The following is a 381,092-nucleotide window of genomic DNA, read 5'->3' as shown; positions in this document are numbered from 1 at the left end:
TCTCGCTGCTGGCGATCACTGCGCCCATCGGGATGGCACCGTTGGTGACCTGCTTGGCAATGCACATCAGGTCCGGGGTCACGCCGAAAGCCTCGGCACCGGTCATCGCACCCATGCGGCCGAAGCCGGTGATGACTTCGTCGAAGATCAGCAGGATGTTGTGCTGGTCGCAGATTTCGCGAAGGCGTTTCAAATAACCCTTCGGCGGCGGCAGTACGCCTGCGGAGCCGGCCAACGGCTCGACGATCAACGCAGCGATGTTGGAGGCATCGTGCAACTCGATCAGCTTGAGCATTTCGTCGGCCAGGGCAATGCCGCCTTCTTCCGGCATGCCCTTGGTGAACGCATTGCCCGGCAGGACGGTGTGCGGGATGTGGTCGACATCCAGCAACTGGCCGAACAGTTTACGGTTGCCGTTGACGCCGCCCAGGCTGGTACCGGCAATGTTGACACCGTGATAGCCACGGGCACGGCCGATCAGCTTGGTCTTGGTGGCCTGGCCTTTCAGGCGCCAGTAGGCACGGACCATTTTCAGCGCGGTGTCGCAGCACTCGGAACCGGAGTTGGTATAGAAGACGTGGTTCAGATTGCCCGGGGTCAGCTCGGTGATTTTCTCGGCCAACTGGAACGACAGCGGGTGACCGAACTGGAACGCCGGCGAGTAATCCAGCACGCCCAACTGGCGGGCGACCGCTTCCTGGATTTCCTTGCGGGTGTGGCCGGCACCGCACGTCCAAAGGCCCGACAGGGCATCGAAAATCTTGCGGCCTTTGTCATCGACCAGGTAGTTGCCTTCGGCAGCGACGATCAGGCGTGGGTCGCGCTGGAAGTTACGGTTCGCGGTGTAGGGCATCCAGTGCGCATCCAGCTTCAGCTGGCTGGCCAGACCGGCAGGAGCGTTTTCAGGCAGGTTCATCGTCGAGACCTCGCAAGGCAGATTGAACAGCATTCGGAAGAAAGCGGTGTGTTGCCGATAAGTTGTCACGCCTATAAAGTCTGGAAAACTCTACTTTTCTAATCCTCAGTTCACCGGACGCTAAACTATGAGTCGACGCCCTGAACCGCTTTCCCAGGTCAGCGATTTCGACATCCGCCTGTTGAAAATCTTCCGTAGCGTGGTCGAGTGCGGCGGTTTCTCGGCGGCCGAGAACGTACTCGGCATTGGCCGATCAGCCATCAGCCAGCAAATGGGCGATCTCGAACAACGCCTCGGGTTGCGCCTGTGTCAGCGCGGGCGTGCCGGGTTCTCCCTGACCGAAGAGGGTCGCGAGGTGTATCAATCCGCCTTGCAACTGCTCAGCGCGCTCGAGAGCTTCCGCACCGAAGTCAACGGGCTGCACCAGCACCTGCGCGGCGAGCTGAACATCGGTCTTACCGACAACCTGGTGACCTTGCCGCACATGCGCATCACCCATGCCCTGGCCCAGCTCAAGGATCGCGGGCCGGATGTGCGTATTCGAATCCGCATGATTCCGCCAAGCCAGGTGGAGCAAGGCGTGCTCGACGGCAGCCTGCATGTGGGTGTGGTACCGCAGGCCAGTCCCCTGTCGGGCCTGGAATACCAGCCGCTTTATGAAGAGCGTTCGCTGCTTTACTGCGCCGTGGGCCACCCGCTGTTTTATGTCGATGACCGGCAACTGGACGACCAGCGCCTCAACAGCCAGGACGCCATCGCACCGACGTTTCGGCTACCGGCTGAAATCCAGGCCCTCTACCAGGCCCTGAACTGCACCGCGAGCGCCTCGGATCGCGAGGGAATGGCATTCCTCATTCTCACTGGCCGCTACATCGGTTATCTGCCAGATCACTACGCCACTTTCTGGGTGCAGCAAGGACGCCTGCGAGCATTGAAGCCCACCGAACGCTTCTACGATCTCAGCCTGGCGTGGGTAACACGCAAGGGGCGGCGCCCACACCTGGTGCTGGAGAGCTTCCTGGAGAGTCTGGCTGCGACACGCTGAGACGCATTTACGATATTCTGCCGCTTCGCGCTTGCCCGTCCGCCATGCCTGGGGTATCAGTGCAGGTGCCTCACTTTCCCCAGCTCTTGCCGGAATCGCCCATGACCTTTGAAGTGCCCGCCCATCGCCCCTTGGCCGCCAAGCCCGCCGGTCGCATTCGCCAGAAGAACGAGCAAGCCATCATCCAGGCTGCGGAAGACGAGTTCGCTCGCCACGGTTTCAAGGGCACCAGCATGAACACCATCGCCCTCAATGCCGGACTGCCCAAGGCCAACCTGCACTACTACTTCACCAACAAGCTGGGGCTGTACATCGCTGTCCTGAGTAACATCATCGAGTTGTGGGACAGCACCTTCAACGCCTTGAGCGTCGAGGACGACCCGGCCGAGACCCTGGCCCGCTATATCCGCGCGAAAATGGAGTTTTCCCGGCGCAACCCGCAAGCCTCGCGCATCTTCGCCATGGAAGTGATCAGTGGCGGCCAGTGTCTGACCGAATATTTCAGCCAGGACTACCGGGAGTGGTTCAAGGGCCGCGCCGCGGTCTTCCAGGGCTGGATCGACGCCGGCAAGATGGACCCCGTCGACCCCGTGCACCTGATTTTCCTGCTGTGGAGCAGCACTCAGCACTATGCCGACTTCGCCACGCAGATCTGCCAGGTCACCGGTCGCAGCCGCCTGACCAAACAGGACATGGAAGAAGCCGGCGACAATCTCATCCACATCATCCTCAAAGGCTGTGGCCTGACGCCGCCGAACTGAACACCCGCTTATGCCTTCTACCCTGCTGGACACCTGCGAATACCGCGAAGAGATTCGCAAGAGCCGCTTCATCACCCTGGCCGCGCCCATCAGCACACCGGCCGATGCCCAGGCGTTCATCGAGCAGCACAGCGACCTGGCCGCCACCCACAACTGCTGGGCCTGGAAAATCGGCGAGCAGTACCGCAGCAGTGACGACGGTGAGCCTGGCGGTACCGCCGGGCGGCCGATCCTCGCAGCCATCGAGGCCCAGGACTGCGATCAGGTGGCAGTGTTGGTCATCCGCTGGTACGGCGGTATCCAGTTGGGCACGGGCGGGCTGGCCCGGGCTTATGGCGGCGGCGCCAACAAATGCCTGCAACAGGCGCCGAAGCGTTTGCTGGTCAGCCGCACCGAGTTGAAATGCAGTTGCTCATTCAGTGAACTGGCCTTGCTCAAGCTGCGGATCAGCGAGGCAGACGGATTGATCCTGGCCGAGGAATTCACCGCCAATGGCGTTGATATTCGCCTCGCCCTCGGCGCCGCGCAGATCGACAGCGTCCAGCGCCAGCTGGCAGATCTCAGTCGTGGGCGCATCCTGCTCGAAACCTGCTGAGCAATTGCCCACATCCACTGTGGGCCTGGTTGTGGATAACCTCTGAGTACCCCCTTGCAGGCCTTGCCTATCAAGGCCTCCAGGGAAACGATCATATTTTGATCAAATTATGATGACAGCCTTTCATTCGTCGAAAAATCAGCCGCTTACCCCCGGTTATCACCATTGGAAGGCAGCCGATACGGGCTTACATCCACAGCGGCGCGTTGCACACAGATACTGTGGAGCAAGCTGTGGATAAACCGTGCACGCCTGCGCCAACCGCTTGACTGGTCGCTGCCGCTCCCAATTGGTCGTTTTTTAATCAGTCAGCTTTTCCCCACCGCGAACCGGCCACAACTGCAGCACCGCCCAGGCCAGCTCCACTACCAGAAAGCCCCACAGCAACTGGGTCGCTCCCTGGTTCAGCGCATAGGCTTGCCAAGTGGCGAACAGCAAGCGGCCCGCCGCGTCGTAGCGGCCGAACTGCAACTGCGGATCGCGAATGCGCAGCACCGACCAGACACAGACAATCGACCCCATCAGGTTGGCCATCAGGACATGCAGCGGCGCGAAGTCCGGCAACTCGCCGCCCAGCCCCCATTGCCTGCTCAGTTGCCCGAGCAACTGGTGCAACAGCATCAGGCTCCAAGGGGTGACAAACGCTGCCGTCACCAACAGGTCGTACCAGCCACTGGCTCTGACCACTCCACGATAACCCGCTCTACTCCACATATGCCGCTCCTTTCAGGAAAGTGAAGGCGGCAGGCTAAAGCCTGGAGTATGCTCCAGGGTCAACCCCTTCCCCAGGAATTGCCCGTGCGTATCGGAGAACTGGCCCAAACCTGTTCCGTCAGCCGCGACACCCTGCGTTTCTATGAAGAGCGCGGGCTGATCCGTGCCCGTCGCAGCGCCAACGGCTACCGCGATTACCCGGCAGAGACTGTGCAACTGGTGCTGTTGATCAAGACCGCGCAGAAACTCGGTTTCAGCCTTGGCGAGATCAGCGAGAACGTTGCCGAGTTGTGGCAGGCGGCTGACCCGGAAGCCCTGGTCACCCGCTTCATCGAAGACAAGCTGGTGCTGGTCGAGGCGCGCATCGACGCCCTCGGCGAACTGCGTGCGGCCTTGCGCCAGCAACTGGAACAACGCTGCCCACTGCGCCTCCCGGCGCCCCCCACATTGAAAGGAGTTCCCGCATGACCAGCAAAACCGCCCTCATCATCGGCGCCTCCCGCGGCCTGGGCCTCGGCCTGGTGGAACGTCTGACCGAGCAAGGCTGGAACGTTGTCGCCACCGTGCGCGATCCGGCCAAGGCCAATGCCTTGTCCGCGCTGCCCGGCGTGCAGGTGGAAACCCTGGAAATGAACAGCAGCACGCAACTGGACGCCCTGCAACGGCGCCTCGACGGCCAGGTGTTCGACCTGTTGTTCGTCAATGCCGGGGTCAAAGGTCCGGACAACCAGGATGCCGAAGCCGCGCAATTGGCGCAGGTCGGCGACCTGTTCATGACCAACAGCGTGGCACCGATCCGTGTTGCCCAGCGCTTTGCCGGGCAGTTGCGTCCGGACGGCGGCGTGATCGCGTTCATGAGTTCCATCCTCGGCAGCATCAGCATTCCGGACGCCCCGGAGCTGGCGCTGTACAAGGCCAGCAAGGCAGCACTGAACTCGATGATCAACAGCTTCGTGGTGCGTCTGGGCGACACCCGCCTGAGCGTGCTGGCGATGCACCCGGGCTGGGTCAAGACCGACATGGGCGGCGAAGGTGCCGACATCGATGTGCTCACCAGCACTCGCGGCATGGTCGAGCAGGTCAAGGCCCATGCGGGCAAAGGTGGCGTGCACTACATCAACTACAAGGGCGAAACGCTGGTCTGGTGATTTTCCGCGCGGTGGGTGTAGACTCGACGCCTCGCCCACCGCGGCGAACCTGGATCAGCAGACAGGGCAAAACTGAGCTGGCTAACCTGAACCCACTTTCAGAGGAGCCGGCACCATGCCTGCGACCCGTATCTGGTTGAAAAACCCTCTCGCCATCTTCACTGCCAACGAGCTCGACGCCCGTGGCGGCCTGGTCATCGAAGACGGCGTCATTCGCGAAGTCCTCGGCCTCGGCCAGCATCCATTCCATCCCTGCGACCAGACCTTCGATGCCCGCGAACACGTGGTTCTGCCGGGCCTGATCAACACCCACCACCACTTCTACCAGACCCTTACCCGCGCCTGGGCGCCGGTGGTCAACCAGCCGCTGTTCCCCTGGCTGAAAACCCTGTACCCGGTCTGGGCACGCCTGACGCCGGCCAAACTGGAGCTGGCCACCCAGGTGGCGCTGGCCGAGCTGTTGCTGTCGGGCTGCACCACTGCCGCCGACCACCACTACCTGTTCCCGGACGGCCTGGAGAATGCGATCGACGTACAAGTGGAGGGCGTGCGCAAACTGGGCATGCGCGCCATGCTGACCCGCGGCTCGATGAGCCTCGGCGAGGCCGATGGCGGCCTGCCACCGCAACAGACGGTACAACAGGGGGAAGTGATCCTCGCTGACAGTCAGCGACTTATCCACAGCTACCACGAACGCGGCGAAGGCGCGCAGATCCAGATTGCCCTGGCGCCCTGCTCGCCATTCTCGGTCACCCCGGAGATCATGCGGGCCAGCGCCGAGCTGGCCGAGGAACTGGACGTGCGCCTGCACACCCACCTGGCAGAAACCCTGGATGAAGAGGACTTCTGCCTGCAACGCTTCGGCCTGCGTACCGTCGACTACCTCGACAGCGTCGGCTGGCTCGGCCCGCGCACCTGGCTGGCTCACGGCATCCACTTCAATGCCGACGAGATCGCCCGTCTGGGCGCCGCCGGCACCGGGATCTGCCATTGCCCCAGCTCGAACATGCGTCTCGCCTCCGGCATCTGCCCGACCATCGACCTGACCAACGCCGGTGCTCCGGTAGGCCTGGGCGTGGATGGCTCGGCGTCCAACGATGCCTCCAACATGATTCTCGAAGCCCGTCAGGCACTGTACCTGCAGCGTTTGCGCTATGGCGCCGAACTGATCACTCCGGAGCGCGCCCTGGGTTGGGCTACCCGCGGCTCGGCAAAACTGCTTGGCCGCCACGACATCGGCGAACTGGCTATCGGCAAGCAGGCGGACCTGGCGCTCTTCAAGCTCGACGAACTGCGCTTCTCTGGCAGCCATGACCCCCTTTCCGCCCTGCTGCTCTGCGGTGCCGACCGCGCAGACCGGGTCATGGTCGGCGGCCAGTGGCGGGTCATCGACGGCCAGGTCGAGGGCCTGGACGTGCGACGCCTGATCGCCAACCACCGCCAGGCGGCGGCGGAACTGATCGCAGGGTGATTTGACCAGGCAGGCAACCCTGTTGCGGCAGGGTTGTCCGCCTGGGCGCAGCTATAGTTCAACCTGTCGGTCAGGTTTCACCGCACCCGTCCGACAACCTCTGTAGAATACGCCGATTGCACCTGATGAGAACTGACCATGTACGACTGGCTTAACGCGCTGCCCAAGGCGGAACTGCACCTTCATCTGGAAGGGTCGCTGGAGCCCGAATTGCTGTTCGCCCTTGCCGAACGCAACAAGATCGCCCTGCCCTGGAATGATGTCGAAACCCTGCGCGCGGCTTATGCCTTCAACAACCTGCAAGAATTTCTCGACCTGTATTATCAGGGCGCCGATGTCCTGCGTACCGAACAGGATTTCTACGACCTCACCTGGGCCTATCTGCAACGCTGCAAGGCCCAGAACGTCATTCATACCGAGCCCTTCTTCGACCCGCAGACCCACACTGATCGCGGCATTCCCTTCGAAGTGGTGCTCGACGGCATTACCCGCGCCCTCAAGGATGGTCGTGAACAACTGGGTATCGGCAGCGGCCTGATTCTCAGCTTCCTGCGCCACTTGAGCGAAGAAGAAGCCCACAAGACGCTCGATCAGGCGCTGCCATTCCGCGATGCCTTCGTTGCGGTCGGCCTGGATAGCTCGGAGATGGGCCATCCGCCGAGCAAGTTCCAGCGCGTGTTCGACCGCGCCCGCAGCGAAGGTTTCCTGACCGTCGCCCACGCTGGCGAAGAAGGCCCGCCCGAGTACATCTGGGAAGCCCTCGATCTGCTCAAGATCCAGCGTATCGACCACGGCGTTCGCGCCATCGAGGATGAGCGTCTGATGCAGCGCATCATCGACGAGCAGATCCCGCTGACGGTCTGCCCGCTGTCCAATACCAAGCTCTGCGTGTTCGATCACATGAGCCAGCACAACATCCTCGACATGCTCGAACGGGGTGTGAAAGTCACCGTGAACTCGGATGACCCGGCCTACTTCGGCGGCTACGTCACCGAAAACTTCCACGCCTTGCACACCCATCTCGGCATGACCGAGGACCAGGCGCGTCGCCTGGCGCAAAACAGTCTGGATGCCCGCCTGGTCAGGCCCTGACGCCTTCCGCTGAACGCCCGGCTCGCCGGGCGTTTTTCATGCTGCCCTGGCCCGCGCCCTCATGCCTGCGACACAACGGACTCAGGAGGACGGGCGATCTGCTCGATACCTCGCACACCACTCGGTGAGAGATGAACCGCCCGGGAGCCATCGCTCAGGCGCACCCAGCCCAACTGAACGAACAGCTTCAGCAGACTGCCGCCCAGGGCCCCTCCCAGATGCGGCCGGCGGTCATGGACTTCACTGCAACAGTTGCAGGTGCTGCACAGGCGACCATCGCGCAGGGCCAGCGCGTCGATGAAGATGCCGTGATGGGCGAACTGGTTACGCCCGTGCGGAGTGATTTCCAGTTGCTGCTCATGCTGCTGCAACCATTGCGCATCCAGTAGTCGCTGGAGCAATTCCGCCGCGACCTCCCCCCCAGGTGGTCCCAGCACAGCCGGGCACGGCGCATGGCCAGCGGCACCGAGACAGGGACATCCTCCTTACGGTTCTGTGGCCGACGGTTTTCGGCAATGGTGACGCTGGCAAGCGCCTCTACCGCAGTGCCGATCTCCGGCGCGGCGAGACGAAAGTAGCGCTTGCGCCCCCGGGCCTCGCGCTTGAGCAGGCCCCCAGCCGACAACCGGGCCAGATGCGCGCAGGCCGACGAAGGGGTGAGCCCGGTCATGAGGGCCAGTTCCTCCGAAGGCCGCGCGGTTCCGTCAATCAATGCCCACAGCATCGCACTGCGTTTGGGGTCGGCCATCAAACTGGCTATCTGGCTGATACTGGCTATCGGTTGCATCCGTCCACTCCCTGCGTAGTTGTTATTGGCGCACGCGAGTTTCCCATCTTCACGCGGACCGGAAAGGCCCGGCGACCGATCATGGGAAACCGGCCCGGTTACCTGGAAAACGTTCTTTGAAACAAGGCTTCCCGCCCCATTTCGACCCGGAAACATTATCCCGATGGTGGCAATTGCCCGGACCAGTATAAGCCTGCTTATTGCCGCGAAAACTCTGGCTTTTGCGACGCATACCCGATGATTTCGCAACCCTCGGCGAAAAGTAGGCAATACCGATCTCAAGGGATAAAGTTCTGCGAGGGGCCAAAGTGCCTGTTTACCAATGCATTGCACATGGCCGAAACGATATGTTTGCAAAACTCAGTCGATATAAGCCTACAACTGAAGTAATGAAGTCCTTCAAGCAAATACGCTGTGTATTTCAGACCTCACTGTTGTTCAGTTAATCCGGGCCCGTCTTTGATTGAACATTCAATTGATCAAGCAATAACTGACAACGCTCCTTGAGCAGTGCGCTCAACACTTGCACCGGTTTTCCCAATTGGGCGCGATGGGTACACAGGAGGTTCAACGGCGCCGGCTCCCCGCGGTACTGCCCCAGCAGTACGCGAAGGCGCCCGGCACTGACGTCGGCGGCCACGTCCAGCCAGGACTTGTAGGCAATCCCGGCCCCGGCCAGTGCCCAGCGACGGACCACGTCAGCGTCGTCGCAGAAGCGGTCGCCGCCCACCAGCACCCGTTCCTCCTGCCCCTGCAACTGAAAACGCCAATGGTCGTGCACGCCGCTGCCCAACTGGTAGAGCAGGCAGTTGTGCCTGCTCAGTTCCCCGACGCTGCGCGGTTCGCCGCACCGCGCCAGATAGTCCGGTGCGGCACACAGCACACGACGGTTTTCCAGGCACAGCGGCACCGCGACAAGGCTCGAATCATCAGGAGCGCCATAGCGCAGGGCGATATCCACAGGCTGGCGGAACAAATCGGCGTTGCGATCGCCCAGAAGCAGGCGGACGTTGAGCTGCGGGTGCGTTTGCTGCAACTCGTCGAGCCAGGGCAGCAGCACATTGCGACCAAAATCCGAGGGTGCGGACAACTGCAGCACCCCGCTGATTTCGTCACGGTCACGAAGCAGCAAGCGCCGCCCCTCATCCAGGCTGGCGAGCGCGGCCCTGGCGTGGGCGAGAAAGCCTTCGCCCTCGGCGGTCAGGCGCAAGCTGCGGGTCGAGCGGGCCAGCAGACGCACGCCGAGTTGCTGTTCAAGACGCTTGAGCGCCGCACTGGCCACCGCCGGAGACAGATCGAGCAGGCGCGCCGCAGCCGAAAGACTGCCCTGCTCGGCGGCACGTACAAAGAGTTGCAGATCGTCGAAGCGCAGCAAAGGCCGCCTCCATTTTCAAAATTATTTTGAAGGTTTCTGCGGTTTTAGCGGCTTTTAAACGGAAACGAAAGCGCCAATCATGGCCGCCATCCCCTACCGAGGAATTTCCTGATGAAAGCCATTGCCTATTACCAGTCGTTGCCGATCGAAGACGCCGCCGCCCTTCAGGACATCGAACTGCCTGCTCCAGAGCCTGGTCCGCGCGACCTGCTGGTGGAGGTCCGGGCGATTTCGGTGAACCCGGTGGACACCAAGGTCCGCCGCAATGTCCAGCCCGAAGCAGGCGAGGCCAAGGTGCTCGGCTGGGACGTGGCCGGTGTGGTCAAGGCTGTTGGCCGCGACGTCACGCTGTTCCAGCCCGGCGACAAGGTCTGGTACGCCGGCTCCATTGCCCGCGCCGGCGCCAACAGCGAACTGCATGCCGTCGATGAACGCATCGTCGGGCACATGCCAGAGAGCCTGGGCTTTGCCGAAGCCGCCGCCCTGCCGCTCACCGCCATCACCGCCTGGGAGCTGCTGTTCGAGCGCCTGCAGATTGCCGAGGGCAAGGAAGACCAGGGGCAGAGCCTGTTGATCGTCGGTGCCGCCGGGGGCGTGGGATCGATCCTCACTCAGTTGGCGAAACAACTGACCGGTTTGCGGGTTATCGGCAGCGCGTCGCGGCCTGAAACGCAGCAGTGGGTCCGCGAACTGGGTGCCGACGACATCGTCGACCATCGCCAGCCACTGGCTGAAGCGCTGCGCGCCCAAGGCATCGAGCAGGTCACCCATGTCGCCAGCCTGACCCAGACCGACGAGCACCTGGACCAGTTGGTCGAAGCCCTGGCGCCGCAGGGCAAGCTGGCGCTGATCGACGATCCGAAACAGCTCGATGTGGTCAAGCTCAAGCGCAAGAGCCTGTCGCTGCACTGGGAGTTCATGTACACCCGCTCGCTGTTCGAGACCCCGGACATGCTGGAGCAGCACAAGTTGCTCAACCGGGTCGCCGAGCTGATCGACGCCGGGACGCTGAAAACCACCGTCGGCGAGCATTTCGGCCAGATCAACGCCGCCAACCTGCGCCGCGCCCATGCGCTGCTGGAAAGCGGCGCAGCCAAGGGCAAGATCGTCCTGGAAGGTTTCTGATCCGTTCCGACGCACGGCATGACCGCCAGTCCGTCCTTTGCTCCAGGTCATGCCGCGCGCCGGAAAGCCGGGCCTACAATGCAGCAGCCTTTGCCAACCGGAGGTATGCCGCGATGAAGATTGTGCTCAATGCGTCAGGCAGAAAACCGGGCTGCCCATGGGAAGTCCGGCTCGATCAGCATGTGGTGAGTTTTCGCAGCGAGGCCGAAGCCCGGGCCTTCATCAATACCCTGCAAGCCCGGCTCCAGGCGCCGCATCCGCTGCTCAGGCGGGTCGTCTGAGCTGAATCCGGCGGGTCAGCATCGCCGCTGCCACCGCCGCAGTCCCGCACAGGGTGATGACCATTGCCATGGGCATCGCACTGCCATCGTGCAATACCCCTACCAGCGCCGCCGCGCCTGCGGCGACGCTGAATTGCAGGCATCCCATCAAGGCCGAGGCACTGCCCGCCCGGGCGCCCTGTCCGTTCATGGCACACGCCGACGCGTTGGGAATGATGCAGCCCAGGCTGGCAATGCAGACGAACAGCGGAATCAGGAGCGGCCATAGCGCCGCAGGGTGCAGCGCACTGATAGCCAGCAGCACCAGGCCCGCCGCCAGATACAGCCAGACCATCCGCGCCAGCAGGAACGCCGGACCACGCTTGGCCAGCAGCCTGGCGTTGACCTGCGCCACCAGAATGAAACCCGCCGCATTGGTGCCGAACAGCCAGCCGTAATGCTCGGCCGGCACACCGTAGAGTTTGATGAACACGAAGGGTGAACCGGCGATGTAGGCAAACATGCCAGCGATGGCGATGCCTCCGGTCAAGGCATGGCCGAGGAACACCGGGTCCTTGATCAACCGCCAGTACTGCCCGAGCGCTCCCGACAAAGGTGGCCTGGGCTGATTGGCCGGCAGGCTTTCCGGTAGCCACAGGGCCACGGCCACCAGGCACAGTGCGCTGAACAGGGTCAGGGCAATGAAGATCGACTGCCAGCCATACAGATTGACCATCAATCCGCCAAGCATCGGCGCGAGGATCGGTGCCAGCCCCATCACCAGCATCAGTTGCGAAAACACCTTTGCCGAGCCGACGGCATCGCAGGTGTCGCTGACGATCGCCCGCGACAACACCATGCCGGCGCAGCCGCCCAACGCCTGGACGAAACGCGCCACCACCAGCGCGTCCAGCGTCGGCGCGTAGGCGCAGGCCAGCGACGCCAGGGTGAACAGCACGACTCCGCCCAGCAGCGGGATGCGTCGGCCGAAACGGTCGGCGATCGGGCCGTAGGCCAGTTGGCCGATGGACAGGCCAAGGAAATACGCGGCCAGGGTGGACTGGATGTGTTTTTCGTCGGTGCCGAAGGCTATGGCCATGGCGGGGAAGCCAGGCAGATAGAAGTCGATCGCCAACGGCCCGAACGCACTGAGGGCGCCGAGTATGAGGATGATGCGCAGGTTCATCGGGAATCCGTAGCAGGCTAAGCAAGTTGCCTAGTCTAACCGGCCCGCCGGGTTCTCGCTGAAGGAGTTATAAGGAAATGCTTTCGGGCGCCATCACCGGCACGCCAGCGACGGCGCCCGACGACTTAGATCGCCCGGGCCTCGTAACCCTCGTCGCGAATCAGCTGGAGGATCTGCTCGGACGGCAGATCGCTCTTCACCGACACCTGCCTGTGCGCCAGGTCCACCTTCACTTCGGCCGCCTCGTCCTCGCGCTGCACCGCGTTGGTCACGGCCTTGACGCAGTGGCCGCAGGTCATTCCTTCAACGTTGAATACTTGCATCATTGCTACCTCATGGTTGGGTTCGATCGCAGTCTCAAGCTTGCCACCGGGGCAAGGTCAAGTTTGTCGTCACGCTGCCGGGCTGGAAATCCTTGCCGGGGTCGGCCAAGCTGCGAGCTTGTCGATTCATCAGCAGGAGATTCACCCATGGGCAAGGCAGCGATAGGCCTTCTCGGTGTACTGGGGTTGTTCGCCAGCATTTCCCTGGCCAATGCGGAAAATCAGGACTACAGCGTGCTGATCATTTCCCGCGAGCGCCTGGAAGTAGCCACCATTTGCGAGATTGGCATCTACCTCAACGACCAGCTCTCCGGCCGGGTTTTCCAGGAAGACTCCGTTTCCTTCAACCTGCCCGCCGGCCCGGTGGACATTCGTCTGCGCCTGCTGCGCGGTCAGGCGCCTGGCTGCGATAACGGCATCGAAAACCAGCGCAGCCAGCGCCTCACCCTGCAGAACGGCCAGATCAGTAAGTACCGCATCGTTTCGGGCCACACAGGCCTCTATCTGAAGAAGGCCGATTTGACCTATTGACCTTGTCCGCATGGCAAGGTTGATGCTGGAGGCCAGTCCACGGAGGAGAGCCCCATGCCCGAGTCAATCACCTTCGACCTGCCGATCGTCGGCATGACCTGCGCCAGTTGCGCCGGTCGGGTGGAGCGGGCGCTGCGCAAAGTCGCTGGCGCCGAGCAGGTCAATGTCAATCTCGCCACTGAGCAGGCACGCATCCAGGCCCCGGCCGACCGTCTGCCGGCATTGGTGGCAGCGGTCAGCCAGGCCGGTTACAGCGTACCGGTACACAGCCTGGAGCTGCAGATCGGCGGCATGACCTGCGCCTCCTGTGCCGGTCGCGTCGAGCGGGCGCTGAGCAAGGTCCCCGGCGTGCAGTCGGTCAGCGTCAACCTGGCCAGCGAGCGCGCCCATATCGAAGTGGTCGGCCAGCCCGACAGCACTTCGCTGATCGCCGCCGTCGAGCACGCCGGCTACAGCGCCAGCCCGCCGCAGAGCGGTACCGCCGCGATTGATGACAGCGAACGGCGCCTGCGCCACGAACGCTGGGCGGTTGGCCTGGCACTGCTACTGGCCTTGCCGCTGGTCCTGCCGATGCTGCTGCAGCCGTTGGGCGTCCACTGGATGCTCCCGGCCTGGGCACAGTTCGCCCTGGCGACGCCCGTGCAGTTCCTGCTTGGTGCACGCTTCTATGTGGCGGCCTGGAAAGCCGTGCGCGCCGGGGCCGGCAACATGGACCTGCTGGTCGCCCTCGGCACCAGCGCCGGTTACGGGCTGAGCCTGTACCAGTGGGCCACGGCTCATCCCGGCATGGAGCCACACCTGTACTTCGAAGCCTCGGCGGTGGTCATCGCCTTGGTACTGCTGGGCAAATACCTGGAAAGCCGGGCCAAGCGCCAGACGGCCAGCGCCATCCGCGCCCTGGAAGCGTTGCGCCCGGAGCGCGCCCTGCAGGTGGTGGACGGCGTAGAAAAGGACGTGCCGATCAGTGCACTGCGCCTCGATGATCTGGTGCTGGTCAAGCCGGGTGAACGCTTCCCGGTGGATGGCGAGGTGGTCGAAGGCCAGAGCCACGCCGATGAAGCCCTGATCAGCGGCGAGAGCCTGCCGGTACCCAAGCAGCCCGGCGACCGCGTCACCGGCGGCGCCATCAACGGTGAAGGCCGATTGCTGGTGCGCACCCTGGCGCTGGGCACGGAAACCGTACTGGCGCGGATCATCCGCCTGGTGGAAGACGCCCAGGCCGCCAAGGCGCCGATCCAGAAACTGGTGGACCGGGTCAGCCAGGTGTTCGTCCCAACGGTGCTGGTGCTGGCGCTGGTCACCCTGATCGGCTGGTGGCTGGCCGGCGCCTCGCTGGAAGTGGCGCTGATCAACGCAGTGGCCGTGCTGGTGATCGCCTGCCCCTGCGCCCTCGGTCTGGCAACACCCACCGCGATCATGGCCGGTACCGGCGTGGCCGCCCGCCACGGCATCCTGATCAAGGACGCCGAAGCCCTGGAACGCGCTCATGCGGTCAATCGTGTGGTGTTCGACAAGACCGGCACCCTCACCTCCGGGAGCCCGCGTATCGTCCACAGCCAGGCGGTAGCGGCAACGGCGGATGAACTGCTGCAACTGGCCGGTGCCCTGCAGCGCGGCAGCGAACACCCGCTGGCGAAAGCCGTGCTCGATGCCTGCGCCGAACAGCAACTGAGCGTACCGGACATCAGCGACAGCCAGTCCCTTACCGGCCGCGGCATCGCCGGTAACGTTGGCGAACGCTCCCTGGCCCTGGGCAACCGCCGCCTGCTGGATGAAAGCGGCCTGCAGCCCGGCGAACTGGCCGCCAGTGCGCAGGCCTGGGAAGCCGAGGGCCGGACACTGTCCTGGCTGATCGAGCGTGCCCCACATGCACGGGTGCTGGGCCTGTTCGCCTTTGGCGACAGCCTCAAGCCCGGTGCCGAACAGGCGGTCCGGCAACTGGCCGGGCAGAACATCAGCAGCCACCTGCTCACCGGCGACAACCGCGGCAGCGCTGCGGTGGTGGCCAGGGCCCTGGGTATCGAAGACGTGCACGCCGAAGTGCTGCCCGCAGACAAGGCCGCCGAGGTCACCTCGCTGAAGCGGTCGGGCGTGGTGGCAATGGTCGGCGACGGTATCAACGATGCCCCGGCCCTGGCCGCCGCCGACATCGGCATCGCCATGGGCGGGGGCACCGACGTGGCCATGCAGGCCGCCGGCATCACCCTGATGCGCGGCGATCCGCGCCTGGTACCGGCAGCACTGGAAATCAGCCGCAAGACCTACGCAAAGATCCGCCAGAACCTGTTCTGGGCCTTCATCTACAACCTGATAGGCATACCCCTGGCGGCGTTCGGCCTGCTCAATCCGGTACTGGCCGGCGCGGCCATGGCGTTGTCCAGCGTCAGCGTGGTGAGCAACGCGCTGCTGCTCAAGACCTGGAAACCCGAAATCCCGAACGAGGAGAAGCACCCATGAACATCGGCCAGGCAGCCAGGCGCACCGGCCTGAGCGCGAAGATGATCCGCTACTACGAGTCCATCGGCCTGCTCAAGCCGGCGACCCGTACCGACAGTGGCTACCGCCTGTACGGGCCCGACGACCTGCACAGCCTGGCCTTCATCAAGCGCTCGCGGGATCTGGGGTTCTCGTTGGAGGAAGTGGCAAAGCTGCTGACGCTCTGGCAGGACCGCCAACGCGCCAGCGCCGATGTGAAGGCGCTCGCCAGCGAGCATATCGCTGACCTGAACCGGCGCATCGACGAGCTGGTGAGCCTGCGCGACACCCTCAGCGAGTTGGTCGCCCACTGCCAGGGCGACGATCGCCCCGACTGCCCGATCCTCAAGGACCTGGCAGCCGGCTGCTGTCACTGATCACTGCATCCAGGGCGGAGGCGGTGGTTCATCGCTCTTCGCCGGACCGTGCTCGGCCTCGGCCCGTGCAGCCTTGCGCCGCTGGTCGTCGAGGCGGGCCGCCTCGATCTCGCGCATCACGCCTTTCACATCGGCGGTATGTTCGTCGTCTTTCCACTGCCCGGTCAGGGGACTGTCCGGCACCAGGTCGCCAGCCTGATACAACGCCCACATCTCACGGGCGTAGCGCGTCTGCTTGAGCTCAGGGGCGAAGCGACCGAAGTAGTGCGCCATGTTCGCCACATCCCGCTCCAGCATGCTGAAGGCGTGGTTGTTGGCAGCGGCGTCCACCGCCTGCGGCAGGTCGATGATCACCGGTCCTTCCGGCCCCAGCAGCACGTTGAATTCAGACAGGTCGCCGTGCACCAGCCCGGCGCAGAGCATCAGCACAATCTGACGAATGACGAACGCGTGGTACTCGCGGGCCTGCTCCGGCTCAAGGTGCACATCGTTGAGCCGCGGCGCGGCCTGGCCATCTTCGTCGGCGACCAGTTCCATCAACAGCACGCCATCGAGGAAATCGTAGGGCTTTGGCACACGCACGCCGGCGCTGGCAAGGCGGAACAACGCCGCCACTTCGGCGTTCTGCCAGGCGTCCTCGGCTTCCTTGCGCCCGTATTTGGAACCCTTGGCCATGGCCCGCGCCTGACGGCTGTTACGTACCTTGCGGCCTTCCTGATATTCGGAGGCCTGGCGGAAGCTACGCTTGTTGGCTTCCTTGTAGACCTTGGCGCAACGCAGTTGCCGACCGCAACGCACCACATAGACCGCTGCCTCCTTGCCGCTCATCAGCGGACGCAGCACTTCATCGACCAGACCGTCCTCGATCAGCGGTTCAATCCGTTTGGGAGTCTTCATCGGCTTTTGTTCATGCTCCTGTCTCTGCCACTGATGGACGCGCCACAACGGCGCCGCGCACACGATAACTCAAGCGCCCTGCCGACGACGGGTCCGGATCAACGGCAAAGCAGTTTCAATTTACGTCAGCTCAATGCCGGAACAGTTCCCCAGGCGTCGCACCGAACAGGGCCTTGAACGCCGCGATGAACGCCGAGGTCGAGTCGTAACCGCAGCCCAGCGCCGCCTCGGTCACACTCTGGCCCTGCTCGAGGGCCTCGAGAGACGACAGCAGGCGCATGCGCTGGCGCCAGGTACGGAAGCTCAGGCCGGTCTCGCGCTGGAACAGACGCATCAAGGTCTTTTCCGAACGCCCCAGGCGCTGCGCCCAATGCTCCAGGGTGTGAGGCCGCTCTGGATGTTCCAGCAGTTCGTTGCATAACGCCAGCAATCCCGGGTGCTGCGGTGATGGCAGGGAAAATCCCACCTCCGGCAAGCGTTGCAACTGATCGAGCAAGACCTGTACCAGATGGGCTTCGACGCTGTCGCCCTGAGGGTAATCCACAGGGTACTGGCAGAACTCCTTGATCAGCTCCCGTGCCAGCGGCGTGACTTCCAGCACCCGGCAATGCCCTGGCGCCCACGGCGAGTCCTCGCTGCGCACATAAAGGCTGCGCATTTCGGCGCGGGTCGAGGTAATCACCTCGTGCTCCACCCCCGCCGGAATCCACACGCCCCACTGGGGCGGCGCGAAGTAGCTGCCCTCGGCGGTATGAACCCCGAGCACGCCACTGATGGCGTAGGAAAACTGCACCCAGGCATGCTGGTGACGCGGCGTCCAGGAGCCTGCGCCGAGGCTCTCGGCGCGGGCATACAGGGGCCTTGGCAGTGTCGTCAGCTCGGGAATCCGACGAGGCGCAGCATTTTGTCCGTTACTCGGCATCGGTTGGCCTTATGTCGCAAGACGGAAAGATGTGAGCAGGTTAGCCTCGACCCGGATTATTACAAGATGATTCGAAGGTTCGCCTATGCAAGCACTCAAGCACCTCAAGCGCGTGGTTACCGACTGGTTCCTCTGCGGCATGTTCCTCGCCACCTTCCTCGCCTGGCTGTTTCCGCACTTCGGCGCGGCAGGCGGGGCGATGCACGCCGAGTTCGTGATCAACATCGGCGTGTTCCTGGTGTTCTTCCTGCACGGCATCAACCTGTCCAGCGAGCAGATTCGCCATGGCCTGAAAAACGTGCGCCTGCACCTGATGGTGCAACTGTTCACCTTCGTGGTCTTTCCGCTGCTGTGGCTGCTGGGCAAGACCGTATTCGGCAGCCAGATCCCGCCGTTGTTGATGCTCGGTTTCCTGTACCTGTGCGCCCTGCCCTCGACCATCTCGTCCTCGGTAGCCCTGACCGGCAGCGCCGGCGGCAACGTGCCGGCGGCCATCCTCAATGCCAGCCTTTCCAGCGTGCTGGGCATCTTCATCACCCCGTGGCTGGTGAGCCTGGTGGTGGGCGGCGGTGCCGACGGCATCGACCTCGGCGCCACCCTGCTCGACCTCTGCGGCCTGCTGCTGGCCCCACTGCTGCTGGGCCAGGCACTGCGCCCCTGGCTGGGGAAATTCTTCGCCAGGCACAAGCGCTACACCAACGTGATGGACAAGGTGGTGATCCTTCTGCTGGTCTACGCCGCGTTCTGCAATTCGATGATGTCCGGCATGTGGCAGCAGCAAGGGCTGTCGGTGATCGTCACCGCGCTGGCCGGCAGCGCCGTGCTGCTGGCGCTGGTACTGGTGCTGACCACCCGCAGCGCCCGGGCGCTGAAGTTCAGCCGCCCCGACGAGATCGCCGCCGTGTTCTGCGCCAGCAAGAAATCCCTCGCCGCCGGGGCGCCGATGGCCGCGCTGATTTTCGGGGCGCATCCGGGGCTGGGGCTGATCCTGCTGCCGATCATGATCTATCACCCGTTGCAGCTGATCGTCTGCTCGATCATGGCCGAGGCCTACTCCAGCAAGCCGGCCGCCGCAGCCGAGGCGCGGCTGGTCAACGCTCGATGATCGCCGTCACACCCTGACCGCCCGCGGCGCAGATCGAGATCAGCCCGCGGCCCTGGCCGGCGCGGTCCAGCAGCTTGGCCAGGTTGGCGAGAATACGGCCTCCGGTGGCAGCAAACGGATGGCCGGCCGCCAGCGAACTGCCCTTGACGTTCAGACGACTACGGTCGATCGACCCCAGTGGCTGTTCGAGGCCGAGGCGGTCGCGGCAGTAGTCGGGGTCTTCCCAGGCTTTCAGGGTGCACAGCACCTGCGCGGCGAAGGCTTCGTGAATTTCGTAGTAATCGAAATCCTGCAGGCTCAGGCCATGGCGTGCCAACAGCCGAGGCACCGCGTACACCGGTGCCATCAGCAACCCCTCGTGGCCATTGACGAAATCCACTGCGGCGGTTTCGCCATCCAGCAGGTACGCCAGCACCGGCAGGCCCTGGGCTTTGGCCCATTCCTCGCTGCCCAGCAGCACCACCGAGGCACCATCGGTCAGCGGGGTGGAGTTGCCGGCGGTGAGCGTGCCCTTGTCGCTGCGCTCGAACACCGGTTTGAGGGCCGCGAGCTTTTCCAGGGTCAGGTCGGGCCGAAGATTATGGTCGCGGGTCAGGCCCTGGAACGGCGTGAGCAAGTCGGCGTGCCAGCCCTCGGCAAAGGCGGCGGCCATGTTCTGGTGGCTGCGCAGGGCCAGTTCATCCTGTTCCCCCCGCGCAATACCCCAGTGCTGCGCCATCAACTCACAGTGCTCGCCCATGGACAGCCCGGTGCGCGGCTCGCCGTTGCGCGGCAGTTCGGGCTTGAGAAAGCTCGGGCGCAGCTTCAGCAGCGCCTTGAGTTTCTCCCCGGTGCTCTTGCCACGATTGGCCTCCAGCAGCACACGGCGCAGCCCCTCGTTGACGGCGATGGGCGCATCGGAGGTGGTATCGACACCCCCAGCGATGCCACATTCGATCTGCCCGAGGGCGATCTTGTTGGCCACCATCAAAGCCGCTTCCAGCCCGGTGCCGCAGGCTTGCTGAATATCGTAGGCCGGGGTCTGCGGCGACAGCCGCGAGCCAAGCACGCATTCGCGGGTCAGGTTGAAGTCACGGGCATGCTTGAGCACCGCCCCCGCCGCCACCTCGCCCATGCGCAGGCCATGCAGGTTGAAGCGCTCGATCAGCCCCTCCAGGGCGGCGGTCAGCATCATCTGGTTGCTGGCCCGGGCATAAGGGCCGTTGGAGCGGGCGAAAGGGATTCGATTGCCGCCAATGATCGCGACCCGACGCAGAACTCGCATATGAAGACTTCCTTACTTCGCGAAATAGACGCATACAGCGTAGGTGTTTTTTCCCGTGGCGAACGACCAATGGCCGATCATGGTCCACACTTTGGAGCTTATTTCAGGGAGACGTACTCATGACCGATCGCTATATCAACTTCGCCAACTCCGATTTCGGTCGCCGCGTGGTGGGTGCCGTCGGCCTGCCTGCGCCGGCCCGCCTGGAACGCTGGGAGGCCGGTCGGCTGCGCCCAGTAGAGGGCGCCCTGCTGCTGGGCGGCGGGCCGCTGGCGGCGAAGGTGGCGGCGTTCGCCAACCGGCTCACGGCTGACGTCTACCGTTTCGCCGATGAGGCGCTGGACCTGCCGGCGTGGGTGGCCGGGCTGGGCAGCAAGCTCAAGGCGGTGGTGTTCGACGCCAGCTCCATTACTGACATCGACCAGCTCAAGCAGTTGCGCGAATTTTTCCAGCCACTGCTGCGCAGCCTCGATCGCAGTGCCCATATCGTGATTCTCGGTCGCGCCCCGGAACAGCTCGACGATGTGCTGGCCCGCGTTGCCCAGCGCGCCCTCGAGGGTTTCAGTCGCTCGCTGGCCAAAGAGTTGCGCAACGGCGGTACCCTGCAACTGCTGTACGTCGCGAAAGAGGCCGAGGATCAACTGGAAGGTGCGCTGCGCTTCTTCCTGTCGCCGAAAAGCGCCTTCATCAGCGGCCAGGCCCTGCGCCTGGAAGCCTGCGACAGCCAGGTGCAGGACTGGACCCGCCCGCTGGCCGGGCGCAAGGCGCTGGTCACCGGCGCCGCCCGCGGTATCGGTGCCTCCATCGCCGAAACCCTGGCCCGCGACGGTGCCGACGTGGTGCTGCTGGACGTTCCCCAGGCCAGTGACGACCTCAGCGCCCTGGCCGAACGCTTGGGTGGCCGTGCCCTGCCGCTGGACATCTGCGCCAGCGATGCCCCGGCGCAATTGCTCGAAGGCCTGCCGGACGGCATCGACATCGTCGTGCACAACGCCGGCATCACCCGCGACAAGACCCTCGCCAACATGACCCCGGAGTACTGGGATTCGGTGCTGGCCGTGAACCTCAAGGCCCCTGCCGTGCTGACCCAGGCACTGATCGACGCCGGCACCCTGCGCGACGGTGGGCGTATCGTGGTGATGGCCTCGATCAGCGGCATCGCCGGCAACCGCGGACAATCCAACTACGCCGCGAGCAAGGCCGGGCTCATTGGTCTGGCCCAGGCCTGGGCGCCGCTGCTGGCGGCGCGTGGCATCAGCATCAATGCCATCGCTCCGGGCTTTATCGAAACCCGCATGACCGCTGCCATTCCCTTCACCCTGCGCGAAGCCGGGCGGCGCATGAGCTCGCTGGGCCAGGGCGGCCTGCCTCAGGACGTCGCCGAAGCGGTGGCCTGGCTGGCGCAACCCGGCAGCGGTGCAGTCAGCGGCCAGGTGCTGCGGGTGTGCGGCCAGGCCGTGATGGGGGCATGAACATGACGACCAGCTGGCACGACCTCGGCCATACCGCCGGCCTTTCCGGGCTTTACCTGAAAGCCGCGAGCAAGCGCAGGATCAGCGGCGACACCCTGCCGACCAGCGGGCTGCGCTGCTCGATCAGCGTCGATGAACGCAACCTCGCTGCTTACCGCAAGCTCTGCCTGTTCAGCGACGACGGCCGCCTGCCGCCGACCTATCCCCATGTCATGGCCTTTGCCCTGCAACTGCAGTTGCTCACGGCCAAGGGGTTTCCGTTTCCGCTGCTGGGGCTGGTGCACCTGAGCAACCGCATTCGTGTGCTGCGGCCGCTGGGCGGTATCTCGCGGCTGCGCTTCGCGGTGTCTGTGGATAACCTGCAGCCTCACGAAAAAGGCGCCACCTTCGACCTGCGCACCGATGCCGAGGACGGCCTCGGGCTGATCTGGTCGGAAAGCAGCCGGATGCTCTGTCGCGGCATGAAGCTGGAAGGCCAGCCGCCACAGGTGCAGCCGCCCGAGCCGCTGCCGATGAGCGAGCTGACCCGCTGGTACGCCGACAGCGACATCGGCCGGCATTACGCACGGGTCTGCGGCGACTACAACCCCATTCACCTCAGTGCGCCGACGGCAAAACTGTTCGGCTTCCCGTCGGCCATCGCCCACGGCATGTGGAGCAAGGCCATGGCCATGGCACACCTGCGCGGGCATCTGCCGCGCAGCGGCTACGAGGTTTCGGTGGACTTCCACAAGCCGGTGCGGCTGCCGAGCGAGGTGATCCTCGATTGCAGTGCCGAGGCGCCGCAGGGGCAGTTTCGTTTGAGCGGGCATGGCGGGCTGGTGCACATGCAGGGGCGCTGGGAGCCCTGCTGACGGCGTGGATTCCGGGAGCGCTTTGCGCTCCCCAAAACGCCTGCCACAGTCCAAGGTCTTGCCAGGCGCCAGCTTCCCCCTGAAGCTATACCGCCTCAGGAGACCCCACATGAATCTGCAAGAACTCACCCAACGGCTGCACCGTATCCGCGACAACAACGACTGGCGCGGTTTCCACAGCCCGAAGAACCTGGCCATGGCCGCCAGCGTGGAAATGGCCGAACTGGTGGAGATCTTCCAGTGGCTGACCGAGGAGCAGTCTCGAACGCTCACCCCAGAGCAACTGGAACACGCCGGGCAGGAAGTCGGTGACGTCGTGCTCTATCTGCTGCTGATGTGCAGCGAACTGGGCATCGACATGGAACAGGTGGTGCGGGCCAAGCTGGCCGACAGCGAGAGGCGCTTCGCCAAATGAACGACCGTCATTTCGACGCCCTGGCGACCCGCTTCGCCGAGAAGATCTACGGCGGCGCCAAAGGCGCGATCCGCCTCGCGGTATTGCAGGCCGACCTTGCCGAATGCCTGCCGGACCGCCCGCTGCGCATCCTCGATATCGGCGCGGGCCTGGGCCATATGGCGCTGTGGCTGGCCGAGCGCGGTCATCATCTGACCCTCGCCGAACCTGCCGCGCCCATGCTCGACGGCGCCCGCGAGCGCTTTGCCACTGCCGGCCAGCCGGCGACGTTCATCCAGGCGCCCTGGCAGGACCTGCTGGGCGAGCTGACCGAACCCTACGATCTGGTGTTGTGCCATGCGGTGCTGGAATGGCTGGCCGAGCCGGAGTCGATCCTGCCCGTCCTGCACCAATTGACCCGCCCCGATGGCCTGCTGTCGCTGGCGTTCTACAACCGCGACGCGCTGGTGTATCGCAACCTGCTCAAGGGCCATTTCCGCAAGATGCGGCGCAACACCCTGGCCGGCGAAAAGCAGAGCCTGACCCCGCAGAAACCCCTTGATCCCCGCGAACTCCGGGCGCAACTTGAAGGTCTATGGCAGATAGAAACCGAGAGCGGTGTGCGCGTGTTCCATGACTACATGCCCACCGAGTTCCAGGCCCGCGCCGAGCTGATCGACCTGCTGGAAATGGAACTGGCCCACCGTCGTCACCCGGCCTTCGCCGGCCTTGGTCGCTACCTGCACTGGATCTGCCGCCCCCGCTAGTGGGAGAGTCACATGCCGTACCGTGTCGCTACCGTCATCGCCTGCTTCGCCCTGGCCGCCTGCCAGGGCAGCAATCCCTATGTCGCCAGCTCGCGTCCGCTGCCACCGGCACCGGCGCAGGCGGCCAGCACCTTCGACAGCAGCGCTTATCCAGCGCCGCCACGCGACTACGGCAGATACCGAAACTGGAGCTGGCTCAACGGCCAATTGCCGCCAGGCAACGCCGCTACCGATTCGGCGCAGCTGGCCGAGATCGTCAGCAACGCCCTCGACCAGCGCGGCCTGCGCCCGGCCCGGGGTGGCCGCGGCGACCTGCTGGTGAGCGCCGGCATGCACATGGAGCGGCGCCTGCGCCAATACCGCGACGACGACTATTACCCCTACGGCGGTGGCTACGGCGGCATGGGCTATCGCCATGGCTACTACGGCAACAGCTACGGCGCCTATGCCACCGTACCGGTGGTGCGGACCTACGAAATCGAAGTGTTGGTAGTGCGTGTCGATCTGATCGACGCCGGCAGCGGCCAGCCGGTGTGGAGCGCCAGCGCCGAGAGCGGCAGCCAGGGTTCCCTGGCCGACCGCGACGAAGCGCTGCGCCAGGCCGTCGAAAAAGCCATGAGCGGCTATCCTCCCAGCTAGACACAGTCACTGGAGTATCACCATGTTCCGCCGACTCGCTTTACTGTCCCTCCTGGCGCTGCTCAGCGCCTGCCAGACCAACAACGTCAGCCAGGACTTCGACGCCAGCCGCGACTTCGCCGGCTATCGCAGCTGGACCTGGAAGGAACCGGCGCTGCAGTACCGCCCGGATGATCCACGGATCAAGAGCGACCTCACCGAACAGCGCATCCGCCAAGCGATCAGCGAACAACTCGACCAGCGCGGCCTGCGCCCCGCACAGGGCGGCAACCGTGGCGACCTGAACGTGCAGGCTTACCTGATCGTGGAAAACCGTCATCAGCAGATCACCACCCAGTACGGCGGTGCCTGGGGTGGCTACTACGGTGGTTACTGGGGCGGCCCGATGATGGCCGAGACCCGCACCGTGCAGTACAAGGTGGCGACCATCCAGGTCGACCTGTTCGACGGGCGCGATGGCAAGCTGGTCTGGCGCGGCAGTGCCGAGCAGACCATGAACCATTACCCGCCGACCCCGGAAGAACGCAACAGCGCGATCCAGAAGACCGTCACCGAGGTACTGTCCCACTACCCGCCCCGCTGAACCCCCGCAGGTGGCCGGTCGCCGGATAAAGGCGACTGGCCATGTCTTTGACTACACTCCTTGAACGCACACGAAAGGTGCACGGCCAGGTGCCGGCAAAGGAGTGCTCGTGTTCCCTCGATTCGCTACCCGCCAACGGGGTGCCATTGGCTTGATGACGGCGCTCACCCTGGCCATGGCCCTGGTGTTCGGCTTGTTGGCAGTCGACGGCGGGCGGCTCTACATGGAGCAACGCAAGCTGCAACGGGTGGTCGACATGGCTGCCCTGGAAGCCGCCGGACAGAGCGCCACCTGCAACGGCATCGGTCCACAGGCGGCGGCCCTGGCCAACACCAGCGCAGTGCGCAATGGCTTCACCCTCGCCAACGGCAATAGCCTGGTCACCACCTGTGGCAGCGTCAGCACCGGTGCCGCCAGCCTGCGCAGTTTCACGCCTGACGCCAGCATCGCCGAAGCGATCCGCGTCGTCGGCACCAGCAATGTCGCCACCAGCATAGCCTCGGGCATACGCAGCATGGTCAGCGGCGAACCCCTGGCCGCCACCACCGCCCTGCACGCCCAGGCCGTGGCGGCGGCGCCGCGCCCGCCGCTGGCGATGCTGCGCCTGCGCTCGACGCTGTTGACCATGGACTCGCGCAAATCGGCCCTGCTCAACGCGCTGATCGACCCCTTGGGCGGGCGGGTGAGCCTGGACGCGGTGGGTTGGCAGGGCATCGCCAATACCCAGATCAACCTGCTGGATTTCCTCGATCAACTGGCGATCGACCTCAACGTCGGTGCCGGTCATTACGACGAACTGCTGGCGAAGAATCTCAAGGCCACCGACCTGATCCGCGCCGCCGCCACGGTGGCCGGTCGCAGCGGCGCGGCGGCGGATGTGGTGACCAACCTGGGCAAGATCGTGGTCGGGGCCGACAACAGCACACTGATCCAGTTGGGCGACATTCTCGATGTCGCCAACGGCACCGGCCAGGCCGGGCTCGACACCATGCTCAACGTCATCGACCTGGTGCAGGCATCGGTAATGCTGGCGGCCAAGGACAGCGCGGCGGTGGCGCAGATCCCGCTGAACCTGCTGGGGGCGGTGACCGGCACCATCCGCCTCAAGGTGATCGAGCCCGAGCAGCTTTCGGCCATCGGCAATCCGGCGACCGATGAAATCAAGGTGCACACCGCCCAGGTGCGGGCGCTGATTTCCCTGGACCTGCCGATACTCAGCTCCATAACCGGCCTGACCAACGCCGTCCTCAACCTGGCGACCCCCTTGACCAATATCATCAACCCGCTGCTCAGCCTCAATCTGCAGGGCACCCTGCAATCCATCGGCTGCCTGGTCCTGGTGCCGTGCAAAGTCAGCGACATACAACTGATGCCCAACGTGCAACAGATCGATATCGGTGTGGAGGTCGCCTCCGCCACCAGCGAAGTCACCAACTACAGTTGCTCGCCCGACAAGCAACTGACAGCCAGCACCCAGACCGCTGCCGCCAAGGTCGCGGTCGGCAAGTTCGACTCCCCGAACGAGTTCTTCACCAACGGCACGACAGCCGTGCAACCCATCCCGCTGATCGACTTCGGCACCAACATCTGCACCAAGCTGACCATCATCACCGTGGGTTGCCAGGGCCGGGTGCCTCTGGTGGGAGGAGGCGTCGGGATCAAGGTCGATACCACCGTACTGGGCACGCCGCCCTCGGCGCCCCTCTCGCAGCTGTTCAGCGGCACCACCGCCCCGCCCAACCTCGATCAGCCGCCGGTTTACAAATCGGCGACCGGTAGCTCCACCGACGTGGTCAGCAGCCTCGGCAGTACGCTCAACGGCGTGCAGTTGCAGGTTTATCAACCCCAGGGCAGCCATCCGCTGGGGCAGATCGTCACATCGGCCGCCAGCCTGCTCAACAGTGTGAAAACCCTGCTGCTGCCGCCAATCATCACGCTGCTCGGACGCATCACCGACCCGCTGGTCAACTCACTGCTCAAGGCTCTCGGCATCGACCTGATGGTCACCGATGTCGGTGCCAACATGGACTGCAGCAGCACCCGCGCTCAGCTGGTGCTCTGAACCGGCAGTTCGATCACGAACCGCGCGCCGTCCCGGCCGTTGCTCGCGCTCAGCGTCCCGCCCATGCTTTCGACGATCCGGTAGCTCACCGACAGCCCCAGGCCAGTGCCGATGCCTGGCCCCTTGGTGGTGAAGAACGGCTCGAAGATGCGCTCCAGCAGGCGTGGATCGATACCGCCGCCGTTATCCTCCACCCACAGGCGTACCCAGTGCCCGTCGCATTCTCCACGCAGCGCGATCCAGGGCTGCGCCACCCGCTTCTCCAGCAGTACGTCGCGGGCATTGACCATCAGGTTGATCAGGACCTGCTCCAACTGATCCTCGTGCCCATTGACCGTGCAGGCCGCCGGCGGATCGCCGAGGCGGATCTCGATGCCCTTGCCGGCGAGGCCGTCGGCCAGCAGCGACAGGGCGCCCTCCACCGCCAGCCAGGGCTCGAACAGTGAGCGCTCGACCTCGGAACGACGGCCGAACACGCGCATGTGATCCACCACCTTCGATGCACGTACCACCTGGGCATCGATGCGACGGAGCTTTTCCTGCAGGTACTCGATATCCAGGTCACCGTTTTCCAGACGCTTGAGGGCGTTGACCACGGCCATCCGCATAACGTTGAGCGGCTGGTTGATCTCGTGGGCCAGCCCGGTGGACATTTCCCCCAGGGTGGCCATTTTCGCGCTCTGCAGCACCAACTGCTGGGCGCGCCGCACTTCAGTGTTGTCCCGCCCGACGGCCTGGACTTCGACCAGTTGGCCTTCGTCGTCGAACAGGCCGCGGTCGGACCAGACCCACCAGGCATGCTGACGCCCGGGCAACTGCAGGCAGACCTCGTCGCTACTCACCGGGGCCTGGGGGGTCAGCAAGGCAATGCGCTGGCGGAAGGATTCGCGCTGGCTGTCCGACATCCAGTCGCCGAGGTTCATGTCTGGCAATTGCTCGGGGGTGCAATCCAGGTAGTCGGCCAGCGGCCGGTTGCCGTAGAGCAGTCTGAGGTCCGGCTGATAGCGGCAGATCATCGCCGGCGAGTCCTCCACCAGCACGCGATAACGCTCTTCGCTCTGGCGCACGCGTTCGCTGGCCTGTGTCGCCTCGGTGACGTCCAGCCACAGCCCGACGGCCTCCACCGGCATGCCCAGGTCGTTGCGCAGCAGGCGAGCCTCATCCAGCACCCAGTGCCAGTTGCCGTCCATGTCGCGCAGGCGGTAGCGACTACGCACCTGCCCCTCGCGCAGCAGCGTGCGGGTGCGGGCCAGCCAAAGCGGCTGGTCTTCCGGGTGCACCCAGTTTCCCGGCTGCAGGCGCTCGCCTGGCATGGCGTGCCAGCCCAGCAGCGGCTTGAGGCTTGCGCTGAAAAAATCGGCGTGCAGGGCGCCCTCTTCGTAACGCTGCACATAGATCACCGCCGGCGAACTGGCGATCAGGTTGTCCAGCCGCGCACGGGCCCCGGTGGCCTGCTGCTCCTGTTGCTTGATGTCGGTGATGTCGAGCATGAAACCGTGCAGCCGGCGCGACTCGCCCAGCCCGCAGACCTCGCCGCACAGGCGATACCAGCGCGCCGGCTCGCCCTGCAGGCGCAGGCACAACTGCAGGTTGTCGCCGCGCCGCTGCAGGCCGCTGAACGCCAGCAGTGCTTCCTCGCGGTCGGACGGGTGCACCTGGCTCAACCAATCGGCCAGGGTCACCTGCGCCGGCACCCCGAAGCTCGCCGCCAGGCCTGGCGCCAGATGCAGGTAGGGATCATGGGGCGACCACTCCCACCAGCCGGCACCGAGCAGGCCCTGGACATTATCCAGGCGCTGCTGGCTGGCCAGCAGTCGGTCGCCAGTGAGGCGCGCCAACAATGGCTCGACCAGGGCATCCGCCAGCATCAGGGCATTGTCGTCCAGCGTGGTCTCGCCGCTGTCCTCGCACAGCAACCACGCCTGGATTTCGTGACGCTGGGTATGAGGCAGCAGCACGAACGGAATGTTCAGCGCCTGCAAGGCGGGCTGGCTGCTGCTGCGAATCAGGTGCCCGGCGGGCAGTTCGTTGAGCAGCGCACTCAGGCGCTGCTCGCTCCAGGGCACGGTGTCGCCGCTGTGCACATAGCTTTTCCAGCCGCCGCTGCCGCGCAGCAGCAACATCGCCCAGCCTGCCTGCCAGTGCCACGCCAGACGGCGCAACTGTTCGGTGGCGACCTCGGCGATGTGTGCCAGGCTGCCATCGCGCAGCGCCGCACCCATGTCGGCCGCCAGTGCCTGGCGCTGCTGTGCTGCGATGCCCTGGCGCTGCTGTTGCACCAGGTCACCGATGTCGAAGAGTTGCAGCAGCCAGCCATCGGCCTGCGCCAGTATCCAGCCGCGGGTGTGCAGGGTGTGCCCGGCAGCGGTACGCAGGTCCAGGTCCAGCGGATGGGCCTGCCAGTCCGCCGGCTCGCCTTCCAGGCTCAGCAGGCTCTGCGGCTGCACGTAGTCCTGCACCTGCGCCGGCAGGTGGGCCGGCAGCGCCAGCACCGTGCGCAGCGGACCGCCCAGGCGCAGCACGCGAGCCTGATTGTCCAGCCACAGTTGCAGGCCCACTGCCGGTGGCGCCGATGCTTCTGGCCAGTCCGGCGTGTCCGTGGCGCGGGTCCGCCAGCGATCGAAGAGCCCCGACCCGCCGCTCAAAGCTGCAGGCTCGCTTGGGCACTCAGACGCGTCGGCAATCGGGGCACTTCACCGATCAGCGGCAGCACCAGAACCGGCAAGACCGAGGTGATCTTGCTCTTGTCGTAGTGGATGTTCACCGTCAACAAGCGACCCGGCGTCAGCGTGACCGTGGCGTCGCTGGTGTACTGGAAGCTCAGCGATCCCGGCAACCAGGCCAGTTGCTGCTGCAACACCTGGCGAGCCAGATTGGTGACGTCGGTGGCATAGGTGGAACTCGACGGATCCAGCGCCACGCAGCGGCGCACCGCTTCGCTGCTGGCCTGGTTGAACGATTGCACCATGAGCATCGGCAGGCTGTAGCTGAGCAGCCCGTAGAACACCGCGAAAAACATCGTGAAGACCAAGGCGAATTCAATCGCCACCGCACCTTTTTCCCGTCTTGCGAGGCTTGCTTTCATGATCGCGTCTACCCTGACAGTGACACCTCTCAGACAAGCATAGAATCAATCAGACCAAGGGATGGCATTTCGCCAATGCAAAGTCTCGTATTGCTGTTGTGGCTTGGCCTTTGTGCCGAACAGGATGTCCGCGAGCGGCAGATCTCCAACACCCTCACCCTCGGCGTCGCCGCCGGCGCATTGGTCTGGCTGTTCGCCACCGGGCACACCTGGATCGGCTCTGAACCCGCCGATGCTGCCCTCGCGCTGGCACTGGTGATGTTGTTAACGCTTCCGGGTTATATCCTTGGTCGCCTCGGCGCTGGCGACGTGAAGCTGCTGGGCGCTCTGGCCCTGGCAACTGACCAGTGGTATCTGCTGGGAACCTTCATCGGCGCCGGGGTGGCCGTACTGGTATGGCTGCTGACCCGCCGCCGCTTGTGGGGCCTGCTTAATCAGAAAGTTAAGAACCGTCTTCGGCAACTGCAGGAGCAGGCGTCAATAAAGCAGCCCTTCGCGCCCTACCTGCTGGCGGGCTTCCTGCTCACGGCTTTATGGATCCATTAGTCGCCTGATGGCTCTGAGTCGGCTGTCACGCCTTGTAAATAGTCGAAAGGAGCGACTACTTTTGAATTAGTGCCCCACCGTGACCGGGACCGCCTTGGCAGCTTTCAGGGAGGGCACCTCAGCAAGGAGTCGCGAGCAATATGCCAGCCAGCCAAGTGAAAGTACTGGTCGTCGATGACCAGCCATTGATCGTCGAAGAACTGTGCGAATTTCTCGAAAGCAGCGGGTATCGCTGTGTTCCCAGCCATTCCAGCGTGAAAGCCATCGACTGTTTTGCCGCTGATCGCGACATCGGCCTGGTGGTCTGCGACCTCAACATGCCCGAGTACGATGGCATCGAGCTGGTTCACGCGCTCAAGGAAGTAGCCGGGCAACAGCAGCGCATCTTCGAAGCCATCATGCTGACCGGACGTGCCGAAAAGCAGGATGTGATCAAGGCGCTGCGCGAAGGCTTCGCCGACTACTACGCCAAGCCGGTAGACCTCGCGGAACTGCTCCAGGGCCTGCAACGCCAGGAAAGCGAACTGCTCAAGCGGCAGAAGGACCACAACCAACTGGGCCATCTGAACCAGAAACTCAAGTACCTGGCCGAGTCCATCGACGACCTCTACCAGGACCTCGACAAAGCGCGCGGCCAGGCAGCCACCACGCATGAAACCCGGGAAGAGGCCCCGCTGGAAAGCGAGTCCATCCCGACCATCTTCGCCCCGCTCTCCCCGCGCCAGCTCGACGTTGCGCGCCTGGTCGGCAAAGGCAAGACCAACTACCAGATCGCCTGCGAACTGGGTATCACCGAAAACACGGTGAAGCTCTACGTTTCGCAGGTCTTGCGCCTGACCCATATGCACAACCGCACCCAGCTTGCACTGGCGCTGTCACCAGGCTCGCCAGGGGCAAGGCAGCGGGTGACGGAACATTGAGGGCAAAAACCTGGCGAGAGTCAGTGCCTGTCAGTTAGTGACTCGGTAACAATTGGGGCCGCAGAGCGGCCCCAGTTGCACTAACAGACTGGCATTGGGTGAGAGTCGACTTTTTCAAAGGATGGCGAAAACCTCACTTGCTCCCCCCGCCCCCATCCGAACTCATCTTCTCCCATTTGAAATGCTCCGGAATCTCGTAGTTGTACACCTTGATCCAGCGCTCCATGGCCTTTTCGCGCTCTGTGGCCGTGGCCGCTTGCGGGATGCTGGAGTCATGGATGGCCTTGGGCTGTAACTGCAGCCAGGCTTCGGTGACTGCCTGGGCCTTGGACGAAGGGCCGTCGGGGATAGCGACAGCGGCGCAGGAAAAACCCGCCAGCGTGATCAACAACGGAATTCGGATGTTCATCAGGAACTCCTGGGCGGCTGCACGCCACCGGGTTTGAGTTGCTCGGCACGGGCCTGGGCCTCATTGAACTGGTCGGCGCTGAGGCCGAAGCGGCTGACCAGATCAGCCGCCTGTTGCCATTTGTCCTGATACAACAGCAGGGTCACCAGGTTGACGGCCGCCAAGCGGTCGCTGTCCTTCAACTCGATGGCCGTGAGGAACTCGAAACGGGCCTTCTCCAGTTCGCCCAGGCTGAGGTAGGTCACGCCGAGGTCGTTGCGGATCTTCTCGTCGGTGGGCGCCAGGCGAACCGCACGCAGCAGGTGCTGGCGGGCCTGGACGTTGTCACCACGCCCCGCCGCCAGTTGTCCCAGGCCATGTTCGGCCTCGGCGCTCATGCAGCCTCCCAGCAGGCTGCGGTACAGCGGTTCGGCTTCGCTGCTGCCCAGCAGGCGCAACACCTTGGCCTTGCGCATCCGCACCTGGACCAGGCTGTCGGGCATCTGTTCGAGATGCGCCAGGCTGGCGTGGGGCCGACCGTCGGCCAGCAGTTCATCGGCCATGTTCAAGGCCAGCTCCTGGGAGGAATCCAGCTTGCCGCAGCTTTTCGGCCCATCCGTCAGTGCCAGCCACGGGGCTGCGCCCTGACTGGCACAGCCCGTCAGCAGCAGTGCGCCGACCATCAACACAGCGAGTCTCATGCGGCTCCCCCTTTTCAATGAGTGAAGGCTCGAGCCAGCGCACTCAGCCCCGGCCCCGCCAGCACGATCAACAACGCGGGAAACAGAAACACCATCATGACGATGGACATCTTCCCGGACATTTTCGAAATGCGCTCCTGCAGACGCGTCAGACGGCGATCGTCGAGCAGTTGCTTGAGCGCCAACAGCGACTTCATGGCACCCCCGCCCTGGGTCAGCAACTGCTGGAGAATCACACAGGTGTCGGTGAATTCCTCCACCGACAGCAACGCCGCGGTTTTCTCCAGTTCCGGTGCCAACGCCAGACCAGAGTCGACACGCGCCAGCACCAGACGCAATTCGCGGCTCAGCACCGGCAGCAACTGCTGCCCTTCGTTGCTCAGGATGCGCAGGCTCTGCTCCACCGCCAACCCGGAGTCGAACAGGATGCGCAGCAAGGGAATGAAGCTGGAAACCTCGTTGGCGATCTGCTGCTGTCGACGGGCCGCCACATAGGCCAGCGTGCGCTTGGGCAACAGGTAGCCGATACCCAGCGCGAACATCGGCAGCACCCAAGGCGTCTTGCTGTCGGCATACATCAGTTGCTGGACCACCACCGCGAGCCCCAGGGCGCAAAGCGGCACACCAATCTGCAAGGCGGCGAACAGCGAACGTTGTCGCGTCCGCCGCCAACCGATGCGGTCGAGCAGGACGCGGGTTTCGCTGTCCAGATTCAAGGCACGCTGAGCCAGCGCACTGTTGCCCAGGCTCTCCAGCCAACCGTTGCGCAGCGGCTCGTCGCTCTTTTCGCCCTGCAGGCGCATGGCGACCAACTGTTCGCGGCGATGCTGGCGCCCCAGGTGCACGACCAGCAGCACGAAGGTGAAGAAGAACAGCACGGCACTGATCAGCAAGGCCATCTCAGATACTCCGCAACATTCGCCACAACGCCACGCAACCCAGCACCTGCAGGATGAACGCCGCCAGCAGCATCATCTGGCCGCTGTGGTTGTTCCACATCGACAACAGATAGCCGGGGTTGACCACCAGGAAGTAGGCCACCATGCAGATCGGCAGCAACGCCAGGACCAGGGCCGTCATCCGCGTTTCGCCGGTCATCGCGCGCAACTGGCGGGCGCCCTGATCGCGCTCGCGGATCAGCTTGATCAGGTTCTCCAACAGCTCGCTGGCATTGCCGCCGTAGCGGTGGTTGATGCGCAGGCCAAGGGCGAATACGCGAAACTCATCCTGATCGTACAGTTCGGCCAGATCCTGGAGCGCCTCATCCAGGCTTACGCCCATCTGCACATTGCGCTGGACCCGCTGCATCGCACTTTTCAGCGGGTCGGCGGACACTTCCACCGCCCCCAGGACCGCATCGCTGAGGGTGCGTCCTGCCTTGAGGCTGCGCACGGCATGGTCGAGCAGACCGGGCAATTGCTCGATCATCCGCCGCAAGCGCCGTCGGTAACACCAGCTCAGGTACAGGCGCCACAGCAGCGGCCCCATCACCAGCATCATGACGGCGCCCGGCCAGCCGGCGACACCGCCGGCCAGCGCCACCAGCAAGAGCCAGAGCGACGCCCAGAGCATCAGGCGGTCGGTGCGACGATCGAACCCTGCGCGCAACAGCATCAATTCGAATGCGCCCCGGGCGGGTGCCTGCGCTACCACGGGTTCGGGCAACTGGCCAAGGCGCTGCAGGGTGCGTTCCTGCGCCGACTTGCGCACTCCGCTATAGAACAGGCCGACAGAAGCGCCCAGCAACAGCACGCCGAACAACCCCAGCACCACGGCGATCATGGCGCAGGCTCCCCGTGTTCGCGCCGCAGCTTGTCCCCCGCCGGGTTGACCGCCTCGCGGGCGAAGCCCATGCCACCACGGCGGTCGAGGCGAAACAGGGTGTTGGTGACGTAGGTGTCATCGCGCATACCGACCACTTCCAGCACCTCGCTGACGCAACGGCGGCCATCGGGCAGGCGCGTCAACTGGATCACCACATCGAGGGCAGCGCAGATCATCTGCCGCAGGGTTTTCTCGGCAATCTGCCGCCCGGTGAGGCCGACCAGGGTTTCCAGACGCAGCAACGCGTCCTGCGCGGTGTTGGCATGCACCGTACTCATCGAGCCATCGTGGCCGGTGTTCATCGCGGTGAGCACATCGATGACCTCGACGCCGCGGATCTCGCCCAGCAGGATGCGGTCCGGGCGCATCCGCAGGGCGTTGCGGATCAATTCACTGGCCTTGATCTCGCCATGCCCTTCGGCGTTGGGCGGCCGGGTCTCCAGGCGTACCACATGGGGATGGTCCAGTTGCAGCTCGGCGACGTCCTCGATCGTGACCAGCCGCTCGTGAGGGCTGATCAACTGGCTGAGAATATTCAGCAGGGTGGTTTTGCCGGTACCGGTACCGCCGCTGACCAGAATATTGCAGCGCTTGCCCACGGCCAGTTCGAAGAAATCGAGGATCGCCGGATCGATGGCGCGGGTCGCCAGCAGGTCGGCGCTCTTGAGCATGTCCTTGCGGAATTTGCGGATCGACAGGCACGGCCCGTCCAGCGCCACCGGCGGGATGATCGCGTTGACCCGGCTGCCGTCGGGCATGCGCGCATCGACCATCGGCGATGACTCGTCCAGACGCCGCCCCAGCGGCGCGAGGATGCGCTGCATCACCCGCTCGACATGGTGTGCGTCGATGAAACGCAAGTCGGTCTGGTGCAGCACGCCGGCGCGCTCGACGAACACCCGGTAAGGACCGTTGACCAGAATCTCGGTGACGCTGGTGTCGCGCAGCAGCACCTCCAGCGGGCCGAAACCGGTGAGCTCGTCCACCAGTTCCTCGGCCAGACGCTCCATTTCATAACGCGACAGGGCGAGGTGCAGCCGGGCAATGTAGTCGCCGACCTGTTCAGTGACGAACTGCGCCAGGGCCGGGCGCGAGCCTTCCAGCAGGTTGCGCCCGGTGTCTTCGATCGCGTCGATGATATGCCGGTGCAAAGAGCGCTTCAGGGCCTGCGGATCACTGGCGAGGTTGTGCCGCGGGCCGCCGAACAGCTCGTCACTGCTCATGCTTGCTTCCCCATAGTCGGGTCAGCCAGTTGTCGGTCTTGGGCTTGAGGTTTTCCGAACGACGCGCCAGCCGGTCGCCGAGGGTTTTCAGGGCCTGGGTCAGGTTGTCCCGGGGCGCCAGTTCGAACAGGCTCAGGCCCTGGTTGCGCGAGTTGAGACGCACCTCGGTGCTGCTCGGCAGTTCCATCAGCACCGGCAAGGCAAAGCGTTTGCCCAGCGCTTCGGCGTCGGGAATGACGCTGCGCAGATAGCGGTCCACCAGCAGCTTGGCGTGCTCCAGGTTCATGCCCTTCTCGCGCCAGGTGTTCAGCACCTCCAGGTTGCGTCGGCATTCGATGACGTTCTGGTCGGTGTACCAGATCAGCTTGTCGCAGTGGCTGACGAAGGTGCGCAGGGCCTCGCTGTCGGCCTGTCCGGTGACGTTGACGATGATGTGCTGGAAATGCTGGCGCAGGGCACTGAGCAGCATGTACAGCTCGGCGGCGCTGGTGCGCTCCAGCGGCTCGTCGCCGGCGGCGTAGGCCAGCAGGCGCAGGCCGCCGGGTTCGCGGGCGAAGGCGCTGTCGATCAGGGTGCTGTCGAGCCGGCGCAGGTGGCGCAAGGCGTCGCCGAAATGGAACGACGCTTCCAGGCCGAGCAGCGCCAGGCTGTCGCCCCGGGGCAGGCCGAGGTCGAGCAGCAGCGTCTGCTGGCCGCTCTTCTGCACCACCTGCCCCAGATGCACCGCCAGCAACGCACCGTCGGAGCCGCATTGGGTGCCGTAGAGCACGGTCAGGCCACCCAGGTGCGGGTTGGTGGTGACCGGCGGCAGGCGTTTGCCCAACCGTCGGACCAGGCCCGCCACTTCACTGGAGCGCGATCCATAGGCGACGAAGTCCCGTGCGCCGGCACGCATGGCGTTAAGTACCAGTTGATTGTCCATGCCGTCGCCCAAGGCAACGATCGCCAGCATCGGCTTGGCCTCCAGCACCCCCTCGATCAACGCACACTGATTGACCACATGCTCGCGATCCAGGCCCACGAACACCAGGTTGGCAAAGGTCACGTCCACCAGCGCCAACAGTTCGTCGAGGCTGCCATTGCCGGCACCCACCACTTGGCCCAGCGGGGTCAGCGCGTTCTGCAGCCATTGCAGGTCACCCTCGTTGCGGGTGATTGCCAGGAAGGTCTGACTCAGGCTCTCGCTCATTGGGATAACCCGCTCTTGCGTTCGAAGTCGCCGTTCTCCAGGAAGAACAGCCGGCCCCAGCTGGGATCGTAGTTGCGCAAGCCCTCGCCCGGCAGCTCAGGGAGTTTTGCGTTGGCCGCCAGGGGCCTGACCAGGTGCGGGGTGACCACCATCAGCAGTTCAGTCTCCTCGCTCTGCACGTTGGACTGGCGGAAAAACGCACCGAGGATCGGCACATCGCCCAGGTAGGGGAACTTGTCCACGGTCGAGCGGTTGTTCTTGCTGATGAGCCCGCTGATCACAAAGCTCTCGCCGTCGGCCAGGGAAATGCTGGTATCGGTGCGGCGGACTTTCAACGCAGGCACATTGGTGCCGGCAATGGTCACGGCATTGTTGTAGTCCAGCTCACTGACTTCGGGGGCGACCTTGAGGCTGATCCGGTCACGGCTGATTACAGTGGGCGACAGCGCCAGGCGGATACCGAATTCCTTGTACTCGATCGATACGTTGTCGCTACCGCTGCTGGGCACCGGAATCGGAATCTCGCCACCGGCGAGGAAGCTGGCGGTCATGCCGCTGAGTACCACCAGGCTGGGACGCGCCAGGGTGTAGGCGAAGCCGGTATTCTCCAGTGCGTTGATCGCCGCGAGGAAGCGGCTGCTGCCGCCGCCCCAGGTAATGTTGAAGACGCTGTTGTCGAGCTCGATCGAGGGATTGGTGACAGGCACCGTGCCCGGCGTGAGCAGCGTGTTCGGCGACACGATCAGCGAGCTGTTGGAGCCCTTGAAGAACAATCGCGAGCCGGCCTCCTTGAGCTTGGCTGCGGCTGACCTCGACAAAGCGGATATCGGCCTGGATCTGGCTCGGCAGTTCAGCGTCCAGCGAGGGTGCGACAGCTGTGCCGGCAAGGTCCGCGGTGGCCCGACCACGCACGAACACCATGGTCTGACGCGGCTCGCCCGCGCAGGCAGTCCACAGGCTCAGGCTGGTAGCGCCAGCGCCCATGGCGGTCACCAGTACGGCATTGTTGCCCAGCGGGTGGACATCGGCGATTTTCGGATCACCCACCGCCGCCCGGGTAATACCCACCGGCAGCCGCAGTTCTTGCTGCAACCCCTGGTCGATCTCGATCACCGACGGCGCACGTGGCAATGCCGAACACCCCACGGTCGCCGCGCGGGTTTCGGAGATCGGCAGCAGCAGGCACAGCGCAGCCATCAGGGTGTACGAAGAAATCCGCGCAGAACGGCTGCTCATCGAAGGGCGTCCTTGCTCTATTCAGTGGGATGGCTCGGAAGACTGGGCACCACGAATGATCTCGATGCCGCGCCGCGGTGCCGGGGCGCTGGCCGGCGCAGCAGGGGGCGGCGCCATGGCCAGCTGGTTGAAGCGATACAACTGGCGATTGGCATCGGCCAGGGTCTTGTCCACAGCCTTGGGATCGGCCCAATACGCAGCCAGACGCTTTTCCTCGGCACTCCGTACCGCCAGCCGCACACTGCCGGCCTGAGCGGCGAGCGTCAGGCGACTGGCCAAGGCTTCAGGCACCGCCACCACCACGGTTCGCACGGGATTGCGGCGTTTTTCCTCACGGGCCTTGGGATCGACCTCCACCGGTTCGGCAGGCTTGCCGTCGTTGGCCAGCCCCATCTGCGCACCGACACTCAGCACCCGCAGCGCCGGCACCACCACCTGTGCGCTGGCCTGCGGGTTGTCTGTTTCATCCTTCAGATAGAGCAACGCATCGACGTAGTCACCGGGACGAATCTGCCCGGCAGCGGCGCTGACCTCATCCACGCCCAGGGTCAGGGCGCGCTCGCCCGGCTGGATCATCCGCGCCAGCGGGCCGCCGGCGTCGAAGCTGCTTTCTTCAAGCCAGGTGCCAGCAGCCAGATCGCGCCATGGCACGCGTCCGGCGACCTGCTCGAGGGTCTGGAAACTGCCGGCCGGCGCCACCAGCAGGCGCTCCACCGCAAGGTCATCGGTGGTCAGGGGAAGGTTGGCGGGGACATCCCGGCGCAGGACCACCACCGGTTTGCGCAATTGATCCTGGGCGTCGTTGACGACCTGGGTCACAGGTTGAGCTGCCGGTACGGGCGCGGGCGCCTCCCGAGGTGGCTGTTTACCCAGCACCAGCCCCCAGTAACCGGCAATCACCGCCCCCAGCAAAAACAGCCCCGCAAGTATCAACGTTACGCGACTGCTCATGAGCGGCCCCTCCTTGCCTTGCGCCCCACAGCCCATGACTTCTTGTTAACGGGCTCACAAATACACAGTTCGAAGTAACTATTTCGCTATTTGACGGTAGCGCAGGTAGGACAAAACGCCATTACGCCGTCAGATTTTTTTCAGCTGTTTTTCCGACACGCTCCTAAAACAACAGCTTATTGGCGACGGTTTTCCATTATCACTTTCCGACTAATGCTTTCTTACATTTGCCGAGGAGTTAACTCTTGACGATTCTCTGATGGCAAAGGGCTCACTTCCAAAGCCCGGTACTACCCGCGTCCAGCGCAAGGAGCTACACCATGCTGCTCTCCAAAATCACTGAATCGGTTCGGGAATTCATCAAACGCAACGATGGAGCGTCGGGTATCGAATACGCACTCGTCGCCGGCATGGTTGCCATCGCTCTAGTGGCGTTCGTACCCACCATCTCGGCGGGAGTGTCGGCGATTTTCACCACCATCCAGAACGCGCTGGACGGGGTATAGACGGTCGCCGGACACCGTACAGGGCTTGAATCGCAATCCCTTGTCACTGCGCACAGGAAGACGTCATGCCTGCTTCCCAGCCACGGCAACAATTGCTGTTAGTGGATGATGAAGAGGACGCACTGTCGGAACTGGCTGAATTGCTCGAGGGCGAAGGCTTTCGTTGCCATACCGCAACATCGGTGAAGCTCGCCCTTCAGCAATTGACCCGGCACCCGGATATCGCCCTGGTCATCACCGACCTGAACATGCCGGAAGAGTCCGGTATTTCCCTGATCAAACGCCTGCGCGAGCATACCGAGCGCCAGCACCTGCCGGTGATCGTCACCACCGGCCAGGCCGATCTCGACGCGGTCAGCGAAATGCTGCGCCTGCAGGTGCTGGACCTGTTTCGCAAACCGATCTATCACACGCGCCTGCTGGAAACCCTCGGCAATCTGTTTCCCCCGCAGGAGCGCTTGCGCGTCGTGCGCTGATGCACCTCTCGACCGACCTGAAAAAGACCGTGCAATCCTTGCACGGGCTTTTTTCCGCACACCCGCAGGACTACAACTGGTAGCTGAAGCTCACGGTAAACCGTGGCCGGCGGTTGAAGCTGTCCAGAGCGATGTCCGACATCGGCTTGGCCACCTCCAGCGCAATGTTGTAGTAGCGCGCATCACCGAAACGCAGCCCCACTGCCGTGGACGACATGCGTGAGTCTTGCACCTCCAGTTCGTTGAACCAGGTCCGGGCGGCGTCGAGCACCACATAGGGCTGCAGCAATTTCACCCAGTCGCCCTCGCGCCGGAAGCTGTAGTTGACCTCGTAGGCCACACCCCAGCCCTTGTCACCGGACGCCTGGTCCACCGGATAACCACGGCCGAAGTTCTGCCCGCCGAACACCGCCCGCTCGCTGTCGGGCAGGCTGTCGTCGGTCCAGTAGGCCGCTGCGGAGGCCACGCCCTGCCAGTTGTCGAAGAAGCGGTCGCTCTGTACCCCGGACAGGCGCAGGCGGAAGAAGTCCAGGTCGTAGCCGGCATTGGTGTCGGCGCCAAAATGGTCCAGCCCCTGATACACACCGGCGCTGACGATACGCAGCTGCCTTTCGGTCGCCTTGCGCCAGTCGCCCTCGAAGGCCAGGGCGCGGATATCGGTGCTGGTGCTGACCTTGAGCGGCAAGCCGATCACACGGTAATCGGTGGTGTCGTTGACGGCGTAGAAGCGTGCCGCGACATTCAGCCACTCGGTCGGAGAAGCGATCAGCGGATGGCTCAGGCCGATGGAGTAGCGGTCGTTTTCGCGGTGCTGCTTGAGGTCGATGCCGTTCTGCAGTTGCACGACCGCCGAGGGATCGCTGCGATAGCGCGAGGCCGACAGGTTGAGCTGGGTACCTTCGAGATCGAGGTTCTGCGAGTAGTCGACGCGGAAATAATGTTCCTTGTCGTCGCCCGGCGGGAACAGCGCACTCACGCTGAGCTGCTCGGCCACGGCGGTCTGGGCATTGCTATTGGCCGCGAACAGCGCCTGCACGTCGTCACGGCTGCCATCGGTGAGGTTCATGCTGGTGGTGAACGGCTTGCGTGACGCCTGCACCACCATCTTGCTGGCGCCATCGGTCGTGCCCGGCGGCGGCACCTGCGCCTGCAGGGTGATGCCCGGGACCCGGCTCATCAGCGAGGTGTAGCGCTCGAAGGTCTTGCGGGTCAGCGGGCGCTCGGCCTTGAGCTTGGTCACCAGCTTGTCGAGATAGGCCGAGACCCGGCCCACATCGCCCTGCAATTCGTAGTCGCGGATATAACCTTCGACCAGCACCACCCGCAGCCGGCCCTCGGCAAAGTTCTGCACCGGCAGGAATGCATAGGACAGCAGGTAGCCGTCCTGCTGGTAGCGCTGGGTCAGGCGTCGGGTTGCCTCGATCAGATCGCCGACGGTGACTTCGCGATCGATCAGGTCCTTGTAGTTGTCGCGCAGATCGCTCAAGGGGTAGACGGTGCCACCTTCGATGCGGATTTTGCGGATCAGCACCCGGGTATTCATCATCAGCGGCTGGGATTGAGCGGAGGGAGTCGGTACTTGCAGCGCCGGAGCCGCCGGACGGAAGGCATCGGCAGGCAGGTTGGGCGCAGGGAGGGTTCGTTCGGTTTCGTTGCTGTTCAGATAACTTGGGAGCGGCTCGGCCTGCAGCCCGCTTACCCAGGAAAGACCCACTAACGCGACGGCCATCGATCGCATAGGACACTCCATGATCCTGAAAAGTACGAGGGAACCAAGACGGTCCCCTCGTCAGACTCAAGCGTAGGTGTTGTCCGTAAAGTCGTCTAACCGATGATGGCTTTTTACCGCGACCCGCTCAGGGCACCCGTCACGCCGTTGAGCAGTCCTCCAACACCACCGGTAGTGCCGGTGCCGCCCGTGGTGGCGCTGGCACCGAGGGTGCCGGTCACGTTGCCCACCACGCCACCCACCGTTGCACCCACCGAACCGTTGACCGCCGCACCACCGGTCACGCCACCCAGTGCGCCGGTGACCGTGCTGACGACGTTGCCCACGGTGCCACCGACACCGCCGGTACCGCCCGTTGCGCCACCCAGTGCGCCCGTCACGGTGTTGACCACACCGCCGAGGCCGGCACCGACGCCACCGCCGCTAGTCTGGCCGTTCACCAGCCCGCCGGCGTTGGTCACCGTCGTACCGACTGCACCGACCGTGGCACCCAGGTTGCCCACCACCGGGTTGTTGGTCGCGCCGCCCAGTTGACCGCCAAGGCTGCTGACTGCACCGCCGACCTGGCCGAGCAGACCGCTTACCGGCGCGCCGAGACCGGTGGCTGCGCCCACCTGCTGGGTCACGCCAGCCACGGTGTTGACCACCGGCGTCACTGCCGAGCTTACCTGGGTAGTCAGGGCAGCAGCCGGTGCGGCCGCGCTGCTGCTGGCGACACCATTGCCACCCAGCACAGTGCCCAGGGACGCCACCGTACCGCCCAGGCCGCCGACGGTATTGCCGGCCGCATCCACGGTGCCATTGTTGCTGCCGGCATTCAGGCCGCTGCCGACGCCTGCAACCACACCGCCCACGGTTTCCAGCAAGCCGGTCGAGCCACCGGCAGTGCCATTGCCCACCAGGCCGCCTCCCGTACCGAGTCCGTTGCCCACGCTGCTGACCAGTCCGCCGGCCGCAGTGGTCACCGGGTTACCGTTGCCAGCCGCGGCGACGCCGCTGCCGACCTGGGTCAGCACATTGCCCACCTGCTGCAACGCTGAATCGAGCGGAGCGCCCAGTCCGGTCGCAGTGCCCAGGTTGCCGGTGGTGTTCTCGACCAGCGATACCACTTGTACAGCCGTGTCGCTCAGCCCTTGGGTGACGCCACCCAGTGGCCCGGTGGTGCTTTGCGTCGAAAGGGTGTTGCCCAGCATGGTCACGGTCTCGGCGACCTGCCCGACCACACCGCCCACCACCGGAAGCTGCTGGATGGCCTGGCTGTCAGCCACAGCTCCCAGGCCACCGCCCAGGTTCGAGACCGCCGTGCCGACACCCGCCACGGTGGTACCGACGGCATTCCCGCCGGTGCCCAGTTGACCCAGGCCATCACTGAGGCCGGTGCCGATGCTGGTCACGGCCTGACCTGCCGAGTTCACCAGGCCGCCCGCGTTGGTAGCGCCCAGCACAGGCAACGAATTGACGGTGCTACCAAGACTGCTGACACCGGTACCAAGACCGGAAACACCAGTACCCAGTTGGTCCACCACCTGACCAACGATCAACGGGGTAGTCGTGTTGCCACCACCGCCGGCGTTGCCGCCATCGCCGCCGCCCGTACCGCCACCACCGGTGCCGCCACCGCCAGTACCACCGCCGCCGGTTCCACCATCACCACCGCCTGTACCGCCACCGCCGGTGCCGCCATCGCCGCCGCCCGTACCGCCACCGCCGGTGCCACCATCTCCACCGCCCGTACCGCCACCGCCGGTGCCGCCATCGCCACCGCCCGTGCCGCCACCACCGGTTCCGCCATCACCGCCGCCCGTGCCGCCACCGCCGGTGCCGCCATCGCCGCCGCCAGTGCCGCCATCGCCACCACCGGTTCCACCGTCACCACCACCCGTACCGCCGTCACCGCCGCCTTGCGACGAACCGTCCACCGAACTGTGGTGGCCACCGCCACCGCTGCTGCATCCCACACCAGAAACCGTTATCGCCAGAATCAATGCCAGTGCCGAACTTGCCTTCATCCACGCTTGAGTTTTCATGATGGCGACTCCATAGCTTTCGCTGCCGCTGCTTTATATGTGCGGACGCCCCATGACGGAGTGTCCACTTCCGTAGTGGACATCACAGTCCGAGCGGCACGGAGTCACAATTCTGATCTTGGTATTAACCCGTTCTATACGTTTCGGCGGCCTGAAAAACTCCAGATGAATCAGTGCCTTGGAAAGCCGAAAGGGGCCAGGTGATAGCACTTCGACTTTCGCACTATCACCATTTGACGGGGTGCTGGCGCCAAATTGACGGCTGTGACGCACCTCAACGCGGGGTGCGCTCTATCGGCGAAAAGCACCTCGGACACGGGCGTTGTCTACAGTAAACTCCCCGCCCCCTCGTGGGCCCTCGTACCTGTTCTGGAGATTGTTCATGCCCGCCCCTGCCTGGTGGCTGCTCTGCCTTCCCTTTATCGCCGGCGCCTTCCTGCCCTTGCAGGCCGGTATCAATGGCCAGTTGGCCAAACAGGTGTCCAGCGTACTGGCCGCCGCCCTGATTTCCTTCGCCGTGGGCACCCTGGCCCTGCTGGCACTGGTGCTGAGCCAGCGCGAGATGCCCGGGCTGAGCGCGCTGAAAAGCCTGACCTGGTGGCACTGGAGCGGTGGCCTGCTGGGCGCCTTCTTCATCACCACCGCCGCCTTCGCCGGCCCGCGAATCGGCGCCATGCTGTTCATGGCGCTGGTGCTGGCCGGACAACTGGCGATGGCCATGGCCCTGGACCACTTCGGCTGGGCCGGCTTTCGCGAGGCGCCGGCCAGCCTGGGCAAGATCGCCGGCCTGGTGCTGATTCTCGGCGGGGTATGGATGATCCGCCGCTACTGAGTCACCTGGAAGGTCAGCCGGGCGGTCTGGCCGCTGGCGTCAAGGACGCTCAGTTCGTATTGCCCGGCTTCCTCCAGCCGCGCTTTCAGCACGTCCTGTCCACTGCTCTCGCCCAGCGGCGCGCCATTGAGAAACCACCAGCGCTGGCCGTCACCGCCCAGGGCCGACACGTCCACCTGAAGCACATCGCGGCTGGTGACCGGGCGCCGCAACTGATCGCCCTGACGCACGCCGACGATGGACAGCGGTGGTGCCGTGGCCAGCACGGGAGGCGGACAGGCGGTATCGATGGCCGGCAACCGCGCCCCGCGCCGTTCTGCCCGTGACAGCCAGGGCTCCAGGGGTGCCGGCCACAAGGCGATATCCCGTGCCCGCGCTCCCGGGCAGGCCGCATCGACCCGCAACCCTTGGTCATTGACCCACACTCGCTCCAGCAAGCCGACGTCCAGCGGCTGGTCCTTCGCCAGCAGCGTCGGCGGCGTGGTGCCGTCCAGCGTCCAGGCGAACCGCTGGCGCCGGCAGTTGGAGTCGCTGCGCGCCAGCGGCTGGCCCAACGGCCAGCAAATTGCCGCGACGCCCACAGTCGCCGGCACCGCTGGCACCGGCGCGGCGATGCCACGCTGGGCATCACGGTTGCTCAGCACATCGTGCACCTGCAACATCAACGGCGCCGCCGAAGCCAGGCCGAACTGACCCGGCACCGGCGTGCCGTCCGGGCGGCCGATCCACACGCCGATCAGGTAGCGCGGCCCCACTCCGATCGACCAGGCATCGCGAAAGCCATAGCTCGTCCCGGTCTTCCAGGCCAGGGTCGGGCGCTGCACCAGTTCGGCATGAGGGTCGCGATCGGGCCGCGCCTGACCGCTGAGAATCCGCCGCACGATCCACGCCGCCCCCGGCGACAACAGCCGCCGTTCCACCAGTGGCGCGTCGGGTTGCAGGCGTAGCCCGGCACTCATGCCGTCGCGGGCGAAGGCGCTGTAGCCAGCCACCAGATCCTCCAGGCGACTGCCACCGCCGCCGAGGATCAGCGACAGGTTCGGCTCCGCCAGCGCCGGCAGACTCAACGGCACGCCAGCAGCCCGCAGTTGCGCGGCGAAGCGCTTCGGTCCGTAGGCTTCCAGCAGTTGCACCGCCGGCAGGTTCAGCGACAGCGACAACGCCGAGCTGGCCGCCACCGGCCCGCTGAAGCCCATGGAGAAGTTGCCGGGACGGTAGTCGCCGTAGCGGCGCGGTACGTCCTGGAGCAGCGATTCGGAATGGATCAGCCCGTCGTCCATGGCCATGCCGTAGAGAAACGGCTTGAGGGTCGAGCCGGGCGAGCGCCAGGCGCTGATCATGTCGACATGACCGAAGCGGCGCTCATCGTTGAGGTCCACCGAGCCGAGGTAGGCGCGCACCGCCATGGTCTGCGATTCCACCACCAGGATCGCTGCCGAGGTGCGTTCCGGCAGCCGGGCGCGCCAGCCGGTCAGCAGATCTTCCAGGCGACGCTGCAGGCTGGCGTCGAGGGTGGTGCGGATCAGTGGTGGGCTGTCGGCGCGGTTCAGGCGGCGAGCCAGCAGTGGCGCCAGCGCCGGCTCCTGGCGCGGGGCGAGCAGGAGCGGTTCCTCCATGGCTTCGACAATCTGCTGGTGCGGCCACACCTGATACTCGTCGAGGCGCTGCAGCACCTTGTCGCGGGCGGCGGTGGCGCGCTGCGGATGGCGGTCAGGGCGAAGCCGGCTCGGCGCTTGCGGCAGCACCGCGAGCAAGGCGGCCTCGGCCGGCGTCAGGTGCTTCGGCGACTTGCCCAGATAGGCCCAACTCGCCGCCGCCACGCCCTGCAAGGTGCCACCGAACGGGGCGCGGTTGAGGTAGAGCTCGAGGATCTCGTCCTTGCTCAGGTGCCATTCCAGTTGCAGGGTTCGCCAGAGCTGACGCAGCTTGCCCGGCAGGGTCCGCGAGTGCGGATCGAGCAGCCGCGCCACCTGCATCGACAGCGTGCTGCCGCCCGACAGCACGCGCCCGCCACTGAGGTTCTGCCAGGCCGCCCGACCCAGCGCCAGCGGGTTGACCCCGGGGTGGCGATAGAACCAACGGTCCTCATAGGTGAGCAGGGCTTGCAGGTAGAGCGGCGAGACCTCATCGGCACCCACCGGATAACGCCAGACGCCTTCGGCATCGGCGAAGCGCCACAACGGCGTACCGTCCTCGGCCAGCACCACCCGCGCCAGATCGTCCCTGGGCAAGGGCAGCGGCCAGAGGTGGTCGGCCAGCCAGAGCAGCGCCACCAATCCCGCCCCGGCCAGCACCGCAATAACGGCAAGGCGGGACTTGCGTCCCTGCGGCAGAGCTACGCTGAACATCGAAACGCCCCGACTGGGGAACCGTAATGGCCCGGCAATGGCCAAAGGCAGGAATGCAGCGTGAACGCTGTGACGATCATCAGGACACAACCATGCAAGTAGAAGGTTTTTTCGAGTGGCTGGGACAGGCGATAGGTGCCGTCATCCGTTTCGTGGTGGACGCCCTCGCCGGGCTGTTCGCCCTGCTGGCCAATGCCGGGTCGAAGTTCATCGACGGTCTGGCGAGCACCCTGGGCATGGACACCTCGATCGTCAGCATCCTGATTCTGATCATCGGGTTGCTGCTGTTGTATTCGGCGGTCAGGGCGTTCATGCGGGCATCGGTGATTGCCGGGATTCTGTGGGCGCTGCTGGGGTTATGGGTGTTGAGCTGGGTGGTGCATTGAGGGTTCGAACGCATCGCCGGCAAGCCGGCTCCCACTGGAAACGGTGGGAGCCGGCTTGCCGGCGATGAGGCCTTAACGGCCCCGGATCACCATTTCCCCTGAACCGTCCCCCACTGCCTGCCAGTCCGGCCGGTACATCGACTCCACCTGCGGCGGCGGAATCCGATAGCTGCCCGGCGTCACTGCCCGGGCCAGGTACAGCAGGTGGGTGGTGCCATAGCCATCAAGGTTGAGCGCCGCCACGTAGCGGTCATCGCGAAACTCCTGATGCACCACATTGGCGTTCTCCATCGCTTCGCGCCATTGCTTCACAGCGCTGCTGGCGTTTTCCAGGCTGGCGGCGCTCTGGGCCAGATTCTGGTTTTCCAGCTCGAGGCCCGCAGGTAGCAGATCCACTACCAGGGCATCGGGAACCCGCGCTTTGGCCTGGATCGCCAGGTGCACCAGCACCAGCTCGCCACTCTCCAGCGACTTCAGGTCCAGTGCCTGGCCGTTCATGCCCAGGTACTCGCGGCGGATGCTCATGTTGTTACCGCTGGCCGCCGGCGCCTGGCGCGGATAACCCGACAGGGTCAGACGCTGGTACAGCGTCTGCTCGCCGTCGTTGCGCACGGTCAGCGGCGAGGCCAGCAATGGGCCCTCCAGATGCAGCCCGGACTGGGCCGGGCTCAACTCGCGAGCTTCGCCTGCGCTGTCCAGTTGCGCGGTCCATTTGCTTTCCGGCTGTTGAGCCAGGCCACGACCGGCGAGGAACAGCGCGTTGCGCTCCTGGGTCGACAACCAGGGGCTGGCGGCCAACAGGTCGGACAACGCGAACAGGCGGTCAGGAATGACCTTGCTCGCCAGTTTGTTCTCTTCCAGCAGCGCCAGAATCAGCGCCTGGTCCCGCAGCGGACTGCCGTAGTCGGCCATCCAGGCATTGTCACGATTGACCGCCAGGCCGGCCTGCAGCGCCTGCTCGGCACGGGGCTTGTCGCCCATGGCGTCGAGGGCGATCGCCAGTTGCACCAGCGGCAGGCCGGAGCGCGCGTCGGCACGCCGCTCGAACAGACTGCGCAGCGCGCCCAGCGGTGCCTGCTGGCTGCGGGACAACACCAGCGCCGCGTAAGCCTGCACGGCGAAGCGGCTGTGCTCGGCGTTCTCGCTGTAGTTGACCTCGATCAGGTTGCGTTCCTGCACATAGCGCAGCAGCCGCTCGCTGGCTTTCTTCAGGACCTCGGGCGGTACTGCGAAGCCCTGGTCGCGGGCGCGCAGGAGGAAATCGGTGACATAGGCGGTCAGCCAGTATTCCTCTTCGCCGTCCGAACTCCACAGACCGAAGCTGCCGTTGTAGCGCTGCATGCCCAGCAGGTGCTCGATGCCCATTTCGATCTTGCGCTGGCGATCGGCTGCCGGCTCGCCGGTGAGGCCGAGACGCTTGAGGGTTTCGGCGTCGGCGTAGAGCGACGGGTACAGACCACTGGTGGTCTGCTCCAGGCAGCCATAGGGGTAAGCCTTCAGCGCGCGGATCTGTTCGGCGAGGTTCAGTGGCGGCCGGCTCGACAGCGCCAGCGTGCCTTCCAGGCCAGCGGGCTCGAACAGCGCCAGATCCTGCTCGGGCAAGGTCCACGGCTCGCCTTTCAGCGCCACGCGGTAGTGCTTGAGTTGCGCCGGATACGCCGGGCGCACGCCGAGGGTCCAGTCGCGGGAGAAGCCGCTGTCGGTCTCGCCCGGCAACACCAGGCCATCGACCCGCACCGTCACCTTGCCCTGGCCGTAACCGCCCTTGGCCTGCACCGGCACCTGCAGGGTGACGCGCTGGCCGGGCTTGAGCTTGAGCGTCTGGTGGGACGCGCCGAGCAGGTCCAGCTGGCCTTCGGTCGCCAGTGCTACGGCCAGCGACTGCGGTTGCTCGGTGAGGTTGGAGAGGTCCAGCGCCAGGCTGGTGCGGTCGCCACCGGCGAGGAAACGCGGCGCCGACAGCTCGGCGATCAGCGGCGCGGCGACCACGGTCTTGCCTTCGGCGACACCGAAGTGGTCTTCGCTCCAGGCCTGGGCCATCAGGCGCAGTTCACCGTTGAAGTCGGGGATGTCCACCGTCACCTGGCCCTTGCCTTCGGCATCGAGGGTCACCGGTGCGCTCTGCAGGGCAACGATGGTCACGCTGGTGTCCGGGCGCTTGCCGCCCTTGGCCATGCCGGCGTCACCACCGAAGGCGAGGCTGGCGAGGCGGCCCTGGCCGGCTTCGATCAACTGCCCGTAGATATCCAGTTGGTCGGCGCCGTAGGCCTTACGGCCGAACATGCCGGTGAACGGGTCGGGGGTAACGTAGCTGGTGATGTTGAGGATGCCCACGTCCACCGCCGCCAGCAGCACCCGGGCCTGCTTCGGCACGCTGCCATCGGCATTGCGTGCCTGGATATTCACCGTCAGCGGGTGCTTGGGCCGCATTTTTTCCGGCGCGTCGAGGGTGACGGCCAGCTTGCGCTGGGCACGGTCCAGCGGCAGGTGCAGCAGGCCCACGGCGCGCTTCGGCGTGACGTTGGCCTTGCGCTCGCCCGGACGGATCACCAGCGCACTCAGGTACAGGTCATGCCGCGCCCATTTCGGGTCCAGCTTGACCTCGAATGCCTTGCCCTCGGCGGGCACGTCGATCTCCTGCCACCACAGCGGACCGTCGCCGCCTTCGACCATCAGGTAACCCTTGCCTGCCGCTGGCGGGGTGACGGTCACAGTGGCGGTGTCGCCATCGTTGTAGGCCGGTTTGTCCAGCGCCAGACGCACCTGGTCGGGACGCACGGCACCGCCGTCGGCGTTGTCCTGGGCACGGTAGCCGGCCCAGAAGCGCAGGCTGCTGGTAACGCCGGTGTCCGGGTCTTCCACCTCGACGCGGTACGGGCCCCACTCCACCGGGAAGCTGAGTTTGGTGGTACTGCCGGCAGGAACGCTGACGGTCTGCTCGCTTTCGGTGAGGAATTTCTCGTTGAAGTTGTAGCTCCAGCCGTCGCTCTGCGAGTAGTTCCAGTAGTAGTCGCGACGCTCGCGTACCAGGCGCACCCGCAGGTTGTCGGCGGCCAGCTTGTTGCCGTCGCGGTCGGCCATCAGCAGCTCGATTTCCACCGGCGCATCGCCGTCGGTTTCCTCGCCGTCGAACAGACCGCGCAGGCCCGGCAGGTGCTCGGCCGGCCAGATCGGTTGCTCCAGTCGCCGCGTGATCGGACGGCCACCAGACTCCTGCAGGCTGGCCTGCACCGTCAATTGCAGCGGCGAGCGGGCCTCGGCCCATTCGCTGGCGACACTGAGGGTGGCGTCGCCGTTGTCATCGAGGGTGGTTTCTTCCAGCTCCAGGTCATGGCTCAGTTCACCTTCGGTGACCGAGCCGAACTGGTAGCCAGGCAGGGCCGGCACCGCCTCGCGCAGCGGTCGCACATAGACCTGGCCGCTCAGGCGATTGCCGGCCGCCGGCGCACCGTACAGGTAGCGACCGTTGACGCTGATCTCGGCGGTGGCATCGGGGCTCAGTGGCGTGTCGCTGCCCTTGAGTTCCAGGGCCAGGCGCTCGGGGAGGAAGTCCTCGACCAGCACCTCGAACACTTGCTGCCTGCCGCCGCCCAGGTCGAACAGCAGTTGCCAGCGTCCGGTCGGCGCTTCACTGGCCAGTTGCAGTTGGTATTGATAGAAGCCGTTGGCGTCCGCCTCCCAGACGAACTTGCGGCTGACCTGCTCGTCGGGCCGGCGTACTTCGACATTGATCGGCTGGCTGTTCACCGGCTTGCCGTCCTGGTCACGCAGCAGGCCATTGAGCAGCACCGTTTCGCCCGGGCGGTACAGGTCACGCGGGCCGAAGACGAAGAACTGCAGGGGGTTGGACTGGGGACCGGTGACGGTGAATTCCGACAGGTCCAGCGCGGCGCTGTTCAGGCGCAGCAGCGTGGTGTGTTCGCCCTGACGCGCCAGCAGCACGTCGGCCTTGGGCGGCAGTGGCAGTTGCGCGTGGCCGCTGCCGTCGGTCTTGGCCTGGCCGAGCAGCTTGCCGTCGTGGTCGAGCAGGTCGAGATCGACGCCACTCAGCGCCTTGCCGCCTTCCAGCGCCTGGGTGAAGACATCCAGGCGATTGCTGTAGCGGTGCACCGACAGGCCGATATCGCTGAGGGTGAACAGCGTCGCCGGCTGGGAATAGTTGTAGGTGCCCGCCTCGCGCATCACCGCCAGGTAGACGCCGGCTTCCTGCAACGGCTTGATCCCGGCCATGGGCAGCAGCAGGGTTTCGCGGGTGTTGGGCGCGGGGTTCAGATCGAAGCGACCGCCGTAGACCAGATCGGCCATGGGCAGCAGGTCGCGGGCCTCATAGCTCTGCAGCGAACTGCTGCGGCCCCAGGAGGCGAGGAACGCCGGCAGGGATTCTGGCTTGATGCGGAAGAACTCCACATCGACCTTGGCCACGTTCAGGGCGATCACCGGCAGGCCCTCGGCGAGTCGGGTCGGCAGCAGCGAGCCGCGGCTGGCGAAGCCGATGCTCGGCTCCATGTCGCGGGTCTCCAGGCGGCTGACGTACTCGTTGGCCAGGCGCTTGCCGTTGACGCTGAGCAGGCCGGCGTCGATGGTCAGCACCAGCTTGCGCTGCGGTTCAAGGTGACGCAGGCGCAGTTCCATGCGGTTGCTGGACAGCTCCCAGGCGCCATCCACCTTGCCCTTGGTGGTGTCCACCAGGTGCAGGCGCTCGGCGAACGGCTGGTCGGCGTCCAGTGGTGCCGAGAAGGTCACCGACAGCGCGCTGGCGCCATCGACCTGCACTTCCGAGACATCCACCACATTGAGTTCGCGGCCGGCATAACGCTGGGCCAGCGCCGCCACATCGACCGTCGCCGTGGCGGCAGCGGGCGCGGTGGCCGCAGCCTTTTCGGCCGGCGCGGGTTTATCGGGGGATGACGAATCGCAGGCGCTGAGCAGCGCCAGCGCGCAGGCCAGCCACAATCCTTTGTTGAGCATGGGGAGAACTCTTTGGCAGCAAAGTCAGACGAGAAACTATATATCAAGGCTGCCGGATTCACCGGCCAACGCCCGCGGGATGAGACAGGGTTCACCCGGCAAAGTGCCACGAGCCGTTAGAATGTTCTCTTTGCGCCGCTGCGCTTCCGCTGTGGGAGCGAGCTTGCTCGCGAAGGACCGCAACGCGGTCCCCCGACGCCCAGGACTTTCAATGCTCCCCTTGTTCACCGACTGGCACCACCGCCCCACCCACCACAAGGTCTGGGCCCTGGCCGCACCGATGATCCTGTCCAACATCTCGGTGCCCTTGGTCGCCTTGGTCGACAGCACCGTCATCGGCCACCTGCCCCACGCCCACCAGCTCGGCTCAGTGGCGGTCGGCGCCAGCCTGTTCACCCTGCTGGTGTCGGTGCTCGGCTTCCTGCGCATGGGCTCTACCGGTTTCGCGGCCCAGGCCGCCGGCCGCGCCGACGGCGCCGCCCTGCGCCAGGTGCTGGTGCAGGGCCTGCTGCTGGCGCTGTTCTTCGCCCTGTTGCTGGGGGTGCTGGCGTTGCCCCTGAGCCGCTTCGCCGTCGACCTGATGCAACCCGGCGCCGAGCTGGAACAAGGCACCCTCGACTTCTTCCGCACTCGCCTGCTGGGCCTGCCGGCAGCACTGGCCAGCTTCGCCCTGGTCGGCTGGTTCCTCGGCACCCAGAACGCCCGGACGCCGCTGATCATCCTGCTGACCACCAACCTGCTGAACATCGTCCTCAACCTGTGGTTCGTACTCGGGCTGGACTGGGGCGTGGTGGGGTCGGCGCGGGCCTCGGTGATCTCCGAATGGGCCGCCGCCCTGCTCGGCCTGGCACTGACGCGGCCCTCCCTGCGCGCCTACCCCGGGCAGATCGTCTGGCCATTGCTGGCGCGCTGGCAGAGCTGGCGGCCGATGCTCAGCGTCAACCGCGACATTTTCATCCGCAGCCTGGCGCTGCAAGGCGTGTTCTTCCTCATTACCGTGCAGGGTGCGCGCATGGGCGAAGAAACCGTGGCAGCCAATGCCCTGCTGCTCAACGGCCTGCTGCTCACTGCCTACGCCCTCGACGGCCTGGCCCACGCCGTGGAAGCCTTGTGCGGCCACGCCATCGGTGCAGGCGACAGACCGGCCTTGCGGCGCTCACTGGTGGTCGCTGGCGGCTGGTCGCTCATCGCCAGCAGCGGCTTCGCCCTGTTGTTCCTGCTGGGTGGGCATTTGTTCATCCAGATGCAGACCGACATCCCCGGCGTACGCGAAACCGCCTTCGAGTACCTGCCTTATCTGGCGCTGCTGCCCTTGATCGCGGTGTGGAGCTACCTGCTCGACGGCCTGTTCATCGGCGCCACCCGCGCCCGGGAAATGCGCGATGCCATGCTGCTCAGCGTGGTCATCGCCCTGCCCTTCGCCTGGCTGGCCAGCGGGCTGGGCAATCATGGGTTGTGGCTGGCGTTTCTGCTGTTCATGGGGTTGCGCGGGGTGACGCTGGGGGTGATGGGCTGGCGGTTGCAGCGGCGAGGTGGGTGGTTTGTCTGACAACATCGAACCTGTGGGAGCTGGCTTGCCAGCGATGTGTGCGATGAGCTGCGCCCCAAAAGTTGGACATTAGGTGCGTAAAGCTACGCGGCCTGGTTTCTGTAAGCCACAGGACTCAGGCCGCCAAGCTTCATTTTGATACGTTCATGGTTGTAATAACGAATGTACTCATCAATCCCAGCACGGAGCTGGTCGATTGTCTTGACGTGTTCCCGGTAGAAATACTCCGCTTTCAACGTGCCAAAAAAGCTCTCCATCGCGGCGTTGTCCAGGCAATTGCCCTTGCGCGACATGCTTTGCTCCAGGCCCGTATCCTTCAAGCGCTGGCGGTAGTCAGGGTATCGGTAGTGCCAACCTTGGTCCGAGTGCAACATCGGTTTGCTGTCAGTCGGGAGTTTCTTCAGTGCACGCTCAAGCATTGTTCCCACCAGGGCATAGCGCGGTCGCGTGTCAGTCTGGTAGGCGACGATTTCCCCGTTGTACAAGTCCAGAATCGGCGAAAGGTAGAGCTTCTCGCCAGCGACCTTGAACTCCGTAACATCTGTCACCCACTTCTGGTTGGGCTGATCAGCCGTAAATTCCCGTTTCAAGATATTGGGTGATGCCTCGTCCATCAGGCCACGGTATGACCTGTATTTCTTGGGTCGCACCGTACATTTGAGGTCCAGTTCGTTCATCAGGCGGCGTACTTTCTTGGTGTTCACCAACTGACCTTCCTGACGCAGAGTCGCGGTGACACGGCGATAGCCATAGCGACCACGGTGATGGTGCTGGATGTCCTGGATCGAGGCTTTCAGCGAGGCACATTTATCCTCAGCTCCGATGGTCTTGAGCTGGTAGTAGTAGGTGGCACGTGCCAAGCCTGCAGCGTCTAGCAGGTCGGCCAGCAAATGACTCGAGTGCAGTTCGGCAATCAGCCGGGCTTTTTCGTGGTGGCTTTCTTCTGCCTGAGTTTGGCCTCGTCTAATTCCTCGAGCTTTTTTAGGTAGGCGTTCTCCGCTTCAAGCTTGCGTATCTTGCGCAGCAGTTGGGCGACCGAGAGCTCCTCGTCAGGTACTACCGAGGTTTCATCGGGCTTGGAGGGCTGCTTGGACATGGTACGAGGCGGTCTCTTCTTCGCTGAAAGCTGGGCTGTAAGCTCGCCACTGTAATACTGCTGCTGCCATCTGCCCAGTTGACTCGAATTACCCAGATTGAACAGCGCTGCGGCAGCACGATGAGACAGTTGTTCATTCAGCATGCGATGAAGCACGGTGAGTTTGAACTGGGCGCTGTGGCGCTGATGAGAGCGTTTGAGGCTGGCCACGCCGTGATGCTGGTAAGCCACGACCCAGCGCCGCAGAAGGGTGGGATCTATTTGAAACTGGCTGGCCACGTGGCGAAACCCCCGGCCTCGCTTGAGGAAGGCCTTGATGGCGGACAGCTTGAACTGCTTGGAATACTTGATCATTTAAAACACCCCGGTGCTGGATGGGTGTCCAACATCCGGGGCGCAGTTCACGATCTTGTGGGAGCGGATTCATCCGCGAAGGGCCGCAACGCGGCCCCAAAACCGGTATCCCGGCTGTATCAGTCAGACCGGGGATTCAGGCGTTACGACGGCTTCGCCGCCGTTCGCGGATGAATCCGCTCCCACCGGATCCTAGTAGCCTAATGCTCTGCGCTTGACTGCGAGATGTGTAGATACCCATGCAGCGATGAGGTCGGCACAGACGACAGTGTCGGTCTGGAATGACGCCATCGCCGGCAAGCCGGCTCCCACAGGTCTTTGAGGCCGGCCAGTTGCAAGCTTACGACGACAGGTACGAAGACCGCGTCAGCCCCAAGCGCAGCGCATCGAGGAACTGGGTCCGCTCACGCGCCGTGATCCGCGCGCTGGCAACCTTGTCGCGGTAGTGGGTCATCAACTCCTCCGGCGACAGGTGCACGTAGCGCAGCATGTCTTCGATGGTGTCGTGGGTCTCGATGCCGGCGTGGTACACGCTGCCGTTCGGATTCTGGTAGATGTTCACCGAGTCGGTGTCACCGAACAGGTTGTGCATGTCGCCCAGGATTTCCTGGTAGGCACCGACCAGGAAGATGCCCAGCAGGTAGTCTTCACCCTCGTTGACCGAATGCACCGGCATGCTGGTCTCGATGCTCTGCTCGTCGACGTACTGGTTGATCTTGCCGTCGGAGTCGCAGGTCAGGTCTTGCAGTACGGCACGGCGCAGCGGCTCTTCGTCCAGGCGGTGCAGCGGGATGATCGGCAGCACCTGGCCGATGGCCCAGGTGTCCGGCAGGCTCTGGAACACCGAGAAGTTGCAGATGTATTTGTCGGCGAGCTTGTCGTTCAGTTCGTCCAGCACCTGGCGGTGCGAGCGCTGGCGCGCCTTGAGCGAGTTGTGCAGGCGCCGGCACACGGCGAAGTAGCACTGCTCGGCCAGGGCTTTCTCGGACAGGGTGATCTTGCCGTCGGCGTACTGGGCGGCCACGTCGCTCATGTAGTGGGTGGCGCGCCAGTAGGTTTCGGTGACCATCTCAAGATCGGTCGGGCCGAGCAGATCGGCCAGCCACTGCACGGTTTCCGGCAGGCTTTCCTTGTTCTCGATGGTCGGCACTTCGTCGTTGTGTTTCTCGACGTCGGTCACCTGCACCACCAGCACGGCATGGTGCGCGGTCAGCGAGCGGCCGCTTTCGGAGAAGATGTGCGGGTGCGGCAGGCCCTGGGCGTCGCAGAACTCCTTGAGCATGCCGACCACGACACCGGCGTAGTCGTCCATGTCGTAGTTGATGGAGCTGGCGTTGCGCGAGTGGGTGCCGTCGTAGTCCACGCCCAGGCCGCCACCGACATCGATGTGGTCCACCGGCAGGCCCAGCGCACGCAGCTCGCCGTAGTAGCGGATGGCTTCCTTGAAGCCGTGCTGGTAGTCGGCCAGGTTGGCGATCTGCGAACCCATGTGGAAGTGCAGCAGGCGGATGCCCTGGTCGAGACCGGCATCACGGAAACGCTGGACCACCGAGATCAGTTGCGCCGCCGACAGGCCGAACTTGGATTTCTCGCCACCGGTGTCCGCCCATTTGCTCGACGCCAGCGACGACAGACGCACCCGCAGACCGACCTGCGGTTTGACCTTGAGCTCGGCGGCCTCTTCGATCACCAGCGCCACTTCCGACTCTTTCTCGATGACGATGAACACGTTGTGGCCGAGTTTCTGGCCCATCAGCGCCAGGCGGATGAACTCGCGGTCCTTGTAGCCGTTGCAGACGATGGTGCCGCCCTTCGGCGCCAGCGCCAGCACCGCCAGCAGTTCCGGCTTGGAGCCGGCTTCCAGGCCGATGGAGACGTTCTGCGTGGCGATGATGTTCTCGATCACCGCTTCCTGCTGGTTGACCTTGATCGGGTACAGCGCGGTGTACTGGCTCTGGTAGTCCAGGCGCGCGATGTTGGCATCGAACGCGCCGGTCAGTTGGCGCACGCGGTCCTGCAGGATGTCGGGGAAGCGCACCAGCAGCGGCAGCGACAGGCCGCTCTTGCGCAGCTCGTCGACCTGCTCGAACAGGTCGATCGGGGCGCTGCCCGGGCCGTTGGGGCGCACTTCGACACGCCCGGCATCGTTGATGGCGAAATAACCTGCGCCCCAATGGCGAATCCCATAAACACTACGGCTGTCGGCCACGGTCCATTGGCTGCCATCGTCTTTGCGTGTGCGTCGTACGGACATCGAAGTCCCCTATTCAATAAAGTCAGGTAACACCGGCCAAGCGGGATGGCGCAGTGTAGAAAATGAAAATGACGATTTCCCCTGTTCAGGCATAGACCCTTCACAAGGCAACGAGTTTAGACGCCGGACGAAAAGTCCCCGGGTGCCCCGCCCCCTCGCCCGCCTGCGAAAGCAGCGAACGAACGACAACGAGGCGTGCAGTCAGCCGCCGGATTTTTTCGCTTTGAAACCCTGCTTGATCAGCTCGGCCAGCAGCAACTCGACGTGGTCGCCCTGGATCTCGATGACGCCGTCTTTCAACGCGCCACCGGTTCCACAGCGACGCTTGAGCGTGCTGGCGAGGTCCTTGAGCTGCTCCAGGGGGAGCGGAACACCGGTGATGGTGGTCACGGTCTTGCCGCCGCGGCCTTTGCTTTCGCGGCGCACGCGGGCGATACCATCACCTTCGGGGATGACCGACTGCTTGCAGGTGCAGGCATCGACGGGTTGGTTGCAGTCCGGACAGTGCCGACCTGCATCGGTGGAGAACACCAGGCCGCCGAGGGCGGAAAAGGATGAGGCTTTCTTGGCCACTTTTGATCCTCGCAGTTGAGGACAAAAAACTGGTCGCCGACCCGGACGGGCCACGACCGCGAAGCCCCACTCTGGCAGGGGCAGCGCACCTGCCACGACGAGGCGGCAGGGTGAAAAAGGCCGCGCAGTGTAACGGCAAATGTGCCGCTTGCTAAGTACAGGACTGCGCCATTTTGGACAATTTTCGCGACGTCAGGATTGACGGCCCAGGGCTCTCGCCAACGCGGCCAGCGAGTCGGGGCAATACGGCAGTGTCTGCGACTCTTCCCAGACCACCTCCGGGTTGACGAAACGGGCCTCGCTGACCTCCTCCGGCTGCAGCCGCAATGGCCCGTCCCAGACCGCCGAGAACACCGCACACCAGAGCCGGTTACCCGGCAGATCGAAGAAGAAGCGGTCGTGGGCGCGCAACGCCACGCCGCTCACGCCAAGCTCTTCTTCAAGCTCGCGCGCCGCCGAAGCTTCATAGTCTTCACCCGCCGCGACCATTCCGCCGGCGGCCACATCCCAGTAACCGGGATACAGCGCCTTGCTCAGGGTGCGCTTGTGGATGCACAACTGGCCGACGCCATTGAACAGCAGGATGAAGGTGCAGCGCCCGATCAACCCGCGCTCGCGCAGTTCGGCACGAGGCAGGTCGCCCAGCAGTTGATCGTCTTCGTCGACCCAGGCGACCCGCTCCAGGTCCGAGGCGGCCCGGTGCGCCGCCTCCGCTTGGCTGATGCTCATCAGCCCTGGGACAACAGTTGACGCAGGTCGATGACCGCCGCGTTGGCCCGGGAGATGTAGTTGGCCATGACCAGCGAGTGGTTGGCCCACATGCCGAAGCCGCTGCCATTGAGTACCATCGGGCTCCACAGGGCTTCCTGCGAGGCTTCCAGCTCACGAATGATCTGGCGCACGCTGACGGTGGCGTTCTTCTTGGCCAGTACGTCGGCGAAGTCCACCTCGATGGCACGCAGCAGGTGCGACAGCGCCCAGGCCTGGCCACGGGCCTCGTAGAACACGTTGTCGATCTGCAGCCACGGGGTTTCCACCAGTTCTTCGTCCACCTGCGGCGCCTGGCCGGGCACTACGGTTTCAGTCTTCAGTGTGCTGTTGAGCTTGACCCGGCCAACGCTGGCCGACAGGCGCTGGGACAACGAGCCCAGGCGCGTGGCGACATCGCCCAGCCAGTTGTTCAGGTTGTCGGCGCGGGTATAGAAGATGGCGCCCTGGTCACCAGCGGCCAGACGCGCCTGATAACGATTGAGCGACTTGATGCCTTCCTCGAACTCGGATTCGCTCGACGGCAGGATCCAGCTCTTGTTGTCGAAGTTGAAGCGCGGCTCGGCCTTGGCCAGATCGGCGTCTTCGGTGGACTGCGACTGCGAGCGGGCGAAGTCCTTGCGCAGGGCGCGGGACAGGTCGCGCACCTGGACCAGCACGCCGTACTCCCAGCTCGGCATGTTGTCCATCCACAGGCCCGGCGGGAAGCGGTCGTTGGAAATGTAGCCACCGGGCTTGTTCAGCAGGGTGCCGGCGACGGTCTTGAGGGTTTCGATGGTGGTGTAGCCAACCACCATCTGCTGGCCATTCTTCTCGGCAGCGGCCTGGGCGCCCTGCTGCACCGGGAACAGCGCCGGCTCCTGGCTCCAGTACCAGCCCAGGGCGATGGTCACCAGCAGATACAGGCCGACCACCACCCCCAGCGAGCGGCTCAGCAGGCCACGAAAGTAGCTGTCTTTGCGGGTGGAGCGGCCGGCGCTGCGATCCTCGCGCGCTTGCGCGCTGCCTGTACGGTTTTTCCAGTCCAGCATGGCGTTGTCCTTATCGGTCAGGGCATTTCCAGGGTTCGACCGCAACCTGCGGGCAATGGTGCCACGGCATCCGGAATTGTCCACGGATGCCCCTGCGCCGGGGCGGCCTGAGTGCCAGCACTATAAAGCAAGGGCAGCCGATCGCATAAGCGACTGTCCGGTCTGGAAATGAATGTGTCTCCGGCGTCAAAAAATTGATGCAAGGCACTCGTTTGCAGAAAAAGTAGTGCTAGCATAGAGCCATCACTCGAACTGCCTCACCTTTCCTTAAGAAGTAGTCAGGACATGACCGAGCCAGAAGACCCCAGCCGCGAGCGACTCAAGCAACACTTTGCCCAGCGGGTCATTCACCAGGCCCGGCAGATCCTCGAGATCTGGCAACGGCTGCAACGCAGCGAATGGTCCACCGGCGATCTGGGCGAACTGTGCGAAGCCAACCTGCGCCTGCAGCGCTACGCCGAGCGCTTCGAGCAGCCCGAACACAGCCAGCTTGCCCAGGCCATCGGCCAGACCCTCGAAGCGGTCGAGGCCAACAGCGCACGCCTGAGCAGCACCCTGATCAACGAACTCAACCGCCTCATGCAGCGCCTGTCGCGCACCGGTCTGCGCCAAGGCGATCGTCTGGAACAGACGCCGCTGCCGCCACTGCGCAAACCGGTCTATGTGATGCTGCAGGATCATGAGCGCGCCGAGCGCCTGGCCAAGCAACTGGAATTCTTCGGCCTGGGCGTGGAAGCACTGGACAGCGCCGACGCGTTCCGCGCCTCGATGAACGAGCGGCTGCCGTCGGCCATTGTCATGGACGTGGATTTCGGCGGTCCCGGTCTCGGTCTAACGCTGGCCGAGCAGGCCCAGCAAGGGCTGGAACAGCGCGTACCGCTGCTGTTCTTCAGCCTCCACGAAACCGATACGCCGACCCGCCTGGCCGCCGTGCGCGCCGGTGGCCAGGAATTTCTCACCGGCACGCTCGAGGCGTCGAGCCTGCTGGAGAAGGTCGAACTGCTCACCAGTGTCGCCCAGTACGAGCCGTTTCGCGTGCTGATCATCGACGACTCCCGCGCCCAGGCGCTGCATACCGAGCGCCTGCTGAACAACGCCGGCATCGTCACCCGCACCCTCACCGACCCGATTCAGACCATGGCCGAGCTGGCCGACTTCCAGCCCGACCTGATCATCCTCGATATGTACATGCCGGCCTGTACCGGTACCGAGCTGGCCAAGGTGATCCGTCACAACGACCGCTATGTCAGCGTGCCGATCATTTACCTGTCCGCCGAGGACGACCTGGACAAACAACTCGACGCCATGAGCGAGGGCGGCGACGACTTCCTGACCAAGCCGATTCGTTCCCGCCACCTCATCACCACGGTGCGCAACCGCGCCGCCCGCGCGCGCAACCTCAAGGCCCGGATGGTCCGCGACAGCCTAACCGGCCTGTACAACCACACGCATATCCTGCAACTGCTCGAAGACTGCAGTTTCCGCGCCCGCCGCGAAGAGCGGCCGCTGAGCTTCGCGATGCTCGACATCGACCATTTCAAGAAGGTCAACGACAGCCATGGCCACCCCATGGGCGACCGGGTGATCAAGAGCCTGGCGCTGTTCCTCAAGCAACGCCTGCGTAAGACCGATTTCATCGGCCGCTACGGCGGCGAGGAATTCGCCATCGTCATGCCCAACACCGATATCGCTTCGGCGCACAAAGTGCTCGACGAGATCCGTCGGCGCTTCGCCGAGATCCACTACCCGGCGCAGCCGCAGGACCTGTTCTGCACCTTCAGCGCCGGCGTGGTGGCGCTGAGCGACGAACTGGACGCGCTGAGCATGGCCACCGCCGCCGACGAAGCGCTGTACCGGGCCAAGGCCGCGGGACGCAATCAGGTGATTCGCGTCGAGCCATGAAGTCAAATGGCCACTTTTTTTGACCGGATGGCCCGCTTCGTCATAACCCCGTCATAAAAACGCAATAAGTTCAGTGACTTGCCACCATCCAGCCGTTGGTAGTCACGCCCATGCGCCTCAAGCTGCTCACCAATCTCAATACCCTGTTACTGGTTCTGGTCTGCCTCGCCCTGGGCGCCACCCTGTGGTGGTCGCAGCGCGCACTGGAGCGGCCCTATCTGCTGATGGAGCGTTACCTGGGCCTGTCCCAGCAGTTCCAGAACGAAGTGGCGCGCAACATCCAGACCTACCTCGCCAGCGGCGACGCCCTGCAGCATGCCACCGCCCTGCAGGCCACCCAGCAACTGCAGGAAGAACTGGGCCAATTGCCGGAGGAGCTGGCCCAGAGCGTGCGCCCGAGCCTGGACAGCCTCGCCGCCTTCACCAGCAACGAGCTGCTGGCCGCCGGCAAGCTGGCCGGTGATCCCCAGGCGCTGCTGCTGCAGGCCGAACGCGAACTGGGCGCCAACCTGGAGCAATGGCTGCGCTACAGCCAGAACAGCAACAACAGCGAGGCGCCCCGCTACACCCCACCGCTGTTCGAGGCCGGCCTGCACCTGAGCCGGCTGTCCCTGGCCCGCGACAAACTGGTGAGCAGTGGCCGCAGCGAACTGGCCGAGGAAGTCGAACGGGAGCTGAACCTGATCATTGCCCAGGCGAAGATCCTCGATGCGCTGCCCCTGCTGGGCGTCAAGGAAGCCAGCGCCTCCGGCTCCGATGACTTCGCCGCGATGATGGGCCTGGAAAGCGAGAGCAAGAGCGAGGCCGAAGACACCGCCATCGGCCTGCGCCGCGAACTGAACAGCCTGACCAGCCGTTATCCCGCCGAACTGCAGCGCACCCGCGAGCAGATCCAGCGCCGCGCCGAACTGGCCGCCACCACCCAGTCGCGCATCGCTGCCGTGCAACAGGCCATCGCCGACCTGGAGCCCGGGGTGCGCAGCCAGCACAGCCAGATCCAGGGCGAGGTGCGTCTGATGCAAGGTCTGATGATCGCCCTGATCCTGCTGATCGCACTGGTGATCGACCGCCTGCAGCGGCGCCTGGCACGGGTGCTGACCAACCTCGATCCGGCCTTGTCGGAATGGGCCAGCGGCGACTTCAGCAAACCCATCGCCCTGCCACCGAGCAACCGCGAGATGCACGACATCCAGGACTCGCTGAACCGCCTGCGCGACTACCTCGTTGAACTGGTCGGGACCATTCGCCACAACGCCGAGCAGGTCGCCGGCAGCAGCCACGCCCTGGCCGGCATGAGCAGTGCGCTGCATGACGGCGCCGAGCGCCAGGCCGGCGATACCGCGCAGATCCGCGATGCCCTCGGCGAGCTGGAGGCCACTATTGTCCAGGTTGCCGGCGACGCCAGCCAGGCTGCCGACGCCAGCCGCCAGGCCGGGGAAGCGGTGGAGCAAGGACAGGCGGTGATCGGCCAAAGCCTGACAGGGTTGCGCAAGCTGGTGGACGAGGTGCAAGGCAACGCACAGATGATCGAGGAACTGGCCCAGGAGTCGGCCACCATCGGCGGTGTGCTCACCGTGATCCGTGCCATTGCCGAGCAGACCAACCTGCTGGCCCTCAATGCCGCGATCGAGGCCGCGCGGGCCGGCGAGATGGGCCGCGGCTTTGCCGTGGTGGCCGAGGAGGTCCGTTCCCTGGCCCAGCGCACCACGGGTGCCACCGGCGAAATCCAGACGCTTATCACTCGCCTGCAACAGGCGGCGCGGGAGTCGGTGGACGGCATGCGCGCCCAGCTCGAACACGCCGAAGCCACCGCCAACCAGGCCCAGGCGGCGGACGGTGCGCTGGACGAAATCGTCACCGCGATCCAGACCATCGCCGACACCGCGACCCGCATCGCCGACGTCACGGCACAGCAGAGCGGCGCGGTCAGCGAAATCCGCGACCACAGCGAGCGGATTCACGACCTGGGCGAAGACAACCTGCAGCGGATCGGCGAAGGGCGGGACCAGGGTGAACAGTTGTTGCGCCTTGGCGGTGAGCTGAATACGGCGGTGCGGGCGTTCCGTTTGTAAGTAGCTTTCAGGGCCAGTGGGGCTTCAGCCGCGATCGGCGGCGCAGCCGTCGTAGAACCTGAGTCCGCGATTTTTCTGGGATACCGGGAGTACAGGTTTTGTGGCCGCTGCGCGGCCAATCGCGGCTGAAGCCACTCCCACCTGGAGTTGTGCCTGACTGCACGATGTGTAGATACCCATGCAGCGATGAGGCCATCAGCAACACGGCAAATCCCCGAGTCGGCTATCATGCGGGAATTTCCGCCCCACCCCGCGAGCCCATCATGCGTCGTCTGCTTTGCCTCCTGCTGCTGGCCCTTGCCCTGCCCGCAACGGCTACCGGCCTGTTCGACAGCCGCCCCAGCGCCACGCTGGGCGCTCCTTCCCTGAACAACAGCGCCGATTTCCTGCCGGTGCGCGAAGCCTTCAAGCTCAACCTGATCCAGGGCGACGCCCAGTCGATCAAGCTGCGTTTCGTTGCCAGCGAAGGCTATTACCTGTATCGCCACCGCTTCCAGTTCCGCACCGAGCCCGCCGACATCAAATTGGGCAGCGTCCAATTGCCGCAGGGCGAGGCCAAGCACGACGAGTTCTTCGGTGACGTCGAGGTCTACCATGGCATCCTCGACATCGACCTGCCACGCACCGACGACAAACGCCCCTTCACCTTGCTGGTCACCTATCAGGGCTGTGCCGACAAGGGCCTGTGCTACCCGCCTGAAACCGAACGCCTGAGCATCGACGGCGAAGGCGCCGCCGCCCCGACCAGCGCGACGCCCGCTAGTGCCGACAACCACTGGAAAAGCCTTCTGCTGTTCTTCCTCGCAGGCGTGGGCCTGACCTTCACGCCCTGCGTGCTACCAATGCTGCCGATCCTTTCCGGCGTGGTCCTGCGCGGCCAGGTCGGTGGCCTGCGCGGGCTGGCACTGTCGCTGGCCTACGTGCTGCCGATGGCCGCCTGCTTCGCCCTGCTGGGCGCGCTGATGGGGTTGTTCGGTGCCGGCCTCAACCTGCAGGCGCGCCTGCAATCGGCCTGGGTACTGGTGCCGTTTTCCTTGTTCTTCGTGGTTTTCGCCCTGGCGATGTTCGGCCTGTTCGAGCTCAAGCTGCCCCAGGCGCTGAACGACCGCCTCGACCGTCTCGCCGGCAAGACCAAGGGCGGTTCGCTGCTGGGCGCGGCCGTGCTCGGCGTGCTGTCGAGCCTGCTGGTTTCGCCTTGTGTTTCGGCGCCACTGGCCGGCGCACTGCTGTACATCAGCGCCAGCGGCGATGCCCTCGGCGGCGCCCTGAAGCTGTTCGCACTCGGCCTCGGCATGGGCGCCCCGCTGCTGCTGGTCGCCACCGGCGGCGCAGCCTGGCTGCCGAAAAGCGGGCCTTGGCTGGTCACGGTGAAAAACGCCATCGGCGTGCTGTTGCTGGGACTGGCCATCGGGCTACTCAGCCGCGTACTGCCTGGCGAAATCACCTTGTTGCTGGTGGGCCTGCTGGCCGCTGGCGTGGCGCTGTTCCTTGGCGCTCTGGAGTTCGGCAGCAAGACGCCGGCCCAGCGTCTGGCGCAGTTGCTCGGTCTGTTCCTGCTGGTCTACGCACTGGCCTGCTGGTATGGCGCACTCAGCGGCCAGAGCGACCCGCTGCGGCCCCTGCCGGTGGCCCACAACGCCGCGATCGCCCCGGCGGCTACGCACACCTGGCAGACCCTCAGCAGCCCCGCCGAACTGGACCGGGTGCTGGCCGAGGCCAAAGCCGCCGGCCAGCCGCTGGTGCTGGACTGGTACGCCGACTGGTGCATCAGTTGCAAAGTCATCGAGCATGAGGTGCTCAATGCGCCGAACGTGCTGCCATTGCTCAAGGAATACCGGCTGGTGCGCTTCGATATCACCCAAAGCAGCGCCGAACAGCGGGCCCTGCTCGACCGCTATCAGTTGTTCGGACCTCCCGCACTGCTGTTCTTCGCCGCGAACGGCAGCGAAAAAACCGAAGCCCGCGTGGTGGGCGAGACGAACGCCGGCGATTTCGCCCACCATTTGCAGCGCATCCGCGCCGATCTGCGTCTATAACTGCTGGGGCCGCAAAAAAACTGCGGCCAATGACCGGAGTTAACAAATTAGTCATATATTTCGCGCGAATCTCGGTCATCGTGCTGGCTATTGCAGTTAACTGGACAGTGCTCGGCTCTTTGCGGCATAGTCGCCGCGCTTGTATTCATGTCCTACAAAAAATCAAAGGATGCGCAGATGGCAACCCTACTGGTGCTGCACGGCCCCAACCTCAACCTGCTCGGTACTCGCGAACCCGGTGTCTACGGCGCCGTGACCCTGGCGCAGATCAACCAGGACCTGGAGCAGCGTGCCCGCGCCGCCGGCCACCATCTGCAATACCTGCAAAGCAATGCCGAATACGAACTGATCGACCGTATTCACGCCGCACGCAACGAGGGCGTGGACTTCATTCTGATCAATCCGGCGGCTTTTACTCACACCAGCGTCGCATTACGTGACGCATTGCTGGCGGTGAGCATCCCATTCATCGAAGTGCACCTCTCCAACGTGCACAAGCGCGAGCCGTTCCGTCACCACTCCTACTTCTCCGATGTCGCCGTGGGAGTGATCTGCGGCCTGGGCGCCAGCGGTTACCGGCTGGCCCTGGAGTCGGCCCTGGAACAACTGGCCGCCGGCGCAAAATCCTGAATAACGCGAGCCTGGCCCACGCCAGGCTTACAAGAACGTTTGAATCACGTTCATACGCCCCTGACCGAAACTTGGGAGTTGATGATTAATGGATATTCGTAAAGTCAAGAAACTGATCGAACTGCTGGAAGAGTCTGGCATCGACGAACTGGAGATCAAGGAAGGCGAAGAGTCCGTGCGCATCAGCCGCCACAGCAAGGCTCCAGCCCAGCAGTACTACGCACCGGCCCCTGTTGCCGCTGCCGTTGCGCCTGCCGCCGCCCCTGCCGCTGCCGCCGCTCCGGTTGCCGAAGCCGCTGCCTCTGCCCCGGCCCTGAAAGGCACCGTGGTTCGCTCGCCGATGGTCGGCACCTTCTACCGCAAGCCTTCGCCAACCTCGCCAAACTTCGCTGAAGTCGGCCAGACCGTGAAGAAAGGCGACACCCTGTGCATCGTCGAAGCCATGAAGATGATGAACCACATCGAAGCCGATATCGGCGGTGTCATCGACGCCATCCTGGTAGAAGACGGCCAGCCGGTTGAGTTCGACCAGCCGCTGTTCACCATCGTTTGAACCGCGGAGAGCCTGCGATGTTGGAAAAAGTTCTGATCGCCAACCGCGGCGAAATTGCCCTGCGTATCCTGCGTGCCTGCAAGGAACTGGGAATCAAGACCGTCGCCGTACACTCCACGGCAGACCGCGAGTTGATGCACCTGGGCCTGGCTGACGAGTCCGTGTGCATCGGCCCGGCCTCGTCCAAGGAATCCTACCTGCACATCCCGGCGATCATCGCCGCTGCCGAAGTCACCGGCGCCACTGCCATTCACCCTGGCTATGGCTTCCTGGCGGAAAACGCCGACTTCGCCGAGCAGGTCGAGAAATCCGGCTTCGCCTTCATCGGCCCGAAAGCCGACACCATCCGCCTGATGGGCGACAAGGTGTCGGCCAAGGACGCCATGATCAAGTCCGGCGTTCCGACCGTACCGGGCTCCGACGGCCCGCTGCCGGAAGACGAAGAAACCGCGCTGGCGATTGCCCGCGAGGTTGGCTACCCGGTGATCATCAAGGCCGCCGGTGGCGGTGGTGGTCGCGGCATGCGCGTCGTGCACAAGGAAGAAGACCTGATTTCCTCGGCCAAGCTGACCCGTACCGAAGCCGGTGCAGCGTTCGGCAACCCGATGGTCTACCTGGAGAAGTTCCTGACCAACCCGCGCCATGTGGAAGTTCAGGTTCTGTCCGACGGCCAGGGCAACGCCATCCATCTGGGCGACCGCGACTGCTCCCTGCAGCGCCGCCACCAGAAGGTTCTCGAAGAGGCGCCGGCACCGGGCATCGACGAGAAGGCCCGCCAGGAAGTCTTCGCCCGCTGCGTTCAGGCGTGCGTCGAGATCGGCTACCGTGGCGCCGGCACCTTCGAGTTCCTCTACGAGAACGGTCGTTTCTACTTCATCGAGATGAACACTCGCGTGCAGGTAGAGCACCCGGTTTCGGAAATGGTCACCGGTATCGACATCGTCAAGGAGATGCTGAGCATCGCCGCTGGCAACAAGCTGTCGTTCACCCAGGAAGACGTGGTGATCCGCGGTCACTCCCTGGAGTGCCGGATCAACGCCGAAGACCCGAAGAAGTTCATTCCGAGCCCAGGCCTGGTCAAGCACTTCCACGCGCCAGGTGGCAACGGCGTTCGCGTCGATTCGCACCTGTACAGCGGCTACAGCGTTCCGCCGAACTACGACTCGCTGATCGGCAAGCTGATCACCTACGGCAAAGACCGTGACGAAGCCATGGCACGCATGCGCAATGCCCTGGACGAAATCGTGGTCGACGGGATCAAGACCAACATCCCGCTGCACCGTGAGCTGGTCCGTGACGAGTCCTTCTGCAAGGGCGGCGTCAACATTCACTACCTGGAACACAAGCTGGCCAACGAATAACCGGCCTGCCGTGATCCACGGTTGAATGAACAGAAGCCCCGGGCGCGAAAGCAACCGGGGCTTCTGCTTTTTCAGTCCAGAACGTGCAGCGCCAACGCCTGCTGATCGATCCGGACCGCACTGGCGACCTCACCCCGAGGCGTGCGCACGGTACCGTCAGGTCGCTGTACGAGCGGTTCCAGCCCGAAGCGCTCCATGAAACGCCGCCCTCGCTGCGCAATGGCACTGGTCGCCCCCGCACGCGCCTCCCGCAGGATCGGGTTCACGACATCCTGAACCGCAGAGCCGCCCGTGGTGAACACCGTGGTGACACCTTCGGCCAGGTCGAGGGAAACACCATAGGTATTGCCAAAGCAGGATGACCAGGACCAATGATCCCAGGCCGCGCTGATGCCCTTTTGTGCCAGCAAGGACTTCATCGGCCCCCCGATGTCGGCGCCACCCGAAAGCCAGTCACCGCCCACGAGCACAGCCTTCAGCTCGTTGCCCTGCTGATGACCGATGTGCGCCAATGCGCTGTCCAGCGCACTCTGCGCCAACTGGCGGATGTTGTGATCGACATGGATCACCGCGCCCATGCGGGTCGCCGGGTTGTACAGGCTCGCTACCACGCACGTCTGCGCGTTCAGCGAATACAGGTAGTTGTCACTGGCCCCGCTCCGGAACCGGCCGATCACCCCCTCGCCCTGCAAGGCACCCCGCACCGGTGCAGGGTTGCAGCGATCCGGAAACGCCGCCGCCACTCGCGACACCCGCCCCAGGTAGCGCACGTCGCCACCGCCACCACCACGCAAGCCGATCGTCGGGTTGAACACCCAACGTCCCCAGCCATCCTGATGAATCGGCAACTTGTACGCTGCGTTGGGCGACCGCGGATCAACCAGGCGCAAGGTATGGTTGTCAGCGTCGTGCACCACCTCGAACCATCGGCCATTCTGACGAACGCAGCGCAGTCGCGACCCTGGCTCCGTGGAGGCATACACCCCACGCCAGAGCCCGTCGGCCTCCAGAGCCTGCAGGTTTTCCGGAGTTCTCCGCAGGGCTTTGCGCTTGTCCAGCAACAGCGGCTCATCCGTCATACCGTGCCCGGAGGCCGGACGTTTCGGGTCGATCATCCGGACCCGCGGATCGAGTGGTTTCGGACACCCCCAGACCGCAGCCCGGAACGTCATCCACCCTAGCGGCAAGGCCATGCCCCACAGTCCCATCATTACGTCCCGCCAATGCTCGACAGCCCCGTCGGGATCGTCCTCCTGGGCCGCCTTGAGCACATTCGCCGCGCCCATCACCACATAGGCTACGTCCAGCGCCACGCCCAGCGGGGGAAAGGCCAGGCTCAATGGCATCGCCGCGTACACCAGCCCCTTGGTCACAAGGCTCATGATGACTTCGTGGCGACTGTTGCTGACGGCCTCGACATCGTCGATATGGCTCTGCAGGTAGTCGTTGTATTCGTCCCGCAGATCGGTGACCGGGGCACCAGCATCCGCCCCATCCCGCTCGACCTTGCGCTCGGCCAGCAGCAACAGGCGCCTGGCGACCACCTCCCGGTCCTGGAATCGAACCCGCCCCAGGTAGTAGTCGTGCATGGCGCCGGCGCGCGCACCGAGGAAGCTGCTGTACTTGCGGAATGTCAGGCTGTCGGGGGCCAATGGCGTGTAGAGCCAGTGCTCCACCCGGCTGTCGCTCTCCACACGCAGGACATACAGGCCCACCGCCGGACGCCCGTTAATCACCAGGCGCCTCATTTCGCCCTGCAACTGCCCCCGTGCCAGCCTGCCGATGAAAGCAGACAAGCTCTCCGACTGAGCAGGCTCGATGAATCCCTTGGCCTGAGCGACCTGCACGTCCCTGATCATCGTCGTTGCGATCCATTGTCCATAGAGCGCGCGGCGCGGTGCATAGTCCGACGCCGTCTCGTCCAGGAACGCCTTGCGCAGTGTGTCGGCATACCGCTCTCCCAGATAGGCCCGCCGCACGTAGTGCGTCAACTCGGCGGCACGCAGCTTCGAGACGTCCTGCCCCACGGAAGAGCGCACGCCCAGGCGCGGGTTATCCAGCCCCCAATTGTCGTCGTAGCCGTACAACGCCAGGTCCAGCAGTGACAGCGTTCGCTTGGGGTTGGCATCGTTCAGGCCCGGAATGAAGTCGAACAGAAGGGTTTCCGGCTCGACGCGCTCGGTCACCCCCTGCTCTCGCAGATACGCCGCGCTGTCCGCCTCCACCGTACGCCGGGCAAAGTCCCGATAGGTTTCCCGCGCCCCCATGCGCTGCTGAAGCTGCTCATCGAGCAGGCGCAAATCTTCGTTGATGCCGGCGATCAACTGCCGCCGGGCGAGCGGCAACTCGCAAAACCAGCGGGGCGCCTCGTGGAAATCGACCCATTGCAGATGATTGGCCTGGCGAATGGCGAGCGTCCGGGCAACGCACTGGCGATACCCCATGAGCGGCGCCCGACGATCCTGCAGCAGATCCCACGACTCCGCCCGCTCCACCGCCTCGATGAAGAACTGCCGGGTTCGCACCTGATCGACGCTGTTGATCAGCCCCAACAACCAGGCACGCCCCGCTTCGTTCTCTACCCAGCGGCCCAGCTCGACCGAGACCTGGCGCATCGACGGCAACTCGATCCACTCCTGACCGTCCGGCTTGTCCGGGGCGTAGATCACCAGCGGCAGAGACGAACCGGGATAATCCGCTGCGGTGAACAGCAGCGGGCCTGCCAGTTGCAGGTCGGAGAACAGCAGCAGCCCCGTCACGTCGCCCTGATCGCGACCGTCCTCGAGCGTGCGCATGACCCGCTCATGGCTCTCGGCACTGAGATGCCCGCGACAGCGAGCGATAAATGCACTTTGCCGCAGACGGACGTCGTACAGCTCGCTCAATAGCGTGTCGAGTTCCGGGTTGCGGTAGGCCGCACGGAGCCGGTTTCGGTAGCCGCTGCGCGGGTCCATATCGGCCAGCAGCCGATCGATGAACCCGGGCGTCAGCAGAGCGCCCGGCCCTGCCGACGTCTGCAGCACCTCCCGGCGTTTTTTCTCCGACGGCAGGTACGGCCCCTCCATCGCCAGCGAGACCAGCGAAGTGGTGCGGCTCGACGGCACGCCGTTTCGAAGGTGCTGGGTGCGGACCTGCAGCCCGGCGGCGTCAATCTCCAGGCCCCACTCTGCGAGCATGACTTGCTCCACGCACTGCTGCGTGTAGGTCTGCAGCGATGACACGTCAGCCAGCAACCGTCGCACCTGGTTCTGAAGCGTCAGGGCACGCACCTGGAATTGCTTCAGCCCGGCCTGATCGTCTTCACCCAGACCGCTGAACCAGTCGCCGAGCACGGAGTGGGCAAGGCGCGCCATCAACGTCCGCTCTTCGGTGGTCAGACCGCCACCGGACCTGAACGCTTCGCGCCAGTCCGCCTCGGCTTCCTCGATACAAAGGGCCAGGCTCAACGGGTCCTTCGGCGTCTCGCCCAACGACTGGAACAAGGCATCGACCACGGCACAGTGCGCTTCCAGGCACTGGCGGAACACCAGGCCAATGCCACGGCGCGCGTCCAGAGTCGCCGGCCTTGCCTCCCAGCGACGCCATAGCGCCTGCTTGTAGTCATCGAGGATGCCACTGGCCACTCCTTCGATCACCTGCTCCATGACCTGATAGCGCTCATCCGGGCCGACCGGCGTCTGCTCGGCCGACCACCTGAGCGGGCCATGCAGATCGGCATCGTAGTCGGGCAACCTGCCGTCGATCAGGCGCTGCAACAACGCCCTGAACAAAGCCTGCAGGAACGGACGGGCAATCTGTCCCTGCGGATGGTAGGTGCGCAAGTGCACCAGCAGACGCTCCTGGGCGCAGGCGGCGAACCCGCTGTGCTCACGCCAGAACGATTCGGTCCATTTTTCCCAGGCGGTCAATTGATCCAGGGGCGATTGGGCACGCGGCGTTGAAGCAGTGTCGTCACTCATGATCCGGCTCCTCGATGAACAAGGCGCCGAGTCTGAGCGCAGGCAGGACGGTGAAGGGCCTACATAGTTAACGCGCCGCGAAGCCCCCCTTATCCACTTTGTCGCGGACCTGGCGTAAACTGCCGGGTTTTTGCAGCGCTGCGCTCGAAGGTACTGTCATGCCATGGTTACAAGTTCGTCTGGCCATCACCCCGGAACAGGCCGAAACCTATGAAGACGCCCTGCTCGAAGTAGGTGCGGTTTCCGTGACCTTCATGGACGCCGAAGACCAGCCGATCTTCGAGCCCGACCTCAACACCACGCCGCTGTGGTCCAACACCCACCTGCTGGCGCTGTTCGAAGCCGACGCCGAGCCCGAGGCGGTGTTCGCCCACCTGCAGCTGCTCACCGGCGCCGCGCTTCCGGAGCATCACGCCGAAGTGATCGAGGACCAGGACTGGGAACGCAGCTGGATGGACAACTTCCAGCCCATGCGCTTCGGCCAGCGCCTGTGGATCGTGCCGAGCTGGCACGCCGCGCCGGAGCCGGAGGCGGTCAACCTGCTGCTGGACCCGGGCCTGGCCTTCGGCACCGGCACCCACCCGACCACCGCCCTGTGCCTGGAATGGCTCGACGGACAAGACCTCAAGGGCAGCGAAGTGCTGGATTTCGGCTGCGGCTCGGGCATTCTGGCCATCGCCGCGCTGCTGCTGGGCGCGCGCCGCGCCGTCGGCACCGACATCGACGTGCAGGCACTGGAAGCCTCCCGCGACAACGCCGGTCGCAACGGCATCGCCGACGCAAACTTCGCCCTGTACCTGCCCGAGCAGATGCCGGCGATGCAGGCCGACGTCCTGGTGGCCAACATCCTCGCCGGCCCGCTGGTCTCCCTGGCCCCGCAACTCAGCGGCCTGGTGCGTCCGGGTGGGCTGCTGGCGCTGTCGGGCATCCTCGCCGAACAGGGCGACGAAGTGGCCGCCGCCTACGCCGCCGATTTCGACCTGGACCCGATCGCCGTGCGCGATGGCTGGGTAAGGATCAGTGGCCGTCGCCGCCAGGGTTCGTAAGCCGTTAATGCACTAGGCTCTGTATGTCCATCCCACCCCGGATCACCGCATGACCGACACTTTCGTCACCCAGTGCCCGCATTGCCAGACCAGCTTTCGCGTCAGCCACAATCAACTGAGCGTGGCCCGCGGCATGGTGCGGTGCGGCAACTGCCTGCAAGTGTTCAACGCCGCCCGTCAGTTGCTGGAGCAGAACGCCGCGCAACAAGCGCTGCTTGCACCGGTGCCAGCCCCCGTACCCGATGCAGCGCCGCCAGTGGCTGCCCCCGAGCAGGCGGCACCGGAGGCGCCCGCCGTCGAAGTCGCGCAGACCGCCGGGGCACCGATCATCGCCGAGCCTGCGCTGGAACCGCCCGTCGCCCCGGCCAAGACCTGGGATAACGTCGACCTGGACCTCGACCAACTCGACCTCGACCGCGAACTGGCGCGCCTGGAACAGCGGGAAATCCAGCCCAGCATGATGTTTCACCCCGCGCCGCGTCGCGAAGACAACCTCAGCGCCAAGCGCGACGACCCACAGGGCGACGACCTGCTGGAAGCCGGCCTGTTCGGCACCCCGGCGTCGGAGCGCGAGCCTGCGGAGGTCGTGGAGCCGGGCGAACCGCTCCTGATCGAGCCGCCGCTGCAGCTGGACAGCCGCGAACCGGACGATGAGCCGATGCCGGGTGATCGTACCGAGCCATCGCTTTCGCTGGACCTGCAAGAGCCGGAAGAACACCTGCCGCCGCCGACCCGCGCCCTCGATGACGACCAGGACGACCCGAGCGATAACGCGCCGCGCCTGTCGGCCCGCGATGACGACGACAGTGACGACCTCGACGCCGGCGATCGACGCGACCCTGAACTCGGTGCGATTCCCGACGCTCCGCGCCCCGCCCGCAATGATTCGCTGGTGGACCTGGTCGACGACCCCCTGCAGTTGGACTGGCAGAAACCGCGCAGCAATGTCGGCCGGCGCCTGCTCTGGCTGTTCCTCATCCTGCTGGCTGCCGCCGGATTGGCCGGCCAGTACATCGCCTACCACTTCGACGAACTGGCCCGTCAGGACCAGTACCGCCCCTGGTTCCAGCAGGTCTGCCCGACACTGGGCTGCGAGGTACCGTCCAAGGTGGACATCGCCCGGATCAAGAGCAGCAACCTGGTGGTGCGCAGCCATCCGGACTTCAAGGGTGCGCTGGTGGTCGACGCGATCATCTACAACCGTGCGCCCTTCTCGCAGCCGTTCCCGCTGCTGGAGCTGCGTTTCGCCGACCTCAACGGGCAACTGATCGCCAGCCGGCGCTTCAAGCCCGCCGAGTACCTCAGCGGCGAACTGGCCGGCAAGGCCGAAATGCCCAGCCAGACCCCGATCCACATCGCTCTGGACATCCTCGATCCGGGCCCGAAAGCGGTGAACTACAGCCTCAGCTTCCGCTCGCCCGAGTGACAGCAGCGGCAAGCTGCAAGCTTCAAGCCACAAGAAAAAGCAGCTCCCGTGCGCCGTTGCTCTTTCTTGCAGCTTGAAGCTTGAGGCTTGTAGCTGGTCGCCCAGGCGCCCCAACTGTTCAGATTTTATCCAGATTCATCTTTATCCGGTCATCGAGAGCGGGTATCATGCCCACCCTTTTTCGAACTCCAATGATCCGGCCCCACAACAGGGAACTCCTATGTCGGCGGTACGCATCGGCCCCTACACACTGCAGAACAACCTGATCCTCGCCCCTATGGCCGGGGTCACGGACCAGCCTTTTCGTCAGCTCTGCCGACGAATGGGCGCGGGCCTCGTGGTGTCGGAAATGGTCAGCAGCGACATGAGCCTGTGGAACAGCCGAAAATCGCGCCTGCGCATGATCCACGAAGGTGATCCCGAGCCCCGCTCGGTGCAGATCGCCGGTGGCGACGCGCAGATGCTCGCGGCGGCGGCCCGGGCCAATGTCGAGCTGGGCGCCCAGATCATCGATATCAACATGGGCTGCCCGGCAAAAAAAGTCTGCAACAAGGCCGCCGGCTCTGCTTTATTGAAAGATGAGGCGCTGGTCAGCGAGATTCTCCACGCGGTGGTCGCCGCCGTGGACGTCCCGGTGACCCTCAAGATCCGGACCGGCTGGGACCGGGACAACAAGAACGGCCTGACCGTGGCGAAGATCGCCGAGGCGGCCGGGATCCAGGCGCTGGCCGTCCACGGCCGCACCCGCGCCGACCTGTATACCGGCGAAGCCGAGTACGACACCATCGCTGCCATCAAGCAGGCGGTGTCCATCCCGGTTTTCGCCAATGGCGACATCACCTCGCCGCAAAAGGCCCGCGCCGTGCTCGACAGCACCGGCGTCGATGGCCTGCTGATCGGCCGCGCCGCCCAGGGCCGGCCCTGGCTCTTTCGCGAGATCGAGCATTACCTGCGCACCGGCGAGACATTGCCGGCGCCGGGGCTGGAGGAAGTGGAACGGATTCTGCTGGAGCACCTGGCAGCGTTGCATGCCTTCTACGGCGATGTAATGGGCGTGCGTATCGCCCGCAAACACGTTGGCTGGTACCTGGCAACGTTACCGGGAGCCAGGGAATTTCGCGCCCGGTTCAATCGTTTGGAAGACACACACGCGCAGTGCGCCGACGTTCGCCTGTTCTTCAGCGAACGCCAACAGAGCCTTGAGACAGAGGACGGACAAGGGGTGGCCGCATGACGATGATGACCGAGACTTTAGTGAGTGGAACAACGCCCGTGAGCGACAACGTCAACCTGAAACAGCACCTCAATACTCCCAGCGAAGAGGGCCAGACCCTTCGCGGAAGCGTGGAAAAGGCGCTGCACAACTATTTCGCCCACCTCGAAGGCGCTGCTGTCACGGACGTGTACAACCTGGTGCTCTCGGAAGTCGAAGCGCCACTGCTCGAAAGCGTGATGAACTACGTCAAGGGCAACCAGACCAAGGCCAGCGAGCTGCTTGGGCTGAACCGCGGCACCTTGCGCAAGAAACTCAAGCAGTACGATTTGCTGTAAGCACGAATCCCAACCAGAAAAGGCGACTCCCCGTGAGATCGCCTTTTTTGCTGACTCCACCGCGTTATGGAATCTGAAATGACCGACCAGACTACCCGCCTGCCGATCCGCCGTGCCTTGATCAGCGTTTCCGACAAGACCGGGATCCTCGAATTCGCCCGTGAGCTGCAAGGCCTCGGCGTCGAGATCCTGTCTACCGGCGGCACCTTCAAGCTGCTCCAGGACAACGGCGTCGCCGCGGTCGAAGTCGCCGACTACACCGGCTTCGCGGAAATGATGGACGGCCGGGTCAAGACCCTGCATCCGAAAATCCATGGCGGCATCCTCGGCCGTCGCGGCACCGACGACGCCATCATGCAGGAGCACGGGATCAAGCCGATCGATCTGGTCGCCGTCAACCTGTACCCGTTCGAAGCCACCATCTCCAAGCCGGGCTGCGACCTGCCGACCGCCATCGAGAACATCGACATCGGCGGCCCGACCATGGTCCGTTCCGCGGCCAAGAACCACAAAGACGTCGCCATCGTGGTCAACGCCAGCGACTACGCCAGCGTGCTGGAAAGCCTCAAGGCCGGTGGCCTGACCTACGCCCAGCGCTTCGAGCTGATGCTCAAGGCATTCGAGCACACCGCTGCCTACGACGGCATGATCGCCAACTACATGGGCACCGTGAACCAGGCCGCAGAGACCCTGAGCACCGAAGGCCGCAGCGAATTCCCGCGCACCTTCAACAGCCAGTTCATCAAGGCCCAGGAAATGCGCTACGGCGAGAACCCGCACCAGAGCGCGGCGTTCTATGTCGAGGCCAAGCCGTCCGAAGCCGGCATCGCCACCTCCGTGCAACTGCAGGGCAAGGAGCTGTCGTACAACAACGTGGCCGACACCGACGCCGCGCTGGAGTGCGTGAAGAGCTTCGTCAAGCCGGCCTGCGTCATCGTCAAGCACGCCAACCCGTGCGGCGTTGCCGTCAGCCCTGAAGGCGGCATTCGCCAGGCCTACGAACTGGCCTACGCCACCGACACCGAGTCGGCCTTCGGTGGCATTATCGCCTTCAACCGCGAACTGGACGGCGAAACTGCCCGCGCCATCGTCGAGCGCCAGTTCGTCGAAGTCATCATCGCCCCGAGCGTCAGCGAAGAAGCCCGCGCCGTGGTTGCCGCCAAGGCCAACGTCCGCCTGCTGGCCTGCGGCGAGTGGTCGGCCGAACGTGCCGCTGCCTGGGACTACAAGCGCGTCACCGGCGGCCTGCTGGTACAGAGCCGCGACATCGGCATGATCACCGAAGGCGACCTGAAAGTGGTCACCCAGCGTGCACCGACCGAACAGGAAATCCACGACCTGATCTTCGCCTGGAAAGTGGCCAAGTTCGTCAAGTCCAACGCCATCGTCTACGCCAAGAACCGCCAGACCATCGGTGTCGGCGCCGGTCAGATGAGCCGCGTCAACTCCGCGCGCATCGCCGCGATCAAGGCCGAGCACGCCGGCCTGCAGGTTCAGGGCGCGGTCATGGCCTCGGACGCGTTCTTCCCGTTCCGTGATGGCATCGACAACGCTGCTAAAGTGGGCATCACCGCCGTGATCCAGCCAGGTGGCTCGATGCGCGACGCCGAAGTCATTGCTGCCGCCGATGAGGCGGGAATTGCGATGGTATTCACCGGCATGCGCCATTTCCGTCACTGATACGCCCCCTGTGGGAGCTGGCTTGCCAGCGATGAGGCCGGAGCAGGCACCTTGCCCTCCGGCCTCTCCCATAAAAGCCAACAGCATTAGCGTCATCGAGGTTTTGACATGAACGTTTTGATCATCGGCAGCGGCGGCCGTGAGCACGCCCTGGCCTGGAAAGTCGCCCAGGACCCGCGTGTCGAGAAAGTCTTCGTCGCCCCCGGCAACGCCGGTACCGCCACCGAAGCCAAATGCGAGAACGTTGCCATCGACGTCCTGGCCCTGGAGCAACTGGCCGACTTCGCCGAGAAGAACGTCGCCCTGACCATCGTCGGCCCCGAGGCACCGCTGGTCGCCGGTGTCGTCGACCTGTTCCGCAAGCGCGGCCTGGACTGCTTCGGTCCTACCGCTGGCGCCGCCCAACTGGAAGGCTCCAAGGCGTTCACCAAGGACTTCCTGGCTCGCCACAAGATCCCGACCGCCGATTACCAGAACTTCACCGAGATCGAGCCTGCCCTGGCCTATCTGCGTGAAAAAGGCGCACCGATCGTGATCAAGGCCGACGGCCTGGCCGCCGGCAAGGGCGTGATCGTTGCCATGACCCTGGCCGAAGCCGAAGACGCCGTACGCGACATGCTCGCCGGCAATGCCTTCGGTGACGCCGGTTCGCGGGTGGTGATCGAGGAGTTCCTCGGCGGCGAGGAAGCCAGCTTCATCGTCATGGTCGACGGGGCCAATGTGCTGCCAATGGCCACCAGCCAGGACCACAAGCGCGTCGGCGACGCCGACACCGGCCCGAACACCGGTGGCATGGGCGCCTACTCTCCGGCGCCAGTGGTCACCGCCGACGTGCACCAGCGCGTGATGGACCTGGTGATCTATCCGACCGTGCGCGGCATGGCCGAAGAAGGCAACGTCTACACTGGTTTCCTTTATGCCGGTCTGATGATCGACAAGGCAGGCAACCCCAAGGTCATCGAGTTCAACTGCCGGTTCGGCGACCCGGAGACCCAACCGGTGATGCTGCGTCTGGAATCGAGCCTGGTACTGCTGGTCGAGGCCGCGCTGGCCAAGGCCCTGGACAAGGTCGAAGCGGTATGGGATCCGCGTCCTAGCCTGGGCGTGGTGCTGGCGGCAGGCGGCTATCCTGGTGATTACGCCAAGGGCGCACCGATCAAGGGCCTGGGCGCCGCTGCCGCGTTGCAGGGCAAGGTGTTCCACGCCGGTACTGCGCTGAAGGACGGCCAGGTCGTCACCAGCGGCGGCCGCGTGCTCTGCGCCACGGCCCTGGGTGATACCGTCGAGGCCGCGCAGCAGCAGGCATACCGCCTGGCTGCCGAAGTCGACTGGGAAGGCGCCTTCTATCGCAAGGACATTGGCTACCGTGCCATTGCTCGCGAGCGCGGCGAGCACCAGGAGTAAGATCGCCGGAGCGGGAGCGCAGCGCCCTGGCGTCGCGGCTCCCGACTCGTCGCCAGCCCCGGGCCGGGCGCTTGCCTTGGGCTTGGCACGCCGCGCATAGTGGTACACCGGCATTCAGTCAGGAAGGGAAATCGTCGTGCGTTGGCTCAGGATTGCCATTGGAACCATCGTCAGCCTGCTGACCCTGCTCTGCCAGTCTCCGGCAATCGCCGAGCCGGGCAGCGGTTGGTCGGTATTGCTCGATAGCCAGGCCAATCTGCAACTCGGTGACATCCGTTCCGAGCGCTACCGCAACCAGTTCAGTCCCATCGAACTCAGCCAGCTCAACGCTGCCGCGCCCAACCAGGCGCTCTGGCTGCACTACCGGCTGCCGCCCGACCAGCACGAGCAGGTCATCCGCATCTTCGCTCCCGACCTGTCGCGCCTGGACCTGTACATCCTCGATGGCAACAACCTGCTGCAGCAGAATCATAATGGCCGTCGCAACGAAAGCGGCCTGCTGACCCTCAGTAGCAGCGACCACCTGCTGTCCCTCCCTGCCAGCTCCGTCGCGCTGGACGTCTATCTGCGACTGGTGTCCGAACACCAGTTGCGCCCCGGCATCAGCCTGCTCCCTGCCGTCGAGGCCGCCGCCGACCAGCGTCGTCCGCTGCTGTTCGGCCTGCTGTTCGGTTGCCTGGGCATGCTGGCGCTGCACAACCTGACGCGCTTTGCCTACTCACGCTCGGCCACCAGCCTGTGGCTGGCCGGCTATCACGTCCTGATGCTGCTCAGCGCGCTGATCCTGCTCAACCTCAGCGGCCCGTGGAACCTCTGGCACGCCGCGCAGACCCCCGCCGCGTACCTGACGGTGTTGCTCGCCACCCTGTGTGGACTGGCCTTCACCCAGCGCTTCTTTGCCCCACTGGGGCGCACGCGCGTCACCCATTTGCTGCAGGGACAGATGCTGCTCGTGGTGTTCTGCGGCCTGTTGCTGCTGTTCGTCGATACCCTGCCGCTGAACCTGATGACCTATGCCCTGGTGGCGCTGGGCTGCCTGAGCATGCTGGCAGTCGCCGCCTGGCATTGGCACAAGGGCTTCGCGCCGGCACGCCTGTTCAGCCTGGGCATGCTGATCTTCACCTTCGGTTGCCTGGTGGTGCTGCCCGCCCTGCTCGGCCTGACCCGTACGCCAACCCAGTGGCTGCTGTTCATCCTGCTGGCCCTTACGGCATTCAGCGGCCTGTTGCTCAACCTGTCGGTGAGCGAACGCCTGCGCCACATCAACGAGGCGCGCTTCAGTGCCAGCCGCGACCTGGCCGCGAGCAACGCCGAAATCAACGCCAAGGCCGAGTTCCTGGCGAAAATCAGCCACGAGATCCGCACACCGATGAATGGCGTGCTGGGCATGACCGAACTGCTGCTGGGCACGCCGCTGTCGGTCAAGCAGCGCGACTACGTGCAGACCATCCACAGCGCCGGCAACGAGCTGCTGACCCTGATCAACGAGATCCTCGACATCTCCAAGCTGGAGTCCGGTCAGATCGAACTCGACGACGTGCAGTTCGACCTCAACGCCCTGATCGAAGACTGCCTCGGGATCTTCCGGGCCAAGGCCGAGCAGCAGAACATCGAACTGATCAGCTTCACCCAGCCGCAGGTACCGCGGGTCATCAGCGGCGATCCGACGCGCCTGCGCCAGGCCATGCTCAGCCTGCTGGACAACGCCCTGAAGAAGACCGACAACGGCGAGATCCTCCTGGTGGTGGCCCTCGACCAACGCGGCGTCACCCCTCGCCTGCGCATCGCCGTGCAGGACAGCGGCGAAGCGATGCAACCGGTCGACCGCGATGCACTGCTGCAGGCCGAGCTGCACAGCAAGCATTTCCTCTCCAGCAACAGCCTCGGCGGCCACCTGGGCCTGGTGATCGCCAAGCAGTTGATCACCCTGATGCAGGGCGAATTCGGTATCAAGACCAGCCACAACCAGGGCAATACCCTCTGGCTGACCCTGCCGCTAGACCCGGAACGCCTGGAACAGCCGACCACCGATCTCGACGCCTCGCTGCGTGGCGCCCGGGTGCTGGTGGTGGACGACAACGACACCTGCCGCAAAGTGCTGGTACAGCAGTGCGGCGCCTGGGGCATGAACGTCAGCGCTGTTCCCTCCGGCAAGGAAGCGCTGGCCCTGCTGCGCACCAAGGCGCACTTGCAGGACTACTTCGATGCGGTGCTGCTGGACCAGAACATGCCCGGCATGACCGGTATGCAACTGGCAGCGAAGATCAAGGAAGACCCGAGCCTGAACCACGACATCCTGCTGGTGATGCTTACCGGCATCAGCAATGCGCCGAGCAAGATCATCGCGCGCAATGCCGGGGTCAAGCGCATCCTGGCCAAGCCAGTGGCCGGCTACACGCTCAAGACCACCCTTGCCGAGGAACTGTCCCAACGCAGCAAGGCGCCGCCGTCCGGTCTGGTCCCGCCCCCCCGGCCCGCGCCCATGGAGCTGCCGGCCGACTTCCGCATCCTGGTGGCCGAAGACAACAGCATTTCCACCAAGGTGATCCGCGGCATGCTCGGCAAGCTCAACCTGGAGCCAGACACCGCCAGCAACGGCGAGGAAGCGCTCAAGGCGATGAAGGCCAGGCACTACGACCTGGTGCTGATGGACTGCGAAATGCCAGTGCTCGACGGTTTCTCTGCCACCCAGCAACTGCGTGCCTGGGAGGCCAGCACCCAGAGCCCGCACACACCGGTGGTGGCGCTCACCGCGCATATCCTCGCCGAGCACAAGGAGCGCGCGCGCCTGGCCGGAATGGACGGACATATGTCCAAGCCGGTGGAGCTGTCACAACTGCGCGAGCTGATCGAACACTGGGTCAACCAGCGCGAACAGTCCCGCGCCTCCGCCGATGCGCCGCTGTCGCACTGATACACTTGCCCCCGCCTTCCCCTTTTTTCGCGAGCCCCGACCATGCTCCATGAGTTGTTCAGCGTTTATCTGAAAATGCTCGTGCTCTACAGCCCGTTCTTCGTGCTGTCCTGCTTCATCAGCCTGACCCGTGGCTACTCCAGCAAAGAGCGCAAGCATCTGGCGTGGAAGGTGGCAATGGGCGTGCTGATCGCCAGCGTGCTCTTGTACCTGTTCGGGCGAGTGATCTTCGGCGTCTTCGGCATCACCGCCGACGCCTTCCGCATCGGCGCCGGCAGCGTGCTGTTCATTTCGGCGCTGGGTATGGCCCAGGGCAAATCGGCGGTCCAGACCGACAACGTGCAGCAGGACGTGACCATCGTGCCGCTGACCATTCCCCTCACGGTCGGCCCCGGCACCATCGGTGCCCTGCTGGTAATGGGCGTCGGCCAGCCGCACTGGGACGACAAGCTGCTGGCCATTGTCAGCATCGCCCTGGCCAGCTTCACCGTCGGCCTGGTGCTCTATCTCTCCAACCGCATCGAACGCATTCTCGGCGACCAGGGCTTGCAGATCGTCAGCCGACTGATGGGCCTGTTCGTCTGCGCGCTGGCGGCACAGATCATTTTCACCGGGATCAAGGGATACCTGGTTTCCTAAAGCGCGATGATCCTCTTTTCAAATCCTGACTTCAGGCTTCTGAGCACGCGGGACTTGAAGTCGTTCTCGAAAACGCCGACATCGAAACGCACCAGCTCGGCCCGGACCTCGACGACCACGCGCTCCCGGGACAGGAAACCTGACCGCAGCTGTTCTTTGGCCAGCCCTTGCTGATAAAGCACCAGGTTCACATGGTAGGCACTGGCGCTCTGGCACGGAATCAGGCGGAACGTCTGACTCTCGAACGAGCGCTGCTCGAAATGGAACAGCGCTGCGCGGTTATCGTGCAAGGCGTTCACCGCCCACTGGGTGGAGTCGCGAAACCCCGGGCCGGCAACATCGATGGCCGCCAGCGCAGACTCGACCACGGTACGCCGGGCCGCACGATCATCACGCTCCAGCGGAAGCTGTATATCCCAGCCCAGGTATTTGAGCTGATTTCGGTAATGGGTGTATGGATCGATCGTGGAGCCTTCTCGTATTACATCAGTCGTCGCTTTCTCGGCGAAGAGCAGCGCCAGTTGTACGTTTTCCCGCATGGCGGGCGTCATGCCCGACATGAAGGACACCAGGCTGTTCCCTACTACGGAACCGCTCGCAGGATTCGTCATCATGTATTCCTTTGCCCGTTACCGGTCAATGAAGGGTGCGGCTGACAGGTAGCCCCGGATGAGGCCCGCCCGGCAGGCCAGACAGAAGAGGACCCGGCTCGAACATTGCCCCCTGAAAGCTGATATCGCCGCGCAACAAAGCGCCAGGGAAGGCCGTCAGCAGCCAGTCGGTGCCGACCGGCAGGTCGATGTCCAGGGCGACATGGCACAAGCTGAGCGTCGGGCCGGGCAGAATCAGGCCCAGCTCGACCATCAGGCGGGAGCCACTGTCCGAGCGCTGCAACCCACGGCGGGATAACTGCGCTAGTGCCGGTTGCGCCGGATCCAGGGCCGCCACGCAACGATCAAGCAGGTCGGCATGCTCGGGGTGCACAGCGCCAAGCCACAAGAGCAACGGCTGCAGAGGTGAGATCAGGCCACACCGCTTGCTGCTCTCCACGCTCTGGCAACTGTGTGCCACGTTCCACCCCTGATCGGCCAACGCCCTGCGACAGGCCCGAAACCAACGCTGCGGAGACTGAAAACGCGACCCCATGCTCCCGCGTGCGCATCGCTGCGCCTGGTCCAGCGTTGCCAGCACCTCACGCACGTGATGCGGCGGCACCTGAGGCGCAGCCACCAGCAGACTGCCGCCAACGACCCACATCGTGTATCCCTCGACATCCATGCCCGTTCTCCCGAGTCAGCCGTGAGAGCCGGGTGGCGTTAGCCACCCTGGCCAAGTCAGATCTCGTATGCGGCGATCTTCGCTTTGGCGTGATTCGCGAGCTTGGACTCGACCTCCTCGCGCCGGTCCTTGTAGAGCGAGCGATTGAATACCCAGGCGGCAATCGCTTTATAGGTCGTCGTTGTGGAGGCATCCCAATCGAAGAACAGCACATCCATGTCGCTGGTTCGGGACATGCTTTGCAGGGCGCCCATGGCCAGGATCACTTCCCCGCTGTCGAGCTGCCGGCAGACGCCGAGGCCCACGGTCGCGCTTTTGCGCTCCTGCACATTGCGCTTGAAGAAGGCGAGCGCCGTCTCATCCTTGGCCAGCCGCTGCAGCGCGTCGCTGGCCACAGTCCCCAGCACGGCCGCAGCCGTTGCGCCACCGGCCAGGCTCGCCGCGGCAGTACGTACCGCCGCGAGCGCGACATTGGACAGCTTCATCGACTGCTGGCTGGCCTCTTCCCGGTCATAGCTGTAATGGATACGTGTCCAGCCGCAGTCTTGCATCACCTCGAGAAAATACGTAAACCAGATCTCGTCGGGACGCGAAGCGTTGGCCCTCTTGTTCGCGACCAGATTGGCCAGCAGGTAGGAGTTTTTGACATCGACACGGTCTTGCACTGACATGCCAGCGCCAAAGGCCAGAAGAGAAGTGTCCACCACGGCGGCGGAATCGAGATTTACCAGTTGCTGATTTTGCTCGGTCATTGCGTCGTCCTTCTGATGTTCCCTTCACGACGAAGGGAACATCACGCTACCGGGCAATCAGCGCAAGGTCAGGAACGAAGCCTTTCCCCGCAACCTCATTCGGCCTGGGGATACCAGCGCGGCGTGTAGACCCACTCGCGGCCATCGGCGCGGGCGAAGGTACGCGTGGTGCTGGAGCCGATCAGCACCATGGTGCGCATATCGACCATCTCAGGCTGCAAGTCTCCCAGACGGACCGTCTTGAGCGTCTGCCCCGGCCGGGCGATATCGCGGCCGAGCACCACCGGCGTTTCAGGGCCACGATGACGACGGACGATATCCAGCGCCTGCCCCAGTTGCCACGGCCGCGAACGGGAGATCGGGTTGTAGAAGGCCAGGGCCAGATCCGCCTCGGCGGCGAGGTCCAGGCGCTTCTCGATGATCGACCAGGGCTTGAGGTTGTCCGACAGCGAGATCACGCAGAAGTCGTGCCCCAGCGGTGCCCCCGCCTGGGCCGCCGTCGCCAGCGAGGCGGAGATGCCCGGCAGCATTTCCAGCTCGACCCGATGCCAGGCCGGATCGCTGCTGGCCTCGAGCGCTTCGAGCACCGCCGCCGCCATGGCAAACACCCCCGGATCACCGGACGACACCACCACCACCGAGCGCCCTTGCGCCGCCAGCTCGAAGGCATGACGGGCGCGCAGCAGCTCTTCGCGGTTGTCGGTGCAGTGCAGCACCTGGTCGGCACGGAACGGGCCGGCCATGCGCACGTAGGTTTCATAACCGAGCACGTCGTTGGCTCGCGCCAGTTCCGCCTTCACCGCCGGCGCCATCAGCTCGCGCGAACCGGGGCCCAGACCGATCACCGCGACCCGTCCGCGGGCCTGGCCAATCCGTTGCGGATCAATCGGCTCGCCCGCCACGGCGATCGCCAGCCCTTCGCCCACGGCCTGAGGCGCCAGCAATTGCGGCAAGGCTCGCTCCGCCAGGGCACTGACAGATCCTTGGGCCTGGGCGAAGCGCAACGGCACGCCCAGTTCGGCAGCGGCCTCCTGCAGCGCCGGCTCGGCCATTTCATCCTCGGCGGCCAGCAGGCAGGCCAGCGACGCTTCGGCGATCCTCGCCTGATGCAAGGCCGCGCGGATCGCCACGGGCAACGCCGGCACCCTGGCCGAAACCGCCACCAGCACACAGCGCGGGTGAATCAGCAGTTCGTTGGCCGCAGCCTCGCGCTCGGCACAACCGACGTGGATGGTCAGTTGTGCGTGCTCATCCTGAGGCAGGCGCGCCTCGTCGAGCCACGGTGCGGCGCCCTCGATACGAACGGGCTCGCCCGCCAGCAGATCGGAGACGAAGCGCTTGCCCAGTTCCAGGTCCGCCAGCGCATAGCCGCTCGGCGGGTTGAGCAGGCAGGTGCCGAAACGCAGCTCGCCACTGGTGGTAATGGCCGCGGCGACACCCAGGCCAGCGGCGATTTCCCGGGCCATGACATTGACCCCACCGAGCCCGCCCAACAGCGGCACCACGGCGCTGCCGTCCTCGGCCACCGCCAGCACCGGCGGTTCCGCACCCTTCTCCAGCAACACGCTGGCGAGGCTGCGGATGACGATGCCGGCGGCGCACAGGGCGATGATCGGCGTGTCTTGCTGATAGAGCTGGCGCAGGGTCGCGCCGAACTCCCGATAGCTCACATCGACGTCCTCGACCCGACCGGCCAGACCGTGGACCAAGGCATCGGGATAACACTGCTGGAGCTTGCGGGCCGTGGCCAGGCTGCCCTTGCCAAGAATGACAATGGCCGGTGCGCGTCGGGTCATCAGCCTTGCCACCTTTCGCCGGGAACGATGATCAGGGAGAAGTACGGCGACGATTGCGGATCGACTTCATCCAGCGGCACGATCTTCTGGTTGGCCATGGTCGCCCGCTCGACGTACAGCGCGCGGCCGTCCAGGCCCAGTTCGGCCAGCACCTGGCGGACCTTGGGGAAGTTGCGCCCGAGCTTCATCACCACCGCCGCGTCGGCATCGGCCAGGCGGCGCTTGAGCTCGTCATGGGGCAGCACGCCGGAGAGCACCGACAGACTCTGGTTGCGGTACACCAGCGGCGCGCCGAGAACCGAGGCGCCACCCAGCATCGAGCAGACACCGGGGATCACTTCGGCGTCGTAGCGCTCGGCGAGACGATCGTGCAGGTACATATAGGAGCCGTAGAAGAACGGATCGCCTTCGCAGATCACCGCCACATCGCGACCGGCATCCAGATGCGCAGCCACCTCGACGGCGGCGTCATCGTAGAAATCACTGATCACCTGTTCGTAGGACAGCGGCGCGGGCAGCGCCTCGGTGGTCACCGGGTAGACCAGCGGCAGCAGGGTCTGCTCGCTTTGCAGGTGCTGTTCGATGATGCCGAAGGCATTGCCGCGCTTGCCCTTGGCAACGAAGTACGCCACCACCGGCGACTCGCGCAGCAGGCGCAGGGCCTTGAGGGTAATCAGCTCAGGATCGCCGGGGCCGACGCCCAGGCCGAGCAAACGTCCGCGCACCTGCATCACTCCACCTCCGTGGCGAGGGCATTGACCGCGGCGGCGGCCATGGCGCTGCCGCCAAGCCGGCCTTCGACGATGACGAAAGGCACGCCACGGCTGTCTGCCGCCAGCATCGCCTTGGACTCCGCCGCACCGACGAAGCCAACCGGGAAGCCGAGGATCAGCGCCGGTTTCGGCGCACCGGCGTCGATCATTTCCAGCAGGTAGAACAGGGCGGTCGGGGCATTGCCGATCACCACCACGCTGCCTTCCAGGTGCGGGCGCCACAGTTCCAGGGCTACGGCGGAACGGGTGTTGCCCAGTTCGCGGGCGAGGTCCGGCACGCTCTCGTCGCGTAGGGTGCAGATCACCGGGTTGTTGGCCGGCAGGCGGGCGCGGGTGATGCCTTCGGCGACCATGCGCGCGTCGCAGAGAATCGGTGCGCCAGCGGCCAGGGCGTCACGCCCGGCCTTGCCGGCGCCTTCGGAGAAGCGCAGGTGGTCGACCACCTCGACCATGCCGCAGGCATGGATCACCCGTACCGCGAGCTTTTCCAGGTCGGCCGGAATCCGCTCCAGGCGGGCCTCCTGGCGAATGATGGCGAAGGAGTTGCGATAGATCTCCTGGCCGTCGCGGATGTAATCAATCATCGGGTTGTGCTCCGTGGCGGGCGTTCAGCGTGGCGCCCGCTTCTTCCAGTGTCAGGTTGTGCCCGGCAAGGGCGCCCGGTCCGGGTTGGGCCGGGTCGTGAAAATACAGGTCGTAGTGACCGGGACCGACCGCCAGCAAGGTAGCCGGTGCAGTGTGGGCCATGGCGCAGTTGCGGCCACAACCGGTGAGGTGAATGCCGGCCACGGGGCCCGGCCGGCGCAGGCTGACTGCCAGTTGCACGGCATCGGCCTTGGTGTCGGCCAGGGCCTTGGCGCAACCCGCCGAGCCGGTGCAGGCGACCACGCCGGCCAGGGGCGCGGCGGCGTCGGTAATCAACCCCAGGTGTGTCAGTGCGGCCAGCACCCGTTCGGCGCGAGCGGCAGCAACGTTCGGCAGCAGCACGCTCTGCCACGGGGTCATGCGCAGGCTGCCATCGCCCAGTTCCCGGGACAGCGCGCCAACACCGCGCAACTGCGCCGCGCTCAAACGGCCCAGCGGCGCCATGGCGCCCACCGCGACGCGACCGGCCTGCACCTGGGGATAGACACCCAGGTGCAAGGCCCGGTCACTTGCGTGGCGGCGCCAGGCAAGCACCGCAGCATCCCGGCGCAAGGGCGCTGCCAGGCCGGCAAGGAATTCGTCCGTGCTGCGTTGCGCCAGCAACTGGCGCATGCGCGACTGGCCAGCGTCGGCCAGGTCGAGAAAACGCTCCAGCACCGCTCGCACCAGGCTCAGGCCCTCCGCCAGCGGCACGGCAGCGAGCGGGGCGTCGTGTCCCGGGCAACCGGCCAGGCCGAACGCCAACCACAGCTCGTCGTCCAGGCGCAGCGGCGACAGCCAGAGGTCGTGGGGATGCCAGAGCATGGCGAGGTCTTCGCCGCCGTCCAGTTGCACGGCAAACTTGGCGGAGAGTTCATGGAAGCGCGGCACGGTCTGCAACAGGTCGAGAATCTGCGCGCCCAGCGCACGGGTGTCGACGAGCATGGCCGGATCGACACCGGCAGCGGGGCTGAGCATCAGGTTGCGCACATCATCGCCAGCCGCCACCCGCGGGCCGAGACCGGCCGCCAGCAGATGGGCGACCAGGCCCTTGTGGTCGGCACCGACGCCACGAATCTGCAGATTGCTGCGGTTGGTGACCTCGATCACGCCCCCGGCGAAACGCTCGGCCGCCCCGGCCACCGCTTCGGCCTGGTCGGCATCCAGATACCCGGCATCGAGCTTGATCCGCGAGATCCCACCATCGAGCGCTTGGACGATGCGCCACAACCCCGGACAGGCCGAGGGGCGAATGGCAGGAACAGGCTGCGATGGATTCAAGGGCTCACCCGTCAATCGTGAAATGGGGCTGGGTGCCGGAAGGCGCGGTATTATGCCTGCTTTGCCCGGCGGCGGGCCAAGCCTGCCGGTCGGATTGCCCCGGAAAAGAGGAATGGCATGGCGCCCTGGTTGACTCTGGTAGGAATTGGCGAAGACGGCTACAGCGGCCTCGGCAAGCAGGCCCGGCACGCGCTGCTGGGCGCGGCGAAGGTGTTCGGCAGCCCGCGCCAGCTCGACCTGCTGCCCCACTGCCTGAAGGCCGAGCGCCTGACCTGGCCGAGCCCCTTCGCCCTGGCACCGGTGCTGGCCCTGCGTGGCGAGCCGGTGTGCGTCCTGGCCAGCGGCGATCCGATGTTCTACGGCGTCGGCGCCAGCCTTGCGCGGCAGTTGCCCGCCAGTGAGCTGAACGTGATCCCTTCACCCTCGTCCTGCTCGCTGGCCGCCGCCCGCCTGGGCTGGCCGTTGCAGGATGTGGTGATCGTCTCGCTGGTCGCCCGCCCTCTCGCCCAGCTCAATGCTCACCTGTACAGCGGCCAGCGCCTGCTGGTGCTGAGCAACGACGGCAGCAGCCCGGCCGCGATTGTCGCGCTGCTGCGCGAACGCGGTTTCGGCCCGAGCCGCGTGCATGTACTGGAACACCTCGGCGGCAGCCTCGAACGGCATATGCAAGGCAGCGCCAACGACTGGAATCCCAGCGTCGTCGCCGACCTCAACCTGGTCGCCATCGAATGCCGCGCCGACCTCGACACCCCGTCCTTGTCGCTGCTCGCCGGGCTGCCAGACAACGCCTTCCGTCATGACGGCCAGATCACCAAGCGCGATGTCCGCGCCATGACCCTCGCCCGCCTTGCCCCGCGCCCCGGCGAGCTGCTGTGGGACGTCGGCGCCGGCAGCGGCTCCATCGGCATCGAGTGGATGCGCGCCCACCCCTCGTGCCGCGCGCTGGCCGTCGAGGCCGACGAAGGCCGCCAGCAACTGATCGAACTGAACCGCGACGCCCTCGGGGTGCCCGGCCTGCAACTGATCCGCGGCAAGGCTCCGGAGGCGCTGCACGGGCTGGAGCGCCCGGATGCGATCTTCATCGGCGGCGGCGTCACCGTGCCCGGCGTACTGGAGCATTGCTGGGAACAACTGCGCCCCGGCGGCCGGCTGGTCGCCAACGCCGTGACCCTGCAAAGCGAAGTGCGGCTGATGGACTGGCGCGAGCGGCATGGCGGCGAACTGACCCGCATCCATGTCGCCCAGGCCCAGCCGCTGGGCAGCTTCGACACCTGGCGTCAGGCACTGCCGATTACCCTGCTCGATGCGCTCAAAGATGCGTGACGAGACCGCCGAACAGCCCGCGCCCCTGCGCAGCGGCCTGACCACCGGCAGTTGCGCCACCGCCACCAGCCTCGCCGCCGCGCGCCTGCTGCTCACCGGCCAGGCCCACGACGCCGTGGACATCACCCTGCCCAAAGGCAAGCAGGTGCAGATGCGCCTGGAATTCTGCCGGCGCCATGAACAGGGCGCCGAGGCCGGCACCCTCAAGGACGCCGGCGACGACCCCGACGTGACCCACGGTGCCCTGCTCTACAGCCGCGTGCGCCTGCTGCCCGAACCTGGTGTGCGCTTCGTCGCCGGTCAAGGCGTCGGCACCGTGACCCGCCCCGGCCTGGTGCTGGCGGTGGGCGAGCCGGCGATCAACCCGGTGCCGCGACGGATGATGACCGAACACCTGCTCGCCCTCGCCGGGGACTGCGGCTACGGCGGCGGTTTCGAGGTGACGGTCAACGTTCAGGACGGCGAGAACCTGGCGCTGAAAACCATGAATCCGCGCCTGGGCATCCTCGGCGGGCTGTCGATCCTCGGCACCAGCGGCATCGTCCGGCCGTTTTCCTGCTCGGCCTACATCGCCTCGATCCACCAGGGCATCGATGTCGCCAAGACCAACGGCTACGAACACATCGCCGCCTGCACCGGCAACGCCAGCGAAGACACCATGCGCCGGGTCTACGGCCTGCCGGAAATCGCCCTGATCGAGATGGGCGACTTCGTCGGCGCGGTGCTCAAGCACCTGCGCAAGGTGCCGGTGGCGCGCCTGAGCCTGTGCGGCGGCTTCGGCAAGATCAGCAAGCTCGCCGCCGGGCACATGGACCTGCACAGCCGTCACTCCAGCATCGACCTACCGCAACTGGCGGGCTGGGCGGCGGCGGTGGGTGCCGACGCGGCGCTGCAGGCCGCCATCGTCCAGGCCAACACCAGCCAGCAAGCCCTGGCCCTGGCCCATGCCGCTGGCGTGCCACTGGGCGATGCCGTGTGCGCCCACGCCCTGGCCTTCGCCCGCAGTGTGGTGCCAGCACAGGTTGAGGTCGAAGTGTTCGCCATCGACCGCCAGGGCGGGATCGTCGGCAAGGCGGGCGTGCAATGAGCCCGCGCATTCTGTTGCTCGGCGGCGTCACCGAGGCCCTGCGCATTGCCCGCCAGCTGGGTCCGGAGCACGTCTACAGCCTGGCCGGGATCGGGCGGATCCCGGACGACCTGACCTGCCAGGTGCGAGTCGGCGGTTATGGCGGCGCCGAAGGGCTGGCGGACTATCTGCGCGCCGAAGGCATCGGCCTGCTGATCGACGCCACCCATCCCTATGCCGCGCAGATCAGCACCAACGCGGCCCGCGCCGCGGTGCTTGCCGGCATTCCCTGCTGGGCCTTGCGCCGTCCGTCCTGGCAGGCCCAGGCCGGTGATGACTGGCGCGAGGTGACCGACTGGGCCGGGTTGATCGAAGCCCTGCGACCCTTCCGCCGGCCACTGTTCACCCTCGGCCGCGAGCCGCTGCAACATCTGGATGAAATACCGCCCGAGCAGTTCTGGACCCTGCGCGCCCTTGACGCCTGCCCCGGCAACGAGCGTTGCGAAGTGATCGGCGCGCGCGGTCCGTTCCTGCTGGACGATGAACGGGCGCTGTTCGAACGGCGCCAGATTGACGTTCTGATCAGCAAGAACAGCGGCAGCAGCGCCACCGAACCCAAGTTGCAGGTAGCCCGTGAACGCGGCGTGCCCGTGCTGATCCTCGGTCGCCCGACCTTGCCGGACGTCAATCGTCACTTCACCGACCCCGCCGCCCTGGTGGCCGCATTGGCCGACCGAAACGCCCTGTAATAAGCCAGCAGCCGCCTCGGGTATTGCCAAGTGCCCGGCAAGCGCTTCCAATACCTGACCCTTTTCCCTGCGCAAGGCTGCGACTTATGGAACTGCAATGGTGGATCTGGCTCGTCCTGGGCTTCGGCCTGATCCTGCTGGAACTGGTTCTGCCTACCTTCTTCATCATCTGGTTCGGCATCGGCGCCATCGCCGTCGGGATCATCGCCGGGCTGGTCCCGGGGCTGTCCCTGGCCAGCGAACTGGTGATCTGGGTGGTGCTGTCCTCACTCACCGTGGCCCTGTGGTTCAAGGTGTTCAAACCCCGCAAGGATGAAGGACGCTGGACTGCCGACGCGGTGATCGGCGAAGTCGGCCTGCTGGTCGCGCCGGTTTCCGAATTCCAGAAAGGCCGCGTGCGGTTCCAGAAGCCGGTCCTCGGCAACGAAGAATGGGTCTGCGTGGCCAATGGCGACATCGCCTCCGGGGAACGGGTGCGCATCCTCGCCATCGAGGGCAACGTCGTCCGGGTCGGCAAGGCCTGACCTCACTCAACGACATCATCAAAGGAAAGAGACCTGTCATGACCAGTCTGATCATTACCGCCACCATAGCCCTGTTCGTGCTCGTCACGGTATTCAAGGGCGTGCGCATCGTGCCCCAGGGCGAGGAGTGGATCGTCGAGCGCCTGGGCCGCTACCACACCACCCTCAAGCCCGGCCTGAACATCCTCATCCCGTACATGGACGTGGTGGCCTACCGCCTGCCGACCAAGGACATCATCCTCGACGTGCAGCAGCAGGAAATCATCACCAAGGACAACGCCGTGATCGTCGCCAACGCGCTGTGCTTCGCCAAGGTGGTCGATCCGCAGAAAGCCTCCTACGGCGTGGAAAACTACACCTACGCCGTCACCAGCCTGACCATGACCTCGCTGCGGGCCATCGTCGGCGCCATGGACCTGGACGAAGCGCTGTCCAGCCGCGAGCAGATCAAGGCGCGCCTGCGCGAGGCCATGTCCGAGCAGACCGAAGACTGGGGCATCACCGTGCGTTCGGTGGAAATCCAGGACATCAAGCCGTCGCCGAACATGCAGGCGGCGATGGAGCGCCAGGCGGCTGCCGAGCGCGAACGTAAAGCCGACGTGACCCGTGCCGAAGGTGCCAAGCAGGCAGCGATCCTCGAAGCCCAGGCGCGCCAGGAGTCGGCCAAGCTGGATGCTGCAGCGCAGGTCAACCTGGCCGAAGCCTCGGCCCAGGCCATCACCCTGGTGAAGAACGCCGTCGGCAACGACGTGACCCCGGCCATGTACCTGCTGGGCGAACGCTACATCGGCGCCATGGAAAACCTCTCGGCCAGTGAAAACGCCAAGCTGGTGGTACTGCCGGCGGACCTGCAGGAAGCGGTGCGCGGGATGCTGGGCCGGGCCAAGTCCTGATTCCTGTGGGGGCAACTGTCTTGCTCAAAATCTGAGGGGTTGCATATCCCTCGTGGGAGCGGCTTCAGCCGCGAACGGCGGCGCAGCCGTCGTAAAGCCTGAGTCCCTGATCCGCCTGACACACCCGGGACACAGGTTTTATGGCCGCTCCGCGCCCATTCGCGGCTGAAGCCGCTCCCACAAAGTGGGAGCCGGCGTTGCCGGCGATGAGGCCATCATGGTGGACACAGGCGTGCGACACTTCATCACACCCCCATTTTTTACATCCCCGACATCTTCTGGCTAAATAGCCACCATTCGAAATCCACCGGATCAGCCCATGTCCGCACACCGGCCCGCCCTCGCCTGGATCGCCTGCTTCGCAGTGCTGTTCAATCTGCTGGCGATGCCGTTGTCTGCCAATGCCGCCAGGGCGCCCGCCGAGCAATTGTTGTGGGGTGCGTTCTGCTCCACCGGCGGCACCAAAGTGATCGCCGTCTCCATCGGCCAGATCGACCCCAGCCAGCAGAACGATGACCACGCCGTCATGCAGCACTGCTGGTGCTGCTCCGGCAACGCCGCGTTGCTGGCCCTGCCTGGCCAGGCCCCGCGCCTGCTCCTGCCCGAATTCTCTTTCGACAGTGCCCTGACCAGCGCCCAACCCACTCTGCCCACACCTCGCGAGCTGTGGCCTTCGCTCAATCCACGGGCTTCTCCTTCCGTCTGATTCACCTACGCTCTCAACTGCGAACAATCTGAATCGAACGGAGATTTTTTCATGCTCAAGAATGTCCTGATGCTGGCCGCCCTGCTGCTGCCCGTCGGTGTCGCCAATGCCCACGAATACAGCAAGGGCGACTTGCATATCGCCCACCCCTGGTCGCTGGAGCTGCCACCGAATGCGCCCAACGTGGCGGCCTATTTCATCATCGACAACAACGGCAAGCAGGATGACCGCCTGCTCAGCGTCGAGACCCCGATCAGCGACCGCTCCGAACTCCACGAGCATGTGATGAATGGCGACGTGATGCGCATGCAACAAGTGCCTGACGTGGCCGTGCCGGCCGGCGGCAAGGTGACGTTCAGCCCCAGCGCCTACCATGTGATGATCATGGCCCCCAAGGACCGCAGCCTGCTCACCGACGGCAAGCGCTTCCCGCTGACCCTGCATTTCGAGAAAGCCGGTGATGTCACCGTGGAAGTAGCGGTGCAGAAGCAGCCGCCCGAAGGCAACGCCGAGCACCAGCACCAGCACTGATCGCTGAGCGCCGCTCGCCATGAGCCTCGCCCGCAACCGACCCGCCCGTTCGCCGCACCCTGACACCAGGAAACTGCGCGCAAGCTGGCTGAGTCTGTTCGCCATGCTGATGATCTTCATCGGACCGCTGGTTTCCCAGTCGATGCCGATGAATCACAACGCCTCCCTGTCGATGGACATGGCGCCGGGCATGGACATGGGCACCATGGAACATCACGGCGACGCGCACCACGGCGGCGGCGACCCATCGTTGCATGTGATGTGGGAGAAATGCGGCTATTGCAGCCTGTTCTTCCATTGCCCGGCGTTGCCGCAACACCTGAGCCTGCTCAACAGCGAGGCCATTCCTGCCAGCAACCGCCTGATCGTTCAGCCCCGCCAGGGCCACCCGCGCCTGGCCTTCTTCCCCGGCGCCCGCAGCCGCGCACCACCATCCCGCATCGTCGTCTGAACAACCCGAATCCGTACTCCGCCCGGCTGTGAGCCGCGCGCGGGTGCACCTTCATGACTGATCGATGTTGGAAAACCTATGTTCAGCTCCACCCCTGTCTATCGTTTGTCCCTGCGCGGGACTATCGCGCTGCTCTGCGGCAGCCTGCTGGCACCGGCCGCCCTGGCCGCCGAAACCGGCCACGAACACCACGACCACAGCACCGCGGAGCTCAGCCCCACGGTGATCACCGCAGTGGCACCCAGCTCTCCGCTGACCGTCGTCACCAATCCCAAGGACCCACGCCAGCCAGTGCCGGCCAGTGACGGCGCCGACTACCTCAAGACCATTCCCGGCTTCTCGGCAATCCGCTCCGGCGGCACCAACGGCGACCCGGTGCTGCGCGGCATGTTCGGCTCGCGCCTGAACATACTCACCAATGGCGGCCTGATGCTCGGTGCCTGCCCCAACCGCATGGACGCGCCAACCTCCTACATCTCGCCGGAAACCTACGACCGCCTGACCGTGATCAAGGGCCCGCAGAGCGTGCAGTGGGGTCCGGGCGCGTCCGCGGGGACCATCCTCTTCGACCGCGAGCCGGAGAAATTCGGCGAGCTGGGTACGCGGGTCAACGCCAGCCTGCTGGTCGGCTCCAATGGCCGCTTCGACAAGGTGCTGGATGCCGCCGCCGGTGGCAGCCAGGGCTACGTACGCTTCGTCGGCAACCAATCGCGCTCCGACGACTACGAAGACGGCCACGGCGACACCGTGCCGTCGAAGTGGGACAAGTGGAACGGCGATGTCGCCATTGGCTGGACCCCGGACAGCGACACCCTGCTGGAGCTGACCGCCGGCCGCGGCGATGGTGAAGCCCGCTACGCCGGGCGCGGCATGGACGGTTCGCAGTTCAAACGCGAAAGCCTCGGCCTGCGCTTCGAGAAGTCCAACATCGGCGAGGTGTTCGACAAGATCGAGGCGCAGGTCTACTACAACTACGCCGACCATGTGATGGACAACTACAGCCTGCGCACGCCGTCCGGCACCGGGATGATGGCCGGCCCCATGGCCAGCAACGTCGACCGTCGCACCCTGGGCGCGCGGATCAAGGGCACCTGGCGCTGGGAAGACGTGACCCTGGTCAGCGGCATCGACGCACAGACCAACGAGCACCGCCAGCGCTCCGGCATGGGCGTCAACACCTATGGCAACCAGCCCTGGACCAAGGACGCCGATTTCCATAACTACGGTGTGTTCGGCGAGCTGACCTGGGAACTGGACAGCCAGGACCGCCTGGTGAGCGGCGCCCGGCTGGACCGCGCCTCGGCCAAGGACTTCCGCAAGACCCGTGGCTCGGGAATGATGGTCATGCCCAACCCCACCGTCGGCAACACCCGCGCCGACACCCTGCCCAGCGGCTTCGTGCGCTACGAGCACGACCTGGTCGACATCCCGGCCACCACCTACGTCGGCCTCGGCCATGTGCAACGCTTCCCCGACTACTGGGAGCTGTTCTCGCCGACCTACGGGCCGGTGGGCTCGGTCAACGCCTTCGACGCGATCAAGCCGGAGAAGACCACGCAGCTGGACTTCGGCATCCAGTACAAGACCACAGACCTGGAAGCCTGGGCCTCGGGCTACGTCGGACAGGTCCGTGACTTCATTCTGTACGACTACACCGGCGGCACCAGCGTGTCCCGCGCCGACAACGTCGATGCGCGGATCATGGGCGGCGAACTGGGCGTGGCCTATCAGCTGACCAGCAACTGGAAAGCCGACGCGACCCTGGCCTACGCCTGGGGCAAGAACAGCAGCGACGACTCGGCCCTGCCGCAGATGCCGCCGCTGGAAAGCCGCCTGGGCCTGACCTACAGCGAGTCCGACTGGAGCGCCGGTGCGTTGTGGCGCCTGGTGTCGGCACAGAACCGCGTGGCGGAGAACCAGGGCAACATCGTCGGCAAGGACTTCGAGAAAACCGGCGGCTTCGGCGTGTTCTCCCTCAACGGTGCCTATCGTGTGACCAAGAACCTCAAGCTCAGCGCCGGCGTCGACAACCTGTTCGACAAGGCCTACGCCGAACACCTGAACCTGGCGGGCAACGCCGGCTTCGGGTACTCGGGCTTCGAGCCGGTCAGCGAGCCGGGGCGTACGTTCTGGACCAAGGTCGACCTGAGTTTCTGATCCACTCCGGGCGCGGCCAGCCGCCGCGCCCACTACCTGGGAGCGCTCCATGAGCAAACCTTCGTTGTCCTTCTACAACCTGGCCTGGCGCTGGCATTTCTATGCCGGGTTGTTCGTGGCGCCGGTCATGATCCTGCTGGCCGTCACCGGGATCATCTACCTGTTCAAGCCGCAGCTCGACCCGCTGATGTACCGCTCGCTGATGGTGGTCGAAGCCGGGCACCACAAGCATCCCGCCGATCACCTGATGCAGGTGGTCAAGGGCGCCTACCCCAACGGCGCCATCACCCAGTACCTGCCGGCGCCGGCCGCCGACCGCAGCGCGCAGTTCGTGGTCAAGGACGCCGGGCAGGAACTGAACGTGTTCGTCGATCCCTACACCGGCACCCTGCTCGGCGCCCAGGATGCCAAGAGCAACCTGCAGGCGGTCGCCCGCGCCCTGCACGGCGAGCTGATGATCGGCACCACCGGCGACCGCCTGGTGGAGCTGGCCGCAGGCTGGGGCATCGTGCTGGTGGTCTCGGGTATCTACCTCTGGTGGCCGCGGGGCGGGCGCACGGCCGGGGTGCTGTGGCCGCGCCTGAATGCACGCGGGCGCCTGCTCTGGCGGGACCTGCACGCGGTCAGCGGTTTCTGGGGCGCGCTGGTCCTGCTGCTGATGCTGCTCAGCGGCATGACCTGGACCGGTTTCTGGGGCAAGCAGTACGCCGATCTGTGGAACCGCTTCCCCGCCGCGATGTGGAACGAGGTGCCGACCTCCGACCAGGAAGCTCGCAGCCTCAACACCGCGGCCCGACAGACCGTACCCTGGGCGGTGGAAAACACACCGATGCCGCAATCGTCCGGTGCCCATGCCGAACACCAGGGGCACATGGCGATGGACAGCGGCCCTGCCGCGCCTGAGGTCAGCCTGCAGGCCGTGGAAGACCTCGCCAACCAGCGCGGCGTCGAACCGGGCTACAGCATCACCTTGCCCACCACCGCCAGCGGCGTGTTCACCATCGCCGTGTTCGCCGACGACCCGCGCAACGACGCCACCCTGCATATCGACCAGTACACCGGAAAGGTGCTGGTGGACGTGCGCTGGAAAGACTACAGCCTGGTGGCCCGAGCCACCGAGCTTGGGGTGATGATGCATGAAGGCAAGATGTTCGGCTGGGTCAACCAGATGATCATCCTGCTGATCTGCCTGATGGTCCTGCTGGGTTCGGTCAGCGGCCTGGTGATGTGGTGGAAACGCCGTCCCGAAGGCGGCCTCGGCGTCCCGCCGCTGCGGCACGACCTGCCGCGCTGGAAGACGGCAACCGTGGTCATGCTGGCGCTGGGCGTGGCTTTCCCGCTGGTGGGTGTGTCGATGCTGGTGGTGTGGGGGCTGGACAAGGTGTTCGGCAAGCGCCTGCTGGCAGCCAGGGCTTGAAGCGAGCTGCGAGCTGCGAGCTGCAAGCTGCAAGTTTCAAGCGGCAAGAGAACAGCGGACCGCGTCGCACCCTCTTACAGCTTGCAGCTTGCAGCTTGTGGCTTGTGGCTGCCCACAGGTCGTGCGCCTAAAGTCGAGTCATCTTGTCGCGTCTGCCACGCGGGCTCGCGTGTTAGCCTAGCCGCCGCTTCACGCACAAGAAGACTGCAATTTATGGAATGCACGCAATGACTCAAAGCACCACAAAGGACTCGCAGGAACACCACCTGCAACGAAACCTGACCAATCGACACATCCAGTTGATCGCCATCGGCGGAGCCATCGGCACCGGTCTGTTCATGGGCTCGGGCAAGACCATCAGTCTGGCCGGACCCTCGATTATCTTCGTCTACATGATCATCGGCTTCATGCTGTTCTTCGTCATGCGGGCGATGGGCGAGCTGCTGCTGTCGAACCTCAACTACAAATCCTTCATCGACTTCTCCGCCGACCTGCTCGGCCCCTGGGCCGGCTACTTCACCGGCTGGACCTACTGGTTCTGCTGGATCATCACCGGCATCGCCGACGTGATCGCCATCGCCGCCTACTCGCAGTTCTGGTTCCCCGACCTGCCGCAATGGATACCCGCACTGGCCTGCGTCGGCGTACTGCTGTCGCTGAACCTGATCACCGTGAAGATGTTCGGCGAGGTCGAATTCTGGTTCGCGATGATCAAGATCGTCGCCATCCTCGGCCTGATCGGCACCGGCCTGTACATGGTGTTCAGCGGCTTCCAGTCGCCCACCGGCACCACCGCCAGCTTCGCCCACCTGTGGAATGACGACGGCATGTTCCCCCATGGGCTGATGGGCTTCTTCGCCGGATTCCAGATCGCCGTGTTCGCCTTCGTCGGCATCGAGCTGGTGGGCACCACCGCTGCCGAAGCCAAGGACCCGGAACGCACCCTGCCACGTGCGATCAACTCGATTCCGCTGCGCATCATCATGTTCTACGTGTTCGCCCTGATCGCCATCATGGCGGTCACTCCATGGCGTGACGTGGTGCCGGGCAAGAGCCCGTTCGTCGAGCTGTTCATGCTCGCCGGTCTGCCGGCGGCGGCGGCGGTGATCAACTTCGTGGTGCTGACCTCGGCAGCTTCGTCGGCCAACAGCGGCGTGTTCTCTACCAGCCGCATGCTGTTCGGCCTGGCCCAGGAAGGCGACGCACCGAAGGCATTCGAGAAACTGTCCAACCGCGACGTGCCGGCCAACGGCCTGTACTTCTCCTGCACCTGCCTGCTGCTGGGCGCGGCGCTGATGTACGTGATCCCGGACCTTGTGGAGGCGTTCACGCTGGTCACCACCGTGTCGGCGATCCTGTTCATGTTCGTCTGGTCGCTGATCCTGCTGTCATACCTGAAATACCGCACCCACCGCGCCGCGCTGCACCAGGCGTCGAAATACAAGATGCCTGGCGGTCGCTTCATGTGCTGGGCGTGCCTGGCGTTCTTCGCCTTCATCCTGGTGCTGCTCAGCTTCGAGACCGACACCCGCCAGGCGCTGATCGTCACGCCGCTGTGGTTCGTGCTGCTGACCGTGACCTACCAGTTCGTACGCAACAAGCGGCATCCGCGGGCCGCTGTGCGAAGCAACTGATCGCGTTATCGAAGGGGCCATCCGGTCCCTTCTTCCTTTCCGGCGGGTGAGCCATTGCTGTGCATCGGGTTGATGCGCGGCACCAGTCTGGCTCCTGGCCCCAGGGACCACCTTGCGGTCCTTCGCGAGCAAGCTCGCTCTCACAGAACAACTACAACCCGCAGGCTAGGGCGTCTCCCAGTGGGAGCGAGCGCGCTCGCGAAGGCCTGCAACGCAGGCCCAGAACTCCGCCGAAACTTCTTGTACACAAGACGGCACACCACTTGCAAAAGCCCTTTCCGCGAGTCGCCAATACACCAAGAACTCAACGGAGAGAGCACCATGAAGCGTCGTAGTCTGATCAAGGCCTTTACCCTCAGTGCATCCATCGCCGCCATGGGCCTGAGCTGGACCATTCAGGCCGCCGAGACCATCAAGGTCGGCATCCTGCATTCGCTGTCGGGCACCATGGCCATCTCCGAAACCTCGCTCAAGGACATGGCCCTCATGACCATCGAGCAGATCAACGCCAAGGGCGGGGTCAATGGCAAGCTGCTGGAGCCGGTGGTGGTGGACCCGGCATCCAACTGGCCGCTGTTCGCCGAGAAGAGCCGGCAACTGCTGACCCAGGACAAGGTGGCCGTGGTGTTCGGCTGCTGGACCTCGGTGTCGCGCAAGTCGGTGCTGCCGGTGTTCGAAGAGCTCAACGGGCTGCTGTTCTACCCGGTGCAGTACGAGGGTGAAGAGATGTCGCCGAACGTGTTCTACACCGGCGCAGCGCCAAACCAGCAGGCGATTCCGGCGGTGGAGTACCTGATGAGCGAAGAAGGCGGCGCAGCCAAGCGCTACTTCCTGCTCGGCACCGACTACGTCTACCCGCGCACCACCAACAAGATCCTGCGTGCCTTCCTGCACTCCAAGGGCGTGGCCGACAAGGACATCGAAGAGGTCTACACCCCGTTCGGCCACAGCGACTACCAGACCATCGTCGCCAACATCAAGAAGTTCTCCGCCGGCGGCAAGACCGCAGTCATCTCCACGGTCAACGGCGACTCCAACGTGCCGTTCTACAAGGAACTGGCCAACCAGGGCCTGAAGGCCACCGACGTGCCGGTGGTGGCCTTCTCGGTGGGCGAGGAAGAACTGCGCGGTATCGACACCAAGCCGCTGGTGGGCCACCTAGCCGCCTGGAACTACTTCGAGTCGGTGGAAAACCCGGTCAACACCCAGTTCGTCTCCGACTGGAAGGCCTATGCCAAGGCCAAGAACCTGCCGGGCGCCGACAAGGCCGTGACCAACGACCCGATGGAAGCCACCTACGTCGGTATTCACATGTGGGCCCAGGCGGTCGAAAAAGCCGGCAGCACGGATGTCGACAAGGTCCGCGAAGCCCTGGCCGGCCAGAGCTTCAAGTCGCCGTCGGGCTTCACCCTGACCATGGACAAGACCAACCACCACCTGCACAAGCCGGTGATGATCGGCGAGATCCAGGACGATGGTCAGTTCAACGTGGTCTGGCAGACCGAAGAGCCGCTGCGCGCCCAACCGTGGAGCCCGTTCATTCCGGGTAACGACAAGCGGCCTGACTATGCCGTGAAGGGCAACTGATCCCAGGGCCCCGATCGCTGGCAAGCCAGCTCCCACAGGTCCGGTGCATGCAGGGCCTTGTGGGAGCTGGCCGGGCGGCGCTCCGCTTGCCAGCGATGAAGCCCTACCAAGCACAGCCTCTCTCACCATCAGAAAAGGGACCCCGCTCCATGCCCAAGGCCCTCTACCGCTTCCTGCTCGGCCTGATCCTGCTGCTGCCTTTCACGGCCCAGGCCAGCGAAGCCGAATACTTCGCCACCGCCAAGCCCAACGATCAGGCCCGCCTGCTCCAGGACTGGGCGGCGCAACCCGATCCTGCCCGGCTGGCGCTGCTGACCTCGCTGCAGCAAGGCCGCATCAGTCCTGACGACAGCCGCAAGCTACGCCTGAACAACCGCCTGCGCGGGCTGGTGGACAACGCCCTCGCCGCGCACCAGTTGCTCAGCGCCGACGCGGCGGTGCGCCTGCAAGCCGCGCAGCAACTGCAGAAGAGCGCGCAGCCGGCCCAGGTCGCCTTCCTCGATCGCCAGTTCGCCCAGGAAAAAGACAGCTCGGTCCACGCCGCCCTCGGTCTGGCCCTGGCCAACCTGCAACTGGCTGCCAGCGAGCCGGCGGTGCGCCTCGCCGCCGTACGCCTGCTGGGCGAGACCGGCGACCCCATGGCCCGCACCCGCCTCGAAGCGCTGCTCGACCCGGCGGTTGAAACCGATGCCGGCGTGCGCACCGCCGCCGAAACCAGCCTGGCCCAGGTCAAGCGCAAGCTGCTGGTGGGCGAGCTGCTCGGCCAGGCCTTCAGCGGTCTGTCGCTGGGCTCGATCCTGCTGCTCGCCGCCCTGGGCCTGGCCATCACCTTCGGCCTGCTTGGGGTGATCAACATGGCCCACGGCGAAATGCTCATGCTCGGCGCCTACACCACCTACGTGGTGCAGGTGATGGTGCAGCGCTACGCCCCCGGTGCCATCGAGTTCTATCCACTGCTGGCGCTGCCGCTGGCATTCTTCGTCAGCGCCGGGGTCGGCATGCTGCTGGAGCGCACCGTGATTCGCCATCTGTACGGCCGCCCGCTGGAAACCCTGCTGGCGACCTGGGGCATCAGCCTGATCCTGATCCAGGCCATCCGCCTGATCTTCGGCGCGCAGAACGTCGAAGTGGCCAACCCGGCCTGGCTCTCCGGCGGTATCCAGGTGTTGCCGAACCTGGTCCTGCCTTACAGCCGCATCGTCATCATCGGCTTCGCCCTGTTCGTGGTGCTGCTGACCTGGCTGCTGCTCAATCGCACCCGCCTGGGCCTGAACGTGCGCGCCGTCACCCAGAACCGCAACATGGCCGCCTGCTGCGGCGTGCCCACCGGTCGCGTCGACATGCTCGCCTTCGGCCTCGGCTCGGGTATCGCCGGCCTTGGCGGCGTGGCGTTGAGCCAGATCGGCAACGTCGGCCCCGACCTCGGCCAAAGCTACATCATCGACTCCTTCCTGGTGGTGGTGCTCGGCGGTGTCGGGCAACTGGCCGGCAGCCTCTGGGCCGCCTTCGGCCTGGGTATCGCCAACAAACTGCTGGAACCGCAGATCGGTGCGGTGCTCGGCAAGATCCTCATCCTTGCGCTGATCATTCTGTTCATCCAGAAACGCCCGCAAGGCCTGTTCGCCCTCAAGGGACGGGTAATCGACTGATGAACCAGCCTCTGCTTGTCACTGCCACGCAAAAAGCCGGGCCGCGGCTCTCCCTGGGGATCGGCGCCATCGTGCTGCTGGTCCTGATCGCTCTGCCGCTGCTGTCGCTGCTGCCGGACGGTCACGCCCTGCAGGTTTCGGCCTACACCCTGACACTGGTGGGCAAGATCCTCTGCTACGCCATCGTCGCCCTGGCCCTGGACCTGGTCTGGGGCTATGCCGGGTTGCTGTCCCTGGGCCACGGGCTGTTCTTCGCCCTCGGCGGCTACGCCATGGGCATGTACCTGATGCGCGAAGCCGCCGGCGATGGCCTGCCGGCGTTCATGAGCTTCCTGTCGTGGACCGAACTGCCCTGGTACTGGGCCGGCACCCAGCACTTCGCCTGGGCCATGTGCCTGGTGGTACTGGCGCCGGGGCTGCTGGCGCTGGTGTTCGGCTACTTCGCCTTCCGTTCGCGGATCAAGGGCGTGTACTTCTCGATCATGACCCAGGCCCTGACCTTCGCCGGCATGCTGCTGTTCTTCCGCAACGAGACCGGCTTCGGCGGCAACAACGGCTTCACCAACTTCCGCACCCTGCTCGGCTTCGACATCACCGCCCAGGGCACCCGCGCGGTGTTGTTCCTGCTCACCGTGACGCTGCTGGTGGCCAGCCTGTACCTGGGCTGGCGCCTGGCGCGGAGCAAGTTCGGGCGGGTGCTGACCGCCTTGCGCGATGCCGAGAACCGCCTGATGTTCTGCGGCTACGACCCGCGTGGCTTCAAGCTGTTCGTCTGGGTGTTGAGCGCGGTCCTCTGCGGCCTGGCCGGGGCGCTGTACGTGCCGCAGGTGGGCATCATCAACCCCAGCGAGATGTCGCCGACCAACTCCATCGAGGCCGCCGTGTGGGTCGCCCTCGGCGGGCGCGGCACGTTGATCGGGCCGCTGCTGGGCGCCGGCCTGGTCAATGGCATGAAGAGCTGGTTCACCGTGGCATTCCCGGAGTTCTGGCTGTTCTTCCTCGGCGCCCTGTTCATCCTTGTCACCCTGTACCTGCCCAAGGGCGTGGTCGGCCTGCTGAAGAAAAGGGGCGAACAATGAGATTCCCGTCGATCCACCCCGAGTTCATGCTCGAACCCATCCTCGACACCGGCAACGGCCGCGACCCCGTCGGCCTCGGCCAGGCAGTGACACCGGGGCTGAACGCCCGTCACGGCACGGTGCTGACCCTGGAAGACATCAACGTCAGCTTCGACGGCTTCAAGGCCCTGACCGCGCTGAACCTGTACATCGGCGTCGGTGAACTGCGCTGCATCATCGGCCCCAACGGCGCCGGCAAGACCACCATGATGGACGTCATCACCGGCAAGACCCGTCCCACCAGCGGCAAGGCCTGGTTCGGCGACACCCTCGACCTGACCCGCATGAGCGAAGTGGAGATCGCCCAGGCCGGCATCGGTCGCAAGTTCCAGAAGCCGACGGTGTTCGAAGCGCTGACGGTGTACGAGAACCTGGAACTGGCGCAGAAAACCGACAAATCGGTGTGGGCCTGCCTTGGCGCGAAACTGAGCGGCGAGCAGCGCGACCGCATCGACGAAGTGCTGGCCACCATCCGCCTCGACAGCTCGCGCCAGCGACCGGCCGGTTTGCTGTCCCACGGGCAGAAGCAGTTCCTGGAGATCGGCATGTTGCTGATGCAGGACCCGCAACTGCTGCTGCTCGACGAGCCGGTGGCGGGCATGACCGACGCCGAGACCGAGTTCACCGCCGAACTGTTCAAAAGCCTGGCCGGCAAGCATTCGCTGATGGTGGTGGAGCACGACATGGGCTTCGTCGGCAGCATCGCCGACCACGTCACCGTACTGCACCAGGGCAGTGTGCTGGCCGAGGGTTCGCTGGAGCAGGTACAGGCGGATGACCGGGTGATCGAGGTTTATCTCGGGCGTTGATTGAAAGGAAAAAGACATGCTGAAAATCGATTCCCTGCACCAGTACTACGGCGGCAGCCATATCCTGCGCGGCCTGTCCTTCGAGGCGAAGGTCGGTGAAGTCACCTGCCTGCTCGGGCGCAACGGTGTGGGCAAGACCACCCTGCTGCGCTGCCTGATGGGCCTGATCCCGTCCAAGGAAGGCAGCGTGAGCTGGGAAGGCCAGGCCATCACCCAGCTCAAGCCGCACCAGCGCGTCCACGCCGGTATCGCCTACGTGCCCCAGGGCCGCGAGATATTTCCGCGCCTGACGGTCGAGGAAAACCTGCTGATGGGCCTCTCTCGTTTTGGTGCCAAGGAAGCCAAGGCCGTCCCCGAATTCATCTACGAGCTGTTCCCGGTGCTGCTGCAGATGAAGCACCGCCGCGGCGGTGACCTCTCCGGAGGCCAGCAGCAACAACTGGCCATCGGCCGCGCCCTGGCCAGCCGCCCGCGGTTGCTGATCCTCGACGAACCCACCGAAGGCATCCAGCCCTCGGTGATCAAGGAGATCGGCGCGGTCATCAGCAAGCTGGCCGCCCGTGGCGACATGGCGATCCTGCTGGTGGAGCAGTTCTACGACTTCGCCGCCGAACTGGCGGACCAGTACCTGGTGATGTCCCGCGGCGAGATCGTCCAGCAGGGCCGTGGGGAAAACATGGAAGCCGAAGGTGTGCGCGGGCTGGTAACCATTTAATCTGGCGGCCTGTTCACCCCGGAATTGCCGCCATGACCGACCTGATCCGCGATGCCGTGCCCGACGACCTGCCGGGCATTCGCGACATCTACAACGACGCCGTGCTCAACACCACGGCGATCTGGAACGAACAACCGGTAGACCTGGCCAACCGCCGTGCCTGGTTCGATGCGCGGCAGGCGCAGGGCTATCCGGTCCTGGTGGCGTTGAATGCGGGCGGTGAAGTAGTGGGCTATGCCTCGTTCGGCGACTGGCGGCCATTCGAAGGCTTCCGCCATACCGTGGAGCATTCGGTGTACATCCGCGCCGACCAGCGTGGCAACGGGCTTGGGCCGAAATTGATGCAAGCCCTGATCGTGCGGGCGCGGGGCTGTGGAAAACACGTGATGGTGGCGGCGATCGAGAGCGGCAATGCCGCGTCGATCCGCCTGCATGAGCGGCTCGGGTTCACCCTCAACGGGCAGATGCCGCAAGTAGGGGTGAAGTTCGGGCGCTGGCTGGATCTGACCTTCATGCAATTGGTGTTGAATCCGGGGGCATTGCCGCCAGGTTGATACTGGCGGCGGCCTTCGTGGGAGCGGCTTCAGCCGCGATCGGCGGTGCAGCCGTCGTAAAACCTGAGTCCGCGATGCATCAGGAACACCGGAGATACAGGTTTTATGGCCGCTGCGCGGCCAATCGCGGCTGAAGCCGCTCCTACTTGGATTTGTGCCCGTAACTCACTGCACAAACCGCCCCAAGCGCTGACGCAGCATGTCGTTCTCGCTGCGCAGATGCCGCACTTCCTCCAGCAACTCCAGCGCCAGCGCCACGCCTTCCCACTCCAGTTCCAGCTCCGCGTGCAGCCGCGCCGCACGCTTGGCCAGCACCGGCGCCTGGGCATCAAACAGCCAGTCCGCCGGTGTTCGCCCCGACGGTTCAACAATGCCGTGTTCGACGATTTCGATCACGCAGTCTGCCGGTAAGTCGGCTTCCTGACAGAAGGTGCGCATGTCCAGTTGAACGATCAGGGTGCTGCTCATGGTCACTTACTCCATTGAGTTCGCGGATTGAAACCGGCCTTCTCCGACAGTTTGCTCCACAGCTCGCGGGTCGCGGCGTCCGACTGGGCCGGCATCACCACTTTCAGTTGCGCGTACAGGTCGCCACGCTGGCCCTGCTTGTTGGACAGGCCCATGCCCTTGATGCGCAGGCGCTGGCCGGTCTGGCTGTCGGGACGGATGGTCAGGTTGACCTTGCCGGTCAGGGTCGGCATTTCGACCTTGGTGCCCAGTGCAGCCTCCCATGGCGCCAGCGGCACGGTGATGATCAGGTCATGACCTTCGACATCAAACAGCGGATGAGGTGCGAAGCGCACCACCAGGTACAGGTCGCCGTTGGCTCCGCCGCCGATCCCCGGCGCGCCCTGGCCCTTGAGGCGGATGCGCTCGCCGTCGGTCACCCCGGCGGGAATCTTCACGTTGAGGGTCTTGGTGGTGTCACCGGTGCGCTGGCCATGGGCATTGTGCTGTGGCACCTGGAAACTGATCTTCTTCGACTCGTTGGCCAGGGTTTCTTCGAGGAAGACTGCCAGTTCCATTTCCACGTCCTGCCCCTTGCGACCAGTAGCGCGCTGCTGCTGGCCACGACCGAACGGATTGCCGTTGCCACGCCCGGCCGAGCCGAAGATCGAACTGAAGAAATCGGAAAAGTCGCCACCACCAAAGCCGCCGCCACCGGCGCCCGCGCGGCCTTCCCAGCCGGGCGGTGCCTGGAACGGCCGGCCATGCTGACCGCCGTACTTGCGGATCTCGTCGTACTCGGCGCGCTTTTCCGGGCTGCCCAGCACTTCGTAGGCCTCGTTGGCCTCCTTGAACTTGTCTTCGGCGCCACGCTCTTTGCTGACGTCCGGGTGATACTTACGCGCGAGCTTGCGGTAGGCGGTCTTGATCTCCTTCTCGTCCGCCGTCGGCTCTACGCCCAGTATCTTGTAATAGTCTTTGAAATCCATCTAAGGAATCACCATCGGTTAAATGCACTGCCGGTAAAGATTGGGGTCAAGCATAGCCTTTCCAAGCCGGGGCCGGTTTGTCACGAAGCAGATAATCGGTCTTGATTCTGTCAGCGGGTGGCATACACTGCGCGGCCGTTTTTCCCCCGGAACCGCTTCCATGAATCACGCATCCCCGGCCCGTGCCTGTGGTATCGACTTCGGCACGTCAAACTCCACCGTCGGCTGGCACCGCCCTGGCGAAGAGACGCTGATCGCCCTCGAAGACGGCAAGATCACCCTGCCTTCGGTGGTGTTCTTCAACATCGAGGAGCGCCGCCCGGTGTATGGCCGCCTGGCCCTGCACGAATACCTGGAAGGCTACGAAGGCCGCCTGATGCGCTCGCTCAAGAGCCTGCTGGGTTCCAAGCTGATCAAGCACGACACCAGCGTGCTGGGCACCGCGCTGCCGTTCAAGGACCTGCTGGGGATGTTCATCGGCGAGCTGAAAAAGCGCGCCGAGGCCAATGCCGGCCGGGAATTCGAGCAAGTGGTACTGGGTCGCCCGGTGCATTTCGTCGACGACGACCAAGCCGCCGACCAGGAGGCCGAGGACACCCTGGCTGAAGTCGCGAAGAAGATCGGCTTCAAGGACGTCTCCTTCCAGTACGAACCCATCGCCGCCGCCTACGACTACGAGTCGGGGATCGACCGCGAGGAACTGGTGCTGATCGTCGACATCGGCGGTGGTACCTCCGACTTCACCCTGATCCGCCTGGCCCCCGAGCGCCACATGCTCGACGACCGCCAGAGCGACATCCTCGCCACCGGCGGCGTGCACATCGGCGGGACCGACTTCGACAAGCAGTTGAGCATCCAGGGCGTGATGCCGCTGTTCGGCTACGGCAGCCGGATGAAAAGCGGCGCGCTGATGCCCACCAGCTACCACCTCAACCTCGCCACCTGGCACACCATCAACTCGGTGTATTCGCAGAAGTCCCAGCTGGCGCTGGGCAGCATGCGCTACGACATCGAGGACGCCCTGGGTATCGACCGCCTGTTCAAACTGATCGAACAGCGCGCCGGGCACTGGCTGGCGATGGAAGTGGAAGCGAGCAAGATCGAACTGACCCACGCCGAGAGCCGTCGGGTGGATCTGAGCCGCGTCGAGGCGGGACTGGAAGCGGACCTGACCCGCGCCCTGTTCGAAGCCTCCATCGACAGCCTGCTGGAGCGCGTGCGCGGCAGCGTCAACGAGCTGCTGCTCAAGGCGGGCGTCGGCGTGGAACAGGTCGATACCGTGTTCTTCACCGGCGGCTCCAGCGGCATCCCGGCCCTGCGCCAGAGCGTGGCAGCCATGCTGCCGAATGCGCGGCACGTGGAAGGCAACATCTTCGGCAGCATCGGCAGCGGGCTGGCGATCGAGGCGCGCAAGCGCTACGGGGCGGTCTAAGCGCTCAAGCTGCAAGCTGCAAGCAGGGTCACATACCCGCCCGCTTGAAGCTTGCAGCTAATGGCTTGTCGCTGTCTTCAAACCAGCTCCGCCCGCCGCAACTCACTCTTCAGATAGGCGTAATAGATCGGCCCTGCCACCACGCCCGGCAAGCCGAACGCCGCTTCGAACACCAGCATCGCCAGCAGCAACTCCCACGACTTGGCACTGATCTGCCCGCCGACGATCCGCGCGTTGAGGAAGTACTCGACCTTGTGGATAACGATCAGGTAGCCCAGCGCCGCCATCGCCACCCAGATCGACAACGACAGCCCGACGATGGTGATCAGGGTGTTGGACATCAGGTTGCCGATCACCGGCAGCAGGCCGAGCAGGAAGGTCAGGACGATCAGAGTCTTGGTCAGCGGCAGATGCACGCCGAACAGCGGCAGCACCACGGCCAGGAATACCCCGGTGAACGCGGTGTTGAGCAGGGAGATCTTGATCTGCGCGAAGACGATGTTGCGAAACGCCTGGACCAGCAGCGACAGGCGCTCGAACAGCGCCGCAGCCAGTGGCTTGCGCCGGGAAATGTCGGGAATCCGCTGCAGCGCGACGATGGCGCCGAGGATCATGCCGATCAGCAGGGTGACGAACATGTGCGCCGCGCCCTTGCCGACCAGTTGCAACTCGCCCAGGTGAGTCTTGAGCCACTCGCCGATGGCGACCTTGAACTCGGCGGCACTGGCCGGCAGGTAGGCGTCGACGAAGGGCGGCAACTGCCCGCGAGCCTGGTCCACCAGCAGCATGAACTTGTCCAGTGACGCACCGGGGTTCTCGGCTTCATGCAACAGGAAGCTGATGGCGCCGGCGAAGATCAGGGTCAGGGTACTGACCACCAGGGTGCCGAGCAGGGCCACCGCCAGCCAGCGGGCCCTGGGCCCTGCGATCACATGCTGCAGCTTGGGCGTGAGCATGTTGACCAGTTCGAACACCAGCAGGCCGGCCAGCAGGCTCGGCAGCAGCTTGAGGGGCAGAACCAGCAGCAAGGCGGTGAATATGATGATCCAACTGGCCAGCACGATCTGACGCTGGGTAAAAGTCATACAACCTCAGACAGCCACGACGACAAAGCCGGCAGTCTGCCAGCGTTCGGCGGGCAGGCATAGGGGCGCGGGGTACTGGGCGACGAGCCATTGCTCCAGGGCAATGGCTCGTGCGAGGGACTGGCTATTTTTTCTTCAGGCAGTCGCTCATGAAGGTCTTGCGCTCATCGCCCTTGAGCGCCTTGGTGGTGGCGTCGGCGTTGCAGGTCTTCATCTTTTCCTGCTGGGTGGCGGCAGGCTTGGCTTTGAGACAGGTGCTCATGAACGCCTTGCGCTCGTCGCCCTTGAGCGCCTTGGCGGTGGCGTCGGCATTGCAGGTTTTCATTTTTTCCTGCTGGGCGGTGGCGGCAAAGCCCTGTGACGCCATCAGCAGGCCCAGCAACAGCAATGGCAAACGCATCATCTTCATGGCAGATCTCCTGGTCGCCGCGTCGGACGTGCAGCGGTCACAGGAGTTTAGACAAGATTTTTTACATCCTCTGGTGCGGCTCAGCAGCCCGCCGCCTTGAGCCGTGAGGCGTGCTCGGTAAACAGCCGCACCGGCTGTGCGCCCTTGCCCACCGCGCCGAGGGACTGGTTGACGATATCCAGGTGATCCAGCGGATAGTCGTCGCCGATGACCTGGCCCAGGTGCGAGCTATAGCGCCCGACCATCCCGTCGCACTGCCCCGCCTCGCGCACGAAGCTGCGGGCGAACAGGCGGCAGAAACGGTTGCTGCCATCGAGGCGGTTGAGGCCGCGATCAGTGATGCCCCGCTTGAGCACGCCGGACCAGGAGTAATAACGCACCCCGTTGACCTCGGCCGGGCCTTCACCGCCCCAGGTGTCCGGCAGGCCCTGTGGATAACTGCGGTTGAACAGCGCCACGCCGGCGCAGGTCAGCGATTGATGCGAGGCGTGCACGTCGATGGGCAATGCGGGGCCTTTCCAGCCGGTTTCCAGCCAGCCCATCAGCCGCCCCAGGCCATGCAGGACAGCCTTGAGCACGCGCCCGCGAGCCGAATTGCCGGGGTATTTCAGTTCCAGGTAGTCGGCAAGCTCCGAACCATGGTTCGGCCCGGCGATGGAGGTCACCGACGCCACCCACTCCGGGCGCTTCGCTGCCGCATAGCGAGCGGTCAGTGCGCCCTGGCTGTGGCCCAGCAGATTGACCTTGTCAGCTCCGGTGCGCTGACGGATGTCCTCGATAATCCGCAGCAGTTGCTCGCCGCGCACCTCGGTGCTGTGCAACGGTGAGACCTGCACCGGATACACCGTCGCCCCGCCCCGGCGCAGCGCGCCGACGATGCCGAACCAGTAGGGATAGAGCAGCAGGCGAACGAACCCGAGCATGCCCGGCACCAGGACCAGTGGATAACGTGTGGCGAGTGCTTGCGACATGACGACCCCGTTCCATGGACGTTTTCACCACCCTACAGGCGAAACGATGGCAATCGCAATCGAACTCCCGTCGCCGCTTGCGGTTCCAAATCGTATCGGGCCATGACGGCCTATCTCGAGGGAGTAACGACCCATGTACAAGCACGCCCTGGCAGCACTTCTGGCAAGCGCCACCCTGATCGGCTGCGGCAGCCGCCCGGAGAATCCGGTGGACTACGTCACCTACCGCGACCAGCCCCTGGTCAAGCAGGTCCAAAATGGCATGACCATGCAGAAAGTCATTGCCATCGGCGGTAGCCCCTCCACCGTGATCGATCTGCCCCATGGCGGCACCTGCAACAACTACATCCTCAATCGCGAGGGCCACCAGCAGCCCTACTACGTGCGTTTCGACGCCACCGGCCATGTCGATGACAAGGGTTTCAAGACCTGCGAGCAGCGCCAGAAAGACGAACAGGCCGCGCACGGCTGATAAAACTTTTCGCGCCTCGAAGCACTCGTACCTGATGTAGCGACCGCGCCGACAGAGCGCGGCGCGCCCGTTTTTTTCCAGCCTGGAGACAGACATGAGCACCGTAGAACTGACCGATGTGAACACCCTGCGCCAGCGTGCCCGCCAGCATGTGGAGCAAGGTGCCGTAACCGAAGGCTACACCGCCGACCGCCAGACGATCCTCCGTCTGCTCAACGAGTCGCTGGCCACCGAATGGGTCTGCACCCTGCGCTACAAGCGCCACTACTACATGGCCAGCGGCATCAAGGCGAGCGTTGCCGCCGAGGAATTTCTCGAGCACGCCAATCAGGAACAGGAGCACGCCGACAAGCTGGCCGAGCGCATCGTGCAACTGGGCGGCGAACCTGATCTGAACCCCGACAACCTGAGCAAGAACTCTCACGCCCAGTACGTCGCCGGCAAAGACCTGAAGGAAATGGTGCTGGAAGACCTGGTGGCCGAGCGTATCGCCATCGACAGCTACCGCGAGATCATCCGCTTCATCGGTGACAGCGACCCGACCACCCGGCGCATCTTCGAAGACATCCTGGCCCAGGAAGAAGAGCATGCCGACGACATGGCGGATCTGTTGAAAGGGCTGTAATTGCGTCGTTCACTTGCGATTCTGTAGGAGCGGCTTCAGCCGCGATCGGCGGCGCAGCCGTCGTAGAACCTGAGTCAGCGATTCTTCCGGAATACCGGGAACACAGGTTTTATGGCCGCTGCGCGGCCAATCGCGGCTGAAGCCGCTCCTACGTTATTCATCACTTCACCGTCTTCGGCGCCTTCCCCGCCCTCATCTGTTCCAGCAACGGCGTGCAACGGTTCGGCTCGTCGCCGCTGCTCGGCGCGATCAGCGCCAGCAAACCCGCCGCCGGTCCCGCCGCAACCCCCAGCGCCACCATCCCCGCCCCGCGCAACGCCAGCGGCACCGCCTGCACGCCAGCCGACGGCTTGGCGAACGATCCGCGCACGTACAACGGCGAACGCAGCGAGAACAACCGCAGGCCCTTGGATTCGGGATTGATCTTGAGGTCCAGTTGCTCGGTAGCGAAGTTGGCCGAGCCTTCGACGTAGATCACCGCGTTTTCCGTATCGAAGACGAACAGACGGGTGGTCGCCAGGCCGTCCTTGATGCCGACATCGGTCGCCGCACAATTGATCTTCACCTCATTGTCGCCAAACAGTTTGCCCACCACGTAGTTACCGACGTTGAGGCCGGCAATCTCCATCAGGCTGCGGCTCACCGCCCCATCGTTGATCAACAGTTTCAGGTCACCATTGGAGGTGCCGAGCAACGCCGCCACCGAGTTGCCGCGACCACTGATATCGGCATCGCCATTGAGGGCCCCGAAGCTGGTTTTCATCGGTTCGAACGTCGGGAACAGCTGCTTGAGCTTGAGATCCCGCGCGGTCAGCTTCGCCCGGCCCTGCATCGGCGCGCTGCGACCGTCCAGGCGCACCTGCATGTCGAGCTTGCCGCCGGCGACGCCGAAGGACAGCGGCTCCAGGCGCAGCAAACCGTCGTCCAGCACCACGTGACTGTTGAGGTCGGTGAAGGGCAGTTCCTCGGTCTGCACGATGCGCTTGCCGCTGAACGTCACGTCGGCATCCATGGCCCGCCAGCGTTCGGTGCGGAACTCCTCCACCGGCAGCACCTTGTCACCTGGCTGCCTGGCTGCGCCGCCACGGGCCTTCTGCTTGGCATTGGAGTCGGCGCCGATCAGCGGGGCGAGGTCCTTGAACAGCAACTGGTTGGACACCAGCTTGCCGCTCAGCTTGGGCCGCGGCTGGCTGGAGACGAAAGCGAGGTCGCCATGGATGTCGCTGTCGCCGATCTTGCCGTTGAAGCCCTCATAGCGGAACAGCGCACCGCCTGGTTCATGCAGCCTGGCGATCAGGTGGCCGTCGGTCTGGTAAGGCGGGGTATCGGGCAGGGTCACACCGGTCAGCGGGTAGAGGTTGCCCAGGCTCGCGCCGGATAGCTTCAGGCGCAGATCGAGTTCACCCAGGTTGCGCGGATCGGTCAGGGTACCGGCGATGATGGCGCGGGTCTTGGCGATGCTGACATCGGCCTGGACCGGGAACGGCTGGGTGGCGTCCTGCAACGCCAGCAACCCGCCGATCTTGCCGTTACCGCTCAGGGCCTCGCCCTTGTAGGTGCCCTTGGCCGTGAAGGCGAAGGCGTAATCCTGCGCCGCGCCTTTTTCTTTCACGGTCTTGTCGGCGGTAGCCTTGCCGACGATATCGCTGAAGGGAATCGGCTTGCCCAGCGGGTCGACCTGTACCTGCACACTGGTTTTCAGGGTCGCGTCGTCGAACGCCACCTGGCCCTTGTCAAAGCCGATGGCGCCAATATCCAGCACCCATTTCGACGGCTCGGCATTTTCGTCCTTGGGCCCGAAATCGAAGGTCCAGTTGGCCCGGCCATCGGCCAGGCGCTTGAGGCTTGCTGTGGGCAGCTTGAGGTCGATACGCGGGATGACGATGCGCTGGGCCAGCAACGGCAGCGGCGACAGGCGGAAGTCCACCTGCTGCAGGCCAACCATCTGCGGCGCCTTGAGCCAGTCCGGATTGCCCAGGGTCAGGTCCCGGGCGGTAAACGCCGGCCACGGCACCCACGCCCGCCAACCGCCCTCCTCGGGCTCACGACGCCAGTGCACCGAGAGGTCGCCGTTGATTGCGAAAGGACGATGCAAGGCTTCGGAGACTTTCTCGTTAAGGAAGGGCTTGGCCCGGTTCCAGTCGAAGGTAGCGATGAAGATCACCAGCAGTACCAGGACCAGCAGCAGGCTGGCGAGTGTCCAGGTGATGATTTTGGCGGGGCGCGTCATTGCACGGTTCTCCGTTACGGCAAGGCAGACAGCGTGCGTGAGCCACGCACTTGTACTTGGGACTGATGAAATGCCGAGGGGTTTTACCCGTTCTGGCCAATGACGCGGATTTTTTCCTGACCATCTCGCCAGTTTTTCCATCGATACCGCGCCAGACGCGCACCGGGCAGGCCGCCGATTTCCGACCAAGGTACTCGGGAAAGGCCCGAGCTAGAGCGGCCGCCGGAATATATCAATCCCGTTGATTGTTACCATTACCTTTATGAACTTTTCTATCCAATTTCCAAGAGTAGCATTGGCTCCGTACCCACTTTGTCGCCCTCCACCCAGGAGCACCGGAACCATGAAACGCCAATTACTGCTCAGCCTGTCCCTTTCAATCCTGGCCGCCAACGCGTTTGCCGTGCCAGCCGCCGACCAACACCTTTCGGCCGAAGCCCGCTCCAGCGCACCCCTGTCGCAGCCCCTGCAACCACTGGCCGAAGGGGGTTCGGACCGTCTGATCGAACGCCGTGAAAACCGCGTCGCCGAAGGTGGCTCCGACCGCCTGATCGAACGCCGTGAAAACCGCGTCGCCGAAGGTGGTTCCGACCGCCTGATCGAACGCCGTGAGAACCGAGTCGCTGAAGGTGGCTCTGACCGTCTGATCGAACGCCGTGAGAACCGCGTTGCCGAAGGTGGCTCTGACCGTCTGATCGAGCGTCGTGAAAACCGTGTAGCCGAAGGTGGCTCGGACCGCGTGATCGAACGCAACCAGCGTGTGAGCTGATGCCTATGCGCCAGAACTACAGCTATACGCGCGCAACAGCTTCCCCTCCTCGGCCCGGTCAACTGACCGGGCTTTGTTTTTCCGGCCCCGGCCATTAGAGTGCAGGCCTGTTTCACACCGAACGTGATCGCCATGCTGCCGCGCGCCGAACAGAAGCAACAGACCCGCCACGCCCTGCTGGACGCCGCCCGCCAACTGATGGAAAGCGGCCGTGGTTTCGGCAGCATCAGCCTGCGCGAGGTGGCCCGCTGCGCCGGCATCGTTCCCACCGGTTTCTACCGCCATTTCGACGACATGGACCAACTGGGCCTGGCCCTGGTCCGGGAAGTCAACGAAACCTTCCGCCAGACCATCCGCAGGGTTCGCCACAACGAAATCGAGCTGGGCGGCATCACCGATGCCTCGGTGCGCATATTCCTCGATGTGGTGGCCGCCAATCGCGCGCAGTTCCTCTTCCTCGCCCGCGAGCAGTACGGCGGCTCGCAACCAGTACGCCAGGCGATCGCCCGGCTGCGCGAAGGCATCAGTTCGGACCTCGCCTCCGACCTCGGCAGCATGCGCCGCTGGCAGCACCTCGATGCCACCGCCCTGGCCGTCATCGCCGACCTGGTAGTGAAAACCGTGTTCGCCACCCTGCCCGAGCTGATCGACCCACCAGCAGACATGCCGCCGGACCAGCTCAGCGCCGAGGCGAAAATCATCCAGCAACTGCGCTTCATCTTCGTTGGCGCACGGCACTGGCAGGGCCTCGGCAGCCCGGTCTGATCCCGGCGCCCCGGGAAGGTTTCCTGCTAACATGCGCGCCAACGCAACGACGGCGACGAACCTTTTCCATGTCCGAACTTCACACTGCCTCTTCCCTGCTCGCTGACGTCCGGCAGCATTTCGACCAGCGCATCCTGCCGCTCTGGGAAACACCCGGCTGGAACGCGGACATGGCCCTGCCCTTCGAAGCCCTCGATCCACAGCACCAGCCGTTGCCGGTACAGCGCTACCGGGCCATGGCCTGCGCACGCCAGCTCTACCTGTTCAGCAGCCGCATCGACCAGCCCGGTGCCAGCGAACGGGCCGCTGCGCTGTTCCGCTCGCTGCAGCGGCACTTCCACGACGCCGAACATGGCGGCTGGTTCTACAGCATCGATGCCGACGGCAAGCCACTGGACCGGCGCAAGGACCTCTACACCCACGCCTTCATCGTCTTCGCCTGCGCCCATTACTGGGGCAAGGTGCGCGACAGCCTGGTGGAGTCGACCCTCGATGCGGCGCTGGCCGTGGTCGTCGAGCGTTTCGCCAATGAGGACGGGCTGTACGAAGCGAGCCTTGGCGAAGACTGGTCGGACCTCGGCACTGGCCCGCTGCAGAACCCGCTCATGCACCTGGCCGAAGCCTTCCTCGCCACCCTCGCGGTACGCGACGACACCGCCGTGCAGGATGCCCTGCTGGCCCTGACCGACGCCATGCAGGCGCAGTTCATCGACCCGGAGCACGGGGTGATGTTGGAAAAGCCACGCGGGTCTGTGGATAACTGGTTCGAACCGGGCCACCAGTTCGAATGGTTCTTCCTGCTGGACACCTCGCCGCTGCTGCGCGGTGGCGCCCTGCATGCGTCACTGGAGCGTGCGTTCGGCTTTGCCGAATCCACAGGCGTGAAAGATGGCGCGGTTCTGGCGATGCTCAGCCCGCAGGGAGAGGTGCGCGACGGGACACAGCGGATCTGGGCCCAGGCCGAGTACCTGAGGGCGCTGACGCTACGGGCGGATGCCGCGAAGAAGGTGCCGGCGCAACTGCAATCGCTGCGCCAGCGGTTTCTGCATGACGGCGGCTGGTACGAATGCCGGGACGCCGGAGGCGTGGTCAGCCGACACGATATGCCGTCCACCACGCCGTATCACCTGGCGACTTGCCTGGAAGGTTTGCAGCGGCATCGGGGCTAACCGGCGAACCTTGCTGGCCTCATCGCTGGCAAGGCCAGCTCCCACAAGGTTTTCTGCCAAACCCTCAGCCTGTGCACCACACGGACCTTGTGGGAGCCGGCCTTGCCGGCGATGAGGCCGGCACAAGCATCAAGCCTTGCCGCCCGACCGCTCGATCGAGAACCCTGCCCAATCCTGGCTCACTGGCATCAGCTCCAGGCTGTTGATGTTGATGTGCGCCGGCTGGTTGAGAATCCAGAAGATGGTCTCGGCGATATCCTGCGGCTGGATCGGCTCGGCCCCCGCGTAAGTGGCGTCGTAACGCGACTGGTCGCCACCGAAGCGCACCAGCGAGAACTCGCTCTCGCACAGCCCCGGCTCGATGTTGCTGACCCGAACGCCAGTACCGCGCAGGTCGCAGCGCAGGCTCAGGGAGAACTGGCCGACGAAGGCCTTGGTGCCACCGTACACATGGCTGCCCGGATACGGGTAGTTGCCCGCCACCGAGCCAACGTTGAGAATCGTCGCGCCGCGACCATGAGCAATCAGGCGTGGCAACAGCAGGCGGGTGCTGTACATCAGGCCCTTGATGTTGGTGTCGACCATGGTTTCCCAATCGTCGAGATCGCATTTCTGCGCGGGATCCGTTCCCAGCGCCAGGCCGGCGTTGTTGATAAGTCCACGCAGCTTGGCGAACGCCGGTGGCAGGTTGTCGATCGCCTGCTCCATCGCTTTGCGGTCGCGCACGTCCAGCACCAGACCATGGACCTCGGTCTGCTTCGACAACTCCGCACACAGGGCGTCAAGGCGCTCCTGACGGCGTCCGGTCAGCACCAGCGACCAGCCGGCCTCGGCGAAACGGCGGGCACAGGCTTCGCCGAAGCCGGAAGTGGCGCCGGTAATGAATACGGTGGAAGTCATGGGATTCTCCTTGGGTAAGCTTGCGCACGGGCAAGAGGACGGCAGGCCTTGCAGCATGCCCGGCGCAAAGCGACACAGCAAGCCACTTACTACCTGTACAAAAAACGATCAACTCCTTCAAAGCCTTGATAAACAAGGCCCCGAGCGGGGTATGCGCACCTTATCCACAGGCCAATCCACATAGATTGGGGGCAACTGTATAACTTCCTGGCATAACGTTGCCGCACTCATCCACAGCCTGGCGGCGTATTTTCACTTGACCTTCAGCATGCTGCCTGCCCGTTCTGTCAGTCAGTTGGCCTGGGGAAAACCCGGTAATGGCGCAAAGCCTGTAACCACGCTGCCCCGCAGTGTCTTTCCAAGGCTTTCCCACAGAGTTATCCACAGCCTTTCCCGGGCATTTGACGGTACTTCGACAGCCGCTGAATGACTTGACAAACAGTGCACCAGCTCAGCCAAAAACCACTGATCAAAAATCGATCAACCCTCTGAAAGCCTTGATACTCAAGGCTTTCAGGCATGAATCACCAAGTTACCCACAGTCACTTCCACACGAACCGTGGACAACTTCAAGCACAGGCAAAACAACCGCTTACAGCGACTTTCTGCCACATCACCGACAGGTCGTCCGCTAACTTTTCCACAATCCTGTGGACAAACGCCGGACGACAAAAAGCCGCTTGCCCGATCAGGCAAGCGGCTGTGGAAAATCATCACTGCACCTTGCGGTTGGTGTCTTCGAGACGCCGTTGAAGTTCGCCGATCTGGCGGGTCTGTTCGTCAACGATGCGGCGCAGTTCCAGCAGATCGCTGGCGTTCTGGTTGAGGGTGTCGCGCATCTTCTTCAGGTCGGCCACGCTGACCCCGGAATCGTGCAGGGTGTGGCTCATGCCGGACTCGCGGTGCAGGGCGGCGAGGTTGTCGGAAGCGGCGGCAGAGGAATCGATCTGGACCTTCACGGCCTCTTCAGCCTGGGCGGCGAGACTGCTGAACAGCAGGCCGCAGGCGAGGATGGCGGGGGTGAACAGGGCGCGGGATGGCATCGCGGGCTCCTTGTGCGGGGTCGGAGGGTACAACCGCTACGACCCCACGTGTTTTCAAGGAGTTCCCGGGACCGCAACGCGGCCCCAAAATGCGTCAATGCCCGCCGAGATAGGCGTTACGCACCTCCTCGTTCACCAACAGTTCCTGACCTGTGCCGGTCATGCGGATCTGTCCGTTGACCATCACATAAGCCCGGTCCGACAGCTTCAGTGCGTGGTTGGCGTTCTGCTCGACAAGGAAAATGGTCATGCCGCTCTTCGCCAGTTCCCTGAGGGTGGAGAAGATCTGCTTGACCACGATCGGCGCCAGCCCCAGTGAGGGTTCGTCAAGCAGCAACAGCTTGGGCCGGCTCATCAGGGCCCGCGCGATGGCGAGCATCTGCTGCTCGCCGCCGGACATGGTCATGGCCCGCTGGTTGCGCCGCTCTTTCAGCCGCGGAAACAGCTCGTACATGCGTTGCATGTCTTCATCGGCATGCTTGTCGCCAATGGGGATGGTCCCCATCATCAGGTTTTCCTCGACCGTCATGTCGGGGAACACCCGGCGCCCTTCCGGGGACTGGGCGATGCCGTTGGAGGCAATGTAGTGAGACGACTTGCGGGTGATGTCGGTGCCGCGATAGACGATCTGTCCCGACGCCGCCCTCGGCTGGCCGAAGATCGACATCAGAAGGGTCGACTTGCCGGCGCCATTGGCACCGATCAGGCTCACCGTCTCCCCTTCGTTGATGTGCATCGAGACCTTCTTCAGGGCCTGGATCGGCCCGTAGAACACATCCAGGTCCTTGAGCTCGAGAATGGGTGCACTCATACCAGTTCCTCTTCGTCGGCACCCAGGTAGGCGGCGATCACCGTCGGGTTGTTGCGGATGTCCTGTGGCGCGCCTTCGGCGATCACATTGCCGTGGTCGAGGACCACGATATGGTCGGAGATGCTCATGACCATGCCCATGTCATGCTCGATCAGCACCACGGTAATATCGTGCTCGTCACGCAGCACGCGGATCATGCGACTCAGGGCCTCGGTCTCCTGCGGGTTGAGACCGGCGGCCGGCTCGTCCAGGCAGATGATTTTCGGCCGCGTGCACATGGCCCGGGCAATCTCCAGGCGGCGCTGCTGCCCGTAGGAGAGTTCGCCGGCCAGGCGATTGGCGCAGTCCACCAGGTCCACCACTTCCAGCCAGTAGAACGCGTGGTCCAACGCGTCGCTTTCCGCCTTGCGGTAGCCCTTGGTGTTGAGCACGCCGGCCAGCAGATTGCGATTGACCCACATGTGCTGGGCCACCAGCAGGTTCTCCACCACCGACATTTCCTTGAACAGGCGAATGTTCTGGAAGGTCCGGGCGAGCCCTGCGCGGTTCACCAGATGGGTGCCGCCGAACATCTTGTAGTAGAGGCGATTGGCAAAGCGTGCCGGAGACACGAAGTCGGTCACGCGGAAGCGCTCGCCCAGCAACTGGATGACGTTGGTCTGGCTGCCGCGCACGTTCAGTTCGATCTTGCCGCCGCTGGCCTTGTAGAAACCGGTGAGGCAGTTGAACACCGTGGTCTTGCCGGCGCCGTTGGGGCCGATCAGGGCGAAGATCTGGTTGCGCCTGACCTGCAGGCTGACATCGCTCAACGCCTTGATGCCGCCGAACTGCATCATCAGGTGCTCGACCGAGAGGATTACGTCGTCGCTCATGGCGCCACTCCTTTACGCGGGACCACACCGGTACGGCTGATGCGGATCAAGCCGCGCGGTCGCCAGATCATCATCAACACCATCAGTACGCCGAACAGCAATACACGGTATTCGGAGAAACTGCGCAGCAGCTCCGGCGCCACGGTCAGCACGAACGCCGCGATCACCACGCCCACCGTCGAGCCCATGCCGCCCAGCACCACGATGGCGAGAATCAGCGCCGACTCGAAGAAGGTGAAGGACGACGGGTTGACGAAGCCCTGGTAAGTGGCGAAGAACACACCGGCCAGGCCCGCAGTAGACGCACCCAGGGTAAACGCCGAGAGCTTGACCAGTACGTGGTTCAGGCCCATGGAACGGCAGGCGATCTCGTCTTCGCGCAGCGCTTCCCAGGCACGCCCGACCGGCATGCGGGTCAGTCGGTGCTTGACGTAGAGCACCGCCAGCACGACCAGGAAGAGTACGGCGTAGATGAATACGAACTTGAGGTTGGCGTTGTACTCGAAGCCGAAGAACTCATGGATCGGTACCCCACCGTCCTTGGCCCGCCGCCCGAACTCCAGGCCGAAGAAGGTCGGCGACGGTGCCGGCATGCCGTTCGGGCCGCCGGTGAAGGACAGCCAGTTGTTCAGCACCAGACGGATGATCTCACCGAAGCCCAGGGTCACGATCGCCAGGTAGTCACCGTGCATTCGCAAGACCGGGAAGCCGAGGATGCACCCCGCCAGCGCTGCCGCGATGGCCGCCAGCGGCAGCACGCTCCAGAAGCCCAGGCCGAGGTACTGGTAACCCAGTGCAAGACCGTAGGCGCCGATGGCGTAGAACGCCACGTAGCCGAGGTCGAGCAGGCCGGCCAGGCCTACCACGATGTTCAGGCCCAGGCCCAGCAACACGTAGATCAGGCCGAGGATGACCACGGTCAGCAGGTACTTGTTGGCGAAAATCGGGAAGACGATGGCGATCACGATCAGCGCCGGGATGATGTAGCGCAGCCGCGACTTGTAGTCCGGTGCCAGCACATGCACGCCGGAGCCGCCGCTCTCGAAGCCCTGGAGCAGACGCTGGCCGGTGCCGCTCTGGAAGAACAGGCTGAGCGCGAAGCGCCCCGCCATCACCGCCCCCACCAGCCAGGCCACGCGGGCCGGCTCGGCGTTGAAGCTGTAGCCATCGAGGACCACGCCGACCACCGGGCCGAACACGATCAGGGCCAGCAGGCCCGCGACGATGGTTTCCAGCAGGCTGCGTTTGATATCGAAACCGGAAGAAGACACAGAATGGGCAGTCGACATGTTCACACCTTAGCCACGAGCGGGCGACCCAGCAGGCCTTGCGGACGGAAGATCAGGATCAGCACCAGCAGGGAGAAGCTGAACACGTCCTTGTAGTCGGAGTTGATCAGGCCGGAGAACAGCGATTCGGAGATCCCCAGGATAATCCCGCCCAGCATGGCGCCGGGCAACGAGCCGATGCCGCCGAGCACTGCGGCGGTGAACGCCTTGATGCCGATGATGAAGCCGGCGTAGAAGTCGAACGTGCCGTAGTTCAGGGTGATCAGCACGCCCGCGAGAGCGGCCATCACTGCGCCGATGACGAACACATAGGAAATCACCCGGTCGGTGTTGATCCCCAGGATCGATGCCATCTTGCGGTCTTGCTGGGTGGCACGGCACATGCGGCCGAGCTTGGTGTACTTGATCACGTAGGTCAGCAGCGCCATGCCGACGAACGCGGCGACCAGGATGAAGATCTTGGTGTAGGTGAGCTGGACGAAGCCGGTCCCGATGTCCACGCGCCACGCGCCTTCGAGCAGGGTCGGCACGCCTTGCTGGCGGGCGCCCTGGCTGATCTGGGCGTAGTTCTGCAGGATCAGGGAAATGCCGATGGCACTGATCAGCGGTGCCAGGCGGGTGGAGTTGCGCAGGGGTTTGTAGGCGATGCGTTCGATGGTGAAGCCATAGACCCCGGTGACCACGACGGTGAACAACAGGGTTCCCAACATCAGCAGCGGGAAGGACTCGATACCGAAATAAGCCAGCAATGCCAGGCTGATCGCCGCCAGGTAAGCGGAAATCATATACACCTCGCCGTGCGCGAAGTTGATCATGCCGATGATGCCATAGACCATTGTGTAGCCGATGGCGATCAGACCATAGACAGACCCGAGGGTCAGTCCATTGATCAGTTGCTGCAGGAAAATTCCATCCATAACGCAATCTCACGTATTTGAGATTGCACAAGCGCCGACCACGGTGAGCCCCGGATGAAGCGGCCCTCGCAGCGCAGGGTTGTGCAGATCTACGAGAAAAGACAGGTACGGCAACCGGGCAATGGCCCGGACGCGCTGGGCGCCGGGCCGAATGCCGTTGTTATTTTTGTTTTTCCAGTTGGTGGTATTTGCCGTTGGCGTCCCACTGGTAGACCACGTAGTCGGAGACGGTCAGGTCACCCTTGCTGTCCCACTTCTTCTCGCCCATGACGGTTTTGCCGGGTTGGCCTTGAGCCACTTGGCGGCGTCCTCGCCCTTGTTCGACTTGGCGCCGTTGAACGCGGCGGCCAGTGCCTGGAGCGAGGCGTAGGCGTACAGGGTGTAGCCTTCAGGCTCGGTACCGTTCTTGCGGAACTCTTCCACCACCGCCTTGCTGTCTGGCAGCAGGCGCGGGTCGGCGCCGAAGGTCATGTACACGCCGTCGGTGTATTGCGCACCGCCGGCGGTGGACACCAGCTCGTCGGTGACGATGCCGTCGTCGGACATGAACTTCACGTCCTTCAGGCCCTGCTCACGCAGTTGGCGGACCAGCGGACCGGCTTCCGGGTGCAGGCCGCCGAAGTAGACGACATCGGCACCGGCGGCGCGGATCTTGGTGACCACGGCGCTGAAGTCTTTCTCGCCACGGGTCAGGCCTTCGTACAGCACCGGCTTCACGCCGCGCTTCTCCAGTTGCGCCTTGGTGGCGTCGGCCAGGCCCTGGCCGTAAGTGTCCTTGTCGTGCAGGACCGCGACTTTCTTGCCCTTGAGCACGTCGACGATGTAGTCGCCGGCGACGATGCCTTGCTGGTCGTCACGGCCGCACATGCGGAACATGGCGCTCAGGCCGCGCTCGGTGACCTGCGGGTTGGTGGAGCCCGGGGTGATGGCGATCACGCCGGCTTCGTCGTAGACCTCGGAGGCCGGGATGGTGTTGGACGAGCAGAAGTGCCCGACCACACCCGCGACCTTGTCCTGGTCCACCAGGCGGTTGGCCACGGCCACGGCCTGCTTGGGCTCGCAGGCGTCGTCGCCCTTGACCAGGACGATCTTCTCGCCGTTGATCCCGCCCTGCTTGTTGATCTCGTCGGCTGCAGCCTGGGCACCCTTCATGTATTGCTCGCCAAACGCTGCGTTGGCACCGGTCATCGGGCCCGCTACACCGATCTTGATATCGGCCTGGACATACGAAGAAACGCCGAGGGCCGTTGCCACGGCCAGGGCGAGAAAACCTTTCCTGTAAAACGTCTGCGACATGTGGTGGTGCTCCTGATGTTTTTTTGGTTTGGCACTACAACGTTCAGCAACTTGTTTCAGCTCTTTGCTCTGAGCAAGGGCCGTGCCATCGGTTTTTGAATCGAAAAAAACTCGCGCTCAGGTTCGCCAGCTTGTCGTCCCGGTCTTTCTTTCCGGGTCGTGCAACCCTCTGCAACAGAGAAAGTCACACCCTTGACCATAAAAAGGAGCAACCGCCGATTGCCATCATTGCAACCCTGCCACGCGACTACGTACAACCGCCCTGTAACAGCCTGCGTAACGGAACTGCACATCCGTGGTGCGCGACTGCTACAGCAAGCACCATAAGAGGCTAGTCGGGGTTGGAAAAATCGCCGCTATGGGTAGGCTGCTACCTAACGACCCGGCCGGTGTCGGCTTCGCGAGACCGGAAAGACTGGCACAATGAACGTCTCTGATGGCACACGCCTGGACTGGAGCCCTATATGACCGCAAGCGCCTTCGCCGATCGCATCGTGCAAAGCCTGCTGGACACCGACTTCTACAAGCTGACGATGATGCAGGCGGTGCTGCACAACTACCCCAACGTCGACGTCGAATGGGAGTTCCGCTGCCGCAATGGCGAGGACCTTCGCCCCTACCTGGGGCAGATCCGTGAACAGATCGAGCGCCTCGCCGACCTGAGCATCAGCACCGAGCAACTGGCCTTCCTCGAGCAGATCAGCTTCATGAAGCCGGACTTCCTGCGCTTTCTCGGCCTGTTCCGCTTCAATCTGCGCTACCTCAACCTCGGCGTGGAGAACGATCAGTTCTACCTGCGCATCCGCGGTCCGTGGCTGCATGTGATTCTCTTCGAAGTGCCGTTGCTGGCGATCATCAGCGAGGTCCGCAACCGCAATCGTTATCCACAGGTCCGCCTGGCCCAGGCCCGCGAACAACTGCATCGCAAGTTCGACTGGCTGCGGGCCCACGCCAGCGATGACGAGCTGGCCGAGTTGCAGGTGGCAGACTTCGGCACCCGCCGGCGCTTTTCCTACGGTGTCCAGGAAGAAGTGGTCAAGGTGCTCAAGGCCGACTTCCCGGCGCGCTTCGTCGGCACCAGCAATGTGCATCTGGCATGGAAACTGGATATCAAGCCGCTGGGCACCATGGCCCATGAATGGATCATGGCCCACCAGCAACTCGGGCCGCGGCTGATCGACAGCCAGATCGCCGCCCTGGACTGTTGGGTACGCGAATACCGCGGCCTGCTCGGTATCGCCCTGACCGACTGCATCACCATGGATGCCTTCCTGGGGGACTTCGACCTGTATTTCGCCAAGCTCTTCGACGGCCTGCGCCACGACTCCGGCGATGCGGTGGTCTGGGCGGAAAAGGCCATCGCCCACTACCGCAAGCTCGGCATAGACCCGATGACCAAGACCCTGGTGTTTTCCGACGGTCTGAACCTGACCCGCTCGCTGGAGATTTTCCGGGCACTGCGCGGGCGGATCAATGTCAGCTTCGGCATCGGCACCAACCTCACCTGCGACATCCCTGGTGTGGCGCCCATGAGCATCGTGCTTAAAATGACCGACTGCAACGGCCAGCCCGTGGCCAAGATTTCCGATGAGGCCGCCAAGACCCAGTGTCGCGACCCCAACTTCGTTTCCTACCTGCGTCACGTTTTCAAAGTTCCCAGCGAGGAGTAACCCATGCAAGCCGTCCAGCGAGAGATCGCGCAGCAGCTCAAGGTCCAGCCGCCGTTCGCCGACCAGGCCGCGCTCGAAGCCGAAGTGGCCCGGCGTGTCGCCTTCATCCAGCAGTGCCTGAAAAACGCCGGGCTCAAGGTCCTGGTACTGGGCATCAGTGGCGGCGTCGATTCGCTGACCGCCGCACTGCTGGCCCAGCGCGCCATCAACGAGCTGCGCCAGCAGACCGGTGACGAGCAGTACCGCTTTATCGCCGTACGCCTGCCCTACCACGTACAGCACGACGAGCACGATGCCCAGGCCTGCATCGATTTCATCCAGCCGGACGAACTGCACACGGTCAACATCGCGCCAGCGGTGCGCGCCCTGGCGGCCGAGGTCAAGGCGCTGGAGAACGGCCAGCCGGCCATGGTGGACTTCGTCGTCGGCAACACCAAGGCGCGGATGCGCATGGTGGCCCAGTACACCATCGCCGGCGCTCGCGCCGGGCTGGTGATCGGCACTGACCATGCCGCCGAAGCGGTAATGGGCTTCTTCACCAAGTTCGGCGACGGCGCCTGCGACCTGGCGCCCCTGAGCGGGCTGGTGAAAAACCAGGTGCGCTCGATCGCACGCAGCTTCGGCGCGCCGGAATCATTGGTAGAAAAAGTGCCGACCGCCGACCTCGAAGACCTCGCGCCGGGCAAGCCGGACGAAGCGTCCCACGGCGTGACCTACGCGCAGATCGACGCCTTCCTGCACGGCGAACCGGTGAGCGAGGAAGCGTTCGGGATCATCAAGCGGACGTACGAGAAGACGCATCACAAGCGGGAAATGCCGTTCGCGCCTTGAGAAGAGCATCGCCGGCAAGCCGGCTCCCACAGATACCATGGGAGCCGGCTTGCCGGCGATGAGGCCCCTGAATTGAATTACTTCAGGGTGATGGTGCCTTTCATCATCGAGATGTGGCCCGGGAAGGAGCAGAAGAAGCCGTAGCTTTCGCCAGCGGCCAGCTTCGAGACGTCGAATTTAACGGCATCTTTCTCGCCAGCACCGATCACCTTGGTGTGGGCAATCACACGAGCATCACCCTCTTTCAGGTAATCCTTGTCGATACCGGCGCTCAGGCCGTCGGTAGCGATCGGCTGCATGTCGGCAGCCTTGCTGATCACCAGGTTATGGCCCATGACGTTCTTCGGCAGGTTGCCGGAGTGAGTCAGGTTGACGGTGAACTCCTTGCAGCTTTTGTCGATGACGATGTCCTTGGTGTTGAAGGACATCTGGTCGGTGGAGTCGACGGTGACCGAGCACTCGGCGGCCATTACCTGGGCACTGGCGATGGTCAGCAGGGACACGGCAACGAACTTGGCAAACATTGTGAATCTCCATGGCAGGTTTTTTATTGAAATCAGACTGCCCCATCCAGCGCCTGGCGCTGATGACATGGGTCAAGGGTAAGACCCTGAACCGGCAGTGAAATTCTTCTATGGTGTCCATCAAGACAATCAACGTGCCACATCATGCCCCCATGACGGACGATGAGACAACCTCTCAATTAGGAGTAGTCCGCCATGACATTCAGCACTTTCTTACAAAGCATGCTTGCCGCGTATGCCTGCGCCAATGCCGGCAACGTTTGCGAGTTCTCCCGCCCGGAATGACGCAACGCTTGGAAGACCCGCCCATGGCCCGTACTCTGTGGCGATTTTCGACCCGGAGAAAGTCATGTCTCTACGTTCCGTCTGCGTATTCTGCGGCGCCAGCACCGGCGCCAACCCCGCCTATCGTGAAGCAGCGGTCGCCCTCGGCCAAGCCATTGCCCGCCGTGGCCTGACCCTGGTCTATGGCGGTGGTGCCGTGGGCCTGATGGGCATCGTCGCCGACGCCGCCATGGCTGCCGGCGGTGAAGTGATCGGGATCATCCCGGTCAGCCTGCAACGCGCCGAGATCGCCCACCCCGGGCTGACCCGCCTGGAAGTGGTGGACGGCATGCATGCCCGCAAGGCGCGCATGGCTGAGCTCTCGGACGCGTTCATCGCCCTGCCCGGCGGGCTGGGTACGCTGGAAGAGCTGTTCGAAGTCTGGACCTGGGGCCAGCTTGGCTACCACGGCAAGCCACTGGGGCTGCTGGAGGTCAACGGTTTCTACGAGAAGCTCACCGGCTTCCTCGACCATGTCGTCAGCGAAGGCTTCGTCCGTCCTCATCACCGCGCGATGCTGCAGGTGGATGCCCAACCCGACGCCCTGCTGGATGCCCTGGACGCCTGGGAACCGGTGGTTCAGCCGAAGTGGGTCGATCAGCCGCCGGCCTGATCCGGTTCGCCCTCCAGCGGCAGCACCGTCACCCGCACCTCCGGGTCGTGGCTGCCGCCGCCGAGGATCACTCCGCGCAGCGGCGAAACATCGGCAAAGTCCCGGCCCCAACCCAGGGTGATGTGCTCCAGCGCCGGCAGCAGGTTGTTGGTGGGATCGAAATCCACCCAGCCGTGCCGGGGACAGAACACCGCGATCCAGGCATGAGAGGCATCGGCACCGATCAGCCTGGCCTGACCGGGCGGTGGCCGGGTCAGCAGGTAACCGCTGACATAGCGCGCCGCGAGCCCACGGGAGCGCAGGCAGGCAAGCATCAGGTGGGCGAAGTCCTGACATACGCCACGACGTCGCTCCAGCACCTCCACCAGCGGTGTGGCGACCTGGGTCGCGCCGGCATCGAAAGCGAACTCGGTGAAGATCTTTTCCATCAATGCTCTTGCCGCCACCAGCAGTGGCACACCGGGCGCGAAGCAGGGCTGGGAGAACTCGACGAAGCGCTTCTTCAGCCGCACGTAAGGCGACTCGAACCGATAACGGCAAGCGTCCAGCACCTGTGCCGACAGCGCCTTGCGCGAGTAGGCCAGGGCCTCCCGCGCCTGCTCCCAGGGCGGCGATGCGTCCAGTTGCGGCAAGGGCCGCGGCAGTACCTGGACCCTGACCTGCGTACTCACCCGCAGTTCGTCGTGCTGATACTCCAGCGCCAGCCGGGTCAGCGGGTTGCCGAACACATCCTGCTCGTCGCGCCGCCGTGTCGGCACCGGCACGATGTCCAACTGGCGCGCCTCACAGCGCTGCCACGGACAATCCCTGGGCCACAGGTGAACCAGTTGCTGGGCCAGGGAAACCGGGCTGGCGTAGCGGTAATGGGTGTCGTGGAGAATCTGGTAGCGAGCACTCATCAGGCGGACACCGTCTGCTGGCTGATATCGACGTGGGCAAAGTGACGCAACGCGAGGCGCTCGGCTGCGTCCTCGCTGGCTTCGGCGATCTGCCCGAGCATCTGTGCCAGGCCCTCCAGAACCGCCCTCAGGCTGGCCTCGCCAAACAGCGGGTCTTCGAGGCTATGCAGGTCGAAATGCGTAAGGCGCTCGGCAAGGGCATTCAATACGGGCTCTGGCGGGCTTTGCAGGCGCTCCAGCGAGCGCAGCAACGAACGAAGCTGGAACAGCACGCCATGGGGGTTCTGCGGGTCCAGCAGGAGCAGGTCCAGCACCGGCACCAACTGCGCCACCGCGAGATAACGGGAGCGGTAGGTGATGCTGCTGTTGGCCAGTTCCAGCAACCATTCCAGCCCTTCCTGATCGGTCGCCGCCGGACCACGCAGGAAGCCGCCAAGGCTGCTGCTCAGTGCATGCAGCCGCTCGATCCGCCGCCCGGTCAGCAGGAAGCGCCAGCCTTCGTCGCGGGTCATGTCGTCCAGAGCAAAGCCCGACAGTGCCGCCAGTGAGAGCACCAGCCGGTTGAGGAAATCCAGCAGCTCGGTGAAGTCGGCGGACAGGTCGTCCAGCCGCTGCGCCTCGCGCTGCAATTCGGTGAGCGCCTGCCAGTTTTCCCTCGACAGCTTGCCTCGCACCTGCCCCGCCGCCCATTGCAGGCGCTGCAGGTTGGCCCGCAGGCTGAAGCCCCACTGAGGGTCCAGCAGCGCGGTTCGCAGGCGGGTGTCCAGTGTCCCTTCCTCGGGCAGCAGCGACAGCTCCGAGGCGAGCGTGATGGCCGCTTCCAACGCCTGGGGCGAATCGCCATCGAGATAGCGCCCCAGCAGGATCCGCAGCAGGCGAGCGCTGGCATCACAGCGCTCGCAATAGCGGCCGAACCAGAACAGGTTTTCCACCACCCGCGATGGCAGATAGGGATCGGCGCGCACCAGATCGGCAACGCCGAGGCGGCGGCTGGCCTGCCATTGCTCGCCTTGCGCCGGCCTCTCGCCCAGCACCCAGGTGTCCTTGCTCGCACCGCCGCGCTGCATCGACACCACTTCGGCATCGGTCTGGGCCGCCACCCGCGTGAGCCCACCCGGCAGCACGCGCCAGCCATCGGCACTGGCAACGGCGTAGACACGCATGCCCACTGGCCGGTCTTCCAGTTGGTCGCCCTGCCAGACCGGGGCCTGAGACAGTTGCGCCAGTTCCTGGGCGACGTAGGCGTAGGGCCGTGCCCGCAATCGCGCGGTCAATGCCCGGCGCTGGGCATCATCGAGATCGCGCCCCAGCAACGGCTGGAAACTCTGCGAAGGAAACGCGGGCTTGAACAGCAGGTCGGGCATCTTCTCCAGCGCCTGTTCCAATGCCGCCGGCTCGCCACACCACCAACTGGCGATGGACGGCAGAATCAGCTCCTCGCCCAGCAACCGCCGGGCAATCGCCGGCAGGAAGCCGGGCAGCCCAGGCGACTCAAGCACGCCGCTACCCAGCGCGTTGGCCACCAGCACCCTCCCCTGGCGTACCGCATCGAGCAGACCGGGCACGCCGAGGGCCGAGTCGGTACGCAGTTCCAGCGGGTCGCAGAAATCGTCGTCGAGGCGGCGCATGATCGCGTGGACCCGGCGCAGGCCGCTAAGGGTCTTGAGGAAGACCGTGCCGTCGCGCACGGTGAGATCGCTGCCCTCCACCAGTGGATAACCCAGCTGGCGGGCCAGATAAAGGTGCTCGAACCAGCTTTCGTTGAAGCGTCCTGGGGTCAGCAGGACCACCAGCGGCGCCTCCCGCCCACTGGGTGCCAGCCGTGCCAGGCTCTGCTGCAGGGTACGGAAGAAACCGGCCAGGTGCTGTACATGCAGGTCGCGGTACAGCTCGGGAAACGCGCGGGACACCACGGTGCGGTTTTCCAGCGCGTAGCCGGCGCCGGACGGGGCCTGGGTGCGATCGGCAGTGACCCACCAGCGACCGTCCGGCCCTCGCGCCAGGTCCGCAGCGTACACATGCAGGAAGGTCTGTCCGGGCACCTGGATGCCCTGGCAGGGCCAGAGAAAGTTGTTGTGCCCGTGGATCAGTTCGGCGGGCAGCAACCCTTCGCCAATCAACTGCTGCGGCCCGTAGATATCGGCCAGCACGTCGTTGAGCAGATGGGCGCGCTGGGCGATGCCCCTGGCCAGCTCGTCCCATTCGGCCGCCGGGATCACCTGCGGCAACAGGTCCAGTTCCCAAGGCCGGTCGGCGCCCTCGGGATCGGCGTAGATGTTGTAGGTGACACCGTTTTCGCGCAGTTGCCGGTTGAGCAAGGACTGGCGCTGGCTCAACTGCTGCGGGCCGCTGCGCTGCAGATGGGCGAGCAGCTCCTGCCAATGCGGACGCACACTGCCATCGACGGCCAGCATCTCATGCCAGGTCGCGGGGCTTGGGGTCAGGGCATCCAGCAGGTCAGGCATCGAGGGCGCTCATGGGGAAGTCATGGACGCAGATGGGGCAAGACTTATGCCAGTGGCTTTGGGGTTCCGGTCTGGCCTCATCGCTGGCAAGCCAGCTCCCACAAGGCCGGGCTCAATACCTGTGGGAGCCGGCTTGCCGGCGATGAGGCCAGCAGTTCCTGCCACCATCACCACGCACCGAAGCGGTGCCCGCGACGGCTTCGTTACGGGGCGCAAGCCCCATTACAGGGCTTATCGCGGCAGAACCGGCTGGCGCTTGGTCTTGCCTTTACCCTTGCCACCCTTCGCGGCGTCCTTGCGGGCCTTGGCCGCTTCCTGGTTGCGGGCGAACGCAGCGGCCTTGGCCTCTTCGCGCTTGTCCCACGGTTTGGCGCCATTGCTGGCACGCGGCGGCAGGCCGGTGTGCTGGGTGAGGATCTTCTGCTCCTTGCCGACCTTGTGGCTGCCCGACGGCGTGGAGTTCTTGCGCCGGGCGCTCTGGTAGCTGTCGGTCGCCGGCTGGTGGGCCGGGATCAACTGGTGCTTGCCCGGACCGATCAGGTCGGCGCGGCCCATGCGTTCCAGCGCCTCGCGCAGCATCGGCCAGCCCTTCGGATCGTGGTAGCGCAGGAAGGCCTTGTGCAGGCGGCGCTGCTCCTCGCTCTTGACGATGGTCACGCCTTCGCTCTTGTAGGTGACCTTGCGCAGCGGGTTCTTGCCCGAGTGGTACATGGCCGTGGCCGAGGCCATCGGCGACGGGTAGAACGCCTGCACCTGGTCGGCGCGGAAGCCGTTGCCCTTGAGCCACAGGGCCAGGTTCATCATGTCTTCGTCGGTGGTGCCGGGGTGGGCAGCGATGAAGTACGGGATCAGGTACTGCTCCTTGCCCGCCTCTTTCGAGAACTTCTCGAACATGCGCTTGAAGCGGTCGTAAGTGCCGATACCAGGCTTCATCATCTGGTTCAGCGGACCTTCCTCGGTGTGCTCCGGGGCGATCTTCAGGTAGCCGCCGACGTGGTGGGTCACCAGCTCGCGCACGTACTCCGGCGATTCAACCGCCAGGTCGTAGCGCAGGCCCGAGGCAATGAGGATCTTCTTCACCCCCGGCAAGGCGCGGGCACTGCGGTACAGCTTGATCAGCGCCGAGTGGTCGGTGTTCAGGTTCGGGCAGATGCCCGGGAACACGCAGGACGGCTTGCGGCAGTGGGTCTCGATCTCGGTGCTCTTGCAGGCGATGCGGTACATGTTCGCCGTCGGGCCGCCGAGGTCGGAGATGACACCGGTGAAGCCGGGCACCTTGTCGCGGATCTCTTCGATCTCGCGAATGATCGACTCGTGGGAGCGGTTCTGGATGATGCGGCCTTCGTGCTCGGTGATGGAGCAGAAGGTGCAGCCACCGAAGCAGCCACGCATGATGTTCACCGAGAAGCGGATCATTTCATACGCAGGAATACGCTCCTTGCCGTAGGCCGGGTGCGGGACGCGGGCGTAGGGCATGCCGAAGACGTAGTCCATTTCTTCAGTGGTCATCGGAATGGGCGGCGGGTTGAACCAGACGTCCACTTCACCATGCTTCTGCACCATCGCCCGGGCGTTGCCGGGGTTGGTTTCCAGGTGCAGCACCCGGTTGGCGTGGGCGTAGAGCACGGCGTCGTTGCGCACCTTCTCGAAGGACGGCAGGCGGATGACGGTCTTCTCGCGGGTCATGCGCGGGCTGTCGAGCAGTTGCACGACCTTGGCTTCGTTCGGGTCCTCGACCTCGCCCTTCTGCTGCTCGATGGCGCAGGCCTGGGTGTCCTGGGTGTTGACGTAGGGGTTGATGATCTTGTCGACCTTGCCCGGACGGTCGATGCGGGTCGAGTCGATCTCGTACCAGCCCTGCGGGGTATCACGGCGGATGAACGCGGTGCCGCGGATGTCGTTGATGCTCTCGATGGACTCGCCGGCCGCCAGGCGCTGGGCCACTTCCACCACGGCACGCTCGGCGTTGCCGTAGAGCAGGATGTCGGCGCAGGCGTCGATCAGGATCGAGTGGCGGACCTTGTCCTGCCAGTAGTCGTAGTGCGCGATGCGGCGCAGCGATGCCTCGATGCCGCCGAGCACGATCGGTACATGCTTGTAGGCTTCCTTGCAGCGCTGGCTGTACACCAGGCTGGCACGATCCGGACGCGAACCGGCCTGTCCGCCCGGGGTGTAGGCATCGTCCGAACGGATTTTCTTGTCAGCGGTGTAGCGGTTGATCATCGAGTCCATGTTGCCGGCAGCGACACCGAAGAACAGGTTCGGCTCGCCGAGCTTCATGAAGTCGTCTTTGGACTGCCAGTTCGGCTGGGCGATGATCCCGACGCGGAAGCCCTGGGCCTCCAGCAGGCGGCCGATGATGGCCATGCCGAATGACGGATGGTCGACGTAGGCGTCGCCGGTCACGATGATGATGTCGCAGGAGTCCCAGCCGAGCTGATCCATCTCCTCCCTGCTCATCGGCAGGAACGGCGCTGGCCCGAAGCATTCGGCCCAGTACTTGGGATAGTCGAAGAGTGGTTTGGCTGCTTGCATGTCAGTGACCGGTTTTTTTGGGGGCAGGAAAATCACGGGCGCGGAGAATAGCACAAAAATTGACCAATTCCGACGTTGAAGGTCGGAATTGATCGGGGGACGATCTTATTCGTCGTCGTCGAAGTTGTAGCTGCCCGGCGCGAGGTTCTCGAAACGGGTGTACTTGCCGATGAAGGCCAGGCGGATGAAGCCGATCGGGCCGTTCCGCTGCTTGCCGATGATGATCTCGGCAATGCCCTTGTGCTCGGTTTCGGGGTGATACACCTCGTCACGGTAGACGAACATGATCACGTCGGCGTCCTGCTCGATCGCTCCGGATTCCCGCAAGTCGGAGTTCACCGGGCGCTTGTTGGGCCGCTGTTCGAGGGAGCGGTTGAGCTGCGAGAGGGCGATGACCGGGCAGTTGAATTCCTTGGCCAGGGCCTTGAGGGAACGGGAGATCTCGGAAATCTCGTTGGTCCGGTTGTCGCCGCTGGAGCCCGGGATCTGCATGAGCTGCAGGTAGTCGATCATGATCATCGCGATGTCGCCGTGCTCACGCACCAGGCGACGGGTCCGGGCGCGCATTTCCGACGGGCTGATGCCGGCGGTATCGTCGATGAACAGCTTGCGGTCGTTGAGCAGGTTGACCGCCGAGGTCAGCCGCGGCCAGTCATCGTCGTCCAGCTGGCCGGAACGGACCTTGGTCTGGTCGATGCGGCCGAGGGACGACAGCATACGCATGATCAGCGATTCGCCTGGCATCTCCAGCGAGTAGACCAGCACCGCCTTGTCGGAGCGCAGCACGGCGTTTTCCACCAGGTTCATGGCGAAGGTGGTCTTACCCATCGACGGACGGCCGGCGACGATGATCAGGTCGGCCGGCTGCAGGCCGCTGGTTTTCTCGTCGAGGTCGGTGTAGCCAGTGGACAGGCCGGTGATCTCGCTGTCGGAGTTGAACAGCGTGTCGATGCGGTCGATGGCCTTGGTCAGCAGCTCGTTGACGCCCACCGGGCCGCCGGTCTTGGGCCGCGCCTCGGCGATCTGGAAGATCTGCCGCTCGGCTTCGTCGAGGATCTCTTCGGCGTTGCGGCCTTGCGGGTTGAAGGCGCTGTCGGCGATATCGTTGCTGATGCTGATCAGCTGACGCAGCGTCGAACGCTCGCGGATGATCTGCGCGTAGGCCTTGATGTTGGCCACCGACGGCGTGTTCTTTGCCAGTTCGCCAAGGTAGCCGAGGCCGCCGACTTGCGAGCTGAGGCCTTCCTTGTCGAGCTGTTCGTGCAGGGTGACCACGTCGAAGGGGACGTTCTGGTCCACCAGTTTGTGGATCGCACGGAAGATCAGGCGATGGTCATGACGGTAGAAGTCGCCATCGGAGACTTGATCGAGCACGCGCTCCCAGGCGTTGTTGTCCAGCATCAGGCCACCGAGCACGGCCTGCTCGGCCTCGATGGAATGCGGCGGCACCTTCAGGGCTGCGGTTTGCAGATCATATTGCTCGGGGGCGGTTATCTCGTTCATGTCCACCTGGAAATCTGGGTGTTGAAAAAGACAAAGGGCACGACCTGCAAAGCAGGATCGTGCCCGATGTTAACCGGCTGGCCCCTAGGGGGCTAGCCGATCGATACAGCTTAGGCTGCGACGACGACCACGCGAACGGTGGCTTCAACGTCGCTGTGCAGGTGCACGGCTACGTCGTATTCGCCAACCTGACGGATGGTGCCGTTTGGCAGACGAACTTCAGCCTTGGCCACTTCAACGCCGGAGGCGGTCAGGGCGTCAGCGATGTCGTGGGTGCCGATCGAACCGAACAGCTTGCCTTCGTCGCCAGCGGTGGCAGTGATGGTCACTTCCAGCTCGGCCAGTTGGGCAGCGCGGCTTTCAGCCGACGCTTTCTTGTCGGCAGCAGCTTTTTCCAGCTCGGCACGACGCTCTTCGAATGCAGCCAGGTTAGCGGCGTTGGCAACGGTGGCCTTGCCGAATGGCAGCAGGAAGTTACGACCGTAACCAGCCTTGACTTTTACTTTGTCGCCCAGGTTGCCCAGGTTGGCGACTTTTTCCAGCAGGATCAGTTCCATTTGGTATAAACCTCTTAACTTTTAACCTTCACCGTTCGCGGAGCCGTTACCGGCATCGTTTGAGGACGCCCCGCGTCCGCGAAAATCAATCAGGCTGTCGACAATGGCCAGAACCACGAGCAACGGATAAATCAGCTGCATGAACAGCAGCAGCGTCACGTACAACCCGACCAGCCAGAACTTCGCCAGTCGCTTCTGCGCCACCAGGCCGTGAATCACGGCAAGGCCGGCGAAGACCAGCGGGATGGTGCACAGCGGTGTCAGCATCGCCAGTTCAGTGCCGAAATTCGGCCCGACCAGGATGAGCACCAGCAGCCCCAACGCCACCGCCAGCGGCAGTCTCACGGCGCGAAACTCGCGCCCGAAGCCTCCCGGGTTATACAACGCTGCCTGCCAGTAGCGACCCAACATCAGGGCCAGCACACTGACGGCTTGCAACAAGGCCGCGAGCAGGCCGGTGAGCACCGGTGCGATCAGCCCCTCGAGGCGGGCCCGTTCTTCTACCTTCAACTGCGGGTAGATCCCGTCGAGCATCTGCGGAAGGATCTTGGCGATCTCTTGCGCAAACGACTCGATCGGTTCACGGAACACCGAACCCAGAGCGACGCCATACACCAGGCCCAGGGCGATGCTGTACAACAGCACCCGGTTCCAGGACTGTCCGGCGCGCAACAGCGCAGCCAGACCGAGCGTGCCAAGCAGCACCATCAAGGTGCGCGGCTCGCCGAAATACCACCAGGCCAAGGCCGGCAGCAAAGCCCACGCAAGGACACCGGAGGCATCCTTGAAACCGCGCCGCAGGAACACCAGGCTCCCGGCGGCGGCACTCAACCAGAACAACAGCGGCAATGCCGCACAACCAACCACTACCAGAGTGGCCTGCACGCGACCGCGCATGATGAAATCAGCCAGGGCCCGCATGCAATTTATCCTTTGCTACTTGTCGACGACCCGGTCTCAGCGGCCGTGGCTGTCGGTGTAGGGCAGCAGGGCCAGGAAGCGGGCGCGCTTGATAGCGGTAGCCAGCTGACGCTGATAACGAGCTTTGGTACCAGTGATACGGCTTGGAACGATCTTGCCGGTTTCAGATACGTAAGCTTTCAGGGTGTTGAGATCTTTGTAATCGATCTCTTTCACGTCTTCAGCAGTGAAGCGGCAGAATTTACGACGACGGAAGAAACGTGCCATGTAATAGGCTCCTCAAAAGATCCGTGGATTACTCGTCAGCGTTATCGCTGTTGTCGCTGTCATTGCTGTCGTCGCCTTCGGCGCTGTCAGCATGCTCAGGACGGTCACGACGCTCACGGCGCTCGCTGCGGTTTTCTTCAGCCTTGAGCATCTCGGACTGGCCGGTAACGGCTTCGTCGCGACGGATGACCAGGTTACGGATCACGGCATCGTTGTAGCGGAAGTTGTCTTCCAGCTCGGCCAGGGCCTTGCCGGTGCACTCAACGTTCAGCATCACGTAGTGAGCCTTGTGAACATTGTTGATTGCGTAGGCCAGTTGACGACGGCCCCAGTCTTCCAGACGGTGGATCTTGCCGCCGTCTTCTTCGATCAGCTTGGTGTAACGCTCAACCATGCCGCCGACTTGCTCGCTCTGGTCCGGGTGAACCAGGAAGATGATTTCGTAATGACGCATGAATGCTCCTTACGGGTTGTAGTCTGCCGACAATGCGGTCAGACAAGGAGTGAATGACACTGTATGTCTTGTCCTGAAACAGGCACATGTGCCTATGACAAGGCGCGCAATTGTAGAGAAGCGCGGTGGGACAAGCAAGGTAATTGGCGAAATATTGAGCAGCTGCAAGCTTCAAGCTTCAAGCGGCAAGAGAGCCAGGCCCCTTGCAGCTTGAAGCGTAGCGCTCACTTTCTGCGCTGGCGCACGGCCTCGAACAGGCAGACGCCGGTCGCCACCGAGACGTTGAGGCTGCTGACACTGCCGGCCATCGGCAGTTTGACGAGGAAATCACAGTGTTCGCGGGTCAGGCGACGCATGCCTTTGCCTTCGGCGCCCATCACCAGCACGGTCGGCCCGGTCATGTCCTGCTGGTACAGCTCCTGCTCGGCCTCGCCGGCAGTGCCGACGATCCACAGGCCACGCTGCTGGAGCTTTTCCAGCGTACGGGCGAGGTTGGTCACCGCCACCAGCGGGATCACCTCGGCCGCACCACAGGCGACCTTGCGCACGGCGGCGGTCAGGGTCGCGGACTTGTCCTTGGGCACGATCACCGCCAGTACACCGGCGGCATCGGCGGTGCGCAGGCAGGCGCCGAGGTTGTGCGGGTCGGTGACGCCGTCGAGCACCAGCAGCAGCGGAGCCGTCTCGGTCCGCTCCAGCAACTCTTCGAGCATCGCCTCGCCCCAGACCTGGCTGGGGCTGACTTCGGCGACCACGCCCTGGTGAACGCCTTCGACCCAGGCATCCAGCTCACGGCGCTCGGCCTGGCCGACCGGGACACGGTAGTCCGCAGCCAGCGCCAGCAACGCCTGGATACGCGGCTCGCTGCGCCCTTCCGACAGCCAGATCTGCTTGACCCGCTTCGGGTGATAACGCAACAGCGCTTCCACGGCATGCACGCCGTAGATCTTTTCCAACTGACTCATGACTTGCCTTTGGGTTTACGCGAAGTGGAACCGGACTTGGGCGGCCCCTTGCGATGTTTGGTCGGTTTCTCCGCCTTGCCGGCGGACTTGCCAGACGACTTGCCCGAAGGCTTGCTGCCGGCATGCTTGGCGTCGGCCATCAGCGCCTTCTTCATTTCCCGGCTCTTGCGCACCTCGGCGTTGTTCGAGACGGCGTGGGAGGAGAAGTAGGCTTCGGCGGTTTCGTTCTTTTCCTTCTTGGCACGGCGAACCGGCTGCTCCTGGCTGGCGGCTGGCGCCTTGCCGGAAGCCGCGGCGGGCTCGGCGGAACGCTGCTTGCGGCCGATCGGCGCATTCAGGGTGTTCTCGGCCATTTCGAAGTCGATCTTGCGCTGCTCCAGATCGACGCGCATCACCCGCACTTCGACGGTATCGCCCAGACGGAAGCTGCGCCCGGTGCGCTCGCCGGTCAGGCGATGATGAACCGGGTCGAAGTGGTAGTAGTCACCCGGCAGCGCACTGACGTGCACCATGCCTTCGACATAGATGTCGGTGAGCTCGACGAACAGGCCAAAGCCGGTCACTGCAGTAATGACACCCGGGAAGGACTCGCCCACGCGGTCCTTCATGTACTCGCACTTGAGCCAGTTGACCACGTCGCGCGTCGCTTCGTCGGCACGGCGCTCGCTCATCGAGCACTGCTCACCCAGTTGCTCGAGGGTGGTTTCGTCGTACGGGTAGATCCGCGCCTTGGGAATGCTCATGGCGCCGGCACGCTTGACGTGCGGGGTTTCCTGGCGGGAACGGATCACGCTGCGGATGGCCCGGTGAGTCAGCAGGTCGGGATAACGACGGATCGGCGAGGTGAAGTGGGTGTACGCCTCGTAGTTCAGGCCGAAGTGGCCATTGTTGTCGGCGCTGTACACCGCCTGGCTCAGGGAGCGCAGCATCACGGTCTGGATCAGGTGGAAGTCCGGACGGTCGGCAATATTGGCCAGCAGCGCCTGGTAGTCCTTCGGCGACGGACCGTCCTTGCCCTTGTGCAGGGAAAGACCCAGCTCGCCCAGGAAGGCGCGGAGTTTTTCCAGGCGCTCCGGCGGCGGACCATCGTGGACCCGGTACAGGGCCGGGATCTCGTGCTTCTTGAGGAACTCGGCGGTGGCGACGTTGGCCGCCAGCATGCACTCCTCGATCAGCTTGTGGGCGTCGTTGCGCACGGTCGGACGGATTTCCGCGATCTTGCGCTCGGAGCCGAAGATGATGCGGGTTTCCTGGGTCTCGAAGTCGATCGCGCCACGGGTATGACGGGCGTCCAGCAGCACTTTGTACAGCGAGTAGAGCTGTTTCAGGTGCGGCAGCACTTCGCTGTACTCCTCGCGCAGGGCACGGCCTTCGCGGGTGCGGGCGTGCTCCAGCATGCTGCTGACCTTGTTGTAGGTCAGGCGCGCGTGGGAGTGGATGACAGCTTCGTAGAACTGGTAGTCGACCATCTGACCGGACTTGTTGATGGTCATTTCGCAGACCATTGCCAGCCGGTCGACGTGCGGGTTCAGCGAGCACAGGCCGTTGGAGAGCTCTTCCGGCAGCATCGGCACGACGCGCTCGGGGAAGTACACGGAGTTGCCGCGCACCTGGGCCTCGGCATCCAGCGCCGAACCGAGGCGGACGTAGCTGGAAACGTCGGCGATGGCGACGTACAGGCGCCAGCCGCCGGAGAACAGGCGCAGCTTGCCGAGGCTTTCGCAGTAGACGGCATCGTCGAAGTCGCGGGCGTCCTCGCCGTCGATGGTGACGAACGGCAGGTGGCGCAGGTCGATGCGCTTTTCCTTGTCCTTCTCTTCGACTTCAGGCTTGAGCTTGCGCGCTTCCTTGATGACCGCTTCGGGCCAGACGTGGGGGATGTCGTAGCTGCGCAGGGCAACGTCGATTTCCATGCCCGGTGCCATGTAGTTGCCGATCACTTCGACCACGTCGCCCTGGGGCTGGAAGCGCGGGGTTGGCCAGTGGGTGATCTTCACCTCGACGAACTGGCCGATGCGCGCACCGCCGTTGCGGCCCGGGGTCACCAGCACTTCCTGCTGGATCTTCGGGTTGTCGGCGGTGACGAAGCCGATGCCGCCCTCTTCGAAGTAGCGGCCGACAATGCTTTCGTGGGCGCGGGAAATGACCTCGACCAGCACGCCTTCGCGGCGACCGCGGCGATCGACGCCGGACACCCGGGCCAGGGCGCGGTCGCCATCGAAGACCAGGCGCATCTGCGCCGGGCTGAGGAACAGGTCTTCGCTGCCGTCGTCCGGAATAAGGAAGCCGAAGCCGTCGCGGTGGCCGGAAATGCGGCCAAGGATCAGGTCGAGCTTGTCTACCGGGGCATAGGTGCCGCGCCGGGTATAGATAAGCTGGCCGTCCCGCTCCATCGCCCGAAGGCGCCGGCGCAGGGCCTCGATCTGGTCCTCGGTGTGCAGGCCGAATTCCTCAACCAGTTGCTCGCGCGCAGCCGGCGAGCCTCGTTCGGCGAGGTGCTGGAGAATCAGCTCACGGCTAGGGATGGGATTTTCGTATTTTTCCGCTTCACGAGCGGCCTCGGGATCGAGGGACTGCCAATCGGCCATTAGGAGGGGTTCACCTTGTCTATATAAGGGTTAGTTTGGCATAGCCGTATTGAAACCGGAAATTTCAGCCTTGGACAGCCCCGCCGGAGCCGGCTCGCAAGGCCGCTGTATGTCTTTGCTGATCAACGGCTTGAATTTTTTAAGATTTTTTTCAAACGGGGCTTTACAGCCCTCAGGGGCGTCCGTATAGTGCGCACCACAGCGACGGAGACCGTCGTTATAGTTGAGAAGCCGCACGATGTAAAACATCGAAGCGCACTCAACGCAAGATGCCCAGATGGTGAAATTGGTAGACACGCCAGCTTCAGGTGCTGGTGACCTTACGGTCGTGGAAGTTCGAGTCTTCTTCTGGGCACCAATTCAAAATTTCAGATCGCGCTTATCACATCTGGAATTTACGCAAGACGCTACACTGCTTTTGTTTCAAATGCTTCAAAATTTGCCCAGATGGTGAAATTGGTAGACACGCCAGCTTCAGGTGCTGGTGACCTTACGGTCGTGGAAGTTCGAGTCTTCTTCTGGGCACCATATTTCTAAAGAAACCCGCGAAAGCGGGTTTTTTTATGCCTGCGATTTGTGCGCCCGGGTGAACCGGGGCTCCCTTCCCTCCTAAAAAGTCTTCTCGAACTTCAACGCCACTTCGGTCTGCCGGTAGGAATAGGCCCAGTCGATGCTGCTGTCGGTGACCGTGCGCTTGGCGTACAGGGTCGGCACCACACCGGCGAAGGCCAGGCGCGGCAGGCTCAGGTTGGCGATGTAGATCTGCTAGCGGTCCTTGCGCAGGCCACCCAGGAACGCGTCCGGCTCATCGTAGCGGGTCGTGCGGTACAGACCGATCAGGCTCAGGTTCACGCCAGGATCGAAGCTGTGATAAGCGCCGAGGCTGCCCATGTATTCGCGGTTGCTGGCGGTGTCGGCGTCCTGGCTGCGCCGGGTGTAGGTCACCCCGCCGAACACCAGGGTACGGGGATCGAGCAAGTACGACAGCGATGTGCCGATCTGGCCCTCGTCGTAGTCATCGAAATACTCGCGCTGCTCACCCTGGAACCGGAAATGCTTATGCTGGGCCTGCAGACCCACCTGCAGGCGGTTGCTCAGGTTGTGCTTCCACTCCCCGCGCACCCCACTGGCCTGGTACTTGGTGTGATGGTCGTTGTAGTAATTCTCGAACAGCGGTGTGAACGACACATCGTTCAGCGCGCTCTGGAAGTTGTAGCCGGCGTAGAGCACCGTGGTGTTGTCGTCGTACCAGGTTTTGACATCGTCCTCTTCGCTGTGCCGGTCGTAGCGGTTGCCATAGGTGAGGCCGCGCGCCAGCAGATGATGATTGCCGGCGATCTGGAAACGCCGCTCGGCCGCAGCGTCGTAGACCACGCTGGAAGAACTGATTTTCTTCGGCATCTGCCGGGTGTAGTCGAAGCAGTCGAAGAAGACCGAGCAGACCTGGGTCGTGGTGGTCATGCCGTTGGCCTGGTTGATGTTGCTGTTGTAGCCAAAACCCAACGAGGCCGACCCATGCCATTCGCGGCGCAGATCGATGCCCTTGTGGTATTCGCCCAGCACGCTCAGAACCTGCTCGGGTACATCGCTGGCGGCGACCTCGCGGAACAGCGTCTCGGCCTCGCGAGTCTGGTTGTCCTCGAACAGGGTGCGGGCCAGCTCCAGGCGCGCGCGAACGAAACCGGGTTGCAACTCATCGGCCTTGTGCAGATGCGCGATGGCCTGCTTGTACCGGCGCTCACTGCGGGCGATCAGCCCCTCGGCCATTTCCACCAGCGCCGGCTCATGTCCGGGCAACTCGCGGTAGCGTTCGACGAACTGGCGCACCTTGCCCCACTGCTGCAGGTTGATGGAGACGTAGATGGCCGGGCCCAGGTCTTCGAGCGTGTTCTGGACGTTGTAGGTCTGCCCCTGGATGGTGATCAGCGAAGCGTCGTTCTCGGCCGGATCCGGCGCGCCAAGATTGGCCCGCTCGCGTGCCTCCGCGCCGCGGTCGATCCTGTTCAGCAGCAGACGGGTGTCGTCATCGTCGGCCAGCAGCGCGGTGGAACACAGGGCAGAAAAACACAGCAGGGCAACGCGCCCCCGCATGGACGGCAGCATGGTGAGGGTTCCGGGACAGAAAGAAAGAGGTCGAAAGGGGGAGCCGAAGCTCCCTCCTCCCAATGACACGCGGGTGTTACTGCTTGGCGCCGCCGAAGGCGACTTTGGTGGTGCCGTTCACGTAGATACCGGCCAGGGCTTCGGCGCTGCTGCCGTAGAACTGGCCTTTGACCGCTCCGTCGGCACGAAGGAACGAGCCGTTGGAGGAGATGACACTGGATCCCAGGTTCAGAGTACCGCTGGTACCGGTCAGGCTGCCGGCCAGAGTGCCGGTGCTGCCACTGTAGTTGGCGGTCAGCACGCCCGAGCTCACGCCGGCGGCGGTACCAGGGTTGTACTGGTTGATGCCCACCACGTTGTACTTGGCATTGACCAGAGTCGGCATGCTGGTGGTCGGGTTTTCACCCACGAACCAGACGGTACGATCGGCGCTGGACAGGTTCAGGTCGGTGCTGTTGGTTGGCTGGGTACCGGTCTTGGCAGGCGCCCATTCACCGAAGTACACCTCGGAACCCGACACCTTGGCGATCACTTCACCGCCGAACTGCGGATAACCCGGAGAAGGCGCCGCGATCTGGCGGTAGGCATAGACCTCGGTGTTGTAGGCCACCTGGTTCTTCCAGGTTTCCGAAGTGGTCACGCCATTGAGTGGGTTGACGATATGCGCCGAAGTGGTGCCATAGCCGCTCAACACCGCGTTGGTCTGGGCGATCGGGCCGGCTTTGAAGCTGACGACAGCCGCAGTGTTGGCGGTGCCACCTGTTGCGGTTGGCATGGCAATACCTGCCGTGCCCACAGCCATCATGTTCGAAGGCGCAGCCTGAACATAAGCCGAGGAAGAGCCACCACTGACAGTAGCGGCAAACGCGCCGGAAGTAGCCAGGGACAGTGCAGTCAGTGCAAACAGTTTCTTCACAACAATCTCCTTGTCATAAGTTTGGAACAACACTGTTTTTACGAAAACAGCAAAAAATCTAGAAACGTGCGGTCAAACCCATTTTCAGTGTGCGACCTGGAGCCGGCATGACCGTGCGTGAAAGAGGATCAAGGTAATAACGGTTGGTGATGTTGTTCACACCGAAATCAACATCGATATGTTCATTGACATGCAACGTGGCGTAACTATCGAAGACCCAGATGGGGTGCCACTCATAAGGCTGGTTGACGCCCTGGACGAAGTTGAGCCCTTGATCGATCCACTTCTGCTCTTCCTTGTTCTTGGCGCTACTGTGGTAGACCATGCGCCCGCCGATCTCGAGCTTGTCGTTGAACAGGCGTACCCCGCCGTCCAGGTTGATGGAGTACTGCGGCTGCAGGCTGGTGCGGGAGAACGTGGTCGGGAATCCACCGGTGACGCACTCGTTGACCGCCTTCCCGTAATAAGGATCGAGGGTATTGGCCATGTCCTTGTCGCAGAGTTTCTGGTCGAGGCGATAGCTGATACCGAAGTTTGAGTAATAACGCCCTGTATCGAATCGAGTCTGCAGTTCGATACCCGAAAGAATCTTCTTGTCGTATTGAATGATGTTGTAAGAGAAGTCCCGATCTATGTAATCGTGAATTTCATTCTTGTAGTAATTGATACGGAAGTCGGCATTGCGCCAGTCTGGAACCAGAGAGCGCAGGTCATGGACATAACCAAACTCCCAGTTATAGGCATGTTCCGGTCTCGGTGAACTCTGAATCAGGCCGATACCTGTGGCGGAAAAAGTCTGCGCTTCTTCGTAAAGCGTGGGAAAACGTACGAACTCGGTGTAGCGCGCATATACCCGTGCGTTATCGGTGACATGTAGTGTCACCCCGGCCATCGGTGCCCACGCACTGTCCTTGCGCTTCTTGGGTTTTGCCCAGCGCTCCGCATCGGTGGGCTGCTGATGGATCGGCAATCCCATATCCCGCCCGGCAATGTAACGAGGTGCAGTGACCCCAGTTCCTTGGGCGTTTTCAACCTGCTCGTTGAAGTTGATCGTACCGTTGGTGAAAGGGTTGGCCGAACTCACCAGACGCTGACCGTAGGTTGGAATGTCCACCTTTTCAGTGGTGTACCGAACACCATTGATCAGTCCAGAGGAAAGCCACCCGTTGATGGCTTCTTCCGTCGACTCCTCATCCATACCCCAGCTTTCGACTTCCGCCCGAATGCCATTCACGAGGGTCTGGTTCTCCTCATCCGTCAGCATCCGTGAGTAGGTGTACTGCTTGGCGACAATGGCCGACTTGGTATCCCACCCCGTTGCCTGCTCTTTCCTGTACTCATCCAGCGTCGTGTCGAACGAGCTGTAGTCGCTGTAGCGGGCGCCAGCGTTGAACGTCAGCCACGATGTCGCGGCCCACTCGTTGTTGAAGGTGAAGTTGTACTGTTCGCGGCGGCCACCGCGCGGCCCCAGGTAGTTGGAGGCGAAGATGTAGGTACTGCCGATATCGTCGCTGGCGTTGTCGGTCTGCTTGAGCTTTTCCTTGCTGAAGTCTCCCGAGAGGGTCAGCGCCCAGACATCGCTCAACTCCATGCGGTTGGAGATATTCACCCCCCAGCGGTCGTGATCGGTCATTTGCAGGGCACGGGAGAACAGGGTGTAGCGGCCATCGGTGTCGGGCAGTTTTTCCGGCATGGCGGTCTGGCCATTGCACGGGGTGCGGTTGTACTTGCAGCGCACGTAGTTGTCCCAGGCCTTGTCGCTCAAGGTGGCGTCTTCGATGGAGAACACCTGCTCGCCGTTCTGGTAGCGCCTGGCGTCGCTCTGGGTCAGCCAGAAGCCGGCCTGCATGTCGAACCAGCGGTTGTCCTCGGGATTCCAGTTGTAGGTCAGCGACACGGTGTCCTGGTCGACTTCGCTGTATGGCAACTGGAAGCCGATATTGCTTCCTGCCTCCACCAGCTTGGTGGTTTCGTTGATCAGGTACGGCATGGTTTCGCCGAACTCCAGATCGCTGTGCATGTAGCTCAGCTTCAGGGTCTGCTCATCCGACAGGTAGAAGGTGCCCTTGAGCAGGGTCGTGCGCATTTCGTTGGAGGTGCCGGACACCTCGGCGCCCGGCGTGTAGAAGCTGGCCAGGTAGTTGCCGGAGGTATCGCCGATGACGGGCGAGTTCTGCCCCGCTGCCTGGGCCTTGTCGTACCAGCTCTCGGTTTCGTAGCGCTCGCTGCCCTGCTTGCCGCTGTAGTAGTTGCCTTTCTTGCGGTAGCTGTAGGCGGCCAGCAGGTCGAAGTTTTCCTGGCGGGTGGCGGCGGCTATGCGAAAGGCGTTGTCTTCGAAGTCGAAGTCGTTGGCACGCGACGATTCATGGGGGGTGTACATCGCCCCCCCGCCATTGGCGAAGTAGACGTACTGCCCCGAGACATAGGCGCCCTCGATATCGCGGTAGTCCCGCCCCAGGTTGTTCATGCCCGTTTCGTTGGGCGCCACGGCGTTGCTGGCGGTCTCGGTCTTGATCTCCAGGCCATAGCTCTCGCCCGGGCGGACGATGTCTTCGGCATCCAGGGTGCGGATCTCCACGGAGCCGCCGATGCCGCTCTTGACCCCCGGGGTCATGGAAGGGCCTTTTTCCACCGAGATACTGCCGATCAGGTTGGGGTCGACATAGTTGCGGTTGGACACGCCCGCCGATCCCAGCCACACCGAGGTGGCCTGCTCGGTGCCGTCGACGGTCACCGGGATCCGGCCTTCGCCCTGGATCCCGCGGATGTTCGGGTCCAGCGCGCCACTGTTGCGCGACTCCCCGCTGTAGACGCCGTTCAGCCCCTTGAACAGGTCGGCCGCGTTGGCGCCCTTGTAGCGCTCGATATCGTCCTTGCCGGCGTACACACTGGATACGTTCTTGCGATAGACGTCGCTGTGGCCTTTCTTGTCCTTTTCTTCCCACTCGCCTTTCACTTCCTGCATTTCCAGTTCCTGCAGCCCGCGCTGCGAGGTACCTGGCGCATGGGCTTTTTCCTCGTAGCCGGCCGGCAGTTCGATTTCCACCGGCCCCATGTTGGGCGCAGCGGGCTGGTCTTCGGCGAAGGCAGCAAAGCTGGAAAGTGCCAGGGTGATCGACCAGGCCAGAGGCTTGAGCGGCATGGGCGATGGCGCGGAAAGAGGCGAGAACATGGCAAAACCTGTCGTTGTCGATAGTAGTTGGCAGATGCACGGCCACTCGGGGGTGGCGGGGTGATACTACCGACAAATGCGAATGAATCTCGGTTAGATTCATATGCAGAAAACAGAAATTACTATGCGGCGAAAACAGGGAGCCGGCAGGCCGCTCCCGGTGGGAGGTTCAGCGTTTCCTGCCGAAGATTGACTTGGGCGTGCGCCCGAAATAGCGGGTAAAGGCCACGGTGAAATTGTTGGGGTACTTGTAGCCTACCTGCCAGGCAGCCTGGGCGACCTGCTGCCCGGACTCCAGCAGGGTCATGGCCTTGCGCATGCGCAGGTCGAGCAGCATGCGCGCCGGGGTGGTGTCGAACAGGTAGCGGAAGCCTTCCTTGAGCTTGTGCTCGTTCATGCCCACGGTGGTGGCGAGGTAATCGACCGTCAGCGGCTTATGCAGTTGTTCGCAAAGCATGTTGCGGGCACGCTCGATGCGCTCGATCTCGCTGGTACTCAGCGGCGATGTCGCGCTTTCCGGCGGGGCCAGCAGGTTGAACTGCTCCGACAGCAGACTGAGGGTATGGATGTGCAGGTCCAGACGGCTGGACGGATTGAGCACACCCGGCTGCAGATAACGCACCAGTGCTGCGGCGTGAGCCTGGGCAGCCTTGGAACTGACACGATGGTCGAGCCGGTGCAGGCGGCCACTGCCCAGCACCTGCGCGGCACGCTCCTCGCCGACGTATTTGCACAGTGTCGGCTGGTCGATCACCACGCGCAGCTGCGAGGCGGTTTCGTTGGCCTGGTAGCGGCGCTCACCCGGCGTCGCGCGAAACGCCGTGATGGTGGTGTGGCCGGCATCGAACGCCAGGTTGCAGCCATCACGCCCCAGGAAGCCTGATTTTCCCTGCAGGCCGATGGTCACCACCATCACATGGCCGTCATGCGGGCCGCAGGTCTCTTCGATCAGCGTGCGAACCGGGTGGTAATGCAGGCGGCCCAGCGATAACCCCGGTTCGAGCTGCATGAGTTCGGCATAGCAATGGCCAAGGTCCTCGGACAGTTGCATGCGCAAGCGCCCGTCCGCCTGCACTGAACGTTGCCTGGGATGATCCAGGCCGAGACGGCAATTCCCTTTCATCGTGGTCATGGCGAATCCCTGCGGTCGGCGAGCGGCGCTTCGCATAGGAACGGCTCCGCTGCGCATACTTAACATGAATAATTCTCATTTAATCTATATCACCTTTTTCAGTGATTCGGCCATGGCTTGTTGCATTGCGTACAAGCCGGCCCAGTACAGGGAGTTACCGTGCCTCGACCCGCCATCCCCGATGCCATTCAACAGCGACTGACCAGCGCTCACCCGCTGCAACCCTGCTGGGACCTGCAACTGGCCTGCCTCGGCGCCGACGCCTTGCAGGTCGCCCTGGAGCACGCATTCTTCGACCACCTGACATCACCCGCCAGTGCCGCCAGCCTGGCCGGACACCTCGACCTCAACACCCGCAGTACCGGGTACGTGCTGGAGCTGCTGTGGGGCCTGGGCCTGCTCGGGCGCGACGATCAGCAACCACCGCACTACCGGAACCTGCCTGTGGCGGACCACTACTTGCGTGCCGATGCCCGCACCTATTGCGGCGACGCCCTGCTGTTCCGTCACCGGGTCACGCGCCAGACCGGCAACCAGCTCAGCGACTACCTGCGCAATGGCGTACCGCGCACACCCGCAGCGTCGGCGGCCATCGCCCGGGGTTGGGCCGACGCCGCTCGCCTGCAGATCGCCCAGGAGCAGCGTGCAGTCACCCGTGAGATGGCCTGCGTACTCGTCGAGAGCCTGCCTGAAGCCCCCGGCCTGCGACGTCTGCTGGACCTCGGCGGCGGCCCCGGCCTGGTGGCGATCGCCCTTGCCGAACAGTTGCCGGCACTCGAAGGCGTGGTTTTCGACTTTCCGCCCGCTGCCGAGGTGGCCCGGGAAAACATCGAAGCCGCCGGCCTCGGTCAACGCCTTGAAGCCATCGGCGGCGATCTCGACGACGACGATATCGGCGCCGGCTACGACCTGATCTGGTGTTCGTCGGTACTGCATTTTGTCCACGACCTGCCCGCCACTTTGCACCGCTTGCTCGCAGCCCTGCGCCCCGGTGGCGTGCTGCTGTGCTGCCAGGCCGAGGTCCCCACCGAGCGCCAGTTTGCCGCGCAGATGCTGCCCTACTACCTGCACATGCGCCTGCAGGGGCGCCATGTTCTTGGCGAAGGCGAACTGGCGCGGGTACTCGAAAGCATCGGCTTTTGTGCCGTGGAACAACTCAACGGTCTGCGTTTCCCGGTAACGCCGGTCAACGCCGTCATCGCCCGCAAACCCCAGGAATGACTCGATGAACCGCACGCGAATCGCCGGCCTGCAACTGCTGTTCGGCTGGCTTAACCTGGTGCTGGCGATCCCCAGCATCTACCTGATGTTCGGTATGCCGCTGGTCATGCGCCAGTACGGCTGGAGCGGCACCGAGATCGGCCTGTTCCAGCTCGCCGGACTGCCGGCGGTGTTCAAGTTCCTGCTGGCCGTTCCCGTGCAACGGGTGCGCCTGGGCAAGGGGCACATGGTCCACTGGATGTGGCTGCTCGGCGCGGCGCTGCTGGTGCTGTACTGGCTGATCGGTCGGCAGAACCTGATCGAAGCGCGTGTGCCACTGTTCGTCATGACCTTCGCCATCAGCATCATCGCCACCTGGATGGACATCCCGCTCAACGCCCTCGCCGTGCAGTGGCTGCCGCGCAGCGAGCAACTGCGGGCCGGCAGCATTCGTTCGGCGGCGCTGTTTCTCGGCGCGATCATCGGCGGCGGCGCCATGCTGCTGGTCCAGGCTCGCCTGGGCTGGCAGGCGCCGTTCCTGATCATGGGCACGGCGCTGGTGATCGGCGTACTGCCGCTGCTCGCCCTGCGCAGGCAAGCACAGCCGGTCGAGGCGCAAGCCAGTGAACCCGCCGGCGTCGTCGCCGACTGGATGAGCTTCTTCAACCAGCCGGCAGCCCGTCAGTGGGCCTGGTTGCTGCTCACTGCCTTCCCCTTCATCGGTGCGGCCTGGCTGTACCTGAAACCGCTGCTGCTCGACCAGGGCATGCCATTGCAGCAGGTGGCCTGGGTGGTCGGCATCGCCGGTGGCGCCACGGGCGCCGTGTTCAGCCTGCTCGGTGGCCGCCTGGTCAGCGTGCTTGGCACCGCCCGGGCGATCGTGACCTACCTGTTTGCCGCGCTGTTCGCACTGCTGCTGTTGACCCTCACTGTCTGGCTGAAACTCGGCACCGCCTGGCTGATCGCCAGCGCGCTGTTTCTGGCGGCGAGCATGGGCGCGGTCTCGGCACTGATGTTCGGCCTGACCCTGTTCTTCAGCCGGCGCCAGCGCACCGCCAGCGATTACGGCCTGCAATCGAGCCTGTTCGTCATCACCCGCCTGACCGCACCGGTGGGTGCAGGGCTGCTGCTCGACCGGCTCGGCCAGGTCGGCATGCTCGGCTGCCTCAGCGCTGGCCTGTTGATGGCCCTGTTGCTGGCATGGCGCGTGCGCCACAGCATCGCGGGCAGCACCGAGGCGCTGCTGGTCAGCGAACGACATTCCATTGCTACCGAGGTCAAGTCATGACGCCGCGTAGCGAATTCCGATAGTCAGCTCATGAATTTCCCGTCATCCGGCCACTTGAGAAACGATTTCGTTTACCATTGTTTCCAAATGTGTAGCCGTAAGCGAGGAAGTACCCGCATGACGATCCGCCGTAACCCGATTCTGCGCGGCCTGGCCGTTTCATTCCTGGGCCTGGTGCTGGGGGCACCGTCCGCCATGGCCGCCGATCCAGTGACCCTGACGCTGTACAACGGCCAGCACAAGGAAATCGGTGAAGCCATCGCCAAGGCCTACGAGGCGAAGACCGGCATCCATATCAATATCCGCAAGGGCAGCAGCAACCAGTTGGCCAGCCAGATCATCGAGGAAGGCGACCGCTCGCCGGCCGACGTGATCTACACCGAGGAATCGCCGCCGCTGAACAACCTCGGCGAACTGGGCCTGCTGGCGACCATCGATGCCTCGACCCTGGAGATGCTGCCCAAGGAATTCGTCGCTGCCAACGGTAGCTGGATGGGGGTCACGGCCCGTACCCGCGTGGTTGCCTTCAACCCGAAGAAGATCGATGAAAAAGACCTGCCGCAATCGGTGATGGACTTCGCCGATCCCGAGTGGGACGGCAAGATCGGCTTCGTGCCCACCAGCGGCGCCTTCCAGGAGCAGGCCGTGGCCATCCTGAAAATCCACGGGCGAGAAGCTGCCGAGGAATGGCTGACGGGCCTCAAGGCCTTCGGCAAGACCTACACCAACAACATGGTCGCCCTCAAAGCCGTGGAGAACGGCGAGGTCGCCGCCGTGCTGGTGAACAACTACTACTGGTACGCCCTGAAGAAAGAACGCGGCCAGCTCGATTCCAAACTCTATTACCTGGCGGACGGCGATGTCGGCGGCCTGATGACCATCTCCGGCGCTGCCGCGGTCAAGGCCAGCAAGCATCCGAAGGAAGCCCAGGCCCTGCTCGCCTGGATGGCCAGCGAAGAAGGCCAGCGCGTCATCACCCAGACCACCGCCGAATACCCGCTGCACAAGGGCATGGTGTCGGACCAGGGCCTGAAGCCGTTCGAAGACCTGCGCCCACCGAAAATCACGCCGGCCGACCTGGGTAACGCCGAGGAAGCCCTGGAGCTCGAACGCGAAGTCGGCCTGCTCTGATGAGCGCGGCGCTTCCTGTGCAACTGGGTACCGTCTTCGTGCCTCGGCGCAAGCGGCCTTCCATCTGGGTAGTGATCCCGGTCCTGCTGCTGGTGGGCCTGAGCCTGCTGCCGCTGGCCTATGTCGCCGCCAAGACCTGGGAGGCCGGCTGGCATGAAGCGCTGCGCCTGATCTGGCGCCCCTTCGTCTGGGGGCTGATGCGCAACACGCTGCTGCTGATGGTCGGGGTCACGGTCGCCTGTGCGGTGGTCGGTCTGGCGCTGGCCTGGCTGCTGGAACGCAGCGACCTGCCAGGCCGGCGACTGTGGGGCGTTATCCTGTGCCTGCCGTTCGCAGTGCCATCGTTCGTCAGTGGTTTTACCTGGGTGTCCCTGAGCCCGAAGTTCGAAGGGCTCGGCGGCGCCATTCTGGTGATGAGCCTGTCCAAGTACCCGCTGGTGTTCCTGCCGGTGGCCGCCACCCTGCGCAACCTCGACACCTCGCTGGAGGAGTCGGCACGCACCATGGGCTGCAACCGCTGGGCGGTGTTCCGCCGGGTCACCCTGCCGCTGCTGTGGCCGTCGATACTCGGTGGCTGCCTGCTGATCGCCCTGCACATGCTGGTGGAGTTCGGCGCGTTGTCGATCCTCAACCTGCAGACCTTCACCACGGCGATCTACCAGCAGTTCGAGCTGGAGTTCAGCAACGCCAACGCGGCGATGCTCTCGGCGGTGTTGCTGCTGATGTGCCTGCTGATGCTCTGGCTGGAACTGCGGGTGCGCGGCAAGGCCCGTCATGTGCGGATCGGCCAGGGCGTGGCGCGGCGCGGTGCGCCGGTGCGTCTGCGCGGCTGGATGCCGTTGGGCCAGCTGTTCTGCCTGGGCCTGGCGATTCTCGGCAGCGGCATTCCGCTGGGGATGCTGACGTACTGGCTGAGCGTCGGTTCGTCGGCGGCCTTCCCGGTAGCGGCCATTGGTGAGGCGCTGCTGTCGTCGCTGTCGCTGTCGCTGGGAGGGGCCGGCGTCAGCCTGCTGCTGGCCTTGCCGGTGAGCTTCCTGGTGGTGCGCTACAAGGGTCGCCTGGCGATCTGGGCCGAGCGCCTGCCGTACCTGCTGCACGCCCTTCCAGGGCTGGTGATCGCCCTGACCCTGGTGTACTTCGCGCTGCACTATGTGCCCGCAATGTACCAGACCACCGGCCTGTTGCTGCTGGCGTATGCGTTGCTGTTCCTGCCGCTTGCCCAAGCGCCGGTGCGCACGGCGCTGACCAAGGCCGCACCGCAACTCGAGGAGGCCGCGCGAACCCTGGGCGCCACACCGTTCACGGCATTCTGCCGGGTAACCCTGCCGATCATCTTCCCGGCACTGGCGGCGGCCTTCGCCCTGGTGTTCCTCGACGCCATGAAGGAACTGACCGCAACCCTGCTGCTCAGCCCCACCGGCATGACCACCCTGGCCACCGAGGTGTGGGCGCACACCGCCAACATCGAGTTCGCCGCAGCGGCGCCTTATGCGGCGCTGCTGATTCTGGTATCCGGGTTGCCGGTGTACCTGCTGACCACCCGGATGTACCTGAACCGCGCCTGATCAGGCGCGGAACTGGCCCAGGCTGGCCTTGAGCTGGGCCGCCAGGTCATCGAGCACCTTGCTGCTGGCGGTGGTCTGCATGACCACCTGCGCCGCCCGCTCGGCCTGGGCATGGATGTTCTCCACCCGTCCCCGTACCGCTTGCGCGCCCTGGGCCTGTTGTTCGGCGGCACGGGTGGCCAGACCGATGGCCGCGTGCACCTGCTCGACCGACGCCTGGACCGACTGCTGCAGCCGTGCGTTGTCGCGCAGCACCAGCAAACCCTCGCTGGCCTGCCGCCCAGCCTGACTGATGGCCGCCACCGCCTCTCTGGCGCCTTGCTGCAGGGCGCCGATATGGGCCTGGATATCGCCCGTGGAGCTCTGGGTCTTGCTCGCCAGGGCACGGACCTCGTCGGCCACCACGGCGAAACCACGCCCGGTCTCACCGGCCCGCGCCGCCTCGATCGCGGCGTTCAGCGCCAACAGGTTGGTCTGCTCGGCGATGCCGTGAATCACCGTCAGCACCACTTCGATCTGCTCGCTCTGCTGGGCAAGGCGCTCGATCACCTTGGAACCGGTGTCCACCTGCCCGGCCAGCGCCTCGATCAGCTTGGCCACTTGCGCCGAGGTGCGGCTGTTCTCGTCGGTGGCCTGGCGGATATCCACCACCTGCTGCAACGCTGCCTGCATCGCCTGGCTCTCGGCCTGGGCCTCGTCGGCCATGCTCGACAGCGCCCGCAGGCTTTCGGCCACTTCATCACGCTGCGCGGCCGCCGCCGAATCGGCACCGGCGTTCTGCTGGGCCATGGCGCCGATCTCGATACCGGTGCGCTGGGCCACTTCGCCCGCTTCACGGACGATCGGCTGCAACTTGTCGACGAAGCGGTTCACCGCCGCCGCCATATCGCCGATCTCGTCACGACTGTCGATGGCCACGCGCTTGGTCAGATCGCCTTCGCCAGCCGCCAGGTCGTTCAGTGCTGCGATCAGCAGGCGCAGTTTGTTGACCACGCGCCGCCCCAGTACCACCGCCACCACCAGCAGCACGCCGCAGCCAACCAGGGCCAGGCCCAGGCCGATGCGCCAGCGCAACGTGGCGGCCGCGTCCTGCACACTCTGCGAAGTGTTGGCCGCCATCTGTGCCGCGCTGCCCTGCGCGGCTTCCAGCCGGCTGCGCAGCGCCTTGGTGCTGTCGGCGGCGGCGCTGGTCAGGCTGTCGGCCACCAGTTGGTCGCCGCTGGCAATGAGCGCGGCGAAACGTTTGTCGAGGGCTTGCAGTTCGGCATCCACGGCAGCGGTGGAGACGCCCATCAGCACCTTGCCGATTTCCACGCCATTGGGGTTGATCGAGGCTTCGACGAAGTACACGGAAGGGTCGTTGCGGGCAGCATCGAGCACCTTGTCCAGGGCGCGTTCACCCTTGCCCTTGTCCAGCAGGGCCTGGTTGATGGGGTTTTGACGGTTGAGGTAGCGGGTCAGGTGCTCGCCCTGGGCATCGTCGTAGATCACGAAGAGGACGTTGGGGTTGCGCTGGGCGCGGCGGGCGAACTCCGACAGGGTCGGTACATCGGCGTCCCAGACGGCGCGGGGCGCGACCGAGGCGAGCAGTTCGGCCATGTCGTTGGCCGAGTCCTTGAGGTTCTTCTCCAGGGTGGCGCGCAATTGCGCCTGTTCTTCTTCCAGGCGCGACGACAAACCGGCGGTCAGGCGTTGGCGAGTGCTTTCGGACAAGGTGCTCAGCCCGGAGCTGACTTCCTTCGCCGCCTGGTCCAGTTCACCGCTGAGCTTCTGGCTATCGGTTCCCAAACGATTGCCCAGATCGGCCTCCAGCGCCGTGACGGTGCTGCGGGTCAACACCACAGCCACTACCACCTGCACCAAAAGAGCGATACCAAGCGCAACAAAGACAGGCCGCAAAAGGCGGCTTCGTAACAATGAGATGACGGCAGACACAGTAAATCCCTCTGCTTTTGGAGCCATTACAGTGATGGCAATCCTGAAGGCATATTCACAGCAAAGGGCGTGCCGCAGCAGAAGGCAAAAACGCCAAAGGCCCCTCTGGAGGGGCCTTTGGTGATTACCGCGTTACCGAATCAGGCAAACGGATGACGCAGGACAATCGTCTCGTTACGGTCAGGACCGGTGGAGATGATGTCGATCGGCGCGCCGATCAGGTCTTCGATGCGCTTGATGTAGGCACGGGCGTTGGCCGGCAGCTCTTCCAGGGTTTTCACGCCCACGGTCGACTCGCTCCAGCCTGGCATCTCTTCGTACACCGGCTCCAGGCCGATGTAGCTGTCGGCATCGGAAGGTGCGTCGATGACGGCACCGTTCTCGTTCTTGTAGCCAACGCAGATGTTGATGGTTTCCAGGCCGTCCAGTACGTCCAGCTTGGTCAGGCAGATGCCCGAGATGCTGTTGACGTCGATGGCGCGACGCAGGATGACGGCGTCGAACCAGCCGCAACGACGGGCACGGCCGGTGGTCGAGCCGAACTCGTGGCCACGCTTGGCCAGGGTAGCGCCAGTCTCATCGAACAGTTCGGTCGGGAACGGACCGGAACCGACGCGAGTGGTGTAGGCCTTGGTGATACCCAGGATGTAGTCCAGGTACATCGGGCCAACGCCGGAACCGGTGGAGATACCGCCGGCGGTGGTGTTGGAGCTGGTGACGTACGGGTAGGTGCCGTGGTCGATGTCCAGCAGCGAGCCTTGGGCGCCTTCGAACATGATGTCCTTGCCGGCACGACGCAGGTTGTGCAGTTCGGCGGTGACGTCCAGCATCATCGGCTTGAGTTGCTCGGCGTAGGCCATGCACTCGTCCAGGGTCTGCTGGAAGTCGATGGCCGGCTCTTTGTAGTAATTGACCAGCTGGAAGTTGTGGTAGTCCAGCAACTCGCCCAGCTTGGCGGCGAAACGCTCGCGGTGGAACAGGTCACCGACGCGCAGGCCGCGGCGAGCGACCTTGTCTTCATACGCCGGGCCGATGCCACGGCCAGTGGTGCCGATCTTGGCTTCGCCACGGGCTTTTTCGCGGGCCTGGTCGAGGGCCACGTGATACGACAGGATCAGCGGAGCAGCCGGGCTGATGCGCAGGCGCTCGCGCACTGGCACGCCCTTCTCTTCCAGCTTGGTGATTTCACGCATCAGCGCGTCAGGGGCAACGACCACGCCGTTGCCGATCAGGCACTGCACGCCTTCGCGCAGGATGCCCGACGGAATCAGGTGCAGTACGGTTTTCTCACCATTGATCACCAGCGTGTGACCGGCGTTGTGGCCACCCTGGTAGCGCACTACGGCGGCGGCATGTTCGGTCAGCAGATCGACGATCTTGCCTTTGCCCTCATCACCCCACTGGGTGCCCAGGACTACGACATTCTTACCCATAACACTTGTCCTCATTCGCGCAAACTTGGCGCCGGCCACTGGGCCGGCGGCTAATCTCAGATGGCCAGTGGCAGTACCTGCCAGGCCCCGTTTTGCAGAATCAATTGCCGATCGCAGTCCGCCTCGATGGCGGCAGCCAGCGGCTGGCCAGGCAGTGCCTGCACAACCCGCTGACCGTCACTGCGCAACTGGCAGACCAACTGCCACAGAGCCGCGTCGCTGCTGTCGGGCATCCAGATCCCGCCAGTGGGCAACACGACCTCTGCCCGCCCCAGTGTGACCAGGGTCTTCAAATCCGTGGAGAAACCGGTGGCCGGACGTGCGCGGCCAAAGTCAGCTCCGATGTCGTCGTAACGACCGCCCTGGGCGATCGACTGACCGACGCCCGGAACGAACGCAGCGAACACCACACCGGTGTGGTAGTGGTAGCCGCGCAGCTCGCCCAGGTCGAAATACAGTGGCAGGTCCGGATAACGCGCCGTCAGGCGATCGGCGATCGCCAGCAGGTCATCCAGTGCCGCCAGCACCGCCGCCGGCGCACGGCCGAGGCGAACACGCGCCGCTTCCAGCACTTCGCGGCCGCCGCACAGTTCGGTCAGCGCCCGCAGCATGCCGGCCAGATCGGCGGGCAGGTTGGCGGTCAACGCGATCACTTCGTCGATGGCCTTGCGTTGCAGGGCGTCGAACAGTTGTTGCTCGACATCGCCGGACAGACCGGCCGCACGCGCCAGGCCGCGGTAGATACCGACGTGGCCCAGGTCCATGTGGACATCCGGCACATCGGCCAGTTGCAGCATCGCCAGCATCAGGCTGATGACTTCGACATCGCTGACCGGGCTGGCGTCGCCGTACAGCTCTGCACCCAACTGGATCGGGCTGCGCGAGGTCGACAGTGCCCGCGGCTTGGCGTGCAGCACGCTGCCGGCATAGCACAGGCGGGTCGGGCCTTCGCGGCGCAGTGTGTGTGCGTCGATGCGCGCCACCTGCGGCGTGATGTCGGCGCGGAAGCCCATCTGCCGGCCCGACTGCGGATCGACGACCTTGAAGGTCCGCAGGTCGAGGTCCTGACCGGCACCGGTGAGCAGCGATTCCAGGTACTCGATATGGGGAGTCACGACGAACTCGTAACCCCAGCTCTGGAACAGATCCAACACCTGACGACGCGCGATTTCGATGCGTGTCGCTTCAGGTGGCAGTACTTCTTCGATGCCATCTGGCAGCAGCCAGCGGTCTACCGTTGCCATTACGCCATTTCCCCTGTGGTCCGGGCGGCCTGCCCGCGGGCGAGCCTTGAGTGAAGCAGGTCGCGGCAAATCACGCGCGCAGCGCTGATTCCAGCGTTGCCGCAGTGCCGATACCCTCGTAAATCCTGGGTTGCGCCGGGGATCGCGGCCCGGTTCAGGCCATTCGATCTTGCAGACGCAAAAAAGCCGGGAATTTCCCGGCTGCCGCATCATACACCCGTTTTCTTGCAGTATCACCCCGCCAGACGTATTAGCCGCCCGACGGGGTGATCCGGTTCAAGGCTTGGCCTTGTTCATGAAACGGAAGAACTCGTTGCTCGGGTCGAGGACCAGCACGTCGTTCTTGCTGCTGAAGCTTTCGCGATAGGCATTCAGGCTACGGTAGAACGCGTAGAAGTCCTGATCCTGGCCGTAGGCCTTGGCGTAGATCGCCGCTGCCTGGGCATCACCGTCACCGCGGGTCTCTTCCGACTCACGATAGGCTTCTGCCAGCAGGACCCGACGCTGACGATCGGCGTCGGCACGAATACCTTCCGCCAGCTCGTTACCCTTGGCGCGGTGCTCGCGGGCTTCACGCTCACGCTCGGTGCTCATCCGCTCGAACACGCTGCGGTTCACTTCCTTCGGCAGGTCGATGGCCTTGACGCGAACGTCGACCACTTCGATACCGAGTTCCTTTTCCGCCATGCGGTTCAGCGAGCCGGTGATGTCCGCCATCAGTGCGTCACGCTCACCCGACACGACTTCGTGCAGGGTGCGCTTGCCGAACTGGTCGCGCAGGCCGCTTTCCAGACGACGGGACAGGCGCTCGTCAGCGATCTGCTTCATGCCGGAGGTCGCGGTGTAGAAACGCTCGGCGTCCTTCACCCGCCACTTGGCATAGGCATCGACCATCACGGCCTTCTTCTCCAAGGTCAGGAACCGCTGGGTCGGAGCATCGAGGGTCATCAGGCGGGCGTCGAACTTGCGCACCTGGTTGACGTAAGGAACCTTCACATGCAGGCCTGGCTGGACATCGGCCTGGACCACACGACCGAATTGCAGCAGTACCGCGCGTTCGGTCTGGGACACGATGTAGAAGCTGTTCCAGGCCACGATGGCCAGCACGACGCCAACGATCAGGGCGATCAGCGATTTATTGCTCATCAGCGGCTCTCCCTAGAACGCAGTTGCTGCTGTTGCTGTTGCAGGTCCGACGCAGCGCGGTTGGCGGCCTCGTTGACCGACGGGGTCGGTACGCTGCTGGACGACGGCGCGTTGCGGCTGCCCTCGACCATCTTGTCCAGCGGCAGGTAAAGCAGGTTGCTCTGCCCGTCCTTGCCGGAGACCAGCACCTTGCTGGTGTTGCTGTAGACCTGCTGCATGGTTTCCAGGTACAGACGCTCGCGGGTGACTTCCGGCGCCTTGCGGTACTCGGTCACCAGCTTGGTGAAGCGATCGGCCTCACCCTTGGCCCGCGAGATGACTTCGTCGCGGTAACCATTGGCATCCTCGATGATGCGCTGTGCCTGACCGCGGGCTTCCGGCACCACGCCATTGGCGTAGGACTCGGCCTGGTTGCGGGCACGCTGCTCGTCTTCACGGGCGCGGATCACGTCGTCGAAGGCTTCCTGCACTTCACGCGGGGCGGCCGCGCTCTGTACGTTGACCTGGGTGACGGTGATACCGGTCCGGTAGGTGTCGAGGAAGCGTTGCAGACGCTCCTTGATTTCGATGGCCATCTGTTCACGGCCTTCGGTCAGCACCTTGTCCATCGAGGTCGAACCGACCACGTGACGCAGGGCACTGTCGGTCGCGTGCTGCAGGCTGACTTCAGGCTGGTCGACGTTCAGCACGAAGTCCTGCAGGTTGCTGATCTTGTACTGCACGGTCAGCGGCACCTCGACGATGTTCTCGTCTTCGGTCAGCATCTGGCCCTGCTTGGTGTAGGCACGCTCGCGCGTGACGTTTTCCATGTACTTGCGATCGATCGGCGGGAAGTAGATGTTCAGGCCCGGGCCTACGGTTTCGTAGTACTTGCCGAAACGCAGAACGACCGCCTGCTCCTGCTCGTCGACCACATAGACCGCGCTGTACAGCCATATGGCCGCCAGCACGGCAAGACCGACACCCAGCAGGCCAAAGCCGCCGCCCTTGGGAAGGCTGTCACCACCCCCACGTTTCTTGCCACTGCCGAACATGCCGTTCAGGCTATCCTGCAGCTTGCGGAAGGCCTCGTCGAGATCCGGTGGCCCTTTCTTGTCGCCGCCACCACCGCCGCGGCGTCCACCCCAAGGATCCTGATTGTTCGAGTTGCCACCCGGCTCATTCCAAGCCATAGCGCTCTCCATCTGATAAAGCAAAGACGCGCCAACGGCGCGCCGTCCAATGCTACAGAATGCCTGTCACGGCTGCCTGACCGCGTCGTCAGGCTTTTATTGCAAAGTGTGTTGTTCGATGAACTCGACAGGCTCCAGCCCTTCGCGCGCCACCAGGCGGTTGAAATCGGCCCTCGGCAGACGCACTGCCAGCAGGCTGCTGCCTTCGTCGTCGTGTTCTTCGTTCTGCACGGCTCCCGCTGCGAAGAACTGCGCACGCAAGCGAGCGTAACGCTGTTCAAGGCGAAGGGTACCGACAAACAGGTCATCCCCCAGCAACTCGGCAATCGCCTGCCCTACCAGTTCCAGTCCCCGGCCTTCACGGGCCGAGACCCAGACCCGTTCCGGCTTGCCATCGGCATTGCGCTGGATATGTGGCTCAATGCCTTCAAGCAGGTCGAGTTTGTTATACACCTCGAGTATCGGCAACCCTTCGGCACCGATCTCGCCAAGCACGGCCATCACCTGTTCGATCTGCGCCATGCGCTCGGGCTCGTGGGCATCGATCACATGCAGCAGCAGGTCGGAGTTGCTCGACTCTTCGAGCGTAGCCCGAAATGCCTCGACCAGCTTGTGCGGCAGGTGACGAATGAAGCCCACGGTGTCCGCCAGCACGATCGGCCCGATATCGCCCAGTTCGAGCCGGCGCAAGGTCGGGTCGAGCGTGGCGAAGAGCTGGTCGGCGGCGTACACCTCGGATTGGGTCATCGCATTGAACAGGGTCGATTTGCCGGCGTTGGTATAGCCCACCAGTGAAACCGAAGGGACATCGGCGCGCTTGCGGCCGCGACGGGCCTGCTCGCGCTGGCTGCGCACCTTTTCCAGACGCGCCTTGATCTGCCGCAGGCGTACACGCAGCAGGCGGCGGTCGGTCTCAAGCTGGGTTTCACCCGGGCCGCGCAGACCGATACCGCCTTTCTGCCGCTCAAGGTGAGTCCAGCCGCGAACCAGTCGCGTGCTCATGTGTTCGAGCTGGGCCAGTTCGACCTGCAGCTTGCCCTCGTGAGTGCGGGCCCGCTGGGCGAAAATGTCGAGAATCAGGCCGGTGCGGTCAAGCACGCGGCACTCGAAGACACGTTCGAGGTTGCGTTCCTGACTCGGGGTGAGGGTGTGGTTGAAGATCACCAGGTCGGCCTCTTCGGCCTTGACCAGGTCGCGCAGTTCCTCGACCTTGCCGCTGCCAATCAGAAACTTGGCAGTGGGCTGGTGTCGCGCCACATTGGCGAGCGCAACGATATCGGCGCCGGCCGACAAGGCCAGCTCCTGGAACTCCTGCGGGTCTTCGCGCGCCTCAGGGCTCTGACCTTCCAGATGAACGAGAATGGCTCGCTCACCACCACCGTGGCGCTCAAAGAACAAAGCAGACTCCTATCAGGCGTTACCTGGCTCGGCATCGCCATGATCGGCGTCGGCGGCGCTAGGCAGACGAATCGGACGAACCGGAACAACGGTCGAGATCGCGTGCTTGTAGACCATCTGGCTGACGGTGTTTTTCAGCAGGATCACGAACTGGTCGAAGGACTCGATGGTGCCTTGCAGCTTGATGCCGTTGACCAGATAGATCGAAACCCCAACTTTTTCTTTTCTCAAAGTATTCAAGTAAGGGTCTTGTAGCGAATGCCCTTTTGACATATGCCGCACTCCTGTAAGGATCAATAGTAAAAAAACAAGAAAACTGATGGCTCAAGCCGCCCCACCCCCAAGGATAGACGGCAATCGCTGGGATTCAGCCCAATATGGAGACCGTCCCAAGGTATTTCAAGGTGCGAGACAGATTGTCGCAAGCCAGGCTGTCCAACCAGTGGAGATCGGCCCAACTGCGCAACCAGGTAAATTGCCGCTTCGCCAACTGGCGGGTGGCAATGATGCCGCGCTCCTGCATTTCAACTGAAGTCAGCTTGCCATCAAGATGATCCCAGACCTGGCGATAACCGACTGCCCGTATAGACGGCAGCCCCGCGTGCAAGTCACTTCTGGCACGCAGCAATCGGACCTCGTCAATGAAGCCCTGTTCCAGCATGTGCGTGAATCGTAGCGCAATTCGCTCGTGCAGAACCTGTCGATCCTGCGGGGCGATGGCCAGGCTGGCGACAGTATAGGGTAATTGCCCGGCCCCCGAAGCGCCCTGGCCACTACTTTGCTCAGCTTGACGCAAACGATGTGAAGTCATCGTGAAACCGCTCACCCGATACACCTCGAGTGCGCGTATCAGACGCTGCGGATCATTCGGATGGATGCGCGCCGCCGAGACCGGATCGACCGCCGCCAACTCGTCATGCAACGCCTGCCAGCCGTGCTGCTGCGCCTGGGCCTCGAGCTCGGCACGAACCTGGGCATCGGCGGGCGGCATATCGGCCAGGCCTTCCAGCAAAGCCTTGTAATAGAGCATGGTGCCGCCTACCAGCAGCGGAATGTTGCCCCGCGCGGTGATCTCGGCCATGGCCTGCAGGGCATCACGACGAAAATCCGCCGCCGAGTAGCTTTCAGCAGGGTCGAGAATGTCGATCAGGCGGTGCGGATGCGCCGCCAGGACGTCCCTCGACGGCTTGGCCGTGCCGATATCCATGCCGCGGTAGATCAGCGCCGAGTCGACACTGATCAGTTCACAGGGCAGGACCTTGGTGAGTTCGATGGCCAGGTCGGTCTTGCCCGCGGCGGTCGGGCCCATGAGGAAAATCGCCGGAGGTAGGGAGCCTGCCATATCAACGACCGCGCAAGAACAATTTGTCCAGATCGTCCAGGCCCAGTTGGGTCCAGGTCGGTCGGCCATGGTTGCACTGACCGCTGCGCTCGGTGTTTTCCATGTCGCGCAGCAGGCCATTCATTTCGGGAATCAGCAAGCGCCGGTTGGCCCGCACCGCACCGTGGCACGCCATGGTGCCGAGCAGTTCGTTCAGGTGCGCCTGGATCCGGTCGCTGGTGCCGTACTCCATCAGGTCGGCCAGCACGTCCTGCACCAGCCGGTTGGCCTCCGCCTGCTTGAGCAGCGCCGGAATCTGCCGGATCGCCAGGCTTTCCGGGCCCAGTCGCTGCAGCTCGAAGCCAAGGCGCTGGAACCACTGGGCATGCTCTTCGGCGCAGTCGGCCTCGCGCTGGCTCAGGGCCAGGGACTCGGGCACCAGCAGCGGCTGGCCGCTCAGCCCCTCGCTGGCCATGGCGATTTTCAGCCGCTCGTACATGATCCGCTCGTGGGCGGCGTGCATATCTACCAGCACAAGGCCATGGGCATTTTCGGCGAGGATGTAGATGCCTTTCAGTTGTGCCAGGGCGTAGCCCAGCGGCGGAATGTCCCGCTCGCTTTCTGGCAATGGGGCCGGCTCGGCACTGGGCAGCGGGGCGAAGAACTCACGATAGACCTCGCGCGTCTCACCCACCGGGAGCGGCGAGGCGGGACGCGGAGTGTAGTTGTATTGGTAGCCGGCACCGGAACCACTGCCTGCCGCAGGCGCGGCAACCGGTTGTTCCAGCACGCTGGCGGACAGGCGCATCTCGCCCTGCGGCCCGAACTCGCCGGCCTGCTGCCCCGTCGGCCGAACAATGTCCGCGGTCGCTGCCGGGGCCGCGACCTGGTCGTCCGGGCGCACATCGGCCAGCGCCCGGTGCAGGGTGCCATAGAGGAAGTCGTGGACCATGCGCCCATCCCGGAAGCGCACTTCGTGCTTGGTGGGATGGACGTTGACATCGACACCGGTAGGATCGAGTTCCAGGAACAGCACGAAAGTCGGATGGCGACCATTGAACAGCACGTCACGGTAGGCCTGACGCACCGCGTGGGCGACCAGCTTGTCGCGCACGGCCCGACCGTTGACGAAGAAATACTGCAAGTCCGCCTGACTGCGGGAGAAGGTCGGCAAGCCCACCCAGCCCCACAACCTGAGGCCATTGCGCTCGATCTCGATGGGCAGCGCCTGCTCCAGGAAGCCGGGCCCGCAGATGGCACCGACCCGACGCGCCTTGGCGATATCATCCGAGGCCTCGTGCAGGCTGAGGATGCTCTTGCCGTTGTGGCGCAGGTGAAACGCGACATCGAAACGCGCCAGCGCCAGCCGCCGGATGACTTCCTGCAGATGGTCGAATTCGGTTTTCTCGGTTTTGAGAAACTTGCGCCGCGCCGGGGTGTTGAAGAACAGGTCGCGCACTTCCACCGAAGTGCCTACCGGATGCGCGGCGGGCTGCACCCGAGGCGACATGTCGCGGCCTTCGGTCTCAACCTGCCAGGCTTCGCTGGCATCGCGGGTGCGAGAAGTCAGGGTCAGGCGGGCCACCGAGCTGATCGAGGCCAGGGCCTCGCCGCGAAAGCCCAGGCTCATGACCCGTTCCAGGTCGTCGAGGTCACGGATCTTGCTGGTGGCATGGCGGGCCAACGCCAATGGCAAGTCGTCGGAGGCGATGCCGCTGCCGTCGTCACGCACTTTCAACAGCTTGATGCCGCCCTGCTCGACTTCCACATCGATGCGCCGGGCACCGGAATCCAGGCTGTTTTCCAGCAGTTCCTTGATGACCGAGGCCGGGCGTTCGACCACCTCGCCAGCAGCGATCTGGTTGGCAAGGCGTGGACTGAGCAGTTCGATACGGGCGCTGCTGCTCATGGCTGGGCTGCCAGGGTGGTCGCCGGAATGTCCAGGTTCTGGCCGACTTTCAGCTCGTCGGTCTTCAGGCTGTTGGTGCTGCGCAGGCTGGCCACACTGACCTGATAGCGCACTGCGATCATCGCCAGGGTCTCGCCCGGACGCACGGTATGCTCACGCGGTCCCTGGGCGATCTTGCCGTTGTCGCGCAACCACGCAATGTAGGTGCCCGGTGGCGGATTCTGCTGGAAGAACTGCTTCACGCCGCCGTGAATCGAGCGCGCCAGCGACTGTTGGTGGCTCGGCGTCGCCAGCTTGGCAGCTTCCGCGGCGTTGGAGATGAAGCCGGTTTCCACCAGGATCGACGGGATGTCCGGCGACTTGAGCACCATGAAGCCCGCCTGCTCGACGCGGCGCTTGTGCAGCGAAGTGACGCGGCCGATGTTGCCCAGCACTTTCTGCCCGACGTTCAGGCTGGAGCTGAGCGACGCGGTCATCGACAGGTCCAGCAGCACGCCGGCGAGCATGCGGTCCTTGTCGTCGAGGCTGACGTTGCCGGCACCACCGATCAGGTCGGAGCGGTTTTCGCTGTCGGCCAGCCAGCGGGCGGTCTCGGAGGTCGCGCCACGATCGGACAGGGCAAACACCGAGGCACCGAACGCGGCCTTGGACGGCGCGGCATCGGCGTGGATGGAAATGAACAGGTCGGCGCCCTTCTTGCGGGCGATCTCGGTGCGCTTGCGCAGCGGGATGAAGTAGTCGCCGGTACGGGTCAGCTCGGCGCGGAAACCCTTCTCGGTGTTGATCTGACGCTGCAGCTCCTTGGCGATCTGCAACACGATGTCCTTTTCGTGCTGGCCGCGGGAGCCTGAGGCACCAGGGTCCTCACCGCCGTGGCCGGCGTCGATGGCGATGACGATATCGCGCTTGCCGTTAGGCACCGGCGGCAGCTTGATTGCAGGCTGGGCAGGCGTGACAGGAACGGCGGGCGTGGTCGCCGGGGCAGTAACCGCCGGCGTTGGCGCCGTCGCGGCCACGGCATCGGCTTCCTGGTCGTACAGGTCGACCACCAGTCGGTTGCCGTACTGGGCGTTCGGCGCCAGGGTGAAGCTCTTCGGGGTGACCGTCTTGTTCAGGTCGACGACCACCCGCAGATCGGTGGGCGTGCGCTGCGCCGAGCGCACGCTGGTGATCGGCGTATTGGAAGTGGAAACCGTGAGCGGCGCGGCCAGGGTGGCACCGTTGATGTCGATGACCAGACGATCCGGCGCGGTCAGGGTGAAGACGCTGTGCTGCACGGGGCCAGACAGATCGAAGACCAGTCGCGTGTTGTCCGGAGCCCGCCACAGGCGGACGCTCTTGACCTGAGTGACCGCAAGAGCGTCAACGGTCACTGCCGTAAGCAGCAGTCCTACGACGGCAACCAGTGCGCGAAAGCGCATACCTTTCCCCATTTTCTATTTGAATTCCAAGGCCAGTGCGGCACACCAGGCTTCACCGCGAGCACCTTGCGGCGCCAGGTTCAACGAACGACCGCCCGCCTGGGGGCTTATGGTAATGGTCAGGTCCGGCTTTGGCAAAATGCCCGCACCCTTGTCCGGCCACTCGAACAGGCACAGCGCATCACCTTCGAAATAGTCGCGAATCCCCATGAACTCAAGCTCCTCCGGGTCGACCAGGCGATACAGGTCGAAGTGGAAGGCACGGATATCGCCGATTTCATAAGGCTCGACCACGGTAAATGTAGGACTTTTCACAGCCCCGGTATGCCCGAGACCGCGAATGATGCCGCGGGACAGGGTGGTTTTGCCGGCACCGAGGTCACCTTCGAGAAAGATCACTCCGTGGCCCTGGGTCACCTGGGCGATACGGGTACCGAAGTCGACCATGGCCTGCTCATCGGCCAAAAACAGGGTTACGCCTGACACGCTGAATGCTCCTCCAACAACTCACGAATAGACGGCACCAGATCATGGGCTGCCAGCCCACGCCCCTGATCCCCCAGGCGCTCCCCGGCACAGGCATGCAGCCAGACGCCCAGGCACGCTGCGTCCCACGCCGGCATCTCCTGGGCCAGCAAGGCCCCGAGCACGCCACTGAGCACATCCCCCAGCCCGGCGCCGGCCATCGCCGGATGGCCGCGCTTGCAAATGGCCAGGCGCCCGTGCGGATCGGCCACCAGACTGCCGGCGCCCTTGAGCACGCAGACCGCGTCGTACTTGCGCGCCAGCTTGCGCGCTGCGCCAGGCCGGTCCGCCTGCACTGCCTCGGTAGACACCCCCAGCAAGCGCGCTGCCTCGCCCGGATGCGGGGTAATGATACTACCCGCCGGCAATGGCATCGGCGCCACGGCCAGCAGGTTCAGGGCATCGGCATCCCAGATCTGCGGCAAGCGCGAACTGGCCACCGCCGACAGCAGGCTGCGCCCCCAGGCGGCCTGCCCCAGCCCAGGTCCGACCACCAGAACCGACGCCCGTTCGATCGGCGCCATCAACTGATTGGCCGAATGCACGCCCAGGCTCATGACTTCCGGCAGCCGCGCCAGGGCAGCCGGCACATGCTCGACGCGACTGGCCAGGGACACCAGGCCGGCGCCACAACGCAGCGCCGCCTCGGCACCGAGCAGCACGGCCCCGCCGGCACCCCGGTCACCACCGACCACCAGCACATGACCGAACTGGCCTTTATGGGCATTGGCCGGCCGCGCCGGCAGGCGCGTCAGGCTGTCGCGGGTGAGCACCAGCGGCTCGTTCGAAGGGTGTTTGGTCTGAGGCATGCGTCTTTCGGCTCCAATGTCTGGCAGAATTATACGCACCTGTGTCTTCGTTGCCCTATTTCGCATGTCCGCTTCTTCCATCGATCTGCCTGCCCTCGCCCGGTCCATCAAGGACTGGGGTCGTGAACTCGGCTTCGCCCATGTCGGCATCGCCGGAGTGGATCTGGCCGAGCACGAACAGCACCTGGAACGCTGGCTGGCCGCCGGCTACCACGGCGAGATGGAGTACATGGGCGCCCATGGCAGCAAGCGCTCGCATCCGGACGAACTGGTACCCGGCACCGTGCGGGTGGTCTCGCTGCGTATGGACTACCTGCCCGGCGACACACAGATGGCGCAGCGCCTGGCCCAGCCGGAAAAAGCCTACATATCCCGCTACGCCCTGGGCCGCGACTACCACAAGCTGGTGCGCAAGCGTGTCCAGCATCTGGCCGAGCGCATCCAGAAGGAAATCGGGCCGTTCGGCTTCCGCGCATTCGTCGACAGCGCTCCGGTGCTGGAGAAGGCCATTGCCGAACAGGCCGGGCTGGGCTGGATCGGCAAGAACACCCTGCTGCTCAACCGCAAGGCCGGCAGCTACTTCTTCCTCAGCGAATTGTTCGTCGATCTGCCGCTGCCGGTGGACGAGGCCCAGGCCACGGAACATTGCGGCCGCTGCAGCGCTTGCCTGGACATCTGCCCGACCAACGCCTTCGTCGGCCCTTACGTGCTGGACGCCCGGCGTTGCATCTCGTACCTGACCATCGAACTGAAGAACGCCATTCCCGAAGCGCTGCGGCCGATGATCGGCAACCGGGTGTTCGGTTGCGACGACTGCCAGATTGTCTGCCCGTGGAACCGCTTCGCCCGCCCGACCGGAGAAGGCGACTTCCAGCCACGCCACGGCCTGGACAACGCCGAACTGGCGGAGCTGTTCATGTGGGACGAAGAGCGCTTTCTCGCCAGCACCGAAGGTTCGCCGCTGCGCCGCGCCGGCTACGAGCGCTGGCTGCGCAACCTGGCGGTGGGCCTGGGCAATGCGCCGTCGTCCATTCCGGTGCTCGAAGCCCTGGCCGCCCGTCGGGACTACCCCTCCGAGCTGGTCCGCGAGCATGTGGAATGGGCCCTGAAACAGCACGCCGAGCGCCAGGCCTCTCCCGCCTGAATCCACTACGGGCGATCAATGCTCGTCGTTGTAGTGGAACTTTGGCATTTCCCAGTGGAAGCGGATCGCCAGCAGCCGCAGCAGGAATCCGCCGAACAGCGTGATGAGAATCGACTGCTCGGCCGGCAGTTGCAGCCAAACGCAGCCCAGGTAACACCAGGCGGAGGCGAACGACACGCTGGCGTACAGTTCGCGGCGGAAGATCAATGGAATGTCGTTGCAGAAGATGTCCCGCAGGATGCCGCCGAACACCCCGGTAATCATCCCGCTGATGGACGCCACCAGCATGCTGTGGCCCAGTTCCAGCGCCGTCATGCAACCGATCAGGGTGAAAGCCACCAGCCCGATGGCGTCGAGCACCAGGAACAGCGAGCGCAAATGCCGCATCAAGGGCGCGATGAAGATGGTGATCAACGCGGCGACACTGGTCAGCACCAGGTATTCCGGGTGCTTGACCCAGGTCAGCGGGTAATGCCCGAGCAACACGTCACGCACCGAACCGCCGCCCAGCGCCGTGACGCAGGCGATCAGCACCACGCCGAACCAGTCCATGCCGCGGCGGCCGGCAGACAGGGCACCCGTCATGGCTTCGGCGGTGATCGCGATCAGATAGAGCATCAACAACATGGCGCAGGTCCTGGCAGAGGGGCGCGCAGTCTAACCAGTTGCCAGCAGCACCAAAAGGGGGCGCCAGAGCGATTCCTGGCGCCTTTTGGTGCTCAATATTTGATGAAGTGCTCGCGGTAGTGGCGCAGCTCCGCGATGGATTCGCGGATGTCGTCAAGTGCCAGGTGGGTGCTGCCCTTCTTGAAGCCGTCACGCACCTCCGGCGCCCAGCGCCCGGCCAGCTCCTTGAGGGTGGAGACGTCCAGGTTGCGGTAATGGAAATAATTTTCCAGCCCGCGCATGTGGCGATACAGGAAACGGCGGTCCTGGCAGATGCTGTTGCCACAGATCGGCGACTTGCCCTTCGGCACCCAGTGCTCGAGGAACGCGATGGTCTGCGCTTCGGCTTCGGCCATGTCGATCCTGCTCTCGCGCACACGCTGGGTCAGGCCGGAGGCGCCGTGGGTGCGGGTGTTCCAGTCGTCCATGCGGGCCAGGACTTCGTCGCTGTGGTGGATAGCGATCACCGGGCCTTCGGCCAGGGTGTTCAGGTCGCTGTCGGTGACGATGGTGGCCATCTCGATGATGACGTCGTTATCAGGGTCCAGACCGGTCATTTCCAGGTCGATCCAGATCAGATTCTGTGGGTTCTGCATAGCGTGGCTCCTCGGTAGGTGCGCAGTTTAGCCTAGTGGAGCGTGCTAAACTCGACGCCGTTTCAAACAACCCCGCTTTAAACGACGAGACCTTCATGGCCAAACGCCAGCTCAACCGCCGCCAGAACTGGCGCATCGAAAAAATCCAGGAAGAGCGTGCCGCGCGGGCCGCCAAACGTGAGGAGCGCGCCCTGGAGGTGCTCGAGGGCGGTGACCTGGGTCCGGAACAGACCGGCCTGGTAATTGCTCACTTCGGCGTGCAGGTAGAGGTCGAAGCACAACAGGGCGAGCAAGCCGGCCAGGTATTCCGCTGCCACCTGCGGGCCAACCTGCCGGCGCTGGTAACAGGCGACACCGTGGTCTGGCGTGCCGGTAACCAGGGCATTGGTGTGATCGTCGCGCAACTGCCCCGCAGCACCGAGCTGTGCCGCCCTGACAGTCGCGGCCAGCTCAAGCCGGTGGCGGCCAACGTCGATCTGATCGTGATCGTCTTCGCCCCGGCCCCCGAGCCCCACGCCAACCTGATCGACCGCTATCTGGTGGCCGCCGAGCACGCCGGCATCCGCCCGCTACTGCTGCTGAACAAGGCGGACCTGATCGACGACGACAACGCCCCGGCCCTCAATGCGCTGCTGGCGGTCTACCGGCAACTCGGCTATCCGCTGCTGGAAGTGTCGGCTCATCAGGGCGACGGCATGGAGCAACTTCAGAGGCAACTGGACGGCCACATCAGCGTGTTCGTCGGCCAGTCCGGCGTGGGCAAGTCGTCGCTGGTCAACAGCCTGCTGCCAGAGGTGCAGACCCGTGTCGGCGCACTGTCGGAGTGGTCCGGCCAGGGCCAGCACACCACCACCACCGCCCGCCTCTATCACTTCCCCGGCGGCGGCGAACTGATCGACTCCCCCGGTATCCGCGAATTCGGCCTGGTGCATGTCAGCCGTGCCGATGTAGAAGCCGGCTTCATCGAGTTCACCGATCTGCTCGGCACCTGCCGCTTCCGTGACTGCAAGCACGACCGCGAGCCTGGCTGCGCACTGCTCAATGCCCTGGAAGACGGACGCATCCAGCAACAACGGATGAACAGCTACCGTTCGATCATCGCCAGCCTGCCGCAAGACACTTACTGACCGACAAGGCGGTATTTCCCGACGGGGGAGTACCGCGCGTAAGCCGCATCCGTCAGACCTTTCATACGCGACCGTAGGATGCGTCCTAGTTTCTGGCAGTCTATTGCCGGGTCAACGGAATTCACTGATCGTCGCGCTTTCACCTGAAAGGACGCCAGTGATGCCTGTTTTCATCAGTTACCGCCACCCTGATCGCCTCGATGCGTTCGTGATCAACGAACGGCTCAAGCTCGAAGGCATCAATACCTGCCTCGAGCTGTTCGACCCTCAGGCGCAGCAGACCACCGACGATATCTGCAGCCTGATCAACAACAACATCAACGCCTGCACCCACATGATCACCGTGCTCGGCCAGGGCGGCGCCGACGACTGGTGGGTGCCGTTCGGGCTTGGCAGTGCGACGCAACTCAACCGCCGCCTGGCCTTCTACCAGTGCGAGGGCAGCCTGCCGGGCTACCTGGAGCGCTGGCCGACCCTGACCCGACGTGAACACATCGAACTGTTCGTCAGCGCCTATCACGACGAGCAGACGTTCCGCCGCGGCATCAGCAAGGACGCCGCGCACGCCAACCGCAACAATGCCGAGTTCTTCCACACCGACCTCAAGGCCCGCCTGCGTCGCGGTTTCTAAAGGCAGCAGGAAGCTGCAAGCCATAAGTTGCAAGCTGCAAGGAAAAGCGGATCGCAACATGATCGCTTCTTCTTGCAGCTTGAAACTTGCAGCTTATGGCTTATTGGCTTTTGCCGGGCTCGTCCATCTTCAGCACGCCGTCTTCGAAGATGTTCAGCTTCTGGCGTAGCTCATTGGGCTGCATCGGATCCTGGGACTGCGGATCGGCCGGTGCCGGAGCCGCTGCGCCCGGCGCTGCCGGTGCCTGCCCGGAACCCTGCGGCGCATCACCTTCCGGAGCGTTCGGCGACTGCTCGCCTTCGATGGCACGCTGGGCCTTCTTGGTCAGGACCACGATGTCGATACGGCGGTTGACCGGGTTCAGCGGATTGGCGCGGTCGAACAGCGACGACGACGCGTAGCCCACCACCCGCGCAACCTGAGGATCCGGATAACCACCGGCCACCAGCGCACGGCGTGCGGCGTTGGCACGGTTGGCCGACAGCTCCCAGTTGCCATACTCACCGCTACCGGCGTACGGCTTGGCATCGGTGTGGCCACTGATGCTGATCTTGTTCGGCACCGCCTTGATGGTGTCGGCCATGGCCAGCAGGATGTCTTCGAAGTAAGGCTTCAGGCGCGCGCTACCCAGGTCGAACATCGGCCGGTTCTCGGCGTCGACGATCTGGATGCGCAGGCCGTCCTGGGTGATCTCGAAGAGGATCTGGTCCTTGAACTTCTGCAGCTCGGGACTCTGCTCGACCTTGTTCTGCAACTCCTGCAGCACCACTTCCAGACGCTCGCGCTCCACCTGTTCGGCGAGGTTATCCACCTGCTCCGGGCTGACGATGCTGGTGTCTGGCGTCGGTTCGGCCTTCTCCTCGGGGTTGATGGTCTTTTCCGGCGCCAGTTGCGGCGAGCCACCCAGGTCGATGATGTAGGGCGTACCGCTTTCGGAGAACCCGATCGGGTCCTTGAAGTAGCCGGCGATGGCGATCTTCTGCTCGGGCGTGGCGGTGGACAGCAACCACAGCACGAGGAAGAAGGCCATCATCGCCGTCGCGAAGTCGGCGAAGGCGATCTTCCAGGCCCCGCCGTGATGGCCACCGCCGAAGCGCTTGACGCGCTTGATGATAATCGGCTGATTGTTTTCCATGGATCAGCGACCGCGAACTGCTTGTTCCAGCTCGGCGAAGCTCGGGCGGTGCTTCGGATAGAGCACCTTGCGACCGAACTCGACCGCCAGCGATGGCGGCATGCCGGAAGCCGAAGCCACCAGCGAGGCCTTGATCGCCTCGTAGACGTTCAGTTCTTCCTTGGCATCATGAGCCAGCGAGTTGGCCAGCGGGCCGAAGAAGCCGTAGGCCGCGAGAATACCGAAGAAGGTACCGACCAGCGCCGCACCTACGTGCAGACCGATGGATTTCTGGTCGCCGTCGCCCAGCGAGGCCATGGTCACCACGATACCCAGTACCGCGGCGACGATACCGAAACCGGGCATGCCGTCGGCGATACCGGTGACCGCGTGGGAGGGGTGCTCCAGCTCTTCCTTCAGGCTCAGCAGCTCCATGTCGAACAGGCCTTCCAGCTCGTGGGGCGCCATGTTGCCGGTGGACATGATGCGCAGGTAGTCGCAGATGAACGCCGTCATGCGCTCGTCTTTCAACACAGCCGGGTACTTGGCGAAGATCGGACTGGCGGCGGCATCTTCGATGTCAGCCTCGATCGCCATCATGCCTTCGCGGCGGCTCTTGTTGAGGATTTCGTAGACCAGGCCCAGCACTTCTATATAGAAGGTGTGGGAAAAGCGGCTGCCGAACATGCTCAGCGACTTTTTCACCACATGCATGGTCATATAGCCAGGGTTGGCCTGCAGAAACGCACCGAACGCAGCGCCGCCGATGATCAGCACCTCGAAAGGCTGGATCAGGGCCGCGATCTTGCCGTGGGAGAGAACATATCCGCCAAGCACGCTCGCGAATACGACGATGATGCCGATAATTTTAGCCATAGATAGAAAGCACTTGCTGTCGGGGTCAGGGTCGGGGCGGAAGTTAGTAAAACTCTTCTTCTACTTATCGGCAGTTCTGCGCCAGACTATAGCCAGTCAAGGCGAAAAGCCAGTTTGGTCACCTTCCAGCAAGCCTAGTGAAACCATCGTGCCAACTACGAATCCGAAGACTCTCGACGCCTGGATCAAACTACTCGACGGCACCCCATTGCCCGTTCCATGCCACAGTCACGACCGCGTGAAAGCCGCGATCGCCGACAGTCGCCGCTCGTTGCGCGACATTGCCGAGCTGATGCAAGACAGCCCGGCGCTGGTGCTGAGCATGATGCGCGAGGCCAACCGGCACACCCATACCACCATCGCCGAGCCGGCGGAGAACCTCGAAGTCGCGCTGAACCGCCTCGGCCTGGCCCGCGCCGAAGCCCTGCTCGAACGGCTTCACACCGCGCCCATCGAACAGATTCCCCTGGCACTGCGCCAGTTGCAGATGGTCAGCCAGCACGCCAGCCAGCAGGCCAACGGCCTGTTTGCCAGCCGTCTGGCGCGGCTCTGGCAGGACATCCACTGGGGCAGCCTGCTGTTTCTCTCGCCGCTCTGGCCGCTGGCCCTTACCTACCCCAAGCTGCTGGAGGAATGGGAGCTGCGGGTAGTGCACCGCGGCGAACCGGCACCGAAGGTCGAGCGCGAACTGTTTGGCGTGCGCCTGCTCAGCCTGTGCCAGGCCCTTGCCGAATTCTGGCGCCTGCCGACCTGGGTCACCCAGGGTTATCACTTGCTACAGGAAGAGCGCCGCTTGCTGGTCAAGGTCATGCACATCGCCCGGGACCACAAAAGCCCGCTGCGCCAACAACAGAAGCTGGACGCCGACCCCATGCTGCGCCGCTGGCTCAACCAGCCGGCCAACACCGTACTGCTGGCCAACGGCCTGGCACTGTCGGCACAACACTCCTGGACCTGCAGCCACTGCGTGCGCTGGCAGCAACTGATCAGCCTGTACCTCGAAGCGCCCCTGGAAGACGTCCAGACCCAGAGCCACCAGCAAGCGGCACAGAGTGCCCGCAAACATGCCGTCGAAGGCGTATTCCATCCGGCGCAGATGCTGATCTGGCCGACCGGTGCGCACTACGCGCCCAAAGGCATGCGCCCGGCCGAGATGCCCGACACCAAGGCCCTTGGCGACTGGCGCAAGTTCTGCGCCGACCTGCTTGCCGAGCCCAGTCCGTTTTCCAATGCCATCCACCTGACCCGCTACGCCCGCGATGCCCTCGAGGCCTGCGGCATGACCCGCGTCCTGCTGCTGATGTGCGACAAGACCCAAAGCTACCTGCGTGTGCACCAGATGGCCGGCCTGCCCGACCAGGTCGCCAGCCTTACCGTGCCGGTAGAACAGAGCAAACTGCTGCAGCGCTTGCTCAGTCAGTCGGCGCAACTGCGCCTGACCCCGCAGAACCACGCCCAATTCTCCGCCCTGCTGCCCGCCAGCCTGCGCAGCCTGTTCCGCGGCGAGCACCTGTTGCTGCGTTCGCTGTCGAGCAACGGCAAGGTCATCGTGCTGCTGATGGCTGACCAAGGCGGCGGTCCGTTCTCGGAAATCGGCGTGCAGGCATTCGGCAAGACGGCCCAGTGCATCGAGCGCGCCCTCACCACCTTCAGCAACCGCGGCGCCTGACCCATGCGCTACAATCGCCACCCTCTGTTCCGATCTGGAGACTCTGGATGACTGACTTTTCCGGCTTGCCGCTGGTGATCGAACCGGCCGACCTGCAGGCCCGCCTCGATTCGCCGGAGCTGATCCTGGTCGATCTGACCAGCGCCAACCGCTATGGCAGCGGCCATATTCCCGGAGCACGCTTCGTCGACTTCAAGCGCACTCAACTGGGCCAGCCACCCGCACCGGGCCTGACGCCCCTCAAGGCCGACCTGGAAAAGCTCTTCGGTGAACTGGGCCATCGTGCCGACGCCACCTACGTGGTCTACGACGACGAGGGCGGCGGCTGGGCCGGACGCTTCATCTGGCTGCTCGATGTGATCGGCCACCACCGCTACCACTACCTCAACGGCGGCGTGCAGGCCTGGCCGGCCAACACCCTCAGCACGGAAGTCCCGGACAATGCCGGCAGACCGGTCAGCCTGGTGCTCCACGAAGAGCCCACGGCCACCCGCGAATACCTGCAGAGCCGCCTCGGCGCCGCCGACCTGGCGATCTGGGATGCTCGCAGCCCCGCCGAATACCGTGGCGAGAAAGTCCTGGCCGCCAAGGGCGGGCATATCCCCGGCGCGGTGAACTTCGAGTGGACCGCAGGCATGGACATGAACGACTCCCTGCGCATCCGCAAGGACATCGCCCAGACCCTCGAAGGGCTCGGCATCAGCAAGGACAAGGAAGTGGTCACCCACTGCCAGTCACACCACCGCTCGGGCTTCACCTACCTGGTGGCCAAACACCTGGGCTACCCACGGGTCAAGGCATACGCCGGCTCCTGGGGCGAATGGGGCAACCACCCCGACACGCCCGTCGAAGTTTAAGGAAACCCAATGAAATCCCGCTTGTTTATCATCAGCCAGTACCTGCTGCCGCATCACCTGCTCTCGCGCCTGGCCGGCTGTATCGCCGAGTGCCGTGTGCGCTGGTTCAAGAACGCCTTCACCGCCTGGTTCGCCAAGCGCTACCAGGTGGACATGTCCCAGGCGCTGGTCGAAGACCTCACCGCCTACCAGCACTTCAATGACTTCTTCACCCGCGCCCTCAAGCCGGGCGCCCGTCCGCTGGATGAAACCCCGGGCGCGATCCTCTGCCCCGCCGACGGCGCCGTCAGCCAGCTCGGCCCGATCGAGCACGGCCGCATCTTCCAGGCCAAGGGCCACAGCTTCAGCGCCCTGGAACTGCTCGGCGGCGATCCGGCCAATGCCGCGCCGTTCATGGGCGGCGAGTTCGCCACCATCTACCTGTCGCCGAAGGACTACCACCGCGTGCACATGCCGCTGGCCGGTACCCTGCGCGAAATGATCTACGTGCCTGGCCGCCTGTTCTCGGTGAACCAGACCACCGCCGAAAACGTTCCGGAGCTGTTCGCCCGCAACGAGCGCGTGGTGTGCCTGTTCGACACCGAGCGCGGCCCGATGGCCGTGGTACTGGTGGGTGCGATGATCGTCGCCTCGATCGAGACGGTATGGGCTGGGCTGGTCACGCCGCCGAAACGCGAACTGAAGACCTTCCGCTACGACGAAGCCTCCCGCGCACCGATCCACCTGGAAAAAGGCGCCGAACTGGGTCGCTTCAAACTGGGCTCGACCGCCGTCGTGCTGTTCGGGCCGGAGCAGGTGAAATGGGCGGAAAGCCTCGGCGCCGGCTCGCCGGTGACCATGGGTCAGGGCCTGGCCCTGCCGGCCGCAAAGGCCGCTGCCGACGCGTGATCGGTTACAACGCAGCCTGCTTTTTCTTGCAGCTTGCGACTTGAAACCCTTAGTTCGAACAGCAAACCGCCCCCGGTTCAGGGGGCGGTCCTTCAGCCTGATGCCTTATTCCAGATGACTACGGAAGCCGATCGGCCCTTCGTTGTCATAGGTATTGGTGCCATCAAGGCTCTTGCCGCCGTCGTTCGACTTGACGTTCAGAGCGACGACGCTCTGGTTGTCACGGCCACCGATCACCCATTCGCCACCCGGATGCCAGGGAGCGTCGTTGCCGCCCCACTGGTTCTGGACTTCATAGCGGTTCTGCGCGATACGCTTGGCCTTGAAGCCGATCGGGCCTTCGCCCGAATAAGTGATGCTGCCCTTGAAGGTCACACCACCGTCACCAGAACGGATGTCGACATTGACGACCTTCTGGTTGTCCCGCGCACCGAGTTGCCAGGTTCCACCTGGATGCCACGGTGCACTGTTACCACCCCATTGGTTCTGAACTGCGTACTTGTTCGCCATGAACTTCATCTCCTTGAAGTTGCTGGTGGAGGCCGGCAAGTCATCTCGCCGACCGTACGACCCTCGGGATTGGGGCCGTATGCGAGCAAGCCTAGACACGCTTGAAAGATCGTCAGGGAGCAAGGGACGAATGGTTAGAACCGTTCGCTCTATCAGGCATTCCCTTCGCGATCACGCATCCCCAGCAGGTACAGCACGCCATCCAGGCCCAGGGTGGAGATGGCCTGCTTGGCCGACTGGCGTACCAGCGGCTTGGCGCGGAAAGCCACGCCCAGGCCGGCGATGGCCAGCATCGGCAGGTCGTTGGCACCGTCGCCCACGGCGATGGTCTGTTCCATCTGCAAGCCTTCCTTGCGCGCCAGCTCGGCGAGCAGATCGGCCTTGCGCTGAGCATCGACGATTGGCTCGATGGCCACGCCCGTGCACTTGCCGTCGACCACTTCCAGTTCGTTGGCGAACACGTAGTCGATGCCCAGTTTGGCCTGCAGTTGCTTGGCGAAGTAGGTGAAGCCGCCGGACAGGATGGCGGTCTTGTAGCCCAGGCGCTTGAGCTCGGCGAACAGCGTCTCGGCACCCTCGGTCAGGCGCAGGGAAGCGCCGATCTCGTCCAGCACGCTGACGTCCAGGCCCTTGAGCAGCGCCAGACGCTCCTTGAAGCTGGCGCGGAAGTCCAGTTCACCACGCATCGCCCGCTCGGTGATTTCCGAAACCTGCTCGCCCACGCCGGCAGCCTTGGCCAGCTCGTCGATCACCTCGGCCTCGATCAGCGTCGAGTCCATGTCGAACACGGCCAGACGGCGGTTGCGGCGGAACAGCGAATCCTGCTGGAAGGCGATATCGACGTTCAGTTCCTGGGCGACGCTGAGGAACTCGGCACGCAGGGCCTGCGGATCGGCCGGCTCGCCGCGTACCGAGAACTCGATGCAGCCCTTGCCCTGCTCGGCGGGGGTATCCAGCGACACACGGCCGGACAGACGATCGATATGGTCGATGTTGAGGCCGTACTGAGCGGTGATGGAGCTGACCCGCTGCAGCTGTTCGGCGGTGACCTTGCGGGTCAGCAGCGTGACGATGTGGCGCGGTTTGCCCTGGCCGTCGACCCAGTTGCGGTAGTCGTCTTCCGAAACCGGCGTGAAACGCACTTGCTGGTTCAGCTCGTAGCCGGTGAACAGCAGGTCCTTGAGCACCGAGGAACCCTGCCCGGTGCCGGGAATTTCCACCAGGATGCCGAAGGACAAGGTGTCGTGGATCACCGCCTGGCCAATATCGAGGATATTCACGCCGCCCTGCGCCAGGACGCCGGTGATGGCCGCGGTAAGGCCCGGACGGTCCTCACCGGTGATGTTGATCAAGACGATTTCGCGCAAGACGGGCTCCGAGTCGTGGAAAAAATGCGCATTCTACCGCGTTTTGCAGACCATCGGGCGCAGCCGATACTTTGCCGGCTCAAGGGTGCTCGCTATACTGCGCAGCAATTTCTCCGTCATAAAGAGCCGCGCTCAGTGAACCGGCCCACGCCCGTCAAAACCGACAACTTCTTCCTGCTGATCTTTCGTGCCTTGCGTCAGCGTCGCGTGCCACTGGCATTGCGCATTGCCTGTCACAACATTTTCCTGGTTGCCCTGGCGCTGGTGATCTACGCCTGCGTGATGGGCCTGCAGTTCAAGGAAGCCATGCATGAACAGGCCGATGCCCTCGGACAGAGCCTGACCACGCAGACCGCAACTTCGGCCACGGAACTGCTGGTGTCCAACGACATCCTCAGCCTCAACGTGCTGCTGGGCAATCTGGTGAAGAACCCGCTGGTGGCCCACGCCGCCATCTACAGCGTGGACAACCGGATCCTTGCCGAGGCCGGCCAGCGGCCGAAAAACGGCCTGCTGGGCGAGGCAGAAGGTCTGTACCAGACCAAGATCACCTTCCAGGACGTCACCGCCGGCCAGTTGCGCATCAGCCTGGACATGAGCCAGTTCCAGCAGCCGATGACCATCAGCCTGCAGAGCATGGGTATCCTCGCGGGCATCCTGCTGGCGCTGGCCCTGACCATGAGCCTGCGCCTGGGACGCTATGTCTCCACGCCGCTGTTGCAGTTGCGGGTCTGGCTGCGCGACCTGGACGAATACACGCCGGCCACCGAGCGTCAGGATGAAATCGGCGACCTCGCTCGCCAGCTCCACGCCCGCTTCGCACCGCCGCCGAAAGAGCCCGAGCCGGAACCGGAAATCGAAGGCGACTTCGACGACGAAGAGGCCGAACCGGCGCTCGCGGTCCGCAACCCGCGTGATCGCGACTTCGACGAGGCACCGCCAGGCAAGCGCCCGACGGTCCATGCCGAGGAAGACGAAGAGGATGACGACGTCTTCGCCGACCTGCGCGACGACACCGCCCCGGTTGCAGCGCCGCCCAAGCCCGCCGCACCGCGCCAGCCCCAGGCCAGCGCCGTCCTGGCGGTGCAATTGGGCTCCCAGGAGCAACTGCGCCGCCTGCCCCGCGCCCGCCTGACCGAATTGCTGGAGCGTTATCGCGATTGCCTGGACCAGGCCGCGTCGCTCTACGAGGGTGAAGTCCAGACCCTCAACGATGGCAGCACCCTGCTGCTGTTCCATCGCCAGGACAGCGGCGAGGACTACCTGACCAACGCCATCTGCTGTGGCGAGTTGCTGCGGGCGCTGGGCCATGCCTTGCAGGTGGAGGTCGCCGACAGCGGCATCACCCTGCAATTGCAACTGGGCCTGGCCCTGGGCGACGACCTGCAGGGCCTGAGCCAGATCGACCTGCTGCTGACCGAAAAAGCCCAGGATGCCCTGGCGCTGTCGCAACACAGCCGCAACCTGCTGCTGGTGGAGCGCAAGATCGGCGACGACGCCCTGATCCGCCAGCGCGCACGCATCCGGCCAATCGCCAGCCCCGAGGGCGCCTGCTGCGTGGAACGCCTGATGGAGCCTTACCCGTCGATGCTGGAGCGCCAACTGGCGAGGATGCATGAGCGGCAGGTCAAGAACTGAGGCTCAAGGCTCATCGCTGGCAAACCAGCGATGAGCCCATGTTTCCCGACCCCATGAAAAAGCCCGCATCGCTGCGGGCTTTTTCATGAGTGCCGAAATCAGAAGCGGAACACTTCCAGATCGGTCCGGATCGGCGAAGCCATCGGGATCTTCGGCTTCTCAGGCTCCTTGCGCACCTGAACCGGCGCAGCGGGTTTCTTCGGCGGCGCCTCTTCAACGATGGCCGGCTGGTTGGCCAGCGGCTTGAGCGCGGTGCTCAACTGCTCGGCCAGGCGTTGCAGCAACTGGCCCTGGGCCTGTACCTGCGATGCCGAACTGCCCTCATGGGGTTGTTCGAGGTGGACGATACGGTTGTCACGCACCTGGCCACGGCGGTCCAGCAGGCGCCATTGCGCGTCGAGGATCGCAGGCTGGTTGGCACCGGAGTCCAGACGAGTGATCGACAACAGTACCTGGACATCCGGACTGAAGCCGGTACTGGCCGGCGCCAGAACCACGCGCTGGCTATCCAGGCGCCAGGCCAGCTGGCGAACCAGCAGCTGGTCGATATCCGCCGAAAGGCTGCCCGCCCAGCGACCGTCCGTCGCCGCAGTGAGGCTGCCGTCGGCCTGACGTTGCAAGAGCGTCTCGCGCTGCAGGTAGTCGGCAACCGACACCGGGCCGAGCACTACGGCCATGCCAGCGCTCTGTTTCGGTTGCCCCGGCTCCCCGCTGTCGAGCTGATACAGCGCGACCGGCTGGTGCATGCTGCAGCCGGCCAGGCCGAGCACGCCAGTAAGCAGCAAAACAAATGGAAGGCGCAGAAAAGTCATCATCCCATCCAGGCGGCCACCGTACGGCACCGCAGTGATACTCGTGAGTTCAGTCGGGCGCGCAGCCACGCTGGCGCCACAGGGGGTCTATCATCCGCGAAATCGCGGTATGACTCCAGCCTTTACGGCCGAAGTTGGCAGGAAATCACCGACTTCATTCGTAGGAATTGTTTACTCAGGGCCGTCGACCAACAACGCATCGACTCGCTGGAAGCCCCGTGGCAACTTGTTGCCACGCCGCCCGCGCTCGCCTTTGTAGTGCTCCAGATCGTCACCCTTGAGCGATAGCGTACGCTTGCCGGCCTGCAATACAAGGGTCGCCCCGTCGGACAGCACGGCCATGTCGGTGACAAATTCTTCACGACTGGCCACTCGCTCACCCGGAACACCGATGATCTTGTTGCCCTTGCCCTTGCCCAATTGCGGCAAGTCGCTGATTTTGAACACCAGCAACCGACCCTCGGTGGTCACGGCCGCCAGCCAGTTCTGCTCGCGATCGGCCACCGGTCGCGGCGCCAGCACCTTGGCGCCGTTGGGCAGACTGAGCAATGCCTTGCCGGCCTTGTTCTTGGCCTGCAGGTCTTCGCCCTTGACCACGAAGCCATAGCCCGCATCGGAGGCGATCACGTACAGCGCGTCGTCATCCGGCAGCAGCACGCACTCGAAAGAGGCGCCCGGCGGCGGTGTCAGGCGACCGGTCAGCGGTTCGCCCTGCCCCCGCGCCGATGGCAAGGTATGGGCGGCCACCGAGTAACTGCGACCGGTGGAGTCGATGAACACGGCGAACTGGTTCGAGCGCCCGGCCGCCGCCACCTTGAAACCATCGCCTGCCTTGTAGGACAGGCCGGTGGCGTCGATGTCGTGGCCCTTGGCGCATCGCACCCAGCCCTTTTCTGACAACACCACGGTCACCGGCTCGGTCGGCATCAGCTCGTTTTCCGACAGGGCCTTGGCCTCGGCGCGGGCCACGATTGGCGACCGACGGTCGTCACCGTAGGTTTCCGCGTCCTTGATCAGCTCGCTGCGCACCAGCTTGCGCAGCTTGGCGTCGCTGCCCAGCAGGGCTTGCAGCTTGGCCTGCTCCTTGAGCAGTTCTTCCTGTTCACCGCGGATCTTCATCTCTTCCAGTCGCGCCAACTGACGCAGACGGGTTTCGAGGATGTAGTCGGCCTGGATCTCGGTGAGGTCGAAGCGGGCGATCAGCGCCTGTTTCGGCTGGTCTTCGGTGCGGATGATGTGGATCACTTCATCCAGATTGAGGAAGGCAACGAGCAAGCCGTCCAACAGGTGCAGGCGGCGCTCGACCTTGTCCAGGCGGAACTTCAGGCGGCGACGCACGGTGGCGATGCGGAACTCCAGCCACTCCAGCAACAGCGCCCGCAGGTTCTTCAGTTGCGGGCGCCCGTCCAGGCCAATGATGTTGACGTTGACCCGGTAGCTGGACTCCAGGTCGGTGGTGGCGAACAGATGCTGCATCAGTTCGTCGAGGTCGATACGGTTGGAGCGCGGGATGATGACGATCCGGCACGGGTTCTCGTGGTCGGACTCGTCTCGCAGGTCGGCCACCATCGGCAGCTTCTTGGCCTGCATCTGCGCCGCGATCTGCTCCAGCACCTTGGCGCCGGAGACCTGGTGCGGCAGCGCGGTGACGACGATGTCGCCATCTTCGACGCGGTACACCGCGCGCATGCGAATCGAACCACGACCGCTTTCGTAGATTTTCAGCAGTTCGGCACGCGGGGTGATGATTTCCGCTTCGGTCGGATAGTCAGGGCCCTGGATATGCTCGCAGAGCTGCTCGACCGTGGCCTTCGGCTCATCCAGCAGGCGCACGCAGGCGGCAGCGACTTCCCGCAGGTTGTGCGGAGGTACGTCGGTGGCCATGCCCACGGCGATACCGGTGGTGCCATTGAGGAGGATGTTCGGCAAACGTGCTGGCAACACCGCGGGTTCGTCGAGGGTACCGTCAAAATTCGGCACCCAGTCCGCGGTGCCCTGGCCCAGTTCGCTGAGCAGCACTTCGGAATAGCGCGACAGCCGCGCCTCGGTGTAACGCATGGCGGCGAAGGACTTCGGATCGTCCGGCGCACCCCAGTTGCCCTGGCCATCGACCAGGGTGTAGCGGTAGCTGAACGGTTGGGCCATCAACACCATGGCTTCGTAGCAGGCCGAGTCGCCATGGGGGTGGAACTTGCCGAGCACGTCACCGACGGTACGCGCCGATTTCTTGTGCTTGGAGTCGGCATCCAGGCCCAGTTCGCTCATGGCGTACACGATACGCCGCTGTACCGGCTTCAGGCCGTCGCCGATGTGCGGCAGTGCCCGGTCCATGATCACGTACATGGAGTAGTTGAGGTAGGCCTGTTCGGTGAAGTCAGCCAGTGACCGGCGCTCTACACCGTCGAGGCTGAGATCAAGGGAGTCGCTCATGCGGGCCTCATCAGTTCAAGGTCTGGCGCAGCAGCAAGGTGCCGCCGCGCTGGGTGAATTCAAGTCGTTTCAGGGCACTCATGCCCAGTAGCACCTGTTCGCCATCGAGCCCTGGCACCACCAGGGCGCGAACGTCGCGCAGGAGGATATCGCCCAATTGCAGGCTGTCCAGACGGGTCCGGTAGCCCTGGGTGCGGCCATTGGCGGTGCTCAGGGTCACCGGTGCGCCGCGCTCCAGTCCGAAGTCCCGGGCCAGGGATTCGGGAATCGCCACATCAGTGGCGCCAGTATCCAGCAGAAAATGAACGGCCTGACCGTTGATCAGGCCATCAGCGACGAAATGCCCCTGGCCGTTGCCAGCCAGACGTACCTCGACGTAACCGTCGCCGTGCTGCGACGTGATCTGGCTATTGGGATTCAGCTGTTTCTCCTCCCAGGCGCCGAAAAAGCGCGTGGCGAGAAACAGGCCGGCTGCCCAGGCCAGTACCATGAACACCCGTCCGATCCGTTGACCCGGCGTCTGGCTCATTTTTTCGCGCTCCAGCCGCCTTTCGGCGCCGCGAAGCGCCAGACGATCGGCCGGTCCTCGCCGTCGGCGCGGGTACCGCCGTTGTTGTCCAAGCCGATCCAGGCGCCGTCGGCATCGATCACCAGCGCTTCGGCAATGCCGTAGGGCTGCAGATAACGCCGTTCATCCGTCAAGGCATCGGCGGCAAACGACCAGCAGCGCTCCACCTGGCCGCTTTGCGCGTCACGGCGGCAAATGCGGTAGGCGTTGCGCTCCAGGGTGAACAGCTTGCCGTCGAACAGCGCCAGATCGGAAAAGTCCCGCGAAACTTCGCGGGCCTTGGGGAACTGTTCCGGCTGCATCTCGGTGCCGGCTTCGCTGAGCAGCACACAGGTATCGCCACAGGTCCAGGTGGTCTGCTGGCGGTTGATCAGCAGCAGACCGCGGCGCTCGCGCTCCGCCGCCAGCCACAGGCGATCGCCCGCCGGGCTTACCGCCAGGCCTTCGAACAGCGCATTGAAGTGCAGCAGCATGCCGCTGGCGCGGGCCTGGCGGATCATGCTCGGGTCGATGCGCAGCCAGGTTGGTGACCCGTCCTGAGGCACCTGAAGCACTGCGGCATGGGCCTCGCTGACGATGTAGTGATTGCCCGCCGCGTCACAGCTCAGCCCTTCGAAGTCGAGATCGCCACCGCGCACCAGCGAGGCGGCCCATTGCCGCGAGCGCAGGCCAAGGGGAAACCCGGCATCGGGCACCGGCGGCACCACCAGTTGCAGACCGTTGGCCTGCCAGACCTGAGCGCTGGTATCGAGCTTGTAGAGCAGGTCGTCGTCACGGTCGGAAATGGTCCACAGCGAACCACTGCACGATGCCAGCCCCGACAGGTTGCCGCCGCGCATGCCCTCGACCGGGTGCTCGGCGACCATCTTCAGCTCCGGCCATGGCTCGGCCACGGCCGGCAACACGGCCAGCGACAGGAGCGCCGCCAGCAGCACACGGATCAAGCCATGACCTCAGCCAGGTTGCCGTTGCTTTCCAGCCAGCTCTTGCGGTCGCCCGCGCGCTTCTTGGCCAGCAGCATGTCCATGATTTCGCGGGTCTGTTCGAAGTCGTCCAGGGTCAACTGGACCAGGCGCCGGGTGTTCGGGTCCATGGTGGTTTCGCGCAATTGCGGCGGGTTCATTTCGCCCAGGCCCTTGAATCGGGTGACCTGCGGCTTGCCACGTTTCTTCTCGGCCACCAGGCGGTCGAGAATGCCGTCGCGCTCGGCTTCGTCGAGGGCGTAGTAGATTTCCTTGCCCAGGTCGATGCGGTAGAGCGGCGGCATCGCCACATAGACGTGGCCGGCTTCCACCAGCGGGCGGAAGTGCTGAACGAACAGCGCGCACAGCAGCGTCGCGATGTGCAGGCCGTCGGAGTCGGCGTCGGCGAGAATGCAGATCTTGCCGTAGCGCAGCTGGCTCAGGTCCGTGGCGCCCGGATCGACACCGATGGCCACCGCGATGTTGTGCACTTCCTGGCTGGCGAGCACTTCGCCGCCATCGACTTCCCAGGTGTTGAGGATCTTGCCGCGCAGCGGCAGGATCGCCTGGAACTCCTTGTCCCGCGCCTGCTTGGCCGAACCACCTGCGGAGTCACCCTCCACCAGGAACAGCTCGGCACGCATCGGGTCCTGCCCGGCGCAGTCGGCCAGCTTGCCAGGCAATGCAGGCCCCTGGGTGACGCGCTTGCGCTCGACCTTCTTGCTCGCCTTGAGGCGGCGACCGGCGTTGCTGATGGCCAGTTCGGCCAGCTGCATACCCAGTTCAGGATGTTCGTTGAGCCACAGGCTGAAGGCGTCCTTGACCACTCCGGAGACAAACGCCGCCGCCTCGCGTGAAGACAGGCGCTCCTTGGTCTGGCCAGAGAACTGCGGCTCCTGCATCTTCATCGACAGGACGAAGGTGATGCGTTCCCAGACGTCTTCCGGCGCCAGCTTGACGCCGCGTGGCAGCAGGTTGCGGAATTCGCAGAACTCGCGCATGGCATCCAGCAGACCCTGGCGCAGACCATTGACGTGGGTACCGCCCTGGGCGGTGGGAATCAGGTTGACGTAGCTCTCCTGAACGCTGTCGCCGCCTTCGGGCAGCCACAACAGCGCCCAGTCCACGGCCTCCTTGTTGCCGGCCAGACTGCCGCAGAACGGCTCGTCGGGCAGGCGCAGGTAGTCACTGACCGAATCGACCAGGTAGGAGCGCAGGCCGTCTTCGTAGTGCCACTCGACCTTTTCGCCGGTGCCTTTGTCCTCGAAGCTGACCAGCAGGCCCGGGCAAAGCACGGCCTTGGCCTTGAGCACATGCTTGAGGCGGCTGATGGAGAATTTGGGGGAATCGAAATACTTCGGGTCCGGCGCGAAATACACGCTGGTGCCGGTGTTGCGCTTGCCGACACTGCCGATGACTTCCAGCTCGCTGGCCTTGAAGCCGTCGGCGAAGGTCATCTGGTACTCGTTGCCGTCGCGCTTGACCCGTACCCGGACCTGGGTGGACAGGGCGTTGACCACCGAAATACCCACACCGTGCAGGCCGCCGGAGAACTGGTAGTTCTTGTTGGAGAACTTGCCGCCGGCGTGCAGCTTGGTGAGGATCAGCTCGACCCCGGACACACCCTCTTCCGGGTGGATGTCCACCGGCATGCCGCGACCGTCGTCGCAGACCTCCAGGGAGTGGTCGGCATGAAGGATCACCTGTACCGAACGGGCGTGACCCGCCAGGGCTTCGTCGACGCTGTTGTCGATGACTTCCTGCGCCAGGTGGTTGGGGCGGCTGGTGTCGGTGTACATGCCCGGACGCTTGCGTACCGGGTCAAGGCCCGAGAGGACTTCGATGGCGTCTGCGTTATAGGCGCTAGCGCTGGGATTGGCCATGGGTTCTCGTCGTCATTCGTGGGTGAAAATAAGCAATCAAAATACAGAAAAATCCAGCGTCCGGTAGGCATCCGGATCAACACCGGCAAATGCCAGCATTGCCGGCAGGTGCAAGGCGAAGCCCTGGAAGCTGTGATCGCCACCGGCTTCGATACGCAGGGCGCAGGCCCGGTAGAAGCGCTCGGCGCGACGATAGTCCAGGGTTTCATCGCCGGTCTGCAGCCACACCTGATAGCGCTCCGGGTCGTTGGGGGCCGGCACTTCCAGCTCGGCCAGGGCCTGCACGTGGTCGTGGGTCAGTTCCCAGGTTTCGCCGGTGTAGTGGTTGGTCTGGGTGCCCAGGTAGCCGTCGAACAACTGGTGCGGGTTGACCGCCGGGTTGATCAGCAACGCCTTCAGCCCGTGGCGTTCGGCCAGATGGGTCGCATAGTAGCCGCCGAGGGAACTGCCGACCAGCAATGGCCGGCCGAGCTCGCTGATACCGGCTTCCAGCTGGGCGATGGCCTGCCGCGGATGATGATGCAGGGCCGGGACGCGCAATTGCCCGGACAGGCCCATCTGGTCCATGGCCGCCTGCAACTGGCTGGCCTTCATGGAGCTCGGCGCGCTGTTCAAACCGTGGATATAAAGGATCGAGCCCGACATTCCGCCCCCAGGATCAGGTGAACCGCCCGGCTGGCCAGGCGGAAAAACGCGCAGTTTAGCCTGTTAACCGGGAAATGATTCAGCTTTAGCGATTACGCGATGCTTCAATAGCCGTTTCCGTAGTCCACGGTGAAGGCGAAGTTCTCCAGGCGCGAAACACCGGTTTCCAGCCGGCCGTCGTCATGCAGCTCCAGCCAGCGGTAGCCGGGCGCGCGGTCATCGACCTTGAAATCGTCGCTGCCGGGCTGGAACTGAATGCAGGTCGAGGGCGATGCCAGCAGGCGCAGGTCGCCGCGTAGCTGGTCCCACTCCTGATGGATGTGCCCCCACAACAGCGCCCGAGCCTGTGGATAACGCTCCACCACCTTGAACAGCGCCTCGGGATTGCGCAGGCCGATGGGGGCCATCCAGGCACAGTCGATGGACACTGGCTGGTGATGGAAGCAGATCAGGCAATGACGCCCGTTAGCCGCCTCCAGCGCCTGCTGCAGCAGCGCCAACTGGTCGTCCTCCAGACGCCCGGGCACCGAACCGGGGATCGCCGAATTGAGCATGACCACCCGCCAGTTGCCGATGTCGGTGACAGGCTCGAGCAGATCGGTACCGGCCGCCACACGCTCCATGGGCAGCGGCTCGTCGTGGTTGCCAGCCAGCCAACGGGCCGGCGCAGCGATGGCCGCAGTCATCCGACGGAACTGGTGGTAGGACTCTTCGGTGCCGTCCTGGGACAGATCGCCGGTCGCCAGGACCAGATCCACCCGTTCCTGCTCGGCGAGCACCCGCTCGACCACTCGCTGCAGGCTGTCATGGGTATTCATGCCCAGCAGCGAGCCGTCGGCATCGGCAAACAGATGGCTGTCGGAAAGCTGGACCAGACGAACGGGGGCGCTGGCTGAGGAGGTCGCTTGCGGCAAGGGGCCGTCTCCTTGAAGGGAATCCGCAGGATTATGGTGGGGAAGAATCAGCGGATCAAACCGGCACCACGACCGCCGTCACATTTCAGCGAACCGCTTCCAGTTCATGCCCACAGGCCAGGCAATGGCTCAGCCATTCACCCAGGAACAGATTGAGCTGGGCCTTTTCGTCCGGCTGGTGCATGGCGGCGTTGGGATAGGGGTAGATACTGCGCAGGCGTCGGGCATGCTCGGCGCTGATCACCTCGGCCATGCGCGCGTCGTGATAGACCTGAACTTCCATCTGCGGCACCGGCAACCAGGGCAGGCTGTGTTCCTGGCGTACCCGCAGGGTAGTGGTATAGGGACAGGCCAGCACCACTTCCAGTGTCAGCACGCCGAGCATCTGGTCGCCCTGGGTCATGCCGATGCGTCGCGAGGTTTCGGCGGTGCGCATGTCCGGCAGCAGACGCATCAGCCGTGCATAGTTGGCCTCGCAGGCAGCCTGCAAGCCAACCAGATCGACCCGATAGCGTTCGCGTGCAAGATTCACGACCATAGCCCCCTGACTTCATCGCGGTTCAAGGCCAGCCACTGCAAGGCGATGATGGTCGCCGCATTGGCTATCTGCCCGTCGCGCACGGCCTGCAAGGCATCGTCGAATGCCCAGACCCGCACGCGGATGTCTTCGCCCTCTTCTTCCAGACCATGCAGCCCGCCAGCCCCCTCGCTGCTGCAGCGTCCCAGGTACAGGTGCACCCGTTCATCGCTGCCACCGGGAGACGGGAAGTAGCGGGTCATCGGCCACAGCGCGCTGAACGTGACTCCAGCTTCCTCCTGCGCCTCGCGGTGCGCAACCTCTTCCGGCTCTTCGTCCTTGTCGATCAGACCGGCGACCAGTTCGATCAGCCAGGGATTGTCGCTCTTGCCCAGGGCGCCCACGCGAAACTGCTCGATCAGCACCACTTCGTCGCGCCGAGGATCGTAGGGCAGCACGCATACGGCATCGTGACGGACGAACAATTCGCGGCTGATCTCACGGCCCATGCCACCGGCGAACAGCTCATGGCGCAGGTGCACCCGGTCGAGCCGGTAGAAGCCCTGGAAACAGTTCTCGCGCCGGACGATCTCGACGGCGGCTGGAACGGCTTTCGTATTGTCTGTCATGTGAATCCTCAATGCCTTACGTGCAACTTCGCGACATCCTACCCCGCGTACCCTCGGCTTTCACCCTCTTTAAAGTCAACCCGGAGGCTGCGAGGATAGGCACCGCTGGTCTGTTTCAGCTTAGTGGCGAACCGAAGGCAGTGCCTACGGTCCAAGGCCGATCACCGTTGTTCTACAAGGATCATCATGACACTTGTCAAACTGACCACCGTGGCTGTCCTGGCCCTGACCCTGGGGGCCTGCCAGAGCGTCTTCCAGCCCAACCTGCGCAAGCCGCTGGAGGTCAAGCGCGAAGCGTGGGAGCACGTCAAGCCCGGGTGCAGCGCCAGCGACTGCCCGCTGGTGAACATCGACACCCTGCACTTCCCCGCCCAGCCACAGCTCGACGGCATCGTCGAACGCGGCTTGCTGCAACTGACCCGCGACGGTGAAGGCTCACCGGTGGCGGGCTCGCTGAAGGCCTATGAAGAACAGTTCATGCGCAGCGCACAGCGCCGCAACAGCACCTATCTGCAGGCCAAGGTACGCGAACAGCATGACGGACTGGTGATCGTCGAGCTGTCCAGCTACCTCGATACCGGCGGCGCCCATGGCAACCCGGGACGGGCGTTCATCAACTGGTCGCGCCAGCAGGAGAAGGCCCTGACCCTGCAGGACATGCTGGTGCCAGGCCAGGAAGACACCTTCTGGAAAACGGTGGAAGAAGCCCACCGCGGCTGGCTGATCAGCAACAACCTGGACAAGGACGCCGAGTTCGTGAAGAACTGGCCGTTCCAGAAGACGCCCAACATCGCCCTGACCTACGGCGCGGTGCTGCTCAAGTACGACGTGTACGCCATCGCGCCTTATGCCATGGGCCACGTCGAACTGAAGATCCCCTACCCGCGCCTGAACGGCGTGATCAGGCCGGAACTGTTTCCCGGCCGCGGTTGAAGCCCAGCACGCCATACAGCAGCCCTGCCAGGATCAGCGCCGGCAGGGTTGCGCCGATGTCCGGCGCGTAGTTGGCCAGCAGGTGATAGGTCACCACACCGCCGGCCCAGGCCACCAGGGCACCGCCATGCAGTGAGTTGACCAGCATCGGCAGACGGCGGCGACGCAGGATGAAGTGATCCATCAGCACCACGCCGAACAGCGGTGCGAACACCGAGCCGATCAGCAGCAGGAAGTTCTGGTACTGCGCCAGCGGCGCGAAGCAGGCGATCAGGGTGCAGAGCACGCCGATGGCCAGGGCCAGTTGCTCGACCTTCAGGCGCAGCAACAGGCCGGTGGAAACCGCCGCCGAGTGAATGTCGGCAAAGGCGTTTTCCGACTCGTCCAGCAGAATCAGCAGCAGCGGGATGCCCAGACCGGCGCCGGCCAGCGCCAGCAGCAACGCATTGACTTCACCGCTCGGCGCGAACGCCAGGGTATAGGCCACGCCCAGGCTCATCAGCCAGAAATTACCGATGAAGAAGCCCAGCGCGGTGCCGCCGAACACGCGGCGAGCGCGCATGCCAAACCGCGAGTAGTCGGCGATCAGCGGCAACCACGACAGCGGCATGGCGATAGCGATGTCGAAGCCCACCGCCAGCGACATCGAGCCGTCGCCGGCACGCGCCCAGAGCGCAGCAAGGTCGGCCTTGGCGAACAGGTTCCAGGTCAGCCACAGGCAGGCGCCGAGCAGCAGCCAGATCCCCCATTTGCGCAGGATGCGGCGCACGAAGGTCAGCGGGCCACTTACCGCCAGCAATGTTGCCAGACCGCCGAAGAACAGGGTCCACAGCAGCGGGCTGTTCCACAGGCTGTCTTCGCCGAAGGATTGCGCGCCCAGCAGGCTGGCGGCATCGCGCATGACGATGATTTCGAACGAACCCCAGCCGATCAGTTGCAGCAGGTTCAGCACCGCCGGCAAGACCGCGCCGTGGCGCCCCAGGCTCAGGCGCAGGGCCGCCATGGCCGACAGGCCGGTATCGCTGCCGATCACCCCCACGGCCGCCAGCAGCAACACGCCCACCAGCGTGCCCAGGCCGATCGCCAGGATCGACCCGGCCAGCCCCAGGCCCGGCGCGAGCAAGGCGCCGGTCTGCAGCACCATCAGGCCGATGCCGAGGGAGAACCACAGGGAGAACAGGTCACGGGCGCCGAAGGTGCGCTGGTGGGTGGGGACGGGGGAGTCAGGAGAATAGTGGCTGGGTGTGGACACGACAGTGGTCTCGGCAGATTTTTATTGAACTCAAGGGCCTCATCGCTGGCAAGCCAGCTCCCACTGACGCCTCTGTGGGAGCTGGCTTGCCAGCGATCAGGGCCGCACTGGCGGCCCCGGCTCACCTCAGACTTTCTTGTACAACTGGCTGCCTTCCTGGCGGAACCGCTCGGCCTGCTCGCGCATGCCATCCTCGACCGCCACATCCACCACATCAATGCGCTGGTTGGCGGCGTACTCACGCACTTCCTGGGTGATCTTCATCGAGCAGAACTTCGGCCCGCACATGGAGCAGAAGTGCGCCACCTTGGCCGAATCCTTCGGCAGCGTCTCGTCGTGGAACGAGCGCGCGGTGTCCGGGTCCAGGCCCAGGTTGAACTGGTCTTCCCAGCGGAACTCGAAGCGCGCCTTGCTCAAGGCGTTGTCGCGGATCTGCGCGCCGGGGTGACCTTTGGCAAGGTCCGCGGCATGGGCAGCGATCTTGTAGGTGATGATGCCGGTCTTGACGTCATCCTTGTTCGGCAGCCCCAGGTGTTCCTTGGGCGTCACGTAGCAGAGCATGGCGCAACCGAACCAGCCGATCATCGCCGCACCGATGCCCGAAGTGATGTGGTCGTAGCCAGGCGCGATGTCGGTGGTCAGCGGGCCGAGGGTGTAGAACGGCGCTTCGTCGCAGCATTCCAGCTGCTTGTCCATGTTCTCCTTGATCAACTGCATCGGCACGTGGCCCGGGCCTTCGATCATGCACTGGACGTCGTGCTTCCAGGCGATCTTGGTCAGCTCGCCGAGGATTTCCAGCTCACCGAACTGCGCTTCGTCGTTGGCGTCGGCAATCGAGCCCGGACGCAGGCCGTCGCCCAGCGAGAAGCTGACGTCGTAGGCCTTCATGATTTCGCAGATTTCATCGAAGTGGGTGTAGAGGAAGTTCTCTTTGTGGTGCGCCAGGCACCACTTGGCCATGATCGAGCCGCCACGGCTGACGATGCCGGTGACGCGCTTGGCGGTCAGCGGTACATAGCGCAGCAGCACGCCAGCGTGGATGGTGAAGTAGTCCACGCCCTGCTCGGCCTGTTCGATCAGGGTGTCGCGGAACAGCTCCCAGGTCAGGTCCTCGGCCACGCCGTTGACCTTCTCTAGCGCCTGGTAGATCGGCACGGTACCGATCGGCACCGGCGAGTTGCGGATGATCCACTCGCGGGTTTCGTGGATGTGCTTGCCGGTGGACAGGTCCATGACGGTGTCCGAGCCCCAGCGGATGCCCCAGGTCAGCTTGGCCACTTCTTCTTCGATGGACGAACCCAGGGCGCTGTTGCCGATGTTGCCGTTGATCTTCACCAGGAAGTTGCGGCCGATGATCATCGGCTCCAGCTCCACATGGTTGATGTTGGCCGGGATGATCGCGCGGCCGCGGGCGATTTCCTCGCGGACGAACTCAGGGGTGATCTCTTTCGGAATGCTGGCGCCGAAGCTGTGGCCGGCGTGCTGCTGGTCCAGCAGGCCAGCGGCGCGGGCTTCCTGCAGCTTCATGTTTTCGCGCAGGGCGACGTATTCCATCTCGGCGGTGATGATGCCCTTGCGTGCATAGTGCATCTGGCTGACGTTGGCGCCGGCCTTGGCCCGGCGCGGGTTGCGCACGTGGGCGAAGCGCAGCTTGGTCAGTTCGGCATCGGCCAGGCGCTGCTGGCCGAAGTCGGACGACAGGCCATCCAGGCGCTCGGTGTCGCCACGGTCGTCGATCCAGGCCGAACGCACGTCGCCCAGGCCTTTGCGCACGTCGATGATGACGTTCGGGTCGGTGTACGGGCCGGAGGTGTCATAGACCAGCACCGGGGCGTTGGCTTCGCCGCCGAAGTCGGTCGGGGTGTCGTCGAGGCTGATTTCACGCATCGGCACGCGGATGTCATGGCGCGAACCTTCGACATAGACTTTGCGCGAGCGGGTGAAGGGTTGTACGGACTGCTGATCGACCTGCGCGGACTCGCTCAGGTTGGCGGGGTATTTTTCTTGTTTGGTCATCACAGGCTCTCCAGACGGGTTGGATGTCGGAGTGAACCTGATGAAGGCACGGACGCACCGCGGGCGGTGCTGTGCTGAATACGGGGGTGTCTGTTGCCATCGTGGCTGACTCGACATTCCCGGACCCGGCACAAGAGGGCTCGCGGGAAGCGAGCAATCTTGTTCCCTACGCAGGCGCTAACCTGATCAGGTTCAACGGGATCCGGAATTATCCGATCTCAGCCTCAACGCAAGGCACCCCGACAAGAACCCGGCCACTCTAGACCAGAGTGACGGCAAACGCCAACCTTCCAAGCACAAGCATGACAAATGGCGCAAATGTCAGATTGTTGCAAGATGCCTGCGCAACTACACTCGCAAGTTCAGAATTAGCCTCTTCGTTCAAGGATCGCCCTATGCTGCGCAAACTCTCACTGGCGCTTGCCGTGTCTTGTGCTTCCAACGGATTGGCCTGGGCAGCAGACGTGCCGATGTCCGCCAGGACCGATCTGGTCAGCGTCTACCAGGAAGCCGTGAACAACAACGCCGATCTGGCCGCCGCCCGTGCCGACTACGGCGCCCGCCGCGAAGTGGTGCCCCAGGCCCGCGCCGGCCTGCTGCCGAACCTGTCCGCCGGCGCCGACATGATGAACACCCGCACCCGCCTCGACGAGCCCTCGGTGACCTCCAACCGCAGCGGCAACTCGTGGCAGGCGACCCTGTCGCAACCGATCTTCCGTGCCGACCGCTGGTTCCAGTTGCAAGCCGCCGAAGCGGTGAACGAACAGGCTGCGCTGGAACTGTCGGCCACCGAACAGAACCTGATCCTGCAGAGTGCCGAGAACTACTTCGCGGTGCTGCGCGCCCAGGACAACCTGGCCTCGACCAAAGCCGAGGAAGCAGCGTTCAAGCGCCAGCTCGACCAGTCCAACGAGCGTTTCGACGTCGGCCTCTCGGACAAGACCGACGTGCTGCAATCCCAGGCCAGCTACGACACCGCCCGCGCCAACCGGCTCATTGCCGAGCGTCGCGTGCAGGATGCCTTCGAAGCCCTGGTGACCCTGACCAACCGCGACTACAACTCGCTGCAGGGCGTGGTCCATACGCTGCCCGTGCAGGTGCCGGTTCCCAATGACGCCAAGGCCTGGGTCGATACCGCCACGCGCCAGAACCTCAACCTGCAGGCGACCAACTTCGCGGTCAACGCCGCCGAGGAAACCCTGCGCCAGCGCAAGGCCGGCCACGCGCCGACCGTCGATGCGGTGGCCCGCTACCAGAAAGGCGACAACGACAGCCTGGGCTTCACCAACCCGAGCCCGACCGGCGTGCGCTACGGTGGCGACGTCGAACAGACCAGCATCGGCCTGCAACTGAACATTCCGCTGTACAGCGGTGGCCTCACCAGCTCGCAAGTGCGCGAGGCCTACCAGCGCCTGAGCCAGAGCGAGCAGCAGCGTGAGAGCCTGCGTCGCCAGGTGGTGGAAAACACCCGTAACCTGCACCGCGCGGTGAATACCGACGTGGAACAGGTCCAGGCGCGCAAGCAGTCGATCATCTCCAACCAGAGCGCGCTGGAAGCCACGGAAATCGGTTATCAGGTGGGGACGCGCAATATCGTCGACGTGCTCGATGCCCAGCGCCAGCTCTACACCTCGGTGCGCGACTACAACAACACCCGCTACGACTACATCCTCGACAACCTGCGGCTCAAGCAGGCGGCAGGGACGCTGAGCCCGCAGGACTTGCAGGATCTGGGACGCTGGCTGAAGCCGGACTACAACCCGGACCGCGACTTCCTGCCGCCAGACCTGGCGGCAGCGGCCAAGGCCAATTTCGAGGCCCGACCGTAAGGCCTCATCGCCGGCACGCCGGCTCCCTGTGGGAGCTGGCTTGCCGGCGATGGCGGTGGATCAGACAACACAACCTTACAGTCAGTCTCTGACCAGCGCCCCCAGCCCCTCCAGCAACCGCTGCAAGGCCCCTTGATTGGCCCGCATCACCGCCACACCGGCCTCGCCCATCCTGCGCGCATCGCGTGGCAACTCGATCAAGCGCCGCACCGCCATCGTCAGCCCTTCGGCATCATCGACTTCCTGCAAGGCTCCCGCCGCCTTCAACATCCCGCTGATTTCAAGGAAATTGAACACGTGTGGCCCCATGATCACCGGCAATGCCAGCGCCGCCGGTTCCAGGGGGTTATGCCCGCCACGAGGCACCAGGCTGCCGCCGACGAAAGCGATATCGGCCAGGGCATAGAGAAACAGCAGTTCCCCCATGGTGTCGCCAAGCAGGACGCGGGTCTGCGCCTCTACCACCGCGCCAGACGAGCGCCGCACCGTGGCGAATTGCTCGCGGCACAGCGCATGTACCGCATCGAACCGCTCCGGATGCCGGGGCACGAGAATCAGCAGCGCATCGCCATGCATCTCCAGCAACTGCTTGTGAGCCGCCAGGACCAGCGCATCTTCGCCATCATGGGTGCTGGCAGCGATCCACACCGGCCGCTGAGCCGCGCCCCACTGCTCGCGCAGGGCACGGGCCCGGGGCAGCAGTTGCTCGTCGATCTTCAGGTCGAACTTGATCGAGCCGGTCACCTCGACGCACTCGGGACGTGCGCCCAAATCGCGGAAGCGCTGCGCCTCGGCCTCGGTCTGCACCGCGATCAGGCTCATCTGCGCCAGCATCGGCCGGGTCAGGCCGGCGAAACGCGCGTAACCGCGGGCCGAACGCTCGGACAACCGGGCATTGGCCAGCGCCACCGGAATGCCGCGTTTGCTGCACTGATGGATATGGTTGGGCCACAGTTCGGTTTCCATGATCACCGCCAGCTTCGGCCGGGCCCAGTCGAGAAACCGCCCCGCCGCCCACGGCAGGTCGTAGGGCAGGTAGCAATGCTGGATGCGCGGCTCACCGGCGAACATCGCCTTGATCCGTTCCGAGCCCGTCGGGGTCATGCAGGTCACGGTGATCGGCAGCTGTGGATAACGCTCCAGCAGCGCCCGGATCATCGGCGCGGCGGCGATGCTCTCGCCCACCGACACCGCATGCACCCAGATACCGCCGGGCTGCAACGGCGGCAGCCCCAGGGCGAAGCGCTCGCCGATACGCTCGCGATAGGCCGGCGCCTTGCGCCCACGCAGGAACAGGCGCAGCGCAACCAGCGGCAGGCCCAGATGGAATAGCAGGGTATAGAGGGTTCTGTTCATGGCGCGGAAGTTTACAAGGAAGCTATCGGCAATGCCTCCCTGTTGCCCTTCAGGGCCTCATCGCTGGCCTTGCCAGCGATGAGGCCCGAAAGATCACCCCATGGCCCGCAGATGCACCGCAAACCGCTCCGCCAGCCACTGCGCCGCCGGCCCCAGCGGCTCGTCGCGGCGCCAGGCCAGCTCGACCACCAGCGCCGGCGGCCGCCATTCGCAGTCCAGCTCGACCATCTGCTGCTGATACGCCGGGTACTGCACCACATGCCGCGGCAACCAGGCCCAGCCCAGCCCGCGCATCAACAGTTCGGCCATGGCGTAGAAACTGTCTGCCCGCCACACCAGCGGACTGGCCGGCTCGCCCCCGGCATATCCGCTGTCGCGCGGATTGACCAGCAACTGCCGGTGCCGCGCCAGGTGCTCGCAGTTGACCTGCCCAACCGTGGCCAGTGGATGCCCCACCGGGCACACGGTGACCATCTCGATACTGCCCAGCGCCCGCCGCTCCAATGCATCCGGCACGCGTTCGTGGTGGAACATCAGGCCGAGGTCGGCGCGCCGCTCCACCAGTTGCCGTGCCACATCACCCTGGGCGCTGCTGGCAAGCTGGACCTCCAGCAACGGAAAACGCCGCGACAGCTCATCCAGGCTCTCGATCACCGGTGGATACGGCATGGCTTCATCCTGGGCCAGGCGCAGCCGCGGCTCCTGCCCGCGCATCAGCGCCGAAGCGCGACCCTCCAGGCGCTCGCACTGGCGCAGCAGCTCGCGGGCATCTTCCAGCAGCGCCGCACCGGCCTCGGTCAACTGCGGCTGACGTCCGCTGCTACGCTCGAACAGCGTCAGGCCCAGGTCGTCCTCGAGCAGGGCGATGGCATTGCTCACCGCCGACTGCGCGCGCCGCTGTGCCCGCGCCACGGCAGAAAAAGAGCGCTTGTCGGCGACCTCGACGAACAAGCGAACCTGTTCAAGATTCCACTGCGGCTGGATCATTCAACCTATCTCCATAACGGATAGGAAATGACTTTACCCCATCTGGGTAACGCCTAGAATGCCCAGCCAGAACAGAGGAGCACGAACCATGAATGCCTACGCCTATCTCGCCATTGCCATCTGCGCCGAAGTCATCGCCACTGCCTCGATGAAAGCCGTGAAAGGCTTGAGCACGCCGCTGCCGCTGGCGCTGATGATCTGCGGCTATGCGGTGGCCTTCTGGATGCTGACCCTGGTGGTGCGCAGTATTCCGGTGGGCATCGCCTACGCCATCTGGTCGGGGCTGGGCATCGTGCTGATCAGCATCGCCGCACTGGTGATCTACGGGCAGAAGCTCGACCTGCCGGCCATGTTCGGCATGGCGATGATCGTCGGCGGCGTGGTGGTGATCCAGCTGTTCTCGAAAACCGCCGGACATTGATGCCGGACCGGGTGACAGGCGCAACAGGCTGTATACTTGCCCGCCTGTCCAGCTTGTCGAGGTAACTGCATGTCTACGGTCATTTCCACCGACGTCCTGATCGTCGGCGCGGGGGTCGCGGGTCTCTGGCTCAACGCCCGCCTGCGGCGCCTGGGCTACTCGACGGTCCTGGTGGAAAACGCCAGTGTCGGTGGCGGGCAGACCCTCAAGTCCCAGGGCATCATCCACGGCGGCGCCAAGTACGCGCTGCACGGCGCCCTGACCGGCGCCTCCGAGGCGATCGCCGACATGCCGCGACGCTGGCGCGAAGCGCTGGCCGGCAACGGCGAGCTGGACCTCTCGAGTGTGCGGCTGCTCTCCGAGGCCCACTATCTCTGGTCGCCCGGCACCCTGGCCGGCAACCTCACCAGCTTCTTCGCCAGCAAGGCCGTGCGCGGCCGGGTGGATCAGGTCAAGGGCGAGCAATTGCCGCCGGCCCTGCAGGACCGCGCCTTCAAGGGCAAGGTCTACCGTCTGGCCGAGCTGGTGGTCGACGTCCCCAGCCTGCTCACCCGCCTGGCCGAACTGGCCGGCGACAGCCTCCTGGCCGGCGAACGCATCGAACCGCTGCGTGAAGCGGACGAACTGGTCGGGCTGCGGGTCGATGGCCGCGAGATCCGTGCCCAGCGCGTCATCCTCAGTGCCGGTGCCGGCACCGCCGATCTGCTCGCCGACCTCGGCCTGAGCCAGCCAGCCATGCAGCGCCGGCCGCTGCACATGGTCCTGGCCAAGGGCCCGAGCCTGAAGCCGCTGTACGCCCACTGCCTGGGTGGCGGCCCGAAGCCGCGCATCACCGTCACCACTCATCCGGCCGCCGATGGCCAGTGGGTCTGGTACCTCGGCGGCGATATCGCTGAAGCCGACGGTGTGGCCCGCGAGCCGGAAGCACAGATCGCCGCAGCGAAGAAAGAAGTCGCCAGCCTGCTGCCGTGGATCGACCTCAGCCAGGTCAGCTGGGCCACGCTGCGGGTGGACCGCGCCGAGCCGGCGCAATCCGGCCTGGTGCGCCCGGATAACGCCTTCCTCGCCGACCAGCAGCGCCTGCTGGTGGGCTGGCCAACCAAACTGGCACTGGCACCGGACTTCGCCGACCGCGTCCTGCAGGCACTGGAACGCGACGGCATCAAGCCGGGCAATCTCCCCGCTCTGCCCGAGCTGCCCAGGCCGCCACTGGCGCAACCGGTATGGGAGCAACTGCTGCCATGACCCTGCCAACCCTTCACGATTTCCACCGTCCATTGGGCAGCACCGGTCTGATGGTTTCCCCGCTCGGCCTGGGCACCGTCAAGCTCGGCCGCGATCAGGGGGTCAAATACCCGAGCGGCTTTACCATTCCCGACGATGATCAGGCCCGACTGCTGCTGGCCCAGGCCCGCGAGCTGGGCATCAACCTGATCGATACCGCACCGGCCTATGGCCGCAGCGAGGAGCGCCTCGGCCCGCTGTTGCGCGGCCAGCGTGACGAATGGGTGATCGTCAGCAAGGTTGGCGAGGAATTCGACGACGGCCAGTCCCGCTTTGACTTCAGCGCCGGCCACACCCGGATGTCGGTGGAACGCAGCCTGAAACGGCTGGAAACAGATTGCATCGACCTGGTGCTGGTGCATTCCGATGGCGACGACCTGCGCATTCTCGAAGCCGAGGCAGTCTACGAAACCCTGGCTGCACTCAAGCAGGAAGGCAAGATCCGCGGCTTCGGGTTCTCCGGCAAGACCGCCGCCGGCGGCCTGAAAGCCCTGGAACAGGGCGATTGCGCGATGGTCACCTACAATCTGAACGAGCAGGGCGAGCGCCCGGTGCTGGACTACGCCGCCGCCCACGGCAAGGCGATCCTGGTGAAGAAGGCCCTGGCCAGCGGCCATGTCTGCCTGAGCCCAGGCGTGGATCCGGTGCGGGCCAGCTTCGAGCTGCTGTTTAGCCACCCCGGGGTGAGCAGTGCTATTGTCGGCACCATCAATCCGGTGCACCTGGCCCACAACGTGGCCACCGTCGCCCAGGTACTACGCACGCGCTGAAGCGCTGAAAGCCGTCCCCAACGCAAGAAGGAGCCCAGATGGCGCGTACGCTGATCCGCAAGAATCCGAGCAACTTCAAGACCCTGCCCCTGCACGTCGAAGCCGGCCCCGATGGCCTGAACTACCAGAGCATCGGCCGGCCACTGAACTTCGCCCAGACCCTGCAGCGGCGCAAGGCCATCCAGGTCGCCGACAGCGAGCGCTTCGCCACCGAACTCGCCAACCTCGGCGTCTCGGTACGCCTGACCTTGCACTGGCAAGGGCGCGATTACTGGGTGCTGGTACGCCAACGCCGGCAGGACCGCGGCGATGTGGTGCTCAAGCTGATCTCAGGCTACGTCCCCGCCCAGGAAATCAACCTGCCCCTGCATACCGCGGTGCAGGAAGTCGCCGAGGAATGCCTGCTGGAAACGCCGGAAGGCTGGCTCGGCGGCCGCTTCAACGACACCTGGCTCCCGGCGCCCTATGCCGACGCCCTGCACTACCGCGAGGCCCTGCCCTTCGTCCTGACACCGGAGTCTGGCGCGGCGCGTCCGGTGCGCTGCGGCAACCTGCAACTGATCGAGCGCCCGCGGGCCTACGTGCACTTGCCTACGGCCTCGCTGCAACTGATCTACGACATGCGCCTGCAAGTGCCGAAAGAAGCCAAGTCGCTGAGCCTGTTCCACGTCGATGAACGCCTCGAAGGCGACCAGCTGGTGGCCCGCCTCGACCGCAACCGGCCCGACCTGTACCTCATGCCCCTCGAAGACGGGCACCCACAGGCCGAGCTGTACACCTTGAAGAAAGACCGGCTGGTAGCCGCCGGCACTCGCGGGCTTTATCTGGCCGAAAGCTTCGCCCGCCAGGACGGTTGGGTGGTACGGGATGAGCGGATTCGCTGGAAGGACTGGGTCAGGCAGCAAGGGCTGACACCGCCCAAGCCGGCCAGTGGCTTGCAGCGCCTGACCGGCAAGCTGCTGCGGATGGCTCGCGTCGGTCTGCACAAATGAAAACGGGGCGAACCGGTCAATTCCGGTTCGCCCCGTTGTGGTGTCGCGTCAGTTCTTGCGGATTTTCTCGACGATCGCCGTGGTCGAGCTGTTTTCCACCAGCCCCAGCACTTTCACCGTCCCGCCATACGCCTTGACGATATCGGCACCGACCACCTGGTCGATGCCATAGTCACCGCCCTTGACCAGCACATCCGGCTTGACCTGGGTCAGCAGGTTTTCCGGCGTGGCTTCGGGGAAGCTGATGACCCAGTCCACCGCGCCGAGGCCGGCCAGCACGGCCATGCGCCGGTCAACGCTGTTGATCGGACGGCCAGGCCCTTTCAGGCGGCTGACCGAGGCATCATCGTTGACCGCGACGATCAACCGGTCGCCCTGGGCGCGTGCCTGCTCCAGGTAGGTCACGTGGCCGGCGTGAAGAATGTCGAAACAACCGTTGGTGAAGACGATCTTCTCGTTGTGCGCGCGGGCATCGTCGATGGCCAGCAGCAACTGGTCGAGGCTCAATACGCCACGCTCGGAGCCCTCCTCGCGCTGGATCGCCCGGCGCAGCTCCGGCGCACTGATGGCCGCAGTACCCAGCTTGCCGACCACGATACCGGCGGCCAGGTTGGCGAGGCCGACGGCGTGGGGCAGGTCTTCGCCGGCGGCGATGGCGGCGGCCAGGGTGGAAATCACGGTGTCGCCGGCGCCGGTCACATCGAACACTTCACGGGCACGGGCCGGCAGGTGAAGGGCCGGGTGCTCGGGACGCAACAGGGTCATGCCATGCTCGCCGCGGGTCACCAGCAAGGCACCCAGTTCGAGATCGCGCATCAGCTCGCCGCCCTTGGCTACCAGCTCGGCCTCGTCGGCACAGCGACCAACGATGGTTTCGAACTCGCTGAGGTTCGGGGTGATCAGGCTGGCGCCACGGTAAATGGAAAAATCCTTGCCCTTGGGGTCGGCCAGTACCGGAATGCCGCGCTCGCGGGCGGCCTGGATCAGGCTCTGGTGGTTCTTCAGCGCGCCCTTGCCGTAGTCGGACAGTACCAGCACCTTGACGCCTTCCAGCAGCCCGTCGACTTCCGAGCCGAGGGACAGGGGGTCGGTGGCAAAGGGTTCTTCGAAGTCGATGCGCAGCAGTTGCTGGTGACGGCTCATGACCCGCAGCTTGACGATGGTCGGCTGGTGGGCGATGCGCTGGAACACCGAACGCACGCCGGCGGCCTGCAGGCTGTTGGCGAGGCTGTCGGCCGCTTCGTCCTGACCGGTGACCCCGACCAGGGCAGCCGGCGCGCCCAGCGCGGCAATGTTCAACGCGACGTTGGCCGCGCCACCCGGGCGGTCCTCGATCTGCTCGACCTTGACCACCGGCACCGGCGCTTCAGGCGAGATCCGGGAAGTACCGCCATGCCAGTAGCGGTCGAGCATGACATCGCCGACCACCAATACCGGGGCTTGATCGAAACGCGGCATGGACAACTTCATGGAGAACCCATCAGACAGAATGAACAGGGGCGGGATATTAGCACAGGCTGCGCGCCAGCCAGATTACAGCCGGCGCCACGCCTTCGGAGGAGCCGGGGCACAGGCGCCCCGGAGGTGTATCAGGTGATGTCAGCCTTGGTCGATTCATCCAGGCCCATGGCGTGCAGCCGCGCGTAGTAGCCATTTTCGGCGAGCAGTTGCGCGTGGGTGCCGCGCTCGACGATACGCCCCTGATCCATGACCAGAATCAGATCGGCCTTTTCGATGGTCGACAACCGGTGCGCGATCACCAGCGTGGTACGGCCCTTCATCACCTGGTCCAGGGCCGCCTGGATGTGCCGCTCGGACTCGGTATCCAGGGCCGAGGTCGCTTCGTCGAGAATCAGCAGCGGCGCGTTCTTCAGCAAGGCCCGGGCAATCGCCAGGCGCTGGCGCTGGCCCCCGGAGAGCAGGACACCGTTCTCGCCCACCTGAGTGTCGAAGCCTTGCGGGAGCTGGTCGACGAAGTCCTTGGCGTAGGCGGCAGCCGCGGCGGCTTCGATGTCGGCGCGCGGGGCGCCGGCCAGGTCGCCGTAGGCAATGTTGTTGGCCACTGTGTCGCTGAACAGCGTGACATGCTGGGTCACCTGGGCAATGTGCCGGCGCAGGTTGAGCAGGCGGAAATCCTCGACCTCGACGCCGTCGAGCAGAATCTCGCCATGGCTGTGGTGATAGAAGCGCGGAATCAGGCTGGCGAGCGTCGATTTGCCGCTGCCCGAGCGCCCCACCAGGGCCACCATCTGGCCAGGCTCGGCGGCGAAGCTGATGTCGTCCAGTACCCGGCGATCGGTGCCCGGATAGGTGAAACTGAGGTTGCGCACCTCCAGGCGGCCAGTGACCACGTCACGCTCGACGGTGCCCTTGTCCAGTTCCGGCTCGACATCCAGTTGCTCGAAGATGCTTTCAGCGCCGGCCACGCCCTTCTGGATGGTCGAACTGACTTCCGAAAGCTGGCGGATCGGCTTGGGCAGCAGGCCCGCCAGGGTGATGTACGCAACCATGTCGCCGGCAGAGGCATCGCCGCGCAGGAACAGCACGAGGAACATCAGGATCGCCATGGCGGTGTAAATGACCAGTTGCAGCAGCGGCGTGTAGATGGCGCCAGTGCGGGTCATGCGCAGTTGCTTGTCGGTGTTGCTCTGGCTGGCGTTCAGGAAGCGCTGCTGCTCGTAGGTTTCACCGCCGAAGCTGCGCACGACGCGGTAGCCCTGGATGGTCTCGGACGCCACATGGGTCACGTCGCCCATCGCCACCTGGATTTTCTTGCTCTGTTTGCGGAATTTCTTGCTGGCGCGACTGACCATGAAGGCGATCAGCGGCAGGATGGCAATCATCACCAGGGTCAGCCGCCAGTTCATCAGCAGCAGCGAGCCGAACAGGAAGACAACGGTCATGCCCTCGCGAATGACCACCTTGATGGCATCGGTGGCGGCACCGGTCACCATGGTGACGTTGAAGGTGATGCGGGAAATCAGGTGGCCGGAGTTGTTCTGGTCGAAATAGCGGTTGGGCAGGGTCAGCAGGTTGTTGAACAGTTGCACCCGCAGGTCGTGCACCAGGCCGAGCGAAACCTTGGCCAGGAAGTAGTTGCCGAGGAACGAACCCAGCCCCTGCCAGGCGGCGATCAGGATGATCAGCAGCGGCACCGCCTGCAGCAATTGCAGGTCGCGCAGGTAGGGAACGGTCGGGAACAGCACGGCTTCAGGGTTGGACAAGCCGTCCACGAAATACTTGAGGATGTAACCCAACATCGGCTGAGTCGAGGCGAAGATCAGGAAGCCGACGATACTCAGCAGGAAAAGGCCGACATAGGGCCGTACGTAGCCAAGCAGACGGAAGTAGATCTTCATGCTCGAAGGGCTGGCGGAGCCACTGGAGTCGGTCATATCACGCAAAGGACTGAAAATAGGGGTGCTGACTTTAGCACAGCTTGCCTGTGAAGTCGGTCACCCCCCTTGCGCCCAAGGTTCCCGCACCATGGGCTCTTCACCTGAGGTAACATGGTCGGCTTTCCCCCCGGACAACAGCCCTACTATGCACCTGAGTAGCCTCAATACCGGCGCCAATCGTCTGTTCGACTTCATCTGCCTGTGGGTCTTGCCGGTCGGTTTCTTTCTGCTGCTGAGTTCGCTCTTCTTCCTGCCTGACCGAAGCCTGCATCACAAGCTGTTCTACAGTCTCTTCAGTATTCCGACCCTGCTGGCGCTGATCCTGCGGCCTGGGGAGCTCAAGCCGATCCTGCGCGAGCCGATTGTCGTGCTGTTCGCCCTGTTCGCCGGGTACGCCATCGTGACCCTGATGTGGTCACCCAGCGACAGCGGCACCAGCAGCCTGGTCAAGCGGCCGTTGCATACCCTGATGCTCTTCCTGGGCACCTGCCTGATGCTGCGCCACCGCATCGAGGCCGTGAAGCCGTTGCTGCTGGGCGCGGCGCTGCTGGCATTGCTGGCGTCGGCCCGCGACCTTGGCACCTTCCTGCTGACATCCACGGAGCAGAGCAATCGCCTGATCGGTGCTGGCGCGCTGGACAACCCGCTTCTGAGCTCCCATCTGTTCGGTTTCTTCAGCGTCTACTGGATGTGCATGCTGGTGAGCAGCAAAAGCCTGCGTACCTCGTCGCTGTACCTGGCCGCCTTTACCGTCATGTTCTGCACGGTCCTGGCCACCGGTTCCAGAACTCCCCTGGTCGCCATGACGCTGGCCGCAGCCTGGATCGCCCTGCTCTGCTGGAGCCGGCGCTCGATTGTCCTGCTGGTCAGCGGGGCGCTGGTCGGCGTCGCCTTGCTGGTCTTCATGCCCGAAATGATCATCGGCCGGGGCGATTCGCATCGCTTCGAAATCTGGCACCTGAGCTGGAACCTGTTCCTCGAACACCCCTGGCTCGGCCACGGTTACGACGCCCCGATGAGCCTGGATGTGGGCTTGGGCGTGGCCTTCAGCGAACCGCACAACTTCGCCCTGGGCGTTCTCTACAACGTCGGGGTCCTGGGACTGCTGCCATGGCTGGGGATGCTCGGTGTCGGCCTTTACAGCGGCTGGAAGCATCGCACACAACCCCTGCTGGTACTTGCCTCGGCGCTGCTGCTGTTCGGCATCGGCGCAGGCCTGACCGAAGGCGGCGGCATCCTGTCCCGACCCAAGGAGCACTGGTTCCTGCTGTGGATTCCGCTGGCGCTGATTGCCGCCCTCAACGTGGCGCTGAAAAGCGGTCGTCTGTCGCCGGCTCCGCTGCACAAGGTGACGGCCAACGATGCCGACGCATTGGTCCGGGGCGCTCAGGTCATCGAGGAAGACGGCCTGGGACCGAAGGTCCTGCGGCTGTGCGATGGCAGCTTCCTCAAGCTGTTTCGCCGTCGTCGCTGGCTGACCTCGGAAAGCCTGAATCCCTATTCGGAGCGTTTTGCCAGAAATAGCCATCAACTGGCCATTCAGGGCATCCCGACGCCGCCGGTGCTGGAGGTGCTCGCCTATCCCGACGGCAGCCGCGGGGTTCGCTACCAGCCGCTTGCAGGACGCACCCTGCGCCAGGTCCTGGCCTCGACCAGCAGCCGGGAAGAACGGCGGATGCTCTGCCAGCGCCTGGGATGCTTCATCGGACAACTGCACCAGCAAGGTGTGTATTTCCGCTCGTTGCACCTCGGCAACGTGCTGGTCCTGGAAAACGGCGCGTTCGGCCTGATCGACCTGGCGGACATGCGCATCCTGCCGTCCCCTCTGTCCTCGGGGCTGCGCCAGCGCAACCTGCGACACATGCAACGCTATACCGAAGATCGTCAATGGCTGTTCGAAGAAAACATCGACGCGCTGCTCAACGGCTATGCACAGTCGGTAACGGACAAGGCTGCGGAACACCTCCAGCGGCACCTGCAAAACACAGCTCGGAAGCTACAGTGAAATGACCGTTCTAGCCCCACTGCTTTCAATCCTTGCCTACGTGCTGGCACTGGCCACTGCCGGCCTCCTGCTGCGCTGGCACGCCGTCGCCCGCCATCTGGAACCCGTGGCAGGTCGCTGGGCAAGTATCGACGGCCTGCGTGGCTATCTGGCGTTCGGCGTCTTCATTCACCATGCCGCCATTGCCTGGCACTTCCACCAGAGCGGGCAGATCGGCATGCCTCCAGAGCGCTTCTTCGCTCAGATTGGCCAGGTCGGCGTCGCGCTGTTTTTCATGATCACCGGTTTCCTGTTCTGGGACCGCCTGCTCAAGCAACAGCAGTCGTTCGACTGGCGCGGGTTCGCGATTTCCCGCGTGTTCCGCCTCTACCCACTGTACCTGCCACTGCTGCTGGCGGTGACCCTGACCGCGTTCTACCTGCAAGACTGGGCCGCGCAAGACTCCCCAATGCAACTTCTCAAGCAGTGGTTGCTGTGGCTGACCTTCAACCGTCCCGATATCAACCAGGTCAGCGGCACGGGTAACCTCATCTCGAACGTCACCTGGACACTGACCTACGAGGTCTATTTCTACCTCGCCCTGCCATTGCTGGGGATGATCTTCATTTATCGCGGCAGCCATGCAAGGACCGTCGCCTGCCTGGTCGGCCTGTACCTGCTGGCCCAGATCGTCGGGTGGGAACACGCACTGAAGAAGAAGTACCTGCTGAGCTTTGCCGGCGGCATCGCCGCCGCCTACTGGGTTCGCAAGCCGGCCCTGGTCGACTGGGGAAAAAGCCGCTCAGGCGCTATCGTCGCCACGGCATTGCTGCTGGTGGTACTGATGCTGTCGAAGAAGACGTTCGCGTTTTTCCCGCTGCTGCTGCTGAGCGTGTTCTTCTTCGTCGTGGTTTCGGGCAACGACCTGTTTGGCGCCCTCAGGCTGCGCAGTGCCCGCTGGATGGGTGAAATCAGCTACAGCACGTACCTGCTGCACGGTTTCCTGCTGTGGTGGGCGGCTTATCACATCTATCCGCAACTGGGTTTTGCCGTCGATGACCCGTTGCCCTTCCTCGCCGTGCTGGCCCTGAGCAGTGTGGCGCTGGTGCTGGTCAGCAGCGTGACCTTCCTGCTCCTGGAAAAACCAGGGATCCGCCTGGGCAAGCAACTGAGCCAACGCCGCAGGCGCGAGCACGAACGCCCCGCCTCGGCCAAAGAAGCCTGACGCCGTTCAGCGTTGCCGGGCGTAGGCGAGAAAGGCCTCGATGTCATCGGAGCACAGCTTCTCGACTGCGCCGCGCACCTCAGCCTCGGGCCAGGTCCACCAGGCAGTCTGGAGCAGCTCGGCGCGCACTTCCTCGGGGAAGCGCCAACGGATGAACGTCGCCGGGTTTCCGCCAACCACGGCATAAGGCGGAACATCGCGCGTGACCAGGGCGCCAGCCGCCACGACGGCGCCGTGACCGACGGTCACCCCCGAAAGGATGCTGCTGTTGGTACACAACCAGACATCGCTGCCGATGACCACGTCGCCCCGAGTGCCGTTGTATCCGCTGATATGCGCGGCTTCCCCGAGAAACGCCGGAAAGGGAAAGGTCGTCACCCAGTCCGCCCGGTGATGCCCGCCAAGAAAGATCTGGACGCCCTCGGCAATGGAGCAGTAGGCGCCGATCTTCAGCGTGGAACCTTCCTGCCAGTCATGCACCTCGGGAAGCCCGTAGCTGCCGATGCCGAACTCGTACTGTGGATAACGCGCCTTGAACCGGGCGCGCCCGCGCTCGATGCGCGGCAGCTTGCGGATGGCGCGCTTGGCGCGCTTTTCCAGAAACCGTGCGATCCAGCCCATGGCTATCAGCCCTTTTCCAGTGGAGAGAAGAACAAGCGCCCCAGGCCACGCCAGGTCTTCTTGTTGAACGCACGTAGCGGAATCTGTGCCAACAGCTCACGAGCCAGCTTGCGGTCACGGTTCGCCACCTTCAGGAACATGGAGTTCAAGGCCTTGAACTTCACCTCCTCGTAGGCAGGGTGATCGCTGAACAGCGCGTAGATCCGCAGAATGCTCTCGATCATGAAGCGGCTGTTCTTGTACGAGTTGGTTGCATGCTTGCGGTAGCGCGCCATGAGCACCGGCAGGCCATCGATGACGTAACCGGCGTGGGTGATCTTCAACTCGATGTAGAGGTCCTCGAGACGGATACTCGGGTCGAAGCCGCCGACCTTCTCCAGCGCTTCACGACGAAACAGCAGGGTGGGTGCCGGCGGGTAAGGCTTGCGTTCGAGGAACATGTCCTCGAAATCCAGCCGGCGGAACGGAATATCGCGGCGCTGGCGCTTTTCCGGGAACAACTGGCCCTGGGAATCGATCAGCTCGATGTTGCCGGCGCAGATGCCGACCTCCGGCTTGTCGGCCATATGGGCAACCTGAATGGCGATACGGTCCGGCATCATGATGTCGTCCGAACCGAAGGTTGCCACCAGCGATCCAGTGGAGCGGGCAATGCCGTCATTGAGCGTGCGGGTCAGCCCCTGGTTCTGCTGCACGCGGAAATCGAAGCCGTGAACCGCCTGCAGGCGCTGGATGCGCTCGACGCTGTCGTCGGTGGAACCATCGTCGATCACCAGCAATTCGATGTTCGGATAGGTCTGGCCGAGCACACTGAGGATGCTCTCTTCGATATAGGGGCCATGGTTGTAGGAAGCGATGATGACGCTTACCAGAGGTTGTGCCTGCGTCATACCGACTCCTTCTGCGCCTTGGCCAGGCCCGACTCGATCAGCTCCAGGTAAGCCTGACGGAAGTCGTCGATATCGTGGTGGGCCTGGAGGTACTGGTACGTCTGCTCGCCCTTGGCGCGCAGCGCCTGGTCATCCAGCCCCAGGTAGCTGTCCAGCGCTCGGGTGAGCTGATCGACATTGGCCGGCTCCACCGCCAGGCCGCCGGCGCCCTCGATCAGCGGCAGCATGGCCGGAACGCTGGAGGCGATCACCGGCAAGCGGCCGCTCATGCCCTCCAGCAACGCCAGGCCAAGGCCTTCGGCCAGCGAAGGCATGGCCCAGATATCGAAGGCGCGGACGTACTGCAGGGCATTTTCCTTGAAGCCCAGCAAGTGGGCACGATCCCTCAGCCCCAATTGGTCGATCTCGTTTTGCAGGTTCTGCTGCTCGCGACCGGCACCAATGATCACCAACTGAGCCTGGGGGTATTTGTCCTTGAGTGCAGCGAACGCCTTGATCAGGTGAGTGTGGCCCTTGACCGGCACCAGCCGCCCCAACGCGCCGACCAGACGGGCACCCGGCGAAAGGCCGAGCAATTCACGGGCTTTTTCCCGCGAATGCTGCAGCGACTCGGCCTGCGGAATATCGATGGCATTGGTGATCGCGTGGGTATTCTGCTCGGTGAAACCGCAGTTGCAATCGATCAGGTACTGCTTCACCGCAGGCGATACCCCGACGAACTGCCAATGACTGTCCACGAGGCGTTCGGTCTGGCGCCGCCGGTAGAAACGGTCGTACTCGCCAAAGCCATGGGAAATGCCGATGCACAGCGGGATCTTCAGCCAGCGGTTGAGCTGCAGCATCATGTTGACCGGCTTGAAGCGGTTGCAGATCACCACGTCAAAGCCTTCCTTGCGACAGAAGCGGTACAGCTTCCACAAGGCCAGCAAGCGCATGCCCTTGAGCGCCTTGTCGCTGAACTCGAAGTACACCGAGCGATCGGAGCGGCTGGCCGGCTCGTCCGGTCCGGGCTTGCCCTTGAGGAACGCCATGGTGGTCTCGAAACGCTCGGGCGGCAGGGCCTTGACGATCTGTTCGGCCAGGTCGGCGAAGTCATGACGCTTGATGTTGTAGTCCGGTTGCAATTGCAGGACTTTGTACCGTCGCTTCATAGGGCTCCCTGATGAAAACCGGTTTCGTCGATGATCCAGCTCGACGTTTTCGCCAGCTCGCGGACAGCGGCGGGATCCGGCGTGGGCAGTGCTGCCCACTCATTGCGCTTCCAGCAGACGAAGTGGAAATACGGGAAGGTGCGCTCACCATCGCGGTCGTTGCTCAGGCGTCCGTCGCGCCAGAGCCAGTGCACCGGAAAATCATCCGTGCCGTCATGCCACTTGATGACCCCGCCCGGCGTACTGAAGGCCTCGGTGAACTCGCTGCGACGGCGCAACGGGTTGAACTTGCCCACCAGATTGAACAACGGCTTGGGGAAGTTCTTGCGCCAGAGGAACAGACGGCTGAACGCCCCCTCGTCGATTGCATGGTGCTTCTGGTCGGTAAAACGTCCGCGCCAGTCCTTGATCTGCTTGAACAGTTCAAGCTGGCTGTTGGTGGTACGCATCAGGCACAGGTGCCCGGCAACCCGGCGCTCGTGGGTGGAGAACAGATCGTTGCGCGCCAGACGCTCGGCGGTGAAATAGGCACGCAGGTCGCCATAGATCAGGTCGATGTCGCCAAAGGCCCAGAAATCGTAGCCCTGCAGGCGGTCCGCATGGATGTAACCCAACGCTGGCTTGATATCGCACAACTTGTAGGCATGAGCCGGCGCGAAGTCGATCTCGAGACGAGACGACACCAGTTGGCAATATTCCACGTAACTGATCGGTTCGACCCGCACGTTGGGCGGCAGGTTGTCCGGAATGCCGCAATCGCTGAACAACAGCCAGTCGATATCGGCGTTGCGCCGGCAGCTTTCAAGGAAGAACGGCATCCAGAAAGGCCAACTGCCAAAATACGGGATGACGAAAAGAATCCGCGGAGTGGATTTGATCACTGGAAGCTCTCTTGATTGATTCGGGGTACGTCAGGTCCCCGTTTCTTTATTTTCGTTTCACGACCCACAGAAGCTCGTGTCGCCGCACAGCCTTGCGGAAAAATTCATTCTCACCGAACGGCGAAGGCCGACGCCCTGCCAGCACACGCTGCAACAGACGGCGTAGACGACGCTTGAACGGCGGCGCTGGCTGCAAGTCATGCATCATACCCAGCGCCATCGCTTTGTCGCACTGTTGCGCCTCGTCCAGCGGCAGACTGAAGGGCAACCACAGATCGTCGCCCTGGGTCACCGGCGGCAGCGCTACACCAGCGCCCGTGTCGCCCATGGGCCAACGGTCGTTGTCGTGCAGGTGATTGGCGTAACCGAGCAACACCTCTGGCTGCCAGTCCAGCCCCTGCAGCGCCTCCATCACCGCCTGCTGCGAACAGACATGGTCAGGGTGAGGGTCGAGCACCGGATGCGGCAGTACGATCACCTGGGGTTTTGCCTTGAGCAACACCCCGCGCAGATCGGCCAACAGATTGTTCCAGGTTGGAACACCATCGTCCCCCGGCAGCTCGAGACTGTTGAGTTGACGGAAGGGACGGGTATCGCAGGTGTCGGCTTCCCGGGAACCGACAGGCTGATCAGGTGCAGCCTGCATGGCCGGCAATTGCAGGCAGAAATAACCCAGTTGCACACACTGAGCCTCTGGCACACCGGCCCAGCGCGGCACCGCGATACTGTCCCAGGCCCGCAGCCGCCCTTTGAGACGGGCAGCGTCAGCAGGCGTCAGGCCCATGTCGCGATAATGCTCCGCCTCGATCTCGCCGGCGGTCAGGGTCACGATCCAGGTCTGCTCGGCCTGGCTGTACAGACCGTAGGCCGCCAGTTCTGCATCATCGGCATGGGGTGCGATGACCATCACCCGTTTCTGCCGATAGTCAGGATGGCGGATCACCCAGAGTCTTGGCTCCCCCGAGAGACGGCAGAATCGCCCGCGCAGGGTCAGACGGCCTGCGGCCAGCGCCTCGGCCATGGACCCGAGATTGAGATAGCGCAGGCCCTTGACCCCACGCTCGAACGTCTGCCGGTCATTGGCCTGGCCGTCGCCAAGCAGCACCGCCGGGTCGAGGAAGCGACCGAGCCAGCCACTGTTGAGCCGGACTTGGAGAATCAGGGTTTCGCTACCGTCCAGCGGCAAACCCTGGCCCAGTCGCAGGCAGCCGTCCTGCAGCCGCACCGGATGCTCGCAATCGTCAGGGAAGCGATAGCGGTAATCCTGGGCTGGCGAATAGAACAGGTGGTCGGCGAACCACGCCTCGTGCGCGATCCAGGCGAGAACGGCGAGCAGCGGTGGCAACCACCAGGCCACCAGCACACCCACGGCGATCAACACGGCCAGGCAGATCAGCAAGCCCAGCCGCTTGTTGCGGCGATGGCGCCTGAGCAACTGCTGCTTGCGATTCACACCTGAAACACCGGCACGGGGTTGCACCATCGGTCCTTGTACTCCCGATCGGAGCGACCGAAGGAGAAACGCAGCGGCTTGTTCACTGCCCGTGCGTCTTCCCAGGCGCTTTGCGTGTTGAGGAAGCTGAGCACGCTACCCGGGCTGAACTCGCGGGTCTGCGGATCGACGCCACCGTTGACGTACTCGACACTGATCCACTCCGGGGCTTCGACCCGGTAGACCAGTTGAATGGCGATCGGCGCGTCGTTGAGCAGTATCACCGAGCCGATCAACAGCGAGCGCAGACGCTCGATCGTCTCGGCCATGCGCTCGGCCCCCGTGGCGGCGAAGTTCCAGCGGCGCTGGAACAGGTCGCAATAGATGGCCGCGATTTCAGTGCTGTCGAACGACTGGAGCGGGCGCACCACGCCGCCTGCTTCTTCCAGCAAGCGCAGTTCACGCCGCTGGTTGTAGCGGAATTTCTTCGACAGATCTTCCGGGGCGCGAGCCATCGCCAGGGATTCGGCTTGTGGCTTGAGCAGACTGAAGCGCCCCTGGTTCAGCTCGGACAGATAACGTGCACTGTGACGCAAAGGGGCCTGGGCGTCGGCAGCCGCCGGCAGGATGATCTCGGCGTTACCCAGATCGAACAGGCCCTTCTTGCCCTGGCGCTTGAGCACATCCTTGGACAACGCCAGATGGCGTCCCCAGGCTGGCAAGGCTGCCTTGATCTCGCCGCCGTGTTCCCAGGCCAGGTAACGCACCGGGATATCGGCCATCGCGGCCAGTTGCGCAACCACCAGCGGGTGGGTCGCAACGCTGCCACCGAAGCGGTTCCAGGCCTGCTCGTAGGTGGACGCGTCGATCACGCTCCAGCCGCGCTCGCGCCAGCCTTGAAGTCGGTTGAGCATCACGCCTCCGCCGTCAGCGCAACGACCTGCGGCAGGCGCCAGAACACCTGGCGCACGGCCTCGTCGCAGAACCTTTCCCGCAGGCGCTCCAGCATCCGCGTGTGGCATTCCTGGCGCTGCATGTCATTCATTGCCGAGAGTACCTGCAAGGACCGCGCAAGCGCATTGGCGTCGCCCAGCGGGAACAACACGCCGACACCCTCCACCACCTCGGTTGCACCGCCGCAAGCGGTAGCGGTCACCGGCACACCCGCGACCATCGCCTCCAGCAGCACCATGCCGAACGGCTCGTGATCCGAGCTGAGCGCGAAGGCATCGAACGCCGCGAAGTAACGCCTGGCGTCGGGCACCTGACCGAGAAAGTCCACCTGATCGGCGACGCCCAACTCGGCGGCCAGCGCCTTGAGTTTGTCTGCCAGCCGGCCCTTGCCCAGGATCGCCAGTCGCGCACCCTGTGGCAGGCCCGGCAGCGCCTGGGCGAAGCCACGCAGGAGGGTCGCCTGGTCCTTGTCCGGGTGCAGGCGGCCGACGTTACCGACGATCCACGCCTGCGGGTCGAGCTTCAGGGCGCTACGGGCATCAGCGGCCGGAACCAGTGCGCCTTGCAGCGCCTCGACATCGATTCGGTTGTACAGCGTCTGGATGCGCTCGGCCGGCCATTTCGGCAGGCAGCGGCGCATGTCGTCGCGCACCGCGTCGGAGACGCCCAGCAGGCTCAGGCGCTTGCTGAACAGGTTGGCCAACAGCCGACGGCTGCCGCGCTTGTAATCGTCAAACGCGTGGTGCACGCCGATCACCGGCAAACGGGTAGCCAGCAGCGCGATATAGACGGGCTTGAAACGATGGGCGATGCAGAAACTGAACGCCCGCCCGGCAACGATCTTGCGCAATGCGCCGATCGCCCCCAGCTTCAGGCCACGAATGGCGCTGGAGCTGAATTCGAGAAAAATCACCTCGTCGCTTGCACAACCCGCCGCCACCGCTGGATCGGCCTTCCCGGTGAGAAATACCGTGGTGACCTTGTAATCAGTACCGGCGAACAGGCTGGCGTACTGACGGGCGCAATCGAGAAACGGCCCGTCGTAGCCATGGCAAAACTGCAGGACGCGCTTGTCAGTCGAGCGTGTCATAAGCTTTCGCGCCGTCCTTCACTACCAGGATGTCTTCCATGATCAGGTACTGGAGGTCCGAGCCGAAGAACATGTTCAGGGCATCGGTCGGCGAGCAGATCATCGGCTCACCGCGGCGGTTCAGCGAGGTGTTGAGAGACACGCCGTTGCCGGTCAGCGCTTCCAGCGCTTTCATCATGTCGTAGTAGCGCGGGTTGTATTCGCGCTTGAGCACCTGGGCACGGGACGTGCCGTCTTCGTGGACGACCTCCGGCACGCGGGTTTTCCACTCCTCTGCCACTTCGAAGGTGAAGGTCATGAACGGCGCAGGATGATCGACCTTGATCATCTGCGGGCCGACGGTGTCCAGCATGGAGGGGCAGAACGGCCTCCAGCGCTCGCGGAACTTGATCTGTTCATTGATGCGGTTGGCCACGCCCGGCACGCTCGGGCAGCCGATGATGGAGCGACCACCCAGGGCACGCGGACCGAACTCCATGCGGCCCTGGAACCAGGCCACCGGGTTGCCGTCGACCATGATCTGCGCGATACGCTCCGGCATGTCGTCGATCTTGCGCCACTTCGGTGCGCTCGGATGACGGGCGCAGGCGGCAATGACGTCTTCGTTGGAGTACGCCGGGCCGAGATAGACGTGTTCCATCTTCTCCACCGGCACGCCGCGGGCGTGGGAGACGTAGGCAGCCGCACCGACGGCGGTACCGGCATCGCCGGACGCCGGCTGGACGAACAGTTCCTTGAGGTCGGGACGGGCGATGATCTTCTGGTTCAGCTTGACGTTCAGCGCACAGCCGCCGGCGAAGGCCAGCTTGCCGGTTTCCTTGAGGATGTCGCCCAGGTAGTGGTCGATCATCTGCAGCGCCAGTTTCTCGAACAGCGCCTGCATGCTGGCCGCATAGTGGATGTACGGCTCGTCGGCGATATCGCCTTCACGCTTCGGACCCAGCCACTCGATCAGCTTCGGCGAGAAGTAGAAGCCCTTGCCCTTCTCTTTGTAGCGGCGCAGGCCGATGACGTTGGCGTACTCGGTATTGATCACCAGTTCGCCGTTCTCGAAGCTGGCCAGGCGGGAGAAGTCGTATTTGCTGGCATCACCGTAAGGCGCCATGCCCATGACCTTGAACTCGCCGTCGAGCATCTCGAAGCCGAGGAACTCGGTGATCGCACCGTACAGGCCGCCCAGCGAATCCGGATCGAAGAACTCCTTGATCTTGTGGATCTTGCCGTTCTCGCCATAGCCGAAGAAGGTGGTGGCGTACTCGCCCTTGCCGTCGATGCCGAGGATCGCGGTCTTTTCCTTGAAGCCCGAGCAGTGGTAGGCGCTGGACGCGTGGGCCAGGTGGTGCTCGACCGGCTCGATCTTGATCTTCTTCGGATCGAAGCCCAGTTGCTCCAGGCACCAGACGATCTTCTTGCGGTAGCGCTTGTAGCGACGGTTGCCCATCAGGATCGCGTCGAGGGCACGGTCCGGGGCATACCAGTAGCGCTTGGCGTAGTGCCAGCGAGCCTTGCCGAACAGGCTGATGGGCGCGAAAGGAATCGCCACCACATCGACGTCGGACGGCTTGATACCGGCTTGTTCCAGGCAGAACTTCGCCGATTCGTAGGGCATGCGGTTCTTTGCATGTTTGTCGCGCACGAAGCGCTCTTCTTCAGCGGCGGCAATCAGCTTGCCGTCGATGTACAGGGCCGCGGAAGGATCATGGCTAAGGGCGCCGGACAGGCCAAGAATCGTCAATGCCAAGGGTCTAGCCTCTTCAATCGGTAAAAATGCGCCCCGGCCTCATTGGGCGGGCGGCGGCGAAAGGGCGGGATTATAACGCAAAGCGGGCAGGCATTAGGAGGGGCGGTACTGTGACCGATCTTCATGGCCTCATCGCTGGCAAAGCCAGCTCCCACAAGGTCCGGAGGCGATCACGAATCCTGTGGGAGCCGGCGTTGCCGGCGATGAGACCCTGAAGAACAACAGAACCAGGATTTATTCAGCGATCAACCAATCCATCCGCCAGCTCCCGCCCGTCTGCCCCAGGCACTCGGCCAGCCAGGGCAGGAACTCGCGCAGCTCGTCCTCCAGGCCCCACGGCGGGTTGGCGATGGCCAGGCCCGAACCGTTCAGGCTCTGCGGCGTGTCCTGCGGATGCACGTACAGCTCGACCCGCAGCAGCTTGGGAGCACCCGTGCTGGTCAGGTCCTGATAGAAGCGCACCAGTTGCTTCTGGTCCTTGATTGGATACCAGATCGCCGCGACGGTCTGGCGCATGCGACCGATCGCCTCCTTCATGGCGGTGGTGCAGCGCTTGAGCTCGTCGGGCTTCTCGAACGGCGGATCGATCAGCATCACCGCGCGCTTTTCCTGGACCGGCAGCAGCGCTCGCGGGACATGCCAGCCTTCGCCCAGGTGCACCGCGACGCGCGGGTCCTTCTTCATGTTTTCCTTGAGCAGCGCACCGTCTTCCGGGTGCTTCTCGTTGAGCAGCACGCGGTCCTGCTGGCGCGCCAGACGCCTCGCCAGCTCCGGCGAGCCCGGGTAGTAACGCAGCTCGCCATCGGCATTGAGCCGGCGCACGATGCGCAGGTAATCCTCGGTGATCGCCGGCAGGTCGTCGCGCCCCCAGAGCCGGCCGATGCCTTCGATCCACTCGCCGGTGCGGGTCGCCTGGTCGCCCTGTAGGTCATACAGGCCGAGCCCGGCATGGGTATCGAGATAGGCGAAGGGCTGTTCCTTGCGCGACATCAGCGCAATCAGACGGGTCAGCACGATGTGCTTGAAGACGTCGGCGTGGTTGCCGGCGTGGAAGGCGTGACGATAGTTCATGGCAACTCCTGGGAGGGCCGGAAAGTTTACCCTGTCGCGCCCGCGACGTCAGGTTGCGCCCGCCGAAACGACAGCGGCCCGCACCTCGGGGAGGTGCGGGCCGCTTCAGACCACGTCAGCCTTATTTGTTGGCGTGGTAGTCCGCGTCAGCTTTCTCGAAGCGCGCAACCATGCTCGCCGAAGCGCTGCCCAGCTTGCTCACCAATACGATGGCGAGGGTGGCAAACAGGAAGCCCGGAATGATTTCGTACAGGCTGGTGCCCGAGTAGTTTTTCCACAGGATCACGGTCAGGGCACCGACCACGATACCGGCCAGCGCACCATAGCGGGTCATGCCTTTCCAGAGCACCGAGAGCAGCACCACCGGACCGAAGGCAGCACCGAAGCCAGCCCAGGCGTAGGCCACCAGGCCCAGCACGCGGTTTTCCGGGTTGGCAGCCAGGGCGATGGCGATCAGCGCAACCGCCAGGACCATCAGGCGACCGACCCAGACCAGCTCGTTCTGCGAAGCCTTCGGGCGCAGGAAGGTTTTGTAGAAGTCTTCGGTCAGGGCACTGGAGCAGACCAGCAACTGGCAACTCAGGGTGCTCATCACCGCCGCCAGGATGGCCGACAGCAGGACACCGGCGATCCATGGGTTGAACAGGAGCTTGGCCAGTTCGATGAATACGCGCTCGTGGTTTTCGGTCACAGGACCTGCCACTTCAGGATGCGCCGAGAAGTAGGCGATACCGAAGAAGCCCACGGCACAGGTACCGGCCAGGCACAGAATCATCCAGGTCATGGAAATGCGGCGGGCGTTGGCGATCGACTTCACCGAATCGGCAGCCATGAAACGCGCCAGGATATGCGGCTGGCCGAAGTAACCCAGGCCCCAGCCCATCAGCGAGATGATCCCGATGAAGCTGGCATTGCGGAACATGTTGAAGTTCTCGGGGTTCTGCATTTCGATGGCCAGGAAGGTGGTATTCACACCACCGGTGGCCAGCAGCACGAAGATCGGCGTCAGCAACAGGGCAAAGATCATCAGGCCGGCCTGCACCGTGTCGGTCCAGCTCACCGCCAGGAAACCACCGACGAAGGTGTAGGCGATAGTTGCGGCGGCACCGGCCCACAGAGCGGTCTCGTAGGACATGCCGAAGGTGCTTTCGAACAGGCGGGCACCTGCAACGATGCCGGAGGCGCAATAGATGGTGAAGAACACCAGGATCACGACAGCAGAAATGATCCGCAGCAGACCGCTATTGTCTTCGAAACGGCTGGCGAAGTAATCCGGCAGGGTCAGCGCATCACCGTTGTGCTCGGTCTGCACCCGCAGGCGGCCGGCGACGAACAACCAGTTGAGGTAGGCACCGACGGTCAGGCCGATGGCAATCCAGGCCTCCGACAGACCCGACATGTAGATGGCGCCCGGCAGGCCCATCAACAGCCAGCCACTCATGTCCGAAGCACCGGCAGAAAGCGCGGTTACCACGCTGCCGAGGCTGCGACCGCCGAGGATGTAGTCGGAAAGGTTCTTGGTGGAGCGATAGGCCATGAAGCCGATCAGCACCATTGCCGCGATATAGATCACGAAGGTGATCGTGATTGGGTTACTTGCAGTCATGTATTGCGCCCTGGCGTTTGTTTTTATGTAGCGACAGCCTCAGACGAGGTTGCACCCAGGCCGCGAATCCTATGCAACAACGCAAACGGGGTGCAACCGTTTTTACAAAAGCAGTTGCACCTCGTCGAAAAAACGCCACTACAACGCGTTTTTGCTCCTTTTTGGCGCAAGAACAGCCGTTTCAAGAACAAAACGCACCGTAAAAAGCCGTTTTGGTCGTGGGGTTTTCAGGCCTCGGACGGGTTGCACTTTTTTCATGAAAAAATTGGGTTGCACTAGGTTGCACCCGGAATTCCGCACAGCTACTCTTGGCGCCAGCTTAGCCACGACCCTGTGGCAATAATGAGGATAAGAAATGGCGACGACCACCCTTGGGGTCAAACTCGACGACCCGACCCGTGAGCGACTCAAAGCAGCTGCGCAGTCCATCGACCGCACGCCGCACTGGTTGATCAAGCAAGCGATCTTCAATTACCTGGAGAAGCTGGAGGGTGGTGCCACCCTGACCGAACTCAATGGTCAGGCCACGAACCTGGGCGACGATGCAGGCGATCTGCAGCCCGACCACAGTCACCAGTGCTTCCTCGAATTCGCCGAAAGCATCCTGCCGCAATCCGTACTGCGCGCCGCCATTACCTCCGCCTACCGCCGTCCGGAGCAGGAGGTGGTGCCGATGCTGCTGGAGCAGGCCCGCCTCCCCGCCGCCCAGGCCGAAGCCACCAACAAGCTGGCCGCCGGCATCGCCGAAAAACTGCGTAACCAGAAAAGCGCCAGCGGCCGTGCCGGCATCGTCCAGGGACTGCTGCAGGAATTCTCTCTGTCGTCCCAGGAAGGCGTCGCCCTGATGTGCCTGGCCGAAGCACTGCTGCGCATCCCCGACAAAGGCACCCGCGACGCTCTGATCCGCGACAAGATCAGCACCGGCAACTGGCAGCCGCACCTGGGCAATAGCCCGTCGCTGTTCGTCAACGCCGCCACCTGGGGCCTGCTGCTGACCGGCAAGCTGGTGTCGACCCACAATGAATCCGGCCTGACCTCGTCCCTCAGCCGCATCATCGGCAAGAGCGGCGAGCCGATGATCCGCAAGGGCGTCGACATGGCCATGCGCCTGATGGGCGAGCAGTTCGTCACCGGCGAAACCATCGCCGAGGCCCTGGCCAACGCCAGCAAGTTCGAGTCCAAGGGTTTCCGCTATTCCTACGACATGCTCGGTGAAGCCGCACTGACCGAGCACGATGCGCAGAAGTACCTGGCCTCCTACGAGCAGGCCATCCACTCCATCGGCAAGGCATCTCACGGTCGCGGCATCTATGAAGGCCCGGGCATCTCCATCAAGCTCTCCGCCCTGCACCCGCGCTACAGCCGCGCCCAGTACGAGCGCGTGATGGACGAGCTGTACCCGCGCCTGCTGTCGCTGACCCTGCTGGCCAAGCAGTACGACATCGGCCTGAACATCGACGCCGAAGAAGCCGACCGCCTGGAACTGTCCCTCGACCTGCTGGAGCGCCTGTGCTTCGAGCCGCAACTGACCGGCTGGAACGGTATCGGCTTCGTCATCCAGGCCTACCAGAAGCGCTGCCCTTATGTGATCGACTACGTCATCGACCTGGCCCGCCGCAGCCGCCACCGCCTGATGATCCGCCTGGTGAAGGGCGCCTACTGGGACAGCGAGATCAAGCGCGCCCAGATCGAAGGCCTGGAAGGCTATCCGGTGTACACCCGCAAGGTGTACACCGACGTGTCCTACATCGCCTGCGCCCGCAAGCTGCTGTCGGTACCGGAAGTCATCTACCCGCAGTTCGCCACCCACAACGCCCACACCCTGTCGGCCATCTACCACATCGCTGGTCAGAACTATTACCCAGGCCAGTACGAGTTCCAGTGCCTGCACGGCATGGGCGAGCCGCTTTACGAGCAGGTCGTGGGCAAGATTGCCGATGGCAAGCTGAACCGTCCGTGCCGCGTGTACGCCCCGGTCGGCACCCACGAAACCCTGCTGGCCTACCTGGTTCGCCGCCTGCTGGAAAACGGCGCCAACACCTCGTTTGTCAACCGTATCGCCGACCACTCGATCTCGATCCAGGAACTGGTCGCCGACCCGGTCGCCACCATCGAGCGCATGGCCACTCAGGAAGGCAGCGTCGGCCAGCCGCATCCGCGCATCCCGATGCCGCGCGACCTGTACGGCAGCGAGCGGGCCAACTCGGCTGGCATCGACATGGCCAACGAACACCGCCTGGCGTCGTTGTCCTGCGCCCTGCTGGCAACCGCTCACAACGACTGGAAGGCCGCGCCGATGCTCGGTTGCGCCGCCAGCCAGGAAGCCGCCGCACCGGTCCTGAACCCTGCTGACCACCGCGACGTGGTGGGTCATGTTCAGGAAGCCACCGTTGGCGACGTCGACAACGCCATCCAGTGCGCCCTGAATGCCGGACCGATCTGGCAAGCCACGCCGCCTGCCGAGCGCGCCGCGATCCTCGAACGCGCTGCCGACCTGATGGAAGCCGAGATCCAGCCACTGATGGGCCTGCTGGTCCGCGAAGCCGGCAAGACCTACGCCAACGCCATCGCCGAAGTCCGCGAAGCGGTCGACTTCCTGCGCTACTACGCCGTGCAGGCGCGCAACGATTTCAGCAACGACGCCCACCGCCCGCTGGGTCCGGTGGCCTGCATCAGCCCGTGGAACTTCCCGCTGGCGATCTTCAGCGGCCAGGTTGCCGCCGCCCTCGCCGCCGGCAACCCGGTCCTGGCCAAGCCGGCCGAGCAGACCCCGCTGGTCGCCGCCCAGGCCGTCCGCCTGCTGCTGGAAGCCGGCATTCCGGAAGGCGTGGTGCAACTGTTGCCAGGCCGCGGTGAAACCGTCGGCGCCCGCCTCGTGGGTGACGAGCGCGTCAAAGGCGTGATGTTCACCGGCTCCACCGAAGTCGCACGCCTGCTGCAGCGCAATGTCGCCGGTCGCCTGGATGCTCAGGGTCGCCCGATCCCGCTGATCGCCGAAACCGGCGGCCAGAACGCCATGATCGTCGACTCCTCGGCATTGACCGAGCAGGTGGTGATCGACGTGGTGTCCTCGGCCTTCGACAGTGCCGGCCAGCGTTGCTCGGCCCTGCGCGTACTGTGCCTGCAGGAAGATTCCGCCGACCGCGTCATCGAAATGCTCAAGGGTGCCATGGCCGAAAGCCGCCTGGGCAACCCGGAGCGCCTGTCCGTGGACATCGGCCCGGTGATCGACGCCGAAGCCAAGGCCGGCATCGAGAAGCACATCCAGGCCCTGCGCGACAAAGGTCGTTCGGTGTACCAGGTGGCCATCGCCGACGGCACCGAAACCAAGCGCGGCACCTTCGTCATGCCGACCCTGATCGAACTGGAAAGCCTCGACGAACTGCAACGCGAGATCTTCGGCCCGGTCCTGCACGTGGTGCGCTACAACCGCAAGAACCTCGACCAGCTCATCGAGCAGATCAATGCTTCCGGCTACGGCCTGACCCTGGGCGTGCATACCCGCATCGACGAGACCATCGCCAAGGTGATCGACAACGTCAATGCCGGTAACGTCTACGTCAACCGCAACATCGTCGGTGCCGTGGTCGGCGTACAGCCGTTCGGCGGCGAAGGCCTGTCGGGCACCGGCCCGAAAGCCGGCGGCCCGCTGTACCTGTACCGCCTGCTGTCGACTCGCCCGGCCGACGCCATCGAACAATCGTTCCAGCGCAGCGACGCCGGCAATGCCCCGGACAGCCGCCTGCGGGAAAACCTGCTCAAGCCGCTGGAAAGCTTCAAGGCCTGGGCTGCGAGCAGCCAACAGAACGAGCTGGCGCAACTGTGCGAACAGTTCGCCCGCCAGTCGCAAAGCGGCATTACCCGCCTGCTGGCCGGCCCGACCGGCGAGCGCAACAGCTACACCATCCTGCCGCGCGAGCACGTCCTGTGCCTGGCCGACAGCGAAGCCGACCTGCTGACCCAACTGGCCGCCGTACTGGCCGTGGGCAGCTCGGCGCTGGTGCTGGATGGCGAACCGGGCAAATCCCTGCGCGCCCGCCTGCCGAAGGACGTGCAGAGCCGCATCAAGCTGGTGGCGGACTGGAACAAGGACGACTTGGTATTCGACGCGGTCCTGCACCATGGTGACTCCGACCAGTTGCGCGGCATCTGCGAACAGGTCGCCAAGCGTCCCGGCGCGATCGTTGGCGTGCATGGCTTGTCGTCGGGCGAGACCAGCGTTGCGCTGGAGCGCCTGGTGATCGAACGGGCGTTGAGCGTGAACACCGCTGCGGCGGGGGGTAACGCAAGCCTGATGACGATCGGCTGATAGCAGCAGGGAAATGAAGCGGGGCGGGTTTTGCGGACTCCAGAAGGAGTTGCGCGAAACCCGCCCCGCTTTTTTTGCCAATCAGAAAGCAATCGACAGATTCAAAGCAAGCCCCATGACAATGAACATCCAAAGGGTGACACCGAACATCATCCATCCGTTACCCGCCCTGGTGGAGCGCGAGTTCGCCTCGCCCCGGGGATCCCCCTCCAGAACATTTATCGCCAGTTGAATCCTGCACATGACCCAGAGCATTCCTGCCAGCTGCAGTATCGCTTCGATCGTGAGCCTTATCTCCACAAGCGCGTCATGCTTCGGCTCCCCCGTGGGCAGGGGAGCCAGAAGGCCTGATCCGAGACAGAGCACCAAAACCAGCCACATGCCCATCCCCACAAGCCTGGGCGACCAGTTGTAATGGACCCGGGAATCCTGGAGAGCCTGATCAATCCGGCTGACCAGGGAGTAGACGAAAAGCACCGGAAAAACGCTTCGAAGGATGGGGTTGACATAGTTGCCGGTGGAATACCTGTAAGCAGCCCAGTTGCGATAGAACCAGTAAAAAACATAGAGGCCGGTGGTCAACATAGTCATGTAGACCAATTTTCTTATCGAGACGACATAGAACTTCGGTATCACCCTACTGGGTTTACTCAAAGCCATTGGCTTACCTGTGGGCATAAACAGACACTCATGATTCAAGGGCCGTATATCAGATACTCTTATCTCGGATATCGCTGTAGGCCGAGTCTGAAAACTCGAGCAGAGAAGTCGAAACGAGGGTTAGATAATCGTGGTCCTGAATGAATAAATCACCCAGCACCAGCCACCGTGAGAAACGATCAGCATCCAGAGCCAATTGACCACCCTCAGTCTTGCGTTCCCCGTACCCTCCGAATTGCATTCCAAGACCCTATACGAAGCGGTGCCCGAACCATAGATTTACTTAGAAATCACCTCTACGCCAAAAGATACACACCCCATATAACCCATATAAATAGATTCATAAGTGCATAAGGGAACAGCCAGACCAACGCTATCCACGCCAGGTTAGCAACCGTGAACCGCGAGTTTGTCCGACCTTTCGGATCTCCTTCATGGGCGTTGATCGCTCGCTGGATTAGGCAGAACAGCCAGGCGATCGCCCCCATGTATACCACCAACCGGAACAGTGCCTGCGGCCAGGGCCCCGCAGGAGCCAGCCAGCCCGAAAGGCCGGAGACGACAATCACCAACCACATGCCCAGACTCAACATCACCGGTGACCAGTTGTATTCTCGACCCGAATCCCTGAATCCACGGTCCACCCTGCTCAACAACGGGTAAACGAAAAGAACGGGAACGATGCTGCGCAGCAGCGGGATCACACTCGCCCCGGTCGCCTTCCGATAAACAGACCAGTTCCGGTAGAACCAGTAAAAAGCGTAAAGATTGCTGGTGAGCAGCATCAAGCCGACCAGTTTGGTTAGAGACACCACGTAGAACATGGGTACCTGCGGCGGCTGAATATCGCTACTCGGCGTAATAGCGTTCATGGACATGAACAAGACACCTGACTTATTGAAGGGGCGCCAATGAAATACTTCTTTAACGAATTACGCTGTAGGTAGATTCTGATTAATCTGGAAGAAAAGCCGAAAGCCACCCTGTTTTTACCGAAGAGTCACATCCTCGCCCACCAGAACGAGCTCCATACAGCTACGCTCACTACTGCAACATAGAGCACCCAGAGCAGTACCCCAAGCGCTATCCAGGCCCAGTTGGCGGCCGTGATTTGCGAGTTTGCCTGCCCTTTCGGGTCGCCTTCATGGACGTTGATCGCTCGCTGAGCAAGGTAAAACAGCCAGGTGATCAAGCCAATGTACACGACCATCTCCAGCAGCCCCTGCATCCAGAACGCAACACTCGGAGGAGCCAACCCGGGCGGAGTCGGAGCCAGCCAGCCCGAAACGCCGCCGACGACAACCACCAACCACATGCCCAGGCTCAGTACCAGGGGCGACCAATTGTATTCACGACCCGAATCCCTGAAACCACGATCCACCCTGCTCAACAACGGGTAAACGAAAAGAACAGGAACGATGCTGCGCAGCAGCGGGATCACACTCGCCCCGGTCGCTTGCCGATAAGCAGACCAGTTCCGATAGAACCAGTAGAACGCGTAAAGATTGCCGGTAAGCAGCATCAAGCCGACCAGCTTGTTCAGGGACACCACGTAGAACATGGGGACCGGCGGCGGTTGCATATCGTTACTTGTCGCAACGGCGTTCATGGACATGAACAAAACACCTGACTGATTGAAGGGTGGCCAATGAGATACTTCTTTCCCGAATGATGCTGTAGGTGAATTCTGATTTATCAGAAAGAAAAACCTAAACAATCATCTACAGTTTCCAGGCACCCATATTTCAATCCAGCATCAGCCATCCAAGCGTGCAACCAATGATCCACAGCCAGTTCACCAGTGTGAGCTGTGCATTTCCTTCTCCGTAGGGATCACCCTCACAGTAATTGATCGCTTGCTGAGCCTTGCACAAGGTCACGTAGTACAGGACCCCTGTCAGCAGCGACGCCGAAATCAGCAACCCGTCATCGCTTATCGGCACGGACACCAACGCCACCGTCGCTGACAACAGCAACATCAACACCATGAAAAACGCCAGCCACCAGGGTGACCATGCATAGTCGCGTCCGGTGACGCGAATCTGCCTGTCCACCCGATTCAACAGCATATAGACGAAGAACTCCGGCCAGAGCACACCTGGCAGCATTGAAAACTCCGGACCTCGAGAGCGGCGGTACAGATCCCAGTTGCGCAAAAACCAGAAGAACCAATAAAGGCCGCCCGTGAAGAAATTCAGAATGATCAGCTTGCGCAGCGACACCACATAGAACACAGGGCGGGGGCGCGCTTCACGATTTACAGGGGAAACGATCTGAATGGACATACGAGGGAACCGTCTGGTTGGGCGGTTCATGAAACCTCGTGTGGCGGGTGAAAAGCTGTCAGCTCGCTCCCGGGAATGGGAGCGAGTGTTCTGACGAAGCACGAGTAGACGACTTACAGCCAACCAAGCTTTCAGAACAGAGCAACCAACCAGAACGTGACCATCAGCAAAAACATATTGGTGACCCACATAAGAGTCCCTGGTACCAACCATGCCCGGTTCACCCAGGAAATCCTGTTGTTTCCACCGCCCGCTTCATCCCCCTCATGAAGGTTGATCGCTCGCTGAATCTTCCCTGTCAGCCATATCTGAAGACAAAAAAGCGGGAGGACAACCGCGTAGAGGTGCACCGAACTGCGAAGCGCCACCTCGGGCGTCGCCTGAGCTATCCAGCCAAAGGAGTTGAGTGCAGGATCAAGTAGCCCGGGCAAGAGACTGGCCATCAGGATCGTCAGAATAATGCCCAGTGCCAGTAACCCCGGTGACCATTGACGATCTTTGCCCCTCTCCTGCAGCCCCCGGTCGATTCGTTTCAACAATGGATACAGGAAGAAGATCGAAAAAATCGCGCGCAGAAGTGGAATCACCTTGTCACCGGTAGCCCGCTTATAGGTAGCCCAGTTCCTGTAATGCCAATAAATTCCGTAAACCCCCCAGGTGAGCAACATCATGATGGCCATCTTTCGGACCGAAACCACATAAAAATGGGGCCTGAATTTATCAGTCGGTAATTCGACTTCAGGTGAAATGGTGCTCGTAGACATATCGCAGCCGCTGTTGTAATGGACCGCACATCAAATACTTACAGCAATAAAAATGATGTAGGTATATTCCTCTCGAAGTGAGGGACGATTCGACGCGAACCGAAGTCCTGATCTGTAAATGCTGTAAAGCCGCTCTCCCCCTTCTACCCCACCATCACCCAAACCTATTTCCCTGTGCACACCCTCCCCGCCTGCCTAGACTCGCCCCATCCCCGAACAAGGAATGGCCGCCATGACCGAGACCCTGCTCAGCGCCCGCAATCTGGCGTTCGAACTCTATGAAGTGCTGGACGCCGAGGCGCTGACCCGGCGCGAGCGTTTTGCCGAGCACAGCCGCGAGACGTTCGACGCCGCACTGTCCACCGCTCGCAACATCGCCGAAAAGTACTTCGCCCCGCACAACCGCAAGGGCGACGAGCACGAGCCGCGCTACGAGAACGGCGAGGCGGTGCTGATCCCCGAGGTGAAACCTGCGGTGGAGGCCTTCCTCGAAGCCGGTTTTCTCAATGCCAACCGCGATTTCGACGTCGGCGGGATGCAGTTGCCGACGCTGCTGTCGCAAGCCTGTTTCGCCCATTTCCAGGCGGCCAACGCCGGGACCACGGCCTACCCCTTCCTGACCATGGGCGCGGCCAATCTGATCGAGAGCTTCGGCACCGAGGAGCAGAAGCGCCTGTTCCTGCAGCCGATGATCGACGGCCGCTTCTTCGGCACCATGGCCCTGACCGAACCCCACGCCGGCTCGTCCCTGGCCGATATCCGCACCCGTGCCGAACCGGCCGCCGATGGCAGCTACCGTCTGCGGGGCAACAAGATCTTCATTTCCGGCGGCGACCATCCGCTGTCGGAAAACATCGTGCACATGGTCCTGGCCAAGCTGCCGGACGCGCCTGCCGGGGTGAAGGGGATTTCCCTGTTCATCGTGCCCAAGTTCCTGGTCAATCCGGACGGCAGCCTCGGCCCGCGCAACGATGTGACCCTGGCCGGGCTGTTCCACAAGATGGGCTGGCGCGGCACCACCTCCACCGCACTGAACTTCGGTGACAGCGGCAACTGCGTCGGCTACCTGGTGGGCAAGCCTCACCAGGGCCTGGCGTGCATGTTCCAGATGATGAACGAGGCGCGGATCGGCGTCGGCATGGGCGCGGTGATGCTCGGTTACGCCGGCTACCTGTACTCCCTCGACTACGCCCGCCAGCGCCCGCAAGGCCGGCTGCCGGACAACAAGGACCCGTCCACCGCCGCCGTGCCAATCATTGCCCACAGTGATGTGAAGCGCATGCTGCTGGCACAGAAAGCCTATGTGGAAGGTGCCTTCGATCTCGGCCTGTACGCGGCGCGGCTGTTCGACGACAGCCACACCGCCGAAAGCCCCGAGGCGCGCCAGCAAGCCCAGGAACTGCTGGACCTGCTCACGCCCATCGTCAAATCCTGGCCCTCGGAGTTCTGCCTCAAGGCCAACGAACTGGCGATCCAGATCCTTGGCGGCCACGGCTACACCCGCGAATACCCGGTGGAGCAGTACTACCGCGACAACCGCCTGAACCCGATCCACGAAGGCACCCACGGCATCCAGTCCCTCGACCTGCTCGGGCGCAAGCTGGCACAGAACGGTGGCGCCGGCCTCAAACAACTGGTGCGCCTGATTGCCGGGACCTGCGAGCACGCCCACCAGCATCCAGGGCTGGACACCCTGCGCCAGCCGCTGGAGCAACTGCTCACCCGCCTGCAGGGCGTGACCCTCGGTCTGCTCGGCGACCTGGCCACTGGCAAGGTCAACCTCGCCCTGGCCAACTCGGCGCTGTACCTCAAGGCCTTCGGCCATTGCGTGGTCGGCTGGCGCTGGCTGGAACAGGCGATCCACGCCGAGCAGGGGCTGGCGACCGGCAACCCGGCAGACGGCGACTTCTACCGCGGCAAATTGCAGGCGGCGAGGTTTTTCCTCACCTGGGAAGTACCGCCCTGCCATAATGACCTCGCATTGCTCGAGGCCCGTGACGACACCTGCCTGAGCATGCACGAGGAGTGGTTCTGAGGGGGAACCACCGGTATCCGGAGTTCCGCGCATGTTCGATTCCACCGCGCCGCTGCGCCAGCGCTTCGCAAGCCTGCGCTGCGGCGGCGAGTTCTTCTCCCTGCGCCATGTGCAGCAGTCCCATCAACACCTGTCGGTACGCAAGAACATCGCCGAGCCGCCCAGTCTGGGCCGCGACGAAGGCGCCATGCTCACCGTACGGGTCAGCGGCGTGGAAGCCTACGCCGCCACCGCCGACCTGTCCCAGGCCGGCCTGCAACAGGCGCTGGACCGTGCCGAAGCACTGGCCCGGCAGATCGCTGCCCATTCACTGCTCGACCTGCGCGACCAGCCCATTGCCACCGCCCGCGCCGACTACTGCTCGCCCAACCTCGACCAGGCCTTCCCGTCCCTTGGCGACTGCTACGACCTGCTCAATCAGGAATCCGCAGCAGTGCCGGCCGACGAGCGCCTGGCCAACTGGCAGGTCAGCCTTGGCCTGACCACCGTCGAACAGATCTACCTCAACAGTGCCGGCGCCGAGCTGCGCCAGGCCCAGCGTTTTGTCTTCCCCGGCCTCAGCGTCACCGCCTTCGGCAACGGCGACAGCCAGACCCGCACCCTGGGCCGCGAGAACTTCGGCCAGCAAGGCGGCCTTGACGTGATCCAGCGTTGCGGCCTGGTCGGTGCCGGCACCCGGGTGGCCGACGAGGCGCTGCAACTGCTGCTGGCCCCCAACACCCCGAGCGGCCCGCGTGACCTGCTGCTGATGCCGGACCAGATGATGCTGCAGATCCATGAATCCATCGGTCACCCGCTGGAGATGGACCGCATCCTCGGCGACGAGCGCAATTACGCCGGCACCAGCTTCGTCAAGGCCAGCGACTTCGGCCACCTGCAGTACGGCTCCACGCTGCTCAATGTGACCTTCGACCCGAACATCCGCGAGGAACTGGCCAGCTACGGCCACGACGACGAGGGCACGCCTGCGTTCAAGCAATTCCTGATCCGCGACGGCTTGCTGGTACGCCCGCTGGGCGGCGCACTGTCGCAGTTCCGCTCGGGACTGGAAGGGGTCGCCAACAGCCGCGCCTGCGGCTGGAACCGCGCCCCGATCGACCGCATGGCCAACCTGAATATCGAACCGGGCGACAAGTCACTCGACCAGCTGATCGGTGGCATCGAGCGCGGCATCCTGATGCGTACCAACCGCTCGTGGTCCATCGACGATGCGCGCAACAAGTTCCAGTTTGGCTGCGAGTGGGGCCAGTTGATCGAAGACGGCCAGCTCAAGGGCGTGGTCAAGAACCCCAATTACCGGGGCATTTCCGCCGGCTTCTGGCGCAACCTCAGCGCCGTGGGCGATGCCAGCACCTTCCAGGTACTGGGCACGCCGAACTGCGGCAAGGGCGAGCCGAACCAGGTGGTGCGGGTCGGTCACGCCTCGCCGGCCTGCGTGTTCAGCCAGATCGACGTATTCGGAGGAGACGCCTGATGGCCGCCAGCTTCCTGCACAGCTTCCAGGCCCTGTTGGCCTGGCTGCGCAACAACGTGACCGCACCGGAGCAGTTCACCCTGAGCTACGCCGGCGAGCATTCGCAGTTCATCCGTTTCAATCACGCCCGTGTCCGCCAGGCCGGGGATGTGAAGCAGTCCAGCGCCAGCCTCAAGCTGATCGCCGACGGCCGTCAGGCCGAGCTCAACCTGACCCTGAGCGGCGATGAGGCCATCGACCGCCAACGCCTCGCCGAAGCCGTCGCCCAGTTGCGCCAGACCCTGCCGCTGATCCCCGCCGATCCCTACCTGCTGCTCAACGACAGCGCCTGGGAAAGCCATCATCAACAGGAGTCGCCGCTGCCCGACAGCGCCCAGGTGCTGGAACGCATCGCAACCGGTGCCGGCGACCTGGATCTGGTCGGCATCTATGCCGTCGGCCCGATCTGCCGCGGCTTCGCCAGTTCCTTCGGCGCTGTTGGCTGGCACCAGGCCAACAGTTTCAACTTCGACTGGAGCCTGTTCCACGCCAATGGCCAGGCGGTGAAGGCCAACTACGCCGGACAGGAATGGGACGACGAACAGTTCGCCCGACGCCTGGCCCAGGCCCGCGAGCAACTGGAGTATCTGGGCCGTCCGCTGAAGACGCTGACGCCCGGCGACTACCGTGCCTACCTGGCGCCGGCCGCCCTCGACGAGATCGTCGGCATGCTCGGCTGGGGCGGGTTCTCGGCCCAGGCCATCGCCAACAAGCACAGTCCGTTGCAGCGTCTGTACGCCGGCGAGGCGGCACTGAGCCCACTCGTAAGCATGACCGAGCAGGTCAGCGGCTCGCTCAGTCCGCTGTTCTCCGACGAAGGCTATCCCCGCGCCGACCTGCGCCTGATCGACCATGGCCGCGCCCTGGAGCAACTGACCAACGCCCGCAGCGCCGCCGAGTTCCAGCGCCAGGCCAACGGTGCCGAGCCCTGGGAGTCGCCGAGCTGCCTGAGCATGGCGAGTGGCGATCTCGCCGAGGCCGATGTGCTGGCACGCCTGGGCACCGGGCTGTACATCGGCAACCTGTGGTACCTGAATTATTCCGACCAGCCGGCGGCACGCTTGACCGGTCTGACCCGGTTCGCCTGCTTCTGGGTCGAGAACGGTCAGATCCAGGCCCCGGTCAGCACCATGCGCTTCGATGACAGCGTCTACAGTCTGTTGGGGTCGCAGCTTGAGGCGCTGACCCGGGAGCGCGAGCTGATGCTGTCCACCAGCACCTATGGCCAGCGGCAGACCGGATCGAGTCATTTGCCGGGGGCGCTGGTCAAAAGGCTCACGTTGACGTTGTGATCACTGGGGCCGCCTTGCGGCCCTTCGCGAGCAAGCTCGCTCCCACAAGGGAGTAGCGACAGCTCGCTTTTCTGTGGGAGCGAGCTTGCTCGCGAAGGACCGCATAGCGGTCCCAAAACCGCCCAAGGATCAGCCATGCCCGAACGCCCCTCGCTCGACCCCGTCACCGCCCGCTGGATTCCGTGGGTGGTGGCGATCGCCTTTTTCATGCAGTCCCTCGACGGCACCATCCTCAACACGGCCCTGCCGGCGATGGCCCGGGACCTGGCCGAGGATCCGCTGCGCATGCAGTCGGTGATCATCGCCTACATGCTCACGGTGGCCCTGCTGATCCCCGCTTCGGGCTGGATCGCCGACCGCTTTGGCACCAAGCGGGTGTTCTTCGGCGCCATTCTGCTGTTCAGCCTCGGCTCGCTGCTCTGTGCCATCGCCAACAGCCTCGGCATGCTGGTCGGCGCCCGCATCATCCAGGGCCTCGGCGGCGCGCTGATGCTGCCGGTCGGGCGGCTGGTGGTGCTGCGGGCCTACCCGCGCTCGGAACTGGTGCGGATCATGAGTTTCATCACCATTCCCGGCCTGCTCGGCCCGCTGATCGGCCCGACCATGGGCGGCTGGCTGGTGGAAATCCTCAGTTGGCACTGGATCTTCCTGCTCAACCTGCCGGTCGGCGTGATCGGCTGCTACGCGGTGTGGAAGTTCATCCCCGACCTGCGCGGCTCGGAACGTACCCGCTTCGACGGCGTCGGTTTCATCCTGTTCGGCGCTGCGATGGTGCTGATCACCATCGCCATGGAAGGGCTGGGCGAACTGCACCTGCCGCACCTGCGGGTGATGTTGCTGCTGTTCGCCGGCATGGCGTGCCTGGCAGCCTACTGGCTGCGGGCCGGCAGCATCGACAACCCGCTGTTCTCGCCAAGACTGTTCCGCGTGCGCACCTTCTCGGTGGGTATCCTCGGCAACCTGTTCGCCCGCCTCGGCAGCGGCGCCCTGCCGTTCCTCGTGCCATTGCTGCTGCAGGTGGCGCTGGGCTACTCGCCGGCCGAGGCCGGGATGAGCATGATCCCGCTGGCTGCAGCGGCGATGCTTGCCAAGTCCATCGCCCGGCCGCTGATCGAGCGCTTCGGCTATCGCACCATTCTCACCGGTAACACCCTGCTGCTGGGGATCATGCTGGCGAGCCTGGGGCTGGTGGACGAACACACGCCTCACGCCCTGTTGCTGGTCCAGCTCGGGATGCTCGGGGCAATCAACTCGATGCAGTTCACCGCGATGAACACGGTGACCCTGATCGACCTCGACGACGCCAGCGCCAGCAGCGGCAACAGCCTGCTGTCGGTGGTCGCGCAACTGTCGCTGAGCCTCGGCGTCGCCTGCGCCGGTGCCCTGCTCGGCGGCTTTACCGCGGCGGGCAGTGCCGAGGGCGTGGAAACCACCCTGGGCGCGTTCCAGCTGACCTTCGTCACCATCGGCCTGATGGCGATGCTGGCGGCGGCGATCTTCCTGCAACTGGCGAAGACCGATGGACGGCGCGCACCGCGGCAGGAAGCCGGAATGGATCACTGAACCCTGCACGAAAGGCGCCTCACCACTCGGCGCCTTTTCGTACAAAGCCAGGGCGAATGGCCATGAGGCTGGTACACTGCGCGACATTTTGTTTTGCAGGCCCGTCTCGTGACCACCACCGCCACCGCTTTCGCCACCCTGCCGCTGTCTGCGGCCATGCTCGCCAACCTGGACGCCCTCGGCTATGCCGAGATGACGCCGATCCAGGCGCAGAGCCTGCCGGTCATCCTCAAGGGCATGGACCTGATCGCCCAGGCCAAGACCGGTAGTGGCAAGACCGCCGCGTTCGGCATCGGCCTGCTCAACCCGATCAACCCGCGCTACTTCGGCTGCCAGGCGCTGGTGCTGTGCCCGACCCGCGAGCTGGCCGATCAGGTGGCCAAGGAGCTGCGCCGCCTGGCCCGCGCCGAAGACAACATCAAGATCCTCACCCTGTGTGGCGGTGTGTCCCTCGGCCCGCAGATCGCCTCGCTGGAACATGGCGCGCACATCATCGTCGGCACCCCGGGCCGCGTGCAGCAGCACCTGAGCAAAGGCACCCTGGTGCTGGACGGGCTCAACACCCTGGTGCTGGACGAAGCCGACCGCATGCTCGACATGGGCTTCTACGACGCCATCGCCCAGATCATCGGGCAGACCCCGGAACGCCGTCAGACCCTGCTGTTCTCCGCCACCTACCCGAGCGGCATCAAGCAGTTGTCCGCCGCCTTCATGCGCAACCCGCAGCAGGTCAAGGTCGAGGCGCTGCACGATGACAGCCAGATCGAACAGCATTTCTATGAAGTCGACCCCGAGGACCGCCTGAGCGCGGTCACCCGCGTACTGGGGCATTTCCGCCCGCAGTCGTGCGTCGCCTTCTGCTTCACCAAGCAGCAGTGCCAGGAGGTGGTCGATCACCTGCGGTCCAAGGGCATCGCCGCCGAGGCCCTGCACGGCGACCTGGAACAGCGCGACCGCGACCAGGTCCTGACCCTGTTCGCCAACCGCAGCACCTCGGTGCTGGTTGCGACCGACGTGGCTGCCCGCGGCCTCGATATCGATGCGCTGGACATGGTGATCAACGTCGAACTGGCCCGTGATGCGGAAATTCATGTGCACCGTGTCGGCCGTACCGGCCGTGCGGGCGAGAAAGGCCTGGCAGTCAGCCTCGTCGCCCCCGCCGAAGGCCATCGTGCCCAGGCCATCGAAGCGCTGCAAAAGACTCCGCTGCGCTGGGAGCAGCTCGACAGCCTCAAGGCCAAGGCCGGCGAGCCGCTGGTGCCGGTGATGAGCACCCTGTGCATCGCCGCCGGCCGCAAGGACAAGCTGCGCCCTGGCGACATCCTCGGAGCATTGACCGGCGATGCCGGCATTCCGGGCAAGCAGGTGGGCAAGATCGCGATTTTCGATTTCCAGGCCTATGTGGCCGTGGAGCGCGGCGTTGCCAGGCAGGCGCTGCAGCGGCTCAACAGCGGCAAGATCAAGGGTCGGTCGCTCAAGGTCCGGATCATTTGAGCCTTTGAGGGCCTCATCGCCGGCAACGCCGGCTCCCACAAGGATTGCAGCCCCCTGGACCTGTGGGAGCCGGCGTTGCCGGCGATGAGGCTCGAACTTTCTAGAGAAAAATCATGCACTCCACCGATGTGATCATCATCGGCGCCGGCGCCGCCGGCCTGATGTGCGCCCGCACCGCCGCCCTGCGCGGCCGCCGGGTCGTGCTGCTGGACCACGCCAACAAGCCGGGCAAGAAAATCCTGATGTCCGGCGGCGGTCGCTGCAATTTCACCAATATGTACACCGAGCCGGCCAACTTCCTCTCGCAGAACCCGCATTTCTGCAAATCGGCCCTGGCCCGCTACACCCAGTGGGACTTCATCGAGATGGTCGCCAAGCATGGCGTGCCGTACCACGAGAAGAAACTCGGCCAGCTGTTCTGCGACAACAAGTCCAGCGACATCCTGCAGATGCTCCTCGACGAGTGCGACGCCGCCGGCGCCACCCTGCGCATGGACACCCGCATCGAGCACATCGAGAAAACCGACTACGGCTACCTGCTGCAAACCAGTGCCGGTCCGTTCCAGTGCCAGTCGCTGGTGATCGCCACCGGCGGCCTGTCGATCCCGACCCTGGGCGCCACCGGTTTCGGCTATCAGGTGGCCCGCCAGTTCGGCCACAACCTGCTGCCAACCCGCGCGGGCCTTGTGCCGTTCACCATCACCGACCAGCTCAAGGCGCTGTGCACCGAACTGTCCGGCACCTCGGTGGACTGTATCGCCAGTTGCAACGGCACCAGCTTCCGCGAAAACCTGCTGTTTACCCACCGCGGCCTCAGCGGCCCGGCGATCCTGCAGATTTCTTCGTTCTGGGAAGCCGGCGACACCGTCGAGATCAACCTGCTGCCCGACCACGACGCCCTGGCCTGGCTGCAACAGCAGCAAGCCGAGCGCCCCAACAGCGAGCTCAAGACCCTGCTGGGCGAGATCTTCACCAAGAAGATGGCCAACCTGCTGGCCGATCACTGGTTCGTCTCCAAGCCGATGAAGCAATACACCCCGGCCGAACTGGCCCAGGTGGCCGACAAACTGGGCAACTGGCAGGTGGTCCCGGCCGGCACCGAGGGCTATCGCACCGCCGAAGTGACCCTGGGCGGCGTCGATACCCGCGAAGTGTCGTCCAAGACTCTGGAGTCGCTGAAAAGCCCCGGCCTGTACTTCATCGGCGAGGTGCTGGACGTCAGCGGCCACCTCGGCGGTTTCAATTTCCAGTGGGCCTGGGCTTCGGCCTACGCCGCCGCGCAGTTCGTCTGAAGTTCCGGCTAGAATCAGCCTCCATCACGGAACACATTTTGCTGGTACGTGAGCACCGCGACGGCTTTGCGTCGCGGTGCCCCTTCACCTTCCTCGCCCAGCAGGCCCGTCGTTCATCATGTCATCGTCTTCCTTCAGCCAATCGCTTCGCCGTCTGTGGGCCCTGGACAAATTCAGCTACAGCATCCGGGTACTGATCGCCCTGACCGGCAGCATGGCGCTGTGCTGGTACCAGGATCAGATGACCCTGCTGATCCCGCTGTTCCTCGGCATCATCGCCAGCGCACTGGCCGAGACCGACGACAGTTGGCAGGGCCGGCTCAACGCGCTGGCCGTGACCCTGGTGTGTTTCACCGTCGCCGCCCTGGCGGTGGAGTTGCTGTTCCCCTATCCCTGGATCTTCGTCACGGCGATGGCCCTGGCGGCGTTCTGCCTGACCATGCTCGGCGCCCTCGGCGAGCGCTACGGGGCGATCGCCCAGGCCACGCTGATTCTTTCGGTGTACACCATGATCGGCGTCGACCAGCGCGGCGGCGAGGTGGCCGACTTCTGGCACGAGCCACTGCTGCTGGTGGCCGGTGCCGCCTGGTACGGGCTGCTGTCGGTGCTGTGGCAGGCGATGTTTTCCAACCAGCCGGTGCAACAGAGCCTGGCCCGGCTGTTCCGCGAACTGGGCATCTACCTCAAGCTCAAGGCCACGCTGTTCGAGCCGATTCGCGGCCTCGACGTGGAGGCCCGGCGCCTGGAGCTGGCGCAGCAGAACGGCAAGGTGGTGGCAGCGCTGAACAGCGCCAAGGAAATCATCCTGCACCGGGTCGGCAATGGCCGGCCCAGCTCGAAGGTCAGCCGCTACCTGAAGCTGTACTTCCTCGCCCAGGACATCCACGAGCGCGCCAGTTCCTCGCACTATCCGTACAACGCCCTGACCGAGGCGTTCTTCCACAGTGACGTGCTGTTCCGCTGCCAGCGCCTGCTGCGCCAGCAGGGCAAGGCCTGCGAGCGGCTGTCGGCGTCGATCCAGTTGCGCCAGCCGTTCGTCTACGACATCGGTTTCGCCGAAGCCCTGGAAGACCTGCACGCCTCGCTGGAGCACCTGCGCATCCAGAGCAACCCGGCCTGGCGCGGCCTGCTGCGCTCGTTGCGGGCCCTGGCGGCCAACCTGGCGACCCTCGACCGCCTGCTCAGCGACGCCAGCAACCCCGACAGCCTGGCCGACAACACCGACCCGAGCCTGCTCGACCGCTCGCCGCGCAATCTGGCGGACGTGTGGAACCGCCTGCGCCAGCAACTGACGCCCACCTCGCTGATCTTCCGCCATGCCCTGCGCCTGCCCCTGGCACTGGCGGTGGGCTACGGCATGGTGCACCTGATCCACCCGACCCAGGGCTACTGGATCATCCTCACCACCCTGTTCGTCTGCCAGCCCAACTACGGCGCAACGCGGCGCAAACTGGTGCAGCGGATCATCGGTACCGCCATCGGCCTGACCGTGGGCTGGGCGCTGTTCGATCTGTTCCCCAACGCGGTGATCCAGTCGCTGTTCGCGGTGGCGGCGGGGGTGGTGTTCTTCGTCAACCGTACCACCCGCTACACCCTGGCGACCGCGGCCATCACCCTGATGGTGCTGTTCTGCTTCAACCAGATCGGCGACGGCTACGGGCTGTTCCTGCCCCGCCTGTTCGATACCCTGGTGGGCAGCCTGATCGCCATTTCGGCGGTGTTCCTGTTCCTGCCCGACTGGCAGGGCCGCCGCCTGAACAAGGTGCTGGCCAACACCCTCACCTGCAACAGCACCTACCTGCGCCAGATCATGCGCCAGTACGCCGAAGGCAAGCGCGACGACCTCGCCTACCGCCTGGCCCGACGCAACGCTCACAACGCCGATGCCGCGCTATCGACCACCCTGGCCAACATGCTGATGGAGCCGGGGCATTTCCGTAAGGAGGCGGACGTCGGCTTCCGCTTCCTGGTGCTGTCCCACACCCTGCTCAGCTACCTCTCGGCCCTCGGCGCACACCGCGAAAGCACCCTGCCCGCCGAAGCCCGCGAGCTGCTGCTGGATGGCGCCGGTGCAAAACTGGCCGACAGCCTCGACGAGATCGCCAACGGCCTGACCAGCAAGCAGGCGGTGGCGATCCACAGTGACAGCGAGGAAGCCCTGGCCGGCGAGCTGGAGCAGATGCCCGAGGAAATGGACGAAAACCTGCGGACGGTACAGACCCAACTGGCGCTGATCGCCCGTCACCTCGGCCCGTTGCGCACCCTGGCGGCCCACCTGATCAAGGGGACGCCGGCATGAAGCTGTACTGCTGCAGGATGCGTGCGTAGCTGCCATCGGCCTTCATCTCACCGATGGCCCGGTCGAAGCCGGCGACGATCTGCGCATGCTGTGGGTTCTTCAGGCTGACCAGGATGTGCAGGCTATTCTCACTGACCGGCTTGCCGAAGAAGCCGATCTGCTCGCGCACGGTTTCAGGCTCGCGTTGCAGGAACCAGCGGGCGACGTATTCATCTTCCACCGCCATCCCCACTCGCCCGGCGGCGAGCATGCCGATACCCACCGCAAAGCTGCGCACCGGGACTTTCTGCAAGCGGTGATCGGTATCGAATTCAGTGGAGTAGGCGTAGTCCCGGACCACGGCGATCGTGTGCGGATAGAGATCGGACAGGCGCTCGTAGCGCAGGGCATCGGCCTTGCGCTTGAGCAGGCGGATACGGTTGGTAAGGTAGCCGTCGGAGAACTGGCCGATGCGGGTTCTCGAGTCGTTGTACCAGGCGTTGACCAACACATCGTAGCGCCCGTCGCCGATCCCCATCAGTGCCCGGGCCCAGGGCACCTGCTCGAAATCACTGGCGAAGCCGGCGCGCTCCAGTGCGGCCTTGACGATGGCCGTGGCGAGCCCGCCCTGGTCCATGCTGGCATCCGTGAAAGGCGGCCAGATATCGGCGACCAGGCGCAGTTTTTCGGCGTGAGCCGGGGTGGTGACTGACAACATTCCAAGCAAACACAAGACTCGGAGCAAGTGCCGCATGCTCAAATCCTATAGCGGAGGTTTTCCGCGTTGTGGTTTGACCGCTTGAGAACTTCAGTGCCAGCGACGCCAGGTCGCGATGGCCAGATTACACAAAGGCATGTCCGGCTGGCAGCAGCAAATGATAGCTATATGCCTCTATTCTTGCCGGTTGTGCGGACACTTTGGCTTGCGACAAGGCATGTCAGCATTGGCGCTGTCTGGTTATGATCAATGGCATTCCTCAAGAGAGAACACCCATGGCCATCGACTGGATCTGCAAGCACCACACCGACCTTGGCAAGGAGCAGCTCTACGCCGTCCTGCAATTACGCGACCAGGTTTTCGTGGTGGAACAGAAATGTGCCTATCAGGACCTCGATGGCCAGGACCTGTCGGGCGATACCTGCCACCTGATGGCCTGGCAGGACGACCGGTTGGTGGCCTACCTGCGCCTGCTGGATCCGTCATCCCAGGGTGGTGACGTGGTGATTGGCCGGGTCGTGATCGCCGAAGCGGGCCGCGGCCAGGGGCTGGGGCACGAGCTGATGGTCCAGGGCCTCAAACATGCAGGAGAAAACTGGCCCGACGTGCCCGTCTACCTTTCGGCCCAGGCGCACCTGCAGGGGTATTACCGCAAGCACGGCTTCGAAGTGGTGGGCGAGGCGTACCTGGAAGACGGCATTCCGCATATCGGGATGCGCCGGGAGTAAAAGCGGTTACGCCAGCGCCCATCAGGTCCGGCGCCGGGCTAGATAACCCGTGGGAGCGGCTTCAGCCGCGAATGAGCGCGAAGCGGCCACAAAACCTGTATCCCGGTTGTATCAGGCGGATCAGGGATTCAGGTTTTACGACGGCTGCGCCGCCGTTCGCGGCTGAAGCCGCTCCCACGAGGGATGTGCAACCCTTCAGATTTTGAGCAAGACAGTTGCTCCCACAAGGTCCGGCACCTGGCCAGATAAGTTGCTCCGACAGGCCGTTCGTGTCAGGGATACCCCAACACCTCCCGGATCGACCGCAGGTGCCGGATGATCCAGTCCTTGTCGATCGCGCCCCAGTCACGAATGCGGTACTGCCCGGCATGGTTGCGCGCTCCGGCCTCCTGCTCGAACTCGCAGACGATATCCAGGTCCTCCAGCGCGGCGATGGTGTCCTGGGCGGTACGCCGGGGCATGCCGGTGGCGGCCATCAAGGCCGGGACGCTGGTGGCGGTCTGGCTGTCGATCAGCCAGGCCACGTACAGGCGACGATAGAAACTGCTCTTGGTCTTGCTCACGTCCATGCAAAAGGCCCCCTGACTCACTGTTCGCCCGGCAACTCGCGCCAGGTCAGGTAAACACGCAGGTCGAACTCCAATTGATGGTAGCCGGGCTGCATGTACTCGCAGAGCTGATAGAACGCCTTGTTGTGTTCGGCTTCCTTGAAGTGCGCCAGTTCGTGCACCACGATCATGCGCAAAAACTCCGGTGCCGCCTCCTTGAACAACGAGGCGATGCGGATCTCTTTCTTCGCTTTGAGCTTGCCGCCCTGCACCCGCGACACCGCCGTGTGCAGGCCGAGGGCGCGGTGGGTAAGGTCGAGGCGGTTGTCGAACAGCACCTTGTCCAGGTTCGGCGCGTTGCGCAGGTGCTCCTGTTTAAGGCTCTGCGCGTAGCTGTACAACGCCTTGTCGCTCTGCACGTCGTGCCGACCCGGATAGCGCTTTTGCAGGTAGTCGCCCAGTTGGCCACGGGCGATCAACTGACGCACCTGGTCTTGCAGGGCGGGTGGATAGGCTTGCAGGTACTTGAGCGGGGTCATGACGGTGGTGGCGACGAAGGAAAGCGGGCAGTGTACCCAACTACAAGGCTTGCCAGTCAAAAAACGCCGGGAAGCGTCCTGCCTCGGCCGCAGTGATCGGCCGAGCCACCAGGAAGCCCTGTACGTACTCGCAGCCGTGCTCGCGCAACCACTGTGCCTGGGCCGCGGTTTCCACGCCCTCGGCGATGACGCTGATGCAATACTGCCCGCACAGCTCGAGCACGCAGCGCACCAACGCCGCATCGGCGTCGGAATCGGGCAATCGCGCCACCAGGTGGCGGTCGAGCTTGAGGGTGTCGATGGGCAGGTCGCGCAGCAGGCGCAACGAGCAGTCGCCGGCGCCGAAATCATCCAGCGCCACCCGGACCCCCAGCTCGCGCAACTTGCGCAACTGGCGCAGCGCGGCATCCAGGTTATCGGTCAGCGAGGTTTCGGCGATCTCCACTTCCAGCTGGTTCGGCGATAACCCCTGGCTGGCGATCACCTCGGCGAGTTCCTCTATCAGGTTGGGCATGCCGAACTGCACCCGGCTCAGACTGATGCCGACAGTGATATCGTCGGGAAAATGCCCGCACCAGGCGCGGCGCTGCTCGGCACCCTGCTGATAGATCCAGCTTGCCAGCCGGTTAATCAACCGTGCCTCTTCCAGCAACGGCAGGAACAGGCCCGGCGGCACGTCGCCAACACTGGGATGACGCCAGCGCAACAGGGCCTCGAAGCCCCGCAGGCGACCGTCGGAGAACGCCACCTGAGGCTGGAACACCAGGGTGAAATCCTGGTTATCCACAGCGGCGCGCACGCTGTCTTCGAGCATCAACCGTGAACGGGCGCGGCCGTTGAGGTCATCATCGTAATAGCGGTACTGCTGGCGTCCGGCCTGCTTGGCCGCGTACATGGCCACGTCGGCGGCGCGCAGCAGCCCATCGACATTGGCGCCGCAGTCGGGGTAGATGGCAATCCCGATACTGACCCCGAGGACCACCTCCAGACCGTCGATCTGCTGGCGGATGGACATGCGCTCGATGCACTTCTCGGCGAACCGCGCAGCCTGCTCCGGATAGTCGAGGTCATCCAGCAGGGCGGTGAACTCGTCACCGCCCATGCGCGCCAGGATACCGTGGCCGCCCAGGCAATCCTTCAACTGCTCGGCGACCCAGTGCAGCACCTGGTCGCCGGTTTCGTGACCGAGGGAATCGTTGACCCGCTTGAAGCCGTCGAGGTCCAGGTACATCAGCGCATGGTGCTTGTCGGAGTGCTCGCTGCGCACCAGTGCGCTTTCCGCCGCCTGGTAGAAGCCGCGGCGATTGAGCAGGCCGGTAAGCGGATCGGTGACCGCCTGGTGCTCCAGTTGCTGGTGCAGGCTGCGCACCACCGACATGTCCAGCACCGTCACCACCATGCCCCGCTGCTCGCCCGGCAAGGCCGCGCAGGACAAGGCCACCGGCAGCGCCTGGCCATTGCTGGTGCGCAACACGGCGTCGTGCAGGCGATAGATATCCCGCTCCAGATACGCCTGGTAGAACGCGGATTCGCGCCATTGCACCGCCGTCGGCGACAGCACGAAATCCAGCAGGCAGGCGCCCTGCAACTGATCCACCGACGCGCTCAGCAGACGGGAAATGGCCGGGTTGGCGAATCGGATGGTGCCATCCTCGGCCACTACCAGGATGCCTTCGGCAGCGTTTTCCAGTACCGAGGCATTGAACGCCCGCGCCGCCTCCAGGTCGCGGGTCAGCCGCTGCAGGGCGCGGCGATTGCGCTGCTGGTCGAGCAGGGCTTGCACCTTGGGCTTGAGAATCTGCGGATCGAAGGGTTTGAACAGGTAATCCACGGCGCCGCTGGCGTAGCCCTTGAGCACTGCGGCCTGGGTCTGTTCATTGGCGGTAAGGAAGATGATCGGAGTCAGCCGCGTACGCTGGCTGCCGCGCATCAGGCGGGCCACTTCGAATCCGTCCATTCCCGGCATCTGCACATCGAGCAGGACCAGGTCGACTTCATGTTCGAGCAGAGTACTGAGGGCCTCGATTCCGGAACTTGCGGTCAGTACCTGCCAGTCCTGACGCGCGAGCAAGGCCCGCATGCTGATCAGGTTTTCCGGATAGTCATCAACGACCAATAGAACCGAACTGCCCTCGTGTGTCTGAGCTTGAGCGCATTCCATGCTGCTTCTCTTTGGCAACTACGTCATCTTTCGGATGAAATCTGCGGGTTTGACTCTAGACCCGAGTTTTACAAATCGACAGCTGGCAACTGGCCAACACCTGTTTCAAGGATAGTTCGCCGACTAACGGTCTGCCTACATGACCGACAGGCATAAAAAAACCCGCATCGCTGCGGGTTTTTCATTTTGCGTGCAAATCAATTGACCTTGGCGGCCAGCTCGCCCTTGGCGTAGCGCAGGTACATCTCGTCGAGGGAGACCGGCTTGATCTTCGAAGCGTTGCCAGCGGTGCCGAAGGCTTCGTAGCGGGCGATGCAGATGTCACGCATGGCTTCTACGGTCTTGGCGAAATACTTGCGCGGGTCGAACTCGGACTTGTTCTGCTCCAGGAAGCGACGGATCGCACCGGTGGAGGCCAGACGCAGGTCGGTGTCGATGTTCACTTTGCGCACGCCGTGCTTGATGCCTTCGACGATTTCCTCGACCGGTACGCCGTAGGTTTCCTTGATGTCGCCACCGAACTCGTTGATGATCGCCAGCCAGTCCTGTGGAACCGAGGACGAACCGTGCATCACCAGGTGGGTGTTCGGAATGCGCTGGTGGATCGCCTTGATGCGGTCGATCGCCAGGATGTCGCCGGTAGGCGGCTTGGTGAACTTGTAGGCGCCGTGGCTGGTGCCGATAGCGATGGCCAGGGCATCGACCTGAGTCTTCTTGACGAAGTCGGCGGCTTCTTCAGGGTCGGTCAGCATCTGGCTGTGGTCCAGGATGCCTTCGGCGCCGACGCCGTCTTCTTCACCGGCCTGGCCGGTTTCCAGGCTACCCAGGCAACCCAGTTCGCCTTCCACCGAAACGCCACAGGCGTGGGCAAATGCCACGGTCTGCTGGGTCACGCGGACGTTGTAGTCGTAGTCGGACGGGGTCTTGCCATCTTCACGCAGCGAGCCGTCCATCATGACCGAGCTGAAGCCCAGCTGGATCGAACGCTGGCAGACATCAGGGCTGGTGCCGTGGTCCTGGTGCATGCACACCGGGATGTGCGGGAACTCTTCGATCGCCGCCAGGATCAGGTGGCGCAGGAAAGGCGCGCCAGCGTATTTGCGGGCGCCGGCCGAAGCCTGGACGATCACCGGGGAGTCGGTCTTGTCGGCCGCTTCCATGATGGCGCGCATCTGTTCCAGGTTGTTGACGTTGAAAGCCGGAACGCCGTAGCCGAACTCGGCGGCGTGGTCCAGCATCTGGCGCATGCTAATGAGTGCCATTGTGTATCTCTCTCCCGACAAGCGTCGTTTTTCGTGCAAGCCTGCCGCAGCGGCGGTTTGCTGTTCAAGTTGTCTGGACCGGTATCAACCGGCCCGGCCAGTCACGGTGCCTTGCAGCCCCGCCCTATCAAATCGTTGGTTGCCACCCAGTACACCAGGCCCTCATCGCCCTTGGTGTGCAGGGCCAGCACGCCATCGCTGTACAGCGCCCCGGAGGCTGCCGGCTCGGGCTTGAGCCGGTAGACCTGGTCGCCGCCGCCAAGGCGTACATCCCTCTCCTGGTTGCCGGCACCCGCCGGTCGCCAGAGCACTTCGGCCTTGCTGTCGCAAACCCAGGTGGTCCAGGTGTCGACCGGCGCGGCGTCCGGGCCGGAAGCAGACTTGAAGCTTGCGCATCCCGCGAGTGTTGCCACGGCCATCAGGGCCAGAACGCTTTTCATCCAATTCCTCCAGCAGACCACAAACCGGGCGACAGGTTGTCGCCAGCCGATCAAGGGCATCCCTTGGCCTTGCGCTGATGTTCGTCGTCGTATTTTTCCAGGCCGTCAGGGCCGAGGCGCTTGTTGATCACCGGCGCAGTCTCGGCTTGCCATTCGGACTGGTAGCAGCCGCCCTTTTCCTTCGCAGGTTGGTCGGGAGCGGAGTCGGGCGCGCTGGCGCAAGCGCCCAGCAACAGACCCATGGTCATCAAGGACAATCGCTTGATCATCGCTTCGCTCCCTCCAGGCACCCGGCGACTCAGGCCTTGGCCCGCTGTTCCAGCACCTCGACCGCTGGCAGCACCTTGCCTTCGACGAATTCGAGGAACGCGCCGCCACCGGTAGAAATGTAGGAGATATCAGCGGCGACGCCATATTTGTCGATGGCCGCCAGGGTGTCGCCACCACCGGCAATGGAGAACGCGGCGCTGTCGGCGATGGCCTTGGCCAGGGTCTTGGTGCCGTTGCCGAACTGGTCGAACTCGAACACGCCGACCGGGCCGTTCCACAGGATGGTTTTCGACGACTTCAGCAGTTCGGCGAACTGCTCGGCGGTTTTCGGGCCGATGTCGAGGATCATGTCGTCGTCGGCAACGTCGGCAACCGACTTGACGGTGGCTTCGGCGTCTTCGGCGAAGGCCTTGGCCACCACCACGTCCACGGGCAGCGGCACGTTGACCTTGGCGGCAATGGCCTTGGCGGTCTCGACCAGGTCAGCTTCGTACAGCGACTTGCCGACCTTGTGGCCGGCGGCCGCGAGGAAGGTGTTGGCGATGCCGCCGCCGACGATCAGCAGGTCGCAGATCTGGCTCAGGCTGTTCAGCACGTCCAGCTTGGTGGACACCTTGGAGCCGGCAACGATGGCCGCCATCGGCTTGGCCGGGGCCTTCAGGGCCTTGCCCAGGGCATCCAGCTCGGCAGCCAGCAGCGGGCCGGCAGCAGCGACCTTGGCGAACTTTGCAACGCCGTGGGTCGAACCCTCGGCGCGGTGAGCGGTGCCGAAGGCATCCATGACGAACACGTCGCACAGCGCGGCGTATTTCTGCGCCAACTCGTCGGCGTTCTTCTTCTCGCCCTTGTTGAAGCGCACGTTCTCGAACAGCACCAGATCACCGGCCTTCACGTCGACACCGTCGAGGTAGTCGGCGACCAGCGGTACTTCGCGGCCCAGCGCCTTGCTCAGGTAGTCAGCAACCGGCTTGAGGCTGTTCTCGGCGGAGAACTCGCCTTCGGTCGGACGGCCAAGGTGCGAGCAGACCATCACCGCCGCACCCTTTTCCAGGGCCAGCTTGATGGTCGGCAGCGAAGCGAGGATACGCGCGTCGCTGGCAACCACACCGTCCTTCACGGGGACGTTGAGGTCTTCGCGGATCAGTACGCGCTTACCTTGCAGGTCGAGGTCGGTCATCTTCAAAACGGTCATGAATGCAGTCCTTCAGGGCTGTTTGCGAGTGTTGCGGGTGGTGTGGTCCACGACGCGCAGAAAGTGATCGGCGACGTCGAGCATGCGGTTGGCGAACCCCCATTCGTTGTCGAACCAGGCCAGCAGGTTCACCAGGCGCGGGCCGGAAACACGGGTCTGGCTGGCATCGACGATGGCCGAATGCGGGTCATGGTTGAAATCGCAGCTGGCGTGGGGCAGCTCGGTGTACGCCAGCAGTCCCTGCAGCGGCCCGCTCAAGGCCGCATCCCGCAGCACCTGGTTGACCTCGGCGGCCGTGGTGTCGCGGGTGGTCTGCAGGGTGATGTCCAGGCACGACACATTCACCGTCGGTACCCGCACGGCTTTGGCCTGGATTCGCCCGACAAGTTCCGGAAGCAGTCGCTCGATGCCCCGGGCAAGGCCGGTGGACACCGGAATCACCGACTGGAACGCCGAACGGGTGCGACGCAGGTCTTCGTGGTGGTAGGCGTCGATCACCGGCTGGTCGTTCATCGCCGAGTGGATGGTGGTGATCGACACGTAATCGATGCCGAATGCCTGGTCCAGTACCCGCAGCAGCGGCACGCCGCAGTTGGTGGTACAGGAGGCGTTGGACACCAGCAACTCGTCGCCGGTCAGGCAGTCCTGGTTGATGCCGTAGACCACCGTGGCGTCGACGTCGCTTTCGCTGGCCATCGGCTGGGAGAACAGCACCCGGGGCGCGCCGGCATCGAGGAAGCGCTGGCCGTCGGCGCGGGTGTTGTAGGCACCGGAGCATTCGAGCACCAGGTCGACGTCCAGCGCCGCCCAGTCGATGCCCTCGGGCGTGGCACTGCGCAAGACCTTCACGCAGTCGCCGTTGATATGCAGACAGTCGCCATCGACCTTCACCTCGCCGGGAAAACGCCCGTGGGTGGAGTCGAAGCGCGTCAGGTATTCGAGGCTGGCCTGGTCGGCCAGGTCATTCAGGGCCACGATCTCGAAGCCCGCCTTCGCCCCCCGTTCGACGAGTGCGCGCAGGACGCAACGGCCGATACGGCCATAACCGTTGAGTGCAACTTTGTAGGGACGCGGTTGGGGCATTGGGGGCTCACGGAACAGATCTATTGGCGCAAACCACGGGATTTGTGTCGCCTCATTCGCGGGCAAGCCCGCTCCCACAGGGTTTATCGGCCTCTGTGGGAGCGGGCTTGCCCGCGATCTGGGGCGACATCGCCCGCGGATACTTACATCAGTCTTCCAGCAGCTCTTCGGCAGTACCCAGGATGTTGTCCAGGGTGAAGCCGAACTCTTCGAACAGGGCACCGGCCGGAGCCGACTCACCGTAGGTGGTCATGCCGATGATGCGACCTTCCAGGCCGACGTACTTGTACCAGAAGTCGGCGTGGGCGGCTTCGATGGCGATGCGTGCACCGACTTCCAGCGGCAGTACCGACTGCTTGTAGGCAGCGTCCTGGGCGTCGAACACGCTGGTGCTCGGCATCGATACGACACGGACCTTGCGGCCCTGCTCGCTCAGCTTGTCGAACGCCTGCACGGCCAGGCCCACTTCGGAACCGGTGGCGATCAGGATCAGCTCAGGCTCGCCGGCGCAGTCCTTGAGGACGTAACCGCCGCGGGCGATATCGGCGATCTGCTGGGCGTTGCGGTCCTGATGCTGCAGGTTCTGACGCGAGAAGATCAGCGCCGAAGGGCCGTCCTTGCGCTCCAGGGCAGCCTTCCACGACACCGCCGATTCGACGGCGTCGGCTGGACGCCAGGTGTCCAGGTTCGGCGTGCTGCGCAGGCTGGTCAGCTGTTCGATCGGCTGGTGAGTCGGGCCGTCTTCGCCCAGACCGATGGAGTCGTGGGTGTAGACGTGGATCACGCGCTGCTTCATCAGGGCGGACATGCGCACGGCATTGCGGGCGTATTCCATGAACATCAGGAAGGTCGCGCCGTAAGGCACCAGGCCGCCGTGCAGGGCAACGCCGTTCATGATGGCGGTCATGCCGAACTCGCGCACGCCGTAGTACATGTAGTTGCCGTTGGCATCTTCATGGCTGACGCCCTTGCAACCTTTCCACAGGGTCAGGTTGGAACCGGCGAGGTCCGCCGAGCCGCCGAGCAGTTCAGGCAGCAGCGGGCCGAAGGCGTTCAGGGTGTTCTGGCTGGCCTTGCGGCTGGCAATGGTCTCGCCCTTGGCCGCGACTTCGGCGATGTAGGCAGCGGCTTTTTCCGCGAAGTCGGCCGGCAGTTCGCCGTTCAGGCGACGCTTGAGCTCGCTGGCCAGCTCAGGGAAGGCAGCGGCGTAGGCGTCGAAGCGCTGGTTCCACTCGGCTTCGACCTTGGCACCGGCGGCCTTGGCGTCCCACTCGGCGTAGATCTCGGCAGGCACTTCGAACGGACCGTGGTTCCAGTTCAGTTCCTTGCGCGTCAGGGCGATTTCGTCGTTGCCCAGCGGAGCACCGTGGCAGTCTTCCTTGCCCTGCTTGTTCGGCGAACCGAAACCGATGATGGTCTTGCAGCAGATCAGGGTCGGCTGCTCGCTCTTGCGGGCGGTCTCGATGGCCGTCTTGATCTCGTCGGCATCGTGGCCGTTGACGTTGCGGATCACCTGCCAGTTGTAGGATTCGAAACGCTTCGGCGTGTCGTCGGTGAACCAGCCTTCGACCTCACCGTCGATGGAGATGCCGTTGTCGTCATAGAAGGCAATCAGCTTGCCCAGGCCCAGGGTACCGGCCAGGGAAGCGACTTCGTGGGAGATGCCTTCCATCATGCAGCCGTCGCCCAGGAACACGTAGGTGTTGTGGTCGACGACGTTGTGGCCTTCACGGTTGAACTGGGCGCCCAGCACTTTCTCGGCGATGGCGAAACCGACAGCATTGGCCAGGCCCTGGCCCAGCGGACCGGTGGTGGTCTCGACGCCAGGGGTGTAGCCGAATTCCGGGTGGCCCGGGGTACGGCTGTGCAGCTGGCGGAAGCTCTTCAGGTCGTCGATGGACAGGTCATAGCCGGTCAGGTGCAGCAGCGAGTAGATCAGCATCGAGCCGTGGCCGTTGGACAGCACGAAGCGGTCGCGGTCGGCGAAGGTCGGATTGCTCGGGTTGTGCTTCAGAAAATCACGCCACAGGACCTCGGCGATATCCGCCATGCCCATGGGGGCACCGGGATGGCCGCTGTTGGCTTTCTGCACGGCATCCATGCTGAGGGCACGAATGGCGTTGGCACGCTCACGACGGCTGGGCATCGCTTGTCTCCTGGAACTGGAAAAGGAACTGACGGAAAAAAAGGCGGCCATTTTCGCCCAGGCACACCTCCGGGGGCAATGACGGATGGCACCAGTGGAACGATTTTCCTGCGATTGAGCGGCAATTCTGTGGTTCGACCGACGAAACAGCCGAAAATGCGCGGGGCCGCGACACTTTTCGCTCCGCCCATCGACCAATATCAAAACTTTTTGATATTGGTCTTGCGGCACCGGTTGGGCCTGACTAGACTGCCGCCCCTATGAATAGTCCCGTTGCCGTTCCCGATCAGCAGCAAAGCGAACGCCTGGCCGCCCTGTGCAAGGCCGGCGGCGATCCGCTGCGCCTGAACGTGCTGCGGGCGCTGGCCAGCGATTCCTTCGGCGTGCTGGAACTGGCGCAGATCTTCGCCGTCGGCCAGTCCGGCATGAGCCATCACCTCAAGGTGCTGGCCCAGGCCGAGCTGGTTGCGACCCGCCGCGAAGGCAATGCGATCTTCTATCGCCGCGCCCTGCCCGACAGCCTGAGCCTGGGCGGCAAGTTGCACGCCGCGCTGCTCGAAGAAGTCGATGGGTTGCCGCTGCCACGGGACATGCAAGCCCGCATCGGCCAGGTGCAGCAGCGCCGCGCGGCCACCAGCCAGGACTTCTTCCTGCGGGTGGAAGAAAAATTCCGCGCCCAGCAAGACCTGATCGCCGGCCTCGCCCAGTACCGCGAAAGCCTGCTGGCACTGCTCGACAAGCTCAGCTTCGAGCCCGGCGCCACGGCGCTGGAGGTCGGCCCCGGCGATGGCGAATTCCTTCCTGAACTGGCGCGCCGCTTCGCGCAGGTCACGGCGCTGGACAACAGCCCGACCATGCTCGAACTGGCCCGTCAGGTCTGCCAGCGTGAACGCCTGGCTAACGTAAACCTGCAATTGGCCGATGCCCTCAGTAGCACTGAGGCCCAGGCCGATTGCGTGGTGCTGAACATGGTTCTGCACCACTTCAGCGACCCGGCCGCGGCCCTGGAACAACTGGCCGGACGTGTCAAACCAGGCGGCAGCCTGTTGGTTACAGAGTTGTGCAGCCACGACCAGAGCTGGGCCCGCGAAGCCTGCGGCGATCTCTGGCTGGGCTTTGAACAGGACGACCTGCTTCGTTGGGCGTGCGCTGCGGGACTGGCTCCCGGAGACAGCCTCTACGTGGGTTTGCGTAATGGTTTCCAGATCCAGGTCCGCCACTTCCAGCGACCGCCTGAAAACACTCACCACCGGTAAATTTAGGAACCCGTCGAGATGAGCGAATACTCCCTTTTCACCTCCGAGTCCGTATCTGAAGGGCATCCGGACAAAATCGCCGACCAGATTTCGGACGCGGTGCTGGACGCCATCATCGCCCAAGACAAGTACGCCCGCGTTGCCTGCGAAACCCTGGTCAAGACCGGTGTCGCGATCATCGCCGGCGAAGTCACCACCTCGGCCTGGGTCGACCTGGAAGACATCGTCCGCAACGTCATCACCGAAATCGGCTACAACAGCTCGGACGTCGGCTTCGACGGCGCTACCTGCGCCGTGATGAACATCATCGGCAAGCAGTCCGTGGACATCGCCCAGGGCGTTGACCGCAGCAAGCCGGAAGACCAGGGCGCAGGCGACCAGGGCCTGATGTTCGGCTACGCCAGCAACGAAACCGACGTGCTGATGCCGGCACCGATCTGCTTCTCCCACCGTCTGGTCGAGCGCCAGGCCGAAGCGCGCAAGTCCGGCCTGCTGCCGTGGCTGCGCCCGGACGCCAAGTCGCAGGTCACCTGCCGCTACGAAGGCGGCAAGGTGGTCGGTATCGACGCGGTCGTGCTGTCGACCCAGCACAACCCGGAGGTCTCGCAGAAAGACCTGCAGGAAGCGGTCATGGAACTGATCGTCAAGCACACCCTGCCAGCCGAACTGCTGCACAAGGGCACCCAGTTCCACATCAACCCGACCGGCCAGTTCATCATCGGTGGCCCGGTGGGCGACTGCGGCCTGACCGGCCGCAAGATCATCGTCGACAGCTACGGCGGCATGGCCCGTCACGGCGGTGGCGCATTCTCCGGCAAGGACCCGTCCAAGGTTGACCGTTCGGCCGCCTACGCCGGTCGCTACGTGGCCAAGAACATCGTCGCCGCAGGCCTGGCCGAGCGTTGCGAAATCCAGGTTTCCTACGCCATCGGCGTGGCCCAACCGACCTCGATCTCGCTGAACACCTTCGGCACCGGCAAGATCTCCGACGACAAGATCATCCAGCTGGTGCGCGAGTGCTTCGACCTGCGTCCGTACGCGATCACCACCATGCTCGACCTGCTGCACCCGATGTACCAGGAAACCGCTGCCTACGGTCACTTCGGCCGTACCCCGCAGCAGAAGACTGTCGGCGACGACACCTTCACCACCTTCACCTGGGAACGCACCGACCGCGTCGACGCCCTGCGCGCCGCTGCCGGCCTGTAAGCCCTGTGTAGCGAAAAAGCCCCGGCCGGGTCACTGGCCGGGGCTTTTTCATGTCTGCTTGTTGCGTTTCCCACACGGCGATGCCGGGTTCGCGGGCGGCGAAACATGGCCTGACAAAGCGCGCCCGATGTTTCGTGCACGCTTTCCTAGGCTGTGTTTTCCCATCCGCCGAGCAAGGACGCTCGCATGCCTTCGATCATTGTGCTTCTGCTGTTTTGCCTCTCCTTTCCCGCCCTTGCCCAGCCCTGCCCCGACTGGCCGGAGAACGTCGCCGCCGGTCAGCTCGCGGCGCTGCGCGATCGCCTGGCGATCTGGGACGACCATTACCATCGCCAGGGCGAATCGCTGGTCAGCGACGAACTCTACGACCAGCACCGTGCGCGCCTGCAACGACTGCAAGGCTGCTTTCCCGCCGCCGACCCGGTGAATGCCAATCCCCTGGCCAGCGCCGCCGGTCCGCTGCCGCATCCCGTCGCCCATGTCGGCCTGGAAAAGCTGGTCGACGAACAGGCGGTGAGCGCCTGGATGAAAGGACGCCAGGACCTGTGGGTCCAGCCCAAGGTCGATGGCGTGGCCGTGACGCTCGTCTATCGCCAGGGCCGGCTGGTGCAACTGATCAGCCGCGGCGACGGCAGCAACGGCCATGACTGGAGCCGGCACATCCCGGCGCTGTCGCCCGCCCTGCGCACCCTCGGCGAGCACCGCGACCTGACGCTGCAAGGCGAGCTGTTCTGGCGCCAGGAAGACCATGTCCAGGCCGCCGCCGGCAGCCTCAAAGCCCGCAGCAAGGTCGCCGGGCTGCTGGCACGCCAGCGCATCGATGCCGAGGCCGCCCGCGCGCTCGACCTGTTCGTCTGGGCCTGGCCCGACGGCCCGCAAGATCCGCGGGAACGGCTGGCGCGCCTCGCCGCGCTGGGCCTGGGTAACAGCGAACGCTACAGCCAGCCCGTGGCAAACCTTGAAGACGTGGCGCGCTGGCGCCAGCACTGGTATCGCTCGCCGCTGCCGTTCGCCAGCGACGGCGTGGTGCTGCACCAGGGACGCCTGCCACCCGCCGCTCGCTGGCAGGCGCGCCCTTCGCACTGGAGCGCCGCCTGGAAGTACCCTTTCGCCCAGGCCCTGGCCGAAGTGCGCGAAGTCCGCTTCCGCATCGGTCGCACCGGACGCATCACCCCGGTACTTCAGCTCGATCCGGTGCGCCTCGACGACCGCACCGTCCGCCAGGTCAGCGCCGGATCACTGCAACGCTGGCGGCAACTGGATATCCAGCCCGGCGACCAGATCGTCCTGAGCCTGGCCGGGCTGACCATTCCCCGTGTCGAAGAGGTCGCCGAACGCGGCCCACGGCGAGACCTGGCCACCCCACCCGATCCGGACACCTATCACCCGCTCAGTTGCTGGCAACCAAGCCTCGGCTGCCGCGAACAATTTCTCGAGCGTTTGACCTGGCTGGCCGGCAAGCAGGGACTGAACATGCCCGGCGTCGGCCCCGGCACCTGGAACAAGCTGCTGGAGGCCGGCCGCCTCGACAGCCTCGCCGACTGGCTCGACCTGCAACCTGGCGACCTGCTGAGCGTCCACGGCATCGCACAGCGCAGCAGCCAGCAGCTGCACGCCGCGTTCAGCCAGGCCCGTGGCCAGCCGTTCGCCCGCTGGGCACGGGCGCTGGGCGTACCGGCGCCAACCCGCACTGAACTCGGCGATTCCTGGGCCGCACTGGCCGGGCGCAGCAGTGCGCAATGGCAGCAAGAACCGGGAATCGGCCCGTTGCGGGCAGAGCAGTTGGTGGCGTTTTTCGCTGAACCGCAAGTCAGGGCGCTGGCCGCCCGTCTGCGCGAACACGCGATCGAGGGTTTCTAAATTGCGCGGATCAGGGCAGCATCACCGGTTCTGCTTGCCCGACAACGGAGCTTTTATGAAATCGATTTCCCCGCTTGCCCTGCTCACCGTCTGCGCCGCACTGTCTGCGCCTGTCCTGGCGGTCGAGGAACAACCCCGCCTGACCGGCTGCGCCGCCAAGCAACAAGCCATCAGCGTACAGATCGAACAGGCACGCGCCCATGGCAATGCCGAGCAGCAAGCCGGGCTGGAAAAGGCGTTGAGCGAATCGAAGGCCAACTGCACGGATGCCAAGCTGCGCAAGGAACGCGAACAGAAGGTCCTCGATGCCCGCCATGAGGTCAACCAGCGCCAGAAAGACCTGGACAAGGCCGTCAGGAAAGGTGACGCCGAGAAGATCAACAAGCGCAAGGACAAGCTGGCCGAAGCCAAGAAGGAACTGCAGAGCGCAGTGGACGACCTGGAAAAGTAAGCTTTCGCCCTTCATCGCGACGGCTCGGAGCAGCGAGTCGTCGCGATAACGTTTCTAATGATTTCTAAACTCGGTGTGACAGGCCTTGCACGCCGCCTCCACCTTGTCCATCGGCGCCTGCAATGCCGCGGCCTGCAACGGCTGCGTCCGGGTTACGCCCACCAGCTCGCCGGTACTCGCTTCCAGCTCCCGTGCCAGCGCCTGGAACCTCGCCTGTTTCTCCCAGACATCCGCCCGCGCGCTGGTATCATCCGTTTCCTTGACCTGTGGGAAATGCTGCCACGGCTCGTGGGAAAGCGCGTCGAGCTTCACCGCGCCGTCAGCGAATTTCTGCCCGTCGAACGCCAGCCGTCCACGCAGCATGCCGCCCATGTCTTCGCTGGTCTTGAGCATCTGCTTGAAGATCGCCTTGCGCTGGCCCAGCGGCGAGTTCGGATCGACGCCGCCACAGGCGGTCAGGGTGAGGCAGGCCAGCAGCAACACGGAACAACGTTTGAGCATCATGGTCATCAACGGCTCACGGTAAAAAAGGCGGCCAGTATCCTCGCCTGACCGGCAAAGACCAATACCCTTAAGAAAACTACGGGTTGAGCACCGCACTCGGCCCGCCAAGGAAATACCCTCCATGACGATTCCCCTGCGCCGCCTAGGCTGGACCCTTTCCCTGTTCGCCCTGCTCGCCGGCTGCAACGGCGGCGCCCCGGAAAAGCCCAAGCCGCACCCGATCGCCACCTACACCCATGCCACCTGGCAAGACCTGCCCGCCGTCGGCGAAGCCGACCTGATAGCCGGCTTCGAAGCCTGGCGCAGCGCCTGCCAGCGGCTGAAGAACGATCCGGTCTGGGGCGCCACCTGCGCTGCGGCGGCCAGCGTGCCGGCGGACGCCCGGCAGATCCGTGACTTCCTCGGCAACCAGCTGGAGGTCTACAGCCTGCGCTCGGCGGAAAACAGTGCCAACGGCCTGATCACCGGCTACTACGAGCCGGTCTACCCGGGCAGCGAAACCCGCACCGAAAAAGCCAATGTGCCGGTCTACGGCATTCCCGACGATCTGATCGTGGTGGCGCTGGACAGCGTCTACCCCGAGCTCAAGGGCAAGCGCCTGCGCGGTCGTCTCGAAGGCCGCACCCTCAAGCCCTACGACACCGCCGAAGTGATCCAGCGCCAGGGCGCCAACGCACCGGTGCTGGCCTGGCTCACCGATCCGATGGACCTGCAGTTCCTGCAGATCCAGGGCTCGGGCCGGGTGCAACTGGAAAACGGTCGGCAGATGCGCCTGGGCTATGCCGACCAGAACGGCCATCCGTACCGTCCGGTGGGCCGCTGGCTGGTGGAACAGGGTCAGTTGAAGAAGGAAGAGGTGACCATGGGCGCCATCCACGCCTGGGCCCAGGCCAACCCGGCGCGAGTGCCGGAATTGCTGGCGAGCAATCCGAGCTATGTGTTCTTCAGCACCCGCCCCGACAGCAACGAAGGCCCGCGGGGCTCGCTCAACGTGCCGCTGACGGCGGGCTACAGCGTGGCCATCGACCGCAAGGTGATTCCGCTGGGCAGTCTGCTCTGGCTGTCCACCACCCGCCCTGACGGCAGCCCGGTGGTACGGCCAGTGGCGGCGCAGGACACCGGCGGCGCAATCACTGGCGAAGTGCGTGCCGACCTGTTCTGGGGCACCGGCGAAGCGGCCGGCCAGCTGGCCGGCGACATGAAGCAGCAGGGCCAGATCTGGATGTTGTGGCCCAAGGGCATGGCGCTGCCGGTGGTGCCGCAGACTGAGGCGAAGTAAAACTTATCGCTGGCGAAAAACAGCGCTATTGCGATGGGAACCGGCTTGCCCCAGCCCTGCGCCTGGCACTGACGTTGTGGGAGCGGCTTCAGCCGCGATTGGCCGCAAAGCGGCCATAAAACCTGTATTCGCGGTCATCCAGAAAAATCGCGGATTCAGGTTCTACGACGGCTGCGCCGCCGATCGCGGCTGAAGCCGCTCCTGCAAGTGCTCCAGGCAGTCAGGCAGAAGCCACGAAGAAGCTGATGATCAGCCCTACCCCGACAAACCACACCAGCGACCGCAGCGCCGCCCAGTCCGCCAGGTAGCAGATGATGTAGAGCAGGCGGCTGGTGATGAACAGCACCGCCAGCACATCCTGGGTCACCTGTTCGGCGTTGCCGACGATGTCCGCGATCAGCACGGCCGCGATGAACGCCGGCAAGATCTCGAAACTGTTCAATTGCGCCGCATTGGCCCGGCGCGGCATGCCGTCGAGGCCGGCGAGGAAGGTACGCGGATCGTGGTTGTGGCGCAGGTTGAAGCCGCTGCCGAACTTGGCGGCGCTCGCGCACAGGTACGGCAGGATCAGTGCGATCAGTACACACCAGAAAGCGACAGTCATGGTTCAGGTCCTTGTCAGAATCAATGTTCGCGCCGGGTCAGAGCTTCATCACCAGCATGCCGATCAGTACCAGCGCACAGGCTAAGAGCCTGGGGCCGCCAAAAGGTTCTTTGAGGTAGCGCATGCCCAGCAGCACCACCAGGATCACACTCACCTCGCGCAACGCCGCCGCTTCGGCCACCGAGCCCAGGTGCATGGCCCAGAGCACCAGAGCGTAGCTGAGCAGCACGCATACGCCCACCGCCAGCCCCAGCTTCCACTGGGTGCGCCAGAACACGCTGAACGCCTCGCGCCGCGCCACAGCCGCCAGCACCGGAAACGGCACCGAACACACCAGCGTCAGCCACACCAGGTAATCCAGCGGTTGCGACCAGTGTCGGATCGCCTGGCCGTCGAGCCAGGTGTAGCAACCGATGCACAGGCCGATCAGCGCCACCACCGGCAGCATCGACCAGGGCAGGCGATCGCCGCCACCACCCTGCCAGAGCAGGCAGGCCATGCCGCAAGGGATCAGCAAAATACCAAGGATCTGATGGGTGCTCAGTTCCTCGCCGGCGAAGATCAGGGTCAAGGCCAGCACCACCAGCGGCGACAGGCCGCGCATCAGCGGATACACCAGCCCCAGGTCGCCAACCCGGTAAGCCTTGATCAACAGCACGCGATAGAGCAACTCGAAAGCCGCCGACGCCAGCAGCCAGGGCCAGATATCCGCCGGTGGCGGCGCAACGAAACCGACCATCACCACGGCGAACAGCAGCGCCACGCTGTCCATGCTGGCGATCACCAGCAAGCGCTCGCCGCTGAACTTGATCAGGGTGTTCCAGGTGGCATGCAGCAGTGCCGCGACCAGCACCAGTGAAGTGGCTATCACGTATCGATTCCTTCGCCTTCCTCGGACGGGGGTCCGGTGTTCGGACGGCGCAGTTTCAACCAGCGGCAACAAAACAGCCAGCACGCTGTCAATGGCGACATTGAAAAAAACTGTGTCCCGAAACGGTCAAAAGGCCATCAAACCTTTTGTCCGCCCCGTTCGGACATCGACTTGGAAGCCAGCACAGGAATCAGGATGCTCGAGTTAGTTGCCGCGTTTATCTGCCTCACCACCCTCCTCACTTACGTGAATTACCGCTTTATCGGCCTGCCGCCAGCGATTGGCGTGATGGTCACCGCCCTGTTGTTCTCCCTCATGCTCCAGGCCCTGAGCCTGATCGGCTTTCCCGGCCTGGAAGAGCGCGTCGAAGGGCTGATGAACCAGATCGATTTCAATGACCTGCTGATGCACTGGATGCTGTCGTTCCTGCTGTTCGCCGGCGCCCTGCACGTCAACCTCGGCGATCTGCGCAGCTACCGCTGGCCGATCGGCCTGCTGGCAACCCTCGGCGTGCTGATCGCCACCGTGGTGATCGGTTTTCTTGCCCACTGGGTATTCGCCCTGTTCGGCTGGAACGTCAGCCTGATCTACTGCCTGCTGTTCGGCGCGCTGATCTCGCCCACCGATCCGATCGCGGTCCTCGGCGCACTGCGTACCGCCAATGCCTCGAAGCCGCTGAAAACCACCATCGTCGGCGAATCGCTGTTCAACGACGGCACAGCGGTGGTGGTGTTCACCGTATTGCTGGGCATCATCCAATTGGGCGAGACGCCAAGTATTTCGGACACTGCCATCCTGTTCGCCCGCGAAGCCATCGGCGGCGTCGTGTTCGGCGGCCTGATCGGCTATGCCACCTATCGCATGATCAAGAGCATCGAGCAGTATCAGGTCGAGGTCATGCTGACCCTGGCGCTGGTCATCGGCGGCTCGGCGATGTGCTACGAACTGCACGTCTCGGCACCGATCGCCATGGTCGTGGCGGGTCTGATCATCGGCAACCTGGGCCGCAACCTGGCCATGAACGACATGACCCGGCGCTACATGGACGGTTTCTGGGAACTGATCGACGACATGCTCAACGCCCTGCTGTTTGCCCTGATCGGCCTGGAGCTGTTGCTGCTGCCGTTCAACTGGCTGCACCTGGCGGCCGGTGGCGTGCTGGCGGTGGCGGTGCTGGCTTCGCGGTTGCTGACCGTGGCGCCGGCCATCGTCCTGTTGCGGCGCTGGCGCAGCGTGCCGAAAGGCACTATCCGGGTACTGACCTGGGGTGGTTTGCGCGGGGGTGTTTCGGTAGCCCTGGCGCTGTCGCTGCCGGTGGGTGAAGAGCGTGACCTGCTGCTGTCGATCACCTACATCGTGGTGCTGTCGTCGATCCTGGTGCAGGGGTTGACGGTGGGCCGCGTCGTGAAGGGTGTCAGCGAGCAGCCTGCAAGCTGACAGACCGCTATCGCCGGCAACGCCGGCTCCCACAGGAATGGTGCACATCCCTTGTGGGAGCCGGCGTTGCCGGCGATGGGGCCCTGGAGCCGATCACTCCACCGCGCTGTCCGGGAACTGGTCCTGGATGTACTTGATCTCGGTCCGCCCGTGAGCCGCTGGCAGGCCGTCCTCGCCCAGGTTGACGAAAACCATGCGCTCGACGGTGAGCACCGCCTTGCGGGTGATCTTGTTGCGAACTTCGCACTTGAGGGTGATGGAGGTGCGGCCGAACTCGGTGGCGGTGATGCCCAGTTCGATGATGTCGCCCTGGCGCGAGGCGCTGACGAAGTTGATCTCGGAAATGTACTTGGTCACCACGCGCTGGTTGCCCAGCTGGACGATGGCGTAGATCGCCGCTTCTTCGTCGATCCAGCGCAGCAGGCTACCGCCGAACAGGGTGCCGTTGGGGTTGAGGTCTTCGGGTTTTACCCATTTGCGGGTGTGGAAATTCATGAATGCTCCTGACGACCTGACATGTGAACGAGGGCCATTGGCGCCCTGCCACTACATGGTAGCCCCATTCTTTGGACGCAAACCATCGGCCTTCTACGACCATCGGCCAGTCGCCTGTCGTTCGACCCGCTTTAGTCCTTGGGCCGTCACGAAAGCCCGGCTATAATCCCCGCGTTTTTATCCGGTGATGGCACTCGCGGCCGTCACTCCCGCCACCCGACCGAGGGGCGCTGCAGCAGGTCATCCCTGTCAGGCTCGGTCGGGGCGTTGTCCGCAAGCTTGCCGCGGACGCTCAACGCACAACGGCGCCCATTCGCACACTACGAATGGAGGCTCTCAATGAGCGCTGTAAACACGCCTGCAGGTTTTACCGACTACAAGGTCGCCGACATCTCCCTGGCCGACTGGGGCCGCAAGGAAGTCATCATCGCCGAGTCGGAAATGCCCGCGCTGATGGGTCTGCGCCGCAAGTACCAGGACGAGCAGCCCCTGAAGGGCGCGAAAATCCTCGGCTGCATCCACATGACCATCCAGACCGCCGTGCTGATCGAGACCCTGGTTGCCCTGGGCGCCGAAGTTCGCTGGTCGTCCTGCAACATCTTCTCCACCCAGGACCAGGCCGCCGCTGCCATCGCCGCCGCCGGCATCCCTGTGTTCGCCTGGAAAGGTGAAACCGAGCAGGAATACGAGTGGTGCATCGAGCAGACCATCCTCAAGGACGGTCAGCCATGGGACGCCAACATGATCCTGGACGACGGTGGCGACCTGACCGAAATCCTGCACAAGAAATACCCGGCGATGCTGGACAAGATCCACGGCATCACCGAAGAGACCACCACCGGCGTGCACCGCCTGCTGGACATGCTGGCCAAGGGCGAGCTGAAAGTCCCGGCGATCAACGTCAACGACTCGGTCACCAAGAGCAAGAACGACAACAAGTACGGCTGCCGTCACAGCCTGAACGACGCCATCAAGCGCGGCACCGACCACCTGCTGTCGGGCAAGCAGGCCCTGGTGATCGGCTACGGTGACGTGGGCAAGGGCTCGGCCCAGTCGCTGCGTCAGGAAGGCATGATCGTCAAGGTCACCGAAGTCGACCCGATCTGCGCCATGCAGGCCTGCATGGACGGTTTCGAACTGGTCTCGCCGTTCAAGGACGGCATCAACGACGGTACCGAAGCCAGCATCGACGCGGCCCTGCTGGGCAAGGTCGACCTGATCGTCACCACCACCGGTAACGTCAACGTCTGCGACGCCAACATGCTCAAGGCCCTGAAGAAGCGCGCCGTGGTCTGCAACATCGGCCACTTCGACAACGAGATCGACACCGCCTTCATGCGCAAGAACTGGGCATGGGAAGAGGTCAAGCCACAGGTCCACAAGATCCACCGTACCGGCCACGGCGACTTCGACCCGCAGAACGACGACTACCTGATCCTGCTGGCCGAAGGCCGTCTGGTGAACCTGGGCAACGCCACCGGTCACCCGAGCCGCATCATGGACGGTTCGTTCGCCAACCAGGTCCTGGCCCAGATCTTCCTGTACGCACAGAAGTTCGCCACCCTGAGCGCCGAGCAGAAAGCCGAGCGCCTGACCGTCGAAGTGCTGCCCAAGAAGCTGGACGAAGAAGTGGCCCTGGAAATGGTTCGCGGCTTCGGCGGCGTGATCACCCAGCTGACCCCGAAACAGGCCGAGTACATCGGCGTGTCCGTTGAAGGTCCGTTCAAGCCACACGCCTACCGCTACTAACAGCAGCTCCAAGCTGCAAGTTGCAAGCTTCAAGCAGAAGCGGGTTCACGCCGCTCCTGCTTTTGCTTGCAGCTTGCCGCTTGAGGCTTGCGGCTGAAGGAAACTCAAATGTCTCAAGAACGCCGTTACAGCTTCGAGTTCTTCCCGACCAAGACCGATGCTGGACATGAAAAACTGCTTGCCACCGCCCGCACGCTGGCCAGCTACAACCCTGACTTCTTTTCCTGCACCTACGGCGCCGGCGGCTCGACCCGCGACCGCACCCTGAACACCGTGCTGCAACTGGAAAACGAAGTGAAGGTCCCGGCTGCACCGCACCTGTCCTGCGTCGGTGACAGCAAGGCCGAACTGCGCGCCCTGCTCGATCAGTACAAGACTGCCGGCATCAAGCGCATCGTCGCCCTGCGCGGCGACCTGCCCTCGGGCATGGGCATGGCCAGCGGTGAACTGCGCCACGCCAACGACCTGGTGGAGTTCATCCGCCAGGAAAGCGGCGATCATTTCCACATAGAAGTCGCCGCCTACCCGGAAATGCACCCGCAGGCACGCAACTTCGAAGACGATCTGATCAACTTCGTGCGCAAGGCCAACGCCGGTGCCGACAGCGCCATCACCCAGTACTTCTTCAACGCCGACAGCTACTTCTACTTCGTCGAGCGCGTGCAGAAGCTGGGCGTGAAGATCCCGGTAGTACCGGGCATCATGCCGATCACCAACTACAGCAAGCTGGCGCGTTTCTCCGACGCCTGCGGTGCCGAGCTGCCACGCTGGATCCGCAAGCAGCTGGAAGCCTACGGCGACGACGTGCAGAGCATCCAGTCCTTCGGTGAAGAGGTCATCACCCGCATGTGCGAACAACTGCTGCAAGGCGGCGCACCGGGCCTGCACTTCTACACCCTGAACCAGGCCGAGCCTAGCCTGGCGATCTGGAACAACCTCAAGCTGCCTCGTTGACCGGTTCGGCGATGGGTGGTGCATTCTGCGCTACCATCGCCGTTTCCTTCCGGCCCCGCCCGCCAATGCCCTATTTCGCCCGTCTGCTGACTGTCCTGCTGTTGAGCTGCATGAGCCTGCTGGCCCGTGCCGAACAGTTGCGCATCGTCACCGACCCCTGGGCGCCCTACGTCTATGAAGAAAACGGCGTGCCCAAGGGCATCGACTACGAAGTCACCGCGGAAGTCTTCCGCCGCCTGGGCATTGAGGTGACCTGGGAGTTCATGCCGTGGCGACGCTGCATGCTGATGGTCGACCAGGGGCTGGCAGATGGCGTGCTGGACATTTTCCAGACCGCCTTGCGCAGCAGCCAGCTGTATTACCCCTCCGAACCCTTGTCGGAAGTCGAATTCGTGCTGTTCCAGGCCAATGCCCGCCCCCATGCGGTGGACAGCCTGGACGACCTGCGCGGTCTCACCGTCGGGACCTCGGCCGGTTACGACTACGGACCGGAGTTTCTCGAGTCGCCGCTGTTTCGCCGCGAGGCCGCACCGACCCAGGAGGCCAACTTCGGCAAACTGCAGCGCGGACGCATCGACCTGGTGGTTACCGACCGGCGTGTCGGCCGCTACATGATCGCCCAGCTCGGCCTGCAGGATCACGTCAGCGAGCTGCCGCTGGTGATCAATCGCCAGCGCCAGTTCCTGGCGGTGCGCCGCAACGTCGGCATGGACCTGCTGGCCCAGCGCTTTGCCGCCGAGCTGCGACGCTTCAAGCAGGAGCCGGCCTACGCCGAACTGCATGCCCGCTACGGCCATGTAGCGCTGGGGATTACAGAAACCGTTGAGCAGCAGGAACGCAGCACTCCCTGATTGCTCTGTTATACTCGGGCCTTTCCGCCAGGCTTACGCCCGGACGCCGGCTTCGCAAGACGCATCCCCGACCGACGGGATGCACGCCGAAAGCCAGCAGGACCGGACGCGACAGCATCTGCTCGATGCCCTTCGCGCCAGGCAAGATCATCCCATCGGGCTCAGCCCTTACTAGAACAGGATTTCTCATGTCCTTTGCTTCCCTCGGTCTCTCCGAGGCTCTAGTCCGCGCTATCGAGGCTGCGGGCTACACCCAGCCTACTCCAGTGCAACAGCGGGCCATTCCCGCCGTGTTGCAAGGTCGTGATCTGATGGTCGCGGCACAGACAGGTACTGGTAAAACCGGCGGTTTCGCCCTGCCGATCCTCGAGCGCCTGTTCCCCGGTGGTCACCCAGACAAGTCCCAGCGCCATGGCCCACGCCAACCGCGCGTACTGGTCCTGACGCCGACCCGCGAACTGGCGGCCCAGGTCCACGACAGCTTCAAGATCTACGCCCGTGACCTGAAATTCGTCAGCGCCTGCATCTTCGGCGGCGTCGGCATGAACCCGCAGGTTCAGGCCATGGCCAAGGGCGTCGACGTCCTCGTCGCCTGCCCCGGCCGCCTGCTGGACCTCGCCGGTCAAGGCAGCGTCGACCTCAGCCACGTCGAGACCCTGGTGCTGGACGAAGCCGACCGCATGCTCGACATGGGCTTCATCCACGATGTGAAGAAGGTCCTCGCCCGCCTGCCGGCCAAGCGCCAGAACCTGCTGTTCTCGGCAACCTTCTCGAAAGACATCACCGACCTCGCCGACAAGCTGCTGCACAACCCCGAGCGCATCGAGGTCACGCCGCCGAACACCACGGTCGAGCGTATCGAGCAGCGAGTCTACCGCCTGCCCGCCAGCCACAAGCGTGCGTTGCTGGCCCACCTGATCACCCAGGGCGCCTGGGAGCAGGTACTGGTCTTCACCCGTACCAAGCACGGTGCCAACCGCCTGGCCGAGTACCTGGAAAAGCACGGCCTGACTGCCGCCGCAATCCACGGCAACAAGAGCCAGAACGCCCGCACCAAGGCGCTGGCCGACTTCAAGTCCGGTGCCGTGCGCATCATGGTCGCCACCGATATCGCCGCCCGCGGCCTGGACATCGACCAGTTGCCTCATGTGGTCAACTTCGAGCTGCCCAACGTCGAGGAAGACTACGTCCACCGTATTGGCCGTACCGGTCGTGCAGGCCGCTCCGGCGAAGCCATCTCGCTGGTGGCGCCAGATGAAGAAAAACTGCTCAAGAGCATCGAGCGCGTCACTCGCCAGAAGATCCAGGACGGCGACCTGATGGGCTTCGACTTCTCCGCCGTCGAGGCCGAGAAGCCGGAAACACGCGAGCCGCGTCCGCAGAACAACCAGCGCCGTGGCCAGCGCGCCGACGGCAGCAACGCCGGTGGCCGCAAGGACAAGGGCAAGGACAAGGGCCGCGAGAAAGACGGCAAGGACAAGCCGGCTGGCGATAAGTCCTCGGAGAAAGCCGCTGGCGGTCGCCAGGAGCGCAAGCCGCGGGACAAGAAGCCGCGTCAGCAGCAGAACGCCCAGCAAGGCGCGCCGTCGGTGCCGGTGGATCGTGATCCGGAAGAGTTCCTGGACGACGATGTCGACAACTTCGGCAACCGCGCCGACTACGTCAGCCCTTACCAGAACAAAGGCGGCCAAGGCCGCAATCGCCGTCCGGGCGCCCAGGCCGGTGCTGGCAACGGTGGTGGCCAGAACCGTGGCAACGCGCCGCGCAGCAACGGCTCGGGCACTGGCCAGCAGCGCCAGGGTGGTGCCGGCAGTGGCGAGAAACGCAGCGGTGGTGCACGTAATGGCGGTGCCGGCCGTGACGGCCAGCCACGCCGCGACAACAGCAATAACCGCAACCGCCGTCCGGCCCGCGACGACCGCCAGGAACCGGCAGTCCGCAGCCCGCGCGAAGGGCAGCCGCAGAACCAGCCGAAGATCATGCACAAGGAATCGAAGATCGACCGCTTCCCGTCCATGGAACAGCTGGAGCAACTGCCAAGCCGTCCGCGTGGCGAGAAACCGGCGTTGCTGACCCGCAACCGCTGAGAGCTGCAAGCTTCAAGCTGTAAGCCACAAGAAAGAGCGGGCCGGTGCATGGCCGCTTTTTCTTGCAGCTTGCAGCTTACGACTTGCAGCTCAAAAAAACGCCGCCCCAAAAGGGCGGCGTTTTCGTGAGTGAGGCAGCGATTACTTCTGCTTCACGCCTTCGACCGAGATGTCCAGGTCGAGGGTCTGGGACGATGGGCCCGGGCCTTTGATGCCGAAGTCATTCAGGTTCAGGGTGGTGGTGGCGTTGAAGCCGGCACGCTCGCCGCCCCATGGATCCTTGCCTTCCCCGTTGAAGGTTGCCTTGAAGGTGACGGGCTTGGTGACGCCGTGCAGGGTCAGGTCGCCGGTCACGTCAGCGGTTTTCTCGCCGGTGGATTTCACTGCGGTGGAGACGAACTTGGCGTCCGGGTACTTCTTCACGTCCAGGAAGTCGGCGCTGGCGATGTGCTTGTCACGCTCGGCGTGGTTGGACCAGACGCTGGCGGTTTTCAGATCGACGCTGATCTTGCTGGCTTCAGGCTTGGCGGAATCCCAGGAGAAGGAGCCGTCGAAGTCCTTGAAGGTGCCGTGGATGAAGCTGTAGCCCAGGTGGCTGATCTTCCAGTCGACGAATGCGTGCTGGCCTTCCTTGTCGATCTTGTAGTCGGCGGCCATGGCCTGACCAGCCGAGAGCAGAGCGGTACCGAGCGCCAGAGCGGCAAAAGTCTTTTTCAACATACTTCTATTCCTTTCGAGTTGAGGTTGAACATCAAGCCTTGCGGCCCAGCATGCGAACCAGGGTCGCGTCACGGTCGATAAAGTGGTGTTTCAGAGCGGCCAGCCCGTGCAGGCCGGCGAAAATCACCAGGCCCCAGGCCAGATAGAGGTGAATCACACCGGCGACATCAGCCTGATCGGGCAGGCCGGAAATCAATGCCGGTACTTCGAACAGACCGAATACCGGTATCCCCGCGCCATCGGCGGTGGAGATCAGGTAGCCGGCGATCAAAACGGCGAACAGACCCACGTAGAGCAACAGATGACCGGCCTTGGCAGCGACACGGGTCAGCGCGCCGTGGTTGGCCGGTGCCGGAGGCGGCGGGCTGAGGAAACGCCAGACCACCCGCAGCAGCATCAGTGCCAGCACGGTGAGACCGATACCCTTGTGCAGTTCAGGCGCGGTATGGCGCCAGGAGCTGTAGTAATCCAGGCCGACCATCCAAAGGCCCAGCCCGAACAGACCGAACACCGCGAGGGCAATGCCCCAGTGTAGGACGATGCTGATCAACCCGTAGCGAGAAGATGAATTGCGAAGCTGCATTTGCCTGTTTCCCCGTAAGAATTGCTAACAAGACTAACCGGTTACCTATCGAATTAAAGCGGAAAATTTCGCTTTGAACGATCGGAAAAATCGATATTCAGTCTGTAACAGAGGGGTTAAGGAAACATTAACGGCGAACGAAGGTGGGATGCGGCTCAATGAATTGTGGGAGCGGCGTCAGCCGCTCCCACAGGGGGCGTCAGCCCGCCTTGGCCTGGCTATCGGCCACCGGCTTTTTCGCCGGTGCAGCCTTGGCCTCGGTTTTCTTGGCCGGGGTGTGGGTGGTCGCGGTTTTCTTCACCGGAGCAGCCTTGATCTCGGCCTTTTTCGCCGGCGCATGCGCCGCCGGGGCGGCCTTGGCAGGTGCGGCTTTGACCGGAGCGGCCTTGACCGGCTCTTCCTTGGCCACCGGCGCTACCGGCGCTGCGGCTGCGGGAGCTGGCTCAGCAGCGGGTGCGGCGGCCGGTGTTGGCGCAGGCGCAGCTGCCTTGGCCGCTTCAACCGGCTTGTCATCGCCACCGCCGAACAGGCGCGAGAAGAAGCCCGGCTTGCCGTCGTCCTTCTTCGCCGCAACGGCCGCCGCCGCAGCGGTTCCGGCAGCGGCCGTCGCCGCAACCGACTTGACCGGATCGAAGGTCTTGCCCGCCGCCAGGTCACGCACCTGGCTGGCTGCCCGCTGACCACTGCGCAACGCGCCTTCGAGGGTGCCCGGATAGAGCACGTCGGTGTGCTCACCGGCGAAGGCGATGCGCTGCACAGGACGCTCCCACAGACGCCAGTACTGGCTGATCTGCCCCGGGCCATAAGCCAGGTAAGAACCGCCGGTGCCGGCATCGGTGCTGTAGCGACGGATCTCGTAGCCGCTGAAGGCGCCGCGCGCCTGTGGATAGAACGCATGCAGGCGAATCAGCACCTGGTCGACCATCTGCTTGTCGCCAAACGCCTGCATCACCCGGGCGTTATCACCGGACAGGTTGATCACCACATTCGCACCGCCCTTCAGCGCCGGCTCGATCCACAGCATGCCCAGACCGGCGTTGCTGTAAATCTCGCCCGACATGCGCGCACGGCTTTCCCAGACCGGGTTCTTGAATTTCAGCATCAACTGGTCACGCCAGCCGTAGTTGGTGCCCTTGAGCGCCGCCAGGTGCTTGCTGTCCAGGCCCGGGGTCAGCTGGATCTTCGCCAGCGCCCGCAACGGCACGGCCAGTACCAGGTAATCGGCCTGGTAACCGACACTGCCGACCTTCACCGTCACGCCGTCCTTGTCCTGGCTGATGGCGGTGACCGGCGAGCTGGTCTTGATGGTTTTCAGTTGCTTGACGAACGCCTGGGCCAGCACCGGGCTGCCACCGGGCAGGCGCGCCGCGCGCAGGTCGCGGTCGTTGACACCGCGGTAGACCCGGCCCTGCTGGGCGAAATACAGCAGCGACAGGCGCGACGGCTCGTCATACCGGGTACGGATCTGCTGGTTGACCAACTGGCGGGCGGTGGCCGGCAGTTGCAGCTTGTCCAGCCAGGCAGACACCGTGATCTGGTCGAGGGCGAACAGCGTGCTGTTGGCCGCCGGGTTTTCCGGGTCGCTGATGGACGCAGCCAGATCGTCGAGGGTCTTCTCGTAACGCTTCAGTGCCTCGGCGGTAGCCGGCTGCTTGGTCGCCAGGTCAGCGGCGCTGAAATAGTCGCCATCGATCAGGTAGCCAGGCGTACGGACAAACTCCGGCGCCGGGAGCGTGGTGATCTTGAACGCATCGAGGTACTGGTTGAGCACCGGCTGGGTCTTGCTGTTGCCGATCCACTCGCTGGTGGCCAGGCCCGAGCGGCCGCCGATGCCGGACTTGGCCTCCAGCAGGGTGACCTGCCAGCCCTTGTTCTGCAGCTCGTAGGCGGCGGTCAGGCCTGCCAGGCCACCACCGACCACGATGGCCGTGGGGGCTTTCGCCGCCGCCAGCGCCTGCGCGCTGAACAACCCTATAAACACCAGCGCGCAGCCGCGCAGCCAAGCAGCAGACATGTGTGGAACTCCGGATTTCGAGGCAGAAAAAAGAGGGAAGAACATCCCCGGCAGATGGGGGCAAGAATACGTGAGGCCGACCCGCCCCGCCAGCGAGCAGCACACCGATTGGCCGCAACGGGTTGTCCTGCCCCGGCGCTTTGCATAGGCTTGCGCGGATGTTCGAACCCGTACCGCCAGGAGAATGCCAATGGGCCTGAATCAACAGTGGATGGACCGCGACCTCAAGGTCTTGTGGCACCCCTGCACCCAGATGAAAGACCACGAGCAACTGCCGCTGATCCCCATCAAGCGCGGTGAAGGCGTCTGGCTGGAAGACTTCGAAGGCCGGCGCTATCTCGACGCGGTCAGTTCCTGGTGGGTCAACGTGTTCGGCCACGCCAACCCACGCATCAACCAGCGCATCAAGGATCAGGTCGACCAACTGGAACATGTGATCCTCGCCGGCTTCAGCCACCAGCCGGTGATCGAGCTGTCCGAGCGCCTGCTGAAGATCACGCCCGAAGGGCTGAACCGGTGCTTCTACGCCGATAACGGTTCGTCCTGCATCGAAGTGGCGCTGAAAATGAGCTTCCACTACTGGCTGAACAAGGGCCGCCCGGAGAAGAAGCGCTTCGTCACCCTGAGCAACAGCTACCACGGCGAAACCATCGCGGCGATGTCGGTGGGCGATGTGCCGCTGTTCACCGAGACCTACAAGGCGCTGCTGCTGGACACCCTCAAGGTGCCGAGCCCCGACTGCTACCTGCGCCCCGAGGGCGTGAGCTGGGAAGAGCACTCGCGGACGATGTTCGCCGCCATGGAGCAGACCCTGGCCGAACACCACGACAGCATCGCCGCGGTCATCGTCGAGCCGCTGATCCAGGGCGCCGGCGGCATGCGCATGTATCACCCGGTGTACCTCAAGCTGCTGCGCGAAGCCTGCGACCGCTATGAGGTGCACCTGATCCACGATGAAATCGCCGTCGGTTTCGGCCGCACCGGCACGATGTTCGCCTGCGAGCAGGCCGGCATCCGTCCGGACTTCCTTTGCCTGTCCAAAGCGCTGACCGGCGGTTACCTGCCACTGGCCGCCTGCCTGACCACCGACGAGGTGTACGGCGCCTTCTACGACGACTACTCGACCTTGCGCGCCTTCCTGCACTCCCACAGCTACACCGGCAACCCGCTGGCCTGCGCCGCGGCGCTGGCGACCCTGGATATCTTCGAGCAGGACAACGTCATCGAGGCCAACCAGGCCCTGTCCCAGCGGATGGCCAGCGCCGCGGCGCACCTGGTGGATCACCCGCATGTGGCGGAAGTGCGCCAGACCGGCATGGCCCTGGCCATCGAGATGGTCCAGGACAAGGCCAGCAAGACCGCCTACCCCTGGCAGGAGCGGCGTGGCATGAAGGTCTTCGAGCACGCCCTGACCCGCGGCGCGCTGCTGCGGCCGCTGGGCAGCGTGGTGTACTTCCTGCCGCCGTACGTCATCACGCCGGAGCAGATCGACTTCCTCGCCGACGTGGCCAGCGAAGGCATCGACATCGCCACCCGGGACAGTGTGAGCGTGGCAGTGCCGGCCAGCTTCCATCCTGATTTCCGCGATCCGGGCTGATTGCCTTCGCCACCTCTCAGGGCCTCATCGCTGGCAAGCCAGCTCCCACACTGCACCTGTGGGAGCTGGCTTGCCAGCGATGAGGCCGGACCTGATGCCCTCATCTTTAGACCGAGCCCCCTCATGAGACTCTCCCGCTTTTTCATCGATGCCCCGCTGAGCCTCGGCGAGCACGATCTGCCTGAAGCCCAGGCCCACTACATCGGCCGGGTACTGCGCATGGCCGCAGGCGACGCCGTGCAACTGTTCGACGGCAGCGGCCAGGAATACCTCGGCCAGCTCCTTGAAGTCGGCAAGAAAACCGTCCGTGTCAGCCTCACCGAGTCCCTCGCGGGCCAGGCCGAATCACCGCTGCACATCCACCTCGGCCAGGGCCTGTCCCGTGGCGAACGGATGGACTGGGCGATCCAGAAGGCCACCGAACTGGGGGTCAACGTCATCACGCCGATCGTCAGCGAACGCTGTGAAGTTCGCCTGAAGGACGAGCGCGCCGACAAGCGTCTGGCCCACTGGCGCCAGGTGGCGATCAGCGCCTGCGAGCAATGCGGCCGCTCCACGGTGCCGCAGATCAACCCGCCGGTGACCCTGGCCGAATGGCTGGCAAGCCGCGACGAAGCGCTGAAGCTGGTGCTGCATCCGGTGGCCGAGCCGCTGGTCAGCCACGACAAGCCTGCCAGCCTGGCGTTTCTGATCGGGCCGGAAGGCGGCTTGTCGGACGCAGAAGTCGAGCAGGCCAAGGACAGCGGCTTCCACTCCGCCCGCCTCGGCCCGCGGGTACTGCGCACCGAAACCGCGCCGGTGGTGGCGCTGGCCGTGGCGCAGCAGTTGTGGGGCGATTTCTAGACCACCCTGGTGCGCCCCCGGCAGAGGGCGCACCTTGCAAACCGTCGGTAAACCGCTTTCCTGTTAGCCTTCTGAAAATCCGCAGAGTCTTTCGGAAACGCCTCACAGACGCTGCCGCTTCACCTCTCTAGGCTGCGAATTCCAACCTACAAGAGAGTTCGAGCATGGCCAGTCACAGCTACGCGCCGGACGCACTCTTGGTCTGCCGCTAGCTCTACACGGAGCCAACAACGTTTATGAGAACGGGATGAATATCCGGACGGGCCGAAATGATGCAGTGGGTCACGTGAGACTTATGTATCAAAAAGGCGCAATGCTTCTAGGTGGAAGCGTTAGTGATGGAAATAAAGCTTATGGATTAGGGGATATCGGATTTTCAATTCATGGAATATTTAGAAAAGTCGTGAAACCCGGCACGTTCAAGCTATTCATATATATAAAATCTGATTATGTCCGCTCGTACACCCTAATGAAGAAGCGAGCGCTCTGGTTCGAGGTTTTCTCCAACTATATCGTGCTGGAGCAAATTTACAACGAGACTAGCGATGACTAATTGGTCTTTCTTTCTTACGGCGATTTTGAGCGTTACGGTTGCTCGCCTCCTGAACCGCTGCTTTTCAGGTCCGGACTTGAATATCTACAAGTACCTCTTATGTGTCGCCTTTAATTGCCCCTTTGGCTTTTATTACTTGAGAGTTGTAGACAGCGGATGCTTGACGTTTCAGGGCTGCATGGACAAATCGCATAGTGATTATGCTCTCATCGCTTGGATAGCCTTGATCTGCGCAATTCTGCACGCGTGTTCCTTTCCGACAAGAAAGGCACCAAGAGAAAAGTGACTTCAGTACATAGGGACTCGCTTGCTAACGATATTGCTTTGTCCAGGCAAGGACAGCGCGCCAAAAGTTAAAGATGAGTCTTGTAAATTTTGGCACTAGGTTCTGTATGAAAAGTCTTGAGACGCCGGCCAGGCAAGGCGAAAACAGCCGAGGAAGCGGAGTTTACTGGAGTAAATGAGCATTCCGAGGCTGTTTTCAACGCAGCATGGCCAAGTATCAAGGCTTTTCATACGGGACCTAGAGCGCAGGTAAAAGCCCTTCCAGCGCCACCAGGTCCGGCACCCGGGCGACCTGCTCGCCCACCTGCACCGCCGCCAGCTCCAGCGTGCCCAGCGGCACATCGACGTAGTTGAGCTGGCTGTCCAGCTTGCAGGAGCGGGGAATGCCCTGCACCAGCAGGGCGAAAAAGCTGCGCTGGGTTCCGCCGATGGCGTTGATCACCACAATCCGCGCACGCTCACCGATGTGGGTCGGGGCGCCGCAGGCGGCTTCGAAACTCAGCAGCGGCAGGCGCTGGCTGCGCCAGTCGATCCAGCCCAGCAACCAGGCCGGCTGGTCCGGCGCCGGGGTGCAGGCCTGATAGCCGATCAGTTCGGCCACCGCGACGTTGGGCAGCACCAGACAGCGGTCGCTCAGCGGCAACAGCAGGCCAGTCAGGGTACTGCGGCGCCCGCTACGGGTCGCTTGTTCAAGCATGGTCGTGGCTCCAGCGGGCGATGCTCTGCAGCAGCACCGATTCCTGGTAGGGCTTGCCCAGGTAGTCATTGACGCCGATGGCCATGGCGCGGTCGCGGTGCTTCTGGCCCGTGCGCGAGGTAATCATGATGATCGGCAGGTTCTTCAGTTTCGGGTGATGGCGCACCTGGGTCGCCACTTCGAAACCGTCCATGCGCGGCATTTCGATATCCAGCAGCAACACGTCAGGGCGGTGCTGCTCCAGCACGGCCATGGCATCGACACCGTCCTTGGCGGTCAGTACGTTCATGCCGTGACGCTCCAGCAAGCGCCCGGTCACTTTGCGTACCGTTACCGAGTCGTCCACCACCAGGACCAGCAACGGTCGCGGGCGGCCGCTGACCAGTGTTGCGCCGGTTTCACGGGTCGCCCCGCCCACCTGCTGCGAAAGCCGCAGGTGCAGGCCGCGCAGTTGCTCCAGCAGATCGAGAATCAGCACCACCCGACCGTCGCCCAGCAAAGTCGCCCCGGCCAGCCCCTGCACCGCAGCGAACTGCGGGCCGAGGCTCTTGACCACGATCTCGCGGCTGGCCGACAGGCTGTCCACTTGCACCGCGAACTGCTGGTCGTGGGCATGCACCAGCAACACCGGCAGCGGCAGGCTTTGTCCAAGCAGGCGGGGTTGACGCTCACCCTGCAGCAGTTCGCCCAGATAGCGCAGCTCGTAGCGGTGCCCGGCATATTCGTAACGGGGCGGATCGAGCTGATAGCAGGCTTCCAGCTCTGCCGGCGGCACCCGCACCACGCCGTCGATGGCGTTGAGCGGCACCGCGTAGAGTTCTTCACCGCAATGCACCATGAGGGCCCGGTTGACCGACACGGTGAACGGCAAGCGGATCAGGAACCGCGCGCCCTTGCCGGCTTCCGAACTGATCACCATCGAGCCGCCGAGCTGCTTGACCTCTTCGTGGACCACGTCCATACCCAGGCCGCGGCCGGAGATCTGGGTGATTTTCTCGGCCGTGGAGAACCCCGGCTGGAGGATGAACTGCATCACCTCGTGGTCGCTGAGCTCGCTGCGCGGGTCCAGCAGGCCACGCTTGATCGCCTTGTTGCGCACCGCCTCCAGTGGCACGCCAGCGCCGTCATCGAACATTTCGATGACGATGTCGGCCCCCTCGTGCAGCAGGTTCAGGGCGATCAGTCCAAGCTCCGGCTTGCCTGCCGCCAGGCGTGCCTCGCGGGTTTCCAGGCCATGATCGACGGCATTGCGCAGCATGTGCTCCAGCGGTGCCACCATGCGCTCCAGCACACTGCGGTCCATCTCGCCTTCGGCGTTGCCCACCACCAGTTCCACCTGTTTGCCCAGCTCGCTGGCGACCTGACGCACCACTCGCTGCAAACGTGGCACCAGGCGCTCGAAGGGCACCATGCGGGTGCGCATCAGGCCTTCCTGCAGCTCGCTGTTGACCCGGGCCTGCTGCTGCAGAAGGCTCTGTGCCGCCTGGTTGCGGGCGCTCAGGGTTTCCTTGAGATCAAGCAGGTCCGAGGCCGATTCCGACAAGGCCCGGGACAACTGCTGCAACTGCGAGTGACGGTCCATCTCCAGCGGATCGAAATCTTCATAGCCCAGGGCATCGCCGTCGGCCTGCAAGCGGCTGAGGATGCCGCCCTGGGTTTCGGTGTCGAGGCGGCGCAACTGGTCGCGCATGCGCTCCAGGGTGGTTTCCATCTCGTTCAGCGCGATGTAGGCATCGTTGACCTGCTGCTCCAGGCGTCCCCGGGCGATGGAGGTCTCGGCGGCCAGGTTGCCGAGGTCATCGAGCAGTTCGGCGTTGACCTTGACCATGTCCAGCGCCGCGCGCTCCGGCGCCGGTGCAGGCGCTTCGGCGGGTGCCGCGTCAGTGCCCGGCCCGGCAGCGGCGCTGTCGCTGAGGGCGGCGCTGCTGAAGTTGCGGATGTAGTCGATCAGCGCAGTGGCCGCGTGCAATGGCTGTTGCAGACGCACCGCGTCGAGCATGTGGGCGAGACGGTCGTGGCAATTCTGCAGCAGGCTGAAAAGCGCAGGGCTGGGCTGCAACTGGCCAGCGGCCAGGTGTTCGTAGAGAAATTCCAGCTCGTGGGCCAGGTCGCCGATGGGCCCGATTTCCACCATTCGCGCGCCGCCCTTGAGGGTGTGCAGGTCACGCAGCAGGTTTTCCACCTCGACGCTGCTGCGCGGGTCGGCTTGCCAGCGGGTCAGGGCCGCAGCGGCGCTTTCGACGATGTCCACGCCTTCTTCGAGGAAGACTTCCAGCAGTTCCTTGTCGCCCTCAGGGGCGGGCGGCCCGCCGACCTTGCCATTGCCCGGCTGCGACAGGGCGTGATGGCGGAATTCACGCAGCGCACCCAGGGTGTCCACCACGTTCTCCAGCACCTGCCCCTGGCTCAACTGCGCCAGCAGCCGTGCCAGCGCCGCGTGACTGGCGCGCAGCAGCGATGACAGCTCCGGCGACGGGCTGTAGCGGCGGTCCACCAGCCCTTCGTAAAGCAGTTCCAGCTCATGGGCGAGGACGTCCATCGAGCCGATGCCGGCCATCTGCGCACCGCCCTTGAGGGTCTGCAGGTCGCGTTGCAGCGACGACAGCGCAGACGCGTTCTCCGGATCCTGTAGCCAGCGCGACAGGGCCTGGTCGGCACTGTCGAGCACGTCGATCGCTTCTTCGAGGAAGATCGCCACCAGTTCGCTGTCGTGCGCCTGGTCTGCAAGCTCGCGGGTGGCGCTGCCCAGTTCGGTGACGCTGGCCCCCTGTTGGCTGACCAATCCGATGGCACTCGGATCCAGCCCCGCTTCCAGCAGGGAGCGCAGGGCGTGCAGGCGGTCGGGACAAGGCTCGACTTCCTGCCCGGCCGCGATCTGGTCGAGCATGTCGATCAGTGCTTCGTGGGCGTGCTGCGCCTCTTCGAAGAAACGCGCGTCGGCCGGCAGGCTGCTCTCTTCCACCGCGCCATACAGGTCCAGTAACGCCTCGCAGAGCTCGTCGACCTGCCACAAGTTGGCAAGGTGGGCACTCTGGCCGAGGGTGGTCAGTTCATCCAGCAGCGCATTCAGTTCGTGGCGCTCGCCGGGATGTTTCTGCCAGCGCTGCAGCAACGACTCGGCGTCCAGCAGGATATCCATGCCCTGGTCGAGGAAACTGGCGATCAGTTGCGGGTCGCGCTTGACCCGCACGCCTTCGCCAGGGGCGTCGAGCAGTGCCTGCAGGCGGGCGTTGACCACCTGATCCACCTGTTCGATCAGCACCTCGGCCCCCTTGATCCCTGCCAGCGGGGTCGTACCGAGCTGCTCCAGGCCGCGGCGCAGCAAGGGCTCGGCCATTTGCAGCAGGTAGATTTCGTCGAGATCGAAACCCAGCTGGTGGGCCTTGAACTCCCGGGCCAGCAGGTCCAGGGCCGTGGCCAGTTCGGCGATGGGCGTCACCCCGGCCATGGCGGCGCTGCCCTTGAGGGTATGCAGCGCCCGTTGCAGGTCGTCGCTGACCGGCGCTGGAAGGTGCACCTCGGCGTGTTCGAGGAAGGCATCGAGGCTCGCCAGGTGGGTCTGCGCCTCGTTGCGGAAGATTTCCAGCAACTGCGGGTCCAGGGCCTCGGGGTGGTCGCCCTGGAGGGCGGGATCGTTCATCGCCAGCGCGTGCAGGTGCCGGGACAAGTGCTCGATGCGGGCATGGGCGTGCTCTTCGCCAGCGCCGAACTCGGCCACCAGCGGTGGCATCAGCGCCAGCGCCTGCTCGATGCCCCGCAGCACCTCGTCGCCGTCGCCGACCCGGCCTTCGAGCATGCGATTGAGCAGGTGCTCGGTGGCCCAGGCCAGCTCCGCCAGCACCTGGGCGCGAACCATGCGGCCGCTGCCCTTGAGGGTGTGGAAGCCGCGCCGCAGCTCCACCAGTGCCGCACGGGGATGGCCGGGGCCACGCCATTGCCGCCAGTGCTCGTCCAGTTGCTGCAGGACCTCCTCGGCTTCTTCGAGGCACACTTCGCGCAACTCGTCGTCCACCGGCTCCGGCGCCGGCACCACCGCAAGGGTTTCGATGATCGGCCCCAGTACCGGCACGCCCAGGGCGGCCAGCGCCTGGCGGGCCCGTTGCAGCAACGGCTCGACCTCGGCCTGCAGGTCGATGCTCAAGGCGTTCAGATAGCATTCGAGGCTGGCGATCACATCCGCCAGGTGATCGAGCGACTCGCTGCCCGGCAGGGATTCGGCATGCAGCACATGAGCCTGGAGGTAGTCGGTGCAGCGCTGCACCAGCGCTGCCGGTTGCGGCAGCATCAGCATGGCCAGGGCGCCACGGATCTGCCCCAGCAGATCCGGCAGTGGTTGCAGGCGCTGGCGCTCCCAGCCCGCTTCGAGACAGTCGGCGATCAGGTCGCGGGCCTGCAACAGCACTCCATGGGCCTCATCCAGCACCAGTTGGCGGATCTCGCCGATGTCGCTGCCGGCCGGCGGACTCTGATTGAGGGACTCAAGGGAGCCGACCATGCCGCCCAGAGTCGCCTCGGCGTAAGCCAGGGCCCCGGCGACGTCCATCAATGTGGCGTCGTCCACCGCTCGCTGGCCCTGTACCAGCCCCTGCAGCACGGCCACCTGGTCGAGCACCACCCGCCGCGGCTGGCCGAAGCCCAGCACGGCCAGGGTATCGGCCATCTGCCGCAGCGGCGCCAGCAAGGCGTCGAGATCGTCGAGTTGCTGACGATCGCTGCGAGCGAACAGGTCCAGGCGTTCCTTGATACGGTTCAGGTCTTCACGCACCGCCGTCACCACCGAGCGCAACGCGTCGCGGTCGGGCATGGCCGACAGTTGCCCTTGCAAGGCGTCCAGCGGCAACTCGAAATGCTCTCCGGCCAGCGGCGCCCCGCCCAGCACGCCATCGTCCAGCGCTTCGGCACCACGAGCGGCACGCAACTGGTTGAGCAGCGGCAACGCCAGCAACGGCAAATCGCGACGGGCACCGCGCAAGCGCTCCAGGTACAACGGCAACTGCGCCAGGGCGCGGAACAGCGTGCCCTGCGTTTCATTACGGTTAGCCACCCGCCCGTCGGCCAGGGCGCGCGCCAGCAGCGTCGTTTCTTCGACCAGCAGCGCCGCGCCCCGGAGTTCGAGGATCACCAGGCAACCCAGGACCTGATGCAGGCTGTCGATGAAAACCCCCGGCCACTCGCCCTCGGCCGAGCCGTCGGCAAAATGCTCCAGCGCCTGCCGCGCCTGTACGAGGCACTCGTCGATCGGCCCCTTGACCCAGGCCAGTGCGACGAAATCTTGCCGGTCAGCCATACCCACTCCAGTAGCCAATAATGCCCACGCGCCGGATCAGCGCGACTCCGGTGCCGCAGGCAACGTGAAGCCCGAAACCGAGCGGCGCATTTCGCTGGCCATGCGCGCCAGGTCGCCGATGCTTTCGGCGGTGGCGGTGGAGCCGGACGAAGTCTGCGAGGTGATCTGCTGGATGATCGCCATGGTGTGGGAGATCTGTCCGGCGGACGACGTCTGCAGTTGCGCCGCGTCGGAAATGCTGTGGATCAGGTCGGCGAGGGTCTGCGATACCCCCTCGATCTCGGCCAGCGCCACCCCGGCATCCTGGGCCAGGCGCGCGCCGCGCACGACCTCGGCGGTGGTCTGTTCCATGGAGATGACCGCCTCGTTGGTATCGACCTGGATCGCCCGCACCAGCGCCTCGATCTGGCGGGTCGCCGAAGACGAGCGCTCGGCCAGACGCTGCACTTCGTCGGCGACCACGGCGAAGCCGCGCCCGGCCTCACCGGCCATGGATGCCTGGATGGCCGCGTTGAGGGCGAGGATGTTGGTCTGCTCGGCAATGTCGTCGATCAGGTTGACGATATCGCCGATCTCCTGGGAAGACTCACCCAGGCGCTTGATGCGCTTGGCGGTGTCCTGGATCTGCTCGCGGATGTTGTCCATGCCATGGATGGTGTTGTGCACCACCTCGTTGCCCTTGTTGGCGATGGCTACCGAACGCTCGGCCACCTTGGCCGACTCGTAGGCGTGCCCGGACACCCGGTCGATGGACTCGGCCATGTCGCCCACCGCCATGGACGCATCGGCGATCTGCTGGGCCTGGTGCTCGGAGGCCTTGGCCAGCTGGTGCGCGGTGTTCTGCGTGTCTTGCACGGCGCTGGCGACTTCCTCGGCGCTGAGGTTGATGGTCGCGACCAGGTCGCGCAACTGGTCGATGGAGTAGTTGATGGAGTCGGCGATGGCGCCGGTGAAGTCCTCGGTCACCGAGGCTGTGACGGTCAGGTCGCCGTCGGCGAGGTCTTCGATCTCGTCCAGCAGGCGCATGATCGCCTGCTGGTTGCGCTCGTTCTTCTCGGCGGTTTCGCTGAGCTGGCGGTGGGTCTCGCGAACCATCACCGAACCGATGAGGATGATCGACGCCAGCGCCAGCAGGCCCAGCACATAGCCGCCGACGGTGTCCAGGGTGCGCCCGCCGGCCAGGTTCTCGAAGCCGTTGGCCAGGCGCGAGGCTTCGTCCAGCAGGGTCTGCGACAGGCTGAAGATGTTGCCGGCGGCCTCGCGCACGCGGAACAGCTCGGGAGAGGTTTCGAGGATTTCGTCGACCGAGCCTGCGACGAACTGGAACAGTTCGGCGATTTCGCCCAGGCGGGCGCGGGCGTCCGGATCCTGGACACGGGTGATGTGGATAGCCGGGTTGCCGCCGAGCATGCCTTCGAGCACCTGGCCAAAACGGCCGGCGTCACGACCGAAGGCGTCAGCGGCCTGCACCGAGTTGTCGTCGCCGGCCAGCACAGTGTTCACCGAGCCCAGGATGCGTTCGGCCAGCAGCGCCTGGCGCTGGGCCACGGCCACCTGGGCCGCCGGAGCGCCGCTCTGCAGGAGAATCTCCACCACTTTTTCGTATTCGACCTGCAACTGCGGCACGGTTTCGGCCAGGGTTGCGGCCACCTGGTGCAGCGACAGCACGGTCTGCTCGCTGGCGAGGATGGTGTCGGTGTTCTTGCGCAGGTTCTCCCAGTCACGCTGCACCGCGTCCATCTCGTTGCGCACCGCTGGCGGCGCCGAAGGCAGGCCGGTGCTCGGATCACCTTTCTTCAGGTAGCTCCAGCGCTGCTCGAAGTCGTTGCGCGCCTCGCTCAGCAGGCGGAAGGCCACGGTCTTGCCCGAAGCCGCCTCGGTGGCGTTCTTGGCGATGCGCTGGGACAGCACCCGCAACTCGCCGGCATGGCCGATGTACTGCTTGTCGTAGTTGGCCTGGGTGTTGAGGTAGGCGAAGTTGGCGAACAGCAGGATGATCGACAGGATCAGCACGACGAACAGCGCGGCGATCTGCGCACTGCTGCGGGAGCTTTTGACGGCACTGACAGGGTTGAGCTGGGTCACGGGTCTGGCGTTCCTTTACAGCGCGACATCAAGAAAACCGGGCGCCTGGGCCAGGGCGAACGGGCTGAAAATCCCCCAGCAGTGCTCTCGCTGGAAATGCCCCTGGATGAACGGTGCGGCGCTGGTCAGCAGGGGCGAAGGCGGCGACAGCTCCAGGCTGTCGAGGGCGAAATGCTGCAGGCCGAGCACTTCATCCACCAGCAGACCGGTGAACAGTTCTTCATGGTCCAGCACCAGCACCCGACGCTGCCTGCGGCTGGTACGCGGTTCCAGACCGAGGAAACCGCAGAGATCGGTCACCGGCAGCAGGCGCCCACGCAGGTTGGTGACCCCCGCGACCCACGGCTTGACCCCCGGGATGCGGCTCAGGCGCGGTGCCTGCAACACTTCAGCCACCTCGCCCATGGGCGCCACGAAACAGTGCCCACCCAACTGGAAGCCGATGCCGCTCCAGCGTTGCAGGCGGGTTTCCTGCAAAGGCAGGTCGGCGGCCAGCAACCGGCAGCGCCGGTCGATGTCCAGCAGCAGTTCGAACGCCGTCAGCGAATCGCCCATGGCCCGGCGGTTCAACCCTTGAGGACGCCGTCGAGCACTTTGATCAGGGCGTCTTCTTCCACCGGCTTGACCAGGTAATCCTTGGCGCCCTGGCGCTGGCCCCAGACCTTGTCGGTTTCCTGGTCCTTGGTGGTGACGATGATCACCGGGATGTCTTTGGTCGCCGGGTCCTTGCTCAGCTGGCGGGTTGCCTGAAAGCCGTTCATGCCGGGCATGACGATGTCCATCAGCACCGCATCGGGCTTCTCCTGGACCGCAAGCGCCACGCCGTCGGCACCGTTGTTGGCCTTGAGGACCTGGTGCCCGTGCTTTTCCAGTATTGCGGTGAACTTGTAGGTTTCGGTCGGCGAGTCGTCGACGATCAGAATTCGGGCCATGCTGTTCCCCATGAAAGGAAAAAGACGCCAGCGGCCAGGGCCGTGGCGTCAGGGTGCGTGTTGTTCTTCTGCAGCGAAACCGGGCACATGGGCGCGGATCGCTTCCAGCAGTTCTTCCTTGCTGAATGGCTTGGTCAGGAACTGGTCGGAGCCGGCGATCCGCCCCCGGGCCTTGTCGAACAGGCCATCGCGGGAGGACAGCATGATCACCGGAATGTCCTTGAAGGCGCTGTTGTGCTTGACCAGGGCGCAGGTCTGGTAGCCGTCCAGGCGCGGCATCAGCACATCGACGAAAATGATGCCGGGCCGATGGTCGACGATCTTGGCCAGGGCATCGAAACCATCGATGGCCGTGATGACCTCGCACCCCGCTTCGCTGAGCAGCATTTCGGCGGTGCGGCGAATCGTCTTGGAGTCGTCGATCACCATCACCTTCAATGCCGTGTCGGGCTGAACCATATTCGCTCTACCATTGCCTGTAAGTAGCGCCGTGCAGGCCACCTGCCACGCATTTTTAGCACACTCAGGGTATCCGTTCCATCGACCGGGCGCGGGGCCCGGCCCGCCAGCGTTTTTCCCTTGACCGCCAGCCCGGCGGACGCCACCCTGAGCCACTTTTCATTCGAGCTACCGCGGCCCCGCGCCGCCGAGAGGAAATACCCCATGAGCGTTCGCCTCGGCATTGTCATGGACCCCATCGCGTCCATCTCCTACAAGAAGGACAGCTCGCTGGCCATGCTGCTGGCGGCCCAGGAACGCGGCTGGAGCCTGTTCTACCTGGAACAGCGGGACCTTTATCAGAACGAAGGCGTGGCCCGTGGCCGCATGCGCCCGCTGAAAGTCTTCGCCGACCCGGCCCGCTGGTTCGAACTGGACGCCGAGCAGGACGCCCCGCTGAGTGACCTCGACGTGATCCTGATGCGCAAGGATCCGCCGTTCGACATGGAGTTCGTCTACAGCACCTACCTGCTGGAGCAGGCCGAGGCTGCCGGCGTGCTGGTGGTCAACCGTCCGCAGAGCCTGCGCGACTGCAACGAAAAGCTGTTCGCCACCCTGTTCCCGCAGTGCACCCCGCCGACCGTGGTCAGCCGCCGTCCGGACATCCTGCGCGAATTCGCCGCCAAACACGGTGACGTCATCCTCAAGCCGCTGGACGGCATGGGCGGCGCTTCGATCTTCCGCCATCGCGCCGGCGACCCGAATCTCTCGGTGATCCTCGAAACCCTGACCCTGCACGGCACCCAGCAGATCATGGGGCAAGCCTACCTGCCGGCGATCAAGGACGGCGACAAACGCATCCTGATGATCGACGGCGAGCCGGTGGACTACTGCCTGGCGCGTATCCCGGCCAGCGGCGAGACCCGTGGCAACCTGGCCGCTGGCGGCCGTGGCGAAGCCCGCCCGCTGACCGAGCGCGACCGCTGGATCGCCGCCCAGGTCGGCCCGACCCTGCGCGAGAAGGGCCTGCTGTTCGTCGGCCTCGACGTGATCGGCGAGCACCTGACCGAAATCAACGTCACCAGCCCGACCTGCATCCGCGAGATCGACAACGCCTACGGCACCCGGATCGGCGTACAACTGATGGACGCCATCGATCGCAAGCTCAAGGCACGCTGACCGACGACAAGGGGAAACCGTGCGCAGTGGGTTATCATGCCCGTCCTTTTGGATCTGGGCTGCCTGCTGCGCCGGCTCACCCCGGCTGCTGGACTATCGATGACGCTTCCCGCCGACCTTCCTGCCGATTTTGCCCCGCCCCGCGTTCGCGCGGCGGATCGTCTCGGCTTTACCTTGTTCGTGGCGGCGCTCCTGCACCTGGCGCTGATCCTCGGGGTCAGCTTCAGCTTCGCCAAGCCCGAAGAAATCCGCCGCACCATGGAAATCACCCTGGCCACCTTCAAGAGCGAGGTGGCGCCGAAGAAGGCCGACTTCCTCGCCCAGGAAAACCAGCAGGGCGCGGGCACCCTGGACAAGGCCGAAGTGCCGAAGACCACCGAAGTGGCGCCCTTCCAGGACACCAAGGTGAACAAAGTCACCCCGCCGCCCGTGTCGCGCAAGGTCGAAGTCCCGCCACCGCCGACCAAGGCTGCCGTCACCACCGTAGCGCCCAAGCCGCAGAAAGTGCAGAACGCGCCAAAGGAAGCCAGGCCGCAGCCGGCACCGAAGGCCGAAACCCCGGATTTCGACAGCTCGCAACTGTCCAGCCAGATCGCCAGCCTTGAAGCGGAACTGGCCAATGAACAGCAGTTGTATGCCAAGCGCCCGCGCATCCACCGCCTGAGCGCCGCCTCGACCGCCCGCGACAAGGGGGCTTGGTATAAAGACGAATGGCGCAAGAAGATCGAGCGCATCGGCAACCTCAACTACCCCGACGAAGCCCGCCGCCAGCAAATCTACGGCAGCCTGCGACTGATGGTCTCGATCAATCGCGACGGATCGCTGTACGAAGTGTTGGTGCTGGAGTCTTCCGGGCAACCGCTGCTGGACCAGGCGGCGCAACGCATCGTGCGCCTGGCGGCGCCGTTCGCGCCGCTCACCGGCGACCTTGCCGATGTCGATCGCCTGGAAATCGTCCGCACCTGGCGCTTTGCCCGGGGCGACCGGCTGTCGAGCAATTAAGGGCGTGGCCCGGCTTGTCAGTCCGGCGCCTCGCCGCCACACTACATAGCTATGAAAAACCTCGACCCGACGTACCTCAAGCACCAGTTCCTGATCGCCATGCCGCACATGGCGGACCCGAATTTCGCCCATACCCTGACCTACATCGTCGAGCACAATGCCAACGGTGCCATGGGGCTGGTGATCAACCGTCCGCAGGAGCTGAACCTGGCCGATATCCTCGAGCAGCTGCGCCCCGAGGTCGAGCCGTCACCTTTCAGCGCGAACGTGCCGATCTACATCGGCGGCCCGGTCCAGACCGACCGCGGCTTCGTGCTGCACAGCAATGAAAAAGCCTATCAGGCCACCATCCAGCTCGATGACCTGGCGCTGTCTACCTCCCAGGACGTGCTGTTCGCCATCGCCGACGGCAGCGGCCCGCGCCATAGCCTCATTACCCTCGGCTACGCCGGCTGGGAAGCCGGGCAACTGGAAGCCGAACTGGCCGACAACGCCTGGCTGAACTGCCCGTTCGACCCCGAAATCCTCTTCGGCATGGCCTGCGAGCGGCGCCTCGATGCGGCGGCGGCGCAGCTCGGCATCAACCTGAGCCTGCTCACCAGCCAGGCGGGGCACGCCTGATGGCCGAACTTCGTCTGTTGCTGGGTTTCGACTACGGCAGCAAGCAGATCGGCGTCGCCGTCGGCCAGGTGATCACCGGCCAGGCCCGCGAGCTCTGCACCCTCAAGGCGCAGAATGGCGTGCCCGACTGGTCCCAGGTTGAAAAGCTCATCAAGGAGTGGCAACCCGACGCCCTGGTGGTCGGTCTGCCGCTGAACATGGACGGCACCCCCAGCGAGATGAGCGAACGCGCCGAGAAGTTCGCCCGCCGCCTGAACGGCCGCTTCAACCTGCCGGTACACACCCACGACGAACGCCTGACCACCTTCGAGGCCAAGGGCGAGCGCATGGCCCGTGGCGGCCAGCGTGGCAGTTATCGCGACAACCCGGTGGACGCCATTGCCGCCGCCCTGCTGCTGCAGGGCTGGCTGGAGGCCAACGCCGCGCAATCGTAACCCCCAAGCCGGGCCAGCCTTGTGCCCCGGCCTTCTGAGGAGCAAGCATGAGCCTACCCAATCCCGCCGAACTGATCCGGCAGATGGCCGTCGATCTTCGCGCCCATCTGAGCCGCCGCAACATCGCCGAGCCGCGCTACATCGGTATCCGTACCGGCGGCGTCTGGGTGGCCCAGGCGTTGCTGGACGAGCTGGGCAGCGACGCCGCCCTCGGCACCCTCGACGTGTCGTTCTATCGCGACGACTTCAGCCAGAACGGCCTGCACCCGCAGGTTCGCCCGTCGGAGCTGCCGTTCGAGATCGAAGGCCAGCACCTGGTGCTGGTGGATGACGTGCTGATGAGCGGTCGCACCATCCGTGCCGCCCTCAACGAACTGTTCGACTATGGCCGCCCGGCCAGCGTGACACTGGTCTGCCTGCTCGACCTGGACGCCGGCGAACTGCCGATCCGACCGAACGTGGTTGGCGCCACCCTGTCGCTGGCTGCCCACGAACGGGTAAAATTGCTCGGCCCCGCGCCGCTCGCCCTCGAGCGCCAGGACCTCGCCTCCGCTTCCGCCCTTTAAGAGTCCCCCGCGATGACGCCAATCGACGCCAAGCGCCCGCTGCAGCTCAACGATCAGGGCCAGCTGCGCCATTTCCTCTCGCTCGACGGCCTGCCCCGCGAGCTGCTCACCGAAATCCTCGATACCGCCGACTCGTTCCTTGAAGTCGGCGCCCGGGCGGTGAAAAAAGTCCCGTTGCTGCGCGGCAAGACCGTCTGCAACGTGTTCTTCGAGAACTCGACCCGCACCCGCACCACCTTCGAACTGGCCGCCCAGCGGCTGTCGGCGGACGTGATCACCCTCAACGTGTCGACCTCCTCGACCAGCAAGGGCGAAACACTGTTCGACACCCTGCGCAACCTCGAGGCCATGGCCGCCGACATGTTCGTGGTACGCCACGCCGACTCCGGCGCCGCCCACTTCATCGCCGAGCACGTCTGCCCGGAGGTGGCGATCATCAACGGCGGCGACGGACGTCACGCCCACCCGACCCAGGGCATGCTCGACATGCTGACCATTCGTCGGCACAAGGGCAGCTTCGAGAACCTCTCGGTGGCCATCGTCGGCGACATCCTGCACTCCCGGGTAGCACGCTCGAACATGCTGGCCCTCAAGACCCTGGGCTGCCCGGACATCCGTGTGATCGGCCCGAAAACCCTGCTGCCGATCGGTATCGAGCAGTACGGGGTGAAGGTCTACACCAACCTTGAAGAAGGCCTGAAGGACGTCGACGTGGTGATCATGCTGCGCCTGCAGCGCGAGCGCATGGCCGGCGGCCTGCTGCCCAGCGAGGGCGAGTTCTATCGCCTGTTCGGCCTGACCACCGCACGCCTGGCCGGCGCCAAGCCGGACGCCATCGTCATGCACCCGGGGCCGATCAACCGCGGCGTGGAGATCGAGTCGGCGGTGGCCGACGGCGCCCACTCGGTGATCCTCAACCAGGTTACCTACGGCATCGCCGTGCGCATGGCGGTGCTGTCCATGGCCATGAGCGGGCAGAACGCCCAACGTCAATTCGAGCAGGAGAACGCCCAGTGACCCTCAGTATCCTCGGCGCCCGGGTCATCGACCCCAACAGCGGCCTGGACCAGGTCACCGACCTGCACATCGACGCTGGCAAGATCGTCGCCATCGGCGCCGCCCCGAGCGGCTTCAAGGCCTCCCGCAGCCTTGACGCTGCCGGCCTCGTTGTCGCCCCTGGCCTGGTGGACCTGAGCGTCTCCCTGCGCGAACCCGGCTACAGCCGCAAGGGCACCATCGCCAGCGAAACCCGCGCGGCGGCGGCCGGCGGTGTCACCAGCCTGTGCTGCCCGCCACGGACCAAGCCGGTGCTGGACACCTCGGCCGTGGCCGAACTGATCCTCGACCGTGCCCGCGATGCCGGCAACACCAAGGTGTTCCCCATCGGCGCCCTGAGCAAAGGCCTGGAAGGCCAGCAACTGGCCGAACTGGTCGCCCTGCGCGACGCCGGTTGCGTCGCGTTCGGCAATGGCCTGGAAAGCTTCGGCAACACCCGCACCCTGTGCCGGGCGCTGGAATACGCCGCGACCTTCGACCTGACCGTGATTTTCCACTCCCAGGACCGCGACCTGGCCCAGGGCGGCCTCGCCCACGAAGGCGCCATGGCCAGCTTCCTCGGCCTGCCAGGCATTCCCGAGACCGCCGAGACCGTGGCCCTGGCCCGTGACCTGCTGCTGGTGGAGCAGACCGGCGTGCGCGCTCACTTCAGCCAGCTGACCAGCGCCCGTGGTGCCCAGCTGATCGCCCAGGCCCAGGCCCGCGGCCTGCCGGTGACCGCCGATGTGGCGTTGTACCAGCTGATCCTCACCGATGAAGCGCTGGTGGACTTCTCCAGCCTGTACCACGTGCAACCGCCGCTGCGCACCCGTGCCGACCGTGACGGTCTGCGCGAAGCGGTGAAGTCCGGGGTGATCCAGGCCATCTCCAGCCACCATCAGCCCCACGAGCGTGACGCCAAGCTGGCACCGTTCGGCGCCACCGAGCCGGGCATCAGCAGCGTCGAACTGCTGCTGCCGCTGGCGATGACCCTGGTCGAGGATGGCCTGCTGGATCTGCCGACCCTGCTCAAGCGCCTCTCGGCCGGTCCTGCCGCGGCCTTGCGCCTGCCGGTGGGCGAGCTGAAGGTGGGCGCGGCGGCCGACCTGGTGCTGTTCGACCCGCAAGCCTCCACCGTGGCGGGCGAGCAATGGCGCTCGAAGGGCGACAACTGCCCGTTCATCGGCCACTGCCTGCCGGGTGCCGTGCGCTACACCGTGGTGGATGGGCATATCAGTCACGAGGGCTGAGCCTTGAAACATCGCCGGCAACGCCGGCTCCCACATTGTGTGAGCCGGCGTTGCCGGCGATGAGGGCGCCACAGTCTCCGCCCAAGGCCACACCGCCCGTCCCCCAAGGTTGAAAAATTCCCCCCCACCCCCATATGAGTCTGCACAGGCATTTTCGCCCCGCTGCGTGGAGACTCTCCCTTGACCACCATCGTTTCAGTTCGTCGCCACGGCAAAGTCGTCATGGGCGGCGACGGCCAGGTTTCCCTCGGCAACACCGTCATGAAAGGCAACGCCAAGAAAGTGCGCCGCCTGTACCACGGCCAGGTCATCGCCGGTTTCGCCGGTGCCACCGCCGACGCCTTCACCCTGTTCGAACGTTTCGAAGGCCAGCTCGAAAAGCATCAGGGCCACCTGATCCGTGCCGCCGTCGAACTGGCCAAGGAATGGCGTACCGACCGTTCCCTGAGCCGCCTGGAAGCCATGCTTGCGGTCGCCAACAAGGACGCCTCGCTGATCATCACCGGCAACGGTGACGTGGTCGAGCCCGAGGACGGCCTGATCGCCATGGGCTCCGGTGGCGCCTACGCCCAGGCCGCAGCCCGCGCCCTGCTGAACAAGACCGACCTGTCGGCCCGGGAAATCGCCGAGACCGCCCTGAACATCGCCGGTGACATCTGCGTGTTCACCAACCACAACCTGACCATCGAGGAGCAGGACCTGGCCGAGTGATTCAGCTGTTCTGGCGCCCGGATACATCGCCGGGCTTTTCCACGCTGAACACAACGCCAAGGGACCACCACATACCATGTCCATGACCCCCCGCGAGATCGTCCACGAACTCAACCGCCACATCATCGGCCAGGACGACGCCAAGCGCGCCGTCGCCATCGCCCTGCGCAACCGCTGGCGCCGCATGCAGCTGCCTGCCGAGCTGCGCGCCGAAGTCACCCCGAAGAACATCCTGATGATCGGCCCGACCGGCGTCGGCAAGACCGAAATCGCCCGTCGCCTGGCCAAACTGGCCAACGCGCCGTTCATCAAGGTCGAAGCGACCAAGTTCACCGAAGTCGGGTATGTGGGCCGTGACGTCGAGTCGATCATCCGCGACCTGGCCGATGCCGCCATCAAGATGCTCCGTGAACAGGAAATGATCCGCGTGCGCCACCGCGCCGAGGACGCCGCCGAGGACCGCATTCTCGACGCCCTGCTGCCTCCGGCCCGCGCCGGCTTCAACGAAGATGCCGCGCCGAGCGCCGACTCCAACACCCGCCAGCTGTTCCGCAAGCGCCTGCGCGAAGGCCAGCTGGACGACAAGGAAATCGAGATCGAAGTGGCCGAGGCCATGGGTGTCGATATTTCCGCGCCGCCGGGCATGGAAGAAATGACCAACCAGTTGCAGAGCCTGTTCGCCAACATGGGCAAGGGCAAGCGCAAGAGCCGCAAGCTGAAGGTCAAGGAAGCGCTCAAGCTGGTCCGTGACGAAGAAGCCGGTCGCCTGGTCAACGAGGAAGAACTCAAGGCCAAGGCCCTGGAAGCGGTCGAGCAGCACGGCATCGTGTTCATCGACGAAATCGACAAGGTGGCCAAGCGTGGCAACGTCGGCGGCGCCGATGTCTCCCGTGAAGGTGTGCAGCGCGACCTGCTGCCGCTGATCGAAGGCTGCACCGTCAACACCAAGCTGGGCATGGTCAAGACCGACCACATCCTGTTCATCGCCTCCGGTGCGTTCCACCTGAGCAAGCCGAGCGACCTGGTGCCCGAGCTGCAAGGCCGTCTGCCGATCCGTGTCGAACTCAAGGCCCTGAGCCCGGAAGACTTCGAGCGCATCCTCAGCGAACCGCACGCCTCGCTGACGCTGCAGTACACCGAACTGCTGAAGACCGAAGGCCTGAACATCGAGTTCGCAGCCGAAGGCATCAAGCGCCTGGCCGAGATCGCCTGGCAGGTCAACGAAAAGACCGAGAACATCGGTGCCCGTCGCCTGCACACCCTGCTGGAGCGCCTGCTGGAAGAGGTATCCTTCAGCGCCGGCGACCTGGCCAGCGCCCACAGCGAAGCGCCGATCCGCATCGACGCCGAGTACGTGAACAGCCACCTCGGTGAGCTGGCGCAGAACGAAGACCTGTCGCGCTACATTCTCTAAAGGCAGCCGCAAGTTTCAAGTTGCAAGCTGCAAGCTGACCAACGTCGCCTTGCAGCTTGTGGTTCGGCCTACACGTCTCTCGGGTTCGACTCGGCCGGCTTGCAGCTTGCAGCTTGAGACTTGTAGCTTGGGCTTGTAGCTTGAGGCTTGCAGCCAAGGAGCTCCCATGTCCCGTTTGCCCACCGCGATCAACCTTCGCAAAGCCTCCAAGACCCTGTCGCTGACCTACGGGCCCGACGAGGTCTACAACCTGCCCGCCGAATTCCTGCGGGTGCACTCCCCTTCCGCCGAGGTCCAGGGCCACGGCAATCCCATCCTGCAATTTGGCAAGATCAACGTCGGCCTCGACAAGATCGAGCCGGCCGGCCAGTACGCACTGAAACTGAGCTTCGATGACGGCCATGACAGCGGATTGTTCACCTGGGAATACCTCGAACAACTCTGCCTGCGCCAGGACGAGCTCTGGGCCGATTATCTGCAAGAACTGGCCGCTGCCGGCAAGTCCCGCGATCCGTCCGAGTCTGTCATCAAGCTGATGCTCTAGTCCGGCACTCTCCTGTTTTAGAGCGCATTTTCTAACCCGATCTGCTTGAATGCCTCTGGCACCGGCCAGCGTCTGGCCGGCTTGCGCATAACTGGAAAGTCGGGTAACCAATGGATCTGGCAGGTTCCCTGCATCGCAAAGCGGGCAGTGGAACAGGCTGGTATGTAGAGGTCGCGAGCGAAAGCAGGCAGTCTTCTCACGCAGAAAAACCCGCACGGCTCATCGTCGCTCACTACCGGCCGCAGGACCGCATTTCGTTATCACTGGTCACCCGAGCAGCAGTACCGGGGCTTCGTCTGGGTAACGCCACCCGCCGAGCCGGTACTCGTCTCAGGACAACGGAGCGTCGTAGATGAGTAACAAGAATAACGATGACCTGCAGCGCCAAGCCTCGGAAAACACTCTGGGTCTGAACCCGGTCATTGGCTTGCGCCGCAAGGATTTGCTGACTTCTGCTCGGATGGTGCTACGTCAGGCCATCCGTCAACCGCTGCACAATGCCAAGCACGTCGCCCACTTCGGCATGGAACTGAAGGACGTGATCTTCGGCAAGTCCACCCTGCAACCCGAAGGCGACGACCGTCGCTTCAACGATCCGGCCTGGAGCCAGAACCCGCTGTACCGCCGCTACCTGCAGACCTACCTCGCCTGGCGCAAGGAACTGCACGACTGGATCGGCGACAGCAACCTGTCGGACACCGACATCAGCCGTGCCCACTTCGTCATCAACCTGATGACCGAAGCCATGGCACCGACCAACAGCGCCGCCAACCCGGCGGCGGTCAAACGCTTCTTCGAGACCGGCGGCAAGAGCCTGCTCGACGGCCTGTCCAACCTGGCCAAGGACCTGGTGAACAACGGCGGCATGCCCAGCCAGGTCAACATGGACGCCTTCGAGGTGGGCAAGAACCTCGGCACCAGCGAAGGCGCCGTGGTCTACCGCAACGACGTGCTGGAGCTGATCCAGTACGGCCCCATCACCGAGCAGGTGCACGAGCGCCCGTTGCTGGTGGTGCCGCCGCAGATCAACAAGTTCTATGTCTTCGACCTCAGCCCGGAAAAGAGCCTGGCGCGCTTCTGCCTGCGCTCCACCGTGCAGACCTTCATCGTCAGTTGGCGCAACCCGACCAAGGCCCAGCGCGAGTGGGGCCTGTCCACCTACATCGATGCGCTGAAAGAAGCCGTGGACGTGGTGCTGGAGATCACCGGCAGCAAGGACCTGAACATGCTCGGTGCCTGCTCCGGCGGCATCACCTGCACCGCGCTGGTGGGCCACTACGCCGCGCTGGGCGAGAAGAAGGTCAACGCCATGACCCTGCTGGTCAGCGTGCTCGACACCACCCTCGACACCCAGGTCGCGCTGTTCGTCGACGAGCAGACCCTGGAAGCGGCCAAGCGCCACTCCTACCAGGCCGGCGTCCTCGAAGGCCGGGACATGGCCAAGGTGTTCGCCTGGATGCGCCCCAACGACCTGATCTGGAACTACTGGGTCAACAACTACCTGCTGGGCAACGAGCCGCCGGTGTTCGACATCCTGTTCTGGAACAACGACACCACCCGCCTGCCGGCCGCCTTCCACGGCGACCTGATCGAGATGTTCAAGAACAACCCGCTGACCCGGCCCAACGCCCTGGAAGTCTGCGGCACACCGATCGACCTCAAGCAGGTCACCACCGACATCTTCTGCGTCGCCGGCACGGCCGACCACATCACCCCGTGGCAGTCCTGCTACAAGTCGGCGCAACTGTTCGGCGGCAACGTCGAGTTCCTGCTGTCCAACAGCGGGCATATCCAGAGCATCCTCAACCCGCCGGGCAACCCCAAGGCGCGCTACATGACCAGCAAGGAAATGCCCGCCAACGCCGGCGACTGGCAGGAAAACTCCAGCAAGCACACCGACTCCTGGTGGCTGTACTGGCAGACCTGGCTGGAAGAGCGCTCCGGCAAGCTGAAGAAGTCCCCGACCAGCCTCGGCAACAAGGCGTATCCGGCCGGCGAAGCGTCGCCCGGTACCTATGTCCACGAACGCTGAAACCCGCTGCGCCGCCCGCTTCAGGGCGGCGCCGCTCCATTGCTGACAGGGCTCGCGCATGGCGCAACCGTACATCTTCCGAACCGTCGACCTGGATGGCCAGACCATCCGCACCGCGGTTCGTCCCGGCAAGCCTCACTTGACGCCCCTGCTGATCTTCAACGGCATTGGCGCCAACCTGGAGCTGGTCTTCCCGTTCATCCAGGCCCTGGACCCGGACCTCGAAGTCATCGCCTTCGACGTGCCCGGGGTCGGCGGCTCGTCGACGCCGCGCCACCCCTACCGCTTCCCCGGCCTCGCCAAGCTCACGGCGCGCATGCTCGATTACCTCGATTACGGTCAGGTCAATGTGATCGGCGTGTCCTGGGGCGGAGCGCTGGCCCAGCAGTTCGCCCACGACTATCCGGAGCGCTGCAAGAAGCTGGTGCTGGCCGCCACCGCTGCCGGTGCGGTGATGGTGCCGGGCAAGCCCAAGGTGCTCTGGATGATGGCCAGTCCGCGTCGCTACGTGCAGCCGTCCCACGTGATCCGCATCGCCCCGCAGATCTATGGCGGTGCGTTCCGTCGCGACCCTGACCTGGCGCTGTCTCACGCGGCGAAGGTGCGGTCCTCGGGCAAGCTCGGCTATTACTGGCAACTGTTCGCCGGTCTCGGCTGGACCAGCGCCCACTGGCTGCACAAGATCCAGCAGCCGACCCTGGTGCTGGCCGGCGACGACGATCCGCTGATCCCGTTGATCAATATGCGCTTCCTGGCTTGGCGAATCCCCAATGCCCAGCTACACATAATCGACGATGGTCATTTGTTCCTGATTACCCGTGCCGAGGCCGTGGCGCCGATCATCATGAAGTTCCTGCAGCAGGAGCGCCAACGCGCCGTCATGCATCCTCGGCCCGCCCCGAACGCCTGATCCGCCCTTCATCGCTTGCACCTTTGGCAGGAGCGCCAGAGCTTGCAGGCAGGCGCCGCTCAGTACACAGGTTCAGTTTGTTGAAGGCTCGACGACGGAGTGTTGCCGGATGAAAGACAAACCCGCGAAAGCGGTGGCGCCCACGCCCGCCACCTACATCAACGTGCAGAGCGCGATCACTGGCCTGCGTGGCCGTGACCTGATCTCGACCTTGCGCAATGTCAGCCGGCACGGCCTGCGCCACCCGATCCATACCGCCAGCCACCTGCTGGCCCTGGGCGGCCAGCTTGGTCGTGTGCTGCTGGGTGACACCCCGCACCAGCCGAACCCGCGGGACAGCCGCTTCAGCGATCCGGCCTGGAGCCTCAACCCGTTCTACCGCCGTGGCCTGCAGGCCTACCTGAGCTGGCAGAAGCAGACCCGCCTGTGGATCGACGAAAGCCACCTGAGCGACGACGACCGCACCCGCGCGCATTTTCTCTTCGCCCTGCTCAACGACGCCGTGGCGCCAAGCAACACATTGCTCAACCCGCTGGCGGTGAAAGAGCTGTTCAACTCCGGCGGCCTGAGCCTGGTACGCGGTCTCGGCCACCTGCTCGACGATCTGCGCCACAACAACGGCATGCCCCGCCAGGTGGCACGGGATGCCTTCGAAGTGGGTCGCAACCTCGCTGTCACCCCGGGCTCGGTGGTGTTTCGCAACGACCTGCTGGAACTGATCCAGTACAGCCCGATGAGCGAAAAGCAGTACGCCAGGCCCATGCTGGTGGTGCCACCGCAGATCAACAAGTTCTACATCTTCGACCTCAGCCCGGCCAACAGCTACGTCCAGTACATGCTCAAGAACGGCCTGCAGGTGTTCATGATCAGCTGGCGCAATCCCGATCCGCGGCATCGCGAGTGGGGGTTGTCGAGCTACGTGGCGGCGGTCGAGGAAGCCATGAACGTCTGCCGCTCCATCACCCGCAGCCGCGACGTCAATCTGATGGGCGCCTGCGCCGGCGGCCTGACCATGGCGGCGCTGCAGGGGCATCTGCAGGCCAAGCGGCAACTGCGCCGGATCCACAGCGCCACCTATCTCGTGAGCCTTCTCGATAGCCAACTGGACAGCCCGGCCAGCCTGTTCGCCGATGAGGAAACCCTCGAAGCGGCCAAGCGCCGTTCCTATCAGCAGGGCGTGCTGAACGGTGCCGAAATGAGCCGGGTGTTCGCCTGGATGCGGCCCAACGACCTGATCTGGAACTACTTCGTCAACAACTACCTGCTGGGCAAATCGCCACCGCCGTTCGACATTCTCTACTGGAACAACGACGGTGCCCGTCTGCCGGCGGCGATGCATGGCGACCTGCTGGACTTCTTCAAGTACAACCCGCTGACCCGCCAAGGCGGCCTGGAAGTGTGCGGCACGCCGATCGACTTGCAAAAGATCACCGTCGACAGCTTCCACGTGGCCGGCAACAACGACCACATCACCCCGTGGGACGCGGTGTACCGCTCGGCCATGCTGCTGGGGGGCGACCGGCGCTTCGTACTGTCCAACAGCGGTCACGTGCAGAGCATCATCAACCCGCCGGGCAACCCCAAGGCGCACTACGTGCACAACCCCAAGCTGAGCAGCGATCCACGCGCCTGGTACTACGACGCCAGCAAGGCCGAGGGCAGTTGGTGGCCGCTGTGGCTGGAATGGATTCAGGCGCGCTCCGGCACCCAGCACGAAACCGACTTCACCCTGGGCAGCGCCAGCTACCCGGCCATGGACCCCGCACCCGGCAAATACGTGCTGGTGCGTTGAACACGAGGACTGGATGAAAACCCGCGACCGCATCCTCGAATGCGCCCTGCAACTGTTCAACCGACAGGGCGAACCGAACGTCTCCACCCTGGAGATCGCCAACGAACTGGGGATCAGTCCCGGCAACCTGTACTACCACTTCCACGGCAAGGAGCCGCTGGTGCTGGGGCTGTTCGAGCGCTTCGAGGAAGAGATGACCCCGCTGCTCGACCCGCCGCTGGAACTGCGCCTGGCAGCAGAGGACTACTGGCTGTTCCTGCACCTGATCGTCGAACGCATGGCCCAGTACCGGTTCTTCTTCCAGGACCTGTCCAACCTCACCGGTCGCCTGCCCAAGCTGGCCCGGGGCATGCGTACCCTGCTCAATGCCCTCAAGCGCACCCTCGCCGCGCTGCTGGCCAGCCTCAAGGCCCAGGGCCAGATCCTCAGCGACACCCGCGCCCTCGGCCAACTGGTGGAGCAGATCACCCTGACGCTGCTGTTCTCGATGGATTACCAGCGGGTGCTGGCCAAGGATGCCGAGGTGGGCATCGTGGTGTACCAGATCATGATGCTGGTGGCGCCGCATCTGGAGTCGCCGTCGCGGCAGGCGGCGGAGCAGTTGGCATTGAGGTATCTCGAAGGCTGAGACTCGGGTTGCTCTCTGGGGCCTCATCGCTGCGGTTCGGCGCCCCGACACAACAACAAAACGCCCGGCATCGAGCCGGGCGTTTTGTTTGCAGCCGCCTGTGGTCAGGTCTGGCTGGTCGGGGTAGCCGGTGCCGATGGCGCCGACGGCGCCGGCGTGGCGCTGGCTGCCGGAGCGGCGTTCACCGCAGGCGCGGCGCTGGCCGTTGGTGCGGCGGGCTTGGCGGCTGCCGGTTTCGGCGCGGCGGGCTTTTTCACCGCTGGTTTTTTCGCTGCGGCGGGTTTGGCCGCTGCTGGCTTGGCTGCGGGTTTCGCCGCAGGCTTGGCCGCCGGTTTGGCTGCAGTGGTTTTCGCAGCAGCAGGTTTGGCCGCGGCGGTCTTGGCTGCCGGCTTGGCTGCTGCCGGCTTGGCCGCCGCAGGTTTCGCAGCGGGCTTGGCAGCAGCGGTTTTGGCCGCCGGTTTTGCCGCTGCGGTTTTCGCCGCAGGTTTGGCTGCCGCTTTCGGTGCGGCCTTGGCCAGCGGCTTGGCAGCAGCCTTGCTCGCGGTCGAGGACTTCGCGGAGATCGGGGTCACCGAGGCTCCGGTGAGTTTCTCGATCTGCTTGGTCAGCTTGTCGACCTGGCTGTGCAGCGCCTTGACCTCATTGCGGCTCGGTACGCCGAGACGCGAGATGGCACTGTTCAGGCGCTTGTCGAAAGCCTCTTCGAGCTCGCTCCATTTGCCCAGTGCACGATCCTTCACGTCAGTCACACGCGAGGTCGCCGCCTTGGCGCCGTCTTTTGCCGTATCTTTCACGGAGTCAACGCCCTTCTTGGCCTGCTTCTCGGCCTTCTCGCCGTCCTTGACCAGGGTGTCGAACAACTTGGGACCGTCCTGGTCGATCTTGGAGTAGATACCCAGGCCTGCCAGCCAGATCTTGCGGGAGTACTTCTCGATTCCCCCGATCCAGGAGCTGCCTTCTTTCTCAGTGTTCTTCTTGCCAGCCATCCCGCTCTCCTTATTGTTTGCCCGTGACACGTTCGAGCAACGCCGTCAGCTCATCGAGCTTGGCAGAAAGTGCCTCCACGTCATGTTTAGACGGAATGCCGATGCGATTCAAGGCGCTGGCGACCCGCGTGTCGAAAGCTTTTTCGATTTTGTCCAGTTGAACTTCGACTTTGTCCTTCACGCTGCGAAGTTCGTGCTTCGCCGAATCGATCTCGCTGTTGGCCGCGTCGAGTTCACGATCGATCTTTTTCTTGCCGCGCTTCTCGACCGCTTCGCCTGCCTTGATCAGGTCCTTGACGTAGTCGGCACTCTCCTGGCCCACACGGGTGTAGGCACCCAGGCCTGCCAGCCAGATCTTGCGCGCATAGCCGCGCACTTCACCCAGGCTGCTCTGAACGTCGTCTTTTTTCTTCAGGATCACTTTGGCCATGCTCTGTACCTCGCACTCACGATGGAAGGGAAGAACTGCCCACGGAATTGGGGACTGAGCATAAAAGTAGGGAGAAAAATTAGAATGGGCACCCTAACGGCAGCTGCAAGCTGCAAGAGGTTCCTGTTGCTGCCACCATTGATGTCACGCCACCGGTCCTCTTGCAGCTTGAAACTTGCAGCTTGAAACTTGTAGCTTGCAGCTCAAGCGCCGCTAGGCGAGCGCCTTGTCCAGGGCTCGCTCGATCTCGCCCTTGATGGTGCCGCCCAGCATCGACAGCATCATGCCCAGCTTCAGCTCTACACGAATGACGTCGTCGCCGATCTCGACGCTGCCATTGGCGCCGCTGCGCTTGACCTCGACCCGATCGCCTTTCCACTCGGCCTTGAGGTCGTACTCGCGGGAAAGCTTCTCCACCAGGGCCTCGGCCTTCTGACGGGCGGCCTCACGGCCGAGGCTGTGTTTGCGTTCAACGCTGATCTGGGTCATTCATCCGGTCCTGGCTGCAAGGGCATACTCGCGCATTATGCCCCCGCCCTCAGCCGCGACAACCCCGCCAAAGACAAATGCAGCGGTACGCCCTAGAATGGCGAGTAATTTTTCCCGGTGAAGCGATATGAACGACCAGCGCAAAGGCGACCACGCCGAACCCACCACTCATTTCGGCTACAAGAACGTTCCGGAAAGCCAGAAGGCCGACAAAGTCGCCGAGGTTTTCCACTCCGTGGCCGCCAAATACGACCTGATGAACGACGTGCTTTCCGGCGGCATGCACCGCTTGTGGAAACGCTTCGCCATCGAGCTGTCCGGTGTGCGCAGCGGTAACCGGGTACTGGACATCGCCGGTGGTACCGGTGACCTGACCCGCAAGTTCTCTCATCTGGTCGGCCCTACCGGCCAGGTCGTGCTGGCCGACATCAACGCCTCGATGCTCAAGGTCGGCCGTGACCGCCTGCTCGATCTGGGCGTGGCCGGCAACGTCGAGTTCGTCCAGGCCGACGCCGAGAAGCTGCCCTTCCCCGACAACCATTTCGACTGCGTGACCATCGCTTTCGGCCTGCGCAACGTCACCCACAAGGAAGACGCCCTGCGCTCCATGCTGCGCGTGCTCAAGCCCGGTGGCCGGCTGCTGGTGCTGGAGTTCTCCAAGCCCACCAGCAAGCTGATGTCCAAGGTCTACGACGCTTATTCGTTCGCGTTCATGCCGCTGGCCGGCAAGCTGATCACCAACGACTCGGAAAGCTACCGCTACCTGGCCGAATCGATCCGCATGCACCCCGACCAGGAAACCCTCAAGGCCATGATGGTCGATGCCGGCTTCGACCGCGTCACCTACCACAACATGACCAACGGCATCGTCGCCCTGCACCGGGGTATCAAACCCTGATGCTGCTGGCCGGCCTTCTCGCCAGCGTCGAGCACGGCCTCAACCGTGTCCTGCGCCTGGACAGCACCGCACTGCCGCGCCTGGCCCCGCTCGATGGCAAGGTGATTGCCATCGACTGCCGCCAGCCGGCCCTGCAACTGTTCATCCTGCCCAGCGACGAGGGCCTGTTGCTGGCCAGCCAGTGGGCCAGCGACGCCGACTGCACCCTGCGTGCCCCGGCCAGCAGCCTGGTCCAGCTGGCCCTGAGCCAGGACAAGACCGCCGTGCTGCACAGCCCGCAGGTCGAACTCGACGGCGACAGCGCCGTGCTGCTGGACCTGTTCGGCGTGCTGCAGGACCTTGAGCTGGACTGGGAATACGAAGTCTCCCGCTGGCTCGGTCCGGTCGCCACCCAGTTGCTCAGCGGCCACTTGCGCAGCCGCGCGAAGTGGACCCGGCAGAGCCTCGCCAGCCTGAGCCTGACGGCGTCGGAGTACCTGGCCGAAGAGTCCCGCACCCTGGTGGGCCTGCGCGAAGCCGAAGCCCGCTTCAGCGAGCTCGACGCCCTCAAGCTCGACATCGAACGCCTCGAGGCGCGCGTCGAGCGCCTTGCCCGATCCCTTGAATCCAGCGATAACGCATGAAGCTGCTTGCCGTCCGCCGTCTGTTGCGCATCCAGCGCGTCGTCATCCGCTACCGTCTCGATGACCTGCTGTTCGACCTGCCCCTGCCCTGGTGGCTCGCCGCCTTGCGGCTGTTCATGCCGTGGCGCTGGCTGCCGCGCAAACAGCTCGACCTGAGCCGTGGCGCACGCCTGCGCCTGGCGCTGCAGGACCTGGGGCCGATCTTCATCAAGTTCGGCCAGTTGCTGTCCACGCGCCGCGACCTGTTGCCGGCTGACATCGCCGATGAGCTGATGCTGCTGCAAGATCGCGTTCCCCCTTTCGATCCGCAAAAAGCCGTGGCGCTCATCGAAGAGCAGTTGGGTGCGAAGGTCAGCGAAGTGTTCGCCCGCTTCGACGTCGAGCCGCTGGCTTCGGCCTCGGTGGCCCAGGTTCACGCCGCACGCCTGAAGAGCGGCGAGGAAGTGGTGGTCAAGGTGGTACGTCCCGGTCTCAAGCCGGTGATCGCCCAGGACCTCGCCTGGCTGTTCCTGATCGCCCGCGGCGCCGAGCGGGTGTCGGCCGATGCCCGTCTGCTGCACCCGGTGGAAGTGGTCAGCGACTACGAGAAAACCATCTACGACGAGCTCGATCTGCTGCGCGAGGCGGCCAACGCGAGCCAGCTGAAGCGCAACTTCGAAGGCTCGGACATGATGTACGTGCCCCAGGTCTACTGGGACTGGTGCCGGCCGAAAGTGCTGGTGATGGAGCGTATCTACGGCATCCAGGTCACCGACCTGGAAACCCTCGCCGACCAGCGCACCGACATGAAGATGCTGGCCGAGCGCGGCGTCGAGATCTTCTTCACCCAGGTGTTCCGCGACAGCTTCTTCCATGCCGACATGCACCCCGGCAACATCTTCGTCAGCACCGTGAAGCCGTGGAGCCCGCAGTACATCGCCATCGACTGCGGCATCGTCGGCAGCCTCACCCCCGAGGACCAGGACTACCTGGCGCGCAACCTGTTCGCCTTCTTCAAGCGCGACTACCGCCGCGTCGCCCAGTTGCACATCGACTCCGGCTGGGTGCCGGCGCAGACCAAGCTCAACGAATTCGAGGCGGCCATCCGCACCGTGTGCGAGCCGATCTTCGAAAAGCCGCTCAAGGATATTTCCTTCGGCCAGGTGCTGATGCGCCTGTTCCAGACGGCACGGCGCTTCAACATGGAAGTCCAGCCGCAACTGGTGCTGCTACAGAAGACCCTGCTCAACATCGAGGGCCTGGGCCGCCAGCTCTACCCCGACCTGGACCTGTGGACCACCGCCCAGCCGTTCCTGGAGCGCTGGATGCGCGAGCGCGTCAGCCCGAAGAACCTGCTGCAAAACCTGCACAGCCAGGTCGAGCAAGTGCCGCACCTGGCCAACATGACCCGCGATCTGCTCGAACGCATGTCGCAACCGCACCTGAACGATCCGCCGGCCCCCTGGAAGCAGCAGGATCACTGGGCCCTGCGCCTGCTGGGTGCTGCCCTGCTGGCTGGTGGTGCCACTCTCGCTGCCGGCGCCGAAAGCCTGAGTGCCGCCGGCGCCTGGCCGGCCTGGTTGATGCTGGCCGCAGGCCTCTATCTGGTGGTTCGCCGATAGCCAGCCGCGCCACCGGCTGGCACACTAGCCGCCGGCATTGGCGTGGGGCCGTGGCCTGATTTTGGAGTCGAACATGAAAGACTGGCTGGACGAGATCAAGTGGGACAGCAACGGCCTGGTACCGGCCATCGCCCAGGACCACAAGACCGGGCGCGTATTGATGATGGCCTGGATGAACCGCGAATCGCTGGCCCTGACCGCCGCCGAGCAGCGCGCCATCTACTGGTCGCGCTCCCGTGGCAAACTGTGGCGCAAGGGCGAAGAGTCCGGCCACGTGCAGAAGCTGCATGAACTGCGCCTGGACTGCGACGCCGACGTGATCATCCTGATGGTCGAGCAACTGGGGCACATCGCCTGCCATACCGGCCGCGAAAGCTGCTTCTACCGCGTCTTCGAAGACGGCCAGTGGAAAACCGTCGATCCGGTCCTCAAGGACCCGAATGCCATCTACAGCGCAGGACACTGACATGAGCGACACCCTCACCCACCTGGCCGAAGTGCTGGAACAGCGCAAAGGCGCGGCCCCCGACAGCTCCTACGTCGCCAGCCTGTATCACAAGGGCCTGAACAAGATCCTGGAGAAGGTCGGCGAGGAGTCGGTGGAAACCATCATCGCCGCCAAGGACGCCGCCGTCAGCGGCGACTGCAGCGATGTCATCTACGAAACCGCCGATCTGTGGTTCCATAGCCTGGTCATGCTTTCCGCACTGGGCCAGCACCCACAGGCCGTGCTGGACGAGCTTGAGCGCCGTTTCGGACTGTCGGGCCACGACGAAAAGGCCGCCCGCCAGCCATCGGCGTAACTAATTCATTCGAGGAATTGCACCATGGGTATTTTTGACTGGAAACACTGGATCGTTCTGCTGGTCGTCGTCGTACTGGTGTTCGGTACCAAGAAGCTGAAGAACTTCGGCAGCGACCTGGGCGAGTCGATCAAGGGCTTTCGCAAGGCCATGAACGAAGACGACAAGCCTGCCGAACCGGCCCAGCCTACCCAGACCACCCAACAGCCAGTGCCGCCGCAAAGCGCGCCACTGAACCAGCCGCAGACCTTTGACGGCCAGGCACACAAAGTCGAAGAGCCTGCAAGGAAAGAGTGAACTCATGTTCGGGATCAGCTTCAGCGAGCTGCTGCTCGTCGGCCTTGTCGCCCTGGTGGTGCTGGGCCCCGAGCGTCTGCCCGGCGCGGCACGCACCGCCGGCCTTTGGGTCGGCCGGCTCAAGCGCAGCTTCAACGCGATCAAGCAGGAAGTGGAACGCGAGATCGGTGCTGACGACATTCGCCGGCAACTGCATAACGAGCACATCCTCTCCATGGAGCAGGAAGCCCGACGCATCCTCAACCCGCACAGCGTGACCCCCGATCCGGCCACCACGCCCGGCAGCGAGCCCGTGCCTCCGGTCGCCACTCCTGTGCCCGCCGCGGTAACCCCGGCCGCCGCCGAAACACCTGTGGCCCCCGTCGCCGCGCCGGAAATCGCTCCTGCGTCCGCGCCTACCGAACCGACCCAACCGCCGCGAGCCCCATGAGCGAAATTCCGGAACACGACCAGCCAATGCCGCTGGTGTCGCATCTCACCGAACTGCGTACCCGCCTGCTGCGCTGCGTCGCGGCGGTCTTCCTGATCTTCATCGGCCTGTTCTCCTTCGCCCAGCAGATCTACACCCTGGTCTCGGCACCGCTGCGCGCGCACCTGCCGGCCAATGCGACGATGATCGCCACCGACGTGGCCTCGCCGTTCCTGACGCCGTTCAAGCTGACCATGATCGTCTCGCTGTTCCTGGCGATCCCGTTCATCCTGCACCAGATCTGGGGCTTCATCGCGCCGGGCCTGTACCGTCACGAAAAGCGCATCGCCATTCCGCTGCTGGTGTCGAGCATCTTCCTGTTCTACGCCGGCATGGCATTCGCCTACTTCCTGGTGTTCCCGCTGATCTTCGGCTTCTTCGCCAGCGCCACCCCCGAAGGCGTGTCGATGATGACCGACATCGCCAGCTACCTCGATTTCGTCATGACCCTGTTCTTCGCCTTCGGCGTCGCCTTCGAGATTCCGGTGGCGGTGGTGCTGCTGGTGTGGATCGGCGTGGTCGACGTGCAGTACCTGCGCAAGGTCCGCCCGTACGTGATCATCGGCTGCTTCGTGGTCGGCATGGTGCTGACCCCGCCAGACATCTTCTCGCAGACCCTGCTCGCGGTGCCGATGTGGATGCTGTTCGAGGTTGGCGTGCTGTTCGGCGGGTTGATCCGCAAGCGCAGCCAGGAACGCGACGCCAGCGACACCCCTGACGACCAGCCGCCAGCGACGCAACAGTGAACCTGCTGCTGCTCGAGGAAGCCGATTTCATCGCGGCTGACCGGGCGGTCCTGAGCGACCGCCGCTTTACCCACATGCAAGAGATCCATCGCGTGGCCGTGGGCGACAGCCTGCGGGTCGGGCGTATCGGCGGACTGATGGGCCAGGCCCGGGTCGAGCGCCTGGAGGGCCACGAAGCCGAGCTGTCGCTGACGTTCGACCAGCCGCCACCGGCCAAGCTGCCGCTGACCCTGGTACTGGCCCTGCCCCGCCCGAAAATGCTCCGCCGGGTGTTCCAGACTGTCGCCACCATGGGCGTGGCGAAGCTGGTGCTGGTCAACAGCTACCGGGTGGAAAAGAGCTTCTGGCAAACCCCCTTCCTGGAGCCCGAGGCCATCCGCGACAACCTGATCCTCGGCCTGGAACAGGCGCGGGACACGGTGCTGCCGGAGGTCATCATCGAAAAGCGCTTCAAGCCCTTCGTCGAAGACCGCCTGCCTGCCATTGCCGACGGCACCCTTGGCCTGGTCGGCCATCCCGGCAACCATCCGCCGTGCCCCCGTGGCGTGAGCGAGCCAGTGACCCTGGCCATCGGCCCGGAAGGCGGCTGGATCCCCTACGAAATCGACCTGCTGGGCAGGGCCGGGCTCAACCCGGTGCAGCTGGGCGATCGCATCCTGCGGGTGGAAACGGCGGTCACCGCCCTGCTGGCGCGCCTGTTCTGAGCCTATACCCACACGTCACATAAGACTATTGGCTAGTCTGTCAGACCCGGTTTAGACGCTTTTGCCACCTTCAGTTCTTTAGGCTCACGCCGATGTAGAAAGGCCAGAACAAGAATCTGCCTGATCGATCGAAGTGGGAGTCACACCATGTACCGTTGGATGGCCCAGCACCTGGGTAATGTGAGCGTCAACCTGAAACTGGGCATCGGCTTCAGCATCGTCCTGCTGCTGACCCTGGTCATCACCCTCACCGGCTGGTCGGGCCTGAGCGGCGTGATCAGCCGCGGCGACAAGCTTGGCGAAATCTCCGAGGTGTACCAGGCCACCCAGGTGCTGCGCATCGCCCGCCAGACCTACGAACACAACCGTGACGCCGCCTCCACCGCCCTGGTGGCGAATGCCCTGGCCTCGCTGAACGACGTGCTGGAAAAAGTCCGCAAGCGCGTCAGCGAGCCCCAGGACAGCCAGCGCCTGCAACAGCAGAGCGAAGCGGTGCGTGAATACGAACGCTCCTTCGCCGCGCTGAAAAACGCCGCAGACGCCCGCGAAGCGGCCCGTGCCGTGCTCGGTGCCAGCGCCGACAAGGCCGCAGCACTGATCGCCAGCGTCGAGCAGGCGCTGCTGCAGAACGGTGACGCGGTGCTGTTCAACAATGCCGTGGAAGTCGGCAAGCTGCTGCAGCAGGCGCGCTTCCAGGTCCGTGGCTACACCTACAGCGGCAAGGCCGAGTTCCAGCAGACTGCGCTGGCCGCGATCGACCAGGCCGCGACCCTGCTCAAGGCCCTGCCGAACAAGGTATCTGCCGAGCACCATGGCAACCTCGCCAGCGCCGCCGAATCCCTCGCCGCCTACCGTGGTGCCGTGGTGCAGTTCGGCAGCGCCCAGGAGGCCAGCGAGGTAGCCCTGCGGCAGATGGGCGAGCAAGGCACCCGCCTGCTCAACCTGAGCCAGGAGCTCACCGTCTCGCAGACGCAATTGCGTGACGCTGAAACCCAGCACGCCAAGTCGATGCTGGGCCTGGCCACGGCGCTGGCCCTGCTGTTCGGCATCATCGCCTCCTGGGCCATCACCCGGCAGATCGTCATCCCGCTGCGCCACACCCTGACCGCCGTGGACCGCATCGCCAGCGGCGACCTCAGCCACGACCTCAACGAGCAGCGTCGTGACGAGCTGGGTCAGTTGCAGCGCAGCATGCAGCGCATGACCGTCAGCCTGCGCGAGCTGATCGGTGGCATCGGCGACGGCGTGACCCAGATCGCCAGCGCCGCCGAAGAACTGTCGGCGGTCACCGAACAGACCAGCGCCGGGGTCAACAGCCAGAAAGTCGAGACCGACCAGGTCGCCACCGCCATGAACGAAATGGCCGCCACCGTGCATGAGGTCGCCCGTAATGCCGAGGAAGCCTCCGAAGCGGCGGTGATGGCCGACCAGCAGGCCCGCGAGGGTGATCGGGTGGTCTCCGAAGTCATCGCCCAGATCGAGCGCCTGGCCGAGGAAGTGGGCCATTCCAGCGACGCGATGAACCAGCTCAAGGCCGAGAGCGACAAGATCGGCAGCGTCCTCGACGTGATCAAGTCGGTGGCCCAGCAGACCAACCTGCTGGCCCTCAATGCCGCCATCGAAGCGGCGCGTGCCGGCGAGGCCGGGCGTGGCTTCGCGGTGGTCGCCGATGAAGTGCGCAGCCTGGCGCAGCGTACCCAGCAGTCCACCGAGGAGATCGAGGAACTGATCGCCGGGTTGCAGCGCGGCACCCAGCAAGTGACCAGTGTCATGGACAACAGCCGCAGCCTGACTGAAAGCAGCGTCGAGCTGACCCGCAATGCCGGGGTATCGCTGGAAACCATCACCCGCACCGTGTCGTCGATCCAGTCGATGAACCAGCAGATCGCCGCAGCGGCGGAGCAGCAGAGCGCAGTGGCGGAAGAGATCAACCGCAGCGTGATGAACGTGCGCGATGTGTCGGATCAGACCAGCGCGGCGAGCGAAGAGACGGCGGCGTCCAGCGTCGAGCTGGCTCGCCTGGGGACGCATTTGCAGGGGTTGGTGTCGCGGTTCCGCCTGTAGCTTCAGGTTGTCCTTGAGGGCCTCATCGCCGGCAATGCCGGCTCCCACAGGTACGATGGCGCACACGGAACCTGTGGGAGCTGGCATTGCCAGCGATGAGACCCGAAAGAGCGATGAAGCTTAAAGAACCTGCCGCAGGAACGCCTGGGCCCGCAGATCCTTCGGCGCGGTGAAGAACTGCTCCGGCGGCGAATCTTCCAGCAACTTGCCGTGATCGAAGAACAGCACCCGGTCCGCCACTTCCCGCGCAAAGCCCATTTCATGGGTCACGCAGACCATGGTCATGCCTTCCTGGGCCAGTGTCTTCATCACGTCCAGCACCTCGCCGACCATTTCCGGGTCCAGCGCCGAGGTAGGTTCGTCGAACAGCATCACCTTCGGGTCCATCGCCAGCGCCCGGGCGATCGCTACCCGCTGTTGCTGGCCACCAGACAACCGCGACGGGTACTCGTTGGCCTTCTGGCCGATCCCGACTTTCTCCAGCAACGCCCTGGCCTTCGCCTCACGCTCGGCCTTGCCGCGCTTGCGCACCACCTTCTGCGCCAGGCACAGGTTCTCCAGCACGGTCATGTGCGGGAACAGGTTGAAATGCTGGAACACCATGCCGACTTCGCGACGGTAGGCGTTGATATCGGTCTTGGGGTCGGCCAGTTGCAGGCCGTCGATGGCGACGCTGCCGCCATCGAACGATTCCAGGCCATTGAGGCAGCGCAGGAAGGTCGACTTGCCCGAACCGGACGGGCCGAGCACCACCAGCACCTCGCCGCGGGCGACGTCGGTGCTGACGTTATCCACAGCCCGCACCACCTGGCCGCGGGTGTCGAAGACTTTCACCAGATCACGGACTTCAATCACTTTGCGCAAGCCTCCGCTCGAGCCGGCTGGCGATTTGCGACAGCGGCAGGTTGATCAGCAGGTACAGCCCGGCGACGCAGAACCAGATCTCGAAGGTCGAGAACGAGGTGGTGATCGCCTCACGACCGCTCTTGGTCAGTTCGGTAATGGCAATCACCGAGACCAGCGAGGTGTCCTTGACCAGGCTGATGAACTGCCCGGCCAGCGGCGGCAGCACACGCTTGAGGGCTTGCGGCATGACCACGTGGCGCATCGACTGGCTGGCGCTCAGTCCCAGGGAACGGGCAGCCTCGCCCTGGCCCTTGGCGATGGACTGCACGCCGGCGCGGATGATCTCGGCCACGTAGGCACCGGTGAACAGCGCCAGTGCCGCCACCCCGGCGAATTCCCGGGACAGGTTGAGCACCGTACCGATGAAGAAGTAGAAGATGAAGATCTGCACCAGCAGCGGCGTACCGCGCACCAGTTCGACGTAGACCGTCGACAGGTCACGCAGGGTCGGGTTGCTGGACAGGCGGCAGAGGCCGGCGAACAAACCGATCACCAGGCCGATGACACCAGAAGCCACCGAGATCCACACCGTGGTCCACAGCCCCCAGGCCAGCGGGCCGGCAGCCCAGTGGTGGGTCAGGCCGATCAGGTCGCCTTCGGCCACGTCATCGCCCTGGGACAGTTGCACGCTGGCCTGGTCGACTTCCAGCACCTGGTCATTGCCGTCTTCGTCACGCAGGGTCACCACGGCGGTGTCGCCCTGGCGGACGATTTCCTGCACCGTGCCGTAGCCGGCGGCCCGGTGGGCTTCCTCGGCCTGGTAGGCGAAGTACTGCGGCACCCGGTTCCAGCGCCACTCGTAGGAAATCATCGAGGTGGCGAAATACAGACTCGCCGCCAGTCCGACCAGGACCAGCGCGGTCAGCCCGTGCCAGGGCCACTGGGCTTTCTTGTGTTTGATCACGTTGGGAATCCCCATTAAGCCGAAAGCCGCAAGCGACAAGCTGCAAGGAAAAGCGGACCGGTGGCGATCCGCCTTTTCTTGCAGCTTGCAGCTTGCGGCCTGGAGCTGTCGCTTATTCCATGTCCTTCAGCCACTCGGTCTTCTTGAACCACTTGTCGTGGATTCGATCGTAAGTACCGTCGTGCTTGATCTGGTGCAGGAAGTTGTTGATGAAGTTGATGCTGTCGTAGTCGCCTTTCTTCAGGCCGAAGGCCAGCGGCTCGTAGGTGAACGGCTCGTCGAGGTAGACCAGCTTGCCGTTGCCGACCTTGGTCACGGCAACGACGTTGTACGGTGCGTCGTAGACGAAGGCGTCAGCCTTGCCGTTGACCACGTCCATCACGCCTTCCTGTTCGTTGTCGTAGCCGTGGTACTGGGCCTTGCCGATCAGTTTCTTGGCGACCATCTCACCGGTGGTGCCCAGCTTGGAGGTCAGGCGGTATTCGGCGCTGTTGAGGTCTTTGTAGGACTTGATCTTGCCTTCCAGTTCCTTGCGGATCAGCAGGGTCTGGCCGACCACGATGAAGGGCTCGCTGAAGTTCAGCTTCAGGTTGCGCTCCTGGGTCAGGGTCATGCCGCTGGTGATGATGTCGAACTTGTTGGTCATCAGGGCCGGGATGATGCCGTCATAGGCGGTGGAAACCATCTCCAGCTTGACGCCCATGGACTTGGCCATGGCTTTGACGATGTCGACTTCGAAGCCGACGATCTCACCACGCTTGTTGGTCATTTCGAACGGCATGTAGGTCGGGTCCATGCCCACCCGCAGGGTGCCGCGCTTGACCGCGTCATCGATGGCGCCAGCGTTTGCAGTGCCTACCGCGACGGTGGCAGCGACGCCAGCCAGCAGCATCGACAGATACTTTTTGAACATCACCAGGTCCCCCAGAAACAAGAAAACACTCGAATTTTATTGTTGCGCGAAAAGTCCTACAGACGTCGCGCGATAGTCGGGGTGGGATGCTAACGCATGAGGGGCATCGGACCTAGCGTCCGTGAAGACTTTGTTACTTATTGATACCAGAAAACCGATGCGGGGCGACAAACGTCGCCCCGCAAGGATTCAAGCACTGGCCAGCGTTGGCTGGGCAGACTCTTCAGGATGCAGCGGCAGCAACGGCGAGTGCGGGTCGCTGGCCTTGGACTGACGCCAGACATCCAGCCACGCACTGTTGTGCTCGGCCCAGACCTGATCGTGCAGACGGGCCAGGGCCACCGGATCGCTCAGCAGCGCCAGGCGGGTGTTGCCGTCGAGACCGGACGGGCCGACCTGCAAGGCCTTGGCGATACGCTCGGCACGCAGAGCCTCGATCGGCTCGGCGACACCGTGGCGCGCAGTCGCCAGGGCGCAGGCCAGGGCGTTCTGCTGTGGATCGACCACGGCGCGGACGAAGCCGTCGTTAAGCGCATGCCAGCGGTTTTCGTGGGTGTACTGGTCGGTGGCCAGCAGCTCCGGCGGCGTCGAATATTCCTCGGGAATGAGGAACAGCTTCTCGTCCTTGGCGCGCAGGCCCAGATTGACCCGGCTGGAGATCACCGACACCGGGATCGACAGGGTCAGGGAACCTACGATCGGCACCAGCCACCACAGGAAGCTCGGGTTCAGCCAGGCCACCAGCAGCGCCCAGGCCACGCCCAGCAGGGTCTGCGGACCATGGCGGCGGACCGCTTCGCTCCACGGCGTGGAGTCGTCGTCACGCTGCGGCGAGTTCCAGGTCGCGGCCCAGCCGAGGAAGGCGGCGAGGACGAAACGGGTGTGGAAGATCATCCGCACCGGCGCGAGCAGCATGGAGAACAGCATTTCCAGCAGCATCGACAGGGTGACCTTGATCCGCCCACCGAACTCCGTGGCGCCCTTGGCCCAGATCAGGATGACGCTGAGCAGCTTGGGCAGGAACAGCAGCACGATGGTGGTGGAGAACAGCGCGATGGCCTTCTCCGGGTGCCACTGCGGCCACAGCGGGAACAACTGGTGCGACTCGAGGAAGTACTGGGGTTCCATCAGGGTGTTGGTCGCCAGCAAGGCGGTGGACAACACCAGGAAGAAGAACCACAGCGGCGCCGACAGGTAGGACATCACCCCGGTGAGGAACACCGCACGGTGCACAGGGTGCATGCCCTTGACCAGGAACAGGCGGAAGTTCATCAGGTTGCCGTGGCACCAGCGGCGGTCGCGCTTGAGCTCGTCCAGCAGGTTCGGCGGCAGTTCTTCGTAGCTGCCCGGCAGGTCGTAGGCAATCCACACGCCCCAGCCGGCGCGGCGCATCAGTGCGGCTTCGACGAAGTCGTGGGAGAGGATCGCACCGGCGAACGCGCCCTTGCCCGGCAACGGCGCCAGGGCGCAGTGCTCGATGAAGGGCTTCATGCGGATGATCGCGTTGTGGCCCCAGTAGTGGGATTCACCCAACTGCCAGAAGTGCAGGCCGGCGGTAAACAGCGGGCCGTAGACGCGGGTGGCGAACTGCTGCATGCGCGCATACAGGGTGTCCATGCCCGAGGCTTTCGGCGCGGTCTGGATGATACCGGCGTCCGGGTTGGCTTCCATCAGCCGCACCAGGCTGGTGAGGCATTCGCCGCTCATCACGCTGTCGGCATCGAGCACCACCATGTAGCGGTAGTCGCTGCCCCAGCGGCGGCAGAAGTCGTCGAGGTTGCCGCTCTTGCGCTTCACGCGGCGGCGGCGACGGCGGTAGAAGATCCGCCCGAAGCCCTTGGCCTCGCGGCAGACATCCAGCCAGGCCTGTTGCTCGGCGACGGCGATGTCGGTGTCGTTGGTGTCGCTGAGGACGAAGAAGTCGAAGCGGTCCAGATCACCGGTGGCGGCCACCGACTCGTAGGTGGCACGCAGGCCGGCGAATACCCGGGCGACGTCTTCGTTGCAGATCGGCATGACCAGGGCGGTGCGGGCACCGGCCTCGATCGGCTCGTTGCCGGCGCTGCTGCCGGAGATACGGTATTTGTCGCGCCCGGTGAGCAGCTCGAGGAAGCCCATCAGCGCAGTCCAGAAGCCCGCCGACACCCAGCAGAACAGGATGCCGAAGAGGATCAGGATGGAGGTCTGCAAAGCATACGGCCAGACCTGGGTAGCGGTCTGCAGCAGCGGCTGGTGCAGGACTTCGTCCAGATCGACGAACGACCAGCCCTGGTACGGCAGGATGCCTTTCATGTACCAGCCAGCGACAAGGGTCTGACCGATCATCAGCGCCAGCAGGATATAGCGGCGCATGGAGCCGACCCAGCGCCAGCGCGCCTTGGGCAGCTCGCGCTTTTCCGGGGCGGGGGCGTTGGTGCGGCCGGTCAGGCGGCGCCAGCCGCGTACGAGGATGTTGGTCCGCCACGGCTCGGGGATGACCCGGGTCCGGCGGATCGGCGGGGTTGCCTTGAGGCAGACCCGGCCGCTGGCGTCGAGGCCGAGCATCTCGGCCTCTTCCATATCGGTTGCGCTGAGCAGGCTCAGGCGGCTGCCCACCGAACCCTGGGCGGGTTCGGCGGCAGCGGCGGCCGGCTGTGCAGACAGGCGCTGGTGCAGCTCGCTGAACGAGGAGCAGTGGGCGAGTTCCGCACGCTGCTCGTCGCTCAGGGGTAGATGGGCCAGGTACTCGTCAAGCGATTCTGGCCGTGCGCAAGAGTTACTCATCGGCTGGCAACTGATAGCTCCAGGTCTCGGTCAGCACCTGTTCGGTGGTGGCCGGTGCCCCAGTGGTGGGCGCCGCGTCGGCGGCAGGCTGCTCGGCGGGTTGCTCGGCCTTCGCGGTTTTCGCCGCGGCCTTGTCATGCTTCGCAGGTTTTTCCTGTTTTTCCTGTTTCTCGGGCTTGGCCGGTTCGACAGGGACATCGCGAACCAGGGCGGCGCGCATTTCCACAGCCTTGCCCGGATCCTTGACCTTCATCCGCAAGGTCAGGCGCCAGCCCTTGATCTCAGGGTTGTAGCGCAGATTGTTTTCCACCAGCTCCGCGTTGTCACCCAGGCTGACCTGGCTGCGCACAGCGGTGTCTTCCGGCAGATTGGCGAGGGTCGGGCCTTCGAAGTCGACCAGGAAGGCGACGCTGCCATCCGGCTGACGGATCAGGTTGGACTGCTTGACGTCACCGGTGGAGCGCAGGGTCTGCTTGACCCAGCCCAGGTTAGGCGAGTGGAAAGCCGACTCGTCCATGGTCCAGTGCAGGCGGTATTCGTACTCGATCGGGGTACCGGGTTCCGGCAGTTTCTCCGGGCTCCAGAAGGCAACGATGTTGTCGTTGGTCTCGTCGGCGGTCGGAATCTCCACCAGGTCGACAGTGCCCTTGCCCCAGTCGCCTTTCGGCTCGATCCAGGTGCTTGGACGCTTCTGGTAGTTGTCATCCAGGTCTTCGAAGAAGCTGAAGGCGCGGTTGCGCTGCAGCAGACCGAAGCCGCGCGGGTTTTCCACGCTGAAGTTGCTCACGGCCAGGTGTTTCGGGTTGTTCAGCGGGCGCCACAGCCACTCGCCGTTGCCGGCGTGGATCGACAGGCCTTCGGAGTCGTGCAGCGAAGGACGGTAGTTGGGCACTTTCGACGGCTGGTTGCTGCCGAACAGGTACATGCTGGTCAGCGGAGCGATGCCCAGGCGGCTGACGTGGTCACGCAGGAACACCTTGGACTGCACGTCGACGACGGTGTCGCTGCCCGGACGCAGGATCAGCTTGTAGGCGCCGGTGGAGCGCGGCGAGTCCAGCAGGGCGTAGATCACCAGATGCTTGTCGCCGGCTTTCGGCCGCTCGACCCAGAACTCGGTGAACCGCGGGAACTCTTCGCCGGACGGCAGCGCGGTGTCGATGGCCAGGCCACGGGCCGACAGGCCATACACCTGGCCCTTGCCGACGACGCGGAAGTAGCTGGCGCCGAGCAGGGTCATGATCTCGTCCTGCTTGTCCGCCTTGTTGATCGGGTAGAGCACGCGGAAGCCGGCGTAACCCAGCTGTTCGGTGGCCTTGGCATCGAACTGCAGGTCGCCGAAGTCGAAGCGGCTCGGGTCGTACTTGATTTCTTCGACGGTGGTGGCGGTGACTTCGTTGATTTTCACCGGCGTGTCGAAGTGCATGCCCTGGTGGTAGAAGGACAGCTTGAACGGAGTCTTGTCGTCAGCCCACTCGGCTTTTTCGGAGCGGAAGTGGATTTTCTGGTAGTCGCCGAACTTCATGTCGCGGAAGACGGCAGGCAGGTTGCTTTTCGGTGCTTCGTACTTCTGTCCGGCCAGGTCTTTCGCCTTGGCCGCTACGTCGTCAAGGTTGAACGCCCAGAGCTGGCCGGCGCTGAGCAGGCACACCAGTGCCGAACCCGCGAGCAGGGCCTTGCGCAGCCGACTGGCAGGCATTCTTGGTGCATTACAGGGACTTACAATCACGAGCAACCCTCGCCGAAAACAGATCTAAAGAACCAACGGCCAGCGACACATGCCGGGTTGGCGAGCACTGTTCGGACTCCGAAAGGGCTCAATGATTCCCCAAACGGTTCCGGACAGTTCTCGAGTCAGAGTGAAACAGGCCGTCGAACGTCGGCCCACGTAGCGCGCGATTATCTAGCAGGCTGCGTTACAACGCATCAGGGCCAGCCAACTATTTTTGCTGTAAAACCCCTTGTTTTCCTGCAAACAGGGGGTTTTTTATCTTCAGATTTGTAACATAAATGTTACGGGGCCATCATTGACCAGATGCACCTGCATGTCAGCCCCGAAACGACCGCTGGCGACGGTGCCGTGTTTGCCCTTGGCCTGGGCCAGCAAGTAGTCGAACAGCTCGGCGCCGAGGGCTGGCGGCGCAGCGGTGGAAAAGCTCGGGCGCAGGCCGCTCTGGGTATCGGCGGCCAGGGTGAACTGGGACACCAGCAGCAGGCCGCCCTCGATATCCTTGAGGGAGAGGTTCATCTTGCCCTGCGGGTCACTGAAGACCCGGTAGTTGAGCAGCTTGTGCAGGAGCTTGTCGGCGTGGGCCGGGGTGTCGTGCGGCTCGACCGCCACCAGCACCAGCAGGCCCTGGTCGATGGAACCGACGATCTCCCCCTCCACTTCCACTCGCGCGCCACGCACGCGTTGCAGCAACCCCTTCATGCTTCTTCCAGTGGCAGGTCGAGCAGGCGGCGGGCCATCTGGTCGGCGGCGCGCACCAGGGCGTCGGTGATACCTGGCTCGGAGGCGGCGTGACCGGCGTCGCGGATCACTTTCAGCTCGCTGTTCGGCCAGGCCTGGTGCAGTTCCCAGGCGTTGTCCAGCGGGCAGATCACGTCATAGCGGCCATGCACGATCACCGCCGGCAGGTGGGCGATCCTGGCCATGTCGCGGATCAACTGGTTTTCTTCGAGGAACGCGTTGTTCATGAAGTAATGGCACTCGATCCGGGCGATCGACAGCGCGCGCTGCGGCTCGGAGAAGCGGTCGACCACCAGAGGGTTGGGACGCAGCGTGGCGGTGCGGCCTTCCCAGGTGGACCAGGCCTTGGCGGCATGCATCTGGGCGATCTGGTCGTTGCCGGTCAGGCGCTTGTAGAAGGCCTGGACCAGGTTGCCACGCTCTTCCGCCGGGATCGGCGCAATGTAGTCCTGCCAGTAGTCGGGGAACAGGCGGCTGGCGCCGGCCTGGTAGAACCACTCGATCTCTTGCGGACGGCACAGGAAGATACCGCGCAGGATCAGGCCATGGACGCGCTCGGGGTGGGTCTGGGCGTAGGCCAGCGCCAGGGTCGAGCCCCAGGAACCGCCGAACAGCACCCATTTCTCGATGCCGAGGTGTTTACGGATCCGCTCCAGGTCTTCCACCAGGTGCCAGGTGGTGTTGTTTTCCAGGCTCGCGTGGGGCGTGGACCGGCCGCACCCGCGCTGGTCGAAGGTGATGATGCGATAGACCGTGGGGTCGAAGTAGCAACGGCTCTGGGCGTCGCAGCCGGCGCCGGGACCACCGTGAATGAACACCACCGGCAGACCCTCCGGCGTACCGCTTTCATCGACATACAGTACATGCGGTGCTTCGACGGCCAGATCGTGCCGGGCGTAGGGTTTGATCTGCGGGTACAAGGTCTGCATTACGCACTCCGTGTGGGGAATTATTCTGCCGTTGGGCATCATAAACCTGAATTGCGCTTTGAGCATGCCCCGTTGGGTCAAGTGTTTCTCAGGTAGTCATGGGGTACTGCCTATGGCCTCATCGCCGGCAACGCCGGCTCCCACAAGGATCTGAGCTGCGCCCCAAAAGTTGGACATTAGGTGCGTAAAGCTACGCGGCCTGGTTTCTGTAAGCCACAGGACTCAGGCCGCCAAGCTTCATTTTGATACGTTCATGGTTGTAATAACGAATGTACTCATCAATCCCAGCACGGAGCTGGTCGATTGTCTTGACGTGTTCCCGGTAGAAATACTCCGCTTTCAACGTGCCAAAAAAGCTCTCCATCGCGGCGTTGTCCAGGCAATTGCCCTTGCGCGACATGCTTTGCTCCAGGCCCGTATCCTTCAAGCGCTGGCGGTAGTCAGGGTATCGGTAGTGCCAACCTTGGTCCGAGTGCAACATCGGTTTGCTGTCAGTCGGGAGTTTCTTCAGTGCACGCTCAAGCATTGTTCCCACCAGGGCATAGCGCGGTCGCGTGTCAGTCTGGTAGGCGACGATTTCCCCGTTGTACAAGTCCAGAATCGGCGAAAGGTAGAGCTTCTCGCCAGCGACCTTGAACTCCGTAACATCTGTCACCCACTTCTGGTTGGGCTGATCAGCCGTAAATTCCCGTTTCAAGATATTGGGTGATGCCTCGTCCATCAGGCCACGGTATGACCTGTATTTCTTGGGTCGCACCGTACATTTGAGGTCCAGTTCGTTCATCAGGCGGCGTACTTTCTTGGTGTTCACCAACTGACCTTCCTGACGCAGAGTCGCGGTGACACGGCGATAGCCATAGCGACCACGGTGATGGTGCTGGATGTCCTGGATCGAGGCTTTCAGCGAGGCACATTTATCCTCAGCTCCGATGGTCTTGAGCTGGTAGTAGTAGGTGGCACGTGCCAAGCCTGCAGCGTCTAGCAGGTCGGCCAGCAAATGACTCGAGTGCAGTTCGGCAATCAGCCGGGCTTTTTCGTGGTGGCTTTCTTCTGCCTGAGTTTGGCCTCGTCTAATTCCTCGAGCTTTTTTAGGTAGGCGTTCTCCGCTTCAAGCTTGCGTATCTTGCGCAGCAGTTGGGCGACCGAGAGCTCCTCGTCAGGTACTACCGAGGTTTCATCGGGCTTGGAGGGCTGCTTGGACATGGTACGAGGCGGTCTCTTCTTCGCTGAAAGCTGGGCTGTAAGCTCGCCACTGTAATACTGCTGCTGCCATCTGCCCAGTTGACTCGAATTACCCAGATTGAACAGCGCTGCGGCAGCACGATGAGACAGTTGTTCATTCAGCATGCGATGAAGCACGGTGAGTTTGAACTGGGCGCTGTGGCGCTGATGAGAGCGTTTGAGGCTGGCCACGCCGTGATGCTGGTAAGCCACGACCCAGCGCCGCAGAAGGGTGGGATCTATTTGAAACTGGCTGGCCACGTGGCGAAACCCCCGGCCTCGCTTGAGGAAGGCCTTGATGGCGGACAGCTTGAACTGCTTGGAATACTTGATCATTTAAAACACCCCGGTGCTGGATGGGTGTCCAACATCCGGGGCGCAGTTCAATCACCGGTGTACGCTGAACTTGTGGGAGCTGGCGTTGCCAGCGATCGCGTTAGTGATACCGCCGCCGGGCCCAGTCCAGTACGGCTTCCAGCAATCCCCGCAATACCCCCTGGGTCGGCCCTGCCAGATCAGGCCGGTACGCAAACGGCTCCACCTCTTCCATATAGGTGCTCTGCGCCAGCTCCAGTTGCACCGCATGGATCTGGTTGACCGGGTCACCGTAATGCCGGGTGATGTGCCCGCCCTTGAAGCGCCCGTTCAGCACATGGCTGTAATTTCCAGCCTTGGCGCACACCGTTTTCAGCCTTTCGGCCAGTTCGGGAGCACAACTGGCGCCATTGAAGGTGCCGAGGTTGAAGTCCGGCAGCTTGCCGTCGAACAGGTGCGGCACATGGGAGCGGATCGAATGGGCGTCCCACAGCAGCGCATAGCCGAACTGCGCCTTCAGCCGCGCCAGCTCCTGGCGCAGGGTGTCGTGGTACGGCCGCCAGATGCCTTCGAGGTAGCCAGCCCGTTCCTGCGCCGACGGCGCCCTGCCCGCCTCGAACAACGGATTGCCGTCGAACAGGGTGGCCGGGTACAGACCGGTGGTGGCACCGACATACAGCGGCTGGTCGTCCTCGGGCCGGTTGAGATCGATGACAAAACGCGAATACTCGGCAGCCACCACGCTGGCGCCCAGTTCGCGGACGAAGTCGTACAGCTGCGGAATATGCCAGTCGGTGTCCGGCAGGCTGCGCGCCGCGGGCACCAGCCCGTCACGCACCGCCGGGGTCAGCTTCAGGCCGGCGTGGGGCATGCTGACCAGCAGCGGCAGCGTGCCCTGGTGAAAACTCAAAACCTTGTCCATCGTTGCTTGCCTCAATCAGTCAGTTCGACGCCGTGGCGCACCACACGCTTGTCCAGCTCACCGCCCAGCCAGTAGCTCAGGTCGGCGGGACGCTCGATGTCCCAGGCGACGAAGTCGGCGACCTTGCCCACTTCCAGCGAGCCGTGGCTTTCGCCCAGGCCGAGTGCCGTGGCGGCGTGCAGGGTGACGCCGGCCAAGGCTTCTTCCGGGGTCATGCGGAACAGCGTGCAGGCCATGTTCAGCATCAGGCGCAGCGACAGCGCCGGCGAAGTGCCGGGGTTGAGGTCGCTGGCAATGGCGATCTTCACCCCGTGCTTGCGCAGGGCGTCCATCGGCGGCAGTTGGGTTTCGCGCAAATAGTAGAAGGCGCCAGGCAGCAGCACGGCGACGGTGCCGGCAGCGGCCAAGGCGATGGCGTCGTCTTCGGTCATGAACTCCAGGTGGTCCGCCGACAGCCCGTGATAACGGGCGGCCAGGCTGGAACCGGCCAGGGATGACAACTGCTCGGCATGCAGCTTGACCGGCAGCCCCAGCTCGCGGGCCTTGAGAAACACCCGCTCGACCTGCTCCGGGCTGAACGCCAGGTATTCACAGAAGGCGTCCACCGCATCCACCAGCCCCTCGCTCGCCAGGGCGGGGAGCATCACCTCGCAGATATGTTCGATGTAATCGTCGCTGCGCCCGGTGAACTCCGGCGGCAGGGCGTGGGCCGCCAGGCAGGTGGCACGCACGGTCAGTGGCAGGTGCTCGCCGAGGCGGCGGATGACCCGCAGCATCTTGCGCTCGCTGGCCAGGTCCAGGCCGTAGCCGGACTTGATCTCCAGGGTGGTGACGCCATCGCGCATCAACGCCCGCACCCGACGCAGGGCACTGGCGTACAACTCGTCCTCGCTGGCGGCACGGGTGGCGCGCACGGTGCTGGCGATACCGCCGCCCTGGGCGGCGATCTCGGCGTAGCTGACGCCCTGCAGGCGCTGTTCGAATTCGCCACTGCGGTTACCGCCGAACACGGTGTGGGTGTGGCAGTCGATCAGCCCCGGCGTGACCCAGGCGCCGCCGAGGTCGACCCGCTGCTCGATGCCGGCATCCGGCAACGAGGCACGGGGGCCGATCCATTCGATGCGGCCATCACGGGTGATGATCGCCGCATCCTCGATGATCGAATAGGCGCCTTGCGCCATGCTCGCCACATGGCAGTGCTGCCAGAGGGTTCTCATCCGCACATCTCCTTTACAGGCTCGGCAGCACGCCGGCCGGCAGCAGGCCGGTCAGGCGACCGTCGGCCAGCAGTTCCACGGCGATTTCGATGTCGGGCGCGAAGAAGCGGTCCTTGTCGTAGTGCGGCACGCGATCGCGCAGGGTCTTGCGCGCCGCTTCCAGCTTCGTCGAGGTTTTCAGGCCGGTACGCAGGTCGAGACCCTGGCAGGCGCCAAGCCATTCGATGGCGAGGATGCCACGGGTGTTCTCGGCCATCTCCCACAGACGCTTGCCGGCAGCCGGGGCCATGGACACGTGGTCTTCCTGGTTGGCCGAGGTGGGCAGGCTGTCGACGCTGTGCGGGTGGGACAGCGCCTTGTTCTCGCTGGCCAGGGCGGCAGCGGTGACCTGGGCGATCATGAAGCCGGAGTTGACCCCGCCGTTTTCCACCAGGAACGGCGGCAGTTGCGACATGTGCTTGTCCATCATCAGCGAGATGCGCCGCTCGCTCAGCGAGCCGATCTCGGCAATGGCCAGGGCCATGTTGTCGGCGGCCATGGCCACCGGTTCGGCGTGGAAGTTGCCGCCGGAGATCACATCGCCCTGTTCGGCGAACACCAGCGGGTTGTCGGACACGGCGTTGGCTTCCACCGCCAGCACCTCGGCGGCCTGACGCAACTGGGTCAGGCAGGCGCCCATGACCTGGGGCTGGCAGCGCAGCGAGTACGGGTCCTGGACCTTGCCGCAATGCTCGTGGGAGGCGGACACCTCGCTGCCATCGCCCAGCAGGTCGCGGTAGCAGGCCGCCGCGTCGATCTGGCCGCGCTGGCCACGGGCCGCGTGAATACGCGCATCGAACGGCGAGCGCGAACCGAGCACCGCCTCGACGGTGAGGCCGCCGCAGGCGATGGCGGCGGCGAACAGTTCCTCGGCCTCGAACAGACCGCGCAGGGCGTAGGCGGTCGAAGCCTGGGTGCCGTTGAGCAGCGCCAGCCCTTCCTTGGCCGCCAGGGTCAGTGGCTGCAGGCCGGCCACCGCCAGGGCTTCCGTCGCCGGCAGCCACTGGCCTTTGTAGCGGGCCTTGCCCTCACCCAGCAGCACCAGCGACATATGCGCCAGCGGCGCGAGGTCACCGGACGCCCCTACCGAACCCTTCAACGGAATGTGTGGATAGACCTCGGCGTTGACCAGGGCGATCAGCGCGTCGATCACCGTGCGGCGAATGCCAGAGAAACCGCGGCTGAGGCTGTTGATCTTGAGCACCATGATCAGCCGCACCATGGCGTCGTCCAGCGGCTCGCCGATACCGGCGGCGTGGGACAGCACCAGCGAGCGCTGCAGGTTTTCCAGATCATGGGTGGCGATGCGGGTCGAGGCCAGCAGGCCGAAACCGGTGTTGATGCCGTAGGCGGTTCGGTCCTCGGCGATGATCTGCTCGACGCAGGCCACGCTGGCGTCGATCTGCGCGCCTGCACTGGCAACCAGGCTCAGGCGCACCGGCGCTTTGTAGAGGCCGCGCAGTTCGGCGAGGGTCACCTGGCCGGGAATCAAATTGAAGACTTGCATGTTCTGGCTCCTTGTCGTGGTTCAGAGCAGCGTTGGCAGCACGAGCTGCGGCGACTGCGGCTGTTTGAGCAACGCGGCCGCGCTGGCGATGTCCGGTGCCAGCCAGCGGTCCTGCTGATAGGCCGGGACCTGCTCGCGCAGCAACTGCCAGGCGCGACCGGTGCCGGCGCCAAAGCGCTGCTCCTTGAGAAATTCGAAGGCCTGGGCCGCCAGCAGGTACTCGATGGCGAGGATCTGCGTGCAGTTTTCCAGGACCCGGTGCAGCTTGAGCGCGGCGCTGGTGCCGAGGCTCAGGTGGTCTTCCTGCAGGCCGGAGGTGACGTAGTTGTCGAGCACCGCCGGTTGCGCCAACTGGCGGTTCTCCGCGCACAACGAGGCGGCGACGTACTGCACGATCATCATTCCCGAGTTCACGCCCGGCTCGCTGACCAGGAACGCCGGCAAGCCGCTGACATGCGGGTTGACCAGGCGATCGAGGCGACGCTCGGCGATCGAGCCCGTCTCGGCGATTGCCATCGCCAGCAGGTCGGCAGCCATCGCCACCGACTGGCCATGGGGGTTGGCCTGGGACATGACGCGGAAGTCGTCCGGGGTACCCAGCAGCATCGGGTTGTCGGTGACCGAATTCAGCTCGGTCTCGATCTGCCGGGCGGCATGGGCCAACTGGTCGCGAGCGGCGCCGTGGACCTGCGGAATCGAGCGAATGCTCAGGGCGTCCTGGGTGCGAATCCCCTTGCTGCTGGCGATCACTTCGCTGCCATCGAGCAGCGCTCGCAGGTTGGCCCCCACCAACTGCATGCCGGGGTGCGGCTTGAGGGCGATGATCTCGGCGTCGAAGGCGGCGATCTGGCCGTGCTGGGCCTCGAAGCTCATCGCCGAAATCACGTCGGCCCATTGCAGCAGGTGGCCGGCGTCGGCCAGGGCCAGGCAGCTCAGGCCGGTCATGCACGGCGTGCCGTTGACCAGGCAGAGTCCGTCCTTGGCCCCCAGTTGCACCGGCGCCAGCCCTTCTTCGGCCAGGGCCTCGGCGGCGTCGACGATGCGCCCGCGGTAGCTGACCTTGCCCACGCCCAGCAGACTGATGCCGACATGGGCCATGTGGGTGAGGTAGCCCACCGAGCCCTGGGACGGCACTTGCGGGGTGATGCCGCGGTCCAGCAGCGCCAGCAGTGCTTCCACCACCGGACGCTGGATGCCGGATTTGCCGTGGCTGTAGTTGACGACGGCGGCGCAAATGATTGCCCGGGTCTGCTCGTCCGGCAGTACCGGACCGACGCCGCAGGCGTGGCTCAGCAAGGTATTGCGCGACAGGCGGCTCAGTTGCTCGCCTTCCAGGGCGACGTTGCACAGCGCGCCCAGTCCGGTGTTGACGCCGTAGGCGCGCTCGCCGCTGTCGACGATGCGCCGGACGATGGCCTGGGCATTTTCGATCCGCGCCCAGGCGCTGGCGGACAGCGACAGGCGGGCGCCGTGGCGGGCCACGGCGACGATGTCCTGCCAACGCACGGGGGCGTCGGCGATGACGACAGTCTCGGGTTGCTGCATGTCGGTCCTCATACGGTGGCGGCGCGGCGCTGGACGAAACGATCGACGTATTCGTCCGCCGGCGAGTGGAGGATTTCTCGCGGGGTACCGACCTGGATCAGGCGGCCGTCCTTGAGAATCGCGATACGGTTGCCGATGCGCACGGCTTCATCGAGGTCATGGGTGATGAACACGATGGTCTTGTGCAGGGTCTTCTGCAGTTCCAGCAACTGGTCCTGCATTTCGGCGCGGATCAGCGGATCGAGGGCGCTGAAGGCTTCGTCCATGAGAATGATGTCGGTGTCCGCCGCCAGGGCGCGGGCCAGGCCGACGCGCTGGCGCATGCCGCCGGACAGTTGGTGCGGGTAGGACTTCTCGTAGCCCTTCAAGCCGACCGTGGTAATCCAGTGCTGGGCGCGCTCGGCACACAGTTGCTTGCTTTCGCCGCGGACCTTGAGGCCGTAGGCGACGTTGTCGAGCACGGTCTTGTGCGGCAGCAGGCCGAAGCTCTGGAACACCATGCTGATCTTGCGCCGGCGGAACTGGCGCAGGGCTTCCATGTCGTACTGCATGATGTCTTCGCCATCCACCAGGATCGCCCCGCTGGTGGGGTCGATCAGGCGGTTGAAATGGCGCACCAGGGTCGACTTGCCGGAGCCCGACAGGCCCATGATGACGAAGATCTCGCCGGCGCCGATGGACAGCGACAGGTCGTTGACCCCGACCACACACCCGGTCTTCGACAGCACCTGCTCCTTGCTGTGGGACTCGCGGATCAGTTGCAGCGCCTCGCCGGCGCGCTCGCCGAAGATCTTGAAGACGTTCTTCACTTCGATCTTGTTCATCGCCTGGGTACTCATTTGCTCACCTCATGCCGCGCCCGGCCGTAGGCCTGGGTAATGCGGTCGATCACCACCGCGAGAATCACGATTGCCAGGCCGGCTTCCAGGCCACGGCCGACGTTCAGGGTCTGGATGCCCACCAGCACGTCCTCGCCCAGGCCACGGGCACCGATCATCGAAGCGATCACCACCATCGACAGGGCCATCATGGTGGTCTGGTTGATGCCGGCCATGATGCTTGGCAGCGCCAGCGGCAGTTGCACGCCGAACAGTTGCTGCCAGCGGTTGGCACCGAAGGCGTTGATCGCTTCCATCACCTCGCCGTCGACCTGGCGGATCCCCAGGTCGGTCAGACGGATCAGCGGCGGCGCGGCGTAGATCACGGTGGCGAAGATCGCCGGCACCTTGCCCAGGCCGAACAGCATCAGCACCGGGATCAGGTACACGAAGCTGGGCATGGTCTGCATGATGTCCAGCAGCGGCATCAGCACCGCCCGCAGGCGGTTGCTGCGGGCCGAGAGAATCCCCAGCGGGATGCCGATCAGCACCGAGATCAGCGTCGCCACCAGCATCAGCGCCAGGGTCTGCATCAGTTTGTCCCAGAGCCCCACCGCCCCCACCAGGAACAGCAGGCCAACGATCACCACGGTCGGCAGGATGCGCCGGGTGGCGTGCCAGGCGATGACGCCGACGATCGCCAGCATCAGCCACCAGGGCGTCGCCCGCAAAAGGCCTTCGAGGTTGACGATGGCCCACAGCAGGGTGTCGGAGATCTGCCGGAACACATCACCGTAGTTGGTCACCAGGGCATCGACCCAGCCGTTGACCCAGTCGGCGATGGAGAAGGTAAAGTTTTCGGGGAACATAGGGTTCACTCGTCAGGTAGATAGAAACTCAGAGCGCGGCGTCGATCTTTTTCGCGGCGTCTTCGCTGACCCATGCATGCCAGATTTCAGGATGTTCCTTGAGGAAGGCTTTCGCCAGTTTCGGCGACTCGATCCGCTCTTTGGTCATGCGCGCCAGGTTCTGGTTGAGCAGATCGATCGGCAGGTTGACCTTCTCCAGCACGGCCACCAGTTCCGGTGCCTGTTCGTGGAAGGCCTTGGACAGACCGACCTTGATGCTCACGGTCTTGTCGACGCCCGGTTTCTCGTCGAGTTTGATCAGGTCCACCTGGCCCATCAGCGGGGTCGGGGTCCAGTAGTAGAAGAGGATCGGCTCGCCGCGCTTGTAGCTCGACAGTACCGCCGCATCCAGCGCCGGGCCGGTGCCCGGACGGAAATTGGTGTAGCTCGACTCCAGACCGTAGTCCTTGAGCATTTCGCTGTTGTCCAGCTCGCAGGTCCAGCCGGCCGGGCAATTGTAGAAGCGGCCCTTGCCGGGCTCTTCCGGGTCCTTGAACACGGCGGCGTACTGGCCCAGGTCGGCAATGGCCTTGAGGTTCGGCGCCTTGGCTTCCAGTTTGCGCCTGGCATCGCCTTCGACGACATAGCGCGGTACGTACCAGCCTTCCACCGCGCCCACCACCGGCGCGCCCACGCCCACCACCTTGCCGGCGGCCTCAGCCTTCTTCCAGACCTCGCTGCGGCCTACCCACTCCTCGGCGAACACCTGGATATCGTTGGTACCCAGGGCGTTTTCCATGGTGATGGAGTTGCCCGGCAGGCTGTCGGTCTCGCAGCCGTAGCCGTTCTTCAGGACGAACTGCATGACGTCGGTCAGCAGCATGCCGCTTTCCCAGTTCAGCCCGGCGAACTTCACCGGCTTGCCGGATTCGCACCAGCCCGCGGCCTGGCTGCCCCCCGACAGACTCAACAGGCCAATGGCACACAGCGACGCAAGCAGGGTCTTGTTGGTTTTCATTGCATGACGCTCCCAAACAGGAAAGTGGATATCGGCAGTTCAGCGGCCCTTGGGCCAGGCGTCCGGTCGTCCCTTCCATGAAACGCCGCGACAGGGGCCACCTTCGGCGGCCCCCGCTCTGCGGATCAGCCGGTGATCATTGGCAGGTTCAGACCCTGCTCTTTGGCACATTCGATCGCGATGTCGTAACCGGCATCGGCATGACGCATCACGCCGGTGCCCGGGTCGTTGGTCAGGACGCGGGCGATGCGCTCGGCGGCCTCGTCGGTACCGTCGCAGACGATCACCATGCCCGAGTGCTGCGAGAAGCCCATGCCCACGCCACCGCCGTGGTGCAGCGACACCCAGGTGGCACCGCTGGCGGTGTTCAGCAGGGCGTTGAGCAGCGGCCAGTCGGACACGGCATCGGAACCGTCCTTCATGGATTCGGTTTCACGGTTCGGGCTGGAGACGGAGCCTGAGTCCAGGTGGTCGCGACCGATAACGATAGGCGCCGACAGCTCGCCACGACGGACCATTTCGTTGAAGGCCAGGCCCAGCTTGGCGCGCTGGCCCAGGCCAACCCAGCAGATACGCGCCGGCAGGCCCTGGAAGCTGATGCGTTCGCGGGCCATGTCCAGCCAGTTGTGCAGGTGGGCGTCGTCGGGGATCAGTTCCTTGACCTTGGCATCGGTCTTGTAGATGTCTTCGGCATTTCCCGACAGCGCGGCCCAGCGGAACGGGCCGATGCCGCGGCAGAACAGCGGGCGGATGTAGGCCGGCACGAAGCCGGGGAAGTCGAAGGCGTTGGCGACGCCCTCTTCCTTGGCCATCTGGCGAATGTTGTTGCCGTAGTCGAAGGTCGGGATGCCCTGTTTCTGGAATTCCAGCATGGCGCGCACATGCACGGCCATGGACTGCTTGGCGGCCTTGACCACGGCGGCAGGTTCGGTCTGCGCACGGTCGCGGTACTCTTCCCAGGTCCAGCCGGCCGGCAGATAGCCGTTGAGCGGGTCGTGGGCGCTGGTCTGGTCGGTGACCATGTCGGGGCGCACACCGCGCTTGATCAGTTCCGGGAGGATTTCGGCGGCGTTGCCCAGCAGGGCGATGGAAATGGCCTTGCCTTCGGCGGTGTAGCGGGCAATGCGGGCCAGGGCGTCGTCGAGGTCGGTGGCCTGTTCATCGACGTAGCGGCTGCTCAGGCGGAAATCGATGCGGCTCTGCTGGCATTCGATGTTCAGCGAGCAGGCGCCGGCCAGGGTCGCGGCCAGTGGCTGGGCGCCGCCCATGCCGCCAAGGCCGGCGGTCAGTACCCATTTGCCTTTCAGGCTGCCGTTGTAGTGCTGGCGGCCGGCTTCGACGAAGGTTTCGTAGGTGCCCTGGACGATGCCCTGGCTACCGATGTAGATCCAGCTGCCGGCGGTCATCTGGCCGTACATGGCCAGGCCCTTGGCGTCCAGTTCGTTGAAGTGCTCCCAGCTGGCCCAGTGCGGCACCAGGTTGGAGTTGGCGATCAGCACCCGCGGGGCGTTGGCGTGGGTCTTGAACACACCGACCGGCTTGCCGGACTGCACCAGCAGGGTTTCGTCGTCATTCAGATGGGTCAGGCTCTCGACGATCTTGTCGTAGCACGCCCAGTTGCGCGCGGCACGGCCGATGCCGCCGTACACCACCAGTTCCTTCGGGTTCTCCGCCACTTCCGGGTCGAGGTTGTTCATCAGCATGCGCAGCGGCGCTTCGGTCAGCCAGCTCTTGGCGGTCAGCGTGTTGCCGCGCGGGGCACGGATTTCGACATCACGGAATTTGTTCAGGTTGTTGTCAGTCACGAAAGGGCTCCTCGAGCATCTATCCAATCCCAACCCAGGCAGTGGGCCAGCGGTGGTCACCGTTGTTACGAACAGCGCTGAGGGGATGGCCTGTCCACTCATACGCACACATCTTTACTTGTACATACAAGCATATGCAATTGAATTGCCAAGTCGGAAAATCCCTTCATGAAAAAACTGCCGACAGGGCTCTAGCCCTTGTGGGACAAGGCGGAAAAATCTTGCAGAAGGGATGTAGGGAGGGCGGTGCGAGGCGGGACACCCCAGGCGGCATTGCGCCACCTTGGGGCGTTCGGTAACAAAATGTGCGGGAGTGGTGCGTTACGCGGAAACAGCGGTGAGCTCGATCAGGCAGCAGCGACCGGTGATGTCCAGTTCGCGCAGCTGCTCGTTGTCATGCAGGTAAAGGCAGTCGTACAGGCCCAGGGTTTGCCGTGGATGACCGCTGACGCCCACGTCCAGCGCGGCCTGGGCGCTGAACAGCAGCACGGTGCTGGCAGAGCTGAACACCCGGCTGTACCCGCTGAACCACTGCAGGCGGGCGCGGTAACGCTGGGGCGCGTAGATCAGGTTGAAATCGCGGATCGGGCCACCCAACAGACGGCAACTGACCTGGCTTTCACCGCTGAACACGTAGGGGTCGAACGGCAGCAGCGCCCGGCTGGGCTGACCATCCACCTGCAGGACCATGCCGTCGCCTTGCAGCACCGTGATGATTCGCTGGTAACCGGCGAAGCTGGAGAAACCGCCAGACTCCTCGATGTCGGCGATCGACAGGCGCCAGCCGAAACCGTCCAGGCCCTCGCCGGCATCGCGGGTGATTTCCTCGGTGCTGCCGCCGCCGTTCTTCCACGGCATGCGTGGGTAATCGGCGGCGCGTAACAGGGTCAACTCGGTCATTTGCTGAAACGTCCTTCGAGACGATGGCGGGAGCCCGGGTGGATCAGCCGGGCGGCAGTTACCGGCTGGCGGCCGGACCAGGTGCGGCGGCGGATCAGCAGGCAGGGTTCGCCAGACTCGATCTGCAGCAGCTTGCATTCATCCGGCTCGGCGAGGATGGCTTCGACCACATGCTCGCCCTCGGTCAGCGGCGCGACCTGGGACAGATAGGCGTAGGGCGTCTGCCGGGTGAAGTCCTGATTGAGGTAGTCCGGGGCGATCTGCGCGTTGACGTAGCGGTCTTCGATCTGCACCGGCACGCCGTTCTCGTAATGCACGATCAATGAATGGAACACCCGCTGGCCTTCGCGCATGTCCAGCGCCAGGGCTCGTTCGGAGCCGGCGGCTTCCTCGGAAAGGGTGACCACGCGGCAACTGTGCTGGTGACCACGGGCAGCGATTTCGTCGGCGATGTTGTGCACGTCGAACAGCGCGGAATGGGTCTTGGGTTCGGCGACGAACGTGCCGACACCCTGCATTCGCACCAGCAGGCCCTCGGCCGTCAGCTCGCGCAGGGCGCGGTTGATGGTCATGCGGCTGAAGCCCAGTTCGGCGACCAGCTCGCTTTCCGACGGCACCCGGTGGTGCGGCGGCCAGGCGCCGTTCTCGATCTGCTGGACGATCATCTGTTTGACCCGGGCATACAGCGGCGCCGGCCCCTCGCCCATCTGGGCAACCAGCGTGGAGACAGGAGGTTTCGGCACAGGAAATGTCCTTGTTCTATTGAATGAACGGTAGCTTGCCGGAGTTTACCCGGCAGGCAAACGTCTGTATATGTATATACAAATAAACAAAACGAGGTGTCGTGTCGATGTCCGTCTTCTTTGCCGAACGCGCTCTGTTGCCCAGCGGCTGGGCTGAAAACGTCCGAATCGAGGTCGGCGCCGACGGTCTGCTGACATCGCTGCAGCCCGACGGCTCGGCCGAAGGCGCCGAGAAACTCGCCGGCCCGCTGCTGCCGGGCATGCCCAACCTGCATTCCCACGCCTTCCAGCGCGCCATGGCCGGCCTTGCCGAAGTAGCGGGCAATCCCAATGACAGCTTCTGGACCTGGCGCGACCTGATGTACCGCCTGGTCGGCAAGATCAGCCCCGAGCAGCTGCACATCATCGCCCGCCAGCTCTACATCGAGATGCTCAAGGCCGGCTACACCTCGGTCGCGGAATTCCATTATGTCCACCACGACCCGCAAGGCAGCCCCTACGCCGATCCGACCGAACTGTCCCGGCGCATCAGTGCGGCGGCCAGCCAGAGCGGCATCGGCCTGACCCTGCTGCCGGTGCTCTACAGCCATTCCGGCTTCGGCGGACAGGCGCCCAACGATGGCCAGCGCCGCTTCATCAACCGCACCGAGCAGTACCTCGACCTGCAAGCCCGCCTCAAGCCGCTGCTCGCGGCCCAGCCGGCACAGCAACTGGGCCTGTGCTTCCACTCGCTGCGCGCGGTGACGCCGGAACAGATTGCCGTCGTCCTGGCTGCCAGCGACAAGACCTGTCCGGTGCATATCCATATCGCCGAGCAGCAGAAGGAAGTCGACGACTGCCTGGCCTGGAGCGGTCGCCGGCCGTTGCAGTGGCTGTACGAGAACGTCGAGGTGGACCCGCGCTGGTGCCTGGTCCACGCCACCCATGCCGAAGCCGACGAAGTCGGCCTGATGGCCCGTAGCGGCGCGGTGGCGGGTCTGTGCCTGACCACCGAAGCCAACCTGGGCGACGGCATCTTCCCGGCGGTGGACTTCCTCGCCCAGGGTGGCCGCATGGGCATCGGTTCAGACAGCCATGTATCGCTGAGCGTGGTCGAAGAGCTGCGCTGGCTGGAGTACGGCCAGCGCCTGCGGGACCAGCGCCGCAACCGGTTGTACGGCGCCAACCAGCCGATGGTCGGCCGGACCCTGTACGACGCCGCCCTGAGCGGCGGCGCCCAGGCACTGGGGCAGCCGGTGGGTGAACTGGCAGTGGGCAAGCGGGCGGACTGGATCGTGCTGGATGGGCTGGACCCGTATCTGGCCACGGCCGATGGCGACAATATCCTCAACCGCTGGCTGTTTGCCGGCGGGGATCGTCAGGTGCGGGATGTGATGGTCAATGGGGCGTGGGTGGTGCGCGAAGGCCGGCATGAGGGGCAGGAAGAGAGCGCGAAGGCGTTTGCCCAGGTATTGCAGGAATTGCTCGGCTGAATCTGACGCCTCATCGCCGGCAACGCCGGCTCCCACAAGGGTTATGTCCACCACCTGTGGGAGCCGGCGTTGCCGGCGATGAGGCCCGAAAGATCAACGCAAGATCTCAGGGCTTGCGCCCGATATCCCGATCCGAAACCCGCCAGATCAACCGCGTCGTGTCATACCCTTGCTGCCGTGCCTTGGCCAGCAGGCTTTCCCGCTCCACCGCCGTGACCGTCGGCTTGCGCGACAGCAGCCAGAGGTACTTGCGGTTCGGGTTGCCCACCAGTGCGGTCTGGTAGTCGTCACCGATGTAGAGAATCCAGTAGTCCCCCTTGGCCAGGCCCGGCAGCAACTTCGAGAACCAGTTGTCGAACACGACCCAAAGCTTGTCGGTCTTGCCCGGCACCTGTGCCGTGGCGCTGCCGCTGGCTTCCTCCCACTCGCCTTCCAGGGTCTGGCAGCGGTTGAGCACGCCGACGCTGCCGTCGGCCCGCAGGTTGTAATGCGCTTCGGACTGGGCGCAATCCCGCTGGAAATACATCGGCAACCGCGCCAGCTCGAACCACTTGCCCTGATACCGCTTGAGATCGACCTGCCCCACCGTCTTCGGCGGCAGCGGATCATCGGCCACCGAGTGAGCGCAACCGCCCAGGGTCAGCGCCGCGCACAAGGCCAGCAGTGGGTAGCGCCACTTCATTTGAGTCCCTGCCCCGCGTACATCAACACTTTGTCACCTGCGTACTGGACACTGATGAAGGTCTTTTCATCACCCCAGGTACAACTGGACACCCCCAACGCCCCGGAACACTCGGTCGGACTGCCCAGCAAGGCTTCCACTTCGGCCTTGTTCATACCGGTCTTGAGCTTGGAATAGTTCTCCTGGTTGAGCTTGCTGCACGCAGCCAGCAGCACGCACAAGGACAACAGGGCGAGGGAACGCAACGACATGAAGGGGGTACTCCTGAATATGAAAGTGACAGGACCAGAGCACTGTCGAGAGCTTAGAAGGAAAAAACGCACTCCGGTTCCCGAAGGCACCCGCTTTCAGTCCCGCGCAATCACTCGCCATTGGTCGCATGAATGCGGAACCGATTAATCTTTTCGCTACTACGGACGACACAGGTGGCGCTGCGGCGGATTGCCGCGCCCCTTTCGTAGATTTCGTGACCTTGCGATGACCAAAAACCTGAAATTCAGCCACAAGATCCTGCTGGCCGCCGCCCTCATCGTGGTGGTGGCCTTCACCTGCTTCGTCCTGTTCAACGACTACCGTCAGCGCCAGTCCCTGCGCGGCAGCACCGAAGCGTCGATGCAGGAACTGGGCAGCCTGACTGCCGGCAACATCCGCACCTGGCTGGACAGCCGCATCCAGTTGCTCGACTCCTTCGCCCAGCAGGTCGCCGTGGACGGCCCCGGCAAGGACGCATTGGCCCGCAGCCTGGCGCTGCCGGTGTACGGCGGCAACTTCGCCCTCACCTACTTCGGCGGCCAGGATGGCAGCATGCAATCGGTACCGGTGGGCAACCGCGCCGCCGACTACGACCCTCGCGTACGCGGCTGGTACAAGAGCGCCAGTAGCGCCGGCCAGACCGTGGTCACGGAGCCCTACATTTCCGCCTCGATGGGCAAGCTGGTAGTCACCATCGCCACTCCGGTGCAGCAGGTCGGCAAGCTGATCGGCGTGGCCGGTGCCGACACTGCGCTGGATACCATCAGCGCGATCATCAACTCGCTGAATTTCGACGGTCACGGCCACGCCTTCATCGTCAACGGCGACGGCAAGATCCTGATCCACCCCAACGGCGATCTGGCCCTGAAGACCCTCTCCGAGGCTTATCCACAGGGCGCGCCGGTGATCGGCAAGGGCCTCAAGGAAGTGGAGATCGACGGCCGCCGGCAGTTCATCAACTTCACCCGCATCGACGGCGTGCCCTCGGCGAACTGGTACGTGGCCCTGGTGCTCGACCAGGACGCTGCCTTCGCCATGCTCGGCGAATTGCGCAGCTCGGCCGTGGTGGCGACCATTGCCGCCGTGCTGATCATCATCGCCCTGCTCGGCCTGCTGATCCGCGTACTGATGGAGCCACTGCACGTCATGGGCCGGGCCATGCACGACATCGCCGAGGGCAAGGGCGACCTGACCAAGCGTCTGAGCATCCACGCCCACGACGAGTTCGGCACCCTGGGACAGTCGTTCAACCGCTTCGTCGAACGCATCCACGAATCGATCCGCGAGGTGGCCTCGGCCACGGGCCAGGTCAATGAAGTGGCGCTGCGGGTGATGAGCGCCTCGAACGCCTCGATCCACAATGCCGACCAGCAATCCAGCCGCACCAGCAGCGTTGCCGCGGCCATCAACGAACTGGGCGCCGCCGCCCAGGAAATCGCCCAGAACGCTGCCCTCGCCTCGCAGCACTCCAGCGATGCCCGCAGCCTCGCCGAGGATGGCCAGCAGGTGGTCAACCAGACCATCGACGTGATGAACCAGCTCTCGGCGCGGATCAGCGACTCCTGCGGCAACATCGAAACGCTCAATGCCAACACGGTGAACATCGGCCAGATCCTCGAAGTGATCGCCGGCATCTCCCAGCAGACCAACCTGCTGGCGCTCAACGCGGCCATCGAAGCAGCACGGGCTGGCGAGGCGGGTCGGGGCTTCGCGGTGGTGGCGGACGAAGTGCGCAACCTGGCCCACCGCACCCAGGACTCGGCGCAACAGGTGCAGCGGATCATCGAAGAACTGCAGGCCGGCGCCCAAGTGGCGGTCACTACCATGACCGAGAGCCAGAACCACAGCCAGCACAGCGTCGGCATCGCCAACCGCGCCGGTGAGCGACTGGGCAGCGTGACCCAGCGCATCGGCGAGATCGACGGCATGAACCAGTCCGTAGCCACCGCCACCGAGGAACAGACCGCCGTGGTGGAGTCGATCAATGTCGACATCACCGAGATCAATACGCTGAATCAGGAAGGGGTGGAAAACCTGCAGGCGACGTTGCGGGCCTGCAACGACCTGGAACAGCAGGTCGAGCGGTTGAAGCATCTGGTGGGGAGTTTCAGGATCTGAGGCGAGCTTGAGGGCCAATCGCCGGCAACGCCGGCTCCCACAAGGGTTATGTCCACCGCCTGTGGGAGCCGGCGTTGCCGGCGATGAGCCCTGAAGAACAGTAGAGGGTCAGGATCAGAACCTGGACCCAGGCTCCAGCAGAAAATCCATCTCCTCATCGGTACTCGGCCGGCCCAGCACCAGGTTGCGGTGCGGGAAGCGACCGAACCGGGCAATCACCCGCTGGTGCTGCTCGGCGTAGTCGAGGAAGCCTTCGAACAAGCGGCGATCCGCCTGCGGCTGGGCCGCCAGCAGGGTCTGGTAGCGCTCGACGCTGGTGTTCTGCCAGTCCAGCACTTCGGCATGTTCCAGCACCAGCAGGATGAACACCCGCTGCAGCGGCAGCAACTGGTAGTCCCAGGCCCGATCCAGGCCCTGCATCACCAGTACCTGCGCGCGCCGGTCGCCATCGAAGGCGCGCGGCGTGTCGCGGTAGATCATGCGCGGCAACTGGTCCAGCAACAGGACCAGCCCGAGCCAGCCCTGCGGGCTTTGCAACCATTCATCCAGGCCACCGGCCAGGGCTTGCTCGACCAGCGGACCGAAGCGCTCCTGCGCCTCGGCGTCGTGCTGCTTGCCGAACCACAGCGTGCTCTTCTCGTCAGCCACATCCTGCGGGCTGGTGCCCCATCCGAACCACCACTCCAGCAACGGCTGCCAAGGTGCGAGCATGGCTGTTTACTCCTGGTGATAACCGGTGACGCGCTCGACTTCCTCTTTCGAACCGAGGAATACCGCAACGCGCTGGTGCAGGCTGTCCGGCTGGATGTCGAGGATGCGTTGCTTGCCGTCGGTGGACGCACCGCCGGCCTGCTCGATGATGAAGGACATCGGGTTGGCTTCGTACATCAGGCGCAGTTTGCCCGGTTTGGAAGGCTCGCGGGCATCGCGCGGGTACATGAACAGGCCGCCACGGGTCAGGATGCGATGCACGTCGGCCACCATCGAGGCGATCCAGCGCATGTTGTAGTTCTTTTTCAGCGGACCGGTCTCACCGGCCAGCAGTTCGCCCACGTAGCGGGTGACCGGGGCTTCCCAGTGACGCTGGTTGGACATGTTGATGGCGAATTCGGCGGTGGTTTCCGGAACCTTGATGTTCTCGTGGGTCAGGACGAAGCTGCCCAGTTCGCGGTCCAGGGTGAAGCCCTTGACGCCGTTGCCCAGGGTGAGGATCAGCATGGTCTGCGGGCCGTAGATGGCGTAGCCGGCGGCGACCTGCTTGGTGCCTGGCTGCAGGAAGGCCTTTTCGTTCAGGCTTTCGTTCTGGCTCAGGTACTCGTTAGGGCAGCGCAGTACCGAGAAGATGGTACCGACCGAAACGTTGACGTCGATGTTCGACGAACCGTCCAGCGGGTCGAAGACCAGCAGGTAGGCGCCTTTCGGGTATTTGCCCGGGATCTGGTAGGCATTGTCCATTTCCTCGGACGCCATGCCGGCCAGGTGACCGCCCCACTCGTTGGCTTCGAGCAGGATGTCGTTGGAAATCACGTCCAGTTTCTTCTGGACTTCGCCCTGCACGTTTTCGGTGCCCATGCTGCCCAGCACACCGCCCAGGGCGCCCTTGGACACGTTGTGGCTGATCTCCTTGCATGCGCGCGCCACCACTTCGATCAGGAAGCGCAGATCGGCAGGAGTGCTGTTGCTACGGGTCTGCTCAATCAGATAGCGACTCAGGGTAACGCGGGACATGTATGGCTCCGAAGGATAAGGGAGAGAAAAAACCCACGCAGTTTACAGGGAGTGCGCCGCGCGGGCGAGCAATTGGACATGCGACGCTCTGCCCGATCAGACGGCACATCGCCCTTCTAGTTCACGCCGCCGGGCGGAACCGCGCTGGTCACTCCAGCGCAGTCCAGATTTCCCGGGCATATTCGCGAATGGTCCGGTCCGAAGAGAACCAGCCCATCCGTGCCGTGTTGAGCACCGCCGAGCGCCACCAGCGGTTGGGCTCGTGCCAGAGCTCGTCGACCCGTCGCTGGGCTTCCCAGTAGGCGTCGAAATCGGCGCAGAGCAGGAAGCGGTCGTAGCTCACCAGCGAGTCCACCAGCCCGACGTAGCGCGCCGGATCGTCCGGCGAGAACACCCCGCCACGAATCGCCTGCAACACATCATTGAGCCGGTGCGAGGCGGACAGCTCGGCGCTGGCACTGAAATCGCCGCCACGCTTGCGCGCCTCGACCTGCTGGGCGGTCAGGCCGAAGATGAACATATGATCGGCGCCCACCTGCTCGCACATCTCGACGTTGGCGCCATCGAGGGTGCCGATGGTCAGCGCGCCATTCAGGCCGAACTTCATGTTGCTGGTGCCGGACGCCTCGTAGCCGGCGGTGGAGATCTGCTCGGACAGGTCCGCCGCCGGAATGATGCTTTCCGCCAGGCTGACGTTGTAGTTGGGCAGGAACACGATCTTGAGCAGGCCGCGCACGGTCGGGTCGTTGTTGACCACCTTGGCGATGTCGTTGGCCAGCTTGATGATCAGTTTGGCCTGGTGATAACTGGCCGCCGCCTTGCCGGCGAAGATCTTCACCCGCGGCACCCAGTCGGTGCCCGGTTCGGCGCGGATTGCCTGGTACAGGGCAACGGTGTGCATCAGGTTGAGCAACTGACGCTTGTATTCGTGGATGCGCTTGACCTGCACGTCGAACATCGCCTCCGGATTGACGGTGATGCCCAGTCGCTCCTGGATGATGCTCGCCAGGGCCCGCTTGCTGTGCAGCCGCTGTTCGGCGAAGCGCTTGCGAAACGCCGGCTTGTCGGCAAAGGGTTCCAGGCCACGCAGCAGGGCTTCCGGGTTGTCCAGCACTTCGTCGCCAAGGGCGTCCACCAGCATGGCGGTCAGCCGCGGGTTAGCCTGGTACAGCCAGCGGCGGAAGGTGATGCCGTTGGTCTTGTTGTTGATCCGCTCGGGATACAGTTTGTGCAACTCGGCGAACACCGTGCTGCGCATCAGCTTGGTGTGCAGCGCCGATACGCCGTTGATGCTGTGGGAACCCAGGAAAGCCAGGTTGCCCATGCGCACACGGCGGCCGTTGTCTTCCTCGATCAGCGACACCGCGCGCAGCACGTCGAAGTCGTGGATGCCTTTGGCCCGCAAAGCGTCGATATGGTAGGCGTTGATCAGGTAGATGATCTGCATGTGCCGCGGCAGCATGCGCTCCATCAGGCCCACCGACCAGGTTTCCAGCGCCTCGGGCAACAGGGTGTGGTTGGTGTAGGCCAGGGTGTTGACGGTGAGGTTCCAGGCGGTGTCCCAAGGCACTTCGTGCTGGTCCACCAGCAACCGCATCAGCTCCGCCACCGCGATCGACGGGTGGGTGTCATTGAGCTGGATGGCCGCCTGCTCGGGCAGGTTGAGCAGGGTGTCGTGCATGTTCAGGTGGCGGCGCAGCAGGTCTTGCAGCGAAGCCGAGACGAAGAAGTATTCCTGTCGCAGACGCAGTTCCTGGCCGGCTTCGGTGCTGTCGGCCGGGTACAGCACGCGAGAAATGCTCTCGGCCCGGGCCACTTCCGCCACGGCGCCGAGGTGGTCGCCGGCGTTGAAGCGCTCCAGGTGCAACTCTTCCAGCGCTCGCGCCCGCCACAGGCGCAAGGTATTGACGCTGGCGCCCCGCCAGCCCACCACCGGGGTGTCGTAGGCCACCGCGCGCACGGTTTCGGCCGGCCACCAGACCTGACGCGGCTCGCCATCGCCGCTGTGCACCGTTTCGACGCGCCCGCCGAAGCTGATCGGGTAGATCACCTCGGCGCGCTCGAACTCCCAGGGGTTGCCGAAATCCAGCCAGTTCTCGGTCTGTTCCTGCTGCCAGCCATCCACCACCGCCTGACGGAACAGGCCGTGCTCATAGCGGATGCCATAGCCGTGGGCGGCGACGCCCAGGGTCGACATGCTTTCCATGAAGCATGCCGCCAGCCGGCCAAGGCCGCCGTTGCCCAGCGCTGCATCCGGCTCCAGCAGGCGGATGCGCTCCAGGTCCACGTCCAGGCCTTCCAGCGCCTCACGGGCGACGTCCAGCAGGCCGAGGTTGCTCAGGCTGTCGTAGAGCAGCCGGCCGATGAGGAATTCGAGGGAGAGGTAATAGACCCGCTTCTGGCTGCTGCGGTAGATCTGCCGGGTATGGTCCATCCAGTGATCGACCATATGATCCCTGGCAGCCAGGGCGATGGCTTCGAACCAGTCGTGGTCGAAGGCGTGTTCCGGGTCCTTGCCGACCGCATAGGTCAGTTTGTCCAGCACGGCGGTGCGAAAAGCGGCCACCTCTGCGTCACGAGCGTTCGTTTCCTGAGACATTCGGTGTCCTCGGGCGATTTGACGATTGCGGATGGAGATTTGACAGACTAGACGGTTCGACACAGTGCGTAGGCGCTGGTTCGCACCTTTCATGGGAAAAGCAGATGCAAGAGCGGGACCGGCCAGCGGCTGTCGCGCAAATGGTTGTTCACAAATTGACCAACTCCGGTATGATCGCGCGCCTTCCTATACCTATATGCCTGATCCCTGATGAAACCGACCCTGATTGCCGCCGCCGAGCTTGACCGTCTCGAGACGTGGCAGAAATACGCCAGCCACATGTGCGGCAGCTGCATGTCCACCTGCTGCACCTTGCCGGTGGAAGCCAAGTTGAAGGATCTGATCCGCATTGGCGTGGTGGATGAGTTCGAAATGGGCGACCCGCCGAAGAACATCGCCAAGCGCCTGCAGAAGGAAGGCATCGTCGAACGCTTCAACCAGAAGTCGGGGATCTTCATCCTGGCCCGCATGAGCAACGACGACTGCCTCTATCTGGATCGTAAGAGCCGGCTGTGCACCATTTATGACAAGCGCCCGGACACCTGCCGCAACCACCCGAAGATCGGGCCGCGTCCAGGGTATTGCGCGTACAAGCCCAAACCGATCCAGCGCTGATACTAGCGGCAAGCTTTAAGCTTCAAGCGGCAAGAAAGAGCACTCGGCGTCGCAACGATGCCTCTCTTACAGCTTGAAGCTTGAAGCTTGAAGCTTGAAGCTAAAAAAAACCCCCGATCTCACGACCGGGGGTTTTTCATTTCAAGCCAGGATCAGTTGGCTTTGGCTTTCTTGGCAGCGCGGGTACGCTCGCCTTCGTCCAGGATCTTCTTGCGCAGACGAATCGACTTCGGCGTCACTTCGCACAGCTCGTCGTCCTGGATGAATTCCAGAGCCTGTTCCAGGGTGAAACGAACCGGCGGAACCAGGGCGATGGTTTCGTCCTTGCCCGAAGCACGCATGTTGTCGAGCTTCTTGCCTTTGGTTGGGTTCACGCCCAGGTCGTTGTCACGGCTGTTCAGGCCGACGATCTGACCGTTGTAGATCTCCTGGCCGTGCTCGACGAACAGCTTGCCGCGCGCCTGCAGGGTTTCCAGGGAGTAGGTCAGGGCCTTGCCGGTCTCGACCGAAACCAGTACGCCGTTCAGACGGCCGGACATGTGGCCGGACTTCATGGTGTCGTAGCGGTCGAAGATCGAGGTCAGGATGCCTGCACCGTTGGTCAGGGTCAGGAACTGGTTGCGGAAACCGATCAGACCACGGGCTGGAATGTTGTATTCCAGACGAACACGGCCTTTGCCATCCGGCGCCATGTTGGTCAGGTCGCCTTTACGCAGACCCATTTCTTCCATGACCTTGCCCTGGGATTCTTCAGGGATGTCGATGGTGACGTTCTCGAACGGCTCCTGCTTGGTGCCGTTGACTTCGCGGATGATCACTTCAGGACGGCCTACAGCCATCTCGAAGCCTTCACGACGCATGGTTTCGATCAGAACCGACAGGTGCAGCTCACCACGGCCGGATACCTTGAACTTGTCAGCCGAGTCGCCTTCTTCAACGCGCAGTGCAACGTTGTACAGCAGCTCTTTGTCCAGACGTTCCTTGATGTTACGGGAAGTCACGAACTTGCCTTCTTTACCGCAGAACGGCGAGTCGTTGACCTGGAAGGTCATGGAAACGGTCGGCTCGTCGACGGTCAGCGGCTTCATCGCTTCGACGGCGTCCGGGGAGCACAGGGTGTCGGAGATGAACAGCTCGTCGAAACCGCTGATGCAGACGATGTCGCCAGCCTGGGCTTCTTCGACGTCGACGCGGTGCAGGCCGTGGTGACCCATCAGCTTCAGGATACGACCGTTGCGGCGCTTGCCGTCGGTGTCGATGGCGACGACCGGGGTGTTCGGCTTGACGCGGCCACGAGCGATACGGCCAACGCCGATAACACCCAGGAAGCTGTTGTAGTCCAGTGCCGAGATCTGCATCTGGAACGGACCGTCACGGTCAACGGCAGGCGCGGGTACGTTGTCGATGATCGACTGGTACAGCGGGGTCATGTCTTCGGCCATGGCGGTGTGGTCCAGACCGGCGATGCCGTTCAGGGCCGAGGCATAGACCACCTGGAAGTCCAGTTGGTCGTCGGTGGCGCCGAGGTTGTCGAACAGGTCGAAGATCTGGTCCAGAACCCAGTCAGGACGCGCGCCCGGACGGTCGACCTTGTTGATCACGACGATCGGCTTCAGACCGGCTTCGAAGGCCTTCTTGGTCACGAAGCGGGTTTGCGGCATCGGGCCGTCTTGAGCGTCGACCAGCAGCAGAACGGAGTCGACCATCGACATCACGCGCTCTACTTCACCGCCGAAGTCGGCGTGGCCGGGGGTGTCGACGATGTTGATGTGGTAGCCATTCCAGTTGATGGCGGTGTTCTTCGCCAGAATGGTAATGCCGCGCTCTTTTTCCTGGTCGTTGGAGTCCATGACGCGCTCGTCGTTGAGCTCGTTACGCTCCAGAGTGCCGGACTGACGCAGGAGTTTGTCGACCAGGGTGGTTTTACCATGGTCAACGTGGGCGATGATGGCGATGTTGCGCAGATTTTCGATCACGTGGTGTATCTCGATCAGAGGATTCGGTTTGCCGCCCAGTCTAGGCGGCGAATATGAATGAACGGTGCTCAGCGGTCCCGTCGGTCGGGAGGGCGGTGGCGGATACTGCCGCCATACAGCCCCGGCGTCTTATGCCGGACGATAAACGCGCACATTGGCATGTCCCTCACTGAGCAGGTGATGAGCGTGCAGACGACTCATCACTCCCTTGTCGCAATACAGCAGGTACTGGCGCGTGGCATCCAGTTCCTTGAAGCGACTGTTGAGGGCATAGAACGGCAAAGCCTTGACCTCGATGCCGTCCAGTTCCAGGGGCTGGTCTTCCTGGGCGTCGGGGTGACGGATGTCGATCACCACTTGCCCGGCCAGCGCCTGGCTGACTTCTTCGATCTGAATATCCTGGCTGAGTTCGTCGATCACGTTGTCGATCGAGATCAGGCGGGCCCGTTCCAGCGCGCGCTCCAGCACCGCCATGTCGAACTGCTTCTCTTCATGGTCGACGCGGTGGCGCTTGGCGCAGGTGGTCGGGTTCACCGAGATCACGCCGCAGTACTCGGGCATGTGCTTGGCGAACTCGGCGGTACCGATCTGGTTGGCCTGGTCGATGATGTCCTGCTTGTGGCTGGCCAGCAGCGGGCGCAGCACCAGCTTTTCGGTGGCCGAGTCGATCACGGCCAGGTTCGGCAGGGTCTGGCTGGACACCTGGGAAATCGCCTCGCCGGTCACCAGTGCATCGATTTCCAGGCGGTCGGCGATGTTGCTGGCGGCACGCAGCATCATGCGCTTGAGGGTCACGCCCATGTAACTGTTGTCGACCTTGCCGAGGATCTCGCCGACCACTTCCTCGAACGGCACGCTGACGAACAGTACGCGCTGGCTGCTGCCGTACTTCTTCCACAGGTAATGGGCGACTTCCATCACGCCCAGTTCGTGTGCACGGCCACCCAGGTTGAAGAAGCAGAAGTGGGTCATCAGGCCGCGGCGCATCATCTGGTAGGCGGCAACGGTGGAGTCGAAGCCACCGGACATCAGCACCAGGGTCTGCTCCAGCGCGCCCAGCGGGTAGCCGCCGATGCCCTTGTGCTGGTTGTGGATGACGTACAGGCGCTTGTCGCGGATCTCGATGCGCACTTCCACTTCCGGGGTGCGCAGGTCGATACCGGAGGCACCGCACTGCTGGCGCAACTGGCTGCCAACGTAGCGATCGACGTCCATCGAGGTGAAATCGTGGTGGCCGCCGCGCTTGCAGCGCACGGCGAAACGCTTGCCGGCCAGCAGGTGGCCGAAGTGGGCCTTGCACTTGGCGACGATATCGTCGAAATCGCCCAGCGGGTATTCATCCACCTGCAGGAAGTGGGCGATGCCCGGCATGCAGGTGAGGCGCTCGGTCATCTCGCGCAGCACTTTCTCGTCGTCGAGGCGGGTGACCACTTCGAGGTTGTCCCAGACGCCATCGACCTTGACCTCAGGGTCGAGGTCGCGCAGCACGGTACGGATGTTCCGGCCGAGCTGACGAATGAACCGCTTGCGGACCGGGCGGCTCTTGATGGTGATTTCTGGAAAGACTTTGACGATCAGTTTCATGGAAAACAGCGCGCGAGCGGCCAGCCGAAAAAGGGGGGCGCGGATTATAGCGGAAATTGCTCAAGGTTTGACCAACTTTTGTACAGCCGGTTTCACATGCACTGTTTTGGTTCGCTTCGCGACTTTTGCGCATCTAAAGAGTGCATAAATTTCCGACATTTCTTACAGAAAGGGCTGAAACGCTTGGGAATGGGGCAAAAATTCCATTTTCGGGCACTGGCATGCAAATTGCTCCCTTGTGAGGCAGGTTGCCTTGGCCGAGTATTCGCGCCCGGCATCACCCAAATTGAAGGGCTGCACAGGCAAGCTCTACCCCACCCGGAGGACACCATGTCGAAGTCGGTTCAACTCATCAAAGATCATGACGTTAAATGGATTGATCTGCGCTTCACTGACACCCGCGGCACTCAGCACCACGTGACCATGCCAGCCCGTGACGCGCTGGAAGACGACTTCTTCGAAGTCGGCAAGATGTTCGACGGTTCCTCCATCGCCGGCTGGAAAGGCATCGAAGCGTCCGACATGATCCTGATGCCGGTTGACGAAACCGCCGTCCTCGACCCGTTCACCGAAGAGCCGACCCTGATCCTGGTCTGCGACATCATCGAACCTTCGAGCATGCAAGGCTACGACCGCGACCCACGTGCGATCGCCAAGCGCGCCGAAGAGTACCTGAAGAGCACCGCCATCGGTGACACCGTCTTCGCCGGTCCGGAGCCTGAGTTCTTCATCTTCGACGAAGTGAAGTTCAAGTCCGACATCTCCGGTTCGATGTTCAAGATCTTCTCCGAGCAAGGCTCCTGGATGTCCGACCAGGACGTCGAAGGCGGCAACAAAGGCCACCGTCCAGGCGTCAAGGGTGGTTACTTCCCTGTTCCGCCGTTCGACCACGACCACGAAATCCGTACCGCCATGTGCAACGCACTGGAAGAGATGGGTCAGACCGTCGAAGTTCACCACCACGAAGTGGCGACTGCCGGCCAGAACGAAATCGGCGTCAAGTTCAACACCCTGGTGAAGAAGGCTGACGAAGTACAGACCCTGAAATACGTCGTGCACAACGTTGCCGATGCCTACGGCCGCACCGCGACCTTCATGCCGAAGCCTCTGTACGGCGACAACGGCTCGGGCATGCACGTCCACATGTCGATCTGGAAAGAAGGCAAGAACACCTTCTCCGGCGAAGGCTATGCCGGCCTGTCCGACACCGCCCTGTACTTCATCGGCGGTATCATCAAGCACGGTAAGGCTCTGAACGGTTTCACCAACCCTTCGACCAACTCCTACAAGCGTCTGGTTCCAGGCTTCGAAGCGCCGGTCATGCTGGCCTACTCGGCTCGCAACCGCTCCGCCTCGATCCGTATTCCGTATGTCGGCAGCCCTAAAGCCCGTCGTATCGAAGCCCGCTTCCCGGATCCGGCTGCCAACCCTTACCTGGCCTTCGCTGCCCTGCTGATGGCCGGCCTGGACGGTATCCAGAACAAGATCCACCCAGGCGACGCTGCCGACAAGAACCTGTACGACCTGCCGCCTGAAGAGGCCAAGGAAATCCCGCAGGTTTGCGGCAGCCTGAAAGAAGCCCTGGAAGAGCTGGACAAGGGCCGCGCGTTCCTGACCAAGGGCGGCGTGTTCTCCGACGACTTCATCGATGCCTACATCGCTCTGAAATCCGAAGAAGAAATCAAGGTTCGCACCTTCGTACACCCACTGGAATACGAGCTGTACTACAGCTGCTGATCCCGTGACGCCTGCGAAAGCAGCGTGAATGAAAGGCCTCCTTCGGGAGGCCTTTTCGTACCCGCGCCTACGAAACGTCCGATATTTCCATTTTTACCACCCCTCCATGCTGGCTCGCTCTTCATTCAGCGAGGTTCACATGGTCCGACCCCTTCTTCTGCTCAGCCTGCTGCTTCCCCTGACAGGTTGCGCCACTCTCCCCGCCAGCACGAAACCCGAAACGTCCGTATTGCTGAGCAGCAGCCAGGCCTGGGACGGAACGATCTACCGCGCCTACCCCGCCGGCCAGCCGCGACTGACCCTGCTGAAGATCCGCATCCCGCCCCACACCACGCTCGACTGGCACAGCCACCCCATACCCAATGCCGGCTATGTCCTTTCGGGTGAGCTCCAGGTGGAAACCCGCGACGATCGCCAGAAGGTCCTGCTCAAGCGCGGCGATGCATTGGCCGAGATCGTCGGTGGCGTACACCGCGGAAAAACCACAGACCAGGCGGCAGAACTGATTGTGTTCTATGCCGGCAATACCACCCTGCCCCTGAGCCAGCCTGCCGCCACCGGTGACTCGGCAGAGACGTTGAAGGGCACCACACCCCAACCGCTTGCGGCGCTGCTGCTCAGCGTCGAGCAGCGGGCGTCCATTGCCAGCATCGCGGCGGAGCACAAATGGAAAGCCGGCTTGCCCGTGGAGGATCGTGGCCGCGAGCGGCTGGTCATTGCCAATGCCCGGGCCCAGGCTGCCCGCCACGGCCTGGACCCCGTTCGGGTAGAGCGCTTCTTCTCCGACCAGATCGAAGCCGCCAAGCTTCTCCAGTACGACCTCATGAATGCCTGGCACGCCAATGCCGAGGAAGCGCCGGACACCACCCGGCGCGATCTTGCAGGCCTGCGCAAGGCACTCGACCTGATGCAGGAAGACCTGCTGAAAAACCTTGCCGCCTTCGACCGCGCCATCGCCCCACAGGAGTGCGCCACGCTGCTCGCCCGATCACTGGAGGCCGACGGACGGCGCTCGCACCCCGAACACCTGGCAATGATCCGTGCGACAGCCAGCCTCTGCCGTAGCGAATGACTCTATGCTCTATTGTGGTGCGTCTGATTCGCCAAACCGGGTCGACGCATCCCATTTTGGTTCAAAAAAACCCGCCGCTTAGGGTATTCCATGCTTTTTTCGGGCAGATTCAGGGCTTTATCCGGGGATTCCGCTTCTTTTCGGAGCCTTGGTTTGGTTTTTGCATTTTCATCGCACTAGCGCAATACCAGCATCCGCCCCCCTGGCCACCGCCAGGCCCGACATGTGCCAAAAGAGGTCAAAGACGCCACATGACCATCAGCGATGCACTGCACCGATTACTACTGGACAACCTGACCACCGCCACCATCCTGCTCAACAGCGAATTGCGCCTTGAGTACATGAACCCCGCGGCGGAAATGCTCCTGGCCATCAGCGGCCAGCGCAGCCATGGCCAATTCATCAGCGAGCTGTTCACAGAATCCACCGAAGCCCTGAACTCCCTGCGCCAGGCGGTCGAGCATGCGCACCCGTTCACCAAGCGCGAGGCCATGCTCACCTCCCTGACCGGGCAGAGCCTGACGGTCGATTACGCTGTCACCCCGATCCTCAACAACGGCCGCACCCTGCTGTTGCTGGAAGTCCACCCGCGTGACCGCCTGCTGCGGATCACCAAGGAAGAGGCCCAGCTCTCCAAGCAGGAAACTACCAAGATGCTGGTGCGCGGCATGGCCCACGAGATCAAGAATCCGCTCGGCGGCATCCGTGGCGCGGCGCAGTTGCTGGCTCGCGAACTGCCCGACGAAGGCCTGAAGGACTACACCAACGTCATCATCGAAGAGGCCGACCGCCTGCGTAACCTCGTGGATCGCATGCTCGGCTCGAACAAGTTGCCGATGCTGGCCATGACCAACGTCCACGAAGTCCTCGAACGGGTCTGCAGCCTGGTGGAAGCGGAAAGCCAGGGCGGCATCACCTTGGTGCGCGACTACGACCCGAGCCTGCCGGACGTGCTGATCGACCGTGAACAGATGATCCAGGCCGTGCTCAACATCGTGCGCAACGCCATGCAGGCGATCAGCGGGCAGAACGAACTGCGCCTGGGTCGCATCACCCTGCGCAGCCGCGCCATGCGCCAGTTCACCATCGGCCATATCCGCCATCGCCTGGTGGCCAAGATCGAGATCATCGACAACGGCCCCGGCATTCCGGCGGAACTCCAGGACACCCTCTTCTATCCCATGGTCAGCGGCCGCCCGGACGGTACCGGGCTGGGCCTGGCCATCACCCAGAACATCATCAGCCAGCACCAGGGCCTGATCGAATGTGACAGCCATCCAGGCCACACCACCTTCTCGATCTTCCTGCCACTGGAACAAGGAGCCGCTTCCTCATGAGCCGTAGTGAAACTGTCTGGATCGTCGATGACGACCGCTCCATCCGCTGGGTCCTGGAAAAAGCCTTGCAACAGGAAGGCATGACCACCCAGAGCTTCGACAGTGCCGATGGCGTCATGAGCCGCCTGGCCCGCCAGCAGCCCGACGTGATCATCTCCGACATCCGCATGCCGGGCGCCAGCGGCCTCGACCTGCTGGCCCAGATCCGCGAGCAGCACCCACGGCTGCCGGTGATCATCATGACCGCCCATTCCGACCTGGACAGCGCGGTGGCGTCCTACCAGGGCGGCGCATTCGAGTACCTGCCCAAACCGTTCGATGTCGACGAAGCGGTGTCGCTGGTCAAGCGCGCCAACCAGCATGCGCAGGAACAGCAAGGCGGCGACGTCGCACCGAGCCTGACCCGCACCCCGGAAATCATCGGCGAAGCGCCGGCGATGCAGGAGGTGTTCCGCGCCATCGGCCGCCTGAGCCATTCCAACATCACCGTGCTGATCAACGGCGAGTCCGGTACCGGTAAAGAGCTGGTCGCCCATGCGCTGCACCGCCACAGCCCGCGCGCCGCAGCGCCGTTCATCGCCCTGAACATGGCGGCGATTCCCAAGGACCTGATGGAGTCGGAGCTGTTCGGCCACGAGAAAGGTGCATTCACCGGCGCGGCCAACCTGCGGCGCGGGCGCTTCGAACAGGCTGACGGCGGCACGCTGTTCCTCGACGAGATCGGTGACATGCCTGCCGACACCCAGACCCGTCTGCTACGGGTGCTGGCCGATGGCGAGTTCTACCGAGTCGGCGGTCACACGCCGGTGAAGGTGGACGTGCGCATCATCGCCGCGACCCACCAGAACCTGGAAACCCTGGTGCAGGCCGGCAAGTTCCGCGAAGACTTGTTCCACCGCCTGAACGTGATCCGCATCCATATTCCACGCCTGGCCGACCGCCGCGAAGACATCCCCACCCTGGCCCGCCATTTCCTTGGTCGCGCCGCTCAGGAACTGGCGGTGGAACCCAAGCTGCTCAAGGCGGAAACCGAAGAGTTCATCCGCAACCTGCCGTGGCCCGGTAACGTTCGCCAACTGGAGAACACCTGCCGCTGGATCACCGTCATGGCCTCGGGCCGCGAAGTGCACATCGGCGACCTTCCACCGGAGTTACTGAGCCTGCCGCAGGACGCCGTGCCGGTCACCAACTGGGAACAGGCGCTGCGCCAGTGGGCCGACCAGGCGTTGTCCCGCGGTCAGTCGAGCCTGCTCGACAGCGCGGTGCCGAGCTTCGAGCGGATCATGATCGAAACCGCCCTCAAGCACACGGCCGGTCGCCGCCGCGATGCCGCCGTGCTGCTGGGCTGGGGCCGCAACACCCTGACTCGCAAGATCAAGGAGCTGGGCATGAAGGTCGATGGTGCTGATGACGGAGACGACGAAGAGTCCTGAGCCAGCGCTTCAAATGACGCGGGGCAGGTTCCTGAAAAGGACCTGCCCCGCGTTCGTTTCAGCCGGCCAACGGCATGAATGCCCCATTGGTGAACCGAAACAGCCCCCGGCGCACCGCCGCAAGGCAAAAATCCCCACTATTACTCCGCCAAATCCTACAAAAAGCCCTGAAAGCCCCGTATCAAAGGGTTTTCTAAAAGTTGGCACAGCACCTGCATTAATACAGATATCTCCAGTTTTGGGGACCTTGGTACAGGCAGGCCGGGGAATCCCCTCTTTTATTCGTGCAGTCTCACCTGCACTCGCCAGCGGTCCTCCACTGACTCTCCCGCCCAGCGGGCTTGCAGTGGACGGGCCGCCACCAGGCTCAACAGCAGCCCCTTGTCACTGATCCTCACCCGCCAGCTCACCGGTTTGCCATCGTAGGTCAACTGGCCCTTCCGGCTCTTCCCTTCTGCTTCGAACAACAGCACCACGGTGCCCTCGACCATTTCGCCATGCAGCCTGGGTTCTTCGTTGAACCACAGGTCCAGTCCGTCGGCCACCACGTCCACCTGCTCCAGCACCCGCGGTTCCGGCGCGGTCAGGCGACCGATCATCAGGCCCACCAGCATTCCGAAGATCGCCAGGGAAAACAGCACCCGCGGCCAGGATTTCGAACGCGGGTCCGGTTCGTCGGGAGTAGAATGCCCATCATCTTCATGTTCGGAGCCGTGCATGTTTCACGTGATCCTTTTTCAACCAGAAATTCCGCCGAATACCGGCAACATTATCAGGCTCTGCGCCAACAGCGGTTGCGACCTGCACCTGATCGAGCCGATCGGCTTCGAGCTGGACGACAAGCGGTTGCGCCGGGCCGGCCTGGATTACCACGAGTACGCCACCCTCAAGCGCCACAGCGACCTGGCAGCGTGCCTGGAGAGCCTTGGCCAGCCACGCCTGTTCGCCTTCACCACCAAGGGCTCGCAGCCCTTCCATGAAGTGGCGTTCGAACCGGGAGACGCGTTCCTGTTCGGGCCGGAGAGCCGTGGACTGCCGGCAGAGGTGCTGGACGCCCTGGAAAGCGGCCAGCGGCTGCGTTTGCCGATGCGGCCGGGGTGCCGCAGCCTGAACCTGTCCAACACGGTGGCCGTGGCCGTGTACGAAGCCTGGCGTCAGCAAGGCTTCGCCTGAAAAAGCATCGCTGGCAAGCGATGAGGCGCTCAAAAAAAACGCCCCTTGCGGGGCGTTTTCATTCCAGCCAGGTCATCGCTTATTGCAGCGAAGGCGCCTCGCCAGCTTCCTGCATGCGCTGCATTTCCTGCGCGTACAGGGCGTCGAAGTTCACCGGAGACAGCATCAGCGCCGGGAACGAACCACGGGTCACCAGGCTGTCCAGCGCTTCGCGAGCGTACGGGAACAGGATGTTCGGGCAGAACGCGCCCAGGGTGTGGCTCATCGAGGCGGCGTCGAGGTTCTTGATCAGGAAGATACCGGCCTGCTGCACTTCAGCGATGAAGGCAACTTCTTCACCGTTCTTCACGGTGACCGACAGGGTCAGGACCACTTCGTGGAAATCACCTTCCAGACCTTTCTGCTTGGTGTTCAGGTCCAGGGCAACGCTTGGCTCCCACTGCTGACGGAAGATCGCCGGGCTTTTCGGCGCTTCGAACGACAGGTCGCGCACGTAGATGCGCTGCAGGGAGAATTGTGGTGCGCTTTCTTCGGCAGCCGAGGCGCCGTTGGTCTGTTGCTCGGTCATGGCAGATCCTTCTTTGCAGGGTCTTTAGAGGGTTTGGGATTCAAGCATTGAGCAGAGCGTCGAGCTTGCCGGCGCGCTCCAGTGCATAGAGGTCGTCACAGCCACCCACGTGAGTGGCGCCGATCCAGATCTGCGGCACCGAGGTACGGCCGGCTTTCTGGGCCATTTCCGCGCGCACCTGGGGCTTGCCGTCGACCTTGATTTCTTCGAAGGCCACGCCTTTGCCCGCCAGCAACTGCTTGGCGCGCATGCAATAAGGGCAGTAGTCGCTGGAGTAGACGATGACCGGGTTCATGTCACTTCACCAGCGGCAGGTTGTCGGCTTTCCAGCTCGACACGCCGCCCGACAGCTTGGCAGCGGTGAAACCGGCCTTGAGCAGGTCGCGGCAGACGGCGCCAGCGTGCTGGCCCATGTTGTCGACCACGATCAGGGTCTTGTTCGCCTTGTGCTTTTCCAGCTCGCCGATGCGGGCAGCGAATTTGTCCTGCGGAATGTTCACTGCGCCAACGATGTGGCCGGCGGAGTATTCCTTGCTGGTACGGATGTCGATGACCAGGCCCTTGTCGCCATTGACCAGTGCGGTCAGCTCGCCGTTGCTCAGGCTGCGGCCGCCCTTGCGTGCCTCGGTAACGATCAGCAGAACCAGCAGAACGACGAAGATAGCAACCAGCAGGTAGTGATTTGTCGCGAATTCAATCAGGTGAGCAACCATTGGGAGGGTGTTCCGGGCCATTAAAAATGTCGGCCAGTATACACAGCAGCCAAGGGCCGCCAAACCCCGCCAGCGGGTGTTGTCGACAGCAATTCTCATCACGGCCTGCTGCCTGTCGGGCCGACGGTACGCGGAATTCGTCAAGGCTGGCCAATTTGCCCTAAAATGCGGGTCTTTCTCATCTACAACCGTGAGTAGATTTTGATGACGAGCACGCCCAAGCCTTTGGTCCTGATCATCCTGGATGGTTTCGGTCACAGCGAAAGCCCTGAGTACAACGCTATCTATGCCGCCAATACCCCGGTCTACGATCGCCTGCGCGCCACCCAGCCGCATGGCCTGATCTCCGGCTCCGGCATGGATGTCGGCCTGCCCGACGGGCAAATGGGCAACTCCGAAGTCGGCCACATGAACCTCGGCGCCGGCCGGGTCGTGTACCAGGACTTCACGCGCGTGACCAAGGCCATTCGCGACGGCGAGTTCTTCGAAAATCCCGTGCTCACCGGGGCAGTGGACAAGGCAGTCGGCGCCGGCAAGGCCGTGCACATCCTCGGCCTGCTCTCCGACGGCGGCGTACACAGCCACCAGGATCACATCGTCGCCATGGCCGACCTGGCCGCCAAGCGCGGTGCCGAGCGCATCTACCTGCATGCCTTCCTCGACGGCCGCGATACCCCGCCACGCAGCGCCCAGTCGTCCATTGAGCTGCTGGATGCCGCCTTCGCCAAACTGGGCAAGGGTCGCATCGCCAGCCTGATCGGCCGCTACTACGCCATGGACCGCGACAACCGCTGGGACCGCGTCAGCGCCGCCTACAACCTGATCGTCGACAGCGCTGCCGAATACACCGCAGACAGCGCCCTGGCCGGCCTCGAAGCCGCCTACGCCCGTGACGAGAGCGACGAATTCGTCAAGGCCACCCGCATCGGCGACGCGGTGAAGGTCGAGGACGGCGACGCCGTGATCTTCATGAACTTCCGCGCCGACCGCGCCCGCGAACTGTCCCGCGTGTTCGTCGAAACCGACTTCAACGAGTTCCCCCGCGCCCGCCTGCCGAAACTGGCGGCCTATATCGGCCTGACCCAGTACTCGGCGAAGATCCCGGCCCCGGCCGCATTCGCCCCGAGCAGCCTGGAAAACGTGCTGGGCGAATACCTGGCGAAGAACGGCAAGACCCAGCTGCGCATCGCCGAGACCGAAAAATACGCCCACGTCACCTTCTTCTTCTCCGGTGGCCGCGAAGAGCCGTTCGAAGGCGAAGAGCGCATCCTGATCCCATCGCCGAAGGTCGCCACCTACGACCTGCAGCCGGAAATGAGCGCACCGGAAGTCACCGACCGCATCGTCGAAGCCATCGAGCAACAGCGCTACGACGTCATCGTGGTCAACTACGCCAACGGCGACATGGTCGGCCACACCGGCGTGTTCGATGCTGCGGTCAAGGCCGTTGAAGCCCTGGACGGCTGCGTCGGCCGCATCACCGAGGCGCTGGACAAGGTCGGTGGCGAGGCGCTGATCACCGCCGACCACGGCAACGTCGAGCAAATGGAAGACGAGTGCACCGGCCAGGCACACACCGCCCACACCACCGAGCCGGTGCCGTTCATCTATTACGGCAAACGTGACCTGAAAGTCCGCGAAGGCGGGGTTCTGGCTGACGTGGCGCCGACCATGCTCACGCTGATGGGCCTGGAGATTCCGAAGGAAATGACCGGCACCTCGATTCTGGTCAAGCCATAAGCCGCAAGCCACACGCTGCAAGAAAGGGCATGAACGGTCTTTTCTTGCAGCTTGCCGCTTGAAGCTTGCAGCTATCCGTCCCTGAGGCGTTTTTTTTGCCGCCAGTGGCGGGCATACTAGGCCGGTCTCCATCCCCTGGTTATCGCCATTCCATGCTTCGCGCCCTGATCCTCCTAGCCCTGACCTGCCTGCTTGGCCCGGCCTTCGCCGACGAGCGCGCGCAAACCCAGCAGCAACTGGACGCCACGCGCCAGGACATCGCCGAGCTGAAAAAGAAGCTCGGACAACTGCAGGAGGAGAAATCCGGCGTGCAGAAAGACCTGCGCGGCACCGAGACCGACATCGGCAAGCTGGAGAAGCAGGTGGAGGACCTGCAGAAAGAACTAAAAAAGACCGAGGGCGAACTGGAGCGCCTCGACACTGAAAAGAAGAAACTCCAGTCCGCCCGCCACGAACAGCAACGCCTGATCGCCATCCAGGCCCGCTCCGCCTACCAGAACAACGGTCGCGAGGAATACCTGAAGCTGCTGCTCAACCAGCAGAATCCGGAAAAATTCGCCCGCACCCTGACCTACTACGACTACCTGAGCCAGGCACGCCTGGCGCAATTGCGCGGGTTCAACGAAACCCTGCGCCAACTGGCCAACGTCGAGAAAGACATCGCCCAGCAGCAGGCGCAACTGCTGGTTCAGCAAGGCACCCTCGACGAGCAGCGCCAGGCGCTTGAGAAGACCCGCGCCGAGCGCCAGGAGATTCTCGCCAGACTCAATGGCACGCTGAAGGACAACGACCAGAAACTCGCCGCTCGCCAGCAAGAGCAGGCCGAGCTGGGCCGCGTGCTCAAGACCATCGAGGAAACCCTCGCCCGTCAGGCCCGTGAAGCCGAGGAAGCGCGCCAGCGCGCCTTGCTGGCGGCCCAGGAAGCCGAGAAAAAACGCCAGCAGGAGGCGGCCCTCGCCGCCCGCGAAAACGCCCGCAAGGACGACAGCGACGATGAACCGAAAAAGCCCGTGCGCAGCCCCGGCCCGCTGGTGTCCAGCGACGGTGCGGTATATGGCGGCGCTTTTTCTGCGGCACGGGGCAAACTTCCGTGGCCGGTCAATGGTCGATTGTTGGCACGCTTCGGGGAAACCCGCGGCGACGATTCGCGGGCCAAGTGGGACGGCGTGATGATCAGTGCATCAGCCGGCAGCCAGGTTCATGCGGTACACGGCGGGCGCGTGGTGTTCGCCGACTGGTTGCGCGGCGCCGGACTTCTGGTCATTCTCGATCACGGTAACGGTTATCTCAGCCTGTACGGTCACAACCAGACGCTGCTCAAGGAGGCCGGCGACATCGTCAAGGCCGGCGAGGCGATCTCCACCGTGGGCAACAGCGGTGGCCAGACCACCCCGTCGCTTTACTTCGCCATCCGCCAGCAGGGCCGGCCGACCGACCCGACGCAATGGTGCCGTGGCCAGGGATAGGCCTCGCCTCTTCATTTAACGCGCCAGCCGCCGTCGCAGCGGGCGCGATGCTCCCCCAGGGGCACACACAGGATCAGGAGTTCGTTCGACATGCTGCATTCGCCTCGCCTTACCTCGCTGGCCCTGGCCGTTGCCCTGGTCAGCGGCGCGTCCACCGCCCTTGCGGCCGAGCCCGCCACGCCTGCGACCACCGTCGCACCGACGACGGTCACCGCCAAGGCCCCGCTGCCGCTGGACGAACTGCGCACCTTTGCCGAGGTCCTGGATCGCATCAAGGCGGCCTATGTCGAACCGGTGGATGACAAGACCCTGCTGGAAAACGCCATCAAGGGCATGCTCAGCAACCTCGACCCGCACTCCGCCTACCTCGGCCCTGAAGACTTCCAGGAACTGCAGCAAAGCACCAGCGGCGAATTCGGCGGCCTGGGCATCGAGGTGGGCATGGAAGACGGCTTCGTCAAGGTGGTCTCGCCCATCGACGACACCCCGGCCTCCCGCGCCGGCATCGAGGCCGGCGACCTGATCGTCAAGATCAACGGCGCCCCGACCCGCGGCCAGACCATGACCGAAGCGGTCGACAAGATGCGCGGCAAGATCGGCGAGAAGATCACCCTGACCCTGGTGCGCGATGGCGGCACGCCCTTCGACGTGACCCTTGCCCGCGCCGTCATCCAGGTCAAGAGCGTGAAGAGCCAACTGCTCGAAGACGGCTACGGCTACATCCGCATCACCCAGTTCCAGGTCAAGACCGGCGAGGAAGTCGGCAAGGCCCTGGCCAAGCTGCGCAAGGACAACGGCAAGAAGCTCAGCGGCGTGATCCTCGACCTGCGCAACAACCCTGGCGGCGTCCTGCAGTCGGCGGTGGAAGTGGCCGACCACTTCCTCACCAAGGGCCTGATCGTCTACACCAAGGGCCGTATCGCCAACTCCGAACTGCGCTTCTCCGCCGACCCGGCCGACGCCAGCGAAGGCGTGCCGCTGGTGGTGCTGATCAACGGCGGCAGCGCCTCGGCCTCCGAGATCGTCGCCGGTGCCCTGCAAGACCAGAAACGCGGCGTGCTGATGGGCACCGACAGCTTCGGCAAAGGCTCGGTGCAAACCGTCCTGCCGCTGAACAACGACCGTGCCCTGAAGATCACCACCGCGCTGTACTACACCCCCAACGGCCGGTCGATCCAGGCCCAGGGCATCGTCCCCGACATCGAGGTGCGCCAGGCGAAGATCACCAGCGAGCAGGACACCGAGAACTTCAAGGAAGCCGACCTGCAAGGTCACCTCGGCAACGGCAACGGCGGTGCCGACCGGCCTTCGAGCAGCAAGGCGGCAAGCAAGACGAGCAAGAAGGCACGTCCGCAGGACGATGACTACCAGCTCAGCCAGGCCCTCAGCCTGCTCAAGGGACTGAGCATCACCCGCGACAAGTGATGCGCGCGTTCCTCTTCTCCCTGCTCTGCCTGCTGGCCGGCACCGCCCTCGCGGCGCCGGCCCAGCCGCAGCGGGCCTACCTCAGCGTCATCATCGACGACCTCGGCCAGAGCCCGGCCCGCGACAACCGCACCCTCGCCCTTCCCGGCCCGGTCACCCTGGCGATCATGCCGGACACGCCCCACGCCACCGACTTCGCCCGCCAGGCCCACAAGGCCGGGCGCACGGTGATCCTGCACATGCCCATGGACCCGGCCACCGGTCCCTATGCCTGGCACCCCGAAACACCCTTGCCCGAGCTGGAAAAGCGCCTGCACGCCGCCCTTGACCGGGTTCCATACGCGGCGGGGGTCAACAACCACATGGGCAGCCGCATGACCGCGCAACCGGAGGCCATGGCCTGGCTGATGGGCGAGCTGCAACGGCGTGACCTGTTCTTCGTCGACAGCCGCACCAGCGCTGCCACCGTGGCGGCCGCCAAGGCTCAGGCGCTGGGCCTGGCCAGCGTGTCGCGGGATGTGTTCCTGGATGATGTGCGCACCACCGAGGCCATTGCCGGGCAATTGCACCTGGCGGTTGAACTGGCGCGCAAACAGGGCACGGCGGTGGTGATCGGCCACCCTTATCCACAGACCCTCGACGTACTCGAGCGCGAGCTGCCGCGCCTCAAGGCCCAGGGCGTGGAGGTGATCGAATTGCGTCAGATCATCGCCGAACGCAGCAACCGCGCCATGCCCGCCCACGGCAAGGGCGGGATCTACAGGTAACGGGCGAAGACCTCGTCGACGAAGCCTTCGTCACGCATGTGGTCGAGGCTCTCCTGAAGCTTCTTCACCACCTCGTCGGGCACCTGCTTGTTCAACGCCAGATAGAGCTGGGTGCCGTTGAAGCGCAGCACCGTCTTGAACGCGGTCATACCGATCTGCCGGGCCAGGTAGCGGCCCGCGGGATCACCGGTGGCCCAGAGGTCGATCTCGCCGCTGTAGAGCTTTCTGGCGTTGTCCTGATCGCGCAGTACCAGCACCGGCTTCAGGCCGCTCCTGGCCAGGCTCTCGGCGATGGCGTCGCCCTTGTAGGCGCCGATGCGCAGGCCCTTGGCCTGGTCGAGGTTGCCGAGCTGAAGCGTGCTGTCGGCCCGCGCCAGCAATACCCAGTCATCCGGCCCCAGCGGACCGACCCACTTGAACAGGTGCTCGCGGTCCGGCTGGCGGGCCAGCACGAACACGCCGTGATTGGGCGTGTCCCTGGCCTGCTGGTAGACCCGCGTCCAGGGGAAGCGCAGGGTCATGCTGTAGGGGATGTCGGCGCGGCGGAACATCTCCCGCACCAGGTCGGCGGCAATACCCTGGATTTCAGGCTCGCGCGCGAAGCTCTTGCCGTCGCGGGACATGTTGTAGGGCGGGAAGTTTTCGGTGAGCAGGACCAGGGGTTCGCTGGCGTGAGCGGTGCTGGTGAGGATGAGGAGAAAGAGGAGTCTGGTCAGCATCGGGAAGGATCTGGCTTTCTGGGTGATGCTGATAGCCCTATCGCTGGCAAGCCAGCTCCCACAATCTTGTGGGAGCTGGCTTGCCAGCGATAGGGCCTCAACGCGGTCCTGAATCAGCGAACGACGATCCCGCGCTGCGCCATGTAGGCCTTGGCCTCCGGCACGGTGTACTCACCGAAGTGGAAGATGCTCGCCGCCAGCACTGCACTGGCGTGGCCTTCGAGGATGCCGTCGGCCAGGTGCTGCAGGTTGCCCACGCCGCCGGAAGCGATCACCGGAATGCCCAGCGCATCGCTGATGGCCCGGGTCACACCGAGGTCGAAGCCGTTCTTCATGCCGTCCTGGTCCATGCTGGTGAGCAGGATCTCGCCGGCCCCCAGGCCTTCCATCTTCTTCGCCCACTCCACCGCGTCCAGCCCGGTGGGCTTGCGGCCGCCGTGGGTGAAAATCTCCCAGCGCGGGGTTTCGCCCGGACCGGAGACTTTCTTGGCATCGATGGCGACGACGATGCACTGCGAACCGAAGTGCGCTGCCGCTTCGCCGACGAACTCGGGGTTGAACACCGCGGCGGTGTTGATCGAAACCTTGTCGGCACCGGCGTTGAGCAGGTTGCGGATGTCCTGCACGGTGCGCACGCCACCGCCCACGGTCAGCGGGATGAACACCTGGCTGGCCATGCGCTCGACGGTGTGCAGCGTGGTGTCACGGCCATCGACGCTGGCGGTGATGTCGAGGAAGGTAATCTCGTCGGCACCCTGTTCGTCGTAGCGACGGGCGATTTCCACCGGGTCGCCGGCATCGCGGATGTTCTCGAACTTGACGCCCTTCACGACCCGGCCGTTGTCCACGTCCAGGCAAGGGATGATGCGTTTGGCCAGGGCCATAAAGAATCCTCAGCTGCAAGCTTCAAGCGTCAAGCCACAAGAGAAAGCAGACCGCAGTCGCGCTTTTACTTGCAGCTTACAGCCTGGAGCCTGGGGCTAGTCAGTAGCTGTCGCAGAAGGCTTGCGCCTCGGCGACATCCAGGGTGCCTTCGTAGATGGCCCGACCGGTGATAGCGCCGATGATGCCTGGGGCCTTGGCGTCGAGCAGGGCCTTGATATCGCCCAGGTTGTGAATGCCGCCGGAGGCGATCACCGGGATCTTGGTGGCTTCGGCCAGGGCCTTGGTGAAGGGCACGTTGCAGCCCTGCATCATCCCGTCCTTGGCGATGTCGGTGTAGACGATGGCAGAAACGCCGTCGGCTTCGAAGCGCTTGGCCAGGTCGATGACCTGCACCGAACTGACTTCGGCCCAGCCGTCGGTGGCGACGAAGCCGTCTTTCGCATCCAGGCCGACGATGACCTTGCCCGGGAAGGCGCGGCAGGCTTCAGCAACGAACTCAGGCTGCTTGACCGCCTTGGTGCCGATGATCACGTAGCTGACGCCGGCCTTGACGTAGTGCTCGATGGTTTCCAGCGAACGGATGCCGCCACCGATCTGGATTGGCAGGTTCGGGTAGCGCCTGGCGATGGCCGTGACCACTTCGCCGTTGACCGGCTGGCCTTCGAACGCGCCGTTGAGATCGACCAGATGCAGACGGCGGCAGCCACCTTCAACCCATTTGGCGGCCATGCTCACCGGGTCGTCGGAGAATACGGTGGAATCTTCCATGCGGCCTTGGCGCAGACGTACGCAGGCACCGTCCTTGAGATCGATAGCGGGGATAATCAGCATCTGGAAAACCTGTCTATTCGGTAAACAGTGAGCCCGGGAAGTCAGTTCTTCTCGAGCGCCCACAGGTCGCTCTCGATGCTCTCGAAACGCTCTTTGAGATGCGCCTGAACATCGGAGATCGCCCTGTTGTAGTAGTGCGGTGCGATTTCTTTGCTGAACAGCTCCAGAACCTCGGCCACCTCGAACGACCCCAATTGCAGCTCGAAACGGTCTTCGAGAAAGCGCTTGAGGGTGTCCAGCGCCTCACGCTCCTGTTCGGCGTCGAGGGTGATGGCGGGGGCCTTGTTCCGGGAGCGGCTCATTACCAGCGGCCATCCCAGGCGGCGAAGTTCTGCAACAGTTGCAGGCCGTGGGTATGGCTCTTCTCCGGGTGGAACTGGGTGGCGAAGCGCGAGCCTTCGGCCAGTGCCGCAGCGAAATCGACCCCGTAGTGACCACGACCGACCACCTGGGACGGCTTGCCGGACTCGATGTAGTAGCTGTGCACGAAGTAGAAGCGCGCCTGGTCCGGAATGTCGTGCCAGAGCGGGTGGTCGATGGTCTGGCTGACCTGGTTCCAGCCCATGTGCGGCACCTTCAGGTGCTCGCCGTCTTCCTGCAGGCCCTTGCCGAAGAAACGCACCTTGCCGGGGAACATGCCGATGCCGTCGACACCGTCGTTCTCCTCGCTGTGCTCCAGCAGCGCCTGCATACCGACGCAGATGCCGAGGAACGGGCGGTCCTGGCTGACTTCCTTGACCAGGCTGTCGAAGCCCAGGCGGCGGATTTCAGCCATGCAGTCACGAATTGCGCCCACACCGGGAAAGACCACGCGGTCGGCTTCGCGAATCACCGCGGCATCGCTGGTGATCAGCACCTTGCCGGCGCCCACGTGCTCCAGGGCCTTGGACACCGAGTGCAGGTTGCCCATGCCATAGTCGATAACGGCAACGGTCTGCATTACAGGCAACCTTTGGTGGAGGGCATCTGGCCGGCCATGCGTTCATCCAGCTCGATGGCCATGCGCAGCGCGCGGCCGAAGGCCTTGAACACGGTTTCGATCTGGTGGTGGGTGTTGTGCCCGCGCAGGTTGTCGATGTGCAGGGTCACGTTGGCGTGGTTGACGAAGCCCTGGAAGAATTCCTGGAACAGGTCGACGTCGAAGCCGCCCACGGTGGCGCGGGTGTACGGCACGTGCATCTGCAGGCCGGGACGGCCGGAGAAGTCGATCACCACGCGCGACAGCGCTTCGTCCAGCGGCACGTAGGCGTGGCCGTAGCGGTAGATGCCTTTCTTGTCACCGATGGCCTGGCTGAATGCCTGGCCGAGGGTGATCCCGACGTCTTCGACGGTATGGTGATCGTCGATATGCAGGTCGCCCTTGCACTCGATGTCCAGGTCGATCAGACCATGACGGGCGATCTGATCCAGCATGTGCTCGAGAAAAGGCACGCCGATATCGAATCGGGCCTTGCCAGTGCCATCCAGGTTGATCGAGGCCTTGATCTGGGTTTCCAGAGTATTGCGCTCGACGGATGCCTTACGTTCGACCATCACCAGCTCCGCAAAATCATTGGGCGAAAAAGGCGGTCATTATAGGCCCAGAACGTCGCATCTTGAAACGAAGATGACATGCGGCATGTGGGTTTTGGGCCCGCGTTGCGGGCCATCCGCCGGCAAGGCCGGCTCCCACAGTGGCTGCGGCGGACTCAAAACCATGGTCCAGCGCAAAACCCTGTGGGAGCCCGCGTTGCCGGCGATGGCCCGCAAAGCGGCCCCAGATTGCCTGAATCAGTGGAACAGTACGGCGGTCTTCTGCAAGGTCGCCCACACACCCCAAGCCAGCGGAATGCCCACTGCCAGCCACGCGGCGACCACCAGCGGCCTGCTGGCCGGCGAGGCGCGCCACTCCAGCACGGTGCTGCTGTCGGCACCCTTGTCGTGGCCCAGCGCCTGTTCGGCCGCCAGTTGCTCGTCGGTCATGAAGTACTTGTTGGCCACCGGACGCACCATGGCGTTGCAGATGAAGCCCAGCACCAGCAGGCCGGCGAGGATGTACAGGGTGATGTCGTAGGCTGCAGCCCGTTCGACACCGATATCCAGCTGGTACTCGCGCAGGTAGTTGACCAGCACCGGACCCAGCACACCCGCCGCAGCCCAGGCCGTCAGCAGGCGACCGTGGATCGCACCGACCATCTGCGTACCGAACAGGTCGGCCAGGTAGGCCGGCACCGTGGCGAAGCCGCCGCCGTACATCGACAGGATGATGCAGAACGCCGCCACGAACAGGGCGACATTGCCCAGGTGCCCCATGTTCGGCACCAGCGCGTACAGCGCGAAGCCCAGGGCGAAGAAGGCGAAGTAGGTGTTCTTGCGCCCGATGTAGTCGGAGAACGACGCCCAGAAGAAGCGCCCACCGATGTTGAACAGGCTCAGCAGGCCGGTGAAGCCGGCAGCGATCGCGGCGATCTGGCCCAGTTGCGCAGCGTCCAGTTCACTGAAGGTCAGGTTGTTGCCCAGCAGCTTGCCGGCGAACACTTCCTGCAGCAGCGGCGAGGCCATGCCGAGAATGCCGATGCCCGCCGAGACGTTCAGGCACAGCACCAGCCAGATCAGCGCGAACTGCGGCGTCTTCCACGCCACGCTGACGTGCACATGGCGGTGAGTGATCATCGCGTTGCTGGCTTTCTTCGCCGGTGCGACCCAGCCTTCGGGCTTCCAGCCGGTGGGCGGTACGCGGTACGACAGGGCTCCGCCCATCATGAAGACGAAGTAGATCAGCGCCATCACCACGAAGCTCTGCCACACGCCGACGCCTTCAGGGCTGGCGAAGTGGTTCATCAGTGCCGCCGCCAGGGGTGCACCGACCATCGCACCGCCGCCGAAGCCCATGATGGCCATGCCGGTGGCCATACCGCGCTTGTCCGGGAACCACTTGATCAGGGTCGAGACCGGCGAAATATAGCCCAGGCCCAGGCCGATACCGCCGATGACGCCAGAGCCCAGCCACATCAGCCAGATCTGGTGGGTGTAGACACCCAGCGCCGAGATCAGCAGGCCACCGCACCAGCACAAGGCCGATACCACACCGGCCTTGCGCGGCCCGGCATGTTCCAGCCAGCCACCCCAGATGGCCGCCGAGCAGCCGAGGAAAATGAAGAACAGGGTGTAGATCCAGCCGAGCATCGAGATCGGCCAGTCGCAGGTGGACGACACCATCTGCGCGAAGAAGCCCATGTCCGGAGCGCAGGCCACAGGTGCGGTGATGCCGATGGCCTTGGACAGCGGCAACCAGAACACCGAGAAGCCGTAGGCCATGCCGATACACAGGTGGATGGCCAGGGCGGCCGGTGGAACCAGCCAGCGGTTGAAGCCGGGTCGAGCGACGATGCGCTCCTTGGAGAGGAAGCCAGGCGTGCTGTCCACGGCCCCCGCGGTGATACTGCTCATTATTATTGCCCTCGTAGATAGGTAGCGCCCCGCAGGCCAAACCGGACACCCCATCGACCTTGGCGCACGCAGGCAGCGAGCCGTTTTTTGAGGGCAGCCGGCTTCATCGCGACAATCCGTCGCAGCAAAGCCCGGGAACTGGCGAAAGAGTAGCATTTAGGTGGCTAATTATTAGCAAACTGATATCGCGTTTTTTGCCGAAACTGGCACTTTCAACGGATAAACGCCCTTAAACATCCGCTACGCAGGGCAATCGCGGTGGCGAAGGCCGCAAGGCTATACTCTGCCGCTGAATTTTCAGACATCGGACTACAAGGACTCGCCCATGAAAGCGTTTGGCAAAATCCTGGGACTGGTGGTTCTCGGGCTGTTGCTGATCGTGGTGGCCGGCGGTTTCGCCCTGACCCACCTCTTCGATCCCAACGACTACAAAGACGAGATCCGCCAACTGGCTCGCGACAAGGCTCATATCGAGCTGACGCTCAATGGCGACATCGGCTGGAGCCTGTTCCCCTGGCTCGGCCTGGAGTTGCACGAGGCGAGCATCGCCACGCTGAACAAGCCCACCGAACCCTTCGCCGACCTGCAGATGCTCGGCCTGTCGGTGCGGGTCCTGCCGCTGCTGCGCCGCGAAGTGCAGATGAGCGATGTCCGCGTCGAGGGCCTGAACCTGAGCCTGGTGCGTGACGAAAACGGCCACGGCAACTGGGAAGACATCGGCAAGCCGCTGCCGGCCAAAACCGACGGCGCGCAGACCGAACCCTCCACCCCGGCGCCGTCCACCGAGCCGGCCGCGAGCAAGCCTGCAACGGCTGAGCGCCCGCTGAAACTGGATATCGACAGCCTTACCGTGAACAACGCCCGGGTCCAGTACAGCGATGTGCGCACCGGCCAGAACTTCACCGCCGAGAGCATCCAGCTGAGCACCGAGGCCATCCACGAAGGCATCAACATTCCGCTGAAGATGACCGCCTTCCTCAGTTCCGCCCAACCGGTGCTGCGCGCCCGCATCGAGCTGGCCGGCGAAGGCCGCTTCGATCGCGCCCTCAAGCGCTATCAGTTCGAAGACATGAAGCTCAGTGGTGAACTCACCGGCGAACAACTGCAACAGAAAAGCGTGACCTTCTCGGCCCAGGGCCAGTTGCTCGCGGACCTGGCGGCCAACGTCGCCGAGTGGAACGGCCTGAAACTGTCCGCCAACCAGTTGCGCGCCCTCGGCGAACTGAGCGTGCGCGAGCTGGACAAGGAACCGAAGATCAGCGGCGGCCTGTCCATCGCCCAACTCGACCTGCGCAAGTTCCTCGATAGTGTCAACGTCGAACTGCCGGCGATGAACGACCCGACCACCCTGACCGGCTTCGAACTGGTCGCCCGCCTCGAAGGCAGCCAGAACAGCGTGGCCCTGGAAGACCTGGCGATGAAACTCGACGCCAGCACCTTCACCGGCCGCATCGCGGTCGAGGACATCGCCAAAAAGGCCCTGCGCGTCCAGCTGAAGAACGACAAGTTCGACGCCGACCGCTACCTGCTGGCCAAGAGCGAAGCGGCGGCCAGCGCCAAGGCGGCGCGCCAGGCCGAGGTCAAGGGCAACGAAGTCAGCGCCCTCGCCGGCTCCGGCACCACGCCGCTGCCGGACGCACCGACCCAGGTCGCCTGGAGTGACGACAAGCTGCTGCCGGTCGATCGCCTGCGCGAGCTGGACCTGCAGGCCAGCCTCAACTTCGGCGAGCTGATCCTCGACAAGCTGCCGATCCAGGACGCCGAACTCAAGGCCAACGGCCAGGGCGGGCTGATTACCCTCGAAACCCTGCGCGGCGGCCTCTACAACGGCAGCTTCCAGACCCGGGGCAGCCTCGACGTCCGCCCGGCGGTGCCACTGGTCGCACTGAACAGCAAGATCGAGCGCGTACCGGTAGAACACTTCATCAAGCGCGAAGGCGACACGCCACCGGTCAAGGGCCTGCTGACCCTCGACAGCGCCCTGACCGCCAGCGGCAACAGCCAGAAAGCGCTGATCGACACCCTCAGCGGCAACGCCAGCTTCGCCATCACCGACGGCGTACTGGTGGACGCCAACCTCGAACAGCAACTGTGCCAGGGTATCGCCACCCTCAACCGCAAGAGCCTCAGCGGCGAGCCGCGGGGCAAGGACACACCGTTTCAGGAGCTCAAGGGCAGCCTGTTGCTGCGCAACGGCGTGGCCAGCAACCCGGACCTGAAAGTCCGCATCCCTGGCCTCACGGTCAACGGTAATGGCGACCTCGACCTGCGCGTGCTCGGCATGGACTACCGTGTCGGCGTGATCGTCGAAGGCGACAAGCGCGACATGCCGGACCCGGCCTGCCAGGTCAACGAGCGCTACGCCGGCCTGGAATTCCCGCTGCGCTGCCGCGGCCCGCTGGAGCTGGGCGCCCGCGCCTGCCGCGTCGACAAGGATGGCGTGGGCAAGCTGGCGGGCCAGGTGCTGGGCAACCGCATCAACGAAAAACTCAATGAAAAACTCGACGAGAAGCTTGGCGACAAGGTCAGTCCCGAGCTCAAAGACGCACTGAAGGGCCTGTTCAAACGATGACCCCCGAGCAGTTTTCCACCGCGGTCCTTGACTGGTTCGACCGCAACGGCCGCCACGACCTGCCCTGGCAACAGGGCATCACACCTTACCGGGTGTGGGTCTCCGAGATCATGCTGCAGCAGACCCAGGTCAGCACCGTGCTCAACTACTTCAGCCGCTTCATGGACGCCCTGCCGGACGTCCAGGCGCTGGCGGCGGCACCGGAGGACGAAGTGCTGCACCTGTGGACGGGCCTGGGCTACTACACCCGCGCACGCAACCTGCAGAAGACCGCGAAGATCGTGGTCGAGCAATACGGCGGCGAATTCCCCCGCGACGTGGAAAAGCTCACCGAGCTGCCAGGCATCGGCCTGTCCACCGCCGGCGCCATCGCCAGCATCAGCATGGGCTTGCGGGCGCCGATCCTCGACGGCAACGTCAAGCGCGTGCTGGCCCGCTACACCGCGCAGGAAGGCTACCCCGGCGAGCCGAAGGTAGCGAAGGCGCTGTGGGCCAGTGCCGAGCGTTTCACACCCCATGCACGGGTCAACCACTACACCCAGGCGATGATGGACCTGGGCGCCACCCTCTGCACCCGCAGCAAGCCCAGTTGCCTGCTGTGCCCGCTGGAGCGTGGCTGCGAAGCGCACATGCTCGGGCAAGAGATCCGCTACCCGCTGCCCAAGCCGCGCAAGACGCTGCCACAAAAACGCACGCTGATGCCGCTGCTGGCCAACGACGACGGCGAGATCCTGCTTTACCGGCGACCGTCCAGCGGCCTGTGGGGCGGCTTGTGGAGCCTGCCCGAGCTGGACGATCTGGATGACCTCCAACACCTGGCCGACCAGCACCAGCTCAACATCGAGGCTCGCCGCGAACTCAGCGGCCTGACCCACACCTTCAGCCATTTCCAGCTGGCCATCGAGCCGTGGCTGGTGCGCGTTGGCCAGCAGGGCGCTGGCGTGGCCGAGGCCGACTGGCTCTGGTATAACCTCGCCACCCCGCCGCGCCTGGGCCTCGCCGCCCCGGTCAAGAAGCTGCTCAAACGCGCGGCCGACGAATTGATTGCAGGAGAGTCGTGATGACCCGCACCGTGCTGTGCCGCAAATACAAAGAAGAACTGCCGGGCCTTGAGCGCCCACCGTATCCGGGCCCCAAGGGCCAGGACATCTACGAGCACATCTCGCAGAAAGCCTGGATGGACTGGCAGAAGGAGCAGACCATGCTCATCAACGAAAAACGCCTGAACATGATGAACCCGGACGACCGCAAGTTCATCCAGGGCGAGATGGACAAGTTCTTCTCCGGCGAGGATTTCGAAAAGGCCGAAGGCTACGTTCCACCGGCCCAATGACCCCCTGAAACGTAAGCGTCGGTATTAATTGAAAAAAAATTTGAAATTGTTGTTGACGCAAACCTGAAAAACGCTTTTAATGCGCCCCGTTGCCCAGATAGCTCAGTCGGTAGAGCAGAGGATTGAAAATCCTCGTGTCGGCGGTTCGACTCCGTCTCTGGGCACCAAGACAACGCAAAGCCCCTGAATCGAAAGATTCAGGGGCTTTTTGTTTGCCTGCGATTTATGGGCACTTCGCTAGCAGGAAAAATCCACGGAGGGCGTAGGAATTTTGAAATGGGCGAGAGCGCTCAAAGCGCTGGCATTCACCGGAATGGCGAGCACCTTGGCCGGCTGTGTCGGCGTGGTGATCAACACACCAGAAAAGAGTACCCATAGAAGCTACTCCCATGAGCACTACTCATTGGCCTCGCAAAAGACACCTACCAGGGTCACAGGAACTGAAAGGTCCTGGGAGCGACGAGAATGGTGTGGCATCAAGGTGGTGGTTGCCGTCATCCCTATTCCTCTCCAGTTACCTCTATGCACGTCTTACCAGGAGACCTCGTACGACGGTGACGCAGAAGGCAGTCCGGTAATCCTGAAGACTACTCAGACCATGAAGGGTCAGTTCTACGGCTGTGGCCCCTTGATGATGATGGGACCCATCATGCATACCTACCGAGGCAATATATTCTGCGGAACATTTGGGTGGTGACCGCTCGAAGCACTGCATGCTGATCAAGATCAATACGCCATCACCTGATCTATGTAAGTTGTGGGGAGGACATTCGAAGGAACAGAAGGCCCCTCCATGAGTGATGAATCCCCCGTACTCCCGCTCCCTGAGCCGCTGACCGGGGCAAGCCCGCACCAGACCGCTCCGCGCCAAGCCACCCCTCGCCCGCACCGCCGCCCACGCAAGCCCGCCCCGATCATCGAAACCGATATCGTCCCGGACACCCCGGCCGCCCTCGAAGTCGCCACGGCGCCCCACGGCACCAGCGAAGACAGCTCGTCCGCCAAACTGCCGCACAACTATCCCTACAGCACCCGCATGCGCCGCGCCGAGTACGACAAGGCCAAGCACGCGCTGCAGATCGAGCTGCTGAAGGTGCAGAACTGGGTCAAGGAAACCGGCCAGCGCGTGGTGATCCTGTTCGAAGGCCGCGATGCCGCCGGCAAGGGCGGTACCATCAAGCGCTTCATGGAACACCTGAACCCGCGCGGTGCGCGCATCGTCGCCCTGGAGAAGCCCTCCGAACAGGAAAAGGGCCAGTGGTACTTCCAGCGTTACATCCAGCACCTGCCGACCGCGGGTGAAATGGTCTTCTTCGACCGCTCCTGGTACAACCGCGCCGGCGTCGAGCGGGTCATGGATTTCTGCACGCCGCTGCAATACCTGGAGTTCATGCGCCAGGCGCCGGAACTGGAGCGCATGCTGTGCAACAGCGGCATCCTGCTGTTCAAGTACTGGTTCTCGGTGAACCGCGAAGAACAACTGCGCCGCTTCATTTCCCGCCGCGACGACCCGCTCAAGCACTGGAAGCTCTCGCCCATCGACATCAAGTCGCTGGACAAGTGGGGCGAGTACACCGCCGCCAAGGAAGCCATGTTCTTCCACACCGACACCGCCGATGCCCCCTGGACCGTGATCAAGTCGGACGACAAGAAGCGCGCACGCATCAACTGCATCCGTCACTTCCTCAATGCCCTCGACTATCCGGGCAAGGACTTCCGCGTCGCCCATGAACCCGACCCGTTGCTGGTGGGCCGCGCTTCACGGGAAATCGAGGAAGACCGTCGCGACGAGCAGGACGTGCAGTTGCAGAGCCGGGTCAGCTCGCTGGTGCTGCCGCGCTAAGCGCTCAGAAGTTGGCGATAGCGCTGCAGTAGTCGGCCTTGGCGGCCTTCACCGGCTCCGGCGTATCGCCATCGATACGGTTGAATTCGACGCCGCAGGCGTTGTAGCCGTGCAGGGTGAGCTCGTAGTCGGCACCGGCCTTGGGGGTGAAGGTGAACATCCCCAGGCAGGTGCTTTTCTGGTTGTAGCTCACCGCCCGACCGCCATCGAGAAAAGTCAGGGTCAGCGGCTTGCCGGCCGCCACCCGCACCTCGCTGCTGGCCCATCCCGCCGGCACCGGCTTGCTGGCAGGCATGCCGAGCTTTTCGTTGTTGCGCTGGGCGAAGGTCTCGTTCGGCACCACGATCACCCCGGCACCGGGGCTGTACCAGTCCACGCACTCCAGGCCCGGCACACCGCGCACCATGCCGTCGGAATTCACCCGCAGACGCGCCGTCTCGCCACTGGCGGGCGAAGCGAACGGCGTGTTGAAGGATTTGACCGCAGCGATGTTGCCGCAACCGCTCAGGGCGGCGACGACAAGGCAGAGTGGCGCGATGGCTTTCATTGAGGGATTCCCTTCCTGTGGTCAGATAACCTGCCTGTGACCGCCTTCTGCGGCTTGGGTTTCCCGGCCAACTGCGATTCAATACGCGCAATTTGACTGACTTCGCAGAAAGGAACACCCATGGCCTCGAACACCAAACAACAGAAACGCGCCAAGCGCGCTGCCGCCAAGGCTCGCGAAAACCGCATGGTGCGCAGCGGCCAGGCGGTGAAAAGCGGCGACAGCTCCAGCGCCAGCGTCCAGCAGGTGTTCGACAAGGCCATGAGCACCGACAGCTACGGCAGTCTGTTCACCAAGATGAAGACCGCCCAGGAAACCAGCCTGGAATCGATGATCGCCGTATTCCTGGTCGACCCGCTGCTGACCCTGGTACTCAAGGGCCACAACGAAGAACAGGCCACCGACTATATTTGCATGGTCTTCTGCGCCTACCGCAAATGGCTGGACGGCACCGAGGAAGAAGCGGCGATAGCGTGGCTGGAGAGCGACGAGTTCCAGGATGCCTACGTGACCGCGTCGGAAGTGGTTTCCAAACAGAAAAAATTCGGGTGAGCCCATGGCCTCCAGCGCCAAACAGCAGAAACGCGCCAAGCGCGCCGCCGCCAAGGCCAAACAGAACCGGGTGACCCGCAGCCATGCGTCCAGCAAGGCCGAGGAGACACCGCCACCGATCGACAAGTTCTTCGACACCGCCATGGGCGCGGGTCTGTACGAGGAACTGTTCGAGAACATGAAGGAGGCTCAGCAGACCAGCCTGAGGGCCCTGTGCAAGGTATTCCTTGAAGACCCGCTGCTGTCCATCGTAGTGGGCACCTACGATGAAGAGGAATCCGCCGACTACATCTACTGGGTGCTCTGCGAGTACCGCAACTGGCTGGATGACCTCGACTACGAGGAAGCAACCGAGTGGATCCAAAGCGCAGAGTTCATCGAAGCGTATGAGGAAGCGTCCCGACAGATAGAAGCCGAGACAGCCGCCGAGCAATGAAACAATTTGGGTCTGCACGACCTGGTGGGAGCTGGTAGGAGCTGGTAGGAGCTGGTTTACCAGCGATTTGGCCAGCCCTGACAAAGAGGGTGTCAGGTCGGTCCTCATCGCCGGCAAGGCCGGCTCCCACAAGGGGTGTTACTTGGCGGCCGTCAGTGCGTTGTAGCTGGTGATCAGGTTGCGGTAGTCGGGGATGTGGTTGGAGCACAGTGCCGCCAGACCTTCGATATCGTTGCGCCAGTCGCGGTGCAGCTCACAGGCCACGCCGAACCAGGTCATCAGTTGCGCGCCGGCCTGGCTCATGCGGTCGTGGGCGGCGTCGCGGGTCATCTCGTTGAAGGTGCCGGAGGCGTCGGTCACCACGAACACCTCGAATTCTTCTTCCAGGGCCGACAGCGCCGGGAAGGCTACGCACACCTCGGTCACCACACCGGCGATGATCAGTTGCTTCTTGCCGGTAGCTTTCACAGCTTTCACGAAGTCTTCGTTGTCCCAGGCGTTGATCTGGCCTGGGCGGGCGATGTACGGCGCATCCGGGAACAGTTCTTTCAGTTCCGGCACCAGCGGGCCGTTGGGGCCTTGCTCGAAGCTGGTGGTGAGGATGGTCGGCAGGTTGAAGAACTTGGCCAGGTCCGCCAGGGCCAGGACATTGTTCTTGAAGCGGTCCGGCTCGATGTCGCGCACCAGGGACAGCAGGCCAGCCTGGTGGTCAACCAGCAGTACGGCGGCGTCGTCTTTGTTCAGGCGGTTGTATTTGAATGCGGTCATGGTCGTTGCTCCTAAAGGTTCTGATCTTCGTAAGGGGTGGTGTTTCGCGTTGATGGGAGAAGATTAAATTCAGAACCTTTGGTGCGGTAGATAGTGAAATTTGGCTTTAGCGTTCCATAAAAAGAACGACAATTCATACCCCTTCACTCCTAAAACATACGCCCTACCTGTAGGAGCGGATTCATCCGCGAAGGGCTGCGTAGCGGCCCCAAGCCCGTCCAGCACGAGAGAGCTATGTGAGCCACAGCTCCCCAGTCGCAATAAAAAAGGCCGCATTGCGCGGCCTTCCTTAACATCGACTGCAACTACTCAGTTATCCAGCGCCAGCGCCCCACCCTTCTCGGCCTTGCGCTTGCGCGCCACCAGCAGGCCCGCCGCAACCACACCAATGCTCAGCAGCGCGGTGGAGATCACTTCGGCGCGATGGTCCGGACGGATCAGCATCAAGGTCAGCACACCGACGATGAAGAAAATGGTCGCCCAGGTCAGCACCGGGAACGCCCACATCTTGAAGTCGATCTGCTCGCCACGCGCCATGCGCTGACGGCGCATGCGCAGTTGCGACACGGCAATCACCAGATACACCAGCAGCGCGATCGCGCCGGAGCTGGCCAGCAGGAACTCGAACACCTGCGCCGGCGCTACATAGTTGGCGAATACCGTCAGGAACGCCGCCGCAGTAGACAGCAGCACCGCGTAATGCGGCGTGCCGCTGGCGGTGGTGCGCTGGGCCATGGCCGGTGCATCACCGCGCTTGCTCAGGGAGAACAGCATGCGCGAGGAGGTGTACAGCGCCGAGTTCAGGCAACTGGTCACGGCGATCAGCACGACGATATCGACGATCAGCTTGGCGTGTGGCACGCCCATCAGTTGCAGCACGGTCTGGTACGAACCGACTTCGGCCAGCTCGCCGGCATTCCACGGCACCAGCGCCACGACGATGAAGATCGACACGAGGTAGAAAAGGAAGATCCGCCAGATCACCGAGTTGGTGGCCTTGCTGATCTGCTTGCCCGGGTTCTTCGACTCGGCGGCAGCGATGGTGACGATCTCGGTGCCCATGAACGAGAACATGGTGGTCAGCATCGCACCCAGCACGGCACCCAGGCCGTTGGGCATGAAGCCCTGGGTATCGAACAGGTGGCTGACGCCGCTCACTTGGCTATTGGGCATGAAGCCGAAGATGGCGGCCAGACCGAGGATGATGAAGCCAACGATGGCAACGACCTTGAGCAGGGCGAACCAGAACTCGAACTCGCCGTAGTTCTTCACGCTGAACAGGTTGGTGGCCGTCAGCAGCAGGGTGATGACCAGGGTGAAGACCCAGATCGCCACGTCGGGGAACCATGCATGAAGAATGGTCGCAGCGGCGTTGGCTTCCAGCGGGATGACCAGCACCCAGAACCACCAGTACAGCCAGCCAATGGTAAAGCCGGCCCAGTGCCCGATGGCCCGGTCGGCATAAGTAGAAAAGGAACCCGTATCCGGCGAAGCCACGGCCATTTCGCCGAGCATGCGCATCACCAGGACCACCAACGTACCGGCAGCGGCGTAGGCCAGCAGAACGGCGGGGCCGGCGGCAGCGATGGCGTGGCCGGAGCCGACGAACAGACCGGCGCCGATGACGCCTGCGATGGACAGCATGGTGACATGCCGTTGCTTGAGCCCCTGAGCGAGGTCATTGGAATTGTGCGTACCGCTCATAAAACTACCTTTGCAAAGAATGGGGGATCTTCCCGCGTTTGGAGCCGCATGCCCTTGTGAGGCGCCTTACGGTTCGTGCCAGGTGGATGGCAATAAGCGGGCCAGGTCGATGGACCGCGAATTTCGAAACACCCTGTAACCACGTCACATAGGGCTTACGGCGCTTTCAGCCAGCCATTGGCCAAAATGGTCGCCAACCATGCCCGACTTCGGCGGATTACTGAAATACCCACTTACAATTAGAAATGGGTGCACCATAACCATTCACGGGTAACACCTTTGCAAATTTATGGCGCAACCTAAGCCTTACCCTTAGGTGCAACCCTTAGACCACAGCGGCGCTACCAAATATCGCTGCGACCAAATACAACTTTCCAGCAGCGGCCAAAACTGGCACCATCGCGCCTTTTTTCATCCCGGCTCCGGCCCCGAAAAGCGAAACGGCGGACAGCAGCGCGACAGTCCACTGCAGCGATGCGACACCCGCCGTTCCCACGGCCGACCACCCTGCTCGACCTTCTTGGCTGCGATCCGACCGCTATGCTAGCGTGGCGCCTCGCCAGGAAGGCCGCCAACAGCAGAACGCACCGAATCAATGAGGACCGCACATGGCCCAGGCCACGCCCGCACTGGAAATCCGCAACCTGCACAAACGCTACGGCGAGCAGGAGATTCTCAAGGGCATTTCCCTCACCGCCCGTGACGGCGACGTGATCTCCATCCTCGGCTCCTCCGGCTCCGGCAAGTCCACCCTGCTGCGCTGCATCAACCTCCTGGAAAACCCGCACCAGGGCGAAATCCTGGTGGCCGGCGAAACCCTAAAGCTCAAGTCCGCGCGCAACGGTGAACTGATCGCTGCCGACAACAAGCAGATCAACCGCCTGCGCAGCGAGATCGGTTTCGTCTTCCAGAACTTCAACCTGTGGCCGCACATGAGCATCCTCGACAACATCATCGAGGCGCCACGCCGTGTACTCGGCCAGAGCAAGGCCGAGGCCATCGAGCACGCCGAAGCGCTGCTCGACAAGGTCGGCATCCACAACAAACGCCACAGCTACCCCGCCGAACTCTCGGGCGGCCAGCAACAGCGCGCGGCCATCGCCCGCACCCTGGCCATGAAACCCAAGGTGATCCTGTTCGACGAACCCACCTCCGCGCTGGACCCGGAAATGGTCCAGGAAGTCCTCAACGTCATCCGGGCGCTGGCCGAGGAAGGCCGCACCATGCTGCTGGTGACCCACGAGATGGGCTTTGCCCGCCAGGTGTCCAGCGAAGTCGTGTTCCTTCACCAGGGCCTGATCGAAGAGCAGGGATCGCCGCAGCAGGTTTTCGAAAACCCGACCTCGGCGCGTTGTAAGCAATTCATGTCCAGCAACCGCTAACGGAGCAACACGCATGCAGAACTACAAGAAACTCCTCCTGGCCGCTGCCACCACGCTGGTGTTCTCGGCCAACGCCATGGCCGCCGAAAAACTGAAGATGGGCATCGAAGCGGCCTACCCGCCGTTCAACAGCAAGGACGCCAGCGGCCAGGTCGTCGGCTTCGACAAAGACATCGGCGACGCCCTGTGCGCCAAGATGAAGGTCGAGTGCGAAGTGTTCGTCTCCGACTGGGACGGCATCATCCCCGCGCTGAACGCCAAGAAGTCCGATTTCATCGTCTCGTCGCTGTCGATCACCGACGAGCGCAAGCAGGCGGTTGACTTCACCGACCCGTACTACTCCAACAAGCTGCAGTTCATCGCGCCGAAGAACGTCGACTTCAAGACCGACAAGGACTCCCTCAAAGGCAAGACCATCGGCACCCAGCGCGCCACCTTGTCTGCCACCTGGCTGGAAGACACCTACGGCTCTGATATCAAGGTGAGCCTGTACGACACCCAGGAAAACGCCTACCTCGACCTGACCTCGGGCCGCGTCGACGCGCTGCTGGCTGACAAGTACGTGAACTACGACTGGCTGAAGTCCGATGCCGGCAAGAACTACGAGTTCAAGGGCGAGCCCGTGGTAGACAGCGACAAGATCGGCATCGCCGTGCGCAAGGGTGACCCGCTGCGCGAGAAGCTGAACGCCGCGCTGAAAGAGATCATCGCCGACGGCACGTACAAGAAGATCAACGACAAGTACTTCCCGTTCAGCATCTATTGATTCGCCCCGACAGGCACCGCCTTGCGCGGTGCCGGTCCCTTGAATACGCCTGCCCATGACTATTGATCTACACGGATTCGGCCCGGCGCTTGCGGCCGGCGCGCTGATGACCGTCAAACTGGCGCTCTCGGCACTCTGCCTGGGCCTGGTGCTCGGGCTGCTCGGCGCCCTGGCCAAGACTTCGCCCTTCAAACCCCTGCGCTGGATCGGTGGCAGCTACTCGACCATCGTGCGCGGCGTCCCGGAACTGCTCTGGGTGCTCTTCATCTATTTCGGCTCCGTCACGCTGATGAGCCAGCTGGGCGACCTGCTCGGCATCCCCGGCCTGGAACTCAGCGCCTTCTCCGCCGGTGTCATCGCCCTGGGCCTGTGCTTTGGCGCCTATGCCACGGAAGTGTTCCGCGGCGCGCTGCTGGCGATTCCCAAGGGCCACCGTGAAGCGGGCATGGCACTGGGCCTGTCCAAGGGACGGATCTTCTCGCGGCTGATCCTGCCGCAAATGTGGCGCATCGCCCTGCCGGGCCTCGGCAACCTGTTCATGATCCTGATGAAAGACACCGCGCTGGTCTCGGTGATCGGCCTGGAAGAAATCATGCGCCAGGCGCAGAACGGCGTGACCACCACCAAGGAGCCCTTCACCTTCTATATGGTGGCGGCCTTCATCTACCTCGGCCTGACCATCCTGGCGATGACCGGCATGCACTTCATGGAAAAACGCGCCGCACGCGGCTTCGCGAGGGCCAACTCATGAATTGGGAAGTCATCATCAAGTGGCTGCCGCGCCTGGCCCAGGGCGCGACCCTGACCCTGGAACTGCTGGCCATCGCCGTCATCCTCGGCCTGATCATCGCCATCCCGCTGGGCATCGCCCGCTCGTCGCGGCTCTGGTACGTGCGCGCCTTGCCTTACGGCTACATCTTCTTCTTCCGCGGCACACCGCTGCTGGTGCAACTGTTCCTGGTGTACTACGGCCTGGCGCAGTTCGATGCGGTGCGCAGCAGCTCGCTGTGGCCGTACCTGCGCGACCCGTTCTGGTGTACCGCGCTGACCATGACCCTGCACACCGCCGCCTACATCGCCGAGATCCTGCGCGGCTCGCTGCAAGCCATTCCGCGAGGCGAGGTCGAAGCGGCGCGGGCACTGGGCATGTCCCGTGCGACCGCCATGATCCACATCCTGCTGCCCCGTGCTGCCCGCATCGGCCTGCCGGCCTACAGCAACGAAGTCATCCTGATGCTCAAGGCCAGCGCCCTGGCCAGCACCGTGACCTTGCTCGACATCACCGGCATGGCCCGCACCATCATCGCCCGGACCTACATGCCGGTAGAAATCTTCTTCGCCGCCGGCGTGTTCTACCTGGTCATCTCCTTCGTGCTGGTGCAAGGCTTCAAGCTGCTGGAACGCCGCCTGCGGGTAGACGCAACCCAGGGCCGCTGATGGGAGTTGGCTTGTCGGGGCGAATATCTACACACCTCCCCGGCAAGCAAAAGGCCCATTGCAGGGAGGCGCGTATCCTGTGGGAGCGGCTTCAGCCGCGATTGGCCGCACAGCGGCCACAAGACCCGTACTCGCGATATTCCTGGCTAATCGCGAATTCAGGTTCTACGACGGCTGCGCCGCCGATCGCGGCTGAAGCCGCTCCCACAGTGATTGCATGTGATCTACCCCTCTGCCCCACCACTCAATCCCGGTCCACTCCCATGACCCATCTGGAAAACGACCAACTCCTCCCCCGCTTCCAGGCCCTGGACCAGTTCCTCCGCCAGCACCACGCCCTCTGGCACCCGCGCCCTTTCACCAGCCTGCACCTGCCGTGGGAAACCACCCACCCGCAGCTCGCCGACTGGCTCCGCGCCCGCAGCCTGGACGACGCCGAACAGGCCCACAACCAGCCCCACACCGTCTCGGCCCCGGCGCCTTATCCACAACTGGCTGCCGAAGCCCTGGCCCTGTCCGCCGTCGGCGACTTATCCACAATCGCCCTTGCTCCAGCGCCGCCGCGCCTGAGCACCGACGTGCCCGGCCGCAAATGGCAACAGATCGAAGCCTTCGCCCGCCATCTGGACTTTGCCCGCCGCCCGCGTCACTGGCTCGACTGGTGTGCCGGCAAAGGCCACCTCGGCCGGCGCCTGCTCAACCCGGACCAGCACCTCACCTGCCTGGAATACGACCCCGCCCTGGTCGCCGCCGGTGAGCACCTGAGCCAGCACCACCACCTGCCGGCCAGCCACCAGCTCCAGGACGTCATGGCCGACAGCGCCGCCGAGCGCCTGAGCGCCTGCCACACCCCCGTGGCCCTGCACGCCTGCGGCGACCTCCACGTACGCCTCATGCAACTGGCCAGCGCCGCTGGCTGCACGCAACTGGCCATCGCCCCGTGCTGCTACAACCGCACCGCCGGCCCGCATTACCAACCGTTATCCACAACCGCCCGCGCGTCACACCTGCAACTGGACCTCGACGACCTCGGCCTGCCCCTGAGCGAAACCGTCACCGCCGGCAACCGCGTACGCCGCCAGCGCGACCAGTCCATGGCCTGGCGCCTGGGCTTCGACCTGCTGCAAAGGCAACTGCGCCAGACCGACGACTACCTCCCGACCCCGTCGCTGCCCAGTGCCTGGCTGCAAAAGCCCTTCGCCGACTACTGCCGCGACCTCGCCGCCCTCAAGGGCCTGGCAATAAAGCAAGCGCCGGACTGGAATGCACTGGAAGCCGCTGGCTGGCAACGCCTGGCCCAGGTGCGCAACCTCGAACTGCTGCGCAACCTCTTCCGCCGCCCGCTGGAACTCTGGCTCGTCCTTGATCGTGCGCTCTACCTTCGGGAACAGGGCTACAACGTCCGCCTCGGCACCTTCTGCCCCCACCCCCTCACCCCGCGCAACCTCATGCTGCTGGCGGAACAACCTGTGGATAACTCTGTGGGCAACTTCGATGTCAAAACGTGAACCATGCCCATCACGTCGGAATTTTCCACTTGAGGCTTTTCGGCTCATCTGCTAAAGGCCAGCAAAAACAGCCATTTGGTCGCGCGACACTCGGTCGCGGTAGCGGACTTGCATGGGGTGCAAGGGGTCGATGTGGTTTGTGCATAAGCGTTAAAGCGAATTAGGCGGGGGTGGTTCAGATCGACTTCGTCCGCTACCGCATGAAGCTGGGGAGCTGTATGCCTGGGACATTGAGAGAAGGGGCGCTGAACCTGTGGGAGCGAGCTTGCTCGCGAACGGCCGCCCCGCGGCCGCAAACCCAGCCAACACCATTACCCAGACACCCCACACCAAGGCCGCCAAACCACCCCGCCCGAACCCGCCAAAAGCCCCGAAATACGCGGCCTTGAACCAGATTGCAAGGAAGTGGTTTACAGAACCAAACCGATGGCTATAATAGCGGCCCTACTGCCGGTATAGCTCAGATGGTAGAGCAACTGACTTGTAATCAGTAGGTCCCGGGTTCGATTCCTGGTGCCGGCACCACCTCAGAAGCCCCGTATTACGGGGCTTCCGCGTTTTTACCCCTCTAGAATTTCCTGTTTCATTCCTTCGCAGTGTCCACATTCTGTCCACTCCCACCCGCTAAAGGGTTGAGATTGACCACATCCGCCAGGTGCCCCGGACTGAAATGCGCGTAGCGCATGGTCATGGCCAGCGACGAATGCCCCAATACTCTCTGCAGCGTTAGGATGTCCCCGCCGTTCGCCATGTAGTGGCTTGCGAAGGTGTGCCGCAGTACATGGGTCATCTGGCCATCAGGAAGATCGAGGGCAATCTGATCTACCGCCTCGCCGAATTTCTTGTAGCAGTCACCAAACGGAAGGTGAGCACGGGCTAGGTCCTCAAGCTCCTGCGTGATGGGCACAACGCGGCTCTTCGAGTTCTTTGTGCGGAGAAAGTGGATCCGACGATCACGGACCTGACGCCCTCCCAGCCCTTCGGCCTCTGACCAGCGCGCACCAGTTGCCAGACAGATCCGGGCAACCACCCCAGCCTTGGCCGAGATCGCATCGAGCGCTTGCAGCAACGGCTGAATGCTCGATCGTTCCAAATACGCCATTTCCGGTTCATCAAACTTCAGACGCCGCACCTTTTCGAGGGGGTTGCCGCCCTGCCACTCCCCCAAGCGATCCAGCTCATTGAAAACTGCAGATAGGTAGGCCAGCTCATGGTTCAGCGTATTCGCACTGACAGGCTTGGCTTTCTCGCCCTTCTTCATGCCGTTCCCAGGAGCGGCCCGGCCATGTTCCCCAGCCAGGCGCTCTGATCGGTATCTAGTGAAATGTGCTGCTGTGAAGTCACATGCGCAGGGATTGCCCATCCGTTCAGCCATCGCTTTCAACGCACGTTCTCTTTCCTCACCACGCTTTAAGGTCTGCCCGTGCAGCGTGTACCAGAGGTCGATCAGATCGGTCAGACGCCGATCGTCCCGCGCCGACTTTTTCTCAAACTCCCCCCTTGCTCCCGCCCCCATAAGCATCCTCTCAGCATACTGAGCCTCAGCTTTGGACTTGAGCTTGCGCCTAACTCGTGGCCCGTCTCGCCCCTCTGGACGGCAATCTACCAGCCACTCACCGGTCTCCAACTTCTTGATAGACATGGGCTCAGACCGGGCTCACCTGGCCGGCCTCGGGAGCAGTCTGACCAATCATTAGCCAGAGGGTGTATTTCATGAACTGGGGATGATTGACGACCTTGGACAGGGCGGTGAATCCCATCTCGAACAGCGACGACTCGTACTTTTTGTAAGTGCTCAGACTGAGCCCTACCAAGTCGCAGAACTCAGACTGTGTAACGCGCTCCTTGGCCCTAATTGCTTTCAGCTTCGCCGCCAGATCCATCCGTAACCTCTCTCTTGACAAGAACCTATATAGGACCCAACATGGATCCCATATAGGAACTTTGGTCCCCAATATTCACAAGAGGTTATCAGAATGCAGATCACCATCGACACGCCCTACGTGACCGTCGGCGAGTTCGCCAGGCGCTCCGGGCAATCCGATTCGGCTATCCGTCGCGAGATCGAGCAAGGTCACTACCTCACCCGTCCAAAGGTTGAAGGTTCCAAGTCCGCCGTCCTCATCAACATGATTCACATCGCAATGGAAGCGGCTGAGCAAGCGGAACGCGCTCGCCAGGTTGCCAAGTAAGGGTCCGGAATGAACGCACGGATAAGCCAGGATCAGTTCGATCGGATCTATCTCGAAGACGTCATCCCGGCGCTTGAGCATGACCGCGAGCTGTCGTTCCTACCCAAGGACGCGAACGCCAAATACTTCAACAAGGGCATATGCCCAGGGTGCGGCGAGCGCACCCTGTACATCAGCAAGGAGAAGCCGTTTCAGCTCAAGTGCAACCGCTTGAACGAATGCCAGTTCGAGGAGAAGACGCGCGATCGCTACCGCGATCTGTTCGAAAATCTCAGCGACCGCTTCCCATCAACGCCCAGCAACCCAGACGCCACCGCCGATGCCTACCTGCAGCGCACTCGCGGGTTTGATACCGCCCGGATCGCCGGGTGGTACAAGCAAGCGCGCCGGCAGATGGCCGATGGCACATACGCTGCTACCGTCCGTTTCGAACTCTGCGACGGATACTGGGAGCGCATCATCGATGCAACTGCAGTAGCAGCGAACAAAGGTGACAAGGCCGGCATTCGCAAGGGCATGAGGTACGCAGGCAAGGGCTGGGAGCCCAAAGGCCAGACCTATGCCAAGGACGACCAGGTCTTCATCGTCGAGGGCATTTTCCACGCCATCGCGCTGTGGCTGGCCGGCTACAAGGCAATCGCGGCCATCAGCTGCAACAACTTCCCCTGGGAAATCATCGAGGCCAACAAAGGCAAGGGCGTGCGCTGGGTAATCGCCCTGGATGACGACCCGGCCGGCCGTGAAGTGATTCCAAAGTACCGGGGTCGCTTGGCCAAAATGAAGGAGATCTGCTTGGTCGCGCTCGCCGGCGAGCTCGACTGGGACGACGTTTACCGCGAGAAGAAGCTGGACGACGAATTTCTGATCGAGGCGCTGTACCAGGGCCAGCTGTTCTGCGCTTCGTCTGCGATCAAGAAAGCATACCTGCTGTACACCCGCCGCCCGCGCCCCTTCTTCCTGGTGGAGTTTGAAAGCTGCCTCTATTCAGCACGGGTGAACACATCCGAGCTGCAGAAAGACCTGGACGACATGCCGCGCAAGCCTGGCGACCCACCAAGCGGGTACCGCACCGAGTTCTCCAAGCACACCACTATCA

The 381,092-nt window shown here is 64.0% G+C and carries 332 protein-coding genes, 4 tRNA genes, 7 pseudogenes and 2 riboswitches (2 of these 345 running past the window's edge); of the genes and pseudogenes, 163 read left to right on the top strand and 180 right to left on the bottom strand.

What is annotated here, in order from left to right; all coding sequences use genetic code 11:
* A protein-coding gene (gene aptA, locus AC05QJ_RS04700) for an omega-aminotransferase AptA (RefSeq protein WP_476745823.1) crosses the window boundary here: on the bottom strand, window positions 1–916 show its 5' portion. The gene continues 431 nt to the left of window position 1, outside the view; the window shows 916 of its 1,347 coding nt (coding positions 1–916); its start codon is at window positions 914–916; the stop codon falls past the left edge of the window.
* Window positions 917–1,043: 127 nt separating this feature from the next.
* On the opposite strand from aptA, the gene AC05QJ_RS04695 reads away from it, so the two are divergent.
* The 3 genes from AC05QJ_RS04695 (at window position 1,044) to AC05QJ_RS04685 (ending at window position 3,317) form a co-directional block, all read left to right on the top strand.
* A complete protein-coding gene (locus tag AC05QJ_RS04695; RefSeq protein WP_476745822.1) occupies window positions 1,044–1,961 on the top strand; it encodes a LysR family transcriptional regulator in 918 nt (305 codons plus the stop codon).
* Between the two features lie 101 nt (window positions 1,962–2,062).
* The gene (locus AC05QJ_RS04690; protein WP_476745821.1) at window positions 2,063–2,722 is read left to right on the top strand and encodes a TetR/AcrR family transcriptional regulator; all 660 of its coding nucleotides are present in this window, start codon (window positions 2,063–2,065) and stop codon (window positions 2,720–2,722) included.
* 10 nt (window positions 2,723–2,732) lie between these two features.
* Window positions 2,733–3,317 (top strand): IMPACT family protein, encoded by a 585-nt coding sequence (locus AC05QJ_RS04685; RefSeq protein WP_476745820.1) that lies wholly within the window; start codon window positions 2,733–2,735, stop codon window positions 3,315–3,317.
* 300 nt (window positions 3,318–3,617) lie between these two features.
* On the opposite strand, the gene AC05QJ_RS04680 is transcribed toward AC05QJ_RS04685, so the two are convergent.
* The gene (locus AC05QJ_RS04680; RefSeq protein WP_476745819.1) at window positions 3,618–4,031 is read right to left on the bottom strand and encodes a hypothetical protein; all 414 of its coding nucleotides are present in this window, start codon (window positions 4,029–4,031) and stop codon (window positions 3,618–3,620) included.
* An 84-nt stretch (window positions 4,032–4,115) separates the two neighbouring features.
* On the opposite strand from AC05QJ_RS04680, the gene AC05QJ_RS04675 reads away from it, so the two are divergent.
* The 4 genes from AC05QJ_RS04675 to AC05QJ_RS04660 all read left to right on the top strand — a co-directional run bounded on the left by AC05QJ_RS04675 (window position 4,116) and on the right by AC05QJ_RS04660 (window position 7,742).
* Window positions 4,116–4,499, top strand: coding sequence for a MerR family transcriptional regulator (locus tag AC05QJ_RS04675; protein WP_476745818.1), 384 nt, complete (start codon window positions 4,116–4,118; stop codon window positions 4,497–4,499).
* Window positions 4,496–5,179, top strand: a complete 684-nt coding sequence (locus tag AC05QJ_RS04670) for an SDR family oxidoreductase (protein ID WP_476745817.1) — start codon at window positions 4,496–4,498, stop codon at window positions 5,177–5,179. The genes AC05QJ_RS04675 and AC05QJ_RS04670 overlap by 4 nt, the downstream gene beginning before the upstream one ends.
* Window positions 5,180–5,294: 115 nt before the next feature.
* Window positions 5,295–6,650, top strand: a complete 1,356-nt coding sequence (locus AC05QJ_RS04665; protein ID WP_476745816.1) for an 8-oxoguanine deaminase — start codon at window positions 5,295–5,297, stop codon at window positions 6,648–6,650.
* 138 nt (window positions 6,651–6,788) lie between these two features.
* Complete coding sequence (locus AC05QJ_RS04660; protein ID WP_476745815.1) at window positions 6,789–7,742, top strand: adenosine deaminase; 954 nt, start codon at window positions 6,789–6,791, stop codon at window positions 7,740–7,742.
* 59 nt (window positions 7,743–7,801) lie between these two features.
* On the opposite strand, the pseudogene AC05QJ_RS04655 reads toward AC05QJ_RS04660, so the two are convergent.
* Together AC05QJ_RS04655 and AC05QJ_RS04650 are read right to left on the bottom strand one after the other, a co-directional pair.
* A pseudogene (locus AC05QJ_RS04655) lies at window positions 7,802–8,529 on the bottom strand (ArsR/SmtB family transcription factor).
* 442 nt (window positions 8,530–8,971) lie between these two features.
* A complete protein-coding gene (locus AC05QJ_RS04650) occupies window positions 8,972–9,904 on the bottom strand; it encodes a LysR family transcriptional regulator (protein WP_476745814.1) in 933 nt (310 codons plus the stop codon).
* Between the two features lie 111 nt (window positions 9,905–10,015).
* Between AC05QJ_RS04650 and AC05QJ_RS04645 the strand changes: the two genes are divergently transcribed.
* A complete protein-coding gene (locus AC05QJ_RS04645; protein WP_476745813.1) occupies window positions 10,016–11,029 on the top strand; it encodes a zinc-binding alcohol dehydrogenase family protein in 1,014 nt (337 codons plus the stop codon).
* A 113-nt stretch (window positions 11,030–11,142) separates the two neighbouring features.
* The gene (locus AC05QJ_RS04640; protein ID WP_476745812.1) at window positions 11,143–11,310 is read left to right on the top strand and encodes a hypothetical protein; all 168 of its coding nucleotides are present in this window, start codon (window positions 11,143–11,145) and stop codon (window positions 11,308–11,310) included.
* Here AC05QJ_RS04640 and AC05QJ_RS04635 read toward each other — a convergent pair.
* Together AC05QJ_RS04635 and AC05QJ_RS04630 are read right to left on the bottom strand one after the other, a co-directional pair.
* Window positions 11,294–12,475 carry a multidrug effflux MFS transporter gene (locus AC05QJ_RS04635; protein WP_476745811.1) on the bottom strand — a complete coding sequence of 394 codons (1,182 nt, stop codon included), beginning with the start codon at window positions 12,473–12,475 and terminating at the stop codon, window positions 11,294–11,296. The two genes, AC05QJ_RS04640 and AC05QJ_RS04635, sit on opposite strands and share 17 nt — an antisense overlap.
* 125 nt (window positions 12,476–12,600) lie before the next feature.
* Window positions 12,601–12,798 carry a heavy-metal-associated domain-containing protein gene (locus AC05QJ_RS04630; protein WP_476747866.1) on the bottom strand — a complete coding sequence of 66 codons (198 nt, stop codon included), beginning with the start codon at window positions 12,796–12,798 and terminating at the stop codon, window positions 12,601–12,603.
* Window positions 12,799–12,945: 147 nt separating this feature from the next.
* Here AC05QJ_RS04630 and AC05QJ_RS04625 point away from each other — a divergent pair, with 147 nt between their 5' ends.
* The 3 genes from AC05QJ_RS04625 to cueR are packed head-to-tail and all read left to right on the top strand — an operon-like array spanning window position 12,946 to window position 16,181.
* On the top strand, window positions 12,946–13,329 hold the full coding sequence (locus AC05QJ_RS04625) for a hypothetical protein (RefSeq protein WP_476745810.1): 384 nt from the start codon (window positions 12,946–12,948) through the stop codon (window positions 13,327–13,329).
* 54 nt (window positions 13,330–13,383) lie between these two features.
* Complete coding sequence (locus AC05QJ_RS04620) at window positions 13,384–15,786, top strand: heavy metal translocating P-type ATPase (protein WP_476745809.1); 2,403 nt, start codon at window positions 13,384–13,386, stop codon at window positions 15,784–15,786.
* Complete coding sequence (gene cueR / locus AC05QJ_RS04615) at window positions 15,783–16,181, top strand: Cu(I)-responsive transcriptional regulator (RefSeq protein WP_476745808.1); 399 nt, start codon at window positions 15,783–15,785, stop codon at window positions 16,179–16,181. The genes AC05QJ_RS04620 and cueR overlap by 4 nt, the downstream gene beginning before the upstream one ends.
* On the opposite strand, the gene AC05QJ_RS04610 is transcribed toward cueR, so the two are convergent.
* Together AC05QJ_RS04610 and AC05QJ_RS04605 are read right to left on the bottom strand one after the other, a co-directional pair.
* Complete coding sequence (locus tag AC05QJ_RS04610; protein ID WP_476745807.1) at window positions 16,182–17,078, bottom strand: PA4780 family RIO1-like protein kinase; 897 nt, start codon at window positions 17,076–17,078, stop codon at window positions 16,182–16,184.
* 130 nt (window positions 17,079–17,208) lie between these two features.
* A complete protein-coding gene (locus tag AC05QJ_RS04605; protein WP_476745806.1) occupies window positions 17,209–18,000 on the bottom strand; it encodes an AraC family transcriptional regulator in 792 nt (263 codons plus the stop codon).
* An 85-nt stretch (window positions 18,001–18,085) separates the two neighbouring features.
* Here AC05QJ_RS04605 and AC05QJ_RS04600 point away from each other — a divergent pair, with 85 nt between their 5' ends.
* Window positions 18,086–19,105 (top strand): bile acid:sodium symporter family protein, encoded by a 1,020-nt coding sequence (locus AC05QJ_RS04600; RefSeq protein WP_476745805.1) that lies wholly within the window; start codon window positions 18,086–18,088, stop codon window positions 19,103–19,105.
* On the opposite strand, the gene AC05QJ_RS04595 is transcribed toward AC05QJ_RS04600, so the two are convergent.
* Window positions 19,092–20,369 carry an acetyl-CoA C-acetyltransferase gene (locus AC05QJ_RS04595; protein WP_476745804.1) on the bottom strand — a complete coding sequence of 426 codons (1,278 nt, stop codon included), beginning with the start codon at window positions 20,367–20,369 and terminating at the stop codon, window positions 19,092–19,094. The two genes, AC05QJ_RS04600 and AC05QJ_RS04595, sit on opposite strands and share 14 nt — an antisense overlap.
* Window positions 20,370–20,488: 119 nt before the next feature.
* On the opposite strand from AC05QJ_RS04595, the gene AC05QJ_RS04590 reads away from it, so the two are divergent.
* From AC05QJ_RS04590 to AC05QJ_RS04560, 7 genes are all read left to right on the top strand, one after another.
* The gene (locus tag AC05QJ_RS04590) at window positions 20,489–21,841 is read left to right on the top strand and encodes a 3-oxoacyl-ACP reductase (RefSeq protein ID WP_476745803.1); all 1,353 of its coding nucleotides are present in this window, start codon (window positions 20,489–20,491) and stop codon (window positions 21,839–21,841) included.
* A 2-nt stretch (window positions 21,842–21,843) separates the two neighbouring features.
* A complete protein-coding gene (locus tag AC05QJ_RS04585; RefSeq protein WP_476745802.1) occupies window positions 21,844–22,695 on the top strand; it encodes a MaoC family dehydratase in 852 nt (283 codons plus the stop codon).
* A 109-nt stretch (window positions 22,696–22,804) separates the two neighbouring features.
* Window positions 22,805–23,110: a nucleotide pyrophosphohydrolase gene (locus AC05QJ_RS04580; RefSeq protein WP_476745801.1), complete on the top strand. Its 306-nt coding sequence runs from the start codon at window positions 22,805–22,807 to the stop codon at window positions 23,108–23,110.
* The gene (locus AC05QJ_RS04575; protein WP_476745800.1) at window positions 23,107–23,856 is read left to right on the top strand and encodes a methyltransferase; all 750 of its coding nucleotides are present in this window, start codon (window positions 23,107–23,109) and stop codon (window positions 23,854–23,856) included. The genes AC05QJ_RS04580 and AC05QJ_RS04575 overlap by 4 nt, the downstream gene beginning before the upstream one ends.
* Window positions 23,857–23,868: 12 nt before the next feature.
* A complete protein-coding gene (locus AC05QJ_RS04570) occupies window positions 23,869–24,495 on the top strand; it encodes a DUF4136 domain-containing protein (RefSeq protein WP_476745799.1) in 627 nt (208 codons plus the stop codon).
* 22 nt (window positions 24,496–24,517) lie between these two features.
* Window positions 24,518–25,078: a DUF4136 domain-containing protein gene (locus AC05QJ_RS04565; RefSeq protein WP_476745798.1), complete on the top strand. Its 561-nt coding sequence runs from the start codon at window positions 24,518–24,520 to the stop codon at window positions 25,076–25,078.
* A 109-nt stretch (window positions 25,079–25,187) separates the two neighbouring features.
* Window positions 25,188–27,140 carry a pilus assembly protein TadG-related protein gene (locus AC05QJ_RS04560; protein WP_476745797.1) on the top strand — a complete coding sequence of 651 codons (1,953 nt, stop codon included), beginning with the start codon at window positions 25,188–25,190 and terminating at the stop codon, window positions 27,138–27,140.
* On the opposite strand, the gene AC05QJ_RS04555 is transcribed toward AC05QJ_RS04560, so the two are convergent.
* The gene (locus AC05QJ_RS04555; RefSeq protein WP_476745796.1) at window positions 27,125–29,785 is read right to left on the bottom strand and encodes a PAS domain-containing sensor histidine kinase; all 2,661 of its coding nucleotides are present in this window, start codon (window positions 29,783–29,785) and stop codon (window positions 27,125–27,127) included. The genes AC05QJ_RS04560 and AC05QJ_RS04555 overlap by 16 nt on opposite strands.
* A complete protein-coding gene (locus AC05QJ_RS04550) occupies window positions 29,782–30,225 on the bottom strand; it encodes a TadE/TadG family type IV pilus assembly protein (protein ID WP_476745795.1) in 444 nt (147 codons plus the stop codon). Before AC05QJ_RS04550 ends, AC05QJ_RS04555 begins: the two co-directional genes overlap by 4 nt.
* 75 nt (window positions 30,226–30,300) lie before the next feature.
* Between AC05QJ_RS04550 and AC05QJ_RS04545 the strand changes: the two genes are divergently transcribed.
* Both AC05QJ_RS04545 and AC05QJ_RS04540 read left to right on the top strand, forming a co-directional pair.
* Complete coding sequence (locus AC05QJ_RS04545) at window positions 30,301–30,771, top strand: prepilin peptidase (RefSeq protein ID WP_476745794.1); 471 nt, start codon at window positions 30,301–30,303, stop codon at window positions 30,769–30,771.
* 140 nt (window positions 30,772–30,911) lie between these two features.
* On the top strand, window positions 30,912–31,691 hold the full coding sequence (locus tag AC05QJ_RS04540; RefSeq protein WP_476745793.1) for a response regulator: 780 nt from the start codon (window positions 30,912–30,914) through the stop codon (window positions 31,689–31,691).
* A gap of 133 nt (window positions 31,692–31,824) precedes the next feature.
* On the opposite strand, the gene AC05QJ_RS04535 is transcribed toward AC05QJ_RS04540, so the two are convergent.
* From AC05QJ_RS04535 to cpaB, 8 genes and pseudogenes are all read right to left on the bottom strand, one after another.
* Entirely contained in the window at window positions 31,825–32,100 is a 276-nt protein-coding gene (locus tag AC05QJ_RS04535; RefSeq protein WP_476745792.1) for a DUF3613 domain-containing protein, read from the bottom strand.
* A complete protein-coding gene (locus AC05QJ_RS04530; protein WP_476745791.1) occupies window positions 32,100–32,780 on the bottom strand; it encodes a tetratricopeptide repeat protein in 681 nt (226 codons plus the stop codon). The genes AC05QJ_RS04535 and AC05QJ_RS04530 overlap by 1 nt, the downstream gene beginning before the upstream one ends.
* A gap of 14 nt (window positions 32,781–32,794) precedes the next feature.
* A complete protein-coding gene (locus AC05QJ_RS04525; RefSeq protein ID WP_476745790.1) occupies window positions 32,795–33,679 on the bottom strand; it encodes a type II secretion system F family protein in 885 nt (294 codons plus the stop codon).
* 1 nt (window position 33,680) lies between these two features.
* The gene (locus tag AC05QJ_RS04520; protein WP_476745789.1) at window positions 33,681–34,562 is read right to left on the bottom strand and encodes a type II secretion system F family protein; all 882 of its coding nucleotides are present in this window, start codon (window positions 34,560–34,562) and stop codon (window positions 33,681–33,683) included.
* A complete protein-coding gene (locus AC05QJ_RS04515) occupies window positions 34,559–35,827 on the bottom strand; it encodes a CpaF family protein (protein WP_476745788.1) in 1,269 nt (422 codons plus the stop codon). The genes AC05QJ_RS04520 and AC05QJ_RS04515 overlap by 4 nt, the downstream gene beginning before the upstream one ends.
* The gene (locus tag AC05QJ_RS04510) at window positions 35,817–37,016 is read right to left on the bottom strand and encodes a CpaE/TadZ family protein (RefSeq protein WP_476745787.1); all 1,200 of its coding nucleotides are present in this window, start codon (window positions 37,014–37,016) and stop codon (window positions 35,817–35,819) included. The genes AC05QJ_RS04515 and AC05QJ_RS04510 overlap by 11 nt, the downstream gene beginning before the upstream one ends.
* Window positions 37,013–38,252, bottom strand: a pseudogene (locus AC05QJ_RS04505) (type II and III secretion system protein family protein). The gene AC05QJ_RS04510 and the pseudogene AC05QJ_RS04505 overlap by 4 nt, the downstream one beginning before the upstream one ends.
* Before the next feature lie 21 nt (window positions 38,253–38,273).
* Window positions 38,274–39,203, bottom strand: a complete 930-nt coding sequence (gene cpaB, locus AC05QJ_RS04500; protein WP_476745786.1) for a Flp pilus assembly protein CpaB — start codon at window positions 39,201–39,203, stop codon at window positions 38,274–38,276.
* Between the two features lie 320 nt (window positions 39,204–39,523).
* Between cpaB and AC05QJ_RS04495 the strand changes: the two genes are divergently transcribed.
* Together AC05QJ_RS04495 and AC05QJ_RS04490 are read left to right on the top strand one after the other, a co-directional pair.
* Window positions 39,524–39,709: a Flp family type IVb pilin gene (locus AC05QJ_RS04495; protein WP_476745785.1), complete on the top strand. Its 186-nt coding sequence runs from the start codon at window positions 39,524–39,526 to the stop codon at window positions 39,707–39,709.
* Between the two features lie 65 nt (window positions 39,710–39,774).
* Window positions 39,775–40,185 carry a response regulator gene (locus tag AC05QJ_RS04490; protein WP_476745784.1) on the top strand — a complete coding sequence of 137 codons (411 nt, stop codon included), beginning with the start codon at window positions 39,775–39,777 and terminating at the stop codon, window positions 40,183–40,185.
* 70 nt (window positions 40,186–40,255) lie between these two features.
* Here AC05QJ_RS04490 and AC05QJ_RS04485 read toward each other — a convergent pair whose 3' ends face one another.
* From AC05QJ_RS04485 to AC05QJ_RS04475, 3 genes are all read right to left on the bottom strand, one after another.
* Window positions 40,256–41,923 carry a ShlB/FhaC/HecB family hemolysin secretion/activation protein gene (locus AC05QJ_RS04485; RefSeq protein WP_476745783.1) on the bottom strand — a complete coding sequence of 556 codons (1,668 nt, stop codon included), beginning with the start codon at window positions 41,921–41,923 and terminating at the stop codon, window positions 40,256–40,258.
* 104 nt (window positions 41,924–42,027) lie between these two features.
* Complete coding sequence (locus AC05QJ_RS04480; protein ID WP_476745782.1) at window positions 42,028–43,455, bottom strand: collagen-like triple helix repeat-containing protein; 1,428 nt, start codon at window positions 43,453–43,455, stop codon at window positions 42,028–42,030.
* Window positions 43,452–43,850, bottom strand: a complete 399-nt coding sequence (locus AC05QJ_RS04475; protein ID WP_476745781.1) for a hypothetical protein — start codon at window positions 43,848–43,850, stop codon at window positions 43,452–43,454. Before AC05QJ_RS04475 ends, AC05QJ_RS04480 begins: the two co-directional genes overlap by 4 nt.
* 473 nt (window positions 43,851–44,323) lie before the next feature.
* Here AC05QJ_RS04475 and AC05QJ_RS04470 point away from each other — a divergent pair, with 473 nt between their 5' ends.
* Window positions 44,324–44,773, top strand: coding sequence for a DMT family transporter (locus AC05QJ_RS04470; RefSeq protein WP_476745780.1), 450 nt, complete (start codon window positions 44,324–44,326; stop codon window positions 44,771–44,773).
* Here the strand turns inward: AC05QJ_RS04470 and pbpC are convergent.
* The gene (gene pbpC, locus AC05QJ_RS04465; protein WP_476745779.1) at window positions 44,767–47,121 is read right to left on the bottom strand and encodes a peptidoglycan glycosyltransferase PbpC; all 2,355 of its coding nucleotides are present in this window, start codon (window positions 47,119–47,121) and stop codon (window positions 44,767–44,769) included. The two genes, AC05QJ_RS04470 and pbpC, sit on opposite strands and share 7 nt — an antisense overlap.
* 92 nt (window positions 47,122–47,213) lie before the next feature.
* Here pbpC and AC05QJ_RS04460 point away from each other — a divergent pair, with 92 nt between their 5' ends.
* Window positions 47,214–47,507, top strand: a complete 294-nt coding sequence (locus AC05QJ_RS04460) for a hypothetical protein (protein WP_476745778.1) — start codon at window positions 47,214–47,216, stop codon at window positions 47,505–47,507.
* A gap of 72 nt (window positions 47,508–47,579) precedes the next feature.
* Here AC05QJ_RS04460 and AC05QJ_RS04455 read toward each other — a convergent pair whose 3' ends face one another.
* A complete protein-coding gene (locus tag AC05QJ_RS04455; RefSeq protein WP_476745777.1) occupies window positions 47,580–52,475 on the bottom strand; it encodes an alpha-2-macroglobulin family protein in 4,896 nt (1,631 codons plus the stop codon).
* A gap of 211 nt (window positions 52,476–52,686) precedes the next feature.
* Between AC05QJ_RS04455 and AC05QJ_RS04450 the strand changes: the two genes are divergently transcribed.
* Window positions 52,687–54,024 carry an MATE family efflux transporter gene (locus AC05QJ_RS04450; protein ID WP_476745776.1) on the top strand — a complete coding sequence of 446 codons (1,338 nt, stop codon included), beginning with the start codon at window positions 52,687–52,689 and terminating at the stop codon, window positions 54,022–54,024.
* Between the two features lie 83 nt (window positions 54,025–54,107).
* Here AC05QJ_RS04450 and AC05QJ_RS04445 read toward each other — a convergent pair.
* From AC05QJ_RS04445 to AC05QJ_RS04425, 5 genes are all read right to left on the bottom strand, one after another.
* Window positions 54,108–55,474 (bottom strand): IS3 family transposase gene (locus tag AC05QJ_RS04445; protein WP_476742730.1). Its coding sequence is split into 2 segments (ribosomal slippage): window positions 54,108–54,992 and window positions 54,995–55,474, totalling 1,365 coding nucleotides; the frame shifts between segments, so codons are not numbered across the junction.
* A 340-nt stretch (window positions 55,475–55,814) separates the two neighbouring features.
* Complete coding sequence (gene speA, locus AC05QJ_RS04440; protein WP_476745775.1) at window positions 55,815–57,728, bottom strand: arginine decarboxylase; 1,914 nt, start codon at window positions 57,726–57,728, stop codon at window positions 55,815–55,817.
* A gap of 201 nt (window positions 57,729–57,929) precedes the next feature.
* A complete protein-coding gene (locus AC05QJ_RS04435) occupies window positions 57,930–58,301 on the bottom strand; it encodes a translation initiation factor Sui1 (protein WP_476745774.1) in 372 nt (123 codons plus the stop codon).
* A gap of 192 nt (window positions 58,302–58,493) precedes the next feature.
* On the bottom strand, window positions 58,494–59,030 hold the full coding sequence (locus AC05QJ_RS04430) for an NUDIX hydrolase (protein ID WP_476745773.1): 537 nt from the start codon (window positions 59,028–59,030) through the stop codon (window positions 58,494–58,496).
* Window positions 59,030–60,100 carry a DUF2333 family protein gene (locus tag AC05QJ_RS04425; RefSeq protein ID WP_476745772.1) on the bottom strand — a complete coding sequence of 357 codons (1,071 nt, stop codon included), beginning with the start codon at window positions 60,098–60,100 and terminating at the stop codon, window positions 59,030–59,032. Before AC05QJ_RS04425 ends, AC05QJ_RS04430 begins: the two co-directional genes overlap by 1 nt.
* 285 nt (window positions 60,101–60,385) lie before the next feature.
* Here AC05QJ_RS04425 and AC05QJ_RS04420 point away from each other — a divergent pair, with 285 nt between their 5' ends.
* The 6 genes from AC05QJ_RS04420 to accC all read left to right on the top strand — a co-directional run bounded on the left by AC05QJ_RS04420 (window position 60,386) and on the right by accC (window position 68,654).
* The gene (locus tag AC05QJ_RS04420; protein ID WP_476745771.1) at window positions 60,386–62,002 is read left to right on the top strand and encodes a diguanylate cyclase; all 1,617 of its coding nucleotides are present in this window, start codon (window positions 60,386–60,388) and stop codon (window positions 62,000–62,002) included.
* Window positions 62,003–62,112: 110 nt separating this feature from the next.
* A complete protein-coding gene (locus tag AC05QJ_RS04415) occupies window positions 62,113–64,074 on the top strand; it encodes a methyl-accepting chemotaxis protein (protein ID WP_476745770.1) in 1,962 nt (653 codons plus the stop codon).
* A gap of 164 nt (window positions 64,075–64,238) precedes the next feature.
* Window positions 64,239–66,110 carry a protein-disulfide reductase DsbD gene (locus AC05QJ_RS04410; protein ID WP_476745769.1) on the top strand — a complete coding sequence of 624 codons (1,872 nt, stop codon included), beginning with the start codon at window positions 64,239–64,241 and terminating at the stop codon, window positions 66,108–66,110.
* 177 nt (window positions 66,111–66,287) lie between these two features.
* Window positions 66,288–66,740 (top strand): type II 3-dehydroquinate dehydratase, encoded by a 453-nt coding sequence (gene aroQ, locus AC05QJ_RS04405; RefSeq protein ID WP_042127997.1) that lies wholly within the window; start codon window positions 66,288–66,290, stop codon window positions 66,738–66,740.
* Between the two features lie 88 nt (window positions 66,741–66,828).
* Entirely contained in the window at window positions 66,829–67,293 is a 465-nt protein-coding gene (accB, locus tag AC05QJ_RS04400) for an acetyl-CoA carboxylase biotin carboxyl carrier protein (protein WP_476745768.1), read from the top strand.
* A gap of 17 nt (window positions 67,294–67,310) precedes the next feature.
* Complete coding sequence (gene accC, locus AC05QJ_RS04395; RefSeq protein ID WP_476745767.1) at window positions 67,311–68,654, top strand: acetyl-CoA carboxylase biotin carboxylase subunit; 1,344 nt, start codon at window positions 67,311–67,313, stop codon at window positions 68,652–68,654.
* Window positions 68,655–68,725: 71 nt separating this feature from the next.
* On the opposite strand, the gene AC05QJ_RS04390 is transcribed toward accC, so the two are convergent.
* Complete coding sequence (locus AC05QJ_RS04390; RefSeq protein WP_476745766.1) at window positions 68,726–72,613, bottom strand: dermonecrotic toxin domain-containing protein; 3,888 nt, start codon at window positions 72,611–72,613, stop codon at window positions 68,726–68,728.
* A 158-nt stretch (window positions 72,614–72,771) separates the two neighbouring features.
* Here AC05QJ_RS04390 and prmA point away from each other — a divergent pair, with 158 nt between their 5' ends.
* From prmA to AC05QJ_RS04350, 8 genes are all read left to right on the top strand, one after another.
* On the top strand, window positions 72,772–73,659 hold the full coding sequence (gene prmA, locus AC05QJ_RS04385) for a 50S ribosomal protein L11 methyltransferase (protein ID WP_476745765.1): 888 nt from the start codon (window positions 72,772–72,774) through the stop codon (window positions 73,657–73,659).
* A 49-nt stretch (window positions 73,660–73,708) separates the two neighbouring features.
* Window positions 73,709–75,085: a DUF3426 domain-containing protein gene (locus AC05QJ_RS04380; RefSeq protein ID WP_476745764.1), complete on the top strand. Its 1,377-nt coding sequence runs from the start codon at window positions 73,709–73,711 to the stop codon at window positions 75,083–75,085.
* Window positions 75,086–75,305: 220 nt separating this feature from the next.
* On the top strand, window positions 75,306–76,319 hold the full coding sequence (gene dusB, locus AC05QJ_RS04375; protein ID WP_476745763.1) for a tRNA dihydrouridine synthase DusB: 1,014 nt from the start codon (window positions 75,306–75,308) through the stop codon (window positions 76,317–76,319).
* Window positions 76,316–76,636 (top strand): DNA-binding transcriptional regulator Fis, encoded by a 321-nt coding sequence (fis, locus tag AC05QJ_RS04370; protein WP_003186237.1) that lies wholly within the window; start codon window positions 76,316–76,318, stop codon window positions 76,634–76,636. The genes dusB and fis overlap by 4 nt, the downstream gene beginning before the upstream one ends.
* A 78-nt stretch (window positions 76,637–76,714) precedes the next feature.
* The gene (gene purH / locus AC05QJ_RS04365) at window positions 76,715–78,316 is read left to right on the top strand and encodes a bifunctional phosphoribosylaminoimidazolecarboxamide formyltransferase/IMP cyclohydrolase (protein WP_476745762.1); all 1,602 of its coding nucleotides are present in this window, start codon (window positions 76,715–76,717) and stop codon (window positions 78,314–78,316) included.
* A 108-nt stretch (window positions 78,317–78,424) separates the two neighbouring features.
* Window positions 78,425–79,720, top strand: a complete 1,296-nt coding sequence (gene purD / locus AC05QJ_RS04360; RefSeq protein WP_476745761.1) for a phosphoribosylamine--glycine ligase — start codon at window positions 78,425–78,427, stop codon at window positions 79,718–79,720.
* 136 nt (window positions 79,721–79,856) lie between these two features.
* On the top strand, window positions 79,857–82,634 hold the full coding sequence (locus AC05QJ_RS04355; protein WP_476745760.1) for a hybrid sensor histidine kinase/response regulator: 2,778 nt from the start codon (window positions 79,857–79,859) through the stop codon (window positions 82,632–82,634).
* Between the two features lie 42 nt (window positions 82,635–82,676).
* On the top strand, window positions 82,677–83,273 hold the full coding sequence (locus tag AC05QJ_RS04350) for a MarC family protein (protein WP_262130199.1): 597 nt from the start codon (window positions 82,677–82,679) through the stop codon (window positions 83,271–83,273).
* Here AC05QJ_RS04350 and AC05QJ_RS04345 read toward each other — a convergent pair.
* From AC05QJ_RS04345 to cobG, 7 genes are all read right to left on the bottom strand, one after another.
* Window positions 83,270–83,884, bottom strand: a complete 615-nt coding sequence (locus AC05QJ_RS04345) for a hypothetical protein (RefSeq protein ID WP_476745759.1) — start codon at window positions 83,882–83,884, stop codon at window positions 83,270–83,272. The two genes, AC05QJ_RS04350 and AC05QJ_RS04345, sit on opposite strands and share 4 nt — an antisense overlap.
* A gap of 25 nt (window positions 83,885–83,909) precedes the next feature.
* Window positions 83,910–84,551: a hypothetical protein gene (locus AC05QJ_RS04340; protein ID WP_476745758.1), complete on the bottom strand. Its 642-nt coding sequence runs from the start codon at window positions 84,549–84,551 to the stop codon at window positions 83,910–83,912.
* A gap of 56 nt (window positions 84,552–84,607) precedes the next feature.
* Complete coding sequence (locus AC05QJ_RS04335; protein WP_476745757.1) at window positions 84,608–85,303, bottom strand: hypothetical protein; 696 nt, start codon at window positions 85,301–85,303, stop codon at window positions 84,608–84,610.
* A 95-nt stretch (window positions 85,304–85,398) separates the two neighbouring features.
* Window positions 85,399–87,099, bottom strand: coding sequence for a precorrin-3B C(17)-methyltransferase (gene cobJ / locus AC05QJ_RS04330; RefSeq protein WP_476745756.1), 1,701 nt, complete (start codon window positions 87,097–87,099; stop codon window positions 85,399–85,401).
* A complete protein-coding gene (locus AC05QJ_RS04325) occupies window positions 87,099–87,830 on the bottom strand; it encodes a precorrin-2 C(20)-methyltransferase (protein WP_476745755.1) in 732 nt (243 codons plus the stop codon). The genes cobJ and AC05QJ_RS04325 overlap by 1 nt, the downstream gene beginning before the upstream one ends.
* On the bottom strand, window positions 87,830–88,456 hold the full coding sequence (locus tag AC05QJ_RS04320; protein ID WP_476745754.1) for a precorrin-8X methylmutase: 627 nt from the start codon (window positions 88,454–88,456) through the stop codon (window positions 87,830–87,832). Before AC05QJ_RS04320 ends, AC05QJ_RS04325 begins: the two co-directional genes overlap by 1 nt.
* Window positions 88,449–89,792, bottom strand: coding sequence for a precorrin-3B synthase (gene cobG / locus AC05QJ_RS04315; protein ID WP_476745753.1), 1,344 nt, complete (start codon window positions 89,790–89,792; stop codon window positions 88,449–88,451). The genes AC05QJ_RS04320 and cobG overlap by 8 nt, the downstream gene beginning before the upstream one ends.
* 102 nt (window positions 89,793–89,894) lie before the next feature.
* Between cobG and cbiE the strand changes: the two genes are divergently transcribed.
* The 17 genes from cbiE (at window position 89,895) to AC05QJ_RS04230 (ending at window position 107,660) form a co-directional block, all read left to right on the top strand.
* Entirely contained in the window at window positions 89,895–91,100 is a 1,206-nt protein-coding gene (gene cbiE / locus AC05QJ_RS04310) for a precorrin-6y C5,15-methyltransferase (decarboxylating) subunit CbiE (RefSeq protein WP_476745752.1), read from the top strand.
* On the top strand, window positions 91,093–92,187 hold the full coding sequence (locus AC05QJ_RS04305) for a cobalt-precorrin-5B (C(1))-methyltransferase (protein ID WP_476745751.1): 1,095 nt from the start codon (window positions 91,093–91,095) through the stop codon (window positions 92,185–92,187). Before cbiE ends, AC05QJ_RS04305 begins: the two co-directional genes overlap by 8 nt.
* Window positions 92,184–92,915, top strand: coding sequence for a cobalt-precorrin-6A reductase (locus AC05QJ_RS04300; protein WP_476745750.1), 732 nt, complete (start codon window positions 92,184–92,186; stop codon window positions 92,913–92,915). The genes AC05QJ_RS04305 and AC05QJ_RS04300 overlap by 4 nt, the downstream gene beginning before the upstream one ends.
* An 86-nt stretch (window positions 92,916–93,001) precedes the next feature.
* Entirely contained in the window at window positions 93,002–93,439 is a 438-nt protein-coding gene (locus tag AC05QJ_RS04295) for an NfeD family protein (protein ID WP_476745749.1), read from the top strand.
* A 38-nt stretch (window positions 93,440–93,477) separates the two neighbouring features.
* On the top strand, window positions 93,478–94,332 hold the full coding sequence (locus tag AC05QJ_RS04290; protein ID WP_476745748.1) for an SPFH domain-containing protein: 855 nt from the start codon (window positions 93,478–93,480) through the stop codon (window positions 94,330–94,332).
* 319 nt (window positions 94,333–94,651) lie between these two features.
* A complete protein-coding gene (locus tag AC05QJ_RS04285; protein WP_476745747.1) occupies window positions 94,652–95,038 on the top strand; it encodes a DUF2946 domain-containing protein in 387 nt (128 codons plus the stop codon).
* A gap of 51 nt (window positions 95,039–95,089) precedes the next feature.
* On the top strand, window positions 95,090–95,569 hold the full coding sequence (locus AC05QJ_RS04280; RefSeq protein ID WP_476745746.1) for a copper chaperone PCu(A)C: 480 nt from the start codon (window positions 95,090–95,092) through the stop codon (window positions 95,567–95,569).
* A 19-nt stretch (window positions 95,570–95,588) separates the two neighbouring features.
* Window positions 95,589–96,020, top strand: a complete 432-nt coding sequence (locus AC05QJ_RS04275; RefSeq protein WP_476745745.1) for a DUF2946 domain-containing protein — start codon at window positions 95,589–95,591, stop codon at window positions 96,018–96,020.
* A 78-nt stretch (window positions 96,021–96,098) separates the two neighbouring features.
* The gene (locus tag AC05QJ_RS04270; protein WP_476745744.1) at window positions 96,099–98,177 is read left to right on the top strand and encodes a TonB-dependent copper receptor; all 2,079 of its coding nucleotides are present in this window, start codon (window positions 96,099–96,101) and stop codon (window positions 98,175–98,177) included.
* Window positions 98,178–98,226: 49 nt separating this feature from the next.
* Entirely contained in the window at window positions 98,227–99,594 is a 1,368-nt protein-coding gene (locus tag AC05QJ_RS04265; RefSeq protein WP_476745743.1) for a PepSY-associated TM helix domain-containing protein, read from the top strand.
* Window positions 99,595–99,821: 227 nt separating this feature from the next.
* The gene (gene cycA / locus AC05QJ_RS04260; protein ID WP_476745742.1) at window positions 99,822–101,228 is read left to right on the top strand and encodes a D-serine/D-alanine/glycine transporter; all 1,407 of its coding nucleotides are present in this window, start codon (window positions 99,822–99,824) and stop codon (window positions 101,226–101,228) included.
* A gap of 321 nt (window positions 101,229–101,549) precedes the next feature.
* Entirely contained in the window at window positions 101,550–102,815 is a 1,266-nt protein-coding gene (urtA, locus tag AC05QJ_RS04255) for an urea ABC transporter substrate-binding protein (RefSeq protein WP_476745740.1), read from the top strand.
* Between the two features lie 149 nt (window positions 102,816–102,964).
* Entirely contained in the window at window positions 102,965–104,464 is a 1,500-nt protein-coding gene (gene urtB / locus AC05QJ_RS04250; protein WP_476745739.1) for an urea ABC transporter permease subunit UrtB, read from the top strand.
* On the top strand, window positions 104,464–105,543 hold the full coding sequence (urtC, locus tag AC05QJ_RS04245; RefSeq protein ID WP_476745738.1) for an urea ABC transporter permease subunit UrtC: 1,080 nt from the start codon (window positions 104,464–104,466) through the stop codon (window positions 105,541–105,543). Before urtB ends, urtC begins: the two co-directional genes overlap by 1 nt.
* A complete protein-coding gene (urtD, locus tag AC05QJ_RS04240; protein ID WP_476745737.1) occupies window positions 105,540–106,391 on the top strand; it encodes an urea ABC transporter ATP-binding protein UrtD in 852 nt (283 codons plus the stop codon). Before urtC ends, urtD begins: the two co-directional genes overlap by 4 nt.
* A gap of 16 nt (window positions 106,392–106,407) precedes the next feature.
* Window positions 106,408–107,106, top strand: coding sequence for an urea ABC transporter ATP-binding subunit UrtE (gene urtE, locus AC05QJ_RS04235; protein WP_476745736.1), 699 nt, complete (start codon window positions 106,408–106,410; stop codon window positions 107,104–107,106).
* A 32-nt stretch (window positions 107,107–107,138) separates the two neighbouring features.
* Window positions 107,139–107,660 carry an N-acetyltransferase family protein gene (locus AC05QJ_RS04230; protein ID WP_476745735.1) on the top strand — a complete coding sequence of 174 codons (522 nt, stop codon included), beginning with the start codon at window positions 107,139–107,141 and terminating at the stop codon, window positions 107,658–107,660.
* Between the two features lie 165 nt (window positions 107,661–107,825).
* Here the strand turns inward: AC05QJ_RS04230 and AC05QJ_RS04225 are convergent, their stop codons facing one another.
* On the bottom strand, window positions 107,826–108,128 hold the full coding sequence (locus tag AC05QJ_RS04225; protein WP_476745734.1) for a chaperone modulator CbpM: 303 nt from the start codon (window positions 108,126–108,128) through the stop codon (window positions 107,826–107,828).
* Between the two features lie 2 nt (window positions 108,129–108,130).
* Window positions 108,131–109,096 (bottom strand): curved DNA-binding protein, encoded by a 966-nt coding sequence (gene cbpA / locus AC05QJ_RS04220; RefSeq protein WP_476745733.1) that lies wholly within the window; start codon window positions 109,094–109,096, stop codon window positions 108,131–108,133.
* 160 nt (window positions 109,097–109,256) lie between these two features.
* On the opposite strand from cbpA, the gene AC05QJ_RS04215 reads away from it, so the two are divergent.
* Window positions 109,257–110,528, top strand: a complete 1,272-nt coding sequence (locus AC05QJ_RS04215; protein WP_476745732.1) for an Hsp70 family protein — start codon at window positions 109,257–109,259, stop codon at window positions 110,526–110,528.
* Between the two features lie 77 nt (window positions 110,529–110,605).
* On the opposite strand, the gene AC05QJ_RS04210 is transcribed toward AC05QJ_RS04215, so the two are convergent.
* The 3 genes from AC05QJ_RS04210 to AC05QJ_RS04200 form a co-directional block, all read right to left on the bottom strand.
* Window positions 110,606–111,613 carry an AI-2E family transporter gene (locus AC05QJ_RS04210; RefSeq protein ID WP_476745731.1) on the bottom strand — a complete coding sequence of 336 codons (1,008 nt, stop codon included), beginning with the start codon at window positions 111,611–111,613 and terminating at the stop codon, window positions 110,606–110,608.
* Window positions 111,614–111,737: 124 nt separating this feature from the next.
* Complete coding sequence (locus AC05QJ_RS04205) at window positions 111,738–112,022, bottom strand: PsiF family protein (protein ID WP_476745730.1); 285 nt, start codon at window positions 112,020–112,022, stop codon at window positions 111,738–111,740.
* 80 nt (window positions 112,023–112,102) lie between these two features.
* Complete coding sequence (locus AC05QJ_RS04200; RefSeq protein ID WP_476745729.1) at window positions 112,103–112,993, bottom strand: lipase family alpha/beta hydrolase; 891 nt, start codon at window positions 112,991–112,993, stop codon at window positions 112,103–112,105.
* Between the two features lie 133 nt (window positions 112,994–113,126).
* Between AC05QJ_RS04200 and osmE the strand changes: the two genes are divergently transcribed.
* Window positions 113,127–113,465: an osmotically-inducible lipoprotein OsmE gene (osmE, locus tag AC05QJ_RS04195; RefSeq protein WP_476745728.1), complete on the top strand. Its 339-nt coding sequence runs from the start codon at window positions 113,127–113,129 to the stop codon at window positions 113,463–113,465.
* Window positions 113,466–113,559: 94 nt separating this feature from the next.
* The gene (locus AC05QJ_RS04190) at window positions 113,560–114,090 is read left to right on the top strand and encodes a ferritin-like domain-containing protein (protein ID WP_476745727.1); all 531 of its coding nucleotides are present in this window, start codon (window positions 113,560–113,562) and stop codon (window positions 114,088–114,090) included.
* 160 nt (window positions 114,091–114,250) lie between these two features.
* Here AC05QJ_RS04190 and AC05QJ_RS04185 read toward each other — a convergent pair whose 3' ends face one another.
* The gene (locus AC05QJ_RS04185) at window positions 114,251–116,320 is read right to left on the bottom strand and encodes an AsmA family protein (RefSeq protein WP_476745726.1); all 2,070 of its coding nucleotides are present in this window, start codon (window positions 116,318–116,320) and stop codon (window positions 114,251–114,253) included.
* A gap of 343 nt (window positions 116,321–116,663) precedes the next feature.
* Here AC05QJ_RS04185 and AC05QJ_RS04180 point away from each other — a divergent pair, with 343 nt between their 5' ends.
* The 3 genes from AC05QJ_RS04180 to AC05QJ_RS04170 all read left to right on the top strand — a co-directional run bounded on the left by AC05QJ_RS04180 (window position 116,664) and on the right by AC05QJ_RS04170 (window position 119,023).
* A complete protein-coding gene (locus AC05QJ_RS04180; protein WP_476745725.1) occupies window positions 116,664–117,089 on the top strand; it encodes a phage infection protein in 426 nt (141 codons plus the stop codon).
* 132 nt (window positions 117,090–117,221) lie between these two features.
* Window positions 117,222–117,854, top strand: coding sequence for a TetR family transcriptional regulator (locus AC05QJ_RS04175; RefSeq protein WP_476745724.1), 633 nt, complete (start codon window positions 117,222–117,224; stop codon window positions 117,852–117,854).
* Between the two features lie 68 nt (window positions 117,855–117,922).
* Window positions 117,923–119,023 (top strand): AGE family epimerase/isomerase, encoded by a 1,101-nt coding sequence (locus tag AC05QJ_RS04170; protein WP_476745723.1) that lies wholly within the window; start codon window positions 117,923–117,925, stop codon window positions 119,021–119,023.
* Window positions 119,024–119,152: 129 nt separating this feature from the next.
* Here AC05QJ_RS04170 and AC05QJ_RS04165 read toward each other — a convergent pair whose 3' ends face one another.
* The 7 genes and pseudogenes from AC05QJ_RS04165 to AC05QJ_RS04135 form a co-directional block, all read right to left on the bottom strand.
* A complete protein-coding gene (locus AC05QJ_RS04165) occupies window positions 119,153–119,923 on the bottom strand; it encodes an SDR family oxidoreductase (RefSeq protein WP_476745722.1) in 771 nt (256 codons plus the stop codon).
* Between the two features lie 713 nt (window positions 119,924–120,636).
* On the bottom strand, window positions 120,637–120,966 hold the full coding sequence (locus AC05QJ_RS04160) for a hypothetical protein (protein WP_476745721.1): 330 nt from the start codon (window positions 120,964–120,966) through the stop codon (window positions 120,637–120,639).
* A 94-nt stretch (window positions 120,967–121,060) separates the two neighbouring features.
* A complete protein-coding gene (locus AC05QJ_RS04155; protein WP_476745720.1) occupies window positions 121,061–121,777 on the bottom strand; it encodes an ABC transporter ATP-binding protein in 717 nt (238 codons plus the stop codon).
* Complete coding sequence (locus AC05QJ_RS04150) at window positions 121,774–122,649, bottom strand: ABC transporter ATP-binding protein (protein ID WP_476745719.1); 876 nt, start codon at window positions 122,647–122,649, stop codon at window positions 121,774–121,776. The genes AC05QJ_RS04155 and AC05QJ_RS04150 overlap by 4 nt, the downstream gene beginning before the upstream one ends.
* Window positions 122,646–123,938, bottom strand: a complete 1,293-nt coding sequence (gene livM, locus AC05QJ_RS04145) for a high-affinity branched-chain amino acid ABC transporter permease LivM (RefSeq protein WP_476745718.1) — start codon at window positions 123,936–123,938, stop codon at window positions 122,646–122,648. The genes AC05QJ_RS04150 and livM overlap by 4 nt, the downstream gene beginning before the upstream one ends.
* 2 nt (window positions 123,939–123,940) lie before the next feature.
* On the bottom strand, window positions 123,941–124,855 hold the full coding sequence (locus AC05QJ_RS04140) for an ABC transporter permease subunit (protein ID WP_476745717.1): 915 nt from the start codon (window positions 124,853–124,855) through the stop codon (window positions 123,941–123,943).
* 160 nt (window positions 124,856–125,015) lie between these two features.
* Window positions 125,016–126,151: pseudogene (locus AC05QJ_RS04135) on the bottom strand (branched-chain amino acid ABC transporter substrate-binding protein).
* A 464-nt stretch (window positions 126,152–126,615) separates the two neighbouring features.
* On the opposite strand from AC05QJ_RS04135, the gene pncB reads away from it, so the two are divergent.
* Window positions 126,616–127,821 (top strand): nicotinate phosphoribosyltransferase, encoded by a 1,206-nt coding sequence (pncB, locus tag AC05QJ_RS04130; protein WP_476745716.1) that lies wholly within the window; start codon window positions 126,616–126,618, stop codon window positions 127,819–127,821.
* A 3-nt stretch (window positions 127,822–127,824) separates the two neighbouring features.
* Window positions 127,825–128,652 (top strand): ammonia-dependent NAD(+) synthetase, encoded by an 828-nt coding sequence (gene nadE / locus AC05QJ_RS04125; RefSeq protein WP_476745715.1) that lies wholly within the window; start codon window positions 127,825–127,827, stop codon window positions 128,650–128,652.
* 77 nt (window positions 128,653–128,729) lie between these two features.
* Here nadE and azu read toward each other — a convergent pair whose 3' ends face one another.
* The gene (azu, locus tag AC05QJ_RS04120) at window positions 128,730–129,176 is read right to left on the bottom strand and encodes an azurin (RefSeq protein WP_476745714.1); all 447 of its coding nucleotides are present in this window, start codon (window positions 129,174–129,176) and stop codon (window positions 128,730–128,732) included.
* Window positions 129,177–129,525: 349 nt separating this feature from the next.
* Here azu and AC05QJ_RS04115 point away from each other — a divergent pair, with 349 nt between their 5' ends.
* Window positions 129,526–130,113: an LOG family protein gene (locus AC05QJ_RS04115; RefSeq protein WP_476745713.1), complete on the top strand. Its 588-nt coding sequence runs from the start codon at window positions 129,526–129,528 to the stop codon at window positions 130,111–130,113.
* Here AC05QJ_RS04115 and AC05QJ_RS04110 read toward each other — a convergent pair.
* The 10 genes from AC05QJ_RS04110 to rnr all read right to left on the bottom strand — a co-directional run bounded on the left by AC05QJ_RS04110 (window position 130,098) and on the right by rnr (window position 143,267).
* Window positions 130,098–131,012: a transglutaminase family protein gene (locus tag AC05QJ_RS04110; RefSeq protein WP_476745712.1), complete on the bottom strand. Its 915-nt coding sequence runs from the start codon at window positions 131,010–131,012 to the stop codon at window positions 130,098–130,100. The genes AC05QJ_RS04115 and AC05QJ_RS04110 overlap by 16 nt on opposite strands.
* On the bottom strand, window positions 131,012–133,477 hold the full coding sequence (locus tag AC05QJ_RS04105; protein ID WP_476745711.1) for a circularly permuted type 2 ATP-grasp protein: 2,466 nt from the start codon (window positions 133,475–133,477) through the stop codon (window positions 131,012–131,014). The genes AC05QJ_RS04110 and AC05QJ_RS04105 overlap by 1 nt, the downstream gene beginning before the upstream one ends.
* Window positions 133,478–133,708: 231 nt before the next feature.
* Window positions 133,709–136,012, bottom strand: a complete 2,304-nt coding sequence (locus AC05QJ_RS04100; protein ID WP_476745710.1) for a YgiQ family radical SAM protein — start codon at window positions 136,010–136,012, stop codon at window positions 133,709–133,711.
* Window positions 136,013–136,117: 105 nt separating this feature from the next.
* Window positions 136,118–137,515: a replicative DNA helicase gene (gene dnaB / locus AC05QJ_RS04095; RefSeq protein WP_330078048.1), complete on the bottom strand. Its 1,398-nt coding sequence runs from the start codon at window positions 137,513–137,515 to the stop codon at window positions 136,118–136,120.
* A gap of 110 nt (window positions 137,516–137,625) precedes the next feature.
* Window positions 137,626–138,072 carry a 50S ribosomal protein L9 gene (rplI, locus tag AC05QJ_RS04090; protein ID WP_003249568.1) on the bottom strand — a complete coding sequence of 149 codons (447 nt, stop codon included), beginning with the start codon at window positions 138,070–138,072 and terminating at the stop codon, window positions 137,626–137,628.
* 21 nt (window positions 138,073–138,093) lie between these two features.
* Window positions 138,094–138,993 carry a hypothetical protein gene (locus tag AC05QJ_RS04085; protein WP_476745709.1) on the bottom strand — a complete coding sequence of 300 codons (900 nt, stop codon included), beginning with the start codon at window positions 138,991–138,993 and terminating at the stop codon, window positions 138,094–138,096.
* Between the two features lie 36 nt (window positions 138,994–139,029).
* Entirely contained in the window at window positions 139,030–139,260 is a 231-nt protein-coding gene (rpsR, locus tag AC05QJ_RS04080) for a 30S ribosomal protein S18 (protein WP_009403887.1), read from the bottom strand.
* Window positions 139,261–139,288: 28 nt separating this feature from the next.
* Window positions 139,289–139,714 (bottom strand): 30S ribosomal protein S6, encoded by a 426-nt coding sequence (gene rpsF / locus AC05QJ_RS04075; protein ID WP_009403888.1) that lies wholly within the window; start codon window positions 139,712–139,714, stop codon window positions 139,289–139,291.
* Window positions 139,715–139,938: 224 nt separating this feature from the next.
* Window positions 139,939–140,679: a 23S rRNA (guanosine(2251)-2'-O)-methyltransferase RlmB gene (gene rlmB / locus AC05QJ_RS04070; RefSeq protein WP_476745708.1), complete on the bottom strand. Its 741-nt coding sequence runs from the start codon at window positions 140,677–140,679 to the stop codon at window positions 139,939–139,941.
* Window positions 140,676–143,267: a ribonuclease R gene (gene rnr, locus AC05QJ_RS04065; protein ID WP_476745707.1), complete on the bottom strand. Its 2,592-nt coding sequence runs from the start codon at window positions 143,265–143,267 to the stop codon at window positions 140,676–140,678. The genes rlmB and rnr overlap by 4 nt, the downstream gene beginning before the upstream one ends.
* 271 nt (window positions 143,268–143,538) lie before the next feature.
* On the opposite strand from rnr, the gene AC05QJ_RS04060 reads away from it, so the two are divergent.
* Both AC05QJ_RS04060 and AC05QJ_RS04055 read left to right on the top strand, forming a co-directional pair.
* A tRNA-Leu gene (locus tag AC05QJ_RS04060) sits at window positions 143,539–143,625 on the top strand.
* An 83-nt stretch (window positions 143,626–143,708) separates the two neighbouring features.
* Window positions 143,709–143,795, top strand: a tRNA-Leu gene (locus tag AC05QJ_RS04055).
* 81 nt (window positions 143,796–143,876) lie between these two features.
* On the opposite strand, the pseudogene AC05QJ_RS04050 reads toward AC05QJ_RS04055, so the two are convergent.
* The 4 genes and pseudogenes from AC05QJ_RS04050 to AC05QJ_RS04035 all read right to left on the bottom strand — a co-directional run bounded on the left by AC05QJ_RS04050 (window position 143,877) and on the right by AC05QJ_RS04035 (window position 150,590).
* A pseudogene (locus tag AC05QJ_RS04050) lies at window positions 143,877–145,358 on the bottom strand (surface lipoprotein assembly modifier).
* 88 nt (window positions 145,359–145,446) lie between these two features.
* On the bottom strand, window positions 145,447–146,286 hold the full coding sequence (locus AC05QJ_RS04045) for a Slam-dependent surface lipoprotein (RefSeq protein WP_476745706.1): 840 nt from the start codon (window positions 146,284–146,286) through the stop codon (window positions 145,447–145,449).
* A 58-nt stretch (window positions 146,287–146,344) separates the two neighbouring features.
* Complete coding sequence (locus AC05QJ_RS04040) at window positions 146,345–149,458, bottom strand: TonB-dependent receptor domain-containing protein (protein WP_476745705.1); 3,114 nt, start codon at window positions 149,456–149,458, stop codon at window positions 146,345–146,347.
* 169 nt (window positions 149,459–149,627) lie between these two features.
* The gene (locus tag AC05QJ_RS04035) at window positions 149,628–150,590 is read right to left on the bottom strand and encodes a helix-turn-helix domain-containing protein (protein ID WP_476745704.1); all 963 of its coding nucleotides are present in this window, start codon (window positions 150,588–150,590) and stop codon (window positions 149,628–149,630) included.
* Window positions 150,591–150,749: 159 nt separating this feature from the next.
* Between AC05QJ_RS04035 and AC05QJ_RS04030 the strand changes: the two genes are divergently transcribed.
* From AC05QJ_RS04030 to AC05QJ_RS04015, 4 genes are all read left to right on the top strand, one after another.
* A complete protein-coding gene (locus AC05QJ_RS04030; protein WP_476745703.1) occupies window positions 150,750–151,811 on the top strand; it encodes a class I SAM-dependent methyltransferase in 1,062 nt (353 codons plus the stop codon).
* A 4-nt stretch (window positions 151,812–151,815) separates the two neighbouring features.
* The gene (locus AC05QJ_RS04025; RefSeq protein ID WP_476745702.1) at window positions 151,816–153,078 is read left to right on the top strand and encodes an MFS transporter; all 1,263 of its coding nucleotides are present in this window, start codon (window positions 151,816–151,818) and stop codon (window positions 153,076–153,078) included.
* A gap of 117 nt (window positions 153,079–153,195) precedes the next feature.
* Window positions 153,196–154,209, top strand: a complete 1,014-nt coding sequence (locus tag AC05QJ_RS04020) for an extracellular solute-binding protein (RefSeq protein ID WP_476745701.1) — start codon at window positions 153,196–153,198, stop codon at window positions 154,207–154,209.
* Window positions 154,209–155,774: an ABC transporter permease gene (locus AC05QJ_RS04015; protein ID WP_476745700.1), complete on the top strand. Its 1,566-nt coding sequence runs from the start codon at window positions 154,209–154,211 to the stop codon at window positions 155,772–155,774. Before AC05QJ_RS04020 ends, AC05QJ_RS04015 begins: the two co-directional genes overlap by 1 nt.
* Here the strand turns inward: AC05QJ_RS04015 and AC05QJ_RS04010 are convergent, their stop codons facing one another.
* From AC05QJ_RS04010 to AC05QJ_RS03955, 12 genes are all read right to left on the bottom strand, one after another.
* Window positions 155,775–157,709: a methyl-accepting chemotaxis protein gene (locus AC05QJ_RS04010; RefSeq protein ID WP_476745699.1), complete on the bottom strand. Its 1,935-nt coding sequence runs from the start codon at window positions 157,707–157,709 to the stop codon at window positions 155,775–155,777. It abuts the gene before it with no gap.
* Between the two features lie 140 nt (window positions 157,710–157,849).
* On the bottom strand, window positions 157,850–159,142 hold the full coding sequence (locus AC05QJ_RS04005; protein ID WP_016712316.1) for an adenylosuccinate synthase: 1,293 nt from the start codon (window positions 159,140–159,142) through the stop codon (window positions 157,850–157,852).
* A gap of 56 nt (window positions 159,143–159,198) precedes the next feature.
* Window positions 159,199–160,386 (bottom strand): ATP phosphoribosyltransferase regulatory subunit, encoded by a 1,188-nt coding sequence (locus AC05QJ_RS04000; RefSeq protein WP_476745698.1) that lies wholly within the window; start codon window positions 160,384–160,386, stop codon window positions 159,199–159,201.
* A 276-nt stretch (window positions 160,387–160,662) separates the two neighbouring features.
* The gene (gene hflC / locus AC05QJ_RS03995; protein ID WP_476745697.1) at window positions 160,663–161,532 is read right to left on the bottom strand and encodes a protease modulator HflC; all 870 of its coding nucleotides are present in this window, start codon (window positions 161,530–161,532) and stop codon (window positions 160,663–160,665) included.
* Window positions 161,532–162,704: an FtsH protease activity modulator HflK gene (hflK, locus tag AC05QJ_RS03990; protein WP_476745696.1), complete on the bottom strand. Its 1,173-nt coding sequence runs from the start codon at window positions 162,702–162,704 to the stop codon at window positions 161,532–161,534. Before hflK ends, hflC begins: the two co-directional genes overlap by 1 nt.
* A 96-nt stretch (window positions 162,705–162,800) precedes the next feature.
* Window positions 162,801–164,102, bottom strand: coding sequence for a ribosome rescue GTPase HflX (hflX, locus tag AC05QJ_RS03985; RefSeq protein ID WP_476745695.1), 1,302 nt, complete (start codon window positions 164,100–164,102; stop codon window positions 162,801–162,803).
* A gap of 12 nt (window positions 164,103–164,114) precedes the next feature.
* Window positions 164,115–164,375 carry an RNA chaperone Hfq gene (gene hfq / locus AC05QJ_RS03980; protein ID WP_009399549.1) on the bottom strand — a complete coding sequence of 87 codons (261 nt, stop codon included), beginning with the start codon at window positions 164,373–164,375 and terminating at the stop codon, window positions 164,115–164,117.
* Window positions 164,376–164,469: 94 nt separating this feature from the next.
* Entirely contained in the window at window positions 164,470–165,444 is a 975-nt protein-coding gene (gene miaA / locus AC05QJ_RS03975; RefSeq protein ID WP_476745694.1) for a tRNA (adenosine(37)-N6)-dimethylallyltransferase MiaA, read from the bottom strand.
* A 1-nt stretch (window position 165,445) separates the two neighbouring features.
* Entirely contained in the window at window positions 165,446–167,332 is a 1,887-nt protein-coding gene (gene mutL, locus AC05QJ_RS03970; RefSeq protein ID WP_476745693.1) for a DNA mismatch repair endonuclease MutL, read from the bottom strand.
* Entirely contained in the window at window positions 167,329–168,765 is a 1,437-nt protein-coding gene (locus AC05QJ_RS03965; RefSeq protein WP_476745692.1) for an N-acetylmuramoyl-L-alanine amidase, read from the bottom strand. Before AC05QJ_RS03965 ends, mutL begins: the two co-directional genes overlap by 4 nt.
* Before the next feature lie 3 nt (window positions 168,766–168,768).
* Complete coding sequence (tsaE, locus tag AC05QJ_RS03960) at window positions 168,769–169,239, bottom strand: tRNA (adenosine(37)-N6)-threonylcarbamoyltransferase complex ATPase subunit type 1 TsaE (RefSeq protein ID WP_476745691.1); 471 nt, start codon at window positions 169,237–169,239, stop codon at window positions 168,769–168,771.
* A complete protein-coding gene (locus AC05QJ_RS03955; RefSeq protein WP_476745690.1) occupies window positions 169,227–170,087 on the bottom strand; it encodes an NAD(P)H-hydrate dehydratase in 861 nt (286 codons plus the stop codon). The genes tsaE and AC05QJ_RS03955 overlap by 13 nt, the downstream gene beginning before the upstream one ends.
* A 64-nt stretch (window positions 170,088–170,151) precedes the next feature.
* Here AC05QJ_RS03955 and queG point away from each other — a divergent pair, with 64 nt between their 5' ends.
* Complete coding sequence (gene queG, locus AC05QJ_RS03950; protein ID WP_476745689.1) at window positions 170,152–171,231, top strand: tRNA epoxyqueuosine(34) reductase QueG; 1,080 nt, start codon at window positions 170,152–170,154, stop codon at window positions 171,229–171,231.
* A gap of 15 nt (window positions 171,232–171,246) precedes the next feature.
* On the opposite strand, the gene AC05QJ_RS03945 is transcribed toward queG, so the two are convergent.
* A complete protein-coding gene (locus tag AC05QJ_RS03945; protein ID WP_476745688.1) occupies window positions 171,247–171,858 on the bottom strand; it encodes a trimeric intracellular cation channel family protein in 612 nt (203 codons plus the stop codon).
* Window positions 171,859–171,950: 92 nt separating this feature from the next.
* A complete protein-coding gene (gene orn, locus AC05QJ_RS03940) occupies window positions 171,951–172,493 on the bottom strand; it encodes an oligoribonuclease (protein ID WP_476745687.1) in 543 nt (180 codons plus the stop codon).
* Window positions 172,494–172,588: 95 nt separating this feature from the next.
* Here orn and rsgA point away from each other — a divergent pair, with 95 nt between their 5' ends.
* Together rsgA and AC05QJ_RS03930 are read left to right on the top strand one after the other, a co-directional pair.
* The gene (gene rsgA / locus AC05QJ_RS03935; RefSeq protein ID WP_476745686.1) at window positions 172,589–173,620 is read left to right on the top strand and encodes a small ribosomal subunit biogenesis GTPase RsgA; all 1,032 of its coding nucleotides are present in this window, start codon (window positions 172,589–172,591) and stop codon (window positions 173,618–173,620) included.
* A gap of 160 nt (window positions 173,621–173,780) precedes the next feature.
* Complete coding sequence (locus tag AC05QJ_RS03930; protein ID WP_476745685.1) at window positions 173,781–174,251, top strand: molecular chaperone Tir; 471 nt, start codon at window positions 173,781–173,783, stop codon at window positions 174,249–174,251.
* Between the two features lie 100 nt (window positions 174,252–174,351).
* Here AC05QJ_RS03930 and motB read toward each other — a convergent pair whose 3' ends face one another.
* Window positions 174,352–175,386 (bottom strand): flagellar motor protein MotB, encoded by a 1,035-nt coding sequence (gene motB, locus AC05QJ_RS03925; protein WP_476745684.1) that lies wholly within the window; start codon window positions 175,384–175,386, stop codon window positions 174,352–174,354.
* A 3-nt stretch (window positions 175,387–175,389) separates the two neighbouring features.
* Window positions 175,390–176,241 (bottom strand): flagellar motor stator protein MotA, encoded by an 852-nt coding sequence (gene motA, locus AC05QJ_RS03920; protein WP_476745683.1) that lies wholly within the window; start codon window positions 176,239–176,241, stop codon window positions 175,390–175,392.
* A gap of 148 nt (window positions 176,242–176,389) precedes the next feature.
* Between motA and AC05QJ_RS03915 the strand changes: the two genes are divergently transcribed.
* The 3 genes from AC05QJ_RS03915 to asd are packed head-to-tail and all read left to right on the top strand — an operon-like array spanning window position 176,390 to window position 179,655.
* On the top strand, window positions 176,390–177,910 hold the full coding sequence (locus AC05QJ_RS03915; protein ID WP_476745682.1) for an HDOD domain-containing protein: 1,521 nt from the start codon (window positions 176,390–176,392) through the stop codon (window positions 177,908–177,910).
* A 47-nt stretch (window positions 177,911–177,957) separates the two neighbouring features.
* A complete protein-coding gene (locus AC05QJ_RS03910; protein ID WP_476745681.1) occupies window positions 177,958–178,767 on the top strand; it encodes a rhodanese-like domain-containing protein in 810 nt (269 codons plus the stop codon).
* Window positions 178,768–178,776: 9 nt separating this feature from the next.
* On the top strand, window positions 178,777–179,655 hold the full coding sequence (gene asd, locus AC05QJ_RS03905) for an archaetidylserine decarboxylase (protein WP_476745680.1): 879 nt from the start codon (window positions 178,777–178,779) through the stop codon (window positions 179,653–179,655).
* Between the two features lie 105 nt (window positions 179,656–179,760).
* Here asd and AC05QJ_RS03900 read toward each other — a convergent pair whose 3' ends face one another.
* Window positions 179,761–180,165 (bottom strand): lectin OAA family protein, encoded by a 405-nt coding sequence (locus AC05QJ_RS03900; RefSeq protein WP_476745679.1) that lies wholly within the window; start codon window positions 180,163–180,165, stop codon window positions 179,761–179,763.
* A gap of 152 nt (window positions 180,166–180,317) precedes the next feature.
* Window positions 180,318–181,532: a phosphoserine phosphatase SerB gene (gene serB / locus AC05QJ_RS03895; protein ID WP_476745678.1), complete on the bottom strand. Its 1,215-nt coding sequence runs from the start codon at window positions 181,530–181,532 to the stop codon at window positions 180,318–180,320.
* Between the two features lie 135 nt (window positions 181,533–181,667).
* Between serB and AC05QJ_RS03890 the strand changes: the two genes are divergently transcribed.
* Window positions 181,668–183,170: a histidine kinase gene (locus AC05QJ_RS03890; RefSeq protein WP_476745677.1), complete on the top strand. Its 1,503-nt coding sequence runs from the start codon at window positions 181,668–181,670 to the stop codon at window positions 183,168–183,170.
* A 98-nt stretch (window positions 183,171–183,268) separates the two neighbouring features.
* On the opposite strand, the gene AC05QJ_RS03885 is transcribed toward AC05QJ_RS03890, so the two are convergent.
* The 9 genes from AC05QJ_RS03885 to AC05QJ_RS03845 form a co-directional block, all read right to left on the bottom strand.
* Window positions 183,269–183,982, bottom strand: coding sequence for a PqiC family protein (locus AC05QJ_RS03885; protein WP_476745676.1), 714 nt, complete (start codon window positions 183,980–183,982; stop codon window positions 183,269–183,271).
* Between the two features lie 171 nt (window positions 183,983–184,153).
* Window positions 184,154–186,412: a DNA topoisomerase IV subunit A gene (gene parC, locus AC05QJ_RS03880; RefSeq protein ID WP_476745675.1), complete on the bottom strand. Its 2,259-nt coding sequence runs from the start codon at window positions 186,410–186,412 to the stop codon at window positions 184,154–184,156.
* A 10-nt stretch (window positions 186,413–186,422) separates the two neighbouring features.
* Entirely contained in the window at window positions 186,423–186,941 is a 519-nt protein-coding gene (locus AC05QJ_RS03875) for a retropepsin-like aspartic protease family protein (RefSeq protein ID WP_476745674.1), read from the bottom strand.
* Complete coding sequence (locus tag AC05QJ_RS03870) at window positions 186,938–187,924, bottom strand: esterase-like activity of phytase family protein (protein ID WP_476745673.1); 987 nt, start codon at window positions 187,922–187,924, stop codon at window positions 186,938–186,940. Before AC05QJ_RS03870 ends, AC05QJ_RS03875 begins: the two co-directional genes overlap by 4 nt.
* Window positions 187,921–189,825 carry a DNA topoisomerase IV subunit B gene (parE, locus tag AC05QJ_RS03865; RefSeq protein WP_476745672.1) on the bottom strand — a complete coding sequence of 635 codons (1,905 nt, stop codon included), beginning with the start codon at window positions 189,823–189,825 and terminating at the stop codon, window positions 187,921–187,923. The genes AC05QJ_RS03870 and parE overlap by 4 nt, the downstream gene beginning before the upstream one ends.
* 36 nt (window positions 189,826–189,861) lie before the next feature.
* Window positions 189,862–190,470, bottom strand: coding sequence for a YqiA/YcfP family alpha/beta fold hydrolase (locus AC05QJ_RS03860; RefSeq protein WP_476745671.1), 609 nt, complete (start codon window positions 190,468–190,470; stop codon window positions 189,862–189,864).
* Between the two features lie 104 nt (window positions 190,471–190,574).
* A complete protein-coding gene (gene cpdA / locus AC05QJ_RS03855; protein WP_476745670.1) occupies window positions 190,575–191,384 on the bottom strand; it encodes a 3',5'-cyclic-AMP phosphodiesterase in 810 nt (269 codons plus the stop codon).
* A gap of 85 nt (window positions 191,385–191,469) precedes the next feature.
* A complete protein-coding gene (locus AC05QJ_RS03850) occupies window positions 191,470–191,922 on the bottom strand; it encodes a DUF1249 domain-containing protein (protein WP_476745669.1) in 453 nt (150 codons plus the stop codon).
* Window positions 191,913–192,530 (bottom strand): NUDIX domain-containing protein, encoded by a 618-nt coding sequence (locus AC05QJ_RS03845; protein ID WP_476745668.1) that lies wholly within the window; start codon window positions 192,528–192,530, stop codon window positions 191,913–191,915. Before AC05QJ_RS03845 ends, AC05QJ_RS03850 begins: the two co-directional genes overlap by 10 nt.
* Window positions 192,531–192,716: 186 nt before the next feature.
* Here AC05QJ_RS03845 and AC05QJ_RS03840 point away from each other — a divergent pair, with 186 nt between their 5' ends.
* Window positions 192,717–193,463: an RsiV family protein gene (locus tag AC05QJ_RS03840; RefSeq protein WP_476745667.1), complete on the top strand. Its 747-nt coding sequence runs from the start codon at window positions 192,717–192,719 to the stop codon at window positions 193,461–193,463.
* Here AC05QJ_RS03840 and cytX read toward each other — a convergent pair.
* On the bottom strand, window positions 193,432–194,715 hold the full coding sequence (gene cytX, locus AC05QJ_RS03835; RefSeq protein ID WP_476745666.1) for a putative hydroxymethylpyrimidine transporter CytX: 1,284 nt from the start codon (window positions 194,713–194,715) through the stop codon (window positions 193,432–193,434). The genes AC05QJ_RS03840 and cytX overlap by 32 nt on opposite strands.
* Before the next feature lie 126 nt (window positions 194,716–194,841).
* Window positions 194,842–196,731, bottom strand: a complete 1,890-nt coding sequence (gene thiC, locus AC05QJ_RS03830) for a phosphomethylpyrimidine synthase ThiC (protein ID WP_476745665.1) — start codon at window positions 196,729–196,731, stop codon at window positions 194,842–194,844.
* 146 nt (window positions 196,732–196,877) lie between these two features.
* Window positions 196,878–196,983, bottom strand: a riboswitch (TPP riboswitch).
* A 143-nt stretch (window positions 196,984–197,126) separates the two neighbouring features.
* Between thiC and AC05QJ_RS03825 the strand changes: the two genes are divergently transcribed.
* Window positions 197,127–198,560, top strand: coding sequence for a TolC family outer membrane protein (locus AC05QJ_RS03825; protein ID WP_476745664.1), 1,434 nt, complete (start codon window positions 197,127–197,129; stop codon window positions 198,558–198,560).
* Between the two features lie 81 nt (window positions 198,561–198,641).
* On the opposite strand, the gene waaA is transcribed toward AC05QJ_RS03825, so the two are convergent.
* Window positions 198,642–199,916, bottom strand: coding sequence for a lipid IV(A) 3-deoxy-D-manno-octulosonic acid transferase (waaA, locus tag AC05QJ_RS03820; RefSeq protein ID WP_476745663.1), 1,275 nt, complete (start codon window positions 199,914–199,916; stop codon window positions 198,642–198,644).
* 93 nt (window positions 199,917–200,009) lie between these two features.
* Window positions 200,010–200,900: a LysR family transcriptional regulator gene (locus tag AC05QJ_RS03815; protein ID WP_476747865.1), complete on the bottom strand. Its 891-nt coding sequence runs from the start codon at window positions 200,898–200,900 to the stop codon at window positions 200,010–200,012.
* 91 nt (window positions 200,901–200,991) lie between these two features.
* On the opposite strand from AC05QJ_RS03815, the gene AC05QJ_RS03810 reads away from it, so the two are divergent.
* The 4 genes from AC05QJ_RS03810 (at window position 200,992) to AC05QJ_RS03795 (ending at window position 204,370) form a co-directional block, all read left to right on the top strand.
* Window positions 200,992–201,324: a DMT family transporter gene (locus AC05QJ_RS03810; protein ID WP_476745662.1), complete on the top strand. Its 333-nt coding sequence runs from the start codon at window positions 200,992–200,994 to the stop codon at window positions 201,322–201,324.
* A 69-nt stretch (window positions 201,325–201,393) separates the two neighbouring features.
* Window positions 201,394–202,569 carry an NAD(P)/FAD-dependent oxidoreductase gene (locus AC05QJ_RS03805; RefSeq protein WP_476745661.1) on the top strand — a complete coding sequence of 392 codons (1,176 nt, stop codon included), beginning with the start codon at window positions 201,394–201,396 and terminating at the stop codon, window positions 202,567–202,569.
* Entirely contained in the window at window positions 202,566–203,378 is an 813-nt protein-coding gene (locus tag AC05QJ_RS03800) for an aldo/keto reductase (protein ID WP_476745660.1), read from the top strand. Before AC05QJ_RS03805 ends, AC05QJ_RS03800 begins: the two co-directional genes overlap by 4 nt.
* 38 nt (window positions 203,379–203,416) lie before the next feature.
* Complete coding sequence (locus tag AC05QJ_RS03795) at window positions 203,417–204,370, top strand: metal ABC transporter ATPase (protein ID WP_476745659.1); 954 nt, start codon at window positions 203,417–203,419, stop codon at window positions 204,368–204,370.
* Between the two features lie 48 nt (window positions 204,371–204,418).
* Here the strand turns inward: AC05QJ_RS03795 and hldE are convergent, their stop codons facing one another.
* Together hldE and msbA are read right to left on the bottom strand one after the other, a co-directional pair.
* On the bottom strand, window positions 204,419–205,840 hold the full coding sequence (gene hldE, locus AC05QJ_RS03790) for a bifunctional D-glycero-beta-D-manno-heptose-7-phosphate kinase/D-glycero-beta-D-manno-heptose 1-phosphate adenylyltransferase HldE (RefSeq protein WP_476745658.1): 1,422 nt from the start codon (window positions 205,838–205,840) through the stop codon (window positions 204,419–204,421).
* A 119-nt stretch (window positions 205,841–205,959) separates the two neighbouring features.
* Window positions 205,960–207,765, bottom strand: coding sequence for a lipid A export permease/ATP-binding protein MsbA (gene msbA, locus AC05QJ_RS03785; protein ID WP_476745657.1), 1,806 nt, complete (start codon window positions 207,763–207,765; stop codon window positions 205,960–205,962).
* A gap of 148 nt (window positions 207,766–207,913) precedes the next feature.
* On the opposite strand from msbA, the gene AC05QJ_RS03780 reads away from it, so the two are divergent.
* Together AC05QJ_RS03780 and AC05QJ_RS03775 are read left to right on the top strand one after the other, a co-directional pair.
* Window positions 207,914–209,773: an O-antigen ligase family protein gene (locus AC05QJ_RS03780; protein ID WP_476745656.1), complete on the top strand. Its 1,860-nt coding sequence runs from the start codon at window positions 207,914–207,916 to the stop codon at window positions 209,771–209,773.
* Window position 209,774: 1 nt separating this feature from the next.
* Window positions 209,775–210,977, top strand: coding sequence for an acyltransferase family protein (locus tag AC05QJ_RS03775; protein ID WP_476745655.1), 1,203 nt, complete (start codon window positions 209,775–209,777; stop codon window positions 210,975–210,977).
* Between the two features lie 6 nt (window positions 210,978–210,983).
* Here AC05QJ_RS03775 and AC05QJ_RS03770 read toward each other — a convergent pair whose 3' ends face one another.
* The 10 genes from AC05QJ_RS03770 to putP form a co-directional block, all read right to left on the bottom strand.
* A complete protein-coding gene (locus AC05QJ_RS03770; protein ID WP_476745654.1) occupies window positions 210,984–211,598 on the bottom strand; it encodes a CatB-related O-acetyltransferase in 615 nt (204 codons plus the stop codon).
* Window positions 211,599–211,603: 5 nt separating this feature from the next.
* Window positions 211,604–212,488 carry a glycosyltransferase gene (locus AC05QJ_RS03765; RefSeq protein WP_476745653.1) on the bottom strand — a complete coding sequence of 295 codons (885 nt, stop codon included), beginning with the start codon at window positions 212,486–212,488 and terminating at the stop codon, window positions 211,604–211,606.
* Entirely contained in the window at window positions 212,485–213,639 is a 1,155-nt protein-coding gene (locus tag AC05QJ_RS03760; RefSeq protein ID WP_476745652.1) for a glycosyltransferase, read from the bottom strand. Before AC05QJ_RS03760 ends, AC05QJ_RS03765 begins: the two co-directional genes overlap by 4 nt.
* Complete coding sequence (locus tag AC05QJ_RS03755) at window positions 213,636–214,520, bottom strand: DUF6625 family protein (protein ID WP_476745651.1); 885 nt, start codon at window positions 214,518–214,520, stop codon at window positions 213,636–213,638. The genes AC05QJ_RS03760 and AC05QJ_RS03755 overlap by 4 nt, the downstream gene beginning before the upstream one ends.
* Before the next feature lie 46 nt (window positions 214,521–214,566).
* Window positions 214,567–216,003, bottom strand: a complete 1,437-nt coding sequence (locus AC05QJ_RS03750) for a PIG-L deacetylase family protein (protein ID WP_476745650.1) — start codon at window positions 216,001–216,003, stop codon at window positions 214,567–214,569.
* On the bottom strand, window positions 215,970–216,866 hold the full coding sequence (locus tag AC05QJ_RS03745) for an antimicrobial resistance protein Mig-14 (RefSeq protein ID WP_476745649.1): 897 nt from the start codon (window positions 216,864–216,866) through the stop codon (window positions 215,970–215,972). The genes AC05QJ_RS03750 and AC05QJ_RS03745 overlap by 34 nt, the downstream gene beginning before the upstream one ends.
* Complete coding sequence (locus AC05QJ_RS03740) at window positions 216,866–217,996, bottom strand: glycosyltransferase (protein ID WP_476745648.1); 1,131 nt, start codon at window positions 217,994–217,996, stop codon at window positions 216,866–216,868. The genes AC05QJ_RS03745 and AC05QJ_RS03740 overlap by 1 nt, the downstream gene beginning before the upstream one ends.
* Complete coding sequence (locus tag AC05QJ_RS03735; RefSeq protein WP_476745647.1) at window positions 217,980–219,737, bottom strand: carbamoyltransferase family protein; 1,758 nt, start codon at window positions 219,735–219,737, stop codon at window positions 217,980–217,982. The genes AC05QJ_RS03740 and AC05QJ_RS03735 overlap by 17 nt, the downstream gene beginning before the upstream one ends.
* Window positions 219,738–219,971: 234 nt before the next feature.
* Complete coding sequence (locus AC05QJ_RS03730; protein WP_476745646.1) at window positions 219,972–220,808, bottom strand: 23S rRNA (adenine(2030)-N(6))-methyltransferase RlmJ; 837 nt, start codon at window positions 220,806–220,808, stop codon at window positions 219,972–219,974.
* Between the two features lie 121 nt (window positions 220,809–220,929).
* On the bottom strand, window positions 220,930–222,414 hold the full coding sequence (putP, locus tag AC05QJ_RS03725; protein WP_476745645.1) for a sodium/proline symporter PutP: 1,485 nt from the start codon (window positions 222,412–222,414) through the stop codon (window positions 220,930–220,932).
* A 355-nt stretch (window positions 222,415–222,769) separates the two neighbouring features.
* On the opposite strand from putP, the gene putA reads away from it, so the two are divergent.
* Window positions 222,770–226,723 carry a trifunctional transcriptional regulator/proline dehydrogenase/L-glutamate gamma-semialdehyde dehydrogenase gene (putA, locus tag AC05QJ_RS03720; protein WP_476745644.1) on the top strand — a complete coding sequence of 1,318 codons (3,954 nt, stop codon included), beginning with the start codon at window positions 222,770–222,772 and terminating at the stop codon, window positions 226,721–226,723.
* Between the two features lie 81 nt (window positions 226,724–226,804).
* Here the strand turns inward: putA and AC05QJ_RS03715 are convergent, their stop codons facing one another.
* The 5 genes from AC05QJ_RS03715 to AC05QJ_RS03695 all read right to left on the bottom strand — a co-directional run bounded on the left by AC05QJ_RS03715 (window position 226,805) and on the right by AC05QJ_RS03695 (window position 230,339).
* Complete coding sequence (locus tag AC05QJ_RS03715; protein WP_476745643.1) at window positions 226,805–227,314, bottom strand: hypothetical protein; 510 nt, start codon at window positions 227,312–227,314, stop codon at window positions 226,805–226,807.
* 365 nt (window positions 227,315–227,679) lie between these two features.
* A complete protein-coding gene (locus tag AC05QJ_RS03710) occupies window positions 227,680–228,261 on the bottom strand; it encodes a hypothetical protein (RefSeq protein ID WP_476745642.1) in 582 nt (193 codons plus the stop codon).
* Window positions 228,262–228,383: 122 nt separating this feature from the next.
* Window positions 228,384–228,998 carry a hypothetical protein gene (locus AC05QJ_RS03705; RefSeq protein ID WP_476745641.1) on the bottom strand — a complete coding sequence of 205 codons (615 nt, stop codon included), beginning with the start codon at window positions 228,996–228,998 and terminating at the stop codon, window positions 228,384–228,386.
* A 130-nt stretch (window positions 228,999–229,128) separates the two neighbouring features.
* Entirely contained in the window at window positions 229,129–229,668 is a 540-nt protein-coding gene (locus AC05QJ_RS03700) for a hypothetical protein (protein ID WP_476745640.1), read from the bottom strand.
* A gap of 131 nt (window positions 229,669–229,799) precedes the next feature.
* Window positions 229,800–230,339, bottom strand: coding sequence for a hypothetical protein (locus AC05QJ_RS03695; RefSeq protein WP_476745639.1), 540 nt, complete (start codon window positions 230,337–230,339; stop codon window positions 229,800–229,802).
* A gap of 325 nt (window positions 230,340–230,664) precedes the next feature.
* Between AC05QJ_RS03695 and AC05QJ_RS03690 the strand changes: the two genes are divergently transcribed.
* The 7 genes from AC05QJ_RS03690 (at window position 230,665) to yccS (ending at window position 241,920) form a co-directional block, all read left to right on the top strand.
* Window positions 230,665–232,467, top strand: a complete 1,803-nt coding sequence (locus tag AC05QJ_RS03690) for an acyl-CoA dehydrogenase (RefSeq protein ID WP_476745638.1) — start codon at window positions 230,665–230,667, stop codon at window positions 232,465–232,467.
* Between the two features lie 31 nt (window positions 232,468–232,498).
* Window positions 232,499–233,941, top strand: a complete 1,443-nt coding sequence (locus AC05QJ_RS03685; RefSeq protein ID WP_476745637.1) for a TldD/PmbA family protein — start codon at window positions 232,499–232,501, stop codon at window positions 233,939–233,941.
* Window positions 233,941–235,272, top strand: a complete 1,332-nt coding sequence (locus tag AC05QJ_RS03680; RefSeq protein WP_476745636.1) for a TldD/PmbA family protein — start codon at window positions 233,941–233,943, stop codon at window positions 235,270–235,272. The genes AC05QJ_RS03685 and AC05QJ_RS03680 overlap by 1 nt, the downstream gene beginning before the upstream one ends.
* 3 nt (window positions 235,273–235,275) lie before the next feature.
* A complete protein-coding gene (gene mdtD, locus AC05QJ_RS03675) occupies window positions 235,276–236,835 on the top strand; it encodes a multidrug transporter subunit MdtD (protein WP_476747864.1) in 1,560 nt (519 codons plus the stop codon).
* Window positions 236,836–236,991: 156 nt separating this feature from the next.
* Window positions 236,992–238,329, top strand: coding sequence for an ATP-dependent RNA helicase DbpA (dbpA, locus tag AC05QJ_RS03670; RefSeq protein WP_476747863.1), 1,338 nt, complete (start codon window positions 236,992–236,994; stop codon window positions 238,327–238,329).
* 113 nt (window positions 238,330–238,442) lie between these two features.
* A complete protein-coding gene (locus AC05QJ_RS03665; RefSeq protein ID WP_476745635.1) occupies window positions 238,443–239,621 on the top strand; it encodes a BaiN/RdsA family NAD(P)/FAD-dependent oxidoreductase in 1,179 nt (392 codons plus the stop codon).
* Between the two features lie 118 nt (window positions 239,622–239,739).
* On the top strand, window positions 239,740–241,920 hold the full coding sequence (gene yccS, locus AC05QJ_RS03660; RefSeq protein ID WP_476745634.1) for a YccS family putative transporter: 2,181 nt from the start codon (window positions 239,740–239,742) through the stop codon (window positions 241,918–241,920).
* Here yccS and AC05QJ_RS03655 read toward each other — a convergent pair.
* Window positions 241,901–242,653 (bottom strand): substrate-binding periplasmic protein, encoded by a 753-nt coding sequence (locus AC05QJ_RS03655; RefSeq protein WP_476745633.1) that lies wholly within the window; start codon window positions 242,651–242,653, stop codon window positions 241,901–241,903. The two genes, yccS and AC05QJ_RS03655, sit on opposite strands and share 20 nt — an antisense overlap.
* A 239-nt stretch (window positions 242,654–242,892) precedes the next feature.
* Between AC05QJ_RS03655 and AC05QJ_RS03650 the strand changes: the two genes are divergently transcribed.
* Window positions 242,893–243,345 (top strand): GNAT family N-acetyltransferase, encoded by a 453-nt coding sequence (locus tag AC05QJ_RS03650; protein WP_476745632.1) that lies wholly within the window; start codon window positions 242,893–242,895, stop codon window positions 243,343–243,345.
* A 272-nt stretch (window positions 243,346–243,617) separates the two neighbouring features.
* Here the strand turns inward: AC05QJ_RS03650 and AC05QJ_RS03645 are convergent, their stop codons facing one another.
* The 9 genes from AC05QJ_RS03645 to tkt form a co-directional block, all read right to left on the bottom strand.
* A complete protein-coding gene (locus AC05QJ_RS03645; RefSeq protein WP_476745631.1) occupies window positions 243,618–243,914 on the bottom strand; it encodes a winged helix-turn-helix domain-containing protein in 297 nt (98 codons plus the stop codon).
* Between the two features lie 17 nt (window positions 243,915–243,931).
* Window positions 243,932–244,432, bottom strand: a complete 501-nt coding sequence (locus tag AC05QJ_RS03640; protein WP_476745630.1) for a M48 metallopeptidase family protein — start codon at window positions 244,430–244,432, stop codon at window positions 243,932–243,934.
* A 40-nt stretch (window positions 244,433–244,472) separates the two neighbouring features.
* Window positions 244,473–246,593 (bottom strand): putative bifunctional diguanylate cyclase/phosphodiesterase, encoded by a 2,121-nt coding sequence (locus tag AC05QJ_RS03635; protein WP_476745629.1) that lies wholly within the window; start codon window positions 246,591–246,593, stop codon window positions 244,473–244,475.
* Window positions 246,594–246,790: 197 nt separating this feature from the next.
* Window positions 246,791–247,855 carry a class II fructose-bisphosphate aldolase gene (fba, locus tag AC05QJ_RS03630; RefSeq protein ID WP_075804831.1) on the bottom strand — a complete coding sequence of 355 codons (1,065 nt, stop codon included), beginning with the start codon at window positions 247,853–247,855 and terminating at the stop codon, window positions 246,791–246,793.
* Window positions 247,856–247,956: 101 nt separating this feature from the next.
* Window positions 247,957–248,295: an MliC family protein gene (locus AC05QJ_RS03625; protein ID WP_476745628.1), complete on the bottom strand. Its 339-nt coding sequence runs from the start codon at window positions 248,293–248,295 to the stop codon at window positions 247,957–247,959.
* Window positions 248,296–248,345: 50 nt separating this feature from the next.
* Window positions 248,346–248,564: a hypothetical protein gene (locus AC05QJ_RS03620; protein ID WP_476745627.1), complete on the bottom strand. Its 219-nt coding sequence runs from the start codon at window positions 248,562–248,564 to the stop codon at window positions 248,346–248,348.
* Window positions 248,565–248,593: 29 nt separating this feature from the next.
* Window positions 248,594–249,757, bottom strand: coding sequence for a phosphoglycerate kinase (locus AC05QJ_RS03615; protein WP_476745626.1), 1,164 nt, complete (start codon window positions 249,755–249,757; stop codon window positions 248,594–248,596).
* 12 nt (window positions 249,758–249,769) lie between these two features.
* Window positions 249,770–250,840 carry an erythrose-4-phosphate dehydrogenase gene (gene epd / locus AC05QJ_RS03610; protein ID WP_476745625.1) on the bottom strand — a complete coding sequence of 357 codons (1,071 nt, stop codon included), beginning with the start codon at window positions 250,838–250,840 and terminating at the stop codon, window positions 249,770–249,772.
* A 148-nt stretch (window positions 250,841–250,988) separates the two neighbouring features.
* On the bottom strand, window positions 250,989–252,986 hold the full coding sequence (gene tkt / locus AC05QJ_RS03605; RefSeq protein WP_476745624.1) for a transketolase: 1,998 nt from the start codon (window positions 252,984–252,986) through the stop codon (window positions 250,989–250,991).
* A 260-nt stretch (window positions 252,987–253,246) separates the two neighbouring features.
* Between tkt and AC05QJ_RS03600 the strand changes: the two genes are divergently transcribed.
* The 4 genes from AC05QJ_RS03600 (at window position 253,247) to AC05QJ_RS03585 (ending at window position 257,762) form a co-directional block, all read left to right on the top strand.
* On the top strand, window positions 253,247–254,242 hold the full coding sequence (locus AC05QJ_RS03600; protein ID WP_476745623.1) for an ArsR/SmtB family transcription factor: 996 nt from the start codon (window positions 253,247–253,249) through the stop codon (window positions 254,240–254,242).
* Window positions 254,243–254,260: 18 nt separating this feature from the next.
* Complete coding sequence (metK, locus tag AC05QJ_RS03595; protein ID WP_476745622.1) at window positions 254,261–255,451, top strand: methionine adenosyltransferase; 1,191 nt, start codon at window positions 254,261–254,263, stop codon at window positions 255,449–255,451.
* A gap of 186 nt (window positions 255,452–255,637) precedes the next feature.
* On the top strand, window positions 255,638–257,311 hold the full coding sequence (ligB, locus tag AC05QJ_RS03590; RefSeq protein WP_476745621.1) for an NAD-dependent DNA ligase LigB: 1,674 nt from the start codon (window positions 255,638–255,640) through the stop codon (window positions 257,309–257,311).
* A gap of 55 nt (window positions 257,312–257,366) precedes the next feature.
* Window positions 257,367–257,762: a DUF1090 domain-containing protein gene (locus AC05QJ_RS03585; RefSeq protein WP_476745620.1), complete on the top strand. Its 396-nt coding sequence runs from the start codon at window positions 257,367–257,369 to the stop codon at window positions 257,760–257,762.
* Window positions 257,763–257,816: 54 nt separating this feature from the next.
* Here the strand turns inward: AC05QJ_RS03585 and AC05QJ_RS03580 are convergent, their stop codons facing one another.
* A complete protein-coding gene (locus tag AC05QJ_RS03580) occupies window positions 257,817–258,263 on the bottom strand; it encodes a c-type cytochrome (protein ID WP_476747862.1) in 447 nt (148 codons plus the stop codon).
* A gap of 124 nt (window positions 258,264–258,387) precedes the next feature.
* Between AC05QJ_RS03580 and mltA the strand changes: the two genes are divergently transcribed.
* Window positions 258,388–259,545 carry a murein transglycosylase A gene (mltA, locus tag AC05QJ_RS03575; protein ID WP_476745619.1) on the top strand — a complete coding sequence of 386 codons (1,158 nt, stop codon included), beginning with the start codon at window positions 258,388–258,390 and terminating at the stop codon, window positions 259,543–259,545.
* 220 nt (window positions 259,546–259,765) lie between these two features.
* Here mltA and AC05QJ_RS03570 read toward each other — a convergent pair whose 3' ends face one another.
* Both AC05QJ_RS03570 and AC05QJ_RS03565 read right to left on the bottom strand, forming a co-directional pair.
* Window positions 259,766–260,149 (bottom strand): MAPEG family protein, encoded by a 384-nt coding sequence (locus AC05QJ_RS03570; protein ID WP_476745618.1) that lies wholly within the window; start codon window positions 260,147–260,149, stop codon window positions 259,766–259,768.
* Between the two features lie 37 nt (window positions 260,150–260,186).
* Window positions 260,187–261,020 (bottom strand): EamA family transporter, encoded by an 834-nt coding sequence (locus AC05QJ_RS03565; protein WP_476745617.1) that lies wholly within the window; start codon window positions 261,018–261,020, stop codon window positions 260,187–260,189.
* Window positions 261,021–261,215: 195 nt separating this feature from the next.
* Between AC05QJ_RS03565 and AC05QJ_RS03560 the strand changes: the two genes are divergently transcribed.
* Window positions 261,216–262,457: a cation:proton antiporter gene (locus tag AC05QJ_RS03560; protein WP_476745616.1), complete on the top strand. Its 1,242-nt coding sequence runs from the start codon at window positions 261,216–261,218 to the stop codon at window positions 262,455–262,457.
* Between the two features lie 93 nt (window positions 262,458–262,550).
* Here the strand turns inward: AC05QJ_RS03560 and AC05QJ_RS03555 are convergent, their stop codons facing one another.
* A complete protein-coding gene (locus AC05QJ_RS03555) occupies window positions 262,551–262,952 on the bottom strand; it encodes an acyl-CoA thioesterase (RefSeq protein WP_476745615.1) in 402 nt (133 codons plus the stop codon).
* 216 nt (window positions 262,953–263,168) lie between these two features.
* A riboswitch (S-adenosyl-L-homocysteine riboswitch) is annotated at window positions 263,169–263,270 on the top strand.
* A gap of 21 nt (window positions 263,271–263,291) precedes the next feature.
* Between AC05QJ_RS03555 and ahcY the strand changes: the two genes are divergently transcribed.
* The 4 genes from ahcY (at window position 263,292) to AC05QJ_RS03535 (ending at window position 268,593) form a co-directional block, all read left to right on the top strand.
* On the top strand, window positions 263,292–264,701 hold the full coding sequence (gene ahcY / locus AC05QJ_RS03550) for an adenosylhomocysteinase (RefSeq protein WP_476745614.1): 1,410 nt from the start codon (window positions 263,292–263,294) through the stop codon (window positions 264,699–264,701).
* Between the two features lie 108 nt (window positions 264,702–264,809).
* Window positions 264,810–265,655 (top strand): methylenetetrahydrofolate reductase [NAD(P)H], encoded by an 846-nt coding sequence (metF, locus tag AC05QJ_RS03545; protein WP_476745613.1) that lies wholly within the window; start codon window positions 264,810–264,812, stop codon window positions 265,653–265,655.
* Between the two features lie 65 nt (window positions 265,656–265,720).
* Window positions 265,721–266,506, top strand: coding sequence for a substrate-binding periplasmic protein (locus AC05QJ_RS03540; protein WP_476745612.1), 786 nt, complete (start codon window positions 265,721–265,723; stop codon window positions 266,504–266,506).
* Window positions 266,507–266,694: 188 nt separating this feature from the next.
* Complete coding sequence (locus tag AC05QJ_RS03535) at window positions 266,695–268,593, top strand: DEAD/DEAH box helicase (RefSeq protein WP_476745611.1); 1,899 nt, start codon at window positions 266,695–266,697, stop codon at window positions 268,591–268,593.
* Between the two features lie 141 nt (window positions 268,594–268,734).
* Here the strand turns inward: AC05QJ_RS03535 and AC05QJ_RS03530 are convergent, their stop codons facing one another.
* The 3 genes from AC05QJ_RS03530 to AC05QJ_RS03520 form a co-directional block, all read right to left on the bottom strand.
* Window positions 268,735–269,313: a YceI family protein gene (locus tag AC05QJ_RS03530; RefSeq protein ID WP_476745610.1), complete on the bottom strand. Its 579-nt coding sequence runs from the start codon at window positions 269,311–269,313 to the stop codon at window positions 268,735–268,737.
* A gap of 31 nt (window positions 269,314–269,344) precedes the next feature.
* Window positions 269,345–269,896, bottom strand: coding sequence for a cytochrome b (locus AC05QJ_RS03525; protein ID WP_476745609.1), 552 nt, complete (start codon window positions 269,894–269,896; stop codon window positions 269,345–269,347).
* A 199-nt stretch (window positions 269,897–270,095) separates the two neighbouring features.
* Window positions 270,096–271,910 (bottom strand): flavin monoamine oxidase family protein, encoded by a 1,815-nt coding sequence (locus AC05QJ_RS03520; protein ID WP_476745608.1) that lies wholly within the window; start codon window positions 271,908–271,910, stop codon window positions 270,096–270,098.
* 190 nt (window positions 271,911–272,100) lie between these two features.
* On the opposite strand from AC05QJ_RS03520, the gene AC05QJ_RS03515 reads away from it, so the two are divergent.
* From AC05QJ_RS03515 to AC05QJ_RS03505, 3 genes and pseudogenes are all read left to right on the top strand, one after another.
* Entirely contained in the window at window positions 272,101–273,507 is a 1,407-nt protein-coding gene (locus AC05QJ_RS03515; RefSeq protein ID WP_476745607.1) for an adenosylmethionine--8-amino-7-oxononanoate transaminase, read from the top strand.
* 123 nt (window positions 273,508–273,630) lie between these two features.
* Complete coding sequence (locus AC05QJ_RS03510; protein ID WP_476745606.1) at window positions 273,631–274,350, top strand: 16S rRNA (uracil(1498)-N(3))-methyltransferase; 720 nt, start codon at window positions 273,631–273,633, stop codon at window positions 274,348–274,350.
* A gap of 193 nt (window positions 274,351–274,543) precedes the next feature.
* A pseudogene (locus tag AC05QJ_RS03505) lies at window positions 274,544–274,903 on the top strand (DUF4225 domain-containing protein); the annotation flags it as partial.
* A 523-nt stretch (window positions 274,904–275,426) separates the two neighbouring features.
* Here the strand turns inward: AC05QJ_RS03505 and AC05QJ_RS03500 are convergent.
* From AC05QJ_RS03500 to pilG, 6 genes are read right to left on the bottom strand one after another with little or no spacing between them, the layout of a single operon-like run.
* The gene (locus tag AC05QJ_RS03500; RefSeq protein ID WP_476745605.1) at window positions 275,427–275,885 is read right to left on the bottom strand and encodes a chemotaxis protein CheW; all 459 of its coding nucleotides are present in this window, start codon (window positions 275,883–275,885) and stop codon (window positions 275,427–275,429) included.
* The gene (locus AC05QJ_RS03495) at window positions 275,878–281,172 is read right to left on the bottom strand and encodes an Hpt domain-containing protein (protein ID WP_476745604.1); all 5,295 of its coding nucleotides are present in this window, start codon (window positions 281,170–281,172) and stop codon (window positions 275,878–275,880) included. The genes AC05QJ_RS03500 and AC05QJ_RS03495 overlap by 8 nt, the downstream gene beginning before the upstream one ends.
* A 36-nt stretch (window positions 281,173–281,208) precedes the next feature.
* Window positions 281,209–283,257, bottom strand: coding sequence for a methyl-accepting chemotaxis protein (locus tag AC05QJ_RS03490; RefSeq protein WP_476745603.1), 2,049 nt, complete (start codon window positions 283,255–283,257; stop codon window positions 281,209–281,211).
* A 15-nt stretch (window positions 283,258–283,272) separates the two neighbouring features.
* A complete protein-coding gene (locus AC05QJ_RS03485; protein WP_476745602.1) occupies window positions 283,273–283,812 on the bottom strand; it encodes a chemotaxis protein CheW in 540 nt (179 codons plus the stop codon).
* Window positions 283,813–283,823: 11 nt separating this feature from the next.
* The gene (gene pilH, locus AC05QJ_RS03480) at window positions 283,824–284,189 is read right to left on the bottom strand and encodes a twitching motility response regulator PilH (RefSeq protein ID WP_476745601.1); all 366 of its coding nucleotides are present in this window, start codon (window positions 284,187–284,189) and stop codon (window positions 283,824–283,826) included.
* A gap of 48 nt (window positions 284,190–284,237) precedes the next feature.
* Window positions 284,238–284,648 carry a twitching motility response regulator PilG gene (gene pilG, locus AC05QJ_RS03475; protein ID WP_476745600.1) on the bottom strand — a complete coding sequence of 137 codons (411 nt, stop codon included), beginning with the start codon at window positions 284,646–284,648 and terminating at the stop codon, window positions 284,238–284,240.
* Window positions 284,649–284,852: 204 nt separating this feature from the next.
* Here pilG and gshB point away from each other — a divergent pair, with 204 nt between their 5' ends.
* From gshB to AC05QJ_RS03405, 14 genes are all read left to right on the top strand, one after another.
* Window positions 284,853–285,806 (top strand): glutathione synthase, encoded by a 954-nt coding sequence (gshB, locus tag AC05QJ_RS03470; protein ID WP_476745599.1) that lies wholly within the window; start codon window positions 284,853–284,855, stop codon window positions 285,804–285,806.
* A gap of 99 nt (window positions 285,807–285,905) precedes the next feature.
* Entirely contained in the window at window positions 285,906–286,808 is a 903-nt protein-coding gene (locus AC05QJ_RS03465; RefSeq protein WP_476745598.1) for an energy transducer TonB, read from the top strand.
* Window positions 286,809–286,859: 51 nt separating this feature from the next.
* Window positions 286,860–287,429, top strand: coding sequence for a YqgE/AlgH family protein (locus tag AC05QJ_RS03460; protein WP_476745597.1), 570 nt, complete (start codon window positions 286,860–286,862; stop codon window positions 287,427–287,429).
* Window positions 287,429–287,863 carry a Holliday junction resolvase RuvX gene (gene ruvX / locus AC05QJ_RS03455; protein ID WP_476745596.1) on the top strand — a complete coding sequence of 145 codons (435 nt, stop codon included), beginning with the start codon at window positions 287,429–287,431 and terminating at the stop codon, window positions 287,861–287,863. The genes AC05QJ_RS03460 and ruvX overlap by 1 nt, the downstream gene beginning before the upstream one ends.
* A gap of 47 nt (window positions 287,864–287,910) precedes the next feature.
* Window positions 287,911–288,429: a bifunctional pyr operon transcriptional regulator/uracil phosphoribosyltransferase PyrR gene (pyrR, locus tag AC05QJ_RS03450; RefSeq protein WP_476745595.1), complete on the top strand. Its 519-nt coding sequence runs from the start codon at window positions 287,911–287,913 to the stop codon at window positions 288,427–288,429.
* Window positions 288,430–288,441: 12 nt separating this feature from the next.
* Window positions 288,442–289,446, top strand: coding sequence for an aspartate carbamoyltransferase catalytic subunit (locus AC05QJ_RS03445; protein ID WP_476745594.1), 1,005 nt, complete (start codon window positions 288,442–288,444; stop codon window positions 289,444–289,446).
* Window positions 289,443–290,714, top strand: coding sequence for a dihydroorotase (locus AC05QJ_RS03440; RefSeq protein ID WP_476745593.1), 1,272 nt, complete (start codon window positions 289,443–289,445; stop codon window positions 290,712–290,714). The genes AC05QJ_RS03445 and AC05QJ_RS03440 overlap by 4 nt, the downstream gene beginning before the upstream one ends.
* Before the next feature lie 180 nt (window positions 290,715–290,894).
* Window positions 290,895–291,425: an ATP-dependent protease subunit HslV gene (gene hslV, locus AC05QJ_RS03435; protein ID WP_043207181.1), complete on the top strand. Its 531-nt coding sequence runs from the start codon at window positions 290,895–290,897 to the stop codon at window positions 291,423–291,425.
* 76 nt (window positions 291,426–291,501) lie between these two features.
* Entirely contained in the window at window positions 291,502–292,839 is a 1,338-nt protein-coding gene (gene hslU / locus AC05QJ_RS03430; RefSeq protein WP_476745592.1) for an ATP-dependent protease ATPase subunit HslU, read from the top strand.
* A 166-nt stretch (window positions 292,840–293,005) separates the two neighbouring features.
* Window positions 293,006–293,383: a gamma-butyrobetaine hydroxylase family protein gene (locus AC05QJ_RS03425; protein ID WP_476745591.1), complete on the top strand. Its 378-nt coding sequence runs from the start codon at window positions 293,006–293,008 to the stop codon at window positions 293,381–293,383.
* 352 nt (window positions 293,384–293,735) lie between these two features.
* A complete protein-coding gene (gene phaC, locus AC05QJ_RS03420) occupies window positions 293,736–295,415 on the top strand; it encodes a class II poly(R)-hydroxyalkanoic acid synthase (RefSeq protein WP_476745590.1) in 1,680 nt (559 codons plus the stop codon).
* 58 nt (window positions 295,416–295,473) lie between these two features.
* Window positions 295,474–296,325, top strand: coding sequence for a poly(3-hydroxyalkanoate) depolymerase (gene phaZ, locus AC05QJ_RS03415; RefSeq protein ID WP_476745589.1), 852 nt, complete (start codon window positions 295,474–295,476; stop codon window positions 296,323–296,325).
* A gap of 109 nt (window positions 296,326–296,434) precedes the next feature.
* Window positions 296,435–298,117, top strand: coding sequence for a class II poly(R)-hydroxyalkanoic acid synthase (gene phaC, locus AC05QJ_RS03410; protein WP_476745588.1), 1,683 nt, complete (start codon window positions 296,435–296,437; stop codon window positions 298,115–298,117).
* A 13-nt stretch (window positions 298,118–298,130) separates the two neighbouring features.
* A complete protein-coding gene (locus tag AC05QJ_RS03405) occupies window positions 298,131–298,745 on the top strand; it encodes a TetR/AcrR family transcriptional regulator (protein ID WP_476745587.1) in 615 nt (204 codons plus the stop codon).
* Between the two features lie 104 nt (window positions 298,746–298,849).
* Here AC05QJ_RS03405 and AC05QJ_RS03400 read toward each other — a convergent pair whose 3' ends face one another.
* The 3 genes from AC05QJ_RS03400 to AC05QJ_RS03390 all read right to left on the bottom strand — a co-directional run bounded on the left by AC05QJ_RS03400 (window position 298,850) and on the right by AC05QJ_RS03390 (window position 300,650).
* On the bottom strand, window positions 298,850–299,731 hold the full coding sequence (locus AC05QJ_RS03400; RefSeq protein ID WP_476745586.1) for a phasin family protein: 882 nt from the start codon (window positions 299,729–299,731) through the stop codon (window positions 298,850–298,852).
* A 10-nt stretch (window positions 299,732–299,741) separates the two neighbouring features.
* Complete coding sequence (locus AC05QJ_RS03395; RefSeq protein WP_476745585.1) at window positions 299,742–300,161, bottom strand: phasin family protein; 420 nt, start codon at window positions 300,159–300,161, stop codon at window positions 299,742–299,744.
* Between the two features lie 213 nt (window positions 300,162–300,374).
* Window positions 300,375–300,650 (bottom strand): polyhydroxyalkanoic acid system family protein, encoded by a 276-nt coding sequence (locus tag AC05QJ_RS03390; RefSeq protein WP_476745584.1) that lies wholly within the window; start codon window positions 300,648–300,650, stop codon window positions 300,375–300,377.
* 127 nt (window positions 300,651–300,777) lie between these two features.
* Between AC05QJ_RS03390 and ubiE the strand changes: the two genes are divergently transcribed.
* The 11 genes and pseudogenes from ubiE to AC05QJ_RS03335 all read left to right on the top strand — a co-directional run bounded on the left by ubiE (window position 300,778) and on the right by AC05QJ_RS03335 (window position 308,855).
* Complete coding sequence (gene ubiE / locus AC05QJ_RS03385) at window positions 300,778–301,548, top strand: bifunctional demethylmenaquinone methyltransferase/2-methoxy-6-polyprenyl-1,4-benzoquinol methylase UbiE (protein ID WP_476745583.1); 771 nt, start codon at window positions 300,778–300,780, stop codon at window positions 301,546–301,548.
* A complete protein-coding gene (locus AC05QJ_RS03380; protein ID WP_476745582.1) occupies window positions 301,548–302,171 on the top strand; it encodes a ubiquinone biosynthesis accessory factor UbiJ in 624 nt (207 codons plus the stop codon). The genes ubiE and AC05QJ_RS03380 overlap by 1 nt, the downstream gene beginning before the upstream one ends.
* Window positions 302,168–303,772, top strand: a complete 1,605-nt coding sequence (ubiB, locus tag AC05QJ_RS03375; RefSeq protein ID WP_476745581.1) for a ubiquinone biosynthesis regulatory protein kinase UbiB — start codon at window positions 302,168–302,170, stop codon at window positions 303,770–303,772. The genes AC05QJ_RS03380 and ubiB overlap by 4 nt, the downstream gene beginning before the upstream one ends.
* Before the next feature lie 73 nt (window positions 303,773–303,845).
* Complete coding sequence (gene hisI, locus AC05QJ_RS03370) at window positions 303,846–304,238, top strand: phosphoribosyl-AMP cyclohydrolase (RefSeq protein WP_476745580.1); 393 nt, start codon at window positions 303,846–303,848, stop codon at window positions 304,236–304,238.
* Between the two features lies 1 nt (window position 304,239).
* Entirely contained in the window at window positions 304,240–304,575 is a 336-nt protein-coding gene (locus AC05QJ_RS03365; RefSeq protein ID WP_476745579.1) for a phosphoribosyl-ATP diphosphatase, read from the top strand.
* Between the two features lie 24 nt (window positions 304,576–304,599).
* Window positions 304,600–304,872 (top strand): twin-arginine translocase TatA/TatE family subunit, encoded by a 273-nt coding sequence (locus tag AC05QJ_RS03360; RefSeq protein WP_476745578.1) that lies wholly within the window; start codon window positions 304,600–304,602, stop codon window positions 304,870–304,872.
* A 4-nt stretch (window positions 304,873–304,876) separates the two neighbouring features.
* The gene (gene tatB / locus AC05QJ_RS03355; RefSeq protein WP_476745577.1) at window positions 304,877–305,302 is read left to right on the top strand and encodes a Sec-independent protein translocase protein TatB; all 426 of its coding nucleotides are present in this window, start codon (window positions 304,877–304,879) and stop codon (window positions 305,300–305,302) included.
* Window positions 305,299–306,087 carry a twin-arginine translocase subunit TatC gene (tatC, locus tag AC05QJ_RS03350; RefSeq protein ID WP_476745576.1) on the top strand — a complete coding sequence of 263 codons (789 nt, stop codon included), beginning with the start codon at window positions 305,299–305,301 and terminating at the stop codon, window positions 306,085–306,087. The genes tatB and tatC overlap by 4 nt, the downstream gene beginning before the upstream one ends.
* Window positions 306,084–306,791, top strand: a complete 708-nt coding sequence (locus AC05QJ_RS03345; RefSeq protein WP_476745575.1) for a 16S rRNA (uracil(1498)-N(3))-methyltransferase — start codon at window positions 306,084–306,086, stop codon at window positions 306,789–306,791. Before tatC ends, AC05QJ_RS03345 begins: the two co-directional genes overlap by 4 nt.
* Before the next feature lie 147 nt (window positions 306,792–306,938).
* Window positions 306,939–308,000: pseudogene (locus tag AC05QJ_RS03340) on the top strand (methyl-accepting chemotaxis protein); the annotation flags it as partial.
* Window positions 307,983–308,855 (top strand): methyl-accepting chemotaxis protein, encoded by an 873-nt coding sequence (locus AC05QJ_RS03335; protein WP_476747861.1) that lies wholly within the window; start codon window positions 307,983–307,985, stop codon window positions 308,853–308,855. The pseudogene AC05QJ_RS03340 and the gene AC05QJ_RS03335, both read left to right, overlap by 18 nt.
* 120 nt (window positions 308,856–308,975) lie before the next feature.
* On the opposite strand, the gene AC05QJ_RS03330 is transcribed toward AC05QJ_RS03335, so the two are convergent.
* The 18 genes from AC05QJ_RS03330 to hutC all read right to left on the bottom strand — a co-directional run bounded on the left by AC05QJ_RS03330 (window position 308,976) and on the right by hutC (window position 330,599).
* Window positions 308,976–309,710 carry an amino acid ABC transporter ATP-binding protein gene (locus AC05QJ_RS03330; protein ID WP_476747860.1) on the bottom strand — a complete coding sequence of 245 codons (735 nt, stop codon included), beginning with the start codon at window positions 309,708–309,710 and terminating at the stop codon, window positions 308,976–308,978.
* Window positions 309,703–310,680, bottom strand: coding sequence for an amino acid ABC transporter permease (locus AC05QJ_RS03325; RefSeq protein WP_476745574.1), 978 nt, complete (start codon window positions 310,678–310,680; stop codon window positions 309,703–309,705). The genes AC05QJ_RS03330 and AC05QJ_RS03325 overlap by 8 nt, the downstream gene beginning before the upstream one ends.
* Before the next feature lie 97 nt (window positions 310,681–310,777).
* Window positions 310,778–311,578 (bottom strand): transporter substrate-binding domain-containing protein, encoded by an 801-nt coding sequence (locus AC05QJ_RS03320; RefSeq protein WP_476745573.1) that lies wholly within the window; start codon window positions 311,576–311,578, stop codon window positions 310,778–310,780.
* A 189-nt stretch (window positions 311,579–311,767) separates the two neighbouring features.
* A complete protein-coding gene (gene mdoH / locus AC05QJ_RS03315; RefSeq protein ID WP_476745572.1) occupies window positions 311,768–314,341 on the bottom strand; it encodes a glucans biosynthesis glucosyltransferase MdoH in 2,574 nt (857 codons plus the stop codon).
* Window positions 314,334–316,067 (bottom strand): glucan biosynthesis protein G, encoded by a 1,734-nt coding sequence (locus AC05QJ_RS03310; protein WP_476745571.1) that lies wholly within the window; start codon window positions 316,065–316,067, stop codon window positions 314,334–314,336. The genes mdoH and AC05QJ_RS03310 overlap by 8 nt, the downstream gene beginning before the upstream one ends.
* A gap of 264 nt (window positions 316,068–316,331) precedes the next feature.
* Entirely contained in the window at window positions 316,332–316,769 is a 438-nt protein-coding gene (dtd, locus tag AC05QJ_RS03305) for a D-aminoacyl-tRNA deacylase (protein WP_476745570.1), read from the bottom strand.
* A complete protein-coding gene (gene pip / locus AC05QJ_RS03300; protein ID WP_476745569.1) occupies window positions 316,766–317,737 on the bottom strand; it encodes a prolyl aminopeptidase in 972 nt (323 codons plus the stop codon). The genes dtd and pip overlap by 4 nt, the downstream gene beginning before the upstream one ends.
* Before the next feature lie 190 nt (window positions 317,738–317,927).
* A protein-coding gene (locus AC05QJ_RS03295) for an IS3 family transposase (RefSeq protein ID WP_476742730.1) occupies window positions 317,928–319,294 on the bottom strand; the annotation gives its coding sequence in 2 pieces (ribosomal slippage) (window positions 317,928–318,812 and window positions 318,815–319,294; 1,365 coding nt in all).
* Between the two features lie 100 nt (window positions 319,295–319,394).
* On the bottom strand, window positions 319,395–320,195 hold the full coding sequence (gene hutG / locus AC05QJ_RS03290) for an N-formylglutamate deformylase (protein ID WP_476745568.1): 801 nt from the start codon (window positions 320,193–320,195) through the stop codon (window positions 319,395–319,397).
* Between the two features lie 11 nt (window positions 320,196–320,206).
* Entirely contained in the window at window positions 320,207–321,412 is a 1,206-nt protein-coding gene (gene hutI / locus AC05QJ_RS03285) for an imidazolonepropionase (RefSeq protein WP_476745567.1), read from the bottom strand.
* Window positions 321,413–321,425: 13 nt separating this feature from the next.
* The gene (gene hutH / locus AC05QJ_RS03280; protein ID WP_476745566.1) at window positions 321,426–322,958 is read right to left on the bottom strand and encodes a histidine ammonia-lyase; all 1,533 of its coding nucleotides are present in this window, start codon (window positions 322,956–322,958) and stop codon (window positions 321,426–321,428) included.
* Window positions 322,959–322,979: 21 nt separating this feature from the next.
* Window positions 322,980–324,503 carry an HAL/PAL/TAL family ammonia-lyase gene (locus tag AC05QJ_RS03275; RefSeq protein WP_476745565.1) on the bottom strand — a complete coding sequence of 508 codons (1,524 nt, stop codon included), beginning with the start codon at window positions 324,501–324,503 and terminating at the stop codon, window positions 322,980–322,982.
* Between the two features lie 8 nt (window positions 324,504–324,511).
* Complete coding sequence (locus AC05QJ_RS03270; RefSeq protein WP_476745564.1) at window positions 324,512–325,342, bottom strand: quaternary amine ABC transporter ATP-binding protein; 831 nt, start codon at window positions 325,340–325,342, stop codon at window positions 324,512–324,514.
* The gene (locus AC05QJ_RS03265; RefSeq protein ID WP_476745563.1) at window positions 325,339–326,190 is read right to left on the bottom strand and encodes an ABC transporter permease; all 852 of its coding nucleotides are present in this window, start codon (window positions 326,188–326,190) and stop codon (window positions 325,339–325,341) included. Before AC05QJ_RS03265 ends, AC05QJ_RS03270 begins: the two co-directional genes overlap by 4 nt.
* A gap of 28 nt (window positions 326,191–326,218) precedes the next feature.
* Window positions 326,219–327,187, bottom strand: coding sequence for an ABC transporter substrate-binding protein (locus tag AC05QJ_RS03260; protein WP_476745562.1), 969 nt, complete (start codon window positions 327,185–327,187; stop codon window positions 326,219–326,221).
* Window positions 327,188–327,312: 125 nt separating this feature from the next.
* Window positions 327,313–328,992 carry a urocanate hydratase gene (hutU, locus tag AC05QJ_RS03255; RefSeq protein ID WP_476745561.1) on the bottom strand — a complete coding sequence of 560 codons (1,680 nt, stop codon included), beginning with the start codon at window positions 328,990–328,992 and terminating at the stop codon, window positions 327,313–327,315.
* 321 nt (window positions 328,993–329,313) lie between these two features.
* The gene (locus tag AC05QJ_RS03250; protein ID WP_476745560.1) at window positions 329,314–329,892 is read right to left on the bottom strand and encodes a HutD/Ves family protein; all 579 of its coding nucleotides are present in this window, start codon (window positions 329,890–329,892) and stop codon (window positions 329,314–329,316) included.
* On the bottom strand, window positions 329,889–330,599 hold the full coding sequence (gene hutC, locus AC05QJ_RS03245; RefSeq protein WP_476747859.1) for a histidine utilization repressor: 711 nt from the start codon (window positions 330,597–330,599) through the stop codon (window positions 329,889–329,891). Before hutC ends, AC05QJ_RS03250 begins: the two co-directional genes overlap by 4 nt.
* Window positions 330,600–330,742: 143 nt before the next feature.
* Here hutC and AC05QJ_RS03240 point away from each other — a divergent pair, with 143 nt between their 5' ends.
* Window positions 330,743–332,107 carry a formimidoylglutamate deiminase gene (locus tag AC05QJ_RS03240; protein ID WP_476745559.1) on the top strand — a complete coding sequence of 455 codons (1,365 nt, stop codon included), beginning with the start codon at window positions 330,743–330,745 and terminating at the stop codon, window positions 332,105–332,107.
* 106 nt (window positions 332,108–332,213) lie between these two features.
* Here AC05QJ_RS03240 and AC05QJ_RS03235 read toward each other — a convergent pair whose 3' ends face one another.
* Both AC05QJ_RS03235 and bamE read right to left on the bottom strand, forming a co-directional pair.
* Window positions 332,214–332,789, bottom strand: coding sequence for a lipocalin family protein (locus AC05QJ_RS03235; protein ID WP_476745558.1), 576 nt, complete (start codon window positions 332,787–332,789; stop codon window positions 332,214–332,216).
* Window positions 332,786–333,040, bottom strand: coding sequence for an outer membrane protein assembly factor BamE domain-containing protein (gene bamE, locus AC05QJ_RS03230; RefSeq protein WP_476745557.1), 255 nt, complete (start codon window positions 333,038–333,040; stop codon window positions 332,786–332,788). The genes AC05QJ_RS03235 and bamE overlap by 4 nt, the downstream gene beginning before the upstream one ends.
* 226 nt (window positions 333,041–333,266) lie before the next feature.
* Between bamE and AC05QJ_RS03225 the strand changes: the two are divergent.
* Window positions 333,267–334,304: pseudogene (locus AC05QJ_RS03225) on the top strand (HAMP domain-containing protein); the annotation flags it as partial.
* A 69-nt stretch (window positions 334,305–334,373) separates the two neighbouring features.
* On the top strand, window positions 334,374–335,159 hold the full coding sequence (locus AC05QJ_RS03220; protein WP_476747858.1) for a methyl-accepting chemotaxis protein: 786 nt from the start codon (window positions 334,374–334,376) through the stop codon (window positions 335,157–335,159).
* 114 nt (window positions 335,160–335,273) lie between these two features.
* Here the strand turns inward: AC05QJ_RS03220 and AC05QJ_RS03215 are convergent, their stop codons facing one another.
* The 3 genes from AC05QJ_RS03215 to AC05QJ_RS03205 all read right to left on the bottom strand — a co-directional run bounded on the left by AC05QJ_RS03215 (window position 335,274) and on the right by AC05QJ_RS03205 (window position 339,486).
* Window positions 335,274–335,870: a DUF924 family protein gene (locus tag AC05QJ_RS03215; protein WP_476745556.1), complete on the bottom strand. Its 597-nt coding sequence runs from the start codon at window positions 335,868–335,870 to the stop codon at window positions 335,274–335,276.
* A 6-nt stretch (window positions 335,871–335,876) separates the two neighbouring features.
* A complete protein-coding gene (locus tag AC05QJ_RS03210) occupies window positions 335,877–336,887 on the bottom strand; it encodes a class 1 fructose-bisphosphatase (protein ID WP_476745555.1) in 1,011 nt (336 codons plus the stop codon).
* Between the two features lie 148 nt (window positions 336,888–337,035).
* A complete protein-coding gene (locus AC05QJ_RS03205; protein WP_476745554.1) occupies window positions 337,036–339,486 on the bottom strand; it encodes a glycogen/starch/alpha-glucan phosphorylase in 2,451 nt (816 codons plus the stop codon).
* Between the two features lie 207 nt (window positions 339,487–339,693).
* Here AC05QJ_RS03205 and AC05QJ_RS03200 point away from each other — a divergent pair, with 207 nt between their 5' ends.
* A complete protein-coding gene (locus AC05QJ_RS03200) occupies window positions 339,694–340,101 on the top strand; it encodes a YkgJ family cysteine cluster protein (RefSeq protein WP_476747857.1) in 408 nt (135 codons plus the stop codon).
* A gap of 152 nt (window positions 340,102–340,253) precedes the next feature.
* Here AC05QJ_RS03200 and typA read toward each other — a convergent pair whose 3' ends face one another.
* Window positions 340,254–342,077, bottom strand: coding sequence for a translational GTPase TypA (gene typA, locus AC05QJ_RS03195; protein WP_476745553.1), 1,824 nt, complete (start codon window positions 342,075–342,077; stop codon window positions 340,254–340,256).
* 129 nt (window positions 342,078–342,206) lie between these two features.
* Entirely contained in the window at window positions 342,207–343,661 is a 1,455-nt protein-coding gene (thiI, locus tag AC05QJ_RS03190; RefSeq protein WP_476745552.1) for a tRNA uracil 4-sulfurtransferase ThiI, read from the bottom strand.
* A gap of 330 nt (window positions 343,662–343,991) precedes the next feature.
* Between thiI and glnA the strand changes: the two genes are divergently transcribed.
* The 4 genes from glnA (at window position 343,992) to ntrC (ending at window position 349,240) form a co-directional block, all read left to right on the top strand.
* A complete protein-coding gene (glnA, locus tag AC05QJ_RS03185) occupies window positions 343,992–345,398 on the top strand; it encodes a type I glutamate--ammonia ligase (RefSeq protein WP_476745551.1) in 1,407 nt (468 codons plus the stop codon).
* Window positions 345,399–345,537: 139 nt separating this feature from the next.
* Complete coding sequence (gene aroQ / locus AC05QJ_RS03180) at window positions 345,538–346,470, top strand: gamma subclass chorismate mutase AroQ (protein WP_476745550.1); 933 nt, start codon at window positions 345,538–345,540, stop codon at window positions 346,468–346,470.
* 251 nt (window positions 346,471–346,721) lie between these two features.
* Entirely contained in the window at window positions 346,722–347,807 is a 1,086-nt protein-coding gene (glnL, locus tag AC05QJ_RS03175; RefSeq protein WP_476745549.1) for a nitrogen regulation protein NR(II), read from the top strand.
* The gene (gene ntrC / locus AC05QJ_RS03170; RefSeq protein WP_476745548.1) at window positions 347,804–349,240 is read left to right on the top strand and encodes a nitrogen regulation protein NR(I); all 1,437 of its coding nucleotides are present in this window, start codon (window positions 347,804–347,806) and stop codon (window positions 349,238–349,240) included. Before glnL ends, ntrC begins: the two co-directional genes overlap by 4 nt.
* A gap of 278 nt (window positions 349,241–349,518) precedes the next feature.
* Here the strand turns inward: ntrC and AC05QJ_RS03165 are convergent, their stop codons facing one another.
* Entirely contained in the window at window positions 349,519–349,959 is a 441-nt protein-coding gene (locus AC05QJ_RS03165) for a hypothetical protein (RefSeq protein WP_476745547.1), read from the bottom strand.
* Between AC05QJ_RS03165 and trmL the strand changes: the two genes are divergently transcribed.
* The gene (gene trmL, locus AC05QJ_RS03160; RefSeq protein ID WP_476745546.1) at window positions 349,958–350,413 is read left to right on the top strand and encodes a tRNA (uridine(34)/cytosine(34)/5-carboxymethylaminomethyluridine(34)-2'-O)-methyltransferase TrmL; all 456 of its coding nucleotides are present in this window, start codon (window positions 349,958–349,960) and stop codon (window positions 350,411–350,413) included. The genes AC05QJ_RS03165 and trmL overlap by 2 nt on opposite strands.
* 79 nt (window positions 350,414–350,492) lie before the next feature.
* Here the strand turns inward: trmL and secB are convergent, their stop codons facing one another.
* From secB to AC05QJ_RS03145, 3 genes are read right to left on the bottom strand one after another with little or no spacing between them, the layout of a single operon-like run.
* Window positions 350,493–350,981, bottom strand: a complete 489-nt coding sequence (gene secB, locus AC05QJ_RS03155; RefSeq protein WP_476745544.1) for a protein-export chaperone SecB — start codon at window positions 350,979–350,981, stop codon at window positions 350,493–350,495.
* Window positions 350,982–351,021: 40 nt separating this feature from the next.
* Window positions 351,022–351,276 carry a glutaredoxin 3 gene (gene grxC, locus AC05QJ_RS03150; RefSeq protein ID WP_476745543.1) on the bottom strand — a complete coding sequence of 85 codons (255 nt, stop codon included), beginning with the start codon at window positions 351,274–351,276 and terminating at the stop codon, window positions 351,022–351,024.
* 1 nt (window position 351,277) lies between these two features.
* Complete coding sequence (locus AC05QJ_RS03145) at window positions 351,278–351,694, bottom strand: rhodanese-like domain-containing protein (protein WP_476745542.1); 417 nt, start codon at window positions 351,692–351,694, stop codon at window positions 351,278–351,280.
* Between the two features lie 204 nt (window positions 351,695–351,898).
* Between AC05QJ_RS03145 and gpmI the strand changes: the two genes are divergently transcribed.
* The 4 genes from gpmI (at window position 351,899) to AC05QJ_RS03125 (ending at window position 357,092) form a co-directional block, all read left to right on the top strand.
* A complete protein-coding gene (gpmI, locus tag AC05QJ_RS03140) occupies window positions 351,899–353,434 on the top strand; it encodes a 2,3-bisphosphoglycerate-independent phosphoglycerate mutase (RefSeq protein ID WP_476745541.1) in 1,536 nt (511 codons plus the stop codon).
* Between the two features lie 152 nt (window positions 353,435–353,586).
* Complete coding sequence (locus AC05QJ_RS03135; protein WP_476745540.1) at window positions 353,587–354,900, top strand: murein hydrolase activator EnvC family protein; 1,314 nt, start codon at window positions 353,587–353,589, stop codon at window positions 354,898–354,900.
* A gap of 90 nt (window positions 354,901–354,990) precedes the next feature.
* The gene (locus AC05QJ_RS03130) at window positions 354,991–356,325 is read left to right on the top strand and encodes a S41 family peptidase (RefSeq protein ID WP_476745539.1); all 1,335 of its coding nucleotides are present in this window, start codon (window positions 354,991–354,993) and stop codon (window positions 356,323–356,325) included.
* The gene (locus tag AC05QJ_RS03125) at window positions 356,325–357,092 is read left to right on the top strand and encodes a divergent polysaccharide deacetylase family protein (RefSeq protein WP_476745538.1); all 768 of its coding nucleotides are present in this window, start codon (window positions 356,325–356,327) and stop codon (window positions 357,090–357,092) included. The genes AC05QJ_RS03130 and AC05QJ_RS03125 overlap by 1 nt, the downstream gene beginning before the upstream one ends.
* Here AC05QJ_RS03125 and AC05QJ_RS03120 read toward each other — a convergent pair.
* The 7 genes from AC05QJ_RS03120 to AC05QJ_RS03090 all read right to left on the bottom strand — a co-directional run bounded on the left by AC05QJ_RS03120 (window position 357,083) and on the right by AC05QJ_RS03090 (window position 362,959).
* A complete protein-coding gene (locus tag AC05QJ_RS03120; RefSeq protein ID WP_476745537.1) occupies window positions 357,083–357,811 on the bottom strand; it encodes a substrate-binding periplasmic protein in 729 nt (242 codons plus the stop codon). The two genes, AC05QJ_RS03125 and AC05QJ_RS03120, sit on opposite strands and share 10 nt — an antisense overlap.
* A gap of 113 nt (window positions 357,812–357,924) precedes the next feature.
* A complete protein-coding gene (hisF, locus tag AC05QJ_RS03115; protein WP_476745536.1) occupies window positions 357,925–358,695 on the bottom strand; it encodes an imidazole glycerol phosphate synthase subunit HisF in 771 nt (256 codons plus the stop codon).
* 100 nt (window positions 358,696–358,795) lie between these two features.
* A complete protein-coding gene (gene hisA, locus AC05QJ_RS03110) occupies window positions 358,796–359,527 on the bottom strand; it encodes a 1-(5-phosphoribosyl)-5-[(5-phosphoribosylamino)methylideneamino]imidazole-4-carboxamide isomerase (RefSeq protein WP_476745535.1) in 732 nt (243 codons plus the stop codon).
* Window positions 359,528–359,568: 41 nt separating this feature from the next.
* On the bottom strand, window positions 359,569–359,829 hold the full coding sequence (locus AC05QJ_RS03105; RefSeq protein ID WP_476745534.1) for a DUF2164 domain-containing protein: 261 nt from the start codon (window positions 359,827–359,829) through the stop codon (window positions 359,569–359,571).
* The gene (hisH, locus tag AC05QJ_RS03100; protein WP_476745533.1) at window positions 359,829–360,467 is read right to left on the bottom strand and encodes an imidazole glycerol phosphate synthase subunit HisH; all 639 of its coding nucleotides are present in this window, start codon (window positions 360,465–360,467) and stop codon (window positions 359,829–359,831) included. Before hisH ends, AC05QJ_RS03105 begins: the two co-directional genes overlap by 1 nt.
* On the bottom strand, window positions 360,467–361,060 hold the full coding sequence (gene hisB, locus AC05QJ_RS03095; RefSeq protein WP_476745532.1) for an imidazoleglycerol-phosphate dehydratase HisB: 594 nt from the start codon (window positions 361,058–361,060) through the stop codon (window positions 360,467–360,469). The genes hisH and hisB overlap by 1 nt, the downstream gene beginning before the upstream one ends.
* A 237-nt stretch (window positions 361,061–361,297) precedes the next feature.
* Entirely contained in the window at window positions 361,298–362,959 is a 1,662-nt protein-coding gene (locus tag AC05QJ_RS03090; protein ID WP_476747856.1) for an OFA family MFS transporter, read from the bottom strand.
* Between the two features lie 322 nt (window positions 362,960–363,281).
* Here AC05QJ_RS03090 and AC05QJ_RS03085 point away from each other — a divergent pair, with 322 nt between their 5' ends.
* The 5 genes from AC05QJ_RS03085 (at window position 363,282) to ppk2 (ending at window position 368,704) form a co-directional block, all read left to right on the top strand.
* Entirely contained in the window at window positions 363,282–365,528 is a 2,247-nt protein-coding gene (locus tag AC05QJ_RS03085) for an AsmA family protein (protein WP_476745531.1), read from the top strand.
* The gene (gene mutY / locus AC05QJ_RS03080) at window positions 365,525–366,589 is read left to right on the top strand and encodes an A/G-specific adenine glycosylase (RefSeq protein WP_476745530.1); all 1,065 of its coding nucleotides are present in this window, start codon (window positions 365,525–365,527) and stop codon (window positions 366,587–366,589) included. Before AC05QJ_RS03085 ends, mutY begins: the two co-directional genes overlap by 4 nt.
* On the top strand, window positions 366,589–366,861 hold the full coding sequence (locus AC05QJ_RS03075) for an oxidative damage protection protein (protein ID WP_476745529.1): 273 nt from the start codon (window positions 366,589–366,591) through the stop codon (window positions 366,859–366,861). Before mutY ends, AC05QJ_RS03075 begins: the two co-directional genes overlap by 1 nt.
* A gap of 91 nt (window positions 366,862–366,952) precedes the next feature.
* A tRNA-Phe gene (locus AC05QJ_RS03070) sits at window positions 366,953–367,028 on the top strand.
* Window positions 367,029–367,654: 626 nt separating this feature from the next.
* Window positions 367,655–368,704, top strand: coding sequence for a polyphosphate kinase 2 (gene ppk2, locus AC05QJ_RS03065; protein ID WP_476745528.1), 1,050 nt, complete (start codon window positions 367,655–367,657; stop codon window positions 368,702–368,704).
* Window positions 368,705–368,708: 4 nt separating this feature from the next.
* Here the strand turns inward: ppk2 and AC05QJ_RS03060 are convergent, their stop codons facing one another.
* Window positions 368,709–369,251 carry a hypothetical protein gene (locus AC05QJ_RS03060; protein ID WP_476745527.1) on the bottom strand — a complete coding sequence of 181 codons (543 nt, stop codon included), beginning with the start codon at window positions 369,249–369,251 and terminating at the stop codon, window positions 368,709–368,711.
* Window positions 369,252–369,371: 120 nt separating this feature from the next.
* Here AC05QJ_RS03060 and AC05QJ_RS03055 point away from each other — a divergent pair, with 120 nt between their 5' ends.
* Entirely contained in the window at window positions 369,372–369,803 is a 432-nt protein-coding gene (locus AC05QJ_RS03055) for a hypothetical protein (RefSeq protein ID WP_476745526.1), read from the top strand.
* Window positions 369,804–369,807: 4 nt separating this feature from the next.
* Entirely contained in the window at window positions 369,808–370,239 is a 432-nt protein-coding gene (locus tag AC05QJ_RS03050) for a hypothetical protein (RefSeq protein WP_476745525.1), read from the top strand.
* Window positions 370,240–370,377: 138 nt separating this feature from the next.
* On the opposite strand, the gene ycaC is transcribed toward AC05QJ_RS03050, so the two are convergent.
* Both ycaC and gabP read right to left on the bottom strand, forming a co-directional pair.
* Window positions 370,378–371,007 carry an isochorismate family cysteine hydrolase YcaC gene (gene ycaC, locus AC05QJ_RS03045; RefSeq protein WP_476745416.1) on the bottom strand — a complete coding sequence of 210 codons (630 nt, stop codon included), beginning with the start codon at window positions 371,005–371,007 and terminating at the stop codon, window positions 370,378–370,380.
* Between the two features lie 309 nt (window positions 371,008–371,316).
* Entirely contained in the window at window positions 371,317–372,711 is a 1,395-nt protein-coding gene (gabP, locus tag AC05QJ_RS03040) for a GABA permease (protein WP_476745524.1), read from the bottom strand.
* A 608-nt stretch (window positions 372,712–373,319) separates the two neighbouring features.
* On the opposite strand from gabP, the gene AC05QJ_RS03035 reads away from it, so the two are divergent.
* The 6 genes from AC05QJ_RS03035 (at window position 373,320) to AC05QJ_RS03010 (ending at window position 378,329) form a co-directional block, all read left to right on the top strand.
* Window positions 373,320–374,093 (top strand): ABC transporter ATP-binding protein, encoded by a 774-nt coding sequence (locus AC05QJ_RS03035; RefSeq protein ID WP_476745523.1) that lies wholly within the window; start codon window positions 373,320–373,322, stop codon window positions 374,091–374,093.
* Window positions 374,094–374,106: 13 nt separating this feature from the next.
* Entirely contained in the window at window positions 374,107–374,859 is a 753-nt protein-coding gene (locus AC05QJ_RS03030; protein ID WP_476745522.1) for an ABC transporter substrate-binding protein, read from the top strand.
* A gap of 55 nt (window positions 374,860–374,914) precedes the next feature.
* On the top strand, window positions 374,915–375,610 hold the full coding sequence (locus AC05QJ_RS03025; RefSeq protein ID WP_476745521.1) for an ABC transporter permease: 696 nt from the start codon (window positions 374,915–374,917) through the stop codon (window positions 375,608–375,610).
* Entirely contained in the window at window positions 375,607–376,296 is a 690-nt protein-coding gene (locus AC05QJ_RS03020) for an ABC transporter permease (protein WP_476745520.1), read from the top strand. The genes AC05QJ_RS03025 and AC05QJ_RS03020 overlap by 4 nt, the downstream gene beginning before the upstream one ends.
* A gap of 263 nt (window positions 376,297–376,559) precedes the next feature.
* A complete protein-coding gene (locus tag AC05QJ_RS03015; RefSeq protein WP_476745519.1) occupies window positions 376,560–377,804 on the top strand; it encodes a methyltransferase in 1,245 nt (414 codons plus the stop codon).
* A 449-nt stretch (window positions 377,805–378,253) separates the two neighbouring features.
* Window positions 378,254–378,329 (top strand) — tRNA-Thr (locus AC05QJ_RS03010).
* Window positions 378,330–378,387: 58 nt separating this feature from the next.
* Here AC05QJ_RS03010 and AC05QJ_RS03005 read toward each other — a convergent pair.
* Entirely contained in the window at window positions 378,388–379,446 is a 1,059-nt protein-coding gene (locus AC05QJ_RS03005; protein ID WP_476745518.1) for a phage integrase, read from the bottom strand.
* A 4-nt stretch (window positions 379,447–379,450) separates the two neighbouring features.
* On the bottom strand, window positions 379,451–379,687 hold the full coding sequence (locus tag AC05QJ_RS03000; RefSeq protein ID WP_476745517.1) for a helix-turn-helix domain-containing protein: 237 nt from the start codon (window positions 379,685–379,687) through the stop codon (window positions 379,451–379,453).
* A gap of 93 nt (window positions 379,688–379,780) precedes the next feature.
* On the opposite strand from AC05QJ_RS03000, the gene AC05QJ_RS02995 reads away from it, so the two are divergent.
* Window positions 379,781–379,996, top strand: coding sequence for a hypothetical protein (locus AC05QJ_RS02995; RefSeq protein ID WP_476745516.1), 216 nt, complete (start codon window positions 379,781–379,783; stop codon window positions 379,994–379,996).
* Window positions 379,997–380,005: 9 nt separating this feature from the next.
* Window positions 380,006–381,092: the 5' end (the start) of a toprim domain-containing protein gene (locus AC05QJ_RS02990; protein ID WP_476745515.1), read on the top strand. Its footprint extends 1,604 nt past the window's final position; only the first 1,087 of its 2,691 coding nucleotides appear in the window; it begins with the start codon at window positions 380,006–380,008; the stop codon falls past the right edge of the window.

This window comes from Pseudomonas sp. TUM25319 (assembly GCF_056388475.1).
The sequence above is the reverse complement of the archived record's forward strand: the minus strand, read 5'-3'. Positions and strand labels throughout refer to the sequence as shown.

Bases quoted from the DNA above. Each gene is read 5' to 3' on its own strand.
- AC05QJ_RS04695 (WP_476745822.1), top strand. From the start codon at position 1,044: ATGAGTCGACGCCCTGAACCGCTTTCCCAGGTCAGCGATTTCGACATC.
- AC05QJ_RS04690 (WP_476745821.1), top strand. From the start codon at position 2,063: ATGACCTTTGAAGTGCCCGCCCATCGCCCCTTGGCCGCCAAGCCCGCC.
- AC05QJ_RS04685 (WP_476745820.1), top strand. From the start codon at position 2,733: ATGCCTTCTACCCTGCTGGACACCTGCGAATACCGCGAAGAGATTCGC.
- AC05QJ_RS04680 (WP_476745819.1), bottom strand. From the start codon at position 4,031: ATGTGGAGTAGAGCGGGTTATCGTGGAGTGGTCAGAGCCAGTGGCTGG.
- AC05QJ_RS04670 (WP_476745817.1), top strand. From the start codon at position 4,496: ATGACCAGCAAAACCGCCCTCATCATCGGCGCCTCCCGCGGCCTGGGC.
- AC05QJ_RS04665 (WP_476745816.1), top strand. From the start codon at position 5,295: ATGCCTGCGACCCGTATCTGGTTGAAAAACCCTCTCGCCATCTTCACT.
- AC05QJ_RS04660 (WP_476745815.1), top strand. From the start codon at position 6,789: ATGTACGACTGGCTTAACGCGCTGCCCAAGGCGGAACTGCACCTTCAT.
- AC05QJ_RS04645 (WP_476745813.1), top strand. From the start codon at position 10,016: ATGAAAGCCATTGCCTATTACCAGTCGTTGCCGATCGAAGACGCCGCC.
- AC05QJ_RS04640 (WP_476745812.1), top strand. From the start codon at position 11,143: ATGAAGATTGTGCTCAATGCGTCAGGCAGAAAACCGGGCTGCCCATGG.
- AC05QJ_RS04635 (WP_476745811.1), bottom strand. From the start codon at position 12,475: ATGAACCTGCGCATCATCCTCATACTCGGCGCCCTCAGTGCGTTCGGG.
- AC05QJ_RS04630 (WP_476747866.1), bottom strand. From the start codon at position 12,798: ATGCAAGTATTCAACGTTGAAGGAATGACCTGCGGCCACTGCGTCAAG.
- AC05QJ_RS04625 (WP_476745810.1), top strand. From the start codon at position 12,946: ATGGGCAAGGCAGCGATAGGCCTTCTCGGTGTACTGGGGTTGTTCGCC.
- AC05QJ_RS04620 (WP_476745809.1), top strand. From the start codon at position 13,384: ATGCCCGAGTCAATCACCTTCGACCTGCCGATCGTCGGCATGACCTGC.
- cueR (WP_476745808.1), top strand. From the start codon at position 15,783: ATGAACATCGGCCAGGCAGCCAGGCGCACCGGCCTGAGCGCGAAGATG.
- AC05QJ_RS04610 (WP_476745807.1), bottom strand. From the start codon at position 17,078: ATGAAGACTCCCAAACGGATTGAACCGCTGATCGAGGACGGTCTGGTC.
- AC05QJ_RS04605 (WP_476745806.1), bottom strand. From the start codon at position 18,000: ATGCCGAGTAACGGACAAAATGCTGCGCCTCGTCGGATTCCCGAGCTG.
- AC05QJ_RS04600 (WP_476745805.1), top strand. From the start codon at position 18,086: ATGCAAGCACTCAAGCACCTCAAGCGCGTGGTTACCGACTGGTTCCTC.
- AC05QJ_RS04595 (WP_476745804.1), bottom strand. From the start codon at position 20,369: ATGCGAGTTCTGCGTCGGGTCGCGATCATTGGCGGCAATCGAATCCCT.
- AC05QJ_RS04590 (WP_476745803.1), top strand. From the start codon at position 20,489: ATGACCGATCGCTATATCAACTTCGCCAACTCCGATTTCGGTCGCCGC.
- AC05QJ_RS04585 (WP_476745802.1), top strand. From the start codon at position 21,844: ATGACGACCAGCTGGCACGACCTCGGCCATACCGCCGGCCTTTCCGGG.
- AC05QJ_RS04580 (WP_476745801.1), top strand. From the start codon at position 22,805: ATGAATCTGCAAGAACTCACCCAACGGCTGCACCGTATCCGCGACAAC.
- AC05QJ_RS04575 (WP_476745800.1), top strand. From the start codon at position 23,107: ATGAACGACCGTCATTTCGACGCCCTGGCGACCCGCTTCGCCGAGAAG.
- AC05QJ_RS04570 (WP_476745799.1), top strand. From the start codon at position 23,869: ATGCCGTACCGTGTCGCTACCGTCATCGCCTGCTTCGCCCTGGCCGCC.
- AC05QJ_RS04565 (WP_476745798.1), top strand. From the start codon at position 24,518: ATGTTCCGCCGACTCGCTTTACTGTCCCTCCTGGCGCTGCTCAGCGCC.
- AC05QJ_RS04550 (WP_476745795.1), bottom strand. From the start codon at position 30,225: ATGAAAGCAAGCCTCGCAAGACGGGAAAAAGGTGCGGTGGCGATTGAA.
- AC05QJ_RS04545 (WP_476745794.1), top strand. From the start codon at position 30,301: ATGCAAAGTCTCGTATTGCTGTTGTGGCTTGGCCTTTGTGCCGAACAG.
- AC05QJ_RS04540 (WP_476745793.1), top strand. From the start codon at position 30,912: ATGCCAGCCAGCCAAGTGAAAGTACTGGTCGTCGATGACCAGCCATTG.
- AC05QJ_RS04535 (WP_476745792.1), bottom strand. From the start codon at position 32,100: ATGAACATCCGAATTCCGTTGTTGATCACGCTGGCGGGTTTTTCCTGC.
- AC05QJ_RS04530 (WP_476745791.1), bottom strand. From the start codon at position 32,780: ATGAGACTCGCTGTGTTGATGGTCGGCGCACTGCTGCTGACGGGCTGT.
- AC05QJ_RS04525 (WP_476745790.1), bottom strand. From the start codon at position 33,679: ATGGCCTTGCTGATCAGTGCCGTGCTGTTCTTCTTCACCTTCGTGCTG.
- AC05QJ_RS04520 (WP_476745789.1), bottom strand. From the start codon at position 34,562: ATGATCGCCGTGGTGCTGGGGTTGTTCGGCGTGCTGTTGCTGGGCGCT.
- AC05QJ_RS04515 (WP_476745788.1), bottom strand. From the start codon at position 35,827: ATGAGCAGTGACGAGCTGTTCGGCGGCCCGCGGCACAACCTCGCCAGT.
- AC05QJ_RS04510 (WP_476745787.1), bottom strand. From the start codon at position 37,016: ATGAGCGAGAGCCTGAGTCAGACCTTCCTGGCAATCACCCGCAACGAG.
- cpaB (WP_476745786.1), bottom strand. From the start codon at position 39,203: ATGAGCAGTCGCGTAACGTTGATACTTGCGGGGCTGTTTTTGCTGGGG.
- AC05QJ_RS04495 (WP_476745785.1), top strand. From the start codon at position 39,524: ATGCTGCTCTCCAAAATCACTGAATCGGTTCGGGAATTCATCAAACGC.
- AC05QJ_RS04490 (WP_476745784.1), top strand. From the start codon at position 39,775: ATGCCTGCTTCCCAGCCACGGCAACAATTGCTGTTAGTGGATGATGAA.
- AC05QJ_RS04485 (WP_476745783.1), bottom strand. From the start codon at position 41,923: ATGCGATCGATGGCCGTCGCGTTAGTGGGTCTTTCCTGGGTAAGCGGG.
- AC05QJ_RS04470 (WP_476745780.1), top strand. From the start codon at position 44,324: ATGCCCGCCCCTGCCTGGTGGCTGCTCTGCCTTCCCTTTATCGCCGGC.
- pbpC (WP_476745779.1), bottom strand. From the start codon at position 47,121: ATGTTCAGCGTAGCTCTGCCGCAGGGACGCAAGTCCCGCCTTGCCGTT.
- AC05QJ_RS04460 (WP_476745778.1), top strand. From the start codon at position 47,214: ATGCAAGTAGAAGGTTTTTTCGAGTGGCTGGGACAGGCGATAGGTGCC.
- AC05QJ_RS04455 (WP_476745777.1), bottom strand. From the start codon at position 52,475: ATGCTCAACAAAGGATTGTGGCTGGCCTGCGCGCTGGCGCTGCTCAGC.
- AC05QJ_RS04450 (WP_476745776.1), top strand. From the start codon at position 52,687: ATGCTCCCCTTGTTCACCGACTGGCACCACCGCCCCACCCACCACAAG.
- speA (WP_476745775.1), bottom strand. From the start codon at position 57,728: ATGTCCGTACGACGCACACGCAAAGACGATGGCAGCCAATGGACCGTG.
- AC05QJ_RS04430 (WP_476745773.1), bottom strand. From the start codon at position 59,030: ATGAGCATCAGCCAAGCGGAGGCGGCGCACCGGGCCGCCTCGGACCTG.
- AC05QJ_RS04425 (WP_476745772.1), bottom strand. From the start codon at position 60,100: ATGCTGGACTGGAAAAACCGTACAGGCAGCGCGCAAGCGCGCGAGGAT.
- AC05QJ_RS04420 (WP_476745771.1), top strand. From the start codon at position 60,386: ATGACCGAGCCAGAAGACCCCAGCCGCGAGCGACTCAAGCAACACTTT.
- AC05QJ_RS04415 (WP_476745770.1), top strand. From the start codon at position 62,113: ATGCGCCTCAAGCTGCTCACCAATCTCAATACCCTGTTACTGGTTCTG.
- AC05QJ_RS04410 (WP_476745769.1), top strand. From the start codon at position 64,239: ATGTGTAGATACCCATGCAGCGATGAGGCCATCAGCAACACGGCAAAT.
- aroQ (WP_042127997.1), top strand. From the start codon at position 66,288: ATGGCAACCCTACTGGTGCTGCACGGCCCCAACCTCAACCTGCTCGGT.
- accB (WP_476745768.1), top strand. From the start codon at position 66,829: ATGGATATTCGTAAAGTCAAGAAACTGATCGAACTGCTGGAAGAGTCT.
- accC (WP_476745767.1), top strand. From the start codon at position 67,311: ATGTTGGAAAAAGTTCTGATCGCCAACCGCGGCGAAATTGCCCTGCGT.
- AC05QJ_RS04390 (WP_476745766.1), bottom strand. From the start codon at position 72,613: ATGAGTGACGACACTGCTTCAACGCCGCGTGCCCAATCGCCCCTGGAT.
- prmA (WP_476745765.1), top strand. From the start codon at position 72,772: ATGCCATGGTTACAAGTTCGTCTGGCCATCACCCCGGAACAGGCCGAA.
- AC05QJ_RS04380 (WP_476745764.1), top strand. From the start codon at position 73,709: ATGACCGACACTTTCGTCACCCAGTGCCCGCATTGCCAGACCAGCTTT.
- dusB (WP_476745763.1), top strand. From the start codon at position 75,306: ATGTCGGCGGTACGCATCGGCCCCTACACACTGCAGAACAACCTGATC.
- fis (WP_003186237.1), top strand. From the start codon at position 76,316: ATGACGATGATGACCGAGACTTTAGTGAGTGGAACAACGCCCGTGAGC.
- purH (WP_476745762.1), top strand. From the start codon at position 76,715: ATGACCGACCAGACTACCCGCCTGCCGATCCGCCGTGCCTTGATCAGC.
- purD (WP_476745761.1), top strand. From the start codon at position 78,425: ATGAACGTTTTGATCATCGGCAGCGGCGGCCGTGAGCACGCCCTGGCC.
- AC05QJ_RS04350 (WP_262130199.1), top strand. From the start codon at position 82,677: ATGCTCCATGAGTTGTTCAGCGTTTATCTGAAAATGCTCGTGCTCTAC.
- AC05QJ_RS04345 (WP_476745759.1), bottom strand. From the start codon at position 83,884: ATGACGAATCCTGCGAGCGGTTCCGTAGTAGGGAACAGCCTGGTGTCC.
- AC05QJ_RS04340 (WP_476745758.1), bottom strand. From the start codon at position 84,551: ATGGATGTCGAGGGATACACGATGTGGGTCGTTGGCGGCAGTCTGCTG.
- AC05QJ_RS04335 (WP_476745757.1), bottom strand. From the start codon at position 85,303: ATGACCGAGCAAAATCAGCAACTGGTAAATCTCGATTCCGCCGCCGTG.
- cobJ (WP_476745756.1), bottom strand. From the start codon at position 87,099: ATGACCCGACGCGCACCGGCCATTGTCATTCTTGGCAAGGGCAGCCTG.
- AC05QJ_RS04325 (WP_476745755.1), bottom strand. From the start codon at position 87,830: ATGCAGGTGCGCGGACGTTTGCTCGGCCTGGGCGTCGGCCCCGGCGAT.
- AC05QJ_RS04320 (WP_476745754.1), bottom strand. From the start codon at position 88,456: ATGATTGATTACATCCGCGACGGCCAGGAGATCTATCGCAACTCCTTC.
- cbiE (WP_476745752.1), top strand. From the start codon at position 89,895: ATGGCGCCCTGGTTGACTCTGGTAGGAATTGGCGAAGACGGCTACAGC.
- AC05QJ_RS04305 (WP_476745751.1), top strand. From the start codon at position 91,093: ATGCGTGACGAGACCGCCGAACAGCCCGCGCCCCTGCGCAGCGGCCTG.
- AC05QJ_RS04300 (WP_476745750.1), top strand. From the start codon at position 92,184: ATGAGCCCGCGCATTCTGTTGCTCGGCGGCGTCACCGAGGCCCTGCGC.
- AC05QJ_RS04295 (WP_476745749.1), top strand. From the start codon at position 93,002: ATGGAACTGCAATGGTGGATCTGGCTCGTCCTGGGCTTCGGCCTGATC.
- AC05QJ_RS04290 (WP_476745748.1), top strand. From the start codon at position 93,478: ATGACCAGTCTGATCATTACCGCCACCATAGCCCTGTTCGTGCTCGTC.
- AC05QJ_RS04285 (WP_476745747.1), top strand. From the start codon at position 94,652: ATGTCCGCACACCGGCCCGCCCTCGCCTGGATCGCCTGCTTCGCAGTG.
- AC05QJ_RS04280 (WP_476745746.1), top strand. From the start codon at position 95,090: ATGCTCAAGAATGTCCTGATGCTGGCCGCCCTGCTGCTGCCCGTCGGT.
- AC05QJ_RS04275 (WP_476745745.1), top strand. From the start codon at position 95,589: ATGAGCCTCGCCCGCAACCGACCCGCCCGTTCGCCGCACCCTGACACC.
- AC05QJ_RS04270 (WP_476745744.1), top strand. From the start codon at position 96,099: ATGTTCAGCTCCACCCCTGTCTATCGTTTGTCCCTGCGCGGGACTATC.
- AC05QJ_RS04265 (WP_476745743.1), top strand. From the start codon at position 98,227: ATGAGCAAACCTTCGTTGTCCTTCTACAACCTGGCCTGGCGCTGGCAT.
- cycA (WP_476745742.1), top strand. From the start codon at position 99,822: ATGACTCAAAGCACCACAAAGGACTCGCAGGAACACCACCTGCAACGA.
- urtA (WP_476745740.1), top strand. From the start codon at position 101,550: ATGAAGCGTCGTAGTCTGATCAAGGCCTTTACCCTCAGTGCATCCATC.
- urtB (WP_476745739.1), top strand. From the start codon at position 102,965: ATGCCCAAGGCCCTCTACCGCTTCCTGCTCGGCCTGATCCTGCTGCTG.
- urtC (WP_476745738.1), top strand. From the start codon at position 104,464: ATGAACCAGCCTCTGCTTGTCACTGCCACGCAAAAAGCCGGGCCGCGG.
- urtD (WP_476745737.1), top strand. From the start codon at position 105,540: ATGAGATTCCCGTCGATCCACCCCGAGTTCATGCTCGAACCCATCCTC.
- urtE (WP_476745736.1), top strand. From the start codon at position 106,408: ATGCTGAAAATCGATTCCCTGCACCAGTACTACGGCGGCAGCCATATC.
- AC05QJ_RS04230 (WP_476745735.1), top strand. From the start codon at position 107,139: ATGACCGACCTGATCCGCGATGCCGTGCCCGACGACCTGCCGGGCATT.
- AC05QJ_RS04225 (WP_476745734.1), bottom strand. From the start codon at position 108,128: ATGAGCAGCACCCTGATCGTTCAACTGGACATGCGCACCTTCTGTCAG.
- cbpA (WP_476745733.1), bottom strand. From the start codon at position 109,096: ATGGATTTCAAAGACTATTACAAGATACTGGGCGTAGAGCCGACGGCG.
- AC05QJ_RS04215 (WP_476745732.1), top strand. From the start codon at position 109,257: ATGAATCACGCATCCCCGGCCCGTGCCTGTGGTATCGACTTCGGCACG.
- AC05QJ_RS04210 (WP_476745731.1), bottom strand. From the start codon at position 111,613: ATGACTTTTACCCAGCGTCAGATCGTGCTGGCCAGTTGGATCATCATA.
- AC05QJ_RS04205 (WP_476745730.1), bottom strand. From the start codon at position 112,022: ATGAAGATGATGCGTTTGCCATTGCTGTTGCTGGGCCTGCTGATGGCG.
- AC05QJ_RS04200 (WP_476745729.1), bottom strand. From the start codon at position 112,993: ATGTCGCAAGCACTCGCCACACGTTATCCACTGGTCCTGGTGCCGGGC.
- osmE (WP_476745728.1), top strand. From the start codon at position 113,127: ATGTACAAGCACGCCCTGGCAGCACTTCTGGCAAGCGCCACCCTGATC.
- AC05QJ_RS04190 (WP_476745727.1), top strand. From the start codon at position 113,560: ATGAGCACCGTAGAACTGACCGATGTGAACACCCTGCGCCAGCGTGCC.
- AC05QJ_RS04185 (WP_476745726.1), bottom strand. From the start codon at position 116,320: ATGACGCGCCCCGCCAAAATCATCACCTGGACACTCGCCAGCCTGCTG.
- AC05QJ_RS04180 (WP_476745725.1), top strand. From the start codon at position 116,664: ATGAAACGCCAATTACTGCTCAGCCTGTCCCTTTCAATCCTGGCCGCC.
- AC05QJ_RS04175 (WP_476745724.1), top strand. From the start codon at position 117,222: ATGCTGCCGCGCGCCGAACAGAAGCAACAGACCCGCCACGCCCTGCTG.
- AC05QJ_RS04170 (WP_476745723.1), top strand. From the start codon at position 117,923: ATGTCCGAACTTCACACTGCCTCTTCCCTGCTCGCTGACGTCCGGCAG.
- AC05QJ_RS04165 (WP_476745722.1), bottom strand. From the start codon at position 119,923: ATGACTTCCACCGTATTCATTACCGGCGCCACTTCCGGCTTCGGCGAA.
- AC05QJ_RS04160 (WP_476745721.1), bottom strand. From the start codon at position 120,966: ATGCCATCCCGCGCCCTGTTCACCCCCGCCATCCTCGCCTGCGGCCTG.
- AC05QJ_RS04155 (WP_476745720.1), bottom strand. From the start codon at position 121,777: ATGAGTGCACCCATTCTCGAGCTCAAGGACCTGGATGTGTTCTACGGG.
- AC05QJ_RS04150 (WP_476745719.1), bottom strand. From the start codon at position 122,649: ATGAGCGACGACGTAATCCTCTCGGTCGAGCACCTGATGATGCAGTTC.
- livM (WP_476745718.1), bottom strand. From the start codon at position 123,938: ATGTCGACTGCCCATTCTGTGTCTTCTTCCGGTTTCGATATCAAACGC.
- AC05QJ_RS04140 (WP_476745717.1), bottom strand. From the start codon at position 124,855: ATGGATGGAATTTTCCTGCAGCAACTGATCAATGGACTGACCCTCGGG.
- pncB (WP_476745716.1), top strand. From the start codon at position 126,616: ATGACCGCAAGCGCCTTCGCCGATCGCATCGTGCAAAGCCTGCTGGAC.
- nadE (WP_476745715.1), top strand. From the start codon at position 127,825: ATGCAAGCCGTCCAGCGAGAGATCGCGCAGCAGCTCAAGGTCCAGCCG.
- azu (WP_476745714.1), bottom strand. From the start codon at position 129,176: ATGTTTGCCAAGTTCGTTGCCGTGTCCCTGCTGACCATCGCCAGTGCC.
- AC05QJ_RS04115 (WP_476745713.1), top strand. From the start codon at position 129,526: ATGTCTCTACGTTCCGTCTGCGTATTCTGCGGCGCCAGCACCGGCGCC.
- AC05QJ_RS04110 (WP_476745712.1), bottom strand. From the start codon at position 131,012: ATGAGTGCTCGCTACCAGATTCTCCACGACACCCATTACCGCTACGCC.
- AC05QJ_RS04105 (WP_476745711.1), bottom strand. From the start codon at position 133,477: ATGCCTGACCTGCTGGATGCCCTGACCCCAAGCCCCGCGACCTGGCAT.
- AC05QJ_RS04100 (WP_476745710.1), bottom strand. From the start codon at position 136,012: ATGCAAGCAGCCAAACCACTCTTCGACTATCCCAAGTACTGGGCCGAA.
- dnaB (WP_330078048.1), bottom strand. From the start codon at position 137,515: ATGAACGAGATAACCGCCCCCGAGCAATATGATCTGCAAACCGCAGCC.
- rplI (WP_003249568.1), bottom strand. From the start codon at position 138,072: ATGGAACTGATCCTGCTGGAAAAAGTCGCCAACCTGGGCAACCTGGGC.
- AC05QJ_RS04085 (WP_476745709.1), bottom strand. From the start codon at position 138,993: ATGCGGGCCCTGGCTGATTTCATCATGCGCGGTCGCGTGCAGGCCACT.
- rpsR (WP_009403887.1), bottom strand. From the start codon at position 139,260: ATGGCACGTTTCTTCCGTCGTCGTAAATTCTGCCGCTTCACTGCTGAA.
- rpsF (WP_009403888.1), bottom strand. From the start codon at position 139,714: ATGCGTCATTACGAAATCATCTTCCTGGTTCACCCGGACCAGAGCGAG.
- rlmB (WP_476745708.1), bottom strand. From the start codon at position 140,679: ATGAGTCAGTTGGAAAAGATCTACGGCGTGCATGCCGTGGAAGCGCTG.
- rnr (WP_476745707.1), bottom strand. From the start codon at position 143,267: ATGGCCGATTGGCAGTCCCTCGATCCCGAGGCCGCTCGTGAAGCGGAA.
- AC05QJ_RS04040 (WP_476745705.1), bottom strand. From the start codon at position 149,458: ATGTTCTCGCCTCTTTCCGCGCCATCGCCCATGCCGCTCAAGCCTCTG.
- AC05QJ_RS04035 (WP_476745704.1), bottom strand. From the start codon at position 150,590: ATGACCACGATGAAAGGGAATTGCCGTCTCGGCCTGGATCATCCCAGG.
- AC05QJ_RS04025 (WP_476745702.1), top strand. From the start codon at position 151,816: ATGAACCGCACGCGAATCGCCGGCCTGCAACTGCTGTTCGGCTGGCTT.
- AC05QJ_RS04020 (WP_476745701.1), top strand. From the start codon at position 153,196: ATGACGATCCGCCGTAACCCGATTCTGCGCGGCCTGGCCGTTTCATTC.
- AC05QJ_RS04015 (WP_476745700.1), top strand. From the start codon at position 154,209: ATGAGCGCGGCGCTTCCTGTGCAACTGGGTACCGTCTTCGTGCCTCGG.
- AC05QJ_RS04005 (WP_016712316.1), bottom strand. From the start codon at position 159,142: ATGGGTAAGAATGTCGTAGTCCTGGGCACCCAGTGGGGTGATGAGGGC.
- AC05QJ_RS04000 (WP_476745698.1), bottom strand. From the start codon at position 160,386: ATGGCAACGGTAGACCGCTGGCTGCTGCCAGATGGCATCGAAGAAGTA.
- hflC (WP_476745697.1), bottom strand. From the start codon at position 161,532: ATGAGCAATAAATCGCTGATCGCCCTGATCGTTGGCGTCGTGCTGGCC.
- hflK (WP_476745696.1), bottom strand. From the start codon at position 162,704: ATGGCTTGGAATGAGCCGGGTGGCAACTCGAACAATCAGGATCCTTGG.
- hfq (WP_009399549.1), bottom strand. From the start codon at position 164,375: ATGTCAAAAGGGCATTCGCTACAAGACCCTTACTTGAATACTTTGAGA.
- miaA (WP_476745694.1), bottom strand. From the start codon at position 165,444: ATGGCAGGCTCCCTACCTCCGGCGATTTTCCTCATGGGCCCGACCGCC.
- mutL (WP_476745693.1), bottom strand. From the start codon at position 167,332: ATGAGCAGCAGCGCCCGTATCGAACTGCTCAGTCCACGCCTTGCCAAC.
- AC05QJ_RS03965 (WP_476745692.1), bottom strand. From the start codon at position 168,765: ATGGGGAAAGGTATGCGCTTTCGCGCACTGGTTGCCGTCGTAGGACTG.
- AC05QJ_RS03955 (WP_476745690.1), bottom strand. From the start codon at position 170,087: ATGCCTCAGACCAAACACCCTTCGAACGAGCCGCTGGTGCTCACCCGC.
- queG (WP_476745689.1), top strand. From the start codon at position 170,152: ATGTCCGCTTCTTCCATCGATCTGCCTGCCCTCGCCCGGTCCATCAAG.
- AC05QJ_RS03945 (WP_476745688.1), bottom strand. From the start codon at position 171,858: ATGTTGTTGATGCTCTATCTGATCGCGATCACCGCCGAAGCCATGACG.
- orn (WP_476745687.1), bottom strand. From the start codon at position 172,493: ATGCAGAACCCACAGAATCTGATCTGGATCGACCTGGAAATGACCGGT.
- rsgA (WP_476745686.1), top strand. From the start codon at position 172,589: ATGGCCAAACGCCAGCTCAACCGCCGCCAGAACTGGCGCATCGAAAAA.
- AC05QJ_RS03930 (WP_476745685.1), top strand. From the start codon at position 173,781: ATGCCTGTTTTCATCAGTTACCGCCACCCTGATCGCCTCGATGCGTTC.
- motB (WP_476745684.1), bottom strand. From the start codon at position 175,386: ATGGAAAACAATCAGCCGATTATCATCAAGCGCGTCAAGCGCTTCGGC.
- motA (WP_476745683.1), bottom strand. From the start codon at position 176,241: ATGGCTAAAATTATCGGCATCATCGTCGTATTCGCGAGCGTGCTTGGC.
- AC05QJ_RS03910 (WP_476745681.1), top strand. From the start codon at position 177,958: ATGACTGACTTTTCCGGCTTGCCGCTGGTGATCGAACCGGCCGACCTG.
- asd (WP_476745680.1), top strand. From the start codon at position 178,777: ATGAAATCCCGCTTGTTTATCATCAGCCAGTACCTGCTGCCGCATCAC.
- AC05QJ_RS03900 (WP_476745679.1), bottom strand. From the start codon at position 180,165: ATGGCGAACAAGTACGCAGTTCAGAACCAATGGGGTGGTAACAGTGCA.
- AC05QJ_RS03885 (WP_476745676.1), bottom strand. From the start codon at position 183,982: ATGACTTTTCTGCGCCTTCCATTTGTTTTGCTGCTTACTGGCGTGCTC.
- parC (WP_476745675.1), bottom strand. From the start codon at position 186,412: ATGAGCGACTCCCTTGATCTCAGCCTCGACGGTGTAGAGCGCCGGTCA.
- AC05QJ_RS03875 (WP_476745674.1), bottom strand. From the start codon at position 186,941: ATGAGCCAGACGCCGGGTCAACGGATCGGACGGGTGTTCATGGTACTG.
- parE (WP_476745672.1), bottom strand. From the start codon at position 189,825: ATGGCCAATCCCAGCGCTAGCGCCTATAACGCAGACGCCATCGAAGTC.
- AC05QJ_RS03860 (WP_476745671.1), bottom strand. From the start codon at position 190,470: ATGTCGGGCTCGATCCTTTATATCCACGGTTTGAACAGCGCGCCGAGC.
- AC05QJ_RS03850 (WP_476745669.1), bottom strand. From the start codon at position 191,922: ATGGTCGTGAATCTTGCACGCGAACGCTATCGGGTCGATCTGGTTGGC.
- AC05QJ_RS03845 (WP_476745668.1), bottom strand. From the start codon at position 192,530: ATGACAGACAATACGAAAGCCGTTCCAGCCGCCGTCGAGATCGTCCGG.
- AC05QJ_RS03840 (WP_476745667.1), top strand. From the start codon at position 192,717: ATGACACTTGTCAAACTGACCACCGTGGCTGTCCTGGCCCTGACCCTG.
- thiC (WP_476745665.1), bottom strand. From the start codon at position 196,731: ATGACCAAACAAGAAAAATACCCCGCCAACCTGAGCGAGTCCGCGCAG.
- AC05QJ_RS03825 (WP_476745664.1), top strand. From the start codon at position 197,127: ATGCTGCGCAAACTCTCACTGGCGCTTGCCGTGTCTTGTGCTTCCAAC.
- waaA (WP_476745663.1), bottom strand. From the start codon at position 199,916: ATGAACAGAACCCTCTATACCCTGCTATTCCATCTGGGCCTGCCGCTG.
- AC05QJ_RS03810 (WP_476745662.1), top strand. From the start codon at position 200,992: ATGAATGCCTACGCCTATCTCGCCATTGCCATCTGCGCCGAAGTCATC.
- AC05QJ_RS03805 (WP_476745661.1), top strand. From the start codon at position 201,394: ATGTCTACGGTCATTTCCACCGACGTCCTGATCGTCGGCGCGGGGGTC.
- AC05QJ_RS03800 (WP_476745660.1), top strand. From the start codon at position 202,566: ATGACCCTGCCAACCCTTCACGATTTCCACCGTCCATTGGGCAGCACC.
- AC05QJ_RS03795 (WP_476745659.1), top strand. From the start codon at position 203,417: ATGGCGCGTACGCTGATCCGCAAGAATCCGAGCAACTTCAAGACCCTG.
- hldE (WP_476745658.1), bottom strand. From the start codon at position 205,840: ATGAAGTTGTCCATGCCGCGTTTCGATCAAGCCCCGGTATTGGTGGTC.
- msbA (WP_476745657.1), bottom strand. From the start codon at position 207,765: ATGACCGACTCCAGTGGCTCCGCCAGCCCTTCGAGCATGAAGATCTAC.
- AC05QJ_RS03780 (WP_476745656.1), top strand. From the start codon at position 207,914: ATGCACCTGAGTAGCCTCAATACCGGCGCCAATCGTCTGTTCGACTTC.
- AC05QJ_RS03775 (WP_476745655.1), top strand. From the start codon at position 209,775: ATGACCGTTCTAGCCCCACTGCTTTCAATCCTTGCCTACGTGCTGGCA.
- AC05QJ_RS03770 (WP_476745654.1), bottom strand. From the start codon at position 211,598: ATGGGCTGGATCGCACGGTTTCTGGAAAAGCGCGCCAAGCGCGCCATC.
- AC05QJ_RS03765 (WP_476745653.1), bottom strand. From the start codon at position 212,488: ATGACGCAGGCACAACCTCTGGTAAGCGTCATCATCGCTTCCTACAAC.
- AC05QJ_RS03760 (WP_476745652.1), bottom strand. From the start codon at position 213,639: ATGAAGCGACGGTACAAAGTCCTGCAATTGCAACCGGACTACAACATC.
- AC05QJ_RS03750 (WP_476745650.1), bottom strand. From the start codon at position 216,003: ATGGTGCAACCCCGTGCCGGTGTTTCAGGTGTGAATCGCAAGCAGCAG.
- AC05QJ_RS03745 (WP_476745649.1), bottom strand. From the start codon at position 216,866: ATGCTCAACCGACTTCAAGGCTGGCGCGAGCGCGGCTGGAGCGTGATC.
- AC05QJ_RS03740 (WP_476745648.1), bottom strand. From the start codon at position 217,996: ATGACACGCTCGACTGACAAGCGCGTCCTGCAGTTTTGCCATGGCTAC.
- AC05QJ_RS03730 (WP_476745646.1), bottom strand. From the start codon at position 220,808: ATGAACTATCGTCACGCCTTCCACGCCGGCAACCACGCCGACGTCTTC.
- putP (WP_476745645.1), bottom strand. From the start codon at position 222,414: ATGACTGCAAGTAACCCAATCACGATCACCTTCGTGATCTATATCGCG.
- putA (WP_476745644.1), top strand. From the start codon at position 222,770: ATGGCGACGACCACCCTTGGGGTCAAACTCGACGACCCGACCCGTGAG.
- AC05QJ_RS03715 (WP_476745643.1), bottom strand. From the start codon at position 227,314: ATGACTATGTTGACCACCGGCCTCTATGTTTTTTACTGGTTCTATCGC.
- AC05QJ_RS03710 (WP_476745642.1), bottom strand. From the start codon at position 228,261: ATGTCCATGAACGCTATTACGCCGAGTAGCGATATTCAGCCGCCGCAG.
- AC05QJ_RS03705 (WP_476745641.1), bottom strand. From the start codon at position 228,998: ATGTCCATGAACGCCGTTGCGACAAGTAACGATATGCAACCGCCGCCG.
- AC05QJ_RS03700 (WP_476745640.1), bottom strand. From the start codon at position 229,668: ATGTCCATTCAGATCGTTTCCCCTGTAAATCGTGAAGCGCGCCCCCGC.
- AC05QJ_RS03695 (WP_476745639.1), bottom strand. From the start codon at position 230,339: ATGATGTTGCTCACCTGGGGGGTTTACGGAATTTATTGGCATTACAGG.
- AC05QJ_RS03690 (WP_476745638.1), top strand. From the start codon at position 230,665: ATGACCGAGACCCTGCTCAGCGCCCGCAATCTGGCGTTCGAACTCTAT.
- AC05QJ_RS03685 (WP_476745637.1), top strand. From the start codon at position 232,499: ATGTTCGATTCCACCGCGCCGCTGCGCCAGCGCTTCGCAAGCCTGCGC.
- AC05QJ_RS03680 (WP_476745636.1), top strand. From the start codon at position 233,941: ATGGCCGCCAGCTTCCTGCACAGCTTCCAGGCCCTGTTGGCCTGGCTG.
- dbpA (WP_476747863.1), top strand. From the start codon at position 236,992: ATGCTCGCCAACCTGGACGCCCTCGGCTATGCCGAGATGACGCCGATC.
- AC05QJ_RS03665 (WP_476745635.1), top strand. From the start codon at position 238,443: ATGCACTCCACCGATGTGATCATCATCGGCGCCGGCGCCGCCGGCCTG.
- yccS (WP_476745634.1), top strand. From the start codon at position 239,740: ATGTCATCGTCTTCCTTCAGCCAATCGCTTCGCCGTCTGTGGGCCCTG.
- AC05QJ_RS03655 (WP_476745633.1), bottom strand. From the start codon at position 242,653: ATGCGGCACTTGCTCCGAGTCTTGTGTTTGCTTGGAATGTTGTCAGTC.
- AC05QJ_RS03650 (WP_476745632.1), top strand. From the start codon at position 242,893: ATGGCCATCGACTGGATCTGCAAGCACCACACCGACCTTGGCAAGGAG.
- AC05QJ_RS03645 (WP_476745631.1), bottom strand. From the start codon at position 243,914: ATGGACGTGAGCAAGACCAAGAGCAGTTTCTATCGTCGCCTGTACGTG.
- AC05QJ_RS03640 (WP_476745630.1), bottom strand. From the start codon at position 244,432: ATGACCCCGCTCAAGTACCTGCAAGCCTATCCACCCGCCCTGCAAGAC.
- AC05QJ_RS03635 (WP_476745629.1), bottom strand. From the start codon at position 246,593: ATGGAATGCGCTCAAGCTCAGACACACGAGGGCAGTTCGGTTCTATTG.
- fba (WP_075804831.1), bottom strand. From the start codon at position 247,855: ATGGCACTCATTAGCATGCGCCAGATGCTGGACCACGCCGCCGAGTTC.
- AC05QJ_RS03625 (WP_476745628.1), bottom strand. From the start codon at position 248,295: ATGAAAAGCGTTCTGGCCCTGATGGCCGTGGCAACACTCGCGGGATGC.
- AC05QJ_RS03620 (WP_476745627.1), bottom strand. From the start codon at position 248,564: ATGATCAAGCGATTGTCCTTGATGACCATGGGTCTGTTGCTGGGCGCT.
- AC05QJ_RS03615 (WP_476745626.1), bottom strand. From the start codon at position 249,757: ATGACCGTTTTGAAGATGACCGACCTCGACCTGCAAGGTAAGCGCGTA.
- epd (WP_476745625.1), bottom strand. From the start codon at position 250,840: ATGCCCCAACCGCGTCCCTACAAAGTTGCACTCAACGGTTATGGCCGT.
- tkt (WP_476745624.1), bottom strand. From the start codon at position 252,986: ATGCCCAGCCGTCGTGAGCGTGCCAACGCCATTCGTGCCCTCAGCATG.
- AC05QJ_RS03600 (WP_476745623.1), top strand. From the start codon at position 253,247: ATGAATAGTCCCGTTGCCGTTCCCGATCAGCAGCAAAGCGAACGCCTG.
- metK (WP_476745622.1), top strand. From the start codon at position 254,261: ATGAGCGAATACTCCCTTTTCACCTCCGAGTCCGTATCTGAAGGGCAT.
- ligB (WP_476745621.1), top strand. From the start codon at position 255,638: ATGCCTTCGATCATTGTGCTTCTGCTGTTTTGCCTCTCCTTTCCCGCC.
- AC05QJ_RS03585 (WP_476745620.1), top strand. From the start codon at position 257,367: ATGAAATCGATTTCCCCGCTTGCCCTGCTCACCGTCTGCGCCGCACTG.
- AC05QJ_RS03580 (WP_476747862.1), bottom strand. From the start codon at position 258,263: ATGCTCAAACGTTGTTCCGTGTTGCTGCTGGCCTGCCTCACCCTGACC.
- mltA (WP_476745619.1), top strand. From the start codon at position 258,388: ATGACGATTCCCCTGCGCCGCCTAGGCTGGACCCTTTCCCTGTTCGCC.
- AC05QJ_RS03570 (WP_476745618.1), bottom strand. From the start codon at position 260,149: ATGACTGTCGCTTTCTGGTGTGTACTGATCGCACTGATCCTGCCGTAC.
- AC05QJ_RS03560 (WP_476745616.1), top strand. From the start codon at position 261,216: ATGCTCGAGTTAGTTGCCGCGTTTATCTGCCTCACCACCCTCCTCACT.
- AC05QJ_RS03555 (WP_476745615.1), bottom strand. From the start codon at position 262,952: ATGAATTTCCACACCCGCAAATGGGTAAAACCCGAAGACCTCAACCCC.
- ahcY (WP_476745614.1), top strand. From the start codon at position 263,292: ATGAGCGCTGTAAACACGCCTGCAGGTTTTACCGACTACAAGGTCGCC.
- metF (WP_476745613.1), top strand. From the start codon at position 264,810: ATGTCTCAAGAACGCCGTTACAGCTTCGAGTTCTTCCCGACCAAGACC.
- AC05QJ_RS03540 (WP_476745612.1), top strand. From the start codon at position 265,721: ATGCCCTATTTCGCCCGTCTGCTGACTGTCCTGCTGTTGAGCTGCATG.
- AC05QJ_RS03535 (WP_476745611.1), top strand. From the start codon at position 266,695: ATGTCCTTTGCTTCCCTCGGTCTCTCCGAGGCTCTAGTCCGCGCTATC.
- AC05QJ_RS03530 (WP_476745610.1), bottom strand. From the start codon at position 269,313: ATGTTGAAAAAGACTTTTGCCGCTCTGGCGCTCGGTACCGCTCTGCTC.
- AC05QJ_RS03525 (WP_476745609.1), bottom strand. From the start codon at position 269,896: ATGCAGCTTCGCAATTCATCTTCTCGCTACGGGTTGATCAGCATCGTC.
- AC05QJ_RS03520 (WP_476745608.1), bottom strand. From the start codon at position 271,910: ATGTCTGCTGCTTGGCTGCGCGGCTGCGCGCTGGTGTTTATAGGGTTG.
- AC05QJ_RS03515 (WP_476745607.1), top strand. From the start codon at position 272,101: ATGGGCCTGAATCAACAGTGGATGGACCGCGACCTCAAGGTCTTGTGG.
- AC05QJ_RS03510 (WP_476745606.1), top strand. From the start codon at position 273,631: ATGAGACTCTCCCGCTTTTTCATCGATGCCCCGCTGAGCCTCGGCGAG.
- AC05QJ_RS03500 (WP_476745605.1), bottom strand. From the start codon at position 275,885: ATGCTTGAACAAGCGACCCGTAGCGGGCGCCGCAGTACCCTGACTGGC.
- AC05QJ_RS03495 (WP_476745604.1), bottom strand. From the start codon at position 281,172: ATGGCTGACCGGCAAGATTTCGTCGCACTGGCCTGGGTCAAGGGGCCG.
- AC05QJ_RS03485 (WP_476745602.1), bottom strand. From the start codon at position 283,812: ATGGGCGATTCGCTGACGGCGTTCGAACTGCTGCTGGACATCGACCGG.
- pilH (WP_476745601.1), bottom strand. From the start codon at position 284,189: ATGGCCCGAATTCTGATCGTCGACGACTCGCCGACCGAAACCTACAAG.
- pilG (WP_476745600.1), bottom strand. From the start codon at position 284,648: ATGGTTCAGCCCGACACGGCATTGAAGGTGATGGTGATCGACGACTCC.
- gshB (WP_476745599.1), top strand. From the start codon at position 284,853: ATGAGCGTTCGCCTCGGCATTGTCATGGACCCCATCGCGTCCATCTCC.
- AC05QJ_RS03465 (WP_476745598.1), top strand. From the start codon at position 285,906: ATGACGCTTCCCGCCGACCTTCCTGCCGATTTTGCCCCGCCCCGCGTT.
- AC05QJ_RS03460 (WP_476745597.1), top strand. From the start codon at position 286,860: ATGAAAAACCTCGACCCGACGTACCTCAAGCACCAGTTCCTGATCGCC.
- ruvX (WP_476745596.1), top strand. From the start codon at position 287,429: ATGGCCGAACTTCGTCTGTTGCTGGGTTTCGACTACGGCAGCAAGCAG.
- pyrR (WP_476745595.1), top strand. From the start codon at position 287,911: ATGAGCCTACCCAATCCCGCCGAACTGATCCGGCAGATGGCCGTCGAT.
- AC05QJ_RS03445 (WP_476745594.1), top strand. From the start codon at position 288,442: ATGACGCCAATCGACGCCAAGCGCCCGCTGCAGCTCAACGATCAGGGC.
- hslU (WP_476745592.1), top strand. From the start codon at position 291,502: ATGTCCATGACCCCCCGCGAGATCGTCCACGAACTCAACCGCCACATC.
- AC05QJ_RS03425 (WP_476745591.1), top strand. From the start codon at position 293,006: ATGTCCCGTTTGCCCACCGCGATCAACCTTCGCAAAGCCTCCAAGACC.
- phaC (WP_476745590.1), top strand. From the start codon at position 293,736: ATGAGTAACAAGAATAACGATGACCTGCAGCGCCAAGCCTCGGAAAAC.
- phaZ (WP_476745589.1), top strand. From the start codon at position 295,474: ATGGCGCAACCGTACATCTTCCGAACCGTCGACCTGGATGGCCAGACC.
- phaC (WP_476745588.1), top strand. From the start codon at position 296,435: ATGAAAGACAAACCCGCGAAAGCGGTGGCGCCCACGCCCGCCACCTAC.
- AC05QJ_RS03405 (WP_476745587.1), top strand. From the start codon at position 298,131: ATGAAAACCCGCGACCGCATCCTCGAATGCGCCCTGCAACTGTTCAAC.
- AC05QJ_RS03400 (WP_476745586.1), bottom strand. From the start codon at position 299,731: ATGGCTGGCAAGAAGAACACTGAGAAAGAAGGCAGCTCCTGGATCGGG.
- AC05QJ_RS03395 (WP_476745585.1), bottom strand. From the start codon at position 300,161: ATGGCCAAAGTGATCCTGAAGAAAAAAGACGACGTTCAGAGCAGCCTG.
- AC05QJ_RS03390 (WP_476745584.1), bottom strand. From the start codon at position 300,650: ATGACCCAGATCAGCGTTGAACGCAAACACAGCCTCGGCCGTGAGGCC.
- ubiE (WP_476745583.1), top strand. From the start codon at position 300,778: ATGAACGACCAGCGCAAAGGCGACCACGCCGAACCCACCACTCATTTC.
- AC05QJ_RS03380 (WP_476745582.1), top strand. From the start codon at position 301,548: ATGCTGCTGGCCGGCCTTCTCGCCAGCGTCGAGCACGGCCTCAACCGT.
- ubiB (WP_476745581.1), top strand. From the start codon at position 302,168: ATGAAGCTGCTTGCCGTCCGCCGTCTGTTGCGCATCCAGCGCGTCGTC.
- hisI (WP_476745580.1), top strand. From the start codon at position 303,846: ATGAAAGACTGGCTGGACGAGATCAAGTGGGACAGCAACGGCCTGGTA.
- AC05QJ_RS03365 (WP_476745579.1), top strand. From the start codon at position 304,240: ATGAGCGACACCCTCACCCACCTGGCCGAAGTGCTGGAACAGCGCAAA.
- AC05QJ_RS03360 (WP_476745578.1), top strand. From the start codon at position 304,600: ATGGGTATTTTTGACTGGAAACACTGGATCGTTCTGCTGGTCGTCGTC.
- tatB (WP_476745577.1), top strand. From the start codon at position 304,877: ATGTTCGGGATCAGCTTCAGCGAGCTGCTGCTCGTCGGCCTTGTCGCC.
- tatC (WP_476745576.1), top strand. From the start codon at position 305,299: ATGAGCGAAATTCCGGAACACGACCAGCCAATGCCGCTGGTGTCGCAT.
- AC05QJ_RS03335 (WP_476747861.1), top strand. From the start codon at position 307,983: ATGCAGCGCATGACCGTCAGCCTGCGCGAGCTGATCGGTGGCATCGGC.
- AC05QJ_RS03325 (WP_476745574.1), bottom strand. From the start codon at position 310,680: ATGGGGATTCCCAACGTGATCAAACACAAGAAAGCCCAGTGGCCCTGG.
- AC05QJ_RS03320 (WP_476745573.1), bottom strand. From the start codon at position 311,578: ATGTTCAAAAAGTATCTGTCGATGCTGCTGGCTGGCGTCGCTGCCACC.
- mdoH (WP_476745572.1), bottom strand. From the start codon at position 314,341: ATGAGTAACTCTTGCGCACGGCCAGAATCGCTTGACGAGTACCTGGCC.
- dtd (WP_476745570.1), bottom strand. From the start codon at position 316,769: ATGAAGGGGTTGCTGCAACGCGTGCGTGGCGCGCGAGTGGAAGTGGAG.
- pip (WP_476745569.1), bottom strand. From the start codon at position 317,737: ATGCAGACCTTGTACCCGCAGATCAAACCCTACGCCCGGCACGATCTG.
- hutG (WP_476745568.1), bottom strand. From the start codon at position 320,195: ATGGACAAGGTTTTGAGTTTTCACCAGGGCACGCTGCCGCTGCTGGTC.
- hutI (WP_476745567.1), bottom strand. From the start codon at position 321,412: ATGAGAACCCTCTGGCAGCACTGCCATGTGGCGAGCATGGCGCAAGGC.
- hutH (WP_476745566.1), bottom strand. From the start codon at position 322,958: ATGCAAGTCTTCAATTTGATTCCCGGCCAGGTGACCCTCGCCGAACTG.
- AC05QJ_RS03275 (WP_476745565.1), bottom strand. From the start codon at position 324,503: ATGCAGCAACCCGAGACTGTCGTCATCGCCGACGCCCCCGTGCGTTGG.
- AC05QJ_RS03270 (WP_476745564.1), bottom strand. From the start codon at position 325,342: ATGAGTACCCAGGCGATGAACAAGATCGAAGTGAAGAACGTCTTCAAG.
- AC05QJ_RS03265 (WP_476745563.1), bottom strand. From the start codon at position 326,190: ATGTTCCCCGAAAACTTTACCTTCTCCATCGCCGACTGGGTCAACGGC.
- AC05QJ_RS03260 (WP_476745562.1), bottom strand. From the start codon at position 327,187: ATGAAAACCAACAAGACCCTGCTTGCGTCGCTGTGTGCCATTGGCCTG.
- AC05QJ_RS03250 (WP_476745560.1), bottom strand. From the start codon at position 329,892: ATGACCGAGTTGACCCTGTTACGCGCCGCCGATTACCCACGCATGCCG.
- hutC (WP_476747859.1), bottom strand. From the start codon at position 330,599: ATGGGCGAGGGGCCGGCGCCGCTGTATGCCCGGGTCAAACAGATGATC.
- AC05QJ_RS03240 (WP_476745559.1), top strand. From the start codon at position 330,743: ATGTCCGTCTTCTTTGCCGAACGCGCTCTGTTGCCCAGCGGCTGGGCT.
- AC05QJ_RS03235 (WP_476745558.1), bottom strand. From the start codon at position 332,789: ATGAAGTGGCGCTACCCACTGCTGGCCTTGTGCGCGGCGCTGACCCTG.
- bamE (WP_476745557.1), bottom strand. From the start codon at position 333,040: ATGTCGTTGCGTTCCCTCGCCCTGTTGTCCTTGTGCGTGCTGCTGGCT.
- AC05QJ_RS03220 (WP_476747858.1), top strand. From the start codon at position 334,374: ATGAGCGCCTCGAACGCCTCGATCCACAATGCCGACCAGCAATCCAGC.
- AC05QJ_RS03215 (WP_476745556.1), bottom strand. From the start codon at position 335,870: ATGCTCGCACCTTGGCAGCCGTTGCTGGAGTGGTGGTTCGGATGGGGC.
- AC05QJ_RS03210 (WP_476745555.1), bottom strand. From the start codon at position 336,887: ATGTCCCGCGTTACCCTGAGTCGCTATCTGATTGAGCAGACCCGTAGC.
- AC05QJ_RS03205 (WP_476745554.1), bottom strand. From the start codon at position 339,486: ATGTCTCAGGAAACGAACGCTCGTGACGCAGAGGTGGCCGCTTTTCGC.
- thiI (WP_476745552.1), bottom strand. From the start codon at position 343,661: ATGAAACTGATCGTCAAAGTCTTTCCAGAAATCACCATCAAGAGCCGC.
- glnA (WP_476745551.1), top strand. From the start codon at position 343,992: ATGTCGAAGTCGGTTCAACTCATCAAAGATCATGACGTTAAATGGATT.
- aroQ (WP_476745550.1), top strand. From the start codon at position 345,538: ATGGTCCGACCCCTTCTTCTGCTCAGCCTGCTGCTTCCCCTGACAGGT.
- glnL (WP_476745549.1), top strand. From the start codon at position 346,722: ATGACCATCAGCGATGCACTGCACCGATTACTACTGGACAACCTGACC.
- ntrC (WP_476745548.1), top strand. From the start codon at position 347,804: ATGAGCCGTAGTGAAACTGTCTGGATCGTCGATGACGACCGCTCCATC.
- trmL (WP_476745546.1), top strand. From the start codon at position 349,958: ATGTTTCACGTGATCCTTTTTCAACCAGAAATTCCGCCGAATACCGGC.
- AC05QJ_RS03165 (WP_476745547.1), bottom strand. From the start codon at position 349,959: ATGCACGGCTCCGAACATGAAGATGATGGGCATTCTACTCCCGACGAA.
- secB (WP_476745544.1), bottom strand. From the start codon at position 350,981: ATGACCGAGCAACAGACCAACGGCGCCTCGGCTGCCGAAGAAAGCGCA.
- grxC (WP_476745543.1), bottom strand. From the start codon at position 351,276: ATGAACCCGGTCATCGTCTACTCCAGCGACTACTGCCCTTATTGCATG.
- AC05QJ_RS03145 (WP_476745542.1), bottom strand. From the start codon at position 351,694: ATGGTTGCTCACCTGATTGAATTCGCGACAAATCACTACCTGCTGGTT.
- gpmI (WP_476745541.1), top strand. From the start codon at position 351,899: ATGACGAGCACGCCCAAGCCTTTGGTCCTGATCATCCTGGATGGTTTC.
- AC05QJ_RS03135 (WP_476745540.1), top strand. From the start codon at position 353,587: ATGCTTCGCGCCCTGATCCTCCTAGCCCTGACCTGCCTGCTTGGCCCG.
- AC05QJ_RS03130 (WP_476745539.1), top strand. From the start codon at position 354,991: ATGCTGCATTCGCCTCGCCTTACCTCGCTGGCCCTGGCCGTTGCCCTG.
- AC05QJ_RS03125 (WP_476745538.1), top strand. From the start codon at position 356,325: ATGCGCGCGTTCCTCTTCTCCCTGCTCTGCCTGCTGGCCGGCACCGCC.
- AC05QJ_RS03120 (WP_476745537.1), bottom strand. From the start codon at position 357,811: ATGCTGACCAGACTCCTCTTTCTCCTCATCCTCACCAGCACCGCTCAC.
- hisF (WP_476745536.1), bottom strand. From the start codon at position 358,695: ATGGCCCTGGCCAAACGCATCATCCCTTGCCTGGACGTGGACAACGGC.
- hisA (WP_476745535.1), bottom strand. From the start codon at position 359,527: ATGCTGATTATCCCCGCTATCGATCTCAAGGACGGTGCCTGCGTACGT.
- AC05QJ_RS03105 (WP_476745534.1), bottom strand. From the start codon at position 359,829: ATGAGCCGCTCCCGGAACAAGGCCCCCGCCATCACCCTCGACGCCGAA.
- hisH (WP_476745533.1), bottom strand. From the start codon at position 360,467: ATGCAGACCGTTGCCGTTATCGACTATGGCATGGGCAACCTGCACTCG.
- hisB (WP_476745532.1), bottom strand. From the start codon at position 361,060: ATGGTCGAACGTAAGGCATCCGTCGAGCGCAATACTCTGGAAACCCAG.
- AC05QJ_RS03085 (WP_476745531.1), top strand. From the start codon at position 363,282: ATGAAAGCGTTTGGCAAAATCCTGGGACTGGTGGTTCTCGGGCTGTTG.
- mutY (WP_476745530.1), top strand. From the start codon at position 365,525: ATGACCCCCGAGCAGTTTTCCACCGCGGTCCTTGACTGGTTCGACCGC.
- AC05QJ_RS03075 (WP_476745529.1), top strand. From the start codon at position 366,589: ATGACCCGCACCGTGCTGTGCCGCAAATACAAAGAAGAACTGCCGGGC.
- ppk2 (WP_476745528.1), top strand. From the start codon at position 367,655: ATGAGTGATGAATCCCCCGTACTCCCGCTCCCTGAGCCGCTGACCGGG.
- AC05QJ_RS03060 (WP_476745527.1), bottom strand. From the start codon at position 369,251: ATGAAAGCCATCGCGCCACTCTGCCTTGTCGTCGCCGCCCTGAGCGGT.
- AC05QJ_RS03055 (WP_476745526.1), top strand. From the start codon at position 369,372: ATGGCCTCGAACACCAAACAACAGAAACGCGCCAAGCGCGCTGCCGCC.
- AC05QJ_RS03050 (WP_476745525.1), top strand. From the start codon at position 369,808: ATGGCCTCCAGCGCCAAACAGCAGAAACGCGCCAAGCGCGCCGCCGCC.
- ycaC (WP_476745416.1), bottom strand. From the start codon at position 371,007: ATGACCGCATTCAAATACAACCGCCTGAACAAAGACGACGCCGCCGTA.
- gabP (WP_476745524.1), bottom strand. From the start codon at position 372,711: ATGAGCGGTACGCACAATTCCAATGACCTCGCTCAGGGGCTCAAGCAA.
- AC05QJ_RS03035 (WP_476745523.1), top strand. From the start codon at position 373,320: ATGGCCCAGGCCACGCCCGCACTGGAAATCCGCAACCTGCACAAACGC.
- AC05QJ_RS03030 (WP_476745522.1), top strand. From the start codon at position 374,107: ATGCAGAACTACAAGAAACTCCTCCTGGCCGCTGCCACCACGCTGGTG.
- AC05QJ_RS03025 (WP_476745521.1), top strand. From the start codon at position 374,915: ATGACTATTGATCTACACGGATTCGGCCCGGCGCTTGCGGCCGGCGCG.
- AC05QJ_RS03020 (WP_476745520.1), top strand. From the start codon at position 375,607: ATGAATTGGGAAGTCATCATCAAGTGGCTGCCGCGCCTGGCCCAGGGC.
- AC05QJ_RS03015 (WP_476745519.1), top strand. From the start codon at position 376,560: ATGACCCATCTGGAAAACGACCAACTCCTCCCCCGCTTCCAGGCCCTG.
- AC05QJ_RS03005 (WP_476745518.1), bottom strand. From the start codon at position 379,446: ATGTCTATCAAGAAGTTGGAGACCGGTGAGTGGCTGGTAGATTGCCGT.
- AC05QJ_RS03000 (WP_476745517.1), bottom strand. From the start codon at position 379,687: ATGGATCTGGCGGCGAAGCTGAAAGCAATTAGGGCCAAGGAGCGCGTT.
- AC05QJ_RS02995 (WP_476745516.1), top strand. From the start codon at position 379,781: ATGCAGATCACCATCGACACGCCCTACGTGACCGTCGGCGAGTTCGCC.